Annotated in this window: 462 protein-coding genes, 7 tRNA genes, 1 rRNA gene, 1 other RNA gene and 11 pseudogenes (1 of these 482 only partly in view); 382 read left to right on the forward strand and 100 right to left on the reverse strand. The window is 42.0% G+C overall.

Annotated features, from left to right (window positions below; genetic code table 11):
- The 12 genes from PAN94_RS00005 to ychF all read right to left on the reverse strand — a co-directional run.
- Positions 1–79: ribosomal RNA gene (locus PAN94_RS00005) — 16S ribosomal RNA — on the reverse strand; the annotation flags it as partial.
- Between the two features lie 292 nt (positions 80–371).
- Positions 372–854 carry a sigma-70 RNA polymerase sigma factor region 4 domain-containing protein gene (locus tag PAN94_RS00010; RefSeq protein WP_285874151.1) on the reverse strand — a complete coding sequence of 161 codons (483 nt, stop codon included), beginning with the start codon at positions 852–854 and terminating at the stop codon, positions 372–374.
- A 214-nt stretch (positions 855–1,068) separates the two neighbouring features.
- Positions 1,069–3,036 carry an ATP-dependent zinc metalloprotease FtsH gene (ftsH, locus tag PAN94_RS00015; RefSeq protein ID WP_187421058.1) on the reverse strand — a complete coding sequence of 656 codons (1,968 nt, stop codon included), beginning with the start codon at positions 3,034–3,036 and terminating at the stop codon, positions 1,069–1,071.
- Between the two features lie 17 nt (positions 3,037–3,053).
- Positions 3,054–3,596 carry a hypoxanthine phosphoribosyltransferase gene (gene hpt / locus PAN94_RS00020; protein ID WP_285874152.1) on the reverse strand — a complete coding sequence of 181 codons (543 nt, stop codon included), beginning with the start codon at positions 3,594–3,596 and terminating at the stop codon, positions 3,054–3,056.
- An 8-nt stretch (positions 3,597–3,604) separates the two neighbouring features.
- The gene (tilS, locus tag PAN94_RS00025) at positions 3,605–4,879 is read right to left on the reverse strand and encodes a tRNA lysidine(34) synthetase TilS (protein ID WP_285874153.1); all 1,275 of its coding nucleotides are present in this window, start codon (positions 4,877–4,879) and stop codon (positions 3,605–3,607) included.
- Positions 4,876–6,159: a serine hydrolase gene (locus tag PAN94_RS00030; RefSeq protein WP_285874154.1), complete on the reverse strand. Its 1,284-nt coding sequence runs from the start codon at positions 6,157–6,159 to the stop codon at positions 4,876–4,878. Before PAN94_RS00030 ends, tilS begins: the two co-directional genes overlap by 4 nt.
- A complete protein-coding gene (locus PAN94_RS00035) occupies positions 6,152–6,280 on the reverse strand; it encodes an SP_0009 family protein (RefSeq protein ID WP_125372373.1) in 129 nt (42 codons plus the stop codon). Before PAN94_RS00035 ends, PAN94_RS00030 begins: the two co-directional genes overlap by 8 nt.
- 2 nt (positions 6,281–6,282) lie before the next feature.
- On the reverse strand, positions 6,283–6,651 hold the full coding sequence (locus PAN94_RS00040; RefSeq protein WP_045499867.1) for an FtsB family cell division protein: 369 nt from the start codon (positions 6,649–6,651) through the stop codon (positions 6,283–6,285).
- Positions 6,644–6,910 carry an RNA-binding S4 domain-containing protein gene (locus PAN94_RS00045; protein ID WP_062004605.1) on the reverse strand — a complete coding sequence of 89 codons (267 nt, stop codon included), beginning with the start codon at positions 6,908–6,910 and terminating at the stop codon, positions 6,644–6,646. The genes PAN94_RS00040 and PAN94_RS00045 overlap by 8 nt, the downstream gene beginning before the upstream one ends.
- An 88-nt stretch (positions 6,911–6,998) precedes the next feature.
- Positions 6,999–10,502, reverse strand: coding sequence for a transcription-repair coupling factor (mfd, locus tag PAN94_RS00050; protein WP_285874155.1), 3,504 nt, complete (start codon positions 10,500–10,502; stop codon positions 6,999–7,001).
- Positions 10,495–11,064, reverse strand: coding sequence for an aminoacyl-tRNA hydrolase (pth, locus tag PAN94_RS00055; protein ID WP_285874156.1), 570 nt, complete (start codon positions 11,062–11,064; stop codon positions 10,495–10,497). Before pth ends, mfd begins: the two co-directional genes overlap by 8 nt.
- 70 nt (positions 11,065–11,134) lie before the next feature.
- On the reverse strand, positions 11,135–12,250 hold the full coding sequence (gene ychF / locus PAN94_RS00060; protein ID WP_285874157.1) for a redox-regulated ATPase YchF: 1,116 nt from the start codon (positions 12,248–12,250) through the stop codon (positions 11,135–11,137).
- Between the two features lie 165 nt (positions 12,251–12,415).
- Between ychF and PAN94_RS00065 the strand changes: the two genes are divergently transcribed.
- Entirely contained in the window at positions 12,416–12,910 is a 495-nt protein-coding gene (locus PAN94_RS00065; protein ID WP_045499877.1) for a DUF1307 domain-containing protein, read from the forward strand.
- Positions 12,911–12,999: 89 nt separating this feature from the next.
- On the opposite strand, the gene PAN94_RS00070 is transcribed toward PAN94_RS00065, so the two are convergent.
- The 5 genes from PAN94_RS00070 to htrA form a co-directional block, all read right to left on the reverse strand.
- Positions 13,000–13,194 (reverse strand): DUF951 domain-containing protein, encoded by a 195-nt coding sequence (locus PAN94_RS00070; RefSeq protein ID WP_005591376.1) that lies wholly within the window; start codon positions 13,192–13,194, stop codon positions 13,000–13,002.
- A gap of 161 nt (positions 13,195–13,355) precedes the next feature.
- Positions 13,356–14,492, reverse strand: coding sequence for a DNA polymerase III subunit beta (dnaN, locus tag PAN94_RS00075; RefSeq protein WP_285874158.1), 1,137 nt, complete (start codon positions 14,490–14,492; stop codon positions 13,356–13,358).
- A gap of 157 nt (positions 14,493–14,649) precedes the next feature.
- Entirely contained in the window at positions 14,650–16,005 is a 1,356-nt protein-coding gene (gene dnaA / locus PAN94_RS00080) for a chromosomal replication initiator protein DnaA (RefSeq protein ID WP_045499883.1), read from the reverse strand.
- Positions 16,006–16,217: 212 nt separating this feature from the next.
- Positions 16,218–16,979 carry a ParB/RepB/Spo0J family partition protein gene (locus tag PAN94_RS00085; RefSeq protein WP_048792302.1) on the reverse strand — a complete coding sequence of 254 codons (762 nt, stop codon included), beginning with the start codon at positions 16,977–16,979 and terminating at the stop codon, positions 16,218–16,220.
- Between the two features lie 61 nt (positions 16,980–17,040).
- Positions 17,041–18,219 carry a serine protease HtrA gene (gene htrA, locus PAN94_RS00090; RefSeq protein WP_048792300.1) on the reverse strand — a complete coding sequence of 393 codons (1,179 nt, stop codon included), beginning with the start codon at positions 18,217–18,219 and terminating at the stop codon, positions 17,041–17,043.
- A 202-nt stretch (positions 18,220–18,421) separates the two neighbouring features.
- On the opposite strand from htrA, the gene rlmH reads away from it, so the two are divergent.
- The 9 genes from rlmH (at position 18,422) to sdaAA (ending at position 23,307) form a co-directional block, all read left to right on the forward strand.
- The gene (rlmH, locus tag PAN94_RS00095; protein WP_048792299.1) at positions 18,422–18,901 is read left to right on the forward strand and encodes a 23S rRNA (pseudouridine(1915)-N(3))-methyltransferase RlmH; all 480 of its coding nucleotides are present in this window, start codon (positions 18,422–18,424) and stop codon (positions 18,899–18,901) included.
- 43 nt (positions 18,902–18,944) lie between these two features.
- Positions 18,945–19,018 (forward strand) — tRNA-Arg (locus PAN94_RS00100).
- 177 nt (positions 19,019–19,195) lie between these two features.
- Positions 19,196–19,321: a ComC/BlpC family leader-containing pheromone/bacteriocin gene (locus PAN94_RS00105; protein WP_045499896.1), complete on the forward strand. Its 126-nt coding sequence runs from the start codon at positions 19,196–19,198 to the stop codon at positions 19,319–19,321.
- 22 nt (positions 19,322–19,343) lie between these two features.
- Positions 19,344–20,669: a sensor histidine kinase gene (locus tag PAN94_RS00110; RefSeq protein WP_285874159.1), complete on the forward strand. Its 1,326-nt coding sequence runs from the start codon at positions 19,344–19,346 to the stop codon at positions 20,667–20,669.
- Positions 20,666–21,409, forward strand: a complete 744-nt coding sequence (comE, locus tag PAN94_RS00115) for a competence system response regulator transcription factor ComE (RefSeq protein ID WP_285874160.1) — start codon at positions 20,666–20,668, stop codon at positions 21,407–21,409. The genes PAN94_RS00110 and comE overlap by 4 nt, the downstream gene beginning before the upstream one ends.
- A gap of 62 nt (positions 21,410–21,471) precedes the next feature.
- Positions 21,472–21,543 (forward strand) — tRNA-Glu (locus tag PAN94_RS00120).
- Between the two features lie 5 nt (positions 21,544–21,548).
- Positions 21,549–21,622, forward strand: a tRNA-Asn gene (locus PAN94_RS00125).
- Positions 21,623–21,754: 132 nt separating this feature from the next.
- Complete coding sequence (sdaAB, locus tag PAN94_RS00130; RefSeq protein ID WP_061909938.1) at positions 21,755–22,426, forward strand: L-serine ammonia-lyase, iron-sulfur-dependent subunit beta; 672 nt, start codon at positions 21,755–21,757, stop codon at positions 22,424–22,426.
- Between the two features lie 8 nt (positions 22,427–22,434).
- Positions 22,435–23,307 carry an L-serine ammonia-lyase, iron-sulfur-dependent, subunit alpha gene (gene sdaAA / locus PAN94_RS00135; protein WP_045499908.1) on the forward strand — a complete coding sequence of 291 codons (873 nt, stop codon included), beginning with the start codon at positions 22,435–22,437 and terminating at the stop codon, positions 23,305–23,307.
- Between the two features lie 55 nt (positions 23,308–23,362).
- On the opposite strand, the gene PAN94_RS00140 is transcribed toward sdaAA, so the two are convergent.
- The 8 genes from PAN94_RS00140 to yfmF all read right to left on the reverse strand — a co-directional run bounded on the left by PAN94_RS00140 (position 23,363) and on the right by yfmF (position 30,603).
- Entirely contained in the window at positions 23,363–24,010 is a 648-nt protein-coding gene (locus tag PAN94_RS00140; protein ID WP_285874161.1) for a LysM peptidoglycan-binding domain-containing protein, read from the reverse strand.
- Between the two features lie 186 nt (positions 24,011–24,196).
- Positions 24,197–24,991 carry an energy-coupling factor transporter transmembrane component T family protein gene (locus tag PAN94_RS00145; RefSeq protein WP_285874162.1) on the reverse strand — a complete coding sequence of 265 codons (795 nt, stop codon included), beginning with the start codon at positions 24,989–24,991 and terminating at the stop codon, positions 24,197–24,199.
- The gene (locus tag PAN94_RS00150; RefSeq protein WP_285874163.1) at positions 24,984–25,823 is read right to left on the reverse strand and encodes an energy-coupling factor ABC transporter ATP-binding protein; all 840 of its coding nucleotides are present in this window, start codon (positions 25,821–25,823) and stop codon (positions 24,984–24,986) included. Before PAN94_RS00150 ends, PAN94_RS00145 begins: the two co-directional genes overlap by 8 nt.
- Positions 25,808–26,635 (reverse strand): energy-coupling factor ABC transporter ATP-binding protein, encoded by an 828-nt coding sequence (locus tag PAN94_RS00155; RefSeq protein ID WP_185761939.1) that lies wholly within the window; start codon positions 26,633–26,635, stop codon positions 25,808–25,810. Before PAN94_RS00155 ends, PAN94_RS00150 begins: the two co-directional genes overlap by 16 nt.
- A 1-nt stretch (position 26,636) precedes the next feature.
- Positions 26,637–27,176: a CDP-diacylglycerol--glycerol-3-phosphate 3-phosphatidyltransferase gene (gene pgsA, locus PAN94_RS00160; protein ID WP_005592114.1), complete on the reverse strand. Its 540-nt coding sequence runs from the start codon at positions 27,174–27,176 to the stop codon at positions 26,637–26,639.
- A gap of 10 nt (positions 27,177–27,186) precedes the next feature.
- Complete coding sequence (gene rodZ / locus PAN94_RS00165) at positions 27,187–28,002, reverse strand: cytoskeleton protein RodZ (protein ID WP_285874164.1); 816 nt, start codon at positions 28,000–28,002, stop codon at positions 27,187–27,189.
- 58 nt (positions 28,003–28,060) lie between these two features.
- On the reverse strand, positions 28,061–29,356 hold the full coding sequence (gene yfmH, locus PAN94_RS00170; protein WP_285874165.1) for an EF-P 5-aminopentanol modification-associated protein YfmH: 1,296 nt from the start codon (positions 29,354–29,356) through the stop codon (positions 28,061–28,063).
- Positions 29,356–30,603 (reverse strand): EF-P 5-aminopentanol modification-associated protein YfmF, encoded by a 1,248-nt coding sequence (gene yfmF / locus PAN94_RS00175; protein ID WP_353048962.1) that lies wholly within the window; start codon positions 30,601–30,603, stop codon positions 29,356–29,358. Before yfmF ends, yfmH begins: the two co-directional genes overlap by 1 nt.
- A 189-nt stretch (positions 30,604–30,792) precedes the next feature.
- Between yfmF and yaaA the strand changes: the two genes are divergently transcribed.
- Positions 30,793–31,182, forward strand: a complete 390-nt coding sequence (yaaA, locus tag PAN94_RS00180; protein WP_285874168.1) for a S4 domain-containing protein YaaA — start codon at positions 30,793–30,795, stop codon at positions 31,180–31,182.
- 3 nt (positions 31,183–31,185) lie between these two features.
- A complete protein-coding gene (recF, locus tag PAN94_RS00185) occupies positions 31,186–32,298 on the forward strand; it encodes a DNA replication/repair protein RecF (protein ID WP_285874169.1) in 1,113 nt (370 codons plus the stop codon).
- Positions 32,299–32,386: 88 nt separating this feature from the next.
- Here the strand turns inward: recF and guaB are convergent, their stop codons facing one another.
- Positions 32,387–33,868, reverse strand: a complete 1,482-nt coding sequence (gene guaB, locus PAN94_RS00190; protein ID WP_005591397.1) for an IMP dehydrogenase — start codon at positions 33,866–33,868, stop codon at positions 32,387–32,389.
- 165 nt (positions 33,869–34,033) lie between these two features.
- Positions 34,034–35,059 (reverse strand): tryptophan--tRNA ligase, encoded by a 1,026-nt coding sequence (gene trpS / locus PAN94_RS00195; RefSeq protein WP_285874170.1) that lies wholly within the window; start codon positions 35,057–35,059, stop codon positions 34,034–34,036.
- Between the two features lie 238 nt (positions 35,060–35,297).
- Here trpS and PAN94_RS00200 point away from each other — a divergent pair, with 238 nt between their 5' ends.
- From PAN94_RS00200 to rpsD, 18 genes are all read left to right on the forward strand, one after another.
- Positions 35,298–36,920, forward strand: coding sequence for an ATP-binding cassette domain-containing protein (locus tag PAN94_RS00200; RefSeq protein ID WP_285874172.1), 1,623 nt, complete (start codon positions 35,298–35,300; stop codon positions 36,918–36,920).
- A gap of 75 nt (positions 36,921–36,995) precedes the next feature.
- A complete protein-coding gene (locus tag PAN94_RS00205) occupies positions 36,996–39,590 on the forward strand; it encodes a YfhO family protein (protein ID WP_285874173.1) in 2,595 nt (864 codons plus the stop codon).
- A 144-nt stretch (positions 39,591–39,734) separates the two neighbouring features.
- Positions 39,735–40,271: an aggregation-promoting factor gene (gene apf, locus PAN94_RS00210; RefSeq protein WP_285874175.1), complete on the forward strand. Its 537-nt coding sequence runs from the start codon at positions 39,735–39,737 to the stop codon at positions 40,269–40,271.
- 258 nt (positions 40,272–40,529) lie between these two features.
- Positions 40,530–41,675: a tRNA 2-thiouridine(34) synthase MnmA gene (mnmA, locus tag PAN94_RS00215; RefSeq protein ID WP_285874493.1), complete on the forward strand. Its 1,146-nt coding sequence runs from the start codon at positions 40,530–40,532 to the stop codon at positions 41,673–41,675.
- Between the two features lie 137 nt (positions 41,676–41,812).
- Complete coding sequence (mnmG, locus tag PAN94_RS00220; RefSeq protein ID WP_285874176.1) at positions 41,813–43,723, forward strand: tRNA uridine-5-carboxymethylaminomethyl(34) synthesis enzyme MnmG; 1,911 nt, start codon at positions 41,813–41,815, stop codon at positions 43,721–43,723.
- A gap of 286 nt (positions 43,724–44,009) precedes the next feature.
- Entirely contained in the window at positions 44,010–45,995 is a 1,986-nt protein-coding gene (locus PAN94_RS00225) for a DHH family phosphoesterase (protein ID WP_285874177.1), read from the forward strand.
- A 1-nt stretch (position 45,996) separates the two neighbouring features.
- Complete coding sequence (gene rplI, locus PAN94_RS00230) at positions 45,997–46,449, forward strand: 50S ribosomal protein L9 (RefSeq protein ID WP_125373170.1); 453 nt, start codon at positions 45,997–45,999, stop codon at positions 46,447–46,449.
- A gap of 26 nt (positions 46,450–46,475) precedes the next feature.
- On the forward strand, positions 46,476–47,831 hold the full coding sequence (gene dnaB / locus PAN94_RS00235; protein ID WP_015606064.1) for a replicative DNA helicase: 1,356 nt from the start codon (positions 46,476–46,478) through the stop codon (positions 47,829–47,831).
- A gap of 1 nt (position 47,832) precedes the next feature.
- The gene (locus tag PAN94_RS00240) at positions 47,833–48,105 is read left to right on the forward strand and encodes a Veg family protein (protein WP_005592064.1); all 273 of its coding nucleotides are present in this window, start codon (positions 47,833–47,835) and stop codon (positions 48,103–48,105) included.
- A gap of 205 nt (positions 48,106–48,310) precedes the next feature.
- Positions 48,311–48,934: an HAD family hydrolase gene (locus PAN94_RS00245; RefSeq protein ID WP_285874178.1), complete on the forward strand. Its 624-nt coding sequence runs from the start codon at positions 48,311–48,313 to the stop codon at positions 48,932–48,934.
- 409 nt (positions 48,935–49,343) lie between these two features.
- Positions 49,344–49,634: a thiamine-binding protein gene (locus PAN94_RS00250; protein ID WP_045499954.1), complete on the forward strand. Its 291-nt coding sequence runs from the start codon at positions 49,344–49,346 to the stop codon at positions 49,632–49,634.
- Positions 49,597–50,349: an ABC transporter permease gene (locus PAN94_RS00255; RefSeq protein WP_285874179.1), complete on the forward strand. Its 753-nt coding sequence runs from the start codon at positions 49,597–49,599 to the stop codon at positions 50,347–50,349. Before PAN94_RS00250 ends, PAN94_RS00255 begins: the two co-directional genes overlap by 38 nt.
- 43 nt (positions 50,350–50,392) lie before the next feature.
- Positions 50,393–51,391 carry an ABC transporter substrate-binding protein gene (locus PAN94_RS00260; RefSeq protein WP_285874180.1) on the forward strand — a complete coding sequence of 333 codons (999 nt, stop codon included), beginning with the start codon at positions 50,393–50,395 and terminating at the stop codon, positions 51,389–51,391.
- Positions 51,391–52,137 carry an ABC transporter ATP-binding protein gene (locus PAN94_RS00265; protein ID WP_285874181.1) on the forward strand — a complete coding sequence of 249 codons (747 nt, stop codon included), beginning with the start codon at positions 51,391–51,393 and terminating at the stop codon, positions 52,135–52,137. The genes PAN94_RS00260 and PAN94_RS00265 overlap by 1 nt, the downstream gene beginning before the upstream one ends.
- Positions 52,138–52,250: 113 nt before the next feature.
- Positions 52,251–52,706 carry a hypothetical protein gene (locus tag PAN94_RS00270; protein ID WP_285874182.1) on the forward strand — a complete coding sequence of 152 codons (456 nt, stop codon included), beginning with the start codon at positions 52,251–52,253 and terminating at the stop codon, positions 52,704–52,706.
- Positions 52,699–53,322 carry a hypothetical protein gene (locus PAN94_RS00275; protein ID WP_285874183.1) on the forward strand — a complete coding sequence of 208 codons (624 nt, stop codon included), beginning with the start codon at positions 52,699–52,701 and terminating at the stop codon, positions 53,320–53,322. The genes PAN94_RS00270 and PAN94_RS00275 overlap by 8 nt, the downstream gene beginning before the upstream one ends.
- A 41-nt stretch (positions 53,323–53,363) precedes the next feature.
- Positions 53,364–54,236 (forward strand): hypothetical protein, encoded by an 873-nt coding sequence (locus PAN94_RS00280; RefSeq protein ID WP_285874184.1) that lies wholly within the window; start codon positions 53,364–53,366, stop codon positions 54,234–54,236.
- Between the two features lie 402 nt (positions 54,237–54,638).
- Complete coding sequence (gene rpsD, locus PAN94_RS00285; protein ID WP_000092756.1) at positions 54,639–55,250, forward strand: 30S ribosomal protein S4; 612 nt, start codon at positions 54,639–54,641, stop codon at positions 55,248–55,250.
- A 104-nt stretch (positions 55,251–55,354) separates the two neighbouring features.
- On the opposite strand, the gene PAN94_RS00290 is transcribed toward rpsD, so the two are convergent.
- Positions 55,355–55,885: a TetR/AcrR family transcriptional regulator gene (locus tag PAN94_RS00290; RefSeq protein ID WP_005591417.1), complete on the reverse strand. Its 531-nt coding sequence runs from the start codon at positions 55,883–55,885 to the stop codon at positions 55,355–55,357.
- Positions 55,886–56,026: 141 nt separating this feature from the next.
- Here PAN94_RS00290 and PAN94_RS00295 point away from each other — a divergent pair, with 141 nt between their 5' ends.
- From PAN94_RS00295 to PAN94_RS00315, 5 genes are all read left to right on the forward strand, one after another.
- A complete protein-coding gene (locus tag PAN94_RS00295; protein WP_285874192.1) occupies positions 56,027–58,426 on the forward strand; it encodes a YhgE/Pip domain-containing protein in 2,400 nt (799 codons plus the stop codon).
- Between the two features lie 241 nt (positions 58,427–58,667).
- Positions 58,668–59,393 (forward strand): polyphosphate polymerase domain-containing protein, encoded by a 726-nt coding sequence (locus PAN94_RS00300; RefSeq protein ID WP_285874194.1) that lies wholly within the window; start codon positions 58,668–58,670, stop codon positions 59,391–59,393.
- Positions 59,386–60,066 (forward strand): DUF4956 domain-containing protein, encoded by a 681-nt coding sequence (locus PAN94_RS00305; protein ID WP_187421018.1) that lies wholly within the window; start codon positions 59,386–59,388, stop codon positions 60,064–60,066. The genes PAN94_RS00300 and PAN94_RS00305 overlap by 8 nt, the downstream gene beginning before the upstream one ends.
- Before the next feature lie 20 nt (positions 60,067–60,086).
- Entirely contained in the window at positions 60,087–61,337 is a 1,251-nt protein-coding gene (locus PAN94_RS00310) for a carbohydrate-binding domain-containing protein (protein WP_285874196.1), read from the forward strand.
- Between the two features lie 105 nt (positions 61,338–61,442).
- Complete coding sequence (locus PAN94_RS00315; protein WP_285874197.1) at positions 61,443–62,693, forward strand: S41 family peptidase; 1,251 nt, start codon at positions 61,443–61,445, stop codon at positions 62,691–62,693.
- A 39-nt stretch (positions 62,694–62,732) separates the two neighbouring features.
- On the opposite strand, the gene PAN94_RS00320 is transcribed toward PAN94_RS00315, so the two are convergent.
- From PAN94_RS00320 to PAN94_RS00335, 4 genes are all read right to left on the reverse strand, one after another.
- A complete protein-coding gene (locus tag PAN94_RS00320) occupies positions 62,733–63,686 on the reverse strand; it encodes a S66 family peptidase (protein WP_285874198.1) in 954 nt (317 codons plus the stop codon).
- A gap of 118 nt (positions 63,687–63,804) precedes the next feature.
- On the reverse strand, positions 63,805–64,704 hold the full coding sequence (locus PAN94_RS00325) for a DUF4097 family beta strand repeat-containing protein (RefSeq protein ID WP_285874199.1): 900 nt from the start codon (positions 64,702–64,704) through the stop codon (positions 63,805–63,807).
- On the reverse strand, positions 64,697–65,296 hold the full coding sequence (locus PAN94_RS00330; RefSeq protein ID WP_285874200.1) for a DUF1700 domain-containing protein: 600 nt from the start codon (positions 65,294–65,296) through the stop codon (positions 64,697–64,699). The genes PAN94_RS00325 and PAN94_RS00330 overlap by 8 nt, the downstream gene beginning before the upstream one ends.
- Positions 65,283–65,609 carry a PadR family transcriptional regulator gene (locus tag PAN94_RS00335; RefSeq protein ID WP_005591427.1) on the reverse strand — a complete coding sequence of 109 codons (327 nt, stop codon included), beginning with the start codon at positions 65,607–65,609 and terminating at the stop codon, positions 65,283–65,285. Before PAN94_RS00335 ends, PAN94_RS00330 begins: the two co-directional genes overlap by 14 nt.
- A gap of 266 nt (positions 65,610–65,875) precedes the next feature.
- Between PAN94_RS00335 and PAN94_RS00340 the strand changes: the two genes are divergently transcribed.
- From PAN94_RS00340 to PAN94_RS00365, 6 genes are read left to right on the forward strand one after another with little or no spacing between them, the layout of a single operon-like run.
- Positions 65,876–66,007 (forward strand): teichoic acid D-Ala incorporation-associated protein DltX, encoded by a 132-nt coding sequence (locus PAN94_RS00340; protein WP_005591428.1) that lies wholly within the window; start codon positions 65,876–65,878, stop codon positions 66,005–66,007.
- A gap of 20 nt (positions 66,008–66,027) precedes the next feature.
- Positions 66,028–67,578, forward strand: coding sequence for a D-alanine--poly(phosphoribitol) ligase subunit DltA (gene dltA, locus PAN94_RS00345; protein WP_285874201.1), 1,551 nt, complete (start codon positions 66,028–66,030; stop codon positions 67,576–67,578).
- Positions 67,575–68,819 (forward strand): D-alanyl-lipoteichoic acid biosynthesis protein DltB, encoded by a 1,245-nt coding sequence (gene dltB, locus PAN94_RS00350; RefSeq protein WP_062004546.1) that lies wholly within the window; start codon positions 67,575–67,577, stop codon positions 68,817–68,819. Before dltA ends, dltB begins: the two co-directional genes overlap by 4 nt.
- A 21-nt stretch (positions 68,820–68,840) precedes the next feature.
- Positions 68,841–69,080, forward strand: coding sequence for a D-alanine--poly(phosphoribitol) ligase subunit DltC (gene dltC, locus PAN94_RS00355; protein ID WP_005591431.1), 240 nt, complete (start codon positions 68,841–68,843; stop codon positions 69,078–69,080).
- Positions 69,073–70,344 (forward strand): D-alanyl-lipoteichoic acid biosynthesis protein DltD, encoded by a 1,272-nt coding sequence (gene dltD, locus PAN94_RS00360; RefSeq protein ID WP_062004545.1) that lies wholly within the window; start codon positions 69,073–69,075, stop codon positions 70,342–70,344. The genes dltC and dltD overlap by 8 nt, the downstream gene beginning before the upstream one ends.
- A gap of 24 nt (positions 70,345–70,368) precedes the next feature.
- Positions 70,369–70,848 carry a GNAT family N-acetyltransferase gene (locus PAN94_RS00365; protein WP_187421009.1) on the forward strand — a complete coding sequence of 160 codons (480 nt, stop codon included), beginning with the start codon at positions 70,369–70,371 and terminating at the stop codon, positions 70,846–70,848.
- 30 nt (positions 70,849–70,878) lie between these two features.
- Here the strand turns inward: PAN94_RS00365 and PAN94_RS00370 are convergent, their stop codons facing one another.
- The 4 genes from PAN94_RS00370 to PAN94_RS00385 form a co-directional block, all read right to left on the reverse strand.
- Positions 70,879–71,706, reverse strand: coding sequence for a Cof-type HAD-IIB family hydrolase (locus tag PAN94_RS00370; RefSeq protein WP_062004544.1), 828 nt, complete (start codon positions 71,704–71,706; stop codon positions 70,879–70,881).
- A gap of 35 nt (positions 71,707–71,741) precedes the next feature.
- Positions 71,742–72,488, reverse strand: coding sequence for a DeoR/GlpR family DNA-binding transcription regulator (locus PAN94_RS00375; RefSeq protein WP_285874202.1), 747 nt, complete (start codon positions 72,486–72,488; stop codon positions 71,742–71,744).
- 232 nt (positions 72,489–72,720) lie between these two features.
- Positions 72,721–73,893, reverse strand: coding sequence for a CynX/NimT family MFS transporter (locus tag PAN94_RS00380; RefSeq protein WP_285874203.1), 1,173 nt, complete (start codon positions 73,891–73,893; stop codon positions 72,721–72,723).
- A 76-nt stretch (positions 73,894–73,969) separates the two neighbouring features.
- Positions 73,970–74,491 carry a TetR/AcrR family transcriptional regulator gene (locus tag PAN94_RS00385; protein WP_285874204.1) on the reverse strand — a complete coding sequence of 174 codons (522 nt, stop codon included), beginning with the start codon at positions 74,489–74,491 and terminating at the stop codon, positions 73,970–73,972.
- A 169-nt stretch (positions 74,492–74,660) separates the two neighbouring features.
- Here PAN94_RS00385 and PAN94_RS00390 point away from each other — a divergent pair, with 169 nt between their 5' ends.
- The 4 genes from PAN94_RS00390 to PAN94_RS00405 all read left to right on the forward strand — a co-directional run bounded on the left by PAN94_RS00390 (position 74,661) and on the right by PAN94_RS00405 (position 77,147).
- The gene (locus PAN94_RS00390) at positions 74,661–75,521 is read left to right on the forward strand and encodes a cation diffusion facilitator family transporter (protein WP_285874205.1); all 861 of its coding nucleotides are present in this window, start codon (positions 74,661–74,663) and stop codon (positions 75,519–75,521) included.
- Positions 75,522–75,670: 149 nt separating this feature from the next.
- A complete protein-coding gene (locus PAN94_RS00395; protein ID WP_285874206.1) occupies positions 75,671–76,273 on the forward strand; it encodes a DUF3796 domain-containing protein in 603 nt (200 codons plus the stop codon).
- A 2-nt stretch (positions 76,274–76,275) separates the two neighbouring features.
- Entirely contained in the window at positions 76,276–76,503 is a 228-nt protein-coding gene (locus tag PAN94_RS00400; RefSeq protein ID WP_285874207.1) for a helix-turn-helix transcriptional regulator, read from the forward strand.
- Complete coding sequence (locus PAN94_RS00405; RefSeq protein WP_285874208.1) at positions 76,500–77,147, forward strand: Maf family protein; 648 nt, start codon at positions 76,500–76,502, stop codon at positions 77,145–77,147. The genes PAN94_RS00400 and PAN94_RS00405 overlap by 4 nt, the downstream gene beginning before the upstream one ends.
- A gap of 98 nt (positions 77,148–77,245) precedes the next feature.
- On the opposite strand, the gene PAN94_RS00410 is transcribed toward PAN94_RS00405, so the two are convergent.
- A complete protein-coding gene (locus PAN94_RS00410; RefSeq protein ID WP_285874209.1) occupies positions 77,246–78,418 on the reverse strand; it encodes a family 1 glycosylhydrolase in 1,173 nt (390 codons plus the stop codon).
- Positions 78,419–78,458: 40 nt separating this feature from the next.
- A complete protein-coding gene (locus PAN94_RS00415) occupies positions 78,459–81,140 on the reverse strand; it encodes a serine-rich family protein (RefSeq protein ID WP_285874210.1) in 2,682 nt (893 codons plus the stop codon).
- 311 nt (positions 81,141–81,451) lie between these two features.
- Here PAN94_RS00415 and PAN94_RS00420 point away from each other — a divergent pair, with 311 nt between their 5' ends.
- The 5 genes and pseudogenes from PAN94_RS00420 (at position 81,452) to PAN94_RS00440 (ending at position 85,455) form a co-directional block, all read left to right on the forward strand.
- Entirely contained in the window at positions 81,452–82,279 is an 828-nt protein-coding gene (locus PAN94_RS00420; RefSeq protein ID WP_285874211.1) for an ABC transporter ATP-binding protein, read from the forward strand.
- A gap of 1 nt (position 82,280) precedes the next feature.
- Positions 82,281–82,973, forward strand: coding sequence for an ABC transporter permease (locus PAN94_RS00425; RefSeq protein WP_125370759.1), 693 nt, complete (start codon positions 82,281–82,283; stop codon positions 82,971–82,973).
- A 159-nt stretch (positions 82,974–83,132) separates the two neighbouring features.
- Positions 83,133–84,417: pseudogene (locus tag PAN94_RS00430) on the forward strand (IS3 family transposase); the annotation flags it as partial.
- 128 nt (positions 84,418–84,545) lie between these two features.
- Positions 84,546–84,750 (forward strand): annotated as a pseudogene (locus tag PAN94_RS00435) (phosphomethylpyrimidine kinase); the annotation flags it as partial.
- Positions 84,751–84,837: 87 nt separating this feature from the next.
- Entirely contained in the window at positions 84,838–85,455 is a 618-nt protein-coding gene (locus PAN94_RS00440; protein ID WP_285874212.1) for an SAP domain-containing protein, read from the forward strand.
- A 274-nt stretch (positions 85,456–85,729) separates the two neighbouring features.
- On the opposite strand, the gene rpmG (PAN94_RS00445) is transcribed toward PAN94_RS00440, so the two are convergent.
- Together rpmG (PAN94_RS00445) and rpmF are read right to left on the reverse strand one after the other, a co-directional pair.
- On the reverse strand, positions 85,730–85,879 hold the full coding sequence (gene rpmG, locus PAN94_RS00445; RefSeq protein ID WP_001265622.1) for a 50S ribosomal protein L33: 150 nt from the start codon (positions 85,877–85,879) through the stop codon (positions 85,730–85,732).
- Between the two features lie 15 nt (positions 85,880–85,894).
- Positions 85,895–86,077: a 50S ribosomal protein L32 gene (rpmF, locus tag PAN94_RS00450; protein WP_000290416.1), complete on the reverse strand. Its 183-nt coding sequence runs from the start codon at positions 86,075–86,077 to the stop codon at positions 85,895–85,897.
- A 252-nt stretch (positions 86,078–86,329) separates the two neighbouring features.
- Between rpmF and ilvD the strand changes: the two genes are divergently transcribed.
- Positions 86,330–88,051, forward strand: a complete 1,722-nt coding sequence (gene ilvD / locus PAN94_RS00455; protein ID WP_371259085.1) for a dihydroxy-acid dehydratase — start codon at positions 86,330–86,332, stop codon at positions 88,049–88,051.
- 69 nt (positions 88,052–88,120) lie between these two features.
- Here the strand turns inward: ilvD and PAN94_RS00460 are convergent, their stop codons facing one another.
- On the reverse strand, positions 88,121–88,462 hold the full coding sequence (locus tag PAN94_RS00460; protein WP_015606018.1) for a metal-sulfur cluster assembly factor: 342 nt from the start codon (positions 88,460–88,462) through the stop codon (positions 88,121–88,123).
- Positions 88,463–88,646: 184 nt separating this feature from the next.
- On the opposite strand from PAN94_RS00460, the gene hisS reads away from it, so the two are divergent.
- The 20 genes and pseudogenes from hisS (at position 88,647) to PAN94_RS00560 (ending at position 103,915) form a co-directional block, all read left to right on the forward strand.
- Positions 88,647–89,927 carry a histidine--tRNA ligase gene (hisS, locus tag PAN94_RS00465; RefSeq protein ID WP_285874213.1) on the forward strand — a complete coding sequence of 427 codons (1,281 nt, stop codon included), beginning with the start codon at positions 88,647–88,649 and terminating at the stop codon, positions 89,925–89,927.
- 144 nt (positions 89,928–90,071) lie between these two features.
- A complete protein-coding gene (locus PAN94_RS00470) occupies positions 90,072–90,941 on the forward strand; it encodes a hypothetical protein (RefSeq protein WP_285874214.1) in 870 nt (289 codons plus the stop codon).
- A 105-nt stretch (positions 90,942–91,046) separates the two neighbouring features.
- Positions 91,047–91,706 (forward strand): DUF6572 domain-containing protein, encoded by a 660-nt coding sequence (locus tag PAN94_RS00475; protein ID WP_285874215.1) that lies wholly within the window; start codon positions 91,047–91,049, stop codon positions 91,704–91,706.
- Positions 91,707–92,021: 315 nt separating this feature from the next.
- Complete coding sequence (locus PAN94_RS00480; RefSeq protein WP_285874216.1) at positions 92,022–92,528, forward strand: hypothetical protein; 507 nt, start codon at positions 92,022–92,024, stop codon at positions 92,526–92,528.
- 596 nt (positions 92,529–93,124) lie between these two features.
- On the forward strand, positions 93,125–93,532 hold the full coding sequence (locus tag PAN94_RS00485; RefSeq protein ID WP_285874217.1) for a hypothetical protein: 408 nt from the start codon (positions 93,125–93,127) through the stop codon (positions 93,530–93,532).
- 268 nt (positions 93,533–93,800) lie between these two features.
- Positions 93,801–94,277, forward strand: coding sequence for a DUF6278 family protein (locus PAN94_RS00490; protein WP_285874218.1), 477 nt, complete (start codon positions 93,801–93,803; stop codon positions 94,275–94,277).
- A gap of 68 nt (positions 94,278–94,345) precedes the next feature.
- Positions 94,346–94,786 (forward strand): DUF4304 domain-containing protein, encoded by a 441-nt coding sequence (locus PAN94_RS00495; RefSeq protein ID WP_285874219.1) that lies wholly within the window; start codon positions 94,346–94,348, stop codon positions 94,784–94,786.
- 58 nt (positions 94,787–94,844) lie between these two features.
- Positions 94,845–94,958 (forward strand): annotated as a pseudogene (locus PAN94_RS09800) (DUF6572 domain-containing protein); the annotation flags it as partial.
- A gap of 103 nt (positions 94,959–95,061) precedes the next feature.
- The gene (locus PAN94_RS00500; RefSeq protein WP_285874220.1) at positions 95,062–95,388 is read left to right on the forward strand and encodes a 50S ribosomal protein L7/L12; all 327 of its coding nucleotides are present in this window, start codon (positions 95,062–95,064) and stop codon (positions 95,386–95,388) included.
- Between the two features lie 166 nt (positions 95,389–95,554).
- A complete protein-coding gene (locus tag PAN94_RS00510) occupies positions 95,555–96,088 on the forward strand; it encodes an ankyrin repeat domain-containing protein (protein ID WP_285874221.1) in 534 nt (177 codons plus the stop codon).
- A complete protein-coding gene (locus tag PAN94_RS00515; RefSeq protein ID WP_285874222.1) occupies positions 96,075–96,416 on the forward strand; it encodes a DUF2185 domain-containing protein in 342 nt (113 codons plus the stop codon). The genes PAN94_RS00510 and PAN94_RS00515 overlap by 14 nt, the downstream gene beginning before the upstream one ends.
- Positions 96,417–96,441: 25 nt before the next feature.
- A complete protein-coding gene (locus PAN94_RS00520; protein ID WP_285874223.1) occupies positions 96,442–97,020 on the forward strand; it encodes a DUF6572 domain-containing protein in 579 nt (192 codons plus the stop codon).
- A gap of 98 nt (positions 97,021–97,118) precedes the next feature.
- A complete protein-coding gene (locus PAN94_RS00525) occupies positions 97,119–97,445 on the forward strand; it encodes a 50S ribosomal protein L7/L12 (protein ID WP_285874224.1) in 327 nt (108 codons plus the stop codon).
- 180 nt (positions 97,446–97,625) lie between these two features.
- Positions 97,626–98,612, forward strand: coding sequence for an ADP-ribosylglycohydrolase family protein (locus tag PAN94_RS00530; RefSeq protein WP_285874225.1), 987 nt, complete (start codon positions 97,626–97,628; stop codon positions 98,610–98,612).
- Between the two features lie 188 nt (positions 98,613–98,800).
- Positions 98,801–99,331: an MFS transporter gene (locus tag PAN94_RS00535; protein ID WP_285874226.1), complete on the forward strand. Its 531-nt coding sequence runs from the start codon at positions 98,801–98,803 to the stop codon at positions 99,329–99,331.
- On the forward strand, positions 99,328–100,332 hold the full coding sequence (locus PAN94_RS00540; RefSeq protein ID WP_285874227.1) for a hypothetical protein: 1,005 nt from the start codon (positions 99,328–99,330) through the stop codon (positions 100,330–100,332). Before PAN94_RS00535 ends, PAN94_RS00540 begins: the two co-directional genes overlap by 4 nt.
- Positions 100,310–100,675: a hypothetical protein gene (locus tag PAN94_RS00545; RefSeq protein WP_125370800.1), complete on the forward strand. Its 366-nt coding sequence runs from the start codon at positions 100,310–100,312 to the stop codon at positions 100,673–100,675. The genes PAN94_RS00540 and PAN94_RS00545 overlap by 23 nt, the downstream gene beginning before the upstream one ends.
- A 183-nt stretch (positions 100,676–100,858) precedes the next feature.
- Positions 100,859–101,071, forward strand: coding sequence for a hypothetical protein (locus tag PAN94_RS00550; protein ID WP_005591462.1), 213 nt, complete (start codon positions 100,859–100,861; stop codon positions 101,069–101,071).
- A gap of 167 nt (positions 101,072–101,238) precedes the next feature.
- Positions 101,239–102,993 carry an aspartate--tRNA ligase gene (gene aspS, locus PAN94_RS00555; RefSeq protein ID WP_285874228.1) on the forward strand — a complete coding sequence of 585 codons (1,755 nt, stop codon included), beginning with the start codon at positions 101,239–101,241 and terminating at the stop codon, positions 102,991–102,993.
- On the forward strand, positions 102,980–103,915 hold the full coding sequence (locus PAN94_RS00560; RefSeq protein ID WP_149517650.1) for a YitT family protein: 936 nt from the start codon (positions 102,980–102,982) through the stop codon (positions 103,913–103,915). Before aspS (PAN94_RS00555) ends, PAN94_RS00560 begins: the two co-directional genes overlap by 14 nt.
- 129 nt (positions 103,916–104,044) lie before the next feature.
- On the opposite strand, the gene pulA is transcribed toward PAN94_RS00560, so the two are convergent.
- The 6 genes from pulA to PAN94_RS00590 form a co-directional block, all read right to left on the reverse strand.
- Positions 104,045–106,120 (reverse strand): type I pullulanase, encoded by a 2,076-nt coding sequence (gene pulA, locus PAN94_RS00565; protein ID WP_285874229.1) that lies wholly within the window; start codon positions 106,118–106,120, stop codon positions 104,045–104,047.
- A 15-nt stretch (positions 106,121–106,135) separates the two neighbouring features.
- The gene (locus tag PAN94_RS00570) at positions 106,136–107,119 is read right to left on the reverse strand and encodes a LacI family DNA-binding transcriptional regulator (RefSeq protein WP_285874230.1); all 984 of its coding nucleotides are present in this window, start codon (positions 107,117–107,119) and stop codon (positions 106,136–106,138) included.
- A 9-nt stretch (positions 107,120–107,128) separates the two neighbouring features.
- Positions 107,129–107,941 (reverse strand): DUF1189 family protein, encoded by an 813-nt coding sequence (locus PAN94_RS00575; RefSeq protein WP_285874231.1) that lies wholly within the window; start codon positions 107,939–107,941, stop codon positions 107,129–107,131.
- A gap of 104 nt (positions 107,942–108,045) precedes the next feature.
- On the reverse strand, positions 108,046–108,888 hold the full coding sequence (locus tag PAN94_RS00580; RefSeq protein WP_125379106.1) for a sugar ABC transporter permease: 843 nt from the start codon (positions 108,886–108,888) through the stop codon (positions 108,046–108,048).
- 1 nt (position 108,889) lies between these two features.
- Positions 108,890–110,179 (reverse strand): carbohydrate ABC transporter permease, encoded by a 1,290-nt coding sequence (locus PAN94_RS00585; RefSeq protein WP_125373092.1) that lies wholly within the window; start codon positions 110,177–110,179, stop codon positions 108,890–108,892.
- 145 nt (positions 110,180–110,324) lie between these two features.
- Entirely contained in the window at positions 110,325–111,584 is a 1,260-nt protein-coding gene (locus PAN94_RS00590; protein WP_005591470.1) for an extracellular solute-binding protein, read from the reverse strand.
- Positions 111,585–111,901: 317 nt separating this feature from the next.
- Here PAN94_RS00590 and malQ point away from each other — a divergent pair, with 317 nt between their 5' ends.
- The 4 genes from malQ to nrdI all read left to right on the forward strand — a co-directional run bounded on the left by malQ (position 111,902) and on the right by nrdI (position 116,970).
- Positions 111,902–113,419, forward strand: coding sequence for a 4-alpha-glucanotransferase (malQ, locus tag PAN94_RS00595; protein WP_285874232.1), 1,518 nt, complete (start codon positions 111,902–111,904; stop codon positions 113,417–113,419).
- A gap of 39 nt (positions 113,420–113,458) precedes the next feature.
- On the forward strand, positions 113,459–115,720 hold the full coding sequence (glgP, locus tag PAN94_RS00600) for a glycogen/starch/alpha-glucan family phosphorylase (protein WP_285874233.1): 2,262 nt from the start codon (positions 113,459–113,461) through the stop codon (positions 115,718–115,720).
- Positions 115,721–115,912: 192 nt separating this feature from the next.
- Positions 115,913–116,431: an ABC transporter permease gene (locus PAN94_RS00605; protein WP_285874234.1), complete on the forward strand. Its 519-nt coding sequence runs from the start codon at positions 115,913–115,915 to the stop codon at positions 116,429–116,431.
- Positions 116,432–116,493: 62 nt separating this feature from the next.
- Positions 116,494–116,970 (forward strand): class Ib ribonucleoside-diphosphate reductase assembly flavoprotein NrdI, encoded by a 477-nt coding sequence (gene nrdI, locus PAN94_RS00610; RefSeq protein ID WP_414290156.1) that lies wholly within the window; start codon positions 116,494–116,496, stop codon positions 116,968–116,970.
- A 46-nt stretch (positions 116,971–117,016) separates the two neighbouring features.
- On the opposite strand, the gene PAN94_RS00615 is transcribed toward nrdI, so the two are convergent.
- Positions 117,017–117,283, reverse strand: a complete 267-nt coding sequence (locus tag PAN94_RS00615) for a MarR family transcriptional regulator (protein ID WP_285874236.1) — start codon at positions 117,281–117,283, stop codon at positions 117,017–117,019.
- 51 nt (positions 117,284–117,334) lie between these two features.
- Entirely contained in the window at positions 117,335–119,023 is a 1,689-nt protein-coding gene (gene argS, locus PAN94_RS00620; protein ID WP_285874237.1) for an arginine--tRNA ligase, read from the reverse strand.
- Positions 119,024–119,148: 125 nt separating this feature from the next.
- Here argS and argR point away from each other — a divergent pair, with 125 nt between their 5' ends.
- Together argR and mutS are read left to right on the forward strand one after the other, a co-directional pair.
- Complete coding sequence (gene argR / locus PAN94_RS00625) at positions 119,149–119,589, forward strand: arginine repressor (protein WP_187420976.1); 441 nt, start codon at positions 119,149–119,151, stop codon at positions 119,587–119,589.
- Between the two features lie 72 nt (positions 119,590–119,661).
- Positions 119,662–122,211 (forward strand): DNA mismatch repair protein MutS, encoded by a 2,550-nt coding sequence (mutS, locus tag PAN94_RS00630; protein WP_285874238.1) that lies wholly within the window; start codon positions 119,662–119,664, stop codon positions 122,209–122,211.
- Between the two features lie 192 nt (positions 122,212–122,403).
- Here mutS and PAN94_RS00635 read toward each other — a convergent pair whose 3' ends face one another.
- Both PAN94_RS00635 and PAN94_RS00640 read right to left on the reverse strand, forming a co-directional pair.
- Complete coding sequence (locus PAN94_RS00635) at positions 122,404–122,874, reverse strand: DUF3021 domain-containing protein (RefSeq protein WP_285874239.1); 471 nt, start codon at positions 122,872–122,874, stop codon at positions 122,404–122,406.
- Positions 122,871–123,311, reverse strand: a complete 441-nt coding sequence (locus PAN94_RS00640) for a LytTR family DNA-binding domain-containing protein (protein WP_045500179.1) — start codon at positions 123,309–123,311, stop codon at positions 122,871–122,873. Before PAN94_RS00640 ends, PAN94_RS00635 begins: the two co-directional genes overlap by 4 nt.
- Positions 123,312–123,495: 184 nt before the next feature.
- On the opposite strand from PAN94_RS00640, the gene mutL reads away from it, so the two are divergent.
- On the forward strand, positions 123,496–125,439 hold the full coding sequence (gene mutL / locus PAN94_RS00645; RefSeq protein ID WP_285874240.1) for a DNA mismatch repair endonuclease MutL: 1,944 nt from the start codon (positions 123,496–123,498) through the stop codon (positions 125,437–125,439).
- 35 nt (positions 125,440–125,474) lie between these two features.
- Here mutL and PAN94_RS00650 read toward each other — a convergent pair whose 3' ends face one another.
- Together PAN94_RS00650 and PAN94_RS00655 are read right to left on the reverse strand one after the other, a co-directional pair.
- The gene (locus PAN94_RS00650; protein ID WP_285874494.1) at positions 125,475–125,996 is read right to left on the reverse strand and encodes an RDD family protein; all 522 of its coding nucleotides are present in this window, start codon (positions 125,994–125,996) and stop codon (positions 125,475–125,477) included.
- Positions 125,980–126,486 carry a helix-turn-helix domain-containing protein gene (locus PAN94_RS00655; protein WP_285874242.1) on the reverse strand — a complete coding sequence of 169 codons (507 nt, stop codon included), beginning with the start codon at positions 126,484–126,486 and terminating at the stop codon, positions 125,980–125,982. Before PAN94_RS00655 ends, PAN94_RS00650 begins: the two co-directional genes overlap by 17 nt.
- A 169-nt stretch (positions 126,487–126,655) precedes the next feature.
- On the opposite strand from PAN94_RS00655, the gene ruvA reads away from it, so the two are divergent.
- The 4 genes from ruvA (at position 126,656) to PAN94_RS00675 (ending at position 129,109) form a co-directional block, all read left to right on the forward strand.
- Positions 126,656–127,246 (forward strand): Holliday junction branch migration protein RuvA, encoded by a 591-nt coding sequence (gene ruvA / locus PAN94_RS00660; RefSeq protein ID WP_285874244.1) that lies wholly within the window; start codon positions 126,656–126,658, stop codon positions 127,244–127,246.
- Between the two features lie 9 nt (positions 127,247–127,255).
- Positions 127,256–127,810, forward strand: a complete 555-nt coding sequence (locus PAN94_RS00665; protein ID WP_285874245.1) for a DNA-3-methyladenine glycosylase I — start codon at positions 127,256–127,258, stop codon at positions 127,808–127,810.
- Positions 127,811–127,814: 4 nt separating this feature from the next.
- A complete protein-coding gene (locus PAN94_RS00670; RefSeq protein ID WP_285874247.1) occupies positions 127,815–128,468 on the forward strand; it encodes a CPBP family intramembrane glutamic endopeptidase in 654 nt (217 codons plus the stop codon).
- 83 nt (positions 128,469–128,551) lie between these two features.
- Positions 128,552–129,109, forward strand: coding sequence for a GNAT family N-acetyltransferase (locus tag PAN94_RS00675; RefSeq protein ID WP_285874249.1), 558 nt, complete (start codon positions 128,552–128,554; stop codon positions 129,107–129,109).
- 43 nt (positions 129,110–129,152) lie between these two features.
- Here PAN94_RS00675 and PAN94_RS00680 read toward each other — a convergent pair whose 3' ends face one another.
- On the reverse strand, positions 129,153–129,563 hold the full coding sequence (locus tag PAN94_RS00680) for a helix-turn-helix domain-containing protein (protein ID WP_285874251.1): 411 nt from the start codon (positions 129,561–129,563) through the stop codon (positions 129,153–129,155).
- A 270-nt stretch (positions 129,564–129,833) separates the two neighbouring features.
- Between PAN94_RS00680 and PAN94_RS00685 the strand changes: the two genes are divergently transcribed.
- The 44 genes from PAN94_RS00685 to PAN94_RS00900 all read left to right on the forward strand — a co-directional run bounded on the left by PAN94_RS00685 (position 129,834) and on the right by PAN94_RS00900 (position 168,774).
- Positions 129,834–131,090, forward strand: a complete 1,257-nt coding sequence (locus PAN94_RS00685; RefSeq protein ID WP_285874254.1) for a competence/damage-inducible protein A — start codon at positions 129,834–129,836, stop codon at positions 131,088–131,090.
- 58 nt (positions 131,091–131,148) lie between these two features.
- Positions 131,149–132,297: a recombinase RecA gene (recA, locus tag PAN94_RS00690; protein WP_048763545.1), complete on the forward strand. Its 1,149-nt coding sequence runs from the start codon at positions 131,149–131,151 to the stop codon at positions 132,295–132,297.
- An 85-nt stretch (positions 132,298–132,382) separates the two neighbouring features.
- Complete coding sequence (gene spx / locus PAN94_RS00695; protein WP_005591493.1) at positions 132,383–132,781, forward strand: transcriptional regulator Spx; 399 nt, start codon at positions 132,383–132,385, stop codon at positions 132,779–132,781.
- Positions 132,782–132,888: 107 nt separating this feature from the next.
- On the forward strand, positions 132,889–133,455 hold the full coding sequence (locus PAN94_RS00700; RefSeq protein WP_285874256.1) for an SP0191 family lipoprotein: 567 nt from the start codon (positions 132,889–132,891) through the stop codon (positions 133,453–133,455).
- Between the two features lie 43 nt (positions 133,456–133,498).
- On the forward strand, positions 133,499–134,056 hold the full coding sequence (locus PAN94_RS00705) for an SP0191 family lipoprotein (RefSeq protein WP_285874257.1): 558 nt from the start codon (positions 133,499–133,501) through the stop codon (positions 134,054–134,056).
- Positions 134,057–134,224: 168 nt separating this feature from the next.
- Positions 134,225–134,491 carry an IreB family regulatory phosphoprotein gene (locus PAN94_RS00710; RefSeq protein WP_005592119.1) on the forward strand — a complete coding sequence of 89 codons (267 nt, stop codon included), beginning with the start codon at positions 134,225–134,227 and terminating at the stop codon, positions 134,489–134,491.
- Positions 134,491–134,910, forward strand: coding sequence for a Holliday junction resolvase RuvX (gene ruvX / locus PAN94_RS00715; protein ID WP_005591497.1), 420 nt, complete (start codon positions 134,491–134,493; stop codon positions 134,908–134,910). The genes PAN94_RS00710 and ruvX overlap by 1 nt, the downstream gene beginning before the upstream one ends.
- 20 nt (positions 134,911–134,930) lie before the next feature.
- Positions 134,931–135,242: a DUF1292 domain-containing protein gene (locus PAN94_RS00720; RefSeq protein ID WP_005591498.1), complete on the forward strand. Its 312-nt coding sequence runs from the start codon at positions 134,931–134,933 to the stop codon at positions 135,240–135,242.
- A 279-nt stretch (positions 135,243–135,521) separates the two neighbouring features.
- Entirely contained in the window at positions 135,522–136,754 is a 1,233-nt protein-coding gene (locus tag PAN94_RS00725; protein ID WP_285874495.1) for a bifunctional folylpolyglutamate synthase/dihydrofolate synthase, read from the forward strand.
- A 60-nt stretch (positions 136,755–136,814) separates the two neighbouring features.
- Positions 136,815–137,312, forward strand: a complete 498-nt coding sequence (locus PAN94_RS00730; RefSeq protein WP_285874259.1) for an SP_0198 family lipoprotein — start codon at positions 136,815–136,817, stop codon at positions 137,310–137,312.
- A 181-nt stretch (positions 137,313–137,493) separates the two neighbouring features.
- Positions 137,494–139,029, forward strand: coding sequence for a cardiolipin synthase (cls, locus tag PAN94_RS00735; protein WP_285874260.1), 1,536 nt, complete (start codon positions 137,494–137,496; stop codon positions 139,027–139,029).
- Between the two features lie 286 nt (positions 139,030–139,315).
- On the forward strand, positions 139,316–139,462 hold the full coding sequence (locus PAN94_RS00740; protein ID WP_285874262.1) for a hypothetical protein: 147 nt from the start codon (positions 139,316–139,318) through the stop codon (positions 139,460–139,462).
- 35 nt (positions 139,463–139,497) lie between these two features.
- A complete protein-coding gene (locus PAN94_RS00745) occupies positions 139,498–141,054 on the forward strand; it encodes a heme transporter CcmD (protein WP_285874263.1) in 1,557 nt (518 codons plus the stop codon).
- 121 nt (positions 141,055–141,175) lie between these two features.
- Entirely contained in the window at positions 141,176–143,371 is a 2,196-nt protein-coding gene (nrdD, locus tag PAN94_RS00750; RefSeq protein ID WP_285874496.1) for an anaerobic ribonucleoside-triphosphate reductase, read from the forward strand.
- Between the two features lies 1 nt (position 143,372).
- Entirely contained in the window at positions 143,373–143,510 is a 138-nt protein-coding gene (locus tag PAN94_RS00755) for a hypothetical protein (protein WP_005592063.1), read from the forward strand.
- Positions 143,511–143,565: 55 nt separating this feature from the next.
- Positions 143,566–144,063 carry a GNAT family N-acetyltransferase gene (locus tag PAN94_RS00760; protein ID WP_285874264.1) on the forward strand — a complete coding sequence of 166 codons (498 nt, stop codon included), beginning with the start codon at positions 143,566–143,568 and terminating at the stop codon, positions 144,061–144,063.
- 9 nt (positions 144,064–144,072) lie between these two features.
- Positions 144,073–144,618: a GNAT family N-acetyltransferase gene (locus PAN94_RS00765; RefSeq protein ID WP_285874265.1), complete on the forward strand. Its 546-nt coding sequence runs from the start codon at positions 144,073–144,075 to the stop codon at positions 144,616–144,618.
- Entirely contained in the window at positions 144,584–145,183 is a 600-nt protein-coding gene (gene nrdG, locus PAN94_RS00770) for an anaerobic ribonucleoside-triphosphate reductase activating protein (protein ID WP_285874266.1), read from the forward strand. Before PAN94_RS00765 ends, nrdG begins: the two co-directional genes overlap by 35 nt.
- 332 nt (positions 145,184–145,515) lie before the next feature.
- Positions 145,516–146,967 carry an LCP family glycopolymer transferase CpsA gene (gene cpsA / locus PAN94_RS00775; protein WP_285874267.1) on the forward strand — a complete coding sequence of 484 codons (1,452 nt, stop codon included), beginning with the start codon at positions 145,516–145,518 and terminating at the stop codon, positions 146,965–146,967.
- A gap of 3 nt (positions 146,968–146,970) precedes the next feature.
- Positions 146,971–147,702 carry a capsular polysaccharide biosynthesis protein Cps4B gene (gene cps4B, locus PAN94_RS00780; protein WP_285874268.1) on the forward strand — a complete coding sequence of 244 codons (732 nt, stop codon included), beginning with the start codon at positions 146,971–146,973 and terminating at the stop codon, positions 147,700–147,702.
- 28 nt (positions 147,703–147,730) lie between these two features.
- The gene (locus PAN94_RS00785; RefSeq protein ID WP_048791596.1) at positions 147,731–148,426 is read left to right on the forward strand and encodes a CspC family polysaccharide chain length determinant protein; all 696 of its coding nucleotides are present in this window, start codon (positions 147,731–147,733) and stop codon (positions 148,424–148,426) included.
- Positions 148,427–148,434: 8 nt separating this feature from the next.
- Positions 148,435–149,133 carry a tyrosine-protein kinase gene (locus PAN94_RS00790; protein WP_045500246.1) on the forward strand — a complete coding sequence of 233 codons (699 nt, stop codon included), beginning with the start codon at positions 148,435–148,437 and terminating at the stop codon, positions 149,131–149,133.
- A gap of 19 nt (positions 149,134–149,152) precedes the next feature.
- A complete protein-coding gene (locus tag PAN94_RS00795; RefSeq protein ID WP_048791597.1) occupies positions 149,153–150,961 on the forward strand; it encodes a polysaccharide biosynthesis protein in 1,809 nt (602 codons plus the stop codon).
- Positions 150,962–150,969: 8 nt separating this feature from the next.
- Positions 150,970–151,662, forward strand: coding sequence for a sugar transferase (locus tag PAN94_RS00800; protein ID WP_048791598.1), 693 nt, complete (start codon positions 150,970–150,972; stop codon positions 151,660–151,662).
- Positions 151,663–151,676: 14 nt separating this feature from the next.
- Positions 151,677–152,891, forward strand: a complete 1,215-nt coding sequence (locus tag PAN94_RS00805) for a DegT/DnrJ/EryC1/StrS family aminotransferase (RefSeq protein WP_285874269.1) — start codon at positions 151,677–151,679, stop codon at positions 152,889–152,891.
- The gene (locus tag PAN94_RS00810; RefSeq protein ID WP_247950965.1) at positions 152,888–153,640 is read left to right on the forward strand and encodes a glycosyltransferase family 2 protein; all 753 of its coding nucleotides are present in this window, start codon (positions 152,888–152,890) and stop codon (positions 153,638–153,640) included. The genes PAN94_RS00805 and PAN94_RS00810 overlap by 4 nt, the downstream gene beginning before the upstream one ends.
- Positions 153,641–153,652: 12 nt before the next feature.
- Positions 153,653–154,732, forward strand: a complete 1,080-nt coding sequence (locus tag PAN94_RS00815; protein ID WP_247950966.1) for a glycosyltransferase — start codon at positions 153,653–153,655, stop codon at positions 154,730–154,732.
- 38 nt (positions 154,733–154,770) lie between these two features.
- Positions 154,771–155,394 carry a hypothetical protein gene (locus tag PAN94_RS00820; RefSeq protein WP_285874270.1) on the forward strand — a complete coding sequence of 208 codons (624 nt, stop codon included), beginning with the start codon at positions 154,771–154,773 and terminating at the stop codon, positions 155,392–155,394.
- Positions 155,391–156,239 (forward strand): glycosyltransferase, encoded by an 849-nt coding sequence (locus tag PAN94_RS00825; RefSeq protein ID WP_247950968.1) that lies wholly within the window; start codon positions 155,391–155,393, stop codon positions 156,237–156,239. The genes PAN94_RS00820 and PAN94_RS00825 overlap by 4 nt, the downstream gene beginning before the upstream one ends.
- 37 nt (positions 156,240–156,276) lie before the next feature.
- Complete coding sequence (locus PAN94_RS00830; RefSeq protein ID WP_285874497.1) at positions 156,277–157,581, forward strand: O-antigen polymerase; 1,305 nt, start codon at positions 156,277–156,279, stop codon at positions 157,579–157,581.
- A gap of 21 nt (positions 157,582–157,602) precedes the next feature.
- On the forward strand, positions 157,603–159,060 hold the full coding sequence (locus PAN94_RS00835) for a flippase (protein ID WP_247950970.1): 1,458 nt from the start codon (positions 157,603–157,605) through the stop codon (positions 159,058–159,060).
- A gap of 22 nt (positions 159,061–159,082) precedes the next feature.
- Entirely contained in the window at positions 159,083–160,315 is a 1,233-nt protein-coding gene (locus tag PAN94_RS00840; protein ID WP_285874271.1) for a nucleotide sugar dehydrogenase, read from the forward strand.
- 181 nt (positions 160,316–160,496) lie between these two features.
- Complete coding sequence (gene comW / locus PAN94_RS00845; protein WP_247950972.1) at positions 160,497–160,724, forward strand: sigma(X)-activator ComW; 228 nt, start codon at positions 160,497–160,499, stop codon at positions 160,722–160,724.
- Positions 160,725–160,967: 243 nt separating this feature from the next.
- Entirely contained in the window at positions 160,968–162,236 is a 1,269-nt protein-coding gene (locus PAN94_RS00850; protein WP_247950973.1) for a CapA family protein, read from the forward strand.
- Positions 162,237–162,369: 133 nt separating this feature from the next.
- Positions 162,370–162,741 (forward strand): DUF1033 family protein, encoded by a 372-nt coding sequence (locus tag PAN94_RS00855; protein ID WP_062006286.1) that lies wholly within the window; start codon positions 162,370–162,372, stop codon positions 162,739–162,741.
- A gap of 85 nt (positions 162,742–162,826) precedes the next feature.
- Entirely contained in the window at positions 162,827–163,768 is a 942-nt protein-coding gene (comGA, locus tag PAN94_RS00860) for a competence type IV pilus ATPase ComGA (RefSeq protein ID WP_285874273.1), read from the forward strand.
- Positions 163,716–164,732: a competence type IV pilus assembly protein ComGB gene (comGB, locus tag PAN94_RS00865; protein ID WP_285874498.1), complete on the forward strand. Its 1,017-nt coding sequence runs from the start codon at positions 163,716–163,718 to the stop codon at positions 164,730–164,732. The genes comGA and comGB overlap by 53 nt, the downstream gene beginning before the upstream one ends.
- On the forward strand, positions 164,729–165,046 hold the full coding sequence (comGC, locus tag PAN94_RS00870) for a competence type IV pilus major pilin ComGC (RefSeq protein WP_062123053.1): 318 nt from the start codon (positions 164,729–164,731) through the stop codon (positions 165,044–165,046). Before comGB ends, comGC begins: the two co-directional genes overlap by 4 nt.
- Positions 165,006–165,440, forward strand: coding sequence for a competence type IV pilus minor pilin ComGD (comGD, locus tag PAN94_RS00875; protein ID WP_285874274.1), 435 nt, complete (start codon positions 165,006–165,008; stop codon positions 165,438–165,440). The genes comGC and comGD overlap by 41 nt, the downstream gene beginning before the upstream one ends.
- Positions 165,406–165,699 (forward strand): competence type IV pilus minor pilin ComGE, encoded by a 294-nt coding sequence (gene comGE / locus PAN94_RS00880; RefSeq protein WP_193389924.1) that lies wholly within the window; start codon positions 165,406–165,408, stop codon positions 165,697–165,699. Before comGD ends, comGE begins: the two co-directional genes overlap by 35 nt.
- Positions 165,683–166,120: a competence type IV pilus minor pilin ComGF gene (gene comGF / locus PAN94_RS00885; RefSeq protein WP_048791614.1), complete on the forward strand. Its 438-nt coding sequence runs from the start codon at positions 165,683–165,685 to the stop codon at positions 166,118–166,120. Before comGE ends, comGF begins: the two co-directional genes overlap by 17 nt.
- On the forward strand, positions 166,101–166,499 hold the full coding sequence (gene comGG / locus PAN94_RS00890) for a competence type IV pilus minor pilin ComGG (protein WP_048791615.1): 399 nt from the start codon (positions 166,101–166,103) through the stop codon (positions 166,497–166,499). The genes comGF and comGG overlap by 20 nt, the downstream gene beginning before the upstream one ends.
- Before the next feature lie 80 nt (positions 166,500–166,579).
- On the forward strand, positions 166,580–167,545 hold the full coding sequence (locus PAN94_RS00895) for a class I SAM-dependent methyltransferase (RefSeq protein ID WP_048791616.1): 966 nt from the start codon (positions 166,580–166,582) through the stop codon (positions 167,543–167,545).
- 35 nt (positions 167,546–167,580) lie between these two features.
- A complete protein-coding gene (locus PAN94_RS00900; protein ID WP_285874275.1) occupies positions 167,581–168,774 on the forward strand; it encodes an acetate kinase in 1,194 nt (397 codons plus the stop codon).
- Between the two features lie 309 nt (positions 168,775–169,083).
- Here the strand turns inward: PAN94_RS00900 and PAN94_RS00905 are convergent, their stop codons facing one another.
- A complete protein-coding gene (locus PAN94_RS00905; RefSeq protein WP_048791618.1) occupies positions 169,084–169,974 on the reverse strand; it encodes an RluA family pseudouridine synthase in 891 nt (296 codons plus the stop codon).
- A 151-nt stretch (positions 169,975–170,125) separates the two neighbouring features.
- Between PAN94_RS00905 and pbp2a the strand changes: the two genes are divergently transcribed.
- The 4 genes from pbp2a to nusG all read left to right on the forward strand — a co-directional run bounded on the left by pbp2a (position 170,126) and on the right by nusG (position 173,581).
- On the forward strand, positions 170,126–172,348 hold the full coding sequence (gene pbp2a / locus PAN94_RS00910; protein WP_048791619.1) for a penicillin-binding protein PBP2A: 2,223 nt from the start codon (positions 170,126–170,128) through the stop codon (positions 172,346–172,348).
- A 60-nt stretch (positions 172,349–172,408) separates the two neighbouring features.
- On the forward strand, positions 172,409–172,561 hold the full coding sequence (rpmG, locus tag PAN94_RS00915; protein WP_015605910.1) for a 50S ribosomal protein L33: 153 nt from the start codon (positions 172,409–172,411) through the stop codon (positions 172,559–172,561).
- Between the two features lie 9 nt (positions 172,562–172,570).
- Complete coding sequence (secE, locus tag PAN94_RS00920) at positions 172,571–172,750, forward strand: preprotein translocase subunit SecE (protein WP_005592084.1); 180 nt, start codon at positions 172,571–172,573, stop codon at positions 172,748–172,750.
- Between the two features lie 294 nt (positions 172,751–173,044).
- On the forward strand, positions 173,045–173,581 hold the full coding sequence (gene nusG / locus PAN94_RS00925; protein ID WP_005591544.1) for a transcription termination/antitermination protein NusG: 537 nt from the start codon (positions 173,045–173,047) through the stop codon (positions 173,579–173,581).
- A gap of 197 nt (positions 173,582–173,778) precedes the next feature.
- Here nusG and PAN94_RS00930 read toward each other — a convergent pair.
- Positions 173,779–173,849, reverse strand: a tRNA-Cys gene (locus tag PAN94_RS00930).
- Positions 173,850–174,124: 275 nt separating this feature from the next.
- Between PAN94_RS00930 and rpsB the strand changes: the two genes are divergently transcribed.
- Positions 174,125–174,907 (forward strand): 30S ribosomal protein S2, encoded by a 783-nt coding sequence (rpsB, locus tag PAN94_RS00935; protein WP_285874276.1) that lies wholly within the window; start codon positions 174,125–174,127, stop codon positions 174,905–174,907.
- 81 nt (positions 174,908–174,988) lie between these two features.
- A complete protein-coding gene (tsf, locus tag PAN94_RS00940) occupies positions 174,989–176,032 on the forward strand; it encodes a translation elongation factor Ts (RefSeq protein WP_285874277.1) in 1,044 nt (347 codons plus the stop codon).
- 82 nt (positions 176,033–176,114) lie between these two features.
- On the opposite strand, the gene PAN94_RS00945 is transcribed toward tsf, so the two are convergent.
- Positions 176,115–176,804, reverse strand: coding sequence for a VIT1/CCC1 transporter family protein (locus PAN94_RS00945; protein WP_285874278.1), 690 nt, complete (start codon positions 176,802–176,804; stop codon positions 176,115–176,117).
- A gap of 184 nt (positions 176,805–176,988) precedes the next feature.
- Positions 176,989–179,490 (reverse strand): leucine--tRNA ligase, encoded by a 2,502-nt coding sequence (gene leuS, locus PAN94_RS00950; RefSeq protein WP_285874499.1) that lies wholly within the window; start codon positions 179,488–179,490, stop codon positions 176,989–176,991.
- 179 nt (positions 179,491–179,669) lie between these two features.
- Between leuS and PAN94_RS00955 the strand changes: the two genes are divergently transcribed.
- On the forward strand, positions 179,670–180,371 hold the full coding sequence (locus PAN94_RS00955; protein ID WP_285874280.1) for an ion transporter: 702 nt from the start codon (positions 179,670–179,672) through the stop codon (positions 180,369–180,371).
- A 72-nt stretch (positions 180,372–180,443) separates the two neighbouring features.
- Here the strand turns inward: PAN94_RS00955 and PAN94_RS00960 are convergent, their stop codons facing one another.
- Positions 180,444–182,336, reverse strand: a complete 1,893-nt coding sequence (locus tag PAN94_RS00960) for a M13 family metallopeptidase (RefSeq protein ID WP_285874281.1) — start codon at positions 182,334–182,336, stop codon at positions 180,444–180,446.
- Between the two features lie 148 nt (positions 182,337–182,484).
- On the opposite strand from PAN94_RS00960, the gene PAN94_RS00965 reads away from it, so the two are divergent.
- The 4 genes from PAN94_RS00965 to tpx all read left to right on the forward strand — a co-directional run bounded on the left by PAN94_RS00965 (position 182,485) and on the right by tpx (position 185,639).
- On the forward strand, positions 182,485–183,204 hold the full coding sequence (locus PAN94_RS00965; protein WP_285874283.1) for a metal ABC transporter ATP-binding protein: 720 nt from the start codon (positions 182,485–182,487) through the stop codon (positions 183,202–183,204).
- Between the two features lies 1 nt (position 183,205).
- Positions 183,206–184,042 carry a metal ABC transporter permease gene (locus PAN94_RS00970; protein WP_285874285.1) on the forward strand — a complete coding sequence of 279 codons (837 nt, stop codon included), beginning with the start codon at positions 183,206–183,208 and terminating at the stop codon, positions 184,040–184,042.
- Between the two features lie 21 nt (positions 184,043–184,063).
- On the forward strand, positions 184,064–184,996 hold the full coding sequence (scbA, locus tag PAN94_RS00975; RefSeq protein WP_125372645.1) for a metal ABC transporter substrate-binding lipoprotein/adhesin ScbA: 933 nt from the start codon (positions 184,064–184,066) through the stop codon (positions 184,994–184,996).
- Between the two features lie 151 nt (positions 184,997–185,147).
- Complete coding sequence (gene tpx / locus PAN94_RS00980; protein WP_048766040.1) at positions 185,148–185,639, forward strand: thiol peroxidase; 492 nt, start codon at positions 185,148–185,150, stop codon at positions 185,637–185,639.
- Between the two features lie 292 nt (positions 185,640–185,931).
- Here tpx and PAN94_RS00985 read toward each other — a convergent pair whose 3' ends face one another.
- The 3 genes from PAN94_RS00985 to gshAB form a co-directional block, all read right to left on the reverse strand.
- Entirely contained in the window at positions 185,932–187,188 is a 1,257-nt protein-coding gene (locus tag PAN94_RS00985; RefSeq protein ID WP_285874289.1) for a toxic anion resistance protein, read from the reverse strand.
- 24 nt (positions 187,189–187,212) lie between these two features.
- Positions 187,213–188,058, reverse strand: a complete 846-nt coding sequence (locus PAN94_RS00990) for a hypothetical protein (RefSeq protein WP_223368179.1) — start codon at positions 188,056–188,058, stop codon at positions 187,213–187,215.
- A 224-nt stretch (positions 188,059–188,282) separates the two neighbouring features.
- A complete protein-coding gene (gshAB, locus tag PAN94_RS00995) occupies positions 188,283–190,535 on the reverse strand; it encodes a bifunctional glutamate--cysteine ligase GshA/glutathione synthetase GshB (protein WP_285874500.1) in 2,253 nt (750 codons plus the stop codon).
- A 302-nt stretch (positions 190,536–190,837) separates the two neighbouring features.
- Between gshAB and PAN94_RS01000 the strand changes: the two genes are divergently transcribed.
- From PAN94_RS01000 to abpB, 20 genes are all read left to right on the forward strand, one after another.
- Complete coding sequence (locus PAN94_RS01000) at positions 190,838–192,130, forward strand: adenylosuccinate synthase (protein ID WP_048792129.1); 1,293 nt, start codon at positions 190,838–190,840, stop codon at positions 192,128–192,130.
- A 213-nt stretch (positions 192,131–192,343) separates the two neighbouring features.
- Positions 192,344–193,000: an HAD family hydrolase gene (locus PAN94_RS01005; protein ID WP_048766050.1), complete on the forward strand. Its 657-nt coding sequence runs from the start codon at positions 192,344–192,346 to the stop codon at positions 192,998–193,000.
- Positions 193,001–193,183: 183 nt separating this feature from the next.
- Positions 193,184–193,651, forward strand: coding sequence for a tRNA adenosine(34) deaminase TadA (tadA, locus tag PAN94_RS01010; protein WP_185761365.1), 468 nt, complete (start codon positions 193,184–193,186; stop codon positions 193,649–193,651).
- Between the two features lie 32 nt (positions 193,652–193,683).
- Positions 193,684–193,782: signal recognition particle sRNA small type (gene ffs, locus PAN94_RS01015), an RNA gene on the forward strand.
- 310 nt (positions 193,783–194,092) lie between these two features.
- The gene (locus PAN94_RS01020; protein ID WP_002917809.1) at positions 194,093–195,442 is read left to right on the forward strand and encodes a glucose-6-phosphate isomerase; all 1,350 of its coding nucleotides are present in this window, start codon (positions 194,093–194,095) and stop codon (positions 195,440–195,442) included.
- A gap of 184 nt (positions 195,443–195,626) precedes the next feature.
- Complete coding sequence (locus tag PAN94_RS01025; RefSeq protein WP_048766056.1) at positions 195,627–196,427, forward strand: SDR family oxidoreductase; 801 nt, start codon at positions 195,627–195,629, stop codon at positions 196,425–196,427.
- A gap of 62 nt (positions 196,428–196,489) precedes the next feature.
- A complete protein-coding gene (locus PAN94_RS01030; protein WP_080978303.1) occupies positions 196,490–198,316 on the forward strand; it encodes a BglG family transcription antiterminator in 1,827 nt (608 codons plus the stop codon).
- Positions 198,316–198,813 carry a transcriptional regulator GutM gene (locus PAN94_RS01035; protein ID WP_285874290.1) on the forward strand — a complete coding sequence of 166 codons (498 nt, stop codon included), beginning with the start codon at positions 198,316–198,318 and terminating at the stop codon, positions 198,811–198,813. The genes PAN94_RS01030 and PAN94_RS01035 overlap by 1 nt, the downstream gene beginning before the upstream one ends.
- Positions 198,810–199,352, forward strand: a complete 543-nt coding sequence (gene srlA / locus PAN94_RS01040; RefSeq protein WP_048766064.1) for a PTS glucitol/sorbitol transporter subunit IIC — start codon at positions 198,810–198,812, stop codon at positions 199,350–199,352. Before PAN94_RS01035 ends, srlA begins: the two co-directional genes overlap by 4 nt.
- A gap of 16 nt (positions 199,353–199,368) precedes the next feature.
- The gene (srlE, locus tag PAN94_RS01045) at positions 199,369–200,349 is read left to right on the forward strand and encodes a PTS glucitol/sorbitol transporter subunit IIB (RefSeq protein ID WP_048766067.1); all 981 of its coding nucleotides are present in this window, start codon (positions 199,369–199,371) and stop codon (positions 200,347–200,349) included.
- Between the two features lie 98 nt (positions 200,350–200,447).
- Positions 200,448–200,819 (forward strand): PTS glucitol/sorbitol transporter subunit IIA, encoded by a 372-nt coding sequence (locus tag PAN94_RS01050; RefSeq protein ID WP_048766068.1) that lies wholly within the window; start codon positions 200,448–200,450, stop codon positions 200,817–200,819.
- A gap of 607 nt (positions 200,820–201,426) precedes the next feature.
- Complete coding sequence (locus PAN94_RS01055) at positions 201,427–202,779, forward strand: hypothetical protein (RefSeq protein WP_048791911.1); 1,353 nt, start codon at positions 201,427–201,429, stop codon at positions 202,777–202,779.
- A 75-nt stretch (positions 202,780–202,854) separates the two neighbouring features.
- The gene (locus PAN94_RS01060) at positions 202,855–203,835 is read left to right on the forward strand and encodes a hypothetical protein (protein ID WP_048791912.1); all 981 of its coding nucleotides are present in this window, start codon (positions 202,855–202,857) and stop codon (positions 203,833–203,835) included.
- A gap of 112 nt (positions 203,836–203,947) precedes the next feature.
- Complete coding sequence (locus PAN94_RS01065; RefSeq protein ID WP_048791913.1) at positions 203,948–204,838, forward strand: hypothetical protein; 891 nt, start codon at positions 203,948–203,950, stop codon at positions 204,836–204,838.
- Between the two features lie 53 nt (positions 204,839–204,891).
- Positions 204,892–205,716: a hypothetical protein gene (locus PAN94_RS01070; RefSeq protein ID WP_048791914.1), complete on the forward strand. Its 825-nt coding sequence runs from the start codon at positions 204,892–204,894 to the stop codon at positions 205,714–205,716.
- 123 nt (positions 205,717–205,839) lie between these two features.
- Positions 205,840–206,538, forward strand: coding sequence for a 2,3,4,5-tetrahydropyridine-2,6-dicarboxylate N-acetyltransferase (gene dapD, locus PAN94_RS01075; protein WP_285874292.1), 699 nt, complete (start codon positions 205,840–205,842; stop codon positions 206,536–206,538).
- An 87-nt stretch (positions 206,539–206,625) separates the two neighbouring features.
- Entirely contained in the window at positions 206,626–207,759 is a 1,134-nt protein-coding gene (locus PAN94_RS01080) for an N-acetyldiaminopimelate deacetylase (RefSeq protein WP_285874293.1), read from the forward strand.
- A gap of 20 nt (positions 207,760–207,779) precedes the next feature.
- Positions 207,780–208,316, forward strand: coding sequence for a 5-formyltetrahydrofolate cyclo-ligase (locus tag PAN94_RS01085; protein ID WP_285874294.1), 537 nt, complete (start codon positions 207,780–207,782; stop codon positions 208,314–208,316).
- Positions 208,300–208,983, forward strand: coding sequence for a rhomboid family intramembrane serine protease (locus PAN94_RS01090; RefSeq protein WP_285874295.1), 684 nt, complete (start codon positions 208,300–208,302; stop codon positions 208,981–208,983). The genes PAN94_RS01085 and PAN94_RS01090 overlap by 17 nt, the downstream gene beginning before the upstream one ends.
- A gap of 282 nt (positions 208,984–209,265) precedes the next feature.
- Positions 209,266–211,248, forward strand: a complete 1,983-nt coding sequence (abpB, locus tag PAN94_RS01095; RefSeq protein ID WP_285874296.1) for a C69 family dipeptidase AbpB — start codon at positions 209,266–209,268, stop codon at positions 211,246–211,248.
- Positions 211,249–211,346: 98 nt separating this feature from the next.
- Here the strand turns inward: abpB and galU are convergent, their stop codons facing one another.
- Together galU and PAN94_RS01105 are read right to left on the reverse strand one after the other, a co-directional pair.
- A complete protein-coding gene (gene galU / locus PAN94_RS01100) occupies positions 211,347–212,249 on the reverse strand; it encodes a UTP--glucose-1-phosphate uridylyltransferase GalU (RefSeq protein WP_005591576.1) in 903 nt (300 codons plus the stop codon).
- Positions 212,250–212,279: 30 nt separating this feature from the next.
- The gene (locus tag PAN94_RS01105) at positions 212,280–213,296 is read right to left on the reverse strand and encodes an NAD(P)H-dependent glycerol-3-phosphate dehydrogenase (protein WP_048791920.1); all 1,017 of its coding nucleotides are present in this window, start codon (positions 213,294–213,296) and stop codon (positions 212,280–212,282) included.
- 157 nt (positions 213,297–213,453) lie between these two features.
- Here PAN94_RS01105 and PAN94_RS01110 point away from each other — a divergent pair, with 157 nt between their 5' ends.
- The 13 genes from PAN94_RS01110 (at position 213,454) to groL (ending at position 226,740) form a co-directional block, all read left to right on the forward strand.
- Positions 213,454–215,160, forward strand: coding sequence for an ABC transporter ATP-binding protein (locus tag PAN94_RS01110; RefSeq protein WP_048791921.1), 1,707 nt, complete (start codon positions 213,454–213,456; stop codon positions 215,158–215,160).
- Between the two features lies 1 nt (position 215,161).
- A complete protein-coding gene (locus PAN94_RS01115) occupies positions 215,162–216,940 on the forward strand; it encodes an ABC transporter ATP-binding protein (protein ID WP_285874297.1) in 1,779 nt (592 codons plus the stop codon).
- 212 nt (positions 216,941–217,152) lie between these two features.
- A complete protein-coding gene (locus PAN94_RS01120) occupies positions 217,153–218,139 on the forward strand; it encodes a substrate-binding domain-containing protein (protein ID WP_285874298.1) in 987 nt (328 codons plus the stop codon).
- On the forward strand, positions 218,139–219,452 hold the full coding sequence (locus PAN94_RS01125) for a sensor histidine kinase (RefSeq protein WP_285874299.1): 1,314 nt from the start codon (positions 218,139–218,141) through the stop codon (positions 219,450–219,452). Before PAN94_RS01120 ends, PAN94_RS01125 begins: the two co-directional genes overlap by 1 nt.
- Positions 219,445–220,128 (forward strand): response regulator transcription factor, encoded by a 684-nt coding sequence (locus PAN94_RS01130; RefSeq protein WP_061908824.1) that lies wholly within the window; start codon positions 219,445–219,447, stop codon positions 220,126–220,128. Before PAN94_RS01125 ends, PAN94_RS01130 begins: the two co-directional genes overlap by 8 nt.
- Positions 220,125–221,405: an ABC transporter substrate-binding protein gene (locus PAN94_RS01135; protein ID WP_285874300.1), complete on the forward strand. Its 1,281-nt coding sequence runs from the start codon at positions 220,125–220,127 to the stop codon at positions 221,403–221,405. Before PAN94_RS01130 ends, PAN94_RS01135 begins: the two co-directional genes overlap by 4 nt.
- 179 nt (positions 221,406–221,584) lie before the next feature.
- Positions 221,585–222,019: a PTS sugar transporter subunit IIA gene (locus PAN94_RS01140; RefSeq protein ID WP_037615755.1), complete on the forward strand. Its 435-nt coding sequence runs from the start codon at positions 221,585–221,587 to the stop codon at positions 222,017–222,019.
- Between the two features lie 38 nt (positions 222,020–222,057).
- Positions 222,058–222,552, forward strand: coding sequence for a PTS sugar transporter subunit IIB (locus PAN94_RS01145; protein ID WP_005591585.1), 495 nt, complete (start codon positions 222,058–222,060; stop codon positions 222,550–222,552).
- A 124-nt stretch (positions 222,553–222,676) separates the two neighbouring features.
- Positions 222,677–223,522, forward strand: a complete 846-nt coding sequence (locus PAN94_RS01150; RefSeq protein WP_005591586.1) for a PTS mannose/fructose/sorbose/N-acetylgalactosamine transporter subunit IIC — start codon at positions 222,677–222,679, stop codon at positions 223,520–223,522.
- 1 nt (position 223,523) lies between these two features.
- Positions 223,524–224,363, forward strand: coding sequence for a PTS system mannose/fructose/sorbose family transporter subunit IID (locus tag PAN94_RS01155; protein WP_039975565.1), 840 nt, complete (start codon positions 223,524–223,526; stop codon positions 224,361–224,363).
- A gap of 17 nt (positions 224,364–224,380) precedes the next feature.
- Complete coding sequence (locus PAN94_RS01160; RefSeq protein WP_285874301.1) at positions 224,381–224,671, forward strand: DUF202 domain-containing protein; 291 nt, start codon at positions 224,381–224,383, stop codon at positions 224,669–224,671.
- 141 nt (positions 224,672–224,812) lie between these two features.
- Positions 224,813–225,094, forward strand: a complete 282-nt coding sequence (gene groES / locus PAN94_RS01165) for a co-chaperone GroES (protein WP_223368189.1) — start codon at positions 224,813–224,815, stop codon at positions 225,092–225,094.
- Positions 225,095–225,117: 23 nt separating this feature from the next.
- Positions 225,118–226,740 (forward strand): chaperonin GroEL, encoded by a 1,623-nt coding sequence (groL, locus tag PAN94_RS01170; protein ID WP_062004346.1) that lies wholly within the window; start codon positions 225,118–225,120, stop codon positions 226,738–226,740.
- A gap of 262 nt (positions 226,741–227,002) precedes the next feature.
- Here groL and PAN94_RS01175 read toward each other — a convergent pair.
- The 5 genes and pseudogenes from PAN94_RS01175 to PAN94_RS01195 form a co-directional block, all read right to left on the reverse strand.
- Positions 227,003–227,949, reverse strand: a pseudogene (locus tag PAN94_RS01175) (LacI family DNA-binding transcriptional regulator).
- A 10-nt stretch (positions 227,950–227,959) separates the two neighbouring features.
- Positions 227,960–228,769 carry a Cof-type HAD-IIB family hydrolase gene (locus PAN94_RS01180; RefSeq protein ID WP_285874302.1) on the reverse strand — a complete coding sequence of 270 codons (810 nt, stop codon included), beginning with the start codon at positions 228,767–228,769 and terminating at the stop codon, positions 227,960–227,962.
- A 767-nt stretch (positions 228,770–229,536) separates the two neighbouring features.
- A complete protein-coding gene (locus PAN94_RS01185) occupies positions 229,537–230,682 on the reverse strand; it encodes a low temperature requirement protein A (protein WP_223368190.1) in 1,146 nt (381 codons plus the stop codon).
- A gap of 448 nt (positions 230,683–231,130) precedes the next feature.
- The gene (locus PAN94_RS01190; protein WP_032913120.1) at positions 231,131–231,646 is read right to left on the reverse strand and encodes a DUF308 domain-containing protein; all 516 of its coding nucleotides are present in this window, start codon (positions 231,644–231,646) and stop codon (positions 231,131–231,133) included.
- A 218-nt stretch (positions 231,647–231,864) separates the two neighbouring features.
- Positions 231,865–232,377 (reverse strand): helix-turn-helix domain-containing protein, encoded by a 513-nt coding sequence (locus PAN94_RS01195; protein ID WP_048791926.1) that lies wholly within the window; start codon positions 232,375–232,377, stop codon positions 231,865–231,867.
- Between the two features lie 208 nt (positions 232,378–232,585).
- On the opposite strand from PAN94_RS01195, the gene PAN94_RS01200 reads away from it, so the two are divergent.
- From PAN94_RS01200 to PAN94_RS01215, 4 genes and pseudogenes are all read left to right on the forward strand, one after another.
- Positions 232,586–232,768, forward strand: coding sequence for a hypothetical protein (locus tag PAN94_RS01200; RefSeq protein WP_002916824.1), 183 nt, complete (start codon positions 232,586–232,588; stop codon positions 232,766–232,768).
- Between the two features lie 45 nt (positions 232,769–232,813).
- A complete protein-coding gene (locus PAN94_RS01205) occupies positions 232,814–233,791 on the forward strand; it encodes a hypothetical protein (RefSeq protein WP_002896713.1) in 978 nt (325 codons plus the stop codon).
- 11 nt (positions 233,792–233,802) lie between these two features.
- Positions 233,803–233,991 carry a DUF3173 domain-containing protein gene (locus tag PAN94_RS01210; RefSeq protein WP_000369785.1) on the forward strand — a complete coding sequence of 63 codons (189 nt, stop codon included), beginning with the start codon at positions 233,803–233,805 and terminating at the stop codon, positions 233,989–233,991.
- Between the two features lies 1 nt (position 233,992).
- A pseudogene (locus PAN94_RS01215) lies at positions 233,993–235,043 on the forward strand (tyrosine-type recombinase/integrase).
- A gap of 143 nt (positions 235,044–235,186) precedes the next feature.
- Here PAN94_RS01215 and PAN94_RS01220 read toward each other — a convergent pair.
- A tRNA-Lys gene (locus tag PAN94_RS01220) sits at positions 235,187–235,259 on the reverse strand.
- A gap of 265 nt (positions 235,260–235,524) precedes the next feature.
- Positions 235,525–236,793, reverse strand: a complete 1,269-nt coding sequence (locus PAN94_RS01230; RefSeq protein WP_223368192.1) for a replication-associated recombination protein A — start codon at positions 236,791–236,793, stop codon at positions 235,525–235,527.
- Between the two features lie 87 nt (positions 236,794–236,880).
- Here PAN94_RS01230 and PAN94_RS01235 point away from each other — a divergent pair, with 87 nt between their 5' ends.
- The 14 genes from PAN94_RS01235 (at position 236,881) to PAN94_RS01300 (ending at position 247,263) form a co-directional block, all read left to right on the forward strand.
- A complete protein-coding gene (locus tag PAN94_RS01235; RefSeq protein WP_285874306.1) occupies positions 236,881–237,351 on the forward strand; it encodes a DUF3013 family protein in 471 nt (156 codons plus the stop codon).
- Between the two features lie 9 nt (positions 237,352–237,360).
- On the forward strand, positions 237,361–237,813 hold the full coding sequence (locus tag PAN94_RS01240; RefSeq protein WP_285874307.1) for an NUDIX hydrolase: 453 nt from the start codon (positions 237,361–237,363) through the stop codon (positions 237,811–237,813).
- Positions 237,810–238,280 carry a GNAT family N-acetyltransferase gene (locus PAN94_RS01245; protein ID WP_285874308.1) on the forward strand — a complete coding sequence of 157 codons (471 nt, stop codon included), beginning with the start codon at positions 237,810–237,812 and terminating at the stop codon, positions 238,278–238,280. Before PAN94_RS01240 ends, PAN94_RS01245 begins: the two co-directional genes overlap by 4 nt.
- 143 nt (positions 238,281–238,423) lie before the next feature.
- Complete coding sequence (prmA, locus tag PAN94_RS01250) at positions 238,424–239,377, forward strand: 50S ribosomal protein L11 methyltransferase (protein ID WP_353048963.1); 954 nt, start codon at positions 238,424–238,426, stop codon at positions 239,375–239,377.
- Positions 239,378–240,121: a 16S rRNA (uracil(1498)-N(3))-methyltransferase gene (locus PAN94_RS01255; RefSeq protein ID WP_285874310.1), complete on the forward strand. Its 744-nt coding sequence runs from the start codon at positions 239,378–239,380 to the stop codon at positions 240,119–240,121.
- Between the two features lie 169 nt (positions 240,122–240,290).
- Positions 240,291–240,980, forward strand: coding sequence for a gamma-glutamyl-gamma-aminobutyrate hydrolase family protein (locus PAN94_RS01260; protein ID WP_048791930.1), 690 nt, complete (start codon positions 240,291–240,293; stop codon positions 240,978–240,980).
- Positions 240,981–241,235: 255 nt separating this feature from the next.
- Positions 241,236–241,685, forward strand: a complete 450-nt coding sequence (locus PAN94_RS01265) for an 8-oxo-dGTP diphosphatase (RefSeq protein ID WP_048791931.1) — start codon at positions 241,236–241,238, stop codon at positions 241,683–241,685.
- A gap of 84 nt (positions 241,686–241,769) precedes the next feature.
- The gene (locus tag PAN94_RS01270) at positions 241,770–242,213 is read left to right on the forward strand and encodes a dUTP diphosphatase (RefSeq protein WP_285874311.1); all 444 of its coding nucleotides are present in this window, start codon (positions 241,770–241,772) and stop codon (positions 242,211–242,213) included.
- Positions 242,164–242,730, forward strand: a complete 567-nt coding sequence (locus tag PAN94_RS01275) for a histidine phosphatase family protein (protein WP_285874312.1) — start codon at positions 242,164–242,166, stop codon at positions 242,728–242,730. The genes PAN94_RS01270 and PAN94_RS01275 overlap by 50 nt, the downstream gene beginning before the upstream one ends.
- 10 nt (positions 242,731–242,740) lie before the next feature.
- Positions 242,741–244,108 (forward strand): DNA repair protein RadA, encoded by a 1,368-nt coding sequence (radA, locus tag PAN94_RS01280; RefSeq protein WP_285874501.1) that lies wholly within the window; start codon positions 242,741–242,743, stop codon positions 244,106–244,108.
- A 73-nt stretch (positions 244,109–244,181) separates the two neighbouring features.
- Positions 244,182–244,877: a TIGR00266 family protein gene (locus PAN94_RS01285; protein WP_005591607.1), complete on the forward strand. Its 696-nt coding sequence runs from the start codon at positions 244,182–244,184 to the stop codon at positions 244,875–244,877.
- 167 nt (positions 244,878–245,044) lie between these two features.
- Positions 245,045–245,539: a beta-class carbonic anhydrase gene (locus PAN94_RS01290; protein WP_285874313.1), complete on the forward strand. Its 495-nt coding sequence runs from the start codon at positions 245,045–245,047 to the stop codon at positions 245,537–245,539.
- 102 nt (positions 245,540–245,641) lie between these two features.
- Entirely contained in the window at positions 245,642–246,508 is an 867-nt protein-coding gene (locus PAN94_RS01295) for an ABC transporter permease (RefSeq protein ID WP_285874314.1), read from the forward strand.
- On the forward strand, positions 246,505–247,263 hold the full coding sequence (locus PAN94_RS01300; RefSeq protein ID WP_125389744.1) for an ABC transporter ATP-binding protein: 759 nt from the start codon (positions 246,505–246,507) through the stop codon (positions 247,261–247,263). The genes PAN94_RS01295 and PAN94_RS01300 overlap by 4 nt, the downstream gene beginning before the upstream one ends.
- 164 nt (positions 247,264–247,427) lie before the next feature.
- On the opposite strand, the gene PAN94_RS01305 is transcribed toward PAN94_RS01300, so the two are convergent.
- On the reverse strand, positions 247,428–248,909 hold the full coding sequence (locus tag PAN94_RS01305) for an AcpB/EbpR/MafR family transcriptional regulator (RefSeq protein WP_125389743.1): 1,482 nt from the start codon (positions 248,907–248,909) through the stop codon (positions 247,428–247,430).
- Positions 248,910–249,189: 280 nt separating this feature from the next.
- Here PAN94_RS01305 and PAN94_RS01310 point away from each other — a divergent pair, with 280 nt between their 5' ends.
- From PAN94_RS01310 to PAN94_RS01340, 7 genes are all read left to right on the forward strand, one after another.
- Complete coding sequence (locus tag PAN94_RS01310; protein ID WP_015605856.1) at positions 249,190–249,429, forward strand: GlsB/YeaQ/YmgE family stress response membrane protein; 240 nt, start codon at positions 249,190–249,192, stop codon at positions 249,427–249,429.
- A gap of 45 nt (positions 249,430–249,474) precedes the next feature.
- Positions 249,475–250,041: an alkaline shock response membrane anchor protein AmaP gene (gene amaP / locus PAN94_RS01315; RefSeq protein ID WP_285874316.1), complete on the forward strand. Its 567-nt coding sequence runs from the start codon at positions 249,475–249,477 to the stop codon at positions 250,039–250,041.
- A 12-nt stretch (positions 250,042–250,053) separates the two neighbouring features.
- Complete coding sequence (locus tag PAN94_RS01320; protein ID WP_005591614.1) at positions 250,054–250,227, forward strand: DUF2273 domain-containing protein; 174 nt, start codon at positions 250,054–250,056, stop codon at positions 250,225–250,227.
- 13 nt (positions 250,228–250,240) lie between these two features.
- A complete protein-coding gene (locus tag PAN94_RS01325) occupies positions 250,241–250,840 on the forward strand; it encodes an Asp23/Gls24 family envelope stress response protein (protein ID WP_015605853.1) in 600 nt (199 codons plus the stop codon).
- Positions 250,841–250,874: 34 nt separating this feature from the next.
- Entirely contained in the window at positions 250,875–251,081 is a 207-nt protein-coding gene (locus tag PAN94_RS01330) for a CsbD family protein (protein WP_005591616.1), read from the forward strand.
- Positions 251,082–251,808: 727 nt separating this feature from the next.
- A complete protein-coding gene (locus PAN94_RS01335) occupies positions 251,809–252,846 on the forward strand; it encodes an alcohol dehydrogenase catalytic domain-containing protein (RefSeq protein ID WP_285874317.1) in 1,038 nt (345 codons plus the stop codon).
- A gap of 239 nt (positions 252,847–253,085) precedes the next feature.
- A complete protein-coding gene (locus PAN94_RS01340; protein WP_285874318.1) occupies positions 253,086–254,789 on the forward strand; it encodes an alpha-L-fucosidase in 1,704 nt (567 codons plus the stop codon).
- A gap of 195 nt (positions 254,790–254,984) precedes the next feature.
- Here the strand turns inward: PAN94_RS01340 and PAN94_RS01345 are convergent, their stop codons facing one another.
- Entirely contained in the window at positions 254,985–257,084 is a 2,100-nt protein-coding gene (locus PAN94_RS01345; protein WP_285874319.1) for a GH92 family glycosyl hydrolase, read from the reverse strand.
- A gap of 169 nt (positions 257,085–257,253) precedes the next feature.
- On the opposite strand from PAN94_RS01345, the gene PAN94_RS01350 reads away from it, so the two are divergent.
- The 21 genes from PAN94_RS01350 to rpmH all read left to right on the forward strand — a co-directional run bounded on the left by PAN94_RS01350 (position 257,254) and on the right by rpmH (position 283,020).
- Positions 257,254–258,543 carry a glycoside hydrolase family 125 protein gene (locus PAN94_RS01350; RefSeq protein ID WP_285874320.1) on the forward strand — a complete coding sequence of 430 codons (1,290 nt, stop codon included), beginning with the start codon at positions 257,254–257,256 and terminating at the stop codon, positions 258,541–258,543.
- Positions 258,544–258,566: 23 nt separating this feature from the next.
- A complete protein-coding gene (locus PAN94_RS01355; protein ID WP_285874321.1) occupies positions 258,567–261,206 on the forward strand; it encodes an alpha-mannosidase in 2,640 nt (879 codons plus the stop codon).
- 94 nt (positions 261,207–261,300) lie between these two features.
- On the forward strand, positions 261,301–262,179 hold the full coding sequence (locus tag PAN94_RS01360; RefSeq protein ID WP_285874322.1) for an ROK family protein: 879 nt from the start codon (positions 261,301–261,303) through the stop codon (positions 262,177–262,179).
- Positions 262,164–264,047, forward strand: coding sequence for a beta-N-acetylhexosaminidase (locus PAN94_RS01365; RefSeq protein WP_285874323.1), 1,884 nt, complete (start codon positions 262,164–262,166; stop codon positions 264,045–264,047). The genes PAN94_RS01360 and PAN94_RS01365 overlap by 16 nt, the downstream gene beginning before the upstream one ends.
- 167 nt (positions 264,048–264,214) lie before the next feature.
- A complete protein-coding gene (locus PAN94_RS01370) occupies positions 264,215–265,135 on the forward strand; it encodes an ABC transporter permease (RefSeq protein WP_045500458.1) in 921 nt (306 codons plus the stop codon).
- A 12-nt stretch (positions 265,136–265,147) separates the two neighbouring features.
- Positions 265,148–266,080 (forward strand): carbohydrate ABC transporter permease, encoded by a 933-nt coding sequence (locus tag PAN94_RS01375; protein WP_048766413.1) that lies wholly within the window; start codon positions 265,148–265,150, stop codon positions 266,078–266,080.
- 90 nt (positions 266,081–266,170) lie between these two features.
- Positions 266,171–267,652, forward strand: coding sequence for an ABC transporter substrate-binding protein (locus tag PAN94_RS01380; protein WP_005591629.1), 1,482 nt, complete (start codon positions 266,171–266,173; stop codon positions 267,650–267,652).
- 135 nt (positions 267,653–267,787) lie between these two features.
- Positions 267,788–268,408: a DUF624 domain-containing protein gene (locus tag PAN94_RS01385; RefSeq protein ID WP_125405027.1), complete on the forward strand. Its 621-nt coding sequence runs from the start codon at positions 267,788–267,790 to the stop codon at positions 268,406–268,408.
- On the forward strand, positions 268,405–270,048 hold the full coding sequence (locus tag PAN94_RS01390; RefSeq protein WP_285874324.1) for a sensor histidine kinase: 1,644 nt from the start codon (positions 268,405–268,407) through the stop codon (positions 270,046–270,048). The genes PAN94_RS01385 and PAN94_RS01390 overlap by 4 nt, the downstream gene beginning before the upstream one ends.
- A 7-nt stretch (positions 270,049–270,055) precedes the next feature.
- A complete protein-coding gene (locus tag PAN94_RS01395; RefSeq protein WP_285874326.1) occupies positions 270,056–271,339 on the forward strand; it encodes a response regulator transcription factor in 1,284 nt (427 codons plus the stop codon).
- A gap of 156 nt (positions 271,340–271,495) precedes the next feature.
- Positions 271,496–272,626, forward strand: coding sequence for an ABC transporter ATP-binding protein (locus tag PAN94_RS01400; RefSeq protein WP_125370913.1), 1,131 nt, complete (start codon positions 271,496–271,498; stop codon positions 272,624–272,626).
- Between the two features lie 174 nt (positions 272,627–272,800).
- Positions 272,801–274,183, forward strand: coding sequence for a 6-phospho-beta-glucosidase GmuD (gmuD, locus tag PAN94_RS01405; protein WP_285874327.1), 1,383 nt, complete (start codon positions 272,801–272,803; stop codon positions 274,181–274,183).
- A gap of 441 nt (positions 274,184–274,624) precedes the next feature.
- The gene (locus PAN94_RS01410) at positions 274,625–276,292 is read left to right on the forward strand and encodes a ribonuclease J (protein WP_285874328.1); all 1,668 of its coding nucleotides are present in this window, start codon (positions 274,625–274,627) and stop codon (positions 276,290–276,292) included.
- Between the two features lie 160 nt (positions 276,293–276,452).
- Positions 276,453–277,232 (forward strand): alpha/beta hydrolase, encoded by a 780-nt coding sequence (locus tag PAN94_RS01415; protein ID WP_285874329.1) that lies wholly within the window; start codon positions 276,453–276,455, stop codon positions 277,230–277,232.
- Between the two features lie 111 nt (positions 277,233–277,343).
- Complete coding sequence (gltX, locus tag PAN94_RS01420) at positions 277,344–278,801, forward strand: glutamate--tRNA ligase (protein ID WP_285874330.1); 1,458 nt, start codon at positions 277,344–277,346, stop codon at positions 278,799–278,801.
- Positions 278,802–278,898: 97 nt separating this feature from the next.
- Positions 278,899–279,546: a DUF6287 domain-containing protein gene (locus tag PAN94_RS01425; protein WP_285874331.1), complete on the forward strand. Its 648-nt coding sequence runs from the start codon at positions 278,899–278,901 to the stop codon at positions 279,544–279,546.
- A gap of 328 nt (positions 279,547–279,874) precedes the next feature.
- Complete coding sequence (gene rnpA / locus PAN94_RS01430) at positions 279,875–280,234, forward strand: ribonuclease P protein component (RefSeq protein ID WP_061422180.1); 360 nt, start codon at positions 279,875–279,877, stop codon at positions 280,232–280,234.
- Positions 280,218–281,033 carry a YidC/Oxa1 family membrane protein insertase gene (locus PAN94_RS01435; protein WP_285874332.1) on the forward strand — a complete coding sequence of 272 codons (816 nt, stop codon included), beginning with the start codon at positions 280,218–280,220 and terminating at the stop codon, positions 281,031–281,033. The genes rnpA and PAN94_RS01435 overlap by 17 nt, the downstream gene beginning before the upstream one ends.
- An 18-nt stretch (positions 281,034–281,051) precedes the next feature.
- Positions 281,052–282,062: an RNA-binding cell elongation regulator Jag/EloR gene (jag, locus tag PAN94_RS01440; RefSeq protein WP_285874334.1), complete on the forward strand. Its 1,011-nt coding sequence runs from the start codon at positions 281,052–281,054 to the stop codon at positions 282,060–282,062.
- 51 nt (positions 282,063–282,113) lie between these two features.
- Positions 282,114–282,746 (forward strand): HI_0552 family protein, encoded by a 633-nt coding sequence (locus tag PAN94_RS01445; protein WP_285874335.1) that lies wholly within the window; start codon positions 282,114–282,116, stop codon positions 282,744–282,746.
- Positions 282,747–282,885: 139 nt separating this feature from the next.
- Positions 282,886–283,020, forward strand: a complete 135-nt coding sequence (gene rpmH / locus PAN94_RS01450; protein WP_000831905.1) for a 50S ribosomal protein L34 — start codon at positions 282,886–282,888, stop codon at positions 283,018–283,020.
- 422 nt (positions 283,021–283,442) lie between these two features.
- On the opposite strand, the gene PAN94_RS01455 is transcribed toward rpmH, so the two are convergent.
- Genes PAN94_RS01455 through PAN94_RS01465 form a run of 3 tightly spaced genes read right to left on the reverse strand, consistent with a single transcriptional unit; the run spans position 283,443 to position 285,567 of the window.
- Positions 283,443–284,861 carry a DUF4153 domain-containing protein gene (locus PAN94_RS01455; RefSeq protein WP_125383732.1) on the reverse strand — a complete coding sequence of 473 codons (1,419 nt, stop codon included), beginning with the start codon at positions 284,859–284,861 and terminating at the stop codon, positions 283,443–283,445.
- A gap of 2 nt (positions 284,862–284,863) precedes the next feature.
- Positions 284,864–285,082, reverse strand: coding sequence for a helix-turn-helix domain-containing protein (locus PAN94_RS01460; RefSeq protein ID WP_005591644.1), 219 nt, complete (start codon positions 285,080–285,082; stop codon positions 284,864–284,866).
- An 8-nt stretch (positions 285,083–285,090) separates the two neighbouring features.
- A complete protein-coding gene (locus tag PAN94_RS01465; RefSeq protein WP_041826919.1) occupies positions 285,091–285,567 on the reverse strand; it encodes a DUF2975 domain-containing protein in 477 nt (158 codons plus the stop codon).
- Positions 285,568–285,801: 234 nt separating this feature from the next.
- On the opposite strand from PAN94_RS01465, the gene PAN94_RS01470 reads away from it, so the two are divergent.
- From PAN94_RS01470 to rsmA, 5 genes and pseudogenes are all read left to right on the forward strand, one after another.
- Complete coding sequence (locus tag PAN94_RS01470; RefSeq protein WP_285874340.1) at positions 285,802–286,572, forward strand: TatD family hydrolase; 771 nt, start codon at positions 285,802–285,804, stop codon at positions 286,570–286,572.
- The gene (rnmV, locus tag PAN94_RS01475; RefSeq protein ID WP_125383734.1) at positions 286,538–287,134 is read left to right on the forward strand and encodes a ribonuclease M5; all 597 of its coding nucleotides are present in this window, start codon (positions 286,538–286,540) and stop codon (positions 287,132–287,134) included. The genes PAN94_RS01470 and rnmV overlap by 35 nt, the downstream gene beginning before the upstream one ends.
- A gap of 11 nt (positions 287,135–287,145) precedes the next feature.
- A pseudogene (locus PAN94_RS01480) lies at positions 287,146–287,280 on the forward strand (SDR family NAD(P)-dependent oxidoreductase); the annotation flags it as partial.
- A gap of 305 nt (positions 287,281–287,585) precedes the next feature.
- Positions 287,586–289,556 carry a retron Ec67 family RNA-directed DNA polymerase/endonuclease gene (locus PAN94_RS01485; protein WP_285874341.1) on the forward strand — a complete coding sequence of 657 codons (1,971 nt, stop codon included), beginning with the start codon at positions 287,586–287,588 and terminating at the stop codon, positions 289,554–289,556.
- Positions 289,557–289,726: 170 nt separating this feature from the next.
- Positions 289,727–290,599 carry a 16S rRNA (adenine(1518)-N(6)/adenine(1519)-N(6))-dimethyltransferase RsmA gene (gene rsmA, locus PAN94_RS01490; protein WP_125383395.1) on the forward strand — a complete coding sequence of 291 codons (873 nt, stop codon included), beginning with the start codon at positions 289,727–289,729 and terminating at the stop codon, positions 290,597–290,599.
- 118 nt (positions 290,600–290,717) lie between these two features.
- Here the strand turns inward: rsmA and PAN94_RS01495 are convergent.
- Positions 290,718–290,800: transfer RNA gene (locus PAN94_RS01495), tRNA-Leu, on the reverse strand.
- Positions 290,801–290,969: 169 nt separating this feature from the next.
- The gene (locus tag PAN94_RS01500) at positions 290,970–291,887 is read right to left on the reverse strand and encodes a CPBP family intramembrane glutamic endopeptidase (protein ID WP_148888685.1); all 918 of its coding nucleotides are present in this window, start codon (positions 291,885–291,887) and stop codon (positions 290,970–290,972) included.
- 349 nt (positions 291,888–292,236) lie between these two features.
- Between PAN94_RS01500 and rsgA the strand changes: the two genes are divergently transcribed.
- The 22 genes from rsgA to purH all read left to right on the forward strand — a co-directional run bounded on the left by rsgA (position 292,237) and on the right by purH (position 317,524).
- On the forward strand, positions 292,237–293,115 hold the full coding sequence (gene rsgA, locus PAN94_RS01505) for a ribosome small subunit-dependent GTPase A (protein ID WP_285874342.1): 879 nt from the start codon (positions 292,237–292,239) through the stop codon (positions 293,113–293,115).
- Positions 293,116–293,129: 14 nt separating this feature from the next.
- Positions 293,130–293,789, forward strand: a complete 660-nt coding sequence (rpe, locus tag PAN94_RS01510; protein ID WP_285874343.1) for a ribulose-phosphate 3-epimerase — start codon at positions 293,130–293,132, stop codon at positions 293,787–293,789.
- On the forward strand, positions 293,782–294,414 hold the full coding sequence (locus PAN94_RS01515; protein WP_285874344.1) for a thiamine diphosphokinase: 633 nt from the start codon (positions 293,782–293,784) through the stop codon (positions 294,412–294,414). The genes rpe and PAN94_RS01515 overlap by 8 nt, the downstream gene beginning before the upstream one ends.
- Position 294,415: 1 nt before the next feature.
- The gene (locus PAN94_RS01520) at positions 294,416–295,672 is read left to right on the forward strand and encodes a DNA recombination protein RmuC (protein ID WP_247951018.1); all 1,257 of its coding nucleotides are present in this window, start codon (positions 294,416–294,418) and stop codon (positions 295,670–295,672) included.
- Positions 295,662–296,606, forward strand: a complete 945-nt coding sequence (locus PAN94_RS01525) for a 3'-5' exoribonuclease YhaM family protein (RefSeq protein WP_285874345.1) — start codon at positions 295,662–295,664, stop codon at positions 296,604–296,606. The genes PAN94_RS01520 and PAN94_RS01525 overlap by 11 nt, the downstream gene beginning before the upstream one ends.
- A gap of 201 nt (positions 296,607–296,807) precedes the next feature.
- A complete protein-coding gene (gene purR, locus PAN94_RS01530) occupies positions 296,808–297,623 on the forward strand; it encodes a pur operon repressor (RefSeq protein WP_285874346.1) in 816 nt (271 codons plus the stop codon).
- Between the two features lie 15 nt (positions 297,624–297,638).
- Complete coding sequence (locus PAN94_RS01535; protein ID WP_285874348.1) at positions 297,639–298,184, forward strand: hypothetical protein; 546 nt, start codon at positions 297,639–297,641, stop codon at positions 298,182–298,184.
- Between the two features lie 333 nt (positions 298,185–298,517).
- On the forward strand, positions 298,518–298,931 hold the full coding sequence (gene rpsL, locus PAN94_RS01540; RefSeq protein WP_005591658.1) for a 30S ribosomal protein S12: 414 nt from the start codon (positions 298,518–298,520) through the stop codon (positions 298,929–298,931).
- Positions 298,932–298,950: 19 nt separating this feature from the next.
- Positions 298,951–299,421, forward strand: coding sequence for a 30S ribosomal protein S7 (rpsG, locus tag PAN94_RS01545; RefSeq protein WP_005591659.1), 471 nt, complete (start codon positions 298,951–298,953; stop codon positions 299,419–299,421).
- 279 nt (positions 299,422–299,700) lie between these two features.
- The gene (gene fusA / locus PAN94_RS01550; RefSeq protein ID WP_285874349.1) at positions 299,701–301,779 is read left to right on the forward strand and encodes an elongation factor G; all 2,079 of its coding nucleotides are present in this window, start codon (positions 299,701–299,703) and stop codon (positions 301,777–301,779) included.
- A gap of 239 nt (positions 301,780–302,018) precedes the next feature.
- Positions 302,019–303,026 (forward strand): type I glyceraldehyde-3-phosphate dehydrogenase, encoded by a 1,008-nt coding sequence (gap, locus tag PAN94_RS01555; RefSeq protein WP_005591661.1) that lies wholly within the window; start codon positions 302,019–302,021, stop codon positions 303,024–303,026.
- A 243-nt stretch (positions 303,027–303,269) separates the two neighbouring features.
- Positions 303,270–304,469, forward strand: coding sequence for a phosphoglycerate kinase (locus PAN94_RS01560; RefSeq protein WP_001096770.1), 1,200 nt, complete (start codon positions 303,270–303,272; stop codon positions 304,467–304,469).
- A gap of 431 nt (positions 304,470–304,900) precedes the next feature.
- On the forward strand, positions 304,901–305,425 hold the full coding sequence (locus tag PAN94_RS01565) for an FUSC family protein (protein WP_005591664.1): 525 nt from the start codon (positions 304,901–304,903) through the stop codon (positions 305,423–305,425).
- A 75-nt stretch (positions 305,426–305,500) separates the two neighbouring features.
- Positions 305,501–305,866 (forward strand): MerR family transcriptional regulator, encoded by a 366-nt coding sequence (locus PAN94_RS01570; RefSeq protein ID WP_061908710.1) that lies wholly within the window; start codon positions 305,501–305,503, stop codon positions 305,864–305,866.
- 30 nt (positions 305,867–305,896) lie between these two features.
- The gene (glnA, locus tag PAN94_RS01575) at positions 305,897–307,243 is read left to right on the forward strand and encodes a type I glutamate--ammonia ligase (protein ID WP_005591666.1); all 1,347 of its coding nucleotides are present in this window, start codon (positions 305,897–305,899) and stop codon (positions 307,241–307,243) included.
- A gap of 185 nt (positions 307,244–307,428) precedes the next feature.
- The gene (purC, locus tag PAN94_RS01580) at positions 307,429–308,136 is read left to right on the forward strand and encodes a phosphoribosylaminoimidazolesuccinocarboxamide synthase (RefSeq protein WP_285874351.1); all 708 of its coding nucleotides are present in this window, start codon (positions 307,429–307,431) and stop codon (positions 308,134–308,136) included.
- 56 nt (positions 308,137–308,192) lie between these two features.
- A complete protein-coding gene (locus PAN94_RS01585; protein ID WP_285874352.1) occupies positions 308,193–311,918 on the forward strand; it encodes a phosphoribosylformylglycinamidine synthase in 3,726 nt (1,241 codons plus the stop codon).
- A gap of 12 nt (positions 311,919–311,930) precedes the next feature.
- Positions 311,931–313,373, forward strand: a complete 1,443-nt coding sequence (purF, locus tag PAN94_RS01590; RefSeq protein WP_285874353.1) for an amidophosphoribosyltransferase — start codon at positions 311,931–311,933, stop codon at positions 313,371–313,373.
- A 223-nt stretch (positions 313,374–313,596) separates the two neighbouring features.
- Positions 313,597–314,619, forward strand: coding sequence for a phosphoribosylformylglycinamidine cyclo-ligase (purM, locus tag PAN94_RS01595; RefSeq protein ID WP_285874354.1), 1,023 nt, complete (start codon positions 313,597–313,599; stop codon positions 314,617–314,619).
- Positions 314,616–315,167, forward strand: a complete 552-nt coding sequence (gene purN / locus PAN94_RS01600) for a phosphoribosylglycinamide formyltransferase (protein WP_285874355.1) — start codon at positions 314,616–314,618, stop codon at positions 315,165–315,167. Before purM ends, purN begins: the two co-directional genes overlap by 4 nt.
- 60 nt (positions 315,168–315,227) lie before the next feature.
- Complete coding sequence (locus PAN94_RS01605; protein ID WP_285874356.1) at positions 315,228–315,935, forward strand: suppressor of fused domain protein; 708 nt, start codon at positions 315,228–315,230, stop codon at positions 315,933–315,935.
- Between the two features lie 41 nt (positions 315,936–315,976).
- On the forward strand, positions 315,977–317,524 hold the full coding sequence (purH, locus tag PAN94_RS01610) for a bifunctional phosphoribosylaminoimidazolecarboxamide formyltransferase/IMP cyclohydrolase (protein ID WP_285874357.1): 1,548 nt from the start codon (positions 315,977–315,979) through the stop codon (positions 317,522–317,524).
- Positions 317,525–317,643: 119 nt separating this feature from the next.
- Here purH and PAN94_RS01615 read toward each other — a convergent pair whose 3' ends face one another.
- On the reverse strand, positions 317,644–317,943 hold the full coding sequence (locus PAN94_RS01615) for a YbaB/EbfC family nucleoid-associated protein (RefSeq protein ID WP_285874358.1): 300 nt from the start codon (positions 317,941–317,943) through the stop codon (positions 317,644–317,646).
- Positions 317,944–318,112: 169 nt separating this feature from the next.
- On the opposite strand from PAN94_RS01615, the gene PAN94_RS01620 reads away from it, so the two are divergent.
- A complete protein-coding gene (locus PAN94_RS01620) occupies positions 318,113–318,526 on the forward strand; it encodes a glycosyltransferase (protein ID WP_285874359.1) in 414 nt (137 codons plus the stop codon).
- 36 nt (positions 318,527–318,562) lie between these two features.
- On the opposite strand, the gene PAN94_RS01625 is transcribed toward PAN94_RS01620, so the two are convergent.
- On the reverse strand, positions 318,563–320,854 hold the full coding sequence (locus tag PAN94_RS01625; protein WP_285874360.1) for a Xaa-Pro dipeptidyl-peptidase: 2,292 nt from the start codon (positions 320,852–320,854) through the stop codon (positions 318,563–318,565).
- A gap of 102 nt (positions 320,855–320,956) precedes the next feature.
- Between PAN94_RS01625 and gla the strand changes: the two genes are divergently transcribed.
- The 11 genes from gla (at position 320,957) to PAN94_RS01680 (ending at position 329,556) form a co-directional block, all read left to right on the forward strand.
- Positions 320,957–321,853, forward strand: a complete 897-nt coding sequence (gene gla, locus PAN94_RS01630) for an aquaglyceroporin Gla (RefSeq protein ID WP_285874361.1) — start codon at positions 320,957–320,959, stop codon at positions 321,851–321,853.
- Between the two features lie 192 nt (positions 321,854–322,045).
- A complete protein-coding gene (locus PAN94_RS01635; RefSeq protein ID WP_285874363.1) occupies positions 322,046–322,783 on the forward strand; it encodes a CppA N-terminal domain-containing protein in 738 nt (245 codons plus the stop codon).
- Complete coding sequence (locus tag PAN94_RS01640) at positions 322,780–323,712, forward strand: serine hydrolase domain-containing protein (protein WP_285874364.1); 933 nt, start codon at positions 322,780–322,782, stop codon at positions 323,710–323,712. The genes PAN94_RS01635 and PAN94_RS01640 overlap by 4 nt, the downstream gene beginning before the upstream one ends.
- Positions 323,713–323,891: 179 nt before the next feature.
- Complete coding sequence (gene mvk, locus PAN94_RS01645) at positions 323,892–324,770, forward strand: mevalonate kinase (RefSeq protein WP_285874366.1); 879 nt, start codon at positions 323,892–323,894, stop codon at positions 324,768–324,770.
- On the forward strand, positions 324,752–325,699 hold the full coding sequence (gene mvaD, locus PAN94_RS01650; protein WP_285874367.1) for a diphosphomevalonate decarboxylase: 948 nt from the start codon (positions 324,752–324,754) through the stop codon (positions 325,697–325,699). Before mvk ends, mvaD begins: the two co-directional genes overlap by 19 nt.
- Positions 325,689–326,708: a phosphomevalonate kinase gene (locus tag PAN94_RS01655; RefSeq protein ID WP_285874368.1), complete on the forward strand. Its 1,020-nt coding sequence runs from the start codon at positions 325,689–325,691 to the stop codon at positions 326,706–326,708. The genes mvaD and PAN94_RS01655 overlap by 11 nt, the downstream gene beginning before the upstream one ends.
- Entirely contained in the window at positions 326,692–327,696 is a 1,005-nt protein-coding gene (fni, locus tag PAN94_RS01660) for a type 2 isopentenyl-diphosphate Delta-isomerase (protein ID WP_285874370.1), read from the forward strand. The genes PAN94_RS01655 and fni overlap by 17 nt, the downstream gene beginning before the upstream one ends.
- Before the next feature lie 176 nt (positions 327,697–327,872).
- Positions 327,873–328,163, forward strand: coding sequence for a 30S ribosomal protein S6 (gene rpsF, locus PAN94_RS01665; RefSeq protein ID WP_002896497.1), 291 nt, complete (start codon positions 327,873–327,875; stop codon positions 328,161–328,163).
- 11 nt (positions 328,164–328,174) lie between these two features.
- Complete coding sequence (locus PAN94_RS01670; RefSeq protein WP_285874372.1) at positions 328,175–328,669, forward strand: single-stranded DNA-binding protein; 495 nt, start codon at positions 328,175–328,177, stop codon at positions 328,667–328,669.
- A gap of 40 nt (positions 328,670–328,709) precedes the next feature.
- Positions 328,710–328,949 (forward strand): 30S ribosomal protein S18, encoded by a 240-nt coding sequence (gene rpsR / locus PAN94_RS01675; protein WP_000068664.1) that lies wholly within the window; start codon positions 328,710–328,712, stop codon positions 328,947–328,949.
- Positions 328,950–329,046: 97 nt separating this feature from the next.
- Positions 329,047–329,556, forward strand: a complete 510-nt coding sequence (locus tag PAN94_RS01680; RefSeq protein WP_285874378.1) for a GNAT family N-acetyltransferase — start codon at positions 329,047–329,049, stop codon at positions 329,554–329,556.
- Positions 329,557–329,588: 32 nt separating this feature from the next.
- Here the strand turns inward: PAN94_RS01680 and PAN94_RS01685 are convergent, their stop codons facing one another.
- Complete coding sequence (locus tag PAN94_RS01685) at positions 329,589–330,263, reverse strand: DUF1129 domain-containing protein (RefSeq protein ID WP_062003977.1); 675 nt, start codon at positions 330,261–330,263, stop codon at positions 329,589–329,591.
- An 18-nt stretch (positions 330,264–330,281) separates the two neighbouring features.
- Positions 330,282–331,226 carry a magnesium transporter CorA family protein gene (locus tag PAN94_RS01690; protein ID WP_045500579.1) on the reverse strand — a complete coding sequence of 315 codons (945 nt, stop codon included), beginning with the start codon at positions 331,224–331,226 and terminating at the stop codon, positions 330,282–330,284.
- 122 nt (positions 331,227–331,348) lie between these two features.
- On the opposite strand from PAN94_RS01690, the gene uvrA reads away from it, so the two are divergent.
- The gene (gene uvrA, locus PAN94_RS01695) at positions 331,349–334,174 is read left to right on the forward strand and encodes an excinuclease ABC subunit UvrA (protein WP_285874379.1); all 2,826 of its coding nucleotides are present in this window, start codon (positions 331,349–331,351) and stop codon (positions 334,172–334,174) included.
- Between the two features lie 114 nt (positions 334,175–334,288).
- On the opposite strand, the gene PAN94_RS01700 is transcribed toward uvrA, so the two are convergent.
- Entirely contained in the window at positions 334,289–334,744 is a 456-nt protein-coding gene (locus tag PAN94_RS01700; protein WP_285874380.1) for a universal stress protein, read from the reverse strand.
- Between the two features lie 257 nt (positions 334,745–335,001).
- Between PAN94_RS01700 and PAN94_RS01705 the strand changes: the two genes are divergently transcribed.
- The 10 genes from PAN94_RS01705 (at position 335,002) to PAN94_RS01750 (ending at position 345,029) form a co-directional block, all read left to right on the forward strand.
- The gene (locus PAN94_RS01705; protein ID WP_285874381.1) at positions 335,002–336,216 is read left to right on the forward strand and encodes a pyridoxal phosphate-dependent aminotransferase; all 1,215 of its coding nucleotides are present in this window, start codon (positions 335,002–335,004) and stop codon (positions 336,214–336,216) included.
- Positions 336,217–336,427: 211 nt separating this feature from the next.
- Complete coding sequence (gene codY, locus PAN94_RS01710) at positions 336,428–337,216, forward strand: GTP-sensing pleiotropic transcriptional regulator CodY (protein WP_005591692.1); 789 nt, start codon at positions 336,428–336,430, stop codon at positions 337,214–337,216.
- Entirely contained in the window at positions 337,216–337,773 is a 558-nt protein-coding gene (locus PAN94_RS01715; protein WP_285874382.1) for a cysteine hydrolase family protein, read from the forward strand. The genes codY and PAN94_RS01715 overlap by 1 nt, the downstream gene beginning before the upstream one ends.
- A gap of 311 nt (positions 337,774–338,084) precedes the next feature.
- The gene (aspS, locus tag PAN94_RS01720) at positions 338,085–339,821 is read left to right on the forward strand and encodes an aspartate--tRNA ligase (protein ID WP_285874383.1); all 1,737 of its coding nucleotides are present in this window, start codon (positions 338,085–338,087) and stop codon (positions 339,819–339,821) included.
- Positions 339,822–340,023: 202 nt separating this feature from the next.
- Positions 340,024–340,326, forward strand: coding sequence for an Asp-tRNA(Asn)/Glu-tRNA(Gln) amidotransferase subunit GatC (gene gatC / locus PAN94_RS01725; RefSeq protein WP_005591696.1), 303 nt, complete (start codon positions 340,024–340,026; stop codon positions 340,324–340,326).
- Complete coding sequence (gatA, locus tag PAN94_RS01730) at positions 340,326–341,792, forward strand: Asp-tRNA(Asn)/Glu-tRNA(Gln) amidotransferase subunit GatA (protein ID WP_285874384.1); 1,467 nt, start codon at positions 340,326–340,328, stop codon at positions 341,790–341,792. The genes gatC and gatA overlap by 1 nt, the downstream gene beginning before the upstream one ends.
- The gene (gene gatB, locus PAN94_RS01735; RefSeq protein WP_285874386.1) at positions 341,792–343,225 is read left to right on the forward strand and encodes an Asp-tRNA(Asn)/Glu-tRNA(Gln) amidotransferase subunit GatB; all 1,434 of its coding nucleotides are present in this window, start codon (positions 341,792–341,794) and stop codon (positions 343,223–343,225) included. Before gatA ends, gatB begins: the two co-directional genes overlap by 1 nt.
- Before the next feature lie 90 nt (positions 343,226–343,315).
- On the forward strand, positions 343,316–343,672 hold the full coding sequence (locus PAN94_RS01740) for a hypothetical protein (protein WP_285874387.1): 357 nt from the start codon (positions 343,316–343,318) through the stop codon (positions 343,670–343,672).
- A 48-nt stretch (positions 343,673–343,720) separates the two neighbouring features.
- Positions 343,721–344,014: a hypothetical protein gene (locus PAN94_RS01745; RefSeq protein WP_285874388.1), complete on the forward strand. Its 294-nt coding sequence runs from the start codon at positions 343,721–343,723 to the stop codon at positions 344,012–344,014.
- Positions 344,015–344,117: 103 nt separating this feature from the next.
- Positions 344,118–345,029 (forward strand): DMT family transporter, encoded by a 912-nt coding sequence (locus tag PAN94_RS01750; RefSeq protein WP_285874389.1) that lies wholly within the window; start codon positions 344,118–344,120, stop codon positions 345,027–345,029.
- Positions 345,030–345,095: 66 nt separating this feature from the next.
- On the opposite strand, the gene PAN94_RS01755 is transcribed toward PAN94_RS01750, so the two are convergent.
- Positions 345,096–346,463, reverse strand: coding sequence for an aspartate kinase (locus PAN94_RS01755; protein WP_045500602.1), 1,368 nt, complete (start codon positions 346,461–346,463; stop codon positions 345,096–345,098).
- Positions 346,464–346,708: 245 nt separating this feature from the next.
- On the opposite strand from PAN94_RS01755, the gene fabM reads away from it, so the two are divergent.
- From fabM to PAN94_RS01840, 17 genes are all read left to right on the forward strand, one after another.
- Positions 346,709–347,500: a trans-2-decenoyl-ACP isomerase gene (gene fabM, locus PAN94_RS01760; protein ID WP_148877777.1), complete on the forward strand. Its 792-nt coding sequence runs from the start codon at positions 346,709–346,711 to the stop codon at positions 347,498–347,500.
- A 117-nt stretch (positions 347,501–347,617) separates the two neighbouring features.
- Positions 347,618–348,052, forward strand: coding sequence for a fatty acid biosynthesis transcriptional regulator FabT (fabT, locus tag PAN94_RS01765; protein ID WP_045500607.1), 435 nt, complete (start codon positions 347,618–347,620; stop codon positions 348,050–348,052).
- Positions 348,052–349,026 carry a beta-ketoacyl-ACP synthase III gene (locus PAN94_RS01770; protein WP_285874390.1) on the forward strand — a complete coding sequence of 325 codons (975 nt, stop codon included), beginning with the start codon at positions 348,052–348,054 and terminating at the stop codon, positions 349,024–349,026. The genes fabT and PAN94_RS01770 overlap by 1 nt, the downstream gene beginning before the upstream one ends.
- A 54-nt stretch (positions 349,027–349,080) precedes the next feature.
- Positions 349,081–349,305: an acyl carrier protein gene (locus PAN94_RS01775; RefSeq protein ID WP_005591706.1), complete on the forward strand. Its 225-nt coding sequence runs from the start codon at positions 349,081–349,083 to the stop codon at positions 349,303–349,305.
- A 129-nt stretch (positions 349,306–349,434) separates the two neighbouring features.
- Complete coding sequence (gene fabK / locus PAN94_RS01780) at positions 349,435–350,409, forward strand: enoyl-[acyl-carrier-protein] reductase FabK (RefSeq protein WP_005591707.1); 975 nt, start codon at positions 349,435–349,437, stop codon at positions 350,407–350,409.
- Positions 350,402–351,322, forward strand: a complete 921-nt coding sequence (fabD, locus tag PAN94_RS01785) for an ACP S-malonyltransferase (RefSeq protein WP_048791963.1) — start codon at positions 350,402–350,404, stop codon at positions 351,320–351,322. Before fabK ends, fabD begins: the two co-directional genes overlap by 8 nt.
- Positions 351,323–351,334: 12 nt before the next feature.
- On the forward strand, positions 351,335–352,069 hold the full coding sequence (fabG, locus tag PAN94_RS01790) for a 3-oxoacyl-[acyl-carrier-protein] reductase (RefSeq protein ID WP_048763499.1): 735 nt from the start codon (positions 351,335–351,337) through the stop codon (positions 352,067–352,069).
- A 50-nt stretch (positions 352,070–352,119) separates the two neighbouring features.
- On the forward strand, positions 352,120–353,352 hold the full coding sequence (fabF, locus tag PAN94_RS01795; protein WP_148887002.1) for a beta-ketoacyl-ACP synthase II: 1,233 nt from the start codon (positions 352,120–352,122) through the stop codon (positions 353,350–353,352).
- Positions 353,353–353,850: an acetyl-CoA carboxylase biotin carboxyl carrier protein gene (accB, locus tag PAN94_RS01800; protein ID WP_148887003.1), complete on the forward strand. Its 498-nt coding sequence runs from the start codon at positions 353,353–353,355 to the stop codon at positions 353,848–353,850.
- On the forward strand, positions 353,847–354,269 hold the full coding sequence (gene fabZ, locus PAN94_RS01805; protein ID WP_148887004.1) for a 3-hydroxyacyl-ACP dehydratase FabZ: 423 nt from the start codon (positions 353,847–353,849) through the stop codon (positions 354,267–354,269). The genes accB and fabZ overlap by 4 nt, the downstream gene beginning before the upstream one ends.
- Before the next feature lie 18 nt (positions 354,270–354,287).
- Positions 354,288–355,655 (forward strand): acetyl-CoA carboxylase biotin carboxylase subunit, encoded by a 1,368-nt coding sequence (locus PAN94_RS01810; protein ID WP_045500622.1) that lies wholly within the window; start codon positions 354,288–354,290, stop codon positions 355,653–355,655.
- A gap of 65 nt (positions 355,656–355,720) precedes the next feature.
- Positions 355,721–356,584, forward strand: a complete 864-nt coding sequence (gene accD / locus PAN94_RS01815) for an acetyl-CoA carboxylase, carboxyltransferase subunit beta (RefSeq protein ID WP_048763509.1) — start codon at positions 355,721–355,723, stop codon at positions 356,582–356,584.
- The gene (locus tag PAN94_RS01820; protein ID WP_048763511.1) at positions 356,581–357,351 is read left to right on the forward strand and encodes an acetyl-CoA carboxylase carboxyl transferase subunit alpha; all 771 of its coding nucleotides are present in this window, start codon (positions 356,581–356,583) and stop codon (positions 357,349–357,351) included. The genes accD and PAN94_RS01820 overlap by 4 nt, the downstream gene beginning before the upstream one ends.
- Positions 357,352–357,534: 183 nt before the next feature.
- Entirely contained in the window at positions 357,535–358,083 is a 549-nt protein-coding gene (locus tag PAN94_RS01825) for a carboxymuconolactone decarboxylase family protein (protein WP_009659051.1), read from the forward strand.
- A gap of 251 nt (positions 358,084–358,334) precedes the next feature.
- Positions 358,335–358,913 (forward strand): TetR/AcrR family transcriptional regulator, encoded by a 579-nt coding sequence (locus tag PAN94_RS01830; RefSeq protein WP_048763517.1) that lies wholly within the window; start codon positions 358,335–358,337, stop codon positions 358,911–358,913.
- On the forward strand, positions 358,910–359,590 hold the full coding sequence (locus PAN94_RS01835) for an ABC transporter ATP-binding protein (RefSeq protein WP_048763519.1): 681 nt from the start codon (positions 358,910–358,912) through the stop codon (positions 359,588–359,590). The genes PAN94_RS01830 and PAN94_RS01835 overlap by 4 nt, the downstream gene beginning before the upstream one ends.
- A 3-nt stretch (positions 359,591–359,593) precedes the next feature.
- The gene (locus PAN94_RS01840; RefSeq protein ID WP_048763521.1) at positions 359,594–360,745 is read left to right on the forward strand and encodes an ABC transporter permease; all 1,152 of its coding nucleotides are present in this window, start codon (positions 359,594–359,596) and stop codon (positions 360,743–360,745) included.
- A gap of 107 nt (positions 360,746–360,852) precedes the next feature.
- Here PAN94_RS01840 and PAN94_RS01845 read toward each other — a convergent pair whose 3' ends face one another.
- Positions 360,853–361,335, reverse strand: a complete 483-nt coding sequence (locus PAN94_RS01845; RefSeq protein ID WP_048764082.1) for an NUDIX hydrolase — start codon at positions 361,333–361,335, stop codon at positions 360,853–360,855.
- 121 nt (positions 361,336–361,456) lie between these two features.
- On the opposite strand from PAN94_RS01845, the gene truA reads away from it, so the two are divergent.
- The 25 genes and pseudogenes from truA to PAN94_RS01970 all read left to right on the forward strand — a co-directional run bounded on the left by truA (position 361,457) and on the right by PAN94_RS01970 (position 381,855).
- A complete protein-coding gene (gene truA, locus PAN94_RS01850; protein ID WP_048764085.1) occupies positions 361,457–362,206 on the forward strand; it encodes a tRNA pseudouridine(38-40) synthase TruA in 750 nt (249 codons plus the stop codon).
- The gene (locus PAN94_RS01855; RefSeq protein ID WP_048764086.1) at positions 362,196–362,957 is read left to right on the forward strand and encodes a bifunctional hydroxymethylpyrimidine kinase/phosphomethylpyrimidine kinase; all 762 of its coding nucleotides are present in this window, start codon (positions 362,196–362,198) and stop codon (positions 362,955–362,957) included. Before truA ends, PAN94_RS01855 begins: the two co-directional genes overlap by 11 nt.
- Positions 362,947–363,429 carry an ECF transporter S component gene (locus PAN94_RS01860; RefSeq protein WP_048764087.1) on the forward strand — a complete coding sequence of 161 codons (483 nt, stop codon included), beginning with the start codon at positions 362,947–362,949 and terminating at the stop codon, positions 363,427–363,429. Before PAN94_RS01855 ends, PAN94_RS01860 begins: the two co-directional genes overlap by 11 nt.
- Before the next feature lie 12 nt (positions 363,430–363,441).
- Positions 363,442–364,005: a TIGR01440 family protein gene (locus tag PAN94_RS01865; protein ID WP_048764089.1), complete on the forward strand. Its 564-nt coding sequence runs from the start codon at positions 363,442–363,444 to the stop codon at positions 364,003–364,005.
- Between the two features lie 427 nt (positions 364,006–364,432).
- A complete protein-coding gene (tig, locus tag PAN94_RS01870; RefSeq protein WP_048763290.1) occupies positions 364,433–365,716 on the forward strand; it encodes a trigger factor in 1,284 nt (427 codons plus the stop codon).
- A 580-nt stretch (positions 365,717–366,296) separates the two neighbouring features.
- On the forward strand, positions 366,297–367,028 hold the full coding sequence (gene rlmB, locus PAN94_RS01875) for a 23S rRNA (guanosine(2251)-2'-O)-methyltransferase RlmB (RefSeq protein WP_048763288.1): 732 nt from the start codon (positions 366,297–366,299) through the stop codon (positions 367,026–367,028).
- Positions 367,028–367,672 carry a hypothetical protein gene (locus PAN94_RS01880; RefSeq protein ID WP_048763286.1) on the forward strand — a complete coding sequence of 215 codons (645 nt, stop codon included), beginning with the start codon at positions 367,028–367,030 and terminating at the stop codon, positions 367,670–367,672. The genes rlmB and PAN94_RS01880 overlap by 1 nt, the downstream gene beginning before the upstream one ends.
- Before the next feature lie 142 nt (positions 367,673–367,814).
- Entirely contained in the window at positions 367,815–368,678 is an 864-nt protein-coding gene (locus PAN94_RS01885; protein WP_048763284.1) for a DegV family protein, read from the forward strand.
- A gap of 183 nt (positions 368,679–368,861) precedes the next feature.
- Positions 368,862–369,308: a 50S ribosomal protein L13 gene (gene rplM, locus PAN94_RS01890; RefSeq protein WP_048763282.1), complete on the forward strand. Its 447-nt coding sequence runs from the start codon at positions 368,862–368,864 to the stop codon at positions 369,306–369,308.
- Between the two features lie 18 nt (positions 369,309–369,326).
- The gene (gene rpsI / locus PAN94_RS01895) at positions 369,327–369,719 is read left to right on the forward strand and encodes a 30S ribosomal protein S9 (protein ID WP_002902303.1); all 393 of its coding nucleotides are present in this window, start codon (positions 369,327–369,329) and stop codon (positions 369,717–369,719) included.
- Between the two features lie 353 nt (positions 369,720–370,072).
- On the forward strand, positions 370,073–370,375 hold the full coding sequence (locus PAN94_RS01900) for a TMEM175 family protein (RefSeq protein WP_006151097.1): 303 nt from the start codon (positions 370,073–370,075) through the stop codon (positions 370,373–370,375).
- Complete coding sequence (locus PAN94_RS01905) at positions 370,300–370,659, forward strand: hypothetical protein (RefSeq protein ID WP_000397555.1); 360 nt, start codon at positions 370,300–370,302, stop codon at positions 370,657–370,659. Before PAN94_RS01900 ends, PAN94_RS01905 begins: the two co-directional genes overlap by 76 nt.
- Positions 370,656–370,979: a potassium channel family protein gene (locus tag PAN94_RS01910; protein WP_000825751.1), complete on the forward strand. Its 324-nt coding sequence runs from the start codon at positions 370,656–370,658 to the stop codon at positions 370,977–370,979. The genes PAN94_RS01905 and PAN94_RS01910 overlap by 4 nt, the downstream gene beginning before the upstream one ends.
- Positions 370,976–372,025, forward strand: a complete 1,050-nt coding sequence (locus tag PAN94_RS01915) for a DUF389 domain-containing protein (protein ID WP_000126416.1) — start codon at positions 370,976–370,978, stop codon at positions 372,023–372,025. The genes PAN94_RS01910 and PAN94_RS01915 overlap by 4 nt, the downstream gene beginning before the upstream one ends.
- A 489-nt stretch (positions 372,026–372,514) precedes the next feature.
- A pseudogene (locus PAN94_RS01920) lies at positions 372,515–373,105 on the forward strand (IS256 family transposase); the annotation flags it as partial.
- Between the two features lie 180 nt (positions 373,106–373,285).
- A complete protein-coding gene (locus tag PAN94_RS01925; protein WP_002902306.1) occupies positions 373,286–373,564 on the forward strand; it encodes a DUF6110 family protein in 279 nt (92 codons plus the stop codon).
- 1 nt (position 373,565) lies between these two features.
- On the forward strand, positions 373,566–375,629 hold the full coding sequence (locus tag PAN94_RS01930) for a heavy metal translocating P-type ATPase (RefSeq protein WP_002893754.1): 2,064 nt from the start codon (positions 373,566–373,568) through the stop codon (positions 375,627–375,629).
- Between the two features lie 299 nt (positions 375,630–375,928).
- A complete protein-coding gene (locus PAN94_RS01935) occupies positions 375,929–376,543 on the forward strand; it encodes a CadD family cadmium resistance transporter (protein ID WP_002911684.1) in 615 nt (204 codons plus the stop codon).
- A gap of 11 nt (positions 376,544–376,554) precedes the next feature.
- The gene (gene cadX, locus PAN94_RS01940) at positions 376,555–376,893 is read left to right on the forward strand and encodes a Cd(II)/Zn(II)-sensing metalloregulatory transcriptional regulator CadX (protein ID WP_002889640.1); all 339 of its coding nucleotides are present in this window, start codon (positions 376,555–376,557) and stop codon (positions 376,891–376,893) included.
- Between the two features lie 43 nt (positions 376,894–376,936).
- Positions 376,937–377,071, forward strand: coding sequence for a hypothetical protein (locus tag PAN94_RS01945; protein ID WP_000667627.1), 135 nt, complete (start codon positions 376,937–376,939; stop codon positions 377,069–377,071).
- A 219-nt stretch (positions 377,072–377,290) separates the two neighbouring features.
- Entirely contained in the window at positions 377,291–377,872 is a 582-nt protein-coding gene (locus PAN94_RS01950) for a TMEM175 family protein (protein WP_014633791.1), read from the forward strand.
- Between the two features lie 556 nt (positions 377,873–378,428).
- Positions 378,429–378,869 (forward strand): annotated as a pseudogene (locus PAN94_RS01955) (FtsX-like permease family protein); the annotation flags it as partial.
- Between the two features lie 58 nt (positions 378,870–378,927).
- Positions 378,928–379,233: pseudogene (locus tag PAN94_RS01960) on the forward strand (DUF898 family protein).
- A 276-nt stretch (positions 379,234–379,509) separates the two neighbouring features.
- Positions 379,510–380,559 carry a DUF389 domain-containing protein gene (locus PAN94_RS01965; RefSeq protein ID WP_048766478.1) on the forward strand — a complete coding sequence of 350 codons (1,050 nt, stop codon included), beginning with the start codon at positions 379,510–379,512 and terminating at the stop codon, positions 380,557–380,559.
- Positions 380,560–381,342: 783 nt separating this feature from the next.
- Entirely contained in the window at positions 381,343–381,855 is a 513-nt protein-coding gene (locus tag PAN94_RS01970) for a GNAT family N-acetyltransferase (protein WP_048766476.1), read from the forward strand.
- Positions 381,856–382,193: 338 nt separating this feature from the next.
- On the opposite strand, the gene PAN94_RS01975 is transcribed toward PAN94_RS01970, so the two are convergent.
- The 3 genes from PAN94_RS01975 to PAN94_RS01985 form a co-directional block, all read right to left on the reverse strand.
- Positions 382,194–382,397 (reverse strand): CsbD family protein, encoded by a 204-nt coding sequence (locus tag PAN94_RS01975; RefSeq protein WP_048766472.1) that lies wholly within the window; start codon positions 382,395–382,397, stop codon positions 382,194–382,196.
- A 136-nt stretch (positions 382,398–382,533) separates the two neighbouring features.
- Positions 382,534–383,163 carry a DUF421 domain-containing protein gene (locus tag PAN94_RS01980; protein WP_048766471.1) on the reverse strand — a complete coding sequence of 210 codons (630 nt, stop codon included), beginning with the start codon at positions 383,161–383,163 and terminating at the stop codon, positions 382,534–382,536.
- Entirely contained in the window at positions 383,163–383,615 is a 453-nt protein-coding gene (locus tag PAN94_RS01985) for a DUF3290 family protein (RefSeq protein ID WP_062005147.1), read from the reverse strand. The genes PAN94_RS01980 and PAN94_RS01985 overlap by 1 nt, the downstream gene beginning before the upstream one ends.
- Positions 383,616–383,828: 213 nt before the next feature.
- Between PAN94_RS01985 and PAN94_RS01990 the strand changes: the two genes are divergently transcribed.
- A tRNA-Thr gene (locus PAN94_RS01990) sits at positions 383,829–383,901 on the forward strand.
- Between the two features lie 53 nt (positions 383,902–383,954).
- Here the strand turns inward: PAN94_RS01990 and PAN94_RS01995 are convergent.
- The gene (locus PAN94_RS01995; protein ID WP_005591744.1) at positions 383,955–384,218 is read right to left on the reverse strand and encodes a SemiSWEET family transporter; all 264 of its coding nucleotides are present in this window, start codon (positions 384,216–384,218) and stop codon (positions 383,955–383,957) included.
- Positions 384,219–384,622: 404 nt separating this feature from the next.
- Between PAN94_RS01995 and PAN94_RS02000 the strand changes: the two genes are divergently transcribed.
- The 18 genes from PAN94_RS02000 to PAN94_RS02085 all read left to right on the forward strand — a co-directional run bounded on the left by PAN94_RS02000 (position 384,623) and on the right by PAN94_RS02085 (position 399,143).
- On the forward strand, positions 384,623–385,069 hold the full coding sequence (locus tag PAN94_RS02000; RefSeq protein WP_187420822.1) for a LytTR family DNA-binding domain-containing protein: 447 nt from the start codon (positions 384,623–384,625) through the stop codon (positions 385,067–385,069).
- A 5-nt stretch (positions 385,070–385,074) separates the two neighbouring features.
- Positions 385,075–385,740, forward strand: a complete 666-nt coding sequence (locus PAN94_RS02005; RefSeq protein WP_005591746.1) for a LiaF transmembrane domain-containing protein — start codon at positions 385,075–385,077, stop codon at positions 385,738–385,740.
- A gap of 135 nt (positions 385,741–385,875) precedes the next feature.
- Positions 385,876–386,064, forward strand: a complete 189-nt coding sequence (gene rpmB / locus PAN94_RS02010) for a 50S ribosomal protein L28 (protein WP_001140948.1) — start codon at positions 385,876–385,878, stop codon at positions 386,062–386,064.
- Between the two features lie 145 nt (positions 386,065–386,209).
- Positions 386,210–386,575, forward strand: a complete 366-nt coding sequence (locus PAN94_RS02015; RefSeq protein WP_005591747.1) for an Asp23/Gls24 family envelope stress response protein — start codon at positions 386,210–386,212, stop codon at positions 386,573–386,575.
- Positions 386,576–386,577: 2 nt separating this feature from the next.
- Positions 386,578–388,242: a DAK2 domain-containing protein gene (locus PAN94_RS02020; RefSeq protein ID WP_048792274.1), complete on the forward strand. Its 1,665-nt coding sequence runs from the start codon at positions 386,578–386,580 to the stop codon at positions 388,240–388,242.
- Positions 388,243–388,505: 263 nt separating this feature from the next.
- Complete coding sequence (locus PAN94_RS02025) at positions 388,506–389,102, forward strand: SP0191 family lipoprotein (protein ID WP_048792273.1); 597 nt, start codon at positions 388,506–388,508, stop codon at positions 389,100–389,102.
- Between the two features lie 147 nt (positions 389,103–389,249).
- Positions 389,250–389,426, forward strand: a complete 177-nt coding sequence (locus PAN94_RS02030; RefSeq protein ID WP_193389942.1) for a hypothetical protein — start codon at positions 389,250–389,252, stop codon at positions 389,424–389,426.
- A gap of 2 nt (positions 389,427–389,428) precedes the next feature.
- Positions 389,429–389,623, forward strand: a complete 195-nt coding sequence (locus tag PAN94_RS02035) for a hypothetical protein (protein ID WP_048792272.1) — start codon at positions 389,429–389,431, stop codon at positions 389,621–389,623.
- Positions 389,610–390,485, forward strand: coding sequence for an ABC transporter ATP-binding protein (locus PAN94_RS02040; RefSeq protein WP_048792271.1), 876 nt, complete (start codon positions 389,610–389,612; stop codon positions 390,483–390,485). Before PAN94_RS02035 ends, PAN94_RS02040 begins: the two co-directional genes overlap by 14 nt.
- 12 nt (positions 390,486–390,497) lie before the next feature.
- Positions 390,498–391,232 carry an ABC transporter permease gene (locus PAN94_RS02045; RefSeq protein WP_048792270.1) on the forward strand — a complete coding sequence of 245 codons (735 nt, stop codon included), beginning with the start codon at positions 390,498–390,500 and terminating at the stop codon, positions 391,230–391,232.
- Between the two features lie 4 nt (positions 391,233–391,236).
- Entirely contained in the window at positions 391,237–392,343 is a 1,107-nt protein-coding gene (locus PAN94_RS02050) for a sensor histidine kinase (RefSeq protein WP_048792269.1), read from the forward strand.
- A complete protein-coding gene (locus PAN94_RS02055; RefSeq protein ID WP_285874400.1) occupies positions 392,340–392,939 on the forward strand; it encodes a response regulator transcription factor in 600 nt (199 codons plus the stop codon). The genes PAN94_RS02050 and PAN94_RS02055 overlap by 4 nt, the downstream gene beginning before the upstream one ends.
- 161 nt (positions 392,940–393,100) lie before the next feature.
- Positions 393,101–394,801, forward strand: coding sequence for an acetolactate synthase large subunit (locus PAN94_RS02060; protein WP_048792267.1), 1,701 nt, complete (start codon positions 393,101–393,103; stop codon positions 394,799–394,801).
- On the forward strand, positions 394,794–395,270 hold the full coding sequence (ilvN, locus tag PAN94_RS02065) for an acetolactate synthase small subunit (protein WP_048792266.1): 477 nt from the start codon (positions 394,794–394,796) through the stop codon (positions 395,268–395,270). Before PAN94_RS02060 ends, ilvN begins: the two co-directional genes overlap by 8 nt.
- Positions 395,271–395,487: 217 nt before the next feature.
- Positions 395,488–396,510: a ketol-acid reductoisomerase gene (ilvC, locus tag PAN94_RS02070; protein ID WP_048792265.1), complete on the forward strand. Its 1,023-nt coding sequence runs from the start codon at positions 395,488–395,490 to the stop codon at positions 396,508–396,510.
- A 66-nt stretch (positions 396,511–396,576) separates the two neighbouring features.
- Positions 396,577–397,827, forward strand: coding sequence for a threonine ammonia-lyase IlvA (gene ilvA / locus PAN94_RS02075; protein ID WP_048792264.1), 1,251 nt, complete (start codon positions 396,577–396,579; stop codon positions 397,825–397,827).
- Positions 397,828–397,920: 93 nt separating this feature from the next.
- Positions 397,921–398,817 carry an SPFH domain-containing protein gene (locus tag PAN94_RS02080; protein WP_048766446.1) on the forward strand — a complete coding sequence of 299 codons (897 nt, stop codon included), beginning with the start codon at positions 397,921–397,923 and terminating at the stop codon, positions 398,815–398,817.
- Positions 398,818–398,927: 110 nt separating this feature from the next.
- Entirely contained in the window at positions 398,928–399,143 is a 216-nt protein-coding gene (locus tag PAN94_RS02085) for a capsule biosynthesis transcriptional regulator (protein WP_001130035.1), read from the forward strand.
- Between the two features lie 93 nt (positions 399,144–399,236).
- Here PAN94_RS02085 and PAN94_RS02090 read toward each other — a convergent pair whose 3' ends face one another.
- Both PAN94_RS02090 and PAN94_RS02095 read right to left on the reverse strand, forming a co-directional pair.
- Entirely contained in the window at positions 399,237–399,977 is a 741-nt protein-coding gene (locus PAN94_RS02090; RefSeq protein WP_005591761.1) for an amino acid ABC transporter ATP-binding protein, read from the reverse strand.
- On the reverse strand, positions 399,974–401,539 hold the full coding sequence (locus PAN94_RS02095; protein ID WP_285874402.1) for an ABC transporter substrate-binding protein/permease: 1,566 nt from the start codon (positions 401,537–401,539) through the stop codon (positions 399,974–399,976). Before PAN94_RS02095 ends, PAN94_RS02090 begins: the two co-directional genes overlap by 4 nt.
- 166 nt (positions 401,540–401,705) lie before the next feature.
- On the opposite strand from PAN94_RS02095, the gene PAN94_RS02100 reads away from it, so the two are divergent.
- From PAN94_RS02100 to sufB, 9 genes are all read left to right on the forward strand, one after another.
- Positions 401,706–403,565: a DUF2207 domain-containing protein gene (locus PAN94_RS02100; protein ID WP_285874404.1), complete on the forward strand. Its 1,860-nt coding sequence runs from the start codon at positions 401,706–401,708 to the stop codon at positions 403,563–403,565.
- A gap of 88 nt (positions 403,566–403,653) precedes the next feature.
- A complete protein-coding gene (locus tag PAN94_RS02105; protein WP_285874405.1) occupies positions 403,654–404,496 on the forward strand; it encodes an undecaprenyl-diphosphate phosphatase in 843 nt (280 codons plus the stop codon).
- Positions 404,497–404,607: 111 nt separating this feature from the next.
- On the forward strand, positions 404,608–405,351 hold the full coding sequence (gene mecA, locus PAN94_RS02110) for an adaptor protein MecA (protein WP_239191176.1): 744 nt from the start codon (positions 404,608–404,610) through the stop codon (positions 405,349–405,351).
- Positions 405,342–406,514: a glycosyltransferase family 4 protein gene (locus PAN94_RS02115; protein WP_285874407.1), complete on the forward strand. Its 1,173-nt coding sequence runs from the start codon at positions 405,342–405,344 to the stop codon at positions 406,512–406,514. Before mecA ends, PAN94_RS02115 begins: the two co-directional genes overlap by 10 nt.
- Before the next feature lie 83 nt (positions 406,515–406,597).
- Positions 406,598–407,368, forward strand: a complete 771-nt coding sequence (sufC, locus tag PAN94_RS02120; RefSeq protein ID WP_005591767.1) for a Fe-S cluster assembly ATPase SufC — start codon at positions 406,598–406,600, stop codon at positions 407,366–407,368.
- Positions 407,369–407,409: 41 nt separating this feature from the next.
- A complete protein-coding gene (sufD, locus tag PAN94_RS02125; RefSeq protein WP_285874408.1) occupies positions 407,410–408,672 on the forward strand; it encodes a Fe-S cluster assembly protein SufD in 1,263 nt (420 codons plus the stop codon).
- A 40-nt stretch (positions 408,673–408,712) separates the two neighbouring features.
- Entirely contained in the window at positions 408,713–409,945 is a 1,233-nt protein-coding gene (locus PAN94_RS02130) for a cysteine desulfurase (RefSeq protein WP_285874409.1), read from the forward strand.
- Complete coding sequence (sufU, locus tag PAN94_RS02135) at positions 409,932–410,369, forward strand: Fe-S cluster assembly sulfur transfer protein SufU (protein ID WP_285874411.1); 438 nt, start codon at positions 409,932–409,934, stop codon at positions 410,367–410,369. Before PAN94_RS02130 ends, sufU begins: the two co-directional genes overlap by 14 nt.
- A 17-nt stretch (positions 410,370–410,386) precedes the next feature.
- The gene (gene sufB / locus PAN94_RS02140) at positions 410,387–411,799 is read left to right on the forward strand and encodes a Fe-S cluster assembly protein SufB (RefSeq protein ID WP_125383452.1); all 1,413 of its coding nucleotides are present in this window, start codon (positions 410,387–410,389) and stop codon (positions 411,797–411,799) included.
- A gap of 192 nt (positions 411,800–411,991) precedes the next feature.
- Here the strand turns inward: sufB and pbp3 are convergent, their stop codons facing one another.
- The gene (pbp3, locus tag PAN94_RS02145; protein WP_285874412.1) at positions 411,992–413,269 is read right to left on the reverse strand and encodes a D-alanyl-D-alanine carboxypeptidase PBP3; all 1,278 of its coding nucleotides are present in this window, start codon (positions 413,267–413,269) and stop codon (positions 411,992–411,994) included.
- 279 nt (positions 413,270–413,548) lie between these two features.
- Here pbp3 and PAN94_RS02150 point away from each other — a divergent pair, with 279 nt between their 5' ends.
- Positions 413,549–415,507, forward strand: coding sequence for a peptide ABC transporter substrate-binding protein (locus tag PAN94_RS02150; RefSeq protein WP_285874413.1), 1,959 nt, complete (start codon positions 413,549–413,551; stop codon positions 415,505–415,507).
- A gap of 281 nt (positions 415,508–415,788) precedes the next feature.
- Here the strand turns inward: PAN94_RS02150 and serS are convergent, their stop codons facing one another.
- From serS to PAN94_RS02175, 5 genes are all read right to left on the reverse strand, one after another.
- A complete protein-coding gene (gene serS, locus PAN94_RS02155; RefSeq protein ID WP_125387382.1) occupies positions 415,789–417,066 on the reverse strand; it encodes a serine--tRNA ligase in 1,278 nt (425 codons plus the stop codon).
- A gap of 212 nt (positions 417,067–417,278) precedes the next feature.
- Positions 417,279–417,650, reverse strand: coding sequence for a DUF956 family protein (locus PAN94_RS02160; protein WP_061422324.1), 372 nt, complete (start codon positions 417,648–417,650; stop codon positions 417,279–417,281).
- A 70-nt stretch (positions 417,651–417,720) separates the two neighbouring features.
- Positions 417,721–418,632: a PTS system mannose/fructose/sorbose family transporter subunit IID gene (locus PAN94_RS02165; RefSeq protein WP_285874417.1), complete on the reverse strand. Its 912-nt coding sequence runs from the start codon at positions 418,630–418,632 to the stop codon at positions 417,721–417,723.
- Between the two features lie 18 nt (positions 418,633–418,650).
- Positions 418,651–419,454 carry a PTS mannose/fructose/sorbose transporter subunit IIC gene (locus PAN94_RS02170; protein ID WP_005591779.1) on the reverse strand — a complete coding sequence of 268 codons (804 nt, stop codon included), beginning with the start codon at positions 419,452–419,454 and terminating at the stop codon, positions 418,651–418,653.
- A gap of 44 nt (positions 419,455–419,498) precedes the next feature.
- Positions 419,499–420,488 (reverse strand): PTS sugar transporter subunit IIB, encoded by a 990-nt coding sequence (locus PAN94_RS02175; protein ID WP_005591780.1) that lies wholly within the window; start codon positions 420,486–420,488, stop codon positions 419,499–419,501.
- Positions 420,489–421,093: 605 nt separating this feature from the next.
- Between PAN94_RS02175 and glyQ the strand changes: the two genes are divergently transcribed.
- Genes glyQ through PAN94_RS02190 form a run of 3 tightly spaced genes read left to right on the forward strand, consistent with a single transcriptional unit; the run spans position 421,094 to position 424,331 of the window.
- Positions 421,094–422,011 carry a glycine--tRNA ligase subunit alpha gene (gene glyQ / locus PAN94_RS02180; RefSeq protein WP_002893545.1) on the forward strand — a complete coding sequence of 306 codons (918 nt, stop codon included), beginning with the start codon at positions 421,094–421,096 and terminating at the stop codon, positions 422,009–422,011.
- 2 nt (positions 422,012–422,013) lie between these two features.
- Positions 422,014–424,053 carry a glycine--tRNA ligase subunit beta gene (gene glyS, locus PAN94_RS02185; protein ID WP_285874418.1) on the forward strand — a complete coding sequence of 680 codons (2,040 nt, stop codon included), beginning with the start codon at positions 422,014–422,016 and terminating at the stop codon, positions 424,051–424,053.
- 20 nt (positions 424,054–424,073) lie between these two features.
- Positions 424,074–424,331, forward strand: coding sequence for a DUF896 family protein (locus tag PAN94_RS02190; protein WP_039975732.1), 258 nt, complete (start codon positions 424,074–424,076; stop codon positions 424,329–424,331).
- Between the two features lie 315 nt (positions 424,332–424,646).
- On the opposite strand, the gene PAN94_RS02195 is transcribed toward PAN94_RS02190, so the two are convergent.
- Positions 424,647–425,609 (reverse strand): asparaginase, encoded by a 963-nt coding sequence (locus PAN94_RS02195; RefSeq protein WP_285874419.1) that lies wholly within the window; start codon positions 425,607–425,609, stop codon positions 424,647–424,649.
- 66 nt (positions 425,610–425,675) lie between these two features.
- Here PAN94_RS02195 and PAN94_RS02200 point away from each other — a divergent pair, with 66 nt between their 5' ends.
- The 11 genes and pseudogenes from PAN94_RS02200 to PAN94_RS02245 all read left to right on the forward strand — a co-directional run bounded on the left by PAN94_RS02200 (position 425,676) and on the right by PAN94_RS02245 (position 432,059).
- Positions 425,676–427,082, forward strand: a complete 1,407-nt coding sequence (locus PAN94_RS02200; RefSeq protein WP_353048964.1) for a Cof-type HAD-IIB family hydrolase — start codon at positions 425,676–425,678, stop codon at positions 427,080–427,082.
- A gap of 65 nt (positions 427,083–427,147) precedes the next feature.
- On the forward strand, positions 427,148–428,209 hold the full coding sequence (locus tag PAN94_RS02205; RefSeq protein ID WP_285874421.1) for a M24 family metallopeptidase: 1,062 nt from the start codon (positions 427,148–427,150) through the stop codon (positions 428,207–428,209).
- 61 nt (positions 428,210–428,270) lie between these two features.
- A complete protein-coding gene (gene efp, locus PAN94_RS02210; protein WP_045500742.1) occupies positions 428,271–428,831 on the forward strand; it encodes an elongation factor P in 561 nt (186 codons plus the stop codon).
- A gap of 30 nt (positions 428,832–428,861) precedes the next feature.
- Positions 428,862–429,251, forward strand: coding sequence for an Asp23/Gls24 family envelope stress response protein (locus tag PAN94_RS02215; protein ID WP_005591787.1), 390 nt, complete (start codon positions 428,862–428,864; stop codon positions 429,249–429,251).
- Positions 429,244–429,681, forward strand: a complete 438-nt coding sequence (gene nusB, locus PAN94_RS02220; protein WP_005591788.1) for a transcription antitermination factor NusB — start codon at positions 429,244–429,246, stop codon at positions 429,679–429,681. The genes PAN94_RS02215 and nusB overlap by 8 nt, the downstream gene beginning before the upstream one ends.
- A 571-nt stretch (positions 429,682–430,252) precedes the next feature.
- Positions 430,253–430,546, forward strand: a pseudogene (locus PAN94_RS02225) (transposase); the annotation flags it as partial.
- A gap of 159 nt (positions 430,547–430,705) precedes the next feature.
- Complete coding sequence (locus PAN94_RS09805; RefSeq protein ID WP_345908511.1) at positions 430,706–430,792, forward strand: hypothetical protein; 87 nt, start codon at positions 430,706–430,708, stop codon at positions 430,790–430,792.
- A gap of 28 nt (positions 430,793–430,820) precedes the next feature.
- Positions 430,821–431,357: a GNAT family N-acetyltransferase gene (locus PAN94_RS02230; protein WP_005591790.1), complete on the forward strand. Its 537-nt coding sequence runs from the start codon at positions 430,821–430,823 to the stop codon at positions 431,355–431,357.
- A 34-nt stretch (positions 431,358–431,391) separates the two neighbouring features.
- Positions 431,392–431,580: a hypothetical protein gene (locus PAN94_RS02235; protein ID WP_005591791.1), complete on the forward strand. Its 189-nt coding sequence runs from the start codon at positions 431,392–431,394 to the stop codon at positions 431,578–431,580.
- A 2-nt stretch (positions 431,581–431,582) separates the two neighbouring features.
- A complete protein-coding gene (locus PAN94_RS02240; protein WP_005591792.1) occupies positions 431,583–431,798 on the forward strand; it encodes a hypothetical protein in 216 nt (71 codons plus the stop codon).
- 54 nt (positions 431,799–431,852) lie between these two features.
- Positions 431,853–432,059: a hypothetical protein gene (locus PAN94_RS02245; protein WP_037586275.1), complete on the forward strand. Its 207-nt coding sequence runs from the start codon at positions 431,853–431,855 to the stop codon at positions 432,057–432,059.
- Positions 432,060–432,409: 350 nt separating this feature from the next.
- Here the strand turns inward: PAN94_RS02245 and PAN94_RS02250 are convergent, their stop codons facing one another.
- Entirely contained in the window at positions 432,410–433,375 is a 966-nt protein-coding gene (locus PAN94_RS02250) for a LacI family DNA-binding transcriptional regulator (protein WP_285874422.1), read from the reverse strand.
- The gene (locus PAN94_RS02255; RefSeq protein WP_285874424.1) at positions 433,356–434,810 is read right to left on the reverse strand and encodes a sucrose-6-phosphate hydrolase; all 1,455 of its coding nucleotides are present in this window, start codon (positions 434,808–434,810) and stop codon (positions 433,356–433,358) included. The genes PAN94_RS02250 and PAN94_RS02255 overlap by 20 nt, the downstream gene beginning before the upstream one ends.
- Before the next feature lie 199 nt (positions 434,811–435,009).
- Between PAN94_RS02255 and PAN94_RS02260 the strand changes: the two genes are divergently transcribed.
- The 31 genes and pseudogenes from PAN94_RS02260 to PAN94_RS02410 form a co-directional block, all read left to right on the forward strand.
- Entirely contained in the window at positions 435,010–436,896 is a 1,887-nt protein-coding gene (locus PAN94_RS02260; protein WP_285874425.1) for a sucrose-specific PTS transporter subunit IIBC, read from the forward strand.
- A gap of 159 nt (positions 436,897–437,055) precedes the next feature.
- The gene (scrK, locus tag PAN94_RS02265) at positions 437,056–437,955 is read left to right on the forward strand and encodes a fructokinase ScrK (protein WP_285874426.1); all 900 of its coding nucleotides are present in this window, start codon (positions 437,056–437,058) and stop codon (positions 437,953–437,955) included.
- A gap of 80 nt (positions 437,956–438,035) precedes the next feature.
- Positions 438,036–438,446 carry a peptide deformylase gene (locus PAN94_RS02270; protein ID WP_285874427.1) on the forward strand — a complete coding sequence of 137 codons (411 nt, stop codon included), beginning with the start codon at positions 438,036–438,038 and terminating at the stop codon, positions 438,444–438,446.
- Between the two features lie 29 nt (positions 438,447–438,475).
- Positions 438,476–439,045, forward strand: a complete 570-nt coding sequence (locus tag PAN94_RS02275) for a hypothetical protein (protein WP_285874428.1) — start codon at positions 438,476–438,478, stop codon at positions 439,043–439,045.
- A 224-nt stretch (positions 439,046–439,269) separates the two neighbouring features.
- Complete coding sequence (locus tag PAN94_RS02280; RefSeq protein WP_125383227.1) at positions 439,270–439,728, forward strand: MarR family winged helix-turn-helix transcriptional regulator; 459 nt, start codon at positions 439,270–439,272, stop codon at positions 439,726–439,728.
- Positions 439,721–441,490 (forward strand): ABC transporter ATP-binding protein, encoded by a 1,770-nt coding sequence (locus PAN94_RS02285; RefSeq protein ID WP_285874429.1) that lies wholly within the window; start codon positions 439,721–439,723, stop codon positions 441,488–441,490. Before PAN94_RS02280 ends, PAN94_RS02285 begins: the two co-directional genes overlap by 8 nt.
- Positions 441,480–443,237, forward strand: a complete 1,758-nt coding sequence (locus PAN94_RS02290; protein ID WP_285874430.1) for an ABC transporter ATP-binding protein — start codon at positions 441,480–441,482, stop codon at positions 443,235–443,237. The genes PAN94_RS02285 and PAN94_RS02290 overlap by 11 nt, the downstream gene beginning before the upstream one ends.
- A gap of 258 nt (positions 443,238–443,495) precedes the next feature.
- On the forward strand, positions 443,496–444,590 hold the full coding sequence (locus tag PAN94_RS02295; protein WP_193389941.1) for a DUF4352 domain-containing protein: 1,095 nt from the start codon (positions 443,496–443,498) through the stop codon (positions 444,588–444,590).
- A 108-nt stretch (positions 444,591–444,698) separates the two neighbouring features.
- The gene (locus PAN94_RS02300; RefSeq protein ID WP_048792257.1) at positions 444,699–445,835 is read left to right on the forward strand and encodes a M20 peptidase aminoacylase family protein; all 1,137 of its coding nucleotides are present in this window, start codon (positions 444,699–444,701) and stop codon (positions 445,833–445,835) included.
- Positions 445,836–446,039: 204 nt separating this feature from the next.
- The gene (locus PAN94_RS02305; protein WP_005592302.1) at positions 446,040–446,873 is read left to right on the forward strand and encodes an amino acid ABC transporter substrate-binding protein; all 834 of its coding nucleotides are present in this window, start codon (positions 446,040–446,042) and stop codon (positions 446,871–446,873) included.
- Between the two features lie 86 nt (positions 446,874–446,959).
- The gene (locus PAN94_RS02310; protein WP_048792256.1) at positions 446,960–447,835 is read left to right on the forward strand and encodes a MetQ/NlpA family ABC transporter substrate-binding protein; all 876 of its coding nucleotides are present in this window, start codon (positions 446,960–446,962) and stop codon (positions 447,833–447,835) included.
- 206 nt (positions 447,836–448,041) lie between these two features.
- On the forward strand, positions 448,042–449,418 hold the full coding sequence (locus PAN94_RS02315) for a M20/M25/M40 family metallo-hydrolase (protein WP_048764879.1): 1,377 nt from the start codon (positions 448,042–448,044) through the stop codon (positions 449,416–449,418).
- Positions 449,408–450,472 carry a methionine ABC transporter ATP-binding protein gene (locus PAN94_RS02320; protein ID WP_048764881.1) on the forward strand — a complete coding sequence of 355 codons (1,065 nt, stop codon included), beginning with the start codon at positions 449,408–449,410 and terminating at the stop codon, positions 450,470–450,472. The genes PAN94_RS02315 and PAN94_RS02320 overlap by 11 nt, the downstream gene beginning before the upstream one ends.
- A gap of 1 nt (position 450,473) precedes the next feature.
- The gene (locus PAN94_RS02325; RefSeq protein ID WP_048764884.1) at positions 450,474–451,166 is read left to right on the forward strand and encodes a methionine ABC transporter permease; all 693 of its coding nucleotides are present in this window, start codon (positions 450,474–450,476) and stop codon (positions 451,164–451,166) included.
- A 479-nt stretch (positions 451,167–451,645) separates the two neighbouring features.
- Positions 451,646–452,239: an MptD family putative ECF transporter S component gene (locus tag PAN94_RS02330; RefSeq protein WP_048765035.1), complete on the forward strand. Its 594-nt coding sequence runs from the start codon at positions 451,646–451,648 to the stop codon at positions 452,237–452,239.
- Between the two features lie 226 nt (positions 452,240–452,465).
- Positions 452,466–453,311, forward strand: a complete 846-nt coding sequence (locus PAN94_RS02335) for an SAM hydrolase/SAM-dependent halogenase family protein (protein WP_048765032.1) — start codon at positions 452,466–452,468, stop codon at positions 453,309–453,311.
- A gap of 11 nt (positions 453,312–453,322) precedes the next feature.
- Entirely contained in the window at positions 453,323–453,886 is a 564-nt protein-coding gene (locus PAN94_RS02340) for an ECF-type riboflavin transporter substrate-binding protein (protein WP_045500779.1), read from the forward strand.
- A gap of 134 nt (positions 453,887–454,020) precedes the next feature.
- On the forward strand, positions 454,021–454,212 hold the full coding sequence (locus PAN94_RS02345) for a hypothetical protein (protein ID WP_048765026.1): 192 nt from the start codon (positions 454,021–454,023) through the stop codon (positions 454,210–454,212).
- The gene (locus PAN94_RS02350) at positions 454,196–454,393 is read left to right on the forward strand and encodes a helix-turn-helix transcriptional regulator (RefSeq protein WP_005591814.1); all 198 of its coding nucleotides are present in this window, start codon (positions 454,196–454,198) and stop codon (positions 454,391–454,393) included. Before PAN94_RS02345 ends, PAN94_RS02350 begins: the two co-directional genes overlap by 17 nt.
- 7 nt (positions 454,394–454,400) lie before the next feature.
- On the forward strand, positions 454,401–454,907 hold the full coding sequence (locus PAN94_RS02355) for a DUF6773 family protein (protein ID WP_239665872.1): 507 nt from the start codon (positions 454,401–454,403) through the stop codon (positions 454,905–454,907).
- Positions 454,908–454,951: 44 nt separating this feature from the next.
- A complete protein-coding gene (locus PAN94_RS02360; protein ID WP_048765021.1) occupies positions 454,952–455,428 on the forward strand; it encodes a DUF6773 family protein in 477 nt (158 codons plus the stop codon).
- Positions 455,425–456,102, forward strand: coding sequence for a CPBP family intramembrane glutamic endopeptidase (locus PAN94_RS02365; RefSeq protein ID WP_285874435.1), 678 nt, complete (start codon positions 455,425–455,427; stop codon positions 456,100–456,102). Before PAN94_RS02360 ends, PAN94_RS02365 begins: the two co-directional genes overlap by 4 nt.
- Positions 456,103–456,111: 9 nt before the next feature.
- Entirely contained in the window at positions 456,112–456,603 is a 492-nt protein-coding gene (locus tag PAN94_RS02370; protein WP_048765015.1) for a DUF6773 family protein, read from the forward strand.
- A 138-nt stretch (positions 456,604–456,741) separates the two neighbouring features.
- A complete protein-coding gene (gene trhO, locus PAN94_RS02375; protein ID WP_062005591.1) occupies positions 456,742–457,728 on the forward strand; it encodes an oxygen-dependent tRNA uridine(34) hydroxylase TrhO in 987 nt (328 codons plus the stop codon).
- Positions 457,729–457,967: 239 nt separating this feature from the next.
- Complete coding sequence (locus PAN94_RS02380) at positions 457,968–458,771, forward strand: helix-turn-helix transcriptional regulator (RefSeq protein WP_048765011.1); 804 nt, start codon at positions 457,968–457,970, stop codon at positions 458,769–458,771.
- A 56-nt stretch (positions 458,772–458,827) separates the two neighbouring features.
- Positions 458,828–459,244 (forward strand): VOC family protein, encoded by a 417-nt coding sequence (locus PAN94_RS02385; protein WP_048765008.1) that lies wholly within the window; start codon positions 458,828–458,830, stop codon positions 459,242–459,244.
- A gap of 9 nt (positions 459,245–459,253) precedes the next feature.
- Positions 459,254–459,604 (forward strand): TfoX/Sxy family protein, encoded by a 351-nt coding sequence (locus PAN94_RS02390; protein WP_285874436.1) that lies wholly within the window; start codon positions 459,254–459,256, stop codon positions 459,602–459,604.
- 275 nt (positions 459,605–459,879) lie between these two features.
- Positions 459,880–460,110, forward strand: a complete 231-nt coding sequence (locus tag PAN94_RS02395) for a hypothetical protein (RefSeq protein WP_285874437.1) — start codon at positions 459,880–459,882, stop codon at positions 460,108–460,110.
- Positions 460,111–460,113: 3 nt separating this feature from the next.
- Positions 460,114–460,929, forward strand: a complete 816-nt coding sequence (locus tag PAN94_RS02400; RefSeq protein WP_285874438.1) for a hypothetical protein — start codon at positions 460,114–460,116, stop codon at positions 460,927–460,929.
- A 156-nt stretch (positions 460,930–461,085) separates the two neighbouring features.
- Positions 461,086–461,271, forward strand: a pseudogene (locus tag PAN94_RS02405) (hypothetical protein); the annotation flags it as partial.
- Positions 461,271–461,373, forward strand: the 5' portion of a protein-coding gene (locus tag PAN94_RS02410; protein ID WP_285874439.1) for a hypothetical protein. Its footprint extends 71 nt past the window's final position; the window shows 103 of its 174 coding nt (coding positions 1–103); it begins with the start codon at positions 461,271–461,273; its stop codon lies off the right edge, out of view. The pseudogene PAN94_RS02405 and the gene PAN94_RS02410, both read left to right, overlap by 1 nt.

Consider the following 461,373-nt stretch of genomic DNA (forward strand, 5'->3'; position numbering starts at 1 on the left):
TCCTCCTTCAGCGTTCTACTTGCATGTATTAGGCACGCCGCCAGCGTTCGTCCTGAGCCAGGATCAAACTCTCATTAAAAGTTTGAGTTCTCACTCATTTCTGTCACTGACAGATTTATTGTTTTTTCTTTGTTCAGTACTACAACATATGTTGTAGCGCCCTGCACATTGGTTCGTCTTGTTCAGTTTTCAAAGGTCTTTATCGCTCTCTCAAGCGACAACTATATCAGTATATCACCTATCCATTCCCTTGTCAACACTTTTTTGAATTTTTTTTATCTTTTTTTCATCTTTTCTTCCTAACACCTCTAAAACCACCTATAAATCAATAAATTAAAAGGGAAAGATTAACTCTCCCTTTTACTCTATTCCTAAATAATTATCTCAGAAAAATCTGATAAGTATGCCCCCAAGTCTCGCAACAGTCTTTTACGCCCCTTAAACCGTTCGTCGCCTAGTAAGCGGTGGTATAACTCTAGTTGTTCTTTGTCTAACTTGGAAGTGTAGACTGCTAGAGAACTTCGAAGAGCGACTAAATCATCTAAAGCTAGTTCGCGCTTACTCAGTCTATGACTAATGGTACCAACTTCCTCATAAGACTGACGATCGAAGCGGCGTTTTTGGCTCTCTTGCTTTCGAAGAATGTCATGAATATGATTCCGAAATTTTGTCTTGAAGTAGCGATAGAGGCGGCTTTCATCTTGACTGATATCTGGATGACTTTCTTCTAGCTGGTAATAAACCAGCATACCTTCTTGTTCCCAGTCACTACTCTCCCATAAATGTACATAATAATCTCGTGCACAGCGCCGGACGATCCACTGCACTTTCTCATAGCGTTCCTTGAAGTTCATGTTATCTCCTTTTTCTTTGATAATATGATTCTACAAGAAAAACTCTCCCCTCAGGCCTCCTGTCCCTATCCTGTCTATTTTATACCCTAACTGGTACCTAACAAAAAAATTTGAGACATCTCAGGGACTTTTTAAAACATGTTAGGCTTTAAAGAATCAAAAATAGCTTGATTACACACTTAGTAATCAAGCTATTTAATAAGAAAAGCATCTCTTAATTTTCTTCCATTTTGGATTTTATTTCATCATAGGAAAGGGCATGTGCTTCTCGTTCCAAGTCTTTTTCAGACTCTTCTGGCATATGACCTGTTTCATAGAGAGATTTAATTTGGTTGCTATCAAGCGTTTCGTATTTAAGCAATGCTTCTGCAATCAATTTATGGGTTTCACGATTTGCTTGAATAATCTCAGCTGCTTTGTTTCGTGCTTCATTTAGTAATGAACGAACTTCCTCATCAATCTCATAGGCTGTTTGCTCTGAAATTGATTTTTGAGGACTTTGTGCACCAAACATAGCATGGTTACCTTCGTATTGGACTGGGCCAAGTTTTTCACTCATACCGTACTCAGTGACCATTGCACGTGCCATTTGTGTAGCTTGTTCAAAGTCATTGGAAGCTCCTGTAGTTTGGACATTAAAGATAATCTCTTCAGCTACACGACCACCCATGAGACCAGCTAATTGCTCTTTCATATCTTCTTTAGACAGAAGCATTTGGTCTTCTTTAGGCAGGGCAATCATATATCCGCCAGCACGACCACGAGGCACAATGGTTACCTTGTGTACGACACGCGCATTGGACAAAACAAGTCCGACAATCGTATGCCCCGCTTCATGGTAAGCGACAATCTGACGATCACGCTCTGAAACGGTTTTATCTTTCTTAGATGGTCCTGCGATTACTCTGTCTTCTGCTTCATCAATATCATCTGCATCAATGACTTTCTTATTACGACGAGCTGCAACCAAGGCAGCCTCATTTAAGACATTTTCCAAATCAGCACCAACAAAGCCAGGTGTCTGCTGAGCAACTAGTTTCAAATCAACGTTCTTAGCCAGCGGTTTATTCTTAGCATGAACGCGAAGAATAGCTTCCCGACCTTTCACATCAGGACGACCAACTAAAACTTTTCTGTCAAAACGACCTGGACGTAGAAGAGCTGGATCAAGAACATCCGAACGGTTAGTAGCCGCAATGATAATGATTCCTTCATTGCCTTCAAAACCATCCATTTCAATCAAGAGCTGATTAAGAGTTTGTTCACGTTCATCATTACCACCGCCAAGGCCAACACCACGCTGACGACCGACGGCATCAATTTCATCGATGAAGATAATAGCAGGAGCCGCTTTTTTCGCATCTTCAAATAGAGAACGAACACGGCTTGCTCCGACACCTACGAACATTTCAACAAAGTCAGAACCTGAGATGCTGAAGAAAGGAACACCTGCTTCACCAGCAACTGCCTTGGCAAGCAAGGTCTTACCAGTCCCCGGAGGGCCTTCCAAAAGAACACCTGCCGGAATACGAGCACCCAGCTTAGTATAACGTTTTGGATCTTTCAGGAATTCAACAACTTCAACAAGTTCTTGTTTTTCCTCTTCTGCACCAGCAACATCTGAGAAGCGTACTTTGATATCTTCTTTATTGGCCGCACGAGCTTTGTTACGTCCAAAATTCATGGCACCACGAGCACCGCCACCGCCTTGATTCATCATAGACATAAAGATGAAGGCGATGATGATAAATGGAACCAAGGAGATCAAAAGATTAATCCACATTCCACTGGAGCTTTCACGCTTAATAGTCACTTCTGTCTCATGCTCAGCAGCTAGCTTTTGCAAATCAGAAACTGTTGTATCTGATGGCAAAACAACACTAGTAAATCTGCTAACTTTTGAGATTTCCGGACTGAAAAACAGGATTCCTGTCGTATCTTTTGATTCTTTAGGTTTTTTATAAGTACCTGATACCTCGATAATACTACCATTTGGCTGGTAGCTCATCTCTGTAACATTGTTATTTTGGATTTCTTTTACTAATTGGCTGTAGTTGATTTGCTGGCTACGACCTGTCGCACTTCCTGTAAAGAAATACTGAAAACCTGTAACAAGGACTACAATAATTAGAATATAGAGAAAAGGATTTTTTATAAAACCATTATTTTGTTTATTTTTCATTTATATCTAGTAAACCTTTATTTTGTATAAACTTCTTCTTTCAAGACACCTACATAAGGAAGATTGCGATAATACTCATCATAATCTAGTCCGTAACCTACTACAAATTCATTTGGAATTGTAAAGCAAGTATAGTCTGCCTCAATATCAACAATGCGTCCTTCTGGCTTATCCAACAACGTAGCAATTTTTACAGAAGCTGCATTTCTTTCTTTGAACAAATTACACAAATTCTTCAAAGTTTGGCCAGTATCGATAATATCTTCGACAAAAAGAATATCACGACCCGTAATATCTTGATCAATATCTTTGATAATATTAATCACGCCACTACTAGTTGTACCGCCATGGTAACTAGACACCAGCATAAAATCTAATTCAATATCTGTATCCACATGTTTGATTAATTCGGCCATAAAAGGAACCGAACCCTTCAAAATTCCTACAAAAATAGGCTTTTTACCTTGATAGTCTGCTGTCAACTGTTGGCCCAATTTTTTTGCCGCTGTTACGATTTCCTCATGAGAAACCAATACTTTTTTAATATCTTGTTCTAGCATAATTTTACCTATCTAATTTTCTGAATATAAAGTACAGTACTCATTATATCACTTTTTAATTCCTTACTCAAATCACTGATAGCGATATTTACAATTGCCAAAATCTGCTGATTTTGCTCCACAATAATCGCTTTTTCGCGTTCTTCAAATGGAATTTTTTGATCAATGAATAGTCGACGAAGTTTTTTGTGATGTCCCTTCAAACGAAGATAATCACCTGTTTTCCTGTGACGTAAAAGAAGTGGTGTTTCACGTGAAACTGCAATCGCTTGAACATTTTCACCCTCCAAAGGAGTGCCAAGTGAGAATTGATAGTCCCCAAATTGAAGTTGATTACCACATTCTAACAGAATTGAGTCCATTTCCAAATCAGACTTACGACTGATTTTTCTGATTTCAAAATGCTTATAATCTTTCACCAACTCATATTCATCCTTTAAAGGGTGGATGTAATTAGCCTTGGTTCGTAAAATGCCTAAGATTTCTACAAACTGCTTTTTATTTAGATTTAAAGAAGGAAATTTCTTTAAATATTCCTGCAGAAGGAAATTTTGAACTTCTGGAATTTGCCGCTCAAACACTTCAAGTTTTGTAATGTCCAATCCCTGCGTCAGATGAGACAAAGCTGTCTGTAAATCCTCAACCTCTTTCCCTAAAGAAATCAGAGAATCCTTAAAGCGTGGATTTTCCTTTTCAAGACTGGGAAGATAGAGATTACGGATCCGATTTCTGAGATAGTCATTTTGAAGATTGCTCTCGTCTTCAAAATGCAAAATATCAGGAAAGTCTTGCTTATGAAAATAAAGCAGAGGTCGGATTAATTCCCCGTTTGCAAAGGGTTGAACCTCTGTCATTCCAGACAAGTGGCGCAGTCTTGCTCCTCTTATTAACCTCATAAACACCGTCTCGGCCTGATCATCAGCATGGTGAGCCGTTACCAAGGCCGTGTAGCCTTCTGCCAGCATGATTTCTTCAAAAAAATGATAGCGAAATCGCCGAGCTTTTTCCTCAGAAAAATCACCAGAAAAATTTGAGCTGAAAAATTTCACACCAAGTTGCTGGGCAAAATTTGACAGCTCTTTTTCTTCCATATTCGATTCTGGACGTTGCTTGTGGTTGACATGCGCTATTCCCAGCTCAATCTCTAGCTCTTCCCTGTTTTGGTACAAAAGATGGAACAAAGTCATCGAATCCAAGCCACCAGAAACTGCTACCAGCACTTTTCGATGATTTTGAAAATACCGCTTTTCCTGCACTTGCTTGCGAAACTTCTGATCAATCATTTCAGAACTCCGTACACATCATCTGCGATTTTAGAAATTGTATCGTAATCCGAATTGTTCGTAAGAATGGCAATGATAAATGGCGAATCCGCATACACAATAGCGACATCATGCTTGAAGTCGTAAGCATCACCAATTTTATGAGCTACTTTTACATTGATGTTTTTAGAAATTCGCTGATTGTCATAATTTGTCTGAGATAAAGCATCGATAATCATGCCATTTTGCTTATAAATGGCTTCCATGACATTTCCTGCCATTCGAGCTGAAGCTTGTCTGCTTTCCACATCCCACTTTTTACCCGCAATTTTTTCAATAGTATTTTGAAACTGACTATCAGATTGATTGCTTGTATAGTAGGCGAGGATATTGTGGGCCACATTATCCGACTCTTTTGCTACACCATTGATTAAGTCCTGCACAGAATATTCCTTGTCATTTGCTGATTTGGAAATGCTGCCGCTTCCCTCAGGGTCATAGGCACCTGCAAAATCATTGACAGCCGCTGTATATTTTAACTTTTTATCCAAGGAAATGGTATGGTTGTTCAGTTGCTCCTGCGCATAATAAAGATAAGGAATTTTCGTAACACTGGCTGAGTACATTTGTTGATCTGGATTAATGCCTGCTTCTTTGCCCGTTTCTAGCTGTTTTACATAAATAGAAAAGTCAGCTTTTTTGTACTTAGAATTTAAAAGCTCCTGAACCTTTTCCATTCGATTATCTTCTTGAGAAAGAAAATCAACAGAAACCCAACCTTGACCTTCAATTTTAGCGTATTCTCCCTTAGCTGTTTGAGCAATTTGTACCACCTTTACTTTGCTATAAGCAGGTAGTTTAGCTGCAAGCTTTTTAGAAGAATTGATCGGGATAGTATCATAGAGCACATAGTTAGGGACCAGCCATCTTTCCTGTTTAACATCTGTGATAGACTGAACCGTATCCTCATAAATGCTATTCTTATCTGCAATTACAAACTGGCCATTCTTTAATTTAAAGATAGGAATCCCAGCCTCATTCACGTGCAACTCTGTCAGTTGTAGTGGTTGATCTGGCAGAAGTTTCCCAGCTACCTTAGTCAAAGTAGCATCTGTAAAAGTAGGCGTTTCTTCATAAACATTAGGATTTGTAGGGATACTCGTATGGTAACGGCCATAAGCTGTACCCGTCAGCTGATACTTTTCTTCTTCGTCTAAAACAAGTTCCTTTTCAGTACTGATTGCTGTTTGACTGCTCCATAAGGCTGGTAGTAAAAATATCAGCAAAAGTAACTTACGCATGACCTCCCCTTTCCTTTTTTGTTTCTTGAAGTTTTAAAGCTTGATTCTTTTCGGATAATTCTGCTAGTTTTTCATCCGAAAAAGATAAAAATTTCTCTATATTTTGAAGTAAATTTTCCATGATTATTGTGGTAATAAATCTGGTGTTGTGTAAATGTATTCTCCTTCTTTTGAAAAAGAATACTTGGCACGAGCATATTTGGCAGCATAGCTGTCATCTTTCAACTTGGTTGCAATATCAGACTGATAGCTCTTTTCTTCACCTAATTTTTCATATTTTTTTTGTAGTTGTGCATATTGAGCACGACGATTAAGTAAAGTTTCGTAGCTCTGGTATAAATTATAGGCTGGAAGAATAAAAAGTAGCATGACTAAAATTAGAACCCATCCCATAAAACGATTTCGCTTCCGACGTTCCTCATCGAGGTATCTGCGACGCTGATTTTCATCTTGGATAAAACGATTATTTATTTGAACAATATTTCTAGACATTTTCTTCAATCCTTGTCTCACTGATAATTTCATACATTTTAGCAGCATCTTCTTTTTTGGTGCTGTCTTTCATTTCTAGCACCCGCACTGTTAACAGCTTATTGCCAAAACGAACTTCAATTTGATCATTGACTTTCAAATCTGTCGAACTTTTTGCCAAGATTCCATTTACCTTGATACGACCTTTATCTGCTACCTCTTTAGCTACAGGGCGCCGCTTGATAATACGTGATACCTTTAAATATTTGTCTAATCTCATAGTCTTTTCCTCGATTTTCTCTTAATATTCTATCATTCTTTTGAAAGAAACAAAGCTAAAAAGCTAAATTTTTACCGAATTGTAATGTTTATTCAGCTTTTCGATTCTTGATTTCTACCAGTTTTTCACCAAAGTTCAGCAAGTTTTCCAAAATCTCGAAATCTTTTTTATTCCGAACATCAAAAACGACTTCAATCAAGCCTTGCTGCTCACCAATTCGAGCCTTTAGATTTGTCGCTGACAAGGCTTCAAAATAATCTTGGGTCAGATAGATTTGCTGAGAAATTTTTTCAAAACGAATGATGACAGATTCATGCTTTCGCTCAACAAGTGCCACAAAGGCTTGATCAAGATAGGATTTGACTAAACCAATCTCTAGTAGGTAAGCCACTACATCTGGATATTCTCCAAAGCGATCGATCAATTCATCTTGTAGCTGTTCATAGTTTACACGATTGTCAATTTCACGAATTCTCTTGTAAACCTCGATTTTCTGACGCTCATCAGAAATATAATCACTTGGAAGATAGGCATCAATTTGAAGATTGATTTCAGCGTTGCTTTTTTGACGCTTGGTTTCCTTACCTTGCTTCTTGGCAATGGCTTTTTCTAAAAGCTGAGAATACATTTCAAATCCTACAGAATCAATGAAACCTGACTGTGAACTTCCTAAAATATTTCCTGCTCCGCGGATAGACAAATCCCTCATCGCAATCTTGAATCCAGATCCTAACTCAGTAAATCCTTTAATGGCTTCTAGTCTTTTTTCTGAAACTTCAGTCAGAGATTTATCTGGTTGGTACATAAGATAAGCATAAGCGATTCGATTGCTGCGGCCAACTCGACCACGAAGTTGATACAAGGTTGACAGCCCCATATGGTCAGCATTTTCGATAAAGAGAGTATTTGCATTTGGAATATCGACACCAGTTTCGATGATCGTTGTTGTAACTAAAATATCGTATTCGCCATTCACAAAGTCTAAAAGGGTATTTTCTAAACGCACCTCTGTCATCTGTCCATGAACGTAACCAATTGAAGCCTCTGGAATCAACTCTTTTAATTCTGAAACTTTTTGCTCAATGGTGTCAACTTTATTGTAAAGGTAGTAAACTTGTCCGCCTCGGTCTATTTCACGTAAAACCGCATCCCGAATAACTGTCTTATTATTCTCTAAAACATAGGTTTGGACTGGATAACGATTTGTCGGTGGTGTTTCAATGACCGATAAATCTCGAATTCCCAACATCGACATATGGAGGGTTCGTGGAATAGGGGTGGCCGTCAAGGTCAGCACATCAACCTTCTTTTTAAGCTCCTTTAACTTTTCCTTATGCTTGACACCGAAACGCTGCTCTTCATCTATCACCAGTAGTCCCAAATCGGAGAATTTTACATCTGCTGATAGAAGGCGATGGGTACCGATAATAATATCAATCTGCCCTTTTTCCAATTTTTCCAGAGTCTCTTTTTGCTCCCCTTTGCTTCTAAAACGGCTGAGAACATCGACATTCACGGCAAAATCATTGAAACGTTCCTTAAAGTTTGTGTAGTGTTGCTGAGCTAAAACAGTGGTCGGAACCAAGATAGCCACCTGTTTATGATCGTTGACAGCCTTAAAAGCAGCCCGCATAGCCACCTCGGTCTTCCCAAAACCAACATCTCCAACCAAGAGTCGATCCATAGGACGGTCACTCTCCATATCTTTCTTGATTTCTTGGATGCTTCTGAGCTGATCATCTGTCTCCACATACGGAAAGGCATTGTCAAACTCTACTTGATGCTGGTCGTCACTAGAAAATTGGAAACCTTTTAATTGACTACGCTCTGCATATAATTTAATAAGATCATCGGCAATGTCTTCAACCTGATGCTGGACTTTTTGCTTCGTTTTTTGGAAACGCCCATCATTTAATTTGTTAATTTTAGGTGCTTTTCCATCGCTAGCTACATATTTAGATAGAAGGTTGATTTGATCCACTGGAATAGAGATACGATCCGCATTCTGATACTGAATCGTCAAATAATCCCGATGAACTCCTGAAACCTCAATCGTTTCAATTCCTAAATAGCGACCAATACCGTGGATATTATGAACCACATAATCGCCTTTTTCCAGTTCATTATAGTCTTTCAATCTTTCAGCATTAGAAATATTTTGACGACGAATCCTACGTTTGATTTTTTTCTGAATCATCTCATGCTCAGTAATCAAAACGATTTTTTCATCGACAAAATTAAATCCTTGAACTAGATTTCCTTCTATGAGCTGGACAGCTTTTTCATGGATGTCTTTTTCCTTGATGTAATCTAAATGAATCTCATAATCCTGTAAAGTTTTATGTAAACTTTGTAAACTTGAGGCTGAATTTGCTTGTAAGACTACCGTATAGTCCGATTTCCTAAAGCGATTGATTTCTTCTTTTAAGAGAGGAAACTGACTAAAGAATTCCTGCATTGGATATTGATTAAATTGATAAAGTGCATCAAATTTTAGATTTCCTAAGCCTTTATGGAAATTAGAAAAAAATGTAGCAGGTTTATATTTACGATAGTCCTGATAGCTATTTGCAAAGTATTGTTGATTTGACAGTGCTTTACTATTTTGTAAATCATCTATCAAGATATTGGCAACTTCTAATTCAAACTGTGCATGCTTGTCCATTATCTTTTGAAAATCATCAAAAAATATAGGAGTGTGCGTTGGCAAATAGTCTAAAATAGTCCATTCTTTCTGATAGAATAAGGAAAGAAATTTGCGAATATCTACATGATGAAATTGCTCTCTAGCAGAGCTCAATACTTCTTCTAAATAGGATTTTAAGGAAGGATCAAGAACCGTAGAAAGGGACGCTTCAAGATTTTTCTGTCCTCTTACATAATCTTCTTCTGTCAATAGAAGATCTGTAACAGGCTCTATCAAAATCTGTTCTACATTTTCAAGAGAAAGCTGGTTTTCAGGATTGAAAATCCTTATGCCATCAATCTCATCTCCAAAAAACTCTATCCGATAAGGATATTGAGCCGAGCGTTCAAAAATATCTAGAATATCCCCTCTCAGACTGTACTCTCCTTGACTGAGAACCTGAGAAACCTTCTTATAACCATTACTTGACAAAGACTTTACTAGGTTGTCAAGGTTATATTCTTCAGTAACAGAAAGAATAAGCTCAGATTGTTTAAAAATATCAGGCTGAGGCAATAATAAACGACTGGCTGCAACATTGATGATTAGAATCCCATTTTTCTCTTTGTCTGATAAAAAATTCATGGCTTCTAATCTGGCAAAGATTTTTTCTTGCGATGAAAAAACAAACTCAGCCAAAGGGGTATCATCTGCCAAGAAAGTATAGACTTTTTCTTCTCCCAACAAAGAAATCAAATCACTAGCCAGACGCTCTGCTTCATTTTGACTAGAAGTGAGGACTAGGATTTTCTCCTGCTCTTCTAAGCTACTAGCAATCGCTAAAGCCTTTGTTGAAGATGAAAGTCCCATCACTAACTGACGGGTCTTTTTTTGTAATTGTCTCTTCCAGTCTACAATTTGTCGATTTCGACCAAATAGATCAAGTAGTGTCATTGTCTTATCCATTGTATTGTTGCATGGTCTGCTCAAAATTCTCAGTTTGTAAATAATGATTTACAGCACTGTCAACTTTTTTTAATGTGTTTAGAATACTGATATAATCTTCCTCATCAAATTTTCCTAAAACATGATGAATAACTGACATATTATTTTTAGGTCTTCCAATGCCAATTTTCACTCGCTTGAATTCCTGTGTTCCAATATGTTTAATGATGGACTTAATACCATTGTGCCCGCCAGCTGAACCTTTGGTACGAAGGCGGATTTTCCCAACTTCCATATCCAGATCATCATAAATAACGAGTAAGTCATCTATATCTAAGCCGTAGTAAGTGAGCAGGGCATGGACTGCTTTCCCACTTTCATTCATAAACGTAGTTGGTTTTACAAAATAGACTTTTTCCCCATTCAAGAAAGTTGAAGCAATCTCTGCTTGAAAAATCTTATCTGCTGTAAACTTTAGATTTAATTCTTTACATATCTTGTCAATCAACATAAAGCCAATATTATGTTTGGTTTCGAAATATTTATCTCCTGGATTTCCCAATCCAACAATTAATTTTGTCATTTTACTCCTTTATAAAAGCCAAAAGGGCTGGAAATTTCTTTCCAACCTATGTATTTTAAATTTACACTATTTACACGTTAAAGCGGAATTCCATAATATCACCATCTTGAACGATATATTCTTTTCCTTCTTCACGCAAACGTCCAGCTTCTTTTACAGCCTTTTCAGATCCATATTTTACCAAATCATCATAAGACATCGTCACTGCACGGATGAAACCCTTCTCAAAGTCTGAGTGAATGATGCCAGCTGCTTGAGGGGCTTTCATACCACGCTTAAATGTCCAAGCTCGGACTTCCTTTTCACCAGCGGTAAAGTAGGTCCCAAGTCCCAAAAGATGATAGGCTGCACGTGTCAATTTGTCTACACCTGACTCCGTCAAGCCGATAGCTTCCAAAAATTCTGCCTTGTCTTCATCGTCCAGTTCAGAAATTTCTTCCTCGGCACGCGCTGAGATGACAACAACTTCAGCATTTTCTGTAGCTGCAAATTCACGAATCTGCTTCACATAGTCAATATTGTCTGGATCTGCCACTTCATCTTCACCGACATTGGCCACATAAAGTACTGGCTTAGTCGTTAAAAGAAAGAGACCTTTGACGATTTTTTGCTCTTCTTCTGTAAACTCAACTGTCCGAGCCGACAGACCATCTTCCAGAACAGGCTTGATTTTCTGCAGAACATTAAATTCTGCAACTGAGTCTTTGTCTTTCTGGGTACGAGCCATTTTCTCAACACGCGCATAGCGTTTGTTAATGCTTTCCAGATCGGCCAAAATGAGCTCCAGATTAATGGTCTCAATATCAGCCATAGGGTCGACGAAGTCAGACTCACGGCCCTGTTCCCGCATGACATTTTCATCATCAAAGGCACGGACTACATGGACGATAGCATCCACTTCACGGATATTGGCCAAGAATTTATTTCCCAGACCTTCTCCTTTTGAAGCTCCCTTTACAATACCTGCAATATCTGTAAACTTAAATGTAGTAGGAACCTTCTTTTGAGGTTTAATCAATTCTGTTAGTTTGTCCAAACGAGCATCTGGCACCTCTACCCGACCGACATTTGGATCAATGGTCGCAAAAGGGTAGTTGGCAGCTTCTGCCCCTGCTTTTGTAATTGCATTAAATAAAGTTGACTTGCCCACATTAGGCAGTCCAACAATCCCTGCTGTTAAAGCCATTCGTATCTTCTCCATTCATCTTTTCAATCCAAACCATTATACCATAAATCCTTATCCTAAACAGCGGATTTGAATGAAAAATTTCCTGCTTTCGGGATAGAAATAGAAAATATTTCTGCAAAAAATGATATAATATAGTTAATATTTTGATAAAAGGAGTTAGCCATGAAAAAACTGACAATTAAAACTTTTGTTCTTTCTTTCTTGACGATGTTTACTTTACTTTTTTTAGCTGCCTGCAGTAGCAGTCCTAAAAAAGCCTATTTTCAGTTGATTGATCAAAAGACCAAGCAAGACAGCCGGATCACTCTTGAGTATAAGGGCGATGATTTGCTGAACAATGAAACCAGCAATGTTTTCTATTATGAGCCTATCGGATTGACAAAAGATACCGCCAAAGAACAAATTGGAGGCTACATGCAAACTCTGGAAAACATTAAAGGACTTACTAATAAAATCGAGTATAAAGACGATCATTTGACGCAAAAGATGACGATGGATTTTAGCAAGGCAGATATTTCAGAACTGAAAAGCAAACAACTTATCCAAACAGATGGAGACCAAAAAGCTAATTATATCAGTTATAAAGAAACGGTAAAATCTCTTGAAGCTTCTGGCTATAAAGAAGTAAAAGACGGCAAATTTGAAGAACTTAAATAAAAGCAGAAAACGGATAAGACTTTCTTGGTCTTATCCGTTCTTTGTTGATGAAGTAGGTCATTCAAAATTGGATTAGTCAAAAATATGGACTATTCGATGACCTTCTTCATTTTTCTTTCAAAATCATATCTGCTCATCATAACAACGTGTTCGCAGTTGCTGCAGCGAATCTTAATATCTGCTCCCATGCGGACGACTTCCCAACGATTGGCCTTCTTGCCCGTTGACTTAATGGTACAGGCATGGGGCTTTTTCATTTCTACAAAAGTTCCAAGTTCGTACATCTTCTCTCCTTTTGACAATCTTTTTTTATTATCTTAAAAATACAGATTGACGCTTTTCTCCATCCTAGCTGTATTATACCACAAGTTTAGAGTCAGCTGGCTTGTAAATGATCAAAATAAGACAAGGCGGATCGATTCAACCTTGTCTTAAATCTTATCTTCTAATTAGTACGGACTGGCGTGATCAACTGGATAAAGTTTTCAGCATCTTCGCTTGGTACTAAAGTGAAAGGCCGAACAGCTGAAATAAAGCTAATGGTCACCTTCTCACTATCGACTGCCTTTAGCGCTTCGATCAGGTAGGTAGGATTGAAACTAATGGTCAAATCTTCTCCTGACACACTTTCTGTATCAATTTCTTCATTTACGCGCCCAACTTCTGGTGAATGGACGTGAGCGCTGACAATGCCCTTCACAATTTCTAGTTTCACTGTTCCGTTCTGGGTCGCATTGGACAGAAGGCGAGACCGTTCCATGGCATGACGTAAATTATTGGTATTAAAGGTCACAACGCTTGAAAATTCTGTCGGAATCAAGCGGTCTGTGTCAGGATAGTTTCCTTCCAGTAGGCGTGTATAGAAGCTGATATTTTCACTTCTAAAGAGAAGTTGATTATTGGCAAAGAAAACCTCTACTGTTTCAATTTCGTCTGTGAAAACAACTGTAAATTCACGCAGGGAACGGCTAGGGATCACCACATCGAAGTCATCGCCCTTCTTGTCCAAAATAATTTTCTTTTGGCTCATCCGGTGAGAGTCTGTCGCAACTGTTTTGAGGGATTGATTATCTGTCAAGACAAAATGAACCCCTGTCAAAATAGGACGGCTTTCTTGCGTACTAGCAGCAAAAGCTGTCTCATTGATGATATTTTTGAGGACTTTTGTTTCTAGAACCAAAGGATTGCTAGTAGAGACTTCTTGGATACGTGGATATTGATCAGCATCTTTTCCTTTTAGCGTAATTTCTGATTTACCGCTGGTAAGGACGATTTGTTTTTGCTCAATTTCTTTAAAATCAAGCACGATATCTGGTAAGCTAGAAATGACATTGATAAAGAAATTTGCTTCAAGGAGGATCGAACCTGGCGAAGTAATCAAGAGTCCAGCATTCTCATTTTGCACTGAAATGAAGTTTTCAATGGAAATTTGACCATTGGAACCAATCAAGGTAATGCCTTCTTTCGTTACATCAATTTTAACCGTTGATAAAATTGGAATAGCGTTTTTGGTACTGATAGCTCTTTTAGTTGTATTCAAAGCTTGTAGGAATAAATTTTTATTAATAGAGAAGTGAATCATAGGGACTCCTTTTATTATTTATGATTATGAAGTTAATAGTAATAGTAGTTCTTGTGGAAGCTGTGGAAAAAGGGAGCAAAGTATCTAAAATCAAGTTTTAAGACTTGTTCACAACCTGTGGAAAAAACTTCAGATTAGCTCAATCTTTTCCACACCCTTATTTTATCTTGTTTTTGATATTTTCGATTTCAAGTCGCAGGCTATCGTCAGTTTCGAGTCGATTTTTGATTTTTCCATGCGCGTGAATGACTGTTGTATGGTCTTTGCCGCCAAATTCTCGCCCGATTTTGGGTAGGCTATTGTCTGTTAGTTCGCGGGCTAGATACATGGCCACTTGTCGAGCCAAAACGATATTTTGGACGCGACGACTTCCCTTCATTTCTTTGACACTGACGCCATAGAAATTGCCGACCTCAGACTGGATTTTTTCAATCGGAATGACGGTCACCTGGCTAGAGTCCTGCTTGCGAGCTCGAATAGCTTCAGCAGCGATGTCAATCGTAATTTCCTTGAGATTGCGGACTCTTGCAATGAGCGTAATATCATTGAGCGCCCCTTCTAGGTCACGGACATTCGAGTCAAATTGTCCGGCGAGGTACTCCAATGTATCATTAGGGAAAATATAGTCCAGATTTTCGATTTTGTTTCGGAGGATGGCAATCCGCGTTTCAAAATCGGGTGGTGTAATATTTTGAGTGAGCCCCCATTTGAAGCGCGTGACCAAGCGTTCTTCCAAATTATCAAGATGATCTGGACTGCGGTCGCTGGTCAGCACAATCTGCTTGTTATCGCCGTGCAGAGCGTTAAACGTATTGAAGAATTCTTCCTGGGTAGAGACTTTTTTGCCGCCAAGAGACTGGATATCATCAATCAAGAGCAAATCCAAGCTCCGATAGATTTTTTTGAAATTATCCATGTCACCGAGCCTCAGATGCTCCAGAAAGTCATTGATAAAGGTTTCCGCTGGAATATATTTTACACGCGCATCAGGAATATTTTCTAAAATTTGATTGCCGATAGCATTCAGTAAGTGGGTTTTTCCTAGCCCTGGTCCGCCATATATAAATAGGGGATTATAGGTAGTTGCTAGATTTTCAGACACAGCCAAGGCTGCTGCTTTAGCCCAGATATTCCCGTCCCCTTGTACAAAATTATCAAATGTATATTTAGCTTTTAATCCAGTATCAATGGGCGGCAAACTTGGCCGAAATGGAGCTTTTTCAGGTAGTTCTTCCAGCTGATATTTAGAAATACTGTCATGTCCTGCTTCTTCAAAGACGTATTTGGCCGTGATTTGATCGTTGAAAATTTCAAAGCCAGCTGTAAGAATAACGCCTACTAAGTTTTGTTCCCAAAATAACTGTTTGACTGGGCTATCCAGAAAGATAGTGGCCTGGTTATTTTCAATGGCTATCAATTTTGCTTCTGCAACAAAAAAATCATAGGTTGTCTGTTTTAGTTGAGCAGCGGAAAGTTCTAAAATTCTTCGCCAAAATTCTTGCTCTTTGGTCATTGCCTCCTCCTTTTCAAAAAATTATTCTCTATGTCGATTCTCATTTTAACATAAAATGACGAAGTTTTCCACAAGTTGTGGAGAAAAATTAACAATGTTCATAATACTTATCCACAGATTGTGGATTATTAATAAAATCCTTATTTTTCAACAATTTAGGCTGCTTTAAAAGGTGGAAAAGTCTGTTAGTTTGAAAAAAGAAAATAACAGCCCTATTTCAGGCTGTTTATAATTCTTTGATACTCTTCCTCGTTTTCAAAAGGAATAACGATCTTTCCTTTTGAAGAATTTTTTAATTGAATGGAGACATTGAGTCCAAGGATTTTTTTTAGTTTTTCTTCTTCTGAATGGGCAAAAATTTCTTTGTTCTTCCTAGTCTTTGACTTCTTTGTCTTTTGTAATGAAAGTTCAAGAGCACGAACGGATAAATTATCTTGAATGATTTTGTCCAGCCAAAAAACTTGCTCTTCCTTTTTGAGTGGGATGAGGAGACGAGCATGCCCTTGCGAAATCATTTCCTCTTTGACAGCGTCCATCATAAAAGCTGGTAGCTGTAACAAGCGGACAAGATTACTGATGTAAGGCCGAGATTTTCCCATGATTTTTGCAATTTCTTCATGGGTTAGACCTTTCTCAATCAGATGCTGATAGGATTCCGCTTCTTCGATCGGATTGAGGTCTTCTCTTTGCAAATTCTCGATGATGGCTTGCTTCATCATGTCATCGTCAGACAAGTCTTTAATAAGGGCAGGAATGTTTTCTAAGCCAGCAATCTTAGCAGCTCTGAATCGTCTTTCACCTGCTAAAATTTCGTAACCAAATAAGGAAGATTTTCTCAAAATAATGGGCTGGATAATTCCATTCTCTTTAATAGAAGCTGCCAATTCATTTATTTTCTCTTGAGAAAAGTTTTTTCTAGGCTGATAAGGATTGGTTCGAATGTCTTTTAGTGGTATGTATTGATAATTTTCCATTGTATATAGCATAACACACCTTTACGATCGTGTAAAGGTGTGTTGACAATTATGTAAAGGCTTAGTTGTTACTTAAGTCCTGGGTTGATTTGGTCAATTTGATTGTCGTAGTAGCTTCTTTACCATCCCTAAAGTAAGTCACTTTCAACTCATCCCCCAGAGAGTGTCTGTAGAGAGCAGATTGTAAATCACTGGTTGACTCGACATCCTTATCATCAACTTTTGTGATGACATCGTATTTTTGAAGTTTATTTTCAGCAGGCATTCCTTCTTGTACAGAGCGGACAAGGATACCTGATTTTACCGATGAAGGCAGACGTAATTTTGCTAAGTCAGAAGTGGCGATATTAGATAAATCAAGCATTTGGATACCCAGAGCAGGACGAGTGACTGTTCCAGTTTTCTCTAATTGCTTGATGATATTGACAACATCGTTTGATGGAATTGCAAAGCCCATGCCTTCTACAGCAGTTTGACCATTGTGAGAGATTTTGCTGGACGTAATACCAATAACTTGCCCTTGGATATTGATGAGTGGGCCGCCAGAGTTACCAGGGTTGATAGCAGCATCTGTTTGCAAGGCAGTCGTCGAAATATTTTGGCCGTCTTCAGATTGTAGAGTTACATTTCTACCCAAACTAGAGATGATTCCTTGTGTAACAGAGTTAGCGTATTCTGTTCCGAGAGGACTTCCGATGGCAATAGCCGTTTCTCCTACTGTCAGGGAATTTGAATCTCCAAATTCAGCTACATCTTTCACCTTTTCAGAGCTAATTCTTACTACAGAAATATCAGAATAAACATCTGATCCCACTACTTCACCAGGAACCTTACTACCATCTGCTAGTAGAATATCGGGATTTTTTGCTCCATTTAGCACGTGAGTATTGGTAACAAGGTAGGCATATTTTCCTTCCTTCTTATAAATGACACCAGATCCCTCACTAGCTACTTGAGGATCACTGGTTGATTCATTATTGATCACTCCTTCCTGATTAGAACCGGTATAAGTAATCACCGATACAACTGCATTTTGTACCTTTTTTACAGCCTTTGTGGTGTCAGTTGTGTTTTTATAAGACGTTGATACAGTGGTCTTTGAGCTAGAAGGACTGATATTAGCCATTTTATTATTAAGAAATGCAGTGGCTAAATTTCCTAGGCTTCCGCCGATAAATCCTACAACTAAAACAATAAAAAGCAACAAAGATTTTTTAAAGAAATTTGAAGCGTTTTTCATATTTTCCTCCTTGATTACAATTGATGAAATTATAGAAATCTATTCTTAATTATAACTTAAAATCCACAAGTTTTCCACAACTTGTGGAAAACTTATAAAAAATGTTGATAGAGGTTAGAAAATACATAGATTCAACCAGTTTTCCAGAAAAAACTGATGTGAATAAAGTGTGAAATCCATGTGGATATGATAGAATGGAAATATGAAAATAAAGCTTGTAACTGTTGGAAAATTAAAAGAAAAGTATCTCAAGGATGGAATTGCTGAATATGCCAAACGCCTGAGTCGATTTTGTAAGTTAGAAATTGTGGAATTAGCAGACGAAAAAACACCAGATAAGGCCAGTGAGCTAGAAAATCAGCAAATCCTCGAAAAAGAAGGAAGTCGGATCTTAGCAAAAGTCTCTGAACGAGAATTCGTGGTTGCTTTGGCTATTGAGGGGAAACAATTTACTTCAGAAGAGTTTAGTTCGATCTTGAACGACATCACAGTTCGTGGCTTTTCTGATATTACATTTGTGATTGGCGGCAGCTTGGGTCTGTCTCCTGCTGTCAAAAAAAGAGCTAATCTACTGATGAGTTTTGGAAAATTGACCCTGCCTCATCAATTGATGCGTCTTGTTTTGGTAGAGCAGATTTACCGGGCTTTCATGATTCAACAGGGGAGTCCCTACCATAAGTAAATCTTGACGATACTAGATTTTTCTGATAGAATGAAGAGGTATCGGTCTCATAGCTCAGCTGGATAGAGCATTCGCCTTCTAAGCGAACGGTCGCAGGTTCGAATCCTGCTGGGATCATAATATACACTATTCAGACACGAAAAATTTCGTGTTTTTTTATTATATTTTTTGAGAAAACGACATTTCAGGAATAAAAAATGACATTTCAGGGAAAGATGACAGATTATTTGAGATTTTATTTATAATAGATCTTGTAAGGTAACACTTACGAAAAAATGTTCAGGAGAATCTAATATGAAAAATACTCAGAAAAACTTTAAAACAATCGCTCAATTCCCAGCCTTGAATGAAAAAGAACTTAAAGAAGTTCTTGGAGGAGATTTTAGAAAGATAGGCCTTCCTCGAATTATTTTTAAGTAAAGGAAGTAATTAGGAGATAAAAATGATATTAAACTTCATTTTATGGTTTATATGTGAATTAATAGAAATTTTTGCAATTGTAAAAATATATAAAAAAGTAGAGAGTAAAGTAAAATCTAGATTTTACTTTATTTGTCTTTGTATTTTTACAGTTATTATTGCTCCTTTAGCATCTCTGATTAATTTATTACTCTATTACATCATTTTAATGGTGCAACCTTTCCTTTTTTATGCTTATTTTTATAAGAAAGAAAAGTTGCCTAATTATCTTTCTTTATTTTTATCTTTTTTCCTTTATTTAGCAACTCAGGCTTCGTCTACCTTTTTTTCAGTTATTATTTCATCCATTACAGGGGATCAATTTGTAAAAAGTAATTGGGCTATCTTTTATATCACGATAAACAGTATCTCTGTTTTGTTTATGCTAAAATCCATTGATTATTTTGAATTTCAACTGAGAGATTTTAAAGACTCTTCCTTTAAAAAGACAGTTCAAAAGATTAATATTTATTATTTTCTAACGATTCTCATATTAAATGTTTCTCATTGGTTAAGTGAAGACGATCATTTTAATAGTTTTAGTAGTATGCTAGCGACTATTTGTTTCTTGATCTTTATGACGACTCTTTTCTATTTGAAGGCGATTCGGGAAAAGTATGAAAAAGAAGAGGAGATTCGACAAAGAGAATTGGAACAGTTGCAGCTGCAGCAGTATACAGATGAAATTGTTTCTCTCTATAATGAAATTCGTGGTTTTCGTCATGATTATGCCGGCATGCTGACTAGCTTTCAAATGGCCATCAATACGCAAGATATCAAGGAAATTGAAAAAATATATCAAGAAGTTTTAGTTGATGCAAATTTAAAATTACGCTCGGATAAATACACTTATTTTGATTTGAACAATGTTGGCGACTCAGCTCTCCGAAGCGTTATGACGGAGACTTTATTCAAGGCGCGTGAACACCAGATTGATTTGACATTCGAAGTCAAAGATCCTGTTGAGAAATTACCGATTAAGTTATTAGATGTGGTAAGAATGGCTAGTATATTGCTAAACAATGCTGTTGAAGGCGCAATCGAAAGCTATGAAAAAATGATTCATGTGACTTTAGTTCAACTCGATACGGAAATCATTTTTGTTGTAAAAAATTCCCGCAAGCAAAGGAAATTAGATTTAGAAGAAATTTATGAACCAGAGTTCTCAACGAAAGGTTATCGAAGAGGCCTAGGTTTAAATAATCTGAAAGAAATTTTAGAGAATTATGAATATATCATGCTAGATACAGAAATAAGTAAGTATGATTTCACCCAAGTATTAACAATTAAAAGAAGGAATAGTTTATGAGAATCTTAGCATTAGAAGATACCTTAGCCCACCAACTCCGTATGGAAAAAACTTTAGCAGAGATTGCTGAAGAAATGGGGCTCGATATCCAGGTAAAAATCACAGGAAAAATTCAGGAATTTAAGGACTACGTCGAAAATGAAGATGTCAATCAGATTTATTTTCTGGATATAGATATTAAAGGGGAAGAGACCAAAGGACTGGAGGTCGCTCGTTTTATTCGTCACCATAATCCATATGCTATTATTGTCTTTGTAACTTCAAAATCAGAGTTTGCTACCATGACCTTTAAATATAAAGTATCTGCTCTTGATTTTATTGACAAGGATATTAACGATGATTCGTTTAAAAAACGTATCAAAGATTGTATCATTTATACGAAAAACACCTTAATTACAAACACCAATATGGTTGATTACTTTGAATACAGCTATCGAGGCAATGATGTGCGCGTGCCATTTAATGATATTTTGTATATTGAAACCTCAAGCTCCTCCCATAAGTTACGGATGGTCGGAAAAAACTTTATAAAAGAATTTTATGGAACGATTGCCAGTGTTCAAGAGCAGGATGAGAAAACCCAACGTTTCTTTGCTTCCCATAAATCTTTTTTAGTCAATATCGATAATATCTGCGATTATGATAAGAAAACAAAGGAAATTATATTTTATGAAGGCCGCCGTTGCCCTGTTTCTAGGCTAAGAACAAAACATTTAAAAGAAATTTTTAAAAATAAATAAAAAACTGTTGACAAAGATTCAAAACCTGATATAATAGAATATGTTCTGAAAAGAACATAGATGGTCCGTTGGTCAAGGGGTTAAGACACCGCCTTTTCACGGCGGTAACACGGGTTCGAATCCCGTACGGACTATACTATCCGCCATAGCTCAGTTGGTAGTAGCGCATGACTGTTAATCATGATGTCGTAGGTTCGAGTCCTACTGGCGGAGTAAAAGAGTTTCAGGTATGCGAATTACCAATAATGAAAAGAGGACAATTGTCCTCTTTTTTTGTATGATATCAGGCAGAAATTTGATAAGTTTGATATAATAATTTTAGAAAATATGTTCAAGAGGTTTCTTATGAAATCATTAAAATTTCAATCTGTTTTTGACATTATCGGGCCTGTCATGATTGGCCCTTCCAGCAGTCATACTGCAGGGGCTGTGCGTATCGGTAAGATCGTATCCTCTATTTTTGATGATACACCAACCGAGGTTGAATTCCAGCTTTTTAATTCCTTTGCAAAGACTTATCGTGGGCATGGAACAGATTTGGCTCTGGTAGCAGGTATTTTAGGAATGGATACGGATGATCCTGAAATTCCTAACAGCCTTGAAATTGCCCATAAACGCGGTATCAAGATTGTCTGGACTATTCAGAAAGATAGCAATGCTCCTCATCCAAATACGACAAAAATCACGGTTAAAAACGCCCATAAAAGCATCAGTGTAACGGGTGTGTCTATCGGTGGTGGAAATATTCAGGTGACCGAGTTAAATGGCTTCTCAGTCTCTCTCAGCATGAATACGCCAACCATTATCATCGTCCACCAAGATGTTCCAGGTATGATTGCCCATGTAACGGAGGCTCTATCACGCTACAATATCAATATTGCTCAAATGACGGTGACTAGGGAAAAAGCGGGCGAGAAAGCGATTATGATCATTGAGGTGGATAGTCGTAGTTGCGAAGAGGCTATCGAAGAGATTCGGAAAATCCCCTATCTCCATAATGTCAATTTCTTTAAATAGGAGAAGAGATGTTTTATTCAATAAAAGAATTGGTTGAGCAGGCTGATTTAGATTTTAATGGCAATGTTGCTGAATTAATGATTGCGACCGAGTACGAATTGACAGGTCGGGAAAGAGACGAAGTTTTACGTCTGATGAGCCGAAATCTTGAGGTGATGAAAGCTTCGGTTCTTCTTGGGCTTGATGAGAGTAAGTCTCGCAGCGGATTGACCGGTGGAGACGCAGCAAAATTGCACCACTATATCCAGTCGGGGAAGGCTTTGTCAGATTATACTGTGCTGACTGCTGCAAAAAATGCCATTGCTGTCAATGAACACAACGCTAAAATGGGGCTGGTTTGTGCAACTCCTACTGCTGGCAGCGCTGGCTGTCTGCCAGCAGTCCTTACATCAGCGATTGAAAAACTAGATTTGACAGAGGAACAGCAATTAGACTTTTTGCTGGCTGCTGGTGCTTTTGGCTTGGTTATTGCCAATAACGCTTCTATTTCCGGTGCAGAAGGAGGCTGTCAAGCTGAGGTGGGCTCCGCTTCTGCTATGAGCGCAGCTGCCCTGGTTTTGGCTGCTGGTGGCTCTGCTTTTCAGGCGAGTCAAGCTATCTGTTTTGTCATCAAAAATATGCTGGGATTGATTTGTGACCCAGTAGCTGGTCTAGTAGAAGTGCCTTGTGTCAAAAGAAATGCTATGGGAGCCAGCTATGCCTTCATCGCAGCGGACATGGCTCTGGCCGGAATCGAGTCCAAAATACCTGTTGACGAAGTCATTGATGCTATGTACCAAGTAGGCTCTAGCCTGCCTACTGCTTTCAGGGAAACGGCTGAAGGAGGGCTAGCTACAACTCCTACCGGCCGTAGACTTTCAAAAGAAATTTTTGGAGAATAAATAGTATCTTTGAGCAAGAAAAAATGACTAGATATTCTAGTCATTTTTTCTTATTTTAGTAAGCCCAAGCAGATAGTCCTTGTGCACTGTAAGCACGGTAAGCTGCTTGAATTTGATCTTCAACAGTTGCAGTAGATCCCCAACCTGGCATTGTTTGGAAAAGACCACTTGCTCCTGATGGGTTGTAGGCATCCACTTGGCCGTTAGATTCGCGGGCAATGATGTTTTCCCATGTAGATGCAGACACTCCTGTCATTTCAGCCATACGAGCAGCTGCGTAAGAACCTACAGCACCCGGAGTATTACCATTTGCGAGTACGACGTCTGATGAATAGGCAGAGTAGTCTGAAGTTGCAGTAACTGCAGGAGTTTCTGTCGTTACTGGAGTTTCCGTAGCTACTGGGGCAGCTGGAGTTACTGGAGCTGGGACTGCTGGTGTCGCTGGTGCTGATGTTGTTTGTTTTGCAACATCTTTCAAATCACCCAATTCCAAAACTTGTCCAGTCATGATAAAATCTGGATTTGAAATTTTATTTAATTCTACCAAACGTTCAACAGTTGTTTTTTTACTTTCAGCGATTTCTGATAGGGTATCTCCAGCTTTTACTGTATAAGATTCAGCACTAGCAACAATAGTTGATGCAAATAGTGTTGCTGTAGCAATCGTTCCTGCTAGAGTCAATTTTTTCACTTTCATACTCATTTTAAAAGTTTTCTCCTTTAGTTATAATACTATCATACACATTAAATATTACTAAAAGATTACATTTTAAGTACGAATATTACAAAAATATTGAGATTTACACATAAAAATATTATTTTAAAAGGATTTTTAGTGTATTTCATTAGATCTCTAACAAAAATATTGCTATCAAACTTATACTATTCTCTATTTTTTCAAGAAAAAGAGTAAAATACCAATCAGGAAAATAGAGAGAAGAGCAAGATTGTCAATCATTTTCCAAGAAAGTTGTCGATAGCGGCTTCTTCCTTCGCCTCCACTATAGCCACGCGCCTCCATTGCGATAGCTAAGGCGTCTGCCCGCTTGAAACTAGAAGCAAATAAGGGAATTAAGATTGGAATGATTGATTTAACCTTTTGAACAATCGTTCCTTCGCCAAAATCAACTCCGCGAGCCCTCTGAGCGTTCATAATTCTTGTAGTATCATCCATTAAAGTCGGTACGAAACGCAGGCTCATAGAGAGCATGAGACCAATTTCATGCGTAGGAACTTTAAAGACTTTGAGTGGCTTTAGTAGAGCTTCTACTGCATCTGAAAGGCTGAGTGGTGTTGTGGTTAAGGTCAACAGAGTTGAAAAGAAGATAATCAAAACAAAACGGCTAAAGATAATCCCCGCTTGAGAAAGACCAAATTCTGTAATTTTAATGAAACCAAATTGGAAAAGTACCTTGCCTCCCCCCGTCAGAAAGAGCTGGAAGAGGGTGGTAAAGGCAATAATGAACACCATTGATTGAATGCCCTTTAGAAAGAAGGTCAAAGGAACTTTTGAGAGAAAAATCAGAGTAAAAACGAAAACAAATAGCAGCAAATTAGTGATGAGATTGTTGGCCCAGAAAATTAATAAGATAAAGAAGAACATGGCCACTAATTTACTACGCGGATCCAATCGATGGATGACTGAATTTCCTGGGATATACCGTCCTAAAATCAACTTATCCATGCAGCATCTCCTTAAATTCCTCAATGGTAATTGGATAATGAGAAAATTTTATTCCTTTTTCAGCTAATTCTTGGGCAAATTTCGTGATTTTCGGAACTCCTAGCTGAATCTTTTCCATAAAATCTACATCTTGAAAAACCTGAGTAGGCTGACCGCTTTTGACGACGCGCCCCTTCTCCAGTACATAGACTGTATCAGCAAAATTAGCAACATCATCCATTAAATGAGTTACAAGAACAATGGTCATTCCAGCTTGATGCATTTTTTTAAAGAGTTCCATCAATTCTTTGCGTCCTGCTGGATCAAGTCCGGCCGTTGGTTCATCTAACACCAAGATATCAGGTTCCATTGCTAGAATTCCAGCAATAGCGACCCTTCTCATCTGCCCACCAGAAAGTTCAAAAGGACTGCGGCCAAACAATTCTTCAGAAATGCCGACAAGGCTTAATTTTTCACGCGCTAAAGCCTCGGCTTCTTCCTTAGAGATACCAAAATTTTGTGGGCCAAAGGCCACATCTTTCAAAACAGTCTCATCAAAAACTTGACTTTCAGCAAACTGAAAGACCAAACCAACCTGTTTACGAACTTGTTTGATGTCCTTGTTGACGGAATTTGAAGTAATGGTAACATTGTTGACTTGCACACTGCCCTCACTTGGAGTCAGCAAGCCATTCAAGAGTTGTAGAATGGTTGATTTTCCACTGCCAGTGTGCCCAATCAAAGCCGTATAGCTGCCATCTTTGATTTCCAAATCAACTTCAAAAAGCGCTGGACCCTCAAATGGAGTTCCAGCCTGATAGGTATAACTGACTTTATTTAGAGTAATTCCCATAATTGTTCCTGCAATTCTTTTTCAGTTAAATAGGTTTCTGGCAGAGTTAGCCCAGTTTGAATCATGGCAGCTTTGACCTGGTTTACAAAGGGTTGATCCAAGCCCAAGTCTTCCAAATCAGGTCTAGAAAAGAGTTCTCTCGGTGTAGCAGTTGACTCAACCTGACCATTTTTCATAACGAGGACACGGTCACTCAGCGAAATCTCGTCCAAATCGTGGGTAATGGAGATGACTGTTAAATGATTCTTATCTTTAATTTTCTTGACAGTCCGAATCAATTCCAGTCGTCCTTCTGGGTCTAACATACTGGTTGCTTCATCCAAGATGATAATATCTGGCTGGAGTGCGACTACGCCAGCAATAGCAACTCTTTGCTTCTGTCCGCCAGAAAGTCGAGCAGGTTCTCTCTCTTTAAAATTCTGCATGCCGACCAATTCCAGAGCTTCATGGACGCGTTTCACCATCATGGGATAATCCATGCCTTGATTTTCCAGACCAAATGCAACATCATCCTCAACAGTGGCCCCAACAAACTGATTATCAGGATTCTGAAAGACCATGCCGATTTGGCGACGTTTTTCCCAGACATTATCAGCCGTCAATTTATCTCCAGAAATGATAATATCGCCACTTTCGGCTTCTAAAAGACCGTCAATCAAACGAACCGTAGTCGATTTTCCGCTGCCATTGTGGCCGACAATAGATAACCATTCTCCTTGTTTCACGTGAAACGAGACGTCTTTTAAAATATAATCTTCAGACTTATGGTCATAACGATAACTAAGATTTTTTACTTCAATGATATTTTCCATATTATTTAAATGTATCTTTAAAGAGATAGGCACTGCCCTTGAAATAATCATAGCCAGAATAAATAGTGAAAATCAGGGCTATGTAAAGGAGAATCTGACCGAGTAAAGTCCAATGGAGCAGGAGAAAGAGGATAGCAAACATCTGCGTGAAAGTCTTGATCTTGCCTGGCATAGCGGCCGCTAGAACTGTTCCGCCAGTTTCTACCAAGAGGAGCCTCAAACCAGTGACGGCCAGCTCTCGGCAAATGATGATAGCTACCACCCAAGCAGGAGCCATTTTCATTTCAATCAGCATGATAAATGCAGACATAACCAGTAGTTTATCGGCCATAGGATCGGCAAATTTTCCAAAATTGGTCACGACCTGCCACTTGCGCGCCAGATAGCCATCAAGGTAGTCTGTGATGCTGGCAAGGGCGAAAATGATTCCAGCTAGGATATGCATGGCTGGCGAATGCCCAAAAGTCAAAATCAAAATAAAGATTGGAATTAAGGCAATTCTGGCAAGGGTTAAAGCGTTGGGGATATTTTCTTTTTTCATCATTCTTCCTTTATGATTCAATTGTAAGGGTAATTATAGCACTGTCACTGGTCAAGGTAGATAGGTCTATTTTCTGACTGCCGACAGTGACAGTAACGCCTTTTACAACTCCTAAGGTAATTGTATAAGTGGTATTGGGAGAGAGTGTCACTGTTTGGCTTGATTGGGTTGGAGTAAGGGTTGTACCAGCTGCCAAGTCTGTATTTGTCACACTAATCCAGCTTGAGGTGTTGCTTGCTGAGATTGTTAACTGAGTAGTTTGCGACTCGCCACGATATTTTACAGTTAAATAGTTTCCTTCTCCAGTGACTTCCAGCTTTTCTTTTGTTGAGCTAGAGTCTGTTGTGGAAGTCTCAGGTGGAGTTGAACTATCTTCGATACTTGAGCTCGAGACGAGGCTGTAACTATCGGAGCTGGCAAACTGCGGAGTAGTTGTATTTGCATATTGCCAAACGTAATAGGTGACAAAAATAATGATAGACAGGGCAACTACTAGGAAATAAAAGAGCGGAAGTGAAAAGGAACGATTTTTATATTTTCTGCTTCGAAATTCCTCGTTTTCAGCTAATTCAATTTCGTCATAAACGACAGTATTATCTGTGTCGTATGCCTCCAATAGAATCTGCTCGTCTAAATCCAGAGCCCAAGCGTATTTTCGTAGTAGGCTACGGATGTAAAAGGCATTTGGAAATTTTTCGTATTGATTGTTTTCAAGAGCCTTTAGATAGTCAGTTTTTATATCTGTTTTTTTGGCTACATCTGCTAAAGTAAGTTTCTGGTTTACTCGAGCAAGTCTGAGTACCTCTCCTATCGTTTTTTTTCTCATAAGGATAGTCCTTTTCTCCTAGACATTATTCTAACAAAATTTTGAAATAAACTTGGAACTATTTTGGGAAAATAGTAAAATCTGTCATATCACACTGGTCGATAAAGCGACGTCCGACTTTTAAGACGTCATTTAAAGTGATATCCTGTAAAATCTTAGGTAAATCAAAAAGATTCTCCCCTTTTAAATGCGGTTCATATTGGGTTGCCATGTATTCAAGAGAATTTAGCCCATGCAGCAGATCTCCAAACATTTCACTTTTAATCGTATCTAGATGTGTTTCTGTGACATCTGGATCCTGAGCAAACTTCCGAATGGCTGAGCGGAATTGATGAGAAATTCCTACGGGTTCCTGCGTGTCCATAGTTAGGATGACAAAGTGGAAATCCTTTTCCACCTCTACTTCAAGAGTGAGCGAATTGTCAATCTTGCCATTTTCATACAGGGTCTGGAAACGCTTGGAAGTCCAACCAAACATCATGGCAAAAAGCAATTTCAGGGCAATTTTATAGCGATAAAGCTCCGTATCCTGTATCGTATCTTTCCCACGAATACCGATTGCCAACTTAGGACTGGCAACTTCCATCCGACTAGTAGCGGTTGGAATTACTGGCTGTAAGATGAGAGGCTCTTTTTCAATCGTTTCAGTTAATAATTTAGGAGATAAAGTCTCTTGTGTTTGGACAATATCTTCAAAAGTGGACTCTAAATCAAAATTACCAATGACAAATAAAGTCATATTGGACGGACGGTAGAAAAGCTCGAAGTTCTCTGTCAGATCTTCCACAGTAATATCTATGATTGACTCTGTCGTTCCGGCAATATCTTCTGCTAGTGGAGTTTGAGGGTAGAGATTACTCAAAGCACCAAAGAAGAGCCGATAATCTGGATCGTCTTGGTACATCTCGATTTCTTGCTGGATAATTCCTTGCTCACGCTGAACAGATGCTTCTGAAAAATTAGATTGGGAAACGAGTTCCTGCAACAGCTTCAGATTTTCTACTACACAGTTTGTCGTAGAAAACAGATAGCTGGTACGTGTAAAGCTTGTAAAGGCATTACTTTCTGCGCCAAATTTGGTAAATTCCTGCAGCAAATCCTCGCCGTTTTCACGCTCGAATAGTTTGTGCTCCAAAAAATGTGCAATCCCTGCTGGATAATGAGAAACTTGCTTTGTTTCACGTGAAACAACCTTAGTATCAACAGAGCCAAAATGTGTTGAGATGATGCCGTAGGTTTCATTAAAATCATTTTTAGGGAGTAGGTAAACCTGCAATCCATTTGCTAGCACCGCCCGATAGATGCTTTCTCCCACGGCTATATAATTGATTTTTTCTAAACCTGGATTCTGCATTATTTCCCTTCCATAAAGTAAATCGCTTGTAATTTCAACTGCTGGGCTGCTTCTATAAGATCAGCTTTGCTGACATTTTCTAATGCTTTCAGCCAAGCCTCTAGTGACAGAAATTTTTTCCCTAGAACAGAGGACATGTAAGCACGCTCAATCAAGGTGTTTTGTCGATCCTGAGCCAGAAGTATTGAATTTTTCAGCATATTCTTGGTTTGTTCAAGTTCTTCATCTGTGAAATGCCCCCGTTTCAAATCTAGAATTTGACGGTTGATTAAAGCGATGGTCTTTGTCCGATTTGCTCGGTCAATTCCAGCATAGATTCGCATCAAACCAGAAAAAATATCAAAACTACTAGAAATAGTGTAGGCTAGGCTCTCTTTTTCCCGAACATTGACAAAGAGTTTGGAGTGGGCAAATCCTCCTAATAACCCATTCAAAACAATCAGTGGCAGATGGCCACTATCCCCATATTGACTAGAAAAATGGTAGGCCAGTTCAACAATGGACTGATGTACATCTCGCTGCTCCAGCTTTTCTCTAGTTATATTTGAATAGTTTTGCTGGTAGCTAAGCTGTAAAGGCTGCTCTCGCTCAGAAAACTGGAATTCTTGAATTTTCTCACGAACAGCAATCTCATTAAAATCACCGATGAAGAAAAAATCAATTTGATCCTGATTTAGCATTTGCTGAAAAGCAGCGAAACTAGTTTCAGCTGTTTCTCTTTCTACTAGCTCGATTGTTGCCACGCGTGGAATCCGCATTTCTGGTAAATCGTAAAATAAATTATTTAACTCTCTGTGAGCATGGTAGAAATGATTCTCAATTTCAGCTTCCAAGTCTGTTAAAACATTTCTCTTTTCAATTTCAAAAGTTTTGGTATCAAAAGCCTGTCCATTTGACAGAGGAAAAAAGAGACTAGCCTTCAAAAAATCTAGTATTTCATCTGCCAACATATTTTTACGGCTCAAGAATTGATCCCGCACGAAAGAAAGATTGATATCTAGATAATGCACTAATCCCCGTCGTGAAAGGCTTGTCGAGTAATTAGCACCGTATAAATTCGCTAATTTTTCTCGAAAGGCTTGCGATGTTGGATAAAGAGCATTTGAAGTCTCCAGCATACTGGCCGTAAGAACCCGCCCAGCTATTGTTTTTTCAGACATAGGAGCTGAAAATCGCACTTTAATTTTATTGGTTTTAAATTTTTCTGACTGAATGAAGTGAAGATGTACTCCTTTTATGATTTCCATTGCGCTCCTCATACCGAATAATATAGACTTCTATTATAACACGAAATGCCGTTTAATGCTTTGTAAGGAACGGCATTTTTAGAGATTAAAGCGTTTTCTATTTTTCTAGTAAAACTTGTCCTTGAATGAGACTACCACAGAACAGTTTCTGCTTAAATTATGATATAATGACAAGGATTGAGGTGAATTATGGAATATAAATTATTTGACGAATACATTACTCTACAGGCTCTCTTAAAAGAAGTCGGTATTATTCAAAGTGGCGGAGCAATCAAGTCATTTTTAGCAGATCATCAGGTCTTTTTTAACGGTGAATTAGAAAATCGACGAGGAAAAAAACTTAGAATTGGAGATGTCGTCTCTCTTCCAGATCAGCAACTGGAGATTATCATCTTTGCCCCAAGTCAGGAGGAAATCCTTGAACATCAAGAGGAGCAAGCAGAGAAAAAAAGAGTGGCAGACTTGGTTAAAGCCATGAATAAGGACTTGAAAAAATCTCAACCAGCAAAAAAAGAACAGAAGAAAAGAAAGCCCGAGCAGAGAAGCAAAAAAGCACCTGTTCGCTTTCCAGGAACTTAAGCCATGTGGTTAAAAACGCTGAAAATTAAACATTTTCGTAATTACCAAGCTGCAGAGGTTGATTTTGATCCTGGCCTTAATATCTTTCTGGGGCAAAATGCACAGGGGAAAACCAATATTATAGAAGCCATCTATTTTTTAGCCCTTACTCGCAGTCACCGAACCCGAACCGATAAGGATTTGATTCATTTTCAAGAGAAAAATCTTCAAATTTCAGGAATCATTGAAAAAACAACGGGTAAAATCCCACTTGACATCGAGTTGACACCAAAGGGGAGAATCACCAAAATAAATCACTTAAAACAAGGGAAATTATCAGATTATATAGGGGTTGTCAACGTTGTCTTGTTTGCTCCAGAAGATTTACAGCTCATTAAAGGAGCCCCTGCTTTACGCCGAAAATTTATTGATATTGAGCTTGGGCAAATCAAGCCCATCTATCTTGCTGACTTATCTAACTATAATCATGTACTCAAGCAAAGAAATGCCTATCTTAAGGCCAATGACAGGGTAGATGAAACCTTTCTCTCTGTTCTAGATGAGCAACTGATTGATTTTGGTTGTCGTGTCATGCAACATCGTCTAGACTTTATTGAAAAGCTAGAAGGTTTTGCTCAGGAAAGTCATAGTGATATTTCTCAAGGGAAAGAGAAGTTGACAATCGAGTACTTGTCATCTGTTCCGTTTTCACGTCTCGAAGATTTGGAAGCTTCTTTTCGGTCAGCCTTATCAGAAAGTCGTAGACGAGACCTTTTCAAAAAAAATACTGGTGTTGGACCTCATCGAGACGATATCAACTTTTTTATCAATGATATGGAAGCTGGATTTGGTAGCCAAGGCCAACACCGCAGTGTTGTTCTATCTCTCAAATTAGCTGAAATTAAACTAATCGAAAGCCTTACGAAAGATACACCAATATTGTTGCTTGACGATGTAATGAGCGAACTTGACAATATGCGTCAATTAAAATTGCTAGAAACTATCTCTCAAAATATCCAGACTTTCATCACGACAACCAGCTTAGATCACTTACATAATCTACCAGATGATATCAATATTTTTCAGATAAGTCAAGGCGTAATTAAGAAAGAAGAGAATGTTAACTTTACAGATTAGTCAATAAATTGTAAATATATTTTACAACTTTGTAAATCAGAAAAACAACCTTGTCAATCTCTTGACAAGGTTGTTTTTCTTTATAATTCTATTGGACAGAGTAGTTTGGAGCTTCATTGGTGATTTGTACATCGTGAGGGTGACTTTCTTTCAAACCAGCACCACTCATCTCAATAAACTGAGCATTTTCATGAAGTTCTTGCAAGTTAGCTGCACCGACATATCCCATACCAGAACGGATACCGCCCAACATTTGGAAGACAATATCTGCAGCCGCTCCTTTATAGGCTACACGACCTTCAATTCCTTCTGGGACCAGCTTATTCGCTTCATTGACAGAACCTTGGAAGTAGCGATCGCTGGAACCTTTCTTCATAGCTGCGATAGAGCCCATTCCACGATAAGTTTTAAATTTACGTCCTTGGAAAATTTCAGTCTCACCTGGCGCTTCGTCTGTTCCAGCAAACATGGAACCAAGCATGACCGCATTTCCACCTGCAGCAAGCGCTTTGACGATATCACCTGAATACTTGATGCCTCCATCAGCAATGATGGTTTTTCCATACTCACGCGCAACTGCAGCTGCATCGTAGATTGCTGTTACTTGTGGCACACCGACACCGGCAATGACACGAGTTGTACAGATAGAACCTGGTCCGATTCCGACCTTAACCACATCAACACCGGCATCAAAGAGGGCGCGTGCACCTTCAGCAGTTGCAATATTTCCGGCAATCAAAGTGCGATCTGGGAAGTGAGCACGAATTTCAGCAATTTTACGTAGAACGCCAGCTGAATGACCATGGGCTGTATCAATAACAATGGCATCTGCTCCTGCTTCAAAGAGGGCCTCTGCACGTTCAAATGTATCTGAAGTGACACCTACCGCACCAGCAACTAGCAGACGACCAAATTCATCTTTGGCTGCATTTGGGAACTCAATCACTTTTTCAATATCTTTAATGGTGATAAGACCAGAAAGTCGACCGTTTTCATCTACTAAAGGTAGTTTTTCAATCCGGTGTTCTTGCAGAATTCTTTCAGCAGTTGCCAGATCAGTTCCGACTGGAGCTGTAACAAGATTTTCACTGGTCATGTGGTTGGAAATTGGTTGATTATAATCTGAAATAAAGCGTAAATCACGGTTAGTCAAGATACCGACTAATTTACGATTTTCCATCGTTTCAACCACTGGAACCCCACTAATGCGGTAGCGCCCCATCAATTCATCTGCTTCAGCAATCGTATGATTAGGAGTCAGGAAGAATGGATCGATAATGACACCATTTTCAGAACGTTTTACCTTACGAACTTCATCAGCCTGCTGTGCAATAGACATATTTTTGTGGATGACACCTAGACCGCCGGCACGGGCAATGGCGATCGCCATTTGACTTTCGGTAACTGTATCCATAGCCGCAGTAATAATTGGGATATTTAATTTTAAATTCTCAGCAAGTTTTGTACTTAAATCAGCATCATTTGGCAACACATGACTTTCAGCTGGAATGAGCAATACATCATCAAAGGTAAAACCTTTTTTCAAAAATTTAGTGTCCCAGTTAGACATCCACAGTTTCCTCTTTTCTTATATATTGAGCAGGGCTCGTCTTTTTATTGTTAATATCATACCATTCTATAGGCATTTGTCAATGATTATTATGCAAAAATTAAAAACCATCTCTTTTGAAGGTAAAAGACGATGGTTTTTGATACAATCTGCTATTATTGTTCGTTATTTAAAGTAATTAATTCCCATTGCATTTTTGACTTCTGACAGGGTTTGTCCAGCAACTTGTCGAGCACGATCACTGCCTTCTTTCAGCATCTCATAGACTTGTCCCATGTCTTTTGCAAACTCGAGACGACGCTCTTTGATTGGTCCTAATTCCCGCTCTAAAATATCCAGGAGATAGCGTTTAGTTTTGACATCCCCCAGACCACCGCGTTGGTAGTGCTCTTTCATAGCTGTAATTTCAGCAGCATCTTCTGGCCGACCAAAAACATCCAGATAATGGAAAACCATATTACCTTCGATTTTTCCTGGATCTTCAACTTTGATGTGGTCGGGATCGGTGTACATACTCATAACCTTTTTCTTGAGTGTATCCATGTCATCTGCTAGATAAATCCCATTGTTCAATGATTTGGACATTTTAGCATTACCATCAAGCCCTGGTAAACGCCCAGCTGCTTCATTTTCTGGATAAATCCCTTCAGGCTCCACCAAAACCTCACAATTATAAGCATGATTGAAAGAACGAACAATTTCACGTGTCTGCTCAATCATTGGTTTCTGGTCATTTCCGACAGGTACATAATTGGCCTTAAAGGCTGTAATATCAGCTGCTTGAGAGATAGGATAAACCAAAAAGCCAGTTGGGATACTTTCTCCAAAACCTTTCTGAGCAATTTCTGTCTTGACAGTTGGATTGCGCTCTAAACGAGCTAAAGACACCAAATTCATGTAGTACATTGACAGTTCTGCCAACTCTGGAATCTGACTTTGGATAAAAATAGTCACTTTTTTCGGATCCAGTCCAGCTGCTAGATAATCTAAAGCTACATTGCCAATGGATTCTACAATCGTTTGTGGATCTTTCGCATGGTCTGTCAGAGCTTGTTGGTCCGCCAGAAAAACAAACATCTCATACTTGTCTTGATTTTGTAAAAGGACACGGTTACGTAAGCTTCCTACATAATGACCAATATGTAATTTTCCAGTCGGACGGTCTCCGGTTAAAATAATGGGTTTTGTCATTGCTTGCTCCTCAATTAGTGTTGTTCTCATTATATCATTTTCAAAGAAAATGCGGAAGAATCTAGAAGAAAAAAGAAGAATCATAGTTTAAAAGAAATTGGTTGACAATATATTTACAGCATGTTTACAAAGTTGACAGCATTTTTATCTCTTAAAATAGTTTTTTATTCCATAATAATTTGAAAAAAGAAGAATTTTCTAGTAAAATGGAGGAGATTACATATATAGGAGAAAATCATTGCTTACAGTATCTGATGTGTCACTGCGTTTCAGTGATCGAAAATTATTTGATGAAGTAAATATTAAATTTACAGAAGGAAATACCTATGGTCTGATTGGGGCAAATGGTGCAGGTAAGTCTACCTTCTTGAAGATTCTAGCTGGGGATATTGAGCCAACGACAGGTCATATTTCTTTAGGGCCAGATGAGCGACTCTCTGTTTTGCGCCAAAATCATTTTGACTATGAGGATGAGCGGGTCATTGATGTCGTTATCATGGGGAACGAGCACCTTTACAGCATTATGAAAGAGAAAGATGCTATTTATATGAAGCCTGACTTTTCTGACGAGGATGGGGTTCGAGCGGCTGAGCTGGAAGGTGAATTTGCTGAACTTGGTGGCTGGGAAGCTGAAAGTGAAGCATCTCAATTGCTACAAAACCTCAATATTCCAGAAGACTTGCATTACCAAAATATGAGTGAATTGACAAACGGCGACAAGGTTAAGGTCCTTCTTGCAAAGGCTCTTTTTGGCAAGCCAGATGTCTTACTTCTGGACGAGCCGACCAATGGTTTGGATATCCAGTCTATCACTTGGTTGGAAGATTTCTTGATTGATTTTGAGAATACAGTTATTGTCGTATCCCACGACCGTCACTTCTTAAATAAAGTTTGTACGCATATGGCTGACCTTGATTTTGGTAAGATCAAACTTTATGTCGGAAACTATGATTTCTGGAAAGAATCAAGTGAATTGGCAGCTAAGTTGCTCGCTGACCGAAATGCTAAGGCGGAAGAAAAAATCAAACAATTGCAAGAGTTTGTGGCTCGCTTCTCTGCCAATGCTTCTAAGTCTAAACAGGCAACATCTCGTAAAAAGATGCTGGATAAGATTGAATTGGAAGAAATTGTTCCGTCAAGTCGAAAATATCCATTTATCAGCTTTAAAGCGGAACGGGAAATCGGGAATGATCTCTTGACAGTAGAAAATCTTTCTGTCAAGATCGACGGCGAAACCATTCTTGACAATATCAGCTTTATCCTGCGTCCTGGCGATAAGACAGCTTTGATTGGACAAAATGATATTCAAACAACTGCCTTGATTCGTGCCTTGATGGGAGATATTGACTATGAAGGAACTATCAAGTGGGGCGTCACAACCAGTCGTTCTTATTTGCCAAAAGATAATTCTCGTGACTTTGCTGGTGGTGAATCTATTCTTGACTGGCTTCGTCAATTTGCTAGTAAAGAAGAAGACGATAATACCTTCCTTCGAGGTTTCTTAGGTAGGATGCTTTTCTCTGGCGATGAGGTTAACAAGCCTGTCAACGTCTTGTCAGGTGGAGAAAAAGTTCGGGTTATGTTGTCTAAACTGATGCTTCTCAAGTCAAATGTTTTGGTTTTGGACGATCCTACTAATCACTTGGATTTGGAATCTATTTCTAGTCTTAATGATGGTTTGAAGAACTTTAAGGAGTCGATCATCTTTGCTAGCCATGACCATGAGTTTATTCAAACCTTGGCCAATCATATCATTGTTCTCTCAAAAAATGGTGTGATTGACCGCATTGACGAGACATATGATGAATTTTTGGAAAATCAAGAAGTTCAGGCAAAAGTCAAAGAACTTTGGAAAGATTAATAAGTTGTCAATGTAGGTTGACAGAGGTTTACAGAGGCATGAAACAACGTTTCGGCCTCTTTCTCTATAAGAAACATGGAAAAAATCAGATATTTTTTTAAGAAAAATTGGCTTTATTTAGCTTCCTTCATCTTACCTTTTCTCATTATGTTTTTTATTTATCTGAGTCAAGGTATCTACTGGGGTAGCGATACTTCTCCGCTTCTTGGAGACGGCTTCCATCAATATGTCGTATTTGATACGACTTTGAGAAATATTCTTCACGGAACGGATAGTCTTTTTTACACGTTTTCAAGTGGATTGGGACAGAATTTCTATGCCCTATCTAGCTATTATCTAGGAAGTTTCCTTTCCCCCTTCGTCTACTTTTTCGATTTAAAATCAATGCCGGATGCAGTTTACTTGTTTACTCTTATTAAGTTTGGCTTGATTGGGTTGACAACTTGTATTAGCATTAAAGGGATCTTTAAAAAAATTCCAGAAACACTAATCTTGATTCTGTCAACTTCGTTTGCTTTGATGAGTTTCTCAGTTAGTCAACTTGAAATAAAAACTTGGTTAGATGTATTTATAGTAGTCCCCCTTATCATCTTTGGTTTACACAAGTTGATGAATGAGCAAGGGAGAGTTTTATACTTTACAAGCTTGTCAATTCTCTTTATCCAAAATTATTATTTTGGTTACATGATGGCCTTGTTTTTAGTCCTTTGGTACCTCGTTCAGCTTTCTTGGGATTTTAAGGCCAGGATTCGGTCTCTCCCTGATTTTGCTATCGTGTCAATATTAGCAGGCCTTACTAGTTTAATTATGATTTTGCCGACTTATCTAGATCTGAGTTCACATGGTGAGACCTTGACAAAGGTCGAAGACTTATTTACTGAAAAAAGTTGGTACTTGGATGTTTTTGCTAAAAATTTTGTAGGAAGTTTTGATACGACTAAGTATGGATCCATTCCTATGATTTATGTTGGTCTATTTCCTCTTATTTTAAGTATCTTATTTTTCACGATAAAAAGTATTAAGCTTCGCGTGAAACTGGCCTACATTTTCTTGATTAGCATTTTTATAGTGAGTTTTCGACTGCAGTATCTGGATTTGCTTTGGCAAGGAATGCATGCGCCAAATATGTTTTTGCATCGCTATTCTTGGCTCTTTTCTCTTCTTATCATTTTGATGGCTGCAGAAACGCTCAATCGTTTGGAGGAAGTTAAATGGCGACAAGTATTCCTTAGCTTTCTGCTCATTTCTTTTGGTTTTCTAGCCACTTTGCATTATAGAAAACACTATGATTTTCTTGGTCCCGAAAATTACATTTTTACTTTAGAGTTCTTCCTTGCCTATCTCTTAATCAGCTTCGCTTTTATTCGTTGTCATGTTAGGCAGAGTATGTTTACACTATCTTTACTATTTTTTGTGATTTTTGAGCTTACCTTAAACGCTTATTATCAGGTTGATGGAATTGCTAAAGAATGGGTCTTTGCAAGTCGTTCGTCCTATTCGAAAAAAATGGATGAAATTGACAATCTTGTCAAGTATAGTAAGAGGGAAAATAGAGATTTTTTTCGAACAGAGAGGCTTGATCCTCAGACTGGGAATGACAGTATGAAATTTAATTATAATGGAATTTCTCAATTTTCATCAGTTAGAAATACGCAAGCAAGCTCGACTTTAGATAAATTAGGTTTTAAATCGGCAGGAACTAATCTTAATCTTCGCTATCAAAATAATAGCATTTTGATGGATAGCCTTTTTACTGTAAAGTATAACTTGTCTGAAACAGATCCGCAGAAATTTGGTTTTTCTGCAGAGAAGACTGAGGGGTCAATGACATTGTATGAAAATAATTATGCTTTGGGCTTGGCTTTCTTAACCAATGATATTTACAAAGATGTCAAGTTCACTAATTTAACACTTGACAATCAGACAGCCTTTTTAAATCAATTATCGGGTTTGAATCATAAATATTATGAGCGAATTTCTATAGCTGCTAATGAGGAAGAAACTGAAGGGAAAGTAACTGCAAGCATCGAAAATGACGCTCAATTAAGCTATTCTAGCGTCACTTACACAATTGAGGTGCCTGCAGGTAGTCAAGTCTATGTCAACCTTGCAGATCTTGATTTTTCAAACGATAATCAGACGGATGTCAATATCACTGTAAATGGAATCACGAATCGTTATCTGACCCATAATGTTTTTCCATTTTTGAATATTGGTTACTTTAAGGAAGCACAGACGGTTTCTATTCAATTTTCTTTTCCAGAGAATCGAAATGTTTCTTTTAACCAACCAGAGTTCTTCTCTGTGGATGTAAATAAATATCAGCAACTCATAAGTAAATTGAAAGAACAAGAGGTTTCTGTGACGACAAAATCCAATACGGTAACGGTTGATTATCATGCGGATAGAGATAGTTCTCTCTTTTTCACCATTCCTTATGATAAGGGCTGGACAGCTAGTGTAGATGGCAAGAAGGTACCGTTAAAACGTGCGCAGAATGGTTTTATGAAACTTGATGTGAGCAGAGGAGCAGGCAGAGTTACCTTATCATTTGTTCCAAGAGGATTAAAGGAAGGAACTGCAGCTTTTATTTTAGGAATAGTTTTATTTTTCTTCTATGATAGGGTTCGATTTAAATGGATCAAAAAACATAGGGATAGTTCAGCATAACCTTTACATCATCAAAAAACTTTAGAATATAGGTCTGTTTTTACAAGTTCTTCAATAGTCTGTAATATAATTCATCAAAGTAATAAAGTTCTGTAATACTTTTGCTTTAGGATAGATATATCACAGAAAAGGAGAATTCTAAACATGAATTTGTATTTTAAAAATAGAATGATGAAAGCAGGCTTGTTCAGTTTGATGGCAGGAGCTGCTGCTTTGCTTCCGATTGTAGCCAATGCAGAAAGTTATACTGTCAATTCAGGTGACACCTTGTCCGCGATTGCTGCTTCTCATCAGACGACTGTTGACAAGATTGCGCAAAAAAACAAGATTAGCAATATCAATCTGATTAGTGTTGGCCAGGTTTTAGAACTGGACGATGATGTATCTGAGCAAATGACTGTTGAAAAATCAGATAAGGCTGAGCAATCTACTGTAAACCTAAGTTCTGGCTTGAGTGCTGAGGATGCAGAGGCTAAGGAGTGGATTGCTCAAAAAGAATCCAGCGGCAGTTATACAGCGCAAAATGGGCAATACTATGGTCGCTATCAGTTGACCATCACCTATCTAAATGGAGATTTATCACCAGAAAATCAAGAGAAGACAGCGGATGCTTATGTAGCAGGTCGCTATGGCTCATGGTCGGCTGCTAAAAATTTCTGGTTAGCAAATGGCTGGTATTAAAACTTTAGGAAAAATTATATTTACAGGGATTGGAGTTTATATTCTAGTCCCTTTTTTATAATTATTAGTACATTTTTGCTTGGAATATGATATTTTTTATCAAGATGTTTACAATACTGTAAATTTACTTGACAACTTATAAAGCTCTTCAGATTGGCCAAAGGTTATTCGTTGTTCTCCGTGCTAAATCATGCTATAATAGACCTTGCTCAAGCGACCTTCAATCGTTGAAAGCACAGCACGACCTTCAATCGTGAAATAACGAAAAGATGGGAGAACACAATGAATGATAACTCTAAGATTCGTGTCGTTGTTGGTATGAGCGGAGGTGTTGATTCATCAGTAACTGCCTTGCTCTTGAAAGAGCAAGGTTACGATGTGATTGGTATCTTCATGAAAAACTGGGACGACACAGATGAATTTGGTGTCTGCACAGCCACAGAAGACTACAAAGATGTAGCAGCTGTTGCAGATCAAATTGGCATTCCTTACTACTCTGTCAACTTTGAAAAAGAGTATTGGGATCGCGTTTTTGAATACTTCTTGGCGGAATACCGAGCTGGTCGGACTCCGAACCCAGATGTTATGTGTAACAAGGAAATCAAGTTTAAAGCCTTCCTTGACTATGCCTTGACACTGGGTGCAGATTACGTAGCAACGGGTCACTATGCTCAGGTGAAGAGAGACCAAGATGGCTTGGTTCACATGCTGCGTGGCAAGGACAACAATAAGGATCAGACTTACTTCCTAAGCCAACTATCACAGGAACAACTGCAAAAGACTATGTTTCCTCTGGGTCATTTAGAAAAACCAGAAGTTCGAGCAATTGCTGAAAGAGCTGGTTTAGCTACAGCTAAGAAAAAAGACTCGACAGGTATTTGCTTCATTGGTGAGAAGAATTTTAAAGAATTTCTGAGTCAATATTTACCAGCCCAACCTGGTCGTATGATGACCTTGGAAGGCCGAGATATGGGCCAGCATGCAGGACTCATGTATTATACTATTGGCCAGCGGGGTGGACTTGGAATTGGTGGACAACATGGTGGTGATAATGAGCCTTGGTTTGTGGTTGGAAAAGATCTAAGCCAAAATATTCTTTACGTTGGTCAGGGCTTTTATCATGACAATTTGATGTCAACCAGTCTTGACGCTAGTCAGGTTCATTTCACAAAAGAAATGCCAGAAGAATTTACTATGGAATGTACAGCTAAGTTCCGTTATCGTCAGCCTGATTCCAAAGTGACAGTTACTGTAAAGGGTGACAAGGCAGTCGTCAACTTTGATAAACCACAAAGGGCTATTACTCCAGGTCAAGCAGTCGTCTTCTATGATGGCGATGAGTGCCTGGGTGGAGGCTTGATTGACAGAGCTTATAAGAATGGTCAAGTCTTGCAGTACATTTAGATTGACAATTCAACATAATTTGCTAAAATAAGATAAGCAATACCTATGATGGTCAAAGCTCATGGATGTTGCAGGCTTTTTTGTCCTGCACTTCTAGAGACTTGGCCTTTTTTGGTGAAAAAATGAAGGAAAAAGAAATGATACACAATTTTACTGAAAGTTATGATGTTATCGTGATTGGAGCAGGGCACGCTGGGGTTGAGGCATCGCTTGCTGCTAGTCGAATGGGTTGTAAAGTTCTTTTGGCAACCATCAATATTGAGATGCTGGCTTTTATGCCTTGTAATCCCTCTATCGGAGGGTCTGCAAAAGGCATTGTTGTCCGTGAAGTAGATGCTTTGGGCGGGGAAATGGCTAAGAATATCGATAAGAGCTATATCCAGATGAAAATGCTCAACACGGGTAAGGGACCTGCAGTTCGGGCTCTTCGGGCGCAGGCAGATAAAGAGCTCTATTCTAAAGAAATGCGCAAGACTGTTGAAAATCAAGAAAATTTGACTTTGCGACAAACCATGATTAATGAAATCTTGGTAGAAGATGATAAGGTCATTGGGGTTAAAACAGCGACGCAACAGGAGTATGCGGCTAAAGCCGTCATTGTTACGACTGGAACAGCTTTGCGGGGAGAAATCATCATTGGTGATCTCAAGTATTCATCTGGTCCAAACCATAGCTTGGCAGCCATTCCTTTAGCAGATAACCTGCGGGATCTAGGCTTTGAAATTGGTCGTTTTAAGACAGGAACACCTCCGCGTGTCAAGGCATCATCTATCAATTATGATGTGACCGAAATTCAGCCAGGTGATGAAAAGGCCAATCATTTCTCTTACACATCTCGTGATGAAGACTATGTGAAAGATCAAGTGCCTTGCTGGCTGACTTATACCAATGCAGAAAGTCATGAAATTATCCAAAATAACCTGCACCGTGCTCCTATGTTTTCAGGTATCGTTAAAGGAGTAGGGCCACGTTATTGTCCGTCTATTGAGGATAAGATTGTCCGTTTTGCGGATAAGGAACGCCACCAGCTTTTCTTAGAGCCTGAGGGTCGTGATACGGAAGAAGTTTATGTGCAGGGGCTGTCAACTAGTTTGCCAGAAGATGTACAGAAGGACTTGGTTCACTCTATCAAGGGTCTAGAAAATGCTGAGATGATGCGGACAGGCTATGCCATTGAGTATGATATGATTATGCCTCACCAATTGCGGGCAACCTTGGAAACCAAGAAAATTTCAGGGCTCTTTACAGCAGGTCAGACTAATGGAACTTCTGGCTATGAAGAAGCCGCTGGTCAAGGGATTATCGCTGGGATTAATGCAGCTTTGAAGATCCAAGGGAAGCCGGAGTTAATCTTGAAGCGCAGTGATGGTTACATTGGAGTTATGATTGATGATTTAGTGACCAAGGGGACCGTTGAACCTTATCGCCTCTTGACTAGCCGAGCGGAGTACCGTTTGATTCTCCGCCATGACAATGCCGATATGCGTTTGACAGAGATTGGCCGAGAAATTGGTCTTGTAGATGATGAACGCTGGGCTCGCTTTGAGATTAAAAAGAATCAGTTTGACAATGAAATGAAGCGCTTGGAATCCATCAAGTTGAAACCTGTCAAGGAAACCAATGCTAAAATAGAAGCGCTTGGCTTTAAAGCTCTGACAGATGCAGTGACAGCCAAAGAATTTATGCGGCGACCGGAAGTGTCTTATCAAGATGTGGTTCAATTCATTGGTCCAGCGGTAGAAGAGTTGGATGAAAAGATTATCGAGCTAATTGAGACAGAGATTAAGTACGAAGGTTATATTTCTAAAGCTCTTGATCAAGTTGAGAAGATGAAACGCATGGAAGAAAAGAGGATTCCAGCCAATATTGATTGGGATGATATTGATTCGATTGCGACAGAAGCGCGACAGAAGTTTAAGAAAATCAATCCAGAAACGATTGGTCAGGCAAGCCGTATTTCGGGTGTCAATCCAGCAGATATTTCTATTTTGATGGTTTACTTAGAAGGCAAGTCTAGAAGCATTTCTAAAAATAAAGCAAAATCATAGCCATAAAAACGTACTATCTTATTGATAGTACGTTTTTATATAGCTTACAGAATTGTAAATGTCTGTTTACAAAAAAATCTTTTTATATAGAGAGAACTTTACAACTATTGTCAACCTTTGTTTAATGAAGTTTACAAGGTTTACATATCTTGTGAATTGATTATGAATGCTTATTTGAGAATAGATCCGGGATTTGAGCCTTTCTTGCTTCACAAGTATCCAGAGGCAGTGAAAACTCGCTTTTTTTAAGAAAATATGGTAAAATGGCGCAATAAGAGGTTTTTTAATGAAAAGAATTCGTTTTTCCCCGAGCCACTTTGCGATAGTGGGGTTTACTTCCTTTATCATATTAGCTATTTGTCTACGCCTTTTTGGTGATAGTTTGCCTATGCTGGTGTCTCTTTTTACAGTGTTGGCGCTCTTGGTTTGGCTATTTATACAGCAGCAAAGAGTGACTGAATTGGACGAGCTTGAGCAGATTCGCTATGTCAATCATCAAGCAGAAGGAAGTTTGGCTTCCTTGTTGGATAAGATGCCTGTTGGTGTGATTAAAATAAATGAAAATAGTGGAGATGTGGACTGGTTCAATCCTTATGCCGAATTGATTTTTACAACGGATGAGGGTGAGCTAAATAGTGATCTCCTGCGGGAAATTATTCACATTGCTGCTTCACAAGCGGGTAGTTATGCAACAGTGGGGGATAATCAATATTCTGTTTATTTTGATTCAGCTTCTAGCGTCCTGTATTTTTTTGATGCATCAAATGAGTATGAAGCGACAGTTGGACTAGTGACAACGCGGCCAGTTATCGGTATCGTTTCGGTTGACAATTATGACGACTTGGAAGATGCCGTTTCAGACTCGGACATCAGCCATGTCAACAGTTTTGTTGCCAACTTTGTTGCCGAGTTTTCTGATCAATTTCACATGTTTTACCGTCGGGTGGGGATGGATCGCTATTATCTATTTACGGATTATACGGTTTTGGAACAACTGATGGATAGTAAATTTTCGATTATTGACCAATTTCGGATAGAAGCTAAGAATCGAAAACTTCCTTTGACGCTTAGTATGGGCTTTTCTTACGGGGATGGCAAGCATGATGAAATTGGTAAGACCGCGCTCCTCAATCTTAACCTAGCTGAGGTTCGGGGTGGTGACCAAGCGGTTGTCAAAGAGAATGATGAGACCAAGAATCCAGTTTACTTCGGTGGTGGAACGGCTGCATCTGTTAAACGTACACGCACGCGTACCAGAGCCATGATGACTGCTATCTCGGATAAAATTAAGAGCGTGGATCAGGTTTTTGTAGTTGGCCATCGCAATCTTGATATGGATGCTTTAGGCTCTGCTGTTGGTATGCAGCTTTTTGCCAGCAATATCATTGAGAAAGCTTATGTTGTGTATGATGACCAACAGATGGGCTCAGACATCTATCGCTCCATTCAAAAATTGACGTCGGAAGGCGCTGATTATCTTTTGTCGATTTCGGAAGCCATGAACCGAGTGACCAGTCGTTCGCTCTTGATAATGGTGGACCACTCGAAGCTAGCTTTAACGCTTTCAAGGGAATTATTTGACCGATTTAGTCAGACGATTGTGGTGGATCATCACCGCCGCGATGAGGATTTCCCTGAAAATGCAGTCATCGCCTATATCGAAAGTGGAGCTAGCAGTGCCAGCGAATTGGTAACGGAGCTGATTCAGTTCCAAAATTCCAAGAAGAATCGCCTGAATAAAATTCAAGCCAGCCTGCTCATGGCCGGGATTATGCTGGATACCAAGAAATTCACCTCCAGAGTGACGAGCCGAACCTTTGATGTAGCCAGTTATTTGCGAGCTCGGGGCAGTGATAGTGTGGTCATTCAGGATATTTCTTCGACGAATTTTGAAGAGTATCGAGCAGTCAATGAGCTGATTTTGACAGGTAAGAAGCTTTTGCCAAATGTAATTGTAGCAGCGGGTCCTGAAAATGCCAGCTATGATACAGTCGTCATTAGTAAGGCAGCTGACACCATGCTTGCCATGTCGGGCATTGAAGCAACATTTGTAGTCAGCAAGAATACCGAAGGTTACGTATCCATTTCAGCTCGTAGTCGCAGCAAGATCAATGTTCAGCGGATTATGGAGAAAATGGGTGGTGGCGGCCACTTTAATCTAGCAGCAGCGCAAGTTAGCGATCAAACGGTTGCTGAAGTCACTCAGCGTCTAAATCAAGAGATTATGGATCAAGTGATGGATAATGAAGAATCACTAGAAAAGGAGAAATAAAATGAAAGTTATTTTTTTAGCAGATGTAAAAGGAAAAGGGAAAAAAGGGGAAATCAAGGAAGTGCCTACTGGCTACGCTCAAAATTTCCTGATTAAGAAAAATCTGGCTAAGGAAGCCAATGCACAAGCTATCGGTGAGCTGAGAGGTAAGCAAAAATCTCAGGAAAAGGCTCACGCAGAGATGGTGGCAGAGGCTCAAGCTATCAAAGCTAAGTTGGAAGAAGAAGCAACGGTTGTTGCGTTTACAGAGAAGGTCGGACCAGACGGACGGACTTTCGGTTCGATTACCAACAAGAAAATTGCTGATGAACTACAAAAGCAGTTTGGCTTAAAAATTGACAAACGGAATATCAAGGTTGATTCTCCCATTCGTTCGATTGGTCTGATTGATGTTCCTGTAAAGATTTACCAAGATGTGACAGGTGTGATTCGCCTGCGGGTTACGGAAGGGTAGAAAGGGAATAAAGGAAGGATTCACCTATGGCAGAGATTGATGAGTTGCGAGCTCAGCCTCAAGATATTTTAGCAGAACAGTCTGTACTAGGGGCCATTTTCATTGATGAGAGCAAACTGGTCTTTGTCCGTGAATATATTGAGCCTGGAGATTTCTTTAAATATGCTCATCGGCTGATTTTTAAGGCCATGATTGACTTGGCGGATCGTGGGGATGCTATCGATGCGACCACTGTCCGCAATATTTTGGATAGCCAAGGAGACTTGCAGAATATTGGCGGACTGAGCTATCTGGTGGAGGTCGTTAACTCTGTACCGACTTCTGCCAATGCAGAGTACTATGCCAAGATCGTTTCTGAAAAAGCAATCTTACGCCGCCTGATTTCACGCTTGACAGAATCCATTAACCAAGCCTATGATGGTGAGAGACCATCTGAGGAAATCATTGCGGGTGCGGAAAAGGCCCTGATTGATGTCAGCGAAACGGCCAGCCGTAGCGGTTTTAAAACAATCCAGGATATTCTAAATCTTAACTTCGCTAGTCTGGAAGCTCGTTCTCAGCAAACTACTGATATTACGGGGATTGCGACGGGTTACCGTGAGTTGGATAAGATGACGACGGGCTTGCATGAAGAAGAGTTAATCATCCTAGCTGCTCGTCCAGCGGTCGGTAAGACAGCCTTTGCCCTCAATATCGCCCAGAATATTGGGACTAAGCTGGATAAGACAGTGGCTATCTTCTCTCTAGAAATGGGGGCAGAGAGTCTGGTGGATCGGATGCTGGCTTCAGAGGGAGTGATTAATTCTCACTCTATCCGTACGGGGCAACTGACAGATGAAGAGTGGCAGAAATATACTATTGCGACAGCGAATCTGGCCAATGCTAGTATCTATATTGATGACACGCCAGGGATTCGGATTACGGAGATTCGTTCGCGGGCTCGCAAGCTGTCTCAAGAGACAGGCAATCTTGGCCTGATTTTAATTGACTATCTGCAATTGATTACAGGAACGGGTCGTGAAAACCGTCAGCAGGAAGTTTCGGAAATTTCTCGCCAGCTTAAGATTTTAGCGAAGGAACTCAAGGTGCCGGTTATTGCTCTGAGTCAGCTCTCGCGTGGCGTGGAGCAACGGCAGGATAAGCGCCCAGTACTATCAGATATTCGGGAATCTGGATCTATCGAGCAGGACGCGGATATCGTAGCCTTTCTTTACCGAGATGACTATTATGAACGGGCTGGTGAGGAAGAGGAAGGCATTCCTAACAACAAGGTTGAAGTCATTATTGAGAAAAACCGGAGCGGAGCGCGTGGTACGGTTGAGCTAATTTTCCAAAAAGAATATAATAAATTTTCAAGTATTTCTAAAAGAGAGGATGTATAGTATGAGTGATGCATTTACAGATGTAGCAAAAATGAAGAAAATCAAGGAGGACATCAAGGCTCACGAGGGGCAGATGGTGGAAATGACCTTGGAAAATGGCCGTAAGCGCCAAAAAAGTAAACAAGGTCGTTTGATTGAAGTTTATCCTTCTCTATTTATCGTTGAGTATGAAAATGAAGGGGGGCAGCCGGGTGAAATTGCCAACACCTATGTGGAGTCCTATACTTACTCAGATATTTTGACAGAGAAAAATTTAATTCGCTATTTTGACTAAGAATAATAGGTGATTCCAGAACTTTGTATTGCTTCCTAGAGTTGGGTAAACCCCAACTTTGAGGAACAGTTCATTTCTGGGATTTTTCTTAACCTAAATATGCTATACCAAGGATGGTGAAGACCATCCGAAATAGCGGATTTGCAATGGCATGAGCTAGAACTTACGAAAGCTCCTACATATAGAGAAAGGACTGGTGAAAGAAATGATAAGAAATTTAGTTTTTGACTTAGGAAATGTCTTGATTGAATGGAATTCTGAGAAAATTTTGACCACTTTCGAACCTGAGAAAGAGCGTCGACAGATTCTTAGACAGGCTATTTTTGATTCGGGTGTCTGGCATCAAACAGACAAGGGAGAGTTGAGCTTGAAAGAAGCCTGTGACGAAGTGCTAGCTCAGCTGGATGACTCCTACCATCCTGCTGTTCAGAATATCTTCTACAATTGGTATGAGGTTGTAGAGGTTTACAGTGGTTTACAGGAAAAGATTCGACTATGGGCTAATCAAGGTTATCGCATTTACATCCTGTCAACTACTTGCGAGATTTTTTACCGTATTGAAAAAGCTGGTTCACTGCCCATCTTTCCACTACTGTCGGGCTATATCCTTTCCTCAGAAGTCGGGGTTGTCAAGCCAGAGCTAGAGATTTATCAAAAGCTACTAAAAAAGTATAGTCTTGATCCGACAGAGTCAGTCTTTATTGATGACATTCAAGCTAACTTGGATACGGCAGCTGAACTGGGTTTTGAAACCATCTTATCCACAAGTGAGCCAGAGAATATCAGGGCTATGGAGTCTTTGTTGGCTGCGAAAGGGAAGTTTGGCTAATTGATGATCGTTTGCTTCACTTATCGTTGAAAAGGAGTGAGTCCAAGCTCCAATCTTGACATTTGCTGATGATTGCGTTATCATAATCCTATATATGGGAGTCTGTGTACAGTCTGAGAGGAAGTGTAAGCTTCGACCGCACCTGATCTGGATAATGCCAGCGTAGGGAATTGTATTTGTAAAGACCTTGTGGTTTTGCTAAAATGGGGAATTATTCACCAATCTTTAGTTTACTGATGCATGCAACACCTTTTCCATATTGGAGAAGGTGTTTTTGTATGGAAAGTAAGGTGTTTATAAAGGGAGCTCGCTGTCTTTTTGTTTAAAAACCAAGTTATTTTCTTGTGAATTTTAATCCTATCTGCATACATTATTCTCAGATGAAGCATGAAAGTAAGGAGGTGAAGAGATGAAAGCCAGTATCGCTTTACAAATTCTTCCTTTGTCACATGATGTGAATCGTTTGGCAGTCATAGAGGAAGTAATTGAGTTTTTGCAAAAACAGCCAGTGAAGATGGTCGTGACGCCTTTTGAGACCGTTCTAGAAGGGGAATGGGAGACCTTATTTCCTATTCTGCAGCAGGCGATTGAGCTTGCAGGTACTCAGGCAGACAATGTTTTTGCTAATGTGAAAATAAACTATGGAAAGATTTTAAGTATTGATGAAAAACTTGAAAAATATCCTGCGGCAGCAGATTAGCCTTTTGGGTATGCTGGGAGTCCTTGCCATCTGGCAGGTTATGGGCTGGCTCAAGCTCTTGCCCAAGTTTATCCTGCCGACACCTCTGGAAATCGGCCAGGCCTTTATCAGAGATGCCGGATTTCTAGCAAGTCATAGCTGGGCCACCTTAAAAGTAGCTTTGCTGGGGTTAGTCTTGGGTGTCATCTTGGCCTGTATACTAGCTGTGCTCATGGACAGCATGAGCTGGCTCAATGATTTGGTTTACCCTATGATGGTCGTGGTGCAGACGATTCCGACCATTGCTTTGGCGCCAATCTTGGTTCTCTGGCTGGGTTATGGGATTTTGCCCAAGATTGTACTCATTATTCTGACGACGACTTTTCCGATTATCGTCAGTATTCTGGATGGTTTTCGGCATTGTGACCGGGATACTCTGACTCTCTTTGAGCTTATGCAGGCCAATCGCTGGCAGATTCTCTGGCATTTTAAGATTCCAGCTAGTCTGCCCTATTTCTATGCGGGCTTGCGTGTCAGTGTTTCCTACGCCTTTATCACGACCGTTGTTTCCGAATGGCTGGGCGGTTTCGAAGGCTTGGGTGTTTATATGATTCAGTCCAAGAAACTTTTCCAGTACGATACTATGTTTGCTATTATCATATTGGTTTCGGTTATCAGTCTTCTGGGGATGAAGCTGGTGGCTGTCAGTGAAAAATATGTCATTAAGTGGAAATAGGAGCTCAGCTCTGCTATTTCCCAAAAAAGAAAAGAGGATTATAATGAAAAAAACCTATAAAATGTTGTTGGCAGGTTTGGCTGCCGTATCAATCATCGGCCTAGCGGCCTGCAGTCAGTCGAAATCAACGTCTGAAAGCAAGGATAAAAAAATTGATTTTATCCTAGACTGGTCACCTAACACTAATCATACCGGTCTTTATGTGGCTCAGGAAAAGGGTTACTTCAAGGAGGCAGGCGTGGATGTGGATATCAAGTTGCCGCCTGAAGATAGCAGTTCGGATTTGATTATCAATGGCAAGGCACCTTTTGGTATTTACTTCCAGGACTCCATGGCTAAAAAACTGGATAAGGGTGCAGAAATCACAGCTGTGGCGGCTATTGTAGAGCATAATACTTCGGGCATTATTTCTAAGAAGTCTGCAGGGATTAATGGTCCCAAGGATCTGGCTGGGAAGAAATATGGCACCTGGAATGATCCAGTGGAGCTAGGCATGCTCAAAACCTTGGTCGAAAGCCAAGGTAGCAAGTTTGATGATGTAGAGAAGGTTCCAAATAACGATTCCAACTCCATTACGCCGATTGAAAATGGTTTGTTTGATGCAGCCTGGATTTATCATGGCTGGGACGGCATCATGGCTCAGACTCAGGGCATGGACACTAATTTCTTTTATATGAAGGACTATGTCAAGGAGTTTGACTATTATTCTCCAGTGATTATTGCCAATAATGACTATCTGAAGAAGAATCCGGACGAAGCGAAAAAGGTTTTACAGGCCATCAAGAAGGGCTACCAATATGCTATGGAGCACCCTGAAGAAGCGGCGGATATTTTAATTGAGCATGCGCCAGAGTTGAAAACTAAGCGTGACTTTGTCTTGGCTTCTCAAAAATATTTGTCCGAGCAATATGCATCGGATAAGGACAAGTGGGGTCAGTTTGAGGCTAGCCGCTGGAATGCCTTTTATAAATGGGCCAAGAACAACGGCATTGTGAACAATGACTTGAGTGATAAGGGATTCAGCAACGATTATATAAAATAATGACAGAAATTAAACTTGAAAATGTAAGCTATGCTTATGATGAGCAGCGGATTTTGAAAGATATCAGCCTGGAAGTAGAAGCAGGCCAGGTCGTAGCGATTTTGGGGCCTAGTGGAGTCGGGAAAACGACCCTCTTTAATCTGATTGCTGGGATTTTGGAGGTCCAGTCGGGCAGGATTGTCCTAGATGGGCAGGAAAATCCTAAGGGCCGGGTGAGTTATATGCTGCAGAAGGACTTGCTGCTGGAGCACAAGACGGTGCTGGGCAATGTCATCTTGCCCCTGCTAATCCGAAAAGTATCCAAAAAGGAAGCGACGGAGCAGGCAAGTCAGATTTTGAAGGAGTTCGGGCTCTTTGATGTGGCAGACAAGTATCCACATGAGCTGAGCGGGGGGATGCGGCAGCGCGTGGCTCTGCTGCGGACCTATATGTTCGGTCACAGGCCATTTCTTCTGGACGAGGCCTTTAGTGCTCTGGATGAGCTGACTAAGATGGAGCTGCACGCTTGGTATCTGGATATTCATCGTAGGCTGGGTCTGACGACTCTTCTCATTACTCATAGCATCGAGGAAGCTCTGGCTCTCAGCGATCGCATCTATATTCTGAAAAATCGACCTGGGCAAATCGTTGCAGATCTCCAGCTGACCTGGTCAGACAGCGAGGATAAGGAAGTCCAGAAGTTGGCCTATAAGCGGCAGATATTGGAACTGCTGGGGTGGAATAAGAACTCAGATACCCATATTTAAGTATCTGAGTTTTCTTATTTATCAGTATTTGATATTTGTAGAAAATATAGCTCTTTACTTATTTTTTTGATATAATCATTTTAAACAATAAAAATAAATTAGGAGGAGGAGAAATGGTTGGAAAAATTTTTTTTAATAAGAATAAAGAGATAATTTATAAAGAATTACCTTCAAAAGCATTTACTAAGGAAGTCTCCTCTGAGTTTAGAGTACAACAAAAAAAAGAAGGGAATAGTGAATTTCTTTTCACGAACGACTTTCTTATATATGTGGTAGAAAATCTATTAAGTAATAATATAAATATAATTAAAATTGAGACTTATCCTAATGATAGTAATGATTATAATGTGAATGAATATCTAAAAAGATCTATGACATCGAAAGAGCAAAAAGCCTTACTGAAGATCCTATCTAATAGAGATATTGTTGAGAATGTAGATATGATAAATTTTTTTTATGAAAAAGAAAATATAGAGATGAATAATCAAGGTATAATTGCTGGAGATAATCTTGAAATATTTTTAGAACAGTTTTTGAAGGATATAATTAAGGATTATTGCAATGAATGAGAAAATTAAAACTATGCTTTTAAATTTATTCTTGATGATTCTTTCAGGTTTTTTGGCGAATAATATTCCTATTAGCATATATATTTTTAAAATCAATTCCCCAAAGATTCTTAATAGTTTTGATATTGCGTTTTATACTACTTTGTTCTCAATTCTCATTGAAATAATTAATGAAATAATTAATAAGCAAAGAATGAAAGTTAAATTGTCTTTGATTGCACGTCAACAAGAGAATCAAAAATTGATAGTTAGACCAGATATGGTTACTAGTAATATTGAGGTTTTAATAAAGATTAATATCACAGGAAGTGCTAGAAAACCCTACTCTAAATTGGTAACAAAATTTCCTGATTATTTTACTTTACAGCTTTCGAGGGGACATTCTAATTTCATAAATATCGTTGAAAATAGAATAGAAATTGATTTATTAAAACTTACAACTACGGTACAGCAAAAAAATGTATCATTTGAGCGTGAAGTGGAATTTAATATATCACTAGATAGTCATAACGTGGGAAATTCTGATTATATTAAGTTCGATTTTAATAGATCTATTAGCAATCCATTGATTAATTTTGATAGTACAGGTTTAACAATTGAACAGAAAGGGCAGTAAATATGGTATTTTCTCTTTGGGAAGATAAAAGAAATAATAGTTTGACAGATTTATTAAACAAAGTTGTCAGTACATCTAAAAATGATATTGATAGTTCTGACAATTCGGTATTAAACGAAACTAGAATCAAGTTATTTGAAGATAATCAATTTATTGATTTATCTAATAACAGAGTAGAGTACAATTACATATATTTTTCATATGAATTTGTTAAAAAAGGTAAGGAGCGGGAGCCTAAAAGAGAAGATAGGGTTGGAGAGAGCACTTCTCAAATTATAGTTTTTGCAAATGAGGGACGATTATACTATCTTATTGATAAATCTTACTCTAATAAAACTCTTTCAATTTTAAGGAGAATGCTGAATTATACTGGAAAAAATGAAATAAAAGAACATAGATTTTCTGGACTGAAGTCAGATATCTTCATTTGGTCACTTTATAGGTTATTAAAACATAACTATGAATATATTGATATCGGAAATAGTCTTAAATTAGAAACATTGGTTGGATTTAAGGGAGAGACTGAGGATAAAATGGCAACCATATCTGGAACAGGACGCAGAGTCATTAATTTATTAACAACATTATTATTTTTATTTGAAAATAAGGATATCTCTAAAGTAGAATTGACGATGGATTATAGGGATGAGAAGTTTAAAATAATGATGGGGGAAAATTCTTTTATTGATGTTGATCTCAAAAGTTGTTTAATTAATGACATTGTAGGAATGGATGAAGAAGTTAATTCTAAAATTTTATTAAAAATTTTTATAGAGGTATTACCGCTTTATATACATAGCTTTTCTAATCATATTGATAAAAGAGAGTGGAACGCCATTATTCGCAAAAGATTTTTCAAAGGCATTGGGAAGGACATCACAACAGAAATTAAAAATCTCGCTAGACAAATTTAATTTCAATTTTTTCTGAAGAGAGTGTTTGCGGTTGAGTTTTCATCAAACAAATATTTTTGACTAAGCTTCAGAAACAATTGTCAGTTATTTGAATAAATCTACTTTAAAAAATTAATCGATAATTCATGAAATCAATTTTGTCGAGTTTACCATTTTTTGCGATTGATTTTCATACGTTTATCATGCATTTGTCGTGTTTTTTATCCCTTCTCCCTTTACACCGATCTCTTTTTGTGGTACAATAGCCTTTGTGTGAAATAGCAGCAGGAAAGCATGAAGCTCGTCAACAGGTGTCTTATGACAAGTAACCTTGGCTGTTTAGGCGAAGGGCATCTGCACGAATCAGGGCTTTCTAAGTGACTATTTCCACCGAAATATTTTTATTTTTAGGAGGACATACATATGTCACGTTATACAGGACCATCTTGGAAACAAGCTCGTCGCCTTGGCCTTTCACTTACAGGTACAGGTAAAGAATTGGCACGCCGTAACTACGTACCAGGACAACACGGACCAAACAACCGTTCTAAATTGTCAGAATACGGTTTGCAATTGGCTGAAAAACAAAAACTTCGTTTCACTTACGGTGTAGGTGAAAAACAATTCCGTAACTTGTTCGTACAAGCTACAAAAATCAAAGGCGGAATCCTTGGTTTCAACTTCATGCTTCTTTTGGAACGTCGTTTGGATAACGTTGTTTACCGTCTTGGTCTTGCGACTACTCGTCGTCAAGCTCGTCAATTCGTAAACCACGGTCACATCCTTGTTGACGGCAAACGCGTTGATATCCCATCATACCGCGTAACTCCAGGTCAAGTGATCTCAGTTCGTGAAAAATCATTGAAAGTTCCAGCTATCCTTGAAGCTGTTGAAGCTACTCTTGGACGTCCAGCATTCGTATCATTCGACGCTGAAAAATTAGAAGGTTCATTGACTCGCTTGCCAGAACGCGACGAAATCAACCCAGAAATCAACGAAGCACTTGTCGTTGAATTCTACAACAAAATGCTTTAATTTCTATTGGAAATTTATTCAGAAGCCGTTTTCGGCTTCTTTTTTATTCGATTAACAAAAAGAGGCTGGGACATCTTGTCCCAGCCTTTATTAGTTGTTGAGTTTTATAGCATTTTTAAAAGAAGATTAGCCATTTGTTCCGGGCTTTCCTTACTGCCTCGGGCGATCCACATCTGGTAGACGCCAAAGAAAGCATTAACGAGGTAGACTATACCGTATTCCTTTTCGATTTGATTGAAAGCTTTATTGCGAAACCGTTCCTGTAGGATTTGGGAAAGTAAGGATTGGAGCTTATGGCGTAGGAAATTTTGGATTTCTCTAGTACCGTTTTCCGTCAAGAGAGCAGCCAGAAGAGGCTCTTGGGTCAGGAACTGAAAGACCTCTGTGATAGCGACTGCAACATCTTCTCGATTGTGTTCAAAGATATATTCTAGTTGATGAAAGAGGCCTTGCTGATAGCGCTCAATCATATCATATTTATCCTTGTAATGGGTATAAAAGCTACTGCGACTGATACCGGCAGCTCGCGCCAATTCGACTGTTGTAATATGGTCAAAAGATTCTTGATGCAATAAGTCAACCATAGCCTTCTCAATGATGGCCTTGGTTTTTTTACGTTTATTACTTTCCGTCATTTCAATCTTTCCTTTGTTATTGAATTATACAAAATTAGACAAGATGTACAAAAATAGATTTTTCTGCTTGCCTTAATTTTTTTATTGTGTATAATCTATTATATCAAATTTTTAGACAATGTGTATAAAAAAGGAGAAAAGATGTTCAAAGAATGGAAAGCGATCTTCAAAAAACCGAAGATTATTGTAGTCATGCTGGGGGTTGCCTTAATTCCAGCCTTGTATAATGTGATTTTTTTGAGCTCTATGTGGGATCCGTATGGCAAACTTTCTGATTTGCCAGTAGCGGTGGTCAATCAGGACCAGAAGGCAAGCTTATATGGAAAAGACTTGTCCATTGGTTCAGATATGGTTCAAGATATGAAGAAAAATGCAGCGCTGGATTTTCATTTTGTGGATAAGGATCAGGCAGAGAAGGGATTGGAAAAGGGCGACTATTACATGGTGGTGACTCTTCCTAAGGATCTATCAGCCAATGCGGCTAGTATCTTGAGCAATCAGCCTAAGCAAGTTACGATTCATTATCAAACATCCAGTGGGCATAGTTTTATCGCCAGCAAAATGAGCGATTCTGCCATGACTTCGATGAAGCAATCGGTCAGTCAGAAGATTACAAACAGCTATGTGACAAGCCTTTTTGCGAGTATGGATAAGCTAAAAGGTGGACTTGGAACAGCCGCAGATGGCACAGCTAAATTGGCCGAAGGCAGTCAGGAACTGGCAAACGGTAGCCAAAAGCTGTCTACTAACTTAGAAAGTCTAGCTCAGTCCAGCCTCACTTTCTCAGATGGAGCTACAGCGCTATCGACTGGTCTGGTAGCATACACAAATGGAGTGGCTCAGATCAATGCCGGCTTGCCGACTTTTACTAGCAAGATGACGGAATATACAGATGGAGTTGGGCAGCTTTCAGCTGGTGCCAGTCAGTTAACCGCTCAGTCACAAACATTACTGAATGGAACCAACCAACTGACGGGTAATTCACAGGAATTAGTCGCTGGTGTGGAGCGCCTAAACAGCGGTTTGGCAGAACTGCAATCCTCCGTTAATAGCAGTGTTACGACTAACCAAGAAAAGGTTGCTCAGTTGACGGCGGGTCTAGATCAGCTCAATACAGCTATTCAGAATGCCACATCGGGAACGAGCTTGCCAACGGAAACAATTGCGGCTTCTCTCACAACGATTGCGACCAATGCCCAGTCTTTGGCAAGTAGTGCGCAAAGTGATCGGGCGGCAGCCGTAGCTGCTTTAGAAGGAACAGCTGCTTACCAAAAACTTTCTACCGATGAGCAAGAAGAACTAAAAGCAGCTCTAGCAGGTGGTGCTGATTCTAGCAGTAGTGCAGCGGCAGCTATTCTACAGGAAGTCCAAGCTATCCAAACGAATCTGCAAGGACTGCAAACGGCCAGTGGTCAGGCAAGTCAGCTGTCGGCAGCGGCCAACCAAGTCCTGCCAGGTGCTTCAGCTATGATTAGTGGTCTCTACGGTGGCCTAGGTCAGGTAAATGAAGCTTTATCCTCTGCCAGTACTGGTTCGGCGACCCTTTCTCAAGGCATTACGGCTTATACAGGTGGCCTTTCTCAAGTAGCTCAGGGAGTAGCCGCTTATACTACAGGGGTTGATCAGCTTTCTCAAGGAGCGGCTAATCTAGCGAGCCATAATGACCAAGTGACTTCAGGAATCGGTCAAATCAGCTCAGGCCTCTCTCAATTACATGATAAATCATCTACTTTGGTCGCAGGTATGCAAACATTATCTACAGGTGCAACTCAAATGGCGGATGGTTCTCAGCAGTTAGCGAATGGTGGTCTCACCTTGAACAGTGGGCTAGGAAATTTATCAATCGGCGCTCAGACTCTAAATACAGGGTTGACGGATGCCAAGGGTCAATTGTCCGAGCTTTCAGTGACAGAGGACAATGCGGCTGCCTTGGCTGGCCCTGTCGAGCTGAAAAAGACAGATAAAGATCAGGTTGGTAAAAATGGTATTGGTATGGCTCCCTACATGATTTCTGTTGCTCTTTTTGTGGCGGCGATTTCGACCAATGTTATTTTTGGCACGCTTCCTTCTGGTCAAGTTCCAGCTTCTCGCAAAGCTTGGCTTAAGGCTCGTTTGGAGGTCAATGGCTTGATTTCTGTTTTGGCTGGCATCTTGGTTTACGGAGCAGTTCATTTGATCGGTCTTAAGGCCAACTATGAATGGACGACGCTGGCCTTGACTGTTTTAGCTAGCATGGCCTTTATGGCGGTTGTGACGACTCTGGTCACTTGGGATAGTAAGGTCGGGGCCTTTATCTCCTTGATCCTCTTGCTCCTGCAGTTGGCTTCTAGCGCTGGTACTTATCCGCTGCCCCTGACGGCGGAAATCTTCCAAATGCTCAATCCAATCTTGCCAATGAGCTATGCGGTGTCAGGACTGCGGGAAACGATCTCGATGAATGGTCAAATCGGTGGCCAACTAGCCTTCTTGGTCGCGACTTTACTGCTTTTCATGGTCTTAGGCACAATGGCCTATCGTCCTGATAAGAAAGAAATTATTTAAGATAGAGAAGAGCGCAGACTATTTTCTCTTCGAAAGGAACAACTTGGTTTTGTGAACAGAACCAAGTTTTTTTGTTTCACGTGAAACAGTAGAGAATTTTGCTGTGTAGATTTTCTCCACAAGTCTATTTTATTCGGTATGAAAATATGAATGTTTTGTTTTCTTTAAGTTTTCTTTAGCCTTGCTTTAAGTTTTCATCCGTAAAATGGCTCTAGTTACAAGAAAGACAGGGGGAGAATCCATGGCTAAAAAGACATTTAAAGATAAATTTCAACGATTTGAAACCAAATACATTATTTCCAAAGAAACTTTGGCCGATTTACTGACCGAGTTTGAAAGTCATCTGGTGGAGGATGAGCATGCTTACTCGACCATCCATAATCTTTACTACGACACCCCGACCTATCAAATGATTCGTGAGTCCTTAGAAAAGCCTTATTTTAAAGAAAAATTGCGCGTGCGGACCTACGATGAAAGCCCAAGAGAAGACAGTCAAGTCTTTTTGGAAATCAAGAAAAAAGTGCGTAAGATTGTCTACAAACGCCGCATTTCGACAGATCTAGTCGCTGCAGAGGCTTACTTGGAGGGCGATCACAGTAAGGTTGAGGATTGTCAGATTCGTGAGGAAATCGACTGGCTGGGTCAGCGCTACGGTGGTCTGCAGCCCATGATGTATATCTACTACAATCGTTATTCTATGAAGGGGATTGAGGATCCCAATGTTCGGATTACCATTGACCATGATTTGACCTACCGCAACTATGATTTGAGCCTCTTGCATGGTCATTACGGGGAAAATCTTCTGCCGAATCATCATGTGATTATGGAAGTCAAGGTGCCAGGGGCCTATCCGCTCTGGCTGAGTGAGATTTTGGATCGCCATCAGGTTTTCCCAAGCTCCTTTTCCAAATACGGGGTTGCTTATAAGAAAACGACAGACTATAAAGGAGTTTTAAATCATGCTTAGTCATTTATTTTATGATATTTTTACCGATACGGCTGTAGATCCGGCCATGATGATGTTGGCTATTGGAGTATCCTTGCTTTTGGGCTTAGTCATTGCCAAGGTTTACCAGTTTAAGACAGTTTACAGCAAGTCCTTTGTGATGAGTTTGGCGCTCTTACCGACCTTGATTGCAATTGTGATTTTCTTGGTCAATGGAAGTTTGGGAGCAGGGGTTGCCGTCATGGGGGCCTTCAGCTTGATTCGTTTCCGTTCCGCACCGGGAGGGGCCAAGGAGCTGGTGTCCATTTTCTTAGTCATGACAATCGGGATTGCTATCGGAATGGGCTATCTGGTCTTTGCGACCATCTTTACCCTTATCATGTCGCTCGCTATGCTGCTGCTTGAGGTGGTCAATTTCGGGCAGATGAAGCATTCCATGCGCCAGCTGACTATCGTCATACCAGAAAGTCTGGATTATGAAAGCATTTTTGATGATATTTTCAACAAAGCTGCCAATCATGTTGAACTGGCTAATGTCAAAACCTCTGATATGGGGAGTTTGTTCAAGATTAAATACATCATTCAGCTGAATGGTCGAATGACCGAAAAAGAACTCATCGATGCCCTACGCACGCGCAATGGAAATCTAGAGATTGCCATCAGCCGCTATATCACGAAAGAAAATGAATTATAATATCTAGAAAGAGGCCAATCATGAAAACAGGCAAGAAAAAAATATTTCAGAAAATAAAACTAATGGTGCCCCTAGCGCTAATGACTGTCACCTTGGGAGCTTGTAGCGTGACCAGTCAGTCCAGCACCAGTACGAGCGCCAGCACCAATACCACTCAAACGGCTACCAGTACGACAAAGACAGATACATCTAGCTATTTCACGGATCGTGATCAGGAGGCTTCTTATGATGAATCGACAGCGACCAAGATTAGCTTGAGTGGCTCTACAGCCAAGACATCTGGTGACGGAGCGAGCGTTTCTGGCTCCACGGTGACGATTACGGCAGCTGGAATCTATGTCCTCTCTGGCAGCAGTGAAAATGTGCAGATTGTTGTCAAGGCTGGCGATCAAGACAAGGTACAAATCGTCTTGGATGGCGTGACCATGACAGGGACGGATGCAGCGATTGTGGTAGAAAATGCGGATAAAACCTTTATTACCCTAGCTGAAGGCAGTAAGAGTAGCATTTCTGACTCAGCCAATCACACCAATACTGACTACGATGCGGCCATTTATAGTAAGGACGACTTGACCTTTAACGGCTCAGGCAGTCTGACCATCGAAGGAAAATATGGTAACGCGGTCGAGTCTAATGATGACCTGCGCATCACAGGCGGGACTTATACGATTAAAGGCTACAAGAATGCCTTGTCAGCCAATGATGCTATCAATATCAAGGAGGCTAGTCTGGATATTACCGCAACGGAGGATGCGATTCACGCAGATAATGATGAAGATACTTCGCTCGGGAATCTCTATATTCAGTCTGGTACCATTACGATTAATGCTGGCGATGACGGCCTTCATGCCAGCAATGCAGCGGTGATCGACGGTGGCACCATCACAGTCAAGTCCAGTGTCGAAGCTTTAGAGGGAACAAATGTCACGATTAATGGCGGGACACTTGATCTTTATGCGACGGATGATGGGATCAATGCAGCTAGTACGGTGACTGGGGCTGAGATTTTCATCAAGATTACTGGTGGTGACATCAAGGTTAAGGTCGGCCAAGGCGATACAGACGCCCTTGACTCAAACGGCGATATCATCATGACAGGCGGAAACCTAGCTATCACGTCCACTGTGTCTGCCTTTGACTTTGATGGTAAGGCTAGCTATACGGGCGGTACCATCACGGTTAATGGGCAAACCCGAACCGAAATCACAGCCGATGGCCCTGGTGGCGGTGGTGCCCCAGGCGGACAAGGTGGCGGTCCTGGTGGACATTGATTAGAAAAAATCTAAGCAGAGATTGTGCTTAGATTTTTTTGTTTAAATCGGCATAAAATGTACAAAAATGATATACTGGTCTCAATAATGAAGAGGAGCAATACGATGAGAAAAACGGCTATTTTTGAAGATGTTGTTTCGATTATGACCCAAGATTCTGCAACTAAAAAGGATATTGACGGTGCGGATCCGACTGGTTTTCGCGAATGTATTTCAGACGATATGAGTGAAAAGGACTTTCTTTATCAGGTTCAGACTTATCTAGCTAGCTTCGGAGTTATTGGCCACGTAGCTTTTCGGGAGAAATATGCTAAGCCAAAAGGTTTTTTTCTACGTTCAACAATCCAAGGACTTTATGTTGAGCAGGCTAATGCAGATACGAATTTGCAGGCGGGCGATCAAATTGTGAAACTGGATGGACAACATCTAGAAGAGTTTTATAGGATGCACCGAGCGTATTTTACCAGTTCAACGCCCGAGCGAAACTACCGTGAGTGGAGCGAGTTGATTTCAAAAGCTAGGCAAGTGACTGTTTTGCGAGCAGGAGTAGAGCAAATCCTTTCAGTTGAGCCTAGCCAGAATCCTGTAGAGAGTCGATTTGAATGGAAAGAGTTAGAAAAGGGTGTTATTTATCTCCGTTTGGATGACTTTAGGAACGAGAAAGCCATCAACAAACTCTATCAGGAAGCACAAGATACTATCAAGAGGGCTGCTTGTCTGGTGATTGATGTCCGTCAAAATACTGGCGGGATGGACTCGCTGTATTTTCCCCTGCTCCACTATGCTCTTTCTGAGGGGCAAGTCTATTCTGACTTGGGCTGGACTGATGAAGGGATGGAAATTCTCTACACAGAGCGGAATGTTGACCTGCGTTTGAAAGATTTTGAAGCCTACGTGCAGCAGGAAGGGATTAATCAGGAGACGAAGGATTTGTTGGAGATAATCATGCAAGACCTGCAGGCCAATCGGGGCAAAGGCTATGTTAAATTTGGAGGCGAGGACAGGGAAATGTTTCCTAATGTGAAAGGAGGAAGCCATCCTGAGAAGATTTTTGTCTTGGCAGATGTCTACTGTGCTTCGTCGGGAGACAATTTTGTCCAGATGATGAAATGTTTTCCTAAGGTGACGGTTCTGGGGCGCCCGACTCTTGGAATACTAGATTATTCTAACTGCTGTCAGGTAGATTATGGTGACTATAGTTTGAACTTTCCAACTTCACGCGCTCTAGCACTTGATAAGGGACAGGGGATGACAGACAAGGGGATTGAACCAGACATCCTTATTCCTTGGACAGTTGAGCATCTGGAGCGGGATGTGGATTTGGAGCGCTGTTTAGAGATGATTCATGACTTTTAGATATCAAAAACGACCTTTTGTTTGGAGGTCGTTTCTTGTTTATTCGTCAATTTTGATAGACATCGTCTCCGTATCCACGGCCACTTGAGCACCGATGGTAATAGTAAAGAGTGGCTGAGTATGGGCAAAGTCCAAGTCATAGAGGACGGGAATCGTCTTTAGAATTGGATGTTTATCCAAGATATAAAGGAGCAGTTCCTCTGTCATCTGGCATTCTTTTGGAAAGCGGCCGATGAGGAGGGCCTGCGGGTTAGGATAGGTCTGAAGGAGGGCAGCTAGATTGCGGTCAAACTCCACATAATCATCTTCCTCCGCCTCTTCAACAAAGAGGACATAGTTCTCATCTGTCGGAGCATAGGGGGTGCCACGTAGAAGCGAGAAGGTAGAGAGATTGCCGCCGATAGCAGTGGCTTGGGCTTTTCCATGGTTGTAGACTTTCCACACTGTCTCATGGAAAGTCAGTGGCGCATCTGGAAGATACCAAGCATTACTGCCCCATTTCTCACTAGGAGTCAATTCATAAGAAGTCTGGCTGACGGCCTTGAGCCAGCTCTCGGTCTGATAGTCCTGCAGGGCTTCCATCTTAAAGCTGGAGTAGGATGGTCCCATGTAGGTTTTCATGCCGGTCTTGCTATAGATAGCGTTGAGCAAGGCTGTCGTGTCTGAGTAGCCGCAGAAAATCTTAGGATTGCTAGCTATCAACTCAAAGTTCAGATAGGGCAGGAGCTCATTGCAGTTAAAACCGCCGATAGTGGCCAGAATAGCATCAACGGACTCATCTGCGAAGGCAGCATGAATGTCTGCCACCCGGCTTTCGATGGAGGCAGAGCCTAGTATATCATTTTCCAGATAATGCTCCGAAAAAGAAACGGTAAATCCTAGCTTTTCCAAGCGCTCCTTGGCGGCTAGATTGGCCTCAAAGCCACCAAGGCGTTCGATTGACGACGAGGGGCTGACGACCCGAATGTGCATACCAGGTGTGAGTTTTTTCATAGGGACCTCCTTGTGATAAATTTTTATAGAATATCATAACATAAAGGATATAGGAAGTAAAGGTAGGGTTAGAGAAAATAACCATAAAAAACGGAACCAATCAGGCTCCGTTCTATTTTTAATGACTAATCGCAATGCTGCCAGTGCTGGTGCGGGCGGTTAGCTTGGCTTGAGCTTGTTCATTGGTATGAATGACCCGATCACCTATAAAGTTATCTTGGTCGTGGCTGGTCTGCATGTCCTTGGGCAGTTCAATGTCACCTAGGTCTGTTTGCAGGTCCAGTGAGATGGCTTTGAAGGTCTCTTCGGTGAGATGGAGATCGATGGAGCCATTGTCGCTGGACATGTTGATATTGCCCTTGAGGGTTAGTTTATCACTAGTGATACTGCCGTTGGAGAGACTGATTTGAGTATCGGTCAGGCTGGTTTGGACTAGCTCGATGCTACCATTGTCATTTTCGATACTGCCAGTCTCAATCTGGCTATGACTGAGTTCGATTGAACCATTGCTGAGATCGGCTTTTAATTTTTTGATTGTCAGGTCATTGATTGATAGGCTGCCGTTAGCTAAACTGGCCTTAACCTGCTCCAAGTTCCTTCCCTTAGGTAGGCTTAGAGTGATTTGTTGAGTCCTTTCCAAATCTCCATTTATCAAGCCTAGTAAAGAGCGTAGGCCGCTGTTAATGTTGATAAAAAAGCTGGATTCCTTAATGTATAAACTTCCGTTTTTAGCTTTCGTAGCCACTTTCTCAGATGTCTTGCCGTCTCCTTGATAATAGGTCAAGTGGACCTTATCATCGGGTGATTCTTCAATCACAACCGAGCGATTGTTGAGCTCTAGATCTAGGGAATGGATATTGTCATAGGTTTCTTCTTGCTTAGCCATCTTGGTGCTAGCGGCTGAGCTCCTCACCCAATCTTGCAGACCTCCACTGGCCAGACCTACCAGTATCAGGCCTATACCCAGCAGACAGGCAACAATCGCAATGCTGAACACGGTTTTTCTTACTTTAGACATGACGGCCTCCTTTCCGTGCCAAGGCTTGGGCGAGTTTGACAAAACTCAGTTTGATAAAGCGAAGGATAGGACCAATGCTGAGATAAAAGAATCCAGCCATCCCCAAGGCTAAGAGGCTCATCCCCAAACTAAGGGAAAAAGCAGGAATCGAAGTAGCCATGCCGAGAGTCAGGCTGTCCCAAATCAGACTAGCCCCTATGGCAAACATAGCAAAAGCAAAGACGGCCATAACAAAAGCAAAGACACTGATGAGGAGGAAGAAAGTAAAGACTAAGGTCAAAGCCAAAATCAGGAGGGGAATTGCCAGCGGTGCTGCCAAGATGGACAGAATGGCAATCTGGACGATCTGCTTGCTATTTTTGACAGAGCTAGCTTCTTGACTGTCTTCTTCTATTTTCTTGTCCAGAAGATTGATGATAATCTCGTGAGCGGCTTCTTTGGGGCTGCCCAGCTCAGCTATAGCCGCTGCCTCGCCCTCAGGACCTACCTCGTCAAAATACTCGGTGAAGTAGTCCATGGCTTCTTGATAGTCTTTTGCTGGTAACTTTTTCAAATAGTTATCTAGTTGGGCTAGATATTCAGTTCTTGTCATGGCGAACACTCCCTTCGATAATGCCCTTAATCATGCTGGTATAAAGCTCCCATTCATTTTTGAGGCTGACCAGTTGTTTCTGACCTGTTGGGGTCAGAGAGTAATATTTTCGTTTTCGACCTTGATATTCCTGAGAGTAAGTCTCTAAATACTGACTCTTTTCCAATTTTTTCAGGATAGGATAAAGCGTGGACTCCTTGATATCGGCAATGAGCTTGATGGTTTGGCTAATCTCGTAACCGTAGGAATCTTCTTTATCTAAAATCGCTAAAATCAGAAATTCTATCAGGGTAGAAGATGTAGGGAAATACATGCACTACCTCCTATATATAAAAATATTATATATAAACTTTCTACATATAGGATAATCCCTTTCGAATAAAAAGTCAAGTAATATATAGAAATTTTACTTATAGATATTGAAAAGGATTTCATTCTTGAAAAATAAGGGAAGTAACTCTTTTTCTCCTTATTTCCTTACAAGAACTTTACACAATTGATAGCTTTTATATTGAAATCTTTCTCTATAAAATGGTAAAATAATCTATGTCTATCTAAAAAAAGATAAGAGTGAATGAAATGACGAAATATAAGACGATTTATAAGTTTGTAGGGCAGACATTGCTATACTTTGTGATTTTCGTAGCCCTGCTTTATTTCTTTAGTTATCTTGGTCAAGGTCAAGGTGGCTTTATCTACAATGAATTTTAATGTAAGAGAGTACTATACACATGTCAAATACAGCAATTACAGATATGATTGAAGCGATTGAGCACTTTGCTCAGACGCAGCCAGATTTCCCTGTCTACAATGTCCTCGGACAAGTCCATACCTACGGAGATCTAAAGGCCGATTCCGATGCATTGGCAGCCAAGATTGATAGCTTGGGGCTGGCTCCCAAGTCACCCGTCGTTGTTTACGGTGGTCAGGAGTACGAAATGCTGGCTACTTTTGTGGCCTTGACCAAGGCTGGTCATGCTTATATTCCTATTGATAGTCATTCAGCCTTGGAGCGCGTGACTGCTATTTTGGAAGTAGCCGAACCAAGCTTGATTATTGCCATTGCGGATTTTCCGCTGGCTGATACAGATGCAGCCATTCTCAGTCTGGAAGAGGTTCGAGCGGCTTACGCAGAAAAGACTGCCTATGAGATGAGCCATCCAGTCAAGGGTGATGACAATTACTACATCATCTTTACTTCTGGTACGACTGGTAAACCTAAAGGTGTGCAAATCTCTCATGATAACCTGCTCAGCTTTACCAACTGGATGATTACAGACAAGGAATTTGCGACACCGAGCCGTCCGCAAATGCTGGCGCAACCGCCTTATTCTTTCGACTTGTCAGTTATGTACTGGGCACCGACTTTGGCGCTGGGGGGCACTCTCTATGCCCTGCCTTCTAGTCTGACTCAGGACTTCAAGCAGCTATTTGAAGCGATTCTCAGCCTGCCTGTAGCGATCTGGACTTCTACACCGTCCTTTGCGGATATGGCTATGCTTTCGGAAGATTTTAACAGCCAAAAGATGCCAGGCATTACGCATTTTTACTTTGATGGAGAGGAGCTGACGGTCAAGACAGCTCAGAAATTGCGGGAGCGTTTCCCTGAGGCTCGTATTATCAATGCCTATGGTCCGACTGAGGCAACGGTGGCTCTGTCTGCAGTTGCCATCACAGATGAGATGTTAGCTACCCTCAAGCGTCTGCCAATCGGCTATACCAAGGCGGATTCACCAACCTTTGTCATCGATGAAAATGGGCAAAAATTGCCAAATGGTCAGCAGGGCGAAATCATTGTCTGCGGACCAGCCGTATCCAAGGGCTACCTCAACAATCCTGAAAAGACAGCTGAAGCCTTCTTTGAATTTGAAGGGCTACCAGCCTATCATACAGGCGATGTGGGTACGATGACTGATGAAGGTCTCCTACTCTACGGCGGTCGTATGGACTTCCAGATTAAGTTTAACGGCTATCGCATCGAGCTAGAGGACGTATCTCAAAACCTCAACAAATCCAAGTATATCGAGGCGGCAGTAGCAGTACCACGCTACAATAAGGACCACAAGGTTCAAAACTTATTGGCCTACGTTATTTTGAAAGACGGTGTTGCAGAGCAATTTGACCGCGAAATCGATATTACCAAGGCTATCAAAGAGGATCTACAGGATATCATGATGTCTTATATGATGCCATCTAAGTTCCTCTATCGGGAATCTCTGCCCCTAACACCAAACGGCAAGATTGATATCAAGGGGCTGATTAGTGAGGTCAACAAGTCATGATGGATTTCTTGAAACAGCTTCCTCATCTGGAGCCTTACGGAGACCCACAGTATTTCCTTTATCTTATCTTGGCTGTTTTGCCAATCTTTATCGGACTTTTCTTTAAGAAACGCTTCCCGGTCTATGAAGCCTTGGTCAGCTTGGTCTTTATTGTCTTGATGTTGACGGGGCCTAGTCTAGCGCAGCTTTATGCCCTGCTCTTTTATGTCGTCTGGCAGACGGTCTGGGTTTATTCTTATAAATTCTACCGCAAAAAGCGGGACAGCAAGTGGATATTTTATTTGCATACAGCATTGGCGGTTCTGCCCCTATTCTGGGTCAAGGTCGAGCCAGCTATCAGTGGCCATCAATCACTCTTTGGCTTCCTGGGAATTTCCTATCTGACCTTCCGCTCAGTTGGTATGATTATTGAGCTGAGGGATGGCGTGCTGACTGATTTCAGTCTTTGGGAATTCCTCCGCTTTATGCTCTTTATGCCTACTTTTTCTAGTGGCCCTATTGATCGTTTCAAGCGTTTCAATGAAAATTATCTCCAAATACCAGAGCGCGATGAGCTTCTGGATATGCTGGAGCAGTCGGTCAAGTATATCATGCTGGGCTTTCTCTATAAGTTTGTCCTGGCCCATATCTTTGGCCACATGATTTTAGGGCACGTCAAGACCTATGCCCTCTATACTGGTGGTTTCTTCAATCTGGGAACGCTAGGCGTCATGTATGTCTTTGGTCTGGATCTCTTCTTTGACTTTGCCGGTTATTCGATGTTTGCGGTGGCCATTTCCAATCTCATGGGCATCAAGAGCCCTATCAACTTTGACAAGCCTTTTGTTTCACGCGATTTGAAGGAATTCTGGAATCGCTGGCACATGAGCCTGTCCTTTTGGTTCCGTGACTTTGTCTTTATGCGCCTGGTCATGGTACTCATGCGCAACAAGGTCTTTAAAAACCGCAATACGACTTCCAGTGTAGCCTATATAATCAATATGTTGGTCATGGGCTTCTGGCATGGTGTGACCTGGTACTATATCGCCTATGGTCTCTTCCACGGTCTGGGCTTGGTGGTCAATGACGCTTGGCTCCGTAAGAAAAAGACCATCAATAAAGAGCGTAAAAGTAAGGGACTGCCAGCCCTGCCTGACAACAAGTGGACCCAAGCGCTGGGGGTTGTGATCACCTTCCATGTTGTCATGTTCTCATTCTTGATCTTCTCAGGATTTTTGAATGACCTTTGGTTTAAAAAATAAAATGTAAACGAGGAAACTAAAATGGATGTAAAAGCAGAAGTAATTGAAATTATTGACGAATTATTTATGGAAGATGTTTCGGACATGATGGACGAGGATTTGTTTGATGCTGGCGTTTTGGACAGCATGGGGACAGTAGAGCTGATTGTTGAGCTGGAAAACCGTTTTGACATCCGCGTGCCAGTGTCAGAATTTGGCCGTGATGACTGGAATACAGCCAATAAAATCGTTGAAGGCGTAACGGAGCTTCGTAATGCTTAAACGACTCTGGCTGATTCTGGGGCCTGTCTTCTGCGCCTTGATCATGGTCGCCCTGCTCTTTTTCTTCTATCCGCTTGAGAAAAAGCATGATGTGGAAGCAGAGAAGCGGGCAGCTGTGACCCTTACAGCAGAAACGTTCAAAAGCCGTAGCAAAAAAATGACGGCCCTGACAGATCAAGATACCCGTTTTGTGCCCTACTTTGGATCTAGTGAATGGCTGCGCTTTGACAGTATGCACCCAGCTGTTTTGGCCGAGAAGTATGACCGCAATTACCGACCTTATTTTCTAGGGCAGCGGGGGGCGGCTTCTCTCAACCAATATTTTGGGATGCAGCAGATGACCTCTGAGCTGGAAAATAAGACGGCCGTCTATGTCGTTTCTCCGCAATGGTTTACCAAAAAAGGCTATGATGCGGCGGCTTTTCAGCAGTATTTCAATAGCGACCAGCTAGCTGGTTTTCTTAGCTGGCAGGATGGTGGAGTAGGCTCCCAGTATGCAGCCCAGCGACTTTTGCAGCTCTATCCCAACATTGCTATGGGGGATATTGTCAGGAAAGTGGCCGATGGAAGCCAACTGACTTCTTTTGAGCAGCAGTATATTAATACTATGAGTCGGATTTATCAGCGGGAGGATGCATTTTTCAGTACATTTGCTGCTGGTAATAATGGCAACTATGACACGAAGGTTTTGCCTCAGCTTTCCCGTCTTCCAGATGACTTTTCTTATGAAGAGTTGGAGCAGCTGGCTACGGCAGATGCTGTCAAGCAGACCAATAACAATGATTTAGGTATCGATAACGACTTTTATAAGAAGCGTTTGGCTAGAAAAATCAAGAAGTTCAAAGGCTTCCAATCCAAGCAGTCTTACGAAAAGTCTCCCGAGTACAATGATTTGCAGCTGGTTTTGGAGCAATTTGCCAAATCAAAAACCAATGTCATCTTTGTCATTCCACCAGTCAATGCCAAATGGATGGCCTATACTGGACTGAGTGAAGAGATGTACCAGCGGACAGTTGAGAAGATTAAGTTCCAGCTGGAAAGTCAAGGATTTACGAATATTGCTGACTTTTCTAAGGACGGCGACAAGCCTTACTTTATGCAGGACACGATCCACATGGGCTGGAATGGCTGGCTGGCCTTCGACAAGGCTGTAGATCCTTTTGTCTCTAACCCCCAACCTGCCCCTAACTATCAGATCAATGAGAAATTCTTCAGTAAGGAGTGGGCTAATTATACAGGCGACTACGAGGAATTTGTCAAATAAGAATGCAAGCTGGAAGGAGAAGTCATGATTCGCTTGGCGGAAATGCAGGATATCCCAGCAATTTTAGCAATTTTTGATCAGGCTAGGGAGTTTATGCGGACTATGGGAAATCCCAGTCAGTGGCCAGCTTCCTATCCGAATTGTCAGCTGGTAGAGGGAGATATTCGGGCAGGTCACTGCTATGTCTTTGAAGAGGCTGGGCAGGTTGTTGGAACCTTTGCGTTCATCATCGGACCAGATCCGACCTACCAAGAAATTGAAGGTGCTTGGCATTTTTCAGAGCCTTACGGTACAATCCATCGTATCGCTTCAAATGGACAAGTAAAGGGTCTGGCTCATCAATGTCTTGACTTTTGCCTGCAGCAAATTTCCTATCTCCGCATCGATACGCATGAAGATAACCATCCGATGCAGGCAGCCATTCGCCGCTACGGTTTTAGCCAGTGTGGCACGATTTATTTGCCAGATGGCAGCTCTCGCCTTGCCTACGATTACCATCAATAAAAAATCTGCTCAAGGGCAGATTTTTTTGCATTATAGTAAAACATATTCCTCAATAGCTTTGGCGACCCCGTGCTGGTTGTTGCTTTTAGTGACGGCTGTTGCCTCGAATTTAACTGCTTCAGGGGCATTGCCCATGGCAACTCCCAGACCAGCCAGTCGCAGCATCGGAAGGTCATTGAAGTTGTCTCCAATTGTCATGACCTGTTCCAGCGGAATCTGGTAGTGTTTGGCCACTTCCAGAAGGGCCTGCTCTTTTGATACCTCTTTATGAGTGACTTCCAGATAGTTGTCCTTGGACAGGTAGAAGGCTGTATTTGGAAAATCCATCGTTTGCAAGTAGGCATGGAGCTGCTGGATAACAGCTGCATCATCAATCAACAGCATCTTATGGACTGGAATGAGCACATCCAGAACAGGTAGCAGAACATTTTGAATAAGAGGCTGCTCACCTGTAATCTCGGCTTCAATTTGCACCCACCTATCCAAACGGTCAGCAATCCAATCTTTACCAGAGTAGAGATTGATGGAAACACTAGGAAACTTAGTTTTTACCAGTTCCAGAAAAGTGCGGATTTCTTTTTTATCCAATGGATGCTCGATAATGGTCTCGTAATCTTGCGGGTCACCCTTGATGACTAGAGCACCGTTGTAGCAGGCTAGTGGGTTATCACCCAGTCCCAGCTTGCGCGCAATTGGCTCCATGCCCAGAGGAGAGCGGGCAGAGGCTAGAACAAAAGGGATGTTTTCTTTTTTTAGCAAGGGAATCTGCTCCCTCAGTTGCGGATCTACTTGGTGTTGGTCATTAAGGATTGTGCCGTCAATGTCGCTGATAATCAAACGAATAGGTTGCTTGGTCATGGTCGCTTCCTCCGTACGTAAGCTATAAAATGAAACTAGTAAATAATGTTGACTTTCCCAGCTAGAAGAGCTTCTAGCTCAGGGCTAGGTTTTTGATCGGTGATCCAGTAGTCAAAATCGCTGATATTTCCTAAAATATAGGTTGATTCTTTCTTAACTTTGGCCTGCTCAGCCAGCAGAATCTTTGTCTTAGCCTGCTTAAGGGCGAGCTTCTTCAGATAGGCATCTTCCTGATCTTCAAAGCTAACTTGGCCATTTTTCAGGCCTGCAGCTCCAATAAAGGCCAGATCAAAAGAGATATCTCTGAGCAGCTCGGCTTCATTGAGGGCGTAGTAAAAACGATTTCTCGGATAGAACTTTCCACCTAAAAGATGGAAAGCAACCTGCTCTTGGTCACTCAGCATGATGGCATTATCCAAAGAATGAGAAAAAATCGTCATCGGTTGCTGAACTTTCTGAGCCAGCTTGAGAACCACCGTCGACACATCAAAGAAATTGACTTGATTGGGTTTGAGAAAGTCCAGAGCCTTCTGAGCAATGACCTTTTTTTCTTGGTTTAGTTGGTTGACACGGTCGTTGAAAGAAGGGATTTGCCGACTAGTTTCCAAAGGAATAATCCCGCCATGGGTGCGCTGAACCAGTTTTCGCTCGCTCAAAATTGAGAAATCACGGCGAATAGTGTCCTTAGAAACCTGAAAATAATCCACCATGTCCTTGGCTGCCAGTTGTCCTTTGTCCTCTAAAAGTTCCAGCATTTTTGAAAGCCGCTGCTCCTGATACATCTTCTTTATCCTTTCTGCTTCTTTATAAGTTCATTATAATTCATTTTATAAGTGTATTCAAGTATTTATAATGAAATGTAAGTGTATTTATCAAAAATATGAAAAGTTCTTTTGAAACTATGTTATAATCAAAAGAATCAAGAAGGTAAGATGAGGAAAGATGATTTCAAGCGAATTTCGGAAATTACAAGAAACTTGGCAACAAAAAACTCCTGATGGAGAATCAGAAGTTTTATAGAATCTTATCAAATTTTTCTATGTAAAAGAGGCTCATGGTCATGATGACGGTCAGTCCGAGGAGGATGAGGATGGCTGGTGTCCAAGAGTGGAACAAATCAAAGCTGTAGCCAAAGAGGCTCGGGCCGAAGGCAGCTAGGATGTATCCTCCAGTTTGAGCCAGTCCGGATAGTTGAGCCGTTTGCGCAGGCGTAGAGGTCTTGAGGGAGAAGGTCACCATGAGATAGGGGAAGAGAGCACTGACAGACATGCCAATGAGGAGATTAAGAATCAGCCAGTAAGCAAAGGCATCTGTCCGAATCAAGAGCATGGCAATACCAATCAGGCCTGCTGCGGAAACCCAGCTAATCATGAGCAGACGTTGACGAGCTTTCAAGCGCGCTGTCAAGCTAGGAATTGTCATTGAAAAGGGCAGGCTAATCAGAGAAAAGACCGCTGCTAGTAGTCCGGTCGTATCAGTAGAAAGACCGGCTTGCTGCCCCAAGGTTGGCAACCAAGTCATGCTGGTATAAAAGAGTAGTGACTGTAAGCCACCAAATAAAATCAAGGCCCAGACTCTTGGATTTTTTAGAAGAGATCCGTGCTCTTGCTTTCCTTGCTGTTTAGCCGCCAAGCGATGGCTATATTTGACATTGGGCAACCAAATCAGGAGAATCACAAAGCAAATCAGGGTTGATAACCAAATGAGACCTTGCCAAGAGCTCATTTGAACGATGGGAACAGCCAGAGCAGACAAAATCGTAATCGATAGGCCCATCGATGTGATATAGAGAGTTGTCAAAAGACCGACACGATGCGGCTGATTGGCCTGAATCAAGCTCGGAAGAAGGACGTTTAAGACAGCAATAGCCGCTCCTAAAATAATAGTTCCCGTATAAAGTAAGGGAAGATTAAATACGCGAATCAGTGAGCCTAGAGTTAGCACGAGTAAAACAAGAGCAAACAGTTTTTCCAAGCTCATCTTTTGCGCCAAGCGCGGAGCAAAGACCGAGCAGAGGGCAAACATAATCAAGGGCAGGCTAGTCAAGAGGCCCAGGGAGCTAACTGGAACCTGTAGCCCCTCCGCAATGTCTGTCAGAACGATAGGCAAAACAGTAAAAGGAGCCCGCAGTGCTATCCCGATCATCACTATACCTGGAATTAAAAATGGTGAGTGTTCTTTTTTCATAAGTTATCAATCTCCTTTCCTGTGTCAAGGAACGATTATACCATATCTTTTCAGAAAATGATAGGCGAATTGCGGCTTAGTCCATCAAGTCCAGAAAATAGCGAGAAATCGTGTTTTCGCCAACTTGATTTCGTTGTTGCAGCCACCAGCTGACCGTCTCCACAAAAGTTGACGTCACATAATTTTTTAAAAAGTTGTCCGGCAGATGGCTTTTTTTCTGCAATAATGTCTGCTCAATCATGGGAAAGAGATAGCGCTCTAGCTCGACTTTCAGGCGGTTGATGAAATAAGTATTTTTAGCCAAGAGAAGGGTGGCTATCCGATCCTGATTTTTCCGAAAGTGATGGAAAATATGGGCTGTCGCTTCAAATAAATCACGTCCTTCAGACCGCTCGATAAAGGTATGCTGAAAGAGATCTTGGCAGAGTTCCTCCAGCAGGGTTTCTTTGGTCTCAAAGTGGCTATAGAAGGTGGAGCGGCCTACATCTGCCAGATCAATGATTTCCTGAACGGTGATGCTTTCGTAGCTTTTCTGATTGAGCAGGCTGATAAAGGCTTGGTAAATGGCTGCGCGTGATTTTTTTACTCGTCTATCCATGGAAATTCCGTACAAAAAGAGCTTTTTGTCTGCTAAGAGACAAAGGGCATGAACTGGCTCTTGTTTCCTTTCTAATAATAGGAGATAATATAATTGAACAGAGTGTTCGGTATTGATTAGATTATACCATAAATAGTATTTGTTTAAGCAAATATATAAGGAGGTTGTGATGAAATCCAGTAAAAATATGACAATCGCTTTTCTCTTGAATTTTTCTTTTGCTATTATTGAGTTTACCTTTGGCCTTCTCTTTCATTCTAGCGCTGTCTTAGCCGATGCGGTTCATGATACGGGAGATGCTTTGGCTATTGGTCTATCAACTCTTTTTGAAAAGATTTCCACTAGAAAAGAAGACCGTAACTATACCCTAGGATATAAACGCTACAGCCTACTGGGGGCCCTCTTGACCTCAGTGATTTTGCTGATCGGTTCGACCTTGGTTATCGTGGAAAATGTCCCTAAACTATTTGCCCCTGAGAAAGTGAATTATGATGGCATGTTGATTTTGGGGATTGTCGCCATTGTCGTCAATACAGCAGCCAGCCGAGTGGTCAGCCATGGGCACAGCCACAATGAATCCATTCTTAGCTTGCACTTTCTTGAGGATATTTTGGGCTGGCTAGCGGTTATCCTCGTATCTCTCATTTTGCGCTTCACCGATTGGTATTTCCTGGATCCGCTGCTTTCTCTCGTCATCGCAGGCTTTATTCTCAGCAAGGCCCTGCCAAAATTTTGGGAGAATATCCAGATTTTCCTAGACCATGTGCCCAGCGATGTGGATCTCAGTCAGCTTTATCAGGAAATAGCAGCGCTAGAAAATGTGCGAGCCATCACCCAGATCAATGTCTGGACGACGGATGGCTTGGAAAAATTTGCTATGCTTCATATCTGTTTGGAAAATCCCAATTTGCTGGCTGAAACGCAGATTTTCCTACGCCAAAAGCTTTTAGCTTATGGCATTTCCAAAGTGACCATTCAGACCGATGAAAGCTTGCAAGAGCACCAAGAATATTGTATTGGTAAAGAATAAGACAGCTCCCCAGAGAAATTCTGGGGTTTTTGTTTGTGGAAATAAAAAATTCCAAAGCAGCACATAAATGCTTGTCTTTTATTCTTGTGTGTGATATATTTATAACATAAAGGGTGTTAAATATTTCTAACAAACGAAAGGAGTCTATCATGAAAAAAAGTCAAAAAATGGGTGGCCTCATTTTGATGGTTGCCACGGCTCTCTTTATTGATTTTACTGTTTTCCTTGCTCCCAGCAATCTCAGCTGGCCAGCCAAGTGGATGATTGTCGGTTTATTAAGTTTAGGTCAGCTCGTGAGTATCTGGTCTTGGTTTCACATGAAACCAGGGCCCAAGAAGGTGAAAGAGCTTCAAGAAAAGCAAGTCTATGATCTGACCATGAAATTTTATAATTTGCTGACGCTTACGGCAACTTCTATCTATAGTGTCGGAATCTGGTTGTGGACTCCGAGCACCAATCCGCCCTTTATAAAGTACATTGCCTTGGGAGGCCTCCTGGCTATCCAGTTTCTTTTTCTTCTATTTTTTGCTTTGAAAAAGGTCAAGGAGAGAGCAGACGAGCGCTTTTATGCCAATCTAGCAAAAGCAGCGACTTTGATGTTTGCCATTTGTATAGCAACTTTACTGGTACTTGCAGGCCTTAGCGCTAATGTAGGTTCCATCACAGTCAATGCCGGAATATTTTTCATCATGATTGGTATCTTGGTTTTGCTCTTTGGATTTGTCTTCTTTTTATTTGAAAAGTGGGGTTAAAAATGGCCAAGGAAAGCAATATTATCACCAATCTCAAATCTGTCCGTGAATCCAGAAGTATGACCCAGCAGGAGTTGGCTGACCGCATCGGTATGCGGCGCGAAACGATCTTGCACTTGGAAAATAATCGCTACAATCCCTCGCTAGAGATGGCTTTAAAAATCGCTCAGGTTTTTGATTTGAGGGTGGAAGAACTCTTTCAATTAAAGGACATAGGAGGACAATCATGAAGACGGTTTTTGACTACCAAAGGGAAGGTGAAAAAGGAAGGATTCGTCGCTTTGTCCTGCTATCTACGTCGCCCAGACGCAAGGAATTGCTGAGTTTTTTGAATCCAGATATTCAGGCTGTAGAAGTGGACGAGCGAGCTATCGAAGAGCATTGTATGGCAACCATCGATGATCAGGACTTTCTGACCAAGGCGGCCAAGATTTGTTGTGAGATTTCCAAGGCCAAGTCTGATTTGGACTTGGAAGCTGAAACCCTTTATATTTCAGCTGATACCATCGTCGTAGTGGATGGTCAGATTTACAATAAACCACAGGATTTAGCTGAAGCCAGTCGGATGTTTCGGTCTTACTTTAGCAAGAGCCACCATGTAGTGACTTCGGTCTGTCTCCGTATGCAGGGTTTTCTAGAAGTTTTTTACACCGTGGCGCAGGTGGACTTTGTAGATTATTACCCAGAATTAGAGCCTGTCATCGAGGCCTATCTGCATGAGAAGCGTCCGCTGGATAAGGCGGGTGCTTACGGCTTTCAGGAGCTGGATCCTCGCTTTATCCGCTCAATTACAGGCGATATGCACACCATCATCGGCCTGCCTGTCGCTGAGACTAGCTATCGGATTTTTAGAGATAGCAAAGGAAAAGATTAGGTTTTTGATTTCTATTCTAAAACATCAAAAATCTCCCCACAAGTGATTATTCACTTTCTCGGGGAGATTTTTCTATGTTTTGAACTTGGGACTGGATTCTAGATATTTACATCGCTCCAGCTAAATGGCGTGTAGCCAAGCAGCTCAATCCCGTCAATCTCAACGGATTTAATAATTTCTTGAACATTGTCTTGAATGTTCTTAGCTAATTGCGGGTGGTCAGAGACCTCAGAACAAGTCTCAATGACCAATAGAGGCTTGTGGTAGCGCTCGTATAGCTCAGACATGGCAATCCGAAGAAGAACAGGTTGTGCCAGACAAGTTTCTATATTTCTGCGGACATATTTATTGATAAACAAATCTTGGATATTTTCCGCCGCATAATGTGAGAAGGCAATGAAGTCCACGACTCCTTCTCTTAAGGCGAAGACATCCTCTTCCATAATGCCCAGATCCAGCTGATTTCGCTCAATGTAGCGAAGGAAGTGGTTTGGATAGTGGCCCTTGGTCTGCACATCTGTAAAAATGTAGTTTTTACGTCTGTTCAGCTCATGGCCCAAGGCATCGGTAGCTGAGTGATTTTCTTGGTGGGAATCACTATTGATGGTAATCAAACTACCGAATTGGAAGGTTGGATTGATGGTTTGACCGAGCTTAACCACGTTTGCGGATGCGATTAGCTGATGGTGAGCAGCTAGCCAGATTTGTTGCTCCTGGTTTTCCGTGCTATCAAAGTGTAGCCCAGCGCCCAAGAATGGCAAATAGGGAAGAGCGCTCATTTCTTTAAAGGTAATCCAGTAAGTGACTTTTTCTTTAAAGTGGGTCAAAACGGCTTCGCAATACTTTTCATACATGGCAATCATTTGACGACTTTTCCATGCCCCGTATTTTTCATACAGATGGAGAGGGAAATCAAAATGAGACAGACTCACAATTGGTTCGATGTCATTTTCTAGCAGTGCATCGATAATTGACTCATAGAAAGCAAGAACCTTAGCATCGGGTCTCCGCTCTTCTCCTGTCGGGAAGAGGCGAGTCCATGAAAAGGACAGCTGGTAGGTATTGAAGCCCATTGTTTTAATTTTTTCAATGTCTGCCAGATAATCCTGTTTACTATAGCCTTGTTTGAATAAATCGTAGGCTCCTAGGGGAATTGTTCGATAGTCAACTGTTCCGTCCATGACAGAGAGACGATAGTCTTCACCATACTGGGGTAGAATGTCGGTGATTCCTAGACTTTTACCATTACTTGATAGAATATTTCTAATCATATTAGTTCCTTTCAGTATTCATTCGCTGTTTGTTCTGAGCTTATTTTTTATGTCTCTTAGTAATCATGGCCAAGGTTGATAGATTCTGTGTGACAGTAGTAAACTCAGAAGCCATGCTTTGCGATTGATATACGGCAGCAGACAGACTGATCGAATGGGCTCTCTCTGCACTGATTGATTGTTCAATAATCATTCTTTGTGATTGCGATTCAGCGATAGATAGACTGATTGAACGCTCTCTTTCCACGCTCATTGATTGCTCAATAGCGATGCTTTGCGATTGTGATTCAGCAATAGACAGGCTGCGTGACTGTTCTTGCTCTAGGCTGATAGACTGCTCAATGATCTTACTTTGGGCTTCAGATTGGGCAAGGTAAATGCTGAATGAATGATCCTGTTTGACGCTGATTGATTGTTCAACGGCTCTGCTGAGGATTTTAGATTCTGCAGTAGATAAACTAAATGATTGTTCTTGCTCCAAGCTGGTAGACTGCTCAATAGTATCTCTTTTCGCTCTAGATTCCGCAGCTGTCAAACTGTATGAATATTCCTGTTCCAGATTGCGAGATTGTTCCACCGCCGCATGTTGTGATTGTGATTCAGCGATAGATAGGCTGCGTGACTGTTCTTGTTCCAGGCTGATAGACTGCTCTACGGCTACGCTTTTCGCTTGAGATTCTGCCATAGACAGGTTAGTAGATACTTCATTTTCTAGGCTGATAGACTGTTCAATAGCGATGCTTTGGATTTCATTTTCAGTAATAGATAGGCTTAGTGATGCCTCGTTCTCCGCGCTAATAGATTGTTCAATTGCCCGACTTAAGGCTTCAGATTCCGCTACAGATAGGCTGATGGACGCTTCGTTTTCCGCACTAATTGATAACTCGATCGCTTTACTTAGTGCTTCAGACTCTACGATAGATAAGCTAGTAGACACTTCGTTTTCTGTGATAATAGCCTGTTCAATAGCTCTATCTAAGACTTGGGATTCCTCTACAGACAAGCTCGTAGATGCTTCGTTCTCTGCGCTGATTGATTCTTCAATAGTAATGCTTTGAGAAACAGATTCAGCTATCGACAGACTAGTAGATGCTTCGATTTCCGCGCTGATAGATTCTTGGATAGCAATACTTTGAGAAATAGATTCTGCTACGGACAAGCTATTAGACGCTTCGATTTCTGCGCTGATAGATTCTTGGATAGCAACGCTTTGAGAAACGGACTCAGCTACGGACAGGCTAAGCGACGCTTCCGCCTCCGCACTGATAGATTCTTGGATGGCAATGCTCTGAGAAATAGATTCAGCCACCGACAGACTAAGCGACGCTTCGATTTCCGCGCTGATCGATTCTTGAACGGCAATGCTTTGAGACACAGACTCAGCTACAGATAAGCTGTTAGACGCTTCGAATTCCGCGCTGATAGATTCTTGAATGGCAATGCTTTGAGAAACAGATTCAGCTACAGACAGGCTAGCAGACGCTTCGATTTCCGCACTGATAGATTCTTGGATGGCGATGCTTTGAGAAACAGACTCTGCTATGGACAGGCTAAGCGACGCTTCCGCCTCCGCACTGATAGATTCTTGGATGGCGATGCTTTGCGCTACGGATTCTGCTACCGACAGGCTCAGTGATGCTTCTGTTTCTGCACTGATAGATTCTTGAATGGCAATGCTTTGCGAAATAGACTCAGCAACGGACAAGCTAGTAGATGCTTCCAATTCCGCACTGATAGATTCTTGGATGGCGATGCTTTGCGCCACAGACTCAGCTACGGACAAGCTAGTAGATGCTTCCAGTTCCGCACTGATTGATTCTTGAATGGCAATGCTTTGAGAAACAGACTCAGCTACGGACAGGCTAAGCGACGCTTCCGCCTCCGCACTGATAGATTCTTGGATGACAATGCTTTGAGAAATAGATTCTGCCACAGACAAGCTAGTAGATGCTTCGATTTCTGCACTGATAGATCCTTGGATAGCAATGCTTTGAGAAATAGACTCCGCCACAGACAGGCTGATAGACGCTTCGATTTCCGCACTGATCGATTCTTGGATGGCAATGCTTTGCGCCACAGACTCAGCAATAGACAAGCTGGTAGATGCTTCGTTGTCCGCACTGAGAGACTCTTCAGCGGCCATGCTTTGAGATACTGACTCAAAAATTGATAAGCTCAGCGACGCTCTATTTTCTTCAAGGATTGATTGCTCGAAGGCATGACTTTGCGCAATTGACAAGCTAGCAGAAGTATCCGTTTCTTTGCTGTCAGATTGCCCAATTTCCAAACTTTGTGTCTGTGATTCGGTTACTTCTAAACTACGAGAAGCCTTTTTACTTTCTATACTTAATGATAGAGATATTGAATCAGCAGTGCTCTTCAAGCCCCTCTTTTTCATAGAATCTGAAGAAATGCTTGTCTCAGTAGATTCTGTCGTGCTGGCTGCCTGGCTTTTCGCTGCCATTTTTTCCTGATCCAAACCAGCTTCACTTTCTACAACTGGGGATTCGTCTACTTCTTCTCCACCGATATTCATAACATCCAAGCGGTCGTAGTATTGGATCGACTCCAAAGCTTTCTCAATGAGGAAATTTTCTCTATCTTCTGGGTTCACATTGACTTGTGGGTTACTTCCTTCATTGTTATGAACCGCAGAAGTGGATGATTCGTCCTCTTCTCCTTTTATAAGACGCTTAAAGCCACCTAAAAAATTACGAAACATACCTTTGTTCTCTTCATTATTTGGCATGGACATACTCTCCCTAATTTTAGTAATAATACTATTATAAAGGCTAGTAGAGCATCTGTCAAAATTTATTGCATTAAAATGAATATTTTCAAAAGTAAGGGTTTTCTTGGAATTTTATAAGAGTTTTTCTCCGAATTTTATCCATTTCTCTTCTCTTTTTTGAAGATTTTGAAGTCGATAGAAATAATATTTTAGAAATAATGATATAATATAAGAAGTTATGATTGTATTCCGTTCATTTAATGTTTACCGGAGAGAAATAGTTATAGAGGAAAGACAAAGAGATGAATAAAAGTATTGTAATTTCAAATCTTAGAAAGAATTTCAAAGGAAAAATTGCACTCCAAGATATAAATCTTTCAATTAATAGTGGAGAGATTTTTGGGTTTTTAGGTCCATCTGGCGCTGGTAAAACCACAACAATAAATATTTTAACAGGGCAATTATCACCAGATGAAGGCACTGTAAAAATATTAGGGGAAGATTGTACTCAATTAACATCCGACAAATTTCTAGAATTGGGAATTATGAGTGATAATGTTGGTTTTTATGATAGATTATCACTCTATGATAATTTAATATTTTTTGCTAAATTTCATAATGTAGAAATTTCTTATCTCGACAGTTTACTTAAGCGGTTGAAACTATATGACGATCGATTTAAAAAAGCAGAAAAACTATCTACAGGGATGAAGCAACGAATGTTATTAATCCGAGCAATTTTGCATTCCCCACAGCTAATCTTTTTAGATGAACCTACTTCAGGAATGGATCCTACCCTGTCTCAAATAGTTCATGACTTATTATTAGAAATTAAAGAGGCGGGAACAACGATTTTTTTGACAACTCATAACATGGAGGAGGCAACCAAATTATGTGATTCAATAGCTTTGCTTCATAAAGGTAAAATAATAGAAAGTGGTTCCCCTCATGACATTATCGATAAATATAGCCAGACAGATAAGGTAAAAGTCACCTATTTTGATGGGAAAGAAATTATTGTTCCAAAGGGAGAAGTTTCAAAATATTTAGGAAAGAATGTAAAAACGATCAATTCTCTTGAAACGAACCTTGAAAGCATCTTTATTCAATTAACAGGAGAAAAACTATAATATGTTTAATCGATTTTTTAGTTTGTTGTGGTTACGGTATCGCTACCTTCTTAATAATAAAATGATTTTATTTGTATGTGTGTTTACACCAATTGTAGACTTTTCCGTTTTAAACTTTGTACCAGATGTTCGTGGGTCTATATTTTTAATGAGTATGGCGGTTATTACGATTTATAGTCTAACTGCTGGAACCTTTACAACATTGATTATAAGCGAGGAAAAAGACAAAAAGAACCTCAGAACATTAATTTTAACGGGGGTCACAACACCTGAGTACATTTTATCGACGATTTTATTTCCTTTACTGTTTTCAATATTAGGGGTCTGTATTATGCCTATTGCTTTTGCTATATCCATACCTCACATTGGGGTATACGCATTAGTAACTTTCTTAACGATTACTTGCTTTATTTTTGTCAATTTAGCGATAGCACTATTCTGTAAAAATCAAACACAAGCATCTGCTGTAAGCTTGATTTTCTACCTGCTTATAATGTCCTTACCTCTGTTTTCAAGTGTTAATAAAGTTGCAAAATTATTAACAGATTTTTCACTATTAGGAGCACACAATCAGTATTTTAACAGTATGGCTACCTTTAGTCTTTTGACACCTCAATTCTTTGCACTTATCATTTGGATTGTGGCAATGCTTGTACTTGTATATATAGGGTTTGGATGGAATCGTAAACATTGAGTTTGACTGGCTGTTTAAAAGCTAGATAAAAAGCTTCATAATTCCTACAGTGATTTTCCCCACTATAAAATTATAGAGCGCTAAAAAGACAGTAGATTGGATTTGAACTGGACCCCAAAAGTTAGACAGAAAAAATCTAACTTTTGGGGTGTTTTTTAGCGACTTTCAGAAAAATATGGAATAAACCTTTCAAATCTTGACTATTTAATCCGATTGATTGATCGCTACGGAATAGAAAATGTCAAAAAAGGGAAAAACCGTTATTACTCTCCTGAATTAAAACAAAAAATGATTGATAAAGTCCTACTTGAAGGTCGTTCGCAACTAAGCGTATCTTTGGATTGTGCTCTCCCAAGTAGTGGATTACTTCCAAATTGGATAGCACAATACAAGAAAAACGGGTATACTATTGTTGAGGAAACAAGAGAGAGACCAGCTAAAATGGGACGTAAACGGAAGAAAACTTAGGAAGAAATGACTGAACTAGAGCGACTTCAAGAGGAGAATGAACGCTTACGGACTGAGGTGGCCTACTTAAAAAGTTAAAAGAGCTAGAAGACATGGACGAAGCCGTACAGCAAGAAAGGAAGAGACAGTTAGAGAAATGATTTCAGGAGGATTTCGACTAGATTTACTTCTTAAAACAGTTCGTTTAGCTCGCTCAACTTACTATTATCAGTTGAAGCAACTGAATGGGGTTGATAAGGATCAAGAACTTAAAACCGAAATTCAGGCCATTTATAATGACCATAAAGGAAATTATGGCTATCGTCGGATTCACTTAGAACTAAGAAATCGTGGTTATGCGGTCAATCATAAGAAAGTTCAACGTTTGATGAAAGTTCTTGATTTAGCAGCTCGAATTCGTCGGAAACGGAAGTATTCTTCCTACCAAGGAGAGATTGGCAAGAAAGCAGGGAATCTCATTCAACGTCAGTTTGAAGCATCGAGGCCAATGGAAAAGTGCTATACGGATGTGACAGAGTTTGCCATTCCAAATAGCACACAGAAATTGTATTTATCGCCCGTTTTAGATGGTTTTAACAGCGAAATTATTGCTTTTAATCTTTCTTGTTTGCCTAATTTAGAACAAGTAAAAACGATGCTAGAACAGGCATTCACAGAGGAGCATTACGAGAATACAATTCTCCACAGTGACTAGGGATGGCAATATCAACACGATTTCTATCATCATTTTTTAGAGGATAAAGGAATTCAGCCATCTATGTCACGCAAGGGTAACAGCCCAGACAACGGCATGATGGAGTCCTTCTTCAGCATCTTGAAATCCGAAATGTTTTATGGTTATGAGAAAACATTTAAGTTACTTGAGCAATTGGAACAAGCTATTGTGGAATATATTGATTATTACAACAACAAACGAATTAAGGTCAAACTAAAAGGACTTAGTCCTATGCAATACAGAACTAAATCCTTCACTTAAATTATTTGTCTAACTTTTTGGGGTCAGTACATTTTCACACTCTTTTTTGAAGGATTTGAAGTCGATAGAAATAATATCTTCGAAATAATGATATAATATGAGAAGTTATGATTGTATTCCGGTTATTCAATCCTAATACAAGGAGAGCAGTCATAGAGGGGTTAAGAGTATAGACGAGTAGATCATAATTTAAGGAAATCCGAATGAAGCTATTGAAAGATTGCAAACTTAAAAGAAGATGCAAGCGAATATGTGAGAAAATCGGTTGGAAATGCTTTAGGGGATATTAGTAAGAAATTTCCAGAGTTGCTTAAAATTGAGCTCGATAGCTAGAACTTAGAAAGTAAAGTGATAAGACGGGTTTACAAGTTAGCAAGTAAATTGATTGTCTGACAAATTTGAATTTATTAAGGTGTGCATATGGTAGAAAAAAGACCTGATTTTGGAGATATAAAATCATTTGAAGAATTTAATAGATACTATTGGTATCGAGAAGAACTTTCACAAATTTGTAAGTCCCTTGGATTAGAGTATAGATGTACGAAGCAAGAATTAAACTATATTATCGAACAGTATTTTGAGGGAAATAAAGTAGAAAAATTTTTGAAGACAGGAAACAAAAGTCAAGTCGAAGTGATAACCTTGGAGACTCCTTTACTTAACTGTGGTTTTTCTTTTAACCAAAAATTTCGAGATTATTTTTCAGCTATAACAGGGATTAGTCCCTTTAAATTTAGTGCTGATATGGCAACGGCTTGGCGAAAAGTAAAAAGGGATAAAGATATAACATTCACTATTCAAGATATGATTAAAATATATTATGGTGAGTCAGATTATGCCAAGTATGATAGTTCGGCTTGCCAATGGAATCAGTTTCTAAAAGACTTTTGTTTAGATGAATTGAGCGATTGTTATTCTAATAAGTTAAAAGTTGCGGCTATTCTCTGGAAAGAAGTTAGGAACTCGATACATGAAAAAGTTTACTCACAGGAACTTTTAAAAAAGTATGAATCTAAAGTAGAGGAACACCGTAAGTAAACAGATTTCAGCTTGTCGAGCTGAATAAAGCTGGATACATTAATTCATGTACTATTTTATTATAGTTAAATAATAAAATAGATATTGGAGCAAGCATAGAAAAAAGAGGGGCCTCGTAATGAAGCTCCTCTTACTTTTGATTGTCCGAATCAATATTCTTATTTAAAATAAAGGTAGTGATTTGAATGATATATATTACGATGTACTGAATTAAACAAAAAGAAAAAACGCTTGAAATCAGCATTTTTCTTCTGTATTGATTCGTATTGAATGCTTACTTCACTTCTGTAAACACAACGTGCTTGCGAAGTTTTGGTGAATATTTCTTCAATTGAAGACGGTCTGGAGTGTTACGTTTGTTTTTAGAAGTAAGGTACAAGCGTTCACCAGATTCTTTGTGTTCAAGTGTAATATTTACGCGCATGGTATCTCCCTTCTATTATTCAGCTGCAGCAGCTTTAGCGATTTTACGTCCTTTGTAGTATCCTTTAAGTGATACGCGGTGAGAACGTGAGTAATCTCCAGTAGTTTCGTCAAAGTTTACAGATGGAGCTGTTACTTTGTAGTGTGTACGACGTTTGTTTTTCTTCGCTTTTGAAGTGCGACGTGCAGGTACTGCCATTGTTTGTTTCTCCTTTTAGAATGTAATTCGATGCAATCTCATGATTTTCATCAACTTTAACAGTATAACAAAAGTTTTTTGTAAAGTAAAGTTACTTGACAGAATTTTTTGATTTTCTTTTTGACAATAGCAAAGCTTTTTAGTAGTCGCATATATTTTTAAGTTTATTATTCCAATATTCTGAAAATTTAAAAATTTTCTTCTATCCAATAGAGCATAAGTGTGGTATAATAAAGCACAAAGATGACTACAATGAAAGGAAAAGACATGACAGATAAGCTAGATACACGCCATAGAAGTAAGATTTATGATAGTATGGTCAAATCTCCTAACCGCGCCATGCTTCGCGCGACAGGGATGACAGACAAGGACTTTGAGACTCCGATTGTCGGAGTGATTTCGACTTGGGCTGAAAATACGCCTTGTAATATTCACCTGCATGATTTTGGTAAACTAGCCAAGGAAGGAGTAAAAGAACAAGGTGCTTGGCCTGTTCAGTTCGGTACGATTACCGTAGCAGACGGGATTGCCATGGGAACGCCTGGTATGCGTTTCTCTCTGACTTCACGTGACATCATCGCAGACTCCATCGAGGCTGCCATGGGCGGACATAATGTGGATGCCTTCGTTGCTATCGGTGGCTGTGACAAGAATATGCCTGGCTCTATGATTGCCATTGCCAACATGGATATTCCAGCCATTTTTGCTTATGGTGGAACCATTGCACCGGGAAATCTTGACGGTAAGGACATTGACTTGGTGTCCGTTTTTGAAGGAATCGGGAAGTGGAACCATGGCGATTTGACTGCTGAAGAAGTCCGCCGTATCGAGTGTAACGCCTGCCCTGGCCCTGGTGGCTGTGGCGGTATGTACACGGCTAATACTATGGCGACAGCTATTGAAGTTCTAGGTATGAGCTTGCCAGGTTCTTCTTCTCACCCAGCAGAATCTCAAGATAAGAAGGATGATATCGTGGAAGCTGGCCGAGCTGTTGTCCGGATGCTGGAAATGGGGCTTAAGCCGTCTGACATTCTGACTCGCGAAGCCTTTGAAGATGCGATCACAGTGACCATGGCTTTGGGCGGCTCTACCAATGCTACTCTGCACTTGTTGGCCATTGCCCATGCGGCTAATGTGGAGCTGACCTTGGATGATTTCAATGTTATTCAAGAGCGCGTGCCACATTTGGCGGATTTGAAACCATCTGGCCAGTATGTCTTCCAAGACCTATACAATGTCGGTGGTGTGCCTGCCGTTATGAAATATCTTTTGGCGAACGGCTTTTTGCACGGTGATCGCATCACTTGTACAGGTAAGACGGTGGCGGAAAACTTGGCTGACTTTGCTGACTTGACGCCAGGTCAGAAGGTCATTATGCCGCTTGAAAATCCAAAACGTGCGGACGGTCCATTGATTATCCTGCATGGTAATCTGGCACCAGATGGCGCGGTTGCCAAGGTATCAGGTGTTAAAGTTCGTCGTCACGTCGGACCTGCTAAGGTTTTTGACTCAGAAGAAGCTGCTATTGATGCAGTGCTGGCCGATGAAGTAGTCGATGGCGATGTAGTCGTGGTTCGCTACGTTGGTCCAAAGGGTGGCCCTGGTATGCCAGAAATGCTGTCACTTTCTTCTATCATCGTAGGGAAAGGTCAAGGAGATAAGGTAGCCCTCTTGACAGACGGCCGCTTCTCAGGTGGTACCTACGGTCTCGTTGTCGGACACATTGCTCCAGAAGCTCAGGATGGTGGCCCGATTGCCTACCTTCGCACAGGCGATATGGTCACGGTTGACCAAGATACCAAGGAAATTTCCATGGCAGTTTCTGAAGAAGAACTTGAAAAACGCAAAGCAGAAACGACTATTCCACCGCTTTATAGCCGCGGTGTACTTGGTAAATATGCCCACATGGTATCCTCTGCCGCTAAAGGTGCTGTTACCGACTTCTGGAAACCAGAAGAAACAGGTAAAAAATAGCCTATATATGACAAAAGAACCCGCTAGTTTTTCTAGCGGGTTTATTAATTTGGATGAATGTTCAGCTTCTTATCTAGGACTAATACCTAGCGCAATCCGTCCAAAGCGACTGATACGAGTGATTTTCCACGCGGGCGACCAAGTGACTTCAACGGAGACAGTTTCGATGCCCTCGATTTGCTTCAGGGACTCGACGATTTCAATGGGAACGGTCTCGGTACAGTCGCAGGCTGTGTCTGTGAAGGTCATGACAATCTTGCAGTGGCCAGTCTCGTCAAGATTGATTTCATAGATGAGCCCGAGATTGTAGACATCAAGCTCGACCTCTGGATCGTAAATCGTTTCGAGTTTCTTAATGAATTCTTCTTGGATAGCTGCTGCTCGGTCATTGATTTTGATATCGTCTCTCATCTTCGGTCCTTCTTTCTCTATAGAATGGTGGTCTTATTTTCTCATAATTCTGACAATTTTTCAAGAAATTCTGGCGAATGAAAACGGATTTAGTCTATCGGAGGGAATTTTTCTGCTCTAACTCCTCAAAACATCTGATTTATGGTAAAATAATAGATATTATATAGTTGCAGAGGATTAGAAAATGAAATTACAAAAACCTAAAGGAACTCAGGATATCCTCCCTCAGGAATCTGCTAAATGGCAGTATCTGGAGGAGTTTGCTCGTAAGACGTTTAAAAAATACAACTATGCGGAAATTCGGACACCGATTTTTGAGCACTATGAGGTCATCAGTCGTTCTGTTGGAGATACGACAGACATTGTGACCAAGGAAATGTATGATTTCTATGATAAAGGGGACCGTCATATCACCTTGCGACCAGAAGGAACTGCACCGGTCGTTCGTTCTTATGTCGAAAACAAGCTCTTTGCACCAGAAGTTCAAAAGCCAGTTAAGCTTTATTATATGGGCTCTATGTTCCGCTATGAACGGCCTCAGGCTGGTCGCTTGCGCGAATTTCACCAAATCGGGGTGGAGTGCTTCGGCTCTGAAAATCCAGCGACAGATGCAGAAACGATTGCTATGGCGGCTCAGTTCTTCAAGGAAATTGGGATTGGACAGGTGACGCTGCAGCTGAATAGTTTGGGCAATGCAGCGAGTCGAGCTGCCTACCGTCAGGCCTTGATTGATTATTTGATTCCGCTGAAAGACAGTCTTTCTAAGGATAGTCAGCGTCGTTTGGAGGAAAATCCGCTGCGGGTGCTGGATTCGAAGGAAAAAGAAGATAAGGCAGCCGTTGCGCAGGCACCTTCGATTTTGGACTTTCTGGATGAGGAGAGTCAGGAGCATTTTGCGGCTGTCCGCTCAATGCTAGAGTCTTTGGACGTTCCCTATGTCATTAACACCAATATGGTGCGCGGACTGGACTACTACAATCACACGATTTTTGAGTTTACGACTGATGTGGCAGGCAGCGAACTAACTATCTGTGCGGGTGGCCGTTATGATGGCTTGGTTGACTACTTTGGTGGGCCAGAAACCCCTGCCTTTGGTTTTGGTATGGGAATGGAGCGTCTGCTCTTGGTTCTGGAAAAACAGGGAGCAACTCTGCCACTTGAGACAGGCTTGGATGCCTATATTGCCGTTCTAGGTGAAGCTGCCAATCGCAGTGCTTTGGAATTAGTACAGGCTCTCCGCAATCAAGGATTTGCGGTCGAGCGAGACTATTTGGATCGCAAGCTCAAGGCTCAGTTTAAGTCAGCAGATGCTTTCAGAGCCAAGACCATCATTACTTTAGGTGAAAGTGAAATCGAAAGCAACCAAGTCACTGTGAAGAATAATGAAACTCGTCAAGAAGTGGTGGTTGGACTGGATCAAGTTCAAGAAAACTATCAGGCTGTTCTCGAAAAATTAGGTTGTTAGAGAAAAATTTATTCTTTCTTAAAGACCGAGCTCTTTAAGGAATCTCAAAATATTACATTTTTGTTACACGATGAGTAAATAATGTAACAAATTGATAATATTTTGGTATAATGGATATACTCTTACATAAATAAAGGAGAAAAAATGAAAAAATTGATGAAATTTGGCGTATTGCCTGCGTGTATTCTTTTGTTGGGAGCATGTTCGGCCCTACCAAAACCACAGAAGAAAAACGCTGAAAACGTGAAGACCGAGCAGTCTTCATCTTCTACATCAGAAAAAGAAACGAATGAAAAGCGGATTGAGAAAGACGCAGATATTATCTTGCGTGCAGTCTTTACAGATCACTCTTCAGGTTTCACGACCTTGATGGGAACTTCTGTTGACAAATGGAAGAAGGGTATTACTCAGTCTTACGTTGATGAAAACCTATCTAAATACACACCAGAAGAAAATTATACGCTTGACTTAAAGACAGAAAAATTCCCTCCATCAAAAATCTTGGAGCTATTTGACCAAGCACGTTTTAAAGTCTTGGCTACGATTGGCGATGATTTTGAAATTACTAAGGTTGAAGACGATGGAGAAACAGCAGCGGTAACATTTAAGAGCCGTGCGATTGCAACACGTGATTTGGCCAATCTAATCAATATGACGAAAGCTAGTCTGTTTGAAAATGGGATTGAAGATGTAAAAGCCTTGGAAGACTCAACGGATCCAGATCTTGAGAAACGTTTGGCTTTGGTAAATAACTTCCTCTTCTACTATGCTTTTGACCGTATGAATGAAGACTTTGGCTACATTGCGCCACGTGAGTTTACAATGGAGTTAACGAAGACAAAAGAGGGTCGCTATATTCTCAATGACGAAAACTTTATTGAATTGCGTAAATCAATGTTTGTAAATGAGTATTCAGCAAATGGTGCAGAAACACGTAAAGGAAACAAATCAACAGATTCTGGTTCTAAATCTGACTCAAGCTCCTCTTCATCTTCCGATAAATCAAAGATCTAATAGTTTGAAATAAGATTTAGGATCTCATTTATATAGATAACAGGTCTGGGGCTTTTTGTCTCAGACTTTTATTTTTCAACTAGCTTGAATTGATGGAGGATATGAATGAAAACAATTTATTTAAGTAAAAAAGACATGTTGGAGATCTGTCAAGATGGCGATAAGTATTTCTTGCGTTATCCAACTTTTAATATTACCATGCCAGAAGTAGTTCAAGAAATCCCCAAAGAAGCTGCAGATAGTTATATGTCGGGAGAACATACTGGTAAAGAGTTGATGAATTATGCAGATTATGGTTTTTGGAAATCTAAAAAACAGTATACACAAGATGAGTCTGGTAAGCTCTTCATCGAAAATCATCCTTCTTTTATTTTAAAAAATCCAGGAAATACTCGTCGTCTTTTTACAGCAGAGGAATTTAGACAAATTGTCACCAAAGCCATTGTTTCAGAACTGGAACCTAGCGAACTTGACGCTATTGGTATAGTTGATAGTCATTTAGAGCTTCTTCTGGTGGATCCAGTTGGCTGGGAGGAAGAGATAGAAGCAGTCCATCTGGAAGTTCTGCAGGAAAAACTAAACAACTATATTTATTTCATTGAAAGCAAGCAGTATGTGGAGCGATATGGAGACAATTTTGCTAAAAAGGTCATCCATATAACTTTCCAGTATTCTCCATCTGACAATGGACTAGCCTTCCTAGCAGCTGCTCAGAAAGTCTTGCAACCTACAGATATGACTTTGAAGATCGAATTGCCAGAGTAAGATATCAAAAGAGAAGATGTTGTCTTCTCTTTTCTAGTATTCTTGAGGTTTTACAATCTTTTCTGGACCTACTTTCTAATGTGATATAATGTAAAAAAGAATCTTGCTAATCAATATTGTTAAAACCTGCAATATCCAATCTATTTGGATTTGGGTGGGGATTGTTGTGGTTGTCCCTGATTTGAGGCAATTAACAAATGTTGCTTTTATTCAGTCTAGTGTTTAAAAAATAATATCAGGTATTTTAGCGATGATTGGGAAAGCTGTTGTTTCTGGTTGGAATAATATGGTTAATGGTATCAAAGGGTTATTTTCATGGTAAATGTATACAGAGTTAAAGGCCGAGTTTTTAATATCACATTGAATGATAAGGTGGCACAAAAAGGTTGGTATCTGATTGTGACAGATTTAGGTCAAGAATACCTTGTGCAAAGAAATTATAGTCTATCTTATAGGAGTTTTTTTAAAATTTATCAAACAGAATATCCATTGTGCAGCCATATTTCTGATCGAGGATTAAATAGCAATAAGCGATTGACTAATTTAGGAATAGCAATTGTGCTATCAGCATTTATCCGTTGGTTGACTCCATTTGAATTATGGTTAGGTCCGACAAATCATACGGCAAGTTTAGTTCAAGGTAGTATAAATGTATTGATCTTAGTCCTTGTTTTATTCATTTCATTTTTTTTGGTGTCCTGGTATAGGAAAATTAAACTTAAAAATTTTCTTAGAAAACAAAATGCGGATCTAAGCTATATTGGAAAAGTTAGGTCATTGACTCCATTAAAAACAGTGAAAGAAGGGATTGGTTTTTGGTGATTATGAAAGTGGTTTTTATAAAAATAGTTGCTTATGCATTTTTATTTCTTGTTTTTATTTTTCCAATATTTTTATTTTCTTATTTTGTTCAGTTGAGACTGTTTTTGATTATACCAATTGTACTTTATACCATTTTATTTTATAATGGGATTATTATTAATGAAAACAATCAGATTGTAGAATTTGAAATAGAAGAGAAAACAAAGTGATTTTTATTCTTTGGTATATAGGACGAATCAACTTGTTATAGAAGGATTTGCTTTTGTCGTCTGTCTAGGGCTTTATTTTTGCGAAGTAGATTTTCTGTTTTTGTTCTTCTTTTGTATGATGACTTCCTTAATATTTACCTTAATAGAATTAAATCATTTAGAGCGAAAACAGGCTATTAAACAGCTAAAAGAAAAATCCTGAAAGGTAAAGCAAAATGGAACTGATTATCTAGATCTGAATGGAATGGCATTTCTAAGAAAGACTTAGAGAAAAGCTTGGTTTTAAACTAAAATGCCCTTTAAACGTAAAGAAATGATTTAGGTTTAAATTATAGATGAATAACACAGAATTCAAAAAATCATCGATAATGGAGGTAACTGATACTGATGAAAAATAAATCTAAAAAATGGAAATGGTTTCTGTTGATAATCCCTGCACTGATGATTTTAGGGATTATCAGGACTAACCTTGATGAGATGAAATCAAAAGATGGAATATACTATCTGACGGTAAAAAATGAATCTACTAAAACGGCCTCCCTAGATAAAACATCATGGATAAAAATAGACGGAGAGCAGATCACCATAAAGGAAGGTAGTTCAGAGCATACTTACTCATATGATCCTGAAAATGAAGAATTTACAAGAGATTCAGAGAAGTATTCTTGTATGATATATGATGGACTTTTAACTCTTTCAGGAGATCAGCCACAAAAGGAATTACCTGAATATGTCAGTCCAGATAGCAGTTGGTATTCAGCATACGAAAAAGGTCAGGTGAAAATAACTAATTAATTGGTTTTGATCTGGATTAACTGTAGCAAGTTAACAAGTATTCATGCCTAGGAGAGGACTAATTTACTCCTCTTCTTTTTTGGATAATCTGAATTCGGAAAATGCGGGATGCGCATTTTTACATACAGAAACTAAGAGACATAGGATAACTTTCAAGCCGATACCGAAAAGAAAGCGAAAGGAATGAACACTGACCTTCATTTACTATTCTTTTTGATAAAGTTATTCGCTATCTCACAATTAAACGAAAGTAAAAAAGGTAGGTCACATGGCATTAGATAAAGAAAAAATTCAGGAAAATTTTGAGAAATTCATGTTTTATATTGATGACACCTTGGATGAGATAAGGAAAAAAGCCAGCCAGCAAGGTTATAATCTGGATATGAGCTTAGAGAGCTTGAAGGATTTGGCGCAATTTGTTCGAGAGAATGATGTCAAAAATGATCCTGAAAATATTGACGATTTCTTTAATAGCTGGGTTTATCTTGGTGAGGTTTTTCGCCTACAAGCCAAAGGAGCCTACTGGAAAGTTGGCACTGAGAATTCGAAAAACTTAAATTATGGGTTAGAGTATTTGACGGGTTATAATACAATTGGTTCGGAATTTATTCCGTTATTAATTATGAATAACTTTACTTTAAGTTCACCTGATAGGTTAAATAATAATTTTTTCTATGAATTAGTATTGAAACGTTTAAATCCTAAACCAATCAATCTAGACCATCTTCCAACTGAAGAGAGTTAAGTTATTTTTGGCGTCGTTTAATTACTTATTAGGTAAATGTTTCAGGTGAATATGAGAGGATTATTAAAATGAATAACATAGAATTCAAAAAAATTGTTGGCGAAACTTTGAAATCACAAGGTTTTGCTTATGAAAATAAATATTATACATCTGAAAATACTGATTTAAAGGTATTTATTGGCTTTCAAAAATCTAACTTTGAGAACTCTTTCTATATCAATTATGGCTTTTTTATAAAAAAGCTTCATGAAAAATTAGAGAGGTTAAGTCATGGTTTTGGAGATTTTGGAGGTCGCTTTGTTTACAATGATAACGGCAAAATGCTTGGAGATTATAAACTACCTGATCTGAAGAAGGAAAGTCTTTCAGAGAGTATTTTAGAGAATACAGAGAAGTTTATTAAACCAGCCTTTGAGAAAGGGATTGATGACTATTTGGAAATGTATCCTCACTTAAAACGAAGACTTCCTTTGACGGTAAAGGAATATTTAGATTCCGCCTACAAATGAACAAAACAGAATTTAAAAAGATTTCTAGTAAAGTTTTAAAACAACAGGAGTATACGATATCGACATCGCCATACAGCATTCTCCATCTGACAATGGCCTAGCTTTCCTAGCAGCTGCTCAGAAGGTATTGAAGAATACGGATATGAGTTTGAAGATCGAATTGCCAGAGTGATATGAAGAGAGCGCAAGACGCTCCCTTTTTTGCCTCTTACAGTATGGTATAATTGAATTGGACGGTACTCAGACTGTCATTATCAAAGAAAGGGATAGAGCTTGTGTTAGATATTCGCATTGATGCCATTGCTAATAAGTCTTTGACCTACCAGCTATTAAGAAAATATTCGACTTTGCCTTTTTCTCAACTAAAGTCAAGAATAGAAAATCATGATCCAGTGATGAAAGTCAATGATTTAAAGCTGGATGAACTTCGAAAGGTCAGGGAGTTAATTCATGATTTAAGCAACATAGGCACGAAGGTCACGATAAAGGACTCAACAGGCATCATCACCTTGGAAGTATTAGATAATATTATCTCTAGTTATGAAGGGATTACGGCTGATATAGAAGAGCTAGATGCCCTTATGTTTGATGAAGAGGAGTAGTTGATTTTGGGCATAAAGAAGGTGAAACTTATAAAAAAATGTTTGAAAAGTACAAAAATCGTGAAATTACTTTGTAAGAATTAAAAGACTCTCAATTTAATCTAGATAATTTTAGAATAGAAACACCTTCTGCCAATAGAAGTCATAAGTTTGAATAGGAGATAAGATGGATATTTTTGATATTGTTCAAAATGGGACATATAATGATTTTATAGAAAATTACAATGGTGACATAACACAAATTGATGAATATACAAACCTTAATTTGTTATGTATATCCATGCTTAATGATGATTTACCAGAAGAGAAATTGAAAATTATTAAATATCTGCTTTCTGAGAAAGTAGAGGTAAATTTTTTGTCAAAAAAAGAAAACAGAAATGCTCTTCATTATTTCTTCCAAGCCAATTGGCGGCCTAAAATAGCATATGCATACGAGGTGGTGAAATTACTTGTTGGGGCAGGAATAGATGTAAATGCAGTTGACAAATTTGGTTCTATTCCGATGACTTACTCGGTAACGTTATTAAAATTAGCAACGGAAGAGTTAGAACCTCTATATAAGCTTTTACTAGAGGCCGGTTCGGATTATAAGTTAAAAAACAAATCTGGTAAATCGTGTTTAGACTATGCGGAAGAATATTCTTGGAGAAGCGGTCTGCTTGATATAATAAAGGAGTATGAAGATGGTAGAAATTAATAACAATGATTTTGGTGGTTTTGTCGTTTCAAACAATATTCTTGATGGAAAAGCTATTCGCTATTCTTATCGTGAGGAATCTGCTATTCCACAATTAAATGGCTGGACACTGTTATCAATCGAAGATGATGAAGCTTACCTAGCTAATTCAAAAAATTTCACAATTTTAGGAGCAAATAGCATTGTAAAAATTGCTCCTGTTATACTGGAAATTTTTGAAGCCCCGTACGGCACCGACTTGTGCTGGCTATATGAGGAGGGCGTTCATGTAGGATTTTATGATTTGGTGAGAGATAGAGAAACTACTATCGAGGAAATCATTAGCTGAATATAGAAATGACGGAGGAAAACTAATGAGAAGACAGGAATTATTAGATTTTTTGAAACATAATAGTAGTAAAGCAAAATATTATTCTGTACACTTAAATAAAAAGGTTTTAGAGCAGTTTGCGATAGGCTATTATCAGGATTTGAGTTCAAATAGATTTATAGTGTATGAGGTGACTGAACGTCAACAGTTACATGAAAAAGCTAGTTTTGAAAGAGAGGAGGACGCTATTAAAGAATTATATGAGGTTGTGAAATTTAGATGTAGGATTAAAAGCGTTCCTATTCAGTTAGATGTTTCAGAAATTGATGCAATCGGAACGAGTGATACAGACTTGGAACTTTTATTAATAGATGGCAATCTTTGGCTTCCAGATACCGAAGAAGAACATTTGTTGAAGCTTCAGGAAAAACTCAACAACTATATCTACTTCCTCGAAAGCAAGCAGTATCTGGCACGTTACGGTGATAACTTTGCTAAAAAAGTCATCCATATCACCTTCCAATATTCTCCATCTGATAATGGACTAGCCTTTCTCGCCACTGTGCAGAAAGTGTTACAGCCGACTGATATGAGCTTGAAGATAGAATTACCAGAGTGCTGAAGAGAGCGAAAGACGCTCTCTTTTTGGTCTCTTACAGTATGGTATAATTGAATTGGACAGCACTCAGACTGTCATTATCAAAGAAAGGGATAGAGCTTATGTTAGATATTCGCCTTGATGCTATTACTAATAAGTCTTTGACCTACCAGCTATTAAGAAAGTATTCGACTTTGCCTTTTTCTCAACTAAAGTCAAGAATAGAAAATCATGATCCAGTGATGGAAGTCGATGATTTAAAGCTGGACGAACTTCGAAAGGTCAGGGAGTTAATTCATGATTTAAGCGACATAGGCACGAAGGTCACGATAAAGGACTCAACAGGCATCATCACCTTGAAAGTATTACATAATATTATCTCTAGTTATGAAGGGATTACGGTTGATATCGAAGAGCTAGATACCCTTATGTTTGATGAAGAGGATTGATTGCTAAATTTCTATATTTTAACGAATTTATAACTTGGAAAATCAGTGCTTCCGAAGCTGGCAGGGTCAATTCTTTTAGTCTGTTGGTTGATAAGGGATTTAAGATTCCTGATAAAGGGTGTGGAAGAAGTTGCTGATAATATTATTCTAAAAATGGATTTAATAGAATAGGAAAAGGCTATGAGATTAAGAGATAAATGGGAAGATGATTCAAATCAGTATAGAAGGTATAATCTTAAACAAAAGATAAATTCGGTTATCTTTGGTCTAGCTATAGGTGATGCGCTGGGAGTTCCTGTGGAGTTCAGGGCTAGAGATACCTATCATATTTCAGATATGGTGGGTTATGGGACCTATAATCAACCAGCTGGGACCTGGTCAGATGATACTTCTTTATCCTTAGCACTTGTTGAACACCTCTGGGAGGATTCTGATTTGAATGGGCTAATGGATAAATTTGTAGCTTATCGTCAGGGCTATCTCACACCTTTTGGATATTGTTTTGACATTGGTATTGCGACTAATCAGGCGATTGATCGGTATTTGGCGGGAATATCTCCAGAGAAATGTGGAGGGACTGGTGAGAGAGATAATGGCAATGGAGCCTTGATGATGCTATCTCCCTTAGCTTTGCTCTTATATGAAAACGTTGATTTTAGTTATAGATCAAAGATAATTGAGCAATATACCAAGTTGACCCATGCTCATCCAAGGTCTATTGTGGCATCTATTCTGTATGTCCAGCTTTTAATTGGTTTTCTTCTTAACATTCGCTTAGAAAACTTACTTTGTCAATCAAAACCTTATCTTGAAGATTATTTCAAGAAAAACCCAGAATACTGGGAAGAGTATCAAGATCATTTTAGAGAAATATTTGATAGAGAATTTTATCAAAAATCTAGAGAAGATATTGCTTCCACAGGCTATGTTGTTGATACCTTGAAGGCTTGTCTCTGGTGTTTGGGTACAACAAAGAGTTTTGAAGAAGCTGTTCTAAAAGCTGTTAATCTTGGAGGTGACACCGATACCATCGGTGCCATTACAGGTACCTTGGCTGGAGCCCACTATCAACTGGAAGGCATCCCAGAAAAATGGATTCAACAATTGGCTAATAAAGAATTGATTGACGAAAAATGTCGGCAAATGCTAGAATGGCTAGAACGTTGATTTTCTGTAGTTGTTGCATATCTGGGTTAGTCCTTGAAATCAGGATGAGCTGATTTCTAAAATGGTGGAAGAGATGGAGTTGCTTTTGAAAACAGGAGAGAAGAGAATTCACCAGCTGACCAAGTATATCTGAAATATCAAGATTCCCAGATACAGCTTAAAATTACACGGTAAACGAAAGGGATATCATGACAGAAAAAGACTTACTTATCAAAGAATATCTTAGAATAAAAAAAGAAGCTATTTATAGCCGCATTATATTCTTACTGACGGCCATTACAGGAGCTATTCTATCCTTTATTTTGGTCTATTCAAGATCTAGGAATCTAATCTTTGAAAATGTTTCAATTGGCTTAGTTGTGTTTGCAGGTATTGTTATATCAAGGCCGTATTGGACAAAAAAGAAACAATACGAGGCTCAATATCCAGAATTGAAAGGAATGTCTACAAGAGGAGCTGAAGCTTCTGGGGATTTTTGGGGAAGACATTTGATTGTATATCCAGCTATTCTTGTTTATATGGTTTGGGCCTTTTTCGCTTATTATCATCCTGCTCAAAATCAGGAAATAATAGATGTTGATCTCCCAGCGATTAGTACAGAAACTGAGTATAGTTTGGATTTTCCAAAATCAGATAGTTCAGCGAGCACAGGCGACAGTCAAGAAGACAACCAATCAGATGCTTCGACAATTGGACAAGAGGAAGAGGACAATAAATGAATAAAAGAAAACAAATTATTTTAGTGATTGCTGTCTTACTAGTAGCTTTCTGTAGCTTTGTTTATCTAAAAAAACAATTCTTTTCTCCTTCCAAGCCAAAGGAAGAGTCTAGAAAGGAAACGATTGTATATGATTCTTCGCTGAAAGATATCACTCTAACAAAAGATGGGCGCTATGTCTTAGTTAGTCCTAATACTTTAAAGTGGCATTCTAATAATTTAAGAATTAGTCAGAACTATGTAGTCTCAACATTTATAACTTATGAGCACTTTTATGCAAAAAAGAATACCCTACCATCAAGTAAACTCGTAAAATTTGATATTATCACTTATGATTTACGTAAAAAAAATTTCGTTGAAAAGCGCATAGACCTCAAAAAGGCCGTAGAAGAATACGATTCAGATTACGGCTTGAGAGATGACGGGTCCCTCCAAGTAGTTGGTTCTAGCTTCTATTTTGAGGGTAAAGATTATGTACGGCTTTTTGTTTCAAAAAGAAAAAATTTAGAAGAAACAAAAAGCCTAGTATTAAATTTGGAAAATGGGAAATTGACAGAGCTTAGTGAAGCGATGGAAGAAGTGAGTACCGCACAAAATAGTTTCCCTTCCCTATCCAGAACAAATCTCGATGATATTCTATATTTTAATGGATTTTCACCTTCAAACATTTTAGGTTATGTTAATGATAAAAAGGAGAACGAGATTGGTCAGGATATTAACTTTAGCCACGAGTTTCCTGACTTGGTAAAGCGTTTAAAGAAAAATAAAGTTACAGAAATGCTGTATCGAAGAGGCTTGGTTTCTCCGTCAGATTACTATGAAGATCTTCGCCATTGGTTTGCGCCAGTTGGTCAGGATAAGCTAGATATAGTCGCAAAGGATTATGAAACGAACGAAGAAACTCCTTTAAATAATTACCAAGAATTTATTGATTGGTCCAAAGCGGAAGCTAAAAAAGCACAGGAAAGGATAAAAGCAAATGGGAAAAAAGAGACAAATTAATACGACACAAATTTACGAAACATCTGTTCGGTTAGATGCGGCAGTAATGTCGGGAGGTACAAATGATGCTTCAGAGTGGGTTGATGATGTGTCTACAGAATTATTTGCAGATTGCAATACCTTATTGGATGAGGCTTCAGCAGATATTCATACTACGGTAGAGAATCTTAATAACTACTTAAATTCTGTAGCAGCAGAATTTGAGAAAGCTGATTCAAAAATGGCAAAATTAATATCTGCAAATAATGGCTTGGAATCTATCCCAATGGAAAATAAAAAAGCTGCAGAAAAGGAAAAAATTCGCTCGAATGATTATTATAATGAATTGAAAAAAAGTAAATAATCTCTATACTTTTTCCGATTTTATATTTAATGTGATGATATAATAATGTGGTTATTTCTTTTAGAGCGAGTGATACTTCTCTAGTTTTCATCAGCAATTCTGCCCTGTTATTCTCCAAAGGGTTATAGTTTTTGCCCTAACCTTCCCTGCTTATGCTATAATAGTCTATAGAAAGTCGAGGGAATGATGAAGAAAATATTATTAGTGGTTGTGGTGCAGGGAGTGGCCCTATTTGTGATAACGGGTCTGCTCTGTTATTTTATGCGAGGGGATTTTTTCTTCCGTGCTTTGGCGCCGATTTTTGGTCTGGCAGCTGGGGCCTTTCGCTTCTTGACAGCCATGGTGACAAAAACGTTGGCTCCTAGTCTTTATGAGGATGGGAAGAAAAAGGAATAATCTATATAGCGTTAGCAGGTCTGGGGATATTGCCTCTAGACCTTTTTTATAAAAGGAGCACTGGAAATAAATACTTTTAATTTTTTTCAGAAAAAGGACAGGTAGGGGGGCTTTCCTAGGCTCTTTGTGGTAAAATAGTAACAGAATTAAAATTTTGGAGAGTAAAGATGAAACGTTCAATGTATGCGGGACGTGTTCGTAGTGAGCATGTCGGTCAGGAAATTACTTTGAAAGGTTGGGTTGCCCGCCGTCGCGATTTGGGAGGCTTGATTTTTATTGATCTGCGTGACCGTGAAGGTATTATGCAGCTAGTTATTAATCCTGAGAGTGTTTCAGATGAGGTCATGAAGACAGCTGAGAGTCTGCGCAGCGAGTTTGTCATCGAAGTGACTGGTAAGGTAGCCGCGCGTGAGCAGGCCAATGACAAGCTGGCTACAGGAAGTGTAGAGCTTCACGTAGACAGTCTGACGATATTGAATACTGCTAAAACCACTCCTTTTGAGATTAAGGACGGGATTGAAGCCAATGACGATACGCGCTTGCGCTACCGTTATTTGGATTTGCGTCGCCCAGAAATGCTGGAAAATTTCAAGTTACGTGCCAAAGTGACTCATTCCATCCGCAATTATTTGGATGAGCTGGAGTTTATCGATGTAGAGACACCATTTTTGACCAAGTCAACGCCTGAAGGAGCGCGTGATTATTTGGTACCGAGCCGGGTCAACCAAGGTCATTTCTATGCCCTGCCTCAAAGCCCACAGATTACCAAGCAGCTTTTGATGAATGCTGGTTTTGACCGTTATTACCAGATTGTCAAGTGTTTCCGAGACGAGGACTTACGTGGAGACCGTCAACCAGAGTTTACACAGGTGGACTTGGAAACTTCTTTCCTATCTGAGCAAGAAATCCAAGACATTACAGAAGGGTTGATCGCCCGTGTCATGAAGGAAACCAAGAGAATTGAAGTAACCTTGCCTTTCCCACGGATGAAATATGACGATGCCATGGCTCTTTATGGTAGTGACAAGCCAGATACTCGCTTTGACATGTTATTGCAGGACTTGACAGAGCTTGTCAAGGGTGTTGACTTCAAAGTCTTTTCTGAGGCACCGGCTGTCAAGGCGATTGTAGTGAAAAATGCTGCTGACAAATACTCGCGTAAAGACATTGATAAGCTGACAGAGCAAGCTAAGCAGTATGGAGCAAAGGGACTTGCTTGGGTGAAAGTAGTTGATGGAGAGCTGACTGGTCCTGTTGCCAAGTTTTTGACAGACCTGTCAAGTGAGTTGACAACTGCTTTACAATTAGAAGAAAACGACTTGGTTCTCTTTGTGGCAGATACCTTGGATGTTGCCAACGCAGCTCTGGGGGCTCTTCGTGTCCGTTTAGGCAAGGAATTAGGTTTGATTGACCCTGCTAAGTTTAACTACTTGTGGGTAGTAGATTGGCCAATGTTCGAGTGGTCTGAAGAAGAAGGCCGCTATATGAGTGCCCACCATCCATTCACTCTGCCTCAAAAAGATTCTGAGCAGGAGTTAGAAGGAGACCTGAGCAAGGTTCGTGCGATTGCCTATGATATCGTACTCAATGGCTATGAACTAGGTGGTGGTAGCCTACGGATCAACCAAAAAGATCTGCAGGAACGTATGTTTAAGGCTTTAGGCTTCTCAGCTGAAGAAGCGCAAGACCAGTTCGGTTTCCTTCTAGAAGCCATGGATTATGGTTTCCCACCACATGGAGGTCTGGCTTTGGGTCTGGATCGCTTCGTCATGCTCTTGGCCGGTGAAGAAAATATCCGTGAAGTCATTGCTTTTCCTAAGAATAACAAGGCTTCTGACCCAATGACGCAAGCACCAAGCTTGGTTGCTCCTGCACAATTAGAGGAATTAAGTTTACAAGTAGAATCACATGAAAAAGACTAGTTTGCGGAAACTTTTTCGCTATTATCTTCATCGCTTTGCCTATCATGTCAAGTTGCTAGAAGTTCTGAAAAGTATTTCGCGTGAAAAATATGATGAGAAATTTTCAGCCTCTCTGGTATACGGCTTTCTCTCAGCGGTAGCGGTCAATTTCTTCTTTCAGCCGGGCCATGTCTACTCAAGTGGTGCAACGGGCTTGGCGCAGATTGTCTCGGCTTTGAGTGGCCGCTTTATCGGCTTTACCATTCCAGTTTCCATTACTTTTTATGCGATCAATATTCCACTGATGATTTTGGCTTGGTACCAAATCGGGCATAAGTTTACTGTTTTTACTTTTATCACTGTTTCGATGAGCTCGCTTTTTATCCATTTTGTGCCAGAAGTTACATTGACGACCAATCCCATTATCAATGCTTTGTTTGGGGGAGTTGTCATGGGGACAGGGATCGGCTTTGCCCTCAAGTCAAGCATTTCAAGTGGAGGGACAGATATTGTTAGTCTGACCATTCGCAAGAAAACAGGCCGTAATGTAGGCAGTATCTCCCTGATTGTCAATGGGATTATTATGCTGATTGCTGGTCTGACCTTCGGTTGGGAATACGCTCTCTACTCAATGATTACCATCTTTGTATCCAGCCGTGTAACGGATGCAGTCTTTACCAAGCAAAAGCGGATGCAGGCTATGATTATCACCAGTCATCCTGACGAGGTGATTAACAAAATTCACCACAAGCTCCACCGCGGTGCGACCATTATCAATGGAGCGGAGGGAACTTACAATCACGAGCAAAAGGCGGTGCTGATTACAGTCATTACGCGTGCTGAATTTAGTGAATTTAAGTACATCATGAAACAGACGGATCCGACCGCCTTTGTCTCCGTATCTGACAATGTACATATTTTAGGAAGATTTGTAGAAGAGTAGTCTCGATTATCGGCATTGTTAGTGGATCTTGCTCAAACGCAATGCTTCCATTTATACATAAAAAAGGAACAAGTTCAGCTGGATGTTTTCCCATCCAAAATGAACCTGTTCTTTTTTATAGTTATTACTTTATTTCAAAACCAAGACTTGCTTAGCAGGAACTATATAAGAATCTGCTAGCGGGGCGATTGGTTTTTTAGCGTTAATGTGCGGATACTGAAGGTGAATGCTTTGCTTCATTTTATTTTCATAAGTCGCTGCTTCAGTGCCGAAGTTAATCAAAATGGTCAGCGCTTGTTTATCTTTTTGAATCTTATATTCAAGGAGGCTAGGGCTGAGCCATTTGACCTGACAAGCTTTTTGAATAGCAGAGCTAGTTGTCAGAGTCAGAAGTGGATGAGCCTTTCTAAAGGCAATGAGTTGCTTCAAAAATTCAATGTCTTCGGTATAGTGAAGTGAGCGCAGCCAGTCTAGCTTGTTGACATCATCAGGCAGGTTGTAGGTGTTGTCAATCAGATTCTTGGTCCGATAAAATTCCTGGCCGCTGTGGAGGAAAGGAACTCCTTGCGCTAAGAGAACGATGTGCAATGCTAGGCGAGAGTTAGCTAGGCGCTGACGGAGGCTGATATTTGGATTTTGAATATCAAAATAATCAAACACCGTTGCGTTGTCATGGCATTCTACATAGTTGATCGCCTGATGAGGCGCTAGGAAATGTGGCTCTCCTGTCAAGCCGACATTGGCTGTCAGGACATTTTCTAGCCAGCTGGTCGCGTGTTCTTTGTCCAGTCGGCTACCTTGGACGATGGTTTGCTTGATCGTATCACGGAAATGATCGCTGAAGAATCCATACTCAGGTAGTTGTTCAGCGTTGAATTGGTGAGCCAGAAGGTCACTATCAAGACCAGTAGGCATCTGCCAACCTTCTCCGTAAAGGTAGATGTTTGGATGAATGGCTTTTAGTTCCTGAGCGATTTGCTTCATGGTGGTTATGTCGAGAATGCCCATCAAGTCAAAGCGGAAACCGTCAAAGCCGTAGAGGCTAACCCATTGCTGGACGGATTGTTGGATATAATGGCGCACCATAGCTTTTTCGCTGGCTACATCATTTCCGCAGAAGGTGCCATTTGTCCGTAGGCCTTGCTCATCGAGACGATAGAAGTAGCCTGGCACAATCTTCTCAAAAGCATAGGCATCTGCCTCATAGACGTGATTGTAGACGACATCCATGATAACGCTCATATCAGCCTGGTGATAAGCTGCAATCGCGTCTTGTAGTTCAAAGATACGACTATAGGGATTGTGTGGGTCGCTTGAGAAGCTACCTTCAGGAACATTATACTGGACGGGATCATAGCCCCAATTATAAACGAGTTCGGGGTGTTTTTCGTCAACACTGCCAAAGTCATAGACTGGCATAAGCTGAACGTGTGTAATACCTAGATCTTGCAAGTATTTGAGACCAAAGGTCTGGCCGTGTACGCTTGGAGATTCGGACAGAGAAGCAAATTTACCAGGTTGTGAAAAACTAGCTTCCTTTTGCATGGAGAAATCACGCACGCTCATTTCATAGATAACGGCTTCTGTTGGTTTTACTTGGCTGGCAGCGCGCTGAATAGGTTTGCTAATCTTTTTGCGGTCAATGACATAACTATGACCAGAGTTGGCATCTGAAGAGAGGGCGTAGGGGTCATGTACTTCTACCCATTTTCCGTTCACCTTATGGATATAGTAGTAGGCCTTGCCTTCTAAGTCCCCAAGGACCTGCGTATGCCAGACACCTCTATCTTGCCTTTGGAGGGAGATGACCTGATCTTCCAGATGGAGCAAAACTTTTTCCGAAATAGGAGCCCACAGTTTGAAATCTGTTGCCTGAGGGCTATAGCTAGCTCCCAAATCTCTTCCTTGGTAGCTAAATAATTCATCAAAAATTGGCTTCTGGACAATGTGGCGATACTGGAGAATGGTGTGATTGCGATCCTGATCATAGACTGTGTAGGACTCGGTCAAATCAATCGGATCATTGGCTGAAAGGGTATAGATAATCTGATGTTCTTGATTCTCAATTTTTTTGATGGTCAAAGGACTGGAGCTATGCTTGTCCTCTAGAGTAAAGTGGATAGAATAAGCGTCAAAGGACTTTTCCAATTCGATAGTGATGCTATTTTCATCATCTAAGTAGGCTTGGAAAATACGATAAACCATAAAATTTCTCCTTAACTAACGAGTAAGAATGCTGTGGGAGATGACTTGGCGATAGCAAGTATGCTTGTCATCCTTATTATCTTTAATGATTTGGAGCAAGGTTCGGAAAGATTCCCTCCCCAACTCGAGGGTATTGATATCAATATAGGCATCCACGTCGATGCGTGGCTTGATAGAGTCAAAAGTGATAATCGGGAAACGGTAGTCAATGTCTTTGAGATAGTGGAGAGCCCCTTCGGCAACCATACTATCCGATGTCACAAAGGCCTCAATTTCCTGAATAGGCATCTTTTCCATAATCTTATAGCTGCTATCTTCCAAGAGGAAACCGAAAGAAAACTTGACGATATTTTCATCGAGAGGGATGCCTGCTTCTTCCAAGGCTTGTTTGTAGCCGGCAAAGCGGTCTTGGGATACGACAAGCTCTTTATTCCCAGCCAGAAAGGCAATTTTTTTATAACCTTGATCTAGGAAATATTTGGTTGCATCGTAGCCAGCCTTGATATTATCATTATCGACCAAAGAAACAAATGGTGACACTGCTTTCCCTAAAATCAAGAAAGGAAACTGGTTTTTAATCGCAAAGTCAACCAGCGGATCGTTTGGCTTAGAATAGAGAAAAATCAAACCATCGACGCGTTTTCCGAAAATCATTTGTTTAATATTTTCTAAACGACGCTCTTCGTCCTGTCCGGTGCTAATCTGAATGGCATAGTCATGTTCAGATGCGATGCGCGAAATCCCCCGCAAGACAGTTGGAAAGAATGGGTTTTGAAAAAAAACATCCGAATCATCGGGCAGCACCAGACCGATGACTTGGGTAGACTGACTAACCAGACTTCTAGCGTTGAGATTTGGATGATAGTCCAGCTCCTTCATAGCAGCGCGAACCCGCTTTTTAGTTTCATCACTGATGGTTGACTTGTTTTGTACGACGCGTGTCACCGTTGAGGGAGACACACCCGCTAATTTCGCTACTTCTTTAATCGTAACGCGCATAATAACCTCCTAATTTCTGAAATCCTCATCACGAAAATGTGTTTTGTAGAAAATAATCACCAAATAAAGAACAAACACGATATTTTGGACGGTGATGATCGTAGGCAGGCTTTGCCCAAATAAGCCGCAGATAAGACCGATAATCGTTGGTAATCCTAGGCAGTTGAGGATAAAGTGATAGCATTCTTTAAAGGTTTTAAAAGAAAATAGCCGTGATTTCTTGGTCAGATAGAGCAGGAAGGAGGCACCGAGCGCCAGAAAGGTAAAGTTGATGCTAAAGAGGAAGCCTGCGGAGAGGACTAGAAAGAGGCTAATTACCAGGCGGTTTTGTTGGAACCAGTCTTTAGAAATGGCTTCGGTCAGGGCTTCTTTGCTTTTCAGAGCCTTCTGGTCAATGGCTTGGTAGCGGATATTGGCCAGTTCTTTTCCTTCTTTAGTGATTTTGAGATTTTCTTTGTCGAAGTAAAGCGTCAGCTCCTTGCCTAATTTGAGCTCCTCGTGATGGCCGATAATGACAGTCCCAGCGCCATTGCGATGAATGCCTTCAGGATTTTCAGTGGTCAGCACATGGTCTTTCATCTGGGCATGATGGTCAAAGTCAATCATCACGTCTTCATCCAGAGTGTCAAAAGCCTTATCAACAAAGGTATCCAGAGCATAGCTCGTCAAAGACGCTGTCTGAATGGCCACAGGAATCAAAGACAGAGAAATCAAAAAGACGCTCGTAAAGATGAGCTGGAACCAGCTGAGCATGCGACGATTGGCGAAAGTTTTTCTAAAACCAATCAAGCTCGAAAAATAATTAAAAGGATAAGGTAACATAGCTGCCTCTTTCTAAAATTATAATCAGGTGGTGGCCAATAAAGAACTTATTGGCTGCCATATAACTATAATTGTCTTTAAATCAAAAACAGGGTGGGACAAGATTATCCCTTGTCTCCACCACTTGTTAAACCAGATACAAAATTCTTTTGCAGGAAGAAGAAGAGAATACAGATTGGAAGGGCAGTGAGAATCGCACCGGCAGCAAAGAAGGCAATTTTTTGATTCTTGACATCGCTGACGAAGGTACGAAGACCAACTGCAACCGTATAAAATTCTTTTTCACGAAGAAGGAAGCTAGAGAGGATATAGTCTCCGAAAGGTCCCATGAAGGCCCAGAGAGCTTGCACAGCAATCATTGGACGAACGAGAGGCAGGATAATCTGCCAGAAACGTCTGAAATGACCAGCACCGTCTAATTTAGCTGACTCATCCAGAGACATAGGAACGGTATCGAAGTATCCTTTCATCAACCAAGCATTCATTGGAATACCACCACCCACATAAAGGAAGATGAGGAACCAGCTTTGGTTGAGGGCATTGAGCATCAGCGCCATAACGAAGAAGGCGGTCAGAGCTGCAATAGTTGGCACCATTTGGATAATCAAGAAGAAGACCAAACTTTGCTTTCTTGCGATGAAATTGTAACGGCTGTATGCATAACCTGCAAGTACAACTATACTGGTTTGGACAATCATTGTCAAGACGGCAATGATAATAGTGTTAAAGTACCAAGTACCATATAGAGTCTCTGAGAAGAGACGAGAGAAGTTTTCCAGACTGAAGTTGATGTCTGTGTCTAGCTTGAAGGCCACGACATTCCCCGTCTTGAAAGCAGACATGATCGTGATCAAGAGCGGGTAGAGAATGATAATGGAAAGCACTACAAGGTAGAGATAGGTCAAACTATGGTTGATAAAACGTTTAAATTTAACAGAACTATTCATCTTATACATCCTCCATATCAAATGCGTGTAGTTTCTTGAAGGCAATCATAGAGATAGAGATGACGATGATGGAGATGATGAGAGTAACGGCCGCCGCCATTGAATATTGTGGTGCTGTACCTGTGGTCAATCGATAAATCCAAGAGATCAGGATATCAGTTGAACCGGCTCCTCCACCGACACTACCAGGACCACCTGCATTGAAGAGGTAGATGATTGAGAAGTTATTAAAGTTAAAGGTGTATTGACTGATCAAAGTTGGTGCCGCAACTGCCAAGATCATTGGGAAAGTGATGTTGCGGAATTTCTGCCAAGCATTGGCTCCGTCGATGTAGGCTGCTTCGTAAAGGTCATTTGGAATAGACTGCAAAATACCCAAGGTCAGGACGTAGATATAAGGGAATCCAAGCCAACCCTGCATCATAATCAGAGCAATCTTAGTCCAAGTCGGATCAGTCTTCCACGGAATCAGATGTCCATTTAAGAAAGGAAGAACCTTGCCGAGAAGTGGGATAACCTGAGTATTGATAGCCCCGATACTATCGTTGAACATATTTGAGAAAGTCAGGATAGTGATAAAGGCTGGAACTGCCCAAGGAAGCAAGAAGATAACACCGAAGATGCGTTTCCCTTTGATGAATGGCTGGTTGGCAATGATAGCGGTGAAAATACCGATTACGATTTGCAAAGTAGAGGCTGCCAGTGCCCAGATGATAGTCCAAGTCAAGACAGAACCAAAGGCCGCACGGAAGGTACTCAATTGCCAAATGTTAGCAAAGTTGGTAAAGCCAACCCAATCCAAGAGTTTATTTGGTGGCAAGTGTTTGAAATCATAGTTTGTAAAGGCGATCAAGAGTGTTACCAATACAGGGAAAATGATAGCAAAGGTCATTGCCAGATAAGAAGGAATGATGAGTAAGTAAGGGAAGCCATTTTCATAGATTCCATCAAACATTTCCTTCAAGGTAGTGTGAACAGGATAATCATTGTTCCACTGTTTAGCAACCGTCCGAGCATCCTTCAAGTTAAATCCATAGAAAATCAGGAAAAATGCCACAAGGATGAGATGGAAGGCACCGCGAATCAGCATGAAGAGTGAGTTGTCCCCACGGACTTCACCAAGAGTGATGAGATTTTCAATTTCTGGTAGGGCAATAGCTACGAAATAAGCTAAAAATGCAACTGTAACCCCAAGAAAGATGTATCCTTTGGCTTTTTGATCATTATAGATTTGCCCCAACCCTGGAATGAGGGAGCGCAACATGGCTTGTTTGGGATCTTTTTTTGTCATTGTAGTCTCCTTAGATACGAGAAAGATTGAGGAAGTGCAGCAAGTACAAGTCCTAATCTGAGTTTTTCTTATTAGAAGATAGAATAAATCCTCATTCTATCAAACAAGGGGTAGGGAAAATTCCCACCCCTTTATTTAAACTTGCTTATTTGTTGCCGAATTTTTGATCGATAGTTTCTTTGATCAATTTAACAGCATCTTCAGCTGAAGTTTTAGCATCTTTCTTGCCGCTTACAGCATCGAAGAGCATGTTTTTAGCTGGATCCCAAACAGTACTCATTTCAGAGATGTTTGGCATTGGTTCTGCAGATTTGAACTGTTTAACAACCGCATCTGTCAATTCATCTTTCTTGCTTACAGCGTATTCACGTGCTTCTGTGTTAGCAGGAACTTCGTTTGTTGCATCGTAAAGAGCTTTTTGTTGTGCAGTTGATGCAAGGAAGTTAACGAATTTTTGTGCGCCGTCAACGTTCTTAGAACCAGCAGGGATGACCCAAGCTTTACCACCACCAAAGGCTTTGTATTCTTTGCCGTTTGGAAGTGTTGGGATAGTTGCTACACCGTAGTTTACTTTAGCTTCTTTAAGAGATGCAGCTTTCCAAGGACCGTCGATGATTGCTGCAGTTTTTCCACCTTGGAATTGAGTTTGGATCAAGTTAGGAGCACCTTCTGTATCTTGCATACCTTTAGGCCATTTTGCATACCAAGTTTTAGCGTACTCAATTCCTTTGATAGCACCTTCGTTAGCCAAACCTACATCTTTAGGATCTGTCCCATCTTTACCGAAGACATAAGCACCGTTTCCAGAAAGGAGACCGTAAGCGTAGTAGAAGTTTGTCCAGTCAGCAAGGAAGGCAGTTGTTTTACCGTCTTCTCCTTCAAAAGCGTACTTGCTATCTTTAGCCAATTCTTCAAGTTCAGCAAATGTTGTAGGAGCTTTTTGGATCAGGTCTTTGTTATAGTACATTACTAAGGTCTCGATAACAGCAGGAGCACCGTAAGTAGTACCGTCGATTGATACCAAAGATTTAGTAGTATCGTCAGCTTTTGCATCTTTACCCAACTCAACTTCTGAAAGTTGTCCGTCAGCACCTAGGCTTCCTACGCGGTCGTATGGTGCCATCATGACATCTGGAGATTTACCAGATTGGTTGTCAAGTGAAAGGTTATCAAGACCTGTAAGAGCATCACCAGTTTTGATAGTGACCTTTGTTCCGGTTTCTTTTTCGTAAGCTTTGGCAGCCTCTTCCATGTAGCTCTTGTAGCCTGGGTCTACATATGCAGTGAGCTCATTGCTTGCAGCAGTTTCTTTTTTAGAAGATTTGCTACCGCAGGCTGTCAAAATAAAACCTGCTAAAGCAACAGTACCGAGAACAGCAACGCTCTTCAACATTTTGTTTTTCATGATTATTCCTCCTAAAGAATAAAAGTATAATACCATCTAAGAACACGCTTGCATAGCGCAAACGTTTTCTTGAACTTAAAATAATTTTAACACAAAAGGTAAACGCTTGCAAGCGTTTTTAAGAAAATTTTAAAAAATTTTTAAGGAAAGAGTGTTAATTTATATGATATATAAGGAAAGAAAATGGAAATCTATGATATAATAAATAAAAAAGTTTTTTAAAAAGCTTGCACTTGAAAAAAAAATAGGTTATAATTCAAGCAACGCAAACGTTTTCGCTAAATAAAGTAGGAAACAAGCATGAAAAAATTTTTGAGGTGTTACATATGAAAGCGAGACAAAGTGGTGTATTGATGCACATTTCCTCTTTGCCAGGCAAGTACGGGATTGGTTCTTTTGGTCAGTCTGCTTATGATTTTGTGGATTTCTTAGTTAGAACGAAGCAACGTTATTGGCAAATCTTGCCTTTGGGAACGACTAGCTATGGGGACTCTCCTTACCAGTCTTTCTCAGCCTTTGCAGGGAATACTCACTTTATTGATTTGGATTTCTTGATTGACGAAGGCCTGTTGGCAGAAGAAGATCTAAAAGGCGTTGATTTTGGTGATGATCCAAAAGCTGTAGATTATGCAAAAGTATTTGAAGCACGTCGTCCTCTTTTGGAAAAAGCGGTTGCCCGTTTCCTTAAAGTTGGCGATCTTGACAAATTCCGTCACTTTGCTGCAGAAAATGCAGCTTGGTTGGAGCTTTTTGCGGAATACATGGCTGTTAAAGAGCATTTTGATCTGAAAGCTTGGACAGAATGGCCAGATGAAGCGATTCGTCGTCGCCAACCAGAAAGCTTGGCTAGCTATCGTGAGAAATTGGCAGACAAACTGGAATACCATCGTGTAACTCAATATCTCTTCTTTAAACAATGGTTGGAACTCAAGAAATATGCCAATGACCATCACATCGAAATCGTTGGTGATATGCCAATCTATGTAGCTGCTGACAGCGCAGATGTCTGGGCTCAGCCTCACTTCTTCAAGACAGATAAGCAAGGTCGCCCAGTTAAGGTTGCTGGCTGCCCACCAGATGAATTTTCAGAGACTGGCCAATTGTGGGGTAACCCAATTTATAATTGGGATGCCATGGATAAAGATGGTTATGCTTGGTGGATTGAGCGCTTGCGCGAAAGCTTCAAGATTTACGACATTGTTCGGATTGACCACTTCCGTGGCTTTGAGTCTTATTGGGAAGTGCCAGCTGAGTCTGACACAGCGGCTACTGGTCACTGGGTCAAAGGTCCAGGTTATAAGCTGTTTGCCGCAGTGAAAGAAGCGTTAGGTGATTTGAACATCATTGCAGAAGACCTTGGATTCATGACGGATGAAGTCATTGAATTGCGTGAACGAACTGGCTTCCCAGGTATGAAGATTCTGCAATTCGCTTTCAATCCAGATGATGAAAGCATTGATAGCCCACACTTGGCGCCACATAATTCTGTGATGTACACTGGTACTCACGACAATAATACTGTATTGGGCTGGTATAAGGATGAGATCGATGATCCAACCCGTGAATACATGGCTCAGTACACTAACCGCAAAGAATACGAAACGGTGCCACATGCAATGCTTCGTACAATCTTTGCTTCCGTTAGCTACATGGCTATCGCAACGATGCAAGATTTGCTAGAGCTAGATGGCTCTGCCCGCATGAACCTGCCTTCTACAATTGGTGGTAACTGGGCATGGCGGATGACAGCTGAAGAGCTAAACCCGATTGTAGAAGGTCAGCTTTATCATTTGACTAAGGTCTATCGTCGTCTGAATACTGACTTACTTTCATAAGACAATAAATTTCAATACTTTCTAATACTAGGAGAAATCATGTCAAACTTACAAACATATATCCAAAAAACTTATCAAAAGCAAATTGCTGATTGTAGCAATGAAGAGCTTTATTTGGCTCTCTTGAACTATACAAAGTTGGCGAGCGCCCAAAAGCCAGTCAATACTGGTAAAAAGAAACTCTACTACATCTCTGCTGAGTTTCTGATTGGTAAACTCTTGTCAAACAACTTGATTAACCTTGGTCTTTACGACGATGTGAAAAAAGAACTTGCTGCTGCTGGTAAAGACTTGATCGAAGTCGAAGAAGTAGAATTGGAACCATCTCTTGGTAATGGTGGTTTGGGCCGTTTGGCAGCCTGCTTCTTGGACTCTATCGCAACCTTGGGTCTCAATGGTGACGGTGTTGGACTAAACTACCACTTTGGTCTTTTCCAACAAGTCCTTAAAAATAATGAACAAACAACTATTCCAAATTTCTGGTTGACTGAGCAAAACTGGTTGGTTCGCTCAAGCCGTAGCTACCAAGTACCATTTGCACACTTTACATTGACATCAACTCTTTACGATATTGATGTTCCTGGTTACAAGACAGCTACTAAAAACCGTTTGCGTTTGTTTGACTTGGATTCAGTTGATTCTTCCATCATCAAAGAGGGAATCGAATTTGACAAGACAGATATCGCTCACAACTTGACTCTTTTCCTTTATCCAGATGATAGCGACAAGCAAGGTGAATTGCTCCGTATCTTCCAACAATATTTCATGGTTTCAAACGGTGCACAATTGATCATCGACGAAGCGATCGAAAAAGGAAGCAACTTGCATGACCTTGCAGACTACGCAGTTGTACAAATCAACGATACTCACCCATCACTGGTCATTCCTGAGTTGATCCGTCTCTTGACTGCGCGTGGTATCGAGCTTGATGAAGCAATCTCAATCGTGCGTAGCATGACTGCCTACACAAACCACACTATCCTTGCTGAAGCTCTTGAAAAATGGCCTCTTGAATTCTTGCAAGAAGTGGTTCCTCACTTGGTACCAATCATCGAAGAATTGGATCGTCGTGTCAAAGCAGAATACAAAGATCCAGCTGTTCAAATCATTGACGAGAGCGGCCGTGTTCACATGGCACACATGGATATCCACTATGGATACAGCGTTAACGGGGTTGCAGCACTCCACACTGAAATCTTGAAAAACTCTGAGTTGAAAGCTTTCTACGATATTTATCCAGAGAAATTCAACAACAAGACAAACGGTATCACATTCCGTCGTTGGCTCATGCACGCTAACCCACGTTTGTCTAGCTACTTAGATGAACTTCTTGGTCGCGATTGGCACCATGATGCTACTAAGTTGGAAGGTCTACTTGACTTTGCTGGCAAGCAAGAAGTGAAAGAAAAGCTGGAAGGCATTAAGTCTCACAACAAGCGTAAATTGGCTCGTCACTTGAAGGAAGCTCAAGGTGTAGAAATCAATCCAGATTCTATCTTTGATATCCAAATCAAGCGTCTACACGAGTACAAACGCCAACAAATGAACGCTTTGTATGTTATCCACAAATACTTGGACATCAAGGCTGGTAACATTCCTGCTCGCCCAATCACTGTCTTCTTTGGTGGTAAGGCAGCTCCTGCTTATACAATTGCCCAAGACATCATTCACTTGATCCTTTGCTTGTCAGAAATCATCGCGAATGACCCAGCAGTGGCACCACACTTGCAAGTGGTTATGGTTGAGAACTATAACGTTACAGCATCAAGCTTCTTGATTGCAGCTGGTGATATTTCTGAGCAAATTTCACTTGCTTCTAAAGAAGCTTCAGGTACTGGTAACATGAAATTCATGCTCAACGGTGCTTTGACACTTGGTACTATGGACGGTGCTAACGTGGAAATCGCTGAGTTGGTTGGCAAAGACAACATCTACATCTTTGGTGAAGATTCAGAAACAGTTATCGACCTTTACGCAAAAGCAGCCTACAAATCAAGCGAATTTTACGCTCGTCCAGCTATCAAACCGTTGGTTGACTTTATCATCAGTGATGCTGTTCTTGCAGTAGGTAAGAAAGAACGCTTGGAACGTCTTTACAATGAATTGATCAACAAAGACTGGTTCATGACGCTTCTTGACTTGGAAGACTATATCAAAGTCAAAGAGCAAATGCTTGCTGACTACGAAGACCGCGATGCATGGTTGGATAAAGTGATCGTTAACATTGCGAAAGCTGGCTTCTTCTCAGCAGACCGTACGATCCAACAATACAATGACGAAGTATGGCATTTGGAGAACTAATTATTTAAAATAAGTGAAAAAGCCTAGACAGGATTGTCTTGGCTTTTCTCGTGTTAGAAGACTAGAGTAAGTAGCCTTGGAAGATAAGTTTTTTTGGTAGTGGAGCTTTAAAATCGTAGCAGACCTTGGCTCTTGTCAGTCTTTTCTTTTGGGTGTATAATAAGAAAAAGTATTTCTTTACAGGAGGTTATTATGAAAAAGAAACCAATTTATCTCTATGTCTTACTGGGATTAGAAACAGTAGGCACTTTGTGGGAGCTTATTTCGAAGTTCTCCTCTTCAAATGATGCCGTGGAAACCTTACTAAAGGGGATCAATGAGCCAGCAAAATCTCAGTATGCAGCTTACTTTAGCAAGAGCGCTGAACTGTCAGGTTCGCTAATAAATAATATTTTCTTTTATGTTGGCTTGCTTCTTTTGATTGCAGCTTGGTTCTTCGTTTTTAAGAAAGATATTTTCAAAGCCAATCTTATTTACATCGCGAACGTTCTTATTGGCCTGATTGGAACAGCGTATGGTTATGTGGTAGCAAAAGGGATTGCGACGTCTTCTTTTTCAGATCCGACCTTACTCTCATCTCAGATGCTGGGACTGAACTTTACTATTGGCTTCTCTGTTGTTGTTAGTCTTATCTTCCTCTCCATCGTTATCTTTAAGTTGATCAAGCAGCAAAAGGAAGCTGAAAGTGCAGAAGTAGCTGAAGAAGAATAAGATTTGACAAATAACATTTACCTGCTACAATCTAGATGGACAGATAAATGTTATTTTTTGGAATGGAGCAAATAAACATGAAAGTTTCCTTAGTTTATATCAGCTTGAGTGGCAATACAGAGAGTTTTGTCCGTCGTTTGAGCGACTACTTGTTAGAGCAGCATCCGAGTCTAGAGATTGAGAAAATCCATATCAAAGACTTAGTGAAAGAGGGGCATCCGTTCTTTGAAATGACCAATCCTTTCATTACCTTTCTACCGACCTATTTGGAAGGTGGTAATGGTGTGGATAATGGTGATGTCGAGATTCTTACGACGGATGTGGCCGATTTTATAGCTTATGGGCAGAATGCTAGCAAGTGTTTGGGAGTTGTTGGAAGTGGCAACCGTAATTTTAACAACCAATACTGTCTGACCGCTAAGCAGTACAGCCAACGTTTTGGCTTCCCTGTTTTAGCTGATTTTGAAATGCGTGGCATGTTAGGCGATATTAAAAAAGTAGCTGGCATTATCGAGGAATTGTACGAAATAAAAGCATAAGTAAAAAGCCGTTCGATCAATATTTTTGACCGAGCGGCTTTTGTTATTATTCTTGACTTGCATGCTCGCTGGCGATAGTCTCGACCAGCTCTTTTGAATATAAAATTCCTAAACGGTAGTTTTTGTTAATGTAAGCAATAAGGTCATTTTGGTTTTCGCTAGTGGCTATTTTTTCTTGGAGTTCTTGTCGAAAATGATCACTTTTTAGGAGTTCCTGCTGCAGCAAAATCTGCAACTTTACCTTTTCTCTTTTGTTGTACAAAAAGAGAATGACCAAGCTAAGGGCAACTAAAATATAAGCAGTTTCATTCATAAAATATCTCTTCCTAAGAAAACCTCCCAAAACTGGAAGGTTTGTGTAGGGTTACATTTTTTCTGGTGCTTCTACACCAAGCATGCGGAGAGCTTCCTTCAGCACAACAGCAGTAGTGTAGCTGAGAGCTAGACGGCTGTCGCGTTCCGGAGATTCATCCAAGATGCGAGTGTGAGCATAGTATTTATTGAAGGCTTGAGCTAGGCTGATTGCGTATTTGGCAATCAGAGATGGCTCAAAGTTATCAGCTGCACGTTTGACTACGCGAGCGAAGTCTTGGAGCAGTTTGATAATTTCCCAGCTTTCAGCATCGTTGAGATTGTAGTTAACGTCAAGACTTGGCTTGAAGTCTGCTTTGCGTAGGATAGACTGGATACGTGCATAGGCATATTGTACATACGGTCCAGTTTCACCTTCAAAGGAAACCATTGCTTCCAAATCAAAGTCATAGCCATTACGACGGTCAGTCTTAAGGTCGTAGAATTTAACGGCACCGACACCAACTGCATGGGCAACAGCTTCTTTGTTTTCCAGATTTGGATTTTTCTCTTCAATTTGAGCTTTTGCACGGCTGATCGCTTCTTGTAGAGTTGGTTTCAGAAGGATGATATTTCCTTTACGTGTTGAAAGTTTTTGGCGATTCTTTGTAACCAGACCAAAGTCCACGTGGATCATGTCATCGCTCCAGTCAAATCCCATCTTCTTAAGGACGGCCTTGAGTTGACGGAAGTGGTTTGATTGCTCTTGACCAACGACATAAACGTTCTTGACGAAGTTGTAAGTGCGCGCACGGTACATAGCAGTGGCAATATCACGGGTGATGTAAAGCGTAGCACCGTCTGATTTTTTAATCATAGCTGGTGGCAGGTTGACATCGTCCAAGTCCACAATGCTAGCGCCTTTTGATTCTTTCAAGAGACCCTTGTCTTCCAAAATCTTAACGGCTTCGTCCATCTTGTCATTGTAGAAGGCTTCACCATTTAAGCTATCAAATTCAACGCCGAGCAATTCATAGATGCGGTTAAATTCAACGAGACTTTCGTCACGGAACCATTGCCAAAGTTCTGTTGCTTCTGGATCGCCATCTTCCAGTTTCTTGAACCAAAGGCGACCTTCTTCATCCAAGGCTGGATCGTTTTCGATTTCAGAATTGATGCGGACATAAAGTTGCAAGAGTTCATCGATTGGGTTGGCTTCAACGGCTTCCTTGTTGCCCCACTTCTTGTAGGCAACCATGAGGAGACCGAATTGCTTGCCCCAGTCACCTAAGTGGTTAATCTTGATGGTATTGTAGCCCATCTTACGGAAGATATTAGACAAGGCATCACCGATAACGGTTGAACGTAAGTGTCCGACAGAGAAAGGTTTTGCAATGTTAGGGCTGGAAAGGTCAATTGTGATATTTCCGCCCTGACCTTCGTTCTGTTGACCATAGTCAGCGCCTTCCTTGATGACTTCTTTGATGATTTGATCAGAGATTTTAGCTTTGTTGAGGAAGAAGTTGACATAAGGTCCAGTTGCGACAACTTTTTCAAAATGACTTGGGTCGATCTTTTCAGCAATATCTGCAGCGATAGATTGAGGAGCCTTGCGTTCTACTTTTGCAAGTGAGAAAGCTGGGAAGGCGATGTCTCCAAGATCGGAACTTTTCGGCTGTTCTAGTAGGTTAGAAATAGCGGTTTGGTCCAAGCTGTCAATAACTTTGGCCAATTCGCTAGCGATTAATTGTTTATTATCCATATTTGCTCCTTTGGGTCTTTTGTTACTATTCTATCACATTTTATGAGGAATCTTCAATTTTTTTGGTATAAGATAGATTTTTTGATATAATTGAGAGTATAAATATTCAGTCAATGAGGTCGAGTATGAGAAAAAGCGAGCGTCATCAGCTTATTAAATGGATGATCAAGGAAGAAAAGTTAGGAACACAAAAGGATATTCAAAAAAGACTGGAAGATGAGGGGATATTTGTGACCCAAACAACCCTCTCGCGTGACCTAAGGGAGATTGGCTTGACCAAGCTGAAGAGAGACGGGCAAGTCTACTATGTGCTGGCTCATGAAGCAGAGGAGTTGGACCTGGCTGGATTTCTGGCCAGTCATGTTCAGGCTGTTTCTCGAGCGGAGTTCACGCTGGTTTTCCGTACAGGACTGGGCGAAGCGACGGTCTTGGCAAATGTGGTAGATGGTTCATTGGATAGTCGGATTTTAGGAACCGTTGCAGGTGCCAATACCTTGCTTGTGATTTGCCGGGATCAGGAAGCGGCTAGAGAAATCGAGACGAGTGTCAAAGAAGGTATGGAATAGCCAAAAGCTTAGAATTGATGGAGAGGTTTGAGACGGAAGTCCTGACCTCGTTTGTTTTTAGAAAGGATAGAGATGGCAGTAGAAAAGTTATCGCCAGGTATGCAGCAGTATTTGGATATCAAAAAGGACTATCCAGATGCTTTCTTGCTCTTTCGGATGGGGGATTTCTATGAGTTGTTTTATGATGATGCGGTCAATGCCGCCCAGATTTTAGAGATTTCTCTCACCAGCCGCAATAAAAATGCAGAAAATCCCATTCCCATGGCCGGAGTTCCCTATCATTCGGCTCAGCAGTATATTGATGTTTTGGTCGAATCAGGCTATAAGGTAGCAATTGCGGAGCAGATGGAAGATCCTAAGGAAGCCAAGGGCGTTGTTAAGAGGGAGGTCGTTCAGGTTATCACACCGGGGACGGTGGTGGATTCCAGTAAGCCGGACTCTGCGAATAACTTTCTGGTGGCTCTGGATTATTCAGAGGGCCTCTATGGTCTGGCTTATATGGACTTGGTGACCGGTGAGTTTCAGGTGACTAGTTTAGAGGACTTTGCCTTGGTCTGCGGGGAAATCCGTAATTTGAAGGCAAGGGAAGTGGTGCTGGGCTATGCCTTGCCAGAAGCTGAGGAGCAGGTTTTGGCTGGACAGATGAACCTCTTGCTGTCCTATGTGCAGATGACCTTGGACGATGTCCATCTGTTGGGAGAGGAACTGTCTCCGATGGAGCGTCAGGCAGCGGGGAAATTGCTGGAGTATGTGCACCGGACCCAGATGAGGGAGCTCAGCCATTTGAAGAAAGCCCAGCATTATGAAATCAAGGACTTTCTGCAAATGGACTATGCCACCAAGGCGAGTCTGGATTTGACAGAAAATGCTCGTTCGGGCAAGAAGCATGGCAGTCTTTATTGGCTGATGGACGAGACCAAGACGGCCATGGGCGGCCGCATGCTGCGCTCTTGGATCCAGCGTCCGCTGATTGATGAAGCGCGAATTAGCCAGCGGCAGAATGTCGTCGAGGTTTTTCTGGATCATTTCTTTGAGCGGAGTGATTTGACGGAGAGCCTCAAGGGAGTCTATGATATCGAGCGCCTTGCTAGTCGGGTGTCTTTTGGCAAGACCAATCCTAAGGATCTGCTGCAGCTGGCAGCAACATTGGGCAATGTGCCTCAGATTAAGGCTATCTTGCAAGGAATAGGCAGCCCGCATCTAGCTCGTTTGATTGAGGGTTTGGATCCTATTCCAGAGTTGGCAGGCTTGATTAGCTCAGCTATTTCGCCGGATGCACCTCATATCATCACCGAGGGCAATATCATTCGGACAGGCTTTGATGAGACCTTGGATCAGTATCGGCTTGTGCTGAGGGATGGAACCGGATGGATTGCGGAGCTGGAAGTCAAAGAACGTGCTAACAGCGGCATCAGCAATCTGAAGATTGATTACAACAAAAAAGATGGTTACTATTTCCACGTGACCAATTCCCAGCTGGCTCATGTGCCTAGTCATTTCTTCCGCAAGGCGACCCTGAAAAATTCGGAGCGTTTCGGAACGGAGGAGCTGGCTCGGATTGAAGGAGAGATGCTGGAGGCGCGTGAAAAATCTGCTAATCTGGAATACGAGATCTTTATGCGGATTCGCGAAGAAGTTGGCAAATACATCCAGCGCTTGCAGGCCTTGGCACAAACACTAGCAGCTGTGGATGTCCTGCAGAGCTTTGCTGCGGTGGCAGAGCAGCAGCATTTGGTACGCCCTGTCTTTACTGCGGAGCGCCGTCTGCAGATTGAAAAAGGCCGCCATCCTGTTGTGGAAAAGGTGATGGGTTCCCAAAGCTACATTCCAAATAGTATTCTGCTGGACCAGGAAACGGACATCCAGCTCATTACCGGACCTAATATGAGCGGGAAATCGACCTATATGCGCCAGCTGGCTATCATCGTCATTATGGCACAGATGGGATCTTATGTGCCCGCCCAGTCTGCCAGTCTGCCACTATTCGATGCGATTTTCACTCGCATCGGTGCAGCAGATGATTTGGTGTCTGGCCAGTCCACCTTTATGGTGGAGATGATGGAGGCCAATCGGGCCATTCGGCAGGCCAGCGAGCGTTCGCTCATCCTCTTTGATGAGCTGGGTCGTGGGACGGCTACTTACGATGGGATGGCGCTGGCTCAGGCTATTATCGAGCATATTCATCATTATACTGGGGCCAAAACCCTCTTTGCCACCCACTATCATGAGCTGACAGCCTTAGAGGACATCTTGGAGCATTTGGAAAATGTCCATGTGGCAACCTTGGAAAAGGACGGACAGGTGACTTTCCTGCATAAGATTGAGCCAGGTCCGGCTGATAAGTCCTATGGAATCCATGTGGCGAAGATTGCTGGACTTCCTGAGAAATTACTGGAGCGGGCGGATAGCATTTTGAGCCATTTGGAGAGTCAGAATAAAGGACTTGACTCAGAGCTTCCTGCTGAATCCAGACCGACACGGTCACAAGTGGCGGAGCAGATGTCTCTTTTCGCAGAAGGAACGGAAAATCCAATCCTGACTGAACTCCGAGACTTGGACATCTACAATATGACTCCCCTGGAAGTCATGGCGGCAGTGGCCGAGCTCAAGAAGAAGTTGTAAAAATAAAGAGGCTGGGACAAAAGTCCTAGCCTCTCAATTGTCTTTGGATTGTCGAGCAAGACGCAGTGGTTGAGTGGGCTCTACTACGCTGATTTCATCAGCTTTTACAGCCCTACTCAACTGTGCGGAGGTGGGACGACGAAATCGAATTCTAACGAATTACCGATTTCTGTTCCACTCTCTTTTTATTTCTCACGATTTGCTAGACAAACCGCTATTGATTTTTTGAATGTTGCGGTAAGTGCGGTAGTAGATGACACCTGAAATAATCAGATAAATGAGAGTGAATTCCCCGACGGCAGTCAGTGTCAGGCTGAGTATTTTTTCTCTTGGGAAAAATCCAGCTAGGTTAGCTAAAAGTGCAAAGGTTAGAATCATCACGCCAAAGTGGCTGATGATGGAGCGCAGGATGCTCCAGTCTCTTTGGAAGAAGCTTCCACTCCATCTGAAAATAGCTCCCATGATAAACCAGATAAGCAGGCAGTAGAGCATGATGAGGGAAACGTGGACATGCTGGCTCAAAAAGAAGTGGCCGATAGGCGAGCGAGGATGAAGCGGTAGATAAGCTGGATTGTAAAAATAAGAAACAATCATGGAGAAGAAGAGACCGATGAAAATCCCTCCAATTCCTCCGAAAAAGAGTTCTTTAAGACGAGTTTTCATAATTGCAACCTTTCTTTAATGGATTTGAGATAACGGCGGGACGAGTAAGTCTGATCACCGTTTTTCAGAAATATTTGAATCAGACCATTTGGAGTCAGCTTGAGGTGGCTGATTTGTCGGCTGTTTATAATCTCTGACTGAGAAATCTGCAGGAAATACTCCGGCAGGACCTGCAGCAACTGATAAAGAGCTTGTTGAGCTCGATAGCCGTCTTTTGCTGTTCGAACCTGAACCTGACGATTTTCTGTATAGACTCGATGAATTTCCTTAGCATCCAGCAAATAGATTTCGTCCTCTTTCTTGACATGAATCTTGTCTTCTTTGCCTAGATGTTGAGCAAAGTGGACCAATTCCTGGATGCTTTCTGTCATGAGGCGAGCCTCAATGCTGACGGAGTCTTCGGTGACTTGAGAATCGATTCTTAGCTTAACTTTCATAACTTCCTCCTTTCACCTTTATTAAACCGCAACTTGGCAGCGAAAACAAGCCCTTTTGTCTATGTGGCAGCTATTTGTGTCTATATGGTTTGTCTTGTGAGCAGAGCGGGCAAGATAAGTCTGCCCTCTGCTAGAAAGAGCCCAATGTGTTATAATAGATAGCAGAACAAATACGGAGAAAAAGATGTCAAAAATTATCGAACTTCCAGAAATTCTAGCCAATCAGATTGCAGCAGGTGAGGTCATTGAGCGACCTAGCAGCGTGGTCAAGGAGCTGGTGGAAAATTCAATTGATGCGGGTGCCAGTCAGATTACCATCGAAATCGAGGAGGCCGGACTCAAGAGCATTCAGGTAACGGATAATGGCGAGGGCATAGACCACGAAGATGTCCCTCTGGCCCTTCGACGCCATGCTACCAGTAAAATCAAGAAGCAGGCGGATCTCTTTCGGATTCGGACATTGGGTTTCCGTGGCGAGGCCATTCCTTCCATTGCTTCTGTCTCGCGTTTTACCATTGAGACAGCGACTGAAGCCGGCCAGCACGGGACCCTGCTAGTTGCCCAAGGCGGTGAAATTGAAGAGCATGAGCCTACCAGCAGTCCGGTGGGAACGAAAATCAAGATAGAAGATCTCTTCTTCAATACTCCCGCCCGGCTCAAGTATATGAAGAGCCAGCAGGCTGAACTTTCCCATATCGTTGATGTGATTAATCGGCTTAGTCTGGCCCATCCGGAAGTGGCTTTCACCCTTATCAGCGACGGCCGCGAAATGACACGGACTGCCGGCAGCGGCAATCTGCGTCAGGCTATTGCAGGCATCTATGGTCTGGCAACAGCCAAGAAAATGGTGGAAATCTCTGCTTCAGATTTGGACTTTGAAGTGAGCGGCTATGTCAGTCTGCCTGAGTTGACTCGTGCGAATCGTAATTATATTACGATTCTCATCAATGGACGCTACATTAAGAATTTCCTGCTCAATCGTGCTATTTTGGATGGTTACGGCAGCAAGCTTATGGTAGGACGCTTTCCACTAGCAGTCATCAATATTCAGATTGACCCCTATCTGGCCGATGTCAATGTCCATCCGACCAAGCAAGAGGTGCGGATTTCTAAAGAGCGGGAACTCATGGCCTTGATTTCGCAAGCTATTGCGGCCAGTCTCAAGGAGCAAGACCTTATCCCAGATGCTTTGGAAAATCTAGCCAAATCAACTGTTAAGCGTGCCAATAAGCCCGAACAGACCAGTCTTCCGCTGAAAGAAAATCGCCTCTACTACGATAAGGAGCAGAATGACTTTTTCCTCAAGCCACAGGTGGCAGAGCAGCAGCTATCCTTTGAAGAATCAGCGGAGCCTGTTCATGAAGCGACAGATGAAAAAGCAGAACCGCAACCGACTTCGGTTAAATTCGCAGAGAGAAAGCCAGTCAGCTATGACCAACTAGACCATCCAGAGCTAGACCAGGCCAGTCTGGAGCGGGCTGTGGATAAGTTGGAACAGGAAGAGAAATCAAGCTTCCCAGAGTTAGAATATTTCGGCCAGATGCATGGCACTTATCTCTTTGCTCAGGGCAAGGGTGGTCTTTACATTATTGACCAGCATGCTGCCCAAGAGCGGGTCAAGTATGAGTATTATCGGGAGAAGATTGGAGATGTGGACGATAGCCAGCAGCAGCTCTTAGTGCCCTATATCTTTGAATTTCCAGCAGACGATATGCTGCGAATCAAGCAGCGGATGGAGCTGTTAGAAGATGCTGGCATCTTTTTAGAAGAGTACGGAGCCAACCAGTTTATCCTCCGTGAGCATCCCATTTGGTTTAAGGAAGAGGAGATTGAGGACGGCATCTATGAAATGTGTGATATGCTTCTCCTGACCAAGGAAGTTTCCATCAAGAAATATCGAGCAGAGCTGGCCATTATGATGAGCTGCAAACGCTCCATCAAGGCCAATCACAGTCTGGATGACTACTCTGCGCGTGACTTGCTCTTTCAGCTGTCCCAGTGTGATAATCCTTACAACTGCCCACACGGCCGACCGGTCTTGGTCAACTTTACCAAGTCAGATATGGAAAAAATGTTCCGCCGCATTCAGGAAAATCACACTAGCCTGCGGGAGTTGGGGAAATACTAAACTCTATAGAAGATCAAACAGCCCTAGTCATAAAACTAGAGCTGTTTTGAATTTTTGAGCTGAACTTGCGTTCCAGCAAGAAAATCAGCTAGATGGCGTTTGTCCTTGCAAAGAAGTCCCATCAGCAGAAAAATCAAGAAGAGAATACCTGCTGAAGTTGACAAGAAAATTGACAAAGCATCTGCTTGATAAGCACTACGAATAGCTCCCATATGTCCCAGCTGCCAAGGGAAAAACTTGATAGCAGAGCGCAAAAGGCTATGAGCAAAGCTCCTATGTTTGTAAACCAACTGTAAACCTGCCCAGCGCTTGCCAAAACTGCCTTTTCTATAGTCTAGCCAAGCAAAGATGATAGTTAGAGGCAGGACTGAGGTAGAAAAAGCCAGAAGCTGGCTCTGGGATTCAGTGAATGTAGGAATGTCTCCTAGAACCAGATTGTAAAAGCCCATAGCCAGTAAAAAAAGAGCAATGAGGTAGCCCGAGATGAAAAGCCAGTCTCCAATCAGCTCTTTTCGACGAGTTTTGACAGGTATGGGATTGTCAATTTTTAGCTTGATCTTTAGTCCTTTCTTTCTCAGAATCCTCATCAAGGCCCATAACCTTGTCCAGATACTTTTCCTTAATCTTTAGCGCCTTGTTAATAGCCATTGCGGATGCGACTAGGAGGAAAAAAGTTAACCAGACCAGGCCAGTGAATTTTGCTGGAAAGATAGAACCTGCGGAAAAGAGATAAATAGCCAAGGCTAATACAAGAATATACAAAACATGCCAGAAGCCATAAGATTTTACTTGCTTATAGTAGCGGTCTTTTTCGTCTTCTGAGAGGACGGGTTTTATTTCCGGCTTATCGCTGTCTCCTAAAAGCAGATAATCTGTCGTCACTTGGAAAATCTTGCTCAGTTCTACAATTTTTTCCAGCTCTGGCAATGCTTGGCCAGACTCCCACTTGGAAATGCTTTGACGAGAAACATTGATTTGTTCAGCTAGCTTTTCTTGTGACCAGCCTTTTTCTTTTCTTAGTTCAAATAATTTATCAGCGAGTTTCATGATCACAGCCTCCTTTTCTTTGCTAACTCTATCCTAACAGCTTTTAGTTATCTTGAGAATACAGCTTCCTGTACATTTTGTCAACCAATGGTTGCACTTCTGTTTGCAGTTTCCAGACAGAAAATATGATATACTAGATAGGCAAAATGATACAAAAAGAAGGAAGATTATGTACGAATATTTTAAAGGAATCATCAGTAAAATTACAGCCAAGTACATCGTATTGGAAGTCAACTCTATCGGCTATATTCTTCACGTGGCTAATCCTTATGCTTACTCAGGGCAGCTTCATCAGGAAGCCAAGGTCTATGTTCACCAGGTGGTGAGAGAAGACGCGGAGCTTTTATACGGTTTTGCGACCGAGGAGGAGAAGCAGCTCTTTCTCAACTTGATTTCAGTCTCAGGTATTGGCCCAGTGTCTGCCTTGGCTATCATTGCCGCAGATGATAATGCTGGTTTAGTGCAAGCCATTGAGCAGAAAAACATCACCTACCTGACCAAGTTTCCTAAAATTGGTAAGAAAACTGCCCAGCAGATGGTGCTGGACTTGGAAGGCAAGGTAGTGGCGGCGGATGGTCTGGCAGAAAGCAAGGCACCTGTCCAGACTGTGGATAATCAGGAGCTGGAAGGAGCCATGGAAGCTATGCTGGCTCTGGGCTACAAAGCCGCTGAGCTCAAGAAAATCAAGAAATTCTTTGAAGGCACGACTGATACGGCGGAAAACTATATCAAGTCTGCCCTTAAGATGTTGGTGAAATAGGAGGAAGATATGACCAAACGTTGTGGCTGGGTAAAGATGAATAACTCTTTATATGTGGCCTATCATGATGAGGAGTGGGGCAAACCCCTCCATGATGATCAGAAATTATTTGAATTGCTCTGCATGGAGACCTATCAGGCTGGACTTTCTTGGGAGACCATTCTCAATAAACGTCAGGCTTTTCGGGAAGCTTTTCATTTCTATGATGCCCAGAAAGTTGCTCAGATGACGGATGCAGACTTGGATGCTCTTTTGGACAATCCTAATATCGTCCGTAATAAGATGAAAATCTATGCGACCAGAGCGAATGCCCAAGCTTTTCTGGCTGTTCAAAAGCAGTTTGGCTCTTTTAATGACTATATCTGGTCCTTTGTCGAGTTCAAAACGATTGACAATCAAATTACGAACTACAAGGAAGCACCTACTAAGACAGAGCTTTCAGAAACCATGTCCAAGGCGCTGAAAAAGCAAGGCTTCAAATTTGTCGGTCCAGTTTGTGTCTATTCATTCTTAGAAGCAGCTGGCCTTATCAATGACCATGAAAATAATTGTGATTGGAAGTAGAACAATGAAAACAAGAAAATTTCTCCTCATTTTTATCACCCTCTATACTATTTTGTTTCTAGGTAGAGGCTTGCAGTTGATTGGGATAAATTGGTTGATTTACCCAGTTTATTTCCTTTTATTTATCGTGGGAATCTTAGCTTATCGTGAAGAATTAAAGGACCAGCTAGCCTTGATTCTGACCAAGAAGAAGGAATTTCTAAAAACGATTTCCTTGTATATGGTCTTCGTTTTCTTCCTGTCCATGGCCTGTAACCTGCTTTCAGCTTTGATTAAACAGAGTCTGGGCTTGCCGCTACAGGGGCAGAATGATGCCAGTATTCAAGATGCCTTGTTGAAAAATCCATTTTTAATCTTGGTTATCGGTTGCTTTATCGGGCCAATCGTTGAAGAGTTTTTCTTCCGCCGCTTTTTCCTAGGTACTTTTTTGGCAAAATTCTCTAACTGGCTCGGTATTGTGTTAACAACCTTTCTATTTGCCACCCTTCATATGCACAGCTGGGACTTATCAGAGTGGGTGACAGCTATTTCCTATATTGCCGGAGGTCTTCTTCTCTCGCTCCTGTATCTGAGAAAGGACAAAAATATCTGGTATCCAATTGCCCTTCATTGCTGCAACAATATCATTGCTTTTGTGATTACAATTTTTTTAATGTAGTAGTAGAGTGGTAAGTAAATAAAGCGAAAGTTTAGCGGTTACTTTTTAAGTATTTTGAAGATTTTTAATAAAGGAAATGAAGGATGGACAATAGAGCTTTAGTATATTTAGCGGAGAATCGTATCTTGGAGACGGAGCGTCTCCTCCTACGTCCCATGACCATGGATGATTTGTTGGATTATCATGAATATACTTCAGATGGAGAATTATTAAAATATGATTATCCAGAGCACCAAAGCATAGAAGAGAGCCGAGAGAGTCTTGTTTTATATAATTTAAGTGCTCCTTTGGGCCGCTACGGTATCGAGTTGAAATCTGAAGGTAAATTAATTGGGAATATCTCTCTTCGAATAGATACGGAACAAGAAACGGCGGAAATAGGCTATACAGTCAATGCTAACTACCACAGAAAAGGCTATGCTACTGAAGCAGCCTTAGCTTTGAAAGAATTGGCTCAGAACATGCCGGGGATAAAGATATTTCTTGCCCACACGACTAAGCCCAATCTTGCTAGTCAAGGAGTTTTAGAAAAAATTGGGATGACCCTGATCTGGGAAAAGGAGGGATTGAGCCTTCGCGGAGAGCCGACCATCCGTCTCCGCTATGAAAGTAAGTTAAAGAATGACGAAAAAAAGGCCTAGACAAGATAGTTGTCTAAGCCTTTTCTGTACAGTATGGATATTTTTACTCCTCTTTTTGCATCCAAATCTTTTCCTTGATAAAGATGCGCAGCTCGTAGAAAAGCATAAAGAGAGTAGAGACGAGGAAGCCTGCCATAAAGATATGGTGCAAATAAGCAAAGACACCAATGTAAACCAAGATAGACAAAAGGTAGAGGATGACTAAATTATGCCATTTCTTGGCCTTGCTGTCTTCGATGACCTTTTTCTCCAAACGCTCGTCCTCCTTGATGAGCTGATCTAGACTGAGATCAAACTCCCGACTGATAGCGATGAGATTGCCAATATCAGGGATTCCTTTTCCACCTTCCCAGCGGGCAATGGCAGAGCGGGAAACCTTGAGTCTTTCTGATAAGGCTTCCTGAGTGAGTTGATGTTGTTGACGAATGTCCTTGAGAACTTGAGAGATTTTCATGATGCTTCCCTTTCTAACGAAATGAATAAATTACTTTTTACATGCTTTTCATGTTTATTATAAAAAGAAAAGTCTCCTTTGCCAATAGCATCTGCCTAACAAGCCAGTTATTCTCCATAACAAACAGATTTTCAAAAGTTATCCACAGGATGTTGACAACTTTGTCAATCAAGTTGACAGCTCTTTTTATTTCCTGAAAAGAAAATCAACTTTTTTACTCTTTTTTGTGATAAAATAAAGCCAATTCCGAATAGCAAGGTAGGAGGTTCTATGAAAGCAGAAATTATTGCTGTGGGCACCGAGATTCTGACAGGTCAGATTGTCAATACCAATGCCCAGTTTTTATCTGAAAAGCTAGCTAGTCTAGGAGTTGATGTCTATTTTCAGACGGCAGTGGGGGACAATGAAAATCGTCTTCTCTCTGTCCTAGAAATTGCCAAAGAGCGCAGTGATTTAATTATCCTGACAGGAGGCTTGGGGCCAACGGAGGATGATTTGACTAAGCAGACCTTGGCTAAGTTTATCGGTCGAGATTTGAGCTTCGACCCAGCGGCTGTGGAAAAGTTGGACCGTTTTTTTGCCAGTCGACCAGATTATGCCCGAACGCCCAACAATGAGCGTCAGGCCCAGCTGGTCGAAGGCTCGACTCCTTTACCAAATACGACCGGCTTAGCTGTCGGAGGCTTGTTAGAAGCAGACGGAGTGACCTATGTAGTCCTGCCTGGCCCGCCTAGCGAGCTCAAACCTATGGTCAATAACGAGCTGGTTCCCCTCTTATCCACAGGCCAGAAATTGTATTCACGGGTGCTGCGCTTCTTCGGAATTGGCGAGAGTCAATTAGTGACTATTTTGGCTGAAATGATTGATCAACAAAGCGATCCGACCATTGCGCCTTATGCAAAGACGGGCGAAGTGACCTTGCGATTGTCCACTAAAGCTCTGAGTCAGGCAGAAGCGGATGCTAAGTTTGAGGTTGTGGAAAAGGAAATTTTGGCGCATAAGACTTTTGAGGGGCAGCCTTTGTCTGAGATTTTCTACGGTTATGGGGATGACAATTCTTTGGCTCAAGTTGCCTTTGATTTGCTCAAGAGTCAAACGAAGACGATTTCGGCGGCGGAGAGTTTGACAGCAGGCCTCTTTCAAGCGACCTTGGCTGATTTTGCTGGAGCTTCAGCTATTTTTTCAGGTGGCTTTGTAACCTACAGTATGGAGGAAAAGAGCCGGATGCTGGATATCCCGTTGGGAGAGCTGGAGAAGCATGGTGTCGTTTCAGCTTTTACGGCTGGGAAAATGGCAGAGCAGGCTAGAAAGCTGGCTGAAAGTGACCTAGCTGTCAGTCTGACAGGTGTAGCTGGTCCAGATTCACTGGAAGGCCATCCAGCGGGGACAGTTTTTATCGGCTTAGCGAGTGAATCAAGAACGGAAATTATTGAGGTCAATATTGCTGGTCGTAGCCGACGGGATGTGCGGAAGATTGCTGTTATGCATGCTTTCAACCTTGTACGAAAGACTTTATTAAAGGACTGATTTTTGGTATAATGAACAGATGGCCAAAAGACATTTTAGAAAAAAATAGGAGAAATAAATGGCAAAAAAACAGAAAAATTTGGATGAAATTACAAAGAAATTTGGAGATGAACGCCAAAAAGCTTTGGATAACGCTCTGAAGAATATTGAAAAAGACTTCGGTAAGGGAGCGATTATGCGTCTGGGCGAGCGAGCGGAGCAAAAGGTTCAAGTCATGAGTTCAGGCTCTCTGGCTTTGGATATCGCCCTTGGTGCGGGTGGTTATCCTAAGGGGCGGATTATTGAGATTTACGGTCCAGAGTCTTCCGGTAAGACAACCGTTGCTCTTCATGCAGTTGCTCAAGCACAAAAAGAAGGTGGGATCGCAGCCTTTATCGATGCGGAGCACGCTTTGGATCCATCCTATGCTGCAGCTCTGGGTGTCAACATTGATGAATTGCTGCTGTCACAACCAGACTCAGGGGAGCAAGGTCTTGAAATTGCAGGAAAATTGATTGACTCTGGTGCAGTTGATTTGGTCGTTATCGACTCAGTTGCAGCCCTGGTGCCACGTGCAGAAATCGATGGCGATATCGGTGACAGCCACGTCGGCTTGCAGGCTCGGATGATGAGCCAGGCGATGCGCAAATTGTCTGCTTCTATCAACAAAACCAAGACGATTGCCATCTTTATCAACCAACTTCGTGAAAAAGTTGGTGTTATGTTTGGAAATCCTGAAACAACACCAGGTGGACGTGCTTTGAAGTTCTACGCATCTGTTCGTCTGGATGTCCGTGGCAATACCCAAATCAAGGGTACGGGTGATGCGAAGGATACCAATGTCGGTAAGGAAACTAAAATCAAGGTTGTGAAAAACAAGGTGGCTCCACCATTCAAGGAAGCCTTTGTGGAAATCATGTACGGAGAAGGTATTTCTAAGACAGGCGAGCTGATTAAGATTGCGACTGACTTGGATATCATTAAAAAAGCTGGTGCTTGGTATTCTTACAATGATGAAAAAATCGGTCAAGGATCTGAAAATGCGAAGAAATATTTGGCTGATCATCCAGAAGTCTTTGATGAAATCGACCGTCAAGTCCGTGTACGTTACGGCTTGATTGAAGATGATGAGCCAGCAGAAGCAGTGAAGGGTAAGGCTGAAGCTCCTCTTGAAAAATTAGAAGAAGTGACTCTTGATCTAGACGATGCCTTTGACATTGAGGAATAATTTTTCAAAATAGGTCGCAAGACCGATGGTTTTTGTGGTATAATATACTACGATAGTAGTATCGTGTAGCGAAAGGAGTACTTGCATGATCACAATTTATACGGTTTCAAGTTGTACTAGCTGCAAAAAAGCAAAGACCTGGCTAAACGCCCATCAATTGACTTACAAGGAGCAAAACCTTGGTAAGGAAGGAATTACCAAAGAAGAAATTCTTGATATTTTAGCAAAAACTGAAAATGGCATTGCCAGCATTGTATCTTCAAAAAACCGTTATGCAAAAGGACTCGGTGTTGATATTGAAGATTTGAGTGTGAACGAAGTTATTGACATTATCATGGAAACACCGCGGATTCTGAAAAGTCCGATTTTGGTGGATGACAAGCGTCTCCAAGTTGGTTACAAGGAAGATGATATCCGTGCCTTCTTACCTCGTGCAGTGCGCAATGTTGAGAATACAGAAGCTCGCTTACGAGCAGCTCTATAATTAGATAAGGAAAGGCGCCTTTTAGGTTGCCTTTTTTCTGTAGCATTACCTAAAAATGATTGACAAGCGGTTAAACTATGATACAATATCTCTGAGGAGGACGGAACGTGAAGAAATTTTTACTAATTTTTGGTTTAGCAGCTGTGATATTGACTGGCTGCGCTCATAAGAAAGCAGACAAGCCAAAGGGGAAAAAAGAGGAAATTACAACTAATCTTCCCATTATCAGTCAGGCTGAAAAGCAGGAAGTTATCACCAAGAAACTAGTTTTCCCAAAAGATGAGCAAGGAATTCAATCTAGTCAAATTATCACTTATCAAGGGAAACGTTTTATCAAGGTGATTATGGAGAGAATTACTCCAACGGATGATAGTATCAAAAATGCGATTAAAGAAGTGGGGCTGGAGGAGACTCAGCGACTTTTGGATGAATCAATGCAAAAGGATACGGACTATACTCAAGCAAAAACTGTTGCTGGTTTCACTGGAACCGTTCAGATTCTTAATGAAAATGAACTGAAAATCACGTCAACTTACGATTTTGACAATTTGGATATTGAAAAGGCACTCACTTTAAATTATTTTAAAAATAGCAATCTAAAAGAAATGACAAAGATGCCACCTGAAGAATATATCAATAATTTATTGATGAACGGGGCTGAGGAGCAACAGTAAGGAAGCTTCTTGTCAATCATAGAAAACCAAAAAGGAGAAAGAAATGAAAAAATCAGTAGTACTTTTAATGGCTAGCTTGGCGGTGTTGACAGCTTGTGGACAACAATCACATAGCGGAAAAGCTGGTAGCAACCAGTCTGTCCAAAGCAAGGCAAAAGCTAAATCGGTTACCAAGTCTTATCAGTTAAATCAAAAGGTACAAGGCCTTGATCAAACGATGACCTTGACAGTTACCTACGCGGGCAAGAAGTATGAAAAAGTGAATATTGCTATTTCACAAAATTTGCCAGAAGAAGCTAAGTCTGCCTTAGCTGGTCAAGACTTGTCCTCTCTGCAAGAAGAGGTGAGCAAGAGCTTCAAGCAAAGTTCAGGAGTGGATAAACTTGAACAAGTAAAAGGTATTCAAGTGAATGTTAAAGTGACCGAAAAAGGCACTGTTGATATTGATTTTATTATCGATCCGACAAATCTTGATTATGATGCGGCTTCTAAAGTACCGACCTATGGGCCAATCTTTAGCCAAATGAAGTCTCAGACTCCAGAAGAATTTATCAAGTCCTTCCAAGATGAAGGGGGCAAGGAAATTAGCAATCCGTCCTAATATTTCTGATGAAAACTAGTCTTTGAAAAAGGGCTAGTTTTTTGATGGGAAGGAGCGGTAAATGGTTGAAAAAATGTCGAAAAAGTAGAAAATTTACATGGATTAAGTTTGTGAAACTGCTGTAATTATGCTATAATGATGGTATTCTTAAAGAAAGAGGGTGTAATTGTGGGATTTACAGACGAAACTGTACGTTTTAATCTTGATGATTCAAACAAAAAAGAAATTAGCGAGACTTTGACCGATGTCTACAAGTCACTCAATGATAAGGGCTATAATCCAATCAATCAAATCGTAGGTTACGTGCTGAGTGGAGATCCTGCTTATGTGCCTCGTTATAATAATGCTCGAAATCAGATTCGTAAATATGAACGCGATGAAATCGTAGAAGAACTGGTGCGTTATTATCTGAAAGGGCAAGGCATTGACCTCTGATGAGAATTATGGGACTAGATGTTGGCTCGAAAACAGTGGGCGTCGCAATTAGCGATCCACTTGGCTTCACCGCTCAGGGACTCGAAATCATTCAGATTGATGAAGAGAAAGAGCAGTTCGGTTTTGAGCGTTTGACGGAGCTTGTCGAGCAATATAAGGTGGACAAGTTTGTGCTTGGCCTCCCTAAAAATATGAACAATACCAGCGGTCCACGAGTGGAAGCGAGTAAGGCTTATGGCGAGAAGATTGCCCAGCTTTTCCAAATTCCGGTCGAGTATCAGGACGAGCGTCTGACGACAGTGGCTGCTGAGCGCATGCTGATTGAACAGGCAGATGTCAGTCGCAGCAAGCGCAAAAAAGTGATTGATAAATTGGCGGCTCAGCTAATTTTACAAAATTATTTAGATAGAAACTTTTAGAAAGAATTGAGGAAACAATTATGGCACACGATCATAATCATGACCACGAACAGGCACAGCCTGAATTGATTACCTTGGTAGATGAGCAAGGGAACGAGAATTTATTTGAAATTCTTTTGACCATTGATGGTAAGGAAGAGTTCGGAAAAAATTACGTACTTTTGGTACCGGTAAATGCTGAAGAAGATGAGAACGGCGAAGTTGAAATCCAAGCTTACTCATTTACAGAAAATGAAGACGGCACAGAAGGCGAGTTGGAGCCAATCCCAGAAGACTCTGATGCAGAGTGGGATATGATTGAAGAAGTCTTCAACAGCTTTATGGAGGAGTAAAAAGGTCCGGGGGACCTTTTTAGCCCGAGCTTGAAAACTAGAGAGCGAGGAAGGTCCGGGGGACCTTTTTAGCCTGAGCTTGAAAACCAGAAAGCGAGGAAGGTCCGGGGGACCTTTTTAGCCTGAGTATAGCAACTAGAAACTAGAGAATCATCCGGCTTGAAAACTTATCGTGGCTTGGCCACAGCTAGTTTCTTTACAAAGAATAGAAAAGAGAGAGAAGCGAGTGGCGATTCACATTGGAAATCCGCTTCGCTTCTCTTTTTATGTAGGAAAATGATGAATGAGATTGAAAAATGGTTGAATAGTCGTATTGGTCTAAATTTTCGTTCAGGCCTGGAGCGGATGCAGAGAGCGGTAGATTTGCTGGGGAATCCTGAACGGGCTTACCCCGTCATTCATGTGACGGGAACGAATGGCAAAGGCTCCACTATTGCTTTTATGCGAAATCTATTTGCCGATCAAGGGAAAAAAGTAGCCAGCTTTACATCGCCGCATATGATCAGCGTTCATGACCGTATTTGTATCAATAGTCTACCGATTTCGGATGATGATTTTGTTCGCTTGGGGCGGCAGATTCAGGAGATGGAGAGAGAATTGGTCAAGACTCATGACCAGCTATCCTATTTTGAAATCTTGACCTTGCTGGCCTTTCTTTATTTCAGAGAGGAGAAGGTTGATCTGGCTCTCATCGAGGTCGGGATTGGCGGACTTTTGGATACGACCAATGTCTTGGATGGGCAAGTTGCAGTGGTGACCTCAGTGGGCTTGGATCATCAGGAGACGTTGGGGCGGACGCTTACAGCGATTGCGGAGCAGAAAGCTGGCATTTTCAAAAAAGGTCGTTCGGCAGTCATTGGCCCCTTGCCGGAGGAGGCTCGTCAGGTCTGTGAGCAGCGGGCAGCAAGTTTGGACTTGGATTTGTATGAATACGGGCGAGATTTTTCGTTTTCTGATGGTTCTTTTAAGAATCAAGATCTTCTTTTATCGCATGTAACCTTGGGACTGCAGGGTGCTTACCAAGAAGAAAATGCAGCGCTGGCTTTGCAGGCCTTTCTGCTTTTTATGAAGCAAATGGGCTGGGAAATTGCTTTTTCTCTGCTTCCTTCTTCTTTGCGGAAGACCCATTGGGCGGGGAGGCTAGAGGAAATTCGTCCGAATATCTATCTGGATGGTGCCCATAATTTACCAGCTTTGGCGCGTCTGGTCGAGTTTATCAAGGGGCAGAAGGGCAAGACATGCAGCCTGTTGTTTGGAGCTTTAAAGCGCAAGGATTATAGCGGTATGCTGGCCTATTTGCAGGAGAACTTGCCAGAGGTTCAGGTGACGGTGACCAGCTTTGACTATGGGGAATCTGTGGGGCAAGCAGAAGCTGCGGACTTTGACTATGTGGCGGATTACAGAGTCTTTATTGAGAATTTCAAACAAGAGCAGACGGCCGACCAAGTTCTTTTTGTAACGGGCTCACTCTATTTCATTGCAGAGGTTCGAGCCTACCTCCAGAGTGTATAAGTTGACCATAGAAAGCCCTGTTTGGTAAAATAGAAGTGGAACAAAGAAAGGAGAAACGATATGAAGGTTTCAAAAAAATTAGTTCTTTCAGCCCTTACGGCTATGACCGCTTTTGTATTGGTAGCTTGTGGCAATTCTGGTCAAAATCCATCTAATCAGGCAGCTCAATCTCAAGCGAGTTCCTCTGTTTCTCAGTCATCTGAGACAGTGTCATCAAATAGCAAGGCAAGTAGCAATACAAGCAATAGCGCAAATACTAGTAGTTCAGAGGCTTCTACTTCCAGTCAAACGGCTGCTAGTGACTTAGATGGGACTTATAAGGCCACTCATGAAGGTGATGCTTTAACTCTAGAAGTTTCTGGAAATAAAGGAACCCTGACCAAAGTCGAACGCGACGGTGAGCAGGAGATTGAACAGGTGCAGGTTGATCCAACCAATCAAACCATGATTGTCGGGGATGACGTTAAGCGTTATCGAGTAGAGGGAAAACAACTGACTCTGGAAGATTTATCGCAGGAAAATGATGATGACGACACAATCGTCTTCACCAAGCAATAATGTTCAAAAAGGAATATCCTACAAAAGGCTGGACAGATGCTCCAGCTTTTTGTGTATGTGGATAACGGAGTGCTGGGGTTTTCTTTAATCTTGGACTAGAGACTATTTTCTTTGAAAAAGTTTTGAAATTGCTGCTAATTATTGTTATACTAGATGAAATATGAGACGAGGGAGGATTAGGATGAATCTAGGCAAGTTTCGTTTGCTGATGTCCAAGTATGGATTCAGCATCATTATCATGTTACTGGAATTATTTCTTGTTTTTGCGGTCTTTTTCTATTTTAATCAGTTGGTGCCTAACTGGTTGTCAGCCCTTGTCATTGTTTCTTTATATATTGGGACTATCTTGGCGATTGTCAATCGGAATATGCCTCCCGAAAGCAAGGTGACTTGGCTCTTGTTTGCAGTTGTGCCCGTTTTTGGCTTCTTGCTTTATCTGATGATTGGTGAGCGGCGCCTTTCCAAAAAAGAAATTCAGCAGCTGGAAAAAATGGACTCAATGAAGTTTCGAGAGGACAACAGCTATGACCTGCGAGTCGAACTCAAGCAGGAGAATAAATCAGCCTTTGGCATTGTCAAGTCCTTGCTGAGTATGGATCACAATGCGGATGTCTATGATGGTACGGCTTCGCAGTATTTCCCCCTTGGTGAAGAGATGTTTGAGGCCATGCTGGATGATTTGCGCTCAGCCAAGAAATTCATTTTTCTTGAATTTTATATCATTGATCCAGGTTTGATGTGGAACCGTGTCCTTGAGATTTTGGTAGATAAAGTCCAGCAAGGAGTTGAGGTCAAGCTGCTCTACGATGACATTGGCTGTATGGCGACCCTTTCAGGAGATTATACGAAAAGGCTGCGCAAGATGGGAATTGATGCCCATAAGTTTAATAAGGTGATTCCGCGGATGACGGTGGCCTATAATAATCGTGATCACCGCAAGATTTTGGTGGTAGATGGGCAAGTCGGCTATACAGGCGGAATCAATCTGGCAGACGAGTATATCAACCATATCGTGCGCTTCGGGCATTGGAAAGATGGCGGTGTCCGTTTGGAAGGTCGAGCAGTGAAGGCTTTGACACGTCTTTTCTTGATGAATTGGTACATCAATCGCGGGGAAATTACGGACTTTGACCGTTATCATTTTGATAGCCAGCGAGTGGAAGGTAAGGGACTTTACATCCCTTACGGGAGCGGGCCTAAGCCGATTTATAAGGAACAGGTGGGTAAGGCCGTCTATCAGAATATCATCAACCAAGCCATCGATTATGTCTATATCACGACCCCTTATTTGATTATTGACTATGATTTGACAGAGGATATCAAAAATGCAGCCATGAGAGGGGTGGATGTTCGCATTGTGACGCCATTTATTCCTGATAAGAAGCTGATTCAGATAGTCACTCGTGGTGCTTATCCAGACTTGCTGGAGGCTGGTGTTAAGATTTATGAGTACACTCCTGGTTTTATCCACAGTAAGAACGTTATTTCGGATGATGAGTTAGCCGTGGTAGGAACTATTAATTTTGACTATCGTAGTCTGGTGCACCATTATGAAAATGCCGTCCTTATGTATCAAACAGAATCGATTGCGGATATTAAGCAGGATTTTGAAGATTTGTTTGATGTTTCCAAAGAAATTTCTCTTGAAACCCTCCAGAATAGCTGGTACCAGCGTTTACTGAAGGAAATCATGCAATTATTTGCTCCGCTACTTTAAAGAGAGTGGGACAGAAATCGGTAATTCGTTAGAATTCGATTTCGTCGTCCCACCTCCGCACAGTTGAGTAGGGCTGTAAAAGCTGATGAAATAAGCGCAGTAGGGCCCACTCAACCACTGCGTCTTGCTTGACAATTCAAAGACAATTGAGAGGCTAGGACTTTTGTCCCAGCCCCTTTTTTCTGTCTTTTGCTGAGACATTAGCTACAAATCCTGCTTTCTTGTGATTACTGCCTTTATTTTACGAATAGTAAGTAGGGGATAGAGAATCAAAGGAGGATTACAGATGAAAATAGCAAAAATAATTTATCGGCTTCCTTGTCCAGAAGAGCGGCTAGTTTACCTAAGATTCCGCGATTTGGAGCGCTTGGCAAAGAAGAGACAGGAGGAGAAAGGGGGACAAGATAAGGCTGACAGAAAGAGTGCTTTTTGATATACTATAGAGTATGGAAATCAAGGAGAACTTTTATGAACGATAGAAATCAGCAGGAAAACGTGGAAATTTTAGTATCTATGTCCGCGGAAACCTGGCAAAATACGAGTGAGAGACGGCGGCTAGAGAAAATAATCGAGCCAGTTCCCTCTTTAAAACTATTTTTTTGGAGTATCTTGGTCAGTTTGACCAGTGTGATCAATCCTCTACTAACCAACTTAGCCACCAATTTGCAATCACAAAATCTATATGCTGGCTGGGCCTTGACTCAGGGAGAAGTTGCCTATGCAAATATTTATGGAACCAGCGGTCTTCTCTACTACTTGGTAAGCTGGTTGGGGAATTTATTTTTGGGTCAGCTATTGTTTTTACTTTTCCAAGTAGTGGCTTTGACCTTGGCAGGAATATATCTCTTCCAGACAATTTCACAAATAACGGTTAGAAGTGGTCTAGCTCGCCAGATTACAATTCTGTTCTATTTGTTTGTGCTGACACTGGGATTTGGCGGAACTTATTCTATTATTTTTGCCTTTCCATTTATCTTTCGGAGTTTGTACCATCTCGTGAAGTACTTACAAGGACGTGTCCGTGATGAGTCTTTTATTCGTTTTGGGATGGTTGGAGCCTTGGCTTTTCTAATCGAGCCAGCTTTTAGTCTGCTCTTTTACTCATTGACGACGCTGTTTTTGCTTCTGTACAATATCGCTGACAAGCGAAAAGCGCGTGGCTTTTATCAATTGCTGGCAGGTCTATTAGGTTTTTCTCTAGTCTTTTATCCACTGGGCTACTATACAGTTTTGAATGGTTCTTTTGGTGTGGCGATTAGCCAAGTTACTTATGTTCTAGAGGCTTTTCGTCTCAATAGCAGCTATTTATTAGATCATTTGCTCTATTATGGTTTGCTTTTCCTAGGATTAGGTTTTGCGACAGCGTTGATGACGGCTTTTGCTTTCAAAGAAGAACCAACTGCTGCGCGTGGTATGCGCTTCATTGGTTTGCTAGGTCTTCCTATTAGCTTTATTGGAGTTCTAGGTCTGCCGGAGAAGGGCGCTTATCAGTTGTTGACAACTCTGCCTTTTGCCTTGCTGTTACTGGCCTTATGGCTGGATACAGGTGGAGACAGAGATGGACATGAAAGACGCCACCGTAAGCCTACCCAGACTTCTGGCTGGAATCGTTACTTGGGCAAGCAACTCTTTTTGCCTTTGCTTGTGATGCTTTATCTCGTAGCTTATCCGTTTGTAAATGAGTATATTCTATCCAACGGAGTTTCAGCAGAGAGAAATCTGGCTGCCCAACATATTCGTGAAAACAGTACTAGCAAGGATAGCATTTATGCTTGGGACAATACAGCTAGCCTCTATAAAAAATCGCAGCGTTTATCAGCTGTTTCTCTATTGAGTCCGTCGCTTTATACAGGAACGGAGGAAAATCGCATTTTCTTGCGTAATGCTTTAAACGAGGCAAGTCCAAAGTTTATTTTAGTCAATAAAGATGTGAAACTCTTTTCGGACGTGAAAAAGAAGATTTCTCAAGATTATGAAGAAGTGAACCTAAAACTCAATCACTTCAAGCTTTATCAAATCAAGTAATTAAATCAATATGTTGTGTGTTAAATAAAAAAATAACAATTTTACCACAACATATTGATTTTTTGTTTTGGAGTGATATAATGTTTGGTAGATGATTAATTGAGAAGAGGAAGTGTTTGTGATGATTTTAAGAGAAGCAAAATTTGGTACAGCGCCCACCATCTACGTTGAGAAGCGAGACGGCCGGAGAGTAGCTTTTGATGTGACTAAGATCTATAAGGCTATGGTACGAGCGGCTCAGGAAGTCGGTCCTCTGAATCCGATGCTGGAAGCTAAGCTCGAAACCATCACAGACCGTGTTGTGGCAGAAATCAGCAGTCGCTTCGCTAAGTATGTCAAAATCTATGAGATTCAGAACATCGTTGAGCATGAGCTTTTGAATGCCAAGGAATATGCCATTGCGGAGAACTACATTACTTACCGCACCCAACGGGATTTTGAGCGCTCAAAAGCGACAGACATCAACTTTACCATTGACAAGCTCCTCAACAAAGATTGTACGGTAGTCAACGAGAATGCTAATAAAGACAGCGATGTTTTCAATACCCAACGGGATTTGACCGCAGGGATTGTCGGCAAATCCATTGGGCTTAAGATGCTGCCGCCTCATGTGGCCAATGCCCACCAGAAGGGGGACATCCACTACCATGATTTGGACTACAGCCCTTATACGCCAATGACGAACTGCTGTTTGATTGACTTTGACGGCATGCTGAAAAATGGCTTCAAGATTGGGAATGCAGAAGTAGAGAGTCCCAAGTCTATTCAGACTGCGACAGCGCAAATCTCGCAAATCATTGCCAATGTGGCTTCCAGCCAGTATGGCGGTTGTTCGGCCGACCGGATTGATGAGGTCTTGGCGCCCTATGCTGAGCTTAATTATCAAAAGCACCTCAAGGATGCAGAGCAATGGGTTTTGCCGGATAAGCAGGAAGAGTATGCCTGGGCGAAGACCAAGAAGGACATCTACGATGCCATGCAGTCGCTAGAGTATGAGATCAATACGCTCTTTACCTCAAATGGTCAGACTCCGTTTACTTCGCTGGGCTTTGGTTTGGGGACCAATCGCTTTGAGCGGGAGATTCAGAAGGCTATTCTCAATATCCGTATCAAGGGACTGGGAAGCGAGCACCGCACAGCGATTTTTCCTAAGCTGATTTTCACCCTTAAGCGTGGGCTTAATCTTGAGCCAGGAACGCCTAACTACGACATCAAAGGACTGGCTCTGGAGTGTGCCACTAAGCGCATGTATCCAGATGTGCTTTCCTATGACAAGATTATCGACTTAACTGGATCGTTCAAAGTACCGATGGGCTGCCGTTCTTTCCTACAAGGCTGGAAGGATGAAAATGGTCAGGAAGTCAACTCCGGCCGTATGAATCTAGGCGTCGTTACTGTCAATCTGCCGCGGATTGCGCTTGAATCCGAGGGGGATTTGGATAAATTCTGGGAAATCTTTAACGAGCGGATGAATATCGCTGAAGATGCGTTGGTTTACCGAGTGGAGCGGACCAAGGAAGCCAGTCCAGCCAATGCACCGATTCTTTATCAGTATGGGGCTTTTGGCAAACGCTTGGGCAAGTACGATCAGGTAGACCAACTCTTTACCCACCGTCGTGCAACGGTTTCCCTAGGCTATATCGGTCTGTATGAAGTGGCAGCAGTCTTTTATGGCGGTAATTGGGAGACCAATCCTGAAGCCAAGGACTTTACAGTTGCTATTGTCAAAGATATGAAGCGCCGGGTGGAAGAATGGTCAGAGCAGTACGACTATCACTTCTCTGTTTACTCGACACCATCTGAAAGCCTGACCGACCGCTTCTGCCGTTTGGATACAGAGAAGTTTGGGGTCGTTCCGGATATTACTGACAAGGAATACTATACGAACTCCTTCCACTACGATGTGCGCAAGAATCCAACGCCCTTTGAAAAGCTGGACTTTGAGAAGATTTACCCTGAAGTGGGAGCCTCAGGCGGCTTTATCCACTACTGTGAATACCCTGTTCTTCAGCAAAATCCCAAGGCTCTGGAAGCTGTCTGGGACTATGCTTATGACCGAGTTGGCTATCTGGGAACCAATACACCGATTGACCGTTGTTACAAGTGTAACTTTGAGGGAGATTTCACGCCGACCGAGCGGGGCTTCACCTGTCCAAACTGCGGCAACAGCGATCCTAAGACGGTCGATGTGGTCAAGCGGACCTGCGGTTACTTAGGAAATCCGCAAGCTCGTCCAATGGTCAACGGCCGCCACAAGGAAATATCAGCTCGGGTCAAGCACATGAATGGCTCAACTATTAAGTACGAAGGAAATTAAGATGGGAAAGTATCAATTGGACGATAAAGGAAAAGCTCAGGTACAGCGTTTCCATGAAAAACATTCGCGGGGAGGCAATGGCAAAAAAGAGCGATTGGCCAAACTGCGTCAGCAATTTTTAGAAAAAAACAAGAAATAATAGAAGTCAGAGTGGGGCGCAAGGCGGTCTCACTCTCTTCGTATCAGGAGGAAGTATGGAGCTGAGACGACCGAAACTAGAAGACAAGGAAAATATTTTAGAGATGCTGGCTGACTTTGAAGCGGCTGGTAGCCGACAGGATGGCTTCTTTGGCGGAGCGGATTTTGTTTATGAGGACTGGCTGGAGACGATTCAGCTAGCTGAAGCAGGTCTAGGCTTGCCACAAGGTTTTGTGCCTTATATTCAACTGGTCGCTTTTGCTGTGGATGGTCAGGCAGTGGGCTTTCTTAATTTGCGTTTGCGGCTCAATGACCATTTGCTCCAAGAAGGCGGGCATATCGGCTATAGTATCCGTCCGTCTGCGCGTGGGAAAGGATTGGCCAAAGAGCAGTTGCGGCAAGGTTTGCAAGTAGCTAAGAGTAAAAATATCAAACGTGCTTTAGTGACTTGCGATTGTGATAATGCTGCCAGTCGGGCAGTGATTCTAGCTAATGGCGGAGCTTTAGAGGATATTCGAGCTGGAAAAGAGCGCTATTGGATTGATTTAGATTGAGGAAAGTTTATGAAGTTACGACGACCAACTTTGGAAGATAAAGATGCGATTTTAGAGATGATTGCGGAGTTTGATGCTGCAAAATCCTACATGCACGGTGGCATGGGCTCTACTTGGAAACGAGCAAAGGATTATGAGGATTGGCTGAAAATTGTAGAACGGAAGGAAGATGTGGCAAACTTGCCAGCAGGCTGGGTTCGTGCCATCCAATTTTTATCCTTTGATGAGACCGGCTTGCCTCTGGGCTTTTTGGCCCTACGCTTGTCCTTGAATGACAAATTATTTGTGGAGGGTGGGCATATAGGCTATTCTATCCGGCCCAGTCAACGCAGAAAGGGTTTGGCCAAGATGCAGCTGGAGCTCGGGTTAGCAGAAGCTCGCAAGCAAGGACTGGAACGAGTGCTGATTACCTGCGATGAAGACAACGAAGCCAGCCGCCGTACCATTCTCTCTGCTGGCGGTGTTTACGAAAATACAATCGACAGAAGTCAGCGCTACTGGATAGATTTGGAGGATGACGATGAACAATCCCAAACCCCAAGAATGGAAAAGTGAGGAGCTGAGTAAGGGGCGAATCATTGACTATAAGGCCTTTAACTTTGTGGATGGCGAAGGCGTCCGCAACTCCCTCTATGTCAGTGGCTGTATGTTTCACTGTGAGGGCTGCTATAATGCAGCAACTTGGTCTTTCAACGCTGGTATTCCTTATACGCAAGAGTTGGAGGAGCAGATTATGAAAGACTTGGCGGAGCCTTATGTGCAGGGGCTGACCCTCCTAGGCGGCGAGCCATTTCTCAACACAGGCATTCTCCTGCCCTTGGTTAAGCGGATTCGGAGAGAGCTTCCGAACAAGGACATCTGGTCCTGGACGGGCTACACCTGGGAGGAGATGATGCTGGAAACGGAGGACAAGCTGGAGCTGCTGAGTCTGATTGACATCTTGGTGGACGGCCGTTTTGATATCACGAAGAAAAATCTCATGCTACAATTTCGTGGTTCTTCCAATCAGCGCATCATTGATGTGCAGAAATCCCTTCAGTCTGGTCAAGTAGTCATCTGGGACAAGCTGAATGATGGTTTGCGAGCCTATGAGCAAGTTGATCGAGATGGCTTGCTGTAATCGTCTAGATTGGAGCAAAACTTTCAGTATAAAAATAGAACATTTAGTCCAACTTTGTCCACAATTCTTAAAATGTCCTTACTATGTGCTAGCCGCTCTCTGAATTTCATGAGCAGAGTTCTATCTTAGTCTACCAAAATAAGGTAGTGTCAATGCCTTGGTATCGCTTTATTTTTCTGTGTTTTAGCTTGAATTCGATTTCAAAGTTGAAGTCGTTGACAAAAGAATAGGATTTTTTTACAATTATGTAATATTCTTAAGAAATTCTTAAAAAGCTATGTTTTTATGCTATAATAGACTAGAGTAATTTCGCACAGAAAGTAGTAAGGTGAATGTATCAGAGAGCAAAAAAGTCTAAAAAGAAAAGCGATCGATTAAAAATAGTTAATAGCACCCTCTTGGGTGTTTATACTTTGTTAGCGGCCTTCTTGATTTTCACAATTTTTCGCTATCATTTTCTAGCTTTTCGCTATGTGAATATCTTAGTGACAGCCCTTATCCTAGTGGTGGCGGTTCTATCAGGATTCCTGATTTTCAAGGGTAAGGCAGGCAAGACCACTAGTGCTATCCTAATAGTAGCCCTGCTTGTGGGGTCTGTGTCTATGTATGCTGTAAAGGGTTTAGTCGACTTGTCGGCTGGCGTCAACTCCACTTCTAACTACTCTGAGTATGAAATGAGTATCGTTGTGCCGGCAGATAGTGATGTTCAGGACCTCAAGCAGTTGACAAATGTCTTAGCACCATCAGGCAATGACCAAGACAATGTCCAAGCACTGATGAAAAATATCAGTCAGACACAAGGGCATGAGCTGACAGTAGATACAGCATCTTCTTATCTCGCTGCCTATAAGTCGTTGACTTCTGGTGAAGCCAAGGCTATAGTTCTGAATAGCGTCTTTGAAGATACGATTCGTGGTGAAGATCCTGACTATGCTTCAAAAATTAAAAAAATCTATACTTATAAGATAAGCAAGAAGATTGATACAGCTATTGGCAAGCAAGATCCAAATGCAGAGGTCTTCAATATCTATGTCAGTGGTATTGACACTTATGGCCCGATTTCTTCTGTGTCACGCTCGGATGTCAACATTATCATGACAGTCAATCGTAAGACCAAGAAAGTCTTGCTGACAACCACACCACGAGATGCCTATGTTCCAATTGCGGACGGTGGCCTTAATCAGCCGGATAAGCTGACTCATGCGGGTATTTACGGCGTAGATGCTTCAGTTCACACCTTGGAAAACCTCTACGGTATTGATTTGAATTATTATGTCCGGCTAAATTTCACTTCCTTCCTCAAGTTGATTGACTTGCTGGGTGGGATTGATATTGAGAACGACCAAGAGTTTACTGTAGGAAATACTCATTATCCTATTGGTAATATTTCATTAAATTCTGAACAAGCGTTGACTTTCGTCCGTGAACGTTATTCTCTAAATGGCGGAGATAATGATCGTGGTAAGAACCAAGAAAAAGTCATTGCAGCAGTCATTAAAAAGCTGACTTCGACAGATGCATTGAAGAATTACAACGCCATTCTTTCAGGATTGCAGGATTCTGTCCAGACCGATATGAGCTTGGAAACAATGATGAATCTGATCAATACTCAGCTGGAGTCAGGCGGAAGTTATAATGTGACTTCTCAGGCCTTGACTGGAACTGGAAATACAGGTCTGCCTTCCCACGCGATGCCAGAAGCCAATCTCTACATGATGGAAATTGATCAAAATAGTTTGGCAGCTGCCAAAGCAGCGATTCAGGAAGTAATGGAAGGGAAGTAAAGCATGATTGATATTCACTCGCATATCATTTTTGATGTGGATGACGGTCCTAAGACACTAGAGGATAGCCGACGTCTGCTCGAAGAAAGCTATCGTCAGGGCGTTCGCACCATTATTTCTACTTCTCATCGCCGAAAGGGCATGTTTGAAACGCCTGAAGAAAAAATTGCAGCAAACTTTAAGCAAGTGCAGGACTTGGCCAAGCAAGTTGCTGACGATTTGACCGTGCTATATGGAGCGGAGATTTACTATACTAGTGATATTTTGAAAAAGCTAGAAGAGGGGACATTTCCCGGTCTAGGTGGCACTAAGTATGTCTTGATCGAGTTTAGTATGAATACACCCTACAAGGATATTCACTCAGCCTTGGGCAATGTCATTCGCCTCGGTATGATTCCGGTAGTGGCACATATTGAGCGCTATCACTGTCTGGAAAATGACGAAGACAGGGTCAGCGAATTGATCAATATGGGCTGCTATATGCAGGTCAATAGTTCAAATGTTTTGAAACCAAAGCTTTTTGGTGATCGTTACAAATTTATGAAAAAGCGTGTTCAGTTCTTTCTAGAACGGGACTTAGTTCATTTCGTTGCCAGCGATATGCACAATCTCGATGACAGACCGCCTTATATGCAAAAGGCCTATCAGATTGTCGCGAAAAAATATGGCGCTGAGCGTGCGGAAGAACTCTTTAAGACAAACCAAGAAATCTTATTAAGTAACGAGTTTATTTAATCAATCAAACTCTGGAGAAAGTAAATACATGAATCAAGAAAATCAAATGATCGAAATCGATGTGTTGTCTCTGTTGAAGACAATTTGGAAACAGAAATTTTTAATTATCTTAACTGCCTTATTGACAGGTATTCTAGCCCTAGGTTATAGCGTTTTTATTGCTAAGCCTGCTTATAAGAGCACGACGCGTATCTACGTTGTCAATCGTCAGCAGGGCGAAAATCCTACCTTGACAAACCAAGACTTGCAGGCTGGTTCTTATCTGGTAAAGGACTACAAGGAAATCATCCTGTCACAAGATGTTTTGGCATCCGTCATTTCAGAATTGAAATTGTCAGGTTCACCATCTGACTTGGCATCTAAGGTGACGGTGACTGTACCGACAGATACTCGGATTGTGTCTATTACGGTTACGCATGCGGATCCAGCAGAAGCAAGCCGTATTGCCAATACTTTGCGCGAAGTTGCTGCTGAGAAAATCATCGCTGTTACCAAGGTATCCGACGTTACAACGCTGGAAGAAGCAGAAACGCCAAAAACACCGTCTTCTCCAAACATCCGTCGCAATACTATCATTGGAGTGCTTGCGGGTGGTGTCTTGATGGTCCTTGTAGTAGTGAGCGTGGAAATCCTTGATGACCGTGTCAAGAAGCCAGAAGATATCGAAGAAACCCTAGGAATGACCCTGCTTGGTGTCATCCCAGATATGAGTAAGGTAGGTTAGGAGATACAATGCCAATACTAGAGTTAGCAAAAAAGAAAAAACTTTCTATTTCACGGGTAGAGGAGTATTACAATGCCCTTCGGACCAATATCCAACTTAGCGGTGAAGATATCAAGGTGATTGCTGTTAGTTCTACCTTCCCAGGTGAGGGAAAGACGACAACTTCAACCAATCTTGCCCTGACCTTTGCCAAGGCGGGTCATAAGACACTTTTGATTGATGCAGATATCCGAAATTCAAAAATGCTAGGTGGAGTCTTTAAGAGCGGTGAGAAGGTTTCTGGCTTGACAGAGTATCTTGCGAGAAATACAGACCTATCTCAAGGACTGTGTGAAACGGATGAGGAAAATCTCTTCGTCATCACCTCAGGACAAGCGTCACCTAATCCAACGGCTCTTCTCCAGAGTGAACGATTTACCACTATGATGAGCGTCTTGCGCCGTCATTACGACTATATTATTGTGGATACGCCGCCTATTGGTATGGTGGTAGACGCAACCTTGATTGCCAAAGTTTGCGATGCTAGCCTTTTAGTCGTATCGACAAATGAAGTCAAACGGAAAATGGTTCAGAAATCTAAAATGCAGTTGGAACAATCATCTACACCATTCCTTGGCGTGGTCTTAAATAAATACAATGTCCAAGCAGACAAATATGGTTTCTATGGTTCCTATGGACACTATGGGGATAATTTGAGTAAAGAATAGAAAAAAATAAAGGGATATTATGGAATTAACACGATCACAAAAAAGAATTATTCTGATGATAGCAGATGCTGTTTTAATATATTTTAGTGGTTTTGTGGCATACTTCTTTTTATCTGAATATGTTTTGCTGTCAGATTTGAGTTTTGTACAAACCTTAACAATGACAGTAGTGCTCTATTTTTTAATTGGAATCAAAACGAAACTTTTTTCGATTATCAATCGTTACACGGACTATAAAACTCTCAGCACGATCAGTCTAACCTTGGTAGGTGCTTACTTTATTGTTTTCTTAGTAGAACTTGCGCTATCCTTGCATACAAGCTATCGTTTTTTATTGCTTAGTTGCATGTTCTCTGTTTTATTTACTATGTCCATGCGTCTTGGCTGGAGAATGTGGTTTAGTTTTAAAAACGGAACAACCTATACAGAGGTTGAAGAAAGCAAAGTAAGTAGAACGCTGGTTGTCGGAGCAGGGGATGGTGGAAGCCTATTTATTAAAACGGCTTTAAAAGAGTCACCTGAGTTAAAGATTGTTGCTGTTGTAGATAGTGATACCAGTAAGCAAGGCTCGTTTTTGCACGGTGTCAAAGTTGTTGGTACGGATAAGCAAATCCCTGAAATTGTAGCAAATTATGAGATAAGTCAAATTGTCCTAGCAATTCCTTCTCTAAAACCAGATGAGTATGAACGACTTTTTTCTCTTTGTAAAAAGACAGGTGCTAAAGTTAGTGCCATGCCAAAATATGAAGAAGTGGTTACAGGAAAGCTAAAAGTACATAAATTACGGGAAATTGATATTGCTGATTTATTGGGAAGAAAAGAAGTTAGACTTGATCAAACGAGTTTGCAATCCAATATTGATGGTAAGACAATTTTGGTAACAGGAGCAGGAGGCTCAATTGGTTCAGAGCTTTGTCGTCAGATTGCTCGTTTTTCTCCTGCAAGGTTGCTACTTTTAGGTCATGGAGAAAATTCTATCTATTTAATTCATAAAGAATTACTTGCTCAATATGGAGATAAAGTCGAAATTGTGCCTCTTATCGCGGATATACAAGATCGAGAACGGATATTCCATATTATGCATGAGTATCAACCTGATCGTGTTTACCATGCGGCAGCTCATAAGCATGTCCCACTGATGGAATACAACCCAACTGAAGCAGTAAAAAACAATATTTATGGAACCAAAAATGTGGCTGAAGCTGCGAAAGCAGCTGGAGTTGCAAAATTTGTAATGGTTTCTACAGATAAGGCTGTGAATCCTCCAAACGTCATGGGAGCTACAAAACGTGTGGCAGAAATGATCGTTACGAGTTTGAATGAGGAAGGGAAGACCTTGTTTGCAGCGGTTCGCTTTGGGAATGTTTTAGGCAGTCGAGGTAGTGTAGTGCCTTTGTTCAAGGAGCAAATTGCGAACGGTGGTCCAATTACCGTCACAGATTTCCGAATGACACGGTATTTCATGACTATTCCTGAAGCAAGTCGTCTTGTTATTCAAGCGGGTGCGCTAATGCATGGAGGAGAAATTTTCGTGTTAGATATGGGTGAGCCAGTTAAAATTTTAGATTTAGCTAAAAAAATGATTACCTTGAGCGGTCATACGGAAGAGGAAATCCAAATTGTAGAAGCTGGAATTCGCCCAGGAGAGAAATTATATGAGGAATTGCTCTCTACCGAAGAGCGAGTTGACGAACAAATCTATGAAAAAATATTTGTAGGAAATGTTCAAGCTTTACCTAATTCAGAAGTAACAGCTTTTATTGCTTCTATTTCCAAATTAGATGGAGCAGAATTGAAAGCTAAATTAATAAAATTTGCGCAACAGTAGGAGTATAAATGATAAAGTTCGAAGATTTGCCAGTTCAGCTTAGAAATGAAGATGTAGAACGTTATTATAAATTGTTGAATAATAAACGAACATCATTGTTTTGTAAATTATTAATGGACCGTTTACTAGCTTTGGTACTTCTCATCCTATTTTCTCCTGTTATCTTGATAATTGGGATTTGGATAAAAATAGATAGTTCAGGCCCAGCTATTTATAAACAAGTCCGAATTACACAATATGGCAGAGAATTTAAAATTTGGAAGTTTCGAACTATGGTAGTGGGAGCGGATAAAAAAGGTTCTCTTGTAACTTCTCACAATGATAATCGCATTACTAAAATTGGAAAATTTATTCGGAAATATCGGATAGATGAACTGCCACAATTGGTTAATGTATTATTAGGAGATATGAGTTTTGTTGGTACCAGACCGGAAGTTCCTAAATATACCGATCAGTATACAGATGAAATGAAAGCAACTTTATTATTGCCAGCTGGGATAACCTCTCCAGCAAGCATTTCGTTCAAAGATGAAGATATTATAATCAATAGATGTGTCGAACGTGGTTTAACGGTTGATGACGCATATGTGAACGAAGTTTTACCCGCAAAAATGCACTATAATTTAGAGTATTTGAGACAGTTTAGTTTTATTAATGATCTAAAAATCATGATTCAGACAGTAGTGGAAGTAGTTAAATAGGAGAGTAATCCATTATGACAAAATATAATATCCCTTTTTCACCCCCAGATATTACAGAAGAAGAAATTGCTGAAGTTGCAGATACCTTACGTTCAGGTTGGATTACAACCGGACCTAAAACAAAAGAATTAGAAAGACGCTTATCAGAGTATACCCATACTAATCGTACGGTATGTTTAAACTCTGCTACAGCAGCTTTGGAGCTTATTCTGCGAGTTTTAGAAATTGGTGAAGGAGATGAAGTCATTGTTCCGGCGATGACTTATACAGCTTCCTGCAGTGTTATCACTCATGTAGGTGCGACTCCTGTTATGGTTGATATTCAAGAAAATTCTTTTGAAATGAATTATGACTTGCTTGAAGAAGCCATTACATCCAATACGAAAGCGATTATTCCTGTAGAGCTAGCAGGAATTATATGTGATTATGATAGAATTTTCGACATTGTTTTTGCAAAACAGCATCTATTTAAAGCGACTGGTAAGTTGCAAGATGTCTTTAATCGGATTGTAGTTATTTCTGACAGCGCTCATGCCTTAGGCGCAACGTACAAAAATGTTCCTGCTGGTAATATTGCTGATTTTTCATCATTTTCTTTTCATGCTGTAAAAAACTTTACAACAGCAGAAGGAGGCAGTGTCACATGGAAAGCACATCCTGGTATTGATGATGATGAATTGTATAAAGAATTTCAGATTTTATCACTTCATGGTCAGACCAAAGACGCATTAGCGAAAACTCAATTAGGAGCCTGGGAATATGACATTGTAAAACCGGCCTATAAGTGTAATATGACAGATATCATGGCTTCAATTGGGTTAGTACAATTAAAAAGATATCCTCAATTACTGGAACGAAGAAAAGCGATTGTTGCTCAATATGATAAGGCATTTGAAGGTACGCCTATTTCACCCCTGAAACACGAGGGGGCTTACTATCAGTCATCTAGACACTTGTATGTTACACGTGTTGAAGGAATCAGTTTAGAAGAACGTAACTTGATTATTCAAAAGATGGCTGAAGCTGGCATTGCGTGCAACGTGCACTATAAACCACTACCGATGTTGACAGCCTATAAGGATTTAGGTTTTGATATCAAAGATTATCCAAATGCATATCGTTATTTTGAAAATGAAATTACATTACCATTGCATACAAGATTAAGTGACGAAGAAGTAGAATATATTGTCTTAAAATATAAACAGATAATATCTGAGGTTTTTAAATGAGAGATGGTTTAGTATCAATTATTACTCCTACCTTTAATTCTGCTAATTTTATAGAAGAAACCATAAAATCGGTGTTGTCGCAGACTTATTCCAATTGGGAAATGATTATTGTTGATGATTGTTCAGGTGATAACACAGAGGAGGTAGTGAGTCAATATTCTCGAAAAGATAGAAGAATTAAGTATATACGGTTAGAAAAAAATTCTGGTGCAGCTATTGCTAGGAATAAAGCAATGGGAGAAGCCGAAGGGGAGTATATGGCTTTTCTGGATTCAGATGATATTTGGACTGCTGGAAAATTAAGTGAACAACTGTCTTTTATGCAAGAGCATAATATTTATCTCTCTTGCACTGATTATGAACAGATTAATGAATCTGGTGAGAAAACAGGTAAAATCATAAAAACGCTTCCCAAAGCAAGTTATAATAGAATTCTATTAGATTGTCCTGTTGGTAATTCTACAGTCATGTATAGTGTAAAAGAATTAGGGAAGTTTGAAGTCCCAAACATAAGAAAAAGGAATGATGATGCACTTTGGCTTCAAATGCTAAAAAAAACAGAGTATATTTATGGATTGAACCAAGTACTCATGCAGTATAGAATTCGGAGTAACTCAATATCGAGTAATAAAATCTCACTGATAAAATATCATTGGAAATTGTATAGAGATATTGAAAAGTTAAGTATTTTTAGAAGTAGTTTTCATATTCTTTATTGGGTAATTATTAAAGTTTTTAAATTGAAGTGATGAGGGACTAATTTGAAAGTAATAGTTTGTACAACATCTTACCCAACATTATTTGGTGGTCGAGCAATGTATTATGTACATTCTCGAAATCTATATTACAAAAAATCAGGAATTGAAGTTGTTGTTTTGAATTTTTCAGCTACGTCAGATTATGTAATAGATGGAATAAATGTTATTTCTCTAAGTAGTTTCAAAAAAAATCCAGTAGCTGCAGATTTATTAATTTCACATGCAGCAAATTTAAGGAACCATTATATATTTATAAGAAAATACGGAAAACTATACGCAAAGAAACTGTTTGTTTTTCATGGTCATGAAGTTTTGTATATTAATAAATATTACCCTAAACCTTATTATTATAAAGATAATATTTTAAAGCGATTCTTTCAAAGTGTTTATGATAAGTTTAAAATTTTTATTTGGAGAAATTATATTGCAAGAAATTTATCAGATATCCGGTTAATATTTGTAAGTAACTGGTTTTTTGGAGCATTTTGCAAAGATTTTAGATTTAATAAATTGGATTTAAAAGATTCTTGTATTGTGATTTCTAATAGCATAGGAGAATTTTTTGAAAGAAATTCTTATTCTCCTAAAAATATACAATATGATTTTATAACTATTAGACAATATATGGATGATAGCAAATACAGTTTAGATGTCGTTCTGGAGATAGCGCGTAAATATTCTTATCTAAACTTCTGTGTTGTTGGTAAGGGAGATTTTTTTAAATATTATGAAAAACCTGATAATGTTGAATTTATAGAAGCTGAGTTAACACACGAAAAAATGAGAGCTTACTTAGATAAATCTAGGATAGCATTGTTGCCAACTAAAGAAGATACTCAAGGTTTATTGGCGTGTGAATTTGCAGCTTATGGGATTCCATTAATAACATCAGATATTGAAGTGTGCTTAGAAGTATTAGGAGATTGTGAGAAAGTCTTTTTTATTTCAAATGAAAATCCAGATATTACACAAGCCCTGGAAAAGTTAAAACACAGTCACAACGATAAGAAGTGGGATAAATATTTTGCAAAAAACACTATTCTTAAAGAGATAGAATATATAAAAGAATATATTAGGGATTGAAAGTGTTATTAATCCACTAAGAGAAATGGAAGTTTATTATGAAAATGGAATTTTTTGGCCCACCAGGATGTGGAAAAACATATATAGTAGAAAACATAAGAGGAATCAGCCGAGAAAGTATTAAAGCAAAAGCTAATAATCCAATATTATCTAAAATAAAAAAGGCTTCTCGGTATTCACCTATATCATTATACTATAAATATTGTTTTAAAAGATTAATATCAAAAGAAACTCTATTTGCTAGTTTTCATGAAACATCCGTCTCAGATATGATAGACAGTATTATTTTAGTAGCAACATCCTATAAAATTGGTATGAATTCTAGCATCATACTGGATGAAGGTCTTGTCCATAGAATTATTGCATTTGGAGTTAATTATAATCTTTCCAATACCAAGATCATACAACTAATTACCATTTTTGAAGATTTATTAAAAAATGTAGATGTCGTATTTGTCTCTGTGCCAGTAGATGAAATAATGAATTTTATCCGTTTACGAAATAGAAAAGAGACTACGATGGATTATTTTGATGACACTAAGCTTCGGGATTTTATAACTAAATATGACGTGACTTGTCGTGAAGTAGCTGAACATTTTCAATTTCATAGACTTTGTCGACAAGACGTAGATAATTTCATTAAGGAGAATAAAAGAGTATGATTGCTTTTGTTATTTTACATTACCAAGCATTGGATGAAACGATTGACTGTGTTTGTACAATAAAGAAGATGGTTAAGGGACCGAAATGTATTGTTATTGTAGACAATGCTTCGCCTAATAAAACAGGTGAAGAATTAATTGAGAAGTATCAGACAGATGAGGAAGTTACTGTCTTAGTCTCAAAAGAAAATATTGGATTTGCAAGAGGAAATAACCTTGGATATGTAGAAGCTAAAAGACACTCTCCAGAATATATCGTTGTAATGAATAATGATGTATTTATTACACAGCCGGATTTTACTGAGCGATTAAATAAATTGCAGGCAATTCATCAATTTGATGTCTTGGGTCCAGATATTTTTTCTACAAAAACAAATATTCATCAGAATCCTCAACGTGAGCGAAACTATAGCTTGCAAGAGTTAAAAATAGCCCAAAAAAAATTACAATTCAAAGACAAATTTAAGTTCTTAATTCGATTGAAGTATTTATTACGTAACAGACCTGATGAAAATGTTTCGCAAGTAGCGGGTTTCGATTCTGTTCAAATTAATAAACCTTTACATGGTGCAATCTATATATTTGCTAAATCATTTATAGACATACATGATGAATGTTTTTATTCAAAAACATTCATGTATTATGAATCTTATATTTTACACTATTTAGGCATGAGAGATAATTTAAAATTTGTATATGATCCTAGTATAAAGGTGGTTCATCATGAGGATGTATCGACAAATCAAACTTATAAAGATTTATATAGAAAAGTTATCTTTGTGAATAAATGTCTACTGGAGTCATGTAATGCTTTTATTGAATTAATGGAATCAACAGAAGATTGAGGGGAAAATGAGCTTTCTATATATTCTGTTATTGGGGATGCTGAGTTTATTCTTTTTATCTTATCTATTATCAGATCGAGATATTCTTTCACCATCTACAATGATGACAATAATGTTTAGTATTAGTTCACTGTTTGCAATACTTAATATTCGTAATTGGCATATTGATTACAATGTTAATGCTGGATTGATTACACTATCTGGTGTGTTTATTTTTATGCTAAGCGAAGTATTGATAAAAAATCTTATAATTAGATCACAAAAACGTGTAGTAAGTAAGCAAATAGATTCCGAACCAGCTATTATGGGTTATCCTATTAATCATTGGAAATTGTATCTATTGATTATCACAAATACTTTTATTGTAATTTGGTATTTCTTGAAAATTCGCTCCCTAGTTGGAGGTGGAGATATATCTGCAATGTTTCAAGAATATCGAAGAATGGGAGTAAACCTGTTAGAAGGTAGGGATGTTGAATCTGTTGGTGGGATGATTATACATTTTCTTAAAATAGTAGAAGGTTCAGGATATGTTGCATCTTACATATTGCTTAATAATATTGTATCTCGTTATAAAAATAAGCTCACAAATAGTTTGTTATTAGTGTTAATTATTTTATCAGTCCTACCTAGTACATTTGGTGCTGGAAGAACGCAGATTTTAAAGTTGTTAAGCGCTATGCTAATTGAATACTATGTTCTTTGGCATCAAAAAAATGGTTGGTTTAGAAATTTATCATGGAAAGTAATACGAGTAGGTTTGACTGGCCTATTGCTGGGAATTCCTGGTTTCTATTATTCCTTGTCTCTTTTAGGTAGAAGTACTTCTAGAACGTTATTTGACTACGTTTCAGATTACATTGCAAGTGCCATAGTATTATTTTCAAAATATGTTGAGTCCCCTGTTCCTGTAAAGGTCTGGGGAGAAGAGTCGCTGTTTAGTTTGCTAAAAATTCTTAACTACTTAGGCCTAAGTGAAAAGTCGACTTCTTATAATTTAGAGTTTCGTCCACTAGGAATCGGATTAAGTAATATCTATACATTCTTTAGAAGACCTTTGCATGATTTTGGTTTATTGGGAATGTACATATTTGTAGCTTTAATAGCAATTCTTTTTTCTTATATTTATTACGGAAAAATAAAATATAGAACTAGAAGTCTAAAAACAACTCGTTGGACTTTAGTTTATGGATATTTGTATTATTGGATTGTTTTATCGCCTATTGATCAGTATAGTAGTGCATATGTATCCGCTGGTACTATTATTATACTTTTTGTAATTATATTTCTATACAGTTTTTTATCGGGCGAAGGTATGAGGATGCGGTTGAGATGGAAATAATACAGGCTTTACGGAGAGGAAATGAAAGAACAATCTTTAACTAAAAATGCTATCTTAAATATTATACGTCAAGCGATGACAATTGTTTTTCCCTTGGTGACTTTTCCCTATGTGTCAAGAGTTTTAGGTAGTGCAGAGTTTGGTAAGTATAATTTTGCGGTGTCTATTGTAAGCTATTTTGCCTTACTAGCAGCATTTGGACTAACGAATTATGCAGTGAGAGAGGGTGCAAGAATTAGAGAGAATCGAAAAGCTCTTTCTTGCTTAACTTCTCAACTGTTTTCTTTTAATTTACTAACATCAGCATTTGCATATATACTATTGTTCTTTATAACTTTTTATAGCAGTAAATTAAACATTTATTTTACGTTGATAGCAGTCCAAAGCTTATGTATTATATTAACAACAATTGGCTTGGATTGGGTTAACATAGTTTATGAGGATTTTTTATATATTACAATACGGTATATTATTATCCAGCTTATTGCATTAATAGCTATTTTCCTGTTTGTAAGAAAACCAGATGATACTGTTATTTATTGTTGGATAATGATAGGTGGCTCATATGGAGGGAATGTAGTCAATCTTTTTTATATAAGAAAATATGTTGATGTGTTTTTCACATTTTCCATTCCTTTTAGGAAATTTTTTGTGCCAATGAGTATATTATTTTTGAATTCATTGGCTGTTATTATCTATGTGAATTCTGATATTACTATTTTAGGTATGTTTGAATCCGACTCAGTTGTGGGAATATATAGTTTCTCATCTAAGATATATAATATACTCAAACAACTGATAAATGCTGTTATAGTTGTTGCAGTACCTCGATTAGTCGTTACCTTAGTGTCAGATATTCAGCGTTATCGAAAATATTTAGAGGATATTTTCAATTTACTAATACTAATATTATTGCCTATATCTAGTGGATTGTTTATGTTGAGTAAGTCAATAATTTTGATTGTTGGAGGGCAGGAGTACCTTGTTGGGGAATCAGTTTTAAGATTGCTGAGTTTTTCTATCATATTTGCCCTAATTTCTTCAATTTATACAAATTGTATGCTAATTATAGGTCGTGAGGAAAAGAAAATTTTGATTGGTACCTCTATCTCAGCTATATTTAATATTGTTGGTAATTTGATTCTGATTCCCTATATTGGGATGATTGGTGCAGCTCTTACAACAGTTTTAGCTGAATTTTTGAATATGCTCATGCAGAGATATTATTCAAAAAAATATGTATTAAGCAATAACTTAGCTAACTGGAAAACGTTTATTTGCTCTTTTTTAGGAGCAGGGATCGTTATCCTTGTATGTTGGAGTATAAATCACGTAATTTTAGGGGATACAGTTATCATATCAGTTCTTCGAATTATAACAGCTATAATGGTATCAGCTCCTTCTTATTTGTTAATTTTAATAGCATTAAAGCATAAGATAATAGTTGCTATGCTAGGAAAATTTAAAAATCGTATATAGAAATTAATGAGGATTATAATAAATGAAAATAGCAGTAGCAGGTACAGGGTATGTTGGTTTGTCCATTGCAGTTTTGTTGTCTCAGCATCATCAAGTAGTAGCAGTGGACATCATTCCTGAAAAAGTCGACTTAATCAATCAAAAACAGTCTCCTATCCAAGATGACTATATAGAGAAATATCTTGCAGAAAAAGAGTTAAACTTAGTTGCTACACTAAATGCAGAAGAAGCTTATCAGGATGCAGATTTTGTTGTTATTGCAGCTCCAACTAATTATGATCCAAAAAAGAATTTCTTCGATACGTCTGCTGTAGAGTCTGTCATAAAAACAGTGCTGAAATATAACCCTGAGGCAATCATGGTGATTAAAAGTACAGTTCCTGTGGGCTATACAGAGTCAGTACGAGAAAAGTTTCAGACTGAAAATATCTTGTTTAGCCCAGAGTTTTTACGGGAGTCAAAAGCCCTTTATGATAATCTGTATCCGAGTCGAATTATTTTAGGAACAGATAAAAATAATGTGCGCTTGGTAGGTGCTGCTGAAACCTTCGCAGGGCTTCTTCAAGAAGGGGCTTTAAAAGAAGATATTGATACATTGTATATGGGATTTACAGAAGCTGAAGCAGTAAAGCTTTTTGCGAATACTTATCTTGCTCTGCGTGTTTCTTATTTTAATGAGCTGGATACATATTCTGAGATGAAAGGTCTAGACACTCAAGCTATTATTGATGGAGTTTGTTTAGATCCACGGATCGGCTCTCACTATAACAATCCTTCCTTCGGCTATGGTGGCTATTGTCTTCCTAAAGATACCAAGCAACTTCTTGCAAATTACTCTGATGTTCCTCAGGATATGATGACAGCGATTGTACAAAGTAATCGGACAAGGAAAGATTATATTGCCGATCGGATTTTAGATCTTGCTGGTGCTTATGTTGGTAATGACTCCTATGAGCCAGCTAGGGAGCGAGACATTACTGTAGGTGTTTATCGTTTAACAATGAAAAGTGACTCAGATAATTTCAGGCAATCTTCTATTCAAGGTGTTATGAAACGCCTGAAAGCCAAGGGTGTCACCATTATTATTTATGAACCAACGCTTGAGGATAGTGTTACCTTCTTTGGTAGTAAGGTAGTCAATGATTTCAAAAAATTTAAGGAACTTAGTCAAGTGATTATTGCTAATCGTTTTGATGAAAGCTTAGAAGATGTAAAAGAAAAAGTCTACACTAGGGATATTTTTAAGAGAGATTAAGATTATTCACATTGCTTGAAATAATTCTCAACCCTCAAATGTCAAAAATATTCCCTGAAATGTTATTTTCTAGTGCCTAACCCTACCTTTTGGCTCTAAAATGAGACCAGATACGATTCTTGCTCCTAATCCGCGCCTTTTTGCGTTAAACTAGTGTTAAAGCAAAAAGATTGGAGTTATAATGGAAATTCAAGAAATTTATAATCAATTCAGAGATTACTATGGGGAGCTTGAAGCTGAGTATGCTCATTGTCAAAAGGCTAGCATGGAGTGGGAAAGCCTGCATCTGCGCTATCTAATTTACTACCTGATGCGCTATGGTATTGGGGAGATGAAGTTTTTTAATGCCTATCACTATCGGGTGGCTTACCGCTGGTATTTGCAGTCCTTGATGCCGAGCTCGGCCTGATATTTAGAGAGTGGGACAGAAATCGGTAATTGGTTAGAATTCGATTTCGTCGTCCCACCTCCGCACAGTTGAGTAGGGCTGTAAAAGCTGATGAAATCAGCGTAGTAGAGCCCACTCAACCACTGCGTCTTGCTCGACAACCCAAAGACAATTGAGAGGCTAGGACTTTTGTCCCAGACTCTTTTTTTATTCTCTTGGGAGGATAATTTATGATAAAATATAAGTAATACGGAGGTTGGCAAAATGGAGAAAAGATCTGGAACCAAGCGACAAGTAGCGTTAAGCAATCGTGCCTTTATCCTTGCCCTGCTGGGAGCGGTATTTGTATCAGCGACTGTCATTTTATTCTTCCAAAGCATCATGGGGATGCCAAAGGGAAGCGGTAGGAATGTTGCTAAAGATGCTTCCAAATCCTCCTCAGTAGCAGGTGAGAAGAAAGACTCGAAAACGGTGCGCATTATGGCTAATGGCGACCTTTTGTACCACGATGGGCTTTATATGAGTGCCCAAAAGGCTGATGGTAGCAATGATTTTTCGGAAAATTTCACCTATGTCAAGGACTGGCTCCAGCAAGGAGATTTGGTCTTGGGAGATTTTGAAGGGACCATACGCTCAGACTATCCTTTGGGAGGCTATCCGCTTTTCAATGCTCCGGAGGCTGTTGTGCCCGCCATCAAAGACGCCGGCTACCAAGTAGTGGATCTGGCCCATAATCACATCCTAGACTCAGGGCTTGAGGGAGTCTTTACGACTGCCAAAGCCTTTGAAGATCACGGAATTAGCCCAGTCGGTGTCTATACTCACAAAAATAGGGATAAATCGCCCATTCTGATCAAAGAAGTAAAAGGTATCAAGATTGCGATTCTGGCTTACTCCTATGGTTTTAATGGCCTGGAGTCCAATCTCAGTCAGAAGGAGATTGATCATCACCTATCGACCTTTGATGAGGACAAGATGAAGGCGGAGATTGAGCAAGCTGAGAAAGAAGCGGACATTACAGTAGTCATGCCACAGACGGGGATCGAATACCAGCTGGAGCCAAACGAGGAGCAGGTCGAGCTTTATCATAAGATGGTGGACTGGGGAGCGGACATCATTTTTGGTGGGCATCCGCACGTGGTGCAGCCTTCAGAAATCCTTGAAAAAGATGGTCAGAAGAAGCTGATTATCTATTCCATGGGAAATTTTATCTCTAATCAGCGGATTGAAACTATGGCTGGTGTGGATACGGCTGAGTGGACCGAGCGTGGTGTCTTGATGGATGTTACCATTGAAAAGACGGACAAGGGGACCATTATCAAAAAAGCTCAGGCACATCCAAGCTGGGTTAGCCGTGTGGAAAAGGGAACTTACTCACCAGAGGGTTACCCGCTTTACACTTATCAAACTCTGATCTTGGAAGATTTCATCGAGGGTGGAAAATATCGCAATCAGCTGGATCAGGCGACCAAAGATCGGATTGATACGGCCTATAAGGAAATGAAAGAGCATGTGCATCTGAATTGGAAATAAGCACAAAAAGCGACACTCCCTTTTGTTTCTTTGCTTTCTTTGATGAAAAACGAACTATTATAGAGCCTACAAGCAAAATAGTTTCATTATCAAAGAATTTTATATATAATATAGGATACAAAAGGGGACAGGTATGTACAGCGTAATAGAAATGTATGGCGATTATGAGCCCTGGTGGTTTTTAGACGGTTGGGAGGACGATATCATTGAAAAAAGGTATTTCGATGATTATTACACCGCCCTCAAATACTATAAACACCGCTGGCTAGAGATGTCTGAAGCATCTCCATTTTATAAAAGCCGCAGTGATCTTATGACGATTTTCTGGGATCCGGCCGATCAACGTTGGTGTGAGGAGTGTAATGAAGATATTCAGCAATACCACTCCCTGCTTTTGTTAGAAAATGAAAGTAAGATCCCCAAGAGCAAGTATCGTCCAGGCTACCGCAAACAAAATGCCACTGAAAAACACCGTATTTGCAAAATTAAAGTGCGGGCTAGGTAGGATAAAAGTCAAAGAATGGAGAAAATTTCTTCATTCTTTTTTTATTTTTTCTCATTTTGTACGAATAGTAAGGTGAGGAGGACTTATGGTTCAAAAAATTGCAAAGGAAATGATTCAATTGGCCAGGCAGGAGGCGGCTCAAGATGTCTATCTGATTCCCAAGAGCTCCTGCTATGAGCTTTATATGCGGGTAGGAGATGAGCGGCGTTTTATTCAAACCTATGATTTTGATTTATTATCGTCAGTCATCAGCCATTTTAAATTTGTATCAGGCATGAATGTCGGAGAGAAGAGGCGCAGCCAGTTAGGCTCCTGCGATTATGATTGTGGAGAGGTCACAGTTTCGCTCCGTCTTTCGACCGTCGGCGATTACCGTGGCTATGAGAGCTTGGTGATTCGGCTCTTACACGATGAGGAGCGTGAGTTGCGTTTCTGGTTTGACAATCTGCCTGATCTTCGTAAAAAAGTCAATTCTCGCGGCCTTTATCTCTTTTCAGGGCCAGTTGGCAGTGGAAAGACGACGCTGATGCACCAGCTGGCTCAGATGAGATTTGGCCAACAACAGATCATGTCTATCGAAGACCCTGTGGAAATCAAGCAGGAAAATATGCTCCAGCTTCAACTAAATGAAACGATCGGCATGACCTACGACAGCCTTATCAAGCTGTCTCTGCGTCACCGACCGGACCTTTTGATTATCGGGGAAATCCGCGACCAAGAAACGGCTCGTGCGGTGGTAAGGGCTAGTTTGACAGGAGCCACGGTCTTTTCAACCATCCATGCTAAGAGCATTCGCGGAGTCTATGAGCGGCTGCTAGAGCTGGGTGTCAGTGAGGACGAACTACGCATGGTATTACAGGGCGTCTGTTACCAGCGCTTAATCGGGGGAGGAGGTGTGATCGACTTTGTCAACCAAGACTATCAACAGCATGAAGCCAGTCTCTGGAACCAGCAGATTGACCAGCTTTTTGCAGATGGACATATCACAGATGATCAAAGGCAGGCGGAAAAAATTATCTACGCCTAAGCAAAAGAAAATTATCGAGCTGTTCCGCAATCTCTTTACCAGCGGTTTTCATTTGGCGGAGATTGTCGATTTCCTACGGCGGAGTGCCCTTTTAGAGGAGGCCTATATCATGGAAATGCGTTCGGGTCTGGCTGCGGGTCAGTCATTTTCCCAGATTATGAAGCGTTTGGGCTTTTCCGATAATGTGGTCACCCAGCTATCTTTGTCTGAGTTGCACGGAAATCTAAATCTTAGTTTGGGTAAAATCGAGGATTATTTAGAAAATCTTTCGAAAGTCCGTAAGAAATTGATTGAGGTGGGGACTTATCCCCTGATGCTGCTTGGGTTTCTAGTACTGATCATGCTAGGCTTGCGTAATTATCTCTTGCCTCAGCTGGACAGTCAAAATATGGCCACTCAGTTCATTCATTATCTACCGCAGATCTTTCTGGGAGGCGTTCTGGTGATTTGCTTACTGATTTGCGGTGGTTGGTTCTATTATCGCAAGAGCTCTAAGATGAGATTTTTCAGTCGTTTGGCTAAGTTTCCTTTTGTTGGAACGCTCGTTCGGGCCTATCTGACGGCCTACTATGCGCGTGAATGGGGCAATATGATTGGGCAAGGATTGGAATTGAGCCAGATCTTTCTTATCATGCAGGATCAGCCTTCTCAGCTCTTTCAGGAGCTGGGACGAGACTTGGAGACGGCTCTAGGCGCAGGTCAGGGCTATGCCGAGAAGGTCGGCACCTACCCCTTCTTTAAGAAAGAGCTGGCCTTAATTATCGAATACGGCGAGGTCAAGTCTAAGTTGGGTGACGAATTGGAGCTGTATGCTGAAAAGACTTGGGAAGAGTTTTTCCTGAGAATCAATCGTGCCATGAATTTAATACAGCCTCTCGTCTTTGTCTTTGTCGCCCTTGTTATCGTTTTACTTTATGCAGCCATGTTGCTGCCAATTTATCAGAATATGGAGATTCAATTATGAAAAAATTAAAAACTTTGAAGGTTAAAGCCTTCACTCTGGTGGAAATGTTAGTCGTCCTTTTAATCATCAGCGTCTTGATGCTCTTGTTTGTCCCGAATTTGACTAAGCAGAAGGATGCTGTTTCAGATACAGGCAATGCGGCTGTAGTCAAGGTGGTAGAAAGTCAGGCTGAGCTTTATGAATTGAAGAATGTTAATGAAAAAGCTACTCTAGGGAAATTGGTTGCTGATGGTCGGATTACCGACAAGCAGGTGGCATCCTATAAGGCTTACTATGGAAAAAACAGTAGTGAAACTCGCGCAGTTGCGGATTAAGGCTTTTACGCTGCTGGAAAGTCTCCTGGCTTTATTTGTGGTCAGTTTCATTTTATTAGGGTTATCTGGCTCTGTTCAGGCCGGTTTCAATCAAGTGCAGGAGCAGCTGTTTTTCCTGGAATTTGAGCATCTTTATCAGGAGAGCCAAAAGCTAAGTGTAGCTGGACATGAAAAGATCAAATTGACCATTTCGGACCGTAAGATTTCCAACGGCTATCAGCAAGTAGAATTTCCCAAGACCTTGCAGGAACATGCTCCTCAGACCATTCAGTTTGATCAGGCTGGCGGGAATTCTTCGCTCAGCAAGATTGTTTTTCAAACGGAGGATAAAAAGGTTGTTTACCAGCTTTATATGGGTAATGGAAAATTTAAAAAGACGACAAATGAAGGCTAGCATTTTGCTGGAGGCTCTGGTGGCAATGGCGGTTTTTGCGGCTATTGCCAGCCTCCTGCTTGGCCAGATTAGTCAGTCGCGGCAGGAACAGATTCGCTTATTGCAGGAGGAGGAAGTCCTACGGGTTGCTCGGATGGCCATGCAGACGGGACAGGAAAATCTGACAGTAAACGGCATTACAGTCCGCCAGGTTAAAACAGACCAGCAATTAACCGTCTATCACCAAGAGGAGAAGGTGCTCAGTGTTAAAAAACGTTAAAATCAAAGCTTTTACACTTTTAGAGACTCTAGTCGCCCTGCTGGTCTTGAGCGGTGGTATATTGGTCTTTCAGTCGATGACCAAGCTTCTGGCTTTTGAACTGCGACATCAACAGGAAAATAAGCAGCAGGAATGGCTCTTATTTGTCGATCAGTTGGAGACGGAGCTATCGCGCAGCCAATTTGACCGAGTCGAAAACGACAAAATCTATGTCAAACAGGATGGCAAACATATAGCTTTGGGCAAATCTCGGAGTGATGATTTTCGCAAGACGGATGCTTCGGGACGTGGCTATCAACCCATGATCTATGGACTTAAAGCTGCTCCGGTCAGTCAGCAGGGGGACCTTGTTCGCTTTCGCTTCCGGTTTGAAAATAATTTAGAAAGAGAGTACATCTATCGTGTTCAAGATAAAAGTTAAGGCAGGCATCTTGCTTTATGCCCTCTTTATGGCAGCTGTCTTTAGCTTGCTCTTGCAATTTTATCTGAACCGGCAGGTGACCAATCAGCGTCTCTTTCAAGCCAATCGGGAGCGGACAGAAGCCTATGCCTTGGCTGTTTTGACCAAGGAGACTGCCACAGAGGAGAACGGGCAATTAGCCTTTGACCAAGGGAGCACCCATTATCGCAGGCAGGGAAATATGCTGGAAGTCAGCAGCCAACTTGCCAATCAGAAGAGTTATTCTTTCTATTTTGAGAGTAAAAAGGAGCCAGAGAAGAAGGACAAAGAAGCTAAAGACTCCAAAGATACTAAAAAAACTAAAGTGCCCTCTCCTTCAACTGACAAGAGAAGCGACTAATATAAATGTAAAAGATTTGTAATCCGATAGCCCTTGGAAAGAGGGCTTCTTTTTGGTATCATAAGACAACGGAGGATGCCATGAAATTTGAAAAAATAGAACGAGCTTTTCACCTGCTTTTAGAAAATGTGCAAAATATCCAAAATGCGCTAGGAACTAATTTCTATGATGCCTTGATTGAGCAGAATGGGATTTATCTGGACGGAGATACAGAATTACAAGAAATTCTGAAAAATAATGACAAGCTTCGTGCCCTGCATTTGACCAAGGAAGAGTGGCGTCGGGCCTATCAGTTTATTTTTATGAAGGCTTCTCAGACAGAGCCTCTTCAAGCCAATCATCAGTTCACACCGGATTCGATCGGTTTCTTGCTGAGTTTTTTGATCGACCAGTTGGCCCAAGACGAGAGAGTCGATTTGCTAGAGATCGGTAGTGGGACAGGCAATTTGGCGGAGACTCTGCTCAACCACACACAAAAAAACATGGATTATCTGGGTCTAGAAATTGACGATTTGCTGATTGATTTGTCTGCCAGCATTGCCGAAGTCATGAATTCCAAGGCACACTTTGCTCAAGGAGATGCGGTGCGGCCTCAGGTTCTGAAAGAAAGCGACTTGATTGTCAGTGATTTGCCAGTGGGCTATTATCCAGATGATGCCGTGGCGGCTCGTTATGAGGTTGCCAGTCCAGACGAGCATACTTACGCCCATCATCTCTTGATGGAGCAATCGTTAAAATATTTGAAACCGGGGGGCTATGCTATCTTTCTCGCGCCAAATAATCTGCTGACGAGCCCTCAAAGTCATCTGCTGAAAAAATGGCTGCTTTCTAGTGCCCAGCTCTTGGCAATGATTTCCCTACCAGAGAAGATTTTCGCGAGCCGACAGAATGCTAAGACAATATTTGTCCTGAGAAAACAAGGCGAATCAGACATTCAGCCGTTTATCTACCCTTTGCAGGACTTGCAAAGTCAGGATGAAATCTTAAAGTTTCGTGAAAGTTTTCAAAACTGGGTCAAAGTTAGTGAAATTCAAACAAATTTTTGATATAATAGTTTGAAAACGCTTAAAGAGGTGACGAGATGTCAAAAACTATTTCTATCAATGCTGGAAGTTCGAGTGTAAAATGGCAACTTTATTCAATGCCAGAAGAAAAGGTGCTGGCTAAAGGTTTGATTGAGCGGATTGGTCTCAAAGATTCAATCTCTACGGTTAAATTTGATGGTCGTTCTGAACGCCAAACCTTAGATATTGCTGATCATACACAAGCTGTGAAAATTTTATTGGATGATTTGAAACGGTTTGAAATTATTCAATCTTACGATGAAATCACAGGTGTTGGGCACCGTGTCGTAGCTGGAGGCGAGTATTTCAAAGAATCAGCTCTTGTGACTGACGATGTATTGGAAAAAATTGAAGAGTTGTCTCTATTGGCTCCTTTGCACAATCCTGCCAATGCTGACGGTATTCGTGCTTTCAAGCAACTTCTTCCAGACATTACCAGTGTGGCTGTTTTTGATACATCTTTCCACACAACCATGCCAGAAAAAGCTTATCGCTATCCATTGCCAACCAAGTATTACACTGAAAATAAGGTCCGTAAATACGGGGCACACGGAACCAGCCATGAGTATGTAGCCCACGAAGCTGCAAAACTTTTGGGTAAACCGATTGAAGAATTGAAATTAATCACTTGCCACATCGGAAACGGTGCTTCTATCACAGCAGTTGATAAAGGGCGCTCAGTGGATACTTCTATGGGCTTCACTCCTCTTGGTGGAGTTATGATGGGAACACGTACGGGTGACATCGACCCAGCGATTATTCCATACTTGATGCAGCATACAGATGACTTTAACACGCCAGAAGATATCAGTCGAATTCTGAACCGTGAATCTGGACTGTTGGGCGTTTCTGAGAAATCAAGTGATATGCGCGATATTCACGAAGCTATGCGTGCGGGTGATGAAAAGGCACTATTGGCAAATGAAATTTTTGTGGATCGCATTCAAAAATATATTGGTCAGTATTTAGCTGTTTTAAATGGAGCAGACGCCATTATTTTTACAGCTGGTATCGGTGAAAACTCTGTGACCATCCGTCGCATGGTCATCGAAGGAATTTCTTGGTTTGGCTGCGATGTCGATCCAGAGAAGAATTTCTTTGGTGCCACAGGAGATATTTCAACAGAAGCTGCTAAAGTCAGAGTTCTGGTTATCCCGACAGATGAAGAGTTAGTCATTGCGCGTGATGTAGAACGCTTTAAAAATCAATAATCAAAAAGCTCGGCCTAGCTGAGCTTTTTCTTGTGACTTTGTGATTATTCTTTGGTCAGATAGGATGATTCAAAACGAGGTGGAGGTGCTAGTAGTCAAAGATGGACTGGGGAGCAAGTTGGCAAAGATAGATGACCTATAAAGAACAGATAGGCGCTTGTTTGTATCTGGCGTGCTAAGTTGCTAGATAGAGGAGAAGAAAAAGACGATGTCCGGTAGGGAATCGTCTTTTTGGGGAAAATCTTTTTTTGAAAGAATTGTGGCTAGTTGGCGATGTGGAGTATTAGTCTTGGGGAATCGGTTATCTGGTTAGCTATCTTTTTTAGATTTGCTTTTGTGCCGTTTGATTTCTGCTTCAAAACTTTCTGACGGTGCTTCCACGTTGATGGTTTCTAGGGTAAATGGATGAGTCAATGTCAAGCGGTGGGCATGGAGCATGAGGCGGCCTTGGGGTTGAGGATGGTAGAGGGGGTCACCGATGATGGGATGGCCGTGATGGGCGAGATGGACGCGGATTTGATGAGTCCGTCCAGTTTTCAATTGACATTTGACCAGAGTCGTATTTCCAAAGTCCTTGAGTCGGGTTACATGAGTTTCGGCATAGAGGCCTTTTTTCGGATCAACGAGTCGTTTCCGTCGATCATGGCGGTCGCGTCCAATTTTATCTTTATAAACGATAGTCTGGCTGGGAAATTTTCCTTGAGCAAGGGCCCAATATTCGCGGTAGATTTCTTTGTTTTCCAAGAGGCGGTTGAGAATGGGGAGAACAAAAGGATTTTTGGCAAACAGGATGGCACCACTGGTTTCTTTGTCCAGCCGGTGGACGACATAGCAGGTTTGTCCGACATAGCTTGACACATGGTTGAGCAGAGCGACTTCTGTCGGCTCATTGCCGTGGCTTTTCATGCCGTTTGGCTTGTTGACGATGATGAGATGCTCGTCTTGATAGAGCTCCTTGACCAGATGAGGTTGGCCAGGGGGGAGTTCTTTTTCTGGATAATCCTCTTTGTCAAAAGTTAGTTGAATGCTGTCGCCAGGCTTGACCAAAGTTTGCCAATGGATGGATTCTCCGTTGACTAAGACATGTTTCTTGGTTCGGAGAAAGTGACGAATTTTGCGAGGAATGAGCAGTTGGTCTTCTAGTAATTCTTTGACGGTCATCGGAGGCAGGCTTGCGGGGATGGTAATAGTAAATTTCATGTTTTCATTGTAGCAAAAACTAGCTCATTTGAAAATGCTTCGTTGGAAAGAGGAAAGAAGCTCTGCTATTTCCTTAAAGAAAGCTAAAAGGAGTAGCAAGTAGCGGAGTCGTGCCTTGTGTCTGCATGGATAAGGTGATAAAATATGTTTTATGAAGAAATTAAATGATATATTTGAAAAATTAGTTAATCTGTTTAAAACGGATCATCCTCAGAAAAAAGTTGCTGAGGAGTTGGAAGGTGAGACACCTGAGCCTAGCTATAGCCGGTCTGGTAAGAATCGGAAGAAGCCCCTGTCTCAACATCCCTTCCGTCGCTTTTGGCGCAGGTTTCATCTGACCAAGATATTCTTGATTCTCGGCTTGACCTTTGGTCTGGTGGTTGGTGGCTATCTTTTTTATGTAGCTAAGACGACCAATGTCAAAGACTTGCAGAATGCTCTTAAAGCCACGACTTTGATCTATGATAAGGATGGAAATGAAGCGGGCAGCTTGTCTGGGCAAAAAGGAACCTATGTCGAATTAGACGCGATTAGTCAGGACTTGCAGAACGCTGTGATTGCGACAGAAGACCGTTCTTTTTATAAGAATGGCGGGATTAACTATAGTCGCTTCTTTCTGGCCATTTTGACTGCGGGGCGTTCGGGTGGTGGCTCGACTATCACGCAGCAGTTGGCCAAGAATGCCTATCTTTCTCAGGATCAGACCATTGAGCGGAAGGCCAAGGAATTTTTCCTAGCTTTAGAGATTAACAAAAAATACAGCAAGCAGGAAATCCTGACCATGTACCTCAATAACTCTTATTTTGGAAATGGGGTTTGGGGCGTGGAAGATGCCAGCAAGAAATACTTTGGTGTATCTGCTAGCCAGCTCAGTCTAGATCAATCAGCGGTTCTAGCTGGCATGCTCAAAGGACCAGAGCTATATAATCCCCTGTATTCAGTCGAAAATGCGACCAACCGTCGTAACACCGTTCTTCAAAATATGGTGGCGGCAGGTTACATTGATCAGGCGACGGCGGATCAGGCTGCGACGGTTGGCATTGGAGGCCAGCTAGTCGATGCCTACGAAGGCAAGTCAGAAGACTATCGCTACCCGTCTTATTTTGATGCGGTGATCAATGAAGCGGTCAATGATTACGGTCTGACGGAAGAAGAAATCGTCAACAACGGCTATCGGATTTACACCGAATTGGACCAAAATTACCAAGCCAGCATGCAGGTTATTTATAGCAATGTCGATCTCTTCCCACTGGCTGAAGACGGGACGCGGGCCGAGTCAGGAAGCGTAGCGCTAGATCCTAAGACGGGTGGTGTTCGGGCTCTGGTTGGCCGTGTCAACAGTGCTGATGGCTCTGCTTTTCGGACTTTCAACTACGCGACTCAGTCTGCTCGCAGTCCAGGATCGACCATCAAGCCTTTGGTGGCCTACAGCCCAGCAATAGCAGCTGGTTGGTCAACGGATAAGGAACTAGATAATAGTCGGACAGTTTTTGGTGATTATAAAGTTAATAACTATGGCAATATCCAAAGTTCACCGACGGTTCCAATGTATCAAGCCTTGGCTGAATCCCTCAATATTCCCGCGGTTTCAACAGTGGATGAATTAGGCGTGAACAAGGCCTTTGAGTACGGCAAAAAGTTTGGTCTTAATATGGATAAGGTAGAACAGAATCTAGGTGTGGCTTTGGGAAGCGGCGTGACGACCAATCCACTTCAGATGGCCCAAGCCTATTCAGTCTTTGCGAATGATGGAGTTATGAATGATGCCCATCTTATCACCAAGATAGAAAATGCTAGTGGTCAGGTTGTCAAAACCCACCGGCAGACTTCTACCCGCGTTCTCAATCGCTCAACCACAGAAAAGATGACCAGTATGATGCTGGGAACCTTCTCAAACGGAACGGGAGTCTATGCGGCTCCTTATGGCTATACAATGGCTGGAAAGACAGGAACAACAGAGACTGACTTTAACCCTGATCTGTCAGGAGACCAGTGGGTCATCGGCTACACACCAGATGTGGTTATCAGCCAATGGCTGGGCTTCCCTAAGACAGATGAAACTCACTATCTGACTGGTACAAGTGCCAATGAAGCTTCGGCTATTTTCCGTAATGTAGCCAACACCATCCTGCCTTATACGGAGGGAACATCCTTCTCGGGTCAGAAAAATGCTTATGCTGAAAATGGAATTTCCCCAATCGATACCTACGGTACTGGTCAAACGAATACGACTAGCGAAAATAAAGACTTCCTGAAAGATGTCCAGGAGCGGGCGCAAAACCTGGTAGATGATGCCAAGAAAGCTATCGATGAGTCTGGGATTACTGAAAAAGCCAAAAATCTATGGGATACCATTACTGGCTGGTTCCATTAATCGTCTAAACGGCTTGTCAAAGAAGTAGAAAACTGCTATAATAAGGGGAATGGAGGCGTCATGGCATTAAAAAAAGCGAGTCTAGCGTGTACAGTTTGTGGGTCGCGAAACTACTCAATCAAACTTAGTAGCACTCCAAAACCTACGCGTCTAGAAGTGAATAAATATTGTAAACACTGCAGTAAATATACGCTGCATAAAGAAACCAGATAGGAGATAGTTGTGAAATTCATTAAAGATGTTTTCGTTTTGCTACGAGATACAACTTGGCCTACCCGTAAAGAAAGATGGACTGATTTCCTTTCCGTAATGGAATACACAGCATTCTTTGCTGTTGTCATCTATATTTTTGATAAGGTAGTTGCCAGCGGTCTCTTCCGCATAATCAACATGTTTTCATAAGAAAGATGAGGCTGGGACAAAAGTCCTAGCCTCTCAATTGTCTTTGGATTGTCGATCAAGACGCAGTGGTTGAGTGGGCTCTACTACGCTGATTTCATCAGCTTTTACAGCCCTACTCAACTGTGCGGAGGTGGGACGACGAAATCGAATTCTAACGAATTACCGATTTCTGTCCCACTCTCATTTGTCTGTAAAATATTTACCAAAATGCTTTGTAATTTTAGATTTTATGGTATAATAAGGCTAGATATCAAGCATAAGCCCTAGGCTTTTTTATTTAGGAAAGGACAAAACATGGACAGTTTTGATAAAGGCTGGTTTGTACTGCAAACCTACTCAGGCTATGAAAATAAGGTAAAGGAAAATCTCTTGCAACGTGCTCAGACCTATAATATGCTGGAGAATATCCTGCGCGTGGAAATTCCGACTCAGACCGTGCAAGTCGAGAAAAACGGCAAGAGCAAGGAAGTCGAAGAAAACCGCTTCCCAGGTTATGTATTGGTTGAGATGGTCATGACGGACGAAGCTTGGTTTGTCGTGCGGAATACACCAAACGTAACTGGATTTGTGGGTTCACACGGAAACCGTTCGAAACCAACGCCGCTCTTGGAAGAAGAAATCCGCAGCATTCTGATTTCTATGGGACAAACGGTTCAAGAGTTTGACTTGGATGTCAAAGTGGGCGATACAGTTCGCATCATTGACGGTGCCTTTGCTAACTATACTGGTAAAATCACGGAAATTGACAATAATAAGGTCAAGATGATTATCTCTATGTTTGGAAATGACACGGTGGCCGAAGTCAACCTCAGCCAAATTGCTGAATTATAATTTTTGAATGCATGAAAAGGAGTCGGAAAGCATTTTCCGCTCTTTTTTGTTAGCAGCGCTGAGATTTTAGATAAAAGCTGGTCATTCTGGGATCATTGCAATTCATTAAACTTGACAAATGACGTAAAAAACAAGCAAAAAAAGCCTGATTTTTCAGGCTTTTAGTTAGTATAAAGTCGGATTTAAACCGATAAAAAAGGCGGTAGACGGATTTGAACCGACGATCAAGCTTTTGCAGAGCCGTGCCTTACCACTTGGCTATACCGCCGCAACTCTTACTATTCTACCTTAAAACGGCCTGTTCGTCAAGAGGCTGACCTGACTTAAGTGAGAATTTCTTGAAGGATGGCTAGCAGATGGGCTGAATCAAAGCGAGAAAATACTGCCCAAAGACTTGTCAAAAGCTAGAAAATTTGATATGATAGTAGATGCCGTTTAAACGGCAGAAATACTCATTTTAGATGAATTGTGGAGCCGTTGCCGATTGGTAGCTCTGCGAGCTGAAATCTAAGAGAGGAAAAAAACAAAAAGGAGAATTTACTCATGGCAGTAATTTCAATGAAACAACTTCTTGAGGCTGGTGTTCACTTTGGTCACCAAACTCGTCGCTGGAACCCTAAGATGGCTAAGTACATCTTCACTGAGCGTAACGGTATCCACGTTATCGATCTTCAACAAACTGTAAAATACGCAGATCAAGCTTATGACTTCATGCGTGATGCAGCTGCAAACGATGCAGTTATCTTGTTTGTTGGTACTAAAAAGCAAGCTGCTGAAGCTGTAAAAGAAGAAGCAGAACGTGCTGGTCAATACTACATCAACCACCGTTGGTTGGGTGGAACTCTTACAAACTGGACAACTATCCAAAAACGTGTTGCTCGTTTGAAAGAAATCAAACGTATGGAAGAAGAAGGAATCTTCGAAGTTCTTCCTAAGAAAGAAGTAGCACTTTTGAACAAACAACGTGCTCGTCTTGAAAAATTCTTGGGTGGTATCGAAGATATGCCTCGCATCCCAGATGTAATGTACATCGTTGACCCTCATAAAGAGCAAATCGCTGTTAAGGAAGCTAAGAAACTTGGTATTCCAGTAGTTGCGATGGTTGACACAAACACTGATCCAGACGATATCGATGTGATTATCCCTGCTAACGACGACGCAATCCGTGCCGTTAAATTGATCACTGCGAAAATGGCTGACGCTGTTATCGAAGGTCGTCAAGGTGAGGACGCTGTAGCGACTGTTGAAGCAGAATTTGCTGCAACTGAAACTCAAGCAGACTCAATCGAAGAAATCGTTGAAGTTGTAGAAGGCGACAACGTATAATTTTCATAAGTCAATTAACCTAAAGGGGCGGGGCTCAGCCCAGCCCCTTTATTTAAAAATAGTAAACATAGGAGAAGAAAAATGGCAGAAATTACAGCTAAGCTTGTAAAAGAATTGCGCGAAAAATCTGGTGCTGGTGTCATGGACGCTAAGAAAGCATTGGTTGAAACTGATGGTGACATCGAAAAAGCGATTGAATTGCTTCGCGAAAAAGGTATGGCAAAAGCAGCTAAGAAGGCTGACCGTGTTGCCGCTGAAGGTTTGACAGGCGTTTACGTGGATGGTAACGTTGCAGCTATCGTTGAAGTCAACGCTGAAACTGACTTTGTTGCGAAAAACGCTCAATTCGTTGAATTGGTAAATGCTACTGCAAAAGTTATCGCAGAAGGCAAGCCAGCTAATAACGAAGAAGCATTTGCATTGACAATGCCTTCAGGTGAAACTCTTGAAGCTGCCTACGTATCTGCAACTGCAACTATCGGAGAAAAAATCTCATTCCGTCGTTTTGCTTTGGTTGAAAAGACTGATGCTCAACACTTTGGTGCTTACCAACACAATGGTGGCCGTATCGGTGTTGTTTCAGTGATTAACGGTGGTGATGACGCTCTTGCGAAACAAATTTCTATGCATATCGCAGCGATGAAACCAACTGTTCTTTCATACAAAGAATTGGATGAGCAATTTGTTAAAGATGAATTGGCACAATTGAACCATGCTATCGATCAAGACAATGAAAGCCGCGCTATGGTTGATAAGCCAGCACTTCCACACTTGAAATATGGTTCAAAAGCTCAGTTGACTGACGAAGTGATTGCACAAGCTGAAGCGGATATCAAAGCTGAATTGGCTGCTGAAGGCAAACCAGAAAAAATCTGGGACAAGATCATCCCAGGTAAAATGGATCGCTTCTTGCTTGACAACACTAAAGTTGACCAAGCTTATACACTTCTTGCACAAGTGTACATCATGGATGACAGCAAGACAGTTGAAGCTTACCTTGAATCAGTGAATGCTTCAGTAGTTGAGTTTGTTCGCTTTGAAGTTGGTGAAGGTATTGAAAAAGCAGCTAACGACTTCGAATCAGAAGTTGCAGCAACAATGGCAGCTGCTCTTGGCCAAAACTAATCTAAGTTTATAACAAAAAAGATTGAAAAGAAATTATTTCTTTTCAATCTTTTTTATTATGCTGGCCTGAATAGTTCTTCTTTTAAATTGAGAAGAATTGGCCTAGGAGATAGGTGACAGCCATGGTCAAAAGTCCGATAGTGAGGTTACGGATCATGGCATTTTTAATGGGTGCCTGTCCCAATTTTGCACTAGTATAGCCGGTTCCCAAGAGGGAAAGAGCTACAACAAGGACGGTCGCTGGAATCCTATAGGCAGCCGGAAGCAGAACGATGGTCAGCATAGGGAAGATTGCACCTATGGCAAAGGCTAGAAAGCTGGATATAGCTGCATGCCAAGGATTAGTGAACTCTTCGACCTCAATGCCGTACTTTTCCTCGACCAAGGCCTTGAGCGGATTCTGCAAGAAGGCGCGATTGGTCAAGAGTTGGGCAGAAGTCTCGCACTCACCATTTTGGACGTAGGAGGCGTAGAGGGACTGTCTGGCAATATCGGGCTTCTTTTCCAAGAGTTCTCGCTCTCTAGCTACTGCAGCCTCCTCAGTGTCCTTCTGAGTGGAGACGGATACGTACTCCCCACCTGCCATAGAAAAGGCTCCAGCAAAGACAGCAGCCAGACCAGATAGAAAGATAATCCAAACATCTTCCGTCGCACTGGCCACCCCGATGACCACCCCTGCGATAGAAATAATACCGTCGTTGGCCCCCAAAACTCCAGCCCGCAAAATATTCAGGCGTCCACTAAAATTTTTGTCAATCTTATGTTCTTCCATTCTAAAACTTTTCTCTTCTCTTTTCTTTTTATTTATAATGATTATAAATAAAAAGAATGAGGATAGCAAGTGAAAGTCGGAAAATGAGAAAAGTCCGACGATTTAAGGGAAAATTCTTATCAAAAAAGGAGCCGTTTTAAACGACTCCTTTCTTTGTAATCACGATAATGTTGTAGCCAACTGATTATTTCACCACAATATTAACCAGTTTATTTGGCACACTAATGACTTTCACGACTTCTTTGCCGGCAATTTCAGATTTAATTTTCTCATCTGCAAGAGCGATTTCTTGCAGTTCCTCACGGCTCAAGTCCTTCGCTACGACTAGCTTAGCACGAACTTTACCCTTGATTTGAACTACGATTTCGACCTCTGCCTCGACCAGTTTACTTTCATCATAAGTTGGCCAAGCTACATAGGAAATGCTCTCGCCAGTTTGAGCGACTACTTGCCAGAGTTCTTCAGCCAAGTGCGGTGCAAAAGGCGCTAGCAATTGGATAAAGCCTTTGGCATATTCGACATAGAGCTTCTCTTCCTTGTTGGCTGCATTGACAAAGATCATGAGCTGGGCAATGGCTGTGTTAAACTTGAGCTCCTCAATCTGCTCTGTGACAGCCTTGACTGTTTCGTTGTATATCTTGTCAAGAGCACCATTGTTATCCGCAACGATTTCTTTACTTGTAATCAAACGGTAAACACGGTCGAGGAACTTACGACTTCCTTCCAGACCTTCTTCGCTCCAAGCGATGGATGCATCCAACGGCCCCATGAACATTTCATAGACACGTAGTGTATCGGCACCGTATTGCTCTACTACATCGTCTGGGTTGACCACATTCTTCAGAGACTTAGACATCTTAGCAGGCGCCTGCTCTAGTTCTTCTCCCGTTTCGATGTTGAAGAAAGAACCATCACGTTTTTCGACCTTGTCTGTCGCTACAAGAGCTCCACGGTGGTCACGGTAGCTTGTTCCCAAGATCATTCCTTGGTTAAAGAGTTTTTGGAAAGGCTCTTTTGTTGGAACGACACCGAGGTCATAAAGGAATTTATGCCAGAAGCGAGCGTAGAGGAGGTGGAGCACGGCATGCTCCGCGCCGCCGATGTAAATATCAACTGGCAGCCAAGCCTTGAGTAGCTCTTCGTCCGCTAATTTCTCATTATTGTGCGGGTCAATGTAACGCAGGTAATACCAGCTAGAACCAGCCCATTGAGGCATGGTATTGGTCTCGCGGCGTCCTTTGACACCATCTTCCCGAGTCACTTCCAGCCAGTCGATGAGATTGGCCAGAGGACTTTCACCAGTACCAGAAGGGCGGATATCCTTGGTTACAGGCAGGACAAGTGGTAGTTCATTTTCAGGGACAGCTGTTGAGGTGCCATCTTCCCAATGAATGATTGGAATCGGCTCACCCCAGTAGCGCTGACGGCTAAAGAGCCAGTCGCGCAGACGATAGGTGACTTTTTCATTTCCGACACCTTCTGCTTCCAGCCAAGCAACCATCTTGTCAATCGCGGCAGCCTTGTCCAAGCCATCTAGGAAGCCAGAGTTAATATGCGGACCGTCTTCTGTGTAAGCAGCTTCAGCAACATTGCCACCCTCTAGAACCGGAATAATCTCTAAATCAAACTGCTTAGCAAACTCCCAGTCGCGCTCGTCGTGTGCAGGAACAGCCATGATAGCCCCTGTTCCGTAGCTTGCAAGCACATAGTCGGCAATCCAGATTGGGATTTCCTTGCCGTTGACAGGATTGATGGCATAAGCTCCTGTCCAGACACCAGTCTTCTCCTTAGCCAAGTCAGTCCGAGCTAGGTCTGATTTGAGGCTGGCTGAATGTTTGTAGTCTGCTACTGCTTGAGCTTGTTCTGCACTTGTAATAGCATCAACGAGAGCATGCTCTGGAGCCAAAACAGCATAGGTCGCACCAAAAAGAGTATCCGGACGAGTGGTAAAGACGGTGAAGTCCTTGTCTGTGTCCTTAATCTTGAAGGTTACATTAGCACCGGTTGATTTACCGATCCAGTTGCGCTGCATGTCCTTGATAGACTCTGGCCAATCCAGTTCCTCCAAGTCATTGAGCAAACGCTCTGCATAGGCTGTGATTTTCAGCATCCACTGGCGCATAGGCTTGCGGACGACTGGATAGCCACCGCGCTCAGATGTGCCATCTGGCAGAACTTCCTCATTGGCGATAGCCGTTCCTAGCTCTTCAACCCAGTTTACTGGGACTTCAGCTTCATAAGCCAGGCCTTTTTCATAAAGCTTGGTGAAAATCCACTGGGTCCACTTGTAGTAGTTAGGGTCAGTTGTGTTGACCTCACGATCCCAGTCGTAAGAAAAACCAAGCGCATTGATTTGGCGTTTGAAGTTGGCAATGTTTTCTGCTGTAAAGTCAGCTGGGTCATTTCCTGTATCCATAGCGTACTGCTCAGCTGGCAGTCCAAAAGCGTCCCAACCCATTGGGTGAAGGACATTGTAGCCTTGCGCGCGCTTGTAACGACTGAGGATATCCGTCGCTGTGTAGCCTTCTGGGTGTCCTACGTGCAGACCAGCTCCTGATGGATAAGGAAACATATCCAGCGCATAAAAGTTAGGCTTCTCCTTGTCCGTACCTGTCTTGAATGTATGGTGCTCAGCCCAGTATTTCTGCCACTTGGGCTCGATTTCTTTGTGATTGTAAGTTGCCATAATCATTTACTCTCCAACGATCTTTTCTGTGTTCTAAACACGTTTCTATCTATTATACCATTTTCAAGGGATTTTGAAAGCAACCGGCGAAGGAGAATGAAGAAAATCTTTGCGGATTGACCTTGACTTATTTTTAAAAAAGATAGAATGAAAGCAAGTTTAAAAAAGTGAGGTTGAGGATGACAAGGAAGACTTTATTTCAGATTATTGAGCCCCATCAAAAGGAAAATGCGATTGAAAAAGCCTATGATGTGCTTATGTTCCTGACTATTATTATCAGCCTGATCCCCTTGACCACCAAGAGTCACACAGGAATCTTCATGTGGTTGGATTTTGTGTCAACGATTATTTTTATTGTTGACTATGTGCTTAGGCTCGTTACTGCCGATTATAAATTGGAAAAGGGGAAGCTTTCTTTTTTCCTCTATCCTTTTACCTTTCTGGCTCTGGCTGATTTGCTCTGCATTTTGCCTTCTCTCTTTTTGTTAAATAATAGTTTGCGGCTCTTTAAGATTTTGCGCATGCTTCGGATCTTGCGGGTCTTTAAGTTTATTCGCTATTCTAAAAATATCCAAATACTGACCAATGTCCTAAAAAAGCAGAAGGACAGTTTGATGATCGTGGGTCTTTTGGCTCTTGGCTATATCTTTATCTCTGCCCTTATCATTTTTAATGTCGAGCCCAGCACATTTCCTAATTTTTTTGACGCCCTCCACTGGGCAACCATCTCCCTGACGACGGTTGGTTATGGTGATATTTATGCAGTTTCAACGACTGGAAAAATTATTACCATGATTTCTTCCTTTTTAGGAATCGCCATTGTGGCTCTGCCCGCTGGTATCATCACGGCCGGCTATATGAAAGAAATCAAAGAACTATAAAAACCTGCTCAGGAAGGCTCTGATGCCCTTTCTGAGCAGGTTTTTTGATTGATTAAATATTATTAAAGTCGCTTACCAAATCACTACCCGTTCTTCTGGACTGCGCCACATGCCGTCTCCTTCTTGGACATCAAAGGTCGTAAAGAAGTCGTCAAAGTTAGGTAGCTGGACATTGGTCCGAAGTTTAGCGGGCGCATGGACATCGACGCTGGCTAGAAGCTTCATGTACTCTTCGCGTCCCTTCATCCGCCAGATGCGGGCAAAGTTGGTGAAGAATTCCTCCGCAGAGAAATCGTCTTCTTTCTTGGCTGCTTCAAGAGCTGCTGCAATACCGCCCAAGTCCGCTACGTTTTCTGAAACAGTCAGCTTGCCATTGACCTTGGCACCGTAGGAATCTAGACCTTCGAACTGGTCAATGACTTTCTGAGTCCGCTCAGTAAAGGCTTGGTAGTCATGCTCCGTCCACCAGTTGTTGAGGCTGCCGTTTTCATCAAAGGAAGCGCCGTTGGTATCAAAGGCATGAGAGATTTCATGGGCGATGACCGCTCCGATACCGCCATAATTGGCTGAAGAAGACTGGTGCAGGTCATAGAATGGTGCCTGCAAGATAGCCGCTGGAAAGACAATCAGATTTTTCTGAGGATTGTAGTAGGCATTGACCATATGGGCTGGCATGCCCCATTCCTTGTAGTCTACAGGCTGGTTCCACTTGCTCCAACCATACTTGATTTCCACTTGTCGCAGTTTTTGGGCATTTTCGAAGAGGCTGAGATTTTCATCCACAAGCTTGTCTGCATAGCGCTCAGGCAGCTCCTCTGGGTAGCCGATATAAGGCTTGATGACATTGAGTTTGACAATAGCCTTGTCCCGAGTTTCTGGTGTTAGCCAGTCATTGCTTGCGAGGCGCTCCTTGTAGACTTGGATCATGTTGGCTACTTTGTGCTCCACATCGGCCTTGGCTTCAGGGGAGAATTTTTGTCCAGCATACCAGAGCCCGATGGCTTGATTGAAAGGCGCTTGAGCTAGGTAAAAGGCAGCTTTTTTCTTGTCTTGCGCCTGAGGTGTTCCAGATAGGGCACGGCGATAAGCGCCTGCTAGGACACGGATTTCGTCAGTCAAGTAGGCTTCAGCTGACGCGATAGCATTAAAGATAAGCACGGCCTTGAGCAGGGGCCAAGTCTCTTCGCAGTAGAATTGGTCGGCAGCTTGCCAGAAACGCTCCTCTGGTACGATAATCTGGTCAGGAATTTGCCCGATGAGTCGGGTGAAGATCGCATCTAAAGGTAGATTCGGTGCTAAGGCTTTGAAATCTTCCCACTTGTAAGGGTGGTAAAGCTTGGCATATTCTGAACTTTCCTCCCGTGATAGTACGACTTCGGCAATTCGAGCATCCAGTTCTAAAACTTTATCCAGCAAATCTTGGATTTCTTCTGCTGAAAATTCGAATTTTTGCAGCAAAGCTTCGGAAGCTTCGCGCCATTTTTTCAAGAGCTTATCCTTTTGAGGATGCTCATCGGCATAGTAGGTTGTGTCTGGGAGAATAGTACCTGGCGCATCTGCCCAGAGGACATTGATACGGGCGTCCATAAAGTCAGGCGCTACACCAAAAGGAAAGAAATTGGACTTACCAGCCAGTTCAAACTCGGCAATCTTTGTGGTAAATTCTGCAAAGGAGTTGAGTGCTTGATATTCTGCAATCAAAGGCAAAACAGGCTTGATACCGAGTGCTTCCCGCTTGTCATAGTCAGCTGCTAAACGGTGGTACTTGATAAAATTTTGCAAAATACCATCATCAGGAACTTCCTCACCCCGCAGCCATTGATCAGTAGTGGAGAGCATCAGCTTTTCAATCTCATCTGACAAATCTGTGAAGCCGCCGGTGACAGGCTTATCATCTGGGATAACGGCCGTTTTGGCCCATTCGCCATTAATGGCGTCATAAAAATCATCTTGTAAACGTGTCATGTTTTTCTCGCTTTCCTGCTTTTGATATAACCTTATCAAAATTAGCTCCTTTTTTCAAATATTTCTTATATTGATTGTAAGGATTTTTTAAAAATTAACTTGACTTAATTTTCATTTTAATGTATATTAAAACAAAAGAGGTATAACAATGATTGAAATGAAAAATTTAAGTGTCAGTTATCAAGGACAGCTGGCCTTAGAACCAACTTCTTTAACAATAAAAGGACCAACTATCACAGGGATTATCGGACCAAACGGGGCTGGAAAGTCAACTCTCATAAAGGGTATGTTAGGAATTGTTGATAGTGAGGGGCAGACCTTTCTAGACAGAAAACCCATGAAGCAAGAATTAAGCAAGATTGCTTATGTAGAGCAGAAAATTCACATTGATTATAATTTTCCTATCAAGGTCAAGGAGTGTGTGTCTCTGGGTTTGTATCCTAAGATCAAGCTCTTTCAACGCCTCAAAGCGTCTGACTGGGAAAAGGTTGCCCAGGCTTTGAAAATCGTTGGTTTAGAAGATTTTGCTGAGCGGCAGATTAGCCAGTTGTCTGGTGGGCAATTTCAGAGGGTCTTAATCGCCCGTTGCTTGGTTCAGGAGGCGGACTATATTTTCCTAGATGAGCCTTTTGTTGGGATTGACTCGGTCAGCGAAGAGATTATTATGAAAACACTCCGTAAGCTAAGAAAAGCCGGGAAGACGATTTTGATTGTCCACCATGACTTGAGCAAGGTGGTCGCTTATTTTGATCAGGTCTTGCTACTTAACAAAAAAGTCGTCGCTTTCGGATCAACCGAGAGTACCTTCACCAAAGAAAATATGCAGAAGACCTACGGCTCTCAGCTCTTTATGAATGGAGGTGCCTAGGATGATTCAGGAATTTATTCAAGGCTTACATGACTTTCATTTCCTGCAAAATGCTTTGATTACAGCCATTGTGATTGGAGTGGTGGCCGGTGCCGTTGGATGTTTTATCATTCTGCGAGGCATGTCACTCATGGGGGATGCCATCTCTCACGCGGTGCTGCCCGGTGTGGCTCTGTCTTATATTTTGGGGATTAATTTCTTCATCGGTGCCATCACCTTTGGCTTACTAGCTTCCATCATTATCACTTACATCAAGGGCAATTCTATTATCAAAAGTGACACGGCTATCGGGATTACTTTTTCTTCCTTCTTGGCTCTGGGGATCATTTTGATTAGCGTTGCCAAGAGTTCGACCGACCTCTTCCATATTCTCTTTGGGAATATCTTGGCGGTACAAGACCTTGATATGTGGATTAGTATTGGCGTGGGTATTTTAGTGCTGCTGGTCATTAGTATTTTCTTCAAGCAACTTTTGCTGACGTCCTTTGACCCGCTCTTAGCCCAAGCTATGGGAATGAAGGTGAATTTTTACCACTATTTGCTGATGATTCTATTGACTCTGGTATCTGTCACAGCCATGCAAAGTGTCGGAACGATTCTGATTGTGGCCATGCTGATTACACCAGCTGCGACAGCCTATCTCTATGCCAAGAGTCTCAAGACCATGATTTTATTGTCATCTGTCTTGGGGGCTGGTGCATCTGTTTTAGGTCTCTTCATCGGTTATAGTTTTAATGTTGCAGCAGGTTCTAGTATCGTTCTAACCTCTGCCCTGATCTTTTTGGTTTCATTTTTTATCGCACCAAAACAGCGGTATTTAAAAAGAAAAGTAAAATAATATATTTATGGAGGATTTCCAATGAAAAAATGTCGTTTCTTAGTTCTGCTTTTGCTGGCTTTTGTCGGCCTAGCAGCCTGCTCTAGTCAAAAAAGCAGTACCGAGACTGGTTCTTCAAAATTGAATGTTGTTGCGACCAACTCGATTATTGCGGATATTACAAAGAATATCGCTGGCGATAAGATCAATTTGCACAGTATCGTACCTGTCGGCCAAGACCCGCACGAATACGAGCCGCTACCTGAAGATGTCAAAAAGACTTCTCAAGCGGATCTCATCTTCTACAATGGGATCAACCTTGAAACCGGCGGCAATGCTTGGTTCACAAAATTAGTAGAAAATGCTAAGAAGAAAGAAAACAAGGACTATTATGCTGTCAGCGAAGGTGTTGATGTCATTTACTTGGAAGGCCAAAGTGAAAAAGGGAAAGAAGACCCACATGCTTGGCTCAACTTGGAAAATGGGATCATCTATGCTCAAAACATTGCTAAGCGTTTGAGCGAAAAAGACCCAGCTAACAAAGAAACTTACGAGAAAAATCTTAAAGCTTATGTGGAAAAACTAAGCGCTTTGGACAAGGAAGCCAAAGAGAAATTCAACAACATTCCTGAAGAAAAGAAAATGATTGTAACCAGCGAAGGTTGCTTCAAATACTTCTCTAAGGCCTACAATGTGCCATCTGCCTATATTTGGGAAATCAACACTGAAGAAGAAGGGACTCCAGACCAAATTAAAACTTTGGTTGAAAAACTACGCAAGACGAAAGTGCCATCTCTCTTTGTGGAATCAAGTGTAGACGACCGTCCGATGAAGACTGTTTCTAAAGACACCAACATCCCAATCTACGCTAAAATCTTTACTGACTCAATCGCTGATAAAGGCGAAGAGGGTGATAGCTACTACAGCATGATGAAATACAACTTAGAAAAGATTGCAGAAGGTCTGTCTAAATAATAATAAGAGGTTAGGAAGATAAAATCCTAACCTCTTTATTTCTGTAGGACAAGCTTCACATGGAGTCGCTCTTAAATTTTCAGTCAAATTATTCGAAAAAAATCGCTATTCGCAGTACAATGGAGCTATCAAACATGAATGGAGACTTCCTATGACAACTTTTCTCGGAAATCCCGTAACCTTTACGGGCCAACAACTGCAAGTCGGCGACACAGCCCACGATTTTAGCCTAACAGCTACTGACCTTTCAAAGAAAACTTTGGCTGATTTTGCTGGTAAAAAGAAAGTCCTCAGCATCGTGCCGTCTATCGATACTGGCGTTTGTTCAACTCAGACCCGTCGTTTCAACCAAGAACTCTCTGACTTGGACAATACCGTTGTGATCACGGTTTCAGTTGACTTACCTTTTGCTCAAGGCAAATGGTGTGCTGCTGAAGGCATCGAAAATGCCGTCATGCTATCTGACTACTTCGACCATTCTTTCGGTCGCGACTATGCTGTCCTCATCAATGAATGGCATCTGTTGGCCCGTGCAGTTCTTGTCTTGGACGAAAATAACACTGTGACCTACGCTGAATATGTTGACAACATCAACACCGAGCCAGATTATGATGCAGCCATTGCGGCAGTCAAAAGTCTGTAAAGAAATATACTTTTCCAAAAAATGCACTTAATTCTTCATAAAGAGTTGAGTGCATTTTTGTCTTCTTGACCAAAAATACAAAAAGAGAGTGGGACAGAAATCGGTAATTGGTTAGAATTCGATTTCGTCGTCCCACCTCCGCACAGTTGAGTAGGGCTGTAAAAGCTGATGAAATCAGCGTAATAGAGCCCACTCAACCACTGCGTCTTGCTCGACAATCCAAAGACAATTGAGAGGCTAGGACTTTTGTCCCAGCCTCCACGATTTGAAAGAGCCTGGATGGCTCTTTTGCTTATTCTGAAGTTAATTCTTTCTGGGCTTCCTTGCCTTGGTCCAGCAAGGCTTGGATAATCTTTTGATCACGCAGTTTGACAGAGTTGTTGATGGTCTCTGCAGATTGGATGACCGCCGCTTCTAGCAGAGCACGTTTTTCCCGTCCTTTATCAATGGCTTCGATAATGCCTTGGTTTTGTGCGACGAGGCTTTCTGCCAGCTTAGTGACAGACTCAACAGCGATAGTAGGGCTTTGGGAAATCCGTTCCAGCTGAGGAATGACTTCCTTGCTCGTTTCGGCGAGCATTTGCAGGGCAGCGTTATTGGCATTAGAGATAGCGTCAGCTACCTGACCAGACTTCATAGATTGCTGGAGAATGCCTAACTGGGCAATAGACAGCTTCATCGTTGGAATGGTATTGCGGCGGAGCATTCCAAGTTTTTGGCGCATATCAGAGGAAACCTTGACTAGGTTACGCATTTGAGGCGTTGTCGCCCAAGCCACATAGAGACGGCTGACATATTCAGTGTGTTGCTGCTCTAGGGTGTTGACCACCTCTGTCATTCGGGCTAATTCTTGCGATTTGACTTGGTAGTCAAGAGTTGTCGTATCTAGATGAGCGACTTCAGCCTGCAGTTTGAGCGCCCGATTGCCAGCTTCTTGCTGAGACGCTTCAATAAAGGAAATAACTCCGACTAGGTTTTCAATCGATTTGGTATTGTCCTCAATCAGCATTTCAGCAGAAACAATATTGCGAGCCAGAACGTCTTCTTGCTTGACGACGGTTGCAGCCATGCCGTCCATTTTCTGCTCAATATTTTGTGAGTCGAAATAGAATTCTTGAAGGGTGTTTCGACTTTGTTTGAAGAGTTTTTCCAGGAAATTAGGCTTCTTGTCCAGTTCCGCAACTTGAGCGTCCTTGTATTTTGCAACAAAGCCATTGAGTTCCTTGTTGGTATTTTTTAAAAGCTCATCTACCTGGGGAATTTGTAATTTTTTCTGCTCGGCTAAGATACGATTGACAGTACCGTTGACCTCTTCTACAGCAGATTGGCCAAAGTCCAGCAAGGCATTTTGGTCTGATACGAAGTTATCCACCAGCTGCGGAGCTTTAGCCGTAATCGCACTCTGTTGCTCAGGAGTCAGCTTTTCCAGAAAAGTTAGCTGACCATTTTCTTGAGTCGTGTTGGCTTCGATGATTTCTGTTGTTTTGTCGCTTTTGCTGATAGCATTATTGGCAATTTTATCAATATCAAAATTAAATTCTTGGCTCATAGTTTCTCCTTTGGTTTATCTAGCTTAAAAGCCGGTGTCTGTTTGCTTTCCTTTGTCTAAGATGCGCAGGCTAATGTCAAAGTCCCTCAAATCAGCTTCATTTAATTGGCGCAGCGCTTCGTCTAGGTCCAAGTCAAACTGCTCGATAGCTGCTTTGGCTTTGGCTAGCCGCTCCTCGGCATTATAAAAATCTTTGGGAGAGGCTTTGATTTTGAGGTAGCCTTGTAAAATATCTTCGTAGTGCTCCATCTGGGACTGATGAATGGCAGTCAGCTCTTCCTTGTTATTGCTTTCGGATTGAGAGATTTTTTGAAGAATGGCCTCGTGGTCAATCTGAATATTGCGAACCGTAGCGACCAATTCTGGGGCTAGCTCTTCTAGACTAGTTTTCTTTGGCTGCGCTTCCTTTTGCCTTTTCTCTCGTTCAATCTTTTGCAGTTGTTTATCAATTTCCTCGGTTACAGTAGTAATTTTAGTCTGAATGCGCTGGTAGACAGAGGCAGGAATTTCATCTCGCAATTCCTTAGCAACGTTTTTGATATAGGTGAGTTGGGGAAGAATTTGCAGGGCCAAATCTTGGTAGTCTTCCTTCTTGCCGTATTCTTGGTAGCTTTCTAATTCTTTAATACGGCGGTCCGCCTGACCAATCTCTGCCTTTAAATCTTCAATACGGCCAATGCTGGCTTGTTTAGCTTCAATACGAACTCTTTTCTGCTTTTGGTAGCGATAGATTCCGTAGCCAATACCTCCCAAAATAGCAATGGGGATCAGATAGCTGGCTACCACTCCAGAACCAAATATAATTGCAAGTATCCAAATCCAGCTAAACCATTCTGGCTGCTGGTTAGAATAATTCTTTCTTCTCGACATAAACCTTTCTCTTTCTTCTCAATATGATATCTCTATTTTAACATAAAAGCTAGTTTTTGAAGGAGAAAGATTGATATATTCAATCGCACTTTTAGATTTGATGAGAATATTTGCCTCATCAAGAAAGAGCTTTGCTTCCTTTACTGAAAGCAAGCGTAAGAGTTCTTTTTTATCACAAGTGGGCAAGCAAAAATCGCAAGGAATTCCCTGCGATTCGTATGTTATCAGTCCATTTCTGGGAAAAGTTTGGCCAGTATTTTAGGAGTGATACTTTGCCCCGGTCCTTCAGCGCAATAGGTGTGCATATACATAGAGGGATTAAAGTTGAGCTCGATGCAGGTGCAGTTGGGATTTTCCTTTGTGGAAATAGCAGAGCTGTCAGGGATGATTAGGTCAACGCCACAAGCCCAAGCTCCCATAGCTCGTGCCATGTCCGCAGCTAGTTCTTTATAAGATGGGTGCATACTGCCTGTGACGTCAATCGAGTCTCCGCCAGTAGAAATGTTGGAATTGCGCCGCAAGTCAACCTTGACTCCAGCAGGCAGGATATCATCTGGTCCATAGCCTTGCTGGTCCAGCATAAGGAGTTCAATGTCGCCCAGTTCAATGATTTCAAGCGGTGAACGATGATCTCGACCCCGCAGCGGATTATCATTTTTGATGGCAACCAATTCTCTCACGGTGTGTTGACCGTCTCCGACGACATTGGCCGCCACGCGCAAGAGAACCGCCTCACATTGACCATCTAAGACAAAGAAGCGGTACTCCGTTCCAGCGATGAATTCTTCCACCAAGACTGCAGCATCTTCTGAAAAAGCAATCTCTAGAGCCTTGCGATAGGCTTCCAGACTAGCTGGTTCTTGGAAAATAGAGATGCCTAGTCCGAAGTTGGTTGACTTGGGTTTGACAACAATTTTTCGATCTTTAATCAAAGGATAATAGGCCAGACCCTCTTCAAGAGAAGAAAATTCTGCCCCAGCTGGAACGGGAAAGTCAGCTGCTGCCAAAATCTTTTTGGTGACTGTTTTATTGGCCATAGCCAGAGGAATGACATAGTTATCCTTAGAGGTCATATTGCCGTTCTTGACATACTCCACATGCTGACCATGCCAAAGCTTGAGAAATTGGTCATTTTCATCTAGGATTTCGAGATGGAGGCCTTTCTGGAGAGCGTCAAACATGAGTATTTGAGTGGAAAGTTCCATCTTTTCATAGCCCTTGAGAGCGTAGGGCGCAGTCCAGGCGTAATCTCGATATTCCCGTGCTTTTGCCAGTCCAAATGCTGAGAGGGAGTTCTTCTCAATATGAGGCAATAATTGCCCTGCCAGAGTCAGTTTGGGCTCAGTCAGCGTAGCTCTGACTTGCGCTAGCAATTGACGGTAGGCCTCAGGGAGATTGAAATGTTGGATCACATTTTCCATAGCTTGGAGAATAGCAGAGCTGTCGGCCTCTGCAGGTAGAGGCGTCAAGGGGTGAGCCAGAGCAACGGCATCGTTGAGAGCATGAGCCGCTTGTAGCTGTGTATCGCTATCTGTCACATCATCCAGCCACAATAGAGCCAAAAGAAAGAGATGGACCGTGTCCAAGGTTTCCTGACTGATGCTCAAAACGTCGAAAGGATTGAGGTCGAAACAGCGCAGTTCCAAGTAAGTAATGCCTTGTTCCAGATAATCTCGATTTCGTTTTTGACCGCGAAAGCGCACGGGCGAGTAGAATTCCTTTTCCGCACTTAGGTCGCCAGACTCGACATAGGCCTCGATGTCTGAGACATAGCTTTCCAGCGAGCGAAATGATACATGGATATGCTCGTCATTGACGTAGCCGTGATGGCTATTGCGGAGTGAGCGGACAGGAGCCTCAACCGGCTCATCGTAAAAGCCAGCTTCTGCCAGTGGAGCCGCACCATAAAGATAGGTCAAGAACCAGCGGAAACGGAGGAAATTGCGAGCTAATTTGAGATAGAGAGCATTTTTAAAATCCTTGAAGGAAGAAAAGTCGCTAGCCTCAAAGAGAGCCGTCATCAAATCTTTTCCTAACTCGATATTGTAATGAATGCCGGAAATGGTCTGGAGCCGTTTGCCGTATTTTTCTGCTAAACCTTGACGATAATGGAGTTCGTAGGCATTTTCGAGGTGGGCAATCCCAATCTCGTCTTCTCGGAGTTGGGGAGGCATGGACAAGGGCCACATGAGTTCATCTTGGGGAATGGAGCGTCCAGCTACATCGGTGATGGCACCCAGTAGGCGACGGGCCTCCTGGGTTGAAGAGGCGATGGGCGTAATTAATTCGAGCTGTTGCTCGCTAAAATCCGTCTGGATATAGGGATGAAAACTCCGAGAACCCAGAGAACTGGGATGGGGAGTTGAAGCCAGTGTACCTGCCTCTGTCACGCGCAGGGATTCTCTCTCCAGTCCAAAAGTCGCCTGTAAGATCGGGCTTGCAGGGTCTAGCTTTTCAAGTAAACGATCAATAGTCATCATGTTTTTCCGTCCTTAGTATAGTACTTTCAGTCTATTATAAAAAAGGCCAGAAAACAACTATTCACTACGTTTTTGATGAATTTCCGAACTTTTATTTCCATTTATTGGATATATTTCGGGAAAATAGATAATTTTAAAAAGAATCATTCGTTTTCAAAAGTGAAAATCCAAATTTAAAAGACACCTAATCTTGAAAAAAATTCAAAATTTTCTTATAATAAAGTGTAAGATACGTTTGCAGGTGAAACTCCTGCCTTGTAGATTAAGAAAGGAAGAGCTCTCGCAGCTCAGACGAAATTATGACATCAGTTGTTGTTGTAGGGACCCAATGGGGAGATGAAGGAAAAGGGAAAATTACGGATTTCCTTTCGGCCAATGCTGAAGTGATTGCCCGCTACCAAGGCGGTGATAATGCTGGACATACGATTGTGATTGACGGGAAAAAATATAAATTGCATTTGATTCCGTCAGGAATTTTCTTCCCAGAAAAGATCTCAGTGATTGGAAATGGGATGGTGGTCAATCCTAAATCTCTGGTCAAGGAGTTGGCTTATCTGCACCAAGAAGGTGTTACCACAGATAATTTGCGTATTTCAGACCGTGCCCATGTCATCCTGCCTTACCATATCGAGCTGGATCGCCTGCAAGAGGAAGCTAAAGGCGACAATAAGATTGGTACCACGATCAAGGGAATTGGCCCTGCCTACATGGACAAGGCTGCGCGTGTTGGTATCCGTATCGCTGATCTCTTGGATAAAGACATTTTCAGAGAGCGCTTGGAGCGGAATCTTGCTGAGAAAAACCGCCTCTTTGAGAAATTGTACGATAGCCAAGCGATGAGCGTTGACGATATTTTTGAAGAATATTATGAATACGGTCAGCAAATCAAGCAGTATGTGACTGACACATCTGTCATCCTCAATGACGCTCTGGATCAAGGCAAGCGTGTCCTCTTTGAAGGGGCACAAGGCGTCATGCTAGATATTGACCAAGGTACCTATCCATTTGTAACTTCATCTAACCCAGTTGCCGGTGGGGTGACGATTGGTTCAGGTGTTGGTCCAAGCAAGATTGACAAGGTAGTTGGTGTCTGCAAGGCTTATACGAGCCGTGTCGGTGATGGACCGTTCCCAACAGAGCTTTTTGATGAAGTGGGCGAACGCATTCGCGAAGTGGGTCATGAATACGGTACAACGACTGGCCGTCCACGTCGGGTGGGCTGGTTTGACTCCGTTGTGATGCGTCACAGCCGCCGCGTATCAGGCATTACCAATCTTTCCCTCAATTCCATTGACGTTTTGAGTGGTCTGGATACAGTCAAAATCTGCGTGGCCTATGACTTGGATGGGGAGCGAATCGATCATTATCCAGCTAGTCTGGAGCAGCTCAAGCGTTGCAAGCCAATCTATGAAGAATTGCCAGGTTGGTCAGAAGACATCACTGGTGTTCGTAGCCTAGAAGACCTACCAGAAAATGCCCGCAATTATGTTCGCCGTGTCAGCGAACTGGTTGGAGTCCGCATTTCGACCTTCTCAGTCGGACCAGGTCGCGAGCAAACCAATATCTTGGAAAGTGTTTGGTCTAGTTTATAAGCAAATGAAGACAGAGGCTGGGACAAAAGTCCTAGCCTCTCAATTGTCTTTGGAATGTCGAGCAAGACGCAGTGGTTTAGTGGGCTATACTACGCTGATTTCATCAACTTTTACAGCCCTACTCAACTGTGCGGAGGTGAGACGACGAAATCGAATTCTAACGAATTACCGATTTCTGTCCCACTCTCTTTTTGAAAGCAGAAAGAGGAAAAAATGTATCAAACGATTTTATTTGACCTAGACGGCACCTTGACCAATTCAGAACTAGGGATTACCAACTCGGTGGCCTACGCCTTAGGAAAATATGGGATTCAAGTACCAGACAAGAAAGCATTGAGAGTTTTTATCGGTCCGCCCTTGCAGGAGTCTTTTGAGCGCTTTTATGGATTTTCTAAGGAAGAATGTTTAAAGGCCATTGACTACTATCATGAGTACTTTTCCGAAAAAGGCCTTTATGAAAATGAGGTCTATCCAGGCATCCCTGACTTGCTGGCTTCTCTCAAGCAGGCTAGCAAACAGTTAATTGTAGCTACGTCAAAACCTGAAGAATTTTCCATTCAAATTCTCAAGCATTTTGGTTTGTATGATTATTTTGACTTTGTAGCTGGTGCGACCATGGATAGAAAACGTAGTAAAAAAAGCGATGTTATCCAGTATGCCTTAGAGCAAAATCAGATTACAGATTTGGCGCATACCATCATGATTGGAGACAGGGAGCATGATGTGCTTGGCGCTCAAGCGCAAAAGCTTGATTCTATCGGCGTCCTTTATGGCTTTGGTAGCAGGGAAGAATTGGAAGAAGCCGGAGCCACTTATATTGCCCAAGAAGTTAGCGATATTGCTAAAATCATCAATATTCAAAAAGCTTAAGCTTTATTTAAGATAGGCCAGCTATACTAGAAGCATAAACAAAGACCTCCTAACTTTGTTTAAACCTCCTAAACTTTTTCATAATAATCTCCCATAAGAGTCGCCCAATCAGCGGCTTTTTTTGGTGAGTCCTAAGCTGCCTATGGTATAATGAACAAAGAAACTAAAAGGAAGAGGGAAGAGATGGACTACACGATAGAGGAAAAAGAAATGTTTATGAGGGAGGCGCTGAAGGAGGCAGAAATTGCCCTCGCCAATGATGAAATACCGATTGGTTGTGTCTTGGTCAAGGATGGCCAGATTATCGGACGCGGGCATAATGCGCGTGAGGAGCTGCAGCGGGCGGTCATGCATGCGGAAATCATGGCGCTCGAGGAGGCCAATCAGCGGGAAAATAGCTGGCGCTTGCTAGATACGACGCTTTTTGTCACGATTGAGCCCTGCGTCATGTGTAGCGGAGCTATCGGTCTGGCTCGCATTCCCAAGGTGATCTATGGGGCGAAAAACCAGAAATTCGGTGCTGGGGGTAGTCTCTACGATATTCTGACGGATGAGCGGTTGAATCATCGCGTAGAGGTTGAAAGCGGCCTTTTAGAAGAAGAATGTGCGGCGATTATGCAGAACTTTTTCAGAAATCGCAGGAAAAAGTAAAGAAAATTAGCCAAAAAAGAAAGTTTGTGTTATACTAATTAATGGAGCAACAGTTCTGCGTGAAGCGGGTCAGGGGAGGAATCCAGCAGCCCTAAGCGATTTGAACTGTGTGCTCTTTTCTATTGCCCTTGATGAATCAAGCCTAAAAGGCGCAGATGAATATTGGAGCAGTGAATCTAGTTTGAACGGACCTGAAATGAATTCAGCTGACATCCAATCTTAAGAAGCATATTGGTTTTCTTGTCAATCAAAACTGTTCTTCTCAATAGGCCTAAGATTTGTTGACTTGCGCAAACGATTGCTATCAGTTATGTCCTAGGGTTAGCTTATTTAGAAAAATAGTATAGAATAAAAAATGTAAACGTTTTAAAATAGTAAAAGTACTTGCTTATTTTTTCTTAAAGCGTTATCATAAAAGAAAAGAACAATTGGAGGATAAACATGACACATATTAAATTTGACTATTCAAAGGTACTGGATAAGTTTGTAGCACCACATGAATTAGATTATATGCAGCCTCAAGTGACTGCAGCAGATAATGCTCTACGAAATGGAACAGGTCCTGGAGCAGAAATGACAGGCTGGTTGAATTTGCCTGAAGAATATGATAAAGATGAATTTGCTCGTATTCAAAAGGCGGCTGCTAAAATCCAATCTGATAGTGAAGTGTTAATCGTCATCGGTATTGGAGGATCTTATTTAGGGGCACGTGCAGCGATTGATTTCTTGAATAATTCTTTTGTAAATCTACAAAGCAAGGAAGAACGTAAGGCACCTCAAATCCTCTATGCTGGTAATTCTATCTCTTCAAGCTATTTGGCTGATTTGGTAGATTATGTATCAGACAAAGATTTCTCTGTCAACGTTATTTCTAAGTCAGGAACAACTACAGAGCCTGCTATTGCTTTCCGTGTCTTCAAAGAACTCTTGGTTAAGAAGTATGGTCAGGAAGAAGCAAATAAACGGATTTATGCAACTACAGACCGCGCTAAAGGTGCAGTTAAGGTTGAAGCAGATGCTAATGGCTGGGATACTTTTGTAGTGCCTGATAGTGTTGGTGGTCGTTTTACAGTATTGACAGCAGTGGGACTCTTGCCAATCGCAGCTGCAGGGGCTGATATCAGCAAGTTGATGGAAGGAGCAAATGCTGCTCGCAAGGCTTATGCTTCTGATAAGTTGGCTGAAAATGAAGCATATCAATATGCAGTTGTACGCAATATCTTGTACCGTAAAGGTTATCTGACAGAAGTTCTAGCTAACTACGAACCATCTTTGCAATACTTCTCAGAATGGTGGAAGCAACTGGCTGGTGAGTCAGAAGGTAAAGACCAAAAAGGTATCTACCCAACTTCAGCCAACTTCTCAACAGACCTGCACTCTTTGGGGCAATTTATTCAAGAAGGAACTCGTATCCTCTTTGAAACAGTTATTCGTGTAGATAAGCCTCGCAAAAATGTGTTGATTCCTGAATTAGCAGAAGACTTGGATGGCCTTGGCTATCTGCAAGGAAAAGATGTTGACTTTGTCAATAAGAAAGCAACAGATGGAGTGCTGTTAGCTCACACAGACGGCGGAGTGCCAAATATGTTTGTGACCCTGCCTGAGCAAGATGAGTTCACTTTGGGCTATACTATTTACTTCTTTGAGTTAGCTATTGCTCTTTCTGGCTACCTGAATGGTATCAATCCATTTGATCAGCCTGGAGTTGAGGCTTATAAGAAAAACATGTTTGCTCTTCTTGGGAAACCAGGCTTTGAAGAGCTGGGTGCTGAGTTGAATGCACGCCTTTGATTCTCATATGCTTTGAGTTCATTCAGGATATAAAAAGATCCACAGGTTCATTTCTTGTGGATTTTTTAGTACAAGCCTCTTAATTAGTTTATTATTTTTTTGAACAGTGTAAAAAAGAGTGTCTTAATTCTTTTATGAAAGCGCTGTATAATTGCCTTGTAAATAAAATTTGAGAGGTATCAAAATGAATGATTGGTTAGACATTAAAGGCAAAACAGTTCTTGTGACGGGTGCGTCATCTGGGATTGGTAAGGCAATCGTCGAAGAATTGTTGGAATTAGGAGTCAATGTAGCGAATTTTGATCTTAGCGACAACGATTTACGTCACCCGAATCTATTATTTGTAAAAGTTGATGTAACTTCTCGCTCTGAAGTAGAAGAGGGTGTTGCCAAAATAGTTGAAAGATTTGGCAATATTGATGCGGTAGTCAATAATGCAGGGATTAATGTTCCTAGATTATTAATTGATGCAGAAAATCCTAAAGGTCCTTACGAGTTAGACGATGAAACGTTTGAAAAAGTAACAATGATTAACCAAAAAGGTCTGTATTTGGTTAGTCAGGCAGTAGGCCGGATTCTGGTTCAAAACGGAAAAGGTGTAATTGTGAACATGGCTTCAGAAGCAGGCTTGGAAGGTTCTGAAGGACAAAGTGCCTATGCTGCAACGAAAGCGGCAGTCTATAGTTACACTCGTTCATGGGCGAAAGAGCTTGGTAAACATGGTGTACGTGTGGTTGGAATTGCTCCAGGAATTATGGAAGCTACGGGACTTCGAACTCTTTCTTATGAGGAAGCTCTTGCTTATACTCGTGGAAAGACGGTAGAAGATATTCGAGCTGGTTATGCTTCAACTTCAACGACTCCATTGGGACGGAGTGGGAAACTACGGGAAGTAGCTGATCTTGTAGCGTTCTATATTTCAGACCGTTCTAGCTATATAACAGGTGTCACTACAAATATTGCCGGAGGTAAAACTCGCGGTTAAAACAATGAAGGTAGGGAAGAGAGTTGACCTTAGTAAATCGGTGGTATAATATTTTAGATAAAATGGTCTCGCAGCCAACTTATTCCTTGGTAGATATGCGCTCAGAACTGGATATTAGCTTGCAAACCTTGCAAAAGAGTATCCAACAATTAAATGATGTTTTGGCTCCTAATATCCAGATTATCGCACAAGATGATCAGTTAATGTTAGAAGTATATGACTATACAGAGTTGGAAAGGATTTTATCTGGTAGTTTAAAACAGGAGAGTGACTTCAATTCTTCCAGTAAAAGAATTGCCTATTTGCTAAAACGTTTAATTGAGTCAACCTCCCCTCTTCTTATTGACGACTTGGCTGAGGAAGTAGGTGTTAGTAGAAGTACCCTTAATAAGGATTTGAAACAAGTAAAATCTTTGGCAGAGAGTTACTCTATCACTATTTCAGGAAAGCCCAACCGTGGGCTGGAGGTCTTGGGGAGCGAGCTGAATTTGCGCTTGCTCTATATTCACCAAGTGGCTCCTTACTTTGAAGGAAGGACACTCACTGAGGCAACATCTTCTTTTCTGGAGACGCTAGTTCAGGACTATAAAATCCCTAAAGAAACACAGGAACTCCTTCGAAAGACCATTTCAATTATGGTGGAGCGTATTCATACATCTAGAGTGTTGAATTGTCCTATTCCTTACTATAGGAATGATTTAACAGAGACACATTTGGCTGAGAAATTAATCTATCATATTGAGATGACTTATAAGATTTCCCTCAGTCAGTTTGAGATAGACTTTTTGTGTTTTCCGTTTAATGTCCGTTTTATTGACACTTTAAGCAAGCCGTCTTATCAATCTGAACAGCTTTCAAACATTTTTCAAGGGATTGTCAAGAAAGTCAAAGAGACAATGTTGGTTCACTTTGATGATGAAGAATTATTTGAAGAAATCAAATCTCATCTAGGCCCCTTAATCAATCGACTGATTTTCCATGTGCAAGCTAATGATATATTTCATGGCGAGGTTCAAACTCAATATCCTTTTGCTTTTGAAATGGCAAAAATAGCTGGAGAAGAACTATCTGTAATTTTTGGTTCTGAATTGGAATTATCTGAAATCGGATATCTGGCTTTGTATTTTGAAATGATTTTAAGAAAGCAAAATTCTGCTGTTAAGGGTTCTCGCAAGCAGATAGCTGTAGTTTGCACAACAGGAAGAGGAACTGCTGCGATGATTATTCAGCAACTCAGGCGAGTCCTTGGAAATGATATAGACATTACCCAACATTCTGAAGAGGATTTTAATGTAGAGCTGAACCAGGAATATTTTGCAATTTTTACGACGGTGCCTCTGAAATATAAAAATTCCAAATCTCCAGTCATTCAGGTTAATCATCTTTTTGATGATCAATGGCTGCAGGAAGAATGGCAGAGGGCCAATGCTTTTCATCAAAAAAATCTAGAAACAGTCAGCTTGCGCTTTCTTCGGTTGAGCCCCCAAAAAACCTATCAGCAATACTTGCTAAATATGGTTGCAGAGTTAGAGAAGCTTCAGATGATTGATGAAGGGTTTAGAAATCGGATAATTGATAGGGAGAAAAAGCAATCAACCATTTTTGGTGGAGGAATTGCCTTCCCCCATACAATTAACCAGGGTTATGCAAAGACTATTTTAATGTTCGGAAAACTAGAAGAGCCTTATCAAAAAGAAGATGAATGGATTGAATTTATCTTTCTAGTCGCCATTCCCTCAGAAATTGAAAGAAAAATGGAAAGTGAATTGCTGGAATTGTATGACGATATTTTTCGAATTGCAGGAGAGCCTTCTCTAAAAGAAGCATTGAGGGCTGTAGAAACAGAGACAGAGTTTCTATCATTTTCTAAGAGTAAAGGAGTATTTTAATGAGTTCGCTAATAATTTTCGCTGTATTTGTCATGGCAGCTTATGTATTTCAAATGTTCCTCGGCTGGCAGCAACTTAAAGACTTCAATAAGACCTATACGATGCTCCGAAAACTGGGGCGCGTAGCGATTGGCAGGGAGTCCGGAAGAATCAAATCCGGTACGATTGTCATGTTCGCGGTTGATGAAAACGGTCGGGTTCTTAAAGCTAGCAAAGTGCAAGGAGTCACAATCTTAGCACGTTTTCAAAATATGGACGATTATGTTGGAGAAGACATCCATTATTTTGACAAGTATAATCCTCTTGTGAGAAAAGAAAATAAGTTGATGCAATCAGCCATAGAAGATGCTAGAAAAGTCTATCTTTGGCATGAGGCAGGTATTGAGAAAGAGACAAGTTCATCTGATTCTTTTCTGGGATTCGGCTTTTATGCGAATTACTTACAATTATCTATTAAACAGTTATTTAAAAAAAATAAGAAAGGGAGTTCCTTATGAATCACATTACAAATTTTGCAGAGAGTTTTATGAAACTCTTCCAATTAGGTGGAGAAACCTTTATTAGCTGGATGACAAATATTGTACCGCTTGTCTTAATGCTATTGATTGCAATGAATACACTTATCGCTTTCTTGGGAGAAGAGAAGGTCAATTCCCTGGCTAAGATTTCTGCCAAAAATCCTGTTAGCCGGTATATGATTTTACCTTTCATTTCAGCCTTTATGCTGGGGAATCCGATGTCAATCAGTATGGGACGTTTCTTACCAGAATATTATAAACCTAGTTTTGTAGCAGCTCAGATGCAGTTCTGCCACACTTCAAATGGTGTATTTCCGCATATCAATCCTGGGGAATTGTTTGTATGGATGGGAATTGCAACAGGAATTCAAACTTTAGGTTTAAGTCAAATGGACTTAGCCATTCGTTACATGCTTGTTGGGCTTGTCATGAACTTTGTAGGCGGTTGGGTGACCGATTTTACAACTGCTTATGTAGCAAAACAGCAAGGTGTTACCTTGAGTAAAACATTTGATTGATAGAAAGAGTGAAATTATGTCATATAAGAGTATAAAAGTTGTTAAAGGAAATGGCGGCTTCGGAGGACCTTTGGTCATTACACCTAGTGAGGCTAAGCACAAATTTATCTATATCACTGGCGGCGGAGAAAAGCCAGATATTGTAGATAAAATTGCTGATTTGACCGGTATGGAAGCTGTTAACGGGTTTAAAACTTCTATCCCTGATGAGGAAATTGCTTTAGCAATCGTGGATTGTGGCGGTACTCTTCGCTGCGGTATTTATCCTAAAAAGGGGATCCCTACAATCAATATCGTCGCTACAGGGAAAAGTGGCCCTCTAGCTCAATATATCACTGAGGAAATCTATGTGTCAGCAGTTGGCCTTAATCAAATTTCTGCTGCTAATGAAGATGAAAAAGAGACAACTGTGGTAACAGAAAAGCCAACTTACGATACTACTAAAAAAATTACAGAGCAAAAAGCTGAAACAAGTATTGTAGCACGAATTGGGATGGGCGCTGGGAAGGTCGTTGCGACTTTCAACCAGGCTGCTCGTGAAGCCATCCAAACAATGCTCAACACAATCATTCCTTTCATGGCCTTTGTTTCCTTGCTGATTGGGGTTATTCAAGGTTCCGGTGTTGGAAATTGGCTGGCAAAATTAATGGTTCCCCTAGCAGGGAACATCTGGGGACTCATTTTGATTGGCTTTATCTGTTCCTTGCCATTCCTATCTCCTTTGTTAGGCCCCGGAGCTGTTATCAGTCAGATTATTGGAACCTTAATTGGAGTTGAAATCGGCAAAGGGAATATTCCGCCCCAAATGGCTCTGCCAGCTATATTTGCTATCAACACTCAAAACGGTTGTGATTTCATTCCTGTAGCACTCGGTCTATCTGAAGCCAAGTCTGAAACAGTTGAGGTTGGTGTCCCTTCTGTGCTTTATTCACGCTTCCTCAATGGTGTTCCGCGGGTGCTAGTAGCTTGGATAGCTAGTATTGGTCTTTATCAGTAGACCTTTGATAGATGCACGTAAACATAGCAACTATTATGTTAAACTTATCTATAAGCATAAGTTTATGACAGATTTGAGAAAGGATGAATAGGAATTAGATGAAGAAAATTTTTGAAGCTAAAGTAATTCAAGTGGGGCCTGAAGCTCAGAATATGATTCAAGATGCCAATATGCTCATTTTGTTTGGAGAAGAAGCTCCGGAAGACTTAGCAGAGTATTGTTTTAAAATCGATAACAAAAATCTTCTAGGTGCAATACTAGAAGGTGGAAAGCTAGTCGTAGATAGTCAGGAATATTCGATTACTGCCGTAGGAAATGTAGTAGAAAAAAATTTAACTGGACTGGGCCATATCACGATTTCTTTTGATGGTTCAAAAGAGGGCAGCCTGCCGGGCACTCTCCATGTTGCAGCAGACCAAGCAGTAGTAATTGAAAAGAGCTCTACCATTCAGATTTTCGAAACTGCTTGACCATAATAAAATTTCAAATCAAGCAATTTAGAAAAATAAAAGTCTAAAACTAGGCACAACCTCCCTTCTAGGAGGTTTTTTGCTATTTTAAAAAATAGATTTTATCATGTTTTGTTAGTTAGCTCGCTATCTAGCTTGTCTTTTACTTACTTATCTATTCAGCAGCAGTTTTCCTTTCCCTGATTATATGTTACAATCAGAGAAGATGCAGTAGCAATGTGATAGACTTTTATCTAGAAAGTTGAGCTGGCTGCTATTTGGACGGTTCTAGAAAAACAGAAGACCAAGATTGGAAAGGAGTCCTGATGAAGTTATTATTGGCTGAAAAAGTGAAACAAAAATAGTCATAAATAGTTATTTTCATGGGCACGGACGAGAGTTCGTGCCTTTTTGCTTGTATGCTTTCAAGCTAAGCCAGTTCAAAATATGATATACTGGAATAAAGTTATATTAGCATGACAAGTTTCATGGTGCAGACAATCGCTGGATGTTACCCCCAGTATGAATGGTATAGAAAAGAGAATAGTAGCATTCAGCGGTAGGAATTGTTAACGGTTAATAGGGTCGTCTTTTCAATGATAGAAGAGTCAATAGATGAGGAGGAGTTATGGGAAAGAGAAATCTGGAAGCTTTGAGGCAGAAACATCAATCAAAATTCAAGAAGGCCCAAACGAAAAAGCCAGCAAATAGCCAATCATCCTTTCTATCCAAATGGAAAACCAAGGAAGACCAATACATCAAACCGTCTGCTAAATTGCAAGAAGCGCAGAGAGGGGCAGAAGAAAATCAACCTCGTCCTTCAGGTTCGTCTCCATCAAAAGTGGTATTTCCAATAGAGAGCTCAAGCAATGAGCTATCTGACATTTCTTCGATAGAGGACAAAACCGGCTATGGGGCTAAACCAAGTTCTCAAGACCAGCCGGTGTTTTCTGAGCAATTAGAAGGAGCTCAGCAGGTGAAGGAGCCTCTGTCGCTTCTATCACAGAATTTGTTGGAATTAAAGCAGAGAGAGCTGAAGCGCCTTATTTCTAGCTTAGAATCACTGAAAGCTAAAAAACAAAACCAAGTCCTTCGTGGAAATCAAGCTAGCCAGCCGATGTCAGGCCTTGTAACTGAAGCAAAGCAGACCAAGCTTTCTCCGCGAATAAGCTCCAATGAGCTTGCTAGAGAGACAGATAAAGTAGAGTTTAGGAAGAAAAAACGAGGAATCTTTTCTAAGATAAGGGTGATGCTACTTTCTAGTTTGGGGATTATAGCCTCAATGTATAGCATAGTAGAGCAGTGGAAAAAGAATGATGATATAAAACGCATGGAAGAAGCTGCAGCTATTTCTCGTATGTTAGACTCATATGGAAAGGATCAAGATTTAAAATCTGATAATCGTCCAGAATGGATTGCTAAGAAAGAGGAGTATCAGTTTCATATCACCTATGATGATATCACTTCTTTATTCTCAGACTTCACTTCATCGGTTCCAAATCTGACAAAGGTCGACGAGGTGGTTGCAAAGTTAGGGAAAGCTGAGTCTGGTAGGGAAACGAACCAAGATGACCTAATCAAGACAATAGATTTAAACTATTCACAAGCAGGGACGGAAGCGAAAGTTAACCTCTCTTTTAAGAGCTATCTTGGTCCTTCTGAAACTCTTAAGTTGGAATCCCTAAAATGTACGCATCTCAGTAGTGCGCAACTGCCTAACCGAAATGCTCAGCTCACTCGTCAAGATCTTTCTGGTATAGAGAAAGGAAAGACCTATCAAGAGATTGTCAGTCAGTTGGGACTTCCAGAGCGCCTCGATTGGCATGGGGGAATCTTGAGCTATACCACTTTATCAATTTCTTATCGTTTGGAGGATGGTCAAGAGGTTAGTTTTTCTTTTGAAAAAGATGACACTCAGAGCTATCGATTGAAAGACAGCTCAGGTTTGGCAAGCGAAGCGGGAGATGCAGGTGCTCGGTAGCGCTTTCCTAGCAGGAGCATCAGCTGTTTGTAGAAAGGGAATGAGCAATCAAGTATTTAGTTGATAGGTGAAAAGGTGAAAGATAGAAATTTAGAAGCATTGAGGCGGGAGCATAAATCCAAGTTTAAAGCCAGAAACATTTCGTCGGTCAAGAATCAGCGGGAAAGGGGAGGAGCTGCCCTCGAACAGACAAAGGAAGAAGCAAGGAAAGAAACGCAAGGAGAGAAGCAGTTTGGAGTTAAAACTGGTTGGAAATCGAGTAGGCTCAGAACAAGAAAGAAGGGGAATGTTAAGTCTCTAGTTGCTGCTTTGGCGAGTCTGGTCTTGCTATCATTAGCCCTTCTTTTACTCTATCGTTTTCTTTCAAATATGAGCACTCGTGACAGAAGTATTGACCAAATAAGCTGGGAATCGAGCCAAGAAAATATAGCTTCTGCTTACGTTGCAGACTCTTCGTCTAGCGAATGGGAAGCTTCGGAGCAAGAGGAGTCGGCATCATCGGCTTCTAGTGCTGACAAGGAGCCAGAAAATATGACTTGGACTTTCGAGGATGTCCTATCTCTGCACGTTTCTTCGCCTGGGCAGGGGGCGAGTGAGCAACTGTCTCCGACAGCAGAGGAAATTGCTGAACAATATGGAAAAGCAAGTTCGGGAAGTGTGGCTAAAGATGGAGAAGAAAAGGCTCTCTACCTTTTTTATCTCTCATCAGGTGGAGGGCAAATCGTCAAGCTCTATTTCAATCTTATCGGAGATCAGTATCGGCTGAATACAATTCGAGGGGAAGGTTTGACTAGCCAGTCTCAATTAAGCCATTCGGATTTATGGACTGAGGAGGATTTTCAGGATTTTACTGTGGATAAATCAGCACCAAGTAAAAATTTACAAGCAGTATTGGAACGATTTGGTGTGCCACAAGTTATCAATAAGTCGGCGGACTATAAGAATCAAACGACAGTTTACATCAAATATAAACTCAAAGATGAAAGATATCTCTATTTAGAGTTTGTCTTAAGTCCAACAGGTGACTATGAGTTGACTCGGAAGAGTGTTTATTGATAGGACGTGCTTGGTGCTAGAGCTTGGCTTATTTAGCAGAAGTTGTTTTTAGAGGAAAGACAGGAATTACTAGAAAAACAAGAGGAACTTAGGTTCCTTGGAGGAGATGAGGATGGGAAAAGGAAGAAAAGTCCAAAGAGAATGGGGAAAAAGGTCAAGTTTAGACCAAAAAAAGCAGAGAGCCTTCTCTAATGATGGCTCTCGAGAGTCGGGTTTTGAGTTTTCAAGTAAAGAAAAGCGGCGAACAGAGTCAGCAGTCAATCCTAATGGCCAGTTTTTAGCAAAGTCTTGGCTATCACGTTATGCTTCACTCTTACTGATTGCCGCAGGTCTAGTGGGACTGATTAGCTTCTTGATGATGTATATGCGACCAACTTTTAAGTCAGAAGGAAATCAATCGGCTGTATCGTCTGTTAATACTGTTCCGACAGAATCAGAAAATAAGATAGAGATCCTGACGGAGGGGAATTCAGCTTTTATTGAAAAGAATCGAGAGGTCGATTTTCAATTCGAAGAGATTTTAGAATTGATTAAAACCATGAACCAACCCAATATGTCTCCAGAGGATATTGTTGAGAAGTATGGGAAAGCTAGCTCTGGGAGTGTAGATAATCGCGTGGAAGATAGTCAACTGGTGCTGCTTTCATACAAGCTAACAGGAAGAAAAGGAGTTGTTAATATGCATCTTAGGAGTACTGGAGGAGGAATGGAGCTCTCTACGGTATCTGCCGATTTCCTCCAGAATGCTGAGGCATCGATTACGAAGACAGTTGATGATTATCGGTCGCTCATTCCCAAAAGTGATCGAGAAGGAATGGAAGTCAAGCAAGCCATAGAAGAACTGGGGATGCCTAAGAGTATTTATGCTCATAAACCAGTTAAGGGCAAAGTTGATTCACTTCTTCTTGAATATTCAACCACGGACAATATGACAGTTTCTTTGTTTTTTTACGAAGTGAATGGGCTTTACCGTCTAAAAAGTATGATGACAAGCACAGTCTGAGAGCCTAGACTGGAGAGCGCGGAATTTTTTCTTAAATAGACAAGGATAGAAAGATGGGAAAAAGAGATTTAGAAAAATTACGAAGGGAACATAAGGGAAAATTTAGCAGAACTAGGGCACCCTTAAAACGAGAGTCTAGGGAAGGGTCTAGTTTGCTAGATGAAACAAATCTCAAGGAAGGCACAAGGCAGGTACCAAAGTCAACTTTTAAGAGAACCGCAAAGTTTAAACACAAATCACCATTTTTCAAGCTAGTGAGTGCTCTAGCCCTGATTGGCCTTGTTATCGGCCTACTTGTCTTAATCGGGAATTGGACCAATTCTTACAGAAAGAATCCGTTTGTAAGAACAGAAGCAAAATATTCTTCTTCAAATGCCGAAGTTTTGGATTGGGAACCAAGGGATTTTATAAAGTATAAGATTGAAGAGGACGAGGATAAAAATATAACAGTATCCAATTTTGTTCGTCAACATGGTTTAGCTAAAAGCAGCGATGAAACGGTGATTGGCAAGAAGGATAAATTATTATCACTGATCTATGATTTGAAGGGAGGAGGCTTTGCCGTCCTTCAATTCTGGGATGTTGGTTCAGGTCTACATCTTACTAGCATAGCTTATAATATTTATCAACATGAGGATTTGACAGGGGAACGGCTTTCCTTCCTTAAGGGAATGACATCAGATGAAGAAAATGGCATTACTGATCTAGAAGTGATAGAACATTTGGGACTTCCCAACAACTACTACAAAGCAGTGGTGAAAGGATATTACAGTATGTCTATGGGCTATGGGGCAGAGGATAAAACCTTCTTCCATTTAAACTTTGTAAAGGGCAAGGACGGACAATTTCATTTGAATAAAGTTCAAGAGACTAAATAGCATACTAGCTGCTAATAAAGTCCTAACTGTATAGCCGAATTGTGTTATAATAGAGAAATAAAAAAGATAGGAGAGGGACTTTTCTCCCCCAACAAAGAATAGAAAGAACAAAGAGGTGACGCCATGTCTGCTACGAAAATGAACGCTCAAGAAATTATCACATTTATCGCTGATGCCAAGAAAAAGACTCCTGTCAAGGTAACCTTTGATGGAGAATTGCACGGTTCAATTCCTTGGTCTGTTGTGAAGTTAGGCAATGTTCTTTTTGGAGACTGGGAAGAAATCAAGCCGCTCCTAGTGAACTTAGAGGAAAACAAGACCTATGTCGTAGAGCAGGATGCCCGCAACTCAGCGGTGCCGCTTTTGGACAAGCGCGATATCAATGCCCGTATTGAGCCGGGCGCTATTATCCGTGACCAAGTCGAAATTGGTGACAATGCTGTCATCATGATGGGAGCAGTCATCAATATTGGTGCAGAGATTGGCGCTGGAACTATGATTGATATGGGTGCCATTTTAGGTGGCCGAGCTATTGTCGGCAAAAATAGCCACGTCGGTGCTGGTGCGGTTCTGGCGGGAGTTATTGAGCCAGCTAGTGCTGAGCCAGTTCGGGTTGGAGACAATGTGCTGATTGGTGCCAATGCGGTTGTGATTGAAGGAGTGCAAATTGGCAGTGGTTCTGTTGTTGCGGCTGGTGCGATTGTGACCCAGGATGTTCCGGAAAATGTAGTAGTTGCTGGCGTTCCGGCACGAGTTATCAAGACCATTGACGAGAAGACCCAGCAGAAGACAGCTCTGGAAGACGCTCTGCGTACTCTTTAATATTGGTTAAAAGATAGCCGCCCTTGAACTTCATCGGGGGCGGTCTGACTCTTTGTTTGCTCTGACAAGATTTTAAAGGAAAGAAAAATGCTTGATTATCTGAACATTCGCCGTGATTTACACCAGATACCAGAAATCGGTCTGGAAGAATACAAGACCCATGCCTACCTGATGCAGGTCATTGATGGACTGACAGCAGGTCTAGACTTTGTGGAAATCCGAACTTGGCGGACGGGTATTTTGGTCTTTATCAAGGGAAGTTCACCGGATAAGACGATTGGCTGGCGGACAGATATTGATGGTCTGCCGATTGTGGAGGAGACCGGACTGGACTTTGCCAGCACTCATGAAGGTCGGATGCATGCCTGCGGACACGATATGCACATGACGGTCGCTCTAGGCCTGCTGGAGCAAGCTGTGAGCGCTCAGCCTACCCACAATCTGCTCTTTCTCTTTCAGCCTGCTGAGGAAAATGAAGCTGGCGGAATGCTCATGTACGAAGACGGTGCCTTGGGCGACTGGTTGCCAGATGAGTTTTATGGTCTCCATGTGCGGCCAGATCTCAAGGTCGGCGATATTGCGACTAACAGAGGAACGCTTTTTGCTGGTACCTGTGAAGTCAAGCTGACCTTTAAGGGGAAAGGAGGTCATGCGGCCTTTCCTCATGAAGCCAACGATGCTTTGGTGGCGGCTAGCTACTTTATCACCCAGGTGCAGACCATTGTCAGCCGCAATGTCGATCCGATCGAGGGGGCAGTTGTGACCTTTGGTTCGCTCCATGCTGGCACGACCAACAATGTCATCGCAGAAACAGCCTTTTTGCATGGCACCATTCGGACTCTGACTCAGGAGATGAGCATCTTGACTCAGAAGCGCTTACGGGAAATAGCAGAGGGCATAGCCCAAAGTTTCGATCTGGAATTGGACTTGGAGCTTAAACAAGGTGGCTACCTACCTGTAGAAAATCATCCTGGCCTGGCAGACGAATTGATGGGCTTTTTCCAGAAGGAAGAAGGAGTGCAGCTGATTGATATTGCGCCGGCTATGACAGGCGAGGACTTTGGTTATCTGCTCAGCAAGGTCAAGGGCGTCATGTTCTGGCTGGGAGTGGACAGTCCCTATGCCCTCCATCATCCCAAGATGACACCGGACGAGGCAGCACTGCCCTTTGCTATTGGAAAGATTTGGAAATTCCTAGATTATAAAATCAACGAAAGATAAGAAAAGAGGGGACTGGCTGTATGAAAAAAGAGCTGAGACAAACTGTACTAAAGCAAATGAAGAAACTTTCGGGAAAAGAAAAAGAGCAGGCAGATAGCTGGCTGACCCAGCACTTGCTCAGTTCAGGAGCTTATCAAGAAGCTCAGGTCATCGCTACTTATCTTTCTATGCCGCATGAAGTCTCAACTGCATCCTTTATCGAGCAGGCTCAGTTGGATGGCAAGCGGGTTTTAGTGCCTAAGACCTATGGCCAGGGTCGGATGATATTTGTGGACTATGATGAAAGTCGCCTGCAAAAAAGCTCTTTTGGTCTGCTGGAGCCGATAAGTGAAGAGGCTGTAGATAAGACAGAAATTGATCTGATTCATGTGCCAGGTGTGGTCTTCAATTCTCAAGGCTTTCGGATTGGTTACGGAGGCGGCTACTATGACCGTTATCTGGCTGATTATGAAGGAGCAAGCATCAGCACCGTTTATGCAGTCCAGCAGGCAGAATTTCTACCAGCTCAACATGATGTTGCGGTAAAGGAGTTACTTATTTATGAAGCAAATCTTTGATAGAGACTATCCTGTGACAAGCATCCTGCTTATCCTGACGAGCCTTGTTTTTGTCTTGATGTTTCTTTCCTACGGTTTTCAATACAGCAGTTCCGAAGCCTTGTATTACTTCGGAGCTGTGCGTGGTTACACGATTCAAGCGTTGCCGGAGCAGTTTTGGCGGGTTTTTGCTGCTATTTTTATCCATATTGGTTTGGAGCATTTTGTGGTCAATATGCTGACGCTCTACTTTCTTGGTCGACAGATTGAGGCTATCTTTGGCTCATGGAAATTTTTGATACTCTACCTGATGTCAGGAGTGATGGGGAATTTATTTGTTGTCTATTTTTCACCCAATAGCTTAGCAGCTGGAGCTTCTACTGCTCTTTTCGGCCTTTTTGCTTCCGTTGTCGTGCTTCGTTATGCTACGCGAAACTACTATCTGCAGCAGCTGGGTCAGTCCTATATGAGCCTGCTAGCTGTCAATCTGGTCATGAGTTTTCTACCGGGAATTAGCCTTGCAGGTCACTTGGGCGGTCTAGTCGGCGGAGCTTTAGGAGCTGTGATCTTACCAGTATCGGGAGAGCGCTACGCTTTTAGCAAGACTCAACGATTTTTAGCACTGGCAGCCTACCTTGGAGTAGCAGCTATTTTGATTTTTCTGACTTTTCAACGACCAATTTTTTAAGAAATGAATTCAATTACCGCTTTTTAAAGTGGTATTCTTTTTATAAATATGATTTCTATAAAGCAAGGGATTTTACTTTAAAGGCTCATAATAAGTCATAAATCAGGAATAAACTAGGAATGTTTCTATCTCTACTTTTTCATTAATGTATGTTTTCTCTATTTTCTATCTGTAAAAGGTATAAAAAAACATTTTTGTAAGCGCTTGCAAAAAGATCTAAAAAGGACTATACTAGAACTATAAACATCAGGGGTATTCCCCAAAAATAAAAAGGAGTTCATAATGAAGAAGACAATCTTTAAAATTGCTATTTCATTAATGGCAATCATGCTCTTACCTATCCAAGCTGTGCAAGCCTGCTGTGGCTTCATTATTGGTCGGCATTTGACCAAGGATGGATCAACACTTTTTGGTCGGACAGAAGACTATCCTTACTACCCGAATGGTGGCAAGCATAACAAAAACTATGTTGTTGTGGAAGCTAAGAAATATAAGGAAGGCGACCAGATTGTGGATGAGTCCAATGGTTTCACCTATCCACGTGCAGCCAGCGAAATGAAATATACTGCAACCTATGATTCTGCGCGTGGTGATGGTAGTAACGGTGCTTTTGGAGAACATGGCTTTAATGAAGCAGGTGTTTCTATGTCGTCCACAGTCACAGCAATTCCAAATAAGAAGGTTCTTGAAAAAGACCCTCTGAAAGCAGATGGCTTGGCAGAAGCTGCTATGTTAGATGTGATTTTGCCTCGTGCCAAAACAGCTCGTGAAGCAATCGAGTTGCTTGGAAAAGTCATTCAAGAAAAGGGCTCTGCTGAAGGGAATACAGTGGTGGTTGCCGATCAAAAAGAGACTTGGTACATGGAAATCTTGTCTGGGCACCAATACGTAGCCGTGAAAGTGCCTGAAGATAAGTACGCAGTATTTGCTAATACTTATTACCTTGGCCATGTAGATTTGAAGGACAAAGAAAATGTTATTGCTTCTGAAGATGTAGAGAAAGTAGCCAAAGAAGCAGGAAACTACAAGACAGATAAAGATGGCAATTTCCACATTGCTAAATCATATGGACCTGAAAAATACGCAGAAGGCGACCGTTCTCGTACGTATGCAGGAATCACACTGCTTGATCCAAAATCTAAAATTACTTACGAAGATGAGGAGTACGAACTTTTCCGCTCTCCAACAGATCCAAACAAGAAATTCACTCTTGAAGATGCCTTTGCTTTGCAACGGAACCGCTTTGAACATCTGAATGGCCGTTTCGTACCGGATGATCAAATTGGCGTTAAGAAACAAGGTGATGATGGGGCTAATGATGCTGTTCGGAAAGATCAGTACAAATACGCTTTAGGCAATGAAAATGTTATCGATGCCCATGTCTACCAAATTGATCCGAAACTGCCAAAATCTTTCGGTGGTAAAGTTTGGCTCGGCTTGGGACCATCACGTAATACACCATACGTGCCTTTCTACGGTAACGTTCAGGATACTTACAAGGCCTTCAAACCACAGACAGCTACTTATGATCCAAACTCATGGTACTGGACAGTATGGCACATTGACCAAATGGCTATCAAGAACCAAGATATCTTTGGAAAGAGTGTTCAAGACCATTGGAAACTGATGGAAAAACAATTTATCGCTGATCAAGAGAAAAAAGATATTGAGAACTATTCGCTGAAAGATCAACCAGATGCTGCGAAGGCTGCTGAAGGTAAAGTAACTAAAGATTCTCTTGAAATGTCAGATCGACTTTTCCAACACTTCAAGGACTATGAAAAGATGATGGAAAAACGTTTAGAAGCTGCTGGACGTAAGTCTGATCCTTATCGTGCTTCACAACCAGACGATAAACAAGATCCATCAACACCTGAAAAACCGGATACTCCGAAGCCACCACAAAAACCACAAATTACGGATGATGCAAATAAAACTATCATCCCAGCACCAGATTATACTGCTGCTCCTCCGACACATGATATTCCTGCCAATGCAGAAGGCAATCCAAACAATCGCTTTGGATATGCAGCTAAAGCAAATGTGCAAGTTTTTGGACAACCAGCTGTTCGTACTGAAGTGCCTCAAGTACAAAGCCCGACTCCTCAAGTACCAAGTCAGGCTACACAAATAACAGTTGCGAATGCAGAAGGCAATCCAAATAATCGTTTTGGTTATGCGGCAAGTTCGGAAGGTGGAAAAAATTTCAAGAATGTAGAATCATTCCCTAACACTAACTACTCTTCCAACCAAGACAATAAGTAAGTGAATAACTTATAAGAAAACACCTAGATTTACTAGGTGTTTTTCTGTACGATGATAAAAGCTGACGCATTAGCTAATCTATTGCTTGTGCACTTCTATTATTTTTTCGTTTTCTTATCTAATTTTTTGCCTAAATCAATAATGTACTGTTTCAAATCGTCTTTGACTTGAGGGTGTTTGAGTGCGTAATCAATAGAAGTTTTCATGAAGCCAAACTTGTCGCCGACATCATAGCGGTCGCCTTTGAATTCACGGGCAAAAACGCGCTGAGTCTTGTTGAGGGTATCAATGGCATCAGTCAGTTGAATTTCATTGCCAGCTCCGGGAGTTTGTTTTTCCAAGATTTCAAAAATTTCTGGCGTTAGCAGGTAGCGTCCGATAATGGCCAAATCACTTGGCGCATCCTCTGGTGCTGGTTTTTCAACAAATTTTTCAACGCTGTAGAGGCCGTTGACACCTTCGCCTTGCGGTGCAATAACGCCATAAGCAGAGACTTCTTCGTGAGGAACCTGCATAACTGCAATGGTAGATGCGTGGGTTGCTGCGTAGTCATCCATGAGTTGTTTGGTGAGTGGCACTGCCTTGTCATTGGTAATGTCCATCAAATCATCACCTAGCATGACCACAAAAGGTTCATTTCCGACGAAGGCCTTGGCTTGAAGTACGGCGTCCCCGAGTCCACGTGGGTGACTCTGACGGATGAAATGCAAGCCAATACCAGTGGTCTCATCCACCAACTTGAGCAAGTCGTTCTTGCCCTTTTCCTTGAGGTTATATTCTAGTTCGAAGTTGGAGTCAAAGTGGTCCTCGATGGAGCGTTTTGACTTCCCTGTGACAACCAAAATGTCTTTGATTCCAGATTTAAGAGCTTCTTCGACGATAAACTGAATAGTTGGTTTGTCAACGATTGGCAGCATTTCCTTGGCCAGTGCCTTAGTGGCTGGCAAGAAGCGGGTTCCGAGACCGGCTGCAGGGATGACTGCTTTTCTGACTTTTGGCATAAATTTCTCCTTTATAAAAAATACTATGAATTAAGACCACTCATTTTCAGCTTTGAATTCGTTATTCATCATATCATGAATGGCATCTTTGATATCATGGCCGTCATAGATAACCTTGTAGATGGCCTGAGTGATAGGCATATAGACACCGAGCTCCTGAGCTAGTTCGTAAGCAGCCTTGGTGGTAGAGATTCCTTCGATAACCATGCCCATGTTGGCTTCAATATCAGCAAGTTTTTCGCCGCGACCCAGTGCATCGCCGGCCCGCCAGTTGCGAGAGTGGACAGAAGTTCCTGTGACAATCAAGTCGCCGACACCAGAAAGACCGCTGTAAGTCAGGGGGCTGGCACCAAGCTTGACACCAAGCCGGGTAATTTCAGCAAGCCCGCGTGTGATGATGGCAGCTTTGGCATTGTCACCGTAGCCCAGTCCGTGGAGAGCACCAGCTCCAACTGCGATGATGTTTTTCAGAGCACCTGCTGTTTCCACTCCGACGACATCGGTATTGGTGTAGAGGCGGAAGTAATGGTTGCTAAAGAGCTCCTGCACATATTTAGCGGTTTCAAGATCCTTAGATGCTGCGGTAATCAAGGTAATATCGCGGACGATAGTTTCTTCAGCGTGGCTAGGTCCTGAAACAACGACAATCTCGCTGCGCAAATCTGCAGGGATTTCTTCTTCCAGAATAGTCGAGATCCGTTTGTGGCTATTAGGTTCTAATCCCTTGGATGCGTGCAAGATTTTTACCTTGTGATCCAAGGTTTGCGCAATTTGTTTGGCTACCAGACGGGTCACCTTGGTCGGCACGACAAAAAGCACAGCATCTACGTTCTCTAGAGCATCGTTCAAGTCATGATAAGCCTTGATTTCTTCGCTTAGAACCACATCTTTGAAATAGCGTTTGTTAGTATGCTGGTTATTGATCTCGTCAATCTGCTCTGCAATATTGCCCCAAATTCGGACTTCATGGCCATTATCATTGAGGACTTGCGACAGAGCCGTTCCCCAAGAGCCAGGGCCAATCACAGCAATTCGTTGTTTATCCATCTTTTCTCCTTGTACGAGACCTATAAAAGGACTCAGTCAATTTAGAGTTATTTATTATATTGTACCATATAATAACTGAAATTTCTTACTTGACATTGTTTTTATCTATGATATAGTAAGGAAGCTAAACAAAGTTAAAAATCTACGAGGAGGAATTATGTTCAGAAAAGCTTTATCAGCCTATAAATTATTTATCTTTTTATCTCTTCTTATGACATCGCTGATGCTAGCTAGCTCGCTGTTGCAGCCCCTGTATCTCAAAGATGTCTTGAATGCTCTTTTGTCAGGAAACCGGGAAGAAATCTATCGTTTAGGGGCTTGGTTGCTGGGTTTTGGTTTGGTTGGCTTGCTTGCTGGCGGGGCAAATGTGACCCTGGCAGCCTATATTGCGCAAGGTGTGTCGTCAGATTTACGGGAAAAAACCTTTCGGAAAATCCAGACCTTCTCTTATGCCAATATTGAACAGTTCAATGCGGGGAATCTCGTCGTCCGCATGACCAATGACATCAACCAAGTACAAAATTTGGTCATGATGATGTTTCAGATTTTATTCCGCCTACCTATTTTATTTTTAGGTTCCTTTATTTTGGCGGTGGTGACCATTCCTTCCTTGTGGTGGGTCATTGTCCTGATGGTCTTTTTGGTCTTCTTTTTGACAGGAGTGATGATGGGCTTGATGGGGCCACGCTTTGCCAAATTCCAAGTTCTCTTAGAAAAGATCAATGCGATTGCCAAAGAAAATCTGCGTGGCGTCCGTGTCGTCAAATCTTTCGTGCAGGAGAGAGAGCAGTATCAGAAATTTACGCAAGTTTCAGATGAACTTTTGGAGCAAAATCTCTTTATTGGTTATGCCTTTTCGATTGTTCAACCGATGATGATGATCGTCGGCTACGGGGCTGTCTATCTGACTATGTGGCTCTTGTCTAGCATGATACAGATGGATCCAGGCTTAGTTAGCTCGATTGTCTCTTTCATTTCTTACTTGAATCAAATCATGTTTACCATCATCATGGTTGGCTTTCTGGGCAATACCGTTACGCGTGCCATGGTATCGATTCGGCGGATCAAGGAGGTCTTGGATACAGAGCCAGCGATGACTTTCAAGAATGAAGCTGAAGAAGATTTGGAAGGTAGTCTGGTATTTGACCATGTGACCTTTACCTACCCAACAGATACAGAGCCCATGCTCAAGGATATTAGCTTTGAAGTCAAACCGGGAGAGATGATTGGTGTCGTCGGAGCGACGGGAGCAGGGAAATCAACTCTGGCCCAGCTCATTCCGCGTCTTTTTGATCCTCAGGAAGGCTTCATCAAAATTGGTGGCAAGGACTTGCGAGACATTAGTGAAGCTTCGCTGAGAAAAAATGTCTCCATCGTTCTGCAAAAAGCTATTTTATTTAAGGGGACGATTGCGGACAATCTGCGTCAAGGAAAGCAAAATGCTAGCCTGCCAGAGTTAGAACAGGCGGCGCGCATTGCTCAGGCAAGCGAGTTTATCAATCGCATGGAAGATACCTACAACAGCCAAGTCGAAGAACGGGGAAATAATTTCTCTGGCGGACAAAAGCAAAGAATGTCCATCGCGCGTGGTGTTGTCAGCAATCCCAATATTCTTATCTTGGATGACTCGACTTCAGCTCTGGATGCCAAGTCCGAAAAGCTGGTTCAGGAGGCACTGAACAAGGATTTGAAGGGAACTACAACCATCATTATTGCCCAGAAGATTAGCTCTGTTGTCCATGCGGACAAGATTTTGGTGCTAGATCAAGGACGCTTGATTGGCCAAGGTAGACACGCAGACTTGGTTGCTACAAATGATGTCTACCGAGAAATTTATGAGACACAAAAAGGAAAGGAGGACTAATATGAAGACAGCAAAATTTTTCTGGCAATATTTTAAAGAATATAAATTGGCCTTTTTGGTCGTCATGATTATGATTATCATCTCGACGGTTTTACAGGTTCTCTTTCCGATTTTTACTGGTCTCGCCATCAGTGAGCTGCTGGAGTTGGGCAGTGCTTTTGCGAGTGGCAAGCTTGCTTCAGGCGATGTTTCAGCCTTTGCCGCTTTTCAAGGAATCATGTGGAATTTAGCGCTGGCTTTTATCTTCCTTTCGCTATCGAGCTTGATTTACATGCTGTTGATGAGTCGGATCATTTCCTACTCAACCAATGAAATGCGTAAGGGGCTCTTTGGGAAATTGGCTCGCTTGACCGTTTCCTTCTTTGACCGCCATCAAGACGGGGATATCTTGTCGCGTTTTACCAGCGATTTAGATAATATCTTGCAGGCTTTCAACGAGAGTCTAGTCCAAGTGATGAGCAACATCGCTCTTTACATCGGCCTGATTATCATCATGTTTATGCGGCATGCGACCCTGGCTTGGGTGACGATTGCCAGTACGCCAGTAGCCATCATTGTCTTGGTGTCTATCGTCAAGCTGGCTCGCAAGTACACCGACTTGCAGCAAAAAGAAGTCGGTCAGCTCAATGCTTATATGGATGAGACGATTTCGGGTCAGAAGGTAGTCATTGTGCAGGGAATGCAAGAAGAAGTCATCAAAGGCTTTGTCCAGCAAAATGATAAGGTTCGGTCAGCTACTTTCAAAGGACGCGCTTTTGCTGGCTTGCTCTTTCCTGTCATGAACGGAATGAGCCTGATCAATACGGCTATCGTGATTTTTGTAGGTTCAGCCATTATGCTCAATGATCCTAATGTGAAGACCTCAGTAGCCATTGGTCTGATTTCAACCTTTACACAGTTTTCTCAACAATACTATCAGCCTATCATTCAGGTTGCGGCAAGCTGGGGAAGCCTGCAGCTGGCTTTCACTGGTGCGGATCGGATTCAGGAAATGTTTGATGCGCCTGAGGAAGTGCGCCCTCAGAATGCACCAGCCTTTACCGAGCTGAGAGAAGGCGTCGAGATAAAGCATGTGGATTTCTCTTATGTCGAAGGTAAGCCGATTTTGAAGGATGTTTCCATCTCAGCGCCAAAAGGCAAGATGATAGCTGTTGTAGGACCGACAGGATCGGGCAAGACGACCATTATGAACCTGATCAATCGTTTTTACGATGTGGATAAGGGCAGTATCGAATTTGACGGGCGCGATATCCGAGACTATGACTTGGATAGTTTGCGCAGTCATGTAGGTATCGTTTTGCAAGATTCTGTCTTGTTCAGCGGAACCATTCGAGACAATATCCGATTTGGAGTGCCGGATGCCAGTCAGGAGATGGTTGAAATTGCTGCGCGTGCTACCCATATTCACGAGTATATTGAAAGCTTGCCTGATCAATACGATACAATCGTAGATGATGATCAAAACATCTTTTCAACAGGTCAAAAGCAATTGATTTCGATCGCTCGAACCCTTTTGACCGATCCTCAAGTGCTGATCTTGGATGAGGCTACCTCCAATGTTGATACGGTGACTGAGAGCAAGATCCAGAGTGCGATGGAGGCTATTGTGGCAGGCCGAACCAGCTTTGTCATTGCTCACCGCTTAAAGACTATATTGAATGCAGACCAGATTATTGTCTTAAAAGATGGGGAAGTCATTGAAAGAGGCAATCATCATGAATTGCTGCATCTAGGCGGCTTCTATTCTGAGCTCTACCACAATCAATTTGTGTTTGAATAAATATATACAGAAACGGAGATATTCCATGAGGATACCTTCGTTTTTTGTTTTTGATATTCATTTATCTTGCCCTAAAAATCAGAAGATAAAAAAGTTTGTCGTTTATCCTCTGATTGATTAGAGGATTCAAGAAACGTTTTGCTTTTTCGCTTGATTATAATATAATAAACGTAGGTGAACTGTTAATAAGTATAGGTGACTAGGAGATGGGAATGGGATTAAGTAAGGGGAAAAAGAGGATTCAGACTTGCCAGAAATGTGCTCTCTGGTCTATTTTTGTGCTGGTAATCTGTTGCCTTACTTTTATTTATTCTAAGGCTAGTATGCCCGATAGCAATCAAATGAAAATCGGGGCGACCTATATGACCATGAACAATGATTTTTATCAAACCTTGAATGCTGAATTGGAGAAAAAAACCAATCAACAGGGGAGTCGGCTCTATGTTCGTGATTCGGAGTTAGATGAGAAAAAGCAGAGCCAGCAAATTGCTTATTTTATCAAAGAAAAAGTGGATGTCATCGTCATCAACCCAGTAAAGAGTGATAGCCCAGATATCATCAGTGCTCTGAATGAAGCTAAAAAAGCTGGCATCCGCATTATCGTGGTAGATGCGCCGATGAGCAAGCAAGTAGCCGTTGATACGACTATCGTGTCGGATAACTATCAAGCGGGAGTTTTGATTGCTAAAGATATGATGGGTCGGCTTTCTGAGGCAGATATTCTCTTGCTTGAACACCAGAATGCCATCTCAGCTATGGATCGGCTACAGGGCTTTCTGGATACGATCAAGGGACATCCAAGCTATCGAATCGTTTCTCAGCTGGAGACTTTGGGACAGACCGAAGAAAGCATGCCCCAGGTCAAAAATGCCTTGGATAATGGCTTAGAATTTAACGTCGTCATGGCTCTTAATGATCGTGCTGCAATCGGTGCCTTGGCAGCAATCAAAGATCAAGGTGTCACAGAAAAAATTTATATTTATGGAGTTGACGGTTCTCCAGATATTAAGAATTTTTTAGCCAATACGAACGACATTCAAGGAACGGTGGCCCAATCGCCTATTCAGATGGGACGAAAGGTGGCAGAAGTGATTGAGCTGCTGCGGGAAAAGAAATCCTGTGACAGCCAGTATCTGATACCAGTCCGCTTGATAAACAAGGACAATATCAGCGAGTATACAGTTACAGGGTGGCAGTAATGAAACCAAACAAAAGCATTTTTTACAGTAAAATAGCTCTGATGGTCATCAATTTTATAGCCATTGTCTATAATGCTTCGATTTACCTCTTTGCAACCAATTATGTCGTAACAAGAGGCTTCAGTCACTCGCTTTTGGAACGCTTAGATGCCATTCCAGGATCTCCCAGTTTCATTTTTCTGATTTCCATTATTTTTTATGCTTGCCTATTGCTGGTGATGTACTATCGGGAAAAGCATCCCAATCAGCTATCCGTTTACGATAAAGTGACCATGATTGAGATTTTGCTGATGTTGGTCATCTTTACTGCCCTGCATTCGTCTTACAATGGGTTGATTCTTCTTGTTTTTGCAGATATTTTCTATGGCTCCAAAGAGTTCAATGCTTCCAAGGACAAAAAATATTGGTTTTCCTTTATTATTTTGAGTTTCAGCATGTTGCTATTGTCAAACTACGACCTGCTGTCGCTCTTTGTCAAACTGCCTTCATTGGATACCTATATTCGTTTTTATCCAGAATCTATACGTTTGCTGTTGCTTTTTGGTAAGAATTTTCTTTTCTCCCTCAATATTGTAGTCTTTATGATTTCCTTGCTCTTTTATATCATGTCGGCGATTACAGAGCGGCACCGGATTGAGGAGGAGCTTCGCATGGCTTCTCAGGCCAATCGGGAGTTGAACAGCTATCTAGCCTTATCAGAAAAAATTGCTGAAGACCGAGAAAGAAAACGGATTGCCCGTGAGATTCATGATACACTAGGACATGCCCTGACGGGCATCTCAGCGGGAATTGATGCCATCAAGGTTCTAGTGGACATTGACACCGAGCGGGCCAAGGAGCAGCTTAACAATGTCTCGGTTGTTGTTCGTGACGGGATTCGGGATGTTCGCGGCTCGCTCAATAAAATGCGGCCGGGAACTTTGGAGAATAATAGTCTGAAAGAGGCTTTGCTAAAGATTATCCGAGAGTATGAGGCAATTTCCAATTTGGATATTCATTTTCTCTATGAATGGGATACTATCGATTTAGATATTGCCAAAGAAGATATTGTTTTCCGCATCATTCAAGAGTCAATTACGAATTCGGTGCGTCATGGCCATGCTAGGACTATTTGGATTGAGTTGTTAGAAAAAGAAAATTATATTATGATTATTCGAGATGATGGTGTAGGTTTTGATGAATTGCACTATGGCTATGGTCTGAAGCAAATGCAGGAACGGTTGGCTATTATCGGTGGGAAGGTTCATTTTGAAAATCGAGATGGCTTTTATACCTACATTGAAATCCCTAAAATAGGAGGTTGGAATGATTAAAGTTTTAATTGCAGACGATCAGGCCTTGATTCGTGAGTCTCTGCAAATCATCCTGTCCGCTCATGCTGACATCGAGGTAGTCGGGACAGTTGGAGACGGCAAGGAAGTTCTGGAAAAGCTTCATCGGGTACGCCCAGATGTGATTTTGATGGATATTCGTATGCCGGTCATGGACGGTGTACTCTGTACCAAGGCTGTCAAGGAGCAGTATCCAGATGTTAAGATTATCATTCTGACGACCTTTGACGATGATGAATTTATCTTCTCTGCTCTCAAATATGGCGCGTCTGGTTATATTCTCAAAGGGGTTTCGACAGAAGAGCTTCACGAAGCCATTCAGACAGTCTATCGGGGCGGAGCTATGATTAATCCTAATATTGCCACCAAGGTCTTCAAAATCTTTTCACAGATGGCCCAGTCCAACTTTGCTATCACGGTGTCAGAGGAAAATGTAGAGGACATGAGCCGGACGGAGTGGAAGATTATCCAGCAGATTGGCTTTGGGATTTCTAATAAGGAGATTGCAGCCAAGCTTTATCTGTCGGAAGGGACCGTACGCAACTACCTATCAGGGATTCTATCTAAACTGAATCTGCGTGATCGAACTCAGCTGGCTATCTGGGCCGTACAGACCGGAGTCACCCAGCGAGACTTTAGCAAGGGAAGTGACAAATGAAGTGGCGACTTAGACATTTGGTTGTTCTTGTTTTGGTTCTTGTTTCAGGTATTTTAAGCTTTGCACTTTGGTCGTCTAGTCATGAAAAAGTCCTACGCATCGGTGTCTATGCGGGCTCTAGCTGGGATGTTCCAAATAGTCGTGAAAACAAGGCCATGGACAGCCTGATTAAAAAGTTTGAAAAGGCACATCCTCATGTCAAGGTTGTTTACGAAAGCGGGATTCCCAAGAAGGATTACGCTGACTGGTTGGCAGAGCAGGTCTTAAAAGGCGAACAGCCGGATCTTTTCATGGTACCGGAAAACGACTTTAGCATGTTGGCCTCGGCTGGTGCCCTCAAATCCTTGGATACCCTCCTAACGGATGATGAACGGACAGCCTTTTATCCCGTCGCTTATGAAGCTGGGCAATATCAGGGAGTCAGCTATGCTCTTCCAGTTGAGAGCAATCCTATCATGATGTGTGTCAATAAAGACCTGCTTGAAAAAGAAGGAATCAGCATTCCTGAGTCAGGCTGGACTTTGGCGGATTTCTATGAGATTTGCAAAAAAGTAACCAAGGATACCAATGGCGATGGCGTGGTAGATCAGTACGGTATTACAGATTACACTTGGCAGCAAGCTCTGATAGCTTACGGCGGCCATCTTACCGATAAATCAGGTATCAATGTAGACAGCCCAGAGATGCATCAAGCATTGGCCTTTATGAGCAAGCTAGACATGCTCAGCCAGCATTATAAGGTGACTTCTCATGACTTTGACGAGGGGCGAGTGGCCTTCTATCCTATGAGTCTAGCCCAGTATCGGACCTACAAGCCTTATCCTTATCATGTTGCTAAATATTCTAGCTTTTCTTGGACCTGTATCCCGATGCCGACAGCCAATAGCAAGGTGATGGGAACACAGGTCAAGACTTCCCTCTTTGGCATGTCTTCCAACACTAAGCAAGAGAAACTGGCTTGGGAATTTATGCTCTTGTTGTCACAGGACAAAGAGAGCCAGCAGACCTTGTTTGAAAAATCACAGGGAACTTCAGTCTTGCCCTCTGTAGTGAAAAGTCAACAAACTAGAAAAATCTTGCAGGCAGATGACTTCGGCTTGGATTCTCTGACTTCTGAGAGGCTAGATAGTATGATGGAGCGTTCTATCATAGATATTGGACAAGAAGTTGATCGGCAGACCTTGGAAAGACTTGATTATTTGATTAAGGAAGCTCTGGGAAATCAAGAGATTGACAGTGCCTTGCCGAGCATTCAAAGAGAAATAGAAAGCAGATAATTTTCTGCTTTCTTTTTTATTTCTAATTAAGTCAGAAAAAAAGCCAAGGATGACTAGACCAATATGACATTTGTCACATCTAAACTCACATTTGTCATCTTTTCAAAGTGACATTTGACAATAGGGAAGCGATTTCATTTTGTGTACAATAGAATCAAGAAAATAAGGAGGCAGGAAAGATGAAATATCTTGTACTGGTCAGTCATGGGGGGCTAGCTGAAGGCGTACAGAGCTCCTTGAAGATGTTTGCTGGTGATAAAACAGACCAAATCATCGCTGTGGGTCTGAAAGAGGGAAAATCAGTCGATGATTTTGCTCTCGATTTCCGTCAAGCCTTGGCAGGTTTAGAAGCAGATGATTCAGTCTTGGTTTTAGCCGATATTGTCGGAGGAAGTCCTCTAACAACGGCGGCTAGTGTCCTAGCAGAATTAGGCAAATTGGATTCGGCAGTCATTCTTGGAGGGCTGAATCTGACAATGGGGCTCACTGGGCTTGTGATGAAGGATATGCTGGAAGGCAAAGATCTTGCTCAGACGATTCTTTCAGAAGCGACAGCAGCCTTACAGGAGTTTGAAGTCTCATCAGATGACGATGAGGAAGATGACGACATTTAAAAAGTTATTCATTTACTAACTTAGATAGGAGATTCAAAATGGTAGTAACATTTGTACGGATTGACGACCGCATGATCCACGGTCAAACGGTCACTCGTTGGGCTAAGGAATATCCTTGCGATGGGCTGATTGCAGTCAATGATGCAGCAGCCAGCAACAAGGTTTTGATCCAAGCCTATAAAGGGGCTTCTGACAAGAAAACTTTCGTTTGGACTAAGGAAGCCTTCAAGGAAAAATCTGGCAAGGTAACCGAATCTGACAGCCGTTATTTCTTGATTACTAAAAATCCGATTGATATGAAAGAAATTTTGGTGGACCAAGGCTATGTGCCAGGCAATGTCAAAGAAATCATCGTCGGACCAGCCAATGACCGTCCAGGAGCTGTCAAGCTGGGCAACAATCAATCCATCACACAAGAAGAAGCGGAAGCGATCGAAGCGATTGAAAAAGCAGGCTACAAGGTAAAATTCCAGCTGCTTCCAGACGTTTCCATCGGTTACTGGAGTGATTTCAAATCTAAATTTGGTTTTTAAACAGGGGCAGAAGTTAAGCAGGACACGGTTTTGGACTTTCGATAGCCTTGCGGGGCAAGGTCTATTTGAAGGAGTTGGAACCGAGCTCCTGCTACTGCTCGATCTTACTTAAAGGAGAAAGATTATGACAATTTCTTGGTTGCAAGCCGCAATCCTCGGTATCTTTGCTAGTTTATCCTCTATGCCGGGTATGGGTGGCTCAAGTATTGGTAACTATACACTTGGACGTCCGCTTGTCGGAGGACTCGTCTGTGGTTTAATTTTAGGAGATGTGAGCCTCGGTATTATCTGTGGGGTAGCCATGCAGTTGGTGTATATTGCGCTGGTAACACCTGGCGGTACTGTTTCGGCCGATGTCCGTGCAGTTTCTTATATCGGTATTCCTTTGGCAATGGTTGCGATCAAGTCACAAGGGATTTCAGATGCTCAGCAGGCTGCTGACTTTGCAAAATCAATGGGTGTGCTGGTTGGTACACTAGGAACTGTTCTCTTCTACGGAACAGCAACGATGAACTTGGTATGGCAACACATGGGCTGGAAAGCAGTCGAACAGGGAGAATACAAAAAATTGTATGCGGTTGACTGGTATCTGCCATGGGTTTCCCACTTCCTCTTCTCTTTCTTGCCAACACTGATTCTTTGCCGTTACGGTGCTGATGCCGTTACAGCTCTGAAAGATGCCCTCCCAATGGATGGTCTACCAATGAAAACCCTCTTTACAGTAGGTTCTCTCCTTCCATGTGTCGGTATTGCGATTCTCTTGAAACAAATCGTTGAAAAAGTGACAGACTTTGTTCCATTCTTCGTTGGCTTTACCTTGGCTGCCTCACTTGGTCTCAACCTTGTGTCTAGTGCAGTTGTATCACTGATCTTTGCCCTGCTCTTCTATGAAGTACAGATGGCGAAAAATGTCAAAGCTAGTGCTGTGGCAGTAGGTGATTTTGACGATGATGACGAGGAGGATATCTAAGATGGCAACTAAAAAAATATCTAAAAAAACACTGACCAAATCATTCCACCACTGGTACTATGGTCACTTGACCTGCTTCTCTCAAGAGCACATGCAGACTTTTGGTTACTTGACTTCTATGCTACCAATCGTGGAAGAATTGTACGATACAAAAGAAGAGCAAGCACGCTCTATGCACACTTATACAGCCTTCTTCAATACGGAACCTCAGCTGGGTACTCTGGTCGTTGGGATCACAGCTGGTTTGGAAGAAGCGCGTGCCAATGGTGCAGAAGCGGTAAATGACGAAACCATCAACGGACTTCGGGCTGGCTTGATGGGACCGGTTGCTGGTATCGGTGACTCTCTGATCGTTGGAACCTTGATTCCAGTTATTTTGGGGATCTCAATGGGGCTTTCAAATGGAGGTTCACCTGTTGGAGCTATCTTCTATATCCTAGTTTGGAATCTGCTGGCTTATTTCGGTATGCGTTTCGCTTACTTTAAAGGCTATGAATTGGGAGACAAGGCTGTTGAATTTCTAGTAGGAGAACAAGGGCAAGCTATCCGTAAATCTGTTGGGATTGTCGGCGGAATGGTTATCGGTGCTGTTGCAGCGACTTGGGTACCTATCAAAACTGCCTTCCAATTGACCAATCCGGGTGAAAAAGAGCCTTACCTTGTCTTACAAGATAAATTAGATGGTGTTTATCCAGGTCTCTTAACAGCTGTCTTTATCGTATTTTGCTGGTGGCTCATGGCCAAGAAGAACCTTTCTCCAATCAAAGTGATGCTCATTCTAGTTGTTATCGCCTTCCTTGGTGTACTGGCTGGCTTCTTTAATCCAGGTCTCCAATATTAAGAAAAAGAGGGAAAATCATGACAGAACAAGAATTGATTCAAGGCTATGAAACAGAAATTCAATACCAAAAGCATATGATTGAAAATCTCGGACGCTGGTTTAGCCTTTTCTTTGCCATTGCCAGTATCGGTTTTGTCCTGATCTATCTCTTTCATCGAACCAATCTGCTTCTTTTCATCGTAGGAGTCATCTTAGCTGTTTTGGGAATTCTTGTCATGCTGGTCTTTGGCTATGGCATCTACAAGGGTAGACTAAATTTGCAAAAGGTTATTGATGATTTTGAAGAAAAACTGAAGTTAGCTCAATAATATTTCCAATTAATTTCCCCCAAAAACTTTGTCATTCGGCAAAGTTTTTTCTTGACTATTTCTGACCAAGTGATACAATATTAACTATAGATTAGCACTCAGCGTCATAGAGTGCTAAAATTCAATCTTTGGAGGAAAAAGATGTTAAAACCATTAGGTGACCGTGTGGTCTTAAAAGTAGAAGAAAAAGAACAGAAAGTTGGTGGCTTTGTCATTGCTGGCGCAGGACAAGACGCGACAAAAGAAGCAAAAGTCATCGCAGTCGGCCAAGGCATCCGTACGTTGAACGGAGAGCTGGTTGCACTAAGTGTCAAGCCAGGTGATAAGGTTTTAGTTGAAAGCCATGCTGGCATTGAAGTCAAAGATCAAGATGAGAAATTCTTGGTTGTTGGGGAAGCAAGCATTCTTGCAATTGTGGAGTAAAAATCTAAGAAAGAGGTTTAAAAATGGCAAAAGATATTAAATTTTCATCAGATGCACGTAGTGCAATGGTTCGTGGTGTGGATATTTTAGCAGATACTGTCAAGGTAACCTTGGGCCCTAAAGGTCGCAATGTTGTTTTGGAAAAATCTTTTGGTTCACCCCTTATCACCAATGACGGTGTAACCATTGCCAAAGAAATCGAACTGGAAGACCATTTTGAAAACATGGGCGCTAAGCTGGTGTCAGAAGTAGCTTCAAAAACCAACGATATCGCTGGGGACGGAACAACGACTGCTACTGTATTGACCCAAGCTATCGTTCGCGAAGGCATCAAAAACGTGACTGCGGGTGCTAACCCAATCGGTATCCGCCGCGGAATTGAAGCAGCAGTTGCGACTGCTGTCAGCGCTCTGAAAGAAACTGCGATTCCAGTTTCTAACAAGGAAGCAATTGCTCAGGTTGCTGCCGTTTCTTCTCGTAGCGAAAAAGTCGGTGAATACATCTCTGAAGCTATGGAAAAAGTTGGCAACGATGGCGTTATCACTATCGAAGAGTCCAAGGGTATGGAAACAGAGCTGGATGTCGTAGAAGGAATGCAGTTTGACCGTGGCTACCTGTCTCAATACATGGTGACAGATAGTGAAAAAATGGTGGCTGATCTGGACAACCCTTATATCTTGATTACAGACAAGAAAATTTCTAACATTCAAGAGATTCTGCCATTGTTGGAAAGTATTTTGAAAACCAACCGTCCGCTCTTGATCATTGCAGATGATGTGGATGGTGAAGCTCTGCCAACATTGGTTCTTAACAAGATTCGTGGTACCTTTAATGTAGTGGCTGTTAAAGCACCAGGTTTTGGTGACCGTCGCAAGGCTATGTTGGAAGATATTGCCATCTTGACTGGTGGTACAGTGATTACAGAAGACCTTGGTCTGGAGCTCAAAGATGCGACCATTGAAGCGCTTGGACAAGCTTCCAAAGTCACTGTTGACAAGGACAGTACCGTGATTGTAGAAGGCTCTGGTAATCCAGAAGCTATTGCCAACCGTGTGGCGGTTATCAAATCGCAAATTGAAAGTACAACTTCTGAGTTTGATAAAGAAAAACTGCAAGAACGTCTGGCTAAATTGTCCGGTGGTGTGGCGGTGATTAAGGTCGGTGCTGCAACCGAAACCGAACTTAAAGAAATGAAACTCCGTATTGAAGATGCCCTTAACGCGACTCGTGCTGCAGTAGAAGAAGGGATCGTGTCAGGTGGTGGTACAGCCTTTGTTAGCGTATTAGATGCAGTAGCTGACCTTGACTTAACAGGCGATGAAGCGACTGGCCGGAACATCGTCCTCCGCGCTTTGGAAGAGCCTGTCCGTCAAATCGCTTTGAATGCTGGTTTTGAAGGCTCTATCATCATCGACCGCCTGAAAAACTCTGAAGCTGGTACAGGCTTTAACGCAGCGACTGGCGAATGGGTGAACATGATTGAAGCTGGAATCATTGACCCAGTCAAGGTGACGCGCTCAGCTTTGCAAAATGCGGCTTCAGTTGCTAGTCTAATTTTGACAACAGAAGCAGTTGTGGCCAACAAGCCAGAACCTGCGCCAGCAGCACCAGCTATGGATCCAAGCATGATGGGCGGCATGATGTAAGACACATCGAAGAAAGTACAATTTTTTTGAAATCAATAAAGTAAAAAAGACTTCAAACTATTGATCCAAAACAATGGTTTGAAGTCTTTTCATATTGAAAGTAATCAACAATGTTGAAATATAAATGATTTTTAGAAGATGCTTGGAATGATTTTAAATCTGATTATTTCAAAATGGGCTAAGTAACAACTGTTTAAAACTATGAATCATTAAAAAAGTTTCCAATTCGTATAGTTGGAAACTTTTTCTATTATTTTAATGACTAATTGTCTTGAGGTAAAAATTCTGAGATCAAAACTTCTTGACTAATTGTTTCAGATAAAGCTTGTTTAAAAGCTAATTTTCCTAATGAATATAGGATTTGTGGTCTATGGTTGGGAGTTTCAACAGTTGCCCAACTAATAAATGTTCCTGCCCAATAATATAGGGACATTTTTTTCCACTTTCTTCATATCCTTTTATGAGCCCAGCAGCAACTTCATCACTTGTAGCTAATACACCATCGATACGAGCATCTTTTATCAATTGATGAGATACATGTAGGCCATCATTAAAATCGTGGATGTTTCCAACTACCATATGTGGGGTCAATTGTTGACCATAAACATCGTGATAAGCTAATAATGCGGTTTGATAGGTAGCCGATGATTCATTATCTCTTGAAAATAACAAAACTAAGCGCTCCAAGTCTTGTGCTTTCATAGCAGAAAAAGCATCCACAAATGAAGAGTAGCGGTCAAGGTAAGCAGAGGATAGGAGATTAGATTCCTGTAATTTTTCACAAACTACTATGCGTCCATATTTCGCATAGGTTTCAATCATATCAAGACTAATGGCTCTTGAAGTGAAGATTAAAGCGTCAATAGCTTCCTTTTTGAGTTGCTTCAGGTAGGATAGTTCTAATTCTTGGTTGTAATCTGAAGGCATCATAACAAGTTGATAGTCGGTAGCTTTAGCAGCATCTAGGAGACCATTTATTAATTGTGTAAAATACGGGTGGCGCGTGTGTGGAATGACGACACCTATTTTTTGTGTTTTTCCTCGACTTAAATCCCGTGCTAGCTGATTTGGCATATAATCCAATTCAGTGATAAGATCCATTACTTTTTGTCGTGTCTCATCAGAAACATGTGGATGATGATTGATCACACGGGAAACTGTCGATTTAGCAACACCTGCCTTTTTAGCTATATCACTAATACTCGTCATTATAAGAGCCCTACTTTAAATATTTCTGAATCCCATATCCTACGCCATCTTCATCATTAGACTTCGTTATTTTATAGGCTATCGCTTTGATGTCATCAAAGTCATTATCCATAACAATAGGGTAACCTACCATTTCAAGCATCGGCAAATCATTATGTCCGTCTCCAAATGCAGCCGTTTCTTCTTTAGCCAACTGCTCTTTTCGAAGGACGTAAGCAATTCCTTTAGATTTTTTGGCTAAGACATGTGTAATTTCAAGATATGCCTTACCTGAACGTTGAATAGTGATTTCTTGTAAGTCCAAACTTTGAAGATATTTTTGTAATTCTAGCATATTTGCTTCATCGAAAGTAATCATCATAATCTTAAAAGTATTTATTTGGCCTTCTAAAAACTGATCTTCATTATGAATAAACGTTGGTGTTTGTTGAGTTAAACTATGTTCGTATAGGATTCCTTCATCTATTTTATCACAATACCAGTTATTAAGATCGTAATAAGATAAACTAACTTGAGGGAAATGCAGCCGTATTCCTCTCAGCAACTGCTTTACTGTGCTTTTTTTAATGGTTTGTGAACGAATAGGTAGGACTTGATTATGATCGCCTATTGTATAAATTAATCCTCCGTTAAACGCAACTTGGGTACCTTTTAATTGAAGGGCATCTATGGCATCCTTCATTTCCATTGGTGCTCTAGCAGATACTAAAGTTATGGGAATCCCTGCTTCACGTATTAAGGCAGCATTGTTGTTAGTCACTCGTCCTTCACTATTTAATAATGTACCATCCATGTCACAAAAAATACGTTTGATATTCATAAAATGTACCTCTCTTTCTTCTGAAACCATTATAAATTCTGGAACGCGTTCCATGTCAAGCTTAAAGTTGCAAATCTTTTAAGAGAAATCGTATTTGACCTTTCTGCATTCCTTCACGCATTATCCAGAATTACGTAACTTCACCAATAAGACTTGTTGAAAAACGATTATTCTATAGTCACATATTCTGCTATAATTATGTTAATGAGAAATAGTTTTCTTAGACAAAAGACCACCTCAAGGGTGGTCTTTTGTGGTTTGCCAAACGCTAGTCTATGATAAGTGAATTGGAACAGATGTTCGACTTGCAGGTTTCATTAGATTAGGGAGAATTTAATTACATCAGAGGAGTCGGGATAGATTACTCATAAAAAATGTGGGGCAAGTGACGGGGCAAATGCTCTTGAGACGAGAGAAAAAGCCTTGGATTCCAAGGCTTTTTAGTCATACTTTCTATGCCCCCTGCATGAATTTGTAAGAACTTTTCATATTGAAAATAAACAAAAATGTTGAAATATAGCTGATTTTAGGGAAATACTTTTAGGTATTTTCAATGTCAGGATTTAAAAATGGGGCAAAAGTGGGGCAAAAACGAATGACTCGTATTTTGTTTGAAAACCTATAATACCTAATGATTATGCTATTCTAGATATATAGTTTTGTTATAAATAAATGTCAGTGCGAGATCAAATTGGAGGATAAAATGGAAAAACAAATTAATGAAAAAAAAGCCTTGGTTCCCAAGGCTTTTTAATGTTATAAACTCATTAAAAGAACTCCCAGTTAGATTTGGAATATTTTTTATTCTGTGTCACATAAAAATAAATAAAATGAATGGCTATAGCTAGAGCTAAAATGGTTGTAATACTTACTACTATTATAGGATTAGAAGCAAAGATTAAAGAGAGAATCAAGGCAGCCAGATAGAGTGTAGCTTGGACACAGTAGTAACTTTTCGAATAGCGAAGATAGTGTTTGTTATAGGGCCCATTTGCTAGGACAGCAGCTTGAAAGAGGCCAAATCCGATATAAGAGAAGCTGGTTGCAAAGAGACGATTAGCTTCAGGATTCTGAAGAAAACTCATCGAAACGGTCATCATAAGAAGTCCAATGAAAATAGGATAGTGACTGTAAATTAGAAATAGTCCCTTTTGATTAGATTTTTCATCAATAGCATGGTCGAATTGACCAAAATAAAACAAGAACAGAGAAATCATAATAATGAAATAAAGAACCGAATAAATCGAGAAATTCTCGATTGTAAAGAAGTTAGCTAGCTCCGTAATCATCTCTCCAAACATAATAATGACAAGAAGGGAGATACGCTCGATTAAATGGGGGAGATTTACCTGGTAATGCTTATCTTTATTAAGCAAGATACTTGGCATAATAAATGTTAGCAGAATACTAGCAAATAAGACAGAGACTCCAACGTAAATAGGAAGAAGAGCTGCTAGATAGACTCCTAAACTTCCTAGACCTGTTATCCATAGAAAACCTTTGATACTTTCCCGTTCAACATTATCGGTTGATTTTCTAAAAAATTCAACCAAATATTGTAAAAATAAGGTAAAGGTTAATGTACCAACAGCCCAACAAAGATAATGAAAATATTGTTGCCAATCAGGTCCAATCATATTGGCTATAAAGAGTAAAAGTCCCATTTTGATAAACATGATTACCATGTTAAATAAAGAGTTCTTTCCATAGCGATTGGTATAAACGGTTTGAATCATCCATGAATCAGTGAGAACCAAAACAGCCATGAAAAAATCAAGGAAAGAATTCCAAGTCAAAATACCGTTATGAAGATGCTCAATTAAAGTAGTTGCTTTTGAAATTGCAAAAACAAAAACTAGGTCATAAAAAAGTTCTGAAAATTCTACACGTTTATGTTTAATAAGAGTTGTCATCTTAAGTCCTTTCTATTCTAGAAGTACAATTTATTATAACAGAAAATGGTAATGAGAGAAAAGGAGATGCTTAAATAACTTCATGTGACGCGAATTGTCAAAACCTTGGAGCACATTTACCTCATGTACCAACTCACAGGCAGAGTGTTTGATGATTGATAATGAAGAATAAGATTTTACAATAGAAAAGCGAGGATATCCTCGCTTTTTTTATTTAATCTAATAGCTCCTTATTTTCAATTAAGAGCTCTAGTGGAGATTTATCTCTTGCTTCAATAAAACCAGGTTCATATTGGGTATGAAGTGTTCTTTTCTGAGAAGTTGGATCAATATACAACTCTTTTCCATCTTCTGTGTATAGTTGGTTGCCTCTTGTTAGGTAAAGAGACGAAAAAGCTGAGAATATGATTTCCCAGCTTTTTTGAATGCGATAGAAATAGCAACTAGACTATTTACGAAAGGCCTCAATAATGTAGGTGAAGCCAGTAACTAAAAATGCAAAGGCAATGACATAAACGACAAAGACACCTGTAGCCACTGGATTGAACAGAATCACTAGACCTAGTAAAAATGTAAGCAAGGCTACCCACATGATATTGCTACCAATAATAGGGAAAATCAATCCTAGACGATTGCCTTTAAAGAAAGCAATAATGGCTTCTACAATTAACCAAATTCCTACAATGGTCGGAATGACGACCGGCAGGGTCACAAAGCCATAAGCCACGAGGTAAAGAGCTAAGAGAAGACTAACAAACCCTTGGAAAAGATAAACAGGTGAGCGAAGCTCTTTTGGTGCAGAGAAATAGCCTAAAATAGCTGCTATAGAAGAAACCAGTAAACCAAATGCAATCCACCAGCTGTAAGCAACAAGATTAGCTACTGGGTTTGTAAATAGCAAAAGTCCTAAAAAGACAAAAACAACTCCTTTAAGGAACAACAATAAACGATTAGAAAATTTCATACCAATACCTCCGATATAGTATAGTTTGCTAATAAAACTATTGTACTTATTTTTATAGAAAATGTCAATAAAATAAATAAACAATTTGGAAGTTTCAGTCTGACTTACAAAAAGAAAAGGAGTTTTCACTCCTTTTCACAGATTGAAGACAAAGTCCTTATAAAAGTGTCTTCTAAAGATTTTAACTTCAATCTGAAGCGAGGTTATCCTCGCTTTTTCTATTTATCAAACAATTCCTTATTTTCAATTAAGAGTTCTAGTGGAGATTTATCCCTTGCTACAATAAAACCAGGTTCATATTGGGTATGAAGTGTTCTTTTCTGAGAAGTTGGATCAATATACAACTCTTTTCCATCTTCTGTGTATAGTTGGTTGCCTCTTGTTAGGTAAAGTAAATCTTCTAAGTGCTGTCCATTAGTATGTAGAAAATGCTCGATGTATTTGACAGCCTTTAAGATTTCACTTACTTTATCAGAGTATTCATTAGATTCAAGAACACTCTTTTCTAACTCAATCTCTTTACTCGTTCCAAAGAGTTGGGTTGGAGTTGCATTAAAATATTCTGCTATCTTATCCAAATTTGCAAAGGTAGGATAGCTTTTTTGTTTTTCGTAATCAGAGATGGACTGTTTACCGATTCCTAAATCTTCAGCTAGTTGAGTTTGGCTTACCCCTTTTTCTATGCGTAGTCGTGCCAAATTGGGTCCAAAATTTTGAATAATAAAGGTCATGGGAAACTCCTATTTTTATTTTTAACTTATTTTATCACCTATAAACTTACAAATCAAGTTTTTAGTTGACTTGCCCAAATATTTTTTTATAAAATATATTTATAACTTAGAAATAAGTTATAAATGATAAAAAATAGTTCATAAGTTTAGGGACAGTGAGTGAGGAGGAAGTTGAGGATGAGACTATGACTTATGACTATTCGAAGCCTTGGAGCTAGAAATTGTGTGGACAAGGACAAGGGACGAGCCTGACGGGAAGTCAGGCGAAGTCCTGCAGACTGCCGTCCAGACAATTTCTAGCCAAGCAAAAGCTGGCTATTCTAACAGCCAGCAAAAAGGGACACTTAGGGCAACGCCCAAAGAACGACGGAACGAGCAATCGTTGATTTGACGGTGTTTCTGAAACCTAAAAAATCTAAAAGAAGGGGGGACAATTTTGTTGGTTTCTATACAAGATTTAAGAAGTATTCAAGAACGATGTGATGTAGGAGAATTAGTACAGCGGTTAGATGTCAGTATTGATAGATTAACGGTTATCTGGGATACAGACATTGGTTCCCTAAGACAAATTTTTAAAAATCTGAAACAGGCAATAAGTACAAGAGTTGATTCATTTGAAATACATGATAACGTACGAGATGATGTATTTACTTTAGCTAAAGATTTTAATGAGTATGATTCAATCAATATTATATTTTTTCAATTATCCACTTATGGAAATGAACAATTGATTCGAATTGATTTCAATCCTAATACTTTAAAAGAATTTGATGGAATGAAAGTATGGAGGCAATTAATGTACTTTGCTAGATTGAATTCATTGACAGTACGTTTGTCTCGTTTTGATTTGGCATTTGACATTTTCAATAGGCCTGAAATCGTTAATTTGCAACATATTAAAGGTGGTGTTACCCATAAGGTCTTCTATGGTAGAGGGGGTGAATTAGAGACGAAATATTGGGGTTCTAGCGGTAGTAATGTACAAGTTAGGTTATATGATAAGAATAAAGAAATCATTGCTCACAAGCGCGATGAGAAGCTAGATTTGGCTGTAAATCCGTTTTGGTGGAGACTGGAATTCCAACTTAGAACCAAAGCGATTGGTGAGGAGATGGTCCAAGATGTTATGAATCGACTTGATAATTTCGGATTTTATAAGCTAGAACATATTCGAGTGGAGCAAAGAGCATTTACAATTATCTTTCTCAACAATCCTGAACTGTTATCATTGGCTTTTCCAAATTTAAAATCAGACAGCATCAAAAAGAAAAAAACAAGAGTCCGCAAACTATTGAGAGAAGAAACGAACCAATTTGCGGAAGAATTAAAAGAAGTATTAATACAGAATCTCCCTAAATTAAATGCAGAATTACAACTACTTGTAGGCGAGTTTCTGAATTTAGAAAATAAATAAGGAGGATAACTATGGACAATAATTTAATTAGTAACAAAGAATTAATTGAAATGGGCTATCGCCCTCATACAGCAAATGATATCATTCATCAGGCAAGAGAATTACTTGTCTCACGAGGCTATACATTTTATAATCGCAAACGTTTGATGGTTGTTCCAAAAAGTGTTGTAAATGAGATTCTAGGAACTGAGGTGGCGTAATATGGCAAGTGTTCGTTATCGAAAGCGAGGAGATAGTAATTTATGGACCTATGAAATTCGTAGCGAAGGGAAAACTGTTGTTCATAATAGCGGTTTTAAAACAAAAAAACTTGCAGAGTCAGAAGCTGAACCGATTCTGCAAGAACTTCGTTTAGGAAAAAGAATTTCTAGAGATATTTCTCTTGTAGATCTGTATCAAGAATGGCTTGAACTAAAAATTCTACCGAGTAGTAGGTCGGAAGAGACAAAGAAAAAATATCTTCTCCGTAAAAACACAATTGAAAGATTATTTGGAAATAAAAAAGTCACTCAAATTCGTGCGAGTGAATACCAAAGAATTATGAATAAGTATGGACAAACAGTTGGTAGAAATTTTCTTGGTAGATTGAATACTGGGATTCATCAGAGCATCCAAATGGCAATTGCAGACAAAGTTCTAATAGATGATTTTACACAACATGTCGAGTTATTTTCATCCAAAGAACAACAGATGACAGAAGAGAAATATTTACATACAGAAAAGGACTATCTGGATTTACTTTTAGCAGTAAAGAGAAAATTTGATTACCAACGTTCAATTGTTCCTTATATTGTCTATTTTCTATTAAAAACAGGCATGAGGTTTGGAGAGTTAATAGCGTTAACTTGGAATGAAGTTGACTTTGACAGAGGACTGCTAAAAACATATAGGAGGTTTAATACCCTTTCTCATAAATTTGTCCCTCCAAAAAATAAAACGTCTATTCGGATGGTACCGATAGACGAAGAATGTATTAAGATATTACAAGTCCTAAAAATTGAACAGGAGAAGGCTAATAAAGAGCTAGGAATCAAGAATAGGTATAAAATGATTTTTCAGCATTATGGATATATTCACTTGGTACCAGATATTGCAAGTGTCAATAAAGCTTTGAGTGTTCTCTTAAATGAGTTGAACATTTATCCAATTATCACGACAAAAGGCTAGCTCTCTATGCTCCAAAGATGTTGACCTTGGAGTTATCGCAAAAATTTTAGGGAATCGAGATATTTCAAGGTTAGTGGAAGTATAGGCTCATACTTTAGAGGAGAAAATTTTCAAATCAGAGATGTTCGCAAAGATTGCTCATAAAAAATATGGGGCAAATGATGGGGCAGAACCCGTTTAAATAATGAAAAAGCCTTGGAATCCAAGGCTTTTTAGTCATACTTTCTATGCCCCCTGCAGGGCTCGAACCTGCGACCCATAGATTAAGAGTCTACTGCTCTACCAACTGAGCTAAGGAGGCAAGAGAAAAAGCTGTATTGGTGCCGGACCTTCACGATTTGTATTGAACCCGCGCAATTAAGCAGGTGGGCAACTCGCTCTAACTGAAGCTGCTTCCGCGTGACACGGCTTGCACGCTGTTAGAAGTCTTTTGTTTCCCTAATAATACAAAAAATAGTCGGTCAACACTTAAGTGTGAAGTCGTACACCACAGCGTTTCTATAATTATAATACCATAAATTTTGAAAAATTCAAGAGAAAAATGTGATTTTTTGCAAACGATGCCATCATTTTTTTAAGTCATCAATCTTATCCTTGGTCATTCCAAGGGCTCGCTCGTATTTGCCATTCTCATTAGGCGTGAAATAATTGGCGTCTTTTATCTTGTCAGGTAGATAGTCTTGCTTGACCCAATTGCCAGGATAGGAGTGAGGGTAGAGATAGTCCTGAGCGTTACCTAACTCCTTGCTGCCGGCATAGTGGCCGTCTCGTAAGTGGCGGGGAATGGGCAGGTTTCCATTCTTTCTTAGGTCAGCCAAAGCTTTATCCATGGCCACATAGGCTGAGTTGGACTTGGGCGATAGAGCCAGATCGATAACAATATTGGCAATGAGGATGCGGGCTTCAGGAAAGCCAATCCGCTGGGCCGCTTCTAGCGCTGTGACGGTATGGACTTGGGCATCAGGATTTGCCAGGCCAATATCTTCGTAAGCAATAACGGTCAAGCGTCGAGCTAGGCTAGGCAGGTCTCCTGCCTCAACGAGGCGAGCTGCGTAGTGGAGACTGGCATTGACATCAGAACCACGGATGGACTTCTGCAGGGCAGAGAGGACATCGTAATGGCCGTCTCCGTCCTTATCCATAGTGATATAGCTCTTTTGCAGGCTGTTTTCCATGATATCGAGCGTGATGTGGCGGATGCCCTTGCTATCTTCTGGGGTAGAGAGTACGGCTAGGTCCAGTGAATTATAGGCGGAGCGCAGGTCTCCGTTGGTAGAGATAGCAATGAAGTCTAGAGCTTCATCGTCTAGCTCCACTGGGAAATCAAATCCTCGTTCCTTATCCGTCAGGGCTAGCTGAATAGCTGTCCGAATGTCGTCGTTGCTGAGGGGCTCAAGCTCAAATATCTGAACCCGGCTTCGAATAGCAGGTGTGACAGAAAAGAAAGGATTTTCTGTTGTCGCCCCAATCATAATGACCAGCCCGCTTTCTAATAGTGGCAGCAGAAAGTCTTGCTTGGTCTTGTCCAGACGGTGGATCTCATCTAGCAGGAGAACCAGCCCGCCGGAAAACTTAGCTTCTTCAGCGATTTCCTGCAGGCGCTTCTTGCTATCTACGGTGGCGTTAAAGGTCCGAAAGGCGAACTTGGTTGTGCCGGCAATAGCCGAGGCGATGGAGGTTTTGCCGATGCCGGGTGGTCCATATAGAATCATCGAGGACAGGCGGTTGGCTTCAACCATGCGACGGATGATTTTCCCAGGTCCGACCAGATGCTGCTGGCCGATGATTTGATCAATGCTGGTCGGTCGCATGCGTAGGGCGAGGTTTTCTGGCATAAGATTTCCTTTCTGCAAGTGTTTTTCTTGGCTTTTTGTGTTACTATTGTAGATAGTAATATTTTATCACAATGAAAAGAGGAAATCATGGCTAAGTACGGTTTTTTGGAGATATTGGACGAGGAAATGGGGAAGAGCTTTCCTTTTGACTATGAGATAAACTGGGACAAGAAGAACCACACGGTGGAAGTGGCCTTTCTCCTTGAGGTACAAAATCCAGGCGGGATTGAGACCGTTGATGCTGAGGGTAATGCCTCGGCTGAAGATATTTACTTTGAGGAAGCCGTGCTTTTCTATAATCCGGTCAAGTCTCGTTTTGAGGCCGAGGACTATCTGGCTGCCCTGCCCTATGAGCCGAAGAAAGGGCTGTCACGGGAGTTTCTAGCTTATTTCGTGGATTTCCTAACCCAAACAGCTGAGTCTGGCCTTGATGCGCTCATGGACTTCTTAGCAGATCCAGATGCAGCAGAGTTTGATCTAGCTTGGAATGCTGAGGCTTTTGAACATGGCAGAGCAGATTTGACTGAGACAGAATTTTATTCCTATCCGAGGTATTAGGAGGCGCTTATGGCGGATGAAGAAGGACTAGATTTGCTGCACAAACAGCTGGAATTTTCTGGCTGCAAGATTGCCTTGCTCTGTGATGATAAGCTACTGACTATCTTGCGAGATGATATTTCAACCATTCCTTGGCCCAATATGTGGGAGCTGCCAGGCGGTGGCTGCGAGGGAGAGGAGACTCCTTTTGAATGTGTCCAACGAGAAGTTTTTGAAGAGCTTGGTTTGAAGCTTGAAGAAGCGGATATTCTCTGGGTTAAGGCATATCCAGGAATGTTTGATCCAGACGAAACTTCTATTTTTATGGTGGGAACCATCACTCAGGAAGAATGTGCCAGTATCGCCTTTGGCGATGAGGGACAGGCTTATCAGCTGATGGAAGTGAGCCAGTTCTTATCAGATAAAAAGGTTATTCCGCAGTTGCAGGACAGGTTGAGAGATTATTTGGAGGTGCGAGCATGATTTATATTAAACGGGCGGGAGCTGAGGATTTAGAGACCATTATTGCCATTCAGCGAGCGAGTTTTAAGGCCGTTTATGAGAAATATCAAGATCAATACGACCCCTATCTGGAGGAGCGAGAGCGGATTCGCTGGAAGCTGGTTGAGCGGCCCAATAGTTTTTATTATTTTGTCAAAGAGGCCGAGAAGATTCTTGGCTTTATTCGCTTGAATACAAATGGCGAACAGACAGCAGGCTGGATTGGGACAGTGGCGATTTTGCCAGAGCACCAGAATAAAGGATATGGCTCTGAGGGGCTTGGTCTGATAGAGGAGACATTCTCTACCATTATGAAATGGGATTTGTGTACGGTTTTCCAGGATAAAGGCATGGTGGCTTTTTATGAGAAAAATGGCTATCATCAGACCCATACGGAGCCCGAAAAAGAGGGCATGGATATGGTCTACATGAAGAAAACAATGAAATAAACAAAGAAAGGATTGTTCAGTTAAATTTCTAAACTGAACCCGCCCTAAACTCTGTGCTAAAAAGATAAGGTTCTCTTAGACGCAAGCGTCGTCAGAGAATTTCCTATTTTGGCTTTGTGTTTTACGGGCTTGGTATTTTAATGATGGACACTTGGCAGGAATTAACGATTGAAGTGAAGCGTGAGGCAGAAGAAGCAGCCTCTAACATTCTGATTGAGCTGGGCAGTCAGGGTGTGGCTATCGATGACAGTGCAGATTATCTGGGGCAGGTTGACCAGTACGGCGAGCTTTTTCCAGAAGTTGAGCAGAGCGAGCGGGTTAAGATTACCGGCTACTACCCAGATTCGGTGGATATAGAGGCTGTTGCGGCCCAGGCCAATGAGCGCCTGGCTGAGCTGGATGGCTTCGGATTAGAGACAGGCGATATTCAGCTCACTCGGCAGGAACTGGCTGAGGAAGACTGGGCGGACAATTGGAAGAAATACTTTGAGCCGGCTCGTATCACCCATGACTTGACTATTGTGCCGTCCTGGACGGAGTATGAGGCGACCGCTGGTGAGAAAATCATCAAGCTGGATCCTGGCATGGCCTTTGGTACGGGCACTCACCCGACGACCAAGATGAGCCTCTTTGCACTGGAGCAGGTCTTGCGGGGCGGAGAAACGGTGCTGGATGTAGGCACAGGCAGTGGCGTCCTATCCATTGCCAGCTCTCTCTTAGGTGCCAAGGACATCTACGCCTATGATTTAGACGAGGTGGCGGTGCGCGTGGCTCAGGAAAATATTGAGCTCAACCCTGATATGGAGAACATCCATGTGGCGCCGGGCGATCTTCTCCGAGGGGTAGAAATCAAGGCGGATGTTATCGTTGCCAATATTCTGGCTGATATTCTCATCCATTTGACCGAGGATGCCTACCGTCTGGTCAAGGATGAGGGCTATCTGATTATGAGTGGGATTATTTCTGAGAAGTGGGAAATGGTGCGCGAGTCAGCAGAAGCGGCAGGATTTTTCCTAGAAACGCATATGATTCAGGGCGAATGGAATGCCTGTGTCTTTAAGAAAACGCAGGACATTTCAGGCGTGATAGGTGGTTAGATGCAGCAGTATTTTATAAAAGGAAAAGCTCAGTCTCCTCTGGTCATCACGGACAAGGACACAGCCAAACATATGTTTTCGGTCATGCGGCTTAAAGAGGGTGACCAAGTTACACTGGTTTTTGATGACGGTGTGAAACGGCTGGCGCAGGTACTAGATCCAGCCCAGCAGAGTTTGGAAATCTTGGAGGAACTAGCAGACAATACCGAGCTTCCAGTCCAAGTGACCATTGCTTCAGGCTTTCCTAAGGGTGATAAGTTGGAATTTATCACTCAAAAGGCGACGGAACTAGGAGCGAGTGCTATCTGGGCTTTCCCAGCGGACTGGTCGGTGGCCAAGTGGGATGGCAAAAAGCTGGCCAAAAAGAGCGAAAAGCTAGAGAAAATTGCTCAGGGAGCAGCAGAGCAGAGCAAGCGCAATCTGATTCCTGAGGTTCGGCTCTTTGATAAAAAGGCAGACTTTCTGGCGGCCTTGGCAGACTTTGACACCATCATCGTAGCCTATGAGGAAGCAGCTAAGGAAGGCGAAGCTGCTGCTTTAGTGCAAGCTGTGAAAGGCTTGGCAGCCGGTGCAAAAGTCCTCTTTATCTTCGGACCAGAGGGTGGTCTGTCGCCAGATGAAATAGCAGCCTTTGGCCAAGCAGGGGCTGTCTCCGCCGGTCTAGGTCCACGTATCCTGCGGGCTGAAACAGCTCCGCTTTATGCCTTGACCGCAGTCAGTGTCATGCTTGAATTAGAAAAATGAAATCAGCGGACTTCTGCTGATTTTTCCTTGTCTGTCGCTACTATATCCCTTTTTGTGGAAAACTGTTCTTGACATAAAAAATTTTTATGGCCAGCTTAAAAAAATACTATTGGACGGTTGAGAGGTGGAATGGTAAGATATTCTATATCAAGTTAAGGAGGGATCATCTATGTGCAGAACAATTGTTGGAGTGTCGGCTAATCTTTGTCCAGTGGATCAGGCGGGCAAAAACATTCATTCATCTGTATCTTGCAAATTTGCCGAAAGCATCAAGCTAGTCGGCGGTCTGCCCATGGTGATTCCTGTTGGGGATAAAAGTCTGGTCAAGGACTATATAGAAACCATTGATAAGCTGATTCTATCAGGCGGTCAAAATGTTCATCCACAGTTTTATGGGGAGGAAAAGGCCATCGATAGCGATGATTACAATCTGGCTCGGGATGAGTTTGAGCTGGCACTCTTAAAGGAAGCTATTCGTCAGGGTAAGCCAGTCTTGGCTATCTGTCGTGGTCTGCAGTTGGTCAATGTTGCTTTTGGTGGCACGCTTAATCAGCAGATTGACAATCATTGGCAGGGGCAACCATTTGGGACTTCGCACTCCATTCTTACAGAGAAAGGCAGCGTTGTGGAGCGGTTATTTGGTCAGGCCAGCCAGATTAATTCTGTCCATCGGCAAAGCATCAAGGACTTGGCGCCTAATTTCCGAGCGACAGCCTTTGACCCAAGGGATAATACCATCGAAGCAATTGAGGCTGTGGATGGCAGTCGTATCATCGGCCTTCAGTGGCATCCAGAGTTTTTGATCAACGAAGAAAAGGGTAACTTAGAGCTATTTCAATATCTTTTGCAAGAATTATAAAATCTAAAATTATTTTTAGCTAATTTTAAGATAAGCTTTATATAATATAACCATCAAATGAAGACCTCCTAACTTTATTTGATGAAATCCTAAAACTTTTCTTTTTCATAATAATCTCCCTATAAGAACCGCCCAATCGGCGGTTTTTTTGCTGGAAGGGCTGAGAAATCTGGATTTTCATCAATTTGATCACTTTTATGTTATAATGAGTCACAAGTAGACCGAGCGAATCGGTCGGTAGATGGAGGAGCAGAGATGTCAAGAGCGGAGCGAGTTATTTTAACAAATATGTGTATGGTTTACGATGGAGACCGCATTTTAGTGCAAAATAAAGTAAATGATGATTGGACCGGCCTCTGCTTTCCAGGTGGTCATGTTGAATATCGTGAGTCCTTTGTCAAATCAGTGATACGGGAAATCAAGGAAGAAACAGGCCTGACTATCTATGAGCCTTGCTTGTGTGGTGTCAAGCAGTTTTATACCGAAAAGGATGAGCGCTATATCGTTTTTCTTTACAAAACCAATCGTTTTGAGGGAGAACTAGTCTCATCCGACGAAGGGAAGGTATTCTGGATTGACCGTAAAGACCTTGACCGCTACTCGCTGGCCGTGAGCTTTAAGGAAATGTATCAGGTTTTCACATCAGATTTGACGGAGCAGTTTACCTATCTGGATAATGGAGAGATCATCAGAGATCTATACTAGGGAGAATCGCCAATTGGCGGTTTTTTTGCTTGTTTTTAGCGAATTTAGTATAATAGGGACAGCAAAAATAGAAAAGAGAACTGTATGAAAATTCGTGGATTTGAGCTGGTTTCCAGCTTTCCAAATGACGATTTGTTGCCCAAGAGAGAGACGGCTCACGCAGCGGGCTATGATTTGAAAGTAGCAGAGTGCACCATCATTGCGCCGGGGGAGATTAAGTTGGTTCCGACGGGTGTCAAGGCCTATATGCAGCCGGGTGAGGTGCTTTATCTTTACGATCGCTCGTCAAACCCTCGTAAAAAAGGTCTGGTTTTGATTAACTCCGTTGGGGTCATCGACGGCGACTACTATGGCAACCCTGGAAATGAAGGGCATATCTTTGCTCAGATGCAAAATATCACAGATCAGGAAGTCGTCCTCGAAGTGGGTGACCGCATTGTGCAGGCAGTCTTCGCACCATTTTTGATTGCGGATGGGGATGAAGCCGACGGTGTGCGGACAGGCGGATTTGGCTCTACTGGGCATTGAGATGAAAGTGATTTTTGTGCGCCATGGTGAGCCTGATTACCATGAGTTAGAGGAGCGTTCTTATACTGGCTTTGGTCTGGATTTGGCGCCTTTATCTGAGCAGGGAAGACGGCAGGCTCAGGAACTTTGCCAGCATCCTTTACTGCGTTCAGCTGATTTGCTGGTGTCTTCTGCAATGACGCGAGCTTTAGAAACGGCATCTCATGTGGCTTGTGCCACTGGCCTTCCTTTGAGAGTGGAGCCTTTGCTACACGAATGGCAGGTTTATCAAACGGGAAGAGGGAACTTTGAAAAAGCTCGGAGCCTGTTTTTAGAAAATAATGGTGCCTTGCTCCCCAGTAGTCCTATTCAGTATGAGACGGCTGAGGAGATGAAGGCTCGTTTTGTAGACTGTATGGCAAAGTATCGAGATTACCAGACAGTAGTCCTTGTAGCCCATCGCATGCTGATCCGTCAGTTTGTGCCAAATGAGCAAATTGATTTTTGCCAAGTGATTGAGTGTGAGATAGAGATATAGAAAGAGGTTTATCATCGCTAAGAAAAAGACGACCTTTGTCTGTCAAAATTGTGAATACCATTCGCCCAAATACCTAGGCCGCTGTCCCAACTGCGGCTCTTGGTCTTCTTTTGTTGAGGAAGTGGAGGCAGCAGAAGTCAAGCATGCCCGTGTTTCCTTGACAGGTGAAAAGACTCGGCCTATGAAGCTGGCTGAGGTCACTTCGATTGATATCAATCGGACCAAGACGGAAATGGATGAGTTCAATCGTGTGCTGGGTGGTGGCGTAGTGCCTGGCAGTTTGGTCCTGATTGGCGGGGATCCTGGCATCGGGAAGTCTACCCTGCTTCTGCAGGTGTCCACTCAGCTTTCTCATCAGGGCACCGTCCTTTATGTCAGCGGGGAGGAATCAGCTGAGCAGATTAAGTTGCGGGCGGAACGCCTCGGTGATATTGACAGTGAATTTTATCTCTACGCCGAGACCAATATGCAAAACATCCGCACGGAGATTGAGAAAATCAAGCCAGATTTTCTGATTATCGACTCTATACAGACGGTGATGTCGCCAGAAATTTCTAGTGTCCAAGGCTCTGTTTCTCAGGTTCGCGAGGTGACAGCCGAGCTCATGCAACTAGCTAAGACCAATAATATTGCGACCTTTATCGTTGGTCACATGACTAAGGAAGGAACCTTGGCTGGTCCTCGAACGCTAGAGCACATGGTGGACACCGTGCTTTATTTTGAGGGCGAACGTCAGCACACTTTCCGTATCTTGAGAGCAGTCAAGAACCGTTTTGGCTCAACCAATGAGATTGGCATTTTTGAAATGCAGTCTGGTGGGCTAGTTGAGGTTGTCAATCCAAGTGAAGTTTTTCTGGAAGAGCGTCTGGACGGCGCGACAGGATCTTCTATTGTCGTGACCATGGAAGGAACGCGGCCGATTTTGGCTGAGGTGCAGGCTTTGGTGACACCGACCATGTTTGGCAATGCCAAACGAACCACGACTGGACTGGACTTTAACCGAGCCAGCCTCATCATGGCGGTTCTGGAAAAAAGGGCGGGGCTCCTCCTGCAAAATCAAGATGCCTACCTCAAGTCTGCTGGCGGCGTCAAGCTAGATGAGCCAGCGATTGATTTGGCAGTAGCGGTAGCCATTGCTTCCAGCTACAAGGATTTGCCTACCAATCCTCAAGAGTGCTTTATCGGTGAAATTGGCCTGACTGGAGAAATCCGTCGTGTTAATCGCATCGAGCAGCGTATCAACGAAGCAGCAAAGCTGGGTTTCACTAAAGTCTACGCTCCTAAAAACTCTCTGAACGGGCTCAAGGTGCCAGACAATATCCAGGTCATCGGTGTGACAACAATTGGGGAAGTCTTGAAAAAAGTCTTTGCTGGATGATTTTCTTTGTTTTAGATTGCAAAAATATTTTATTATTGCTATAATTTTCTTAAAAAACAAGGAGGGAACTCTTATGCAATTTTCTATGGATAGCAACATGCAATTTCCACTCGTTGACCTCTACCTCAATCAAGGAGAGACAGTCTTTATCCAGCGTGGCAGTATGGTCTATCACACGCCTAATGTAACCTTGAACACTCAGCTCAATGCTAACGGTTCAGGTTTGGGACGCTTTGTCAAGGCAGTCGGCCGTTCCATGGTGTCGGGTGAAAGTACCTTCATCACCCAAGCTGTCGCCCAGTCCGATAACGGTTTTCTAGCTTTAGCACCAGAAGTTCCCGGCCAAGTTATTCCCCTTTATCTGGGAGAAAAGCAGTACCGGCTCAATGACGGTGCCTTTCTAGCTCTGGACGGTACGGCTTACTATACGATGGAGCGCCAGTCTGTTGGCAAGGCGATATTTGGCGGTCAAGGAGGCCTCTTCGTCATGACGACTCAAGGTCAGGGCACTCTCTTGGCCAATGCCTATGGATCGATTAGGAAAATTGAACTAAATAACCAAGAAGTAACCATTGATAATGCTCATGTCGTAGCTTGGAGTCAGTCTTTGGATTATAATATCCATCTAGAAAATGGTTTCTGGCAGTCGATTGGAACGGGAGAGGGAGTTGTCAACACCTTCCGAGGCACTGGGGAAATCTATGTTCAAAGTCTCAATCTTCAAAGCTTTGCAGGCTCACTCAGCCGCTATATCGCAAAAGGTTCATAGAAAGGTGTGGATGAATTTCCGCACCTTTTTTGCATTTTTCTTTCATTTTTTCATAAAAAACGGACATTTTTGATTTATCTAGATCTGAAAACTGACAAAACACCCAAAAGATGATAAGATGGTAGGAAATGGTTTGACTAGCAAATAAATTCTAGTAAGGGGAAAGAATGTCCTATTTTGAAAATTTTATGAAGGCCAACCAAGCCTATGTGGACCTGCATGGAACCTCCCACCTGCCGATTAAGCCCAAGACCAAGGTGGCAATCGTGACCTGCATGGACTCCAGGCTCCATGTGGCTCAGGCTCTGGGCTTGGCGCTGGGAGATGCTCATATCTTGCGCAACGCTGGCGGGCGGGTGACAGAGGACATGATTCGCTCGCTGGTCATCTCTCAGCAGCAGATGGGTACGCGGGAAATTGTAGTCTTGCACCATACGGATTGTGGGGCACAGACTTTCAAAAATGAAGAATTTGCTGCTTTTCTCAATCAAGAGCTAGGCGTTAATGTCAGCGGTCAGGATTTCCTTCCTTTTACAGATGTGGAGGAAAGTGTGCGGGAAGACGTTGAGCTTCTTCGCCAATCACCCCTAATCCCAGATGATGTAGAGATCTCAGGGGCAGTGTATGACGTTGCTACAGGACGAATGACCGTCGTTCAGTAATTACCTAGGAAAGCCAATTTATCTGTCGGTATTTCGGCATTGAAATTGGCTGCTTTTTTGTGTTAAAATAGAATACGATTTTAATTTAGTTAGGACAATAAGATGATTCTTTCCATTATTTCACAAGGTCTGGTCTGGGCCATTTTAGGTCTGGGGATTTTCATGACTTTTCGGATTTTGAATTTTCCAGATATGACGACGGAAGGTTCCTTTCCTCTAGGTGGGGCGGTAGCCGTCACTTTAATCACCAAAGGGGTGAACCCTTTCTTGGCAACGGCAGCTGCGGTATTGGCGGGCTGTCTGGCAGGTTTGGCGACTGGGCTTCTCTATACCAAGGGCAAGATTCCGACCCTGCTGTCAGGGATTTTGGTCATGACCTCTTGTCATTCCATCATGCTCATGATCATGGGGCGGGCTAATCTAGGTTTGCTGGGAACTCGGCAGATTCAGGACTTTTTGCCCTTCTCTGGGGAAATCAACAATCTCCTAACAGGCTTGATTTTTGTCAGCCTGGTCATTGCAGCCCTGCTCTTTTTCCTAGATACCAAGCTGGGACAGGCCTACATCGCAACTGGGGACAATCCTGATATGGCGCGTAGTTTCGGTATCAATACTGACCGCATGGAATTGATGGGCATGATCTTGTCTAATGGCGTCATTGCCTTGTCTGGTGCCCTGATTGCCCAGCAGGAAGGCTATGCGGATGTGTCCCGCGGGATTGGGGTTATCGTCGTCGGCTTGGCCAGTCTGATTATCGGAGAAGTGCTTTTTAAGGGTCTGACCTTGGCTGAACGCCTGATTACCATTGTAGTTGGTGCCATTGCCTATCAGTTTCTGATTTGGGGTGTCATTGCTCTTGGCTTCAACACGAGCTATCTCCGTCTCTACAGTGCGGTTATCTTGGCGATCTGCCTCATGATTCCAACCTTGAAAAATACATTCTTTAAAGGAGCTAAGTTAAGCAAATGACAGCGATTGTAGAATTAAAAAATGCCAGCAAGCGGGTCAATAACGGCTTTGATGAAGAAAAGGTCATCCTAAACGATGTGTCGCTGGAGATTCATGAGCATGATTTTATCACGATTTTGGGTGGCAATGGAGCAGGGAAGTCAACTCTTTTTAATGTGATTGCCGGCACGCTCTCTCTGAGCAGCGGTAGCATTCACATCCTGGGCGAAAATGTGACCAACTTTTCACCTGAAAAGAGAGCCAAATATCTGTCGCGGGTCTTTCAAGATCCCAAGATGGGAACGGCTCCTCGGATGACAGTGGCGGAAAACCTGCTGATTGCCAAGTTTCGTGGCGAATCGCGCGGTCTAGTCCCTCGTCGGCTGAATAGCTATCGGCAGGAGTTTCAGGAGACCATTGATAAGATTGGCAATGGTCTGGAAAAACATCTGGATACGCCGATTGAGTTTCTCTCTGGTGGTCAGAGACAGGCTTTGAGTCTGCTCATGGCGACCCTCAAGCGTCCGGAACTGCTTCTTTTGGACGAGCATACAGCAGCACTGGATCCCAAGACTAGTGTGGCTCTCATGGAGTTGACTGACGACTTTGTCCGCAGAGACCAGCTGACGGCCCTCATGATTACCCATCACATGGAGGATGCTCTCAAATACGGCAACCGGCTGATTGTCATGAAGGAAGGGCAAATCATCCAAGACCTCAAGCAGGAAGAAAAAGCCAAGATGACCATAGCGGACTATTATGGCTTGTTTGAATAGGCTTGCCCATTTTTTTGGAATGCTAAAAAATGAATAAGCAGTAAATAATTATTAAACGGATATATCTCTGTCTTCACAGGGGTGTATCCGTTTTTCAAAAATTTGCTCAGATAAATGAATAAAAACCGCTAGATTGCGGTTTTTTGTTATCAAAATAGTCTAAATCACTCATCTAAGCGAATAAACATCATCGCGTTAAGCAGGGAGATGAGCGCGACTGTATTAATATTATTGGAATAGATCAGTCTCTTGTTCTCAATGGGTGGAATAATAAAATTAGAAATGATGATATCGTAAGGTGATTCTTTTAAAGAATCGATTGATAATTCTAATTTATTCCAAACTTCAAGTTCAAAATTATTACTGCAATAATAAGAAAGTGTCTCTGCTACTGATTTTGCATGGTACTGATCAAAATTACTCATGACTAAAACCTTTAATTTAGGCTGATTTTGTAAAAGATTCAGCACTAAATGTTTGCTGTGAGTGATAAAGGTATAGGATAGATGGTTGACTTTCATTGGTGTGCTATGGATATCCAAAGTCTCTAGGTAATGTTCAATCCCTTTTTTAATATCTGAAACAAATTGAGGGAAAATATTTTGAAAGTTCTTGATTGTATTTCCTTTTTGATCAAACAGAATAAACTCTGTAGATAGTTCCTGACGGTGCAGATGTGCTGTATTATGCAAATGCCAAATAAGATTATCATTATTGTCAATTTTAAGATTATATTTGCTTTCTATCTGAACAATTAAATCACTTAATAATTGATACGAATTTTTTACATAACTATCTGTTTTTGCGCAGCTCATAAATAGATTTTCATCAATGAAAAACATTTTTTGAAAATAGGAGACAAATAGTTGACCGATCACTTCTTTATTCAAAGAGATATGATATTCAGAATCAAAGCTCGCTACAATGTCTTCAATTCCTTCTGCTTGCATGAAGGATTCTAACAATTGATTGTTAAAAGAATTTTTCTCAACTTCCAAGAAATGGCCAAACTTGATTCGATATAAATTCGTAACGAGGAGCAATTTTAACATTCGTTGAGTTGCGAAATTGACAGGAAATGCAGTTTCTTTGTAGACCAGTGCTAACAGCTTACACAAAGGTTCTACTGAAAAATCTGTAAAGGGCCATTCAAGAAAATAATATTTTTCCGAAAAATATTGTGCAAAAAAATAACGGATATCAATCTCATCTCCAATGATTCGAGCAGGATTGAGACTAATTTTAAAATTATATTGTTTTTTTATGATTTTGTTAATATGACTGATTATACGATAGAGTGAGGAAGAGCTTATATAAAAATCTTTACAAATATTCTCAGTTTCATATCCTTCGTTAAAGAAGATGAATTCTAAAATTGAAAAATGAGTTGAATGCTTAAAGAAATGATGATAGACCATCTCAATATCACTATCATCAGTATTAATGATACGTATGCCATTAGTGGACGAGTGAAAAATCAATTGAGGAAAAGAGGACTTAACATGGGATAAATCATCTTTTACTGAACGTTCTGTACAATTTAATAGTTCAGCCAGTTCAGAAATATGAAACCAGCGTTTGTTTTTAAATAGTAGTTCTAATAGTTCTAATTGCCTGTGACTCTTTTTAGACAGTAATTCTCGCATTAAAATATTATCTTTCTTTATATAGTGTTTTTATTATCAGGAAATTATACCATATTTTTATACATTTAATCTCGTTTAATAACTCTGAAATATATCTAAAAATGCTTGTAAAAGCCTGTAGAACAAGGAATTCTTATCTTTTTGTATCTATAGTACAGATAAACGGTAAGAAAACCAAGCTGAATTATTATGTTTCCAATTTGGAAAATTATATAATTATATTAATCAAAAAATATTATTAAGACATTTTGATTCAGAAAAATTAGAAAGGAGAATCACTATGTTGTGGTCAATTATTATCGGTGGGCTTATTGGTCTGGTTGCTGGATCAATAACAAAAAAAGGCGGTTCTATGGGAATTGTCGCCAACGTTGTTGCAGGTTTAGTTGGTTCAGCTGTTGGTCAGTCTCTTTTAGGAACTTGGGGACCTAGTTTGGCTGGCATGGCTTTGATTCCTTCTATCATCGGCGCAGTTATTGTAGTTGCAGTTGTATCGTTTTTTGTAGGAAAGAAAGCATAGAATTGCTTTTTGTACAAATATAATTTAATGATGAAAGGATTCAATATGTCAAAATCAAGAAAAATACTTTCCCTTATTTTCTGTATTTTAATCTTGACGATTTTGATTCCTGTTTTACTAGATTTTCATAAAGTTAGCGGTTTAGGCCTCCAGTTATTCACTTGGAAAAAGATTCCGTTTGTAGGATACTATCTATCTAGATATGTTTTCTGGGGGACACTGGTTTTAGCAAGCTTAATATTGTTGCTGATGTTAGTGATACTTTTTTATCCTAAGAGACGTTTGGAAATTCAGTTAGCTGATGCGGATGGTAAACTAATGCTGAAAAATTCAGCGATAGAAGGATTTGTTCGTAGTCTGGTGACAGACCATGATTTTATTAAAGATCCTACAGTTTCCGTAAATAGCCGGAAAAACAAATGTATGGTTTCTGTTAAAGGAGCAATTGTTCCGTCAGAAAACATCATCAAAAGAAGTCAGTTGATTCAAGAAGAAATTGCTACTGGATTAACAGAATTCTTCGGTCTCAATCATGATGTCAAGCTTGAAATCTCTGTATCAGATTTCAAACCAAAATCGCAGGCTAAAAAAAATACTAGTCGTGTAAAGTAAGGAAGTACCAAAATGGAATGGTTTAAAAAATATCAATATCTAATCCTATCTGGATTAGCGGGCGGTGTTCTAGCCTGCTTTATCCTATCCTTTGGCTTCTTTAAGACACTATTTGTCTTGATTTGCGCTGCCATAGGAGCAGGAATCGGATATTATATACAACAAAAAAATATATTAAATAAATAATAAGGAGTTTCTTATGTCAAATACAAATAAAGATTTTAAAGATGTTGCTAAAAAGGAAGTTGCGCAAGCAACTCATGAAGTAAAAGGTGAATTGACTTACGAAGATAAGGTCATTAAAAAAATCATTGGTCTCTCTTTAGAGAAAGTTTCAGGTTTGCTAGCTGTTGATGGTGGCTTCTTCTCTAACTTAGCAGATAAATTGATTAACACTGATAACGTAACGAATGGTGTTAATGTTGAAGTTGGTAAAGAACAAGTGGCTGTTGACTTGAACGTAGTAGTGGAATATCAAAAGAATGTTCCTGCCTTGTACAAGGAAATTAAAGATGTTGTTGTGGCGGAAGTTTCTAAGATGACTGATTTGGAAGTTGTTGAAGTTAATGTCAATGTTGTTGATATTAAGACCAAAGAACAACATGAAGCTGACTCAGTTAGCCTTCAAGATCGAGTAACAGATGTTGCTGAATCAACAGGCGAATTCGCTTCAGAGCAATTCGAAAAAGCAAAATCTGGTCTTAGCGGTGGTTTTTCAGCCGTTCAAGAAAAAGTTGGTGAAGGTGTAGAAGCTGTTAAAGATGCTGCTTCATCAAATGAAAAAGCTCGCGTACATTAATTTAAAACAAAAAGAAATAAAGGAGGACATAGTTATGTCAACAGAAGAAAAATTCAACCAAGCTAAAGGCGCTGTCAAAGAAGGTGTTGGGAAAGTAATCGGTGACGAAAAACTTGAAAAAGAAGGAGCAGCTGAAAAAGTTGTTTCTAAAGTCAAAGAAGTTGCTGAAGATGCAAAAGATGCAGTTGAAGGCGCTATTGAAGGTGTTAAAAACATGCTTCATAAAGACGACGAGAAATAAGGTTATGCTATATTATATATAGTACCTGATAGAAATCAACTACAGTCTAAAGGAGGCCTCATTTTAGGGTCTCCTTTACTTTTTTATGTTCATTCTTTTTAGTTAAATTTTTCCAAACTTCATAGTGTAAACGCTTGCAATCTTTTGTGGAGAGGAGTATAATATAAGTAAAGATAGGGAAAGGAAAAAATTAATTTCGCATTCGATTTGCTTTGCTGATATATTTATTTGTAACATATAAGTCGTTGCTTTACTGGACTATTGGTTAAATCATTGGGTAGGCCTGCTTAGCCTATCTGATTATGACAGTGGGATAGAAAGTAGAAGCTTTTAGATGGTTTTCAGTCTTCGAGATGTTAACCGATAGTTGCTTTGTGATCAATATTTCTAATGCTAAGATAAAAGAAAATCATTAGCGCTTAAAGGAATTAAAAATTTAATAATCAACAATTGTTGTTAGTCAGTTCCGAATGGAATAAACTGATTGCTCCCATATCAGCAAGGTGAATCAGACCTCTAGCCGAGTCACGCTAGAGGTCATTTTGATGGATTCAGCAGCTATTGCTGGAGTATGGCCTCAGCTAGTGAGGACTAAGAAAGCGGCTTTAAAAAGTGATGGGTAGGGCTTGCTGGGAAAGAAAATTGTCACGCAACTCTTTTACCTTCCTTTAGGCTAGGTCTCTGAAAAGTGATATAATATAGTTAGCAAAACACAAGGAGAAAAGCAATGAAATCAGCAGTTTATCTCAAGGCTGGTCAAGTTGGACTAGTAGAAATGGATCATCCGCAAATTCTAGACCCAGATGATGCCATTATCCGCATTGTTCGGACCTGTGTCTGCGGCTCTGACCTGTGGAGTTATCGAAATGAGCAGGTGAAGCCTGGGCGCATGAACAGTGGACACGAGGCGATCGGGATTGTCGAGGAAGTCGGTGGTGCAGTAACGACTGTGAAAGTAGGCGATTTTGTCATTGCTCCCTTTACTCATGGATGTGGGGATTGTGATGCCTGCCGAGCAGGATATGACGGGACTTGTGACCGGCATATTGGCAATAACTGGTCAGATGGGGTGCAAGCAGAATATATGCGCTTCAAGTATGCCAACTGGGCTTTGGTGAAAATTTCGGGTCAGCCGTCAGATTATTCAGAAGGGATGCTTAAGTCCTTCTTAGCGTTGGCTGATGTAATGCCGACAGGCTACCATGCGGCGCGTGTGGCAGATGTCAAACCAGGCGACAAGGTAGTCGTTATCGGTGATGGGGCTGTTGGACAATGCGCTGTTATCGCGGCTAAGATGCGGGGAGCTTCCCAAATCGTCCTCATGAGCCGTCACGAAGACCGGCAAAAGATGGCGCTTGAATCAGGAGCAACAGCGGTGGTTGCTGAACGTGGCGAAGAAGGCATTGCCAAGGTGCGCGAAATCCTTGGCGGCGGAGCTGACGCTGCGCTCGAATGTGTCGGAACAGAAGCAGCGGTTGACCAAGCGCTTGGTGTCCTTCACAACGGCGGCCGATTAGGCTTTGTTGGTGTTCCCCACTATAATAATCGTGCCCTTGGTTCCACTTTTGCACAAAACATCACAGTGGCGGGTGGCGCAGCCTCTGTCACAACCTACGACAAACAACTCTTATTGAAAGCAGTTCTTGATGGCGATATCAATCCAGGTCGCGTCTTTACTTCCAGCTATAATCTAGAAGAGATCGATCAAGCCTATAAAGATATGGATGAACGGAAGACCATTAAAGCCATGATTGTGATTGACTAAGGTTTGTCAAGATTATTATGTTAGGGGATGTTAAAGGCACTCAAAGGAATTTGAAATTCTGAGAGATCAGTAAAAGGATTTGCAAGGACTAGGTCAGGATTTTCAATCTTCCACAAATTATAGAAGAAAGAGTAGCTTTTTAGGAAGTCAAAAAGGAGGCGTTGTTAGCGTCCTCTTTTTTTGCTATAGTGGAGCTAGAGAAGAGATTGACTAGGAAGAAATGAGGAATAGCGAGACATATGAAAAAATTGGAAGAGATTGCGGATTTTGGTCCCTTGCCTTCGGCGGCTCAGTTGGCTTATCATCGAGATGAATTGGCAGCTTTTATCCATTTTGGCATCAATACCTTTTACGAGCAGGAATGGGGAAATGGTCAAGAAGATCCCAAGCGTTTCAATCCGACTAAACTGGATACAGACCAGTGGATCAGGGTTTTGAAAGAAACAGGCTTTAAACGGGTCATTGTCGTGGTCAAGCATCATGATGGCTTTGTTCTTTATCCGAGCCGCTATACAGACTATACGGTAGCTGCCAGTCCGTGGAGAGATGGCAAGGGGGACCTCTTGGCTGAGATTTCCCGCTCAGCTAGCCAGTATGATATGGATTTGGGGCTTTATCTGTCGCCTTGGGATGCCCACAGCCCGCTCTATCACGTAGATACTCAAGAAGCCTACAATGAATATTACCAGCAGCAATTAGAAGAAATCTTGAGCAATCCGCTTTATGGTAATAAAGGAAAATTTGTCGAAATCTGGATGGATGGGGCGCGTGGAGAAGGTGCGCAAAAGCTTACCTATGAGTTTGATGCTTGGTTTGAAACCATTCGTCGCTATCAAAAAGACGCTGTCATTTTCTCAACTGAGGCGACTGAATTGCGTTGGATTGGCAATGAAAGTGGTCGAGCTGGCGATCCCTTATGGCAGAAGATTCGACCGGAAAAGCTGAGTGAGCAGACACCGCCTGTCTATCTTTGCCATGGTGATCCAGAAGGAACGCACTATTCTGTCGGAGAAGCAGATGTTTCCCTGCGTTCGGGTTGGTTTTATCATGAAAGTCAGCAACCCAAGTCCTTGGTGGATTTGCTGGATATTTATCTGGCTTCGGTGGGGCGGGGGACACCGCTTTTGATCAATGTGCCTCCGACCAAGGAGGGCTTGTTGGCGGAAGTTGATGTCCAGCGCCTGCAGGAATTCCATCAGGTGATTTCTAGCCTTTACGATGAAGACTTGGCTGCGGAGGCTGAAGTCACAAGTAGCAGTGAAAGGATAGGCTATCCAGCAAGTAATCTGACGGATGGTCAAAGAGATAGCTTCTGGGCTCCGAATGCGGAGGAAACTTCCTATGTCTTGGAGATTGACCTCGGTCGCAGTTGCACTTTTAATTTGCTAGAAATCAGAGAACCGATCGCCAAAGGGCAACGGATCGCAGGTTTTATTCTAGAAGTGAAGAAAGAGGATGACTGGGCTGTCTTTGCCCGTGGTCATACGATTGGCTATAAGCGTCTACTTTTGGGCGAAATGGTCGAGGCTCGTTACTTGCGCTTGATCTTGACGGATTTCCAAGCCTTACCACTGTTGAGTAAGCTGGGCGTGTACAGGACACCAGCGATTATGGAGGAAGAGAAGAGGCCTTCTGGTTTGGAGTTCTCACAAGAGACGGATCTGGTAATTGGGGGGCAATTGACTCAGATTAGTCTGCGTCGTTTAGATGGACTGGAGCAGGCGGAGCAGATCCGACTGGTTACGGAGCCTGGCACAGGAACGCACGGAACGGCTTATGAGGATCAAATCTGGGATGTGAGCTTTGCTTCGGGCGAGAGCGACAAAGAGTTGACCTTATCAACCTTGGCTTTCACAGGTCAGCAAGAATTGAATTTTTACCTTTGTGCCAGCCGAGAGGATGGTCGTCAAAGCAGACTCAAGATTGAGGTCAAGGGGAGTTAGAAGAGAAAAGAGAGTGGGACAGAAATCGGTAATTCGTTAGAATTCGATTTCGTCGTCCCACCTCCGCACAGTTGAGTAGGGCTGTAAAAGCTGATAAAATCAGCGTAGCAGAGCCCACTCAACCACTGCGTTTTGCTCGATAATCCAAAGACAATTGAGAGGCTAGGACTTTTGTCCCAGCCTCTTTTGCTGTTTTTATGATTGTGTAGAAGATGAATTTGGCAGCCAAGACAGGTAGAAGTCCAACCTGTCAGAAGCCAGTAAGTCCTCATGGGAAATTCGTTGCTGGCTTCGTCCGTCTAATTCTGACTTTTTCACAAACTGGAAGTGGGGATAGTTATCATGGGCGTAAATATCAAGCCATTTTTGACTTTGTGGCAGATAGAGGCGCAGATGGTCAAAGAGAGGAATGCCTAAGTCATAGTGAGGCTTTCCAGGACAAGTCGGATAGAGCCCCAAGACGCTCCAGATATACCAAGCAGAAAGGCTTCCATTGTCCTCGTCACCAGGAAAAGCCTGCCAACTAGCCTGAAAAGCCTCTTCTCTCAAGCTTTTGATTAGGAGACTGGTGTATTCTGGCCTGCTACTATAGTGGAAAAGATAAGGGATATGGAAACTAGGCTGATTGGAAATGGCTAGCTGGCCAAAGTGGGCATTCGCCATCTCGCTCATTTCGTGAATCTCGTAGCCGTAGCCTGTGACATCAAAATAGGGCTGGTCCTGGCAGAGCCTAGTTAGGTAATCGGTAAAGGCTGGCTCACCGCCCATGAGCTCTTTCAAGCCTTCGATATCATGAAAGACGCTGAGCGTATTTTGAATAGCAGAGCATTCTGCGTAATCTCTTCCCCAGCTGTAAGGAGAGAAGTCGGCTCGAAATTGTCCTTGTCGGTCTTTGGCTCGCATATAGCCCGTTTCTGAGTCAAAAAGGTTTTGGTAATGGCGTGCCTGCTGGGCGTAGCGCTGGGCTACTTGCTCCTCTTGGAGTTTGCTGGCTAGGCTGGCAATGCAAAAGTCGCTATAACTATAGTCCAGCGTATGGCTGACGCTTTCATGATAATCTGTTGGCAGGTAGCCCAAGGTTTGGTAGTCGCTAGCCCCGTGTCGGCCGTAACGTTTGGAAGGATCTTCTTTCTCTGCTGTGTCCAGCATGGCTTGGAACAATTCCTGTTCTAGGTCAGGAATGAGATCTTTCGCAGCGGCATCCGCAATCACACCGTCAATCAAGGTTCCTGGCATCATGCCCCGTTCATCAGGAGCCAGCCACTTGGGTAGATAGCCCGTTTCTTTATAGAAATTCAGAAATCCTTGGAGAAAATCGTGATAGATGTCTGGTGCGATAAGAGCTAGGAGAGGAAAATTGGTACGAAAACCATCCCAAAATCCAATATTAGTAAAGAATTTACCAGGCTGGACAGTCTGATGGCTAAAGTCCCAATGAATTTCTTTTCCTTCAGGAGTGATTTCATAAAAGGTCTGAGGAAAGAGGAAAAGGCGGTAAAGAGTCTGGTCGAACATGCGGCGGTCAGCCTTACCCTGCTCCACAACATCAAATCGGTGGAGATAGCTTTCCCAGGCTTGCTTGGTCTGCTCTTTCACCGCATCAAAGTCAGCTTGGGGCAGATTCGTCATGGCTTGCTCTTCCGAGATAAAGGAAGTGGCTAGGGCGGATTGCAGCTTTCCTTGTTCAAAGTCTAGCACCAAGTCCTCTCCAAGTGCATGACTGGCCTGAATAGGCTGGTCAAAGCGCAGGCAAATATGAATGGTCAGAGGCTGCTTGGCCGGATTGGTTTCTTCTTTCAAACTGCCTAGAAGCGTGTAGGCGTCCAGCATCCGAAAATAAGTCTGAGCCTCACTGTGCAGGATAAGGCTGATAGGCTGGGTCCCTTGGCTTGTGAGGCGGAAGCAGGCTCCGTAAGTAGTCGGAGTCAGTTCCGTACTGACTTGATAACGGTTGGAGTGAACTTTCAAATAATGTGGCTGAAAAATGCTCTCGTCCGGTCGATAGGACGACTGACGGTGATAGATATCGGGCTTGCTTATCTTTTCGGTGACAGGCGTGAGCAGGAGCCAAGAGAAGTCCCCGATCCAAGGACTGGGCTGGTGGGTCAGACGAATACCTTGGAAGATGGGTAGGTCTGGTTTAAAGAACCAAGAGCCGTCTGTATGGCTGCTCTGAGGAACGAAATAATTCATGCCGAATGGTGCCCCTGTATAGGGCAGGGTATTGCCGTGGGAAAAGCTATGGGAATTGTCCGTTCCATAGCGGGTATCAATCGTTTCTAGTATTGTTTTCATGGAAAATCTCCTTCGATCCAGCTTGCTTTGTCTTGATTATAACATGAATCGAGAACCAGTGGCCAAGGCAAAAATATATGATCGAAAGGCCTTTAGTTTGTGTATATATTTTAAAAACTGTTTAGCCTATACTAGAGAATGTAAACGAGTATGAAAAAGGAGAAGGAATATGGTTTATTCTAAAGAAATTGTTGGGAAATGGTTGGAGTCTATCGCCCAGTTAGCACAAGATCATCCGACTTGGGTCTCTGTTTTTGAGCGTTGTTATACGGATACTTTGGACAACACGGTCGAAATCTTAGAAGATGGGTCTACTTTTGTCTTGACAGGCGATATTCCAGCTATGTGGCTACGGGATTCGACTGCTCAGCTCAAGCCCTACCTCTTTGTAGCTAAGCAAGATCCAAAAATTCGTCAAACGATTGCTGGCTTGGTTAAACGTCAGATGACGCTGATTCTCAAAGATCCTTATGCCAATGCCTTTAATATCGCTGACAACTGGAACGGTCACCATGAGACAGACCATACAGACTTGTCTGGTTGGATTTGGGAGCGCAAGTACGAAGTGGACTCTCTCTGCTATCCTCTGCAGCTGGCATATCTCTTGTGGAAAGAGACTGGAGAAACGAGCCATTTAGACGCTACCTTTGTTGCTGGCGTCAGAGAAATTCTACGAGTTTGGACGATCGAGCAGGACCACAGCCAGTCTTCTTATCGCTTCGTCCGTGATACGGATCGCAAGGAAGATACCTTAGTCAATGATGGCAAAGGACCTGATTTTGCAGTGACAGGCATGACTTGGTCGGCCTTCCGTCCAAGTGATGATGCTTGTATTTACAGCTATCTAGTGCCGTCTAATATGTTTTCAACGGTTGTCTTGGGCTATGTGGCAGAAATCTTTGAAAAATTGAACTTAGAGGGTGCTGAGGAGATCGTTCCGCATGCGCAGCGTCTGCAAAAGGAAATCAAGGAAGGAATTGAAAACTACGCCTACACCCAAAATGCCAAGGGCGAAAAGATTTACGCTTTTGAGGTAGACGGTTTGGGGAATGCCAGCATTATGGATGATCCGAATGTACCAAGCCTTTTGGCAGCGCCATATCTAGGCTTTTGCTCAATTGACGACGAAGTCTACCAAGCGACACGCCGCACCATTCTGAGCCCAGAAAATCCTTACTATTATGAGGGTAAATATGCTGCAGGACTTGGTAGCTCGCACACCTTCTACCGCTATATCTGGCCGATTGCCTTATCCATTCAAGGATTGACCACGCACGATAAGGAAGAAAAACGTCGAATTTTGGACTTGCTCGTGGCCTGCGATGGTGGCACAGGTGTCATGCACGAAAGTTTCCATGTGGACGACCCAACCAAGTATTCTCGTGAATGGTTCAGCTGGGCCAACATGATGTTCTGTGAACTGGTATTAGATTACTATGATTTAAAAATTGAGGTATAGAATTAACAAGTAGAGGAACAAAAATGGAAAATATTACTGTACATATCATTTCTCACAGCCACTGGGATCGCGAATGGTATCTCCCCTTTGAATCCCACCGTATGCAGCTGGTCGAGCTTTTTGACAATCTCTTTGATTTGTTTGAACATGATCCAGAATTCAAAAGCTTCCACCTAGACGGGCAAACCATTGTCTTGGATGATTATTTGGAAATCTGCCCGGGAAATCGCGACAAACTGCAGCGCTATATTGATGAAGGCAAGCTGAAAATCGGACCTTTCTATATCTTGCAGGATGATTATTTGATTTCTAGCGAAGCCAATGTCCGCAATACCTTGATTGGTCAGCAAGAGTGCAAGAAATGGGGCAAGTCCACTCAGATTGGTTATTTCCCAGATACTTTTGGAAATATGGGGCAGGCGCCTCAGCTCTTGCAGCAATCAGGCATTCATATAGCTGCTTTCGGCCGTGGGGTTAAGCCGATTGGTTTTGACAACCAAGTCTTAGAGGACGAGCAATTCACTTCTCAGTACTCTGAAATGTACTGGCAAGGTGCCGATGGCAGTAAAGTTCTAGGCATTCTCTTTGCCAACTGGTATAGCAATGGGAATGAAATCCCAGTAGATCCAGAAGAAGCGAGAGTTTTCTGGGAGCAGAAGCTGGCTGATGTGAAGAGCTATGCTTCTACCAATCAATGGCTGATGATGAACGGCTGTGACCACCAGCCAGTTCAGCGTGACCTCAGCCAAGCCATCCGAGTAGCCAATGAGCTTTATCCAGAAATCAACTTTGTGCACAGTTCTTTTGATGATTATATGCAAGCTGTGGAAGCGGCCCTGCCTGAGGAACTGTCAACAGTTCAAGGCGAATTGACCAGCCAAGAAACGGATGGTTGGTACACCTTGGCTAATACTTCTTCAGCCCGCATCTATCTGAAGCAGGCTTTCCAAGAAAACAGTAACTTGCTAGAGCAGGTGGTTGAGCCGCTGACTGTTATCACAGGCGGTCACAATCAGAAAGACCAGCTGACTTATGCTTGGAAGACCCTCTTGCAAAATGCTCCACACGATAGTATTTGTGGCTGCAGTGTTGACGAAGTTCACCGCGAAATGGAGATCCGCTTCGCCAAGGTCAATCAAGTGGGCGAATTTGTCAAAGGCAACCTGCTGGAAGAATGGAAGCAAAAGCTAGATAGCCGCCAAGCTGAGAGCGACCTACTCTTCACCGTTGTCAATACTGGACTCCATGACAAAATTGATACCGTTTCTGTGGATGTGACCTTTGCGACCTGTGATTTTAAGGAAGCACATCCGACAGAAGCCTATAGGAGAATGGCAGAATTGACAATTCCAGACTTGATTGTGAAGGATTTGGATGGTCGTTATGTTGAAGCCAAAATCGAAGATTTGGGAGCTCATTTCCAATATGATCTTCCAAAAGACCGCTTCCGTCAGGCTTATATCGCTCGTCAGTTACGCGTGACGTTGCCGGTTCATCTAGCACCTCTGGCTTGGAAAACTTTCCAATTGCTTCCTGGTGCAAAAGAAGAGCATGAAGGGCTCTACCGCAATGGCGTAATTGATACTCCATTTGTGACTATCAGCTTTGATGAAGACTTGACCGTCTACGATAAGACGACCCATGAAGCCTATGAGGACTTCCTCCGCTTTGAGGATCGGGGCGATATTGGAAATGAGTATATCTACTTCCAACCCAAAAATACAGAGCCAATCTATGCTAAACTGGCTGGCGTTAAGGTGTTAGAAAACAATGCCCGCTATACCAAGGTGGAATTAAGCCATGAATTGACCTTGCCAGTAAGTGCAGATGAACTGTTGGATCAAGAACAAAAGGGCATTGTTGAGTTTATGAAGCGCTCAGCAGGCCGTTCGTCGGAATTGACAACTATGATCTTGACAACTGAGTTGACAGTCTTTGCGGACAGCCCACAATTGCGCTTTAAGACTTGCTTTACCAATACTGCTAAGGATCACCGCATCCGCCTTCTTTTCAGAACTCACAACAGCAGTAAAACCAACGATTCAGACAGCATTTACGAAGTGGTTCGCCGCAACAATCAACCAGCTGCTTCATGGGAAAATCCAGAAAATCCACAGCACCAACAAGCCTTCGTCAGTCTTTATGATGACCAAAAAGCAGTCACAGTTGCTAATAAGGGTCTAAATGAATACGAGATTTTAGGTGATGACACGATTGCTGTAACGATTCTGCGAGCAACTGGTGAGCTGGGCGACTGGGGCTACTTCCCTACACCAGAAGCGCAGTGCTTGCGTGACTTCCAAGTCGAGTACACGGTGGAATGCCACCAGCCACAAGAGCGTTTTGCTGCTTACCGTCGGGCCAAAGCCTTCCAAACACCGTTGACAGCTCTGCAAATTTCCAAACAAGAAGGAAGTGTTGCAACGGTTGGACAAGCCTTGGATCACCCTGCTTTGAACCTAGCAGAAATCTGCCCGACAGCCTTTAAAGTGGCGGAAGACGAGTCAGGAAGCGTACTTCGCTACTACAATATGACCCAAGAGGAGCAAGAAGTGACAACTGGTTCCCAAACTCTAGTCAACCTTTTGGAAGAAGTGCTTCCAGAAAAGGATGGAATCTTAGGACCACAGGAAATTCGTACAGAGCTCTTGAAAAACGATTAAAAAGAGGAGGCTAGGGCAATGGACTAAATACTTGAACATTTAGTTCCTTGCCCTATTGCCTTTCAAGTTCTAGAAAACAGAGAAAGGAGAAAAAATGCTTATTGCAACAATTGACATAGGCGGTACAGGTATCAAGTTTGCGGCTATGTCCAAAGAAGGAGAGATACTGGAAAAGAAAGACATTGCTACGCCAGACAATTTAGATGACTTGCTGGCTTGGCTGGATTCTTGTCTTTCCAAGCGGGATTATCAAGGCGTTGCTATGAGTGTGCCTGGGGCAGTTGACCGAGAGACAGGAGTCATTGGTGGGATTAGCGCTGTTCCTTATATTCACGGTTTTTCTTGGTATGATAAGCTGGATTCTTATGGTTTGCCAGTCCGTCTAGAAAATGATGCCAACTGTGTTGGTTTGAGTGAACTTTTGGCCCATCCAGAGCTGGAAAATGCAGCCTGCGTGGTCATTGGCACTGGGATTGGTGGAGCTATGATTATCAATGGCAAGCTTCATCGTGGTCGCCACAGTTTGGGTGGGGAGTTTGGCTATATGACAACCCTAGCACCTGCTGAAAAACTCAATAACTGGTCGCAACTTGCCTCAACTGGCAACATGGTAGCTTACGTGGTCGAGAAATCAGGGCAGGCAGACTGGGATGGTCGCAAGATTTACCAAGAGGCTGCGGCAGGAAATGCTCTTTGCCAAGAAGCCATCGAGCGGATGAACCGCAATCTTGCACAAGGTTTGCTCAATATCCAGTATCTCATCGATCCAGATGTGATTAGTCTAGGCGGCTCCATCAGCCAAAATCCAGACTTCATCCAAGGTGTCCGCTCAGCGATTGCTTATTATGTTGAACGTTATGAAGAGTATTCGGTGGCACCAGAAATTTTAGCATGTACCTACAAGGGGGAGGCTAATCTTTATGGCGCTTTAGTAAACTGGTTACAGGAGGAAGGCCAATGGCCACATTTGTAGGATTATCAAGCAAGCAAGAAAAGGCTCTTGCTCGTTTAGGAAAATATTTGAACTTGGGCGAGATTGAAGTCAGTCTTGTTCCTAACTCAGCCGTATCAATCAAGGTGGAAGGCTGTCAGGGACGTTATCAAGTCAGCTATCATAAGCCTCATCAGCTCTATCGTGCTTTAGCCCTCTTATCTGCCGCTCTCAAAGCAGGGCAGGATGAGGTGGAGATTGAGGAAAGAGCGGCCTATGAGGACTTGGCCTATATGGCCGACTGCTCTCGCAATGCCGTCTTGAATCTGAACTCGGCTAAGAAAATGATTGAAGTCTTGGCCTTGATGGGGTATTCCACTTTTGAACTTTACATGGAAGATACCTATGAGATAGAAGACCAGCCCTATTTTGGCTATTTCAGAGGCCGCTACACTGTTGCAGAATTGCAAGAGATTGAGGCTTATGCCGCAGATTTCGATTTGACCTTTGTACCATGTATCCAGACCTTGGCCCACTTGTCAGCCTTTGTCAAATGGGGTGTCAAGGAAGTGCAGGAACTTCGAGATGTGGAGGATATCTTACTGATTGGGGAAGAAAAGGTCTACGACCTTATCGAAGGCATGTTTAAGACAATGTCCCAGCTTCGCACACGTAAGATAAATATCGGGATGGACGAAGCCCACTTGGTCGGTCTTGGACGTTATTTGATTCAGCATGGTTTCCAAAACCGCAGTCTCCTCATGTGCCAACACCTTGAACGCGTGCTGGATATCGCCGATAAGTACGGTTTCCACTGTCAAATGTGGAGCGACATGTTCTTCAAGCTCATGTCAGCAGATGGCCAGTATGACCGTGATGTGGAAATCCCAGAGGAAACTCGAGTTTATCTGGATCAACTCAAAGACCGTGTGACCTTGGTTTACTGGGATTACTATCAAGATAGCGAAGAAAAATACAACCGCAACTTCCAAAATCATCATAAAATCAGTCAAGACATTGCCTTTGCAGGCGGTGCTTGGAAGTGGATTGGCTTTACACCGCACAATCATTTCAGTCGCTTAGTGGCTATCGAAGCTAATAAAGCCTGCCGCCAAAATCATGTCAAGGAAGTGATTGTGACTGGCTGGGGGGATAATGGAGGAGAAACCTCACAATTCTCAATCCTGCCTGCTCTGCAGATTTGGGCAGAACTAGCCTACCGAAATGATTTAGATAAATTAGCCGAGCATTTCTTGGTGAGCACAGGCCGTGATGTTGATGATTTTATGAAAGTAGACTTGGCCAATCTATTGCCAGGCTTGCCAGAAAACCTCAGCGGTATCAATCCAAATCGTTATATCCTCTATCAAGATATTCTCTGTCCTTTGCTGGAACGCCATATCCGACCTGAAGAGGACGGCCAGCATTTTGAAGCTGCCGCTCAGTCCTTGCAAGAAGTCAGCCACAAAGCTGGTGAATATAGTTATCTCTTTGAGACTCAGGCTCAGTTGAATGCGCTCTTGGCCTTGAAAATTGCCGTCACATCTGGCATTCAAGAAGCCTATGGCGCAGGAGACAAGAATCGCTTGGCAGAACTAGCTGAAAAAGACTTGCCTTTGCTCTATCAAAAAGTGGAAGACTTTGTCGAGCAATTCAGTCGCCAATGGCAGCTAGAAAATAAAATTTTCGGACTGGATACCATTGATATCCGTTTTGGAGGCCTGCTCAAGCGGATCAAACGGGCGCAGGAACGCCTGCAGCAATATACGACTGGTCAGCTTGATTTTGTAGAAGAACTAGAGCAAGAAATCTTGCCTTTCAATGACTTTTATGGAGACAAGAACTTTGCAGCCACGACAGCCAACCAGTGGCATACCATCGCTACAGCATCAACGATTTACACAACGTAATTATTTTGTTTGATCAAAATTTTCATGTCCCTACTCTACTTTTTATCTGTATATTAGATAAATAATTTGTATAGTTTTTTCTATAATTAGGAGTTTAAATGAGAATAGAAAAAGGCATATAATAGAAACATGAAAACGATATCAAAACAATAGAAAGGGAGATTTGAATGAATAAGGTTATCAAAACACTGAAAGAAAACTTTATTTTCTTGCTCATGGTCTTACCAGGAGTTGTTTGGTTTGTTTTGTTCTTCTATATACCAGTTTTAGGAAACGTCGTTGCATTTAAGAATTTTAAACTAAGTGGTGAAGGATTCATCCATAGCCTTATGAGCAGTGAATGGGTGGGATTCAATAACTTCAAGTTCTTATTTAATTCCAAGGATGCCTATACGATTACACGAAATACCATTCTTTATAATGGTGGTTTCATCATTTTAGGATTGATTTTCTCTGTCGGAATTGCCATTATCTTTAGTGAACTTCGTTCGAAAAAGATGGTAAAGATTTATCAGACAACCATGCTGTTCCCGTATTTCCTTTCTTGGGTTATTATTAGTTTCTTCGTAGATGCTTTCTTGAACCCTGGCAAGGGCTTGCTGAACAATTTATTGCACAATCCGAATATCAACTTTTATACAGTGGTCTCCTTCTGGCCAGCCTTCATCCTTTTCATTGGTATCTGGAAGGGATTAGGCTACAGTAGTATTTTGTACTATGCGAGTATCATGGGTATTGATCCGACTTACTATGAGGCAGCAACGGTAGACGGTGCTACAAAATGGCAGCGTATCCGGAATATCACATTGCCATCTTTGGCTTCTCTTATCACAGTATTGACCATTCTAGCAGTCGGAAATATCTTCCGAGCGGACTTTGGCTTGTTCTATACTGTTCCGCATAATTCAGGATCACTCTTTAGCGTAACCAACGTCTTGGATACATATGTCTATCGTGGATTGACCGGTACAGGTGATATCGGGATGGCTTCAGCTGCGGGTCTCTATCAATCAGTTGTGGGCTGTATCCTCGTGATCGTCAGCAATCTGATTGTCCGCAGAATTGATAAAGAATCTGCTCTCTTTTAGAAGGAGGAACTTATGAAATCCCCAAAAATTCAAAAAGAAAAAGTCGATAATGTGGGAATTCACTCCTTTAGTAAAAAAGCCGATTTTTTCTTTAACATCTTGATTGCCATCTTCTCGCTTTCCTGTGTTCTGCCTTTCTTCTTTGTCATCATCATCTCGCTGACGGATGAAAGCAGTTTGGTTCATAATGGTTTTGCCTTTTGGCCGTCACAGTTCAGTCTAGCGGGCTATGAATTCTTATTTGGCTTGAAAGATCAGCTCTTACAGTCACTCTTTGTGACAGTAGTGATTACGGTAGTGGGCACTAGTTTGAATGTTTTCTTCACAACAACTTATGCCTACGCTATCTCACGTCGCAGTTTTAAATTCAAACGCTTCTTTACCTTGTTTGCAATGGCAAGTATGCTCTTCCAAGCAGGGATGATTCCAACTTACATCGTTATGACCAACTTGCTTGGTTTAGGAGATACAGTGTGGGCTTTGATTTTACCGCTACTGCTTAGTCCTTTCAATATCATTCTGATGAGAACTTTCTTCAAGAGAACGATCCCAGAAGCGATTATTGAATCCGCTAAGATTGATGGTGCCAGCGAGACTCGGATTTTCTTCCAAATCTGCTTGCCACTATCTCTTCCAGGTATCGCTACAATTACACTCTTCACTGCCCTTGCTTATTGGAACGATTGGTTTAATGCCCTGCTCTACATTCGCAGTGACAACTTAGTTCCCCTTCAATATTTGCTGATGAAGATTCAGCAAAATATGGACTACTTGTCTAAGAGTGCGGGAGCGAGTGCTCAGCTTGCAGGCTTGACAGGATCTCTACCTAAAGAGTCTGGTCGTATGGCTATGGTCGTAATTGCAACCTTGCCAATCGCTTGCGTCTATCCATTCTTCCAACGTTACTTTGTTAAGGGATTGACTATCGGAGGCGTCAAAGAATAGCTTGCCCCTTTAGTCTCAGAGTTTTTACTGGTAGCATTAAAAACTCACATTATTAAATTTGTATATAAAAAATTAAAAGGAGATTTTTCTATGAAAAATTGGAAAAAATATGCTCTAGCTTCTGCTAGCTTCTTGGCTTTCTCAGGCCTCCTAGCAGGCTGCGGTAGTCTTACTGGTAACAACCAAAAGTCATCTAAAACGGATGATGGTAAGACGGTTATCAAAATGTACCAAATCGGTGATAAACCAGATAATTTGGACAAATTGCTCGAAAATGCTAACAAGATTATCGGCAAAGAAATCGATGCTAAGTTGGATATCGAATACATCGGTTGGGGTGACTACGAACAAAAAATGAACGTTATCACTTCATCAGGTGAAAACTACGATATCGCCTTCGCTCAAAACTATGTCATCAATGCCCAAAAAGGTGCTTATGCTGACTTGACTGAGCTCTACAAAAAAGAAGGTAAAAAACTTTACGATTCTTTAGACCCAGCTTACATCAAAGGAAACACTGTAAACGGTAAAATCTATGCTGTTCCAGTTAATGCCAATGTGACTTCTTCACAAAACTTTGCCTTCAACGGACCACTTCTTGAAAAATATGGTATCAGCGATATTTCAAATATCCATTCTTACCAAGATTTGGAACCAGTTTTGAAAGCTGCTAAAGAAAAAGATCCAAAAGTTGTTCCTTTCGCTATCGGTAAGAACTTTATCCCATCTGATAACTTTGATTATCCTGTAACGAACGGACTTCCTTTCGTTATTGACTTGGAAGGCGATACAACTAAGATTGTAAACCGTTATGAAGTTCCTCGCTTCTTGGATAGCCTCAGAACCATCCATAAGTACTATCAAGCAGGCTATATTCCAAAAGATGTAGCAACTAGCGATACTGCTTATCAATTGTCTGAAGATTCTTGGTTCGTTCGCGAAGAAACAGTAGGACCTGCTGACTATGGTAATAGCTTGCTTTCTCGTGTAGCTAACCGTAAGATCGAAATCAGCCAACTGACTAAGAACTACAAGAAGAGCCAAACTACTCAAGTAGCGAACTTCGTTATCTCAAACAACTCTAAGAACAAAGAAAAATCCATGGAATTGTTGACTTTGCTTAACACAAATCCTGAATTGCTGAACGGCCTTGTATATGGTCCAGAAGGCGAAAACTGGGAAAAAGTTGAAGGTAAAGAAAACCGCGTTCGTACTTTGAAAGCCTACAATGGTAATACCCACATGTCTGGCTGGAACACAGGTAACAACTGGATTCTTTACATCAATGAAAACGTAACAGATCAACAAATCGAAGATTCTAAGAAGATTCTTGCAGAAGCACAAGAGTCACCTGCTCTTGGATTTAACTTCAATGTAGACCCAGTTAAAGCAGAAGTATCTAGCATTACAAATACAATGAAAGAATACGACACTGCTATCAACACTGGTACAGTTGATCCTGATGTTGAAATTCCTAAGATGATGGACAAACTGAAATCTGAAGGAGCATATGATAAAGTATTGAAAGAAATGCAAAAACAATACGACGAATTCCTTGCTTCTAAGAAATAAGCAACATGATGAATCCTCCTCGTCTCGTTTTGGGGAGGATTTTTCTTTTTTGGGGTGATAGGAATTTTTGTAAACGGTTAAAATGTGTTATAATTTTAGAATGTGTGGAAATTTGACCAGCAGAAAGGAAAAACGATGGGAAAATTAGTTGAGTGGATTTTTCAACGAGTTTATATGGCTATGCTTGCATCCGCAATTTTTTGGGTATTGGCTCTGTGTGGAGGTCTTGTTTTTGGACTTGCTCCAGCCGGTTGTGTGCTCATGACTTTGTTCCAGCAATATCGCTATGACTATAAAAAATATCACTGGAAGGAAGCGTGGGATCTATTTAAAGAAAATTTCCTTGCTACAAACAAAGTATTTTTCACTTTGCTTGTAGTGCAGGCTCTTTTATCTTATGGGATTTATCTCCTTATCCAGCTTCCTCACCAAACTATTTTCTACCTTTTATTGACGATAGCAAATCTGCTCTTTTTGCTTTTGGCACCAGCAGTATACGCAGTCTATCTGAAATTGCAGGTCTTTTTTGAGTTTTCTTATAAAAATAGCTTGAAATTATCTTTGATTGGCGTTTTTCTTAATATTTCAGCCATGTTGAAACTTTTATTAGGGACAATCTTGCTATTGATTGCCAGCTACTTTATGCCGGCTTTACTCTTCTTTGCTTTTATTGGGCTTTGGCATTTTTTTCTTAGTGATGTTCTAGACCCAATTTACCAAACCATTCAGGCTAAGTTGATAACAGAAAAACCATGAAGAAATTTTGGCTCCATTCGTTACTAAAAGTCTATGCTGTCATTATGGTGGCTATTGTGGGATGTTTGGGTCTCATTTTATCTTATTCTGATTGGCATAGTCGTTATAAGGAAACTGAGCAGATTGCGCAACAAGCAGTGACTCGATTGGCTGACGAAGTGGATTATTACAACCGCCGAGCGAATCAACTGGCTCAAAGTTTAGTTGAAAATCGAGCAAAATTGGACGGTGTTTATAACTACTTTATCATGAGCCCTTCTGAGTACGCTAGCTGGCGCTTATCAGCGGATGTACCTACTTATGTTCAAGTATCCCTCCATCAAAATATCAATGATATTTATGTTGAAAATGAATTTGTTACAGGCATTGACATTGCTTTAAATGATTACAAAACTGTTTTTGTTTCCACAAGGCAAGCGAGAGGTGGCAAACAGCTTCCTGCTGAGGAATTTAGACCTGCGCGCGATGCCTTTCCAATTGCGATTTATGATAAGACAGTCGATCAAGTCATCGGAACGATTTACATTCGGATTGATGGGGAGGTCTTCAACAAGGTTGTCGATAATACGCGGGGCGATGTTCCACTCGCTCTCAGTGTGATTTCGCCTTACAAAAAAGAAATTCTGCATTTTGGTGATACAAAAGGAATTGGCCAAAATGATTGGATCAAAAAAGAAACTATCTACAATTACACTGTCCAGACAGCAGTGCCTGCGCATTATGTGATAGAGAAGACGGTTTTCAGCACGGGTTTGATCATTTTTTCTGGTCTGATTTTGGTTGGAGTTTTATATGCTGCTTTGCAGAGGATTTTTCTCAATTACCAAAGGCAGGTTGTTGATATTGTGGATACGCTTCATCTCATCACAGATGGTGATAATCAGAAGCGTATTGCGACAGAGACTAAGGAGCAGGAGCTGCTTCTGATTGCGACAACGACCAATACCATGTTGGATAGTATGGATAAGAGTATTCGGGATATTTACCGTTTGGAGATTAGCCAAAAAGATGCCAACATGAGGGCTCTGCAGGCGCAAATTAATCCTCATTTTATGTACAACACCTTGGAATTTATCAGGATGTATGCGGTCATGCAGCATCAGGAAGAATTGGCAGATATTATCTACGAATTTAGCAGTTTGCTGAGAAATAATATCTCAGATGAATCCAGAAGTAGTTTGAAAAATGAATTGGAATTCTGCCGGAAATATAGCTATCTTTGCATGGTTCGGCATCCCAAATCAGTGGCCTATGGTTTCAAAATTGAAGAAGGTTTGGAAGAAATGATGATTCCTAAGTTCAGTATTCAGCCACTGATTGAAAATTACTTTGCTCATGGTATCGATTATCGCAGGCAGGACAATGTCATCAGTGTCAAGGCTCAAAAGATAGACGGCGCTGTAAGGCTGATGATCCAAGACAATGGTCGAGGCATCCCAGCTGAACGTCTGGCTGAGATTCAAGAGATACTAGCCAGCCGAGAGCTTATGGATGCTCAGAATCGAGAGCAGCGGACATCTATTGGTATTCGGAATATTCATGAACGCTTCTTGCTCTTTTTTGGTGACCGCTACAGTATCCAACTGAAATCTCAAACGGATCAGGGAGTAACCTACATTATAGAAATTAAGGATGAATAGAAAAACGATGTACAGAGTATTACTAGTCGATGATGAATACATGATCACAGAAGGCTTGAAAGTGCTGATTCCTTTTGAAAAGTGGAAGATGCAGGTCGTAGCTACGGCAAATGATGCAGAGACGGCCCTCGCCTATATTAAGGATAATCCTATTGATTTGGTCATCACCGATGTCAATATGCCAGGGATGAATGGCTTGCAGATGATTGAGCAGATGAAGAATTCCCTGCCTAATGCAGCTTTTATCATCCTCTCAGGTTATCAAGAATTTGAATATGTCAAAACGGCCCTCAATTTGCAGGTGGCAGATTATCTGGTGAAGCCAGTCGATAAGGTCGAACTGGCAGCAATCCTAGAAAAATTGGAAAAGGAATTTGACCGTTCTTCCAATAATCAACTAGAGCTGATTTTTAAAGAAGAGACAAGTGAAGATGAGATAGCTACTTATCTCAAATCCTTCAATAGTGTTTGGATGGGAGCAGCTACTCAAGAAAAAGGGCCGGTTTCAGTTCCTTATAGTATTTTAGGGCAGACAGGCTATTTGTTTTTGTCTTCGCAAAAGGAAGAGGCGCTCTATCTGGAAGAATTTACAGCTCCCTATAAACGACGACTTCAGAATTTCAAGCTCAATCTAGAAAAAAGTCTTTTTTATGGAACGGTTAGCTTGCAAGAAACCAATCCGCTTTTTAGCTATTATGAGCCCATGTATCGCGTGATTATCCAAGGAAATATTGGTCAGATTTTGGACGAATTGGACTTGCTTAAAGATATCGTGCTGCAAAATACTCCTGAAGTTTCAATTACCAAGCAGTTATTTATTCAGTTTATCATGGATGTTTACCATCTGTTTCAGCATTTGAAACCAGACGATATGACAAGCATTATCAAAAAGATTGAAAGCACGAATACCTTCGAAGATTTGTTGGATTATCTGAAGGCTCAGCTCTCAGATTTGTTCGCTCAGTATCGAATGAATGAGAATGTTGCTAATGTCTTGGAAGTGATTGGTCGTGATTATCAAAAAGATTTATCCCTAAAAGATATCAGCAAGGAACTCTATATCAATCCAGTTTATTTAGGGCAGCTGATCAAGCGTGAAACGAATTCTACTTTTGCAGAGTTGCTAAATAAGCAGCGCATCAAGGCTGCCCAGCAGCTTCTGCTCGCAAAAAATGACAGTATAGAAGATGTTTGTTATGCAGTTGGATATAGCAATGTTGGATATTTTTATAAAGTCTTTCGGAAGTTATGTGGCAAATCTCCTAAGGCCTATCGGAAGCAAGTCGACTGATGAAATCAATAAAGCGACCACCTCTCCATTTCTTTTTTATCGAATGCTAAAAAAAGTAGAAAAAAAGATATAGAAGAGTCAGTGTGAGGGCTTGCTATTCGTGATATAATCAAGCAGAAAGAACTTACAATATGGTAAAGGAGTTAGGAGAAGCTTATGGTTGAATTAAATCTAAAAAATATTTATAAGAAGTATCCAAATAGTGAGCACTATTCTGTTGAAGACTTTAATTTGGACATTAAGGACAAGGAGTTTATCGTTTTCGTCGGTCCGTCAGGATGTGGGAAATCCACAACGCTGCGTATGATTGCGGGTCTTGAGGATATCACAGAAGGAACAGCGTCGATTGATGGTAAAGTGGTCAATGACGTGGCGCCTAAAGACCGCGATATCGCCATGGTCTTCCAGAACTATGCCCTCTATCCACACATGACAGTCTATGACAACATGGCTTTCGGGCTCAAATTGCGCAAGTATAGCAAGGAAGATATCGACAAACGGGTGCAAGAAGCAGCTGAAATCCTTGGTTTGAAAGAATTCTTGGATCGTAAGCCAGCGGACTTGTCAGGTGGTCAACGTCAGCGTGTTGCCATGGGTCGCGCTATCGTGCGTGATGCAAAGGTTTTCCTAATGGACGAGCCTCTGTCAAACTTGGATGCGAAGCTGCGGGTGTCCATGCGGGCTGAGATTGCCAAAATCCATCGCCGTATCGGAGCAACAACCATTTACGTTACCCATGACCAGACAGAAGCGATGACGCTGGCTGACCGGATTGTTATCATGTCAGCAACCAAGAACCCTGCTGGAACTGGGACTATTGGTCGAGTAGAGCAGATCGGTAGTCCACAGGAAGTTTACAGAAATCCAGTCAACAAGTTTGTGGCGGGCTTCATTGGTAGCCCAGCCATGAACTTTATCACTGTGACACTTGAGGGGAATGAAATCGTTGCTTCTGGCTTGCGTTTGACCGTGCCAGAAGGAACACTAAAGGTTCTGCGTGAGAAGGGTTATGACGGCAAGAAGTTGATCTTTGGTATTCGTCCAGAAGACATTAATACAGAACCTGCCTTCTTAGAGACCTTCCCAGACTCTGTGGTTCATGCGACCATTTCTGTCTCTGAGCTTTTGGGTTCTGAGTCTCACCTTTACTGCCAAGTTGGCGATAGCGAGTTTATCGCGCGGGTAGATGCTCGTGACTACTCAGAAACAGGTGAAGGGATTGACCTTGGCTTTGATCTAAACAAGGCGCATTTCTTTGATTTCGAAACAGAGAAAACAGTTTATTAATCGATAAAAATAATGAAACGTAGACAATTTGTCTGCGTTTTTTGAATGAACTTTTAGTCCTCCAAATCAAAAATGTCTTTAATCAGTAGAGAAATTTGAATAGACTGTTGCTTTCTTTTTGCAGAAGGTCTTTATATAATGAAATGTAAAGATAAATCGAGAGGTAAATAAAATATGATTCAATTTCCAAAAGATTTCGTCTGGGGATCTTCTACATCGGGTCCGCAAACAGAAGGTCGGATTTCAGGAGATGGAAAGGGAGACAACCTTTGGGACTACTGGTTTAGCCAAGAACCCCATCGTTTCTATAACGAAATTGGTCCTGACAAGGCATCTACTTTTTATGAAAATTGGGAGCAAGATATCGATCTTTTAGTCGAAACAGGCCACACGGCCTTTCGGACCTCTATCCAATGGTCACGGATTTTTCCAGATGGTCGTGGTCCGGTTAATCAGGTTGGTGTTGACTTCTACCGCAAGGTCTTTGAAAGAATCAAGGCCAAGGGCATTCGCTTGATTGTCAATCTTTATCATTTTGACCTGCCCTTTGCCTTGCAGGAAGCACAAGAAGGCTGGGAGAGCTTAGATACAGTCCATGCTTATGTAGATTATGCCCGTTTCTGCTTTGAAAGCTACGGTGACTTGGTGGATCAGTGGGTGACTTTTAACGAGCCTATCGTACCAGTTGAGTTTGGCTATTTCTACGATGGACATTATCCTAATAAAGTGGACGCTCGGGCTGCGGTTAAGGTGGCTTATCATACCCAACTAGCTAGTTCTTTAGCAGTGAAAGTCTGTCATGAGGTTGGAGCAGACTACAAAATCGGCATTATCCTAAATCTGACACCTGCATATCCGCGCAGCCAGCATCCGGCGGACTTGAAGGCGGCTCGCATTGCCGAGCTTTTCCAAGCCAAGTCTTTCTTGGATCCATCTGTTTTGGGGCATTATCCAGCAGAGCTGGTCGATCTTTTGCGCGAGCATGATCTTTTGCCGGCTACGACTGAGGAGCAATTGCAGGCTATTCGGGAAAATACAGTAGACTTTTTGGGAGTCAATTATTATCAGCCTCTGCGGGTTGCGGCGCCCAAGTATTTGAAGCATCCAGAGTCACCTCTTCTGCCCGATCATTTCTATGAGCCTTATGTCATGCTTGGTCGCAAGATTAACCCTCACCGTGGCTGGGAAATTTATGAGCAAGGAATCTACGATATTGCGCAGAACATCAAGGAAAACTATGGCAATATTGAGTGGATGCTGACGGAAAATGGTATGGGTGTCGAGGGTGAAGAGAAATTCCGTGAAAATGGCATGATTCAAGACGATTATCGGATTGACTTTGTTAAAGGCCATCTGCGCCAGCTTCATCGTGCCATCCAGGACGGGGCCAACTGTACAGGTTACCTCATGTGGACCTTTATCGATTGTTGGTCTTGGCTCAATAGCTATAAGAACCGCTATGGCTTGATTGAGCTCAATCTAGAAACCCAAGAACGGACGATCAAAAAATCAGGGCACTGGTTCAAAGAATTAAGCCAGAACAATGGCTTTAAGTAAGTCTGTTCATCCATTCAGCCTATATAAGATAGGGCAGTTTCCCAACTAATCTTCTAATCGATATTAGGAGATCAGTATAGGGAATTCCGCTCGGATAATAGAATTTAGTCTCAGACTAGGTTCTATTATTTTTTATCTTGTGAGTAGATCTAGCTCCTAAAAGCTATCTTCTAAAATGAAACTGGGAGGTGCCTTTCTTCGCATTTTGAATTAGGAAGGAAGAAGTGACCAGAGACTTGCTGTGTCAAACTACTATTCTTGATTTGCTGCTCATTCTATAGGTTTCCTTTGTTTTGAAAAAAGCGTGAAAAAATGCTATAATGACTAAGATGTGCAAACTCTGTTTGCAAAACTGTAATTCGACTTGGCTTGCCAAGGACCGTTAGTAATATAATCAAGGAATCTTTGATAAAGGAGATTCTAAAATCGATAGGAGTAAAAATGAGTAAAAGCACGATTAAGCTGATTACTTTGGGTGGCGTTCGCGAGAATGGGAAAAATCTCTACGTTGCCGAAGTGGATGATTCCATTTTTGTATTGGATGCTGGGCTCAAGTATCCAGAAAATGAGCAGTTGGGAGTAGATGTAGTCATTCCCAACATGGATTATTTGTTTGAAAATAAAGACCGAATTGCGGGTGTCTTTCTGACTCACGGTCATGCGGATGCCATCGGTGCACTGCCCTATCTTTTGGCAGAAGCTAAGGTACCAGTCTTTGGTTCGGAATTGACGATTGAGCTAGCTAAGCTCTTTGTTAAAAACAATGACGCTGTTAAGAAATTCAATGATTTTCATGTTATCGATGAAAATACAGAAATTGAATTTGGCGAAACGGTTGTCTCTTTCTTCCGGACGACCCACTCGATTCCAGAGAGTCTGGGAGTTGTTGTCAAGACGCGTGAAGGCAATATTGTTTATACGGGAGATTTCAAGTTTGACCAATCTGCCAGCGAGTCTTATGCGACAGATTTCGGCCGTTTGGCTGAGATCGGTCGTGAGGGCGTTTTAGCTCTCTTAAGTGATTCAGCCAACGCTGACAGCACTGTGCAAGTGGCTAGTGAGAGCGAGGTTGGCCGTGAGATTACGGACACGATTTCTGATTGGGATGGGCGTGTCATCGTGGCAGCGGTTGCCAGCAATCTGTCTCGGATCCAGCAGGTCTTTGAAGCTGCAGCAGAAACAGGTCGTCGTGTCGTTTTGACAGGCTTTGATATTGAAAATATCGTCCGTACGGCTATCCGCCTCAAGAAATTATCCTTGGCGGATGAGCGCCTTTTGATCAAACCTAAGGAAATGTCTAAGTTTGAGGACCACGAGCTGATTATCTTGGAGACGGGTCGGATGGGTGAGCCCATTAACGGTCTGCGCAAGATGTCCATCGGTCGTCACCGCTATGTAGAAATCAAAGACGGAGACTTGGTTTACATCGTTACAACGCCATCTATTGCCAAGGAAGCAGTCGTAGCGCGTGTAGAAAACATGATTTACCAAGCTGGTGGCGTGGTCAAGCTGATTACCCAAAACTTGCGTGTATCTGGCCATGCCAATGCGCGTGACTTGCAGCTCATGCTCAACTTACTGCAACCCAAGTACCTCTTCCCGATTCAGGGAGAGTATCGTGGTCTGGACGCCCATGCCAAGGCAGCCATGGAAGTCGGGATTTTACCAGAAAATATCTTGATACCTAAGCGTGGCAGCATCATGGCCTACGAAAATGGCGACTTTGTGCCAGCTGGAGCAGTGTCAGCAGGCGATGTCATGATTGATGGAAATGCCATCGGTGATGTGGGCAATATCGTCCTGCGTGATCGTAAGGTCCTCTCTGAAGACGGCATCTTCATCGTGGCACTCACGGTCAATCGTAAGGAGAAGAAAATCATTTCCAAAGCCAAGGTTCATACTCGTGGATTTGTCTATGTCAAGAAGAGCCGTGACATCCTGCGGGAGAGTACTGACCTGATCAATAAGACAGTGGAAGACTATCTGGCTCAGGAAAGCTTTGACTGGGGCGAGCTCAAGGGAGCAGTTCGTGATAGTTTGGCCAAGTTCCTCTTCGAACAAACCAAACGACGGCCGGCTATTCTTCCAGTTGTCATGGAAGTTCGCTAGAGTCACTCGAGGGAGCAACTTTCCCAGTATTTTGCAGAGAGAAAGTCGAATATCGGCTTTTTCTTATCTTTTGGCGGTCGCAGAACAGGCTTTGCTTTCAGAGTGTGGCTGGCTGTGCTGCCTAGTCAAGAACAGTAGTTTTTACAAGAGGAGAAAAAAGATGGCAGTGATGCAGATAGAATATTATTCAGAAGCCTTGGAGATGGAGTGGGGAGTCAATGTTCTCTATCCAGATGCGTCGCGCGTGGACAAGCCAGATGATAAGGATATTCCTGTTTTGTATCTGCTTCATGGTATGAACGGTAATCACAATAGCTGGCTTAAGCGCTCAAATATCGAACGTCTGGTTCGCTCGACTAATCTGATTGTTGTCATGCCGAATACCAGCAATGGCTGGTACACCGATACTCAATACGGTTTTAACTATTACGAAGCCATCGCTGAAGAGCTACCACGGGTGCTCAAGCGCTTTTTCCCCAATATGTCTGACAAGCGGGAGAAGAATTTTATCGCTGGTCTTTCCATGGGCGGATACGGAGCCTTTAAGCTGGCTCTCAAGTCTAACCGTTTTTCATGCGCAGCTAGTCTTTCAGGGGCTTTGAGCTTTCTTGATAGTCATCCAGATGATGTTGAAATAGCAACACCAGCCTACTGGCGAGGGATTTTTGGAGACTATAAAGACTGGACCAGCAGCCCTTATTCACTGGAAACCTTGGCCAAGCAGTCGGATGGAAAAACTAAGTTTTGGGCTTGGTGCGGTGAGGAGGATTTCCTCTATGCGGCCAATAACCATGCCGTGGAAAATTTGAAAAAGCTAGGTCTGGATATTAGCTATAGTCACAGTCCTGGTAAGCACGAATGGTACTACTGGGAAAAGCAATTGGAGCGGGTCTTAGCTTGGCTGCCGATTGACTTTGTCCTCGAAGAAAGACTGTCTTAAAAAATCATACGATTCAGCAGATTCTGGGTTGAGAATGTGATATAATAATAACGTTTGAATACGAAAGCAGGGGCAAGACACTCCTGCTATTCCCAAATAGGAGATCGAAAATTGACAAAAGATATTCGAGTGCGTTATGCACCAAGTCCAACTGGGCTTTTACACATCGGAAATGCGCGTACGGCGCTCTTTAACTACCTTTATGCTCGTCATCATGGCGGAACATTTATCATCCGTATCGAAGATACTGACCGCAAGCGCCATGTCGAAGATGGGGAGCGTTCACAGCTTGAAAACCTTCGTTGGTTGGGCATGGACTGGGATGAAAGTCCAGAAACTCATGAAAACTACCGCCAATCAGAGCGTTTGGAATTGTATCAGAAATACATCGACCAACTGCTAGCTGAAGGCAAGGCCTACAAATCTTACGTTACAGAAGAAGAATTGGCTGCTGAGCGCGAGCGCCAAGAAGCAGCTGGTGAAACACCTCGCTACATCAACGAATACCTTGGCATGAGCGAAGATGAAAAAGCAGCTTACATCGCAGAACGTGAAGCAGCAGGTATCATTCCAACGGTTCGTCTGGCTGTCAATGAAGCTGGTATCTACAAGTGGACGGACATGGTTAAGGGTGATATTGAGTTTGAAGGTGGCAATATCGGTGGTGACTGGGTGATCCAAAAGAAAGATGGTTACCCAACTTACAACTTTGCCGTTGTCATCGATGACCACGATATGCAAATCTCTCACGTTATCCGTGGAGACGACCACATTGCCAACACTCCAAAACAGCTTATGGTTTATGAAGCGCTTGGTTGGGAAGCACCAGAGTTTGGCCACATGACCCTGATTATCAATTCTGAAACTGGTAAAAAGTTGTCTAAACGCGATACCAACACTCTCCAGTTTATCGAAGACTACCGCAAAAAGGGCTACCTACCAGAAGCAGTCTTTAACTTTATTGCACTTCTTGGTTGGAATCCTGGTGGGGAAGACGAAATTTTCTCTCGTGAAGAACTCATCAAACTCTTCGATGAAAACCGTCTCAGCAAATCTCCAGCGGCCTTTGACCAGAAAAAGATGGACTGGATGAGCAATGAGTATATCAAGAATGCGGATTTTGAGACAATCTTTGAAATGGCAAAACCATTCTTGGAAGAAGCAGGACGCTTGACCGACAAGGCTGAGAAAATGGTTGAACTCTACAAACCACAAATGAAATCAGTGGATGAAATCGTTCCATTGACAGACCTTTTCTTCTCAGATTTCCCAGAATTGACGGAAGCAGAGAAAGAAGTGATGACCGGCGAAACAGTTCCAGTCGTTTTGGAAGCTTTCAAAGCAAAACTGGAAGCAATGACAGATGAAGAATTTGTGACAGAAAACATCTTCCCACAAATCAAAGCAGTCCAAAAAGAGACAGGTATCAAGGGCAAGAACCTCTTCATGCCAATTCGTATCGCTGTTTCTGGTGAAATGCACGGTCCAGAATTGCCAGATACCATCTATCTATTAGGCCGTGAAAAATCCATCCAGCATATCGACAATATGTTGAAAAAAATTCAATAAGATAAGCCAGCTTTCGAGCTGGTTTTTGCTTTCTAAAAAGCTATATTTATGTTACAATAATGTTACAATAACAGGAAAATATTGCGAGGTGCTAAAGATGAAAAAATGGATGATTCTCTTGGCTGGAACTCTGCTGGCATCGTCTGTGTTAGTGGCCTGCGGTCAAAAGAAAGAAAAACCGACATCGCCTTCTAGCATTTCTAAGGTCAGCTCGACCAGCTCGGCTCCTTCCAAAAAGTCTGAGACGCGCAAAAGTTCGACAGAGCTTTCTACCGAAACAAGTAGTTCGGACACTTCTATTTCTAGCGGTCAGGAAAACAGTCAAGAACCTTCGGAGCCAGCAACTAAGGAGTCTTCTGCTAAGTCAGAAAGCAAGGGGGAAAAAGAGTCTGCCGCTACCTCTAGTTTAGATATGCAGGCCATTGCTTCTGGGGACTTTTCTAGCATGGCTGGTACTTGGCGGGATGCCAATGGCGTCACTTATACCTTTGATGCCAAGGGACTTGTATCAGATGTTGCCAAGTTGGAGCTGGTTTACGCTGGTCTGGATGAAAATGGAATTTATCGCACAAATATTCGTTGGCATAATCTTACAGGTGCTGCCCTATCTATTATTCCAGCAGGGAAAAAGCTGCCAGCAGGAGAGACTGTTAGCGGGCAGGATCCGACTGATAGCAGTCGAGATCGCTTCATTATTGCCCAAGGTATCTCAGAGCACCCAGACGTTTTTTACCGTGTAAAATGAGAGTGGGACAGAAATCGGTAATTCGTTAGAATTCGGTTTCGTCGTCCCACCTCCGCACAGTTGAGTAGGGCTATAAAAGCTGATGCAATCAGCGTAATAGAGTCCACTCAACCACTGCGTCTTGTTCGACAATCCAAATACAATTGAGAGGCTAGGACTTTTGTCCCGGACTCTTTTTTGGAGCTGTACTGCCGGTCTCTTCTTTCCGAACAGCTTCTTTCATTCGGTAAAACTATTCAAAAAGAGGGCTCGTCTCGCACCTAGCCCTTATTGGCTTTTTGGGAAAATATGGTATAATAGAGTTAATTTTGGTGGATGGAGTTGAGTTTTGAGAAAAAACTATCGCGTCAAGAGCGAAAAAGATTTCAAGGCGATTTTTAAAGCTGGGCAGAATTTTGCCAATCGAAAGTTTGTCGTTTATAAATTAGAAAAAGAACAGCGCCATTTTCGAGTGGGGATTTCAGTCAGTAAAAAGCTGGGCAATGCAGTTGTCCGCAATAGTATCAAAAGAAAGATTCGTCATGTCTTGATTCAGCATCGGGCGGATTTGACCAAGGATGACTTTGTTGTTATTGCTCGCAAGGGAGTTGAAACTCTAGACTACCATCAAGTGGAACAAAATTTATTGCATGTCTTAAAAGTTTCAAAAATTTATCAGGAAGGATTTGTTTGTGAAAAAGAAGAGTAAAATAGGATTTCTTTTAGCGGCTTCTCTGCTTATTTTGACGGCTTGTGGCACCAGCGAAGTGACCGCTAATTCAAGTGATTTTTGGGAGAAATTAGTTTATTTCTTTGCGGAGATGATTCAATTCTTGTCCTTTAATGGAAGTACAGGGATCGGGATCATTCTCTTCACGTTGATTATTCGGACAGTCTTGTTGCCAGTCTTCCAGTTTCAGACGACCTCATCTAGAAAGATGCAGGAAGTTCAACCTCATATCAAAAAGCTTCAGGAAAAATATCCGGGCAAGGATATGGATAGTAAGACCGCTTTAGCAGAGGAAACCAGCAAGCTTTACAAGGAAATGGGTGTCAATCCCTATGCCGCTTTTCTTCCCTTATTTATCCAAATGCCAGTGCTTGTGGCACTTTTTCAAGCTCTGACACGAGTTGAATTTCTAAAAACAGGTCACTTCCTCTGGCTTAATCTAGGAACAACAGATCCGACCTTTATCCTACCTATTCTCGCTGCTCTCTTTACTTTCTTTAGCACTTGGCTATCTAATAAGGCTTTGCCAGAGAAAAATGGTGGGACGGCAGTGATGACCTACCTGATGCCAGTATTGATTTTCTTCTTTGCGGTGTATGCAGCTAGCGGGGTAGCTCTTTACTGGACAGTTTCTAACGCCTATCAAGTCGGTCAGACCTTGCTTTTGAGCAATCCTTTTAAGATTATTGCTGAACGCGAAGCGAAGGCAAAGGCGGAGCGCCAATTGGAAATGAAGAAAAAACGTGCCCTTCAAAAAGCACAGAAAAAGAAAAAGTAAAAAGGAGGACTCTTGCAGATGGTTATTTTTACAGGAGCAAGTGTTGAAGAAGCGATTCAAGATGGATTAAAAACGCTGGATATCCCACGAATGAGAGCACATATTACCGTTGTTTCGCGTGAAAAGAAAGGTTTTCTCGGTTTATTTGGCCAAAAGCCTGCGCAGGTAGATGTGGAGCCGATTGCTGAAACGACTGTGGCCAAGGCCAACCAACAGGCGGTAAAAGGAGTTCCTGAGGAAATCAATGCGCAAAATGAGCCGGTACAGAGTGTTAGTGAAGCAACAGTCGACTTGGGACGAGTGGTGACGGCTATCAAGAAGGCCGAGGGCGAAGGTGAAGTTGTTTCAGAAAAAGTCAAGGCTGAAATTCTTAAAAACGATAAAGATGCCAGTACCATTCTGGAAGAAACAGGTGCAATTGATTTCTTAAAGACCAGTCAAGCGGTTGATGAAGCACAGACTCTGAAAGACCCAGAGGAAGACGGCTCTTTAGCAGAAGTGGCACCTAGTCAGCAAGAGACAGCTGAGTCGTCCTTCTTTGACTTGGGTATCCAGGTTGAGGATGATTGTGATATTGAGGAAGTTGTCGCAAGTGTGACCACATATGTGCAAAAGATTGTGGATGAAATGGATGTTGAAGCGACTCTTTCTAGTAGCCACAATCGCCGAACAATCAATATGCAAATTGATACCAATGAGCCAGGGCGCGTGATTGGTTACCACGGTAAAGTCTTGAAAGCCTTGCAGCTGTTGGCTCAGAATTATCTTTACAATCAATATTCCAAGAGTTTCTACATTTCTATCAACGTGAATGACTATGTGGAGCATCGTGCAGAAGTTTTGCAAAGCTATGCGCAAAAATTGGCTCAGCGTGCTCTAGAAGACCGTCGCAGCCAGCATACGGATCCTATGTCTAATAGTGAACGTAAAATCATCCACCGGATCATCTCAAGAATTGATGGTGTGACTAGCTATTCAGAAGGCGATGAGCCTAACCGCTATGTTGTTGTAGATATTGATTCGGAATAAATCTTAACCAGCTGCTTAGCTGGTTTTTAGATACAGAAAGGAGAAAATTCTATGTCACTTTTTCCAGCTATTGAGTCATTTTTGACTGTTCAAGGAAGTAAATACATTTCACCAGATAAGGCAGGGGATCTGCGAGAGACAATGTTGGATTTGAAGGCTAGAGGTCAGGCTGCTCGGCAGGAGTTTGCGAACTTGGTCCGAGACTTTCAGGCACTCTATCCCAAGCTGAGTCTGGAGCGGACCAGCAATTGGCTGAATCAGGCCCAGATTTTACGCCCACACTTTTGGAATTATCTAAGAGGCTATGGGGAAATCACAGAGCCCATGTTCGCTCTGCGCTTGTATGGAACTGCAGAAGATTTTGGAGTGTCGCTGGAGGTGAGCTTTATGGAGCGTAAGAAAGACGAGCACAGTCTCAGCAAGCAAAATCGAGTGCTGAATCTACCCATCCAGCCGCCAGCTTACTATTTTGCCCAGATAGACGGCCAGAGTCAACGCTTCGAAGCTACGGAGGTAAATAGACAGTATCTAAGCCAGGGGGTGGCTGCTGGGCTAGTCCGCAAGGTTTTGATCAAATATGATGTCAATCTTTCCGAGGCTAAAAGTAAGCAGGAAGTTCTGTCGGAGCTTGAGCAGGCTATGACAGCCTTGATTCCCTTCTATGAAGCGACACGATTTGAATGATTTCGTTTCCAAAAAGAAACAATTCGTCCAATACTATTGACAAACAGGAGAGAATCCGATAGAATGGTAAAGTATGTTTAGTAACTGATCACTTTATAGCCGGCTAAACGAATACAAAATCTATGAGGAGGTATTCATCGTGAAACGTACTTATCAACCAAGTAAACTTCGTCGTGCGCGCAAACACGGATTCCGTAACCGTATGTCAACTAAAAACGGTCGTCGCGTATTGGCAGCTCGTCGTCGTAAAGGACGCAAAGTTTTGGCTGCATAATCCAAACGATTACCATAAAGAAACCAGTGGAGACTCGAGACCGCTGGTTTTTCTATTGTTCTTGATAAAATAGACTTCTATGGTTTAAGGGTGGCTAGTATTGCTATGAAGGAGTCCGTGCAGAATAGGAACTTTACATGAAATGGAAGGTAAACGGGCTAGTCTAGGTGGTTTCTAGGTGTATCTTATCTAGTTTGAATAAAAGAAAAGAGAGTGGGACAGAAATCGGTAATTCGTTAGAATTCGATTTCGTCGTCCCACCTCCGCACAGTTGAGTAGGGCTGTAAAAGCTGATGAAATCAGCGTAGTAGAGCCCACTCAACCACTGCGTCTTGCTCGACAATCCAAAGACAACTGAGAGGCTAGGACTTTTGTCCCAGCCTCTTTTTGATAATTATATTGGCATATAAGTATGCTCTCTATCAAGCGGCTAAGAGCAGGGGATAGAGATAGCAAAGTAGCGTGAAACTAATAAGGGCGTAGAAGATACCGATTCGGATCGCTTGGATGGGCTTGTAGAAGCGAATCAGGGTTAGAATACACCAGACCAGTAGAACGAGGATAAACCAAGCGGAAATCAGGCGCAATGGCGTTGGACCGTAGAGATAGATGTAGATACCAAAGAGTTTCCAGCCGGCAAGCAAGGCCAGTAAAAAGGCGAAAATAAAGAGGATAGTGCTGGCTAGTCGAGTGCCTTTCTGGTCCCAGAGAGGTTTTTTGGCCAGTAAATAAAAGGCGGCTAGCACAGCGAAATTTAGAAGTGATACACGAACAAGCTGCCAGAAACCAGCAACAGCAACGGTTGAGGCATTCTGTGGCGAAATGGTTTGGAGGCTAGTGCCAGCACTAAGGAGTTCGCTTAATTCTCCTAAACCAACGAGGAAAAAGAGAGCGTAGGTCAGGCAGAGGCTGCCGATGATGATATAGGCTGTAAAAGCAGGAAACATTCGCAGTGGCTGAATTTTATTTTGGAAGCTTTGATAGGTAACTTTGATATCTTTTTGATTCAGTAAGCTGCCAACAATCAGACTGTAGAGATAGAGGCCAATAGGTAGGGCCAAGAAGAGGCGAAGAGCGATGGCGTCTGTATCAAGATTTGAAAAGATCAAGTCAAAGAAAAGATGCAAGGCATCAGCTGTATCACTAAAGAAAAGAGCAAATCGATCAGAGACTTGGCTGAGTTGTGACCAAACGAAGAAGACAAGCATACCAGCAATAAGAAGGCTGCTTGCGATCATCGTACTTTGGAGAGCTTTTTTCGAAGAATCGCTGTCTTCAGCAGTCGCATCTGAAGTCTTATCGCTCAGAGCAAAGACTTGAAGACCAGCGAAAAAGTTTCTAAAAGGTAGAATCACAAAAGCCTGAATACTATCGTACCAAACCATGATCCCCAAGCGACCTTGATTGAGCCAACCCGTCCGTGACAGGATATAAAAAGAAAAGGAGATGTGGAGAGCCAAAGTCTGAAAAATTTCTAATTGTGGGTGAAATCCCCAGATACTGAGTGCCAGTGCCTGAGTCAGGCTGAGAATCAGGAAAAGCTTGGACTCGAGCCCAGCAGAGGCATCCTTTTCGATTTGAGGCAAGCTTTTCGGCATTTTTCTTATTAACCACTCGGTCAGGCTAATCAAACCAATCGCGATAGGAAAAAAGTAAATGGTCTTGTTGCCGTCGATGGCAACTGTATAAAAGTAGGCCAAAAAATAGAGAATGAGAGAGCTGATTCTAAAATTCTTCAGTTCCTTTATGTTTAAAGCTGTGAAGATGCTTTTTCGTTCTTGGTCTTTTTCAAAAGGAAGGTAGGGTTGCCCCGTCATCTGTTCTTGTGATGGTGTTTCCATGTTTATTCCTCCTCGGTTTCATCTGTGATATATTCAAGAATATCGCCGGGTTGGCAGTCCAATTCCCGACAAAGGGCATTAAGTGTTGAAAAGCGTATTGCCTTGGCTCGGTTATTTTTCAAGATGGACAAGTTGGCAGGGGTAAGGTCAATCAATTCTGCTAAGCGTCCAGCACTAATCCGTTTTTGAGCCATGACAAGGTCTAAATTTATCTGAATCATAGTCCCTCCTAAATCGTGTAGTCTACTTCTTCTTGCAGCTCAATTGCCTTGCCAAAAGCATTGCGGATAACCCGAATAATCAAGGTTAAAATGCAGCAAGAAACGGCTACGAGGAGCATGGGCATATAGACTGTCAAGCCCATAAAGAAAGAAATGAGGGCGACCATTCCGACTTCCCAGCCCAGATAGCGCATATACTGTACATTCTGTCTGATAAAGACCTGATTTTTCCCGATGCGGCTGAGGAGCCGATAGAGATGCACGATACAGGTCAGAGCCAGACAACCTAAGACATAGCCTAGGAGCAACAATATCCAATAGCGACTTTCTCCCTGAAAGAAAGGAGAGGGAAATTCAATGACTAGGCTGACTACCCAAGGTCCGATGGCTATCAGGACAATGGAAGCAATGAATAAAATGCTGAGGCTGATTTTTGTAAGGACAATGCTTATATCTTCAGCTGTTTTTTGTCTTGTCTTTGACATGGATTCCTCCAAATAATTTCTATTTTTATTTACTATATCATAAAATATATCGATAATCAATAACAAAATATCGAAAAATAATAAAAAATTATCAAAAAACAGTAAAAGTATTTTTGATAGGAGCTAAAAAAATAACAAATACCCGCTGAAGTAGGTGGAGAGAAAGTAAAGCTCTTGCCCCTTTATCTGACTTTTTTGGTATAATGAAGAACAGGAAATACAAGGAAGTAAAGCATGAGAATTTTTGATACACACACGCATTTAAATGTGGAAGAATTTGCTGGTCGAGAGGCAGAAGAGCTTCGGTTGGCTGCAGAAATGGGCGTTAGCAATATGAATGTTGTCGGTTTTGACCGGCCGACCATTGAGCGCGCCTTGGAGTTGGCCGACAGTTATGAGCAGATTTATGCTACGATTGGCTGGCATCCGACTGAGGCTGGGACTTATGATGAGGCGGTGGAAGCCTATCTGCGGGACAAGCTTGCTCATCCAAAAGTGGTGGCTCTGGGGGAGATTGGCCTGGATTATCACTGGATGACAGCGCCTAAGCAAGTGCAAGAGCGAGTATTTCGTCGACAAATCCAGCTCTCCAAAGGGTTAGATCTGCCCTTTGTCGTCCACACGCGCGACGCTTTAGAAGACACCTATGAGATTATCAAGAGTGAGGGTGTAGGCCCTCGTGGCGGTATCATGCACTCTTATTCGGGTTCTTTGGAAATGGCAGAGCGCTTTATCGAGCTGGGGATGATGATTTCCTTTTCTGGAGTCGTCACCTTTAAAAAAGCGACGGATATTCAAGAAGCTGCGCAGAACCTGCCTTTGGACAAAATCCTCGTCGAGACGGATGCGCCTTACTTAGCACCTGTTCCCAAGCGTGGCCGAGAAAACAAAACAGCCTATACCCGCTATGTTGTGGAAAAAATTGCGGAGCTGCGTGGGCTGACTGTCGAGGAAGTGGCTCAAGCGACCTATGAAAATGCAAAGAAGGTATTTGGGCTTGACTGAAAAGATAAAAATCCCCCAAGTGGTCGTTGTGGAAGGGCGTGATGACACAGCCAATCTCAAACGCTATTTTGATGTTGAGACCTATGAAACTAGAGGTTCTGCTATCAGTGATGCCGATATCGAGCGGATTCGTCGCCTGCAGGACTTACATGGAGTCATTGTCTTTACAGACCCTGATTTCAACGGCGAGCGGATTCGCCGTCTGATTATGACGGAAATTCCCGCAGTCCAACATGCCTTTCTCAAGCGTGACGAAGCAGCTCCCAAGTCCAAGACCAAAGGGCGCTCACTAGGTATTGAGCACGCTAGCTTTGAGGACTTAAAGACAGCCCTCGCTGGGGTAACCAGCCATTTTGAGTCAAGCAGTGATTTTGATGTGACAAAGAATGACCTCATGCGGCTGGGGCTACTCATGGGAAGCGACAGCCGTCAGCGCCGAGAGTATCTAGGTGAGCAACTCCGCATCGGCTATTCCAATGGCAAACAGCTGCTCAAGCGGTTGGAACTGTTTGGCGTAACCTTGGCAGAAGTGGAAGAAGCCATGCTCAAGTATTCGGTCTAACGGAGTAAGAAATGAAAAAAGTAATTATTACGGGCGGCAATAGTGGTATTGGTTACCAGGCTGCTAAACAGTTAGCTGAAAAAGAGTGGTCAGTAACTTTATTTTGTAGACGAAAAGAAGCTGCTGAGCAAGCTTGTGAGAAAATCTGGGTTAGAGTTATGTTTTTGTTGATATTGAGGTTGCACAACGTACTAATGGTATAATTGTTGGAAAGAACAAAGCTTTTATGGTATTATATGATAGCGCATGATTAGATTTTTGACTTGTGTGTTCGCAAGTATTAAGAACAATGTTACTAGAGTGTTCAGCTCACTCCAGTAATTTCCGACAATAGTGACAGTTAGATTTTTTCGAGAATTATTCCAAACTTTCATCAATTAAAGTTTTAGGAAGATTTCTATACTGTCGTTCGCATAAGAGTTTTCATGCGCTTTTTACTAAGGATAAGATAATGAATAAATTAAACCAATTAAAAACCAAGGATGACTTAGCAAAGCTTCTTGGTTTTAAAAATGCCAGATATATTAACTATTTACTGTACAATATACAAATCGCTAATTTGTACAACTCTTTTACAATCCCCAAAAAGAATGGGGGAGAAAGAATTATACATGCTCCTAAAAAAGAGCTAAAATTCCTTCAGAAAAAATTAGCTAATGTTTTATGGGAATGTTACCTTGAAAGCATAGAATCTAAATCTAAGGGCAAGAACTTTAAAACGCCTGTTCTGTCTCATGCATTTGAAAAAGGGAAAAGCATCATTACCAATTCTCAGATACATCGAAACAAGAAATACATTCTAAACATTGACTTGAAAAACTTTTTTGATTCTTTTAATTTTGGAAGAGTAAGAGGTTTCTTTATAAAAGATAGGGATTTTGCCGTTACACCAGAGATTGCTACTGTAATCGCACAAATTGCATGTTATCAAGATAAGCTACCACAAGGAGCTCCATCTTCTCCCATCATCACAAATTTAATTACTAGAATTTTAGATTATCGGATTGTCAAAATTGCTAAAAAATACCGTTTTACATATTCTAGATATGCCGACGATATGACTTTTTCGACAAATCGTGAATTAAACTCTAATAAATTGAGAGCGGGCAAAGAGTTAGATAACTTTTTAACAGAATTGGAAGAGTTAATCATCTCGTCTGGTTTTGAAATCAATCCTAAAAAAACACGGTTGAGTAATAACATGCAACGTCAAGAAGTTACTGGACTAGTTGTCAACAAGAAGATAAATGTAAAAAGAGAGTACGTAAAAAATACTCGTGCAATGGCCTTTCAATTATACAAAGATGGAGCTTTTGAAATAGATAAAAAACCAGGAACACTCAATCAACTAACGGGACGATTTGCTTTTATTTTTCAAATAGATCAATGCAACAACTACTTACTTTATAAAAAATCCCTGATACAAAATAATCTAGATGCACAAAAATATTTATTAGGAAGAAATTCATCAAAAAAATCTGAATCGAAATATTATTGGAAGTATATCTTTTATAATAAAGATTTACGAAAAGAATTATTCTATAACAAAAAACATAATACATATAAATTACCTACAGAATTTTACAGTATTGGTAAAGAAGAAAAGAAAATGTACATGTCTTTATTCAATTCTAGAGAAAAAGAGTACAAGAAATTTCTATTTTATAAATATTTTTTCGGAAACAACAAACCTATAATTGTAACAGAGGGAAAGACTGATCCCCGATATATTAAAGCAGCTTTAAAAAACCTTTATCAAAATTATCCCGAACTTATTGAAAAAGATGGTGATGATTTTATATTTAAAATTGAATTTCTAAATCGTAGTAATACGGTAGAGTATCAATTTAATATTCCAGAAGGCGGAGAAGGTCTCAAATATTGGTATAATTATTTTTCTAATAAAGAGAAATTTCAAATGGACTCAAAAGAGAAATTGCTATACCCTAATTACATTGAATATTTTCAAAAGCTTACTACAAGAGAACCTCAACACCCAACAATATTCTTATTTGATAATGAACCAAATAATAGAAAGAAGGATGATAAAGCCCCCTTATTTTTATTTGCGAGTCATGCAAGAGATTTGGAAATTGATTCAGGTAATTTAGAACAAGCTAGAAGGGGATCGTCTAATCGAATTACTAAAAAGGGTAGCTTGTATATAATGGCAACCCCTTTATTACCTGATATGAATAACGGCAACTCATCTGATATTGAAGATTTGTTATTATCTCGACAAAAAGCTCCTATTTTAAAAAGGAAGACTTTTTCTAAAAAGGAGGATCCAAATTTTTATGGAAAAGAAATTTTTTCAAAGCATGTCCTAAAAAATTATACGAAATTTGATTTTACTGAGTTTATCCCTTTGCTAGACGGAATAAGAAATAATATTTCTGATTATCAGAATATTAATGATTAATCCTGTTAGATTGTTTGTAGAATTAAAAATATTGATTCTAGCATAGACAAAAAAGAAAAAAGCATAAAAGATACTAAGGGGAGTGAAATATTTGAGCAAACTTATTTATTTAACAAACATATATAGAAAATATGAATTTCTATACAGATACAAAGGATAGGAGACGATGCATGCGTATTGCAGATTATAGTGTGACCCGTGCCATTCTGGAGCGTCACGGTTTCACTTTTAAAAAATCCTTCGGTCAGAATTTCCTGACGGATACCAACATCCTCCAGAAGATTGTGGATACAGCCGAGATTGATAAAAATGTCAATGTCATTGAAATTGGTCCTGGTATTGGGGCTTTGACAGAATTTTTGGCGGAAAGTGCCGCCGAGGTCATAGCCTTTGAGATTGATGATCGTCTGGTTCCGATTTTAGCGGATACTCTCCGCGATTTTGACAATGTGACTGTGGTCAATCAGGATATTCTCAAGGTTGATCTGGCTCAGTACATAGCAGAATTTAAAAATCCAGACCTGCCTATCAAGGTGGTGGCGAATCTTCCCTACTACATCACGACGCCGATTCTTATGCATTTGATTGAGAGCGGGATTCCTTTTAGTGAGTTTGTCGTGATGATGCAGAGGGAAGTGGCGGATCGGATTTCGGCTCAGCCGAATACCAAGGCTTACGGCAGTTTGTCGATTGCGGTCCAGTATTACATGACGGCCAAGGTTGCTTTCATTGTGCCGCGGACAGTCTTTGTGCCAGCGCCAAATGTGGATTCGGCCATTCTCAAGATGGTACGCAGAGACCAGCCAGCAGTTGAAGTCCAAGACGAGAAATTCTTTTTCAAGGTTTCCAAGGCTAGCTTTGTCCACCGTCGCAAGACGCTCTGGAACAATCTGACCAGTCATTTTGGGAAGTCAGAGGAGACCAAGGCTAAGCTAACAGCTGCTTTAGAGCAAGCTGAATTGTCTCCAAGTGTCAGGGGAGAAGCCTTGACTTTGGCAGATTTTGCCCGTCTGGCGGATGCCTTGAAGGAACAAGGATTATAAGATTTGAAAACCAGCCCTTTTTGAAAAAAGGCTGGTTTTTCTGAAAGAAATCGCAAGACGGTTTCATGATTTTTCAAAAGAAAAACTCTTGTCAACTTGGACAAGAGTTCCTGTTCGATGCGGAGGAAGGGATTTGAACCCTCACACCCGTACGGGCACATGCGCCTGAAGCATGCGTGTCTGCCGTTCCACCACCTCCGCTTGCTTTTTATTATAACATATTTTTTGAAAATGGCAAGAGAAAATGGTAAGTTTTGGCTGGGGCAGGCACAGGGAAATAGTGGTAAATAGAGGATTTTGAAAGCTGATTGTAGAAATTAAAAGCGGCTATCAAAGTCTAAGCAGTGATTGTTTGCAAGTGTATTTTCATTTATTCGATAGCTTGTGGATAGAGGGATTCTTGTTCTTTTGAAGTATCTTTCAGGATAAAGATGGCCCATAACAGCGCCAAGATGAAGACAACTAAGCCCGGAATACCTCCTTCGGGGCCAAATTGACCGCCAGTAATGAAGGTACGGTTAGAAGTTGTGAAGTACATCAAGGAAGATTCGCTGTCATATCCACTGACGTGGAAGCCATACACATTTCCCATAATGAAATTCCAAGCAAAGTGGAAGCCACAAGGTCCCCAGATATTTCCACGCTTCATGGCATAGACAGCGGTGAATAGTCCGAAAATAAACAGGTGAAGTGTCGAAAGCCAAGATGCCCCGTTATTGTCCAAATGGAAATAAGAGAACATGGTTGAAGCAATCAGAATCGCTAAATAGGCATTTTTGTGGTAGGAGATGATTGGTACCAACCATCCGCGGATATAAATTTCTTCCGCAGCTGTTTGCAAAATATAGCCGATGAGAACTAACATCCAAGAAACAAGGAAAGGCAGACTAAATTGAATACGGTCAAATTTGGCATCTCCTGTGATAAAGAAGACTACTAGAACGGTCGTAATCATGATGGCACCAACCAAGACACCTTTTGTAAATTCTGATAGTCCATTTCCCTTGGAGAATCCCATGGTCCGTATCGGCCGCTTTTCAATGAACCTGACCCAAAGGAAGAAGGCAATGATAGTGTAAAGGAAAGACAAAAGGTCTAAAATATTCCACCAGTCTGGGATCCAACTTTGTTTGTCTAAAAAGAAATCAGTTGAGGCCTTCCTAATCGGAGACATGTACTGGGTGATGTAGTAGAGGATAAAGGGAGATAGAAACCAAGGGGTTAAAAATTTCCCCTTTTTTACGTTGGAAATGAGCGGATTGCTCTTTGATAGAAATGAAAGGCTCATAAATAACCTCCTTATACCTAGCATGGAGCATCCAAATAGTCTGAACTTCCTTCTAGGATAAGAGGAACTTCCGCATCATAGGATGTTCCAGTAAAAAAGCAGATGGACAAGAAACCAGTAAATGCTCACCTTCCTTTCTAATCGGCCTTGTCCCCTCCTCAAAATAAGGTAGTAACCATTTGGTATTTATAATATATATTATAATACTTTTAGAAAGCGCTTGCAATGATATATCTTTATTTTACCAAAAAAATTTATGATAAATAATTTTCCGCCTTTACTATCAAACTGACAAGCTAAATCAATCATTTTTTGATATAATAATTGTATTAACTTTAAAGGAGCAGTCTTGCAAGGAATAATTATCAAAGCCTTGGCTGGCTTTTATTATGTAGAGTCAGATGGGCAGGTGTATCAGACGAGAGCGCGTGGAAATTTCCGTAAAAAAGGTCAGACGCCTTATGTTGGCGACCATGTCGAATTTTCAGCGGACAAGGATTCTGAAGGCTACATTTTAAAAATCGCCGAGCGTAAAAATAGTTTGGTGCGGCCACCCATTGTCAACATTGATCAGGCAGTTGTCATTATGAGTGCCAAGGAGCCGGACTTCAATGCCAATCTCTTGGATCGTTTTTTGGTGCTTTTAGAGCATAAGCGGATCCATCCTATTATCTACATCAGCAAGTTAGACCTGCTTGAAGATGAGCAGAGCTTGGATGTCTATGTACAGGCCTATCAGGCCATCGGCTATGAGGTTGTTAAAACCACTGAGGAGTTGCTGCCGCTTCTGACAGGGAAAATCACTGTTTTCATGGGCCAGACTGGTGTTGGGAAATCCACCCTGCTCAATAAAATAGCACCAGACTTGCAGTTAGAAACAGGAGAAATTTCTGAAAGTCTGGGGCGGGGGCGTCATACGACACGGGCGGTTAGCTTTTATAACCTAAATGGCGGAAAAATTGCAGATACTCCGGGCTTTTCTTCTCTGGATTATGAGGTGGACAAGGGAGAAGACCTTAATGCAGCCTTTCCAGAAATTGCCGAAATCAGTCGGGACTGCAAATTCCGAACTTGTACCCATACGCATGAACCGGCTTGTGCTGTCAAACCAGCCGTAGAAGCCGAGCGAATTGCCGCTTTTCGTTTTGAAAACTACCTGCAATTTCTTAGTGAAATCGAAAATCGTCGTGAAACTTATAAAAAGACGGCTAAAAAACTTCCTAAATAGAGAAAGGAACTATCATGAAAACATTTAAAATTGCTCCCTCTGTTCTGAGTGCGGATTATGCTAATTTTGAGACAGAGTTGAAAAAGCTAGAAGCTAGTGGAGCGGAGTATGCCCATTTGGATGTCATGGATGGTCATTTTGTACCCAATATCAGCTTTGGGGCTGGGGTTGTGGCCAGTATGCGTCCCCACAGCAAGATGGTTTTTGACTGCCATCTCATGGTATCCAATCCTGAGCATCATATCGAGGAATTTGCTCGAGCAGGTGCAGATATTATCAGCATCCATGTGGAAGCGACACCGCATATTCATGGAGCTCTGCAGAAGATTCGGGCGGCAGGCGTCAAGCCTAGTGTGGTTATCAATCCTGGAACACCGGTTGAAGCGATTAAAAATGTCTTGAATCTAGTGGATCAGGTCTTGGTTATGACAGTCAACCCAGGCTTTGGCGGTCAGGCTTTTCTGCCCGAAACCATGGGTAAGATTCGTGAACTGGTCGCTCTGCGAGAGTCCAATCAGCTGAACTTTGATATTGAGGTTGACGGTGGGATTGACGATAAGACGATTCAGATGGCTCGCGAAGCTGGCGCCAATATTTTTGTGGCCGGTAGCTATGTCTTCAAAGGTGATGTCAGCCATCAAGTTCAGACCTTGAGGGATGCACTAGATGCCTAGGATTGCTCTGTTTGCTGGTGGTGATTTGACTGCGGTCAATCGGAATTTTGATATTTTTGTCGGAGTTGATCGTGGCGCCTTTTATCTTTTAAAGCAGGGCTTGCCTCTGGACTTAGCGGTTGGCGATTTTGACTCTGTTTCTGACGAAGAATTGCTACGCATAAAAGCTGGTGCCAAGGAAGTCATTCAGGCTCAGCCTGAAAAGGATGATACGGACTTGGAATTGGCTGTTCTGGCTTGCCTTGAGCGCTATCCAGATGCTTATCTGACGATTTTCGGCGCCTTTGGCGGTCGTTTAGACCATGCTCTGGCCAATGTTTTTTTGCCCAGCAATGATAAAATCGCTCCCTATATGGAACAGCTGATCTTAGTAGATGCCCAGAATTGCATTCGCTATGTGCCCTCTGGCCGTCATGAAATCAAGCCAGTGGAAGGCATGGACTATCTGGCCTTTCTGCTGACAGAGGATGTGGCTCTGACCATTGAAGGAGCTAAATATCCTTTAAATGAAAGGAATTTTTTCTTTAAAAAAGTCTATGCTTCTAACGAATTTATAGATAGACCTGTATTTTTATCCTTTGACAGGGGTTATACGGTTGTTATTTACAGTAAAGATAGGAGTTGATATGGAGTATATCATCATCATCCTGCTTATCATCAATCTGGTCTTTCTCTATTTCTTCTGGCAGAGACAGGGACAGCAGGAGCAGGCGATCAGAGTCTTGCTAGAAGAGCAGGAGGATCACTTGTCTGACCAGCTGGATTACCGCTTTGAGCAGGAAAGACAGCAGGAGGCTCTTCGGCAAAAAGAGTTGGAACTTGTTCTGGGCGATCGGTTAGCCGAAGTTCGAACAGATTTGCACCTTCATTTGACGGATTTACGAACTGAAATGGCGGATAGTTTCAGCAAAAATCGAGACAAGACCGATGAGCGGATGCGTCAGATTCAGGAGTCCAATGACCTGCGACTGGAGCAGATGCGCCAGACCGTTGAGGAAAAATTGGAGAAGACTCTGCAGAGTCGTCTGCAGACCTCCTTTGAGACGGTGTCCAAGCAGCTAGAGTCTGTCAATCGTGGTTTAGGAGAGATGCAGACAGTGGCTCGGGATGTGGGAAGTCTCAATAAGGTTCTTTCCAATACCAAGACCCGTGGCATTATGGGCGAACTCCAGCTGGGACAAATTATCGAAGACATCATGACGCCTAGCCAATATGAGCGAGAATTTGCCACAGTGGCAGGCTCTAGTGAGCGCGTGGAGTATGCTATCAAATTGCCGGGGCAGACGGAGCAGGACTATGTCTACCTGCCCATCGATTCTAAGTTTCCTTTAGCAGATTACTACCGCTTGGAAGAAGCTTATGAATCGGGCAACAAGGAAGAAATTGAACTTCACCGTAAGTCGTTGTTGGCTAGTGTCAAGCGCTTTGCCAAGGATATTAATAGTAAGTATCTGGCTCCACCGGCTACGACTAATTTTGGAATTATGTTTTTGCCAACGGAAGGACTCTATTCCGAAGTAGTTCGCAATCCAGAGTTTTTCGACGGTTTGCGGCGAGATGAGCAGATTGTTGTTGCGGGTCCATCTACCTTGTCAGCCCTGCTTAATTCTCTCTCGGTTGGCTTTAAAACCCTAAACATCCAGCGTAGCGCAGATGACATCAGCAAGGTTCTGGGCAGTGTCAAGCTGGAATTTAATAAATTTGGCGGCATTCTAGCCAAGGCTCAGAAGCACCTCAAGAACGCTTCTGGTAGCATCGATGAATTACTGACTCGCCGAACCAATGCCATTGAAAGAACGCTGCGGCATATTGAATTGTCTGACCAAGACCTTCATTTACACTTGCTCGATATTCCAGACGAAAGGGAAGACTATGAAAATTAATCAAATGAAAAAAGATGAGATGTTTGAAGGCTTTTATCTGATTAAGTCAGCAGAAGTCCGACAGACCAGAGCTGGGAAGAATTACCTCGCCTTCACTTTCCAAGATGACACTGGAGTGATTGAAGGGAAATTATGGGATGCCCAGCCCCATAATGTGGCAGAATTTACAGCAGGAAAAGTCGTCCACATGCAAGGACGCCGCGAAGTCTACAATAACACCCCGCAGGTTAATCAGCTGACTCTACGCCTGCCAAAGGCTGGTGAGCCTAATAATCCTGCTGATTTTAAAGAAAAACCACCCGTTGATCAAAAAGAACTGCGAGAATATTTGGCGCAAATGATTTTCAAGATTGAAAATCAAGTCTGGCAAAGGGTTGTGCGCTCCCTTTACAGCAAATATGATAAGGAATTCTATTCCTACCCAGCAGCGAAAACCAATCATCATGCTTTTGAATCGGGGCTCGCTTTTCACACAGCTACCATGGTCAAACTAGCAGATGCAATTGGTGACATCTATCCTCAGCTCAATAAGAGTCTTCTTTTTGCGGGAATCATGCTGCACGACTTGGCCAAAGTCATTGAGCTGAGTGGCCCAGAAAATACGGAATACACCGTGCGAGGCAATCTGATTGGCCATATTGCGTTGATTGATGAAGAATTGACCAAAACCTTGGCGGAGCTGAAAATTGATGATACCAAGGAAGATGTCATCGTTTTGCGCCATGTCCTCCTCAGCCACCACGGTCTCCTCGAATACGGCAGTCCCGTTCGTCCAAAGATTATGGAAGCAGAAATCCTACACATGATTGACAATCTGGATGCCGAAATGATGATGATGACCACAGCTCTGTCTCTCGTTGCTCAAGGAGAAATGACCAATAAAATATTCGCATTGGAAAATCGTTCCTTCTATAAACCAAAAATTGATAAGTGAAATACGAAAAATGGGCATTATATTTAGTATAATGTTCGTTTTTTTGATATAGTATGATATAATGAAAAAAATAAAATAAATATTCATAGAAATCACTCCAAACTTTGAAATAGAAAGAATTGAATTACTGCTCTATGCAAGAAGAGCTACGTTCTCAGATTAGTTTGTGGCTGATTTTGATGGAATCGAATTGGTGAAAAAATGAAATTAAGAAGAAGTGAGCGCATGGTGGTTATTTCCAATTACTTGATTAACCATCCTTACCAATTAACAAGTTTAAACAAATTTGCAGAGAAATATGAATCTGCCAAGTCTTCCATTTCAGAAGACATCGTGATTATCAAACGTGCCTTTGAAGAAATCGAAATTGGTACGATTGAGACAATTACTGGTGCTGGGGGAGGTGTCGTCTTTACTCCGTCCATTTCAGAAAAGGAGGCCAAGGCTATCGTTCAAGACCTCCGCGATCAACTGTCTGAAAGCAATCGAATCCTGCCTGGCGGCTATATTTACTTATCAGATTTGCTTAGTACGCCATCTATTCTCAATAATATCGGTCGCATCATTGCCAAAGCTTTTAAAGATCAAAAGATTGATGCCGTTATGACAGTGGCGACTAAGGGGGTTCCCTTGGCCAATGCTGTCGCGAATGTTTTGAATGTTCCCTTTGTCATTGTCCGTCGCGATTTGAAAATTACTGAGGGCTCTACGGTCAGTGTCAACTATGTCTCTGGCTCTAGCGGAGATCGAATTGAGAAAATGTTTCTCTCAAAACGTAGCCTAAAGGCTGGAAGTCGAGTGCTGATTGTCGATGACTTTCTAAAGGGAGGCGGAACGGTTAATGGGATGATTAGTCTTCTGTCTGAGTTTGATTCGGAGTTGGCAGGAGTAGCGGTCTTTGCAGACAATGCGCAAGCCAATCGCGATCATCTAGAATACAAATCACTGTTAAAGGTGACCAATATCGATGTTAAATCAAATACGATTGATGTTGAGATTGGGAATATATTTGATTAACTTTAGGAAAGAATTATGAGAAATATTTTTGATAAATTAGAGGGAATTTCTGTTTTTGTTCGTTCTGGAATTATATTGATCTTAGCAGCTATCTTGATTTCTGGTCTTTTATTTTTAAAACCAGCTCAGAAGAATACTGGCTCAACTAAAAACGTTAGTTACAGTAGACGTTCAAGCTCTAGCGACGCTAGCTCTACGAATCAAGCATCATCAGAAGATAATACGATTCAGGATGCTGAAGCTGCTGTTAAAAAATTAGAAGAAGAGCGTACCGATGAAAGTTTAGCTCAAGCACAAGCAGCGGTTGATAAGGTAAAAGATGAGGAAGCCAAAGCTAAGTTCCAAGGTCGAATTCAAGCCGTAAAAGATGCAATGAAAACACCTGAGGAATCCTCTGAACCTGATTCAGATCAGCAGCCTGTTCCAACGCCTTCACCAGCCTATGTAGCTCCCGCAGTTTCAAGTGAGACACCATCACAACCACAGGAAAATCACAGTCCAGCCCCTGCTACAAGTTCGGAGCATTCTCCCAGCTCGTCTTCAACTTCCTCAGGAGCTTAAGCGACACAGTGATTACTAGTAGAAGAATCATAATAAAAATAATAAGAACTCTCAATCATGCAATATGAAGCATGTTCTGAGAGTTTTTTGGTTTGTTAGTAGTAAAATATTTTTATTTTAAACGCTTATTAAAGATTATCAGAATAAGTAAAAAATTAAGAAAACCTATTGACGAGGATATGCTTCTGTGTTACAATGATAAACGGTACTTTTTACTTTTGGTCTCTCAAAAGTGTACAGAGACGTGCTGACAAATGTTGCAAAAGTACACACAGATGGTAGCTGTCACCAAGTGTATCATCACCAAAATTAAAAAAATACAGGAGAATGTAGATGCCTACAATTAACCAATTGGTTCGCAAACCGCGTAAATCAAAAGTAGAAAAATCTAAATCACCAGCTTTGAACGTTGGTTACAACAGCCACAAAAAAGTTCAAACAAACGTATCTTCACCACAAAAACGTGGTGTTGCAACTCGTGTCGGAACTATGACACCTAAGAAGCCTAACTCAGCCCTTCGTAAATTTGCCCGTGTACGTTTGAGCAACTTGATCGAAGTTACAGCTTACATCCCAGGTATCGGACACAACTTGCAAGAGCACAGCGTGGTGCTTCTTCGTGGTGGACGTGTAAAAGACCTTCCAGGGGTACGTTACCATATCGTTCGTGGTGCACTTGATACAGCAGGTGTTACTGACCGTAAGCAAGGCCGTTCTAAATACGGTACTAAGCGTCCAAAAGCATAAAGAAAGGGGATAAAGATAAATGAGTCGTAAAAACCGTGCGCCTAAGCGCGAAGTATTGCCAGATCCGCTTTACAATTCACAATTAGTTACTCGTCTTATCAACCGCGTTATGCTTGATGGTAAGCGTGGTACAGCAGCTTCTATCGTTTACGGAGCTTTTGAGCAAATCAAAGAAGCTACTGGAAATGATGCACTTGAAGTATTTGAAACAGCGATGGAAAACATCATGCCTGTTCTTGAAGTACGTGCACGCCGTGTCGGTGGTTCAAACTACCAAGTACCGGTTGAAGTTCGTCCAGAACGTCGTACTACACTTGGACTTCGTTGGTTGGTAACAATTTCACGTGGTCGTGGTGAACACACTATGCAAGATCGTCTTGCAAAAGAAATCATGGATGCTGCTAACAACACTGGTGCAGCAGTTAAGAAACGCGAAGATACTCACCGTATGGCTGAAGCTAACCGTGCCTTCGCACACTTCCGTTGGTAAGATCATGATACCAAGGGCGCTAAAGGCACAAGGCAAAAATAGGAAACTGATGCAGTGTTTGAAGAACACAAAGCAGTTTGTCTTTTTTGCGCAGGGCCTCGCTCGGGTTCAAATTAGCTAAAAATATTATTTTTAGCTATAATTCAACTGATCGTCTTGTAAGTTGAAACCAACAAAAAAACAAGATAAACATTTAGAACGGGTAGGTCCTGCCTATCCGTTTTTTCTAAATAATGTTATAATAGATTGTAAAATAAAAAAATAGGAGAAACTAACCTCATGGCACGCGAATTTTCACTTGAAAAAACTCGTAATATCGGTATCATGGCTCACGTCGATGCTGGTAAGACAACTACAACTGAGCGTATCCTTTACTATACTGGTAAAATCCACAAAATCGGTGAAACTCACGAAGGTGCGTCACAAATGGACTGGATGGAGCAAGAGCAAGAACGTGGTATCACTATCACATCTGCTGCGACAACAGCTCAATGGAACAACCACCGCGTAAACATTATCGACACACCAGGACACGTGGACTTCACAATCGAAGTACAACGCTCTCTTCGTGTATTGGATGGTGCGGTTACCGTTCTTGACTCACAATCAGGTGTTGAGCCTCAAACTGAAACAGTTTGGCGTCAAGCAACTGAGTACGGAGTTCCACGTATCGTATTTGCCAACAAAATGGACAAAATCGGTGCTGACTTCCTTTACTCAGTAAGCACACTTCACGATCGTCTTCAAGCAAACGCACACCCAATTCAATTGCCAATCGGTGCTGAAGATGACTTCCGTGGTATCATTGACTTGATCAAGATGAAAGCTGAAATCTATACTAACGACCTTGGTACAGATATCCTTGAAGAAGATATTCCAGCTGAGTACCTTGACCAAGCTCAAGAATATCGTGAAAAATTGGTGGAAGCAGTTGCTGAAACTGATGAAGAATTGATGATGAAATACCTTGAAGGTGAAGAAATCACTAACGAAGAATTGAAAGCTGCTATCCGTAAAGCAACTATCAACGTTGAATTCTTCCCAGTATTGTGTGGTTCTGCCTTCAAGAACAAAGGTGTTCAATTGATGCTTGATGCGGTTATTGACTACCTTCCAAGCCCACTAGACATCCCAGCGATCAAAGGTATCAACCCAGATACAGACGAAGAAGAAACTCGTCCAGCATCTGACGAAGAGCCATTTGCAGCTCTTGCCTTCAAGATCATGACTGACCCATTCGTAGGTCGTTTGACATTCTTCCGTGTTTACTCAGGTGTACTTCAATCTGGTTCTTACGTAATGAACACTTCTAAAGGTAAACGTGAACGTATCGGACGTCTTGTGCAATTGCATGCCAATAGTCGTCAAGAAATCGAAACCGTTTATGCTGGGGATATTGCAGCTGCTATTGGTTTGAAAGATACTACAACTGGTGACTCATTGACAGATGAAAAAGCTAAAATCATCCTTGAGTCAATCAACGTTCCAGAACCAGTGATCCAATTGATGGTTGAACCAAAATCTAAAGCAGACCAAGACAAGATGGGTATTGCCCTTCAAAAATTGGCTGAAGAAGATCCAACATTCCGCGTTGAAACAAACGTTGAAACTGGTGAAACAGTTATCTCTGGTATGGGTGAGCTTCACTTGGATGTCCTTGTTGACCGTATGCGTCGTGAGTTCAAGGTTGAAGCAAACGTAGGTGCTCCTCAAGTATCTTACCGTGAAACATTCCGCGCTTCTACTCAAGCACGTGGATTCTTCAAACGCCAGTCTGGTGGTAAAGGTCAATTCGGTGATGTATGGATTGAATTTACTCCAAACGAAGAAGGAAAAGGCTTCGAGTTTGAAAATGCTATCGTCGGTGGTGTGGTTCCTCGTGAATTCATCCCAGCGGTTGAAAAAGGTTTGATTGAGTCAATGGCGAATGGTGTCCTTGCTGGCTACCCAATCGTTGACGTGAAAGCTAAACTTTACGATGGTTCATACCACGATGTCGACTCATCTGAAACAGCCTTCAAGGTTGCGGCTTCACTTGCTTTGAAAGAAGCTGCTAAGACTGCACAACCAGCTATCCTTGAGCCAATGATGCTTGTAACCATCACTGTTCCTGAAGAAAATCTTGGTGATGTTATGGGTCACGTAACAGCTCGTCGTGGACGTGTTGACGGTATGGAAGCACATGGTAGCAGCCAAATCGTTCGTGCTTATGTTCCACTTGCTGAAATGTTTGGTTATGCGACTGTTCTTCGTTCTGCAACACAAGGACGTGGTACTTTCATGATGGTATTTGACCACTACGAAGATGTACCTAAGTCAGTACAAGAAGAAATCATTAAGAAACACCGTGGTGAATAATTCACTATATGACGCTCGCTTCTAGCGGGCGTTTTTTCTTTTTGGAATCGAAATATCAAATTTATGAAAAATATCGAAAATACATGAAAGAAAATTTGTTACTTGTTAATAATAATGAAATCAGTTGCAATTTTGCTCAATAAGGTATATAATAGATATGTTGAAAGGTGATTTGTAGTGATTCAAGTTACTCTTTTCACATAAAATTTTTTTTGATTTTCATAAGGAGGAAATCACTAATGGTAGTTAAAGTTGGTATTAACGGTTTCGGTCGTATCGGTCGTCTTGCTTTCCGTCGTATCCAAAACGTAGAAGGTGTTGAAGTTACTCGCATCAACGACCTTACAGATCCAGTTATGCTTGCACACTTGTTGAAATACGACACAACTCAAGGTCGTTTCGATGGTACTGTTGAAGTTAAAGAAGGTGGATTCGAAGTTAACGGTAAATTCGTTAAAGTTTCTGCTGAACGTGACCCAGAACAAATTGATTGGGCTACTGACGGTGTAGAAATCGTTCTTGAAGCAACTGGTTTCTTTGCTAAGAAAGACGCTGCTGAAAAACACCTTAAAGGTGGAGCTAAGAAAGTTGTTATTACTGCTCCTGGTGGAAACGATGTTAAAACAATCGTATTTAACACTAACCACGACGTTCTTGATGGTACTGAAACAGTTATCTCAGGTGCTTCATGTACTACAAACTGTTTGGCTCCAATGGCTAAAGCACTTCAAGACAACTTCGGTGTTGTAGAAGGATTGATGACTACTATCCACGCTTACACTGGTGACCAAATGATCCTTGACGGACCACACCGTGGTGGTGACCTTCGTCGTGCTCGCGCTGGTGCTGCTAACATCGTTCCTAACTCAACTGGTGCTGCTAAGGCTATCGGTCTTGTAATCCCAGAATTGAATGGTAAACTTGATGGTTCTGCACAACGCGTTCCAACTCCAACTGGATCAGTTACTGAGTTGGTAGCAGTTCTTGAAAAGAACGTTACTGTTGATGAAGTAAATGCAGCTATGAAAGCAGCAGCTAATGAATCATACGGTTACACAGAAGATCCAATCGTATCTTCAGATATCGTAGGTATGTCTTACGGTTCATTGTTCGACGCAACTCAAACTAAAGTTCTTGACGTTGACGGCAAACAATTGGTTAAAGTTGTATCATGGTACGACAACGAAATGTCATACACTGCACAACTTGTACGTACTCTTGAATACTTCGCAAAAATCGCTAAATAATTCAATTGTATGAAGAAGAGATCCGAATGGATCTCTTTTTGTTTTGCAGAACAGTTTGAAGGAATGGCTATTGGAAATCAACTTTCTCATGTAACATCATTAGCATTTATCAGAAAAATGTGAATCGTGTAGTCTTTCATCTATCTTTGATTGGAGAAAAGGAAAAGCCATGAATTTTTGCTATCACTTTTGTAGATTTTGTGATATAATTAACACGTATAAAAAAAGAAGGAGTCATATCTAATGGCAAAATTGACTGTTAAAGACGTTGACTTGAAAGGGAAAAAAGTTCTCGTTCGTGTTGATTTCAACGTTCCTGTAAAAGATGGCGTGATTACTAACGACAACCGTATCACTGCAGCACTTCCAACTATCAAGTACATCCTTGAACAAGGTGGACGTGCAATCCTCTTCTCTCACCTTGGACGTGTAAAAGAAGAAGCTGACAAAGAAGGTAAATCACTTGCTCCTGTAGCTGCTGACTTGGCTGCTAAATTGGGCCAAGAAGTTAAATTTATCCCAGGTGTTACACGTGGTGCTGAACTGGAAGCAGCTGTTAACGCTCTTGAAGATGGACAAGTTCTCTTGGTTGAAAACACTCGTTTTGAAGATGTTGACGGCAAGAAAGAATCTAAAAACGATCCTGAACTTGGTAAATACTGGGCATCACTTGGAGATGGTATCTTCGTAAACGATGCATTCGGTACAGCTCACCGTGCACACGCATCTAACGTTGGTATCTCAGCAAACGTTGAAAAAGCTGTTGCTGGATTCCTTCTTGAAAACGAAATTGCCTACATCCAAGAAGCAGTTGAAGCTCCAGAACGTCCATTCGTAGCGATCCTTGGTGGTTCAAAAGTTTCAGACAAGATCGGTGTTATCGAAAACTTGCTTGAAAAAGCTGATAAAGTTCTTATCGGTGGTGGGATGACTTACACATTCTACAAAGCGCAAGGTATCGAAATCGGTAACTCACTTGTAGAAGAAGATAAATTGGATGTTGCAAAAGCTCTTCTTGAAAAAGCAAACGGCAAATTGATCTTGCCAGTTGACTCAAAAGAAGCAAACGCATTTGCTGACTACACTGAAGTGAAAGATACTGAAGGTGAAGCAGTAGATCCAGGCTTCCTTGGTTTGGATATCGGTCCTAAATCTATCGCTAAATTCGACGAAGCCTTGACTGGTGCGAAAACAGTTGTATGGAACGGACCAATGGGTGTATTTGAAAACCCAGACTTCCAAGCTGGTACAATCGGTGTCATGGACGCTATTGTGAAACAACCAGGCGTGAAATCAATCATCGGTGGTGGTGACTCAGCTGCCGCAGCCATCAACCTTGGTCGTGCAGACAAGTTCTCATGGATTAGTACGGGCGGAGGCGCTTCTATGGAGCTTCTTGAAGGTAAAGTATTGCCAGGTTTGGCTGCACTTACAGAAAAATAATTTCAGCCCGTTAGTCTCTACAAAATCCTGATTTTGTAGAAAAAGGAACAAAACTGAAACGTTAACAAAAAGGTGGCTATGTCACCTTTTTGTGTTAGTGGAGGTATTTGTGACGAGGTGGCGGTGCCTCAATGGAACTCCTTGAAGGTAAAGTTCTTCCAGGGCTTGCAGCTTTGACAGAAAAATAATCTTTGAAACGGAAAGAGTTGGGAGACCAACTCTTTTTCTTTTGTACGCGTAGGCTTCTGAGGAAATGGATTTTTGGCTTCTATTTTCCTAGCGAGTAATCAATAATGGGGAATGTAGTTAGAAATACAGTAGAAGCTGGCTATGCATTCTTGTAGGATACAAACAATAAACTGGATGGACAGAGCCTTTTTGTTAGAAAATATGTTAGAATAGAGGTAGTTTACTTTTAAAAGGGAAAAGTCATGAGCTATTTTAGTAAGTATAAATTCGATAAATCAAAATTCCGCTTGGGCATGAGGACGATGAAAACAGGGATAGCAGTCTTTATTGTCCTACTCATTTTTGGCATGTTTGGCTGGAAGGGGCTCCAAATTGGGGCTTTGACAGCGGTGTTTAGCCTGCGAGAGGATTTTGATAAAAGTGTTCATTTCGGAACTTCTCGTATTTTAGGAAATAGTGTCGGGGGCTTTTATGCCTTGCTATTCTATCTGTTGGGAAATTTATTGAATGGGCAATTTTGGGTGACCTTGGTATTTGTGCCAATCTGTACGATGCTGACGATCATGACCAATGTTGCTATGAACAATAAGGCTGGGGTGATTGGTGGTGTTTCAGCCATGCTGATTATCACTCTCTCCATTAGTCCGGAAGATACTATTTTATACGTTTTTGCTAGGGTTTTTGAAACCTTTATGGGTGTCTTTGTTGCAATAGTGGTAAATTCGGATGTGGATAGAATTAAGAATTTCTTTAAGTCTATAAATTAAATGTGTAAGAAAATCTCACATTGATTGTTGACATACAAAAAAAATTAGTTATAATAGTGCATAGAGAGGAAAAAAATGAAGGAAAAAGAGTTTCGCCGAAATATGGCAGTCTTTCCCATAGGTAGCGTTATGAAGTTGACGGACTTATCTGCCCGTCAGATTCGATATTATGAGGAGCAAAGCCTCATTACTCCCCTTCGGAATGAGGGCAATCGTCGAATGTATTCTCTGAATGATATGGACCGACTTTTGGAAATTAAGGATTATATTTCTGAAGGCTATAATATCGCTGCTATTAAAAAGAAATATGCTGAACGTGAAGCTAAATCCCACAAAACGATTAGTGAAAAGGAAGTCCGTCGGGCTCTCCACAATGATATTTTACAGCAAGGTCGTTTTGGCTCTTCTCTGCCAACCTTTGGTCACATGCGTCGACCATAAACTATTTTTTAAAACTATAAGGAGTTACCCATGCCCATTACAGCAGCTGATATTCGTCGCGAAGTAAAAGAAAAAAACGTCACTTTCATCCGTCTGATGTTCTCTGATATTTTGGGAACCATGAAAAACGTTGAAATTCCAGCAACGGATGAGCAGCTTGAAAAGGTCTTATCAAATAAGGCTATGTTTGACGGTTCGTCTATCGAGGGATTTGTTCGGATTAATGAATCTGACATGTATCTTTATCCTGATTTGGATACTTGGACAGTTTTTCCTTGGGGAGATGAAAATGGCAGTGTAGCAGGCTTGATCTGTGATGTTTATACGACAGAACATGTTCCCTTTGCAGGAGATCCTCGTAGTAATCTAAAGCGAGCTCTCAAACATATGGAAGCATTGGGCTTCAAGTCTTTCAATCTTGGTCCTGAGCCAGAATTTTTCCTTTTCAAATTGGATGAAAATGGCGATCCGACACTGGAAGTGAATGACAAGGGTGGCTATTTTGACTTGGCGCCGACAGACTTGGCAGACAATACTCGTCGAGAAATTGTCAATGTTTTGACTAAGATGGGATTTGAAGTAGAAGCGAGTCACCACGAGGTAGCAGTTGGTCAGCACGAGATTGACTTTAAGTATGATGAAGTGCTTCGCGCTTGTGATAAGATTCAGATTTTCAAATTGGTGGTGAAGACCATCGCTCGTAAGCACGGCCTCTATGCGACTTTCATGGCTAAGCCCAAGTTTGGTATTGCTGGTTCTGGTATGCACTGCAATATGTCCCTCTTTGACCAAGATGGAAATAATGCATTTTATGATCCAGAGGATCCAAAAGGAATGCAGTTGTCTGAGACAGCCTATTATTTCTTGGGCGGTTTGATTAAGCACGCCTATAACTATACAGCTATCATGAATCCGACGGTCAACTCTTATAAACGTTTGGTGCCTGGCTTTGAAGCACCAGTTTATATCGCTTGGGCTGGGCAAAATCGCTCACCTTTGGTTCGAGTACCAGCATCACGTGGTATGGGAACTCGCTTGGAGTTGCGTTCAGTAGACCCGATGGCTAATCCTTATATTGCTATGGCAGTGCTCCTAGAAGTCGGACTGCATGGAGTGGAAAATAAAATCGAAGCACCAGCTCCAATCGAGGAAAATATCTATGTGATGACAGCTGAGGAGCGCAAGGAAGCTGGTATTACAGACCTGCCATCTACTCTCCATAATGCCCTTAAGGCTTTAACTGAAGATGAGGTCGTCAAGGCAGCTTTGGGCAACCATATCTATACTAGCTTTGTTGAAGCCAAGCGGATTGAATGGGCTAGCTATGCGACCTTCGTTTCCCAATGGGAAATTGATAATTATTTGGACTTATATTAATGAATTCTAGAACAGGGCTTGAAAAAGTCCTGTTTTTGTATGGAAACAAGATATTTTCAGTTTTTAACTGTTGTATCTCCAATCTTTTTCATGCTTTTGTATCCAGAATGTACGGGAAAAAACTTGTAAAATATATTTAAAAGTGATACACTTAAAGCACAAAAACACGAAAGGCGAATAATAAAATGTCAAACAAGTTGTTATATTCGGGAAAAGCAAAGGATATTTTTGCGACAGAAGATGAGCAGGTGATTTTGTCCCGCTACAAGGATCAGGCGACTGCTTTTAACGGTGTCAAAAAGGAGCAAATTGCAGGTAAGGGAGTTTTGAATAATCAGATTTCAGCCTTTATCTTTGAAAAGTTGAATGCTGCCGGTGTAGCAACGCATTTTATCGAGAAAATCTCAGATACAGATCAGCTCAATAAAAAAGTTGATATCATTCCTTTGGAAGTTGTGCTCCGCAACTACACAGCTGGTTCATTTTCAAAACGTTTTGGCGTAGAAGAAGGTATCGCATTTGAGACTCCGATTGTCGAATTTTACTATAAAAATGATGATTTGGATGATCCTTTTATCAATGATGAACATGTGAAATTCCTTAAAATTGCAGATGACCAGCAGATTGCTTACTTGAAGGAAGAAACGCGCCGTATCAATGAGTTCTTGAAAGCTTGGTTTGCTGAGATTGGTCTTAAATTGATTGACTTTAAGCTAGAGTTCGGTTTTGACAAGGATGGCACGATTATCTTGGCAGACGAATTTTCACCAGACAACTGCCGCTTGTGGGACGCGGATGGCAAGCACATGGACAAGGATGTTTTCCGCCGTGGCTTGGGTGAATTGACAGACGTTTACGAAGTTGTTTGGGAAAAGTTGCAGGGGTTGAAATAACAACCTAAAGGCTGTTTGGGAACATTGCAAGAGCTGAAATAAAGGAATAAGAATTGATGGATAAACGTATTTTTGTTGAGAAAAAGGCTGATTTTCAGGTCAAATCAGAGAGTTTGGTAAGAGAACTCCAGCATAACTTGGGACTTTCAACTTTAAAAAGTATTCGCATTGTGCAGGTTTATGATGTCTTTGATTTGGCAGAGGACTTGTTCGCACCTGCAGAGAAACACATCTTCTCTGAGCAGGTGACAGACCATGTCTTGGACGAAGCGGCTGTGCAGGCGGATCTTGCCAACTATGCTTTCTTTGCCATTGAAAGCCTGCCAGGGCAGTTTGATCAACGTGCAGCTTCCTCTCAAGAAGCCTTGCTTCTGCTTGGAAGCTCTAGTGATGTGACAGTCAATACAGCCCAACTTTACTTGGTCAATAAAGATATTGATGCGACTGAGTTGGAAGCGGTCAAGAACTACTTGCTCAATCCAGTTGATTCTCGTTTCAAGGACATCACGACAGGGATTGCCAAGCAGGAATTTTCAGAGTCAGACAAGACCATTCCGAAATTGACTTTCTTTGAAAGCTATACGGCAGAAGACTTTGCCCGCTACAAGGCCGAACAAGGGATGGCCATGGAAGTGGACGATTTGCTCTTTATCCAAGACTACTTCAAGTCAATCGGGCGCGTGCCAACTGAGACAGAGCTCAAGGTTTTGGACACTTATTGGTCTGACCACTGTCGTCACACAACTTTTGAGACCGAGTTGAAAAGTATCGACCTCTCAGCATCGAAATTCCAAAAGCAATTGCAGGCGACTTATGACAAGTATATTGCCATGCGTGAGGAACTAGGTCGGTCTGAAAAGCCACAAACCTTGATGGATATGGCGACTATTTTTGGTCGTTATGAGCGTGCTAATGGTCGTTTGGATGATATGGAAGTGTCTGACGAAATCAATGCCTGCTCGGTTGAAATCGAAGTGGACGTTGATGGTGTCAAGGAACCTTGGCTCCTCATGTTCAAAAATGAAACCCACAATCACCCAACGGAAATTGAACCATTTGGTGGAGCGGCTACCTGTATCGGTGGAGCCATTCGTGACCCGCTATCAGGCCGTTCCTACGTTTACCAAGCTATGCGTATCTCGGGTGCTGGTGATATTACAGCACCGATTTCGGAAACGCGTGCTGGGAAATTGCCACAACAAGTCATTTCGAAGACAGCGGCTCATGGTTATTCTTCATATGGGAACCAAATTGGTCTGGCGACGACTTACGTTCGTGAATACTTCCACCCAGGCTTTGTAGCCAAACGCATGGAGCTTGGTGCCGTTGTTGGTGCAGCTCCTAAGGGAAACGTTGTCCGTGAAAAACCTGAAGCGGGCGATGTGATTATCTTGCTAGGTGGTAAGACTGGGCGTGATGGTGTTGGTGGTGCGACAGGGTCTTCTAAGGTTCAAACAGTTGAGTCTGTAGAGACGGCTGGTGCTGAGGTTCAAAAAGGGAATGCCATCGAAGAACGCAAGATTCAACGTCTTTTCCGTAATGGCGATGTCACTCGTCTTATCAAGAAGTCCAATGACTTTGGAGCAGGCGGTGTCTGTGTGGCCATCGGTGAATTGGCAGACGGTCTTGAAATTGACCTTAATAAAGTGCCTCTTAAATACCAAGGCTTGAACGGTACAGAAATTGCTATCTCTGAATCACAAGAACGGATGGCTGTGGTGGTTCGTCCTGAGGACGTAGATGCCTTCGTTGCGGAATGTAACAAAGAAAATATTGACGCTGTTGTGGTTGCGACAGTGACTGAAAAACCAAATCTGGTTATGCACTGGAATGGTGAAACGATTGTCGACTTGGAACGTCGTTTCCTTGATACAAACGGTGTGCGCGTGGTCGTTGATGCCAAGGTTGTGGACAAGGATACCAAACTCCCAGAAGAACGTACAACAAGCGCTGACACACTTGAAGCTGATACCCTTGCGGTTCTATCTGACCTCAACCATGCGAGTCAAAAAGGCTTGCAGACTATCTTTGACTGCTCGGTTGGTCGTTCTACGGTCAATCACCCACTTGGCGGTCGATACCAACTCACACCAACTGAGGCTTCTGTGCAAAAATTGCCAGTTCAACACGGTGTAACTCACACTGCGTCAGTCATGGCTCAAGGATTCAACCCTTATGTGGCAGAATGGTCTCCATACCACGGTGCGGCCTATGCGGTTATCGAAGCAACCGCTCGTTTGGTTGCTGCTGGTGCCAACTGGTCCAAGGCTCGTTTCTCTTACCAAGAGTATTTCGAGCGCATGGATAAACAAGCTGAGCGTTTTGGTCAACCAGTAGCAGCTCTCCTAGGCTCTATCGAAGCACAAATCCAACTTGGCTTGCCATCTATTGGTGGGAAGGACTCTATGTCTGGCACCTTTGAGGAATTAACCGTACCACCAACCTTGGTTGCCTTTGGGGTGACAACGGCGGATAGCCGTAAGGTGCTTTCTCCAGAGTTCAAGGCTGCTGGTGAAAATATCTACTACATTCCAGGTCAAGCCCTCTCTGCAGAGATTGATTTTGACTTAATCAAGAAAAACTTTGCTCAATTTGAAGCCATCCAAGCAACTCACAAAGTGACGGCAGCTTCAGCTGTTAAATACGGCGGTGTGCTTGAAAGCTTGGCTCTTGCTACTTTTGGGAACCATATCGGTGCAGAGGTGATCTTGCCTGAACTTGAAACTGCCTTGACAGCTCAATTGGGCGGATTTATTTTCACATCTCCTGAAGAAATCGTTGGAGTGGAAAAAATTGGTCAAACGAGCGCAGACTTTGCTCTCCTTGTCAACGGCGTGAAGTTAGATGGAGACAAACTCGATAATGCTTTCCAAGGGACATTGGAAGCAGTCTATCCTACCGAATTTGCCCAAGCTAAAGAATTGGCAGAAGTGCCAGCTGTCGCTTCTAAGGCAGTCATCAAAGCTAAAGAAACTATTGAAAAACCTGTGGTTTACATCCCAGTCTTCCCAGGTACCAACTCAGAATATGACTCAGCCAAGGCTTTTGAAAAAGAGGGTGCAGAGGTTAACTTGGTACCATTCGTGACACTCAATGAAGAAGCCATTGTCAAGTCAGTTGAAACTATGGTTGACAACATCGGCAAGGCTAACATCCTCTTCTTTGCAGGTGGATTCTCAGCTGCGGACGAGCCAGATGGTTCAGCTAAGTTTATCGTCAATATCCTGTTAAATGAAAAAGTGCGTGTAGCCATTGATAGCTTTATCGCTCGTGGTGGCTTGATTATCGGTATCTGTAATGGATTCCAGGCCTTGGTCAAATCAGGTCTTCTTCCATACGGAAACTTTGAAGATGCTAAAAGTACTAGCCCAACCCTCTTTTACAATGATGCCAACCAACACGTGGCCAAGATGGTGGAAACTCGGATTTCTAATACAAATTCACCGTGGCTTGCCGGAGTGCAAGTGGGCGATATCCATGCCATCCCAGTATCGCACGGTGAAGGGAAGTTTGTCGTGACAGCTGAGGAATTTGCGGAGCTCCGTGACAATGGCCAAATCTTCAGCCAATATGTTGACTTTGACGGCAAACCAAGCATGGACTCTAAGTACAATCCGAACGGTTCTGTCAATGCCATCGAAGGAATTACCAGCAAGAACGGCCAAATCATTGGTAAAATGGGACACTCAGAACGTTATGAAGACGGTCTTTTCCGAAACATCCCAGGAAATAAAGACCAGCACCTGTTCGCGTCAGCTGTGCGTTATTTCACAGGGAAATAAAAGGTATAAAAAATGACATACGAAGTAAAATCTCTTAATGAAGAATGTGGTGTTTTCGGTATTTGGGGACATCCAGATGCTGCTAAAATGACCTATTTTGGGCTCCACAGTCTTCAGCACCGTGGTCAGGAGGGGGCTGGAATCCTCTCCAATGATCAGGGGCAATTGAAGCGCCATCGTGATATGGGACTTCTATCAGAAGTTTTCAAAAATCCTACCAAATTGGATAAACTGACAGGAACTGCTGCCATCGGTCATGTGCGTTATGCGACCGCAGGAGAAGCTTCTGTAGATAACATCCAGCCTTTCATTTTTCGCTTTCATGATATGCAGTTTGGCTTGGCCCATAATGGAAATCTGACCAATGCCGAATCGCTCAAGAAAGAATTGGAACAAAGAGGTGCTATTTTCAGTTCAACTTCCGATTCAGAAATCTTGGCTCATCTCATTCGTCGGAGTCACAATCCGAACTTGATGGGTAAAATAAAGGAGGCGCTCAGTCTTGTCAAAGGTGGCTTTGCTTATATCTTGCTGTTTGAGGACAAGTTGATTGCGGCGCTTGATCCTAATGGCTTCCGTCCACTTTCTATTGGGAAAATGGCAAACGGAGCGGTGGTCGTTTCGTCAGAAACCTGTGCTTTTGAAGTCATTGGTGCCGAGTGGATTCGCGATTTGAAGCCTGGAGAGATTGTGATCATTGATGATAAGGGCATCCAGTATGATAGCTATACAGATGATACCCAGTTGGCGATCTGCTCTATGGAGTATATCTACTTTGCCCGTCCTGACTCTAATATCCATGGTGTCAATGTCCATACAGCGCGCAAACGTATGGGAGCTCAGCTGGCGCGTGAATTTGAGCATGAGGCGGATATCGTGGTCGGTGTACCCAATTCTTCCCTCAGTGCAGCTATGGGCTTTGCAGAGGAGTCCGGTCTGCCAAATGAAATGGGTCTCATCAAAAACCAATACACGCAACGTACCTTTATTCAACCGACTCAAGAATTGCGGGAGCAAGGGGTGCGGATGAAACTGTCTGCTGTTTCGGGCGTTGTCAAAGGCAAACGTGTGGTGATGATTGATGATTCCATTGTTCGTGGGACAACCTCTCGCCGTATCGTTCAGCTTTTGAAAGAAGCGGGGGCTTCTGAAGTTCACGTTGCTATTGGCAGTCCAGCGCTAGCTTATCCATGTTTTTACGGGATTGATATCCAGACGCGTCAGGAGCTGATTGCGGCCAATCATACGGTCGAGGAAACTCGTCAAATCATTGGTGCGGATAGCCTGACCTATCTTTCGATTGATGGCTTGATTAATTCTATCGGCATCGAAACAGATGCGCCAAATGGCGGTCTCTGTGTCGCTTACTTTGACGGTGACTACCCAACACCTCTCTACGACTATGAAGAAGACTATCGTAGAAGTTTGGAAGAAAAGACCAGTTTTTACAAATAGGCGGATGAAGGCTCTCCATTAAAGGAAAGGAAGAGGAGAAAAGATGACAAATAAGAATGCTTATGCGCCAAGTCTCACTACTGACTAAAAGCTAAAGCATTTGTCAGTAGACGCTTTCTCCTATGGGATCAAAGCTAGAGCCCTGACTAGTATTTTTAGATAAAATAATTGTTTATCTAAAAATACGTCGCAGTCTTTCTCAAAAAAAGAAAAGGATTAAAAAATGACAAATAAAAATGCGTACGCTCAATCGGGTGTGGATGTTGAAGCGGGTTATGAAGTTGTTCAACGGATTAAAAAGCACGTGGCTCGTACGGAGCGTGCAGGTGTCATGGGGGCTCTGGGTGGCTTTGGTGGCATGTTTGACCTCTCAAAAACAGGTGTCAAAGAGCCTGTTTTGATCTCAGGGACTGACGGTGTCGGAACCAAGCTCATGCTGGCGATCAAATACGCCAAGCACGATACCATCGGTCAGGACTGTGTGGCCATGTGTGTCAACGACATCATTGCTGCAGGTGCGGAGCCCCTCTATTTCCTCGACTATGTGGCAACAGGGAAGAATGAACCAGCTAAACTAGAACAAGTCGTCGCTGGTGTAGCAGAAGGTTGTGTGCAGGCTGGTGCTGCCCTCATCGGTGGGGAGACGGCTGAAATGCCTGGTATGTACGGCGAAGATGACTATGACTTGGCTGGATTTGCGGTCGGTGTGGCTGAAAAATCTCAAATCATAGACGGTTCAAAAGTAGCTGAAGGTGATATTCTTCTCGGACTTGCTTCAAGTGGGATCCACTCAAATGGTTACTCGCTCGTGCGTCGTGTTTTTGCTGACTACACAGGCGAAGAAGTTTTGCCAGAATTGGAAGGCAAAAAACTCAAGGAAGTCCTTCTTGAGCCGACTCGTATCTATGTCAAGGCTGTCTTGCCACTCATCAAAGAAGGGTTGGTCAACGGGATTGCCCACATCACAGGTGGCGGCTTTATCGAAAATGTCCCTCGTATGTTTGCAGATGACCTAGCTGCGGAAATTGAAGAAGACAAAGTCCCAGTGCTTCCGATTTTCAAAGCTCTTGAAAAATACGGCGAAATCAAGCATGAGGAAATGTTTGAAATCTTCAATATGGGTGTGGGACTCATGTTGGCAGTTAGCCCTGAAAATGTAGGTCGCGTCAAGGAATTGCTGGATGAACCAGTCTATGAAATTGGTCGCATCGTCAAGAAAGAAAACGAAAGTGTCATCATCAAATGAAAAAAATAGCGGTTTTTGCCTCTGGTAATGGCTCAAATTTTCAGGTGGTTGCCGAAGAATTTCCGGTGGAGTTTGTCTTTTCAGACCATCGTGACGCCTATGTGCTCGAGCGTGCAGACAAGCTTGGCGTTCTGTCTTATGCTTTTGAACTCAAGGAGTTCGAGAACAAGGCAGACTACGAAGCAGCCCTTGTCGAACTATTGGAAGAACACCAGATTGACTTGGTTTGCCTAGCAGGCTATATGAAAATCGTTGGCCCCACCTTGTTGGCAGCTTATGAAGGCCGAATCATCAACATTCATCCAGCTTACTTGCCTGAATTTCCAGGAGCTCATGGGATTGAGGACGCTTGGAATGCTGGTGTTGCTGAGAGCGGCGTGACCATTCACTGGGTGGACTCGGGTGTGGACACAGGTAAGGTTATCAAACAGGTGCGCGTGCCGCGTTTGGCTGATGATACCATCGAAAGCTTTGAAGCTCGCATTCATGAAGCAGAGTATAAGTTGTATCCGGAAGTGTTGGATAGCTTGGGAGTTGCACGAAAATAAGAAGGAAATTATAGCTGATTTTGTGGCAAGGATTAAAAGTCATCTGCTAAGGAGAAATTTATGGGGTTGTTTGATTTTTTTAAGAAAAAACCTTCTAGCGAAGAGACGCCGACTAAAGATAAGGACAAGATTGTTATTAAAGTTGAAAATACAGATGATAGCGCTCCAGGATGGGAAGCGATTGATGCAGAATTTAATCGTTTATACCCTGATCAGCCCAGTCCTCTTCATTATGGAACAGTTATCAAGTATATGCTAGGCGGTCCAGATCCACTTGATGGCATCAGTGTTTACGATTCAGGAGATTTTTGGCATTTTGTGAGTTATGGTTTGTCAGAATTATATACCAAAGAAAGCGAAGATCTTGAATACAGTGGTTATGGGATTGAATTAACCTTTAAGTTAAAGAAATCAAATAATGACGAAGAAGAAATTAAAAATGGCTGTGGTTTGCTACAGTATGTGGCAAGATATATTTTTAAAACGGGTAAAGTGGTTTTGCCAGAAGAATACATCTATACCAAGCAAACGGTAGGAATTGATGCCCAACAGAAATCTAATTTGACAGGCTTCTTGACTGCTGCTGATGATTTAGCTAAGACTCTAGATACTCCGCATGGAAAAGTGGAATTTGTAACCTTAATTGGTGCAACAGACGCCGAACTGCGAAGTATTTATGAAAGTGAAACAAGTAAGCTGGAGGTTAGGAAATTGTTGCAAGAACTTGGAGATCAGCTTACAGACTATGATCGCCAGTCTTTAGTTTAAATGATGTGAAAGCACCTCTTGATACAATGAAAGGAAATAACATGACTAAACGCGCCTTAATCAGCGTCTCAGATAAAGCGGGCATTGTTGAATTTGCCCAAGAACTCAAAAAAATCGGTTGGGATATTATCTCGACGGGTGGGACCAAGGTTGCCCTTGATAATGCTGGGGTGGAGACCATTGCGATCGATGATGTGACTGGTTTTCCAGAAATGATGGACGGCCGTGTCAAGACTCTTCACCCAAATATCCACGGAGGACTCCTCGCTCGTCGTGACTTGGATAGTCATCTAGAAGCAGCCAAGGACAATCAGATCGAGCTCATCGACCTTGTGGTGGTCAATCTCTATCCTTTCAAGGAAACGATTCTCAAACCAGATGTGACTTATGTAGATGCGGTGGAAAACATCGATATCGGAGGGCCGTCTATGTTGCGCTCTGCAGCTAAAAACCATGCCAGCGTGACGGTTGTGGTAGATCCTGCAGACTATGCTTTGGTTTTGGAAGAGTTGTCAGCCAATGGCCAAACGACTTACGAAACGCGTCAACGTTTGGCAGCCAAGGTTTTCCGTCACACTGCGGCTTATGATGCCTTGATTGCAGAATACTTCACAGCTCAAGTGGGGGAAAGTAAACCTGAGAAGCTCACTTTGACCTACGACCTCAAACAAGCCATGCGTTATGGGGAAAATCCTCAGCAGGATGCGGACTTCTACCAAAAAGCTTTGCCGACTGCCTACTCGATTGCATCGGCAAAACAGCTCAACGGTAAGGAATTGTCCTTCAACAATATCCGCGATGCAGATGCAGCTATCCGTATTATCCGTGATTTTAAAGACCGTCCAACCGTTGTAGCATTGAAACATATGAATCCATGTGGAATTGGTCAAGCTGATGACATCGAAACCGCTTGGGACTACGCTTATGAATCTGACCCAGTATCAATCTTTGGTGGCATTGTCGTCCTCAACCGTGAGGTAGATGCTGCGACAGCTGAGAAGATGCACGGTGTTTTCCTTGAAATCATCATCGCGCCAAGTTATACGGATGAAGCGCTAGCCATTTTGACCAACAAAAAGAAAAACTTGCGCATCCTTGCCTTGCCATTTGACGCACAAGAAGCCAGCGAAGTGGAAGCAGAATACACAGGCGTGGTCGGTGGACTCCTCGTGCAAAACCAAGACGTTGTCAAGGAAAGCCCAGCTGACTGGCAAGTGGTGACCAAGCGCCAACCGAATGAGACAGAGGCAACAGCTCTTGAATTCGCTTGGAAGGCCATCAAATACGTCAAATCAAACGGTATCATCGTGACCAACGACCACATGACACTTGGTGTTGGCCCGGGTCAAACTAACCGTGTGGCCTCTGTTCGTATCGCCATTGACCAAGCCAAGGATCGTCTGGACGGTGCCGTTCTTGCTTCGGATGCCTTCTTCCCATTTGCGGATAACGTGGAAGAAATCGCTAAGGCAGGAATCAAGGCGATTATCCAGCCGGGTGGCTCTGTCCGTGACCAAGAGTCTATCGAAGCGGCTGACAAATATGGCCTGACCATGGTCTTCACAGGCGTGAGACATTTTAGACATTAAGAAGATTTATATTGGAGAAAATGCTTAGATCTTTTCTCCAATTTTTTGCGCAAAAAAACTCCCGAAAGGATGAATGAAGCATCTTTTTGGGAGTTGATTGTTATAGGGGCTTAACAGAATTAGAAAGAAAGTCCACTTTGGAAAGCACTGAGTTTTTGTTTAGCTACTTCGTTGATTTGATCGATAGCAGCATTGATAGCTTGGCTAGTCAAATCAGACAGAGTTTCTGTATCTTCTGGATCTACGATAGCAGGCTGAAAGTCAATTTTGACAACCTTTTTATCACCAGTAAGAGTTGCTACAACTAAATCTTGGCTAGATTTTCCAACAAATTCAGTTGCGGCTAATTCTGCTTGAGCAATGTCCATATCTTTTTTAAGTTTTTGGGCTTGCTTCATCATGTTTTGCATATTCATCATAAGATTTTCTTTCCTTTCTCTCGCAAGGGCTGAGTCCCTTAGTAATCTTCACTCTTCAATTATATCATTTTTTGGGAAAGTGGCAAGGAGAACATTTCTAGAAGGTTTGACAAAGATTTAGCATTTATAGTAGTATAGTCATGAAACTATATACCGAGGAGAAGATAACTTGAAAAATAAGAAGATAAAAGGTTTGCTGTTGGTAGTGCTCTCATCCCTCTTCATCTTAATCGGCTGTAGTGGCAGCCCTAAAATTCAGGGGAAATGGAATGTTCAGGATGTTAGAGGTGAACAAACGACCATTGAAATAAAAGACAAGACTATCATTGTCAACGAAGAAGAGTATAAGTATACTCAAAATGCTGTTGGTTTTAAAAATGGGGTGAGTTATTATGGCCTGACTCGGAAAGATAATGGCAAAATATTTTCTATCGTCTTTCCTGAGAAAGATAAAAATGTTGCTATTATGCTAATTCCTGATTCAGACGAGGATTATCTCACAGGCAGTATGCTCTTTGCTATGAACCGCAAGGAAAAGCCAGATTATAAAAAATATGCAGAAAAATATTTCAATGTACAGTAGAAGAAAAAGGCGCTGAATTTCAGCGTCTTTTAGGTTTTATGAAAGTGATGCCATGGTCGGCAAGTCTAGACTAGATTGCCCTAAATCTACCGTCAACTGATAATCGGTCTTATCACGGACGGTGTGTTCGAAGTCAGTGGTGTAGAGGACGAGGCGCAGCTGGTCGCCTTTTTTCATCTTGTAGATGGTTGGTTGCAGCTCAAAGCTACATTCCATCCATTGGTCAGGGGCAACTTCTTCGACCGTCAGCAAGTCTGTCCGATTTTGCAGGTTGAGGAAACCTTTGGTGATGACACGGTGAGGTGTTTCAGCAAAAGGCAACTCCAGCAGATTGTCCAGCATATAGTAGCGGCCATTGTCCATGACTCGAGGCTCAAGCGGTGTCGGAATCGGAGTGAGGCGTTTGGCTGGTCCAAAGTCCAGTAGCTGGGCAGAAATCAGCCCCTTGTCCGTGCTGGATTTAAGGTGCAGTTTGAGCTGGGTGGCTCCGTTGAGGAAGAGGTCGTCTTCCAAAGTCCAATCCAGAGTAATCTGGTTGACCTTGCCATCAAAGAGTTCGTTTTTAAAGCTTTGGTAGTTTTTAGCAAAACGATTGTAATCTTCTTCTGAATACTGATTTTGAATCTCTTGAGAGCCTTTACCTAGATGGAAATGAGCGTAGTTCTTCTGTCCACCAAAGTCTTCTAAAGTCAGCCAATTTTGAGCTTGGCTGTTGTCCTGCCAGATGACTGATGGCAGCTCGAAGTCTGAAGCATGCCCAAGTAATTTTTTAGATAAAAGGGCATTCATGGCTTCGCGGAAGTCAATGGACTGCCAGTTGTTCATGTAAACATGGGCACCGTTATGGAAAAAGAGGTGTTTTTTGATGTGAGCTGGCAGAGCTCGGAACATATTATAGACATGAAGGGGCTTGACATTCCAGTCCTGAGAACCATGTGTGAAGACGACTTCGGCCTTGACCTTATCTGCATGGAGCAGGTAGTTGCGATCATGCCAAAATTGATTGTAGTCTCCGATTTGTCGGTCTAAGTCTTTGCGCTGTTGCTCTAGACTTTGCTGATAAGCGTCGTTGTGGCGCAGGTAGTCACCAGCCCTCAGGTTGCGGGAGTAAGTCAATTCGGTCAAGGATTCAAAATCCTCTCCTGGGTAGCCGCCAGGACTTGTTACGAGGCCATTTTCGCGGTAGTAGTTGTACCAAGAAGAAATACCAGCTTCGGCAATGATGACCTCCAGACCATCTACACCAGTTGTCGCCAACCCATTGGACATGGTTCCCAGATAGGAGATACCGGTCGTAGCCACTTTTCCGTTGGACCAAGTAGCCTTGATTTCCCGCTGGCGCGTGTGGTCAGTGAAGGCTCGGCAGCGGCCGTTGAGCCAGTCTATGACGTTCTTATAAGCCTCAATCTGCTTATAGTCACCGCTAGTCATCAGGCCTTCAGAGTCTTTAGTTCCCACGCCAGAGACATAGAGATTGGCAAAGCCGCGGGGTAGCAAGTAGTCATTGAGCGTGTAGGTACCGATATGCCCCAATTTTTCCTCAGCTTCAGAGACTTCTTGGGCTGGAGCTGGCGCGTCCAGTTGGAGCGATTTGAGCTTAGGATCTTGTACTGTGATTTGATGAGGCTCTTTTTTTGCCAAGTCTACATTCATATTGTGGAGAGCCTTGTCGCTAGCCGGATCGTTGGTTCCCTGATGATAGGGAGAAGCGGTCATGACGGCAGGGATTTGCCCTTGGTAACGAGGACGGATAATGCTAACCTTGACTAGATCTGGCAGGCCGTCTCCATCAGTATCAACTCGGCTTTCCACATAAACGACCTCGCGGATGGCATCGTAGCTGGTAAAAGTTGCCAAGCTCTTGCCGTTGAAGTAGTGGTAGGTATTGTCCTCAGGAATCAATCCCTCGCTGACCAGCTTATCAACCAGCAGATTGCCATTTTTTGTTCGAGTGTTGAGCAACTGATAGAGGTTTTCTAGCAGATCGCCGTAAACGATAGGAAAGTTGCTTTCTGTTCGGAATTTCTCAAGATCGGTAAAATCAACAAAAGGCGCAAAATCCAAGAGCTGAAAGGCAGTCATGTAGAAGACCTCAGCCGTCAGTTCACGGTCTGACTCGAAGAAGGTCAACAAGTCAGTTTCGCTATCAGCGACCCAAGCTCGAAGTAAGTAGTCGGTATCCTGATAGAGAAAGAAACAGCGTCGTAGAAAGCTTTGGAGATTGTCTTTGTCAGAAAGGTGCGGCTCATAGATGAAGCCCAATTCGGCTAATTCTTGGCGCATGGTGTCTGGATTTGTCTTGTGATAACTATACTGATTGAAGCGCATATTTTTCCCTCTTTTTCTTATTTTTGTTTAAAATGACCTTTACATTATCCATTATACTTGATAAAATATAGATTGTCTAAAAAATTTTAAAGGAGAAATTAGATGGATTTCAGTTGGGCTATTAAATATGCCACGGAATTTTTAGGGACAGCCATCCTTATCATTTTGGGGAATGGTGCTGTTGCCAATGTTGAATTAAAAGGAACTAAAGGTCATCAAAGTGGCTGGTTAGTCATTGCCGTTGGTTACGGTATGGGGGTTATGATTCCAGCTCTGATGTTTGGAAATACCTCAGGTAACCACATCAACCCTGCCTTCACTTTAGGACTTGCGATTAGCGGTTACTTCCCATGGGCTCAGGTAGCTCCTTATATTATTGCTCAAGTTTTGGGTGCTATCTTCGGACAGGCTTTGGTCGTAGCGACACACCGTCCTTACTACTTGAAAACAGAAAATCCAAATAATATCTTGGGTACTTTCTCAACCATTTCAAGTCTAGATCATGGAACAGCTGAATCTCGTAAAGCAGCAACAATCAATGGCTTTATCAATGAGTTTGTTGGTTCATTTGTTCTTTTCTTTGCAGCGATGGGCATGACTAAACTTCACTTCGGTGCGGAATTGAAGGTTCTTATCGAGAAGAATGTACAACAACAAGCTCTTCAAGCAGCTCAAGCAGGTCAAAAAGTAGCAGAATCAGATGTTCAAAGTCTTATTCACAATACATTTGCACAAGCAACAAATGGCTCATCTGCTGTTGCTCACTTGGCGCTTGGTTTCCTTGTTATGGCCTTGGTAACTTCACTTGGAGGCCCTACTGGACCAGGTCTTAACCCAGCCCGTGACCTTGGACCTCGTATCCTGCACTTTATCTTGCCAAAATCAATCCTTGGTGAACACAAGGGTGATTCAAAATGGTGGTATTCTTGGGTACCAGTTGTGGCACCAATTCTTGCAGGTATCACAGCAGTAGCTTTGTTTAAAGCAATTTACGGATAATATTTATCAAAAGACTGAGAGGAATCTCGGTCTTTTTTGTCAGCCTTTGAGTAGCGGGGGATTACCATTTATTTTATACTTTTTGACTTGTTTGATTAGGATAGTGGAAATGTTCTGAAAATTGTTGGTTTGCGCATAATTTCTTGTCAAAAATATGAAAATCTATTACAATAAAATGGTTTGGAGGAAGTTATGAGTGTAAATCATGTTGCAAGAATCGTTCCAGTAATAAAAGTAAATAATCGGAACCTAAATCAAGATTTCTATAGTAAAACCTTGGGGATGAAATCCCTACTGGAAGAAGGAGCCCAGTTGTCTTTGGGCGATCAAACCAAAACAGAAAGATTGATTTTAGAAGAATCTCCAAGCATGCGCTCTCGTCGAGTTAAAGGAGCAAAGAAATTGGCTCGCTTAGTGATCAAGGTGGCAAAAGCGTCAGAAATTGAGGCTTTGCTGGCTCGAGGGATTGAAGTTGACAGTTTATATCGTGGGGAAAAAGGTTATGCTTTTGAAGCGACTTCCCCAGAAGGTGATCGTATCTTGCTCCATGCGGAAGAGAAGGTGACTTGTCTGCAACCAGTCCAAGAAACTCCTGCATTTGAAGTGCAGGACGATTTTATTGGCTTGAGTCAATTTGATGTGGAAAAGATTGAGCTTCGTGTCCCAGATTTACAGGCTATCAAGGCTTTCTATCAGCCAGTGAGCAATGTCTTGGATTTCCTAGATGTGCAGGAAGCCCAAGGAGAAGACTTGACAGCTGATAATACGAAAACTTGGGATTTGGCTATGCTCAAATGTTTGGTGACAGACTTTGATGTGGAAAAATTGTCATCGGTTTTTGCGACACAGGAGTTTTTTGTACCTAAATCTAAAAAATTCTTAGTCAGCCAAGACCAAAGTAATATTGAACTATGGTTTGAGCAACTATGACCCAGCGGATTTTAGAAAAGGTAGATCAGCAGCTTGCTGTGGGGCTTTATCCTGGGGTTAGTTTGTCTCTTTATCGTGATGGACGCTGGCAGAGTTTTTATCTGGGTTTGGCAGACCCGGCCAATCAATCAGCAACGCGAGCAGGTCTAGTTTATGACCTGGCCAGTGTCAGTAAGGTGGTCGGCGTAGGAACCTTGGTGGCATTTTTGTTTCAGACTGGTGACTTGGATATAGATGCGCCTTTGCGGCAATACTATCCAGCCTTTCATGATGATCGGGTGACCCTGCGCCAGCTTTTGACCCATACTTCTGGGCTCGATCCCTTTATTCCCAATAGGGATAGGCTCGATGCTCAAGAATTAAAGGCGGCTCTCAATAGCTTGACAGTGCTGGATGACAAAACCTTCCATTATACAGATGTCAACTTTCTCCTGCTGGGCTTTATGCTGGAGGAGCTGTACGGGGAAGCTTTGGACCGCTTATTTGAAGACAAGATTTTTCAGCCGTGGGCAATGCAGAAAACTAGCTTTGGACCAGTAGCTTCTGCGGTGCCGACTGTTCGTGGCGTTGAAGCAGGGCTGGTTCATGATCCCAAAGCGCGTGTCTTAGGCCAGCATGCTGGGAGTGCCGGGCTTTTTTCAAGACTTGAGGATTTGCAGATCTTTTTAGAGCATTATTTGCAGGATGAATTTGCAGAGGAATTGAGCCAAAACTTTGCTTCAGAGCTGGGCAAGACGCGCAGTCTAGCTTGGAATTTGGAGGGAGAATGGCTGGATCATACTGGCTATACGGGTACTTTTATCATGTACAATCGGGCGGAGCAGAAAGCTGCAATCTTTCTGTCCAATCGTACCTATGAAAAGGATGAACGTGCCCAGTGGATTTTAGATCGCAATGAACTGATGGATCTAATCAGAAGAGAGTGGTAGCCTCCTCCCTACCGAAGCCAAAGGTCAGTCACTGATGATAAAATAGGATAGAACTCCGGCTTTTGCTTGGAGTTTTTGACTGCTTAACGTGACTTTGTTAGTCAAGATAGGAAAAGATCGCTTTTTTTCCAAAAGTATATTAAAATATAGAAGATAGAAGGAAGAAATAGAGAGAAAGTATGACAAAAGAGAAGGGTGTCGGCAAGGCACATAGCAAGATTATTCTGATGGGGGAGCATTCGGTGGTTTATGGCTATCCAGCCTTGGCTTTGCCTCTCAATAATATCGAAGTGACTTGTCAGGTATTTCCTTCTGAGAAGCCTTGGACTCTCTATGAGGAAGATACCTTGTCCATGGCTGTGTTTGCCTGTCTGGAGCACTTAGGGAAGCAAGGTGCTCAGATTCGCTGTCAAGTGGATTCTATGGTGCCAGAAAAACGGGGCATGGGTTCGTCTGCCGCTGTCAGTATTGCAGCCATTCGTGCGGTTTTTGACTACTTCGAAGAAGCCTTGGATCATGAGACGCTGGAAATTCTGGCCAATCGAGCAGAGATGATTGCCCATATGAATCCAAGCGGTCTAGATGCCAAGACCTGCCTTAGTGATGTAGCTATCAAGTTTATCCGTAATGTCGGATTTTCAGAGATTGAGCTAGATTTGGGCGCTTATCTGCTGATTGCGGATACGGGTATTCACGGACATACGCGAGAAGCCATCAAAAAGGTGGAAAGCTTGGGTCAGGAGGCTCTGCCCCTTTTACAGGAGTTGGGAAATCTGACAAAAATTGTTGAAAAGGCGATCCAGCTCAAAGATTTGCTGACCATGGGTCAGGCTATGACTAAGGCTCACGGCAAACTAGCTCAGTTGGGAGTTTCTTGCCAGCTATCTGATGACTTGGTCGAGCTGGCACTTGAAAATGGGGCTCTTGGAGCCAAAATGAGTGGCGGTGGCCTAGGTGGCTGCGTGATTGTGCTAATAAAAGAAAAGAAAGAGGCGGAAGACCTAGCCCGTCTTTTGAGAGAGAAAGGAGCCAGCAATATATGGATAGAAAGCCTGTAAGTGTCAAGTCTTACGCCAATATTGCTATTGTCAAGTATTGGGGAAAGGCAGATGCTGAGCGGATGATTCCTTCCACTAGCAGTATTTCCTTGACTTTAGAGAATATGTACACCCAAACCCAGTTAAGTCCACTTTCGGCTGAGGCTGCTGGCGATGAATTTTATATCAATGGGCAATTACAAAACCCAGAAGAGCATGCTAAGGTCAGTCGGATTATTGATCGCTTTCGCACGGAGCCAAGTGACTGGGTGCGGATTGACAGCAGTAACAATATGCCGACAGCAGCAGGTTTATCATCTAGTTCCAGTGGCTTATCTGCTTTGGTCAAGGCCTGTGATGCTTATTTTGAAACTCATTACAATACCGAGAAGCTGGCTCAGTTGGCCAAGTTTGCTTCAGGTTCGTCAGCCCGCTCCTTTTTTGGTCCTTTGGCAGCATGGGACAAGGATAGCGGAGCGATTTATCCTGTGCAAACCGACCTTAAGCTAGCCATGATTATGTTGGTGCTTCATGATGAGAAAAAGCCGATTTCTAGTCGACTTGGCATGCAGCTCTGTGCCGAAACGTCCAAAAATTTTCAGGCTTGGATTGACCAGTCAGCACAGGACTATCAGGATATGCTGGCTTACTTAAAGGATAATGATTTTGAGAAAGTTGGGCAGTTGACCGAGGAGAATGCTTTGCGGATGCATGCAACGACAGAGACAGCCACGCCTCCATTTACTTATCTGACGGAGGAAAGCTATGCTGCAATGGATTTTGTTCGCCAGCTCCGAAGCCAGGGGCATCGTTGTTATTTCACCATGGACGCTGGTCCTAATGTCAAGGTTCTCTGCCTTGAAGAGGACTTGGACGACTTGGTGCCCCTCTTTGCGGATCAGTACCGTCTGATTGTCTCCAAAACGAAGGAATTGCCTGATGGAAACTAAGATGCAAGTCCAGACCTGCGGAAAGCTCTATCTAGCCGGAGAATACGCTGTCCTGAGCCCTGGTCATGCGGCTTTGATTAAGAATATCCCCATCTATATGCGGGCAGAGATTGAGGCGGCGGACAGCTATGAGCTGGATTCGGATCTTTTTAGCCATAAAGCTAGTCTAGCACCAGATGCGGATTATGCCTTGATTCAAGAGACTATTCAGCTGATGAACGACTATCTCAGCTTGCTGCAACGCCCATTGTACCCATTTGCTTTGACCATCAGAGGAAAAATGGAGAAAGACGGACGCAAGTTTGGGCTGGGTTCTAGTGGCAGCGTGGTTGTCTTGACGATCAAGGCGATGGCCGCTTTTTATCAACTGAAACTAAGCTCTGACCTCCTCTTTAGACTAGCTGCAGTAGTGCTTCTCGAGCGGGGGGATAATGGCTCCATGGGAGATTTGGCCTGCATTGCTTATGAACAACTGGTTTATTATCGTTCTTTTGATCGGATGGCAATCCGCCAGCGATTGGTCGACACAAGTCTATTAGAAATTTTAGGGCAAGATTGGGGCTATGAGATCAAACCAATCTATCCTGCTTTATCCTGTGATTTTCTGGTTGGTTGGACGAGAGAACCGGCTATTTCGAGTGACCTTGTCAAGCAGGTTAAGTCGAGTTTAAACGAAGACTTCTTGACTCAAACCCAGCTTCAGGTGGATAGTCTGAAAGAAGCTCTTTTGTCGGCTGATAAGACAGCTGTAAAAAATAGTCTATCGACTGCCAGCCAGTTATTAGATAGGCTCAGTCCGTTGATTTATACGGAGAAATTACAGGCCCTAAGAGAGGCGAGTCAAGGCTTGGATTGTGTCGCTAAAAGCAGTGGAGCTGGCGGTGGAGACTGTGGTTTCGCCCTGTCTTTTGCTGCCGAGGATAGTCAAATATTGATCCAACGCTGGCAAGAAGCTGGTCTGGAATTGCTCTACCAAGAAAGGATAGGTGCTCATGAGCCAAAGTCGTAAAGATGATCATATCAACTACGCCCTAGAACAGCCCCTTGGCTACAATAGCTTTGATGATATAGAATTAATCCATCGCTCTTTGCCAGCCTATGATTTGGACGAGATTGACTTATCCACTCATTTCGCTGGGCGTGACTGGGATTTTCCCTTTTATATCAATGCTATGACAGGTGGAAGTCCAAAAGGGCGAGAAATCAATGAAAAACTGGCTAAAGTGGCAGAGGCCTGTGGCATCCTCTTTGTGACAGGTTCTTACAGTGCTGCTCTGAAAAATCCAGATGATGATTCTTATGCTGTGGCAAAGGATAAGCCTAGTCTACTCTTGGCCAGCAATATCGGACTTGACAAACCAGTAGCAGCAGGCTTGCAGGCGGTGTCGGATTTGAAACCTTTATTTCTCCAGCTACATATTAATATCATGCAGGAATTGCTAATGCCGGAGGGAGAACGAACTTTCAGAACTTGGAAGCAGCATCTGGAAGCCTATGGAAAAGATTTTCCAGTCCCCCTTGTCCTCAAGGAAGTAGGCTTTGGCATGGATCGGAAAACGATTGAGGAAGCTCAGGCACTAGGGATTTCAACCTTTGATATTTCTGGTCGTGGTGGAACGAGCTTTGCCTATATTGAAAATCAGCGGAGCGGTCAGCGAGACTACCTCAACGGTTGGGGGCAGACCACAGCTCAGGCTTTACTGGCAGCCCAAGACTGGGTGGACAAGGTGGAGTTGCTGGCAAGTGGTGGCATTCGCCATCCTCTAGACATGGTTAAAGCCTTGGTTCTGGGTGCTAAAGCAGTCGGCCTTTCTCGGACTATGTTAGACTTGGTCGAAAAACACTCAGTCGAAGAGGTCATTGCTATTGTAAATGGTTGGAAAGAAGATTTACGGCTGTTGATGTGTGCCCTGTCCTGCCGCAACCTCCAAGACTTAACATCCGTCCCCTATCTGCTTTACGGTCGCTTAAAAGAAGGAGCCGAACAGGTGCAATAATCACTGGCTGGTATGCTTTATCTAGCTGATAAAATGCTTTAGCAAATCATTCAAGGAAAAGCGAAAATTATTCTTGCTATTTGTTGGAAAATCTAGTATAATTATTATTTGTGAGTGAACCTCACTTACCCCTTGCAGCGACTTGGGGTCATTAGACCAAAAGGAGGAACATATCAATGGCAAAATACGAAATTCTTTATATTATTCGTCCAAACATTGAAGAAGAAGCTAAAAACGCTTTGGTAGCACGCTTTGACTCTATCTTGACTGACAACGGTGCAACTGTTGTTGAATCAAAAGACTGGGAAAAACGTCGTCTTGCATACGAAATCCAAGATTTCCGTGAAGGACTTTACCACATCGTTAACGTTGAAGCAAACGACGATGCAGCTCTTAAAGAGTTTGACCGTCTTTCAAAAATCAACGCTGACATTCTTCGTCACATGATCGTCAAACTTGACGCTTAAGAAGGTAAATTATGATTAATAACGTTGTACTTGTGGGACGTATGACCCGTGATGCTGAACTTCGCTATACACCGCAAAACCAAGCGGTCGCAACCTTTACTCTGGCTGTTAATCGCAACTTTAAAAATCAAAGTGGTGAGCGTGAAGCGGACTTTATCAATGTTGTTATCTGGCGTCAGCAGGCAGAAAATCTTGCTAATTGGGCCAAAAAAGGCGCTCTAATCGGAATTACTGGTCGCATCCAGACTCGTAACTACGACAATCAGCAAGGCCAGCGTGTCTATGTCACAGAAGTCGTTGCAGACAACTTCCAGCTTCTGGAAAGTCGTGCAAGCCGTGAAGGTCAACCTTCAGGTGCCTTTGGTGGCGGTGGCTTCGGTGGAAATTCTGCACCAAGCTATGGTAATGCTGACTCATTCAACCAAGTACCGAATTTTTCTCGTGATGAAAGTCCCTTTGGAAATTCAAATCCAATGGATATCTCAGACGATGATTTACCATTCTAATAATGGACAAAACTAGAACTATAATATAAAGGAGAATAACATGGCTCAACAACGTCGTGGCGGATTCAAACGCCGTAAAAAAGTTGATTACATCGCAGCAAACAAGATTGAATATGTTGATTACAAAGATACTGAGCTTCTTAGCCGTTTCGTTTCAGAACGTGGGAAAATCCTTCCTCGTCGTGTAACAGGAACTTCAGCTAAAAACCAACGTAAAGTAACAACAGCTATCAAACGCGCTCGCGTAATGGCTTTGATGCCTTTCGTAAATGAAGACTAATATGAATCCCTGCTTTTTGCAGGGATTTTTGCTGTCTTGATGATAGAAAGGGACAGTGCTATAATAGAAGCAACTATCGAGATATGGGAGGCTGGCCATGACAGAAAAACTAGTCATCAGAAAGATGCTTTTTGAGGACATTGAAAGACTATCGCATGCTTTTCTCCAGCAAGGCTGGCCTGGTCGGAGAGAGATTTTAAAAAACTACTTTCTGGAGCAAGAGGAGGGTGAACGCCAAGTTTTGGTGGCGGTCGTTGGGGAATTTTTGGCTGGCTACATTACAGTCATCCCATTGGCAAAGCATGGGCCTTTTGCTGGCCTTTATCCTGAGTTAACGGATTTTAATGTTTTTGAAAGTTTCCAAAGGCGAGGAATTGGGACAGCTTTATTGGACAAAGCTGAACAAGCAGCGCAGCATTATTCAGATGTGGTCAGCTTGGGGGTTGGGCTACATAAAGGCTATGGTCCAGCACAACGACTGTATGTGGGTCGTGGTTATATGCCAGATGGATCAGGAGTTTGGTTTCAAAATCAGCCACTCACGCCCTATGCTTCGTGCGAGAATAACGATGAGTTGGTCTTATACTTTTCAAAAAGTGCAAAATAAAAGAGGTTGTAAAACCTCTTTTTCTATGCTGCTTAATATTTCGCTGGCCCCATAGTTGCACTCTTGATATTGAAGCGTTTCTTGAGGTAGAAACGGAGTGCTAGGGTGATTCCTCCGATGATGGCAACGACGATGTTTGACAAATGTGGATTGAGAGAGTCGGGCAGTAAGCTAGAACCAATGATTGAAAGGGTCCAAAGACCAATGGCTACTAGCATGATAAGGATAGATTTGAGTAGATGTGGACGCTGGCTACGGTCAGTGTCTGGTCCGTAAAAACGGTAAACGAAATGATAGAGGGCGTAGAAAGCGAGACCACCGACAATACTACCAAAGACAAGTGTCGTCATGCCGTAAACAGACGGTCGGGAAGATGCCAAATTAACGATGGAAGTCAGAACAGTGAAGAAACCGAAAATGAAAAGGACAGAATCCAGCATCATCCATTTCGGATCGTCGTTTTGTTTTGGATGTTCAGCATCATAGCGTTCCTTAGCAGTGAGAGAAGAAGCCCAGTAAGTTGGTGCCCCGTAGAGAGCACGGGCAGGGATACCCTTGGCTTGATTTTCTAAAATGTTTGGAATGATTTCCTCTAAGATTGCTTTCACTTCTTCATCGGATTTGCCATCTTTGAGGAGTTGGTGAGTGGCGATGTGGAGAAATTCCTTGTTTTTCTTGGTTAGTTTGTCTGATACTACTTGTGACATAAGCGTCCTTTCTGCTGGTTAGAATAATTTTTTATGGAAGAGGTAGAGGGTCAGAGAGCCACTCAGAGCAAAGGCGATAAACATGATAATCCAGAAGGCATGTGGCTCGCCATTTAGAGGTAGTTCATTATCTTTGAAGTTCATCCCATAGGCTGAGAAGAGCATGGTCGGGATGGACATGACAACGGTTACCAAAGCCAGTGTCTTCATGACATTATTCTGGTTGTTGGAAATAATAGAAGCAAAAGTATCTGTCATGCTGTGGAGGATATTTCCATAAATATCAGCCATCTCGATGGCCTGCTGGGTCTCGATCAAGGTATCTTCCAGCAAATCTTCATCTTCCAAGTATTTCTTAATATTGCTGGTAGAGCTGGTCAGTTTTTTTATCACGCGCTCATTGGTTTTGAGGGAGGCTTTGAAATAGACGATGGTCTTTTCCAGCTCCATGAGCTCGATCAGTTCTTCGTTTCGAGTCGACTGGTGCAGCTGGCTTTCAATCTGTTCACTCTTGCGGTCAATGGAACGCAGGGCTGTCAGATATAGCTCGGCATTGCGGTAGAGAATCTGAAAGATAAAACGTGACCGCATGAAAGTATAAAAGTTACGCAAGCGACGGTGGATAAAGATATCCAGTAGGGGCAACTTTTCCAAACAAGTCGTGATGATAGCTTCTTCTGTGATGATAATACCAAGCGGGATAGTGACATAGTAAGTCTGGTTATTCCGCTCCTCAGTGATGGGTACGTCTACGATGATCAGTGTGTATTCATCCTCGATGGTGACCCGAGACATTTCCTCGGCATCGAGTGGTGCTCGTAGGTCAGCTATGTCAATGCCAAAGGCGTTTGCGATTTCTAAAGATTCATTTTGGGAAGGATTGACCATATTTATCCAAGTTCCCGATTCAAGTGTATCGATCTCCTTGAACTCGGTTGTTGTTGATAAAAATACTTGCTTCATATCTCCTCCTAGAATCGTTTATAAGCACCGTCTTATTATACTACAAATTCTAGTCTTTTGGGAAAAAGTTTGCAGAAAAATTTGCTATAATAGAAGAAGTTTAAAGGTAAAGTGTGGAAGAGATGCAAGATAAAATTGTGATTCATGGAGCGCGAGCTCATAATTTAAAAAATATTGATGTAGAAATTCCCCGAGACAAGCTGGTCGTGGTGACTGGTCTGTCTGGTTCGGGCAAGTCCAGTCTGGCTTTTGACACCCTCTACGCTGAGGGGCAACGCCGCTATGTAGAGAGTCTGTCGGCCTATGCTAGGCAGTTTTTGGGCAATATGGAAAAGCCGGATGTGGACTCGATTGATGGTCTCAGCCCAGCTATTTCCATTGACCAGAAGACGACTAGTAAAAATCCTCGCTCAACAGTGGGAACAGCTACCGAAATTAATGATTACCTACGGCTGCTCTATGCCCGTGTTGGAACGCCCTACTGTGTCAATGGACATGGAGCTATTAAGGCTTCGTCTGTTGAACAGATTGTCGACAAGGTCTTAGAATTGCCAGAGCGTCAGCGGCTGCAGATTTTAGCGCCAGTCATCCGCAAGAAAAAGGGCCAGCATAAGACCGTTTTTGACAAAATTCAGAAAGACGGCTATGTTCGGGTGCGCGTGGATGGCGATGTCTACGATGTAACAGAAGTGCCAGAGCTTTCTAAGAGCAAGCAGCATGATATTGAAGTTGTGGTAGACAGAATTGTCATCAAGGAAGGAGTGCGCAGCCGCCTCTTTGACTCGGTTGAAGCAGCTCTGCGGATTGCTGAGGGCTATGTGGTGATTGACACTATGGACGGTCAAGAGCTGCTCTTTTCTGAGCACTATGCCTGCCCAGTCTGTGGCTTTACGGTGCCAGAGTTAGAGCCGCGCCTCTTTTCTTTCAATGCGCCTTTTGGCTCCTGTCCGGACTGTGATGGTCTAGGAGTTAAGCTGGAAGTGGATCTAGATGTGGTCGTGCCAGAAGCTGGCAAGACTTTGCGCGAAGGAGCGCTAGCGCCTTGGAATCCCATCTCATCTAACTACTATCCGCAGATGCTGGAGCAGGCCATGGCCGCCTTTGGTATTGATATGGATAAGCCTTTCGAAGAGCTGACTGAGGAAGAAAAACAGCTGATTTTCTTTGGCTCAGATGGACGAGAGTTCCATTTCCATTATGAAAATGAGTTTGGCGGCGTGCGCGATATTGACATTCCTTTTGAGGGGGTTGTCACCAATATCAACCGTCGCTACCATGAAACCAATAGTGATTTTACTCGGACGCAGATGCGAACATATATGAATGAGCTGACTTGTGCAGCTTGTCATGGCTATCGACTCAGCCCTCAGGCCTTGTCTGTCAAGGTTGGCGGCGAAGATGGCTTGCATATCGGTGAGATTTCAGACTTGTCTATTTCAGATCATTTGCTTCAGTTGGACAAGCTTAGCTTGACTGATAATGAAGCTACGATTGCGCGCCCTATTCTCAAAGAAATTCATGACCGACTGACCTTCCTTAATAATGTTGGTCTTAATTACTTGACCCTGTCTCGCTCGGCTGGGACTCTATCAGGAGGTGAGAGCCAGCGGATTCGCTTGGCGACTCAGATCGGTTCTAACTTGAGTGGCGTCCTCTATATCCTGGACGAGCCCTCGATTGGCTTGCACCAGCGTGACAATGACCGCCTAATTGCCAGCCTCAAGAAGATGCGCGACCTGGGCAATACCCTCATTGTGGTCGAGCACGATGAGGACACCATGCGGGAGGCGGACTGGCTGATTGATGTGGGACCAGGAGCTGGTGTTTTCGGTGGTGAAATCGTTGCAGCCGGCACTCCTGCACAAGTGGCCAAGAGCAAGAAATCTATCACTGGCCAATACCTGTCAGGTAAGCGCGAGATCCCCGTACCATTGGACCGCCGTGTAGGCAATGGCCGTTTTATTGAAGTGACAGGGGCTCAGGAGAATAACTTGCAGAATATCACGGCTAAATTCCCCTTGGGCAAATTTATCGCTGTGACGGGAGTTTCTGGATCTGGCAAGTCAACACTGGTCAATTCTATTCTCAAAAAAGCCATTGCTCAAAAACTCAACCGCAACTCTGCCAAACCAGGTAAGTTCAAGAAAATCAGTGGCATTGAGCATGTGGACCGCTTGATTGATATTGACCAAAGCCCGATTGGTCGGACACCGCGCTCTAATCCGGCTACATATACTGGAGTATTTGACGATATTCGCGATCTGTTTGCCAAGACCAATGAAGCCAAGATTCGCGGCTACAAGAAGGGCCGTTTCAGCTTTAACGTCAAGGGCGGTCGCTGTGAGGCTTGCTCGGGTGATGGGATTATCAAGATTGAAATGCACTTCCTGCCTGACGTCTATGTAGCCTGTGAGGTCTGCCACGGTACTCGCTACAATAGTGAGACTCTGGAAGTTCACTACAAGGAGAAGAATATCGCTCAGGTTCTTGACATGACGGTCAATGATGCGGTGGAATTCTTCCAGCATATTCCGAAAATTGCCCGCAAACTCCAGACAATCAAGGATGTGGGACTAGGCTATGTGACTCTGGGGCAGCCAGCTACGACCTTGTCAGGTGGTGAAGCCCAGCGGATGAAGCTGGCTAGCGAACTTCATAAGCGCTCGACTGGTAAGTCCTTCTATATCTTGGATGAGCCTACCACAGGGCTTCATACAGAGGACATTGCGCGTTTGCTAAAGGTTCTAGCCCGCTTCGTGGACGATGGCAATACGGTCCTCGTTATTGAGCACAATCTGGACGTTATCAAGACAGCTGATCATATCATCGACCTAGGACCGGAAGGCGGTGTCGGTGGTGGTACGATTATTGCGACAGGAACACCAGAAGAAGTCGCAGCCAATCCAGCCAGCTATACCGGTCAGTATTTGAAAGGTAAGCTGAAATAAGATTTTTATCCTGCTAAAACACAAATCCCTCACTAGGCTAAGCTAATGAGGGATTTTGGCTTACAGTTATGTGTGAAGCAAGGTACAGCCATTAAAGCTGCTTGCTTAATATTTTTAGAATGTTTTCTCTTTGTCACGAACGACCAGTAAGTCCACTTTCGCGTGGCGGAGGATATATTCAGATGATGAGCCGACTAGGAGGCGTTCAAAGGCATTGAGACCAGTAGCTCCGACCATAATCAAATCAACCTTGTGTTCGTCAGGAATGTCAGTCGCAAGGAGGATTTTGGGATTGCCTAATTCAATGACGATATCAACGTATTTGACCCCTGCTTTTTGCGCCTTTTCCTTGTACTCTGTCATTAACTTTTGTGCTTCTTCTTGGAGGTCTTCGTAGACCTCAGCGTCAAAGGTTGAGACGCTTTGGAGAGCCCGTGTATCAATCACGTGAGCAATTGTCAAGCGAGAAGCATTTCTCAGTGCTACATTAACACCTTTTTCAAAAGCGAGTTCTGCTTCGCGAGAGCCGTCAACAGCGACCATGATATTTTCATATTTTTGTTGAGTCATAAAGCTACCTCCATCTTTTGTCGAATACTAGATTCGAGTTTCTTATGTCTTCACTTATATTGTAAACCTTTTCAGAAAAAAAGTAAAGCTGCAAATGAAATTCAGAAATCAAGTGAAATTATTGTGATGGATAAGTGTATTTTCCTAAATTAAAAGCTTTATTTTAGTTGAATGGAGCTTTCCCAAATTCTTCCTGATTGTCAATCTTTTTTTCTGGTGGTATAATAAAATCATTCAGATGAATTGAGGAAAATAGGATGAAAGAATTTAATAAGTCCAGCAAGCTGGAGCATGTAGCCTATGATATTCGTGGGCCAGTTTTGGATGAAGCGATGCGGATGCGGGCCAATGGAGAGAAAATTCTCCGCTTGAACACAGGAAATCCAGCTGAATTTGGCTTTACCGCTCCAGACGAGGTCATTCATGATTTGATTATGAATGCGCGTGATAGTGAGGGGTACTCTGATTCTAAGGGAATTTTCTCAGCCCGTAAGGCCATTATGCAGTATTGCCAGCTCAGAAATTTCCCTAATGTTGATATCGATGATATTTATCTTGGAAATGGAGTCAGCGAGCTGATTGTTATGTCTATGCAGGGACTCTTGGATGATGGGGACGAGGTGCTGGTGCCAATGCCGGACTACCCGCTTTGGACGGCGGCAGTCAGTCTGGCTGGTGGGAATGCTGTTCACTATGTCTGTGATGAGCAGGCAGAATGGTATCCAGATATTGATGACATCAAGTCAAAAATCACCTCTAATACCAAGGCTATCGTTATCATCAATCCTAACAATCCAACAGGAGCACTGTATCCAGACGACCTTTTGTTAGAGATTGTGGAAATTGCGCGCCAAAATAATCTCATTATCTTCGCGGACGAAATCTACGACCGCATGGTTATGGATGGGCATGTCCATACGCCAGTAGCTAGTCTGGCTCCTGACCTTTTCTGTGTCAGCATGAATGGTCTTTCCAAGTCCCACCGAATCGCTGGCTTCCGTGTCGGCTGGATGGTGCTATCTGGTCCTAAGCGGCACGTTAAAGGCTATATCGAAGGCCTCAATATGCTTTCAAATATGCGCCTTTGCTCCAACGTCTTAGCCCAGCAGGTTGTGCAAACATCGCTTGGAGGTCACCAGTCGGTGGATGAATTGCTTTTGCCAGGTGGCCGTATCTATGAACAAAGAAACTTCATCTACAATGCCATTCAAGATATTCCAGGTTTGTCTGCAGTCAAACCTAAGGCGGGTCTTTACATCTTCCCGAAAATTGATCGGGAAATGTACCGGATCGATGATGATGAGCAGTTTGTCTTGGATTTCCTCAAGCAGGAAAAAGTCCTTCTTGTCCATGGACGAGGCTTTAACTGGAAGGATCCAGATCATTTCCGAATCGTTTATCTGCCTCGGGTAGATGAGCTAGCTCAGATCCAAGAAAAAATGACGCGCTTCCTACGCCAATACCGCAGATAAGCATAAATTATAACTCATAAACTGTTTGAAACAAATTCGCAATGGAATTGTTTTAAATGGTTTTTTTGATGGAGTGATTTTTTCGCTATCATTAAATTCTGAATCTTTCAGAATTGTAGCGAATTTTTTTTCAATACACAATTTTCAGATAATTATTGAAAATTTCGGTCTATTATGGTACAATCAAGGAGACTAAATACGAGGTAAATGTATGGCAAAACTATTAGAAAAAACAAGGAAGATTACTTCTATCTTGAAACGTTCAGAGGAGCAACTTCAGGAAGAACTTCCTTACAATGCGATCACTCGCCAGCTTGCTGATATTATTCATTGCAATGCCTGCATCATCAACAGCAAGGGCCGTCTCTTGGGCTATTTCATGCGCTACAAGACAAATAATGATCGTGTAGAAGCCTTTTTCCAAGACAAGACATTCCCCAAAGAATATGTTCAAGAAGCAAACATGGTGTATGAGACGGAGGCTAATCTGCCTGTAACTCACGATTTGACGATTTTCCCAGTGGAAACCAAGGATGAATTCCCAGATGGTTTGACTACTATCGCACCGATTCATGTTTCAGGAATTCGCTTGGGCTCGCTGATTATCTGGCGTAATGACAAGGAATTTTTGGATGACGATTTGATTCTGGTTGAGATTGCCAGCACAGTGGTCGGTATCCAGCTGCTTAACTTCCAGCGGGAAGAGGACGAGAAGAACATCCGTCGCCGGACAGCTGTGACTATGGCAGTCAATACCCTGTCTTACTCAGAGTTAAGAGCTGTTTCAGCTATTCTGGGTGAGCTTAATGGTAATGAAGGGCAACTGACGGCTTCTGTCATTGCTGACCGTATTGGGATTACCCGCTCAGTGATTGTTAATGCCTTGCGCAAGCTGGAAAGTGCGGGGATTATTGAAAGCCGCTCGCTGGGGATGAAGGGAACTTATCTGAAAGTACTGATTCCAGATGTTTTTGAGGAAATTAAAAAGAGGGACTATTAATGGCTAAAGCACTGATTTCCATTGATTATACAGTTGATTTTGTTGCAGATGAGGGCAAGTTGACCGCAGGAGCGCCGGCTCAGGCGATTTCTGAAGCCATTGCCCAAGTGACCGAGGCAGCTTTTGATCGAGGCGACTATATCTTCTTTGCTATTGATGCTCATGATGAGAATGATGCCTTTCATCCTGAAAGCAAGCTGTTTCCGCCTCATAATATCAAAGGGACTAGCGGTCGCAATCTTTATGGTCCTTTGGCTGATTTTTATGACAAGCATCAAGCAGACTCTCGGGTCTTTTGGATGGATAAACGCCATTATTCTGCTTTTTCTGGCACGGATTTAGATATCCGTTTGCGGGAAAGAAAGGTAGATACAGTCATTTTGACAGGGGTCTTGACGGATATTTGCGTCTTGCATACAGCAATTGATGCCTATAATCTTGGTTACCAGATTCAGGTGGTAGAGCCTGCTGTGGCTTCTATTTCAGAGGAAAATCATAAATTTGCCCTAAACCACTTGCAAAATGTTCTGGGTTCGACTATAATAGATACAATTTAAAAGTAAAAGAGAAGCAGAGTAGGCTTGCTGACTTGCACAGAGAGTGCTGATAGCTGAGAGCAGCACCAAGAAAGCAAAAACCGAAGAACATGTTTCGTAATCTTTTGTGTGATCAAGCACAAACGTCGCTCACGTTACGAGCGTAGAGGCTGCCTTTTAGGGTGGCGAATAACAGTGGTACCACGGCTTTCGTCTGTTTCAGAGACGAAGGCTCTTTTCTTTTGCCGCGATTCAAATGAAGAAGATGGAAGAACGTGGTAATATCCTGAACAACAGGGCGAAGCTACAAATTGATGTGAGAGGAAAAAAACATGAAAGAAATTTTTATCGGAAACTACGGTTTAGAGCAGGTCGGACAGACCATGACCGCAACTGGCTGGGTAGCCAATATCCGCAATCACGGCAAGCTAGCCTTTATTGAATTACGGGACCGCGAGGGCTTGCTTCAGGTCTTTGTTAGCGGTGATATTGAAGATTTTGCTAAGCTGGAAGACATTGGCAAAGAAGATATCATTGCAGTGACAGGGCAAGTTGTTCAGCGGGAAGAGCGTTTTGTCAACAAGGCCATCAAGTCTGGTCAGGTTGAGCTAAGGGCAGAGAAGATTGAGCTTATTGCTAGCAGCAAGGCCCTGCCTTTTGAACTGGACCAGCATGCTCATACTGGCGAAGACCTGCGTCAGAAATATCGCTACCTAGACTTGCGTCGTGAGAAGATGACCCATAACCTCAAGCTTCGTCATCAGGTCACATCAACCATTCGCGAATATTTGAACGGATTGGACTTTTTGGAAGTTGAGACGCCTTATCTGACCAAGTCAACACCTGAAGGTGCTAGAGATTTCCTGGTGCCTAGTCGGGTCTTTAAAAATCAATTCTACGCGCTGCCTCAGAGCCCACAGATGCTCAAGCAGTTGCTGATGGGAGCTGGCCTCGAGCGCTATTATCAGATTGTTCGTTGTTTCCGTGACGAAGACCTGCGAGGCGATCGTCAGCCAGAGTTTACTCAGGTGGATTTAGAGCTGAGTTTTGCCAGCGAGGAAGAAATCCGAGCTCTAGTTGAAGCCATGCTCAAGGCTGTTGTCAAGAAAACTCATGGTTTAGAGTTGACGGAAGCTTTTCCAACTATCAGCTATGAAGAGGCTATGAACCGCTTTGGTTCTGATAAGCCAGATACACGTTTTGGTTTAGAGCTGAAGGGTTTGACGGATTTGTGCCAGTCCAATGATTCGCTTCTCATCAAGAAAGCCTTGGATAGCCAAGAGGAAGTGATGGGAATCTGTGTGCCAGATGCGGCTAGTGCTTTTAGCAAGAAGCAGCTGAGCCACTACTATCAGGAAATGAAGGAATTTGGCTGCAGTCGTTTCGCCAGTCTAAAGGTTGAAGATGGCCAGTTAGTTGGAGATTTGGCTAGCACCTTTGAAGCTGAGAGTCAGGATTTACTAGCACGTTTTGAGGCCAAGGATGGAGACCTCATCCTGCTAGTCATGGCCAAGAAGCGTCGGGCTCAGGAAGCTTTGGGACATCTGCGTCTAGAAGTCGCAAAAGCTTTGGATCTGATTGATCTGGGGCTGCTTCATTTCCTCTGGGTTGTGGATTGGCCGCTGCTGGAGTGGAATGAAGACCAAAACCGCTATCAAGCCATGCACCATCCTTTCACACAAGGCATTTTTGAAGAAGGTCAGAAGCCAGACCAATTCCGCAGCCATGCCTACGACATCGTCTTGAATGGCTATGAAATTGGTGGAGGAAGTCTACGGATTCATGATCGGAAGGCTCAGGAAGCGATGTTTGAGCTATTGGGCATGAGCCGGGAAGATTATGAGCGGGACTTCGGTTTCTTCCTAGAAGCCTTAGAATACGGCTTCCCACCACACGGCGGCTTGGCTCTGGGCTTAGATCGCTTGGTTATGATTTTGGTTGGGGAAGAAAATATCCGCCAAGTCATTGCCTTTCCGAAAAATGGTACTGGCTTTGATCCTATGCTGGAAAGCCCAAGTTTGGTGGATCAAAGACAGCTCAAAGAACTGCATTTGGAATTGAAGAATTAGCCTGAAATATGGTAAAATGAAATGATGCGAATTCCTGAAAAAATCAGGAAGAAGTCAAAGAAAGAGGTCACAGCTACGAGAGCTTGGTGCCCCTATCTTAGCAAAACAATGCGAGTTAAATACCTCGAAAACAAAGATCTTTCTTAGATTTATCGTTTTCGGTCGGTATTCAGGCTCGCCTATCTTATGAAAGGAATCAGAGATGAAGATTACTCAAGAAGAAGTAAGTCACGTTGCAAAACTGTCAAAACTGGCTTTTTCACCAGAAGAGACAGCTGAGTTTGCGACAACCTTGTCTAAAATTGTCGACATGGTCGAATTGCTCAATGAAGTGGACACGGAGGGTGTGCCTTTCACTTCTAATGTAGCAGCTAACATCAACTATATGCGAGAAGATGTGGCTCAGCCAGGCTGGAACCGGGAAGAGCTTTTCCAAAATGTACCTGAAAAAGAGCGGGGCTACATCAAAGTGCCTGCCATCCTAGATGACGGAGGAGATGCCTAATGACTTTTAATCACAAGACCATTGAAGAGCTGCATGATTTGCTGGTCAAGAAAGAAATTTCTGCAGTAGAGTTAACTCAGGCGATTTTGGCAGACATCAAAGAACGTGAAGCTGCCGTGGACAGTTTCATTACTATCAGTGAAGAAGAAGCTTTGGCTCAGGCTGCAGCTCTGGATGCCAAGGGTATTGATGCTGACAATCTCATGAGCGGGATTCCGCTAGCAGTCAAGGATAATATCTCAACCAAGGGGATTTTGACAACAGCTGCATCTAAAATGCTCTACAACTACAAGCCAATTTTCGATGCGACCAGTGTAGAGAAGCTCTACGGTAAGGATATGATTATCGTCGGTAAGACCAACATGGATGAGTTTGCCATGGGTGGATCCAGTGAAAACTCTTACTTTAAGACGACCAAGAATGCTTGGGACAGCAGCAAGGTTCCTGGTGGATCATCTGGTGGCTCAGCGACAGCTGTTGCCTCTGGTCAGGTTCGTCTATCACTAGGTTCAGATACGGGTGGTTCTATTCGCCAACCCGCTTCCTTTAACGGTGTAGTTGGTCTCAAGCCAACCTACGGACGGGTTTCGCGTTTTGGTCTCATTGCTTTTGGTTCTTCTTTAGACCAGATTGGACCGTTCTCTCAGACAGTGAAGGAAAATGCTCAGCTCTTGAATGTTATTTCTGGTAATGATCCTAAGGATTCTACATCATCACAAGAAGCAGTGCCAGACTTTACCAGCAAGATTGGCCAAGACATCAAGGGTATGAAGATTGCCCTGCCTAAGGAATACATGGGTGAGGGAATTGACAGCAAGGTCAAGGAAACGATTCTGGCAGCAGCGAAGCACTTGGAAAGTCTAGGAGCTATCGTTGAAGAAGTTAGCCTGCCTCACAGCAAGTACGGCGTGGCAGTCTACTATATTATTGCTTCTTCTGAAGCCAGTTCTAACCTGCAGCGTTTTGACGGTATTCGCTATGGCTACCGTGCAGAAGGCATTGAAGATCTAGAAGATGTCTATGTCAAATCTCGCAGCGAAGGCTTTGGTGAAGAGGTGAAACGCCGCATCATGCTGGGGACATTCAGCTTGTCATCTGGTTACTACGATGCTTACTTCAAGAAAGCTGGTCAGGTTCGGACCTTGATTATGCAAGATTTTGCTAAAGTATTTGAAAAATATGATTTGATCTTAGGCCCAACTGCACCAACTGTAGCTTATGACTTGGGCAGTCAAAACCAAGATCCAGTGGCCATGTATTTGGCTGACCTTTTGACCATTCCAGTCAATCTGGCCGGCCTGCCGGGGATTTCAATCCCGGCTGGCTTTGTAGATGGTCTTCCTGTCGGTCTGCAGCTGATTGGGAACCACTTTGATGAAGCGACCATCTATCAGGCAGCCGCAGCATTTGAAGCGACGACTGACTACCACAAACAGCAGCCAGTTATCTTTGGAGGTGAAAAATAATGAACTTTGAAACAGTTATCGGACTGGAAGTCCATGTTGAATTGAAGACCAATTCAAAAATTTTCTCACCGGCTCCAGCTCACTTCGGTGAAGATCCTAATGCCAACACCAATATCATTGACTGGTCCTTCCCAGGTGTCCTACCTGTTATGAACAAAGGTGTTATCGACTATGGAATCAAAGCTGCTCTGGCTTTGAACATGGATATTCACCAGAAGATGCACTTTGACCGCAAGAATTACTTCTATCCGGACAATCCAAAAGCCTATCAAATTTCTCAGTTTGATGAGCCGATTGGTTACAATGGCTGGATTGAGATTGAGCTAGAAGATGGTACGACCAAGAAAATCCGTATCGAGCGGGCCCACTTGGAAGAAGATGCCGGAAAGAATACCCACGGCAGCGATGGCTACTCTTATGTGGACCTCAACCGCCAAGGGGTGCCTCTGATTGAGATTGTATCCGAAGCAGATATGCGCAGTCCAGAAGAGGCCTATGCCTACCTGACTGCCCTCAAGGAAATCATCCAGTACACGGGCATTTCGGATGTCAAGATGGAAGAGGGTTCCATGCGGGTGGACGCCAATATTTCTATCCGTCCTTACGGTCAGAAAGAGTTTGGTACCAAGACTGAGCTGAAAAACCTTAATTCCTTCAACTTTGTCCGCAAGGGTCTGGCCTTTGAGGAAAAACGCCAAGCTGAAATCCTACGCAGCGGTGGTCAAATCCGTCAGGAAACCCGTCGTTATGATGAAGCAACTGGCGAAACATTGCTCATGCGGGTTAAGGAAGGTTCAGCGGACTACCGTTACTTCCCAGAGCCTGATCTGCCGATCTTTGAGATTGAGGATGCTTGGATTGAGCAAGTGCGCGACAGTCTGCCAGCCTTTCCAAAAGAGCGCCGTGCTAAGTATGTGGGCGACTACGGTCTGTCTGACTACGATGCCAAGCAGCTGACAGCTACGAAGGCTGTGTCAGACTTCTTTGAAGCAGCTGTTGCTGCAGGTGGAGACGCTAAGGCTATCTCTAACTGGCTCCAAGGAGAAGTGGCTCAATACCTCAATGCAGAAGGTAAGACTATTTCTGAGATTGAGCTGACACCTGAGAATCTGACTGAGATGATTGCTCTGATTGCAGACGGAACGATTTCTTCTAAGATTGCTAAGAAGGTCTTTGTCCATCTGGCTAAAAATGGCGGATCTGCAAAAGAGTATGTACAGAAAGCAGGATTGATCCAAATCTCAGATCCTGCCCAGTTATTGCCAATCATTCAGCAAGTCTTTGCAAATAATGAAAAAGCCATCAATGACTATAAGGGCGGCAACAAGAATGCGGCCAAGTCCTTGATTGGTCAGCTCATGAAGGCCACTAAGGGCCAAGCCAACCCGCAAGTAGCACAAAAACTGCTCAATGAAGAGTTGGAAAAACTATAGAAATAAGTAGAAAACCAGTCGCGAGGCTGGTTTTCACCTTTTATTTGAATGGTATTTATGGTAAAATAGATAAAAAATAAAGGAGTCCATATGTCAGAAATTAAAGTAAAACGCGGAACAGGCTTTGTAGGGATCATTGGGAATTTTCCAATTTTAATCAATGGTCAAAAGGTTGGTACAATCCAGAATGGCGACGAAGCGTCCTTTGCTATTGAGGGAGAAGAAGCTGTTGTTCGTGTAGGAGCAGCTCCTATGAGAACCAAGCCAGTGACAGTTAAAGCAGGGCAAACCTTGCTGATTGAAACAAATTTTACTAATTTTTCTATCTGTCTAGGAGTTTTGTTGCTCGGCCTGTTCTTTGGTGGTCTAGTGCGTGCAATTCTCTTAATTCTTTATATCGTTTTAATGTTTCTTCTGCCTTTTTACTCAGCTAGGATTGAAGAATAAACTGAAGAATTTTTGTTGATAGGTTAGCTTGAAATAAAGGAGTTTTTGATGCCAAAATTTACCATTACGCGTTCTACCGGTATGGTCGGAGTAGCTCAAAATGTTGCAGTATATCTAAATGGTGAACTTGTGGATAAACTTGCGAATGATGAAAGTAAAACGCTGACTTTTGAGGGAAACAGTGTTGAACTACAGGTTGGACAAAGCTTTATGAAATCGCATAAGATTCAAGTGAAAGATGGTCAGAAAGTACTCGTTACTGCTTCTGGAATGCGAGCTATGCTAGGGATTATTGGGCATATCTTAGGTTTGCCTTATCTACTTCTTGAGATAGAGGATTAAACATCTTTAAGCTCTGCTAAATCATAAAAAATCAGTCAAAACAGACTGATTTTTCTTTATGGTTTATGTTATAATGATCAAAGCTAACAGAAAGAGGTTTGGGATGTCAAAAGTTTTAAGGGGAACCCTTTATACCTTGGCTGCGGGGATTGCTTGGGGCTTATCGGGAACAAGTGGTCAATATCTGATGGTGCATGGTTTTTCGGCACTGAGCTTGACCAATGTGCGCTTGTTGCTAGCGGGTTTGGTCTTGATGATGTTGGCTTATGCGACAAATAAAGATTCTTTTAAAGAGATTTGGAAAGACAAGAGCTCTCTTCTACACATTTCACTTTTTGCAGTTCTAGGCTTATTCATCAATCAATATGCATATTTAGCGGCCATTCATGAGACGAATGCAGGAACAGCAACGGTCTTACAATATCTCTGTCCAGTGGGAGTCTTGGCATACACTTGTATCAAAGACAGAGTAACACCGACTGTGGCTCAGGTTTGCTCTATGATTTTGGCTATCGGTGGAACCTTTCTGATTGCGACCCACGGTCAGGTCAATCAGCTCTCGATGACGCCGAAGGGCCTATTTTTAGGTGTTTTTTCAGCCTTTACATACGCGTTATATATTCTGTTGCCGATTGGACTCATTAAAAAGTGGGGAAGCATGCTGGTAATCGGGATTGGCATGACCATTGCAGGTATCTTGCTCCTTCCTTTTAGCGGTATTTTCCAGCATCAGTGGCAAGTCCGTTCGGATATCCTTCTGGCCTTGGTCGGCATCATTGTCATTGGAACAATCTTTGCTTACACCGTCTTTTTGAAGGGAACAAGCTTGGTCGGTCCTGTCAAATCTAGCCTCCTAGCCTCGATTGAGCCAATTTCAGCGGTCTTCTTTGCCTTTGTCATTATGAATGAACGCTTTTATCTGCTTGATTTTGTAGGTATGGGCATGATTTTGCTGGCTGTCCTATTGATATCTGTCAAAGACCTAATCTTGGAAAAGAAAAAAGGTTTCTTATAAGCAAGAAAGAATAAGGAAAGACCTGGCTCCACATAGAGCTAGGTCCTTGTTGTTTACTTATTCGGTTTATTCATCGCTTTCTGAGCTGCCAAAGAATGCTTTGTACAGAGCACGGATGGCCTCTTTTTCTTGGTTCTTATTGACAACAAACATGATAGAAACTTCACTGGAACCTTGTGACATCATTTGGATATTGATTTTGTTGTCAGAAAGAGCTCTAGTCGCAGTAGCAGTCACCCCGATATGACTTTTCATTTTTTCGCCGACAATCATGATGATAGAGAGGTCATGCTCAATCTCAGCGTAGTCTACTTCTGCCTTTTGTACAAGCTGGCGTAGAATCTCTTCTTCTTTGATTGGAGTTAACTCACGTTCACGAAGAATGATGGAAAGATCATCGATTCCTGTTGGCATATGCTCCCAACCGATATTTAGATCTTCCAAAATCTGAAGCGCCTTTCGGCCAAATCCAACTTCTCGGTTCATGAGATACTTGGACATGTTAATGCTTACGAAGCCAGAGTCGCCAGCGATTCCTACAACAGGAGGATGATCTTCGCTATGTTTATGGACGATACGCGTACCAGGGTGCTCTGGATTGTTGGTATTTTTGATAACGAGTGGAATTTTTCCGCGATAGGCTGGAAGCAGGGCTTCATCGTGAAGGACAGTAAAACCTGCATAGGCTAATTCCCGCATTTCACGGTAAGTAAGCTCAGCGATGGAACGTGGCTTATGAATAATTCCAGGGTGGGCAGCAAAGATGCCGTCTACATCAGTGAAGTTTTCATAGACATCAGCTTTGACACCAGCTGCAATAATTGATCCTGTAATATCTGAGCCACCACGAGAAAAAGTACAGATTTGTCCATCTTGAGTGACACCAAAGAAGCCAGGGATGACAAGGACTTCATCGGAATGGATTAGTTCTTCCAATTTATCATAGCTTGAAGGAAGGATTCGAGCGTTTCCTGGTTCGCTTGAAACCACTAGTCCAGCTTCTCTGGGATGGACGTAGCGAGCCGGGATGCCATTGTGGTTAAAGTAAGCTGCGATGAGCTTAGCATTGTTGTTTTCACCAGCTGCTAGGAAAGTATCGTAAAGAAATTCATTATTTTCAATTGGCAGAGTAGCTAGGGAGATGATGCTCTTAGAAATTTTTTCAATAATTGCAGATTTTAGACCTAGCTCAGAGACCATATCGGAGTAGCGTTTAATAATCCAATTTTGCTCCTTTGAGACATCATTTCCTGCAATGTACTGGCGATAATACTTAATCAGGGCATCGGTGACTTTTGTATCTTGGTCATCTCTTTTTCCTGGTGCAGAAACGACAACGAAGCGACGCTCAGCATCAGACTTTACAATATGTAAGACTTTTTCTAATTGTGAAGCAGAAGCGAGTGAACTTCCGCCAAATTTTACAACTTTCATAGAAACTCCTAAAGATGATTTAGGAAAAATTATAACAAAATTCTGAAAATTTTGCAAATCTATCAGAAGCATCGCTTTATATAAATTTATTGCAAAAATAAGCAAAAAACGAATATGAAATCAAATTTTCCAGTTTTTGTTTTCTTTCTTACATCTTTTATGCTAGAATAAATGTAATTTGACTATCAAATTATTTAATTATAAAATGAAATGACTGTAATTACCCAGTCTGGAATGGAGTTAGAATGACTTTTAATGGTATTCTTTATAAGGTAGTTGATGAAGTGGCGACTATTACCTTCAATCGCCCTGAAGTTTCAAATGGTTTCAATATTCCGATGTGTGAGGAGATTTTAGAAGCGATTGAGCTGGCCGCAAATGATGAGGCAGTGAAGTTTTTAGTGATCAATGCCAATGGGAAGGTCTTTTCTGTCGGTGGCGACCTAGCTGAGATGCAAAGAGCTGTCAGTGCTGACGATATTCAATCCTTGGTAAAAATTGCAGAGCTGGTCAATGACATTTCTTTTGCCATGAAACGACTACCCAAGCCAGTTATCATGAGTGTGGATGGCCCTGTTGCTGGTGCAGCTGCCAATATGGTCGTGGCTGCAGATTTCTGCATTGCGACGGAAAAATCTCGCTTCATTCAAGCTTTTGTGGGAGTGGGCTTAGCGCCAGACGCCGGTGGGCTTTATCTTCTGACTCGGGCAATTGGTGTGACTCGGGCAACCCATTTGGTTATGACTGGAGAGGCTCTGACTGCAGAGAAGGCTCTGGATTATGGTTTACTCTATAAGGTCTGTGAAGCAGAGAAGCTAGAAAAAACAACGGAACAGTTGCTGAAGAAGCTAAAACGCGGTTCGCTGAATTCTTACAGAGCTATGAAAGAAATGGTCTGGAAGAGCCTGTTCAGCGGTTGGAATGAATATGCGGAGTTGGAGTTATCTTTACAGAAGTCTCTTGCTTTCACTGAGGACTTCAAAGAAGGTGTCCAAGCTTATACTGAGAAGCGTCGTCCACAATTTACAGGTAAGTAAGGATTTGTAGGATAAGAAAATTATTTGAAAATCAAATAAATTTTCAAAAGGACTTGCAAATTATTTTGAGATCTGATAAAATTTGAATGTCAAAGTATTTATGAAGGAGGTGTTGGTTTGAATTATCAATTAGTCAATGATTATTTAACATCCATTTTTAATAATGTTTTGGTTATTGAAGAGTCCAGCCTCCGAGGCAGTCAATTTAAAGATGTCTCCATTAAAGAAATGCACACTATTGATGTTATTGGTACCATGCCTAATGCGACTCCAAGCGATATTTCAAAGGAATTGTTAGTCACTTTGGGGACTGTCACAACCAGCTTGAATAACTTGGAGCGTAAAGGGTATATCGAGCGTCGCCGTTCATCCATTGACCGTCGTGTAGTTCATCTGAGTTTGACTAAGAAGGGGAGACTCTTGTATCGCCTTCATAAACGATTCCACAATCGCATGGTCATGCAAGTAGTGGAAGGAATGTCCTCAGAAGAAAAAAATGCAATGCAAAAAGGTTTGCAGAACTTGTATAATTTTTTAGAGGAGTTGAAATAATGAACTATGCAAGAATCACTCAAGTAGCTCATTATGCTCCAGAGCAGATTGTCACAAATGATGATCTGGCCAAGATGATGGATACAAGCGATGAATGGATCTCAAGTCGAACAGGTATCAAACAGCGACATTTATCTCGGACTGAGTCAACCAGTGATTTAGCTACAAAGGTTGCTGAGCAATTGCTAGAAAAGGCCCAACTGTCTGCTGATCAGCTTGATTTTATCATTGTTGCGACGATCACTCCGGATTCTATGATGCCGTCAACTGCAGCTAGGGTGCAGGCCAATATTGGAGCTGCCAAGGCTTTTGCTTTTGACTTGACGGCAGCTTGCAGTGGCTTCATCTTTGCCTTATCAACTGGAGAAAAGTTCATTTCCTCTGGTCGCTATCAAAGAGGTTTGGTCATCGGTAGCGAAACGCTTTCGAAAGTCGTTGATTGGTCGGATCGTGCGACGTCAGTCTTGTTTGGTGATGGGGCTGGAGGAGTCTTGCTTGAAGCGGCAGAAAAGCAGCATTTTTGGGCTGAAAGTCAGTTTACTGATGGCTTGAGAGGTCAGAGTCTGACTTGTGGTGGACTTGGTTTGTCCTCTCCCTTTTCGGAAAAGCAAGTTGATGATCGCTATTTGAAAATGGAAGGCCGAGCAATCTTTGATTTCGCTATTCGTGATGTGGCACAGTCTATCAAAAATACCATTGAAGAGAGTCCATTTTCAGTGGAGGAGCTTGATTATCTGCTCTTGCATCAAGCCAATATCCGAATTTTAGATAAAATGGCTAAGAAACTCGGAGTTTCTCGGGAAAAACTACCTGCTAATATGATGGAATATGGCAATACTAGTGCAGCTAGCATCCCGATTTTATTATCTGAGTGTGTCCAACAGGACTTGATTAAGCTGAACGGAGATCAGACTATTTTATTGTCAGGTTTCGGTGGAGGTTTGACATGGGGCACGCTTATTGTTACAATTTAGTTAATCGTGTGGAAACACATAGATAAAAAATATATTTTTTAAAGGAGTCTATCCATGGCAGTATTTGAAAAAGTACAAGAAATTATCGTTGAGGAACTTGGTAAAGAGCCATCAGAAGTTACACTTGAGTCAACTTTCGATGATCTTGAAGCAGATTCATTGGATTTGTTCCAAGTAATTTCAGAAATCGAAGATGCATTTGACATCCAAATCGAAACTGAAGAAGGCTTGAAAACAGTTGGTGACTTGGTTGCCTACGTAGAAGAAAAAACAAAATAATAAAGATTTGAGAGTATCGCAAGATATTCTCTCTTGTTTAGGTAATAGTTTGAATTTCAAAGTAAAAAGTCTGCTATCTAGCGGTTTGGGCTCAAGCTATTACTTAAGCAATGATTAGAGGAAGGTATTATGCAAACACGAATTACAGAATTATTAGATATTAAATATCCTATTTTCCAAGGTGGTATGGCCTGGGTCGCAGATGGTGACTTGGCTGGTGCTGTTTCAAAGGCTGGTGGTCTTGGGATCATCGGTGGCGGAAATGCTCCTAAGGAAGTGGTGAAAGCTAATATTGACAAGATTAAGTCTTTGACGGATCGTCCTTTCGGCGTCAATATCATGCTTTTATCGCCTTTTGTAGATGACATCGTGGATTTGGTGATCGAAGAGGGTGTAAAAGTGGTAACGACTGGTGCGGGCAATCCAAGCAAGTACATGGCTCGTTTCCATGAGGCAGGTATTACTGTGATTCCTGTTGTACCAAGTGTGGCTTTGGCTAAACGGATGGAAAAAATCGGAGCAGATGCCGTCATTGCTGAAGGAATGGAAGCTGGTGGTCACATCGGTAAGTTAACAACCATGACCTTGGTTCGTCAGGTTGTAGAAGCAGTTAACATTCCAGTTATTGCGGCTGGTGGTATTGCGGATGGATCTGGTGCTGCGGCTGGCTTTATGTTAGGAGCAGAAGCGGTTCAGGTCGGCACACGCTTTGTTGTAGCTAAGGAATCTAATGCCCATCAAAATTATAAAGATATGATTTTGAAAGCTCGTGATATTGATACGACAATTTCTGCTCAGCACTTCGGTCATGCGGTTCGTGCGCTCAAGAATAAGCTGACTCGCGATTTTGAAAAGGCTGAAAAAGAAGCCTTCAAGCAAGAAAATCCAGACTTGACTGTTTTTGAAAATCTGGGTGCTGGTGCCTTGGCCAATGCAGTTGTCCGTGGCGATGTGGAAAATGGTTCCGTTATGTCCGGTCAGATTGCCGGCTTGGTCAGCAAGGAAGAAACAGTCGAAGAAATCCTCAAGGATATCTATTATGGCGCTGCTGAGAAGATTCAGCAAGAAGCAAAACGTTGGGCAGGAGTAACTAGAAATGACTAAGACAGCCTTTCTATTTGCTGGTCAGGGAGCCCAATATCTGGGAATGGCTCGTGACCTCTATGAGCAGTATGATGTGGTCAAGGCGACCTTTGAGGAGGCTAGTCAGGTCCTGGGCTATGATGTTCGGGCATTGATTGACCAGGATGAGGAAAAACTCAACCAAACTCGCTATACTCAGCCAGCAATTTTGACAACTTCTCTTGCTATTTATCGCCTGTTGGCAGAAAAAGGAATCCAGCCTGATATGGTAGCTGGTCTTTCTCTGGGTGAATACTCTGCCTTGGTAGCTGCTGGTGCGCTGGACTTCAAAACAGCGGTAGCTCTAGTCGCTAAACGCGGAGCTTTCATGGAAGAAGCAGCTCCTGCTGGTTCTGGAAAGATGGTAGCGGTCCTAAATGCAGACGTAACTCTTATCGAGGAAGCCTGTCAGACAGCTAGTCAGCTAGGAGTCGTCTCTCCTGCTAACTATAATACTCCAGGTCAAATCGTCATTGGAGGAGATGTGGCAGCGGTGGATAAAGCGGTGGAACTCCTCAAGGAAGCAGGTGTGAAACGCTTGATTCCGCTGAATGTTTCTGGTCCTTTCCATACAGCACTCTTGAAACCAGCCAGTGAGCAATTAGCTCGGGTTTTGGCTGAAACAGAATTTGCTGATTTTCAGCTTCCGCTAGTGGGCAATACAGAGGCGGATATCATGGAAGCTGGCAGAATTAAGGAATTGTTAACTCGTCAGGTCATGGAGCCGGTTCGTTTCTACGATAGTATCGCTAAAATGCAGGAAGCTGGTGTGACTGAGTTTATCGAGATTGGTCCAGGGAAAGTATTGTCTGGCTTTATGAAGAAAATTGATAAATCAGCAGTTGTTTATTCTGTTGAAAGTGTGGAGACTTTGACAGCCCTGCTGGAAAAATAATGGGGAATACCAATGGAATTAAAGAATAAAAATGTTTTTATTACAGGCTCTAGCCGTGGGATTGGTCTGGCTATTGCCCATAAGTTTGCAAGTGCAGGTGCCAATATTGTCTTGAACGGTCGCGGACAAATTTCAGACGAAGTTTTGGCTGAGTTTGCTGGCTATCCGGTCAAGGTCGTGGCTATTTCAGGCGACGTATCTGATGGCGCTGATGCTAAGCGAATGATTGAAGAGGCGATTGTGGCTTTGGGCTCTGTAGATGTCTTGGTCAATAATGCTGGAATTACCCGCGATAAGATTATGCTCAAGATGACAGAGGAAGACTTCGAGCAAGTGCTGAAGGTCAATCTGACTGGAGCCTTCAATATGACCCAAGCTGTCTTGAAACCAATGACCAAGGCCCGTCAGGGAGCAATTATCAACCTATCAAGTGTTGTCGGCTTGACTGGTAATGTCGGTCAGGCCAACTATGCAGCCTCTAAAGCTGGCTTGATTGGATTTTCTAAGTCGGTTGCTCGCGAAGTGGCAGGACGCAATATCCGTGTCAATGTGATTGCCCCAGGCTTTATCGAATCGGATATGACAGACGGGCTTTCTGAAAAAATCAAAGAAGCTTCTCTGGCTCAAATTCCAATGAAACGGTTCGGCAATACCGAAGAAGTAGCGGATGTTGCCCTATTCTTAGCAGGTCAGGAATATCTCACTGGTCAGGTCATCGCGATTGATGGCGGATTGACTATGCAGTAATTGCTGCATTTGGATTTGACAGTTTACCAATTATCATAAAGGAGTTCACTATGAAACTAAATCGAGTTGTTGTGACAGGTTATGGCTTAACCTCTCCCATCGGAAATACACCAGAAGAATTTTGGAATAGTTTAAAAGAAGGTAAGATTGGGATTGGTCCCATCACCAAGTTTGATCACAGCGATTTTGCTGTTCATAATGCGGCTGAAGTCCAAGACTTTCCATTTGATAAATACTTTATCAAGAAAGATACCAATCGTTTTGACAATTATTCTCTGTATGCCTTATATGCAGCTCAAGAAGCGGTAACAAATGCGAATCTTGATGTAGAAGCAATTGACAAAGATCGCTTTGGTGTCATCGTTGCTTCTGGTATCGGTGGTATCAAGGAAATCGAAGATCAAGTCATCCGATTGCATGAGAAAGGTCCAAAACGCGTTAAGCCAATGACTCTTCCAAAAGCTTTGCCAAATATGGCTTCAGGAAATGTTGCTATGCGCTTCGGAGCAAACGGGATTTGTAAATCAATCAATACAGCTTGTGCCTCATCAAATGATGCGATTGGAGATGCTTTCCGCTCTATCAAGTTTGGCTTCCAAGATGTCATGTTAGTTGGTGGATCAGAAGCTTCTATCACTCCATTTGCCATTGCTGGTTTCCAAGCTTTGACTGCCCTATCAACTACAGAAGATCCAACTCGTGCTTCTATTCCATTTGATAAAGACCGTAACGGCTTTGTCATGGGAGAAGGTTCTGGTATGTTGGTGCTTGAAAGTCTGGAACACGCTGAAAAACGTGGAGCGACTATCTTGGCTGAAGTAGTTGGCTACGGTAATACCTGTGATGCTTACCACATGACTTCTCCACATCCAGAAGGTCAAGGTGCCATCAAGGCAATTAAATTGGCTTTGGAAGAGGCAGAGATTTCCCCAGAGCAAGTAGCTTATGTCAATGCCCACGGTACTTCAACTCCTGCTAATGAAAAAGGAGAAAGTGGAGCTATCGTAGCTGTTCTTGGTAAAGAAGTACCTGTATCTTCAACCAAGTCATTCACAGGACACTTGCTTGGAGCTGCAGGAGCGGTAGAAGCAATCGCTACAATAGAGGCAATTCGCCATAACTTTGTACCAAAAACAGCTGGAACAAGTGAATTGTCAGACTATATTGAAGCGAACGTCGTTTATGGACAAGGCTTGGAGCAAGAAATTCCTTATGCGATTTCCAATACATTTGGTTTTGGCGGCCACAATGCTGTTCTGGCATTCAAGCGTTGGGAGGGCTAGATGAATATCAATGAAATTAAAGACTTGATGGCTCAGTTTGACCAATCAAGCCTGCGTGAATTTTCTTACAAAAATCAAAGTGATGAATTGACTTTCAGCAAGAATGAAAGTTCTGCCGCAGTCGCAACAACTCCAGCAGCCAGTGCAGCCCCTGTTGTAGCTCCAGTGCAGCCAGCAAGTGCACCTGTATCTGAGACAGTTTCCCAAGCAGCTCCAACTGCAGCACCTGAGGTGGCTCCAGAGGCCCCAGCACCAGCTGCTGAGGGTGATGTCGTGGAAAGTCCCTTGGTTGGCGTGGCTTACTTGGCCGCAGGTCCAGATAAACCAGCTTTTGTCAGTGTAGGAGACCAAGTTAAAAAAGGTCAAACCCTGATGATTATTGAAGCCATGAAGGTCATGAATGAAGTGCCAGCACCGAAAGATGGTCTGATTACAGAAATTCTGGTTCAGAATGAAGAAATGGTTGAGTTTGGGAAAGGGCTGGTACGCATCAAATGATTGATTTCAATGCAATAAAAGAGGCGCTTCCGCACCGCTATCCTATGTTGTTGGTGGACCGTGTATTGGAAGTCAGCGAAGATGAGATTGTCGCTTTGAAAAATGTGACAATCAACGAGCCATTCTTTAACGGACATTTTCCCCAGTATCCAGTTATGCCGGGTGTCTTAATTATGGAAGCACTGGCTCAAACGGCTGGTGTGCTGGAATTGTCTAAAGAAGAAAACAAGGGCAAACTGGTCTTCTATGCTGGCATGGACAAGGTTAAGTTCAAGAAGCAAGTTGTGCCAGGTGACCAGCTGATTATGACAGCCAAGTTTGTCAAGCGTCGTGGCACTATTGCAGTGGTAGAGGCCAAGGCCGAAGTTGACGGAAAACTTGCAGCTAGCGGAACCTTGACCTTTGCGATTGGTCAATAAGAAAGAGGAGATTTCACCATGTTTCGTAAAATTTTAATTGCTAACCGTGGGGAAATTGCGGTCAGAATTATTCGTGCAGCTCGCGAGCTAGGAATTGATACGGTAGCTGTTTATTCAACGGCTGATAAGGAAGCGCTTCACACCCTACTGGCTGATGAGGCGGTTTGTATCGGACCAGCCAAGTCTACGGATTCTTATCTAAACATGAATGCTGTCCTGTCTGCTGCTGTTCTGACAGGTGCAGAAGCTATTCACCCTGGTTTTGGTTTTTTGAGTGAAAACTCTAAATTTGCGACCATGTGCGAAGAAGTCGGCATTAAGTTTATTGGACCTTCAGGTGCTGTTATGGACTTGATGGGGGACAAGATCAATGCGCGGGCTCAGATGATTAAGGCCAAAGTGCCGGTTATCCCAGGTTCTGACGGGGAAGTCCATACCTCTGAAGAAGCCTTGGAAGTAGCCGAAAAAATTGGCTATCCAGTCATGCTCAAAGCTTCTGCTGGTGGCGGCGGTAAGGGTATTCGTAAGGTTGAAAAGCCTGAGGATTTAGTAGCGGCCTTTGAGTCTGCTTCTAGTGAAGCCAAAGCGGCCTTTGGTAATGGAGCCATGTATATGGAGCGAGTCATCTATCCAGCGCGCCATATTGAGGTGCAGATTTTGGCAGATCAGCAGGGGCATGTGGTCCACTTGGGCGAGCGGGATTGCTCTTTGCAGCGGAATAATCAGAAGGTACTGGAAGAAAGTCCATCTGTGGCGATTGGGAAAACCCTGCGCCAGCAGATTGGGGAAGCGGCTGTTCGGGCTGCTGAGTCTGTCGGCTATGAAAATGCCGGAACGATTGAGTTTCTGCTGGATGAAGCCAAGGGTGAATTCTATTTTATGGAGATGAACACTCGGGTGCAGGTTGAGCATCCAGTGACTGAGTTTGTTACTGGTGTGGATATTGTTAAAGAGCAGATTAAGATTGCGGATGGTCAAGAGCTATCATTTAGTCAAGAAGATGTTGAAATTCGCGGTCATGCGATTGAATGTCGGATCAATGCTGAAAATCCAGCCTTTAACTTTGCACCGAGCCCAGGCAAGATTTCCAATCTTTATCTGCCAAGTGGCGGAGTGGGATTACGCGTGGATTCAGCGGTCTATCCTGGCTACACCATTCCTCCTTACTATGACAGTATGATTGCCAAAATCATCGTTCACGGGGAAAATCGCTTTGATGCCCTGATGAAGATGCAACGTGCACTCTATGAACTAGAAATCGACGGTGTCGTGACCAATAGCAGTTTCCAACTGGATCTGATTTCAGATCCTAATGTGATTGCTGGTGATTATGATACAGCCTTTCTCATGGAGAAGTTCCTTCCGGCTTATCAAGAGAAAAAATAGATGACAAGGAGTGATTTTGTTTGAAAGAAGCAGAATCACTCTAAAATTTAATGAAGGAGTAAGCAATGCCTTTGTTTTCAAAAAAGGATAAATATATTCGGATCAATCCTAATCGTTCCTCTCGTGCCTTGCCTCAGCCAAAACCAGAAGTTCCAGATGAGCTTTTTTCTAAGTGTCCAGGTTGTAAGCATATCATTTATCAAAAAGATTTGGGAGCAGAGCGTGTCTGTCCAAGCTGTGGCTACACTTTTCGGATTTCAGCTTTTGAGCGTCTGAGTTTGACGGTGGATGAAGGAAGCTTTGAGGAATTGTTCACAGGTATTGATACGACAGATCCCTTACATTTTCCAAATTATCAAGAAAAACTGGCAAAGATGCGGGAAAAGACTGGTCTAGATGAGGCTGTTTTGACTGGAACCGCTATGATAAAAGGCCAAAAATTAGCCCTTGGGATCATGGATTCTAACTTTATCATGGCTTCCATGGGAACGGTTGTGGGTGAAAAGATTACCCGCCTCTTTGAGTTTGCGACAGAGTATAAGCTGCCGGTTGTCCTCTTTACGGCTTCTGGCGGTGCTCGTATGCAGGAAGGTATCATGAGCCTGATGCAGATGGCTAAAACCTCAGCTGCTGTGCAACGTCATTCAAAGGCTGGTCTTTTTTACCTGACCGTTTTGACAGATCCGACGACAGGCGGTGTCACAGCCTCTTTTGCTATGGAAGGTGATATTATCTTGGCAGAAGCGCAGGCCTTGGTAGGCTTTGCCGGTCGTCGGGTCATTGAGTCGACTGTACGGGAAAAATTGCCAGATGACTTTCAAAAGGCAGAGTTCTTGCTGGAGCATGGCTTTGTTGATGCGATCGTCAAGCGTGGTGAATTGCGGGATCGGATTGCTACTCTTTTGAGCTTTCATGGAGGTGACCAATGACAAAAATCAGTCAGATTATCAAAGCAGCGCGTGATCAGTCCCGTTTGACGGCTCTGGATTTTGCTCAAGGCATTTTTGATGATTTTGTGGAACTGCACGGAGATCGTGGTTTTCGTGATGATGGTGCTGTCATTGGCGGTATCGGAACATTAAATGGTCAGCCAGTCACAGTGGTCGGTATTCAAAAAGGTCGCAATTTACAGGACAATCTGCGACGGAACTTTGGTCAGCCCCATCCTGAAGGTTATCGCAAGGCCCTACGTCTCATGAAGCAGGCTGAGAAATTCGGCCGTCCAGTCGTGACCTTTATCAATACGGCTGGTGCCTATCCTGGCGTCGGTGCTGAGGAGCGTGGACAGGGTGAAGCCATTGCCCGTAATCTCATGGAAATGAGTGATCTGAAAGTGCCCATTATTGCCATTATCATCGGCGAGGGTGGCTCTGGTGGGGCGCTAGCCTTGGCAGTGGCTGACAAGGTCTGGATGCTGGAAAACTCCATGTATGCCATTCTCAGTCCTGAAGGCTTTGCTTCAATTTTATGGAAGGATGGCAGCCGAGCAATGGAGGCGGCTGAGATGATGAAAATCACCTCGCATGAGCTTTTGCAGATGGGTGTCGTTGATAAGGTCATCCCTGAACGCGGCTTTAATAAAAATGAGCTTTTAGCTGCAGTCAAGCAAGAGATCAGTACTGAACTAGAGGAACTTTCCAAACTTTCTCTCGAGCAACTTTTGGAAGATCGCTATCAACGTTTTAGAAAATATTAGCCAGAAGCCTTAGGGCTTCTTTTTCTTGCTTGAGAGAGGTATGGAGGCAGTTAAGGCAGGTAATATATTTTGGTTTGACATGTAGCAATATATTCTCTTTATGGAGGTCATATAAAATATATATTATACAAGCTGTAAGACCTATGTTAAGATAGTTTCTAATTAAAAGAAATGAGGTTTCATATGTCAGAATTTACTATCCACACGATTGAGTCCGCACCAGCTGAGGTGAAAGAGGTTTTAGAAACGGTTCAAAAAGATAACGGTGGCTACATTCCCAATCTTATCGGTCTTTTGGCCAATGCGCCAACAGCTTTGGAAACTTATCGGACGGTTGGAGCTATCAATCGTCGAAACAGCCTGACACCGACTGAGCGAGAAGTGGTGCAGATTACGGCTGCAGTTACTAATGGCTGTGCTTTCTGTGTAGCAGGCCATACAGCTTTTTCAATCAAGCAGATTCAAATGAATGATGATCTTTTGGAGGCCCTGCGCAATCGAACTCCGATTGACACCGATCCGAAGCTAGATACGCTTGCTAAATTTACCATTGCTGTCATCAATACCAAGGGACGGGTCGGAGATGAGGCTTTGGCAGACTTCCTAGAAGCAGGCTATACACATGAGAATGCTCTGGATGTGGTTCTGGGTGTCAGCCTTGCGACCCTCTGCAATTATGCCAATAATCTGGCCAACACGCCAATTAATCCGGAATTGCAGCCTTATGCTTAGCCTTTGAGGAGGTGAAAGGGCTTTTTAGAACGCCCCTTGTCTCTCATTGACTGTATCTAATACAAAACCTAGTTTCGAGCTGGGGAGACTTTCCCTGGCTCAACTTCTGAAAGAGCTTTATCAATATTTTAGAAAATAATAAAAAATCGAAGCCGAAAGGCTTCTTTTTATACTTGTTTTTTAATGTTCTGTGTGATATTATATTCTAAGAAACAGATGTTGCGCAACAATTGTATCTAAAAGGAGTTTTGATGCCACCTAAAAATAAATTTACTCGTGATGAAATTATCCAAGCAGCTCTAGGGATTGTCAGGGAAGACGGTTTAGCTGGTTTGACCGCTCGTTCTCTGGCGGAACGATTACAGTCTAGCCCCAAGGTTATTTTCGGTCAGTTTGAAAATATGGAGGATCTAAGTCATTCGGTTGTTCGGGCGGCTGAGTTCGTTCTGGTTCAATATATTCGTTCGGCTTTGGAGCGAGCCAAGCCTTTCAGAGCAGTTGGCATGGCCTATATCCTTTTTGCCAGTCAGGAACCTCAGCTTTTTAAAATTCTCTATCTAAATCCTCACAAACACCCCATTGAGTCTTTCAAGGACTTTTTACCTCAGAAAGACCATAGTTATCAGCAGATATTAGAGTCGATTGTGGAGGATTATCCCATGTCCATAGAGAGTGCAGAGTTTGTCTATCAGCATTTATTTATCTATTCTCATGGTTTGGCTAGCATGATAGCAGCGGGTATTTATTCTTTTAGTCAGGAGGAAGTGACAGAACGCTTAACGCAAGTATTTACTGCCCTCCTAAAGGAAATGAAAGGAAAGCAAGAATGATTAGATTAAAGGGAATTCGTAAGTCCTACAATGGAAGAGAAGTTTTAAAAGGAATCGACTTGGAGATTGTTGACCAAGATTACTTGGTCATTTTGGGAGCTTCTGGATCTGGAAAGTCAACCTTGCTCAATGTTTTATCAGGCCTAGAAAAACCAGACAGTGGTCATGTTTATTACGATGAGGAAGATCTATCCCAGCTGACAGAAGCTCAATTGACCGCTTTTCGTCGAGCGCAGATTGCCTTTATTTTTCAGCAGTATTTCTTACTCCCAAATCTTACAGTGGAGCAAAATGTCAAAATGGGCGCCAACCTAGCAGGCAACCAAGATTATGTCCGTATTTTAGAGGCTTTAGGTTTAGGTGATAAACTTCAGCATTATCCAAGTCAACTGTCAGGCGGTGAGCAGCAGCGGGTGGCTATTGCACGAGCCCTAGCTAAAAGACCGAATGTCCTCTTTTTGGATGAGCCGACTGGAGCCTTGGACGAAGCAACAGGTCGTCAGATTCTAGCCTATATTTCAAGTCTTCAAGAGGAGCTAGGTTTTACGCTGGTCATGGTGACCCACAATGCAAATATTGCTCAAATGGCTAAGACTATTGTCCATATCAATAGCGGTCAGATTCAAAGCTTAGAGACAAATAGCCAGCCCAAGACGGCCTATGAGATTGGATGGTAAGCTATGTTTTCAATAAAAGATTTGTATAGATTAGTCGTTGTATCAATTATCAGCTTTTGTGCGGTCTTTGTGACCAATCTCTTCTTAAATTTTTATCTGGATATCCGTTTACTAGATCAAACAAATTGGTTGCCTGAGATTCGAGCTGCTTACGATGCTCAAGTTGCGATTTCTTGGTTGATTGCATCCATTAGCGGAGCTGTTTTATCCCTAACATCGATACTCCTTCTCTTCTTTTACATTCGGCAATTTATTGACCAGCATAAGCCAGAATTAGGAGTTTTAAAAGCTCTGGGCTATAAAAACTGGGAAATTGCTCGAAAGTTTTGGCTTTTTAGTCTTCCAATTGGTTTGGGAACAGGCACTGGCTACTTCTCTTCGTTTGTCATGATGCCACATTTTTATCAGTTGCGTAATCAAAGCGGAGTTTTGCCTGAAATTACCATCCGGCAACATTGGCCCCTCTTCTTGTTTCTCGTTGTCTTGCCGACTCTTGCCTTTGCTGCTTTAGCTGTCCTCTACGCTAGTTATTATCTACGTTTGCCTGCTCTAGACTTGCTCAAGCGGGCCAGCTCTAGTCAAAAGTCACCAAAAAGGAAAGCAACAAAGAAAATAAGGAAAGACCGTCCCTTTTTAAAAGATTTTTCTGCCAGCCTGCTCTGGTCTCGAAAATTATTAATTTTCTTCGTCATTTTTGGATCTATGTGCTTTTCAGCCATGATTCAACTATCATTTGGCATGAAGGAATTGACAGATGAAATCATTCAGATGATGATGATGTCAATCGGTACTGTCCTGTCAGTAGCAATCCTCTATCTGTCGCTGGGAGTGCTCCTGCAGGAAAATCAGGAAACACTGGCTATTATGAAGGTTTTTGGTTATAGCAAAAAAGATTGTCATAAGAGTTTATTTGCTCCCTACCGCTTTCTTGCCTTTTTGGGCTTTGTCTTAGGAACGGGCTATCAGTATGGGATTACGCAGCTTTTACTTAGATTGATGGAAAAATCAATAGCTCAGAAAATTGACTATAATTTTGATTTTGGAGTCTGCCTGATAACTTTGTTGATCTTTACCTTAGTCTATGAAGGTTTCATCTATTTATCCAGCAGGAAGATAGATCAACTGACCATCAAGCAGGTGATGCTGGGAGAATAAAAGAGGCTGGGACAAAAGTCCTAGCCTCTCAATTGTCTTTGGATTGTCGAGCAAGACGCAGTGGGTGAGTGGGCTCTATTACGCTGATTCCATCAGCTTTTACAGCCCTACTCAACTGTCCCACTCTCTTTTTTACTGATGATATGCTGGATGCCTGTCTGGAGGTGCTTGAGGATGTGTGTGATTTCCTTTGGAAAAACTTTGTAATTTTCCAAGTCTGTCAGGGGAATCCAATAGACTCGTTCTTGGTTATGCTGGTAGTGAAATTGCTTGCCGTGAGGCTTCATTAGATAATAGAAGCAAATCTCATGACAGTCTAGTCCTTTGAGGATGCCGGTTGAGTTGGAAAATAAATTTTCATGAACAAAAGCCAGCTTTTCAATCTCATACTTTTGTCCTGTTTCTTCGAAAACTTCTCGCTGGACAGCTTTTTTGGAGGTCTCTCCAAATCTGACCGCCCCTCCCACTGAATAGAAATAGTCCTCGCTAGAAGAAGCCATGACACAGAGGGCTTCCTCCTCGATGATGAGTGCAGCGGCCCGATAGCGAAAGCGCTCCTGCCCTTGGGTATAAGAAATATCCTTTGCCATAGTATCCTCCTTGCGTTTTTTAGTTTACTTGATTTAGAGCTTCCTGTCAATAATTTCTGTACCCAGACAGTTCTATTCTTTCTCTCTTGCGACAGGCTTTTTTTCCTGTTAAAATAATGACATGACTCGTTATAAAGCCCTTATTTCCTACGATGGGCATGACTTTGCTGGCTTTCAGCGCCAGCCTCATGCTCGGAGCGTTCAGGAGGAAATTGAAAAAACCTTAACTCGTATTAACAAAGGCCAGCCCATTGTCATCCACGGAGCTGGTCGGACCGACAGCGGCGTTCATGCGCTTGGGCAGGCCATTCACTTTGACCTCTCGTCAGCTAGGGATGAAGAAAAGCTACGTTTTGCCTTGGATACCCAGACGCCAGAAGATATTGATGTCATTTCTGTGGAGGAAGTGACGGAGGATTTCCATGCCCGTTACAAGCCACACAGCAAGACCTATGAGTTTCTGGTGGATATTGGTCGACCAAAAAATCCGATGATGCGCCATTATGCGACCCACTACCCCTATCCTTTGGATATTTCTCTGATGGAGGAGGCCATTAAAGCCTTGGAGGGAACGCACGATTTTACGGGCTTTACAGCCTCGGGTACCAGTGTGGAAAATAAGGTTCGTACGATTACAAAGGCCAGTCTGACCTTTGATGCGCAACGCAATTTTCTAGTCTTTACTTTTTCTGGCAATGGCTTTCTCTATAAGCAAATCCGCAACATGGTGGGAACCCTGCTCAAGATTGGAAATAAGCGGATGCCAGTCAACCAAATCGAACGGATTTTAGAAGAAAAGGATCGGCAGCTAGCTGGGCCAACTGCAGCACCTAACGGTCTTTATTTAAAGGAGATTATCTATGAAGAATAAGCTGATTTTAGCCCTCTCTGGCAATGATATTTTTAGTGGTGGTGGTCTTCACGCGGATCTAGCTACTTATACGGTCCATGGCCTGCATGGATTTGTAGCGGTGACTTGCTTAACCGCTATGACGGACAAGGGATTTGAAGTCCTTCCGACGGATGAGCAGGTCTTTGCGCAGCAACTCTCTTCACTCAAAGATGTGCCGTTTTCGGCTATCAAGTTGGGCTTGTTACCAAATGTCGCTATCGCAGATCAGGCTCTGGACTTCATCAAAAAGCAAACGGGCATACCAGTCGTGCTAGACCCTGTCCTAGTCTGTAAGGAGACCCACGATGTGGAAGTTTCGGCCCTCCGAGATGAATTGATCAAATTTTTCCCTTATACGACCATTATCACGCCCAATCTACCAGAAGCAGAGATCCTGACCCAGTCGGAGATCAAGAGTCTGGATGACCTCAAGGCTGCGGCTGTGACCCTCCATGAACTAGGAGCTCAAAATGTCGTCATCAAGGGAGGAAATCGTTTCAGCCAAGATCGGGCCCTTGATTTATTTTACGATGGCAAAGACTTTGAGTTGTTAGAAAGCCCTGTTTTACCAAATAATAATACAGGAGCCGGCTGTACCTTTGCTTCTAGCATAGCTAGTCAGCTTTTGGCAGGCCAATCCCCTCTTGAAGCCGTCAACTATTCAAAAGATTTTGTTTACCGCGCTATCCAGCGCTCAGATCAGTATGGAGTTATTCAATATGAAAAATAATCAGACAAGAAAAATCGCTTTGCTGGCTGTCATTACAGCCCTATCCATTGTTTTGGGGAATTTTTTCAAAATCCCTACGCCAACTGGTTTTCTAACCTTGTTAGATGCAGGGATTTACTTTACCGCATTTTATTTTGGTCGTAAGGAAGGGGCCTTGGTTGGTGGCTTGTCCGGTCTCTTGATTGACTTGGTGGCGGGCTATCCTCAGTGGATGGTCTTTAGCCTCATCTGTCATGGTCTTCAAGGCTACTTTGCCGGCTTCACTGGCAAGCAACGTTATATCGGCTTGCTCTTGGCTGGCCTTGCCATGGTCGGCGGCTATGCTCTCTTTGGTAGCATTTTGAGTGGACTGGGTGCAGCTATTGCAGCGATTTGGGGCAATGTCATGCAAAATATTTTTGGCTTGGTGGTCGGCTATGCCCTTTACAGAGCCTTTCCCCTTGTCTTGAAAAGAGCCCTTCAGCCAGAGTAAGTGAGGTCAAAGATGGATTTAGAGAAGCTTGAAAAGGAAACCAGACAGATTGCCACAGATGTCTTGGACAAGGCGGGTTTGGTCAAGGGGAATATTTTTGTCCTAGGTCTATCTTCTAGTGAAGTCATGGGGGGACACATTGGCCAGCATTCCAGCAGGGAAGTCGGTCAGGTCATTGTCAAGACCTTGTTAGATATTCTGCAAGCTCGGGGGATTTACTTGGCCGTTCAAGGCTGTGAGCACCTCAACCGTGCCTTGGTTGTGGAGCGAGAATTGGCAGAAAAGAAAGATCTAGAGATTGTCAATGTTTTGCCCAGCCTCCATGCAGGCGGGAGTGGCCAGCTAGCAGCTTTTGATTATATGCAGGATCCTGTAGAGGTTGAGTTCATCACAGCCCATGCAGGCTTGGATGTGGGAGATACAGCGATTGGCATGCATGTCAAGCATGTTCAGGTTCCGATTCGCCCTCAACTGCGCAGTTTGGGCCAGGCTCACGTTACCGCCCTTGCCAGTCGTCCCAAGTTAATTGGCGGAGCTAGAGCGTCTTATATTGAAGATAGGATTCGGAAATCCTAGTAGAAGAGGAGAAGAGGCTGGGACAAAAGTCCTAGCCTCTCAATTGTCTTTGGATTGTCGAGCAAGACGCAGTGGTTGAGTGGGCTCTACTACGCTGATTTCATCAGCTTTTACAGCCCTACTCAACTGTGCGGAGGTGGGACGACGAAATCGAATTCTAACGAATTACCGATTTCTGTCCCACTCTCTTTTCCAAAATGGCAGATTTTGCTAGTCGATTCTCGCACTAGAGAGAAAGGTAAATCCACAGTGATAGGAGAATATTGTCTGCTGAGAGCTGGGCAAATGGTCAAAAAAGAGCAAAAAGTGACTAAGATTTCAGCGTATGAAAGGGGAAAAAGGCGAAAAATAAAAGGTGTCGCTTGAAAAAACTGCTACTTATGTTATAATGGATTGTATGCAAAAAATTTGAAGGAGAACTGACAGAATGTCTGTATCATTTGAAAACAAAGAAACAAATCGTGGTGTATTGACTTTTACTATCGGTCAAGACCAAATCAAACCTGCTTTGGATCGTGCTTTTAATGCAGTTAAGAAAAATATCGCTGTACCAGGTTTCCGTAAAGGTCATATTCCTCGTCCAGTCTTCAACCAACGTTTTGGTGAAGAGTCACTTTATCAAGATGTCTTGAATGCATTGCTTCCAGCAGCTTATGAAGCAGCTGTAAAAGAAGCTGGTCTTGAAGTGGTTGCACAACCAAAAATTGATGTGACTTCAATGGAAAAAGGTCAAGAATGGGTGATCACTGCTGAAGTTGTGACAAAACCTGAAGTGAAATTGGGTGCTTACAAAGACCTTGAAGTATCTGTAGAAGTTTCTAAGGAAGTTACTGACGCTGAAGTTGATGAGCGCATTGAGCGTGAACGCAACAACTTGGCTGAATTGGTTCTGAAAGATGGAGCAGCAGCTGAAGGTGATACAGTTGTCATCGACTTTGTTGGCTCTGTTGACGGTGTTGAATTTGACGGCGGAAAAGGCGATAACTTCTCACTTGGACTTGGTTCAGGTCAATTCATCCCAGGCTTCGAAGACCAATTGGTTGGTCACTCAGCTGGTGAAACAGTAGACGTTGTTGTAACCTTCCCAGAAGACTACCAAGCAGCTGACCTTGCTGGTAAAGAAGCAAAATTCGTTACAACAATCCATGAAGTAAAAGAAAAAGAAGTTCCAGCTCTTGATGATGAACTTGCAAAAGACATCGACGAAGAAGTTGAAACTCTTGCTGAATTGAAAGAAAAATACCGTAAAGAATTAGCAGAAGCGAAAGAAGCAGCTTACAACGATGCAGTTGAAGCAGCAGCGATTGACCTTGCAGTAGAAAATGCAGAAATCGTTGACCTTCCAGAAGAAATGATTCACGAAGAAGTTCATCGCGCTGTGAACGAATTCCTCGGCAACATGCAACGTCAAGGTATCTCTCCTGATATGTACTTCCAAATCACTGGTACAACTCAAGAAGACCTTCACAAACAATATGAAGCAGATGCTGCAGCACGCACTAAGACGAACCTTGTTGTAGAAGCTGTTGCGAAAGCAGAAGGCTTTGAAGCTAGCGCTGAAGAAGTTGAAGCAGAAATCACTTCATTGGCAACAGACTACAACATGGAAGCAGACCGCGTTCGCCAATTGCTTTCAGAAGAAATGCTTAAACATGATATCGCTGTTAAGAAAGCAGTTGAAGTCATCACAAGCACTGCTAAAGTAAAATAATAGCTTCTAGTCAGCCCTAGTGGAGGACAAATGCAAGCACAAGAGAGAACGATTAGTTCTCTCTTTTTTGATGTTGGAGAGCTTGTTTCAAAATAAAAACTGTTCAAGAGACATGTGGGCAATCTAGGCCTCGGTCAGTCGCTTTTCCTATAGATTCATGGTAATCTAGGCCTCGGCCGGCCACTTTTCCTATAGATTCTTAACAATCTAGACCTCGGCTGGCCACTTTTCCTATAGATTCTTAGCAATCTAGACCTCGGCTGGCCACTTTTCCTATAGATTCTTGGTAATCTAGGCCTCGGCTAGCCACTTTTCCTATAGATTCATTGCAACTTAGGCCTCGGTCGGTCACTTTCCTTTAGATTTTAAGGTAAATGATACTTTGGATAACTGTTGGCTAAAAGTAAGTATTTGACGAGAGGGAGATTTCTTTCTAGGTCTCAGATAAGGAATTGTTTCAAGAGCAAATAGGATAATGAAAAGCAGTTTTTAGCTGATTGCTGAGAAATGCTCGGCGGTCATAGAGAGATATTTAGCTTTTAGACAGATTTTTTGGGGGAGCTTGTGATATACTGTTAGTATGGAAAAAAATGATATTGTTTACGGCGTGCATGCTGTGACCGAGGCCTTGATGGCCAATACGGGAAATAAACTTTACATTCAGGATGATTTGCGTGGCAAAAACGTGAGCAAGCTGAAAGATTTGGCGGCAGAAAAGAAGGTCTCTATCTCTTGGACCCCCAAGAAAACCTTGCAGGAGATGACGGACGGAGCCGTTCACCAAGGTTTTGTTTTGCGGGTATCGGAGTTTGCCTATGCAGATTTGACGGATGTTTTGAAAAAAGCAGAGCAGGAAGAGAATCCTCTGCTGTTGATTTTGGATGGCTTGACAGACCCGCATAATCTGGGCTCCATCTTGCGGACGGCTGACGCTACCAATGTCACGGGAGTGATCATTCCCAAGCACCGAGCAGTCGGTGTGACACCAGTTGTAGCCAAGACCTCTACGGGGGCTATCGAGCACATTCCCATTGCCCGTGTGACCAATCTCAGCCAAACTCTGGACAAGCTCAAGGAAGCTGGCTTCTGGATTTTTGGGACGGATATGCAGGGAACGCCTGTTCATAAGTGGAATACGGCAGGCAAGCTGGCCCTCATCATTGGCAACGAAGGCAAGGGCATTTCCAGTAACATCAAGAAGCAGGTGGACGAGATGTTGACCATTCCCATGAATGGCCATGTCCAAAGCCTCAATGCCAGCGTCGCAGCGGCCATTCTCATGTATGAAGTCTTTAGAAATCGGGTGGGCTAATGCAAGTACTTGGAAGTTATGAGTTAGAAAAATACCAAACAGAAAAGTTTGAGCCGATTATTTATGATATCTATCATAATAAAGGAGAAGATAATTATTGCTTTTGCTTTGAAATCACTGAGGAAGCAGATCAGTACCCCTTAGAGGACCTATTGACCCAATATTCCTTGAATTGCACGGATTTATACGGTCAAGGAAGTCAGGTAAATGGCGCTTGGAAATATCTGGTTGAGGTAGAAACCTTATCCACTGATAAGGCGGATTTCATCAGCATTCTCAATTTTTCTACAATTTTAAATAAAGAGATTGTGAATTATGTAAAAGGAAAATATGAGTACCTTGCTGAAAAGAGGTGTATGAGTTCCTTTTATATGGGAAATCAAAAAGTGGAAGTTCCTGTGCTTGCTTACCGAAGTGATAACTCTGGGATGGTTTCTTTTCAAAATAAATATCCAGAAGGACAATTAACAAATTTATTTTTAGAAGATAAAAAATATGATGTTGAGAGTGTGGATGGGGAATGGACCTGTATTGAATTGCTTAATGACAAAGCAAACCTTATTTTAAAAAATTCACAAGATGAATATTTCCAATATATTTTTGATTTGAAAGGCTTTCAAGGTGTTAGTCCTGTTTTAGACTAACCGAGCGAAACTAGGTTTCCTAAGAAGCAAGCAATTTCCAATAGCTAGTCTCGATATGGTGGCAGTCAAAGCACCACTATTAACCCTCTTATGTCCATGGAGCAGCCTTCTCTGTGGCAACTAAAAATGATGGAGAAAAAAGATGACCTTTAAAATTTTAACGGATTCGACGGCAGACCTGCCAGAAAGCTGGACCCAAGAACATGATGTGCAGGTTCTGGGCTTGACCATTCAGCTGGACGGGCAAACCTACGAGACCGTCGGACCAGATAAGCTGACCAGTGAGCAGCTTTTAGCCAAGATGGAGTCCGGCAGCAAGCCGACTACCAGCCAGATCAATGTCGGCCAATTTGAAGATGTTTTTCGCCAGTATGCTCAGGAGGGCACAGCAGTTCTCTATGTGGCTTTTGCTTCAGCCTTGTCTGGGACCTACCAAAGTGCAGTCATGGCGCGGGAGATGGTCTTAGAGGATTACCCTGAGGCGATCATCACCATCCTTGATACCAAGGCAGCTTCGATGGGTGAAGGCCTCTTGGTTATGAAGGCTGCAGAAGCGAGAGCGGCAGGTCAAAGTCTGGAGCAGACGGCAGACTTGCTCCAAAGTCTAGTGCCTAGAGTCCAGACCTATTTCTTAGTAGATGACCTCAATCACCTCATGCGGGGTGGCCGCATTTCCAAGGCAGCGGCTCTTATGGGAAGCTTGGTCAATATCAAGCCCATCATCGCAGTGACAGCTGACGGCAGTCTGGATTCGGTCGCTAAGGTGCGAGGCAAGAAGAAGGCGCAGGCTGAGGTGGTTCGGATGACTTTAGAGACGATTTCTGATCCACGGGTGGTGGTCGCCTATGCAGGTGAAAAAGAAGTCGCTGAAAATGTCAAGGAGCAGCTGTTAGCTTCTGGACAGGTCACAGAAGTTCTGATTCTGCCTCTTGGTCCGGTTATTTCGACGCATACTGGGCCAGGTACTCTAGGACTCTTTAGCATTGGCAGTAAACTTTCAGACTAAATAGAAATGAAATCGTTATTTTATAAATAATTGCATCAAATATATTGACTTTTGGTTAGAAAATTTGGTATGATAGTAGGCGGTATTGTTTACCCCATTTGTAAGGCCCCGGAACCTTTCAAATAACTCGCGGACCGGAACATCCGCCCTGTAAACAAAAACGATATTCATATAGGAGAAATCATGAACAAAACAACATACATGGCTAAGCCAGGTGAAGTTGAACGCAAATGGTATGTAGTAGACGCTACTGATGTACCTCTTGGACGCCTTTCTGCAGTTGTATCAAGCGTACTTCGTGGAAAAAACAAACCAACATTCACACCACACACTGATACAGGTGACTTCGTAATCGTTATCAACGCTGAAAAAGTTAAATTGACTGGTAAAAAAGCAACTGATAAAGTTTACTACACTCACTCAATGTACCCAGGTGGTTTGAAGTCTATCACTGCTGGTGAACTTCGCTCTAAGAACGCTGTTCGTTTGATCGAAAAATCAGTTAAAGGTATGCTTCCACACAATACTCTTGGCCGTGCTCAAGGTATGAAGTTGAAAGTATTTGTAGGCGCTGAGCACACTCACGCTGCACAACAACCAGAAGTTCTTGATATTTCAGGACTTATCTAAGGAAAGGAACAATAAAGTATGTCACAAGCACAATATGCAGGTACTGGACGTCGTAAAAACGCTGTTGCACGCGTTCGCCTTGTTCCAGGAACTGGTAAAATCACTGTAAACAAAAAAGATGTTGAAGAGTACATCCCACACGCTGACCTTCGTTTGGTTATCAACCAACCATTCGCAGTTACTTCAACTGTTGGTCAATACGACGTTTTCGTAAACGTTGATGGTGGTGGCTACGCTGGTCAATCAGGCGCTATCCGTCACGGTATCGCTCGTGCCCTTCTTCAAGTAGACCCAGACTTCCGCGATTCATTGAAACGCGCAGGCCTTCTTACTCGTGATGCCCGTATGGTAGAACGTAAGAAACCAGGCTTGAAAAAAGCTCGTAAAGCATCACAATTTAGTAAACGTTAAAACTTATTTAAACTTATTGAAAGCATTTCGTATCAAAAATACGGGATGCTTTTTCTGTTCACCCCAAATTTTTGTAACTAGGTGATACTTGAAATTAATACAAATTTGGTTGTTTTTGATAAATCTAAGCAACACTACATGATGAAGTGAAAGGGGATGAATCTTTGATAGTATTCACTTATTGTGAAATATGATATATTTATTAATTAGATGGATGAATACTTCTAGAGTTAAATATAGTATAATAGGGACATACTTTTTGGTTTATTTTTGTTTGTAGTCGGATTATGAAAGAATATCCAATATTATGCGATAAGATAGAATGTTACAAAAAAGAAAGGGGATGCAATCCGATGAAGAAAGACAGATTAATTGTATTGACAGATGCTGTTCTAGCAATTATTATGACCATCTTGGTTTTAGAGTTAGAAAAACCAACAACACCAAGTCTTGAAGCTTTTTGGGATTTACGGCAAAATTTCTTTGCTTGTTTTCTTTCCTTTTTCTGGTTGGGATCGTTATGGATGGCACTAAACACATTATGGGAAAAGGTTGAGAAAATTTCCTCAGAAATTATTTGGTGGAATTTGTTTCTACTCTTGGAGCGGCAGGAGTTCTCTTTGGAGAATTTCATGCCATCCAAGATACCAGTCTGAATGATGTGGTGGACCGGATCTATATAAATGTCAAGGATTTACCGTTTCAGTCCTTGGGAGCTTTAGCTAATATCCTGTCTGATATTAAGAAGGGACTGATTCAAGACAGTCATATCTGGTCTTTCTTCCAGTCATTTTTCAAACAATATCAGTTGATAATCAGCTTAAATCAGATCTATCAGTTTGTCTATCTTTCTCTGATGGAGATCATGTCCTATCTTCACTTTGATTATTGGAAAAAAACGGCTCGGTCAGGAGCTAGTATGAATAAGGAGAACAAATGAAACGTTTAAAAATGTTATGGCATATTATGCAGGTTACGGGTTTTACTCGGTTTGCTCTGAGTTTTGTGACCTTTGTTTTTGGGTCAGGAGGCGTGCTTTTCCTAGTTGAACCTGCTATCACAAATTACGGAGACGGTCTTTGGTATGCTTTTGTGACTTCGACGACTGTCGGCTACGGGGATCTCCTAGCTGTGACCTTGATTGGAAGGATTACCAGTGTCTTCTTGACGATTTATGGGCTCATATTTTTTGGCTGTTTATCAGCTGTTATTTTTAATTATTATACCAATTTAAATAAGGAAAGAGGAGAGGACAAATGACTGCCAATTATTCAACACGGGAATACCGTGAGAAATTATACGATGACCTTCATGTTCGATTGAGAGATACAGCGATTTTGATGTGTGCAATTTTTATTGCCTCTATCGGACTAAATATGAATTCAACAGCTGTCATTATAGGAGCCATGTTGATTTCACCTCTCATGACACCGATTGTTGGACTGGGATTCGGTTTAGCTATTTTTGATACGCGTTTAATCAAGCAATCTCTAGAGGTTTTATTGACTCAAGTGTTGGTCAGTTTGCTTGTCTCGACTCTGTATTTCTGGATTTCTCCCTTGTCTTATGCAAGTAGCGAGTTGATTGCACGAACCTCTCCAACCATTTGGGATGTCCTCATTGCTATTGCTGGTGGGATTGCTGGTGTGATCGGTTCAAGGAAAAAAGAAGCAAACAATATCGTGCCAGGAGTAGCCATTGCTACAGCTCTGATGCCGCCTATCTGTACTGCTGGCTATGGTTTAGCTAATGGGAATGTACGATTTTTATTGGGGGCTCTCTATCTTTTCTTGATCAACTGTGTCTTTATCATGCTAGCCAACATTGTTGGAACAAGAATTTTGATGAGAAAATCTCCTTTAACTTCATTTAAAGAGCTGAGCATTAAAATGAGAATTGGCTTGATATCTTTGATTGTATTGTTGATTCTTCCAGCTAGCTATTCGGCAGTTACTCTGACAATAGAACAAGCGCGCAAAGAAGGGATCAAACAGTTTGTAGGAAAAGAGTTCGCCAATTATACGGTTATTAATCAAGTCTACAAGTCAAGTAACAATGAATTGGTCTTGACGGTTGTTGGAGATCCGATTTCAGAAGAAGAATTAGAAACACTCCACCAAAAACAAGCCTCTTACGGTATTCAATCTGTTCAATTGAAAGTGAATCAAGTTCAGAACTCGCCAACATTAGATAGTGAAGCGACCAAGGAATTTTATGAAAACATTGACAAGTATATTGATCAAAAACTCTCTGAAAAAGATTCACAAAACGATCTCGTAAAAGAAAATGAAGCAGACAAGGATTGAGGACAATGAACTGAATCGGTTTTTACGCCGTGTTTTTCTTGTATCTTCCTCTTTCTTACTTATAGCAGGTTGTTTTTGCTTGAATAAGAAATAAATTAGAAGTTCTATCATCTAAGAAAAATGATGAACAAAAAATCATTTAACTAATGGTGTGAACGTTTAGTGTTTATCAGCTCCATTCTCTGTAATTTTGGGGGTAAAATCCACACCATTCGGATAAAATTAGTTGAATTTGATTGGAAAAAAGCTTTTATAAAAGCGGAGAAAAGTCTTGATATTACGCTGTTTTTAGTCCAACTGAAATTCATACTTTCCAAACCAGGCTTGAAAAAGGCCCGTAAAGCATCACAATTTAGTAAACGTTAATTCGTTACTGGACAGCAGAATACAAACGAAAACACTTTGCATCTTGCAAGGTGTTTTTTTCTATGAGAACTGGCGGTGCGCAATTAGGATAGCTCTAGCGACTTTAGTCGCATAGAGATATGCTATGCACAGTTGCCTCAAGAAAACAATGCTTCTTGGTCCACCCTGTTAGACAAGCTTCAAAACCAAGGAATCCAACAGATTTCTCTTGTAGTTACAGATGGCTTTAAGGGGCTTGAGCAGATTATCAGTCAGGCTCACCCATTAGCTAAACAACAATGTTGCTTAATTCATATTAGTCGAAATCTAGCTAGTAAAGTGAAACGAGCAGATAGAGCGGTTATTCTGGGGCAATTTATAATGATTTATCGTGCTGAAAATTTAGAAATGGCAGGACAAGCTTTAGAGGACTTTCTCGCCGAATGGAAACCAAAGTATAGGAAAGTCATGGAAAGTCTGGAGAAGACGGATAATCTTTTAACTTTTTATCAGTTTCCCTACCAGATTTGGCACAGCATGTATTCGACAAACCTCATTGAGTCTCTTAACAAAGAAATCAAACATCAAACGAAAAAGAAGGTTCTTTTTCCTAATGAGGAGGCTCTGGAACGTTACTTAGTTACGTTGTTTGAAGATTATAATTTCAAGCAAAGTCAACGAATCCATAAAGGGTTTGGTCAATGTTCTGATACACTTGAAAGCTTATTTAATTAACACTCCGTAACTCTACTTAAGTGTTTACACATAATTATTGACAGTATCAAAAAATAAAGTATATTGTTTTCATCATAATATAATTAAATATCAGTATAGAGAATTTTATCTATATATCAGATATCAGCAATTGCTTTTGCTGTCATTTTTCGCTACAATAGTTACAAGGAGGAAATAAACATGTTAAAAGAAGTATTAAACGTCGTAAAAGTTGCGAAAAAATCATCTCTCTTCTTAGGAGGGGTAGCATTTGGGACGCTTGGCTTGAAAGTCTTAGCAAGTAAAGAAGCTAAGAAAGGCTATTCTAAGGCCTTGGCTAAAGCTTACAAATTGAAAGATGGACTGGATGCATCTGTTTCTGTTGTAAAACAACACGGTGATGATGTTTTACAAGACGCTAAATATTTATACGAACAGGAAAAGAAAGAAGAACAATTAGATAGCCTGACAGGTGAATAATATGTCTTTTAAAGTGCTACACAGAGGATATCAACATATCCGATTATCGTCCTCGTTTTCACTGACCTTGGATATTCAAGATTATCTTCGTTCCTTGGCTAAAGATGAAAAAGGGATCGACTCTATTCAGTTTTATATGGATCAGCAGCACTTTACTCTACGTATGAAAGAAGGCTTCTCTGTATTAGAAAATGCAGAGGCCTTTTTAAAAAAAATTGACAAGGGGAAAGTTTCGGACTTGATGACTCTTCCCATTCGTAGAGAAGAGAGTGCTTATTCAATTGTATCGGGTGCAGCGATTAAGCGTTTGCTGTTTCGAAGTTTTGTACCCTACCCTATTCGTTATATTTGGACTTGTTATCAGGCTTTGGGTTATGTCAAAGAAGCCTATCAAACTTTAGCGCGCAAGGAACTAACCATGGAGGTCTTGGACTGTTCGGCCATTTTGTTGTCCTTGTTTATGAACCAATCCAAGACAGCTAGCAACATCATGTTTATGCTTGATTTGGGTAATCATCTGGATCAGTGGTCTTTAAAAAAAACAGCAACAGATTTGGAACAAAGCCTTCTTGCTAAAGAAAGTGATGTTTTCTTAGTGCGGGGAGACATGGTCATCAGCATCAAGAGTTCTGATGTTCAAGTAGGTGATGTATTAGTTGTCTCCCAAGGTAATGAAATCTTGTTTGACGGCCAAGTGGTTTCAGGATTAGGCATGGTCAATGAGAGTTCCTTGACTGGAGAGAGCTTCCCTGTTGAAAAGAAAGAGGGAGATTCTGTATGTGCGAATACTGTTTTGGAAACAGGAGAGTTAAGAATTCGTGTGACTGATAATCAGATAAACAGTCGTATTTTGCAACTCATCAATCTGATGAAAAAATCTGAAGAGAGTAAGAAGACAAAACAACGTCATTTTATTAGGATGGCAGACAAGGTTGTAAAATATAACTTCTTAGGTGCTGGTTTGACTTATCTGTTAACAGGTTCGTTTTCAAAAGCCATTTCCTTTTTATTGGTGGATTTTTCATGTGCTCTAAAAATATCCACACCTGTAGCCTACCTTACGGCCATAAAGGAAGGTCTAAATCGAGAAATGGTTATTAAAGATGGTGATGTATTAGAAAAATATCTGGAAGTGGATACTTTCTTGTTTGATAAAACGGGTACCATCACGACGAGTTATCCTTTGGTTGAAAAGGTTCTTCCTTTCGGAGATTATACTGAGAAAGATATTTTAAGAATAAGTGCATGTTTGGAGGAACATATCTATCATCCTATTGCCAATGCAATTGTTAAACAAGCTGAAATTGAAGGCATTGAACACGAAGAAATGCATGGCAAGCTTCAGTATGTTGCAAGCAAAGGGATTAAATCGCAAATTGATGGTCAATCGGTTGTCATTGGAAATTATGTACTAATGCAAGACGAACAGGTAAGAATTAGTTCTGAGCAGCTGGCCTTGATTGAGCAATATAAGACTCATTACAATTTATTGTTTTTGGCTTATAAGAAAGAATTAATTGGGATGTTTTGTATCCACACTCCCTTGAGAAGCGAGGCGAAAGTTGCATTGAAAAAGCTAAAGCGCCAAGGGAAAAAACTGATTCTGGCAACTGGTGATACGTTGGCTAGAACAGAAGAGTTGGTTAAAGATCTGCCATTTGACAACGTTTATACTGATTTAAAACCAGATGGTAAGTTTCAGTTGGTTCAGGAATTACAGAAAGCTGGCCGAACTATTTTGATGGTTGGAGACGGGTTAAACGACTCTGCTGCCTTGACGCTTGCAGATATTGGGGTTGTGATGAATGAAAGTGCTGATATTTCTAAGCAGATGAGTGATATTTTATTATTAGATAATCGTTTAGATTTCTTCGAGGAATTGAATTCTTTATCTGAATCGTTGCAGAAATTAATTCAAAGAAATATTCAAGAAACAGTTGTAATAAATGGAAGTTTAATTGGATTTGGGTTGTTAAATTGGTTAAGCCCATCTAATCTTTCGATATTGCACAATCTGACTACTTTAAGAATCGTCCTTCGTAGTCTTTCTATTAAAAGTAGGTAAGAGACCGAGAAGCTGAGGTTATAAAAACTAAAAGGAGTTGTCTCATTTGAGAATAACGGTTCTTTGTCAACTGTAGTGGGTTGGTGGAAAATTATACCCTGGAGAGGACCAAATTGGTTCTCTCCTTTTAAATATTGAAAAAACCATTGGCAGTGGACATACTTTAAGACTATATATTTCTGAAACTAGTTTCACAATACAAATATTGACATGCAATTATTAATTGGTGGATTTTAAGTTGACATCTACAAAGGTTAATGTTAGAATACATTCAAAAATATATTTGAATGAGGTGTTTTATGATTCAAAATATTGTTACTTCAATAATCCTGTATTCTGGGACAGCCGTAGACTTACTTATTATCCTAATGTTATTTTTTGCCAAAAGAAAAAGCAGAAAGGACATCATTAACATCTATTTAGGACAATTTCTAGGCTCTGTTAGTCTAATATTCCTAAGTTTGCTTTTTGCATTTGTCTTAAATTATATTCCTAGTAAAGAGATTTTAGGTTTACTCGGTTTGATTCCAATTTTCCTAGGCCTCAAAGTTTTGCTTTTAGGAGATTCTGATGGAGAAGCTATTGCAAAAGATGGTTTGCGAAAAGACAATAAAAACCTGATTTTTCTAGTCGCTATGATTACTTTTGCAAGTTGTGGCGCTGACAATATTGGTGTCTTTGTCCCATATTTTACCACCTTAAATTTAGCGAATTTGATAGTGACTTTACTTACTTTTCTAGTCATGATTTATCTCTTGGTTTTTTCTGCCCAAAAATTAGCACAAGTCCCTTCTGTTGGAGAAACTTTGGAAAAATATAGCAGATGGTTTATTGCCGTTGTCTATTTAGGATTGGGGATGTATATCCTGATTGAAAACAACAGCTTTGACATGCTATGGGCTGTGTTAGGCTAGGAGAAAAAATTATGAAAAAAGATAGTATCTGTCAAGTGGATGTTATAAATCAACAAAATGTTACAACCGCAACGAACTACCTTGAAAAGGAAAAAGTCCAAAAATCACTTCGCATTTTATCAAAATTTACCGATAATAAACAGATAAATATCATCTTTTATCTCCTTGCCGTCGAAGAACTCTGTGTCTGCGATATAGCCTGTTTATTAAATCTCAGTATGGCATCTGCCTCCCACCATCTTCGTAAACTAGCCAATCAAAACATCTTGGACACTAGAAGAGAGGGGAAAATTATATATTATTTTATAAAGGATGAGGAAATCAAAGACTTTTTTAATCAACTAGGATAACAACTATTTTTACTACTTTACCATGATTATAGGGAGATTATATATGAAATTTTTTGATGAAAATTACTCACAAGAAATACCTACTCGTATCAAATGTTTAAGAAAAAAGTATAATTTAAAGCAAAGCGACCTAGGTAATGCAGGTCAAGTTAGCCAAGTTGAAAAGGAAGAAATCTGAAAGAAAATGTATCTTTGATAGTAGTCATTTATTGTGAAATATGATATATTTATTGATTAGATGGATGAATATTTCTAAAGTTAAATAAAATATGACAGATACATGCTTTTTAGTGTATCTTGTTTGTACTCAAAATATGAAGTGACTATCCAATATTTAAGATTAATAAATATTATACGATGAGATAGAATGCTACAAAATGAAAGGCGATGTAATCTGATGAAGAAAGATAGATTAATTGCATTGACAGATGCGGTTCTAGCAATTATAATGACTATCCTAATCTTAGAATTAGAAAAACCAACGACACCAAGTCTTCAAGCTTTTTGGGATTTACGGCAAAATTTCTTTGCTTATTTTCTTTCTTTTTTCTGGTTGGGATCGTTATGGATGGCACTAAACACATTATGGGAAAAGGTTGAGAAAATTTCTCAACAAATTGTTTGGTGGAATTTGTTTCTTTTATTTTTTGTTTCATTTATGCCCTATGCTACTGGAATAGTTAGTAGTCATTTCATGAATCATACGGCACAGCTCTTTTATGGACTGATCGTTATTGTTTCAACGGTAGCAAACTGGTTTTTACATAAAGTAATTGATAAACCCAATATAGATCAGAAAGAATTACTTGAAGCTACCGCACAATATAGGAAGTTATTGATACCTGACCTAATAATTAAAGGAGTGGGATTGATTCTGTCCTTAATTCTCTATCCTCCGATTATGATGTATAGTGTTTTAATTGCGGCATTTTACATCATAACTTTAAAAACACTATCCGAAAAAAGAGTGAATAACTAAAAAACGGTGACCAAAGTTAGGTGTATTATTTTAATGCTTAGAGACCTAAACTATTCCCTATTTTAAAAATATTGATTCAGATTTTATGAAATTAAAAAGTAGATATTGTTCAGAAAATCCTTGATATTACGCTGTTTTTAGTCCAACTGAAACCCATACTTTCCAAACCAGGCTTGAAAAGGCTCGTAAAGCATCACAGTTCTCAAAACATTAAGAAATGGCTACAATACAGCATTTACAACACTTCATGGTTCACACCATGGGGTGTTTTTTGACGTTTTTTAACAAAATTCACGCCACTTTTCACACCAAATTCAGGCTCTTTTCTACCATTTGTCAAGTCTATCAAGGCTTTAAGTAAAAAAAGAGTTAAGACAGTAGCTATTCTGAGGTTACTGTCTTATTTTTAACACTTTTTGATCCATAAAGGGCATGCTAAAAAACACCTCATCTGGTATTTTTGTCAACTGTAGTGGGTTACCAAAAAGTCATACTCTGGAGAGGACAAGATTTGTTCTCTCCTTATAAACAATCGCTTCATTTTGAAAATCAGGAAAGCCTTGTTTACGGATCTAGTAAAGCAAATAATAGCCAAGAAGGCAATGCAATGTTTGGTGCCTTCTTCTTTATCGGTATCTTCCTATCCATTATCTTTATGGTCGGTACTGTATTAGTCATCTACTACAAACAAATCTCTGAAAGATATGAAGATCGCGAACGCTTTGTAATTTTGCAAAAGGTTGGTTTGGATCAAAAGCAGATCAAGCAAACTATTAACAAGCAAATCTTGACCGTTTTCTTTCTTCCTGCAATCTTTGCCTTCCTCCATCTGGCCTTTGCTTATCATATGTTGAGCTTGATTCTAAAGGTCATTGGAGTAGTCGATGCGACCATGATGTTGACGATAACCTTATCAATCTGTGGAATCTTTGCACTCATCTATGTTTTAATCTTTATGATTACTTCAAGAAGTTATCGTAAGATTGTTCAAATGTAAAAAATAATAATGCAATAGAGCGCCTAGAATATAAACATATAAAAATAAAGGAGATAATATGAAATCTGAAAGTTATTTTGACGGAGGAATCCTAGATTATATTGGATACTCTGTCTTAGTAGCCATAATTTGCGGGCTTACCTTGGGGATCGCAACACCTTGGGCGGTTTGCATGATGCAAAATTGGAAAACCAAACACACAGTAGTGGATGGGCAACGTCTATACTTTGACGGGAATGGAGCACAACTGTTCGGTAACTGGATCAAGTAGTTTCTTCTAACCATCATCATGTTTGGAATCTATGGCTTCTGGTTGAACATAAAAATGGAGCAATGGATTGTCAAACACACTCATCATGTTTAAAGATTAAAACGGCATCTTCTTTCAGAGGAGATAACGTTTCTTCATCTTCGGATAAGGAAACAAAAATTACTTCCTTTCTCTATCTTTTAGATTAATTGATTTCTTCAGAGAAAGACTGTAAAATTTTTGATATAATGTTAAGGATGGATTGATGGATATTTAAAGGATAATTTTCAAAAGAATGACAGGTGAGCATTAAAAATATGTAAGATTGGACAGAAGTCTCTCTACCATCATTCAGGCAGAAAAAATTATATGAAATAAAAGGAGTAACCAATGTCCGGAAACTATTCAACACGTGAATTCCGCGAGAAACTATATGATGACCTTCATGTTCGATTAAGAGATACAGTGATTTTGATGTGTGCGATTTTTATTGCCTCTATAGGTTTAAATATGAATTCAACAGCTGTCATTATAGGAGCCATGTTGATTTCACCTCTCATGACACCGATTGTTGGATTGGGGTTCGGTTTAGCTATTTTTGACACTCGTTTAGTCAAGCAATCTCTAGAGGTTTTATTTACTCAAGTATTGGTCAGTTTGCTTGTCTCGACTCTGTATTTCTGGATTTCTCCCTTATCTTATGCAAGTAGCGAGTTGATTGCACGAACCTCTCCAACCATTTGGGATGTTCTCATTGCTATTGCTGGTGGGATAGCAGGTTTTATTGGTTCAAGGAAAAAAGAAGCAAACAATATCGTACCAGGAGTAGCCATCGCAACAGCTTTGATGCCACCTATCTGCACTGCAGGATATGGTTTAGCTAATGGAAATGTACGATTTTTATTTGGGGCTCTTTATCTTTTCTTGATCAACTGTGTCTTTATCATGCTAATCAACATTGTTGGAACAAGAATTATGATGAGAAAATCTCCCTTAAGTTCATTTAAAGAGCTAAATATTAAAATGAGAATTGGGTTGATCTCCTTGATTGTATTATTGGTTCTTCCAGCCAGCTATTCAGCAGTTACTCTGACGATGGATCAAGCGCGAAAAGAAGGGATCAAACAGTTTGTAGGAAAAGAGTTCGCCAATCATACGGTCATAAATCAAGTCTACAAGTCAAGGAATAATGAATTGGTCTTGACGGTCGTTGGAGATCAGATTTCAGAAGAAGAATTAGAAACAATTCGCCAAAAACAAGCCTCTTACGGTATTCAATCTGTTCAATTGAAAGTCAATCAAGTCCATAATTCGACAAAATTAGATAGTGAAGCGACCAAGGAATTTTATGAAACCATTGACAAGTATATCGATCAAAAACTCTCTGAAAAGGATTCGCAAAAAGATCTCGTAAAAGAAAATGAAGCAGACAAGGATTGAGGACGAGGAACTGAATAGGTTTTTATGCCGTGTTTTTCTTGTTTGTTCTTCTTTCTTACCTATAACAAAATAAAATTGATGAATACGAGGTTTTTCTTTAGATGAAAGAAAGTACATAGAAGAAAGGGATAGTGTAAATGAGTAAAGTATTTTACTGCAAATTCAATTTATAAAAAAACAACCAGAAAGAAAATATTAATTTTGCGGTTTTTCTTTCTGGTTGTTTTCTGATAACGGAGGTTTGCTCAAATGCTATAAGAAATAAATTAGGAGATTTATCATCTAAAAAAATGTATATAACAAAAAATAATTTAACTAATGGTGTGAACTTTTAATATTTATCAGCTCAATTCGTGTATTTTTAGGATAAAGTTCACACCATTCAACTGAAATTTATTCAAATTAGATGAAATTCTGTTTTCTGTAAATGTGGGAAAACATTGATTTTAAGCGGATATTGAAACTTATTCAAATAAAAGTGTTTCCAACCAGGTCTTAAGAAAGCCCGTAAAGCTTCACAATTCTCAAAACGTTAATCAACACGATTATATCAAGTTTTCAAAGCACTCAAGAGTTTACCTCATGGGTGCTTTTTTCGTGTTTTTTGAAAAGTTCACCTCAAAACCCACCTTAGTTTTACCTTAATCTTGAATATTATTTTGTGTTATAATGTAAAAACGATATGAAAAAATAAAAGGATCTCTTTAAATTCTATAAATGTCACTTTGCGTAAAGAAAAGATAAGAAAATTTGAATGTAGATAATGGTGGGAGAGGATTTGCAATGATAAGTTTAGAGCTGCTGTCTGAAGAAAATAGTATAGATGTATATGCTTTTGAAAGAGAAAATCGGGAGTATTTTGAGCGGAATTTACCTCCCAGACCAGCTAACTATTTTGATTCAGAAGGTTTTAAAGAAATTACAAGGGAATTGTTAACAGAACAAGAAAATCATGATGTCTACATGCATCTTATTAGAGATTCGCAAGGCAGGATGGTCGGAAGAATCAATTTAAGTGTCTTAGAGGGTGATCGAAAAACAGCAGAACTTGGATATAGGATTGGGGAAAATGTTACCAATTTAGGCTATGCAAGCGAAGCGGTTAAGCTCGTTTTAGAAAAAGCCTTTATTACTTATGGTTTCAATAGAATCATTGCAGGAACAGCAACGGATAATCTGGCCTCCCAGAGAGTGCTTTTAAAAAATGGTTTCATCTTTAGTAGAATGATAGAAAATGACTTACACATTCATAATGAGTGGGTTCATACAGCAGTATTTGAGATAACGAATCGATAACATCATCATTCCCGGTTTACTGACAGGATAGATGGAGTTATCAACCTTTGCAGACATTCAAGAATTTTCATCAACTGTTTGATTAGCGAATCAGCTGTAATTACATATGCTTTTGTTACCTGTTTATCACTATGAGTTAAGGCTCCAGAAACAGGCTGTAGTGAAACTCCAGCTTGTTTTGTTAACCTGGCTCCTGTGTATCTTAGTTTGACATTCATGGGATGCTTCTGTTCTCTCCTGAAAAATCAATGCCTTAGCAATATAGAAAAACACCCTTATCCCTAGTTCTGCTAAAAGCATAGGATAAGAGTGTTTTTTATAAGAACGACAGATGATGATTATTCTTCGTCTTTTTTGATAATGTTTTTAACGCCTGCGATAGCACCTTCAACAGCGCCTTTTGCGTCTTCAGCAACTTCTTTCGCTTTTGAAGCTAGTTTTTCAGCAGTGCCTTCTGCTTGAGTTTTTGTATCGCCAGTAAGTTTTCCCAATCCTTCTTTGAGAGAACCTTTAGCTTGGTTGAATTTTTCTTCGATTGACATGGAAATTTCCTCCCTTTATTAAATGTATTATCTAAGTTGGATGCGGTTTGATACTCATTCAAGCGAGATAATACATACAAGTATAGACTCTTTACTAAGAAAAAGCAAATAACTGCTACGAAATGACAAAACATTTTTAATAAGTCACGACATTAATTTCGCCTTTGTCATATTCTGCAATGAAGATATCGGAGACATTTTCAAAGCCTTCTTTTTGGAGTTCGGTCATCAACCATTCTTCTGACTTACCAATAGATTCTAAAATTTCAAGCTGGACAACTCCATCCGTAATGATTGGATACTTCGGATTTTCGTCGCCAATTCTTACGATAATCAATTGGCCATTTTGCTCGATGACAGCTCTTTTGACTTCTTTCAGTTGGAAGACTCCTTGGGAGCGTAATTTCAAAGCGACATCTGATGCGGATAGACCTTTTGAACGGCAGGCTTCAGGATCTAGTTTTCCGTTTTTGATGATAATAGTTGGTTTCCCATCAATCAGATGCTTGATGTAGGAAACATTGGTGTTCAGCCATTTTAAGAGCAAAATCAGAATAGTCCAGATGATTAGGATGATTGCATATTGAAGGATAGTAATGGAGCTATTGTAGATGACCCCGCCGATAATGCCACCGAGAACATAGTTTTGTACTTGGTCTGTTGCAGAGCTTGGTGCTAAATTTCCCTTACCTGTCATATTGATGACAAAAACGAGAGAAACGAGTCCCAAAGCTAACTTAATTGCAATTGTAATAAAAAAGCTCATTATTTTTCAACCTCCACGAGTTCAACGTCTGATTTGTACAGTTCCATTTTTTCCAATAAATAGCTATCCTGATCGGTTCCGCTAATAGCACGGTAGAATTGTTTGCCAACCTTAATGATAGCTCCATCTGTTGTAGCTGAAGTGTTGACGTAGACTTCTTCTTTCTCAACGCCTAATTCTTTTGAGACAACCTCAATAAAATGCAAGGAGCTACGGAATTGATTGTCATTTGACTGATTGTTTTGGAAGTTAGTAATGCTAATCAAAACAGTGGCTACTAGGGACAAGATAGAAATAATGGATAACTCACGGAACTTACTTCCTCGTTTATCTTTATAGGCCTTAAAGGCGAAAAATCCCGTCACTAAAACCAAGCAGGCTGATATAATCACCATCACCCAATTCTGCTGGCTAATCTGACTCAGTACATAGTCATATGAATAGAATTTCATAAGATTCCTCACTTTTTTTGAATTCAAGCTATTATAAAACAATTCAGCACCTACATCAATAGCTTTATATAGAAAAAATAAAGTTTTCTAGAACTTGTTTGAAATATGGAAGCTGTATATTCCTAAGTAGAATATTTCACTTCATCCGAGTTTCAAAATTGCAATAGAACTTGACAAAATCATTCAGAGTGCTAGAATAGGAGACAGGTAGAGGCCGATTTAGCTCAGTTGGTAGAGCAACGCACTCGTAACGCGTAGGTCACAGGTTCGAACCCTGCAATCGGCAGAAAGAAAACCAGCACCTTTTTTATGGGGTTGCTGGTTTTGTTTATATAATTCTTATAAAGAAGTAAGAAAAGTTAGGCCACCTAATATCACGCCCGCAGCATTGGGAATAATGAGGATCCAGTCTTTTTTAGGTTCTTTTGTCCAACCGTAGATAACCCAAATCAGGCAAGAAACTGCTGCGAATAGTGGTTGGAAAGGTTGAGCTTTGGATCCTTGTAAGTTTGCGATAATTTGTGGAATATAAGCGACGAATACAAGAATTCCAATAAAAGCTCCAATAGATCCGACAAAACGATTAATTTTTTGTTTTGACATACGATACCTCCTGAGCGTCCATTATATCAAAACGGAAAAAATTGTCAAATGAGACATAAGCCAGTATGGAGAATAAGTTTTAGTTTTTATCTAAAACTAAGAGAAAGAGCCAAGTGTGGTTTGAGAAGGAGCGTTAGAATTGTTCATACCCGATTTGTCCATTGTTAGGCTGAATAGAGAGCTCATGATCGTAGAAATAGTAGTAAATCAGTATTGTCGTGTTGATAAAAATAGGTAATGATCAATTTCTTTGAAGCCTTATGTTTGGAAAATTCAGGATTTCTTATTTCATTTCAATCTTTTAAAGCAACCACTTACTGCTCCAAATTGACCACTTACTGAAAGTCCCTTGTTTCTTTTCAAGAAATTGTTATAATGAAGATAGAAAGAGGGGAGGAGTGCTTATGAAGATTCGGATTGAGCTAGACGATCGTTTGGCTGATACAGAATTGGTGATTCGAGTATCGCGGATTGATGAGAGGATTCAGAAGATTCAAGATGCTTTGAATGAAGCGACTGCTCCAGCTATTCTCTTTTATAAGGAAAATAGTGAGTATTTTGTGGACTTGGCGGAGATTCTCTTTTTTGAGACCGATGGAGCCAAAATCTTTGCCCACGCGCGCAATGATGCCTATGAGGTCAAGTTGAAGCTCTACGAGCTGGAGGAGTTGCTGCCCCGTTATTTTTGCAGAATTTCCAAATCAACCATTGCTAATGCTAGGGCGATTTATTCTTTAGAAAAGTCTTTCTCGGGTACCAGTTCCGTCCAGTTTTCTGAGACACATAAGAAAGTGCATGTTTCAAGGCATTATTATCAACTACTAAAAGAAAAGTTAAGTGAAGTGAGGTAATCATCATGAAAAAAACAATTCTAGGCGTCGGTTTTTTGGTTTTAGCCGGCTGGATTTTGCTTCAGGGAAACTTTGGTATTCCTATGTTCAATTTTAATATCTGGCCTCTGCTTTTGGTCGGCATGTTTGCGTATTTTGCTTTGGAGAATTTCTTGGAGCGAGATTTTGGTGCTGCTCTGATCATGACGATTATTGCTCTGATAATTGCTAATTCTGTCTATCACTTCTTAGCAATCTCTACAGGCACCTTGGTAATGGGTGGTGTTTTGGCCTGCATTGGGCTTAACATGATTTTTAAACCGAGAAGGATCTGGGGTGTTCGTTATTTGTCTAGCAAGGGCTTGTCTACAACAGAAGGAGAGATTTCCTTTGGCAGCGGGACTCGCTATATCAACTCGGATAATTTTATCCATGATAAAGTAGAGTGCGCTTTTGGCAGTGCGGCCGTCTATTTTGATAATGCCAGAATTTTAGGTGATTCTGCTAGTTTTGATGTGGAAGTATCCTTCGGTAGTGCGGTGCTTTACATCCCAAGTAACTGGCGAGTAGAGCTAAATGTGGACAATGCTTTCGGTACGGTTGTCAATCCGCATAATGTCAATGAGAAAGACAAGACTTTATATGTGCGCGGTAACGTCGCCTTTGGATCTTTGAAGATTGTTTACATTTAAGAAAACGGATTATTGGTCAGAAATTGCAAAGTTTGGGAAAATTTACTTGCCAAAAGCTAAGTTTTTTGATAATATAGTACGGTATGTGGTGCTAGCACATCCGTAATATTAGATCTAATAGGAGGAAACACACTAATGGCTAAAGTATGTTACTTTACAGGTCGTAAGACTGTATCTGGAAACAACCGCTCTCACGCGATGAACCAAACAAAACGCGCTGTTAAACCAAATCTTCAAAAAGTTACTGTTTTGATCGACGGAAAACCTAAAAAAGTTTGGGCTTCAGCTCGCGCGCTTAAGTCAGGTAAAGTTGAACGCGTTTAATACATGAAAGGGATTGGAAAGATTTATTCCTTCCCTTTTTTGTTGTTGAATTTTCAGACTAGACAGTTTATTTCTGTCCTTCCTCTTTTACACCCTGTCTAAAATATGGTAAAATAAACTATAAAATACTTTTGAGGTACAAGTGATGACTGTAAAAATCAATACAAAAGATGGTCAAATTGAGCTGACTGATGACGTGATTGCAACCATCGTTGGCGGCGCAGCAACCGAAATTTTTGGTGTGGTTGGAATGGCCAGCAAAAATGCAATTAAAGATAACTTTCAAGCTCTTTTGGGTAAAGAAAACTATGCCAAGGGTGTGGTAGTAAAAACGTCTGAGGATGGTGGTATTGCAGTTGATGTTTATACCGTTTTGAGTTACGGCATTAAAATCAGTGAAGTTTCCAAGAATATCCAAGAACGCGTTAAGTTTAGTTTGGAAAATCAACTTGGGATCACTGCCCACACAGTGAATGTCTATATCCAAAATATTAAAGTTGTAGGAGAATAATCGTGTCAAATATTACTACTAGTTTATTTCAAGAAATGGTGCAGGCGGCATCAACTCGTTTAAATAAACAGGCTGAATATGTCAATTCGTTAAATGTTTTCCCAGTTCCAGATGGTGACACAGGAACCAATATGGGCATGACCATTGAAAATGGTGCCAAAGAAGTAGCTGATAAGTCAGCTTCAATAGTTGGTGAAGTGGCCGCTATCTTTGCCAAGGGACTCTTGATGGGTGCGCGTGGGAACTCTGGTGTTATCACGTCTCAACTCTTCCGTGGTTTTTCGCAAAGCGTAAAAGGCAAAGATGAGCTTGATGGACAAGCTTTGGCTCTTGCCTTCCAATCTGGTGTAGAAGTAGCCTATAAGGCTGTTATGAAGCCAGTTGAGGGAACAATTCTGACCGTTTCTCGTGGTGCGGCCATCGGTGCTAAAAAGAAAGCTGAAGCGACAAATGATGCTGTCGAAGTTATGAAAGCGGCTCTTGAAGGAGCAAAGACTGCCCTTGCTAAAACGCCAGATATGTTGCCAGTTCTCAAAGAAGTTGGTGTTGTGGACTCTGGTGGTCAAGGTTTGGTCTTTATCTATGAAGGTTTCCTTTCTGCCCTGACTGGCGAATATATCGCATCAGAAGATTTTCAAGCGACTCCGGCTACGATGAGCCAGATGATCAATGCTGAACACCACAAATCTGTAGCAGGCCATGTGGCGACAGAAGACATCACTTTTGGTTATTGTACAGAAATCATGGTGGCTTTGAAGCAAGGACCAACCTATGTCAAGGACTTTGACTATGATGAATTCCGTAATTATTTGAATGAGCTTGGCGATTCATTGCTGGTAGTTAATGATGATGAAATCGTGAAAGTGCACGTCCATACAGAAGATCCAGGTCTTGTTATGCAAGAAGGGCTGAAGTATGGTAGCCTTGTCAAGGTAAAAGTGGACAATATGCGCAACCAGCACGAAGCCCAGCTTGAAAAGGAAGAAAAATCTGCTAAACCAGCTGAAGAAAAAGAGTACGCTATTATTGCAGTAGTAGCTGGTGAAGGTCTTGCTGAAATCTTCAAGGCTCAGGGCGTGGATTATATCATTTCTGGCGGTCAGACTATGAACCCTTCTACAGAGGACTTTATCAAGGCTGTTGACCAGGTGAATGCGCGCAATATCATTTTCTTGCCAAACAATAAGAATATCTTCATGGCGGCTCAATCTGCAGCAGAAGTGCTTGAGCAACCAACGACAGTGATTGAAACGCGTACGCTTCCTCAAGGTTTGACAAGTCTTTTGGCCTTTGATAGTGGAAAAACTATCGAAGAGAACCATGATCGAATGACAGCTGCCTTGAGCGACGTGGTCAGTGGTAGCATTACGACTGCAGTTCGTGATACGACTATTGATGGCCTCGAAATCCATGAAAATGATAACTTGGGTATGGTTGATGGCAAAATCCTTGTGTCAAATCCAGATATGTTGACAACTCTGAAGGCAACCTTTGCGAAGATGTTGGATGAGGATAGTGAAATTATTTCCATCTATATCGGTGAAGACGGTGACGAGGAATTGGCAAATGGCTTGGCTCAAGATCTGATGGAAGAATATGAAGATCTAGAAGTTGAGATCCACCAAGGAAATCAGCCAGTTTATCCATATATTTTTAGTGTAGAATAATTTATTTGGGAGTGGGACAGAAATCGGTAATTCGTTAGAATTCGATTTCGTCGTCCCACCTCCGCACAGTTGAGTAGGGCTGTAAAAGTTGATGAAATCAGCGTAGTAGAGCCCACTCAACCACTGCGTCTTTGCTCGACAATCCAAAGACAATTGAGAGGCTAGGACTTTTGCCCCAGCCTCTTTGATTTTTTTATATGCAAGATTTAGACAAGATAGTGGCATTATGGTATACTGGAAAAAATAAAAAGAAAAGGTGTACTATGAAAAAGTTATTTATTCTAGTTATTTCTGCTTCTGTATTATTGACAGGTTGCGTATTTCCAAAATATGGCAAGCATCGTCCGAAAGTTCCAGCTGAATCAAAAGTTGCTAAAACAAGTTCTAGCTCGAGCTCAAGCTCAAGTGACTCCTCTACGAGTGCTTCTTCTGAAAGTACAGCTATTGTCTCTAAAACCTTGGTCGGAGACCTCAAAGGCATCCATCATCGTGATACGGTGACCTATCGAGGAGACAAACTCTTGAAACTTCGAATGGAACTGTTGAGTAATTTGCCAGAAGAAGCGAGTGGTGCTGCAGCAACTATGAGCCCAGAGGAAATGACCGCTATTATTCGAGAAGGAATGGAATCAGAACCAAACTATGTAGAAGCTAAGAATATGGAAGGAGTGACGATTGAATACTCCGTAACAGCTGATAAGAAATTACAGGCCATAGTTGATCTGGATTTTGAGAAAATGGATATAGCGAAAGTAGCAAGCCTATCTTTCTTTAAAGACTTGGGACTTAATGACATAAAAGACGTCTCTCCTTCAATGTTTATTTTAGGTATGAAATTAGGCGGCTTGAAAGAAGAATAAGAGTGTATAAAGGCGAGTCATCTCGTCTTTTTTTGCTGTCTAGAAACCATGACATTTGTCATATGGTCTAGTGACAAAATCATCTAGTCGGAAGATGCAGGAAGGTCTATAATACAAGTAAGAAATGAAGAAATAGGGAGTAGTTACATGAAAATATGGTTGATAAAGGTAGCAGTCTTGAGTCTCGTTGGGATGATGTTTTATCAGTTGGCGAGAATGAGCGGAGCAAGTCTTTACCGCTTTCCTTGGGAGATTTTTGCTAGCTTGGGAATGGCTAGCTATGTCCTAAAGGAAGTGGCTAAGTTAAGCAAGAGGAGAAAGTAGAAATGAAAAAATGGCTATCTATCTTATTCATTGGAGTTGCAATGGGTGTATGGTGTTTTCAGATGATACCGGGTTTTCTGTTGGAATTTCTACCCCGGCAATTTTATATAGGAGTATGGGGAGTGATTCTAGCTGTCTTTGTCATCTGGCCGCTCATCTATGATTTTATTAAGGAGGAAGATCATGAAATTGATTGAAGTGAAAAAGTTATCTAAAAGTATTCGGGGGAAGGAAATCTTGCGTCACATTTCCTTTGACATTGAAGAAGGGGATTGTGTGGCTCTAATTGGCCCCAACGGAGCTGGCAAAACAACTCTGATGGACTGTCTCCTAGGCGATAAATTCCTGACTTCTGGCCAAGCCCTGGTTCAAGGCTTAAAGCCAACGGATAATCGTTTGAAAGAGATGGTTGCCATTTTGCCACAGGAAAATACAGTGGTGGGGGATTTGAAAGTCAAGGAACTCCTGGCTTTCTTTCGCTCTATCTATCCTAATAGCCTGTCTGAAGAGGAAATCGATGTCTTGTTGGGCTTTTCTGACAAGCAGAAGAACCAGCTGGCTTCCAAGCTCTCTGGTGGTCAAAAACGTCTCTTCTCCTTTATCTTAGCCTTGATTGGCCGTCCAAAGATTCTTTTCTTAGATGAACCGACTTCGGCTATGGATACCTCGACCCGCCAGCATTTCTGGGAAATTGTGGATCAGCTCAAGAAGCAAGGTGTGACTATTGTCTATTCTTCCCACTACATTGAAGAAGTGGAGCATACGGCTGATCGGATTTTGGTGCTTCATAAGGGAGAGCTCATCCGCGACACCACGCCTTATGCCATGCGCAAGGAAGAGCAGGAAAAACACTTCACACTGCCTCTTTCCTATAAAGAAGTTGTGGAAAAGATAGCTGGTGTGACAGAGATTGAAATCAAGCAAAAGGCCTTATCCTTTGCGACCAAGGACGCCAGTCAGGTCTGGCACATTCTGCAGGAGCATGGCTGTACGATTGAAGAAATCGAAGTCCGCAATCGCACCCTGCTGGATAGTATTTTTGAGACGACACAAGAGTAAAGGAGCAGCATTATGAAAAATATGGTTAGTTTAATGAAAATGGAGTTGATTTTGATGAAGCGGCAGGCGGCTTACTACCTGCTCTCTATCGGTCTGCCCAGCGTGTTCTATCTGATCTTTTCAGGAATGATGTCAGGTTCTGATGTGCCGACGCTTGTGCTCCATACCTATCTCTTTTCTATGACCGTTTTTAGTATCATGTCCAGTGCTTTTTTCAGTATTCCCAGTACCTTGCAGTCGGATAAGACCAATAACTGGCAAAAAATGATTCAGCATTCGCCCGTTTCTATGGTAGAATATTATATATCCAAGCTTTTCAGTACTTTGTTGACCTTTCTGCTTTCCATCATCGTGGTCTTCTCTGTTGGACATTTCGTTCGTGGAGTCAATATGCCCATGATGGACTGGTTCGTGATTGCCCTAATTCTTTTGGTTGGCAGTATGGTCTTTATCGCCATGGGCGTCTTGGTCAGTCTCCTGCCCAGTGCCCAGCTCATGTCGGTCGTAGGCAATATCGTTTATATGGCTTTAGCGGTCTTGGGTGGGCTTTGGTTTCCACTGACTATGTTTCCAGACTGGCTACAACCCATCGGAAAGCTAACGCCAAGCTATCAGCTCATGCAGGTTGTCTCTTCCTATTTGGAACACCATGACTGGAATATCTCTGCCATGCTAATCGTCCTAGCCTACACCATTTTCTTTAGCATTTTAGTCCTTCAGCTCAAAAAACGGATTGAGGTTAAATAATTCTATGTGGGAAAAGTTCAAAAACATACATCATATGTTTCATATTTCTCTGGTCTTTATCATCTTTCCAATAGCGGGTGTTATCAGTGGTGAATACCCGCTTTTGACTTTGTTTTGGACAGCATTGTTTATAGGGGCTTACTATACCATCCTCACAGAGAAAAAGCCTTTCTACCAGGCACTGTCCTGGTGGGGCATGCTTGCTTACATCTTTTACACTTCCATTTGGCTGAATGGGGGGTTTGTTTGGTATATTTTTTATTTATCAAATCTTCTAATTTATCATTATAAGGCAATTTCCTTTACCTCTTGGCGCTTCTGGAGTTTCTTAGCTATCCAGCCTGCTCTTCTGGTGGGGTTGTATCTGCAACATCAATTGAGCGCTGGCTATCTGGTCTTTTTCTCAACGACCTTTCTCTTTTCGGATTTCTTGACCCTAGGTCTGCATCGCATCCAAGTCGCTGAACAGCTCAAGGAAGAAAAAAGCAAGCAGAACGCTCAGCTCAATCTCTTCCTAGCGGAAAATGAGCGCAATCGAATTGGACGGGATTTACACGATAGTCTGGGACATACCTTTGCCATGCTCAGCGTCAAGACAGAACTGGCCCAGCAATTCCTGCAAATGAAGGCCTACGAGCAGGCGGAGAAAGAGATGGAGGAAGTGCGGCGGATCAGTAAGCAGGCCATGGCAGATGTTCGACGGATTGTAGACAATCTCAAGACGCGGACGCTGGATGAAGAATTAGCAACAATCCGAACCATGCTGGAAATGAGCGATATTGACTTGGAGCTTCATAATCAGCTCAATGTTGCCAGCATCCCTACGGAAATGCAGTTTACCATTAGTATGATTTTGTTGGAATTAGCAACCAATATTATCAAGCATGCGGAGGCCAAGAAGTCCAGAATTGATTTGTATAGTCAGGATCGAGATTTGATCTTGGAAGTTGAAGATGACGGCCGAGGCTTTAAGCAAGTGACTGACCGAGATCTGCATTCGGTACGTGAGCGCTTGGAGGGACTTGACGGTAGAGTGGAGGTCATCAGCAATCACAAACCAACCATTATTCGCGTGCGCTTGCCATATAGGATTAGAGGAGACGAGCGATGAAGATATTATTAGCAGAAGATCAGAGCATGCTGCGGGATGCCCTTAGCCAGCTCTTGCAGTTGCAGCCGGATGTTGTTAGTGTTTCTCAAGCGGCAGACGGTCGTGAAGCTATGGAGCTGCTCAAGACCAATCCAGTCGATGTGGCTATCTTGGATGTAGAAATGCCCTATCAGACAGGGCTGGATGTTCTAGAATGGGTGAAGGAGCATCAGCCAGCTGTCAAGGTCATCATTGTGACGACTTTTAAGCGGCCAGGCTATTTTGAGCGAGCGGTTAAGGCGGATGTTGATGCCTATGTACTTAAGGAGCGTAGTATTGCTGACTTGATGAAGACCATCCACACTGTCTTGGCTGGGCAAAAAGAATACTCGCCTGAACTTATGGAAGTGCTGATGACTCATAAAAATCCCCTCTCCCATCAGGAACTTCTAGTCTTAGAAGCAGCAGCAACTGGGCTTTCTAATAAAGAAATTGCTGAAAAACTCTATTTATCAAATGGAACTATTCGCAACTATATGTCGACCATCCTGACTAAGCTAGCAGCAGACAATCGTACGGAAGCTGTCCGAATTGCTCAAGATCAAGGATGGATATAAAATAATTATCTCGCTACATTCGGATTTAGCGGGATTTTCTTATCTTTTTCAATCAGAATGAAAAAAAACATCCGCGATACTTGCAATTTTTTTCAAAAATGTTATCATAGTAGAAAGCTTTTTGAATTTTTAGAAAATTGTAAATAAATGAAAGGGGAAATATGGAAAGAATCCAATTAGAAACTCCTAAGTCCGGCTCGCAGCTGGTCTTGGAAACCTTGAAGAATCTTGGTGTTGATACTATTTTTGGCTATCCTGGTGGTGCAGTCTTGCCCCTCTATGATGCTATTTATAGCTTTAAAGGTATCCGCCATATTCTTGGTCGCCATGAGCAGGGGTGTGTTCATGAAGCAGAAGGCTACGCCAAGTCTACTGGGAAAATTGGTGTGGCCGTTGTAACCAGTGGTCCGGGGGCAACCAATGCCATTACTGGGATCGCCGACGCTATGAGTGACAGTGTTCCCCTTTTGGTGTTTACTGGGCAGGTAGCGACGCCAGGTATTGGTAAGGATGCCTTTCAAGAAGCCGACATTGTCGGTATTACTACTCCCATCACTAAGTACAATTATCAGGTACGGGAGACGGCAGACATACCAAGAATCATTACGGAGGCCATTCATATTGCGACCACAGGTCGTCCGGGGCCAGTCGTTATTGATTTGCCAAAGGATGTCTCAGCTCTGGATACGGACTTTATCTATGACACTCAGTTGCATCTACCAAGCTATCAACCAACAATTGAGCCTAATGAATTACAGATTAAGAAGATTCTTAAACAGCTTTCCAAGGCTAAAAAACCTGTTCTTCTTTCTGGTGGTGGTATTAGCTATGCAGGGGCAGCAGCGGAGATGGTTGCTTTTGCAGAGCGGTATCAGATTCCAGTAGTGACCTCATTGTTGGGGCAGGGAACGATTGCGACAGATCATCCTTTGTTCTTGGGTATGGGGGGCATGCATGGTTCTTTCGCGGCTAATATTGCGATGACGGAAGCAGACTTCATGATTAGCATTGGATGTCGTTTTGATGACCGCCTGACTGGTAATCCTAAGACCTTTGCTAAAAGTGCTAAGGTGGCCCACATTGATATCGATCCAGCAGAAATTGGCAAGATCATCAGCGTGGATATTCCTATTGTAGGAGATGCCAAGAAAGCTTTGCAAATGTTGCTTGAAGAAGAGCAAGTGCACAACAATACCAGCAAGTGGATAGAAAAGGTGACACGAGACAAGGAGCGGGTGCGCTCCTATGATAAGAAGGAACGAGTTGTCCAACCTCAGGCTGTTATTGAGCGCGTGGGTGAGTTGACCAAGGGAGACGCTATTGTGGTAACGGACGTTGGCCAGCACCAGATGTGGACAGCCCAGTATTATCCTTATCGAAACGAACGTCAGTTAGTTACGTCTGGAGGTCTTGGAACCATGGGCTTTGGTGTTCCAGCAGCGATTGGGGCTAAGATTGCCAATCCAGATAAGGAAGTAGTTCTCTTCGTTGGAGACGGCGGCTACCAGATGACTAATCAGGAAATGGCTATTTTAAATATCTATAAGGTTCCGATTAAGGTCATCATGCTCAATAATCATTCGCTAGGTATGGTTCGCCAGTGGCAGGAAGCCTTCTATGATGGGCGTACCTCCGAGTCAGTCTTTGACAGTTTGCCGGATTTTCAGCTGATGGCTCAGGCTTATGGTGTCAAATCCTATAAATTTGATAATCCCGAGACCATTGCTCAAGATTTGGAAGTCCTGAAAGACGACATACCGATGTTTATCGAGGTAGATATTTCCCGCAAGGAGCACGTGCTTCCAATGGTGCCAGCTGGCAAGAGCAATCATGAGATGTTGGGGGTGAAGTTCCATGCGTAGAATGTTGACAGCTAAACTCCAAAATCGTTCGGGTGTTCTGAACCGCTTCACTGGTGTGCTTTCCAGACGTCAGGTCAATATCGAGAGTATCTCTGTCGGTGCGACCGAGGATGAAAATGTCTCTCGGATCACCATTATCATTGATGTAAATTCCCTCAATGAAGTGGAGCAGATTATCAAGCAACTTAATCGCCAAATTGATGTGATTCGGGTGCGAGATATTACAGATCATCCTCACCTAGAGCGAGAAGTTATTTTGATCAAGGTATCAGCACCGGTTGCTAAGCGTGCAGAAATCTTGGCCATTATCCAGCCTTTCCGGGCAACGGTAGTCGATGTGGCATCAAGCTCGATCACTATCCAGATGACGGGCGATGCAGAAAAGAGCGAAGCGCTCTTACGAGTCATCCGTCCTTACGGTATTCGCAATATCGCACGGACTGGGGCAACTGGCTTTACCCGTGATTAATACTCTTCGAAAATCTCTTCAAACCACGTCAGCTTCGCCTTGCCGTAGGTATAGGTTACTGACTCTGTCAGTCTTATTGATAACCTCAAAGCAGTGCTTCGAGTAACCTACAGCTAGCTTCCTAGTTTGATTTTTGATTTTCAGTGAGTATAAAACCCTACTTAAATTTGTTAAAACCGCCTAAGAGGCAATAAAAATAGAAAAGAGAGTAAACATTATGGCAGTAACAATGGAATACGAAAAAGATGTAAAAGTAGCAGCACTTGACGGTAAAAAGATCGCCGTTATCGGTTATGGTTCACAAGGTCATGCTCATGCACAAAACTTGCGTGATACAGGTCATGATGTGATTATCGGTGTTCGTCCTGGTAAGTCATTTGACAAGGCTAAAGAAGATGGTTTTGCTACATACACAGTAGCAGAAGCTGCTAAATTAGCTGATGTTATCATGATCTTGGCTCCAGATGAAATCCAACAAGAACTTTACGAAACAGAAATCGCTCCTAACTTGGAAGCTGGTAACGCAGTTGGCTTTGCTCATGGTTTCAATATCCACTTTGAATTTATCAAAGTTCCTGCAGATGTAGATGTCTTCATGTGTGCACCAAAAGGTCCGGGTCACTTGGTTCGTCGTACTTTTGAAGAAGGCTTTGGTGTTCCAGCTCTTTACGCGGTTTACCAAGATGCGACTGGGAATGCCAAAGACATCGCTATGGACTGGTGTAAAGGTGTTGGTGCAGCTCGTGTTGGTTTACTTGAAACAACTTACAAAGAAGAAACTGAAGAAGATTTGTTTGGTGAACAGGCTGTACTTTGTGGTGGTTTGACTGCCCTTATCGAAGCAGGTTTTGAAGTTTTGACAGAAGCAGGCTACGCCCCAGAATTGGCTTACTTCGAAGTGCTGCACGAAATGAAACTGATTGTGGACTTGATCTATGAAGGTGGCTTCAAGAAGATGCGCCAATCTATCTCAAATACAGCTGAATATGGCGACTATGTATCTGGTCCGCGCGTGATTACTGAGCAAGTTAAAGAAAACATGAAAGCAGTTCTTGCAGACATCCAAAATGGTAAATTTGCAAATGACTTTGTAAATGACTACAAGGCTGGTCGTCCGAAATTGACTGCTTACCGTGAGCAAGCGGCTAATCTGGAGATTGAAAAAGTCGGTGCGGAATTGCGTAAAGCAATGCCATTCGTTGGTAAAAATGACGACGACGCTTTCAAGATCTACAACTAAGATTGTGTGGAAAACTCAGCTGGTATCCCAGCTGAGTTTGTTTACCTCATTTGGAAAGGAAAAGGAATGTTAACAGCAAAAGATATCGTCCGTGCTCATAAGGTATTAAAAGATGTTGTTGTCAATACACCGCTTGATTATGATCATTACTTGTCAGAGAAGTACGGGGCAAAGATTTATCTTAAAAAGGAAAATTCCCAACGTGTCCGTTCTTTCAAAATACGTGGTGCCTATTATGCCATTTCTCAGTTGAGCAAGGAAGAGCGAGAACGTGGGGTTGTCTGTGCTTCTGCGGGCAATCACGCTCAAGGTGTCGCATACACTTGTAATGAAATGAAAATCCCAGCGACTATTTTTATGCCTATCACAACTCCTCAACAAAAAATTGGACAGGTTCGTTTCTTTGGTGGCGATTTTGTTACGATTAAGCTAGTAGGAGATACTTTTGATGCTTCTGCTCGGGCGGCAATGGAATTCACACGGATGGAAAATCGAACTTTCATCGATCCTTTTGACGATGCTCATGTTCAAGCAGGTCAGGGAACAGTTGCTTATGAAATCCTAGAAGATACAGCTCGGGAGTCCATCGATTTAGACTTGGTCTTGGTACCAGTAGGAGGCGGCGGTCTCATCGCAGGAGTATCCACTTACATCAAGGAAAGCCAGCCACAAATTGAAGTGATTGGGGTAGAGGCGAATGGAGCCCGCAGTATGAAAGCAGCTTTTGAAGCAGGCGGTCCTGTCAAACTCAATGAAATTGACAAATTTGCGGACGGTATCGCAGTCCAAAAGGTAGGGGCATCTACTTATGAAGCAACGAAAAAGAATGTAGAAACGCTTATCGGGGTTGATGAAGGCTTGATTTCAGAAACCTTGATTGACCTCTATTCTAAACAAGGAATCATCGCAGAGCCTGCTGGTGCAGCTAGCGTGGCGGCCTTAGAAGTGTTGCGAGAATATATCAAAGGAAAAACTGTTTGCTGTATCATTTCAGGCGGAAATAATGACATTAACCGTATGCCTGAAATGGAAGAGCGTGCCCTCATCTATGATGGCATCAAGCATTATTTTGTGGTGAATTTCCCGCAGCGGCCTGGCGCCTTACGTGAATTTGTAAATGATATTTTAGGGCCAAATGATGACATCACTCGATTTGAATACATCAAGCGGGCCAGCAAAGGAACCGGACCGGTCCTGATTGGGATTGCTCTGGCCAATAAGCATGACTATGCGGGGTTGATCAATCGAATCGAGCATTTTGATCCTTCCTTCATCAATCTAAACGGAAATGAAACGCTTTACAACATGTTAGTCTGATCCTAAAAATATTTTAGCAAAATCCCACTTTTTAATTGCAAGTGAGTGAGGACTGTGCTAGAATATACTATATTAAATTAAGGAGATGCGCTTATGTTACTGAATTTCTTTTTCTTCTTTCTCATTTTTGTCCTTCTTTGTGGTCTATTGGCATTTAGCTCGCTTTATGTCGTGCGTCAGCAATCTGTTGCCATCATTGAGCGTTTTGGTCGTTACCACAAGACTAGTACAAGTGGGATGAATGTCCGTTTGCCTTTGGGAATTGACAAAATCGCTGCTCGTGTTCAGTTGCGTTTGCTACAAAGCGACATTATTGTTGAGACCAAGACTCAGGATAATGTCTTTGTGACCATGAATGTTGCGACCCAGTATCGGGTAAATGAACACAATGTCACGGACGCTTACTATAAACTCATGCGACCAGAAGCGCAGATCAAGTCTTATATCGAAGATGCCCTGCGTTCCTCTGTTCCAAAACTGACCTTGGACGAGCTCTTTGAAAAGAAAGATGAGATCGCCCTAGAAGTTCAAAAGCAGGTAGCTGAAGAAATGTCGACTTATGGCTACATCATTGTCAAGACCTTGATCACCAAGGTTGAGCCAGATGCAGAAGTTAAACAGTCTATGAACGAAATCAATGCCGCTCAACGCAAGCGCGTGGCAGCTCAGGAATTGGCAGAAGCAGATAAGATTAAAATTGTAACTGCTGCAGAGGCCGAAGCTGAGAAAGACCGTCTTCATGGGGTTGGTATTGCAGAGCAGCGGAAGGCAATCGTAGACGGCTTAGCAGATTCAATTAAGGAGCTTAAAGGCGCCAATGTTGAGTTGACAGAAGAACAGATTATGTCCATCCTCTTGACTAACCAGTATTTAGATACCTTGAATAATTTTGCAGATAAGCAAGGAAATAACACGATCTTCCTTCCAGCAAATCCTGATGGAGTGGAGAGTATTCGTACCCAGATCCTTTCAGCCCTCAAAGCTAAATAAATATAGAATATTCAGAATTATTTAATTTGTTTGTTTTGGTTTTTCTAAGTTGACAAACTGTATAAAAACCATTATATTAGTATTCGAAATAAGTTAGAGAGGAGTAAGAAATGGCTAAATCAAATTTTGAAAAAGTAGAGTCAGTCGTTGGATGGGTTCGTGACAAAAAAATTACAGGTTACCGTATTAGTAAAGAAACAAACGCGCGTGAAATGTCAATTATTGCTCTTGCTCAAGGACGTGCAAAAGTAAAGAATATTTCTTTTGAAACAGCTCTTGGCTTGATTGATTTCTACGATAAGAATCATGAAAAGTTTGAAGACTAATCTTCGGAAAGTGGGGAAACCCGCTTTTTTATTTTGCGAATAAAAAAACAAGGCGGATGTATCTTTTTCCGTCTTGTTTGTTTGATTGGTTGTTTATTTTAAGAAGCGATGTAGGAATTCCTTGGTTCGTTCTTCTTTAGGATTGGTAAAGAATTCTTGTGGAGTGCCTTCTTCTGCGATGACGCCCTTATCCATAAAGATAACACGGCTGGAAACATCGCGGGCAAATTCCATTTCGTGGGTCACGACAATCATAGTCAGGCCTTCTTTAGCCAATTCCTTCATGATTTTCAGGACTTCGCCGACCATTTCTGGGTCAAGAGCTGAAGTTGGCTCATCGAAAAGGATGGCATCAGGATTCATGGAAAGCGCACGTGCAATGGCAACCCGCTGCTTTTGTCCACCTGAGAGTTGTTTAGGCTTGGCTTGCCAGTAGAGCTCACCCATACCGACCTTTTCTAGATTTTCTTTGGCAATCTTTTCTGCTTCAGCACGCTCTCTTTTGAGCACGGTTGTCTGAGCTACTATAGTGTTTTCTAGGACATTGAGATTTTCAAAAAGATTGAAACTTTGGAACACCATGCCTAATTTTTCGCGGTAGTGAGTCAGGTCGTAGTTTTCGTCCAAGACATTTTTGCCACGGTAGAGAATTTCGCCAGCAGTAGGTGTTTCTAGAAGGTTGATGGAGCGGAGAAAGGTTGATTTTCCGCTACCTGAACTTCCGATAATGGAGATAACTTCGCCCTTGTGGACAGTCAGAGAAATGTCTTTTAAGACTTGATTCTCCCCATAAGATTTTTTGAGATTTTTAATTTCTAAAATTGTTTCGGTCATTGTTTCAATTCTCCCGTCTGCATTTGGTTGGCACCTGTTGTGTAATGATCTGTGTCAAATTTCTGCTCGATGAAACGTAGGATTCGAGTGACGGTAAAGGTCAAGACGAAGTAAATGACTGCGATAATGGTAAAGGTTTGGAAATACTGATAAGTCTGAGTTGCAATGGTATTTCCTGAGAAGTAGAGCTCCACCACGGAGATAACATTCAGGACAGATGTATCCTTGATATTGATGACAAATTCATTCCCCGTCGCAGGTAGAATGTTGCGGACCACCTGTGGCAGGACGACCTTGCGCATGGTTTGGCCGTGGGTCATTCCGAGCGCAGTAGCTGCTTCGAATTGTCCCTTGTCAACGGCAAAGATACCACCGCGGACAATTTCACTCATATAGGCACCAGTATTGATAGAAACGATAAAGATAGCTGCAGCTGTCCGGTCAATCGAAATGCCAAAAGCCTGAGCTGTTCCATAGTAGATAACCATGGATTGTACAATCATAGGAGTACCACGGAAAATTTCAATGTAAACATTGAGGAACCAACCGAATAGTTTTTGTAGGAAGGCTAAAGCCTTGTTTTTTGAAATGGGTGCTGTTCGATAAACCCCAATCAGCAAACCGATGAGGAGACCAGCGATCGTCCCTGTAATGGAAATGAGCAAGGTCAAACCAGCTCCGCGTAAGAATTGTGGCCAATTTTCCTTCCAAATCTTAAAAACTTTATTGAAGAATGTATCTTCAGCATCGTCGGTATCAGTATCTACAGGCTGATTCTTAATCATCTGGTCCATCAGCTGGACTTGGTCATCCGTTGAGAGTTTAGCGATAGCTGCATTGGCTTGCTCGATTCGACTGTCGTCTTTACGCATGCCGACGGCGATGGAAGCATCCTCTTCGCCAACCTCAAAGCCCTCTTTAAATTGGATCATTTTGAACTTAGAGTTGGCAGCTTCAGCTGTCAGAGCTTCGGGACGTTCAGAAATGTAACCGTCAATAACACCAGATTCTAGAGCTTGACGCATTTGGGCGAAATCTCCCATGGCGGTCTCTTGCTTAGCACCTGGCAGTTGATAAATAAGATTGTAAAGATAGACACCTTGCTGAGAGGTGATTTTAGCATCTTTGAAGTCTTTGAGGGTCTTAGCATTAGCGTAGTTGCCGTCTTTTCGAACCAGCATAACAGGCTCACTAGTATAGTAGCTGTCAGAAAAGGCGATTTCTTTTTTCCGTTCGGCAGTTGGGCTCATACCAGCGATAATCATATCGATTTTACCAGAGGTCAAGGCTGGAATCAGTCCGTTCCAAGAAGTTTTTACAACTAGAGGTTCCTTGCCCATTTCCTGAGCAATCTTCTTGGCAACTTGGACATCGTAGCCATTGGCATACTGATTTGTTCCTTCGATTTTAACAGCACCATTTGAATCATCATCTTGGGTCCAGTTGAAAGGGGCATAGGCCGCTTCCATCCCAATTCTAAGATAATCATCCGCCTGAGCTACGGTAAGGGTTCCCAGACAGACGAGGAGGGCTGTCAATAAGGTTAAAATGAATTTTTTCATATTCTCTCCTAGTCCTTCTAAAATAGTTCTTTCTATTCTACCGAAAAATATTCGACTTTTCAATCCTGGTAAGCCCTTACTTGAGAAAAATGCTATAATAGGATAAAGATTTAGAAAAGGACTTTGGTTTATGAAAAGGTACTTGTTAGGGATTTTTATTCTTTTTTTGAGTTTATTTTTTGCTGGAACGGTGTCAGCTTTAGACTATCAAATCCAGTCATATCAAGGAGATTTGGAGATCCATGCCGATAATACAGCCACCTATACAGAAGAGGTGACTTATCATTTTGATGATGATTACAATGGCCAGATGGTCTCCTTAGGATCGGCGGGAAAGATGCCAGAAGGCTTTGCTATTGATTCAGATCCAAAAGTTTCCGTGAAAACCAACGGAGTCGTAAAATATGACTTTGAGCCACGAGTCACGGATTTAGGAGATGGCTACGAGGTTAAGATTTACAATGCTGGTAAAGAAGGCGACACGGTCAAAGTAACAGTCACATGGAACCTGACCAATCTTCTGTTTCTCCATAAAGATATTGCAGAGCTCAAATGGACACCAATCAGTGATTGGGAAGAGGAGTTGCAAAATGTGACGATTAAGGTTTGGGGCTTGGGAACTTGGTCTCTAACAGACATGTATGTTCATACAGGTTATTTTGGCCAATCGGCTACTATAAATAGGGACCGAGGTGATTATCGGATACAGCTATCTCATTTGCCTAGCAGGAAGAAGGTTGAACTGCATGGATATTGGCATCGCCAAGCCTTACATCAGGCAGTAGAGGATCCAAAAGCAACCAACTATCTACAGACTTTTCAAGCAGTTGAGAAAGAGATTGTAGCCAAGAGCCAGTTTTATCATCGCTTGGGGGAAGTTTATCTGCCTCTTTTGGCCTTGTTCTTGCTGATGCTTTCGGGAATATTTTATCTGATCTTTCGAGTTAAGATTCGTCCTAGCCAAGCTTTTCCAAAAGATGCTCGCCTCTATGAAGCTCCGCAAGATCTGGCTCCGCTCATTGTAGCGGCCAATATCTTTGCTGTGGATATGAGAGAAGTTGATCCGACCAGTGGCGGACGGGCGCATTTAAAATTTGAAAATCTAGTGCAGGCAACCTTGCTGGATTTGATGGATCGGGGCTATATCGAGCTTTTAGGAACTGCAGACAAGCCAATCTTGAAACCAACTTCTAAAAAAGGTTTGTCAGAGTTTGAAGGTCAATTCCTACAGATGGCATTTGGTGACCATAAACAGGCGGCTGTAGCAGACTTGTTTGAATCTTATCAGATTTCAGAAGACCTGTATAAAAATAAAAAATCAACAGATGAAGCACGAATCCGCCAAATTGGAAATCGAATAAAAAATCGCTTTTCAACTGATTTAAACCTTTTGTCTGAACAAGTATTAAAGGAGATTCGGGAGCTAAACTTGCTGGATCACTATCGTCCTTTAAAACGAGGAGAAAAGCTTCTCTTGTGGTTGGCTCTAATGGCAAGTTTCCTTGCTTTTGGCTTGTCTCTCTTGACATTTTTTGTCTATCTGATCAAGCTAGATGGCTTTATTTGGTTCTATCTTCCGCTTGCAGCTATTGCTTCAGTCTTGACCGTTCTGCTGGGCAGAGCCTTACAGTTATATCAGCGGGATGGTGTCCTGAGCGATGAGGGAGCCCATGATTTCTATCTCTGGAATAGCTTTGCGAATATGCTACGCTACATCGCTCGCCTATACGATACAGAGGTAGAGGGCATTGTTCTGTGGAACCGACTTTTGGTCTATGCGACCCTATTTGGCTATGCGGATCGTGTTAGTCGGGTCATGAAGCTGCGTCAGATTTCCTTGGAAAACGCGTCTATGAATACTTATCTACAATACAATCTTCATCCTATTTTCTACGCAAGTTCCCATAGTTTTTCAAATTATGGCCACATTGCTTCAACGGCGAGTCATTTTTCTGTTTCATCGGGAGGCGGAGCAGGAGGTGGCTTCTCTGGTGGCGGTGGAGGCGGCGGGGGTGGAGCCTTTTGATAAAAAGCTTGCCAAAGCCCTTGAGAAAGCTTTTCCTCTCCTCCAATATGTGGTATAATAAATGTTAAAGTTGTTTTAGGAGTTATGTATGTTTATTATTGAAATTTTAAAGTCCATTATTTATGGAATTGTTGAAGGAATTACAGAGTGGCTACCCATTTCGAGTACCGGCCACTTGATTCTGATTCAAGACTTTATCAAGTATAAAAATGGAAATCCAGCCTTCATGGAAATGTTCAATGTAGTCATTCAGCTGGGAGCAATCTTGGCGGTTGTGGTGATTTATTTTGATAAGCTCAATCCTTTTAAACCAGGGAAAACAGCTCGTCAGATTCAGCTGACATGGCAACTCTGGGCCAAGGTAGTCGTTGCTGCTTTGCCAGCTGCAATCATCGGTCTTTTCCTAGACGATTGGTTTGAAGCACATTTTTATAATCTGGTATCCGTTGCGATCATGCTGATTATCTACGGGGTTGCCTTTATCTATCTGGAAAAACGAGAGCAGGTGGAACCGACTGTTACAGAATTGAGTAGACTTCCTTATCAAACAGCTCTTTATATCGGTCTTTTCCAAGTCTTGTCCCTCTTTCCAGGAACCAGCCGTTCAGGTGCGACCATTGTCGGTGGTCTCTTGAATGGTGTCAGCCGATCTGTTGTAACAGAGTTTACTTTCTACTTGGGTATTCCAATCATGTTTGGTGCAAGTGGGCTGAAAATCCTGAAATTTATCATCAAGGGTAACTCTTTAGGTTTCGATCAATTATTCCTTTTATTGGTAGCGATGGGAGTGGCCTTCGGTGTCAGTCTTTATGTGATTCGCTTCCTGACAGACTATGTCAAGAATCATGACTTTACAATCTTTGGTAAATATCGGATCGGCCTCGGAGTTTTGCTGTTGGTTTACGGTCTGATTAAGGTCATTATTGGCTAATCAAGGCTTGGGAAATTTTCCCAGCCTTTTCTTATTTGACCAGTTATTTTTTTGAAATAAGTTTAGAATTTTAGTATAATAGAAAGACTATGAAAGTATGAGGTTGATGAGATGGAAGTGAAACAGATTAATGATTCGACGATTAAAATTACCATCCAGTTGGAAGATTTGGAAGAACACGGAATGGAAATCGCGGATTTCCTAGTTCCCCAAGAAAAAACAGAAGAATTTTTCTATACTATTTTGGATGAGTTGGAAATGCCAGAAAGCTTTTTAGACAGTGGCATGCTCAGCTTTCGAGTGACGCCTAAGCCAGACAAGCTGGATGTCTTTGTGACGAGATCCAAGATTGATAAGAATTTGAATTTTGAGGATTTGGGAAATCTACCTGATATGGATGAGCTCAGCCAGATGTCGCCAGATGAGTTCTTAAAGACTTTAGAGAAAAATATCTTTGAAAAGAGTAAGGATGACCTTGAGGCGGTCAAATCTTTAGAAGCAGCAGAGGCTGATCAGGAGGCCTCTGTAGATTCTTCAGAAGATAGAGAAGAAAATCTAGACCGTTATGTCTACTATATTTTGTCATTTACTGATTTGCAGAGTGCAGTTTCTTTCGCCAAAACGGTTGACTATCCAATAGACCTATCAGAACTTTATAAATATGACTCTGCCTACTACCTGACTATTTTGGTAGATCTGGAAGAGAAACCAGAGCTTTATCCAGCTTGGTTACTGGCTAAAATGCGTGAATTTGCTGAGGATACAGATATTACTCGTTCTGTCCTACAAGAACACGGGCGTCTGCTTTTGGTGACAGAAGCCATCCAACAGTTGCAGAAAGTTGAATGCGTATGATTGCTTTTCCATTGAAGTTCATTTTGGTGCTACTAGCGACATTTTTTGTCGGAGTTGTGCTGACTCCCCTCGTTCGGCTCTTGGCTTTTAAAATGGATGCCGTCGACTATCCTAATGCTCGACGAATCAATAAAAAGCCCATGCCGAGTGCAGGCGGTCTGGCGGTTGTAGCGGCTTTTACCTTGGCAACTTTGGTCTTCATGCCGCAGATTGTTGGCGTCACTTTTTTTGAACAGACTTATTTTGACTATATTTGGCCGGTTGTGTTGGGGGGCTTGATTGTTGCCCTGACGGGGCTTATCGACGATATTAAAGAATTAAGTCCTCTGATGAAGTTAGGGGGGATTGTGCTAGCTGCCTGTCTGATTTGGTGGCTGACGGATTTCCGCTTGGATGACTTTAAGATTCCGTTTGGTGGTCCCCATCTCTTTTTCCCACCTTGGCTATCTTTTATTTTGACCATTCTCTGGATTGTCTCTATTACCAATGCGGTCAATCTCATGGATGGTTTAGATGGCCTTGTCAGCGGGGTCTCCATTATTTCCTTGCTAACCATGGGGATTGTTTCCTACTTTTTCTTGCCGGGCCATAATTTATTCCTGACTTTGACAATCTTGGTTTTAGTGGCCTCTATTGCTGGTTTCTTTCCTTACAATTATCATCCAGCTATTATATATGGCGGGGATACGGGGGCTCTTTTCATCGGTTTTATGATTTCGGTCCTGTCTCTGCAAGGTTTGAAAAATGCGACGGCGGTAGCGATTGTCACGCCTATGATTATCTTGGGTGTACCAATTACAGATACCTTTTTAGCAATCGTTCGTCGGACTTTGTCAGGTCAGAAATTTTACCAGCCTGACCGTCACCACCTTCATCATAGGCTCTTGTCCTTGGGGCTGACACATCGGGGAACAGTTCTGGTTATCTATGGGATTTCGATGATTTTCTCTATGATTTCCCTCCTGCTAAATGTATCGACTCGCATCGGTGGACTCCTCCTCGTAATTGGTCTTCTGCTAGGTGTCGAACTCTTGGTAGAACTAATAGGTGTTCTGGGTCCACAGAGGACGCCTCTGCTCAATATCCTGCGCTTTATTGGCAACTCCTCTTATCGAGAAGAAGTTCGAGAGAAGAGATACCAAAAGAAACATAAACAAGAATAGTTCTAAACAAAATAAAAGCCTTTTGGGCTTTTTTTTGGTATACTAAAGTATGTAAATCAGCTAAGCAAAGAAAGGAAAAAGAAATGTCTGTCTTAGAAATCAAAGATCTTCATGTTGAAATTGAAGGGAAAAAAATTCTCAAAGGGGTAAATCTTACTCTGAAAACGGGAGAGGTTGCAGCGATCATGGGTCCAAATGGAACAGGGAAATCTACCTTGTCTGCAGCCATTATGGGAAATCCTAACTACGAAGTGACTCAAGGAGAGGTGCTTTTTGATGGGGTTAATATCTTGGAGCTAGAAGTGGATGAACGGGCTCGCATGGGACTCTTCCTTGCAATGCAGTATCCTAGTGAAATTCCTGGCATTACTAATGCAGAGTTTCTCCGTGCGGCCATGAATGCTGGCAAGGAAGACGATGAAAAGATCTCTGTCCGTGACTTCATTACTAAACTAGATGAAAAGATGGAACTGCTCAACATGAAAGAAGAGATGGCTGAGCGCTACCTCAATGAAGGTTTCTCAGGTGGTGAGAAAAAACGCAATGAAATCCTGCAGTTGCTCATGCTAGAGCCAACTTTTGCGCTTTTGGATGAGATTGACTCAGGTCTGGATATCGACGCTCTTAAGGTCGTGTCTAAAGGGGTCAATGCTATGCGTGGAGAGGGCTTTGGCGCTATGATCATCACCCACTACCAACGCCTGCTCAACTATATCACTCCAGACGTAGTTCATGTCATGATGGAGGGGAAAGTTGTTCTTTCTGGCGGTCCAGAATTGGCAGTTCGCTTGGAAAAAGAAGGCTATGCCAAATTGGCTGAAGAGTTGGGCTTCAACTATACTGAAGAAGTCTAGTCAAACATTCTTTTGACTTTGATAAAAGATAGGAGAATGACATGACAAAAGAATTGATTCACGAATTTTCACAAGTTCACGCAGAACCAGTATGGTTGGCTGATCTCCGTCAGCAGGCTTTTGACAAGATGGACCAACTGGATTTGCCAGTTATTGAGCGGGTTAAATTTCACCGCTGGAATCTGGGAGACGGCCGTATTTCAGAGAGTGAGCCTTTGACCAGTGTGCCAGATTTCACGGCTCTTGGAGACAATCTCAAGTTCATCCAAATGGGAACCCAAACGGTCCTTGAGCAATTGCCAGCTGATTTGGCAGAGCAAGGTGTGGTCTTCACTGATTTCCACTCTGCTTTGGAAGAAATTCCAGAGTTGGTAGAGAAGCATTTTATGTCTGCAGTCAAGTATGACGAGGACAAATTGGCGGCTTATCATACTGCTTATTTCAACAGCGGTGCGGTTCTTTATGTGCCGGACAATGTTGAGATTGACCAGCCGATTGAAGGAATTTTTTATCAGGACAGCGAAAGCGATGTTCCTTTTAACAAGCATATTTTGATTATCGCAGGCAAGCATTCCAAGGTTAACTACTTGGAACGCTTGGAAACTTACGGTGAGGGAACTGTTCCAGCAACTGCCAATATCACCGTTGAAGTCATTGCCCAGGCTGGAGCTCAGATTAAGTTTTCAGCTATTGACCGTTTGGGCGAAAATGTAACGGCTTATATCAGCCGTCGCGGTAAGCTGGACAACGATGCTATGATTGACTGGGCTATCGGTGTTATGAATGAAGGTAATGTCGTAGCTGACTTTGATAGTGACCTTTACGGTAATGGAAGCCATGCGGATATGAAAGTAGTGGCGCTCTCAAGTGGCAAGCAGGTTCAGGGAATTGACACCCGCGTAACTAACTACGGCTGCAACTCTATCGGAAATATCCTGCAGCACGGGGTTATCCTGGAAAAAGGAACCTTGACCTTCAATGGTATCGGCCATATTATCAAGGGGGCTAAGGGAGCAGACGCCCAGCAGGAAAGTCGGGTTCTCATGCTGTCTGACCAGGCGCGCTCAGATGCTAACCCAATCCTCTTGATAGATGAGAACGATGTAACGGCTGGTCACGCGGCTTCTATCGGTCAGGTAGATCCAGAGGATATGTACTACCTCATGAGTCGGGGTCTGGACAAGGCGACGGCTGAACGCTTGGTTGTGCGTGGCTTCCTAGGTTCAGTGATTGTAGAAATCCCAGTTAAAGAAGTCCGCGATGAAATGATTGAAAATATCGATATTATTCTCGCAAAAAGATAAAAAGCTGGGCCTTGTCCCGTGTAAGTAGATAGGAGTCTTCATGTCTGGATTTAATGCAGAAGCAATCAAGAAAGATTTTCCCATTTTGGACCAAATTGTCAATGATGAGCCTTTGGTTTATTTGGACAATGCGGCGACAACCCAGAAACCCAAGCAGGTGCTAGCGGCTATTGAAAACTACTATCTTAGAGACAATGCCAATGTCCACCGCGGTGTGCATACGCTAGCCGAGCGAGCGACAGCGGCCTATGAAGCAGCAAGAGAGAGAGTTCGTTCTTTTATCAATGCAGCTTCTAGCAGAGAAATCCTCTTTACACGAGGGACCACGACGAGTCTCAATTGGGTGGCTCAGTTTGCGGCTGAAAGGCTGCAGCCTGGTGATGAAGTGATGATCTCTATCATGGAGCACCATTCCAATGTCATTCCTTGGCAGGAAGCCTGTAGGAAGACCGGAGCAAAGTTAGTCTATGCCTATCTCAAAGATGGTGCTCTGGATATGGAGGATTTCCGTGCCAAGCTCAATGAGCGGACCAAGTTTGTCTCTCTGGCTCATGCTTCTAATGTCCTCGGTATTATCAATCCCATCAAGGAGATTGCCCGGCTGGTTCATCAGCAAGGAGCAATTTTGGTGGTAGATGGGGCTCAATCCATTCCGCACATGAAGATTGATGTGCAGGATTTGGATGTAGACTTCTTCGCCTTTTCGGGACATAAGATGGCAGGTCCGACTGGTATCGGGGTTCTCTATGGCAAGGAAGAGCTGCTAGAGCAGATGTCGCCAGTCGAGTTTGGCGGCGAAATGATTGATTTTGTCTATGAGCAGGAAGCGACCTGGAAGGAGCTCCCGTGGAAGTTTGAGGCCGGTACTCCGAATATGGCTGGAGCAATCGGTCTTGCGGCGGCCATTGATTATTTGGAAGACTTGGGGATGGATGCCATTGCCCAGCATGAGCAGGATCTGATTGCCTATGTATTTCCTAAACTTCAGGCAGTGGAAGGCTTGACCATATATGGCTCTCAAGATTTAGCTCAGCGCTCAGGTGTGATTGCCTTTAATCTGGATGGTCTTCATCCGCATGATGTCGCGACGGCTCTGGACTACGAAGGAGTAGCTGTTCGGGCGGGTCACCATTGTGCTCAGCCCTTGCTAACCTATCTGCAGGTACCAGCGACTGTACGGGCCAGCTTCTATATCTACAATACCTATGCGGATTGTGACAAGCTGGTAGAAGCTTTAGAAAAGACAAAGGAGTTTTTCAATGGCACTTTCTAAGTTAGACAGTCTTTACAAGGCGGTTGTGACCGACCACTCGGCTCACCCCCATCATCATGGGAAACTGGAAGATGTGGAGCAGGTAGTTCTCAATAACCCAACCTGTGGCGATGTCATCAGCCTGTCTGTGAAGTTTAATGCTGAAAATCAGATTGAGGATATTGCCTTTGTGAATTCAGGATGTACTATCTCAACGGCTTCGGCCAGCATGATGACGGATGCGGTTCTGGGCAAGACAAAAGAGCAGGCGCTGGAATTAGCAGAAGTCTTCTCGCAGATGGTTCAGGGCCAAGTAGACAGTCGCCAGAAAGAATTGGGAGATGGAGCCTTTTTAGCTGGCGTTGCCAAATTCCCGCAGCGGATTAAGTGTGCGACCTTGGGTTGGAATGCCCTCAAGCGAGCAATTGAAGAAGATAAAAAGTAAGAATGTGAAAGGAAATTATGTCAGAAGAAAGAGTAGAACCAAAACCAATTGATCTCGGTGAGTACAAGTTTGGTTTCCATGACGATGTTGAACCTGTTCTCTCGACAGGGAAAGGGCTGAATGAAGCGGTCATTCGTGAGCTTTCTGCAGCCAAGGGTGAACCAGAGTGGATGTTGGATTTCCGCCTTAAGTCCTACGAGGTTTTCAAAAAGATGCCGATGCAGACTTGGGGGCCAGATTTGTCAGAAATTAATTTTGATGACTTGATTTATTACCAAAAGGCCTCTGATAAGCCTGCTAGAAGCTGGGATGAAGTGCCTGAGAAGATCAAGGAAACCTTTGAGCGGATTGGGATCCCAGAAGCAGAGCGAGCTTACCTTGCTGGTGCAGCTGCCCAGTATGAGTCCGAGGTGGTCTACCACAATATGAAGGAAGAGTTCCAAAAGCTAGGAATCGTCTTTACAGATACTGACTCAGCTCTTAAGGAATACCCAGAGCTTTTCAAACAGTATTTTGCTAAGTTGGTTCCGCCGACAGACAACAAGTTGGCTGCCCTTAACTCTGCAGTTTGGTCTGGTGGTACCTTTATCTATGTTCCAAAAGGTGTCAAGGTAGACATCCCGCTTCAAACCTACTTCCGTATCAACAATGAAAATTCCGGTCAGTTTGAACGGACCTTGATTATCGTTGATGAGGGAGCAAGTGTTCACTACGTAGAAGGATGTACAGCTCCTACTTATTCAAGCAACAGCTTGCATGCGGCCATTGTTGAAATCTTTGCCCTTGACGGTGCCTATATGCGCTATACGACCATTCAAAACTGGTCAGATAATGTCTACAACCTTGTAACCAAACGAGCGCGGGCTATGAAGGATGCGACAGTTGAGTGGATTGATGGAAACTTGGGTGCCAAAACAACTATGAAATATCCATCAGTTTATTTGGACGGAGAAGGAGCGCGTGGTACTATGCTTTCTATCGCCTTTGCCAATGCTGGTCAGCATCAGGATACAGGGGCTAAGATGATTCACAATGCGCCACACACCAGCTCGTCTATCGTGTCTAAATCCATCGCTAAAGGTGGAGGAAAGGTTGACTACCGTGGACAAGTAACCTTTGCTCGCAATTCTAAGAAATCTGTCAGCCATATCGAGTGTGATACTATTATCATGGACGATTTGTCTGCATCAGACACTATTCCATTTAATGAAATACACAACTCGCAAGTGGCTTTGGAGCATGAAGCTAAAGTTTCTAAGATTTCAGAAGAGCAGCTCTACTATCTCATGAGCCGTGGCTTGTCCGAATCCGAAGCTACCGAGATGATTGTCATGGGCTTTGTTGAGCCATTCACCAAGGAACTGCCAATGGAATACGCTGTTGAGTTGAACCGTCTCATCAGCTATGAAATGGAAGGGTCTGTTGGATAAAAAGAGGCGTTGGCCTCTTTTTAATTGTGAATAAATCTTTGCTTAAGCAAAGTGTTTAAAAGATTCAGAGGGCCTGTTAAACAGTAGCAGAATACTATATTGCTAATTACCCCTCAAAGAACTTTTTTTGATTACGTTAAACGTTTACGACTATACAAATAACCGCGAATCAATTGATTCGCGGTATTTCTTTTATAACTTCTCATTGACAAAGCGGATAAAATCGTTCCACCAGACTTTGAAAATGATAGCTTTTTCAACCTTTTTTTCTGTAATCATAGAAATAGAAGTTTTCTTATTTTCGATGTAGCCCTGGCCGATTGGCTCAGAATCTGTATAAGTGAGGGTACCTACTACACTACCCTTTTTCAAGGGTGCCTGCAGCTCCTGTGGACTTGGAGTAAAGGTGACTTTATGTTCAGTCTGATTGGCTATCCGTTCTAGGATTACCAGGTCCTCACTAGCAACTGCAGCGACCTTATCCTCTCGGCTGTCTCTAACAGCTACTTGGGAGTTGTTGTATCTTTCCCCTTTTTTGACAAGGACTGTCGGAGAAAAATTTTGCGTAACGTAGGTCATTAGGCTAGATGTAACGCCAAAACGGGTATTAGGGTCGTTATCTTCCTGTGCGACTCCTAAAACAACTGTGATCAATCGCATCCCTTTTTCACTTGTCACACCGACAAATGAAACACCACTCTGCTCAGATCCTCCTGTCTTCAAACCCTTCACTCCTGTCCGAAAACTAGGAGAGCCTTCCAACATTAAGTTGGGATTTTCTAGTTGGATTCCTGCAAAATTCACATGAGATTTGGAAGTGATGCCAAGGACCTCTGGGTAGTCATCGATCAGATGTGAAGCAATCACAGCTATATCATAAGCACTGAATTTATTGACAGTCTCTTGTTTTTTCTTGCTTTTAGAATTTTCTGCGGCCTCCTCTTCGGTATTAGTAGTTTCTAGCGAACCATCTAGTAAACGAATATCTGTACCAGTAGCATTTACAATGGTTGCATCAGAAATATTCCATTCTTTGAGTTTAGCTTTCATCATCTTGACGAAATTTTCTTCACTTCCAGCAACTTTTTCTGTCAGAGCGATAGTGGCGCTGTTGGCACTGACCAAAAGAGAGGCATTCAGTAAGTCCTTTACCTTGTAGCGTCGCGCTTCCAGAGGCAGGTTCGCGATAGCTGGATTTACTGTCAGCTGGTAAGCATAATCAGAAATATCAACCTCAGTTTCTAGACTCAGTTTGCCATCAGCGATGGCTTCGTAAACCAGATAAGCAGTCAAAATGTTAGTAATAGCACCGACTTCTAGTGGGCTTGTAGCCTCCTTTTCATAGAGGATTTTTCCTGAGTTTGCATCGACAGCAATGGCGCTTTTAGCGGCAATTTCATAGTCATCTGCCAGAACAGGCTTGGCAATCAGGCCAAAGAATAGCAGTAAGAATACAAAAAGTTTTTTCATTTCTTTCCCCTAGATTAGTAATAAATCTATTGTAACATAAAAAAGCCGATATTTTTGCTAAACCTATTCAAGAATCCTTGTAAAATATTGAACAAATTTTTATTTATAAGATTTTTTGCATGTTTATGAAAATATATGAAAATGCATAGAAATTTTCCTATACTTTGTTTCAATAAAAATAAGAAAAATGCATAGAATTTTAAAATTTTCTTAAATAAGACTTGTATTTGTCTAGAAATGATGTATAATAATACATAATCTAAAGAAGGAGATTTGCTCATGAAAAAATCTAAATGGTTGGCTATTACTGGTTTGGTTGCAGCATCAGCGCTATTCTTAGCTGCTTGTGGCAAGTCAAGCACCAGCTCGGCAAAGACATATTCTTATGTCTATAATACAGATCCAGATACATTGGATTATGTAAACTCCAATCGCTCCTCTACTTCTGACGTTATTGCCAATTTGGTCGACGGTCTTTTAGAAAATGATCAATATGGGAATCTTATCCCTTCATTGGCTGAAGACTGGACTGTGTCTAAAGATGGCCTAACTTACACTTATAAGTTGCGTAAGGATGCTAAATGGTACACAGCAGAAGGTGAAGAATATGCTGCTGTCAAGGCACAAGACTTTGTCACAGGGCTTAAGCACGCTGCAGATGAAAAATCAGAAGCATTACCAATCGTGCAAAACTCTATCAAGGGCTTGGATGCTTATATCAAAGGAGAAAGCAATGATTTCTCTACTGTAGGTGTCAAGGCAATCGACGACAATACAGTTCAATACACTCTGAATCAGCCAGAAAGCTACTGGAATTCTAAGACAACCATGGGCATTCTCTTCCCGATTAACGAAGAATTTCTGAAGAAAGAAGGCAAAGACTTTGGTACCGTGAAACCTTCCGGTATCCTCTACAATGGTCCATATGTATTAAAGTCATTTACTTCTAAGTCTGTTATCGAATATTCTAAAAACCAAAACTATTGGGACAAGGACAATGTGAAGATCGAAGATGTCAAGTTGACTTACTACGATGGTTCTGACCAAGAGTCATTGATCCGTAACTTTACTGATGGTGCTTACACGCAAGCTCGTCTCTATCCGACTAGCTCAAACTACGCATCAGTAGAAAAGAAATACAAAGACAACATCATCTTTACTCCACAAAACTCAACTAGCTATTTCTATGCCTTTAACTTGAATCGTCAGGCTTATAGCCACACTTCTAAGACAGATGCCCAAAAAGCTGCCAGCAAAGAAGCGATTCAAAATAAAGACTTCCGCCAAGCAATCAACTTTGCTTTTGACCGTAAATCCTTTGGTGCCCAGATGAATGGTAATGAAGGAGCAACGAAGATCATCAGAAGCTTGCTTGTCCCTCCTAGTTTTGTGCAAGTAGATGGCAAGGACTTCTCAGATGTCGTTGAATCACAGTTGGCTTCTTATGGGGATGAATGGCAAGGTGTCAAATTAGCTGATGCCCAAGGCAGCATTTACAACCCAGATAAGGCCAAGGCAGAATTTGCTAAAGCAAAAGAAGCTTTACAAGCGCAGGGAGTTGAATTCCCAATTCATCTAGATGTACCAGTTGACCAAACTGATAAAATCATGGTACAACGGACCAACTCTTTCAAACAATCTGTTGAGGCAGCTCTAGGCCAAGAAAACGTTGTGATTGACGTGCACCAAATGTCATCAGACGATTTTGATAACTCTACTTACTTCGCAGAAACAGCTGCCCAAAAGGACTATGACCTCAATATGTCTGGTTGGTCAGCGGACTATCAAGATCCAGTGACTTATTTGAATATCTTTAACCCAGAGACAGGGGATATCTTGGACAATATTGGTCTGACAAAAGGCCAAAACCAAGACCTTGCTTCCAAGGTTGGTTTAACGGACTACAAAGCGCTTTTGGATCAGGCAGATGCAGAAAAGCAAGATACCAATGCTCGCTATACCAAGTATGCAGCAGCGCAGGCTTGGTTAACAGATAGTTCTATTGTCATCCCATCTATTTCTGCAGGTGCTTCACCAACGGTTCAAAAGGTCGTACCATTTACCAAAGCCTACTCTTATGTAGGTATCAAGGGCGATACCTATGTATTTAAGGGAATGGAGCTTCAAGATAAGGTTCTGACAGTAGCTGATTATCAAAAAGCTTTGAAAAAATGGGAAAAAGAAAAAGAAGAATCAAATAAAAAAGCTCAAGAAGAGTTAGCAAGTCACGTTAAATAAGAGAAAAGAGGCTGGGACAAAAGTTCTAGCCTCTTTTCTTTGGATTGTAGAGCAAGACGTAGTGGCTGAGTGGGCTCTACTACGCTGATTTCATCAGCTTTTACAGCCCTACTCAACTGTGCGGAGGTGGGACGACGCAATCGAATTCTAACGAATGACCGATTTCTGTCCCAGCCTCTTTTTAAAGTAGAAAATCCTATATTTCGTTTATTTTTTTGAACTGTTGAGTTTCTCCTTAAGGAGTATAAGAAAAGGTCCGATTGTTTCGGACCTTTCATTGTTTATTTTGGTGCGATGACTTCCAAGCCACCCATGTAAGGACGTAGGACTTCAGGAATGGTTACAGAGCCATCTTCGTTTTGGTAATTTTCTAAGATAGCAGCCACTGTGCGTCCGACAGCAAGTCCAGATCCATTGAGAGTGTGGAGGAGTTTGACCTTGCCATCTGCTTCGTCACGGTAGCGAATTTGTGCTCGACGAGCCTGGAAATCTTCTGTGTTAGAGCAACTAGAGATTTCACGGTAAGTGTTCTGAGCAGGAATCCAAACTTCCAAGTCGTAGGTTTTAGCAGCAGAGAAGCCCATGTCACCAGTAGAAAGAGCAACGACACGGTAAGGTAGATTGAGCTTTTGCAGGATGTTTTCTGCATTGGCAGTCATCTTTTCCAGCTCTTCATAAGATTCTTCTGGCTTGGCAAATTTTACCATTTCGACTTTGTGGAATTGGTGCAGGCGGATCAGACCGCGCGTGTCACGACCAGCAGAACCAGCTTCAGAGCGGAAAGACGGACTCATAGCTGTGAAGTAGATTGGCAATTCTTTGCCATCTAAAATTTCATCTCGATAGTAGTTGGTCAGTGGAACTTCAGCAGTCGGAATCAGAACGAAGTTAGTATCGCTTAGCTCAAAGGTATCTTCTTTGAACTTAGGATATTGGCCAGTACCAAACATAGAGTCATGGTTGACCATATAGGGAGTGATGACTTCTGTATAGCCTTCTTTGCCATGCTCATCCAGCATGAAGTTGTAGATAGCACGCTCTAATCGAGCTCCTAATCCCTTGTAGAAGAGGAAGCGGGCTCCCGTAACTTTTGCTCCGCGCTCCCAGTCTAAGATGTCCAAATCTTCACCCAAATCCCAGTGAGCCTTAGCTTCAAAGTCAAATTGGCGCGGTGTACCCCAACGGCGGACTTCTACATTATCATCCTCGTCTGCTCCGACTGGCACGCTATCGTGCGGAATGTTTGGCAGGGTTGTGGTGAACTCGGTCAACTTAGCATCTAATTCAGCCAAAGTAGCATCCAAGTCCTTGATTTCAGCAGATAGTTTTTGCATAGCAGCAATCTTGTCATCTGCATTTTCTTTATTACGTTTGGCTTGGGCAATCTCTGCAGAAACGGTATTGCGTTCTGCTTTGAGATTTTCTACTTTCACCAACAAATCACGTCGCTGCTCATCAATTTCCTTCATTTGATTGAGCACATCAGCTGCTACGCCACGGGTAGCTAATTTCTCTGCGACAGCATCAAAGTCTGTCCGAATACGTTTTAAATCTAACATAAGACCTCCAAAAATAAAAGCACACCGAGGAAACTGTTGGAGCGGCTAGGCCGCGGTTCCATCCAACTTCACAGGTGTGCACTTGATTATGTATGTAGTTGTATTGCAACGGTAGAATTTCACACTAGACTCCTATCTGCTCGCAGCACCCGCAGACTTTCTGAAAGAAGCGATAGCCTTACTTATCCGTTTCCTAGATTATACAGGATTTTCTATTTTTTTGCAAATAGATTTTTAAAGAATTGCCCAATTGTTTGGATCAAAGTAGGTAATTTGACAACTTTCTCATTCCCGATATGTTGTCGTGCAATTTTGAGAATTTTTCCAGTGTCCTTGGAGGCAAAGAGAAACTTGCCCTTATCAGTAAACACTTCAAAATGGCGACTGACATTTTTTCCAGAGACATTGGCACCGATCTGCTGGATGCTAGACCAAGGCAGCTGGATATAGTCTTCTACATTAGCGTCGGCGTAGAATTCCAGTGCAACATCACCGATCAAAAACTTCCCAACCTTGCCACCTAAACCCAGATAGGAAACCCCTGTCGTTTGAAATTCAATCGATTTATTTTGCGATTGCGCCATAGAACATCTCCCTTTTAAATACTATAGCTATTATACCATAATAAAAAGAAGGCCGAAACCTTCTTTTTGATTACATCAAACCAATAAGGCGGGCAACGATACCAACAACGAAAAGTCCGATGATGATTGTGATTGGAGAAACTTTCTTCTTAAGCAACCACATGCAGAGGAAGGTAAGGAGAAGTCCCATCAAACCTGGAATCAAAGAGTTAATTTGTCCTTGAAGGGTATTTGCTTTTTCAGGAGTCAAGCTCAATCCGCCTGCAACATCACCCAAGATTTTTTGAAGTTGCTCGCCAGTTACAGCACCTTTAGGGAAGTTGATGTAAGCTCCCTCAGAGAGTTTTGTAGATGGCAATTGAAGCGCAAAGCTAACGTTTACCCAGCGTGCAACCAATACAGCTAAGATAAACATACCAAGGATTGAAGCACCTTTAGTGATGTCTTGGAGGATACCACCAGACATGTCTTTAGTGATTTCAGAACCAGCCTTGTAACCCAATTCTTGAGTGTACCACAAGAAGGCCATACGGATCGCATTCCAAAGAACGAAGAAGAGGATTGGTCCTATGATGTTCCCTGTTGAAGCAAGAGAGGCACCGAGTGCTCCAAGGATCGGACGAACTGTGAACCAGAAGACTGGGTCACCGATACCAGCCAAAGGTCCCATCATACCGATTTTAACCCCTTGGATAGCTGCATCGTCAATTTCTGCACCATTTGCTTTTTCTTCTTCAAGGGCGAGTGTTACACCGATGATTGGAGCAGCAACGTATGGGTGAGTATTGAAGAATTCCAAGTGACGCTCAAGAGCAGCAGCTTGATCTTCTTTTTTAGTGTAAAGTTTCTTGAGAGCTGGAATTAAAGAATAAGCCCAACCCAAGTTTTGCATACGTTCATAGTTCCAAGAACCTTGCAAGAAAGTAGAACGCCACCAAACTTTTTGACGGTCTGATTTAGATAATTGAATTTTTTCAGTCATGATATAGCAGCTCCTTTCTTAGTAGTCTTCTAGGATATCGCCGATTGGGTCGTTAGATGTAGCAGAACCGCCACCACCGTTTCCGCCTTTCTTAGAAAGGTTGAGGTAGATAAGGGCGATTGCTACACCGATAGCACCGAGGGCAATCAAAGTCAATTGGCTAACAGCAGCAAGAGCAAAACCGATAGCAAAGAATGGCCATACTTCGCGAGTTGCCATCATGTTGATAACCATAGCGTAACCAACGGCAACAACCATTCCCCCGCCGACAGCCATACCGCCTGCCAACCAATCAGGCATCATAGCAAGCAATTTTTGCACTGCTTCTGCGGGGATAGCAAGAAGAAGGGCTGCAGGGATCGCGATACGAAGTCCTTGAAGAAGGAGAGCTACAAAGTGCGCGCGTTCAACGCTAGCAAAGTCGCCTTTTTTAGCAGCAGAGTCTGCAGCGTGAACCAAGGCAACAGAGATAGTACGCACGATCATAGTAAGGAAGAGACCAGCTACGGCAAGAGGAATCGCGATTGTAGTTGCAACTGTGATACCTTTGTCAGTGAAATCTCCACCTTGAACCATGATGATAGCAGCAGCAACAGAAGCAAGGGCAGCATCAGGTGCAACAGCAGCACCGATATTTGCCCAACCAAGAGCGATCATTTGAAGAGATCCGCCAAGGATAACACCAGCAGTTAAGTTACCAGTTACAAGACCGATCAAGGTACATGCAACCAATGGTTGGTGGAATTGGAATTGGTCCAAGATACCTTCAAGACCAGCTAGGAAGGCAACAAAGACTACTAAAACCATAGAAATAATAGACATGTTTTAAATCCTTTCATAATAATATGAGAGCGAAACGGTTCAGATTATTGAACGTTGGCTTTGTTAATTAAGTCAAACAAATCTTTCTTAGAATCATTTGGTACTTTACGTACGTCGAATTCAACTCCGAGGTCACGCAATTTTTCGTAAGTTGCCACATCGTCCTTGTCCATTGATAGAACGTTGTTGACCATTGTCTTACCAGTTGAGTGAGCCATTGAGCCGACGTTGAGGGTCTTGATTGGCACACCGCCTTCGATAGCGCGTAGGGCATCTTGTGGAGTTTCAAATAAGATAAGAGCGTGCGTATTACCAAAGCGTGGATCTTTTGAAACAGCAATCAATTTATCAATTGGAACAACGTTTGCTTTAACATTACCAGGTGCAGCTTGTTTGATGAGCTCTTTACGAAGTTCATCCTTAGCTACAGAGTCAGAAGCAACGATGATACGGTCTGCTTTTGAATCTGGCGTCCAAGCTGTTGCAACTTGTCCGTGCAACAAACGAGTATCGATACGAGCAAGGTTGATTTTGAGCTTGCCGTCTCCGATAACAGTTCCTTCTGGGATAGCCGCTTGAGCAACTGGTGCAGCAGCAGGAGCAGCGCTTTCTAGGACTGGATTTAGCTCTTCTGGAAGTGCTTTTACGCCTTCCTTAGCTTCCTTGATAATGTTTGCAACGACAGCATCTACGCCAGCGTTTGCATCCATCATGCGCTCTGTGTAGGCTTGAATTAGCATAGGCAGGTTCAAACCTGTAATAATCGCGAACTTGCGGTCTGGATTTTCACCCATGACACGGCTAGCTTGGTTAAATGGAGACCCACTCCAAAGGTCAGCCAAGACCAATACCTCATCGTTCGCATCAAACGAAGCCACAGCGTCATTGAATTTTGCATACAGATCATCAGGACCTTCGTTTGGCATGAAAGTTACAACTTGTACTTTTTCCTGCTCACCAAAAATCATAGAACCTGACTGATGAATGCCGGCAGCAAATTCACCGTGGCTGGCAATAATGATTCCAATACTCATTATTGTTTTTCCTCCTTATAAAATGTTTGACTTAAGTTTAAGAAAACTTTAAGGCTAACTATTATTATAAAACGTTTTCATGAAAAATGCAAGTACCTGAATCGAGGCGACAATTATTTTCAAATTCTATTTCTAGTGAAAAACGCTGTTATATCAGTCTTTTTTAATCTTTTCTTCTCACTAAATAATTAGATGAAGATTAGATTGCCAATATAACTAGGTTAATATATGAAAGTAAATGAAAATTTCTATGAAAATGCTTATCTGATAAATTGATAGAAAGTAAATTTTTATAGGAAGAATTTATAGCTGAAGTCCAAGAAGTATTTTACAAATTATCTATTTTCTGCTATAATCTTTTATAGAGAGAATTCTCATTGTCTACTTTTTAGCGAGTCTGGATTGGTGGGAGCCAGATAGGGAAGCAGTGCAGATGGCGCTTTCGGTTAACATTTTTAAAGGTAATGAAGTAATAAATTAGGGTGGAACCGCGTCTTGACGCCCCTAGGTCGCATAGCCTAGGACTGTCGGATGTGGTTCTTTTGCTTGTTCAAACAGAACAGAGGATGAGCCTAGCGCTAGAAATAAAAATAAAGGAGTAACTAATGTCTAAGAAACTTACCTTTCAAGAAATTATCTTGACTTTACAGCAGTTCTGGAATGACCAAGGCTGTATGCTCATGCAAGCTTATGATAATGAGAAAGGGGCGGGAACGATGAGTCCCTATACCTTCCTGCGAGCTATTGGGCCAGAGCCGTGGAATGCTGCCTATGTAGAGCCGTCTCGCCGGCCAGCAGATGGTCGTTATGGGGAAAATCCGAATCGTCTGTACCAGCACCATCAATTTCAAGTGGTTATGAAGCCGTCTCCAAGCAATATCCAAGAACTTTACTTGCAGTCTTTGGAGCTCTTGGGTATCAATCCGCTGGAGCACGACATCCGCTTTGTTGAGGATAACTGGGAAAATCCGTCAACTGGCTCGGCTGGTCTGGGCTGGGAAGTCTGGCTGGATGGTATGGAAATCACTCAATTCACTTACTTCCAGCAGGTCGGAGGTCTACCAACTCAACCGGTGACAGCTGAGGTGACTTATGGTCTGGAGCGTCTGGCTTCTTATATCCAAGAAGTGGACTCAGTCTACGACATTGAGTGGGCAGATGGCGTTAAGTACGGTGAAATTTTCACTCATCCTGAGTATGAACATTCCAAGTACAGCTTTGAGGTCAGCGACCAAGACTTGCTCTTGGGGAATTTTGAGAAGTTTGAAGCGGAAGCCAAGCGCTGTCTGGACGAGCATCTGGTGCACCCAGCCTATGACTATGTTCTCAAATGCTCGCATACCTTTAACCTCTTGGATGCGCGTGGAGCCGTATCTGTGACAGAGCGGGCTGGTTATATTGCTCGTATTCGCAATCTGGCTCGTGTCGTGGCCAAGACCTTTGTGGCTGAGCGCAAGCGTCTAGGCTACCCACTTTTGGATGCAGAGACTCGTGAGAAACTCTTGGCAGAGGAGGGAGAATAATCATGGTGAAAAATTTATTAGTTGAATTAGGCTTGGAGGAAATGCCAGCCTATGTCGTGACACCGAGCATGAAGCAGCTGCGCGACAAGATGGGAGCCTTCCTGACAGACCATCGTCTGACCTTTGAGAAAATTGAAATGTTCTCCACACCTCGTCGTCTGGCGGTGCGCGTGGTTGGCTTGGCGGACAAGCAGTCTGATTTGACCGAAGATTTCAAAGGCCCTTCTAAGAAAATTGCTCTGGATGCAGATGGGAACTTTACCAAGGCTGCAGAAGGCTTTGTCCGTGGCAAGGGCTTGACCGTTGAGGATATTACTTTCCGCGAAATTAAGGGGGAAGAATATGTCTATGTGACCAAGGAAGAGGTCGGCCGTCCGGTAGAGGAAATCATCCCAGCAGTGACGGAAGTTCTGCAAGCTCTGACCTTCCCTGTCAGCATGCACTGGGCTAATAACACTTTTGAATATATCCGCCCAGTCCACACCTTGACTGTACTCTTAGATGAGCAGGCCTTTGATTTGGATTTCTTGGACATCAAGAGCGGCCGTACTAGCCGAGGACATCGTTTCTTGGGTCAAGAAACGGAGATTTCTTCAGCAAATTCCTATGAAGATGACTTGCGGGCTCAGTTTGTCATTACCAGTCCTCTTGAGCGGGAAAATATGATTATCGAACAGATTCGGGCGTTAGAGCAGGAGCACGGTGTTTCTATCGAGATTGACGAAGACTTGCTCAATGAAGTGTTGAATCTGGTAGAATATCCAACTGCTTTCTTGGGTAATTTTGATGCCAAATATTTAGAGGTGCCTGAGGAAGTGCTGGTCACTTCCATGAAAGAGCATCAGCGTTACTTTGTTGTGCGCGATGCTGAAGGCAAGCTTTTGCCACACTTTATCTCTGTCCGCAACGGAAATGCAGAGCATTTAGAAAATGTCATCAAGGGGAATGAGAAAGTCTTGGTGGCTCGTCTGGAAGATGGGGAATTTTTCTGGCGGGAAGACCAAAAGCTGGCGATTGCTGACTTGGTTGAAAAACTTGGCAATGTGACCTTCCACGAAAAGATTGGCTCTCTGGCAGAGCACATGGAGCGGACTGGCAAGATTGCTGCTCTCTTGGCGCAAGAAGCAGGATTGGATGCTGATGAGACAGCTGACTTGGCTCGTGCAGCGGCTATTTATAAGTTTGACCTGCTGACCGGCATGGTTGGGGAATTTGATGAGCTGCAAGGTATCATGGGTGAGAGGTATGCTCTTCTGGCTGGTGAGAATGCTGCGGTGGCGGCTGCCATTCGGGAGCACTATATGCCGACATCAGCTGATGGCGAATTGCCTGACACCAAGGTCGGTGCGGTCTTGGCACTGGCTGATAAGCTGGATACCATTCTGTCCTTCTTCTCAGTTGGCTTGATTCCGAGCGGTTCCAATGACCCTTATGCGCTGCGCCGTGCGACTCAGGGTGTTGTGCGTATCTTGGACAAGTTTGGCTGGAACATAGACTTGGCTCAGCTTCTTGCTCGACTTTACGAACTCAAGTTTGATAGCCTAAGTTATGAAAATCAAGAGGCTGTGCTAGACTTCTTCCGTGCCCGCGTTGAGAAGATGATGGATCGCAGCATTCCGAAAGATATCGTGACGGCTGTTCTTCAAAGCAATAACTTTGTCGTACGCGATTTAGTAGAAACAGCTGCGCTCCTAGCAGAAAAAGCTCAGGAAGACAACTTCAAGTCAGCAGTCGAAAGCCTGTCTCGGGTCTTTAATCTAGCTGAGAAAGCTCAAGGGCAGACAGCTGTCCATCCAGCGCTCTTTGAAAATCAAGAGGAAAAAGACTTGGCTGCGGCCATTGAAAAAGTGGAGCTAACACCTGACTTAGCTGCCAATCTGGACCAACTCTTTGCTCTCAGTCCAGTTATCGATGCTTTCTTTGACCATACCATGGTCATGGCAGAAGATGAGGCTGTACGTAACAACCGTCTAGCTCTTCTAGCTTCTTTGACAGCCAAAGCGGGACAAATGGCTCAGTTTAATCAGATTAATACCAAATAAAAGGTAAGAGGGGTAGAATCATGGATCCTAAAAAAATTGAACGCATCAACGAACTGGCTAAAAAGAAAAAAACCGAAGGCCTAACTGCTGAGGAAAAAGTGGAACAAGCCAAGCTTCGTGAAGAGTACATCGAAGGCTACCGCCGTTCTGTTCGCCATCACATTGAAGGCATCAAGATCGTTGATGAGGACGGCAATGATGTGACGCCTGAAAAATTGCGCCAAGTTCAGCGCGAGAAAGGTCTTCATGGCCGCAGTTTGGATGACCCAAATTCATAAAAACAAGAAAAAGAGAGAGTGGGACAGAAATCGGTAATTCGTTAGAATTCGATTTCGTCGTCCCACCTCCGCACAGTTGAGTAGGGCTGTAAAAGCTGATGAAATCAGCGTAGTAGAGCCCACTCAACCACTGCGTCTTGCTCTACAATCCAAAGACAATTGAAGAGTCTAGGACTTTTGTCCCAGACTCTTTTTTTGAATTTATAACTTAGCTTAAGGCTAAGAATATTTATGAATTTTATATCGAGGGATACAGCATTTATAAAGGAAAATCAAGAAATAATGCCTAGCAAGCGAGTAGACAAGCTTGGTTTTTTATCCTTCTATATAGTCTCTTAATGCTTGACCACTTAGGCCGACATTGAGGGCAATCAGTAGCTTGATGCGGGCTTTCGGTGCATTGAGCTCTTTGACAAACATGATTCCGGCTTGGTGCAGTTTGACACCACCGCCTTCATAGGCGTAGACAGGCTCAGCAATGCCGTTGAAACAGCGTGAAACGAGAGCGATGGGGAGACCAGCTTCTGCCATTGCTGTTAATGTTTCCGCAGTTTCTTTTGGCAGATTGCCTGCGCCAAAGGCTTCGATGATGAGGCCGTCTAGCTTTTGCCAATCCAGCATATCAAGCAGTTCTGTTTTCATACCGGCATAGGCTAGAATGATGGGTACCAGTCCCGAAATGCTAGTCAGATCAAATCGGACGCGAGGTTCTGCTGTTTTGAAATAGAGAATTTCCTGTTTCATGACCAGGCCTAAAGGGCCGTGCGTCGGAGTTTGAAAGGTGCTGACATTGGTGGTGTGGGTTTTGGTGACATACTTGGCAGCATGGACTTCATCATTCATGACGACTAGGACGCCCTTGCCTCGACTCTTCTCGTCACTGGCTACCCGCAAAGCAGTCAGGTAGTTATAAACTCCGTCACTACCGAGTTCATTTGAGCTTCTCATAGCTCCGGTCAAAACGACAGGGATATCAGGCAGGTCCATGGTATCAAGGAAGTAGGCCGTTTCCTCTAGAGTATCGGTTCCGTGGGTAATGACCACACCGTCGTATTGGTCAGCGTCAGCTTTGATTTTTTGGTAGAGGTCGAGCATGTGTTGGGGCGTGATGTGAGGACTGGGAACATTGAAAAAATCAACCACTGTCACTTCAATACCCTCTAAGGGAACAGCCACATGGTTCATGGGATTGTCTTGGCTGCTATTGACAGCGCCACTTCCATCAGCCTGCATGGAAATGGTTCCACCAGTATGTAAAACTAAAATCTGCTTATTCATAGATGTGCTTCTCCGCGAATTGTGTTATAATTTATTGTATCATAAAAGGAAAGAATGAGAAAATCAATGGAAATAAAAGCCGTCTTTTTTGATATAGATGGAACCTTGATTAATGACAGTCGAACCGTCTTGAAATCGACAGAAGCTGCCATTAAGAGTTTGCAGGAACAGGGGATTTTGGTCGGTTTAGCGACAGGTCGGGGCCCCTTCTTTGTCAAGCCTTTTATGGACAAGTTGGATCTAGACTTTGCTGTCACCTACAATGGTCAGTATATTTTTTCAAAGGACAGGGTCATTTCTGCCACACCGATTGATAAGCGGAGCCTGCGTGATCTGATTGCCTATGCCAAGGAGCATCGGAAAGAGATTTCCTTGGGAACAGAACAGGCCATGCAAGGTTCAAAAATTATGACCTTTGGTATGAGTTCTTTTTCACAGTGGGCTACCCAGTTTATTCCTAGGAAGATGACTCGGACGGTGAGCCATGGTTTTAACAAGATTGTAAGTAAGGCCCTGCCTCAGCATGAAGATGACCTGCTGAAATTGATTCAAGAACCTATCTATCAAGTCCTGATTTTGGCGGATCCGGCTGAGAGTGCAAAGATTGAAGCAGATTTCCCCCATTTAAAATTTACTCGTTCGAGTCCTTATGCAGCGGACATCATCAATCAAGGGATGTCCAAGCTGGAGGGCATTCGTCTAGTCGGTCAAGAGTATGGCTTTGATATCCATCAGGTCATGGCCTTCGGCGACTCTGACAATGACCTGGAAATGCTGTCGGGAGTTGGCTTGTCTATTGCTATGGGAAATGGCACCAGCTCTGTCAAAGAAGTAGCCAAGCATACGACTAGCAGCAATAGTCAGGATGGGATTCATCGGGCACTAGAACATTTCGGTATTTTGGCCAGTGAGAAAGTCTTTGTGTCTCGCGATCACCACTTCAATAAGGTCAAGACCTTCCATAGTGTTATGGATGAGTCTACGCAGGAAGAACCCATCGCTTGGACACCAGAGGAAGCTCGGCATCGTGCTGACTTCAAGTTGGAAGAGTTGGTTGAATTTCTCAGAGCTGCCAGCTCTTCAGAGGAAGAATTTGATCAGTCGATGGCCAGAATGCATGAGGCTTTAGATAAGGCTGCTGCCAAGGTTCGTAGCAAGAGCAAGGCAGAAATTTCTTTAGTTGGTCAAGTGGATGCTCTGATCGATACGCTCTACTTTACTTACGGTAGCTTTGTCTTGATGGGAGTTGATCCTGAGCGGATTTTCGATATTGTTCATCAGGCCAATATGGGGAAAATTTTCCCAGATGGAAAAGCGCATTTTGATCCAGTGACCCATAAAATCCTCAAACCAGATGACTGGGAAGAGAAATATGCGCCAGAACCAGCAATCGAACGGGAGTTGGAGCGACAGATTCAGGCCTATCAGCGCAATGTGGAAAAGGCGCAAAAAGAAACAAAAAACGAAGAGTAGTGACTCTTTGTCGGCAGAATTTTATTTTACGATACTCAATCGAATTATTTTACGGAGGTTTTCTCATGTTATCAAGAGTTGAAAAATTTGAAGCAGCCTTGGCTCAGACAGAATGCGATGCTGTCCTAGTAACTAATCTGAAGAATATTTACTACCTGACTGGTTTCAGCGGGACAGAAGCGACAGTTTTCATCAGTAAGTCACGACGAATTTTCCTGACAGATTCTCGTTATACCTTGATTGCCAAGGGCGTGGTTGAGGGCTTTGATATTGTTGAAACGCGGGATGCGGTTGGTGAAATTGCTAAAATCATTGCGGACGATCAGTTGGCAAAAATCGGTTTTGATGATGAGATTTCCTATGCTTACTTCAAGATGTTGGAAAGTGTGTTTGCTGGTCATGAGCTGGTGCCGATGACAGCCTTTATCGAAAATCTGCGCATGATCAAGGATGAGCAAGAAATCGCGACCATTCGCAAGGCCTGTCAGATTTCGGATCAAGCCTTCCTAGACGTGCTGGACTTTATCAAGCCTGGTCAGACGACAGAGCTGGCTGTTATGAACTTTTTAGATGCTCGCATGCGCCAGCTAGGTGCTTCAGGTGCCTCCTTTGACTTCATCATTGCTTCGGGCTACCGTTCTGCTATGCCGCACGGTGTGGCTAGTGACAAGGTCATCCAAAATGGTGAAACCCTGACCATGGACTTTGGTTGCTACTACAATCACTATGTCAGCGATATGACGCGGACTGTTCATGTGGGGCAGGTGACGGATGAAGAGCGGGAAATTTATGATATTGTCCTGCGCAGCAATCAAGCCCTGATAGAAGCGGCTAAAGCTGGACTCAGCTGTATTGATTTCGACCGGATTCCTCGTCAAATTATCAACGATGCAGGCTTCGGACCTTACTTCAGCCATGGTATTGGCCACGGAATTGGGCTGGATATCCATGAGATTCCTTACTTTGGCAAGTCAGAAGAGCCGATCAAGGCTGGCATGGTTCTGACCGATGAGCCGGGTATTTATCTGGATGGCAAATACGGCGTCCGCATCGAAGACGATCTCCTCATCACAGAAACTGGTTGTGAGGTCTTGACCCTTGCTCCAAAAGAATTGATTGTGATTTGAGAATTATCAAGCTTTATGGTAGAATAAAGAGTAAATTATTTATTAAAGAGGTAAAAAACAAATGATTGAAGCAAGCAAGCTGAAAGCTGGAATGACTTTTGAAACTGCAGATGGTAAATTGATCCGCGTCTTGGAAGCAAGCCACCACAAACCAGGTAAGGGAAATACTATCATGCGTATGAAATTGCGTGATGTTCGTACTGGTTCTACATTTGAGACTAGCTACCGTCCAGAAGAAAAATTTGAACAAGCTATCATTGAAACAGTACCAGCACAATACTTGTACCAAATGGATGGTACTGCGTATTTCATGAATACTGAGACTTACGATCAATACGAAATTCCAGTCGTTAATGTAGAGGACGAGTTGAAATTCATCCTTGAAAACTCAGACGTGAAAATCCAATTCTACGGATCAGAAGTGATCGGTGTGACAGTACCTACAACTGTTGAATTGGTGGTAACAGAAACACAACCATCTATCAAGGGTGCTACTGTAACAGGTTCTGGTAAACCAGCAACTCTTGAAACAGGTCTTGTTGTTAACGTACCAGACTTCATCGAAGTTGGACAAAAATTGGTCATCAATACAGCAGAAGGAACTTACGTTTCTCGTGCGTAATTTCAATCTTTCATATAGAAAGGAATTCTTATGGCAAACGAACAATTAGGCGAAATCGTTATTGCGCCACGAGTCTTGGAAAAAATTATTGCCATTGCTACGGCTAAGGTAGAGGGCGTTCATTCTTTTGCAAATAAAAGCATGTCAGATAGCCTTTCTATGCGTACGCTTGGACGCGGTGTTGCGCTGCATACGGATGAAAGTGGCGACATATCAGTTGATATCTACCTATATCTGGAGTACGGTATCAGTGTACCAACAGTTGCAGTTGCAATTCAAAAAGCAGTCAAGAGTGCTGTAAGCGATATGGCTGAAGTGGAGCTGTCTGCTGTCAATATCCATGTGGCAGGCATTGTTCCAGAAAAATCACCAAAACCAGATTTGAAAGATCTATTTGATGAGGATTTCCTCAATGACTGATGTTTTGTTAGAATCTAGAAGAGAGCTACGTCAGCGGGCTTTTCAGGCTTTGATGAGTCTGGAGTATGAGGGTGATGCCATTGAGGCTTGCCGCTTTGCCTATACCTATGATAAGGACGAAGAAGAGACGGATGCTGAGGTCAATATTCCAGCATTTCTACTCAATTTGGTCACAGGAGTGCTCCAGTCCAAGGAAGAGTTAGATAAGAAAATCGCCCAGCACTTGAAAGCAGGCTGGACAGTTGAGCGTCTGACCTTGGTGGAAAAGAATATCCTGCGATTAGGCATCTTTGAAATGACAGAGTTCGATACTCCCGAGCGAGTAGCGGTCAATGAAGCCATTGAACTTTCCAAGCAATTTTCTGATGAAAAATCAAGTAAGTTTATCAATGGTATTTTAAGCCAATTTATAACAGAAGAAAAAGACTGAGACGACTGTCTCAGCTTTTTTGGTTTTTGATAGTTGCAGTTGCTGATAATTCTTAAAAAGTTTCCATTATAGCAACCTAGGTCTCGGCTGTTCACTTTTCCTATAGAATCATGGCAATCTAGGTCTCGTCTGCTTACTTTTCCTATAGAATCATGGCAATCTAGGCCTCGGCTGTTCATTTTTCCTATAGAATCGTGGTAATCTAGACTTCGAATGTGCTTTTCATCTTTATTTATAGGATAAATCGCTTTCGTTTCTTAGGATTTTTACTAGGTTTTTTAGAGATGAGGAATGGTCTAGTCAGTCTAAGTAAGAAAAGAAAGAGATAAGAGAAAAACGCCTTAAAAGCAGCCTCTTTAAAAGAGAGTTTTTGAGGGGAATCTTTGGATTTAATAACTATTTGAATAGGGCTATACGGGGAAATTTAAACTGATAGTAAACTTGATAATGTTGAAAAAATTCCTGTCTGTTTTTGTATAGTGGTAGTGTAAAATAAGTTGTGTAAACACAAAAAAGGAATAAATCCGTTATAGTAGAGTTGCGAAACATTACTAGAAAGAGATTTATTTCTATGACTCAGTTTACCACAGAACCACTTAACTTCCTAGCCCAACAGCAAGATATTGATGAATGTTGCCGTTCTTCTCTTGAAACAGCCATGAATGATCTTCTTCAAGCGGAGTTATCAGCCTTTTTAGGGGATGAGCCTTACGATAAAGTAGGCTATCATACTGGAAATAGTCGTAACGGAACCTATTCACGGAAATTTGAAACCAAATATGGGACTGTTCAGTTAACCATTCCAAGAGATCGTAATGGGAACTTTAGTTCAGCTTTGATCCCCGCTTATGGACGTCGCGATGACACTTGGAAATGTTCTGACACCCTTGAAAGCTTATTTGATTAACACTTCGTAACTCTACTTGAGCGTTTACACAGAATTATGGAATATATCTACAATTATCTAAAAGCTTGTAAGAAATAATAAAATAAAGTAATAAGAATGGTATAATAGGTAGAATACATATTTAGTCCTGATGGTCTTCCGATGAGAGGAGCGACTGTGATCGCTTTTATTGAATTGATAAATGAGAAGATTAAAGCGGTGTAGACAAATTAGAGATTGTAGGTGTGTTGAAATGGAAAAAGATATACAGTTATGTTTGATGGAAAAAGATGACCGAGAGCTGTTTATTTTGGATAATCAGGAAGCTTTTAACTACGGGGCTTTGGAGGAGTTTGGGTGTAGAGATAACCACTTTGAAGAAGATGGTCAAATCATTTCACGAGAGACCATCGAACAGTCCATTGACCACGGAAAGGCTTATCGTATTATTCTTGAAGAGAAAAAAGTTGGCGGTGCTGTAATTAAAGTTGATGGAGAAAAAGGAAGTTTAGACCTGCTATTCGTTTCCCCAGATGCTCACGGTAAGGGAGTTGGATATGCTGCTTGGTGTCAAATTGAAAAGTTACATCCAGAAGTCAAAATTTGGGAGACTATGACACCATACTTTGAGCAGCGTAATATACATTTTTATGTAAATAGATGTGGGTTTCATATTGTTGAATTTTTTAATAAATTTCATCCTGACCCAAATGAGCCAGAAGCGGATGTTAAGGAATTTGATGAGCAATTTCCAGACGGAATGTTTCGGTTTGAAAAAAGAATAGATTAAATTAGAAGTTGGAATTGCAATAGAGCGGTGCTTAATGACTATCTTAAAGATAATGCTAATAACGGTCAGTGTTGCATTTATTATGTTTGGATATGAGATCGCCCCAAGGGAGTATCTAATAGATTGTATTGTTAAAAGTTTTAAGGTACTTGAAAAATTCCAAGAAGGGGAAGAGCTTGGAGCAGGTGAATACATGGATTATTTGCAGATTACAGGAGGATAAGCATGACGATTGTTTTGATTTCAGTTATTATTGCATTTCTATATCATAAAATCGCAGAACATTTTAAGAATAGTTATATTGATTGTATTTTATTTCTATCATTGATTTTGTCTCATTTTATATGGGATTACTATTTCTTACCAATTGACATAGTAATAGCCCTCAGTGGAGTACATTTACTATCAAATTTCTTTGAAAAGGTAAGAAGTAAACAATGAAACTGATTTAGAGAGAGTCACCATGAAATGAAAGGTAAAAAGTTGGGTATTGAAATGAAACATTTTTTTGCAGGTCTTGGTGCCATAAACTTTGCTAGTTATCTAATTGCTATAGGTGTAGGATTGGCACCTCTCTTTCACATTTTTATAATCCGTTCGGAAATAAGTTTTGGGAAAATAGTATTGTCTATAATAGCTATACTTTTAATCATAATTTTAACGATTGCGCGAATTTATAGAAGATTTTTCTATGTAGATTAGTTTGATTTCCTTTAGAATTTGGGAAAACCTAATCTTTCTAAAAGAACGAACAATGATATTGAATGCAGGTGATAGCCTAAGGAAAACGGTAGTGACTATGAGACCAAAAAGTAATCAGGGATTGAACTGTGCAACTTAGGCCTCGGTTAGTTACTTTTCCTATAAAATCATGGCAGCCTAGGTCTCGGCTAGCTACTTCAAACTTAGTTATAAAAGAAAATCTTCCTAGACGGAGCTAACATTGAAGTAATTGCTAGGGATTAATGATATTAAAAGTCCCCCAAAAGTTGGTTTCTGCCAAACCTTTGGGGGATTCGTCAAGATGAAGGAATTTAGTGAGATCAAAAAAGTTATACGCTTTTGCCAGGCAAGAGGTTCACAGGCAGGAAGTAGCCGGTCGTTGTGACTTCTTGCTTGTCAATTTTTTGTAGCAATAAATCCACCAGAAGTTTGGCGATATCCTTCAGTGGCTGTTTAATAGTCGCTAGTTGAGGATAATAATTTTCGACAAAATAAGTTCCGTCGTAGCCGATGATTTTTAAATTTTTAGGAATCTGGATGTTCAGCTCCTGAGCGACTTTCATCACTAAAATGGCTGTCAAATCATCTGAAGCAAAGATAGCATCTGGCTTCTCATGGGTTAAAATATGCTTGATTTCCATTTCCTTTCGGACGGGAGAATAATCGCTGGATACATTGATGATTGGAGCGTCTGGCAGGACTGAAGCAAAGCCAGCATGGCGTAGGCCGGTCGGTGAGTTGGAATTATCATTACCAGTAATCATGATAATGTTTTTAGCGCCAGCTTTGACCAAGGTCTGAGCAGCCAGCACTCCACCGCCATAGTTGTCTGAGGAGACAACAGGAATATCTGGTGAAAGGTTACGGTCAAAGGAAATGATAGGAGCAGTTACGCGATTGTAGTCTTCGATGCCTAGATTGTGACTGCCGGAGATGATACCGTCCACCTGATTAGCCTCTAGCATCTCAAGGTACTCACGCTCCTTATCTGAGTCGTGCTCGCTATTGCAGATGATGGTTTTATAGCCCTGTTTAAAGAGCTCGTGCTCTAGCTTGCCAATCAATTCTGCATAAAAGACATTGCTGATATTGGGGAAAATGAGTCCAATCAGCTTGGCTGATTTTCCTTGGAGGCTGCGCGCCAGATTGTTGGGCTTGTAGGCCAATTCTCGCATGGCTGCTTCAACCTTAGAAATCGTTTTGTCGGATAAGTAGCCTTTCCTGTTGATGACGCGGGAAACAGTTGTAGGGCTGACTCCTGCAAGTTTTGCTACATCAGTTAGCTTTGCGACCATAATCTAATTCATAGTAAGTACCGGTTGGATTGCCCTTGGTAATGGCAATGCCTGTCTGGTCTTCTCTCGGGAAGACACGACCGGAAAATACTTTCTCTCCTTTATTGATGAAAATTTCAAAAATCGATTTATCGATGAAGATAGTAGCGCTCGTTGCTTCTTTGTCAATATTACAGCTTCGGCTGGTTCCAAAGTCCAGAGCGAATGGCTCACCCGCCTGACTGCGGTCAACGGTCACTTGACCTGCTTTAAGATCAAAATTGATGCGTAATCCCTTGCCATCCTTGTCTGCAAAGAGAACAATTTCATGCTCGGTGTCTGCAGCGAGATTCAGTTCTAGTTCGTAGCTGTTCTTGCTTTCTGACAGAGAAACGAAAGGCTGAGATTCAGCTCGTAAATCCTTGATAGCAGGCACTGGGTATTGGTAGAGCTTGCCGTCTTTCAGACTTAATTCCTTGACGAGAGAGAAGGTCCCTTGATGGTCGAAGCGGTCAGATGGGTATTCCACATCAGGCAAGCCTAGCCAGCTGACAGCCAGTGCGCGACCGTCAGGTGCGTTAAAAGCTTGGGTCGCGTAGCACTCAAAGCCGTAGTCCAGATTTTGGATAGGGCTAGGATCAATCATAGTAGCTTGATTTGTGTCAAACGATTGACCTATTTTATACATATTTGGATAGATATTGCCATAGTCCAGTACGTCTTTAGACAAACCTTGAGGGCAATAGAGCAGGATTGGCTGGTCATTGATAAAGACAAGGTTCGGACACTCCATCATATAGGCCGTCTTGTCATTGGCAAAGTCCAAATCGCCAATAGCTTCCCAGTTGGTATAGTCATTATCAACTGCCTTGTATAGCTTGACATAGCCTTGTTTGTCTAAATTTTGCCCACCGACAATAGCATAGAATTGTTCTTTGTAGTTGAAAATCTGCGGATCGCGGAAGTGGTCAGTCGCTTCAGCAGGTTGCTCAATCAAGACCTTGTCGATTTTTTCCAGCTTACCTGATTTGTCTAACAAGGCACCGATTTGATAAGGATGACGCACCCAATTTTCATCACGAACATTGCCGGTGTAGAAGAGAAAGAGCTTATCGTCAAACTGCATGGCAGAGCCAGAGTAGGCACCGTGGCTGTCCAGATGAGTATCTGGCAACACCCGAAGGCCAGTTTCAGTGAAGTGAACTAGGTCATCACTTTCTAATTGAACCCAGCACTTGAGACCGTGTGCTGCCCCGAAAGGAAAGTTTTGGTAGAAAACCACCCACTTGCCGTCAAAATAAGAAAAACCATTGGGGTCATTGAGTAGACCTGTCTGAGGCTCCACATGGTAGTTAGCCCGCCAAGGAGATTTAGCGATGTTTTCTTTGATCTGCTGTACCTCTTCCTGAGTCCAGTCTTCATAGCGCTTGTAGCGTTTTTCAGTCGTCCAAGCCAATCTTTTGTCCTCCGAATCATATTATTTCTTATTACTATAGTAAACGTTTTCTGCTGAAAAATCAACATTTAACAGTAAAAAAATATTTTTTCTGCAAAACGCTTGACATATCTCTGAATCATGGTAAAATAATATTCGTAAAGGTGATAAAATCGCTTTCAAAAAGTTTTACAATATTTTTATAAGGAGATTTTTGCAAATGAACAATACTGAAATTGCAAAAAAGGTCATCGAAGCCTTGGGTGGACGTGAGAACGTTAACAGTGTAGCCCACTGTGCGACTCGTCTGCGCGTTATGGTTAAAGATGAAGGAAAGATCGACAAAAATACTGTCGAGAATCTAGAAAAAGTTCAGGGTGCTTTCTTTAACTCAGGCCAATATCAAATCATTTTTGGTACTGGTACGGTTAATAAGATTTATGACGAAGTTGTAGCACTTGGCTTGCCAACTTCATCAAAAGATGACATGAAAGCTGAAGCTGCTAAGCAAGGGAATTGGTTCCAACGCGCCATCCGTACATTCGGTGACGTATTTGTACCAATCATCCCAGTTATCGTAGCAACTGGTCTCTTCATGGGAGTTCGTGGGCTATTGACTGCCCTTGGTATGACACTTCCAGATGATGTAACAACCTATACTCAAATCTTAACAGATACAGCCTTCATTATCCTACCAGGTCTGGTAGTTTGGTCAACCTTCCGTGTATTCGGTGGAAATCCAGCGGTTGGTATCGTTCTTGGTATGATGCTTGTTTCAGGCTCACTTCCAAATGCTTGGGCTGTTGCTTCTGGTGGTGAAGTGACTGCAATGAAATTCTTCGGCTTCATCCCAGTCGTTGGTTTGCAAGGTTCTGTTCTTCCAGCCTTCATTATCGGGGTTGTCGGAGCTAAGTTTGAAAAAGCTGTCCGTAAGGTTGTTCCAGATGTCTTGGATCTTTTGGTCACACCATTTGTAACCCTTTTGGTGATGTCAATTCTTGGACTTTTCGTGATTGGACCAGTCTTCCACGTTGTTGAAAACTACATCCTTATTGGTACAAAAGCTATTCTTGGTTTGCCATTCGGTCTAGGTGGTTTGCTGATCGGTGGAGTTCACCAATTGATTGTCGTATCAGGTGTTCACCATATCTTCAACTTGCTTGAAGTACAATTGCTTGCAGCTGACCATGCTAACCCATTCAACGCCATCATCACAGCCGCTATGACAGCTCAAGGTGCTGCAACCGTTGCTGTTGGTGTTAAAACTAAAAATCCTAAACTAAAAACTCTGGCATTCCCAGCTGCTCTTTCTGCCTTCCTTGGTATTACAGAGCCTGCCATCTTCGGGGTTAACTTGCGTTACCGCAAACCATTCTTCCTTTCATTGATCGCTGGTGCTGTCGGTGGTGGCTTGGCTTCTATCCTTGGTCTTGCTGGTACTGGTAATGGTATCACCATCATCCCAGGTACAATGCTTTACATCGGTAATGGACAACTCTTACAATATCTCTTCATGGTAGCTGTATCATTCGCTCTTGGTTTCGCCCTTACTTACATGTTTGGTTACGAAGATGAAGCTGAAGTTGCTACAAATGCTACTACAGAGCGCCTTGTCGAAGAAGAAACAACTGGTAATATTCCAGCAGCTCTCCAAGATGAAACAATCATTTCTCCAATCGTTGGTAGTGCAGTAGCTTTGAGCGATGTGAATGATCCTGTTTTCTCAAGCGGAGCTATGGGTCAAGGGATTGCGATCAAACCAACTGAAGGTGTCGTTTACGCCCCAGCTGATGCAGAAGTGACAATTGCTTTTGCGACAGGCCATGCCTATGGTTTGAAGACAGCTAATGGTGCTGAAATCCTGATCCACGTTGGTATTGACACAGTGTCTATGAATGGCGAAGGATTTGATCAAAAAGTTTCTCAAGGTTCTAAAGTCAAAGCTGGCGATATTATTGGAACGTTTGATTCAGCTAAAATCGCAGCAGCTGGTCTGGATGATACGACTATGGTTATCGTGACTAACACAGCTGACTACGCATCTGTGACTCCAGTAGCAGAAGGAACTGTTGCTAAAGGCGATGCGATTATTGAAGTGAAAGCTTAATCTTAGCTATAGAAAGTCAACAAAGGAAAACGAACAACTTATGTTTGTTCGTTTTTTACTTGAGTGCTAAGATTTACAGAGGAAAATCTAAAATATAGAGCCATTTCCAATAGGGAAATATGCTATAATGGAGTATAAAGAATACAAGAGGTGTTTGAAATGACAAAATTGTACGGAAGTTTAGAAGCCGGTGGAACGAAGTTTATCTGTGCTGTGGGCGATGAAAATTTTAATGTTGTAGAAAAAACACAGTTTCCTACGACCACGCCGATTGAGACGCTAGATAAAACGATTGAGTTTTTCTCTCGTTTTGACAATTTAGCAGGTTTGGCAGTCGGTTCTTTTGGTCCAATTGATATTGATCCTAATTCAAAAACATATGGCTACATTACGACAACTCCAAAACCACATTGGGCCAATGTGGATATCGTGGGAGCGCTTCGTCGTGCTTTGAATGTGCCAATCTACTTTACGACAGATGTCAACAGCTCAGCTTATGGTGAAGTTGTAGCCCGCAACAATGCTGGCGGTCGCGTTGAAAATCTGGTTTATTATACGATTGGAACAGGGATTGGCGCTGGTGCTATCCAACGTGGTGAATTTGTTGGCGGGACAGGCCACCCAGAAATGGGTCACTACTATGTGGCTAAGCACCCGATGGATGAGGAAAAAGGCTTTAATGGCGTTTGTCCTTTCCACAAGGGCTGTTTGGAAGGCTTGGCGGCTGGCCCTAGTCTAGAAGCGCGGACTGGTGTGCGTGGTGAAAATATCGAGCTAAATAATACTGTCTGGGATATTCAGGCTTACTATATTGCGCAGGCAGCTATTCAAGCAACGGTGACGTTCCGTCCAGATATTATTGTCTTTGGTGGTGGTGTGATGGCGCAGCAGCACATGCTGGATCGTGTTCGTGAGAAATTCACTGTCCTGCTCAATGGTTACCTGCCAGTACCAGATGTGCGTGACTACATTGTCACACCAGCTGTCGCAGGAAATGGTTCAGCCACACTAGGAAATTTTGTCCTCGCAAAAGATATTAGCGAACGCTATGCAAAATAAGTAAACAAGGCGTTGAGAGTGTTCAAATAAACTAAGGAGGCTGAGATAGGGAATCCAGCCTCTTCCATTTGAAGTGACATATGCAAAAAGCAATTGTGAAAGATCCTTTCTTTTTACAGCAAAAATCAGTCCCAGCTACAAAGGCCGACCTATTTTTAGCCCAAGACTTGCAGGATACCTTGTTGGCGCATAGAGAGTCTTGTGTCGGTCTTGCTGCGAATATGATTGGTTACCAAAAGCGAGTGATTATTTTTATGTATGGCATGCTGCCCATGGTTATGTTTAATCCAGTTCTCATTCAGAAGTCTGGCCCTTATGAAACGGAAGAAGGTTGTCTATCCTTGACAGGCAGTCGGTCAACCATTCGGTACCAGAAAATCACGGTTGAATATCTGGATCAGAATTGGCTGAAGAAGACCATTACTTTAGAGGATTTCCCAGCGCAAATCTGCCAGCATGAATTAGATCATTTGGAAGGAATTCTCATATAGGAAATGTATCTGGAAAGGATAGGAATAGAATGAAAGTATATCAGCGCGATGGAGCAAGATTTTATGCCATAGGCTTTTGTTTACTCTTTGCTATCTTTTTTATCATGGCTTTTGTATCTATGGATCAGGCTTCCCTTGAGTCAACAAGTCAAAATAGTGCTAATCAACTGGTTCATAGGAGTCCTACCAGCAAAGAAGACCAAAGAAGCAGGCAGACTACTGAAGAAAGCAACAATATGCTCCATCCAGTCTATTTGGGAATGGGCATAACCGCTATTTTTATGATCGTTCTAGGCTATATTTCGAATCATAGGCCCCCGATTTTAGAGATGGATGAGATGGGAATAAGGCTGAGAGGCTTATCTGCTAAAAGAGAGAAGTACTTCTTGTGGCAGGAGATTGAGCAAATTGAATACGATATATCTCGACCTAGGATGAGATCTTCCGAACCGACCAGTCGAATTTTATATTTCTATCCTAAAAATCAAGAGGAGAGTGCGGTCTCTTTGGACTTGGATGATGTGAAAAATACTAGCTTCAATGAACTTCATCAAGAAATTTCCAATCTTGCTCCGCATATCAAGTGGCTCTTTCCGTAGAAATATTATTATAGAGTAGAGATTTGCTATTCTTGTTTCGATTAAAAATATTAAGATAAAAAAACTTTGGATTGGTAGAACTGGGACTCTTGGTTCCAGTTTATTTTTTTATTAAAAATAGTTCTCATAGAAACTTTTTCTTAACATCTGCTTTTTATGTGGTAAAATAGTTCTCAGGAAAACTAATTAGTTCTCGCGAGAACCAGTTTAGAAAGGAAGAATTGATGGAAAAGCCTTTATTAGAAATGAAGCGTTTTGGCCGAAAGATTCATCTCATGGTAGAGAAACTTGCCAAGGAGCAAGGGATTGAGTCCATGGCTGGGCCACAGGGGCAGGTCTTGCATATTGTTGCCCATCGTGCGGAAGAAGGCAAGGACACGCTTATCAAGGATATTGAGCAGGAGTTGGATATTTCCAAATCGGTGGCCTCTAACTTAATGAAAAGGATGGAGAAGAATGGCTTTATCCAGCTGGAAGTTAGCAAAACGGACAAGCGGGCCAAGTATATCCGCCTTACTCCGCAGTCGCAGGAAAGAATGAAGAAAATCCGCGACTTTTTTGGTGAAATAGACCGGTCTATTTTGAATGGTGTTTCTGAGCAGGAGCTACTGATTTTTTCACAAGTCATGGCCAAGTTCTATCAGAATATCGCAAGTTTAGAAAATGGAGGGAAAGATGATTAAGCTATTTAAACGGCTGACGGTAAGGGAAGTGAGCATGATTATTCTCAGTGTGCTCTTCACCTTCCTAACGGTATTTTTGGAATTAGAAGTTCCGACCTATATTTCGACGATTACAGAGCTACTACAAACGCCGGGAACAGTTTTAGCAGATTTGTGGGAACCGGGATTGAAAATGCTTAGCTTATCCTTTGCTAGTTTGCTGTCAGCTATTGTGGTTGGTTTTTTTGCCGCTCGTATAGCAGCTAGCTTTACCCAGAGTTTGCGGAGCGATATTTTCAACCGTGTGCTAGACTATTCGCAGACGGAGATTAAGAAATTTTCGATTCCTAGTTTGCTGACTCGGACGACGAATGACATTACTCAGGTACAGACCTTAATCACCATGGGGTTACAGGTGGTGACCAGGGGGCCGATTATGGCTATTTGGGCCATGACCAAGATTATTGGCAAGTCCGAGAACTGGCTGATTGCTGTTCTTATTGCTGTTCTTGTTAATATCCTGATGACAGTAGTTTTGGTTACACTGGCCTTTCCTAAGCAATCAGTGGCGCAGCGCTTGGTCGATAAGCTAAACAGCGTCACTAGAGAGAGTCTGACTGGGATTCGCGTGGTCCGGGCTTATAATGCTGAGGATTATCAGGATGAGAAATTTGCGGCAGCTAATGATGAAGTAACTCGACTCAATCTTTTCATCGGTCGTCTGATGGCCATGATGAACCCAGTTATGATGGGGATTTCCAGCGGTTTGACACTAGCTATTTACTGGATTGGTGCTTATTTGATTCAGGAGGCTGGGCTGCAGGAGCGTCTCCCGCTCTTCAGTGATATGGTCGTCTTTATGTCCTATGCTATGCAGGTTGTGATGGGCTTCTTGCTCATGGGTGCCCTCTTTATCGTCCTGCCTCGGACCATTGTGTCGGCTGGCCGGATTAATGAAGTGCTGGATCTGCATTCTTCAATTACAAGTCCAGAACAGCCTAAGGCGGCAGCAGCGGATAGCAAGGGAGAAGTAGTCTTTCGAGATGTGTCCTTCCGCTATTCTAAAAATTCTGAAGCGGTCATTGAGCATGTCAGCTTTACAGCGCATGCTGGTGATACTGTAGCCTTTATCGGTTCAACCGGTTCAGGGAAATCTACTCTTGTCAATCTCATCCCTCGTTTCTACGATGTGACCGAAGGGGAGATTCTGGTAGATGGCGTCAATGTTCAGGATTATCAGCTGGAAGACCTGCATAATAAGGTCGGCTACATTCCGCAAAAGGCGGTGCTCTTCTCTGGCGATATTGAGAGCAATCTGGACTTCGGTCAAAGCAAAGCAAGCCCGCTGGATGAGCAGGAAATGTGGGAAGCTCTTGACCTAGCTCAGGCCAAGCCTTTTGTTCAAGAGAAGGAAAAAGGGCTTAAGTCAGAAGTAGCTCAAAGCGGGACCAACTTCTCTGGTGGCCAGCGTCAGCGCTTGGCTATTGCTAGAGCCTTGGCTCGTAAGCCAGAAATCCTTATCTTTGACGATTCCTTCTCAGCGCTAGACTATAAAACAGACCGCATTTTGCGTAAGGAACTGGCTGAGCGGACGCAGGATATGACCAAGCTGATCGTGGCGCAGCGGATTTCTACCATCATGGATGCGGATCAAATCTTGGTCTTGGATGCTGGCAAGGTGGTTGGTCAAGGTACCCACCGTGAACTTTTGGCAAATAACGCGGTTTATCAAGAAATTGCTTACTCACAACTATCCAAGGAGGAATTAGAAAATGGAAAATAAGAAGTCTTCATTATTTAACCAGATGCGGCCTTATCTCAAAGGCTTCCAGCTTCCTCTTGCTTTGGCATTTGTGGGAGCTGTCTTGTCAAACATTATCACGGTCTATGGGCCAAATAAATTAAAAGAAATTACCAACCTCATCTCTGATGGTCTGGCTACCAGTATTGATTTGAAAGCTGTGTCTCAGATTGCCCTTCTGCTGACCGTGCTCTATGCAGTCGGAGCTCTGCTCAACTACGGTCAGTCCTTTATCATCAGTACGGTTGTCCAGTATTTCTCCAAGCGGTTACGGACGGCCATTGCGGAGAAAATTAACAAGCTTCCATTGAGCTATTTCGATGGTCATTCTCAGGGGGATACGCTGTCGCGCGTGACCAATGACGTGGATATGGTCGGCCAATCTCTTAACCAGAGTTTGGGAAGTGTTATCTCTTCTAGCTTGCTTTTGGTGGCTGTGGTTTTGACTATGTTCTTTATGAACTGGATTTTGGCTTTGGTGACCATTTTGGCTACTGTAGTCGGTTTTGTCTTTGTCGGCCTCATCATGGGTAAGTCTCAGGGCTATTTCGCTGCCCAACAAAACGATTTAGCTGCTGTTAACGGCTATGTGGAGGAGATGTACTCTGGGCATAATGTTGTTATCAGCTATAATGCCATTGAACAGTCTAAGGAACGCTTTGCAGTTCTCAATCACAATCTCTATAACAGTATTTGGAAGTCTCAATTTATTTCTGGCATGATGATGCCGCTCATGTTCTTTACGGGGAATTTTGCCTATGTGCTGGTTATTTTGGTCGGTGCTGCTCTGGCGATTAATGGTTCTATTAGCATTGGGATAATTGTTGCCTTTATGGTTTATGTGCGGACCTTCTCTCAGCCTTTGTCACAGATTGCACAAGGTATCACCGTCTTACAGCAGGCTGGTGCAGCACTGGTTCGTGTCCTTGAATTTCTGGCTGAGCCTGAGATGGAAGACGAGCAGCATAAAGAGCAGCAGCTTACTGCTGTCAAGGGAAATGTTGCCTTTGAAGAGGTCTTCTTTGGCTACAAGCCAGACCAGACGATTATTCATGATTTCTCAGCCCAGGCCAAAGCCGGACAGAAGATTGCCATTGTCGGTCCGACGGGTGCTGGTAAGACGACCATCGTTAATCTGCTCATGAAGTTCTATGAAATTGACAAAGGGCGTATCAGCATTGATGGCATAGATATTAAGGATATGAAACGCTCCGAGGTTCACGATGCCTTTTCAATGGTTTTGCAGGATACCTGGCTCTTTGAAGGAACTATCCGAGAGAACTTGATTTATAATCAGGATCATGTGACAGATGAAGCAGTTATCGCTGCAGCGAAGGCGGTCGGTGTTCATCACTTTATCATGACTCTGCCGCAGGGCTATGATACAGTGCTGGATGACACGGTCAACTTATCTGTCGGTCAGAAGCAGCTATTGACCATCGCTCGTGCTCTGCTGAAAGATGCACCGCTCTTGATATTGGATGAGGCAACTTCGTCAGTCGATACGCGGACGGAGGAGCTGATTCAAAAGGCCATGGACAAACTTATGGAAGGCCGGACTTCCTTTGTCATTGCTCACCGCCTATCCACTATCCGTAATGCGGATCTTATCTTGGTCATGCGCGATGGAAATATTATCGAGCAGGGTAACCACGATGAACTCATGGAGCAGAATGGCTTCTATGCGGACCTCTATAATAGTCAGTTTGAGGAAGGTGAAGTAGCTTAAGGATAGCAATGGAGTATCCTACTATAAAGAATGGCACAGCCTAAGCTGTGCTTTTTTGTAACCAATTCCTTATATGAAAGTTAGAAATTTTGCCTGTTTTATTTAAGGCCGCACTTTAAAATTTTCATTTGATCTGCTTGGTCATTTTAGAGATTGCAAGGATGCATTTTTACATGAGGTTGATTTCAAACGCTATTTACCAGTTTAGTTAAGTATGATAAAATAGAAAAGTTACAGTATTAAGAAATTAAGGAGACAATGATGAAAAAAGTATTTAAATACACAGCCTTGCTTGTGGCAGGTGTGAGCTTAACAGCCTGTGCTTTGCTTCCAAATCCAAATAAAAAACATTCTGGTAAGCCAAGCCAGGAAACGACTGTCAAAAAATCAGCCAGCAATGGGCAGGTTGATATCCAGATTAAGGATGGCCAGTTCATTATGCCAAGCAACGGATCAGCTGATGCCAAATACTTGGCCTTGTCTTTGGAAATTAAGAATAAAACAAATGATAAGATCATGATTTCCTCTTCAGACATTGGTTTTTATGATTCAGAGGGAGAGAAGATCCAGCCGGTCGGAGTCTATGACGACAAAGAAAACTTTAAAACACTGAGCTATGAAGACTTAGCGGAAGGAAAGACTCTTTCTGGTAATCTGGTCTTTAAGGTTGAAGATGGCAAGAAATATGAACTTCACTATGAGAAGAAATCCTACGGCTCCGATGAAAAAGCAGAACCCATCAAACTAAAAGTTGATCCTGCGAAATATCCGAATCACGTTGACGAATCAAAGAAATTAGCTTCTGATTACCTCAATGCTGTTTTCTTGGGAGGAGAAGCAAAGACAAAATCCTCCAAAGACAAAGGCGATTTGGTTTTAGGCGGCGATTTGGATCAAGATAAAAAAGATTATAGAGCAGCCTTTGCAGCAGATTTCACGCGTAAATTGCATGATTATCCATTTAGTGATGATGAAATCAATGCTTTCATTGATGCCTATGTGAAAAGTAATGCCAAACGCTCAGAAATTGATTACACAGTAGCGCAGTACATGCCAAATTCAATCGTTATCAAGATCAAACCGAGAACGGTCAGTCTAAATAAAACCATGTATACCTACCGTCAAGATTTCTATGATAAGCATCGTTCTGAATATGGAAGCCTGAGTGACGTCTATAAAGCTACCGATAAGAGCTATGCTAATGATATGATGGCTGGAATGGATTCGCGTCCTCTCCTCACACCAGAACGAGATTATCAGTTGAAATTTGTCAAAACAGATGGCAAGTGGGTCCTAGAGCGTGATTATTCTTATGAATCCATCGTCAGAGCTTTTGAGGGCGATATATCCTAATAGTAAGATGAGAGGGCGGATGCTTCATTCTGCTCTCTATTTATTTTGTTTCCTAGCCTAGCTTTGTGCTATACTGGAGGGTAGATATGTAGAGTAAAGGAGTCTACCATGAAAAAATTCTATGATAAATTAGTAAAAACGCGTCATCATCTCCATCAGCATCCAGAGCTGTCTGGCCAAGAATATGAAACAACAGCCTTTCTAAGCCGTTATTTGCAAGAATTAGGAATTAAAATTTTGGACTCTGGCTTAGAGACGGGCTTGATTGCCGAAATCGGTCAGGGAGAACCAGTTATCGCCTTGAGAGCAGATATTGATGCCCTGCCCATTTTAGAGCAGACAGGTCTGCCTTACGCTAGCCAAAATCCTGGTGTCATGCATGCCTGCGGTCATGATTTTCATCAGACTAGTCTTCTGGGAGCGGCGGAGTTACTCAAGGCTATGGAAGAAGATTTACAGGGAACCATTCGATTGATTTTTCAGCCAGCTGAGGAAACCTCCCAAGGAGCCAGTCAAGTTCTGGCTACGGGTTTGCTGGATAATGTAGTTGCGATCATCGGTTTTCATAATATGCCCCAGTTAAAAGCTGGGCAAATGGCCTTGAAGCCGGGAGCCATGATGGCAGGCGTAGAGAAGTTTAAGGTGACTGTGGAGGGAGTCAGTAGCCATGCGGCTCGGCCGGATCTGGGAGTGGATACGGTGCTGACTTTGACCAGCATGATTCAAAATCTTCAGTCACTGGTTTCTCGGACTGTCTCGCCCTTTGAGCCAGTTGTTTTATCTGTGACCCACATTGAGGCTGGGACGACTTGGAATGTCTTGCCTCAAAATGGCTTATTTGAAGGCACCATTCGTTGTTTTAATCCTGATTTGCAAAAGCGTTTGAAGGCGGATTTTATCCGTATTGTGGAACATACGGCGGAGAATTTTGGTGCTAAGGTCGCTATTGTTTGGGATCAGACTCCGCCAGTGACCTATAATGATCCAGAATTAGCCGAGCTTATTTTTAAAAATTCTCAGAATATCGGGGAGCTACTGCCTGCCCAGCCGTCTTCAGCTGGCGAAGACTTTGCTTTTTACCAAGAAAAAATCCCTGGTGTCTTTGCTTTTATCGGCTCAAATGGTGCAGCAGATGCGCCTGACCTGCACCATGATAGCATGACGATTGACGATGCAGCCTTTCAGGTTTCTGTGCCTTACTATGTCGAAAACGCCCTCTTCCTCCTCAAGCACTATAAGAAATAACTATAGTCTTTCATAGAAAAAAAGAACTAGGCAAGCTCCTCTTCTTTTGTTATCATAGAAAAACAAGATTTTGATATTTTCAAATAGTTTGAATAATCGAATCAGTGATAAAGAAAATCTATCACCTTTATAAAAAATATATAATGGTCAGGACTTTCGACTTTTGGTATGATAGAAACATGCTCTTTAGGAGGAGATAGAGATATGAATATTAAAAAAATATTGAAATACACTGCCACTGCTGTGGTAGGAAGTCTTGCAGTTGGGCTGCTTGTAGCCTGCTCGTCTTCTGCAAGTAAAGATAGTGCTACAAAGAAAAAGACGATTGAAGTTGGAACGGTTGGAACAACCAAGCCTTTCTCTTATGAGGATAAGGACGGAAAACTAACCGGTTACGAAATTGAAGTGCTTCGTGAAATCTTTAAAGGTTCAGATAAGTACGAAGTCAACTTCAACAAAACCAAATGGGCTTCTGTTTTCTCTGGCTTGGACAGTGACCGCTACCAAATCGGTGCCAATAACATCAGTTATTCAGAAGACCGTGCTGGTAAATACCTCTATACCAACCCTTACGCTAAAAACCCAACCGTCTTGGTGGTTCGTAAAGGAGTGAATATCAAGTCGCTGGACGATATCGGAGGCAAGTCTACTGAGGTTGTTCAAGGTACTTCAACAGCCAAACAACTGGAAAAGTACAATGAAGAACACAGTTCAAATCCAACAACCATCAACTACACAGATGGTACAATCCAGCAAATCTTGGCTAATTTGAATGATGGCCGCTCAGACTACAAGATCTTTGAGCGTATTACAGTAGATACTATCATCAAGGACCAAGGTTTAGATAATGTCGAAGTGATTGAACTTCCAAGTGACCAACAACCGTATGTCTATCCGATCCTTGCTTCAGGACAGGAAGAGCTTCAAACCTTCATGAACAAGCGGATCAAGGAACTCTACGAGGATGGAACACTTGAAAAATTATCAAAAGAATTCTTTGGTGGCACTTATTTGCCAGATGCCAAGGATATCAAGTAAGTTCTGATGTTCCTTGCCCTAAGCGATCGGAAATAACTTACAACCCTTTCATTAGAAAAAAATATATTTTATAAGGAGATTATCTCATGAAATTGAAAAAATGGTTTGGTGCAACAGCACTCTTAGCTGTAGCAGCATTTGGTTTGGCAGCTTGCTCGTCTTCAACATCAAAAAACGCTAAGTCAGCAGACAGTGCAACAGTGACTGTAAAAGTTGGTGTGATGAACCTTAGCGATACAGAAGAAGCGCGCTGGGACAAGGTTCAGGAAATCCTTGATAAGGAGAAAGCAGGTGTTAAATTGGAGTTCACCCAATTTACAGACTATTCTCAACCTAACCAAGCAGTTCGCGACGGTGATGCGGATATCAATGCCTTCCAACACTACTACTACTTGAAAAACTGGAATAAAGAAAACAATGCTGACTTGGTGTCTGTAGCAGATACGTATATCGCACCAATCCGCCTTTACTCTGGTACTAAAGATGGCAAAAACAAATACACTGCTGTGAAAGACATTCCAGAAAACGGAAGCATTGCCGTACCAAATGACCCAACAAACGAAAGCCGTGCTTTGAACCTTCTTCAAGCAGCTGGTTTGATTAAGTTGGACGTGGATTCAACGAAGCTTGCGACTGTTGCTAACATCAAAGAAAACAAGAAAAACTTGAAAATTTCTGAATTGGATGCTTCTCAAACAGCAGCTTCTCTTACTTCTGTAGATGCAGCGGTTGTCAACAATACCTTCGTTCGTGAAGCTGGTATTGACTACAAGAGCGCTCTTTACAAAGAAAAGACAGATGAAAATTCTAAATTGTGGTACAACCTGATTGCTGCTAAGAAAGATTGGGAAAAATCTGACAAGGCAGACGCCATCAAGAAAATCATCAAGGCTTACCATACTGACGAAGTTAAAAAAGTCATTGAAGAATCTTCAGATGGTATGGATCAACCAGTTTGGTAAGATTTTATAGAAAATAATTGAAGATAGAAAGGGCGGGGAATGGATTTCTCCAGCCCTTTATCTGCTATTAGTTAGAGTTTTTATCAGAGGAGATGACTTAGCAATATTAAAACGCAGAGTTACAGACTTACCTGACAGCAAGTCTTTACTCTTTCTTGAATCATAGCAGATAATCTTTAAACAGATGCGATTAGTAGGAGTTACACATGCCTTTCTCAACTGAGAGTGAACAAATTAAAAAGTTTGAAAATGATGAGGTAGCCCAACACTATTTTGAGGTGTTGCGAACTTTGATTTCTAAAAAGTCTATCTTTGCCCAGCAAATTGGGCTTAAGGAGGTAGCTACATATCTGGGAGAAATTTTCACTGCCGCAGGTGCTAAAGTGATGATTGATGACAGTTACACGGCTCCCTTTGTATTGGCAGAATTTCAGTCGGACAATCCTGAGGCCAAGACTATCATTTTCTATCACCACTATGATACAGTGCCGGCCGATAATGACCAGCCTTGGACCAACGATCCTTTTACTCTGTCAGTCCACTACGGTGTTATGTATGGTCGCGGGGTCGATGATGACAAGGGCCACATCACTGCGCGTTTGACAGCGGTGCGTAAGTATATCCGAGAGAACGGTTCGCTGCCAGTCAATATCATCTTCATGATGGAGGGAGCAGAGGAGTCGGCTTCAACAGACTTGGATAAATATCTGGCCAAGCATAAGAAACATTTGTGGGGAGCAGATCTGCTGGTTTGGGAGCAGGGCACGCGTAATAATCTAGGTCAGCTTGAAATTTCTGGTGGGAATAAGGGAATTGTCACCTTTGATATGTCTGTTCGCAGTGCGGAAGTTGATATTCATTCTAGCTATGGCGGTGTCATTAATTCAGCTTCTTGGTACTTGATGGATGCTATTTCTAGCCTGCGTAGTGCTGACGGTCGGATTTTGGTGGAGGGCATCTATGAGCAAGTACAGGAGCCCAATGAGCGAGAGCTGGCTTTGATTGCCCAGTATGCTCTGAAAACACCAGAAGAGTTGAAGGAAATTTACGGCCTCCAGCTTCCAGTCTTGAAAGAGGACAGGCAGGAATTTCTGCGTCGCTTCTATTTTGAGCCAGCCATTAACATTGAAGGCTTCGGTTCGGGCTATCAGGGACAAGGAGTCAAAACCATCCTCCCAGCATATGCATCTGCCAAGATGGAAGTACGCTTGGTACCAGGCTTAGAACCTCATGATGTCTTGGACAAGATTCGCAAGCAACTGGATAAAAATGGCTATGATAAGGTAGAATTAACTTATACACTGGGAGAAATGAGCTATCGTAGCGATATGAGTGCCCCTTCTATCCTGAATGTGATTGAACTGGCCAAGGATTTTTATCCAGAGGGCATCTCAGTGCTTCCGACCTCGGCAGGAACAGGGCCTATGCATACAGTCTTTGAGGCTTTAGAAGTTCCGATGGCTGCCTTTGGCCTGGGGAATGCCAACAGTCGGGATCATGGTGGCGATGAAAATGTCAAGATTGCCGATTATTATACCCATATTGAATTAATCAAGGAGTTAATCAGAAGTTATGAGCAATGAAATTATCAAATTAGACCGTATAAATGTCACTTTCACGCAGAAAAATCGTGTCATCAAGGCGGTTGAAGATGTGACCATTCACATCAATCAGGGGGATATTTACGGTATCGTGGGTTATTCTGGTGCCGGAAAGTCAACTTTGGTGCGGGTTATTAACCTTCTGCAAAAGCCATCTGGTGGTCGCATCACTGTGGATGGAACAGTCCTATATGACAAGGAGAGCGTCCAATTGAATGCGGCTCAACTGCGGGAAAAGCGCAAGGACATTGGCATGATTTTCCAGCATTTCAATCTGATGGCCCAGATGACGGCTAAGGAAAATGTCGCATTTGCCTTGAAGCACTCTTCCTTGTCTGCTACTGAAAAAGAGGAGAAGGTTCGTAAACTTTTAGAACTGGTAGGTCTGGAAGATCGAGCGGATAATTATCCGTCTCAGCTGTCTGGCGGTCAGAAGCAGCGCGTGGCGATTGCTAGAGCCTTGGCTAATGATCCAAAAATCTTGATTTCGGATGAAGCGACTTCGGCATTGGACCCTAAAACAACTAAGCAAATTTTGGCCTTGCTTCAGGATTTGAACCAAAAGCTGGGGCTGACGATTGTACTGATCACGCACGAAATGCAGATTGTCAAAGATATTGCTAATCGTGTAGCTGTTATGCAGAATGGGAAATTGATTGAGGAAGGCTCGGTCTTGGATATCTTTACCAATCCACAGAATGAATTGACCCAAGACTTTATCACAACGGCAACAGGTATCACTGAAGCGATGGTTAAAATCAATCAACAGAAGATTGTGCAAGATCTGCCAGCGGATTCTGTCTTGGCGCATTTGAAGTATGCTGGTACGGTGACAGATACAGCCATTATCAACGATATCTACAAGCAGTATCAAGTTTCTGCCAATATTTTACATGCTAACATTGAGATTTTAGACAATGTGCCTGTCGGGGAGATGGTAGTCATTTTGTCAGGGAATGCAGAAAATCTTGCGTCTGCTCAAAGCAATTTGCAAGCTGCTGGCGTAGAATTAAAGGTACTTAAGGGAGGAATTTAGATTGATAGACTTGATTAAAACATTTTTGCCTAACGTCTATAAAATGGGCTGGGCTGGTCAGGCTGGCTGGGGAACAGCGATTTATCTGACCCTTTATATGACAATTATTTCTTTCCTGATCGGTGGGATTCTAGGCTTGATCGCTGGACTTTTCCTAGTATTGACAGCGCCCGGCGGTATTTTAGAAAATAAAACAGCCTTTTTCATCTTGGACAAGGTCACATCCATCTTTCGGGCAATTCCCTTTATCATTCTCCTAGCTTTGATCAATCCTTTCACACGGATGATTGTGGGGACAGGGATTGGTCCAACAGCAGCTTTGGTGCCACTATCTTTGGCAGTCTTTCCTTTCTTTGCTCGTCAGGTGCAGGTGGTTCTATCAGAATTAGACCGCGGTGTGATTGAAGCAGCGCAGGCGGTTGGAGCTAACTCATGGGATATCATTGGTATTTACCTGCGCGAAGGCTTACCAGACTTGATTCGGGTGACAACAGTGACCCTAATCTCGCTAGTTGGTGAAACAGCTATGGCGGGAGCGATCGGTGCAGGTGGCCTTGGGAACGTAGCAATTGCCTACGGTTATCAACGTTTCAACCAAGACGTGACCATTTTAGCGACTGTTTTGCTCTTGCTTCTTATCTTCTTTATCCAGTTTCTGGGAGATTTCCTAACTAGAAAGATCAGTCATCGCTAGACAGAGAGTGGGACAGAAATCGGTAATTCGTTAGAATTCGATTTCGTCGTCCCACCTCCGCACAGTTGAGTAGGGCTCTATTACGCTGATGAAATCAGCGTAATAGAACCCACTCAACCACTGCGTCTTGCTCGACAATCTAAAGACAATTGAGAGGCTAGGACTTTTGTCCCAGCCTCCTTTTGTCAGCTATCATCCTTTAAAAAGTCTGAAAATTTAATTTACATTCTATTTTCATAATGCTATAATAAATAAAGATAAGTATGAAAAAATAGCATAATAAATTACTTTTTAGCAGTACTGGATTTTACCCGTGCCGAGGGAAGCAAGCATATCAAGGATGCTAGATCTGCAAACCTTCTAAACTCTCCTTTTGCAGGAAGGATGGCAAGGCATGAAATGCGCCTTTTCACTTATCAAGGATATAGCTATCAATAGTTTTATGAAGTTTTGACTTCAGAATTAGAAAGGAATCGATGATGACATCGTTAACATTTAAAGAGTTGAAATGGACGGGAGTCTTTGCTCTTCTCTACTTTCTCTGTGTCGGACTAGGAGTACTAGTAGGCCACTTTTTTGACAATGCTGGCAATATGCTCTATGCTCCAGTCTTTGCTGCAGTTTTTGGTGGAAGCGTATATATGTTGCTGCAAAGCAAGATTAAGAAATTTGGAGCAATCAGCTTAGTAGGTCTAATAATGGGAGGCTTCTTCCTCCTGTCTGGTCATTTTATGATTGCTGGTCTGCCGGGCTTGGTGTTCGGTCTCTTGGCGGACACGATTGCAGGCTTGGGCAAATACGAAAATAAATTCTGGAATCTGCTTTCTTTTGTTTGTTTCTCTTTTGTCAATTCGGGCCCTATTATCCTCATGTGGTTAGCGCGTCAGGCTTATATTGATAGCTTGGTGGCGCGTGGCAAGACAGCAGAATACATCAATCGGATTTTGCTGCCGTTGGATTTCCCGACCATTGCTAGTTTTATCATGATGGTAGTGGCAGGTGCTTTAATCGGTGGCCTGCTGGGTCAATATCTGGTAAAAAAGCGCAGTGCAAAAGCTGATTTTCAGTCATAAAAAAGTTAAGCAAGACGAAAGCTGCTGGATTTTCCTATTTTAGCTTGCTCAAGGAATTGTTCTGGCATAAGTTTGATCCAGAAAATGCCCTAGCTTGCATGCTATATCTTTGAGAAATAGACAGTTATAAAAAAATCCTATGCCTCCAGCTCTAGCGAAAAGAGCCTAATTTTGGTAAGATTAGAAGACTTGGAGAATATCAGGCTTAGGGCCTGGGAGGATTAAGATGAACAACATATTAGTGCTGCAGTCGGACTTTGGTCTGGTAGATGGAGCAGTGTCGGCTATGATTGGAGTGGCTTTGGAGGAATCACCAACGCTGAAAATCCATCATTTGACCCATGACATCACCCCTTACAATATCTTTGAGGGCAGTTACCGTCTCTTTCAGACGGTAGATTACTGGCCAGAGGGAACGACCTTTGTTTCGGTCGTGGATCCGGGAGTGGGCTCCAAGCGGAAAAGCGTGGTTGCTAAGACCAGCAAAAATCAATATATCGTGACACCTGATAATGGTACTCTGTCCTTTATCAAAAAGAATGTCGGTATTATAGCTATTCGTGAGATTTCAGAAGTGGAAAATCGCCGCAAGAATACCGAGCATTCTTATACCTTCCATGGGCGAGATGTCTATGCCTACACAGGTGCCAAGCTGGCTAGCGGCCATATCAGTTTTGAGGAAGTTGGCCCAGAGTTGAGTGTCGAAGAAATTGTTGAAATCCCTGTTGTGGAGACAAGACTAGCAGATAATTTGGTCAGCGGAGCCATTGATATTTTGGATGTTCGCTTTGGCTCGCTTTGGACTTCGATTACGCGCGAGGAGTTCTGCACCTTAGAGCCAAACTTTGGCGACCGTTTCGAAGTTACTATTTACAACAATGATATGTTGGTTTATCAAAACCAAGTGACCTATGGCAAGTCCTTTGCGGATGTTCGTATTGGTCAGCCAATTTTATACATCAATTCCCTCTATCGGGTGGGCTTGGCTATCAACCAAGGTTCCTTTGCCAAGGCCTACAATGTTGGTGTCGGTTCTCAATGGCATATTGAGATTAAACGTATAGAAAATTAAAGGAGAACATTATGAAAAAGAAATTGTTAGATACAAAGTTCACTATTAAAGAAGTCGTTGCAACGGGGATTGGAGCTGCACTTTTTGTAGTTATCGGAATGATTAGCATTCCAACACCTGTTCCCAATACTAGCATTCAGTTGCAATATGCGGTTCAGGCTCTCTTTAGTGTCGTTTTTGGTCCCTTCGTTGGCTTCTTGATGGGCTTGATCGGCCACGTTATCAAAGACGCTATGGCTGGCTACGGTCTCTGGTGGTCATGGATTATTGCTAGTGCCTTCTTTGGTTTCATTCTCGGTTTGTTTAAAAATCGCATCCGTGCAGCAGAAGGTATTTTTGAAGTGAAGGACATCGTCAACTTCAATATCTTCCAGCTTTTGGCCAATGCTTTTGTCTGGCTCTTGGTCGCTCCGATTGGAGACATTTTGATTTATAGCGAGCCGGTCAATAAGGTCTTTGTGCAAGGCTTTGTGGCAACTCTGTCCAATGGAGTGACAGTTGCCGTAGCAGGAACCTTGCTCTTACTAGCCTACGCCCGTACTCAGACTCGCTCAGGTAGCCTTAAGAAAGATTAATCCAACTAGCTATTACAAGATTGGGAAAGTCCCAATCTTTTTTTGTACAAAATAAAAAACAAAATGTAATTTATATATTGCATTATTTAAAATATATTGTATAATGGACTTGTGAAGATGAAAGGAGCGTAGATATGAATAAGAAAGTAAGTGTCCTGCTTATCTGTCTTGTATCAGCGACAATTCTAATATTTGTTGGCATGATTCAGAAAAATCAAACCTTTATCATACTCGCTTGTGCTAATGTCGCCCTTGGCTCTACTTTCTACGCCATAGGCGGGCAAAAGAAATACGAAAAGGATGGTGGCCATGGCAAAAAATCTTAGGTTAAAAATGGCAAGAGCTGAGCATGACATGACTCAAGGCGACTTGGCTGATGCCATTGGTGTGACTCGTCAGACCATTGGCCTGATTGAGGCAGGCAAGTACAATCCCAGTCTTAGTCTATGCTTGGCCATTTGCAAATGCCTCAATAAAACGCTGGATCAGTTGTTTTGGGAAGAATAGGAAGAAAGTGAGAAAGAAAATGAAGGACAAACCACAAAAAGTCTATACAGACGAGCGGACTTTACAACTTGAACGAAAATTAGGAAATGAAGTTGCATTTTTTGCGATCATTTTACTCCTTATTTCTATTTTTATCAAAATCCTAATTTGGCATGTGCCAGTAGAAGGCTACTTGCCAGAAATTCTGATTATTTTGGGTATGGAAATTTATGCCGGAATTCGTAGCTGGCAGTTGGGACTTGATATCAGACGCTACAATCCGACTAGTGGTATTCGGACACTCAGAAGTCGTTTGGTCAACGGAGCTATCTTAGCGATTGTAATCGTGGCTGTTCAGATGTGGAGTGGAAATTCAGCTCTTCGACCATTCTTTCGCCATCATCCAATTTTGCAATTTATTTTTATTGTAGCTTTGATAACTGCCTTTTCTAGTATATTTGATCAGTTGGTCAATTATTTTTATCAGAAGAGACAGGTTTTATTGGACCAAGAACTAGAAAATGATGAGAATTAGAATCAATGAATCTTTAATTTATAAATAAGAAAGTGAGTGAGAAAATGAAGAAGCAGCCTGTTATAAAAGATGAACGAACAGAAAAATTGGACGGCAAAGTTGCAGGAGAGTTAGTACTAGGAATGTTTCTCTTCTTGGCTATCTCTGTATTTTTCAAAGCCTATATCCTCCATCTAAGCTTGCTGGCCTATCTGCCAGAGGGTATTCTACTTACCCTAGTAGGTCTATATGCCTTGCTTCGTCGCGTAAGCCTAGGCGTTGATGTTCGCGATATGGTGAGAGAGGAAAAATGGCCAGAGCGTTTTGGCGGTGGACTTGTCTTTGCTCTTATCGTTATAGGCATTGATTTCTTTGGTCAGCGAGAAAATCTGGCTAGCATGTTCAGCATTTTGTATCTGCTCAAGCTGGCTCTTGCAATGCTACTGTTTATGCTTGGAAGCTTGACCATGGACAAGATCAGTCTTTACCTAAATAGTAAAGGTCAAGCAAAGCTAGATCAGGAATTGGAGGATGAAGAATGACTTGGTGGAAACGATTGATCTGGGTTGGCTGCGCTTTCTTAGCTTTGGGCTTGTATGTCCTCCCTATGCTGTTTCAGCAGGTAGCAATCATTTATCAATTTCCCAAACAGTGGACCATTGGTCTTGGGCTTTTGCTGATAATCCTCATTTTACTGGTCTTTGTCGTGGCAGCAAAGGAAACTGCCATCTTATCTCTGTCTGGAAAAATTTTTCAAAAAGGAGATGGGAAGCGAATTGCTCTAGGCCTCTTAGGCATGATGCTCATATCTGTCCTTGGAACGGTACTACTACGGTGGCTACATGGAGAAGTGACAACGGCTAATCAGGCATCTTTGATGGAGGAATTCCGAAGAGGAGATATCATTTTATTGTCTATCATGCTTGGAGTTTTAGCGCCTATCGCAGAAGAAATTATTTTCCGTGGCATCATTCCTCTAAAAATCTTTAAAGGCTATGAAAGCTGGGGCTATATCATAGGCGGACTGCTCTTTGCGATTTTTCATGGCCCAACCAATATCATGTCTTTTGTGATTTATGGTGGTGCCTCTGTGATTTTGACCTTGCTGGCTTGTCGAACTCGGCGCTTGGAAGTCAGTATTGCAGTTCACATGATAAATAACGGACTTCCTGCCATTCTTATGTTGTTAATCCCTATTTTTGGAGTAGAAGTATAGGAGCTTGAAATGAAAATGAAATTTATTAATCGTCAAATTTTAGACGAACGGGAAGAGCAGCTGGTCAACAAGGCTGGTATGGAGAGTTTCAGTCTCATGCTATGTGGTAGTTTAGCTTTATATATGGGTTCTGTAGCTATGAATGGGGGAGTCGTTCACTATCAGCCTTTCTTGCTTTTGATTCTCATCACCAGCTTTTATTTCATGTGTCGAGCTCAGTATCTGGGGGCTAATTATTACAATAGTTTCAGTCTGACTATCTGGGGTGTGCTGGCTGCGACAGGCTTTCTGACCCTTTTGATTGCCTGCCAGAATTTTCAGCTCAATCATACTATTTATCATAATAGTATTTTTCACCCCATGTTTCTTTTGGTCATTTTGGTTACATTTTGCATTCATCTTCCCTTGATGCTGCTGGTCAATATTTTCTTGGAGTATATAAACAAATGGCAGAAAAAGCGCTTTGAGAAGTATTTGGATCAATTGGAAGAAGAGCGATAACTTGTCCTTCTCATTTAAACTTTCCAGCTTTGCTATTTTCCAAACAAATTTTTTGCCCAGTTTTTTCAATCAGGTTATAATAAATAGATGAATTAAAAAATTCAGAAAATTTTATAGAGAAAAGAGAGTTGAAATCTTATGGCAAAAGATATTCGCGTCCTACTTTACTACAAATATGTTCCGATTGAGAATGCTGAGAAATTTGCAGCTGATCATCTGGCTTTCTGTAAATCCATTGGTCTGAAAGGCCGTATCCTAGTCGCTGATGAAGGAATCAACGGAACGGTTTCCGGTGACTATGAAACTACTCAAAAATACATGGACTACGTTCACAGTCTTCCAGGCATGGAAGATCTTTGGTTCAAGATTGACGAAGAGAATGAGCAAGCTTTCAAGAAAATGTTTGTTCGCTACAAGAAAGAAATCGTACACTTGGGCTTGGAAGACAATGACTTTGACAACGACATCAACCCACTTGAAACAACGGGTGCTTACTTGTCTCCAAAAGAGTTCAAAGAAGCCCTTCTTGACGAAGATACAGTTGTCCTAGACACTCGTAACGACTATGAGTACGATCTAGGTCACTTCCGTGGAGCCATTCGCCCAGACATCCGCAACTTCCGTGAGTTGCCGCAATGGGTTCGTGATAACAAAGAGAAGTTCATGGACAAGCGCGTGGTTGTTTACTGTACTGGTGGTGTTCGCTGTGAGAAATTCTCAGGCTGGATGGTGCGTGAAGGATATAAAGATGTCGGTCAGCTTCATGGCGGTATCGCGACTTACGGCAAGGATCCAGAAGTTCAAGGGGAGCTTTGGGACGGCAAGATGTATGTCTTTGATGAGCGTATCTCCGTTGACATCAACCATGTTGACCCAGTTGTGATTGGGAAAGACTGGTTTGACGGGACTCCTTGCGAGCGCTATGTCAACTGTGGCAATCCAGAGTGTAACCGTCGCATCCTGACTTCAGAAGAAAACGAAGACAAGTACCTCCGTGGCTGCTCTCACGAATGCCGTGTTCATCCTCGCAACCGCTATGTGACTGAAAACGGTCTGAGCCAAGCTGAAGTGATAGAGCGCCTGGCTGCGATTGGGGAAAGTTTGGAAACATTGGTAGCTCAGTAATTGAATCGTGAAGATAAAAACTTTAGACAAATTTACTGTCTAAAGTTTTTTTCATCATTTACCTACAAATAAAAGGCTTGTTAGATAGAGATTTGGGAAAGAAGACTATTTCTGTCGATTCTTGGGACATCTCGCGGAGCATCACTTGATTTCTTCTTTTCTTTATGCGGTTTCGATTTTTTGTCCTTTCTTTTTGATGTGATATAATGGGCTTGAATAAATGGGAAAGGAGTAGGTCTATGTCTAAAGTTATCATGGAAAAAGTGGCAGCCTATCTGCGTCAGCATGCAGATGAAGAGTTGAGTCTGACCGATTTGGCTCAGCATTTCCATTATAGTCCTTCCCATCTATCCAGAACTTTCAAGAAAAAGATGGGCTTTTCTATCAAGCAATATGTGGAAGCTCTTAAGATTGAAAAAGGGATTCAGGAAATTGTGGAAGGCCAGCAAAATGTGACCGAGACCTCTATGGAAGCTGGTTATGATAGTCTAGGCAGCTTCTCCAATACGTTTAAGCGGCATACTGGACTTTCGCCTAAAAAATACTATCAGGAATCAACCAAGGCTTATGATTTTATGGTCAAACAGCTGGATGAGAAGGGAGCTTTCTTACATCAGGATCCCGACTGGAAAAGTGGCAATCGGTTGACAGTGGCGCTATCTTATCCTGAGGGGTATGAACCTCGTATCAGCTGTGTCGGGCTTTTTAAAACCCGCATACCCAAAGAAGAGCCGGTTGTCGGAGTAGCACTGAGTCAGGAGAGACAGTTTACTTTTGAAAATGTACCGGATGGTCACTACTATCTTTTGGCCTGTGAATTGCTGGAGGATTTACGCCTAACTAAAAACTATGTCTTGAAGCATAACTTTCGCTGGGGCAGCGATGAGCCTCTCACTTTTTCAGGCGATTGCATCTATCAAGAGGAAATCATCATGCGCAGGCCCTTGCCCAGCGATCCACCTATTACAGTTAATCTTCCAGTTTTAATCATGCGTTCCCTAGCCAAACAAGCGCAATTGAGAATAAGAAAATTTTTATCCTAATTGATAAACTGATGATAGAGATTTATTCTCAGCTATAAAAAATTGGAGGAACAATAATGAAATTAGACGTGTTTTTAAGTTTTAATGGTCAGGCCGAAGAAGCTTTTCGTTTCTATGCAGATCTTTTTCAGACAGAGATAAAGGGACTTGTCCGAGCCAGTAAGATGATGGATCCAGCAGACCTTCCTGCAGAAAAACGAGATAAGATTGCCTGGATTGCCTTAGATTCGGGAAACTTGACCCTGAATGGTGAGGATGTAGGCATTTTTAACGACCTATCTATTCCTAGCAATCATCAGCCCAATCAATGGTTAGTTCTGAGCCCAGACAGTAGAGAAGAAGCCGATGAGCTCTTTGCTAAGCTTGCTGAAGGTGGACGGATTCTCTATGATCTAGAGAATCAAGCTTTTGCTAAGTTTTATGGCCGCTTGATTGACCGTTTTGGTATCGGCTGGGATGTGATGATGAAGTAGGGGAGAGCGATGGCATATAGTAAATCTTTGGCTCAACAGATTCGTACCATTTTAGCTACTGAACTTTCTCCTCGTGTTTTTGAAGAAGAGGTAGAAGAGAAGAAGATGTTTGGTGGCTTGGCTTTTATGGTCCGAGGGAAGATGACCGTTACTGTGAGTTCGAGAGGTCAAGAGCTTGTCATGGTCCGCATCGGTAAGGAAATGGAAAAGCAGGTCCTACCTAAAAATGGTACCAGTGTCACAGTGATGAAAGGCAGGCTTTATCATGGCTATATTGATTTAGATGTCGAGGGACAAAAGGAACTGTCTTACTGGATCAAGCTAGCCTTGGCCTACAATCAGGAGCTGACGCAAAAATGAAGTGATAGAGCGTTTGGCTGCGATTGGGGAAAGTTTGGAAACACTGGTAATTCAGTAATCGCATAGTAAAGATAAAAAACTTTAGACGGATAATGTCTAAAGTTTTTATTTTGCGATAGTCTAGAAAAGCCGCTGCAATTATACATATAAAGTGAAAAATCTTTATGCCATAATTATTATAATACTGTGAGTACTAAAGAGTGCCTTAATAAATAAGATTTTTCTATAAGTCTAAAAATGGTATAAAATCTCTTTTTGTAAAGGAGACAGCCACAGTGAAGCAGGACTTCGTTATATTGATAGTCACTGATGAAATTGGACAGAGAAATGTTGATAATATAGGAAATGCGTTTGAGTGGGTGACAGAGAATATGGGAGTGCTATCTGTTGGTGATGCACCTGCTGTAGGATTAGTGGCTACCACACTTACTGCGCCTGTAACTTTTTATACAGCAGCAATATTCGTGAGAGTTATTGCAATTTTTAATGGTGACAAGAAAGGTTAACGAATGAAAACAAGTAAATCTATAATATTTTTTTCTAAGTTAGAAAATTACAGACTGTTTTTTGTAGTAGATATTTTAATGAAAATTTTGGTTTCTATCGCCACATTTTTGGGGGCACTGGGTTTGTTTTTCCTATTTGATAAAACTAAATTTTCGATGGTATGTAGCATAGCTATTTTGCTTTGGCTAGTATTATTCATTGTTTACCGAGTAAAATATTTATTCAATGGAACTATGAATTATTTAAAAAATGAATTAGTTGATCTTAGAAAGTATCAAAGTTTTTACGAGTATGCAGCAGATCATTCCATTAAATATGACCAACCACATTATATTCAAACTCTACATCATGTTAAAGGGCAAATTTATTTTTTACAAGGAGAATTTTCTTTGGCACAGGCTGAGTTTGATCAGTCAGATATTCAAAAGGTTACTAGACATTACAAACTGAGTCATCAATTAATTCAATCATATTATCAGCTTCTCATCTCTATTCATTTACAAGACAAAAGGGCAATAGTCCACTTTGAAGAAAAATTATTGAAAGCATCTGACTGGAAAAATACTAAGGGAGCCTTGATTTCTCAAGCAGAGGCAATCAAGGATATTGTGTTCAATCAGGAAGTGAATGATTATTTTGATGCAACAGAACCTCAGAACAAACTGTCTCGAATAATGTTTTCTTATTACGGTGCGCTTAATGCGCAAGTAAAAGGTGATAAGGAACGCACACGCGCCTTATTTGAGAGTATTACAAATGAAAATCCAGAACTTTTCTATGTTCAGGAAGCGAAGAAGTATTTAGAAGTTGCGAGATAAGGACCTCATATATAATAAGGTAAGACTTATTATATATGAAGCTGGAAGAATCTATATCTGTATTTTATATAGACTTTAGAAAAGGTTGTTTCATAAATAAGGGGTGTTTTATGAAAAAAATCATTGCTAGCATTTTGAGTTGGCCAGTTGAAAAAATATTTTGATGAAACAGAACCTCAGAACAAACTGTCTAGAATTATGTTTTCTTATTACGGTGCGCTTAACGCTCAGTTGAAAGGTGATAAGGAACGTACACGCGCCTTATTTGAGAGTATTACAAATGAAAATCCTGAGCTCTTCTATGTTCAGGAAGCGAAGAAGTATTTAGAAGAAGCAAACTAATGTCAAAACGTACTGATTTACCGATTAGAAGTGTTGTCCGCGTAAAGGATGGTGCGCAGAAAAGCCTAAGAAATAAGGTAGGAATCTCAGGAGTGTTCTCTT

Origin of the sequence: Streptococcus sp. SC1, assembly GCF_030272855.1 — a bacterium.
Lineage (GTDB): Bacteria > Bacillota > Bacilli > Lactobacillales > Streptococcaceae > Streptococcus.

What these genes read in the sequence shown, in the direction of transcription:
- PAN94_RS00850 (WP_247950973.1), top strand. Translation starts at nt 160,968, where the DNA reads ATGGAGAAAAGATCTGGAACCAAGCGACAAGTAGCGTTAAGCAATCGT.
- cpsA (WP_285874267.1), top strand. Translation starts at nt 145,516, where the DNA reads ATGTATCAGAGAGCAAAAAAGTCTAAAAAGAAAAGCGATCGATTAAAA.
- PAN94_RS02215 (WP_005591787.1), top strand. Translation starts at nt 428,862, where the DNA reads ATGGCAAACGAACAATTAGGCGAAATCGTTATTGCGCCACGAGTCTTG.
- glgP (WP_285874233.1), top strand. Translation starts at nt 113,459, where the DNA reads ATGTCAAACTTACAAACATATATCCAAAAAACTTATCAAAAGCAAATT.
- PAN94_RS01210 (WP_000369785.1), top strand. Translation starts at nt 233,803, where the DNA reads ATGGACAATAATTTAATTAGTAACAAAGAATTAATTGAAATGGGCTAT.
- PAN94_RS00520 (WP_285874223.1), top strand. Translation starts at nt 96,442, where the DNA reads ATGAGAAGACAGGAATTATTAGATTTTTTGAAACATAATAGTAGTAAA.
- PAN94_RS01655 (WP_285874368.1), top strand. Translation starts at nt 325,689, where the DNA reads ATGGAAACTAAGATGCAAGTCCAGACCTGCGGAAAGCTCTATCTAGCC.
- PAN94_RS02300 (WP_048792257.1), top strand. Translation starts at nt 444,699, where the DNA reads ATGAAAAAATTCTATGATAAATTAGTAAAAACGCGTCATCATCTCCAT.
- ilvA (WP_048792264.1), top strand. Translation starts at nt 396,577, where the DNA reads ATGTTAACAGCAAAAGATATCGTCCGTGCTCATAAGGTATTAAAAGAT.
- PAN94_RS01360 (WP_285874322.1), top strand. Translation starts at nt 261,301, where the DNA reads ATGCTTATTGCAACAATTGACATAGGCGGTACAGGTATCAAGTTTGCG.
- argR (WP_187420976.1), top strand. Translation starts at nt 119,149, where the DNA reads ATGAGAAAAAGCGAGCGTCATCAGCTTATTAAATGGATGATCAAGGAA.
- PAN94_RS02035 (WP_048792272.1), top strand. Translation starts at nt 389,429, where the DNA reads ATGAAAAAATGGCTATCTATCTTATTCATTGGAGTTGCAATGGGTGTA.
- rpsG (WP_005591659.1), top strand. Translation starts at nt 298,951, where the DNA reads ATGAGTCGTAAAAACCGTGCGCCTAAGCGCGAAGTATTGCCAGATCCG.
- mvaD (WP_285874367.1), top strand. Translation starts at nt 324,752, where the DNA reads ATGGATAGAAAGCCTGTAAGTGTCAAGTCTTACGCCAATATTGCTATT.
- rpsI (WP_002902303.1), top strand. Translation starts at nt 369,327, where the DNA reads ATGTCACAAGCACAATATGCAGGTACTGGACGTCGTAAAAACGCTGTT.
- yaaA (WP_285874168.1), top strand. Translation starts at nt 30,793, where the DNA reads ATGGAATATAAATTATTTGACGAATACATTACTCTACAGGCTCTCTTA.
- PAN94_RS01485 (WP_285874341.1), top strand. Translation starts at nt 287,586, where the DNA reads ATGAATAAATTAAACCAATTAAAAACCAAGGATGACTTAGCAAAGCTT.
- fabF (WP_148887002.1), top strand. Translation starts at nt 352,120, where the DNA reads ATGAAACTAAATCGAGTTGTTGTGACAGGTTATGGCTTAACCTCTCCC.
- tsf (WP_285874277.1), top strand. Translation starts at nt 174,989, where the DNA reads ATGGCAGAAATTACAGCTAAGCTTGTAAAAGAATTGCGCGAAAAATCT.
- PAN94_RS00805 (WP_285874269.1), top strand. Translation starts at nt 151,677, where the DNA reads ATGACAAAATATAATATCCCTTTTTCACCCCCAGATATTACAGAAGAA.
- PAN94_RS01825 (WP_009659051.1), top strand. Translation starts at nt 357,535, where the DNA reads ATGTCAGAATTTACTATCCACACGATTGAGTCCGCACCAGCTGAGGTG.
- accD (WP_048763509.1), top strand. Translation starts at nt 355,721, where the DNA reads ATGCCTTTGTTTTCAAAAAAGGATAAATATATTCGGATCAATCCTAAT.
- PAN94_RS02175 (WP_005591780.1), bottom strand. Translation starts at nt 420,488, where the DNA reads ATGAGTATTGGAATCATTATTGCCAGCCACGGTGAATTTGCTGCCGGC.
- nrdD (WP_285874496.1), top strand. Translation starts at nt 141,176, where the DNA reads ATGATTTTAAGAGAAGCAAAATTTGGTACAGCGCCCACCATCTACGTT.
- PAN94_RS01740 (WP_285874387.1), top strand. Translation starts at nt 343,316, where the DNA reads ATGTCAGAAATTAAAGTAAAACGCGGAACAGGCTTTGTAGGGATCATT.
- PAN94_RS02160 (WP_061422324.1), bottom strand. Translation starts at nt 417,650, where the DNA reads ATGGCGCAATCGCAAAATAAATCGATTGAATTTCAAACGACAGGGGTT.
- PAN94_RS00495 (WP_285874219.1), top strand. Translation starts at nt 94,346, where the DNA reads ATGAATAACATAGAATTCAAAAAAATTGTTGGCGAAACTTTGAAATCA.
- ilvD (WP_371259085.1), top strand. Translation starts at nt 86,330, where the DNA reads ATGAAAGGAAAAGACATGACAGATAAGCTAGATACACGCCATAGAAGT.
- PAN94_RS00945 (WP_285874278.1), bottom strand. Translation starts at nt 176,804, where the DNA reads ATGGAAGAACATAAGATTGACAAAAATTTTAGTGGACGCCTGAATATT.
- PAN94_RS01925 (WP_002902306.1), top strand. Translation starts at nt 373,286, where the DNA reads ATGTTAAAAGAAGTATTAAACGTCGTAAAAGTTGCGAAAAAATCATCT.
- comW (WP_247950972.1), top strand. Translation starts at nt 160,497, where the DNA reads ATGGAAATTCAAGAAATTTATAATCAATTCAGAGATTACTATGGGGAG.
- PAN94_RS02345 (WP_048765026.1), top strand. Translation starts at nt 454,021, where the DNA reads ATGAATAAGAAAGTAAGTGTCCTGCTTATCTGTCTTGTATCAGCGACA.
- PAN94_RS00105 (WP_045499896.1), top strand. Translation starts at nt 19,196, where the DNA reads ATGAAAAATACTCAGAAAAACTTTAAAACAATCGCTCAATTCCCAGCC.
- dapD (WP_285874292.1), top strand. Translation starts at nt 205,840, where the DNA reads ATGTCTGCTACGAAAATGAACGCTCAAGAAATTATCACATTTATCGCT.
- PAN94_RS00325 (WP_285874199.1), bottom strand. Translation starts at nt 64,704, where the DNA reads ATGTCTAAAGTAAGAAAAACCGTGTTCAGCATTGCGATTGTTGCCTGT.
- PAN94_RS00825 (WP_247950968.1), top strand. Translation starts at nt 155,391, where the DNA reads ATGATTGCTTTTGTTATTTTACATTACCAAGCATTGGATGAAACGATT.
- PAN94_RS01745 (WP_285874388.1), top strand. Translation starts at nt 343,721, where the DNA reads ATGCCAAAATTTACCATTACGCGTTCTACCGGTATGGTCGGAGTAGCT.
- PAN94_RS00895 (WP_048791616.1), top strand. Translation starts at nt 166,580, where the DNA reads ATGAAATTTGAAAAAATAGAACGAGCTTTTCACCTGCTTTTAGAAAAT.
- dnaN (WP_285874158.1), bottom strand. Translation starts at nt 14,492, where the DNA reads ATGATTCACTTCTCTATTAATAAAAATTTATTCCTACAAGCTTTGAAT.
- PAN94_RS01705 (WP_285874381.1), top strand. Translation starts at nt 335,002, where the DNA reads ATGAAAGAATTTAATAAGTCCAGCAAGCTGGAGCATGTAGCCTATGAT.
- PAN94_RS00900 (WP_285874275.1), top strand. Translation starts at nt 167,581, where the DNA reads ATGTCAAAAACTATTTCTATCAATGCTGGAAGTTCGAGTGTAAAATGG.
- PAN94_RS02340 (WP_045500779.1), top strand. Translation starts at nt 453,323, where the DNA reads ATGAAAAAGAAATTGTTAGATACAAAGTTCACTATTAAAGAAGTCGTT.
- PAN94_RS00340 (WP_005591428.1), top strand. Translation starts at nt 65,876, where the DNA reads ATGACGAAATATAAGACGATTTATAAGTTTGTAGGGCAGACATTGCTA.
- PAN94_RS01025 (WP_048766056.1), top strand. Translation starts at nt 195,627, where the DNA reads ATGAATGATTGGTTAGACATTAAAGGCAAAACAGTTCTTGTGACGGGT.
- PAN94_RS01240 (WP_285874307.1), top strand. Translation starts at nt 237,361, where the DNA reads ATGGCGGATGAAGAAGGACTAGATTTGCTGCACAAACAGCTGGAATTT.
- PAN94_RS00335 (WP_005591427.1), bottom strand. Translation starts at nt 65,609, where the DNA reads ATGTATTTCCCTACATCTTCTACCCTGATAGAATTTCTGATTTTAGCG.
- PAN94_RS01670 (WP_285874372.1), top strand. Translation starts at nt 328,175, where the DNA reads ATGATTAATAACGTTGTACTTGTGGGACGTATGACCCGTGATGCTGAA.
- PAN94_RS02285 (WP_285874429.1), top strand. Translation starts at nt 439,721, where the DNA reads ATGATTAAGCTATTTAAACGGCTGACGGTAAGGGAAGTGAGCATGATT.
- PAN94_RS01775 (WP_005591706.1), top strand. Translation starts at nt 349,081, where the DNA reads ATGGCAGTATTTGAAAAAGTACAAGAAATTATCGTTGAGGAACTTGGT.
- PAN94_RS00515 (WP_285874222.1), top strand. Translation starts at nt 96,075, where the DNA reads ATGGTAGAAATTAATAACAATGATTTTGGTGGTTTTGTCGTTTCAAAC.
- fabM (WP_148877777.1), top strand. Translation starts at nt 346,709, where the DNA reads ATGACTTTTAATGGTATTCTTTATAAGGTAGTTGATGAAGTGGCGACT.
- PAN94_RS01285 (WP_005591607.1), top strand. Translation starts at nt 244,182, where the DNA reads ATGCAATTTTCTATGGATAGCAACATGCAATTTCCACTCGTTGACCTC.
- gatC (WP_005591696.1), top strand. Translation starts at nt 340,024, where the DNA reads ATGAAGATTACTCAAGAAGAAGTAAGTCACGTTGCAAAACTGTCAAAA.
- PAN94_RS01690 (WP_045500579.1), bottom strand. Translation starts at nt 331,226, where the DNA reads ATGAAGCAAGTATTTTTATCAACAACAACCGAGTTCAAGGAGATCGAT.
- PAN94_RS01020 (WP_002917809.1), top strand. Translation starts at nt 194,093, where the DNA reads ATGACACATATTAAATTTGACTATTCAAAGGTACTGGATAAGTTTGTA.
- PAN94_RS00905 (WP_048791618.1), bottom strand. Translation starts at nt 169,974, where the DNA reads ATGAAATTTACTATTACCATCCCCGCAAGCCTGCCTCCGATGACCGTC.
- dltC (WP_005591431.1), top strand. Translation starts at nt 68,841, where the DNA reads ATGGATGTAAAAGCAGAAGTAATTGAAATTATTGACGAATTATTTATG.
- PAN94_RS00760 (WP_285874264.1), top strand. Translation starts at nt 143,566, where the DNA reads ATGGAGCTGAGACGACCGAAACTAGAAGACAAGGAAAATATTTTAGAG.
- PAN94_RS01090 (WP_285874295.1), top strand. Translation starts at nt 208,300, where the DNA reads ATGAAGCAAATCTTTGATAGAGACTATCCTGTGACAAGCATCCTGCTT.
- PAN94_RS01860 (WP_048764087.1), top strand. Translation starts at nt 362,947, where the DNA reads ATGAAAAATAATCAGACAAGAAAAATCGCTTTGCTGGCTGTCATTACA.
- rplM (WP_048763282.1), top strand. Translation starts at nt 368,862, where the DNA reads ATGAACAAAACAACATACATGGCTAAGCCAGGTGAAGTTGAACGCAAA.
- mfd (WP_285874155.1), bottom strand. Translation starts at nt 10,502, where the DNA reads ATGGATAAGACAATGACACTACTTGATCTATTTGGTCGAAATCGACAA.
- PAN94_RS01535 (WP_285874348.1), top strand. Translation starts at nt 297,639, where the DNA reads ATGAGAAATATTTTTGATAAATTAGAGGGAATTTCTGTTTTTGTTCGT.
- pbp2a (WP_048791619.1), top strand. Translation starts at nt 170,126, where the DNA reads ATGAAGAAATTAAATGATATATTTGAAAAATTAGTTAATCTGTTTAAA.
- PAN94_RS01000 (WP_048792129.1), top strand. Translation starts at nt 190,838, where the DNA reads ATGACATCAGTTGTTGTTGTAGGGACCCAATGGGGAGATGAAGGAAAA.
- PAN94_RS00370 (WP_062004544.1), bottom strand. Translation starts at nt 71,706, where the DNA reads ATGACCAAGCAACCTATTCGTTTGATTATCAGCGACATTGACGGCACA.
- PAN94_RS02060 (WP_048792267.1), top strand. Translation starts at nt 393,101, where the DNA reads ATGGAAAGAATCCAATTAGAAACTCCTAAGTCCGGCTCGCAGCTGGTC.
- PAN94_RS00720 (WP_005591498.1), top strand. Translation starts at nt 134,931, where the DNA reads ATGGCACACGATCATAATCATGACCACGAACAGGCACAGCCTGAATTG.
- PAN94_RS02295 (WP_193389941.1), top strand. Translation starts at nt 443,496, where the DNA reads ATGATGAAAAAAGTATTTAAATACACAGCCTTGCTTGTGGCAGGTGTG.
- rpmB (WP_001140948.1), top strand. Translation starts at nt 385,876, where the DNA reads ATGGCTAAAGTATGTTACTTTACAGGTCGTAAGACTGTATCTGGAAAC.
- PAN94_RS01820 (WP_048763511.1), top strand. Translation starts at nt 356,581, where the DNA reads ATGACAAAAATCAGTCAGATTATCAAAGCAGCGCGTGATCAGTCCCGT.
- PAN94_RS01180 (WP_285874302.1), bottom strand. Translation starts at nt 228,769, where the DNA reads ATGAATATCAAACGTATTTTTTGTGACATGGATGGTACATTATTAAAT.
- accB (WP_148887003.1), top strand. Translation starts at nt 353,353, where the DNA reads ATGAATATCAATGAAATTAAAGACTTGATGGCTCAGTTTGACCAATCA.
- srlA (WP_048766064.1), top strand. Translation starts at nt 198,810, where the DNA reads ATGAATCACATTACAAATTTTGCAGAGAGTTTTATGAAACTCTTCCAA.
- codY (WP_005591692.1), top strand. Translation starts at nt 336,428, where the DNA reads ATGGCAAAACTATTAGAAAAAACAAGGAAGATTACTTCTATCTTGAAA.
- PAN94_RS02130 (WP_285874409.1), top strand. Translation starts at nt 408,713, where the DNA reads ATGTCTGGATTTAATGCAGAAGCAATCAAGAAAGATTTTCCCATTTTG.
- rnmV (WP_125383734.1), top strand. Translation starts at nt 286,538, where the DNA reads ATGAAAATGCAAAGAAGGTATTTGGGCTTGACTGAAAAGATAAAAATC.
- PAN94_RS01410 (WP_285874328.1), top strand. Translation starts at nt 274,625, where the DNA reads ATGAGTAAAAGCACGATTAAGCTGATTACTTTGGGTGGCGTTCGCGAG.
- PAN94_RS01300 (WP_125389744.1), top strand. Translation starts at nt 246,505, where the DNA reads ATGACAGCGATTGTAGAATTAAAAAATGCCAGCAAGCGGGTCAATAAC.
- PAN94_RS02330 (WP_048765035.1), top strand. Translation starts at nt 451,646, where the DNA reads ATGACATCGTTAACATTTAAAGAGTTGAAATGGACGGGAGTCTTTGCT.
- PAN94_RS01910 (WP_000825751.1), top strand. Translation starts at nt 370,656, where the DNA reads ATGAAACGTTTAAAAATGTTATGGCATATTATGCAGGTTACGGGTTTT.
- PAN94_RS01115 (WP_285874297.1), top strand. Translation starts at nt 215,162, where the DNA reads ATGAAGACAGCAAAATTTTTCTGGCAATATTTTAAAGAATATAAATTG.
- purH (WP_285874357.1), top strand. Translation starts at nt 315,977, where the DNA reads ATGACTAAACGCGCCTTAATCAGCGTCTCAGATAAAGCGGGCATTGTT.
- PAN94_RS01350 (WP_285874320.1), top strand. Translation starts at nt 257,254, where the DNA reads ATGGTTTATTCTAAAGAAATTGTTGGGAAATGGTTGGAGTCTATCGCC.
- PAN94_RS00290 (WP_005591417.1), bottom strand. Translation starts at nt 55,885, where the DNA reads ATGACGGAAAGTAATAAACGTAAAAAAACCAAGGCCATCATTGAGAAG.
- PAN94_RS00965 (WP_285874283.1), top strand. Translation starts at nt 182,485, where the DNA reads ATGATTGAAATGAAAAATTTAAGTGTCAGTTATCAAGGACAGCTGGCC.
- PAN94_RS01185 (WP_223368190.1), bottom strand. Translation starts at nt 230,682, where the DNA reads ATGACAACTCTTATTAAACATAAACGTGTAGAATTTTCAGAACTTTTT.
- PAN94_RS00085 (WP_048792302.1), bottom strand. Translation starts at nt 16,979, where the DNA reads ATGGAAAATTATCAATACATACCACTAAAAGACATTCGAACCAATCCT.
- gshAB (WP_285874500.1), bottom strand. Translation starts at nt 190,535, where the DNA reads ATGACTATTGATCGTTTACTTGAAAAGCTAGACCCTGCAAGCCCGATC.
- PAN94_RS00745 (WP_285874263.1), top strand. Translation starts at nt 139,498, where the DNA reads ATGAACGATAGAAATCAGCAGGAAAACGTGGAAATTTTAGTATCTATG.
- PAN94_RS01260 (WP_048791930.1), top strand. Translation starts at nt 240,291, where the DNA reads ATGTGCAGAACAATTGTTGGAGTGTCGGCTAATCTTTGTCCAGTGGAT.
- comE (WP_285874160.1), top strand. Translation starts at nt 20,666, where the DNA reads ATGAGAATCTTAGCATTAGAAGATACCTTAGCCCACCAACTCCGTATG.
- PAN94_RS00150 (WP_285874163.1), bottom strand. Translation starts at nt 25,823, where the DNA reads ATGGGAATTACTCTAAATAAAGTCAGTTATACCTATCAGGCTGGAACT.
- gatB (WP_285874386.1), top strand. Translation starts at nt 341,792, where the DNA reads ATGAACTTTGAAACAGTTATCGGACTGGAAGTCCATGTTGAATTGAAG.
- PAN94_RS01915 (WP_000126416.1), top strand. Translation starts at nt 370,976, where the DNA reads ATGACTGCCAATTATTCAACACGGGAATACCGTGAGAAATTATACGAT.
- PAN94_RS00110 (WP_285874159.1), top strand. Translation starts at nt 19,344, where the DNA reads ATGATATTAAACTTCATTTTATGGTTTATATGTGAATTAATAGAAATT.
- fabZ (WP_148887004.1), top strand. Translation starts at nt 353,847, where the DNA reads ATGATTGATTTCAATGCAATAAAAGAGGCGCTTCCGCACCGCTATCCT.
- PAN94_RS01375 (WP_048766413.1), top strand. Translation starts at nt 265,148, where the DNA reads ATGAAATCCCCAAAAATTCAAAAAGAAAAAGTCGATAATGTGGGAATT.
- recA (WP_048763545.1), top strand. Translation starts at nt 131,149, where the DNA reads ATGGCAAAAAAACAGAAAAATTTGGATGAAATTACAAAGAAATTTGGA.
- PAN94_RS00475 (WP_285874215.1), top strand. Translation starts at nt 91,047, where the DNA reads ATGAAAACAATTTATTTAAGTAAAAAAGACATGTTGGAGATCTGTCAA.
- PAN94_RS00255 (WP_285874179.1), top strand. Translation starts at nt 49,597, where the DNA reads ATGAAAAACTTGAAAAATATCCTGCGGCAGCAGATTAGCCTTTTGGGT.
- rpmG (WP_001265622.1), bottom strand. Translation starts at nt 85,879, where the DNA reads ATGCGCGTAAATATTACACTTGAACACAAAGAATCTGGTGAACGCTTG.
- PAN94_RS00685 (WP_285874254.1), top strand. Translation starts at nt 129,834, where the DNA reads ATGAAAGCAGAAATTATTGCTGTGGGCACCGAGATTCTGACAGGTCAG.
- PAN94_RS00535 (WP_285874226.1), top strand. Translation starts at nt 98,801, where the DNA reads ATGACAGAAAAAGACTTACTTATCAAAGAATATCTTAGAATAAAAAAA.
- PAN94_RS00800 (WP_048791598.1), top strand. Translation starts at nt 150,970, where the DNA reads ATGATAAAGTTCGAAGATTTGCCAGTTCAGCTTAGAAATGAAGATGTA.
- PAN94_RS00155 (WP_185761939.1), bottom strand. Translation starts at nt 26,635, where the DNA reads ATGGAAAATATCATTGAAGTAAAAAATCTTAGTTATCGTTATGACCAT.
- rpsD (WP_000092756.1), top strand. Translation starts at nt 54,639, where the DNA reads ATGTCACGTTATACAGGACCATCTTGGAAACAAGCTCGTCGCCTTGGC.
- PAN94_RS01325 (WP_015605853.1), top strand. Translation starts at nt 250,241, where the DNA reads ATGTCAAATACAAATAAAGATTTTAAAGATGTTGCTAAAAAGGAAGTT.
- purM (WP_285874354.1), top strand. Translation starts at nt 313,597, where the DNA reads ATGACAAATAAAAATGCGTACGCTCAATCGGGTGTGGATGTTGAAGCG.
- PAN94_RS01415 (WP_285874329.1), top strand. Translation starts at nt 276,453, where the DNA reads ATGGCAGTGATGCAGATAGAATATTATTCAGAAGCCTTGGAGATGGAG.
- pth (WP_285874156.1), bottom strand. Translation starts at nt 11,064, where the DNA reads ATGACAAAATTAATTGTTGGATTGGGAAATCCAGGAGATAAATATTTC.
- PAN94_RS01155 (WP_039975565.1), top strand. Translation starts at nt 223,524, where the DNA reads ATGGCAACTAAAAAAATATCTAAAAAAACACTGACCAAATCATTCCAC.
- rlmB (WP_048763288.1), top strand. Translation starts at nt 366,297, where the DNA reads ATGGAAAAAAATGATATTGTTTACGGCGTGCATGCTGTGACCGAGGCC.
- nusG (WP_005591544.1), top strand. Translation starts at nt 173,045, where the DNA reads ATGGACAGTTTTGATAAAGGCTGGTTTGTACTGCAAACCTACTCAGGC.
- rpsF (WP_002896497.1), top strand. Translation starts at nt 327,873, where the DNA reads ATGGCAAAATACGAAATTCTTTATATTATTCGTCCAAACATTGAAGAA.
- PAN94_RS00740 (WP_285874262.1), top strand. Translation starts at nt 139,316, where the DNA reads ATGAAAATAGCAAAAATAATTTATCGGCTTCCTTGTCCAGAAGAGCGG.
- PAN94_RS02305 (WP_005592302.1), top strand. Translation starts at nt 446,040, where the DNA reads ATGAATATTAAAAAAATATTGAAATACACTGCCACTGCTGTGGTAGGA.
- trpS (WP_285874170.1), bottom strand. Translation starts at nt 35,059, where the DNA reads ATGACAAAACCCATTATTTTAACCGGAGACCGTCCGACTGGAAAATTA.
- PAN94_RS01160 (WP_285874301.1), top strand. Translation starts at nt 224,381, where the DNA reads ATGACAGAACAAGAATTGATTCAAGGCTATGAAACAGAAATTCAATAC.
- PAN94_RS01320 (WP_005591614.1), top strand. Translation starts at nt 250,054, where the DNA reads ATGGAATGGTTTAAAAAATATCAATATCTAATCCTATCTGGATTAGCG.
- PAN94_RS01635 (WP_285874363.1), top strand. Translation starts at nt 322,046, where the DNA reads ATGAGTGTAAATCATGTTGCAAGAATCGTTCCAGTAATAAAAGTAAAT.
- tpx (WP_048766040.1), top strand. Translation starts at nt 185,148, where the DNA reads ATGACAACTTTTCTCGGAAATCCCGTAACCTTTACGGGCCAACAACTG.
- trhO (WP_062005591.1), top strand. Translation starts at nt 456,742, where the DNA reads ATGGCAAAAGATATTCGCGTCCTACTTTACTACAAATATGTTCCGATT.
- comGD (WP_285874274.1), top strand. Translation starts at nt 165,006, where the DNA reads ATGGAAAAAACAGTAGTGAAACTCGCGCAGTTGCGGATTAAGGCTTTT.
- PAN94_RS01985 (WP_062005147.1), bottom strand. Translation starts at nt 383,615, where the DNA reads ATGAAATTCTATTCATATGACTATGTACTGAGTCAGATTAGCCAGCAG.
- PAN94_RS01585 (WP_285874352.1), top strand. Translation starts at nt 308,193, where the DNA reads ATGGATAAACGTATTTTTGTTGAGAAAAAGGCTGATTTTCAGGTCAAA.
- PAN94_RS02260 (WP_285874425.1), top strand. Translation starts at nt 435,010, where the DNA reads ATGAACAATACTGAAATTGCAAAAAAGGTCATCGAAGCCTTGGGTGGA.
- nrdI (WP_414290156.1), top strand. Translation starts at nt 116,494, where the DNA reads ATGGAGCAAATAAACATGAAAGTTTCCTTAGTTTATATCAGCTTGAGT.
- PAN94_RS01265 (WP_048791931.1), top strand. Translation starts at nt 241,236, where the DNA reads ATGTCAAGAGCGGAGCGAGTTATTTTAACAAATATGTGTATGGTTTAC.
- PAN94_RS00525 (WP_285874224.1), top strand. Translation starts at nt 97,119, where the DNA reads ATGTTAGATATTCGCCTTGATGCTATTACTAATAAGTCTTTGACCTAC.
- PAN94_RS01605 (WP_285874356.1), top strand. Translation starts at nt 315,228, where the DNA reads ATGGGGTTGTTTGATTTTTTTAAGAAAAAACCTTCTAGCGAAGAGACG.
- PAN94_RS02050 (WP_048792269.1), top strand. Translation starts at nt 391,237, where the DNA reads ATGTGGGAAAAGTTCAAAAACATACATCATATGTTTCATATTTCTCTG.
- PAN94_RS00405 (WP_285874208.1), top strand. Translation starts at nt 76,500, where the DNA reads ATGAAGACGGTTTTTGACTACCAAAGGGAAGGTGAAAAAGGAAGGATT.
- scrK (WP_285874426.1), top strand. Translation starts at nt 437,056, where the DNA reads ATGACAAAATTGTACGGAAGTTTAGAAGCCGGTGGAACGAAGTTTATC.
- sufD (WP_285874408.1), top strand. Translation starts at nt 407,410, where the DNA reads ATGACAAAAGAATTGATTCACGAATTTTCACAAGTTCACGCAGAACCA.
- PAN94_RS00955 (WP_285874280.1), top strand. Translation starts at nt 179,670, where the DNA reads ATGACAAGGAAGACTTTATTTCAGATTATTGAGCCCCATCAAAAGGAA.
- PAN94_RS00545 (WP_125370800.1), top strand. Translation starts at nt 100,310, where the DNA reads ATGGGAAAAAAGAGACAAATTAATACGACACAAATTTACGAAACATCT.
- amaP (WP_285874316.1), top strand. Translation starts at nt 249,475, where the DNA reads ATGTCAAAATCAAGAAAAATACTTTCCCTTATTTTCTGTATTTTAATC.
- jag (WP_285874334.1), top strand. Translation starts at nt 281,052, where the DNA reads ATGGTTATTTTTACAGGAGCAAGTGTTGAAGAAGCGATTCAAGATGGA.
- PAN94_RS00605 (WP_285874234.1), top strand. Translation starts at nt 115,913, where the DNA reads ATGAAAAAGAAACCAATTTATCTCTATGTCTTACTGGGATTAGAAACA.
- PAN94_RS01190 (WP_032913120.1), bottom strand. Translation starts at nt 231,646, where the DNA reads ATGAAATTTTCTAATCGTTTATTGTTGTTCCTTAAAGGAGTTGTTTTT.
- comGC (WP_062123053.1), top strand. Translation starts at nt 164,729, where the DNA reads ATGAAAAAATTAAAAACTTTGAAGGTTAAAGCCTTCACTCTGGTGGAA.
- PAN94_RS00260 (WP_285874180.1), top strand. Translation starts at nt 50,393, where the DNA reads ATGAAAAAAACCTATAAAATGTTGTTGGCAGGTTTGGCTGCCGTATCA.
- PAN94_RS02290 (WP_285874430.1), top strand. Translation starts at nt 441,480, where the DNA reads ATGGAAAATAAGAAGTCTTCATTATTTAACCAGATGCGGCCTTATCTC.
- PAN94_RS00655 (WP_285874242.1), bottom strand. Translation starts at nt 126,486, where the DNA reads ATGAAACTCGCTGATAAATTATTTGAACTAAGAAAAGAAAAAGGCTGG.
- PAN94_RS02030 (WP_193389942.1), top strand. Translation starts at nt 389,250, where the DNA reads ATGAAAATATGGTTGATAAAGGTAGCAGTCTTGAGTCTCGTTGGGATG.
- PAN94_RS00550 (WP_005591462.1), top strand. Translation starts at nt 100,859, where the DNA reads ATGATGAAGAAAATATTATTAGTGGTTGTGGTGCAGGGAGTGGCCCTA.
- galU (WP_005591576.1), bottom strand. Translation starts at nt 212,249, where the DNA reads ATGCCAAAAGTCAGAAAAGCAGTCATCCCTGCAGCCGGTCTCGGAACC.
- PAN94_RS01830 (WP_048763517.1), top strand. Translation starts at nt 358,335, where the DNA reads ATGCCACCTAAAAATAAATTTACTCGTGATGAAATTATCCAAGCAGCT.
- PAN94_RS01515 (WP_285874344.1), top strand. Translation starts at nt 293,782, where the DNA reads ATGCCTAGGATTGCTCTGTTTGCTGGTGGTGATTTGACTGCGGTCAAT.
- sdaAA (WP_045499908.1), top strand. Translation starts at nt 22,435, where the DNA reads ATGTTTTATTCAATAAAAGAATTGGTTGAGCAGGCTGATTTAGATTTT.
- PAN94_RS01110 (WP_048791921.1), top strand. Translation starts at nt 213,454, where the DNA reads ATGTTCAGAAAAGCTTTATCAGCCTATAAATTATTTATCTTTTTATCT.
- aspS (WP_285874228.1), top strand. Translation starts at nt 101,239, where the DNA reads ATGAAACGTTCAATGTATGCGGGACGTGTTCGTAGTGAGCATGTCGGT.
- serS (WP_125387382.1), bottom strand. Translation starts at nt 417,066, where the DNA reads ATGTTAGATTTAAAACGTATTCGGACAGACTTTGATGCTGTCGCAGAG.
- PAN94_RS02380 (WP_048765011.1), top strand. Translation starts at nt 457,968, where the DNA reads ATGTCTAAAGTTATCATGGAAAAAGTGGCAGCCTATCTGCGTCAGCAT.
- PAN94_RS01235 (WP_285874306.1), top strand. Translation starts at nt 236,881, where the DNA reads ATGGCTAAGTACGGTTTTTTGGAGATATTGGACGAGGAAATGGGGAAG.
- PAN94_RS02005 (WP_005591746.1), top strand. Translation starts at nt 385,075, where the DNA reads ATGAAAAAAACAATTCTAGGCGTCGGTTTTTTGGTTTTAGCCGGCTGG.
- PAN94_RS01255 (WP_285874310.1), top strand. Translation starts at nt 239,378, where the DNA reads ATGCAGCAGTATTTTATAAAAGGAAAAGCTCAGTCTCCTCTGGTCATC.
- PAN94_RS02055 (WP_285874400.1), top strand. Translation starts at nt 392,340, where the DNA reads ATGAAGATATTATTAGCAGAAGATCAGAGCATGCTGCGGGATGCCCTT.
- groES (WP_223368189.1), top strand. Translation starts at nt 224,813, where the DNA reads ATGTTAAAACCATTAGGTGACCGTGTGGTCTTAAAAGTAGAAGAAAAA.
- PAN94_RS01900 (WP_006151097.1), top strand. Translation starts at nt 370,073, where the DNA reads ATGAAGAAAGACAGATTAATTGTATTGACAGATGCTGTTCTAGCAATT.
- PAN94_RS00310 (WP_285874196.1), top strand. Translation starts at nt 60,087, where the DNA reads ATGAAAACAGGCAAGAAAAAAATATTTCAGAAAATAAAACTAATGGTG.
- PAN94_RS00575 (WP_285874231.1), bottom strand. Translation starts at nt 107,941, where the DNA reads ATGTTACCTTATCCTTTTAATTATTTTTCGAGCTTGATTGGTTTTAGA.
- PAN94_RS01520 (WP_247951018.1), top strand. Translation starts at nt 294,416, where the DNA reads ATGGAGTATATCATCATCATCCTGCTTATCATCAATCTGGTCTTTCTC.
- PAN94_RS01290 (WP_285874313.1), top strand. Translation starts at nt 245,045, where the DNA reads ATGTCCTATTTTGAAAATTTTATGAAGGCCAACCAAGCCTATGTGGAC.
- purN (WP_285874355.1), top strand. Translation starts at nt 314,616, where the DNA reads ATGAAAAAAATAGCGGTTTTTGCCTCTGGTAATGGCTCAAATTTTCAG.
- PAN94_RS00585 (WP_125373092.1), bottom strand. Translation starts at nt 110,179, where the DNA reads ATGACAAAAAAAGATCCCAAACAAGCCATGTTGCGCTCCCTCATTCCA.
- PAN94_RS01460 (WP_005591644.1), bottom strand. Translation starts at nt 285,082, where the DNA reads ATGATTCAGATAAATTTAGACCTTGTCATGGCTCAAAAACGGATTAGT.
- PAN94_RS00530 (WP_285874225.1), top strand. Translation starts at nt 97,626, where the DNA reads ATGAGATTAAGAGATAAATGGGAAGATGATTCAAATCAGTATAGAAGG.
- PAN94_RS00470 (WP_285874214.1), top strand. Translation starts at nt 90,072, where the DNA reads ATGAAAAAATTGATGAAATTTGGCGTATTGCCTGCGTGTATTCTTTTG.
- PAN94_RS01310 (WP_015605856.1), top strand. Translation starts at nt 249,190, where the DNA reads ATGTTGTGGTCAATTATTATCGGTGGGCTTATTGGTCTGGTTGCTGGA.
- PAN94_RS00795 (WP_048791597.1), top strand. Translation starts at nt 149,153, where the DNA reads ATGGAATTAACACGATCACAAAAAAGAATTATTCTGATGATAGCAGAT.
- PAN94_RS00425 (WP_125370759.1), top strand. Translation starts at nt 82,281, where the DNA reads ATGTTTAATCGATTTTTTAGTTTGTTGTGGTTACGGTATCGCTACCTT.
- PAN94_RS01995 (WP_005591744.1), bottom strand. Translation starts at nt 384,218, where the DNA reads ATGTCAAAACAAAAAATTAATCGTTTTGTCGGATCTATTGGAGCTTTT.
- glyS (WP_285874418.1), top strand. Translation starts at nt 422,014, where the DNA reads ATGGTGAAAAATTTATTAGTTGAATTAGGCTTGGAGGAAATGCCAGCC.
- PAN94_RS01330 (WP_005591616.1), top strand. Translation starts at nt 250,875, where the DNA reads ATGTCAACAGAAGAAAAATTCAACCAAGCTAAAGGCGCTGTCAAAGAA.
- PAN94_RS02095 (WP_285874402.1), bottom strand. Translation starts at nt 401,539, where the DNA reads ATGAAAAAATTCATTTTAACCTTATTGACAGCCCTCCTCGTCTGTCTG.
- PAN94_RS02235 (WP_005591791.1), top strand. Translation starts at nt 431,392, where the DNA reads ATGACTATCTTAAAGATAATGCTAATAACGGTCAGTGTTGCATTTATT.
- PAN94_RS01525 (WP_285874345.1), top strand. Translation starts at nt 295,662, where the DNA reads ATGAAAATTAATCAAATGAAAAAAGATGAGATGTTTGAAGGCTTTTAT.
- PAN94_RS01365 (WP_285874323.1), top strand. Translation starts at nt 262,164, where the DNA reads ATGGCCACATTTGTAGGATTATCAAGCAAGCAAGAAAAGGCTCTTGCT.
- ruvA (WP_285874244.1), top strand. Translation starts at nt 126,656, where the DNA reads ATGTACGAATATTTTAAAGGAATCATCAGTAAAATTACAGCCAAGTAC.
- PAN94_RS02150 (WP_285874413.1), top strand. Translation starts at nt 413,549, where the DNA reads ATGAAAAAATCTAAATGGTTGGCTATTACTGGTTTGGTTGCAGCATCA.
- mnmG (WP_285874176.1), top strand. Translation starts at nt 41,813, where the DNA reads ATGATACACAATTTTACTGAAAGTTATGATGTTATCGTGATTGGAGCA.
- PAN94_RS00250 (WP_045499954.1), top strand. Translation starts at nt 49,344, where the DNA reads ATGAAAGCCAGTATCGCTTTACAAATTCTTCCTTTGTCACATGATGTG.
- PAN94_RS02085 (WP_001130035.1), top strand. Translation starts at nt 398,928, where the DNA reads ATGGCTAAATCAAATTTTGAAAAAGTAGAGTCAGTCGTTGGATGGGTT.
- PAN94_RS01380 (WP_005591629.1), top strand. Translation starts at nt 266,171, where the DNA reads ATGAAAAATTGGAAAAAATATGCTCTAGCTTCTGCTAGCTTCTTGGCT.
- PAN94_RS01035 (WP_285874290.1), top strand. Translation starts at nt 198,316, where the DNA reads ATGAGTTCGCTAATAATTTTCGCTGTATTTGTCATGGCAGCTTATGTA.
- PAN94_RS00830 (WP_285874497.1), top strand. Translation starts at nt 156,277, where the DNA reads ATGCTGAGTTTATTCTTTTTATCTTATCTATTATCAGATCGAGATATT.
- leuS (WP_285874499.1), bottom strand. Translation starts at nt 179,490, where the DNA reads ATGGCAACTTACAATCACAAAGAAATCGAGCCCAAGTGGCAGAAATAC.
- PAN94_RS00315 (WP_285874197.1), top strand. Translation starts at nt 61,443, where the DNA reads ATGAGAAAAACGGCTATTTTTGAAGATGTTGTTTCGATTATGACCCAA.
- PAN94_RS02385 (WP_048765008.1), top strand. Translation starts at nt 458,828, where the DNA reads ATGAAATTAGACGTGTTTTTAAGTTTTAATGGTCAGGCCGAAGAAGCT.
- PAN94_RS01470 (WP_285874340.1), top strand. Translation starts at nt 285,802, where the DNA reads ATGAGAATTTTTGATACACACACGCATTTAAATGTGGAAGAATTTGCT.
- PAN94_RS01865 (WP_048764089.1), top strand. Translation starts at nt 363,442, where the DNA reads ATGGATTTAGAGAAGCTTGAAAAGGAAACCAGACAGATTGCCACAGAT.
- dltD (WP_062004545.1), top strand. Translation starts at nt 69,073, where the DNA reads ATGCTTAAACGACTCTGGCTGATTCTGGGGCCTGTCTTCTGCGCCTTG.
- PAN94_RS00320 (WP_285874198.1), bottom strand. Translation starts at nt 63,686, where the DNA reads ATGAAAAAACTCACACCTGGTATGCACATTCGGGTCGTCAGCCCCTCG.
- rodZ (WP_285874164.1), bottom strand. Translation starts at nt 28,002, where the DNA reads ATGAGAAAAAAAACGATAGGAGAGGTACTCAGACTTGCTCGAGTAAAC.
- PAN94_RS00680 (WP_285874251.1), bottom strand. Translation starts at nt 129,563, where the DNA reads ATGAAAATCTCTCAAGTTCTCAAGGACATTCGTCAACAACATCAACTC.
- PAN94_RS01340 (WP_285874318.1), top strand. Translation starts at nt 253,086, where the DNA reads ATGAAAAAATTGGAAGAGATTGCGGATTTTGGTCCCTTGCCTTCGGCG.
- PAN94_RS00045 (WP_062004605.1), bottom strand. Translation starts at nt 6,910, where the DNA reads ATGAGATTAGACAAATATTTAAAGGTATCACGTATTATCAAGCGGCGC.
- PAN94_RS00590 (WP_005591470.1), bottom strand. Translation starts at nt 111,584, where the DNA reads ATGAAAAACAAAATGTTGAAGAGCGTTGCTGTTCTCGGTACTGTTGCT.
- PAN94_RS01395 (WP_285874326.1), top strand. Translation starts at nt 270,056, where the DNA reads ATGTACAGAGTATTACTAGTCGATGATGAATACATGATCACAGAAGGC.
- PAN94_RS00970 (WP_285874285.1), top strand. Translation starts at nt 183,206, where the DNA reads ATGATTCAGGAATTTATTCAAGGCTTACATGACTTTCATTTCCTGCAA.
- purR (WP_285874346.1), top strand. Translation starts at nt 296,808, where the DNA reads ATGAAATTAAGAAGAAGTGAGCGCATGGTGGTTATTTCCAATTACTTG.
- pulA (WP_285874229.1), bottom strand. Translation starts at nt 106,120, where the DNA reads ATGGTTTATCGTATTTTCCAAGCCTACTTAGATGATGAAAATAGCATC.
- PAN94_RS00560 (WP_149517650.1), top strand. Translation starts at nt 102,980, where the DNA reads ATGAAAAAGACTAGTTTGCGGAAACTTTTTCGCTATTATCTTCATCGC.
- PAN94_RS01390 (WP_285874324.1), top strand. Translation starts at nt 268,405, where the DNA reads ATGAAGAAATTTTGGCTCCATTCGTTACTAAAAGTCTATGCTGTCATT.
- rsmA (WP_125383395.1), top strand. Translation starts at nt 289,727, where the DNA reads ATGCGTATTGCAGATTATAGTGTGACCCGTGCCATTCTGGAGCGTCAC.
- PAN94_RS01625 (WP_285874360.1), bottom strand. Translation starts at nt 320,854, where the DNA reads ATGCGCTTCAATCAGTATAGTTATCACAAGACAAATCCAGACACCATG.
- PAN94_RS00855 (WP_062006286.1), top strand. Translation starts at nt 162,370, where the DNA reads ATGTACAGCGTAATAGAAATGTATGGCGATTATGAGCCCTGGTGGTTT.
- PAN94_RS00675 (WP_285874249.1), top strand. Translation starts at nt 128,552, where the DNA reads ATGGACAATAGAGCTTTAGTATATTTAGCGGAGAATCGTATCTTGGAG.
- PAN94_RS01685 (WP_062003977.1), bottom strand. Translation starts at nt 330,263, where the DNA reads ATGTCACAAGTAGTATCAGACAAACTAACCAAGAAAAACAAGGAATTT.
- PAN94_RS00330 (WP_285874200.1), bottom strand. Translation starts at nt 65,296, where the DNA reads ATGACAAGAACTGAATATCTAGCCCAACTAGATAACTATTTGAAAAAG.
- gatA (WP_285874384.1), top strand. Translation starts at nt 340,326, where the DNA reads ATGACTTTTAATCACAAGACCATTGAAGAGCTGCATGATTTGCTGGTC.
- comGE (WP_193389924.1), top strand. Translation starts at nt 165,406, where the DNA reads ATGGAAAATTTAAAAAGACGACAAATGAAGGCTAGCATTTTGCTGGAG.
- PAN94_RS00070 (WP_005591376.1), bottom strand. Translation starts at nt 13,194, where the DNA reads ATGTACGAACTTGGAACTTTTGTAGAAATGAAAAAGCCCCATGCCTGT.
- PAN94_RS01500 (WP_148888685.1), bottom strand. Translation starts at nt 291,887, where the DNA reads ATGAGCCTTTCATTTCTATCAAAGAGCAATCCGCTCATTTCCAACGTA.
- tilS (WP_285874153.1), bottom strand. Translation starts at nt 4,879, where the DNA reads ATGATTGATCAGAAGTTTCGCAAGCAAGTGCAGGAAAAGCGGTATTTT.
- PAN94_RS00665 (WP_285874245.1), top strand. Translation starts at nt 127,256, where the DNA reads ATGACCAAACGTTGTGGCTGGGTAAAGATGAATAACTCTTTATATGTG.
- PAN94_RS02165 (WP_285874417.1), bottom strand. Translation starts at nt 418,632, where the DNA reads ATGACTGAAAAAATTCAATTATCTAAATCAGACCGTCAAAAAGTTTGG.
- rlmH (WP_048792299.1), top strand. Translation starts at nt 18,422, where the DNA reads ATGAAAATAAAGCTTGTAACTGTTGGAAAATTAAAAGAAAAGTATCTC.
- PAN94_RS00400 (WP_285874207.1), top strand. Translation starts at nt 76,276, where the DNA reads ATGGCCAAGGAAAGCAATATTATCACCAATCTCAAATCTGTCCGTGAA.
- rpsR (WP_000068664.1), top strand. Translation starts at nt 328,710, where the DNA reads ATGGCTCAACAACGTCGTGGCGGATTCAAACGCCGTAAAAAAGTTGAT.
- PAN94_RS01085 (WP_285874294.1), top strand. Translation starts at nt 207,780, where the DNA reads ATGAAAAAAGAGCTGAGACAAACTGTACTAAAGCAAATGAAGAAACTT.
- PAN94_RS02190 (WP_039975732.1), top strand. Translation starts at nt 424,074, where the DNA reads ATGGATCCTAAAAAAATTGAACGCATCAACGAACTGGCTAAAAAGAAA.
- prmA (WP_353048963.1), top strand. Translation starts at nt 238,424, where the DNA reads ATGGACACTTGGCAGGAATTAACGATTGAAGTGAAGCGTGAGGCAGAA.
- PAN94_RS00960 (WP_285874281.1), bottom strand. Translation starts at nt 182,336, where the DNA reads ATGACACGTTTACAAGATGATTTTTATGACGCCATTAATGGCGAATGG.
- yfmF (WP_353048962.1), bottom strand. Translation starts at nt 30,603, where the DNA reads ATGGAAATCATAAAAGGAGTACATCTTCACTTCATTCAGTCAGAAAAA.
- PAN94_RS01385 (WP_125405027.1), top strand. Translation starts at nt 267,788, where the DNA reads ATGGGAAAATTAGTTGAGTGGATTTTTCAACGAGTTTATATGGCTATG.
- PAN94_RS01855 (WP_048764086.1), top strand. Translation starts at nt 362,196, where the DNA reads ATGAAGAATAAGCTGATTTTAGCCCTCTCTGGCAATGATATTTTTAGT.
- argS (WP_285874237.1), bottom strand. Translation starts at nt 119,023, where the DNA reads ATGGATAATAAACAATTAATCGCTAGCGAATTGGCCAAAGTTATTGAC.
- PAN94_RS01370 (WP_045500458.1), top strand. Translation starts at nt 264,215, where the DNA reads ATGAATAAGGTTATCAAAACACTGAAAGAAAACTTTATTTTCTTGCTC.
- PAN94_RS02365 (WP_285874435.1), top strand. Translation starts at nt 455,425, where the DNA reads ATGACTTGGTGGAAACGATTGATCTGGGTTGGCTGCGCTTTCTTAGCT.
- PAN94_RS02200 (WP_353048964.1), top strand. Translation starts at nt 425,676, where the DNA reads ATGGAAATAAAAGCCGTCTTTTTTGATATAGATGGAACCTTGATTAAT.
- PAN94_RS01810 (WP_045500622.1), top strand. Translation starts at nt 354,288, where the DNA reads ATGTTTCGTAAAATTTTAATTGCTAACCGTGGGGAAATTGCGGTCAGA.
- pbp3 (WP_285874412.1), bottom strand. Translation starts at nt 413,269, where the DNA reads ATGAAAAAACTTTTTGTATTCTTACTGCTATTCTTTGGCCTGATTGCC.
- yfmH (WP_285874165.1), bottom strand. Translation starts at nt 29,356, where the DNA reads ATGCAGAATCCAGGTTTAGAAAAAATCAATTATATAGCCGTGGGAGAA.
- PAN94_RS00375 (WP_285874202.1), bottom strand. Translation starts at nt 72,488, where the DNA reads ATGTATCAGGAGCAGCGGCTTTCAAAAATGCTGGAACTTTTAGAGGAC.
- PAN94_RS01640 (WP_285874364.1), top strand. Translation starts at nt 322,780, where the DNA reads ATGACCCAGCGGATTTTAGAAAAGGTAGATCAGCAGCTTGCTGTGGGG.
- PAN94_RS02115 (WP_285874407.1), top strand. Translation starts at nt 405,342, where the DNA reads ATGCGTATGATTGCTTTTCCATTGAAGTTCATTTTGGTGCTACTAGCG.
- efp (WP_045500742.1), top strand. Translation starts at nt 428,271, where the DNA reads ATGATTGAAGCAAGCAAGCTGAAAGCTGGAATGACTTTTGAAACTGCA.
- PAN94_RS01930 (WP_002893754.1), top strand. Translation starts at nt 373,566, where the DNA reads ATGTCTTTTAAAGTGCTACACAGAGGATATCAACATATCCGATTATCG.
- PAN94_RS01565 (WP_005591664.1), top strand. Translation starts at nt 304,901, where the DNA reads ATGAGCTATTTTAGTAAGTATAAATTCGATAAATCAAAATTCCGCTTG.
- PAN94_RS00205 (WP_285874173.1), top strand. Translation starts at nt 36,996, where the DNA reads ATGGAAAAAATCAGATATTTTTTTAAGAAAAATTGGCTTTATTTAGCT.
- mecA (WP_239191176.1), top strand. Translation starts at nt 404,608, where the DNA reads ATGGAAGTGAAACAGATTAATGATTCGACGATTAAAATTACCATCCAG.
- PAN94_RS01880 (WP_048763286.1), top strand. Translation starts at nt 367,028, where the DNA reads ATGCAAGTACTTGGAAGTTATGAGTTAGAAAAATACCAAACAGAAAAG.
- PAN94_RS01755 (WP_045500602.1), bottom strand. Translation starts at nt 346,463, where the DNA reads ATGAAAGTTGTAAAATTTGGCGGAAGTTCACTCGCTTCTGCTTCACAA.
- PAN94_RS00440 (WP_285874212.1), top strand. Translation starts at nt 84,838, where the DNA reads ATGGTAGAAAAAAGACCTGATTTTGGAGATATAAAATCATTTGAAGAA.
- PAN94_RS01750 (WP_285874389.1), top strand. Translation starts at nt 344,118, where the DNA reads ATGTCAAAAGTTTTAAGGGGAACCCTTTATACCTTGGCTGCGGGGATT.
- PAN94_RS01195 (WP_048791926.1), bottom strand. Translation starts at nt 232,377, where the DNA reads ATGACCTTTATTATTCAAAATTTTGGACCCAATTTGGCACGACTACGC.
- ilvN (WP_048792266.1), top strand. Translation starts at nt 394,794, where the DNA reads ATGCGTAGAATGTTGACAGCTAAACTCCAAAATCGTTCGGGTGTTCTG.
- PAN94_RS00670 (WP_285874247.1), top strand. Translation starts at nt 127,815, where the DNA reads ATGAAAACAAGAAAATTTCTCCTCATTTTTATCACCCTCTATACTATT.
- PAN94_RS02105 (WP_285874405.1), top strand. Translation starts at nt 403,654, where the DNA reads ATGTTTATTATTGAAATTTTAAAGTCCATTATTTATGGAATTGTTGAA.
- hpt (WP_285874152.1), bottom strand. Translation starts at nt 3,596, where the DNA reads ATGCTAGAACAAGATATTAAAAAAGTATTGGTTTCTCATGAGGAAATC.
- PAN94_RS01455 (WP_125383732.1), bottom strand. Translation starts at nt 284,861, where the DNA reads ATGGAAACACCATCACAAGAACAGATGACGGGGCAACCCTACCTTCCT.
- PAN94_RS01715 (WP_285874382.1), top strand. Translation starts at nt 337,216, where the DNA reads ATGGCTAAAGCACTGATTTCCATTGATTATACAGTTGATTTTGTTGCA.
- PAN94_RS01835 (WP_048763519.1), top strand. Translation starts at nt 358,910, where the DNA reads ATGATTAGATTAAAGGGAATTCGTAAGTCCTACAATGGAAGAGAAGTT.
- PAN94_RS00410 (WP_285874209.1), bottom strand. Translation starts at nt 78,418, where the DNA reads ATGATTAGAAATATTCTATCAAGTAATGGTAAAAGTCTAGGAATCACC.
- PAN94_RS02205 (WP_285874421.1), top strand. Translation starts at nt 427,148, where the DNA reads ATGTTATCAAGAGTTGAAAAATTTGAAGCAGCCTTGGCTCAGACAGAA.
- PAN94_RS01980 (WP_048766471.1), bottom strand. Translation starts at nt 383,163, where the DNA reads ATGAGCTTTTTTATTACAATTGCAATTAAGTTAGCTTTGGGACTCGTT.
- cadX (WP_002889640.1), top strand. Translation starts at nt 376,555, where the DNA reads ATGAAAAAAGATAGTATCTGTCAAGTGGATGTTATAAATCAACAAAAT.
- abpB (WP_285874296.1), top strand. Translation starts at nt 209,266, where the DNA reads ATGAAGAAGACAATCTTTAAAATTGCTATTTCATTAATGGCAATCATG.
- PAN94_RS01425 (WP_285874331.1), top strand. Translation starts at nt 278,899, where the DNA reads ATGAAAAAATGGATGATTCTCTTGGCTGGAACTCTGCTGGCATCGTCT.
- recF (WP_285874169.1), top strand. Translation starts at nt 31,186, where the DNA reads ATGTGGTTAAAAACGCTGAAAATTAAACATTTTCGTAATTACCAAGCT.
- PAN94_RS00265 (WP_285874181.1), top strand. Translation starts at nt 51,391, where the DNA reads ATGACAGAAATTAAACTTGAAAATGTAAGCTATGCTTATGATGAGCAG.
- PAN94_RS01140 (WP_037615755.1), top strand. Translation starts at nt 221,585, where the DNA reads ATGAAATATCTTGTACTGGTCAGTCATGGGGGGCTAGCTGAAGGCGTA.
- PAN94_RS00140 (WP_285874161.1), bottom strand. Translation starts at nt 24,010, where the DNA reads ATGAGTATGAAAGTGAAAAAATTGACTCTAGCAGGAACGATTGCTACA.
- purC (WP_285874351.1), top strand. Translation starts at nt 307,429, where the DNA reads ATGTCAAACAAGTTGTTATATTCGGGAAAAGCAAAGGATATTTTTGCG.
- PAN94_RS00385 (WP_285874204.1), bottom strand. Translation starts at nt 74,491, where the DNA reads ATGGATAGACGAGTAAAAAAATCACGCGCAGCCATTTACCAAGCCTTT.
- PAN94_RS02230 (WP_005591790.1), top strand. Translation starts at nt 430,821, where the DNA reads ATGGAAAAAGATATACAGTTATGTTTGATGGAAAAAGATGACCGAGAG.
- PAN94_RS01125 (WP_285874299.1), top strand. Translation starts at nt 218,139, where the DNA reads ATGAAACCAAACAAAAGCATTTTTTACAGTAAAATAGCTCTGATGGTC.
- pgsA (WP_005592114.1), bottom strand. Translation starts at nt 27,176, where the DNA reads ATGAAAAAAGAAAATATCCCCAACGCTTTAACCCTTGCCAGAATTGCC.
- guaB (WP_005591397.1), bottom strand. Translation starts at nt 33,868, where the DNA reads ATGTCTAACTGGGACACTAAATTTTTGAAAAAAGGTTTTACCTTTGAT.
- PAN94_RS02400 (WP_285874438.1), top strand. Translation starts at nt 460,114, where the DNA reads ATGAAAACAAGTAAATCTATAATATTTTTTTCTAAGTTAGAAAATTAC.
- PAN94_RS01770 (WP_285874390.1), top strand. Translation starts at nt 348,052, where the DNA reads ATGAACTATGCAAGAATCACTCAAGTAGCTCATTATGCTCCAGAGCAG.
- PAN94_RS00300 (WP_285874194.1), top strand. Translation starts at nt 58,668, where the DNA reads ATGGCTAAAAAGACATTTAAAGATAAATTTCAACGATTTGAAACCAAA.
- comGB (WP_285874498.1), top strand. Translation starts at nt 163,716, where the DNA reads ATGGACATATCACAGATGATCAAAGGCAGGCGGAAAAAATTATCTACG.
- PAN94_RS00570 (WP_285874230.1), bottom strand. Translation starts at nt 107,119, where the DNA reads ATGCGCGTTACGATTAAAGAAGTAGCGAAATTAGCGGGTGTGTCTCCC.
- PAN94_RS00420 (WP_285874211.1), top strand. Translation starts at nt 81,452, where the DNA reads ATGAATAAAAGTATTGTAATTTCAAATCTTAGAAAGAATTTCAAAGGA.
- PAN94_RS00635 (WP_285874239.1), bottom strand. Translation starts at nt 122,874, where the DNA reads ATGAAAACTCGTCTTAAAGAACTCTTTTTCGGAGGAATTGGAGGGATT.
- rplI (WP_125373170.1), top strand. Translation starts at nt 45,997, where the DNA reads ATGAAAGTTATTTTTTTAGCAGATGTAAAAGGAAAAGGGAAAAAAGGG.
- fabG (WP_048763499.1), top strand. Translation starts at nt 351,335, where the DNA reads ATGGAATTAAAGAATAAAAATGTTTTTATTACAGGCTCTAGCCGTGGG.
- PAN94_RS02335 (WP_048765032.1), top strand. Translation starts at nt 452,466, where the DNA reads ATGAACAACATATTAGTGCTGCAGTCGGACTTTGGTCTGGTAGATGGA.
- glnA (WP_005591666.1), top strand. Translation starts at nt 305,897, where the DNA reads ATGCCCATTACAGCAGCTGATATTCGTCGCGAAGTAAAAGAAAAAAAC.
- rpsL (WP_005591658.1), top strand. Translation starts at nt 298,518, where the DNA reads ATGCCTACAATTAACCAATTGGTTCGCAAACCGCGTAAATCAAAAGTA.
- PAN94_RS01245 (WP_285874308.1), top strand. Translation starts at nt 237,810, where the DNA reads ATGATTTATATTAAACGGGCGGGAGCTGAGGATTTAGAGACCATTATT.
- PAN94_RS00790 (WP_045500246.1), top strand. Translation starts at nt 148,435, where the DNA reads ATGCCAATACTAGAGTTAGCAAAAAAGAAAAAACTTTCTATTTCACGG.
- PAN94_RS01400 (WP_125370913.1), top strand. Translation starts at nt 271,496, where the DNA reads ATGGTTGAATTAAATCTAAAAAATATTTATAAGAAGTATCCAAATAGT.
- PAN94_RS01105 (WP_048791920.1), bottom strand. Translation starts at nt 213,296, where the DNA reads ATGGATAAACAACGAATTGCTGTGATTGGCCCTGGCTCTTGGGGAACG.
- PAN94_RS00030 (WP_285874154.1), bottom strand. Translation starts at nt 6,159, where the DNA reads ATGCGTAAGTTACTTTTGCTGATATTTTTACTACCAGCCTTATGGAGC.
- htrA (WP_048792300.1), bottom strand. Translation starts at nt 18,219, where the DNA reads ATGAAAAACGCTTCAAATTTCTTTAAAAAATCTTTGTTGCTTTTTATT.
- PAN94_RS01270 (WP_285874311.1), top strand. Translation starts at nt 241,770, where the DNA reads ATGAAAATTCGTGGATTTGAGCTGGTTTCCAGCTTTCCAAATGACGAT.
- PAN94_RS01135 (WP_285874300.1), top strand. Translation starts at nt 220,125, where the DNA reads ATGAAGTGGCGACTTAGACATTTGGTTGTTCTTGTTTTGGTTCTTGTT.
- PAN94_RS00725 (WP_285874495.1), top strand. Translation starts at nt 135,522, where the DNA reads ATGAATGAGATTGAAAAATGGTTGAATAGTCGTATTGGTCTAAATTTT.
- mutL (WP_285874240.1), top strand. Translation starts at nt 123,496, where the DNA reads ATGTCAAAAATTATCGAACTTCCAGAAATTCTAGCCAATCAGATTGCA.
- groL (WP_062004346.1), top strand. Translation starts at nt 225,118, where the DNA reads ATGGCAAAAGATATTAAATTTTCATCAGATGCACGTAGTGCAATGGTT.
- PAN94_RS01150 (WP_005591586.1), top strand. Translation starts at nt 222,677, where the DNA reads ATGACAATTTCTTGGTTGCAAGCCGCAATCCTCGGTATCTTTGCTAGT.
- PAN94_RS00380 (WP_285874203.1), bottom strand. Translation starts at nt 73,893, where the DNA reads ATGAAAAAAGAACACTCACCATTTTTAATTCCAGGTATAGTGATGATC.
- PAN94_RS01945 (WP_000667627.1), top strand. Translation starts at nt 376,937, where the DNA reads ATGAAATTTTTTGATGAAAATTACTCACAAGAAATACCTACTCGTATC.
- ftsH (WP_187421058.1), bottom strand. Translation starts at nt 3,036, where the DNA reads ATGAAAAATAAACAAAATAATGGTTTTATAAAAAATCCTTTTCTCTAT.
- PAN94_RS01950 (WP_014633791.1), top strand. Translation starts at nt 377,291, where the DNA reads ATGAAGAAAGATAGATTAATTGCATTGACAGATGCGGTTCTAGCAATT.
- PAN94_RS02045 (WP_048792270.1), top strand. Translation starts at nt 390,498, where the DNA reads ATGAAAAATATGGTTAGTTTAATGAAAATGGAGTTGATTTTGATGAAG.
- ilvC (WP_048792265.1), top strand. Translation starts at nt 395,488, where the DNA reads ATGGCAGTAACAATGGAATACGAAAAAGATGTAAAAGTAGCAGCACTT.
- rpmF (WP_000290416.1), bottom strand. Translation starts at nt 86,077, where the DNA reads ATGGCAGTACCTGCACGTCGCACTTCAAAAGCGAAGAAAAACAAACGT.
- PAN94_RS01050 (WP_048766068.1), top strand. Translation starts at nt 200,448, where the DNA reads ATGAAGAAAATTTTTGAAGCTAAAGTAATTCAAGTGGGGCCTGAAGCT.
- nusB (WP_005591788.1), top strand. Translation starts at nt 429,244, where the DNA reads ATGACTGATGTTTTGTTAGAATCTAGAAGAGAGCTACGTCAGCGGGCT.
- PAN94_RS00240 (WP_005592064.1), top strand. Translation starts at nt 47,833, where the DNA reads ATGAGTGATGCATTTACAGATGTAGCAAAAATGAAGAAAATCAAGGAG.
- PAN94_RS01465 (WP_041826919.1), bottom strand. Translation starts at nt 285,567, where the DNA reads ATGTCAAAGACAAGACAAAAAACAGCTGAAGATATAAGCATTGTCCTT.
- PAN94_RS02090 (WP_005591761.1), bottom strand. Translation starts at nt 399,977, where the DNA reads ATGACCGAAACAATTTTAGAAATTAAAAATCTCAAAAAATCTTATGGG.
- fabK (WP_005591707.1), top strand. Translation starts at nt 349,435, where the DNA reads ATGCAAACACGAATTACAGAATTATTAGATATTAAATATCCTATTTTC.
- PAN94_RS00510 (WP_285874221.1), top strand. Translation starts at nt 95,555, where the DNA reads ATGGATATTTTTGATATTGTTCAAAATGGGACATATAATGATTTTATA.
- comGA (WP_285874273.1), top strand. Translation starts at nt 162,827, where the DNA reads ATGGTTCAAAAAATTGCAAAGGAAATGATTCAATTGGCCAGGCAGGAG.
- PAN94_RS02170 (WP_005591779.1), bottom strand. Translation starts at nt 419,454, where the DNA reads ATGTCTATTATTTCTATGGTTTTAGTAGTCTTTGTTGCCTTCCTAGCT.
- fni (WP_285874370.1), top strand. Translation starts at nt 326,692, where the DNA reads ATGAGCCAAAGTCGTAAAGATGATCATATCAACTACGCCCTAGAACAG.
- PAN94_RS00785 (WP_048791596.1), top strand. Translation starts at nt 147,731, where the DNA reads ATGAATCAAGAAAATCAAATGATCGAAATCGATGTGTTGTCTCTGTTG.
- PAN94_RS01055 (WP_048791911.1), top strand. Translation starts at nt 201,427, where the DNA reads ATGGGAAAGAGAAATCTGGAAGCTTTGAGGCAGAAACATCAATCAAAA.
- PAN94_RS00270 (WP_285874182.1), top strand. Translation starts at nt 52,251, where the DNA reads ATGGTTGGAAAAATTTTTTTTAATAAGAATAAAGAGATAATTTATAAA.
- cps4B (WP_285874268.1), top strand. Translation starts at nt 146,971, where the DNA reads ATGATTGATATTCACTCGCATATCATTTTTGATGTGGATGACGGTCCT.
- PAN94_RS02080 (WP_048766446.1), top strand. Translation starts at nt 397,921, where the DNA reads ATGTTACTGAATTTCTTTTTCTTCTTTCTCATTTTTGTCCTTCTTTGT.
- PAN94_RS01615 (WP_285874358.1), bottom strand. Translation starts at nt 317,943, where the DNA reads ATGATGAATATGCAAAACATGATGAAGCAAGCCCAAAAACTTAAAAAA.
- PAN94_RS00990 (WP_223368179.1), bottom strand. Translation starts at nt 188,058, where the DNA reads ATGTCGAGAAGAAAGAATTATTCTAACCAGCAGCCAGAATGGTTTAGC.
- PAN94_RS01145 (WP_005591585.1), top strand. Translation starts at nt 222,058, where the DNA reads ATGGTAGTAACATTTGTACGGATTGACGACCGCATGATCCACGGTCAA.
- PAN94_RS01845 (WP_048764082.1), bottom strand. Translation starts at nt 361,335, where the DNA reads ATGGCAAAGGATATTTCTTATACCCAAGGGCAGGAGCGCTTTCGCTAT.
- PAN94_RS01120 (WP_285874298.1), top strand. Translation starts at nt 217,153, where the DNA reads ATGGGATTAAGTAAGGGGAAAAAGAGGATTCAGACTTGCCAGAAATGT.
- PAN94_RS00580 (WP_125379106.1), bottom strand. Translation starts at nt 108,888, where the DNA reads ATGAATAGTTCTGTTAAATTTAAACGTTTTATCAACCATAGTTTGACC.
- rpmG (WP_015605910.1), top strand. Translation starts at nt 172,409, where the DNA reads ATGGCATTAAAAAAAGCGAGTCTAGCGTGTACAGTTTGTGGGTCGCGA.
- PAN94_RS01355 (WP_285874321.1), top strand. Translation starts at nt 258,567, where the DNA reads ATGGAAAATATTACTGTACATATCATTTCTCACAGCCACTGGGATCGC.
- aspS (WP_285874383.1), top strand. Translation starts at nt 338,085, where the DNA reads ATGAAAGAAATTTTTATCGGAAACTACGGTTTAGAGCAGGTCGGACAG.
- PAN94_RS00480 (WP_285874216.1), top strand. Translation starts at nt 92,022, where the DNA reads ATGGTAAATGTATACAGAGTTAAAGGCCGAGTTTTTAATATCACATTG.
- PAN94_RS00490 (WP_285874218.1), top strand. Translation starts at nt 93,801, where the DNA reads ATGGCATTAGATAAAGAAAAAATTCAGGAAAATTTTGAGAAATTCATG.
- PAN94_RS01230 (WP_223368192.1), bottom strand. Translation starts at nt 236,793, where the DNA reads ATGCCAGAAAACCTCGCCCTACGCATGCGACCGACCAGCATTGATCAA.
- PAN94_RS01130 (WP_061908824.1), top strand. Translation starts at nt 219,445, where the DNA reads ATGATTAAAGTTTTAATTGCAGACGATCAGGCCTTGATTCGTGAGTCT.
- PAN94_RS01295 (WP_285874314.1), top strand. Translation starts at nt 245,642, where the DNA reads ATGATTCTTTCCATTATTTCACAAGGTCTGGTCTGGGCCATTTTAGGT.
- PAN94_RS02310 (WP_048792256.1), top strand. Translation starts at nt 446,960, where the DNA reads ATGAAATTGAAAAAATGGTTTGGTGCAACAGCACTCTTAGCTGTAGCA.
- glyQ (WP_002893545.1), top strand. Translation starts at nt 421,094, where the DNA reads ATGTCTAAGAAACTTACCTTTCAAGAAATTATCTTGACTTTACAGCAG.
- PAN94_RS00010 (WP_285874151.1), bottom strand. Translation starts at nt 854, where the DNA reads ATGAACTTCAAGGAACGCTATGAGAAAGTGCAGTGGATCGTCCGGCGC.
- PAN94_RS02360 (WP_048765021.1), top strand. Translation starts at nt 454,952, where the DNA reads ATGAAGAAGCAGCCTGTTATAAAAGATGAACGAACAGAAAAATTGGAC.
- mvk (WP_285874366.1), top strand. Translation starts at nt 323,892, where the DNA reads ATGACAAAAGAGAAGGGTGTCGGCAAGGCACATAGCAAGATTATTCTG.
- PAN94_RS02240 (WP_005591792.1), top strand. Translation starts at nt 431,583, where the DNA reads ATGACGATTGTTTTGATTTCAGTTATTATTGCATTTCTATATCATAAA.
- gla (WP_285874361.1), top strand. Translation starts at nt 320,957, where the DNA reads ATGGATTTCAGTTGGGCTATTAAATATGCCACGGAATTTTTAGGGACA.
- PAN94_RS00640 (WP_045500179.1), bottom strand. Translation starts at nt 123,311, where the DNA reads ATGAAAGTTAAGCTAAGAATCGATTCTCAAGTCACCGAAGACTCCGTC.
- PAN94_RS01030 (WP_080978303.1), top strand. Translation starts at nt 196,490, where the DNA reads ATGGTCTCGCAGCCAACTTATTCCTTGGTAGATATGCGCTCAGAACTG.
- dnaA (WP_045499883.1), bottom strand. Translation starts at nt 16,005, where the DNA reads ATGACCAAAGAGCAAGAATTTTGGCGAAGAATTTTAGAACTTTCCGCT.
- PAN94_RS00615 (WP_285874236.1), bottom strand. Translation starts at nt 117,283, where the DNA reads ATGAATGAAACTGCTTATATTTTAGTTGCCCTTAGCTTGGTCATTCTC.
- rpe (WP_285874343.1), top strand. Translation starts at nt 293,130, where the DNA reads ATGAAAACATTTAAAATTGCTCCCTCTGTTCTGAGTGCGGATTATGCT.
- PAN94_RS01970 (WP_048766476.1), top strand. Translation starts at nt 381,343, where the DNA reads ATGATAAGTTTAGAGCTGCTGTCTGAAGAAAATAGTATAGATGTATAT.
- sufB (WP_125383452.1), top strand. Translation starts at nt 410,387, where the DNA reads ATGTCAGAAGAAAGAGTAGAACCAAAACCAATTGATCTCGGTGAGTAC.
- PAN94_RS01885 (WP_048763284.1), top strand. Translation starts at nt 367,815, where the DNA reads ATGACCTTTAAAATTTTAACGGATTCGACGGCAGACCTGCCAGAAAGC.
- PAN94_RS01935 (WP_002911684.1), top strand. Translation starts at nt 375,929, where the DNA reads ATGATTCAAAATATTGTTACTTCAATAATCCTGTATTCTGGGACAGCC.
- PAN94_RS02040 (WP_048792271.1), top strand. Translation starts at nt 389,610, where the DNA reads ATGAAATTGATTGAAGTGAAAAAGTTATCTAAAAGTATTCGGGGGAAG.
- dltA (WP_285874201.1), top strand. Translation starts at nt 66,028, where the DNA reads ATGTCAAATACAGCAATTACAGATATGATTGAAGCGATTGAGCACTTT.
- PAN94_RS02350 (WP_005591814.1), top strand. Translation starts at nt 454,196, where the DNA reads ATGGCAAAAAATCTTAGGTTAAAAATGGCAAGAGCTGAGCATGACATG.
- truA (WP_048764085.1), top strand. Translation starts at nt 361,457, where the DNA reads ATGACTCGTTATAAAGCCCTTATTTCCTACGATGGGCATGACTTTGCT.
- PAN94_RS00305 (WP_187421018.1), top strand. Translation starts at nt 59,386, where the DNA reads ATGCTTAGTCATTTATTTTATGATATTTTTACCGATACGGCTGTAGAT.
- dnaB (WP_015606064.1), top strand. Translation starts at nt 46,476, where the DNA reads ATGGCAGAGATTGATGAGTTGCGAGCTCAGCCTCAAGATATTTTAGCA.
- sufC (WP_005591767.1), top strand. Translation starts at nt 406,598, where the DNA reads ATGTCTGTCTTAGAAATCAAAGATCTTCATGTTGAAATTGAAGGGAAA.
- tadA (WP_185761365.1), top strand. Translation starts at nt 193,184, where the DNA reads ATGGACTACACGATAGAGGAAAAAGAAATGTTTATGAGGGAGGCGCTG.
- PAN94_RS00395 (WP_285874206.1), top strand. Translation starts at nt 75,671, where the DNA reads ATGAAAAAAAGTCAAAAAATGGGTGGCCTCATTTTGATGGTTGCCACG.
- nrdG (WP_285874266.1), top strand. Translation starts at nt 144,584, where the DNA reads ATGAACAATCCCAAACCCCAAGAATGGAAAAGTGAGGAGCTGAGTAAG.
- srlE (WP_048766067.1), top strand. Translation starts at nt 199,369, where the DNA reads ATGTCATATAAGAGTATAAAAGTTGTTAAAGGAAATGGCGGCTTCGGA.
- PAN94_RS01445 (WP_285874335.1), top strand. Translation starts at nt 282,114, where the DNA reads ATGTCACTTTTTCCAGCTATTGAGTCATTTTTGACTGTTCAAGGAAGT.
- PAN94_RS02000 (WP_187420822.1), top strand. Translation starts at nt 384,623, where the DNA reads ATGAAGATTCGGATTGAGCTAGACGATCGTTTGGCTGATACAGAATTG.
- PAN94_RS02275 (WP_285874428.1), top strand. Translation starts at nt 438,476, where the DNA reads ATGAAAGTATATCAGCGCGATGGAGCAAGATTTTATGCCATAGGCTTT.
- PAN94_RS01005 (WP_048766050.1), top strand. Translation starts at nt 192,344, where the DNA reads ATGTATCAAACGATTTTATTTGACCTAGACGGCACCTTGACCAATTCA.
- fusA (WP_285874349.1), top strand. Translation starts at nt 299,701, where the DNA reads ATGGCACGCGAATTTTCACTTGAAAAAACTCGTAATATCGGTATCATG.
- gmuD (WP_285874327.1), top strand. Translation starts at nt 272,801, where the DNA reads ATGATTCAATTTCCAAAAGATTTCGTCTGGGGATCTTCTACATCGGGT.
- PAN94_RS00810 (WP_247950965.1), top strand. Translation starts at nt 152,888, where the DNA reads ATGAGAGATGGTTTAGTATCAATTATTACTCCTACCTTTAATTCTGCT.
- purF (WP_285874353.1), top strand. Translation starts at nt 311,931, where the DNA reads ATGACATACGAAGTAAAATCTCTTAATGAAGAATGTGGTGTTTTCGGT.
- mutS (WP_285874238.1), top strand. Translation starts at nt 119,662, where the DNA reads ATGGCAGTAGAAAAGTTATCGCCAGGTATGCAGCAGTATTTGGATATC.
- PAN94_RS01335 (WP_285874317.1), top strand. Translation starts at nt 251,809, where the DNA reads ATGAAATCAGCAGTTTATCTCAAGGCTGGTCAAGTTGGACTAGTAGAA.
- PAN94_RS00295 (WP_285874192.1), top strand. Translation starts at nt 56,027, where the DNA reads ATGTTCAAAGAATGGAAAGCGATCTTCAAAAAACCGAAGATTATTGTA.
- PAN94_RS01700 (WP_285874380.1), bottom strand. Translation starts at nt 334,744, where the DNA reads ATGACTCAACAAAAATATGAAAATATCATGGTCGCTGTTGACGGCTCT.
- PAN94_RS00485 (WP_285874217.1), top strand. Translation starts at nt 93,125, where the DNA reads ATGAAAAATAAATCTAAAAAATGGAAATGGTTTCTGTTGATAATCCCT.
- ruvX (WP_005591497.1), top strand. Translation starts at nt 134,491, where the DNA reads ATGAGAATTATGGGACTAGATGTTGGCTCGAAAACAGTGGGCGTCGCA.
- PAN94_RS01840 (WP_048763521.1), top strand. Translation starts at nt 359,594, where the DNA reads ATGTTTTCAATAAAAGATTTGTATAGATTAGTCGTTGTATCAATTATC.
- PAN94_RS02270 (WP_285874427.1), top strand. Translation starts at nt 438,036, where the DNA reads ATGCAAAAAGCAATTGTGAAAGATCCTTTCTTTTTACAGCAAAAATCA.
- sufU (WP_285874411.1), top strand. Translation starts at nt 409,932, where the DNA reads ATGGCACTTTCTAAGTTAGACAGTCTTTACAAGGCGGTTGTGACCGAC.
- PAN94_RS01070 (WP_048791914.1), top strand. Translation starts at nt 204,892, where the DNA reads ATGGGAAAAAGAGATTTAGAAAAATTACGAAGGGAACATAAGGGAAAA.
- ychF (WP_285874157.1), bottom strand. Translation starts at nt 12,250, where the DNA reads ATGGCTTTAACAGCAGGGATTGTTGGACTGCCTAATGTGGGCAAGTCA.
- PAN94_RS00225 (WP_285874177.1), top strand. Translation starts at nt 44,010, where the DNA reads ATGAAAAGAATTCGTTTTTCCCCGAGCCACTTTGCGATAGTGGGGTTT.
- hisS (WP_285874213.1), top strand. Translation starts at nt 88,647, where the DNA reads ATGAAATTACAAAAACCTAAAGGAACTCAGGATATCCTCCCTCAGGAA.
- PAN94_RS01275 (WP_285874312.1), top strand. Translation starts at nt 242,164, where the DNA reads ATGAAGCCGACGGTGTGCGGACAGGCGGATTTGGCTCTACTGGGCATT.
- PAN94_RS00145 (WP_285874162.1), bottom strand. Translation starts at nt 24,991, where the DNA reads ATGGATAAGTTGATTTTAGGACGGTATATCCCAGGAAATTCAGTCATC.
- spx (WP_005591493.1), top strand. Translation starts at nt 132,383, where the DNA reads ATGATCACAATTTATACGGTTTCAAGTTGTACTAGCTGCAAAAAAGCA.
- PAN94_RS02370 (WP_048765015.1), top strand. Translation starts at nt 456,112, where the DNA reads ATGAAAATGAAATTTATTAATCGTCAAATTTTAGACGAACGGGAAGAG.
- PAN94_RS01975 (WP_048766472.1), bottom strand. Translation starts at nt 382,397, where the DNA reads ATGTCAATCGAAGAAAAATTCAACCAAGCTAAAGGTTCTCTCAAAGAA.
- PAN94_RS00065 (WP_045499877.1), top strand. Translation starts at nt 12,416, where the DNA reads ATGAAAAAACTGACAATTAAAACTTTTGTTCTTTCTTTCTTGACGATG.
- PAN94_RS00035 (WP_125372373.1), bottom strand. Translation starts at nt 6,280, where the DNA reads ATGGAAAATTTACTTCAAAATATAGAGAAATTTTTATCTTTTTCGGAT.
- PAN94_RS01345 (WP_285874319.1), bottom strand. Translation starts at nt 257,084, where the DNA reads ATGAAAACAATACTAGAAACGATTGATACCCGCTATGGAACGGACAAT.
- PAN94_RS00985 (WP_285874289.1), bottom strand. Translation starts at nt 187,188, where the DNA reads ATGAGCCAAGAATTTAATTTTGATATTGATAAAATTGCCAATAATGCT.
- PAN94_RS02250 (WP_285874422.1), bottom strand. Translation starts at nt 433,375, where the DNA reads ATGGTCGCAAAGCTAACTGATGTAGCAAAACTTGCAGGAGTCAGCCCT.
- PAN94_RS00415 (WP_285874210.1), bottom strand. Translation starts at nt 81,140, where the DNA reads ATGTTTCGTAATTTTTTAGGTGGCTTTAAGCGTCTTATAAAAGGAGAA.
- apf (WP_285874175.1), top strand. Translation starts at nt 39,735, where the DNA reads ATGAATTTGTATTTTAAAAATAGAATGATGAAAGCAGGCTTGTTCAGT.
- uvrA (WP_285874379.1), top strand. Translation starts at nt 331,349, where the DNA reads ATGCAAGATAAAATTGTGATTCATGGAGCGCGAGCTCATAATTTAAAA.
- PAN94_RS01570 (WP_061908710.1), top strand. Translation starts at nt 305,501, where the DNA reads ATGAAGGAAAAAGAGTTTCGCCGAAATATGGCAGTCTTTCCCATAGGT.
- PAN94_RS00840 (WP_285874271.1), top strand. Translation starts at nt 159,083, where the DNA reads ATGAAAATAGCAGTAGCAGGTACAGGGTATGTTGGTTTGTCCATTGCA.
- PAN94_RS02280 (WP_125383227.1), top strand. Translation starts at nt 439,270, where the DNA reads ATGGAAAAGCCTTTATTAGAAATGAAGCGTTTTGGCCGAAAGATTCAT.
- fabD (WP_048791963.1), top strand. Translation starts at nt 350,402, where the DNA reads ATGACTAAGACAGCCTTTCTATTTGCTGGTCAGGGAGCCCAATATCTG.
- PAN94_RS02025 (WP_048792273.1), top strand. Translation starts at nt 388,506, where the DNA reads ATGAAAAAGTTATTTATTCTAGTTATTTCTGCTTCTGTATTATTGACA.
- PAN94_RS02315 (WP_048764879.1), top strand. Translation starts at nt 448,042, where the DNA reads ATGCCTTTCTCAACTGAGAGTGAACAAATTAAAAAGTTTGAAAATGAT.
- PAN94_RS00390 (WP_285874205.1), top strand. Translation starts at nt 74,661, where the DNA reads ATGAAATCCAGTAAAAATATGACAATCGCTTTTCTCTTGAATTTTTCT.
- PAN94_RS00835 (WP_247950970.1), top strand. Translation starts at nt 157,603, where the DNA reads ATGAAAGAACAATCTTTAACTAAAAATGCTATCTTAAATATTATACGT.
- PAN94_RS02320 (WP_048764881.1), top strand. Translation starts at nt 449,408, where the DNA reads ATGAGCAATGAAATTATCAAATTAGACCGTATAAATGTCACTTTCACG.
- PAN94_RS01680 (WP_285874378.1), top strand. Translation starts at nt 329,047, where the DNA reads ATGACAGAAAAACTAGTCATCAGAAAGATGCTTTTTGAGGACATTGAA.
- PAN94_RS00460 (WP_015606018.1), bottom strand. Translation starts at nt 88,462, where the DNA reads ATGAGAGACGATATCAAAATCAATGACCGAGCAGCAGCTATCCAAGAA.
- PAN94_RS02245 (WP_037586275.1), top strand. Translation starts at nt 431,853, where the DNA reads ATGAAACATTTTTTTGCAGGTCTTGGTGCCATAAACTTTGCTAGTTAT.
- PAN94_RS02195 (WP_285874419.1), bottom strand. Translation starts at nt 425,609, where the DNA reads ATGAATAAGCAGATTTTAGTTTTACATACTGGTGGAACCATTTCCATG.
- PAN94_RS00540 (WP_285874227.1), top strand. Translation starts at nt 99,328, where the DNA reads ATGAATAAAAGAAAACAAATTATTTTAGTGATTGCTGTCTTACTAGTA.
- PAN94_RS00705 (WP_285874257.1), top strand. Translation starts at nt 133,499, where the DNA reads ATGAAAAAATCAGTAGTACTTTTAATGGCTAGCTTGGCGGTGTTGACA.
- rpsB (WP_285874276.1), top strand. Translation starts at nt 174,125, where the DNA reads ATGGCAGTAATTTCAATGAAACAACTTCTTGAGGCTGGTGTTCACTTT.
- gap (WP_005591661.1), top strand. Translation starts at nt 302,019, where the DNA reads ATGGTAGTTAAAGTTGGTATTAACGGTTTCGGTCGTATCGGTCGTCTT.
- PAN94_RS00365 (WP_187421009.1), top strand. Translation starts at nt 70,369, where the DNA reads ATGATTCGCTTGGCGGAAATGCAGGATATCCCAGCAATTTTAGCAATT.
- PAN94_RS00730 (WP_285874259.1), top strand. Translation starts at nt 136,815, where the DNA reads ATGAAGGTTTCAAAAAAATTAGTTCTTTCAGCCCTTACGGCTATGACC.
- PAN94_RS00245 (WP_285874178.1), top strand. Translation starts at nt 48,311, where the DNA reads ATGATAAGAAATTTAGTTTTTGACTTAGGAAATGTCTTGATTGAATGG.
- dltB (WP_062004546.1), top strand. Translation starts at nt 67,575, where the DNA reads ATGATGGATTTCTTGAAACAGCTTCCTCATCTGGAGCCTTACGGAGAC.
- PAN94_RS01065 (WP_048791913.1), top strand. Translation starts at nt 203,948, where the DNA reads ATGGGAAAAGGAAGAAAAGTCCAAAGAGAATGGGGAAAAAGGTCAAGT.
- PAN94_RS00275 (WP_285874183.1), top strand. Translation starts at nt 52,699, where the DNA reads ATGAATGAGAAAATTAAAACTATGCTTTTAAATTTATTCTTGATGATT.
- PAN94_RS01080 (WP_285874293.1), top strand. Translation starts at nt 206,626, where the DNA reads ATGCTTGATTATCTGAACATTCGCCGTGATTTACACCAGATACCAGAA.
- PAN94_RS01560 (WP_001096770.1), top strand. Translation starts at nt 303,270, where the DNA reads ATGGCAAAATTGACTGTTAAAGACGTTGACTTGAAAGGGAAAAAAGTT.
- PAN94_RS00040 (WP_045499867.1), bottom strand. Translation starts at nt 6,651, where the DNA reads ATGTCTAGAAATATTGTTCAAATAAATAATCGTTTTATCCAAGATGAA.
- scbA (WP_125372645.1), top strand. Translation starts at nt 184,064, where the DNA reads ATGAAAAAATGTCGTTTCTTAGTTCTGCTTTTGCTGGCTTTTGTCGGC.
- tig (WP_048763290.1), top strand. Translation starts at nt 364,433, where the DNA reads ATGTCTGTATCATTTGAAAACAAAGAAACAAATCGTGGTGTATTGACT.
- PAN94_RS01305 (WP_125389743.1), bottom strand. Translation starts at nt 248,909, where the DNA reads ATGCGAGAATTACTGTCTAAAAAGAGTCACAGGCAATTAGAACTATTA.
- cls (WP_285874260.1), top strand. Translation starts at nt 137,494, where the DNA reads ATGAATCTAGGCAAGTTTCGTTTGCTGATGTCCAAGTATGGATTCAGC.
- PAN94_RS00820 (WP_285874270.1), top strand. Translation starts at nt 154,771, where the DNA reads ATGAAAATGGAATTTTTTGGCCCACCAGGATGTGGAAAAACATATATA.
- sdaAB (WP_061909938.1), top strand. Translation starts at nt 21,755, where the DNA reads ATGAAATCATTAAAATTTCAATCTGTTTTTGACATTATCGGGCCTGTC.
- PAN94_RS01965 (WP_048766478.1), top strand. Translation starts at nt 379,510, where the DNA reads ATGTCCGGAAACTATTCAACACGTGAATTCCGCGAGAAACTATATGAT.
- PAN94_RS00755 (WP_005592063.1), top strand. Translation starts at nt 143,373, where the DNA reads ATGGGAAAGTATCAATTGGACGATAAAGGAAAAGCTCAGGTACAGCGT.
- PAN94_RS02390 (WP_285874436.1), top strand. Translation starts at nt 459,254, where the DNA reads ATGGCATATAGTAAATCTTTGGCTCAACAGATTCGTACCATTTTAGCT.
- PAN94_RS02015 (WP_005591747.1), top strand. Translation starts at nt 386,210, where the DNA reads ATGACTGTAAAAATCAATACAAAAGATGGTCAAATTGAGCTGACTGAT.
- PAN94_RS00765 (WP_285874265.1), top strand. Translation starts at nt 144,073, where the DNA reads ATGAAGTTACGACGACCAACTTTGGAAGATAAAGATGCGATTTTAGAG.